474 protein-coding genes, 1 other RNA gene, 6 pseudogenes, 1 riboswitch and 4 other annotated features (2 of these 486 running past the window's edge) are annotated in these 461,373 nt (G+C 53.2%); of the genes and pseudogenes, 414 read left to right on the plus strand and 67 right to left on the minus strand.

Going from position 1 to position 461,373, the window contains the following annotated elements; all coding sequences use genetic code 11:
- On the plus strand, window positions 1-1,228 hold the 3' portion of the coding sequence (locus tag KNP64_RS00585) for a hypothetical protein (protein ID WP_214763760.1). It extends 311 nt beyond the left edge of the window; 1,228 of the gene's 1,539 nt are visible here — the last part of the coding sequence; its start codon lies off the left edge, out of view; the stop codon is at window positions 1,226-1,228.
- Between the two features lie 46 nt (window positions 1,229-1,274).
- Here the strand turns inward: KNP64_RS00585 and KNP64_RS00590 are convergent, their stop codons facing one another.
- The 6 genes from KNP64_RS00590 to KNP64_RS00615 form a co-directional block, all read right to left on the minus strand.
- Window positions 1,275-1,547, minus strand: a complete 273-nt coding sequence (locus tag KNP64_RS00590) for a CPCC family cysteine-rich protein (RefSeq protein WP_214791687.1) — start codon at window positions 1,545-1,547, stop codon at window positions 1,275-1,277.
- 77 nt (window positions 1,548-1,624) lie between these two features.
- On the minus strand, window positions 1,625-1,981 hold the full coding sequence (locus tag KNP64_RS00595) for a DUF1304 domain-containing protein (protein ID WP_214763764.1): 357 nt from the start codon (window positions 1,979-1,981) through the stop codon (window positions 1,625-1,627).
- Window position 1,982: 1 nt separating this feature from the next.
- Entirely contained in the window at window positions 1,983-2,276 is a 294-nt protein-coding gene (locus tag KNP64_RS00600; protein ID WP_021066808.1) for a putative quinol monooxygenase, read from the minus strand.
- Between the two features lie 15 nt (window positions 2,277-2,291).
- Window positions 2,292-2,930: a nitroreductase family protein gene (locus KNP64_RS00605; RefSeq protein WP_021066809.1), complete on the minus strand. Its 639-nt coding sequence runs from the start codon at window positions 2,928-2,930 to the stop codon at window positions 2,292-2,294.
- A gap of 23 nt (window positions 2,931-2,953) precedes the next feature.
- Window positions 2,954-3,364: a MarR family winged helix-turn-helix transcriptional regulator gene (locus tag KNP64_RS00610; protein WP_138859783.1), complete on the minus strand. Its 411-nt coding sequence runs from the start codon at window positions 3,362-3,364 to the stop codon at window positions 2,954-2,956.
- A gap of 120 nt (window positions 3,365-3,484) precedes the next feature.
- Window positions 3,485-4,237, minus strand: coding sequence for a hypothetical protein (locus KNP64_RS00615; protein WP_214791685.1), 753 nt, complete (start codon window positions 4,235-4,237; stop codon window positions 3,485-3,487).
- 179 nt (window positions 4,238-4,416) lie between these two features.
- Here KNP64_RS00615 and KNP64_RS00620 point away from each other — a divergent pair, with 179 nt between their 5' ends.
- From KNP64_RS00620 to mnhG, 16 genes are all read left to right on the plus strand, one after another.
- On the plus strand, window positions 4,417-4,818 hold the full coding sequence (locus KNP64_RS00620; RefSeq protein ID WP_021066814.1) for a GntR family transcriptional regulator: 402 nt from the start codon (window positions 4,417-4,419) through the stop codon (window positions 4,816-4,818).
- The gene (locus tag KNP64_RS00625) at window positions 4,793-5,674 is read left to right on the plus strand and encodes an ABC transporter ATP-binding protein (RefSeq protein ID WP_214791683.1); all 882 of its coding nucleotides are present in this window, start codon (window positions 4,793-4,795) and stop codon (window positions 5,672-5,674) included. The genes KNP64_RS00620 and KNP64_RS00625 overlap by 26 nt, the downstream gene beginning before the upstream one ends.
- Window positions 5,664-6,797, plus strand: a complete 1,134-nt coding sequence (locus KNP64_RS00630) for an ABC transporter permease subunit (protein WP_214791682.1) — start codon at window positions 5,664-5,666, stop codon at window positions 6,795-6,797. The genes KNP64_RS00625 and KNP64_RS00630 overlap by 11 nt, the downstream gene beginning before the upstream one ends.
- Window positions 6,798-6,810: 13 nt before the next feature.
- Window positions 6,811-7,278 (plus strand): DUF4825 domain-containing protein, encoded by a 468-nt coding sequence (locus tag KNP64_RS00635; RefSeq protein WP_214791680.1) that lies wholly within the window; start codon window positions 6,811-6,813, stop codon window positions 7,276-7,278.
- Between the two features lie 137 nt (window positions 7,279-7,415).
- On the plus strand, window positions 7,416-9,089 hold the full coding sequence (locus KNP64_RS00640) for an AMP-binding protein (protein WP_214791678.1): 1,674 nt from the start codon (window positions 7,416-7,418) through the stop codon (window positions 9,087-9,089).
- 80 nt (window positions 9,090-9,169) lie between these two features.
- Window positions 9,170-9,748: a fatty acid metabolism transcriptional regulator FadR gene (locus tag KNP64_RS00645; protein ID WP_214763772.1), complete on the plus strand. Its 579-nt coding sequence runs from the start codon at window positions 9,170-9,172 to the stop codon at window positions 9,746-9,748.
- An 80-nt stretch (window positions 9,749-9,828) separates the two neighbouring features.
- Complete coding sequence (locus tag KNP64_RS00650) at window positions 9,829-10,602, plus strand: electron transfer flavoprotein subunit beta/FixA family protein (RefSeq protein WP_214791676.1); 774 nt, start codon at window positions 9,829-9,831, stop codon at window positions 10,600-10,602.
- A gap of 13 nt (window positions 10,603-10,615) precedes the next feature.
- Window positions 10,616-11,581, plus strand: a complete 966-nt coding sequence (locus KNP64_RS00655) for an electron transfer flavoprotein subunit alpha/FixB family protein (protein ID WP_034776767.1) — start codon at window positions 10,616-10,618, stop codon at window positions 11,579-11,581.
- Window positions 11,582-11,687: 106 nt separating this feature from the next.
- Window positions 11,688-12,002, plus strand: a complete 315-nt coding sequence (trxA, locus tag KNP64_RS00660; RefSeq protein ID WP_021066822.1) for a thioredoxin — start codon at window positions 11,688-11,690, stop codon at window positions 12,000-12,002.
- A 371-nt stretch (window positions 12,003-12,373) separates the two neighbouring features.
- Complete coding sequence (locus KNP64_RS00665) at window positions 12,374-14,803, plus strand: Na+/H+ antiporter subunit A (RefSeq protein ID WP_214791674.1); 2,430 nt, start codon at window positions 12,374-12,376, stop codon at window positions 14,801-14,803.
- Window positions 14,787-15,224: a Na(+)/H(+) antiporter subunit B gene (locus KNP64_RS00670; RefSeq protein ID WP_138859774.1), complete on the plus strand. Its 438-nt coding sequence runs from the start codon at window positions 14,787-14,789 to the stop codon at window positions 15,222-15,224. The genes KNP64_RS00665 and KNP64_RS00670 overlap by 17 nt, the downstream gene beginning before the upstream one ends.
- On the plus strand, window positions 15,224-15,565 hold the full coding sequence (locus tag KNP64_RS00675; protein WP_021066825.1) for a Na(+)/H(+) antiporter subunit C: 342 nt from the start codon (window positions 15,224-15,226) through the stop codon (window positions 15,563-15,565). The genes KNP64_RS00670 and KNP64_RS00675 overlap by 1 nt, the downstream gene beginning before the upstream one ends.
- Window positions 15,558-17,042, plus strand: a complete 1,485-nt coding sequence (locus tag KNP64_RS00680; protein ID WP_138859773.1) for a Na+/H+ antiporter subunit D — start codon at window positions 15,558-15,560, stop codon at window positions 17,040-17,042. The genes KNP64_RS00675 and KNP64_RS00680 overlap by 8 nt, the downstream gene beginning before the upstream one ends.
- Window positions 17,043-17,049: 7 nt before the next feature.
- On the plus strand, window positions 17,050-17,529 hold the full coding sequence (locus tag KNP64_RS00685) for a Na+/H+ antiporter subunit E (protein ID WP_034776777.1): 480 nt from the start codon (window positions 17,050-17,052) through the stop codon (window positions 17,527-17,529).
- Window positions 17,529-17,819, plus strand: coding sequence for a Na(+)/H(+) antiporter subunit F1 (locus tag KNP64_RS00690; protein ID WP_114165745.1), 291 nt, complete (start codon window positions 17,529-17,531; stop codon window positions 17,817-17,819). The genes KNP64_RS00685 and KNP64_RS00690 overlap by 1 nt, the downstream gene beginning before the upstream one ends.
- Complete coding sequence (mnhG, locus tag KNP64_RS00695; protein WP_214791672.1) at window positions 17,797-18,156, plus strand: monovalent cation/H(+) antiporter subunit G; 360 nt, start codon at window positions 17,797-17,799, stop codon at window positions 18,154-18,156. The genes KNP64_RS00690 and mnhG overlap by 23 nt, the downstream gene beginning before the upstream one ends.
- A gap of 37 nt (window positions 18,157-18,193) precedes the next feature.
- On the opposite strand, the gene KNP64_RS00700 is transcribed toward mnhG, so the two are convergent.
- Window positions 18,194-19,507 carry a dihydrolipoyl dehydrogenase family protein gene (locus KNP64_RS00700; protein ID WP_214791670.1) on the minus strand — a complete coding sequence of 438 codons (1,314 nt, stop codon included), beginning with the start codon at window positions 19,505-19,507 and terminating at the stop codon, window positions 18,194-18,196.
- A 73-nt stretch (window positions 19,508-19,580) separates the two neighbouring features.
- Between KNP64_RS00700 and uvrC the strand changes: the two genes are divergently transcribed.
- Both uvrC and KNP64_RS00710 read left to right on the plus strand, forming a co-directional pair.
- Window positions 19,581-21,365 (plus strand): excinuclease ABC subunit UvrC, encoded by a 1,785-nt coding sequence (gene uvrC, locus KNP64_RS00705; protein WP_214791668.1) that lies wholly within the window; start codon window positions 19,581-19,583, stop codon window positions 21,363-21,365.
- On the plus strand, window positions 21,362-22,168 hold the full coding sequence (locus KNP64_RS00710) for an aminoglycoside adenylyltransferase domain-containing protein (protein ID WP_214791666.1): 807 nt from the start codon (window positions 21,362-21,364) through the stop codon (window positions 22,166-22,168). The genes uvrC and KNP64_RS00710 overlap by 4 nt, the downstream gene beginning before the upstream one ends.
- Window positions 22,169-22,216: 48 nt before the next feature.
- Here KNP64_RS00710 and KNP64_RS00715 read toward each other — a convergent pair whose 3' ends face one another.
- Entirely contained in the window at window positions 22,217-22,609 is a 393-nt protein-coding gene (locus tag KNP64_RS00715; RefSeq protein WP_235045180.1) for a YslB family protein, read from the minus strand.
- A 223-nt stretch (window positions 22,610-22,832) separates the two neighbouring features.
- On the opposite strand from KNP64_RS00715, the gene KNP64_RS00720 reads away from it, so the two are divergent.
- The 23 genes from KNP64_RS00720 (at window position 22,833) to KNP64_RS00830 (ending at window position 47,818) form a co-directional block, all read left to right on the plus strand.
- Entirely contained in the window at window positions 22,833-23,450 is a 618-nt protein-coding gene (locus KNP64_RS00720; protein WP_034776788.1) for a succinate dehydrogenase cytochrome b558 subunit, read from the plus strand.
- A gap of 16 nt (window positions 23,451-23,466) precedes the next feature.
- Window positions 23,467-25,224, plus strand: coding sequence for a succinate dehydrogenase flavoprotein subunit (sdhA, locus tag KNP64_RS00725; protein ID WP_034776790.1), 1,758 nt, complete (start codon window positions 23,467-23,469; stop codon window positions 25,222-25,224).
- 8 nt (window positions 25,225-25,232) lie between these two features.
- Entirely contained in the window at window positions 25,233-26,021 is a 789-nt protein-coding gene (sdhB, locus tag KNP64_RS00730; RefSeq protein WP_200881496.1) for a succinate dehydrogenase iron-sulfur subunit, read from the plus strand.
- Between the two features lie 9 nt (window positions 26,022-26,030).
- Window positions 26,031-26,471, plus strand: a complete 441-nt coding sequence (locus KNP64_RS00735) for an acyl-CoA thioesterase (protein ID WP_214791664.1) — start codon at window positions 26,031-26,033, stop codon at window positions 26,469-26,471.
- A 70-nt stretch (window positions 26,472-26,541) separates the two neighbouring features.
- Window positions 26,542-26,805: a phosphocarrier protein HPr gene (locus KNP64_RS00740; protein WP_021066838.1), complete on the plus strand. Its 264-nt coding sequence runs from the start codon at window positions 26,542-26,544 to the stop codon at window positions 26,803-26,805.
- Window positions 26,806-26,921: 116 nt separating this feature from the next.
- Window positions 26,922-27,728 carry a glutamate racemase gene (gene racE / locus KNP64_RS00745; protein ID WP_138859767.1) on the plus strand — a complete coding sequence of 269 codons (807 nt, stop codon included), beginning with the start codon at window positions 26,922-26,924 and terminating at the stop codon, window positions 27,726-27,728.
- Window positions 27,721-28,470, plus strand: a complete 750-nt coding sequence (gene rph / locus KNP64_RS00750) for a ribonuclease PH (protein WP_034776797.1) — start codon at window positions 27,721-27,723, stop codon at window positions 28,468-28,470. The genes racE and rph overlap by 8 nt, the downstream gene beginning before the upstream one ends.
- Window positions 28,467-29,057, plus strand: coding sequence for an XTP/dITP diphosphatase (locus tag KNP64_RS00755; RefSeq protein WP_214791662.1), 591 nt, complete (start codon window positions 28,467-28,469; stop codon window positions 29,055-29,057). Before rph ends, KNP64_RS00755 begins: the two co-directional genes overlap by 4 nt.
- 5 nt (window positions 29,058-29,062) lie before the next feature.
- On the plus strand, window positions 29,063-29,575 hold the full coding sequence (locus KNP64_RS00760) for a metallophosphoesterase family protein (RefSeq protein ID WP_034776800.1): 513 nt from the start codon (window positions 29,063-29,065) through the stop codon (window positions 29,573-29,575).
- Between the two features lie 541 nt (window positions 29,576-30,116).
- Window positions 30,117-31,022 (plus strand): hypothetical protein, encoded by a 906-nt coding sequence (locus KNP64_RS00765; RefSeq protein ID WP_214791660.1) that lies wholly within the window; start codon window positions 30,117-30,119, stop codon window positions 31,020-31,022.
- Between the two features lie 88 nt (window positions 31,023-31,110).
- Window positions 31,111-32,403: a trigger factor gene (gene tig, locus KNP64_RS00770; RefSeq protein WP_034776805.1), complete on the plus strand. Its 1,293-nt coding sequence runs from the start codon at window positions 31,111-31,113 to the stop codon at window positions 32,401-32,403.
- Between the two features lie 210 nt (window positions 32,404-32,613).
- Complete coding sequence (clpX, locus tag KNP64_RS00775; protein WP_034776808.1) at window positions 32,614-33,882, plus strand: ATP-dependent protease ATP-binding subunit ClpX; 1,269 nt, start codon at window positions 32,614-32,616, stop codon at window positions 33,880-33,882.
- A 70-nt stretch (window positions 33,883-33,952) separates the two neighbouring features.
- On the plus strand, window positions 33,953-36,253 hold the full coding sequence (gene lon, locus KNP64_RS00780) for an endopeptidase La (protein ID WP_214791658.1): 2,301 nt from the start codon (window positions 33,953-33,955) through the stop codon (window positions 36,251-36,253).
- A 3-nt stretch (window positions 36,254-36,256) separates the two neighbouring features.
- A complete protein-coding gene (gene yihA, locus KNP64_RS00785) occupies window positions 36,257-36,853 on the plus strand; it encodes a ribosome biogenesis GTP-binding protein YihA/YsxC (protein ID WP_131433476.1) in 597 nt (198 codons plus the stop codon).
- Window positions 36,854-36,966: 113 nt separating this feature from the next.
- Window positions 36,967-38,145: an AI-2E family transporter gene (locus KNP64_RS00790; RefSeq protein WP_214791656.1), complete on the plus strand. Its 1,179-nt coding sequence runs from the start codon at window positions 36,967-36,969 to the stop codon at window positions 38,143-38,145.
- A 185-nt stretch (window positions 38,146-38,330) separates the two neighbouring features.
- Window positions 38,331-39,674 carry a glutamyl-tRNA reductase gene (hemA, locus tag KNP64_RS00795; protein ID WP_138859763.1) on the plus strand — a complete coding sequence of 448 codons (1,344 nt, stop codon included), beginning with the start codon at window positions 38,331-38,333 and terminating at the stop codon, window positions 39,672-39,674.
- Window positions 39,675-39,733: 59 nt separating this feature from the next.
- Window positions 39,734-40,651 (plus strand): hydroxymethylbilane synthase, encoded by a 918-nt coding sequence (gene hemC, locus KNP64_RS00800; protein ID WP_214791654.1) that lies wholly within the window; start codon window positions 39,734-39,736, stop codon window positions 40,649-40,651.
- Window positions 40,593-41,309 carry a uroporphyrinogen-III synthase gene (locus KNP64_RS00805; protein ID WP_251126233.1) on the plus strand — a complete coding sequence of 239 codons (717 nt, stop codon included), beginning with the start codon at window positions 40,593-40,595 and terminating at the stop codon, window positions 41,307-41,309. The genes hemC and KNP64_RS00805 overlap by 59 nt, the downstream gene beginning before the upstream one ends.
- Window positions 41,306-42,286, plus strand: a complete 981-nt coding sequence (hemB, locus tag KNP64_RS00810) for a porphobilinogen synthase (protein ID WP_214791652.1) — start codon at window positions 41,306-41,308, stop codon at window positions 42,284-42,286. The genes KNP64_RS00805 and hemB overlap by 4 nt, the downstream gene beginning before the upstream one ends.
- Window positions 42,283-43,587 carry a glutamate-1-semialdehyde 2,1-aminomutase gene (gene hemL, locus KNP64_RS00815; protein WP_214791650.1) on the plus strand — a complete coding sequence of 435 codons (1,305 nt, stop codon included), beginning with the start codon at window positions 42,283-42,285 and terminating at the stop codon, window positions 43,585-43,587. Before hemB ends, hemL begins: the two co-directional genes overlap by 4 nt.
- 47 nt (window positions 43,588-43,634) lie before the next feature.
- Window positions 43,635-43,855, plus strand: a binding site (T-box leader).
- 55 nt (window positions 43,856-43,910) lie between these two features.
- Complete coding sequence (locus KNP64_RS00820; protein WP_138859758.1) at window positions 43,911-46,562, plus strand: valine--tRNA ligase; 2,652 nt, start codon at window positions 43,911-43,913, stop codon at window positions 46,560-46,562.
- Window positions 46,563-46,656: 94 nt separating this feature from the next.
- Entirely contained in the window at window positions 46,657-47,430 is a 774-nt protein-coding gene (locus KNP64_RS00825; protein WP_214710483.1) for a hypothetical protein, read from the plus strand.
- Window positions 47,431-47,470: 40 nt separating this feature from the next.
- The gene (locus tag KNP64_RS00830) at window positions 47,471-47,818 is read left to right on the plus strand and encodes a hypothetical protein (protein ID WP_029595848.1); all 348 of its coding nucleotides are present in this window, start codon (window positions 47,471-47,473) and stop codon (window positions 47,816-47,818) included.
- 200 nt (window positions 47,819-48,018) lie between these two features.
- On the opposite strand, the gene KNP64_RS00835 is transcribed toward KNP64_RS00830, so the two are convergent.
- Together KNP64_RS00835 and KNP64_RS00840 are read right to left on the minus strand one after the other, a co-directional pair.
- Window positions 48,019-48,219 (minus strand): hypothetical protein, encoded by a 201-nt coding sequence (locus KNP64_RS00835; RefSeq protein ID WP_214710484.1) that lies wholly within the window; start codon window positions 48,217-48,219, stop codon window positions 48,019-48,021.
- A gap of 108 nt (window positions 48,220-48,327) precedes the next feature.
- Window positions 48,328-49,764: a protein adenylyltransferase SelO gene (locus tag KNP64_RS00840; protein ID WP_214791648.1), complete on the minus strand. Its 1,437-nt coding sequence runs from the start codon at window positions 49,762-49,764 to the stop codon at window positions 48,328-48,330.
- Between the two features lie 108 nt (window positions 49,765-49,872).
- Here KNP64_RS00840 and KNP64_RS00845 point away from each other — a divergent pair, with 108 nt between their 5' ends.
- Window positions 49,873-51,117, plus strand: a complete 1,245-nt coding sequence (locus KNP64_RS00845) for a bifunctional folylpolyglutamate synthase/dihydrofolate synthase (protein ID WP_214791646.1) — start codon at window positions 49,873-49,875, stop codon at window positions 51,115-51,117.
- 44 nt (window positions 51,118-51,161) lie between these two features.
- Window positions 51,162-52,730 (plus strand): hypothetical protein, encoded by a 1,569-nt coding sequence (locus tag KNP64_RS00850; RefSeq protein WP_214791644.1) that lies wholly within the window; start codon window positions 51,162-51,164, stop codon window positions 52,728-52,730.
- Window positions 52,731-52,774: 44 nt separating this feature from the next.
- Here KNP64_RS00850 and KNP64_RS00855 read toward each other — a convergent pair whose 3' ends face one another.
- The 3 genes from KNP64_RS00855 to KNP64_RS00865 are packed head-to-tail and all read right to left on the minus strand — an operon-like array spanning window position 52,775 to window position 55,411.
- Entirely contained in the window at window positions 52,775-54,436 is a 1,662-nt protein-coding gene (locus KNP64_RS00855; protein WP_214791642.1) for a hypothetical protein, read from the minus strand.
- A gap of 14 nt (window positions 54,437-54,450) precedes the next feature.
- Complete coding sequence (locus KNP64_RS00860) at window positions 54,451-55,014, minus strand: PilW family protein (RefSeq protein ID WP_214710489.1); 564 nt, start codon at window positions 55,012-55,014, stop codon at window positions 54,451-54,453.
- A complete protein-coding gene (locus KNP64_RS00865; RefSeq protein ID WP_034809733.1) occupies window positions 54,962-55,411 on the minus strand; it encodes a prepilin-type N-terminal cleavage/methylation domain-containing protein in 450 nt (149 codons plus the stop codon). The genes KNP64_RS00860 and KNP64_RS00865 overlap by 53 nt, the downstream gene beginning before the upstream one ends.
- A 163-nt stretch (window positions 55,412-55,574) precedes the next feature.
- On the opposite strand from KNP64_RS00865, the gene KNP64_RS00870 reads away from it, so the two are divergent.
- From KNP64_RS00870 to radC, 11 genes are all read left to right on the plus strand, one after another.
- Window positions 55,575-56,801, plus strand: a complete 1,227-nt coding sequence (locus KNP64_RS00870; RefSeq protein WP_214791640.1) for a G5 domain-containing protein — start codon at window positions 55,575-55,577, stop codon at window positions 56,799-56,801.
- Window positions 56,798-57,091, plus strand: coding sequence for a hypothetical protein (locus tag KNP64_RS00875; RefSeq protein WP_214791639.1), 294 nt, complete (start codon window positions 56,798-56,800; stop codon window positions 57,089-57,091). The genes KNP64_RS00870 and KNP64_RS00875 overlap by 4 nt, the downstream gene beginning before the upstream one ends.
- Window position 57,092: 1 nt before the next feature.
- Window positions 57,093-58,751: a GspE/PulE family protein gene (locus tag KNP64_RS00880; RefSeq protein WP_138859748.1), complete on the plus strand. Its 1,659-nt coding sequence runs from the start codon at window positions 57,093-57,095 to the stop codon at window positions 58,749-58,751.
- A gap of 4 nt (window positions 58,752-58,755) precedes the next feature.
- Complete coding sequence (locus KNP64_RS00885) at window positions 58,756-59,790, plus strand: type IV pilus twitching motility protein PilT (protein WP_214791637.1); 1,035 nt, start codon at window positions 58,756-58,758, stop codon at window positions 59,788-59,790.
- Between the two features lie 4 nt (window positions 59,791-59,794).
- A complete protein-coding gene (locus KNP64_RS00890; protein ID WP_029595836.1) occupies window positions 59,795-61,012 on the plus strand; it encodes a type II secretion system F family protein in 1,218 nt (405 codons plus the stop codon).
- Between the two features lie 141 nt (window positions 61,013-61,153).
- The gene (locus tag KNP64_RS00895) at window positions 61,154-61,615 is read left to right on the plus strand and encodes a prepilin-type N-terminal cleavage/methylation domain-containing protein (protein WP_214791635.1); all 462 of its coding nucleotides are present in this window, start codon (window positions 61,154-61,156) and stop codon (window positions 61,613-61,615) included.
- Window positions 61,616-61,710: 95 nt separating this feature from the next.
- Window positions 61,711-62,463 carry a prepilin peptidase gene (locus KNP64_RS00900; RefSeq protein WP_214791633.1) on the plus strand — a complete coding sequence of 251 codons (753 nt, stop codon included), beginning with the start codon at window positions 61,711-61,713 and terminating at the stop codon, window positions 62,461-62,463.
- A 12-nt stretch (window positions 62,464-62,475) separates the two neighbouring features.
- Complete coding sequence (pilM, locus tag KNP64_RS00905) at window positions 62,476-64,113, plus strand: pilus assembly protein PilM (RefSeq protein ID WP_214791631.1); 1,638 nt, start codon at window positions 62,476-62,478, stop codon at window positions 64,111-64,113.
- Window positions 64,110-64,817: a hypothetical protein gene (locus tag KNP64_RS00910; RefSeq protein WP_214791629.1), complete on the plus strand. Its 708-nt coding sequence runs from the start codon at window positions 64,110-64,112 to the stop codon at window positions 64,815-64,817. Before pilM ends, KNP64_RS00910 begins: the two co-directional genes overlap by 4 nt.
- A 139-nt stretch (window positions 64,818-64,956) precedes the next feature.
- Window positions 64,957-65,544: a Maf family protein gene (locus KNP64_RS00915; RefSeq protein ID WP_251126234.1), complete on the plus strand. Its 588-nt coding sequence runs from the start codon at window positions 64,957-64,959 to the stop codon at window positions 65,542-65,544.
- Between the two features lie 29 nt (window positions 65,545-65,573).
- Window positions 65,574-66,197, plus strand: a complete 624-nt coding sequence (gene radC / locus KNP64_RS00920; RefSeq protein WP_251126235.1) for a RadC family protein — start codon at window positions 65,574-65,576, stop codon at window positions 66,195-66,197.
- Window positions 66,198-66,332: 135 nt separating this feature from the next.
- Here the strand turns inward: radC and KNP64_RS00925 are convergent, their stop codons facing one another.
- A complete protein-coding gene (locus tag KNP64_RS00925) occupies window positions 66,333-66,650 on the minus strand; it encodes a recombinase family protein (protein WP_029595829.1) in 318 nt (105 codons plus the stop codon).
- A 592-nt stretch (window positions 66,651-67,242) separates the two neighbouring features.
- On the opposite strand from KNP64_RS00925, the gene KNP64_RS00930 reads away from it, so the two are divergent.
- The 18 genes and pseudogenes from KNP64_RS00930 (at window position 67,243) to KNP64_RS01010 (ending at window position 79,994) form a co-directional block, all read left to right on the plus strand.
- A complete protein-coding gene (locus KNP64_RS00930; RefSeq protein WP_029595827.1) occupies window positions 67,243-67,920 on the plus strand; it encodes a hypothetical protein in 678 nt (225 codons plus the stop codon).
- 46 nt (window positions 67,921-67,966) lie between these two features.
- Window positions 67,967-68,155: a hypothetical protein gene (locus KNP64_RS00935; protein ID WP_029595826.1), complete on the plus strand. Its 189-nt coding sequence runs from the start codon at window positions 67,967-67,969 to the stop codon at window positions 68,153-68,155.
- A 326-nt stretch (window positions 68,156-68,481) separates the two neighbouring features.
- Window positions 68,482-68,784: pseudogene (locus tag KNP64_RS00940) on the plus strand (JAB domain-containing protein); the annotation flags it as partial.
- Window positions 68,785-68,837: 53 nt separating this feature from the next.
- Window positions 68,838-69,290 (plus strand): hypothetical protein, encoded by a 453-nt coding sequence (locus KNP64_RS00945; protein ID WP_353049130.1) that lies wholly within the window; start codon window positions 68,838-68,840, stop codon window positions 69,288-69,290.
- A 127-nt stretch (window positions 69,291-69,417) separates the two neighbouring features.
- Entirely contained in the window at window positions 69,418-70,254 is an 837-nt protein-coding gene (locus tag KNP64_RS00950) for a DUF2785 domain-containing protein (protein WP_029595824.1), read from the plus strand.
- Window positions 70,255-70,458: 204 nt separating this feature from the next.
- Window positions 70,459-71,496, plus strand: a complete 1,038-nt coding sequence (locus KNP64_RS00955) for a rod shape-determining protein (protein ID WP_034776859.1) — start codon at window positions 70,459-70,461, stop codon at window positions 71,494-71,496.
- A gap of 13 nt (window positions 71,497-71,509) precedes the next feature.
- The gene (mreC, locus tag KNP64_RS00960; protein WP_034776861.1) at window positions 71,510-72,400 is read left to right on the plus strand and encodes a rod shape-determining protein MreC; all 891 of its coding nucleotides are present in this window, start codon (window positions 71,510-71,512) and stop codon (window positions 72,398-72,400) included.
- Between the two features lies 1 nt (window position 72,401).
- Window positions 72,402-72,896 (plus strand): rod shape-determining protein MreD, encoded by a 495-nt coding sequence (gene mreD / locus KNP64_RS00965; RefSeq protein ID WP_052090206.1) that lies wholly within the window; start codon window positions 72,402-72,404, stop codon window positions 72,894-72,896.
- 5 nt (window positions 72,897-72,901) lie between these two features.
- Complete coding sequence (locus KNP64_RS00970; protein ID WP_240731247.1) at window positions 72,902-73,570, plus strand: septum site-determining protein MinC; 669 nt, start codon at window positions 72,902-72,904, stop codon at window positions 73,568-73,570.
- Window positions 73,571-73,575: 5 nt separating this feature from the next.
- Window positions 73,576-74,433: a septum site-determining protein MinD gene (gene minD / locus KNP64_RS00975; RefSeq protein WP_051627738.1), complete on the plus strand. Its 858-nt coding sequence runs from the start codon at window positions 73,576-73,578 to the stop codon at window positions 74,431-74,433.
- A 42-nt stretch (window positions 74,434-74,475) separates the two neighbouring features.
- A complete protein-coding gene (locus KNP64_RS00980; RefSeq protein WP_138859739.1) occupies window positions 74,476-75,801 on the plus strand; it encodes a ribonuclease E/G in 1,326 nt (441 codons plus the stop codon).
- Between the two features lie 55 nt (window positions 75,802-75,856).
- Window positions 75,857-75,928 (plus strand) — a sequence feature (ribosomal protein L21 leader region).
- Window positions 75,929-75,943: 15 nt separating this feature from the next.
- On the plus strand, window positions 75,944-76,252 hold the full coding sequence (gene rplU, locus KNP64_RS00985; protein ID WP_015881153.1) for a 50S ribosomal protein L21: 309 nt from the start codon (window positions 75,944-75,946) through the stop codon (window positions 76,250-76,252).
- 3 nt (window positions 76,253-76,255) lie between these two features.
- Window positions 76,256-76,591, plus strand: a complete 336-nt coding sequence (locus KNP64_RS00990; RefSeq protein ID WP_034776866.1) for a ribosomal-processing cysteine protease Prp — start codon at window positions 76,256-76,258, stop codon at window positions 76,589-76,591.
- A gap of 12 nt (window positions 76,592-76,603) precedes the next feature.
- Window positions 76,604-76,885: a 50S ribosomal protein L27 gene (rpmA, locus tag KNP64_RS00995; RefSeq protein ID WP_016508537.1), complete on the plus strand. Its 282-nt coding sequence runs from the start codon at window positions 76,604-76,606 to the stop codon at window positions 76,883-76,885.
- Between the two features lie 76 nt (window positions 76,886-76,961).
- The gene (locus tag KNP64_RS14795; protein ID WP_251126237.1) at window positions 76,962-77,084 is read left to right on the plus strand and encodes a Spo0B domain-containing protein; all 123 of its coding nucleotides are present in this window, start codon (window positions 76,962-76,964) and stop codon (window positions 77,082-77,084) included.
- 39 nt (window positions 77,085-77,123) lie between these two features.
- On the plus strand, window positions 77,124-77,402 hold the full coding sequence (locus tag KNP64_RS14800) for a hypothetical protein (protein ID WP_251126238.1): 279 nt from the start codon (window positions 77,124-77,126) through the stop codon (window positions 77,400-77,402).
- Entirely contained in the window at window positions 77,403-78,692 is a 1,290-nt protein-coding gene (obgE, locus tag KNP64_RS01005) for a GTPase ObgE (protein ID WP_034776868.1), read from the plus strand.
- 15 nt (window positions 78,693-78,707) lie between these two features.
- Window positions 78,708-79,994, plus strand: a complete 1,287-nt coding sequence (locus KNP64_RS01010) for a hemolysin family protein (protein ID WP_034776869.1) — start codon at window positions 78,708-78,710, stop codon at window positions 79,992-79,994.
- Between the two features lie 44 nt (window positions 79,995-80,038).
- Here the strand turns inward: KNP64_RS01010 and KNP64_RS01015 are convergent, their stop codons facing one another.
- The 4 genes from KNP64_RS01015 to KNP64_RS01030 form a co-directional block, all read right to left on the minus strand.
- The gene (locus tag KNP64_RS01015) at window positions 80,039-80,815 is read right to left on the minus strand and encodes an NUDIX domain-containing protein (RefSeq protein ID WP_034776870.1); all 777 of its coding nucleotides are present in this window, start codon (window positions 80,813-80,815) and stop codon (window positions 80,039-80,041) included.
- Window positions 80,816-80,941: 126 nt separating this feature from the next.
- The gene (locus tag KNP64_RS01020; protein ID WP_138859737.1) at window positions 80,942-81,523 is read right to left on the minus strand and encodes a DedA family protein; all 582 of its coding nucleotides are present in this window, start codon (window positions 81,521-81,523) and stop codon (window positions 80,942-80,944) included.
- Between the two features lie 104 nt (window positions 81,524-81,627).
- On the minus strand, window positions 81,628-82,167 hold the full coding sequence (locus KNP64_RS01025; RefSeq protein ID WP_034776872.1) for a transcription repressor NadR: 540 nt from the start codon (window positions 82,165-82,167) through the stop codon (window positions 81,628-81,630).
- A complete protein-coding gene (locus tag KNP64_RS01030) occupies window positions 82,145-83,275 on the minus strand; it encodes a cysteine desulfurase family protein (protein ID WP_251126239.1) in 1,131 nt (376 codons plus the stop codon). The genes KNP64_RS01025 and KNP64_RS01030 overlap by 23 nt, the downstream gene beginning before the upstream one ends.
- Before the next feature lie 95 nt (window positions 83,276-83,370).
- On the opposite strand from KNP64_RS01030, the gene KNP64_RS01035 reads away from it, so the two are divergent.
- The 9 genes from KNP64_RS01035 to KNP64_RS01075 all read left to right on the plus strand — a co-directional run bounded on the left by KNP64_RS01035 (window position 83,371) and on the right by KNP64_RS01075 (window position 92,861).
- Window positions 83,371-84,804, plus strand: coding sequence for an L-aspartate oxidase (locus KNP64_RS01035; RefSeq protein ID WP_214791619.1), 1,434 nt, complete (start codon window positions 83,371-83,373; stop codon window positions 84,802-84,804).
- On the plus strand, window positions 84,758-85,627 hold the full coding sequence (nadC, locus tag KNP64_RS01040; RefSeq protein ID WP_214791617.1) for a carboxylating nicotinate-nucleotide diphosphorylase: 870 nt from the start codon (window positions 84,758-84,760) through the stop codon (window positions 85,625-85,627). Before KNP64_RS01035 ends, nadC begins: the two co-directional genes overlap by 47 nt.
- Window positions 85,590-86,669 carry a quinolinate synthase NadA gene (gene nadA, locus KNP64_RS01045; protein WP_214791615.1) on the plus strand — a complete coding sequence of 360 codons (1,080 nt, stop codon included), beginning with the start codon at window positions 85,590-85,592 and terminating at the stop codon, window positions 86,667-86,669. Before nadC ends, nadA begins: the two co-directional genes overlap by 38 nt.
- Window positions 86,670-86,752: 83 nt before the next feature.
- The gene (gene ruvA / locus KNP64_RS01050; RefSeq protein ID WP_034776877.1) at window positions 86,753-87,340 is read left to right on the plus strand and encodes a Holliday junction branch migration protein RuvA; all 588 of its coding nucleotides are present in this window, start codon (window positions 86,753-86,755) and stop codon (window positions 87,338-87,340) included.
- A 10-nt stretch (window positions 87,341-87,350) separates the two neighbouring features.
- Window positions 87,351-88,346: a Holliday junction branch migration DNA helicase RuvB gene (gene ruvB, locus KNP64_RS01055; protein ID WP_034776878.1), complete on the plus strand. Its 996-nt coding sequence runs from the start codon at window positions 87,351-87,353 to the stop codon at window positions 88,344-88,346.
- Between the two features lie 19 nt (window positions 88,347-88,365).
- The gene (gene queA / locus KNP64_RS01060; RefSeq protein ID WP_214762406.1) at window positions 88,366-89,409 is read left to right on the plus strand and encodes a tRNA preQ1(34) S-adenosylmethionine ribosyltransferase-isomerase QueA; all 1,044 of its coding nucleotides are present in this window, start codon (window positions 88,366-88,368) and stop codon (window positions 89,407-89,409) included.
- Complete coding sequence (gene tgt, locus KNP64_RS01065; protein WP_214791613.1) at window positions 89,406-90,551, plus strand: tRNA guanosine(34) transglycosylase Tgt; 1,146 nt, start codon at window positions 89,406-89,408, stop codon at window positions 90,549-90,551. The genes queA and tgt overlap by 4 nt, the downstream gene beginning before the upstream one ends.
- Window positions 90,552-90,635: 84 nt before the next feature.
- Window positions 90,636-90,914 (plus strand): preprotein translocase subunit YajC, encoded by a 279-nt coding sequence (gene yajC, locus KNP64_RS01070; protein ID WP_021066898.1) that lies wholly within the window; start codon window positions 90,636-90,638, stop codon window positions 90,912-90,914.
- A gap of 186 nt (window positions 90,915-91,100) precedes the next feature.
- On the plus strand, window positions 91,101-92,861 hold the full coding sequence (locus KNP64_RS01075; protein ID WP_128122910.1) for a methyl-accepting chemotaxis protein: 1,761 nt from the start codon (window positions 91,101-91,103) through the stop codon (window positions 92,859-92,861).
- Window positions 92,862-92,901: 40 nt separating this feature from the next.
- On the opposite strand, the gene zupT is transcribed toward KNP64_RS01075, so the two are convergent.
- Window positions 92,902-93,756, minus strand: coding sequence for a zinc transporter ZupT (zupT, locus tag KNP64_RS01080; protein ID WP_214791611.1), 855 nt, complete (start codon window positions 93,754-93,756; stop codon window positions 92,902-92,904).
- A gap of 220 nt (window positions 93,757-93,976) precedes the next feature.
- Between zupT and secD the strand changes: the two are divergent.
- The 8 genes and pseudogenes from secD to KNP64_RS01125 all read left to right on the plus strand — a co-directional run bounded on the left by secD (window position 93,977) and on the right by KNP64_RS01125 (window position 106,566).
- Window positions 93,977-96,191 (plus strand): annotated as a pseudogene (gene secD / locus KNP64_RS14805) (protein translocase subunit SecD).
- A gap of 101 nt (window positions 96,192-96,292) precedes the next feature.
- On the plus strand, window positions 96,293-98,584 hold the full coding sequence (recJ, locus tag KNP64_RS01095; RefSeq protein ID WP_214791609.1) for a single-stranded-DNA-specific exonuclease RecJ: 2,292 nt from the start codon (window positions 96,293-96,295) through the stop codon (window positions 98,582-98,584).
- 1 nt (window position 98,585) lies between these two features.
- A complete protein-coding gene (locus tag KNP64_RS01100) occupies window positions 98,586-99,104 on the plus strand; it encodes an adenine phosphoribosyltransferase (RefSeq protein ID WP_034776883.1) in 519 nt (172 codons plus the stop codon).
- A gap of 244 nt (window positions 99,105-99,348) precedes the next feature.
- Window positions 99,349-101,481, plus strand: coding sequence for a RelA/SpoT family protein (locus KNP64_RS01105; RefSeq protein ID WP_371743396.1), 2,133 nt, complete (start codon window positions 99,349-99,351; stop codon window positions 101,479-101,481).
- 16 nt (window positions 101,482-101,497) lie between these two features.
- Window positions 101,498-101,941: a D-aminoacyl-tRNA deacylase gene (gene dtd, locus KNP64_RS01110; RefSeq protein ID WP_138859728.1), complete on the plus strand. Its 444-nt coding sequence runs from the start codon at window positions 101,498-101,500 to the stop codon at window positions 101,939-101,941.
- 38 nt (window positions 101,942-101,979) lie between these two features.
- Window positions 101,980-102,215, plus strand: a binding site (T-box leader).
- Between the two features lie 39 nt (window positions 102,216-102,254).
- The gene (gene hisS, locus KNP64_RS01115) at window positions 102,255-103,535 is read left to right on the plus strand and encodes a histidine--tRNA ligase (protein ID WP_138859727.1); all 1,281 of its coding nucleotides are present in this window, start codon (window positions 102,255-102,257) and stop codon (window positions 103,533-103,535) included.
- Window positions 103,532-105,304: an aspartate--tRNA ligase gene (gene aspS / locus KNP64_RS01120; RefSeq protein WP_214791607.1), complete on the plus strand. Its 1,773-nt coding sequence runs from the start codon at window positions 103,532-103,534 to the stop codon at window positions 105,302-105,304. The genes hisS and aspS overlap by 4 nt, the downstream gene beginning before the upstream one ends.
- Window positions 105,305-105,420: 116 nt before the next feature.
- Window positions 105,421-106,566: a DUF5050 domain-containing protein gene (locus KNP64_RS01125; protein WP_214791605.1), complete on the plus strand. Its 1,146-nt coding sequence runs from the start codon at window positions 105,421-105,423 to the stop codon at window positions 106,564-106,566.
- 71 nt (window positions 106,567-106,637) lie between these two features.
- Here the strand turns inward: KNP64_RS01125 and KNP64_RS01130 are convergent, their stop codons facing one another.
- A complete protein-coding gene (locus KNP64_RS01130; protein ID WP_214791603.1) occupies window positions 106,638-106,820 on the minus strand; it encodes a hypothetical protein in 183 nt (60 codons plus the stop codon).
- Window positions 106,817-107,167 (minus strand): iron-sulfur cluster biosynthesis family protein, encoded by a 351-nt coding sequence (locus KNP64_RS01135; protein WP_214791601.1) that lies wholly within the window; start codon window positions 107,165-107,167, stop codon window positions 106,817-106,819. Before KNP64_RS01135 ends, KNP64_RS01130 begins: the two co-directional genes overlap by 4 nt.
- A gap of 118 nt (window positions 107,168-107,285) precedes the next feature.
- Here KNP64_RS01135 and KNP64_RS01140 point away from each other — a divergent pair, with 118 nt between their 5' ends.
- Window positions 107,286-108,998, plus strand: coding sequence for an ABC transporter ATP-binding protein (locus KNP64_RS01140; RefSeq protein WP_214791599.1), 1,713 nt, complete (start codon window positions 107,286-107,288; stop codon window positions 108,996-108,998).
- A 121-nt stretch (window positions 108,999-109,119) separates the two neighbouring features.
- Here KNP64_RS01140 and KNP64_RS01145 read toward each other — a convergent pair whose 3' ends face one another.
- The gene (locus tag KNP64_RS01145; protein ID WP_214791597.1) at window positions 109,120-109,767 is read right to left on the minus strand and encodes a YczE/YyaS/YitT family protein; all 648 of its coding nucleotides are present in this window, start codon (window positions 109,765-109,767) and stop codon (window positions 109,120-109,122) included.
- A 344-nt stretch (window positions 109,768-110,111) separates the two neighbouring features.
- On the opposite strand from KNP64_RS01145, the gene KNP64_RS01150 reads away from it, so the two are divergent.
- From KNP64_RS01150 to KNP64_RS01160, 3 genes are all read left to right on the plus strand, one after another.
- Window positions 110,112-111,326: a DASH family cryptochrome gene (locus tag KNP64_RS01150; RefSeq protein WP_214791594.1), complete on the plus strand. Its 1,215-nt coding sequence runs from the start codon at window positions 110,112-110,114 to the stop codon at window positions 111,324-111,326.
- A gap of 75 nt (window positions 111,327-111,401) precedes the next feature.
- Window positions 111,402-111,588, plus strand: a non-coding RNA gene (gene ssrS, locus KNP64_RS01155) — 6S RNA.
- Between the two features lie 94 nt (window positions 111,589-111,682).
- Window positions 111,683-112,450, plus strand: coding sequence for a tRNA threonylcarbamoyladenosine dehydratase (locus KNP64_RS01160; RefSeq protein WP_214763823.1), 768 nt, complete (start codon window positions 111,683-111,685; stop codon window positions 112,448-112,450).
- A gap of 23 nt (window positions 112,451-112,473) precedes the next feature.
- Here KNP64_RS01160 and KNP64_RS01165 read toward each other — a convergent pair whose 3' ends face one another.
- Window positions 112,474-113,781, minus strand: a complete 1,308-nt coding sequence (locus tag KNP64_RS01165; RefSeq protein WP_034776901.1) for a replication-associated recombination protein A — start codon at window positions 113,779-113,781, stop codon at window positions 112,474-112,476.
- A 60-nt stretch (window positions 113,782-113,841) separates the two neighbouring features.
- Here KNP64_RS01165 and cymR point away from each other — a divergent pair, with 60 nt between their 5' ends.
- The 4 genes from cymR to KNP64_RS01185 are packed head-to-tail and all read left to right on the plus strand — an operon-like array spanning window position 113,842 to window position 117,198.
- A complete protein-coding gene (gene cymR, locus KNP64_RS01170; RefSeq protein ID WP_214791592.1) occupies window positions 113,842-114,249 on the plus strand; it encodes a cysteine metabolism transcriptional regulator CymR in 408 nt (135 codons plus the stop codon).
- Between the two features lie 17 nt (window positions 114,250-114,266).
- A complete protein-coding gene (locus KNP64_RS01175) occupies window positions 114,267-115,403 on the plus strand; it encodes a cysteine desulfurase family protein (protein WP_138859718.1) in 1,137 nt (378 codons plus the stop codon).
- Between the two features lie 3 nt (window positions 115,404-115,406).
- A complete protein-coding gene (gene mnmA, locus KNP64_RS01180) occupies window positions 115,407-116,528 on the plus strand; it encodes a tRNA 2-thiouridine(34) synthase MnmA (RefSeq protein ID WP_034776905.1) in 1,122 nt (373 codons plus the stop codon).
- A 4-nt stretch (window positions 116,529-116,532) separates the two neighbouring features.
- On the plus strand, window positions 116,533-117,198 hold the full coding sequence (locus tag KNP64_RS01185; RefSeq protein ID WP_214791589.1) for a tetratricopeptide repeat protein: 666 nt from the start codon (window positions 116,533-116,535) through the stop codon (window positions 117,196-117,198).
- Between the two features lie 44 nt (window positions 117,199-117,242).
- On the opposite strand, the gene KNP64_RS01190 is transcribed toward KNP64_RS01185, so the two are convergent.
- Together KNP64_RS01190 and KNP64_RS01195 are read right to left on the minus strand one after the other, a co-directional pair.
- A complete protein-coding gene (locus KNP64_RS01190; protein ID WP_078146588.1) occupies window positions 117,243-117,689 on the minus strand; it encodes a hypothetical protein in 447 nt (148 codons plus the stop codon).
- Window positions 117,690-118,023: 334 nt separating this feature from the next.
- A complete protein-coding gene (locus KNP64_RS01195) occupies window positions 118,024-118,572 on the minus strand; it encodes a VOC family protein (protein WP_240731244.1) in 549 nt (182 codons plus the stop codon).
- 118 nt (window positions 118,573-118,690) lie between these two features.
- On the opposite strand from KNP64_RS01195, the gene KNP64_RS01200 reads away from it, so the two are divergent.
- The 15 genes from KNP64_RS01200 (at window position 118,691) to KNP64_RS01270 (ending at window position 135,245) form a co-directional block, all read left to right on the plus strand.
- Window positions 118,691-119,377: a magnesium and cobalt transport protein CorA gene (locus KNP64_RS01200; protein WP_078146591.1), complete on the plus strand. Its 687-nt coding sequence runs from the start codon at window positions 118,691-118,693 to the stop codon at window positions 119,375-119,377.
- 70 nt (window positions 119,378-119,447) lie between these two features.
- Window positions 119,448-121,655 carry an SF1B family DNA helicase RecD2 gene (gene recD2, locus KNP64_RS01205; protein WP_251126241.1) on the plus strand — a complete coding sequence of 736 codons (2,208 nt, stop codon included), beginning with the start codon at window positions 119,448-119,450 and terminating at the stop codon, window positions 121,653-121,655.
- 310 nt (window positions 121,656-121,965) lie between these two features.
- The gene (alaS, locus tag KNP64_RS01210) at window positions 121,966-124,605 is read left to right on the plus strand and encodes an alanine--tRNA ligase (protein ID WP_034776913.1); all 2,640 of its coding nucleotides are present in this window, start codon (window positions 121,966-121,968) and stop codon (window positions 124,603-124,605) included.
- 37 nt (window positions 124,606-124,642) lie between these two features.
- Window positions 124,643-124,909 carry an IreB family regulatory phosphoprotein gene (locus KNP64_RS01215; protein WP_029595797.1) on the plus strand — a complete coding sequence of 89 codons (267 nt, stop codon included), beginning with the start codon at window positions 124,643-124,645 and terminating at the stop codon, window positions 124,907-124,909.
- A gap of 1 nt (window position 124,910) precedes the next feature.
- Window positions 124,911-125,333 carry a Holliday junction resolvase RuvX gene (gene ruvX, locus KNP64_RS01220; protein WP_034776916.1) on the plus strand — a complete coding sequence of 141 codons (423 nt, stop codon included), beginning with the start codon at window positions 124,911-124,913 and terminating at the stop codon, window positions 125,331-125,333.
- 13 nt (window positions 125,334-125,346) lie between these two features.
- Window positions 125,347-125,649, plus strand: coding sequence for a DUF1292 domain-containing protein (locus KNP64_RS01225; RefSeq protein ID WP_034776918.1), 303 nt, complete (start codon window positions 125,347-125,349; stop codon window positions 125,647-125,649).
- Window positions 125,650-125,720: 71 nt separating this feature from the next.
- The gene (mltG, locus tag KNP64_RS01230) at window positions 125,721-126,863 is read left to right on the plus strand and encodes an endolytic transglycosylase MltG (protein WP_138859711.1); all 1,143 of its coding nucleotides are present in this window, start codon (window positions 125,721-125,723) and stop codon (window positions 126,861-126,863) included.
- Between the two features lie 66 nt (window positions 126,864-126,929).
- On the plus strand, window positions 126,930-127,571 hold the full coding sequence (locus KNP64_RS01235) for an O-methyltransferase (RefSeq protein ID WP_138859710.1): 642 nt from the start codon (window positions 126,930-126,932) through the stop codon (window positions 127,569-127,571).
- Window positions 127,572-127,587: 16 nt separating this feature from the next.
- On the plus strand, window positions 127,588-128,223 hold the full coding sequence (gene udk, locus KNP64_RS01240; RefSeq protein WP_034776924.1) for a uridine kinase: 636 nt from the start codon (window positions 127,588-127,590) through the stop codon (window positions 128,221-128,223).
- Window positions 128,224-128,289: 66 nt separating this feature from the next.
- Window positions 128,290-128,763, plus strand: coding sequence for a transcription elongation factor GreA (gene greA / locus KNP64_RS01245; protein WP_029595793.1), 474 nt, complete (start codon window positions 128,290-128,292; stop codon window positions 128,761-128,763).
- Between the two features lie 55 nt (window positions 128,764-128,818).
- Window positions 128,819-129,523, plus strand: a complete 705-nt coding sequence (gene mtnN, locus KNP64_RS01250; RefSeq protein WP_029595792.1) for a 5'-methylthioadenosine/S-adenosylhomocysteine nucleosidase — start codon at window positions 128,819-128,821, stop codon at window positions 129,521-129,523.
- Between the two features lie 75 nt (window positions 129,524-129,598).
- Window positions 129,599-130,558 (plus strand): beta-ketoacyl-ACP synthase III, encoded by a 960-nt coding sequence (locus KNP64_RS01255; RefSeq protein WP_214763829.1) that lies wholly within the window; start codon window positions 129,599-129,601, stop codon window positions 130,556-130,558.
- Window positions 130,555-131,787 (plus strand): beta-ketoacyl-ACP synthase II, encoded by a 1,233-nt coding sequence (gene fabF, locus KNP64_RS01260; protein WP_029595790.1) that lies wholly within the window; start codon window positions 130,555-130,557, stop codon window positions 131,785-131,787. The genes KNP64_RS01255 and fabF overlap by 4 nt, the downstream gene beginning before the upstream one ends.
- Before the next feature lie 66 nt (window positions 131,788-131,853).
- A complete protein-coding gene (locus KNP64_RS01265; protein ID WP_138859703.1) occupies window positions 131,854-133,386 on the plus strand; it encodes a peptide ABC transporter substrate-binding protein in 1,533 nt (510 codons plus the stop codon).
- A gap of 203 nt (window positions 133,387-133,589) precedes the next feature.
- Window positions 133,590-135,245 (plus strand): peptide ABC transporter substrate-binding protein, encoded by a 1,656-nt coding sequence (locus tag KNP64_RS01270; RefSeq protein WP_214791585.1) that lies wholly within the window; start codon window positions 133,590-133,592, stop codon window positions 135,243-135,245.
- Window positions 135,246-135,365: 120 nt separating this feature from the next.
- On the opposite strand, the gene trpS is transcribed toward KNP64_RS01270, so the two are convergent.
- Both trpS and KNP64_RS01280 read right to left on the minus strand, forming a co-directional pair.
- Window positions 135,366-136,367 carry a tryptophan--tRNA ligase gene (gene trpS / locus KNP64_RS01275; protein ID WP_138859701.1) on the minus strand — a complete coding sequence of 334 codons (1,002 nt, stop codon included), beginning with the start codon at window positions 136,365-136,367 and terminating at the stop codon, window positions 135,366-135,368.
- Between the two features lie 47 nt (window positions 136,368-136,414).
- Window positions 136,415-136,622, minus strand: a binding site (T-box leader).
- A gap of 46 nt (window positions 136,623-136,668) precedes the next feature.
- Complete coding sequence (locus KNP64_RS01280) at window positions 136,669-137,037, minus strand: DUF3899 domain-containing protein (RefSeq protein WP_138859700.1); 369 nt, start codon at window positions 137,035-137,037, stop codon at window positions 136,669-136,671.
- A 273-nt stretch (window positions 137,038-137,310) separates the two neighbouring features.
- On the opposite strand from KNP64_RS01280, the gene KNP64_RS01285 reads away from it, so the two are divergent.
- From KNP64_RS01285 to KNP64_RS01305, 5 genes are all read left to right on the plus strand, one after another.
- Complete coding sequence (locus KNP64_RS01285; protein ID WP_214763832.1) at window positions 137,311-138,927, plus strand: peptide ABC transporter substrate-binding protein; 1,617 nt, start codon at window positions 137,311-137,313, stop codon at window positions 138,925-138,927.
- A gap of 303 nt (window positions 138,928-139,230) precedes the next feature.
- Window positions 139,231-140,157, plus strand: coding sequence for an oligopeptide ABC transporter permease (opp3b, locus tag KNP64_RS01290; RefSeq protein ID WP_214791583.1), 927 nt, complete (start codon window positions 139,231-139,233; stop codon window positions 140,155-140,157).
- Window positions 140,157-141,182 (plus strand): oligopeptide ABC transporter permease, encoded by a 1,026-nt coding sequence (gene opp3C, locus KNP64_RS01295; protein ID WP_371815243.1) that lies wholly within the window; start codon window positions 140,157-140,159, stop codon window positions 141,180-141,182. The genes opp3b and opp3C overlap by 1 nt, the downstream gene beginning before the upstream one ends.
- Before the next feature lie 24 nt (window positions 141,183-141,206).
- Entirely contained in the window at window positions 141,207-142,280 is a 1,074-nt protein-coding gene (locus KNP64_RS01300) for an ABC transporter ATP-binding protein (RefSeq protein ID WP_034776940.1), read from the plus strand.
- Window positions 142,280-143,230 (plus strand): ABC transporter ATP-binding protein, encoded by a 951-nt coding sequence (locus tag KNP64_RS01305; RefSeq protein ID WP_034776942.1) that lies wholly within the window; start codon window positions 142,280-142,282, stop codon window positions 143,228-143,230. Before KNP64_RS01300 ends, KNP64_RS01305 begins: the two co-directional genes overlap by 1 nt.
- A gap of 72 nt (window positions 143,231-143,302) precedes the next feature.
- Here the strand turns inward: KNP64_RS01305 and KNP64_RS01310 are convergent, their stop codons facing one another.
- Window positions 143,303-143,833: an HD domain-containing protein gene (locus KNP64_RS01310; RefSeq protein WP_034776944.1), complete on the minus strand. Its 531-nt coding sequence runs from the start codon at window positions 143,831-143,833 to the stop codon at window positions 143,303-143,305.
- A gap of 544 nt (window positions 143,834-144,377) precedes the next feature.
- On the opposite strand from KNP64_RS01310, the gene spxA reads away from it, so the two are divergent.
- The 3 genes from spxA to KNP64_RS01325 all read left to right on the plus strand — a co-directional run bounded on the left by spxA (window position 144,378) and on the right by KNP64_RS01325 (window position 146,914).
- Window positions 144,378-144,776 (plus strand): transcriptional regulator SpxA, encoded by a 399-nt coding sequence (gene spxA, locus KNP64_RS01315; RefSeq protein ID WP_015881217.1) that lies wholly within the window; start codon window positions 144,378-144,380, stop codon window positions 144,774-144,776.
- 180 nt (window positions 144,777-144,956) lie between these two features.
- On the plus strand, window positions 144,957-145,613 hold the full coding sequence (gene mecA, locus KNP64_RS01320) for an adaptor protein MecA (RefSeq protein WP_214763835.1): 657 nt from the start codon (window positions 144,957-144,959) through the stop codon (window positions 145,611-145,613).
- 68 nt (window positions 145,614-145,681) lie between these two features.
- Complete coding sequence (locus tag KNP64_RS01325; protein WP_138859695.1) at window positions 145,682-146,914, plus strand: DUF2254 domain-containing protein; 1,233 nt, start codon at window positions 145,682-145,684, stop codon at window positions 146,912-146,914.
- 43 nt (window positions 146,915-146,957) lie between these two features.
- Here the strand turns inward: KNP64_RS01325 and KNP64_RS01330 are convergent, their stop codons facing one another.
- Window positions 146,958-147,680, minus strand: coding sequence for an SDR family NAD(P)-dependent oxidoreductase (locus KNP64_RS01330; RefSeq protein ID WP_214763836.1), 723 nt, complete (start codon window positions 147,678-147,680; stop codon window positions 146,958-146,960).
- An 81-nt stretch (window positions 147,681-147,761) separates the two neighbouring features.
- On the opposite strand from KNP64_RS01330, the gene cls reads away from it, so the two are divergent.
- From cls to pepF, 3 genes are read left to right on the plus strand one after another with little or no spacing between them, the layout of a single operon-like run.
- Complete coding sequence (cls, locus tag KNP64_RS01335) at window positions 147,762-149,273, plus strand: cardiolipin synthase (RefSeq protein ID WP_034776952.1); 1,512 nt, start codon at window positions 147,762-147,764, stop codon at window positions 149,271-149,273.
- 12 nt (window positions 149,274-149,285) lie between these two features.
- Window positions 149,286-150,347 carry a competence protein CoiA gene (locus KNP64_RS01340; protein ID WP_138859693.1) on the plus strand — a complete coding sequence of 354 codons (1,062 nt, stop codon included), beginning with the start codon at window positions 149,286-149,288 and terminating at the stop codon, window positions 150,345-150,347.
- A 17-nt stretch (window positions 150,348-150,364) separates the two neighbouring features.
- Entirely contained in the window at window positions 150,365-152,167 is a 1,803-nt protein-coding gene (gene pepF, locus KNP64_RS01345) for an oligoendopeptidase F (protein ID WP_138859692.1), read from the plus strand.
- Between the two features lie 221 nt (window positions 152,168-152,388).
- Here the strand turns inward: pepF and KNP64_RS01350 are convergent, their stop codons facing one another.
- Both KNP64_RS01350 and KNP64_RS01355 read right to left on the minus strand, forming a co-directional pair.
- On the minus strand, window positions 152,389-153,162 hold the full coding sequence (locus KNP64_RS01350) for a DsbA family protein (RefSeq protein WP_214791581.1): 774 nt from the start codon (window positions 153,160-153,162) through the stop codon (window positions 152,389-152,391).
- An 85-nt stretch (window positions 153,163-153,247) separates the two neighbouring features.
- Window positions 153,248-153,829: a CYTH domain-containing protein gene (locus tag KNP64_RS01355; protein ID WP_214791579.1), complete on the minus strand. Its 582-nt coding sequence runs from the start codon at window positions 153,827-153,829 to the stop codon at window positions 153,248-153,250.
- A 107-nt stretch (window positions 153,830-153,936) separates the two neighbouring features.
- Between KNP64_RS01355 and yjbM the strand changes: the two genes are divergently transcribed.
- From yjbM to KNP64_RS01370, 3 genes are read left to right on the plus strand one after another with little or no spacing between them, the layout of a single operon-like run.
- Complete coding sequence (gene yjbM / locus KNP64_RS01360) at window positions 153,937-154,581, plus strand: GTP diphosphokinase (protein ID WP_034776960.1); 645 nt, start codon at window positions 153,937-153,939, stop codon at window positions 154,579-154,581.
- Window positions 154,582-154,592: 11 nt separating this feature from the next.
- Complete coding sequence (locus KNP64_RS01365; RefSeq protein WP_034776962.1) at window positions 154,593-155,390, plus strand: NAD kinase; 798 nt, start codon at window positions 154,593-154,595, stop codon at window positions 155,388-155,390.
- A 3-nt stretch (window positions 155,391-155,393) separates the two neighbouring features.
- Window positions 155,394-156,260 (plus strand): RluA family pseudouridine synthase, encoded by an 867-nt coding sequence (locus KNP64_RS01370; RefSeq protein WP_214791577.1) that lies wholly within the window; start codon window positions 155,394-155,396, stop codon window positions 156,258-156,260.
- A 40-nt stretch (window positions 156,261-156,300) separates the two neighbouring features.
- On the opposite strand, the gene KNP64_RS01375 is transcribed toward KNP64_RS01370, so the two are convergent.
- Entirely contained in the window at window positions 156,301-157,467 is a 1,167-nt protein-coding gene (locus KNP64_RS01375) for an FtsW/RodA/SpoVE family cell cycle protein (protein WP_034776964.1), read from the minus strand.
- Window positions 157,468-157,616: 149 nt separating this feature from the next.
- Between KNP64_RS01375 and fabI the strand changes: the two genes are divergently transcribed.
- Together fabI and KNP64_RS01385 are read left to right on the plus strand one after the other, a co-directional pair.
- Entirely contained in the window at window positions 157,617-158,390 is a 774-nt protein-coding gene (fabI, locus tag KNP64_RS01380) for an enoyl-ACP reductase FabI (protein WP_214791575.1), read from the plus strand.
- An 85-nt stretch (window positions 158,391-158,475) separates the two neighbouring features.
- Window positions 158,476-158,664: a hypothetical protein gene (locus KNP64_RS01385; RefSeq protein ID WP_021066964.1), complete on the plus strand. Its 189-nt coding sequence runs from the start codon at window positions 158,476-158,478 to the stop codon at window positions 158,662-158,664.
- A 2-nt stretch (window positions 158,665-158,666) separates the two neighbouring features.
- Here the strand turns inward: KNP64_RS01385 and KNP64_RS01390 are convergent, their stop codons facing one another.
- Complete coding sequence (locus KNP64_RS01390; RefSeq protein WP_138859688.1) at window positions 158,667-159,176, minus strand: YjcG family protein; 510 nt, start codon at window positions 159,174-159,176, stop codon at window positions 158,667-158,669.
- 173 nt (window positions 159,177-159,349) lie between these two features.
- On the opposite strand from KNP64_RS01390, the gene KNP64_RS01395 reads away from it, so the two are divergent.
- Genes KNP64_RS01395 through KNP64_RS01410 form a run of 4 tightly spaced genes read left to right on the plus strand, consistent with a single transcriptional unit; the run spans window position 159,350 to window position 161,197 of the window.
- Window positions 159,350-159,895: a phosphatidylglycerophosphatase A family protein gene (locus KNP64_RS01395; RefSeq protein WP_034779805.1), complete on the plus strand. Its 546-nt coding sequence runs from the start codon at window positions 159,350-159,352 to the stop codon at window positions 159,893-159,895.
- Window positions 159,895-160,479 (plus strand): phosphatase PAP2 family protein, encoded by a 585-nt coding sequence (locus KNP64_RS01400; protein ID WP_138859687.1) that lies wholly within the window; start codon window positions 159,895-159,897, stop codon window positions 160,477-160,479. The genes KNP64_RS01395 and KNP64_RS01400 overlap by 1 nt, the downstream gene beginning before the upstream one ends.
- Window positions 160,476-161,009 (plus strand): hypothetical protein, encoded by a 534-nt coding sequence (locus tag KNP64_RS01405; protein ID WP_138859686.1) that lies wholly within the window; start codon window positions 160,476-160,478, stop codon window positions 161,007-161,009. Before KNP64_RS01400 ends, KNP64_RS01405 begins: the two co-directional genes overlap by 4 nt.
- Window positions 161,006-161,197: a nucleotidyltransferase family protein gene (locus KNP64_RS01410; protein ID WP_138859685.1), complete on the plus strand. Its 192-nt coding sequence runs from the start codon at window positions 161,006-161,008 to the stop codon at window positions 161,195-161,197. Before KNP64_RS01405 ends, KNP64_RS01410 begins: the two co-directional genes overlap by 4 nt.
- Window positions 161,198-161,225: 28 nt before the next feature.
- Here KNP64_RS01410 and KNP64_RS01415 read toward each other — a convergent pair whose 3' ends face one another.
- Complete coding sequence (locus KNP64_RS01415) at window positions 161,226-161,513, minus strand: FHA domain-containing protein (protein ID WP_138859684.1); 288 nt, start codon at window positions 161,511-161,513, stop codon at window positions 161,226-161,228.
- Window positions 161,514-161,786: 273 nt separating this feature from the next.
- Window positions 161,787-162,518: a hypothetical protein gene (locus tag KNP64_RS01420; RefSeq protein WP_138859683.1), complete on the minus strand. Its 732-nt coding sequence runs from the start codon at window positions 162,516-162,518 to the stop codon at window positions 161,787-161,789.
- Between the two features lie 151 nt (window positions 162,519-162,669).
- Between KNP64_RS01420 and KNP64_RS01425 the strand changes: the two genes are divergently transcribed.
- The 8 genes from KNP64_RS01425 (at window position 162,670) to nadE (ending at window position 168,260) form a co-directional block, all read left to right on the plus strand.
- Complete coding sequence (locus KNP64_RS01425; RefSeq protein ID WP_034776985.1) at window positions 162,670-163,239, plus strand: GNAT family N-acetyltransferase; 570 nt, start codon at window positions 162,670-162,672, stop codon at window positions 163,237-163,239.
- Window positions 163,239-163,952: an alpha/beta fold hydrolase gene (locus KNP64_RS01430; protein WP_214791573.1), complete on the plus strand. Its 714-nt coding sequence runs from the start codon at window positions 163,239-163,241 to the stop codon at window positions 163,950-163,952. Before KNP64_RS01425 ends, KNP64_RS01430 begins: the two co-directional genes overlap by 1 nt.
- Window positions 163,945-164,505, plus strand: coding sequence for an NADPH-dependent FMN reductase (locus KNP64_RS01435; protein ID WP_034776989.1), 561 nt, complete (start codon window positions 163,945-163,947; stop codon window positions 164,503-164,505). The genes KNP64_RS01430 and KNP64_RS01435 overlap by 8 nt, the downstream gene beginning before the upstream one ends.
- A 69-nt stretch (window positions 164,506-164,574) precedes the next feature.
- Window positions 164,575-164,814: a hypothetical protein gene (locus tag KNP64_RS01440; RefSeq protein ID WP_138859680.1), complete on the plus strand. Its 240-nt coding sequence runs from the start codon at window positions 164,575-164,577 to the stop codon at window positions 164,812-164,814.
- A 71-nt stretch (window positions 164,815-164,885) separates the two neighbouring features.
- A complete protein-coding gene (locus tag KNP64_RS01445) occupies window positions 164,886-165,977 on the plus strand; it encodes a virulence factor (protein WP_138859679.1) in 1,092 nt (363 codons plus the stop codon).
- A 243-nt stretch (window positions 165,978-166,220) separates the two neighbouring features.
- Window positions 166,221-166,415 (plus strand): hypothetical protein, encoded by a 195-nt coding sequence (locus tag KNP64_RS01450; protein ID WP_021066980.1) that lies wholly within the window; start codon window positions 166,221-166,223, stop codon window positions 166,413-166,415.
- Between the two features lie 102 nt (window positions 166,416-166,517).
- Window positions 166,518-167,327 (plus strand): BsuPI-related putative proteinase inhibitor, encoded by an 810-nt coding sequence (locus KNP64_RS01455; protein WP_371815240.1) that lies wholly within the window; start codon window positions 166,518-166,520, stop codon window positions 167,325-167,327.
- Window positions 167,328-167,444: 117 nt separating this feature from the next.
- Window positions 167,445-168,260: an ammonia-dependent NAD(+) synthetase gene (gene nadE / locus KNP64_RS01460; protein ID WP_138859678.1), complete on the plus strand. Its 816-nt coding sequence runs from the start codon at window positions 167,445-167,447 to the stop codon at window positions 168,258-168,260.
- 303 nt (window positions 168,261-168,563) lie between these two features.
- Here the strand turns inward: nadE and KNP64_RS01465 are convergent, their stop codons facing one another.
- A complete protein-coding gene (locus KNP64_RS01465; protein ID WP_138859677.1) occupies window positions 168,564-168,953 on the minus strand; it encodes a disulfide bond formation protein B in 390 nt (129 codons plus the stop codon).
- Between the two features lie 110 nt (window positions 168,954-169,063).
- Between KNP64_RS01465 and KNP64_RS01470 the strand changes: the two genes are divergently transcribed.
- From KNP64_RS01470 to KNP64_RS01490, 5 genes are all read left to right on the plus strand, one after another.
- Window positions 169,064-169,942, plus strand: coding sequence for a transcriptional regulator CcpC (locus KNP64_RS01470; RefSeq protein WP_034776997.1), 879 nt, complete (start codon window positions 169,064-169,066; stop codon window positions 169,940-169,942).
- A complete protein-coding gene (locus KNP64_RS01475) occupies window positions 169,939-171,060 on the plus strand; it encodes an N-acetyldiaminopimelate deacetylase (RefSeq protein WP_034776999.1) in 1,122 nt (373 codons plus the stop codon). Before KNP64_RS01470 ends, KNP64_RS01475 begins: the two co-directional genes overlap by 4 nt.
- Before the next feature lie 268 nt (window positions 171,061-171,328).
- Window positions 171,329-172,717, plus strand: coding sequence for a cytochrome ubiquinol oxidase subunit I (locus tag KNP64_RS01480; protein ID WP_034777000.1), 1,389 nt, complete (start codon window positions 171,329-171,331; stop codon window positions 172,715-172,717).
- A gap of 14 nt (window positions 172,718-172,731) precedes the next feature.
- Window positions 172,732-173,763, plus strand: a complete 1,032-nt coding sequence (locus KNP64_RS01485; protein ID WP_034777001.1) for a cytochrome d ubiquinol oxidase subunit II — start codon at window positions 172,732-172,734, stop codon at window positions 173,761-173,763.
- Between the two features lie 107 nt (window positions 173,764-173,870).
- Window positions 173,871-174,533, plus strand: a complete 663-nt coding sequence (locus tag KNP64_RS01490) for a potassium channel family protein (protein WP_034779811.1) — start codon at window positions 173,871-173,873, stop codon at window positions 174,531-174,533.
- 28 nt (window positions 174,534-174,561) lie between these two features.
- Here KNP64_RS01490 and KNP64_RS01495 read toward each other — a convergent pair whose 3' ends face one another.
- A complete protein-coding gene (locus KNP64_RS01495) occupies window positions 174,562-175,338 on the minus strand; it encodes a Cof-type HAD-IIB family hydrolase (protein WP_214791571.1) in 777 nt (258 codons plus the stop codon).
- 221 nt (window positions 175,339-175,559) lie between these two features.
- Between KNP64_RS01495 and rnjA the strand changes: the two genes are divergently transcribed.
- Window positions 175,560-177,227 carry a ribonuclease J1 gene (gene rnjA, locus KNP64_RS01500; protein ID WP_214763845.1) on the plus strand — a complete coding sequence of 556 codons (1,668 nt, stop codon included), beginning with the start codon at window positions 175,560-175,562 and terminating at the stop codon, window positions 177,225-177,227.
- 66 nt (window positions 177,228-177,293) lie between these two features.
- A complete protein-coding gene (locus KNP64_RS01505; RefSeq protein ID WP_138859673.1) occupies window positions 177,294-178,751 on the plus strand; it encodes a phospholipase D family protein in 1,458 nt (485 codons plus the stop codon).
- Here KNP64_RS01505 and KNP64_RS01510 read toward each other — a convergent pair.
- Genes KNP64_RS01510 through def (KNP64_RS01520) form a run of 3 tightly spaced genes read right to left on the minus strand, consistent with a single transcriptional unit; the run spans window position 178,748 to window position 181,127 of the window.
- Window positions 178,748-178,930 carry a hypothetical protein gene (locus tag KNP64_RS01510; protein WP_138859672.1) on the minus strand — a complete coding sequence of 61 codons (183 nt, stop codon included), beginning with the start codon at window positions 178,928-178,930 and terminating at the stop codon, window positions 178,748-178,750. The two genes, KNP64_RS01505 and KNP64_RS01510, sit on opposite strands and share 4 nt — an antisense overlap.
- 30 nt (window positions 178,931-178,960) lie before the next feature.
- Window positions 178,961-180,586, minus strand: coding sequence for an alpha/beta hydrolase (locus KNP64_RS01515; protein WP_138860322.1), 1,626 nt, complete (start codon window positions 180,584-180,586; stop codon window positions 178,961-178,963).
- 1 nt (window position 180,587) lies between these two features.
- The gene (gene def / locus KNP64_RS01520) at window positions 180,588-181,127 is read right to left on the minus strand and encodes a peptide deformylase (protein ID WP_021066993.1); all 540 of its coding nucleotides are present in this window, start codon (window positions 181,125-181,127) and stop codon (window positions 180,588-180,590) included.
- Window positions 181,128-181,457: 330 nt separating this feature from the next.
- Between def (KNP64_RS01520) and pdhA the strand changes: the two genes are divergently transcribed.
- The 4 genes from pdhA (at window position 181,458) to lpdA (ending at window position 186,310) form a co-directional block, all read left to right on the plus strand.
- Window positions 181,458-182,543: a pyruvate dehydrogenase (acetyl-transferring) E1 component subunit alpha gene (gene pdhA / locus KNP64_RS01525; protein WP_034777009.1), complete on the plus strand. Its 1,086-nt coding sequence runs from the start codon at window positions 181,458-181,460 to the stop codon at window positions 182,541-182,543.
- Window positions 182,544-182,546: 3 nt separating this feature from the next.
- On the plus strand, window positions 182,547-183,524 hold the full coding sequence (locus KNP64_RS01530) for an alpha-ketoacid dehydrogenase subunit beta (RefSeq protein WP_034777010.1): 978 nt from the start codon (window positions 182,547-182,549) through the stop codon (window positions 183,522-183,524).
- A 76-nt stretch (window positions 183,525-183,600) separates the two neighbouring features.
- Window positions 183,601-184,893 (plus strand): dihydrolipoamide acetyltransferase family protein, encoded by a 1,293-nt coding sequence (locus tag KNP64_RS01535; protein WP_214763849.1) that lies wholly within the window; start codon window positions 183,601-183,603, stop codon window positions 184,891-184,893.
- Window positions 184,894-184,897: 4 nt separating this feature from the next.
- Window positions 184,898-186,310 carry a dihydrolipoyl dehydrogenase gene (lpdA, locus tag KNP64_RS01540; protein ID WP_214710545.1) on the plus strand — a complete coding sequence of 471 codons (1,413 nt, stop codon included), beginning with the start codon at window positions 184,898-184,900 and terminating at the stop codon, window positions 186,308-186,310.
- Window positions 186,311-186,327: 17 nt separating this feature from the next.
- Here the strand turns inward: lpdA and aac(6') are convergent, their stop codons facing one another.
- Window positions 186,328-186,771 (minus strand): aminoglycoside 6'-N-acetyltransferase, encoded by a 444-nt coding sequence (gene aac(6') / locus KNP64_RS01545; protein WP_214763850.1) that lies wholly within the window; start codon window positions 186,769-186,771, stop codon window positions 186,328-186,330.
- Window positions 186,772-186,846: 75 nt separating this feature from the next.
- Here aac(6') and KNP64_RS01550 point away from each other — a divergent pair, with 75 nt between their 5' ends.
- Window positions 186,847-187,170: a DUF3055 domain-containing protein gene (locus KNP64_RS01550; RefSeq protein WP_052090094.1), complete on the plus strand. Its 324-nt coding sequence runs from the start codon at window positions 186,847-186,849 to the stop codon at window positions 187,168-187,170.
- Between the two features lie 107 nt (window positions 187,171-187,277).
- Here the strand turns inward: KNP64_RS01550 and KNP64_RS01555 are convergent, their stop codons facing one another.
- Complete coding sequence (locus KNP64_RS01555; protein ID WP_214791569.1) at window positions 187,278-188,759, minus strand: aminotransferase class I/II-fold pyridoxal phosphate-dependent enzyme; 1,482 nt, start codon at window positions 188,757-188,759, stop codon at window positions 187,278-187,280.
- Between the two features lie 172 nt (window positions 188,760-188,931).
- Between KNP64_RS01555 and KNP64_RS01560 the strand changes: the two genes are divergently transcribed.
- The 3 genes from KNP64_RS01560 (at window position 188,932) to KNP64_RS01570 (ending at window position 190,965) form a co-directional block, all read left to right on the plus strand.
- Window positions 188,932-189,198, plus strand: coding sequence for a UPF0223 family protein (locus KNP64_RS01560; RefSeq protein ID WP_034777021.1), 267 nt, complete (start codon window positions 188,932-188,934; stop codon window positions 189,196-189,198).
- A 245-nt stretch (window positions 189,199-189,443) separates the two neighbouring features.
- Window positions 189,444-189,632 carry a hypothetical protein gene (locus KNP64_RS01565; protein ID WP_015881266.1) on the plus strand — a complete coding sequence of 63 codons (189 nt, stop codon included), beginning with the start codon at window positions 189,444-189,446 and terminating at the stop codon, window positions 189,630-189,632.
- A 79-nt stretch (window positions 189,633-189,711) separates the two neighbouring features.
- Window positions 189,712-190,965 carry an inositol monophosphatase family protein gene (locus KNP64_RS01570; RefSeq protein ID WP_214763852.1) on the plus strand — a complete coding sequence of 418 codons (1,254 nt, stop codon included), beginning with the start codon at window positions 189,712-189,714 and terminating at the stop codon, window positions 190,963-190,965.
- Window positions 190,966-191,026: 61 nt separating this feature from the next.
- On the opposite strand, the gene KNP64_RS01575 is transcribed toward KNP64_RS01570, so the two are convergent.
- Complete coding sequence (locus KNP64_RS01575; RefSeq protein WP_034777025.1) at window positions 191,027-191,203, minus strand: hypothetical protein; 177 nt, start codon at window positions 191,201-191,203, stop codon at window positions 191,027-191,029.
- A 163-nt stretch (window positions 191,204-191,366) separates the two neighbouring features.
- Here KNP64_RS01575 and typA point away from each other — a divergent pair, with 163 nt between their 5' ends.
- Complete coding sequence (gene typA / locus KNP64_RS01580) at window positions 191,367-193,211, plus strand: translational GTPase TypA (protein ID WP_214710549.1); 1,845 nt, start codon at window positions 191,367-191,369, stop codon at window positions 193,209-193,211.
- Window positions 193,212-193,297: 86 nt separating this feature from the next.
- A complete protein-coding gene (locus tag KNP64_RS01585; RefSeq protein WP_235045181.1) occupies window positions 193,298-193,642 on the plus strand; it encodes a YlaH-like family protein in 345 nt (114 codons plus the stop codon).
- Between the two features lie 41 nt (window positions 193,643-193,683).
- Here KNP64_RS01585 and KNP64_RS01590 read toward each other — a convergent pair whose 3' ends face one another.
- Window positions 193,684-193,884, minus strand: a complete 201-nt coding sequence (locus KNP64_RS01590) for a YlaI family protein (protein ID WP_128122984.1) — start codon at window positions 193,882-193,884, stop codon at window positions 193,684-193,686.
- A gap of 112 nt (window positions 193,885-193,996) precedes the next feature.
- On the opposite strand from KNP64_RS01590, the gene KNP64_RS01595 reads away from it, so the two are divergent.
- Both KNP64_RS01595 and KNP64_RS01600 read left to right on the plus strand, forming a co-directional pair.
- On the plus strand, window positions 193,997-194,446 hold the full coding sequence (locus tag KNP64_RS01595; protein ID WP_214763853.1) for a PNPOx family protein: 450 nt from the start codon (window positions 193,997-193,999) through the stop codon (window positions 194,444-194,446).
- A gap of 33 nt (window positions 194,447-194,479) precedes the next feature.
- The gene (locus KNP64_RS01600) at window positions 194,480-195,796 is read left to right on the plus strand and encodes a PhoH family protein (protein ID WP_214791567.1); all 1,317 of its coding nucleotides are present in this window, start codon (window positions 194,480-194,482) and stop codon (window positions 195,794-195,796) included.
- Window positions 195,797-195,824: 28 nt separating this feature from the next.
- On the opposite strand, the gene KNP64_RS01605 is transcribed toward KNP64_RS01600, so the two are convergent.
- Entirely contained in the window at window positions 195,825-197,036 is a 1,212-nt protein-coding gene (locus KNP64_RS01605; protein WP_034777035.1) for a multidrug efflux MFS transporter, read from the minus strand.
- Between the two features lie 94 nt (window positions 197,037-197,130).
- Window positions 197,131-197,598 carry a hypothetical protein gene (locus KNP64_RS01610; RefSeq protein WP_214763856.1) on the minus strand — a complete coding sequence of 156 codons (468 nt, stop codon included), beginning with the start codon at window positions 197,596-197,598 and terminating at the stop codon, window positions 197,131-197,133.
- Window positions 197,599-197,770: 172 nt separating this feature from the next.
- Between KNP64_RS01610 and KNP64_RS01615 the strand changes: the two genes are divergently transcribed.
- The 4 genes from KNP64_RS01615 (at window position 197,771) to KNP64_RS01630 (ending at window position 204,248) form a co-directional block, all read left to right on the plus strand.
- A complete protein-coding gene (locus KNP64_RS01615) occupies window positions 197,771-198,049 on the plus strand; it encodes an Fpa/YlaN family protein (protein ID WP_021067011.1) in 279 nt (92 codons plus the stop codon).
- A gap of 86 nt (window positions 198,050-198,135) precedes the next feature.
- Window positions 198,136-199,371 carry an FtsW/RodA/SpoVE family cell cycle protein gene (locus tag KNP64_RS01620; protein WP_214710553.1) on the plus strand — a complete coding sequence of 412 codons (1,236 nt, stop codon included), beginning with the start codon at window positions 198,136-198,138 and terminating at the stop codon, window positions 199,369-199,371.
- Window positions 199,372-199,402: 31 nt separating this feature from the next.
- On the plus strand, window positions 199,403-202,840 hold the full coding sequence (locus tag KNP64_RS01625) for a pyruvate carboxylase (protein ID WP_128122988.1): 3,438 nt from the start codon (window positions 199,403-199,405) through the stop codon (window positions 202,838-202,840).
- A gap of 52 nt (window positions 202,841-202,892) precedes the next feature.
- On the plus strand, window positions 202,893-204,248 hold the full coding sequence (locus KNP64_RS01630; RefSeq protein WP_214791565.1) for a cryptochrome/photolyase family protein: 1,356 nt from the start codon (window positions 202,893-202,895) through the stop codon (window positions 204,246-204,248).
- A gap of 51 nt (window positions 204,249-204,299) precedes the next feature.
- Here the strand turns inward: KNP64_RS01630 and KNP64_RS01635 are convergent, their stop codons facing one another.
- A complete protein-coding gene (locus tag KNP64_RS01635; protein ID WP_128122990.1) occupies window positions 204,300-205,202 on the minus strand; it encodes a COX15/CtaA family protein in 903 nt (300 codons plus the stop codon).
- A gap of 331 nt (window positions 205,203-205,533) precedes the next feature.
- Here KNP64_RS01635 and cyoE point away from each other — a divergent pair, with 331 nt between their 5' ends.
- The 10 genes from cyoE to KNP64_RS01685 all read left to right on the plus strand — a co-directional run bounded on the left by cyoE (window position 205,534) and on the right by KNP64_RS01685 (window position 213,486).
- Complete coding sequence (gene cyoE, locus KNP64_RS01640; protein ID WP_034777042.1) at window positions 205,534-206,454, plus strand: heme o synthase; 921 nt, start codon at window positions 205,534-205,536, stop codon at window positions 206,452-206,454.
- 60 nt (window positions 206,455-206,514) lie between these two features.
- Window positions 206,515-207,531, plus strand: a complete 1,017-nt coding sequence (coxB, locus tag KNP64_RS01645; protein ID WP_214791563.1) for a cytochrome c oxidase subunit II — start codon at window positions 206,515-206,517, stop codon at window positions 207,529-207,531.
- A gap of 38 nt (window positions 207,532-207,569) precedes the next feature.
- A complete protein-coding gene (gene ctaD, locus KNP64_RS01650; RefSeq protein WP_034777043.1) occupies window positions 207,570-209,438 on the plus strand; it encodes a cytochrome c oxidase subunit I in 1,869 nt (622 codons plus the stop codon).
- Window positions 209,439-210,065 (plus strand): cytochrome (ubi)quinol oxidase subunit III, encoded by a 627-nt coding sequence (locus tag KNP64_RS01655; RefSeq protein WP_034777044.1) that lies wholly within the window; start codon window positions 209,439-209,441, stop codon window positions 210,063-210,065.
- Between the two features lies 1 nt (window position 210,066).
- Window positions 210,067-210,396 carry a cytochrome C oxidase subunit IV family protein gene (locus KNP64_RS01660; protein WP_034777045.1) on the plus strand — a complete coding sequence of 110 codons (330 nt, stop codon included), beginning with the start codon at window positions 210,067-210,069 and terminating at the stop codon, window positions 210,394-210,396.
- A gap of 134 nt (window positions 210,397-210,530) precedes the next feature.
- Window positions 210,531-211,454 carry a cytochrome c oxidase assembly protein gene (locus tag KNP64_RS01665; RefSeq protein WP_214710555.1) on the plus strand — a complete coding sequence of 308 codons (924 nt, stop codon included), beginning with the start codon at window positions 210,531-210,533 and terminating at the stop codon, window positions 211,452-211,454.
- A 23-nt stretch (window positions 211,455-211,477) separates the two neighbouring features.
- A complete protein-coding gene (locus tag KNP64_RS01670; RefSeq protein WP_034777049.1) occupies window positions 211,478-211,939 on the plus strand; it encodes a DUF420 domain-containing protein in 462 nt (153 codons plus the stop codon).
- 20 nt (window positions 211,940-211,959) lie between these two features.
- Window positions 211,960-212,574 (plus strand): SCO family protein, encoded by a 615-nt coding sequence (locus KNP64_RS01675; protein WP_034777051.1) that lies wholly within the window; start codon window positions 211,960-211,962, stop codon window positions 212,572-212,574.
- A gap of 5 nt (window positions 212,575-212,579) precedes the next feature.
- Window positions 212,580-212,852: a hypothetical protein gene (locus KNP64_RS01680; RefSeq protein ID WP_214763857.1), complete on the plus strand. Its 273-nt coding sequence runs from the start codon at window positions 212,580-212,582 to the stop codon at window positions 212,850-212,852.
- Window positions 212,853-212,994: 142 nt separating this feature from the next.
- The gene (locus KNP64_RS01685) at window positions 212,995-213,486 is read left to right on the plus strand and encodes a cysteine hydrolase family protein (protein ID WP_214791561.1); all 492 of its coding nucleotides are present in this window, start codon (window positions 212,995-212,997) and stop codon (window positions 213,484-213,486) included.
- Between the two features lie 69 nt (window positions 213,487-213,555).
- On the opposite strand, the gene KNP64_RS01690 is transcribed toward KNP64_RS01685, so the two are convergent.
- Window positions 213,556-213,918, minus strand: coding sequence for a YugN family protein (locus KNP64_RS01690; RefSeq protein WP_021067026.1), 363 nt, complete (start codon window positions 213,916-213,918; stop codon window positions 213,556-213,558).
- A 103-nt stretch (window positions 213,919-214,021) separates the two neighbouring features.
- On the minus strand, window positions 214,022-214,777 hold the full coding sequence (locus tag KNP64_RS01695) for an ATP-grasp domain-containing protein (RefSeq protein WP_214791559.1): 756 nt from the start codon (window positions 214,775-214,777) through the stop codon (window positions 214,022-214,024).
- Window positions 214,778-214,907: 130 nt separating this feature from the next.
- On the opposite strand from KNP64_RS01695, the gene KNP64_RS01700 reads away from it, so the two are divergent.
- The 5 genes from KNP64_RS01700 to KNP64_RS01720 are packed head-to-tail and all read left to right on the plus strand — an operon-like array spanning window position 214,908 to window position 217,713.
- Window positions 214,908-215,354: a YlbF/YmcA family competence regulator gene (locus tag KNP64_RS01700; RefSeq protein WP_034777059.1), complete on the plus strand. Its 447-nt coding sequence runs from the start codon at window positions 214,908-214,910 to the stop codon at window positions 215,352-215,354.
- Entirely contained in the window at window positions 215,338-215,601 is a 264-nt protein-coding gene (locus tag KNP64_RS01705) for a DUF2129 domain-containing protein (protein ID WP_021067029.1), read from the plus strand. Before KNP64_RS01700 ends, KNP64_RS01705 begins: the two co-directional genes overlap by 17 nt.
- Before the next feature lie 54 nt (window positions 215,602-215,655).
- Window positions 215,656-216,222, plus strand: coding sequence for a 16S rRNA (guanine(966)-N(2))-methyltransferase RsmD (gene rsmD, locus KNP64_RS01710; protein ID WP_214710556.1), 567 nt, complete (start codon window positions 215,656-215,658; stop codon window positions 216,220-216,222).
- A gap of 4 nt (window positions 216,223-216,226) precedes the next feature.
- Entirely contained in the window at window positions 216,227-216,724 is a 498-nt protein-coding gene (gene coaD, locus KNP64_RS01715; RefSeq protein ID WP_128122770.1) for a pantetheine-phosphate adenylyltransferase, read from the plus strand.
- Complete coding sequence (locus tag KNP64_RS01720) at window positions 216,721-217,713, plus strand: SepM family pheromone-processing serine protease (protein ID WP_128122769.1); 993 nt, start codon at window positions 216,721-216,723, stop codon at window positions 217,711-217,713. Before coaD ends, KNP64_RS01720 begins: the two co-directional genes overlap by 4 nt.
- On the opposite strand, the gene KNP64_RS01725 is transcribed toward KNP64_RS01720, so the two are convergent.
- The gene (locus KNP64_RS01725; protein ID WP_214791557.1) at window positions 217,692-218,822 is read right to left on the minus strand and encodes a tRNA(Met) cytidine acetate ligase; all 1,131 of its coding nucleotides are present in this window, start codon (window positions 218,820-218,822) and stop codon (window positions 217,692-217,694) included. The genes KNP64_RS01720 and KNP64_RS01725 overlap by 22 nt on opposite strands.
- 157 nt (window positions 218,823-218,979) lie before the next feature.
- Between KNP64_RS01725 and KNP64_RS01730 the strand changes: the two genes are divergently transcribed.
- The 36 genes from KNP64_RS01730 to KNP64_RS01905 all read left to right on the plus strand — a co-directional run bounded on the left by KNP64_RS01730 (window position 218,980) and on the right by KNP64_RS01905 (window position 255,952).
- Complete coding sequence (locus tag KNP64_RS01730) at window positions 218,980-219,507, plus strand: YceD family protein (protein ID WP_034777064.1); 528 nt, start codon at window positions 218,980-218,982, stop codon at window positions 219,505-219,507.
- A gap of 22 nt (window positions 219,508-219,529) precedes the next feature.
- Window positions 219,530-219,703: a 50S ribosomal protein L32 gene (rpmF, locus tag KNP64_RS01735; RefSeq protein WP_015881300.1), complete on the plus strand. Its 174-nt coding sequence runs from the start codon at window positions 219,530-219,532 to the stop codon at window positions 219,701-219,703.
- Between the two features lie 107 nt (window positions 219,704-219,810).
- The gene (locus KNP64_RS01740; protein WP_214791555.1) at window positions 219,811-220,650 is read left to right on the plus strand and encodes a 2-dehydropantoate 2-reductase; all 840 of its coding nucleotides are present in this window, start codon (window positions 219,811-219,813) and stop codon (window positions 220,648-220,650) included.
- The gene (locus tag KNP64_RS01745) at window positions 220,644-221,003 is read left to right on the plus strand and encodes a DUF3397 domain-containing protein (protein ID WP_084592783.1); all 360 of its coding nucleotides are present in this window, start codon (window positions 220,644-220,646) and stop codon (window positions 221,001-221,003) included. The genes KNP64_RS01740 and KNP64_RS01745 overlap by 7 nt, the downstream gene beginning before the upstream one ends.
- A gap of 24 nt (window positions 221,004-221,027) precedes the next feature.
- Window positions 221,028-222,584: a bacillithiol biosynthesis cysteine-adding enzyme BshC gene (gene bshC / locus KNP64_RS01750; protein ID WP_232939291.1), complete on the plus strand. Its 1,557-nt coding sequence runs from the start codon at window positions 221,028-221,030 to the stop codon at window positions 222,582-222,584.
- Between the two features lie 168 nt (window positions 222,585-222,752).
- A complete protein-coding gene (gene rsmH, locus KNP64_RS01755; RefSeq protein ID WP_034777067.1) occupies window positions 222,753-223,685 on the plus strand; it encodes a 16S rRNA (cytosine(1402)-N(4))-methyltransferase RsmH in 933 nt (310 codons plus the stop codon).
- 23 nt (window positions 223,686-223,708) lie between these two features.
- A complete protein-coding gene (gene ftsL, locus KNP64_RS01760; protein WP_251126243.1) occupies window positions 223,709-224,071 on the plus strand; it encodes a cell division protein FtsL in 363 nt (120 codons plus the stop codon).
- Between the two features lie 38 nt (window positions 224,072-224,109).
- Window positions 224,110-226,218 carry a penicillin-binding transpeptidase domain-containing protein gene (locus KNP64_RS01765; RefSeq protein WP_353048144.1) on the plus strand — a complete coding sequence of 703 codons (2,109 nt, stop codon included), beginning with the start codon at window positions 224,110-224,112 and terminating at the stop codon, window positions 226,216-226,218.
- Window positions 226,219-226,276: 58 nt separating this feature from the next.
- Complete coding sequence (locus KNP64_RS01770; protein WP_251126244.1) at window positions 226,277-227,584, plus strand: UDP-N-acetylmuramoyl-tripeptide--D-alanyl-D-alanine ligase; 1,308 nt, start codon at window positions 226,277-226,279, stop codon at window positions 227,582-227,584.
- A gap of 21 nt (window positions 227,585-227,605) precedes the next feature.
- Complete coding sequence (gene mraY / locus KNP64_RS01775; protein ID WP_034777072.1) at window positions 227,606-228,565, plus strand: phospho-N-acetylmuramoyl-pentapeptide-transferase; 960 nt, start codon at window positions 227,606-227,608, stop codon at window positions 228,563-228,565.
- A gap of 15 nt (window positions 228,566-228,580) precedes the next feature.
- Window positions 228,581-229,918, plus strand: coding sequence for a UDP-N-acetylmuramoyl-L-alanine--D-glutamate ligase (gene murD / locus KNP64_RS01780; RefSeq protein WP_251126245.1), 1,338 nt, complete (start codon window positions 228,581-228,583; stop codon window positions 229,916-229,918).
- A complete protein-coding gene (gene murG / locus KNP64_RS01785; protein ID WP_214763862.1) occupies window positions 229,915-230,991 on the plus strand; it encodes an undecaprenyldiphospho-muramoylpentapeptide beta-N-acetylglucosaminyltransferase in 1,077 nt (358 codons plus the stop codon). Before murD ends, murG begins: the two co-directional genes overlap by 4 nt.
- 12 nt (window positions 230,992-231,003) lie before the next feature.
- Window positions 231,004-231,774 carry a cell division protein FtsQ/DivIB gene (locus KNP64_RS01790; protein WP_138859652.1) on the plus strand — a complete coding sequence of 257 codons (771 nt, stop codon included), beginning with the start codon at window positions 231,004-231,006 and terminating at the stop codon, window positions 231,772-231,774.
- A gap of 227 nt (window positions 231,775-232,001) precedes the next feature.
- Entirely contained in the window at window positions 232,002-233,291 is a 1,290-nt protein-coding gene (gene ftsA / locus KNP64_RS01795; RefSeq protein ID WP_214791553.1) for a cell division protein FtsA, read from the plus strand.
- Window positions 233,292-233,339: 48 nt separating this feature from the next.
- The gene (gene ftsZ / locus KNP64_RS01800; protein WP_034777081.1) at window positions 233,340-234,485 is read left to right on the plus strand and encodes a cell division protein FtsZ; all 1,146 of its coding nucleotides are present in this window, start codon (window positions 233,340-233,342) and stop codon (window positions 234,483-234,485) included.
- A 55-nt stretch (window positions 234,486-234,540) separates the two neighbouring features.
- Window positions 234,541-235,302: a peptidoglycan editing factor PgeF gene (gene pgeF, locus KNP64_RS01805; protein ID WP_214791551.1), complete on the plus strand. Its 762-nt coding sequence runs from the start codon at window positions 234,541-234,543 to the stop codon at window positions 235,300-235,302.
- Window positions 235,299-235,952 (plus strand): YggS family pyridoxal phosphate-dependent enzyme, encoded by a 654-nt coding sequence (locus tag KNP64_RS01810; RefSeq protein ID WP_214763863.1) that lies wholly within the window; start codon window positions 235,299-235,301, stop codon window positions 235,950-235,952. Before pgeF ends, KNP64_RS01810 begins: the two co-directional genes overlap by 4 nt.
- Before the next feature lie 23 nt (window positions 235,953-235,975).
- Window positions 235,976-236,443: a cell division protein SepF gene (locus tag KNP64_RS01815; protein WP_029595732.1), complete on the plus strand. Its 468-nt coding sequence runs from the start codon at window positions 235,976-235,978 to the stop codon at window positions 236,441-236,443.
- 4 nt (window positions 236,444-236,447) lie between these two features.
- Window positions 236,448-236,720, plus strand: coding sequence for a YggT family protein (locus KNP64_RS01820; RefSeq protein WP_021067051.1), 273 nt, complete (start codon window positions 236,448-236,450; stop codon window positions 236,718-236,720).
- Window positions 236,721-237,491, plus strand: coding sequence for a YlmH family RNA-binding protein (locus tag KNP64_RS01825; protein ID WP_034777088.1), 771 nt, complete (start codon window positions 236,721-236,723; stop codon window positions 237,489-237,491). It abuts the gene before it with no gap.
- A gap of 18 nt (window positions 237,492-237,509) precedes the next feature.
- A complete protein-coding gene (locus KNP64_RS01830; RefSeq protein WP_021067053.1) occupies window positions 237,510-238,055 on the plus strand; it encodes a DivIVA domain-containing protein in 546 nt (181 codons plus the stop codon).
- Window positions 238,056-238,326: 271 nt separating this feature from the next.
- Window positions 238,327-241,053, plus strand: a complete 2,727-nt coding sequence (gene ileS, locus KNP64_RS01835; protein WP_138859647.1) for an isoleucine--tRNA ligase — start codon at window positions 238,327-238,329, stop codon at window positions 241,051-241,053.
- 58 nt (window positions 241,054-241,111) lie between these two features.
- Window positions 241,112-241,585, plus strand: a complete 474-nt coding sequence (lspA, locus tag KNP64_RS01840; protein ID WP_034777092.1) for a signal peptidase II — start codon at window positions 241,112-241,114, stop codon at window positions 241,583-241,585.
- Complete coding sequence (locus tag KNP64_RS01845; protein ID WP_214791549.1) at window positions 241,585-242,496, plus strand: RluA family pseudouridine synthase; 912 nt, start codon at window positions 241,585-241,587, stop codon at window positions 242,494-242,496. Before lspA ends, KNP64_RS01845 begins: the two co-directional genes overlap by 1 nt.
- 199 nt (window positions 242,497-242,695) lie before the next feature.
- Window positions 242,696-243,229, plus strand: coding sequence for a bifunctional pyr operon transcriptional regulator/uracil phosphoribosyltransferase PyrR (pyrR, locus tag KNP64_RS01850; protein WP_034777096.1), 534 nt, complete (start codon window positions 242,696-242,698; stop codon window positions 243,227-243,229).
- Window positions 243,230-243,277: 48 nt separating this feature from the next.
- Window positions 243,278-244,579, plus strand: a complete 1,302-nt coding sequence (locus KNP64_RS01855; protein ID WP_214710569.1) for a solute carrier family 23 protein — start codon at window positions 243,278-243,280, stop codon at window positions 244,577-244,579.
- Window positions 244,580-244,709: 130 nt separating this feature from the next.
- On the plus strand, window positions 244,710-245,615 hold the full coding sequence (locus KNP64_RS01860) for an aspartate carbamoyltransferase catalytic subunit (RefSeq protein WP_214710570.1): 906 nt from the start codon (window positions 244,710-244,712) through the stop codon (window positions 245,613-245,615).
- Window positions 245,612-246,892 carry a dihydroorotase gene (locus tag KNP64_RS01865; RefSeq protein ID WP_214791547.1) on the plus strand — a complete coding sequence of 427 codons (1,281 nt, stop codon included), beginning with the start codon at window positions 245,612-245,614 and terminating at the stop codon, window positions 246,890-246,892. Before KNP64_RS01860 ends, KNP64_RS01865 begins: the two co-directional genes overlap by 4 nt.
- A complete protein-coding gene (locus KNP64_RS01870; protein WP_214791545.1) occupies window positions 246,870-247,952 on the plus strand; it encodes a carbamoyl phosphate synthase small subunit in 1,083 nt (360 codons plus the stop codon). The genes KNP64_RS01865 and KNP64_RS01870 overlap by 23 nt, the downstream gene beginning before the upstream one ends.
- A 1-nt stretch (window position 247,953) precedes the next feature.
- Window positions 247,954-251,157 (plus strand): carbamoyl-phosphate synthase large subunit, encoded by a 3,204-nt coding sequence (carB, locus tag KNP64_RS01875; protein WP_214791543.1) that lies wholly within the window; start codon window positions 247,954-247,956, stop codon window positions 251,155-251,157.
- A complete protein-coding gene (locus tag KNP64_RS01880) occupies window positions 251,154-251,873 on the plus strand; it encodes a dihydroorotate dehydrogenase electron transfer subunit (RefSeq protein ID WP_034777108.1) in 720 nt (239 codons plus the stop codon). The genes carB and KNP64_RS01880 overlap by 4 nt, the downstream gene beginning before the upstream one ends.
- Window positions 251,870-252,796 carry a dihydroorotate dehydrogenase gene (locus tag KNP64_RS01885; RefSeq protein WP_214791541.1) on the plus strand — a complete coding sequence of 309 codons (927 nt, stop codon included), beginning with the start codon at window positions 251,870-251,872 and terminating at the stop codon, window positions 252,794-252,796. The genes KNP64_RS01880 and KNP64_RS01885 overlap by 4 nt, the downstream gene beginning before the upstream one ends.
- Window positions 252,771-253,475: an orotidine-5'-phosphate decarboxylase gene (pyrF, locus tag KNP64_RS01890; protein WP_214763869.1), complete on the plus strand. Its 705-nt coding sequence runs from the start codon at window positions 252,771-252,773 to the stop codon at window positions 253,473-253,475. Before KNP64_RS01885 ends, pyrF begins: the two co-directional genes overlap by 26 nt.
- Window positions 253,459-254,085 carry an orotate phosphoribosyltransferase gene (gene pyrE, locus KNP64_RS01895; RefSeq protein ID WP_214710575.1) on the plus strand — a complete coding sequence of 209 codons (627 nt, stop codon included), beginning with the start codon at window positions 253,459-253,461 and terminating at the stop codon, window positions 254,083-254,085. The genes pyrF and pyrE overlap by 17 nt, the downstream gene beginning before the upstream one ends.
- A 134-nt stretch (window positions 254,086-254,219) precedes the next feature.
- Window positions 254,220-255,020, plus strand: a complete 801-nt coding sequence (locus tag KNP64_RS01900; RefSeq protein WP_251126246.1) for a hypothetical protein — start codon at window positions 254,220-254,222, stop codon at window positions 255,018-255,020.
- Window positions 255,017-255,952: an FUSC family protein gene (locus KNP64_RS01905; RefSeq protein WP_214710577.1), complete on the plus strand. Its 936-nt coding sequence runs from the start codon at window positions 255,017-255,019 to the stop codon at window positions 255,950-255,952. The genes KNP64_RS01900 and KNP64_RS01905 overlap by 4 nt, the downstream gene beginning before the upstream one ends.
- 406 nt (window positions 255,953-256,358) lie before the next feature.
- Here the strand turns inward: KNP64_RS01905 and KNP64_RS01910 are convergent, their stop codons facing one another.
- On the minus strand, window positions 256,359-258,047 hold the full coding sequence (locus tag KNP64_RS01910) for an Rqc2 family fibronectin-binding protein (protein WP_214791539.1): 1,689 nt from the start codon (window positions 258,045-258,047) through the stop codon (window positions 256,359-256,361).
- Window positions 258,048-258,178: 131 nt separating this feature from the next.
- Here KNP64_RS01910 and gmk point away from each other — a divergent pair, with 131 nt between their 5' ends.
- From gmk to KNP64_RS01975, 14 genes and pseudogenes are all read left to right on the plus strand, one after another.
- Window positions 258,179-258,826 carry a guanylate kinase gene (gene gmk / locus KNP64_RS01915; protein ID WP_052090097.1) on the plus strand — a complete coding sequence of 216 codons (648 nt, stop codon included), beginning with the start codon at window positions 258,179-258,181 and terminating at the stop codon, window positions 258,824-258,826.
- The gene (gene rpoZ / locus KNP64_RS01920) at window positions 258,826-259,035 is read left to right on the plus strand and encodes a DNA-directed RNA polymerase subunit omega (protein ID WP_214710579.1); all 210 of its coding nucleotides are present in this window, start codon (window positions 258,826-258,828) and stop codon (window positions 259,033-259,035) included. The genes gmk and rpoZ overlap by 1 nt, the downstream gene beginning before the upstream one ends.
- Before the next feature lie 59 nt (window positions 259,036-259,094).
- Complete coding sequence (coaBC, locus tag KNP64_RS01925) at window positions 259,095-260,285, plus strand: bifunctional phosphopantothenoylcysteine decarboxylase/phosphopantothenate--cysteine ligase CoaBC (protein ID WP_214791537.1); 1,191 nt, start codon at window positions 259,095-259,097, stop codon at window positions 260,283-260,285.
- Window positions 260,282-262,606, plus strand: a complete 2,325-nt coding sequence (priA, locus tag KNP64_RS01930) for a primosomal protein N' (protein WP_214791534.1) — start codon at window positions 260,282-260,284, stop codon at window positions 262,604-262,606. Before coaBC ends, priA begins: the two co-directional genes overlap by 4 nt.
- 11 nt (window positions 262,607-262,617) lie before the next feature.
- Window positions 262,618-263,049 (plus strand): annotated as a pseudogene (gene def / locus KNP64_RS14945) (peptide deformylase); the annotation flags it as partial.
- Window positions 263,050-263,088: 39 nt separating this feature from the next.
- Window positions 263,089-264,003 (plus strand): methionyl-tRNA formyltransferase, encoded by a 915-nt coding sequence (gene fmt / locus KNP64_RS01935; RefSeq protein WP_371815264.1) that lies wholly within the window; start codon window positions 263,089-263,091, stop codon window positions 264,001-264,003.
- 1 nt (window position 264,004) lies between these two features.
- Window positions 264,005-265,333, plus strand: a complete 1,329-nt coding sequence (gene rsmB, locus KNP64_RS01940) for a 16S rRNA (cytosine(967)-C(5))-methyltransferase RsmB (protein ID WP_214791530.1) — start codon at window positions 264,005-264,007, stop codon at window positions 265,331-265,333.
- A 2-nt stretch (window positions 265,334-265,335) separates the two neighbouring features.
- Window positions 265,336-266,421, plus strand: coding sequence for a dual-specificity RNA methyltransferase RlmN (gene rlmN, locus KNP64_RS01945; RefSeq protein ID WP_034777130.1), 1,086 nt, complete (start codon window positions 265,336-265,338; stop codon window positions 266,419-266,421).
- A gap of 8 nt (window positions 266,422-266,429) precedes the next feature.
- On the plus strand, window positions 266,430-267,164 hold the full coding sequence (locus KNP64_RS01950) for a Stp1/IreP family PP2C-type Ser/Thr phosphatase (protein ID WP_214791528.1): 735 nt from the start codon (window positions 266,430-266,432) through the stop codon (window positions 267,162-267,164).
- Window positions 267,165-267,169: 5 nt separating this feature from the next.
- Entirely contained in the window at window positions 267,170-269,107 is a 1,938-nt protein-coding gene (gene pknB, locus KNP64_RS01955; protein WP_214710584.1) for a Stk1 family PASTA domain-containing Ser/Thr kinase, read from the plus strand.
- 44 nt (window positions 269,108-269,151) lie between these two features.
- Complete coding sequence (gene rsgA / locus KNP64_RS01960; RefSeq protein WP_214710585.1) at window positions 269,152-270,036, plus strand: ribosome small subunit-dependent GTPase A; 885 nt, start codon at window positions 269,152-269,154, stop codon at window positions 270,034-270,036.
- 1 nt (window position 270,037) lies between these two features.
- The gene (gene rpe / locus KNP64_RS01965; RefSeq protein WP_034777139.1) at window positions 270,038-270,694 is read left to right on the plus strand and encodes a ribulose-phosphate 3-epimerase; all 657 of its coding nucleotides are present in this window, start codon (window positions 270,038-270,040) and stop codon (window positions 270,692-270,694) included.
- A 19-nt stretch (window positions 270,695-270,713) separates the two neighbouring features.
- Window positions 270,714-270,814, plus strand: a riboswitch (TPP riboswitch).
- A 76-nt stretch (window positions 270,815-270,890) separates the two neighbouring features.
- Window positions 270,891-271,463, plus strand: a complete 573-nt coding sequence (gene thiT / locus KNP64_RS01970; protein ID WP_021067081.1) for an energy-coupled thiamine transporter ThiT — start codon at window positions 270,891-270,893, stop codon at window positions 271,461-271,463.
- Entirely contained in the window at window positions 271,463-272,050 is a 588-nt protein-coding gene (locus tag KNP64_RS01975; RefSeq protein WP_214791526.1) for a thiamine diphosphokinase, read from the plus strand. The genes thiT and KNP64_RS01975 overlap by 1 nt, the downstream gene beginning before the upstream one ends.
- A gap of 58 nt (window positions 272,051-272,108) precedes the next feature.
- Here the strand turns inward: KNP64_RS01975 and rpmB are convergent, their stop codons facing one another.
- Window positions 272,109-272,297 carry a 50S ribosomal protein L28 gene (gene rpmB, locus KNP64_RS01980; RefSeq protein WP_015881349.1) on the minus strand — a complete coding sequence of 63 codons (189 nt, stop codon included), beginning with the start codon at window positions 272,295-272,297 and terminating at the stop codon, window positions 272,109-272,111.
- A 253-nt stretch (window positions 272,298-272,550) separates the two neighbouring features.
- On the opposite strand from rpmB, the gene KNP64_RS01985 reads away from it, so the two are divergent.
- From KNP64_RS01985 to rnc, 11 genes are all read left to right on the plus strand, one after another.
- Window positions 272,551-272,913 (plus strand): Asp23/Gls24 family envelope stress response protein, encoded by a 363-nt coding sequence (locus KNP64_RS01985; protein WP_016509701.1) that lies wholly within the window; start codon window positions 272,551-272,553, stop codon window positions 272,911-272,913.
- Window positions 272,914-272,935: 22 nt separating this feature from the next.
- Window positions 272,936-274,618: a DAK2 domain-containing protein gene (locus tag KNP64_RS01990; protein WP_214791524.1), complete on the plus strand. Its 1,683-nt coding sequence runs from the start codon at window positions 272,936-272,938 to the stop codon at window positions 274,616-274,618.
- Window positions 274,619-274,681: 63 nt separating this feature from the next.
- Window positions 274,682-275,344, plus strand: coding sequence for an L-serine ammonia-lyase, iron-sulfur-dependent subunit beta (gene sdaAB, locus KNP64_RS01995; protein ID WP_214763874.1), 663 nt, complete (start codon window positions 274,682-274,684; stop codon window positions 275,342-275,344).
- A gap of 12 nt (window positions 275,345-275,356) precedes the next feature.
- Window positions 275,357-276,244 (plus strand): L-serine ammonia-lyase, iron-sulfur-dependent, subunit alpha, encoded by an 888-nt coding sequence (sdaAA, locus tag KNP64_RS02000; RefSeq protein WP_214763875.1) that lies wholly within the window; start codon window positions 275,357-275,359, stop codon window positions 276,242-276,244.
- Window positions 276,231-278,261, plus strand: coding sequence for an ATP-dependent DNA helicase RecG (gene recG / locus KNP64_RS02005; RefSeq protein WP_214763876.1), 2,031 nt, complete (start codon window positions 276,231-276,233; stop codon window positions 278,259-278,261). The genes sdaAA and recG overlap by 14 nt, the downstream gene beginning before the upstream one ends.
- Window positions 278,262-278,353: 92 nt before the next feature.
- Window positions 278,354-278,923 carry a transcription factor FapR gene (fapR, locus tag KNP64_RS02010; RefSeq protein ID WP_021067087.1) on the plus strand — a complete coding sequence of 190 codons (570 nt, stop codon included), beginning with the start codon at window positions 278,354-278,356 and terminating at the stop codon, window positions 278,921-278,923.
- A complete protein-coding gene (plsX, locus tag KNP64_RS02015) occupies window positions 278,920-279,909 on the plus strand; it encodes a phosphate acyltransferase PlsX (protein ID WP_214791522.1) in 990 nt (329 codons plus the stop codon). The genes fapR and plsX overlap by 4 nt, the downstream gene beginning before the upstream one ends.
- An 18-nt stretch (window positions 279,910-279,927) precedes the next feature.
- A complete protein-coding gene (fabD, locus tag KNP64_RS02020; RefSeq protein WP_034777148.1) occupies window positions 279,928-280,848 on the plus strand; it encodes an ACP S-malonyltransferase in 921 nt (306 codons plus the stop codon).
- Entirely contained in the window at window positions 280,841-281,581 is a 741-nt protein-coding gene (gene fabG, locus KNP64_RS02025) for a 3-oxoacyl-[acyl-carrier-protein] reductase (RefSeq protein ID WP_214763878.1), read from the plus strand. The genes fabD and fabG overlap by 8 nt, the downstream gene beginning before the upstream one ends.
- Window positions 281,582-281,640: 59 nt before the next feature.
- Complete coding sequence (acpP, locus tag KNP64_RS02030) at window positions 281,641-281,880, plus strand: acyl carrier protein (protein WP_021067091.1); 240 nt, start codon at window positions 281,641-281,643, stop codon at window positions 281,878-281,880.
- 58 nt (window positions 281,881-281,938) lie between these two features.
- The gene (gene rnc / locus KNP64_RS02035) at window positions 281,939-282,718 is read left to right on the plus strand and encodes a ribonuclease III (RefSeq protein WP_138859619.1); all 780 of its coding nucleotides are present in this window, start codon (window positions 281,939-281,941) and stop codon (window positions 282,716-282,718) included.
- A 46-nt stretch (window positions 282,719-282,764) separates the two neighbouring features.
- Here rnc and KNP64_RS02040 read toward each other — a convergent pair whose 3' ends face one another.
- Complete coding sequence (locus tag KNP64_RS02040) at window positions 282,765-282,959, minus strand: DUF1128 family protein (RefSeq protein WP_021067093.1); 195 nt, start codon at window positions 282,957-282,959, stop codon at window positions 282,765-282,767.
- Window positions 282,960-283,074: 115 nt separating this feature from the next.
- Here KNP64_RS02040 and smc point away from each other — a divergent pair, with 115 nt between their 5' ends.
- The 85 genes from smc (at window position 283,075) to KNP64_RS02465 (ending at window position 368,144) form a co-directional block, all read left to right on the plus strand.
- The gene (gene smc, locus KNP64_RS02045; protein WP_214791520.1) at window positions 283,075-286,632 is read left to right on the plus strand and encodes a chromosome segregation protein SMC; all 3,558 of its coding nucleotides are present in this window, start codon (window positions 283,075-283,077) and stop codon (window positions 286,630-286,632) included.
- Window positions 286,629-287,630 carry a signal recognition particle-docking protein FtsY gene (gene ftsY, locus KNP64_RS02050; protein WP_034777152.1) on the plus strand — a complete coding sequence of 334 codons (1,002 nt, stop codon included), beginning with the start codon at window positions 286,629-286,631 and terminating at the stop codon, window positions 287,628-287,630. The genes smc and ftsY overlap by 4 nt, the downstream gene beginning before the upstream one ends.
- Before the next feature lie 96 nt (window positions 287,631-287,726).
- The gene (locus KNP64_RS02055; RefSeq protein WP_034777154.1) at window positions 287,727-288,050 is read left to right on the plus strand and encodes a putative DNA-binding protein; all 324 of its coding nucleotides are present in this window, start codon (window positions 287,727-287,729) and stop codon (window positions 288,048-288,050) included.
- An 11-nt stretch (window positions 288,051-288,061) separates the two neighbouring features.
- Window positions 288,062-289,402, plus strand: a complete 1,341-nt coding sequence (gene ffh / locus KNP64_RS02060; RefSeq protein WP_034777156.1) for a signal recognition particle protein — start codon at window positions 288,062-288,064, stop codon at window positions 289,400-289,402.
- A gap of 81 nt (window positions 289,403-289,483) precedes the next feature.
- Window positions 289,484-289,759 carry a 30S ribosomal protein S16 gene (gene rpsP, locus KNP64_RS02065; RefSeq protein ID WP_021067098.1) on the plus strand — a complete coding sequence of 92 codons (276 nt, stop codon included), beginning with the start codon at window positions 289,484-289,486 and terminating at the stop codon, window positions 289,757-289,759.
- A 53-nt stretch (window positions 289,760-289,812) separates the two neighbouring features.
- A complete protein-coding gene (rimM, locus tag KNP64_RS02070; protein WP_034777158.1) occupies window positions 289,813-290,328 on the plus strand; it encodes a ribosome maturation factor RimM in 516 nt (171 codons plus the stop codon).
- On the plus strand, window positions 290,318-291,034 hold the full coding sequence (gene trmD, locus KNP64_RS02075; protein WP_214710596.1) for a tRNA (guanosine(37)-N1)-methyltransferase TrmD: 717 nt from the start codon (window positions 290,318-290,320) through the stop codon (window positions 291,032-291,034). Before rimM ends, trmD begins: the two co-directional genes overlap by 11 nt.
- 114 nt (window positions 291,035-291,148) lie before the next feature.
- The gene (rplS, locus tag KNP64_RS02080) at window positions 291,149-291,502 is read left to right on the plus strand and encodes a 50S ribosomal protein L19 (RefSeq protein ID WP_015881369.1); all 354 of its coding nucleotides are present in this window, start codon (window positions 291,149-291,151) and stop codon (window positions 291,500-291,502) included.
- A gap of 82 nt (window positions 291,503-291,584) precedes the next feature.
- The gene (lepB, locus tag KNP64_RS02085) at window positions 291,585-292,127 is read left to right on the plus strand and encodes a signal peptidase I (RefSeq protein ID WP_214791518.1); all 543 of its coding nucleotides are present in this window, start codon (window positions 291,585-291,587) and stop codon (window positions 292,125-292,127) included.
- A gap of 12 nt (window positions 292,128-292,139) precedes the next feature.
- A complete protein-coding gene (gene ylqF, locus KNP64_RS02090; RefSeq protein ID WP_214791516.1) occupies window positions 292,140-293,000 on the plus strand; it encodes a ribosome biogenesis GTPase YlqF in 861 nt (286 codons plus the stop codon).
- A 41-nt stretch (window positions 293,001-293,041) separates the two neighbouring features.
- Window positions 293,042-293,794: a ribonuclease HII gene (locus KNP64_RS02095; RefSeq protein WP_138859613.1), complete on the plus strand. Its 753-nt coding sequence runs from the start codon at window positions 293,042-293,044 to the stop codon at window positions 293,792-293,794.
- An 11-nt stretch (window positions 293,795-293,805) separates the two neighbouring features.
- Complete coding sequence (locus KNP64_RS02100; RefSeq protein ID WP_214763880.1) at window positions 293,806-294,654, plus strand: hypothetical protein; 849 nt, start codon at window positions 293,806-293,808, stop codon at window positions 294,652-294,654.
- Window positions 294,651-294,920, plus strand: coding sequence for an EscU/YscU/HrcU family type III secretion system export apparatus switch protein (locus tag KNP64_RS02105; protein ID WP_138859611.1), 270 nt, complete (start codon window positions 294,651-294,653; stop codon window positions 294,918-294,920). Before KNP64_RS02100 ends, KNP64_RS02105 begins: the two co-directional genes overlap by 4 nt.
- 111 nt (window positions 294,921-295,031) lie before the next feature.
- Window positions 295,032-296,192, plus strand: coding sequence for an ADP-forming succinate--CoA ligase subunit beta (gene sucC, locus KNP64_RS02110; protein ID WP_034777171.1), 1,161 nt, complete (start codon window positions 295,032-295,034; stop codon window positions 296,190-296,192).
- A 12-nt stretch (window positions 296,193-296,204) separates the two neighbouring features.
- A complete protein-coding gene (gene sucD, locus KNP64_RS02115; protein WP_034777173.1) occupies window positions 296,205-297,122 on the plus strand; it encodes a succinate--CoA ligase subunit alpha in 918 nt (305 codons plus the stop codon).
- 55 nt (window positions 297,123-297,177) lie between these two features.
- Window positions 297,178-297,969 (plus strand): DNA-processing protein DprA, encoded by a 792-nt coding sequence (dprA, locus tag KNP64_RS02120; protein WP_214707451.1) that lies wholly within the window; start codon window positions 297,178-297,180, stop codon window positions 297,967-297,969.
- A 66-nt stretch (window positions 297,970-298,035) separates the two neighbouring features.
- Complete coding sequence (gene topA, locus KNP64_RS02125; protein WP_034777177.1) at window positions 298,036-300,132, plus strand: type I DNA topoisomerase; 2,097 nt, start codon at window positions 298,036-298,038, stop codon at window positions 300,130-300,132.
- Window positions 300,084-301,442: an FADH(2)-oxidizing methylenetetrahydrofolate--tRNA-(uracil(54)-C(5))-methyltransferase TrmFO gene (gene trmFO, locus KNP64_RS02130; protein WP_214763881.1), complete on the plus strand. Its 1,359-nt coding sequence runs from the start codon at window positions 300,084-300,086 to the stop codon at window positions 301,440-301,442. Before topA ends, trmFO begins: the two co-directional genes overlap by 49 nt.
- 184 nt (window positions 301,443-301,626) lie before the next feature.
- Entirely contained in the window at window positions 301,627-302,508 is an 882-nt protein-coding gene (locus tag KNP64_RS02135) for a tyrosine-type recombinase/integrase (RefSeq protein WP_214763882.1), read from the plus strand.
- An 11-nt stretch (window positions 302,509-302,519) separates the two neighbouring features.
- Window positions 302,520-303,068, plus strand: coding sequence for an ATP-dependent protease subunit HslV (gene hslV, locus KNP64_RS02140; RefSeq protein WP_034777181.1), 549 nt, complete (start codon window positions 302,520-302,522; stop codon window positions 303,066-303,068).
- A complete protein-coding gene (gene hslU / locus KNP64_RS02145; RefSeq protein WP_138859608.1) occupies window positions 303,065-304,435 on the plus strand; it encodes an ATP-dependent protease ATPase subunit HslU in 1,371 nt (456 codons plus the stop codon). The genes hslV and hslU overlap by 4 nt, the downstream gene beginning before the upstream one ends.
- A 37-nt stretch (window positions 304,436-304,472) precedes the next feature.
- A complete protein-coding gene (gene codY / locus KNP64_RS02150) occupies window positions 304,473-305,252 on the plus strand; it encodes a GTP-sensing pleiotropic transcriptional regulator CodY (RefSeq protein WP_016508279.1) in 780 nt (259 codons plus the stop codon).
- A 274-nt stretch (window positions 305,253-305,526) separates the two neighbouring features.
- Window positions 305,527-305,895 carry a flagellar basal body rod protein FlgB gene (gene flgB / locus KNP64_RS02155; protein WP_034777185.1) on the plus strand — a complete coding sequence of 123 codons (369 nt, stop codon included), beginning with the start codon at window positions 305,527-305,529 and terminating at the stop codon, window positions 305,893-305,895.
- Between the two features lie 2 nt (window positions 305,896-305,897).
- The gene (gene flgC, locus KNP64_RS02160; protein ID WP_034777187.1) at window positions 305,898-306,326 is read left to right on the plus strand and encodes a flagellar basal body rod protein FlgC; all 429 of its coding nucleotides are present in this window, start codon (window positions 305,898-305,900) and stop codon (window positions 306,324-306,326) included.
- A gap of 13 nt (window positions 306,327-306,339) precedes the next feature.
- A complete protein-coding gene (gene fliE, locus KNP64_RS02165; protein WP_034777189.1) occupies window positions 306,340-306,624 on the plus strand; it encodes a flagellar hook-basal body complex protein FliE in 285 nt (94 codons plus the stop codon).
- Between the two features lie 21 nt (window positions 306,625-306,645).
- On the plus strand, window positions 306,646-308,214 hold the full coding sequence (gene fliF, locus KNP64_RS02170) for a flagellar basal-body MS-ring/collar protein FliF (RefSeq protein WP_214763883.1): 1,569 nt from the start codon (window positions 306,646-306,648) through the stop codon (window positions 308,212-308,214).
- 5 nt (window positions 308,215-308,219) lie between these two features.
- Entirely contained in the window at window positions 308,220-309,227 is a 1,008-nt protein-coding gene (gene fliG, locus KNP64_RS02175) for a flagellar motor switch protein FliG (RefSeq protein WP_034777193.1), read from the plus strand.
- Window positions 309,211-309,933 (plus strand): FliH/SctL family protein, encoded by a 723-nt coding sequence (locus KNP64_RS02180; RefSeq protein WP_214710602.1) that lies wholly within the window; start codon window positions 309,211-309,213, stop codon window positions 309,931-309,933. Before fliG ends, KNP64_RS02180 begins: the two co-directional genes overlap by 17 nt.
- The gene (fliI, locus tag KNP64_RS02185) at window positions 309,920-311,239 is read left to right on the plus strand and encodes a flagellar protein export ATPase FliI (RefSeq protein WP_214763884.1); all 1,320 of its coding nucleotides are present in this window, start codon (window positions 309,920-309,922) and stop codon (window positions 311,237-311,239) included. Before KNP64_RS02180 ends, fliI begins: the two co-directional genes overlap by 14 nt.
- The gene (locus KNP64_RS02190; RefSeq protein ID WP_214791513.1) at window positions 311,236-311,670 is read left to right on the plus strand and encodes a flagellar FliJ family protein; all 435 of its coding nucleotides are present in this window, start codon (window positions 311,236-311,238) and stop codon (window positions 311,668-311,670) included. Before fliI ends, KNP64_RS02190 begins: the two co-directional genes overlap by 4 nt.
- A gap of 4 nt (window positions 311,671-311,674) precedes the next feature.
- Window positions 311,675-312,235 (plus strand): MotE family protein, encoded by a 561-nt coding sequence (locus KNP64_RS02195; protein ID WP_138859603.1) that lies wholly within the window; start codon window positions 311,675-311,677, stop codon window positions 312,233-312,235.
- Window positions 312,236-312,255: 20 nt separating this feature from the next.
- A complete protein-coding gene (locus tag KNP64_RS02200; RefSeq protein ID WP_251126249.1) occupies window positions 312,256-313,308 on the plus strand; it encodes a flagellar hook-length control protein FliK in 1,053 nt (350 codons plus the stop codon).
- On the plus strand, window positions 313,280-313,711 hold the full coding sequence (locus KNP64_RS02205; protein WP_138859601.1) for a flagellar hook capping FlgD N-terminal domain-containing protein: 432 nt from the start codon (window positions 313,280-313,282) through the stop codon (window positions 313,709-313,711). Before KNP64_RS02200 ends, KNP64_RS02205 begins: the two co-directional genes overlap by 29 nt.
- 11 nt (window positions 313,712-313,722) lie before the next feature.
- Window positions 313,723-314,514: a flagellar basal body rod protein FlgG gene (gene flgG / locus KNP64_RS02210; protein WP_138859600.1), complete on the plus strand. Its 792-nt coding sequence runs from the start codon at window positions 313,723-313,725 to the stop codon at window positions 314,512-314,514.
- On the plus strand, window positions 314,514-314,732 hold the full coding sequence (locus tag KNP64_RS02215) for a flagellar FlbD family protein (protein WP_034777209.1): 219 nt from the start codon (window positions 314,514-314,516) through the stop codon (window positions 314,730-314,732). Before flgG ends, KNP64_RS02215 begins: the two co-directional genes overlap by 1 nt.
- Window positions 314,725-315,174 (plus strand): flagellar basal body-associated FliL family protein, encoded by a 450-nt coding sequence (locus KNP64_RS02220; protein WP_214763885.1) that lies wholly within the window; start codon window positions 314,725-314,727, stop codon window positions 315,172-315,174. Before KNP64_RS02215 ends, KNP64_RS02220 begins: the two co-directional genes overlap by 8 nt.
- Before the next feature lie 9 nt (window positions 315,175-315,183).
- Entirely contained in the window at window positions 315,184-316,173 is a 990-nt protein-coding gene (gene fliM, locus KNP64_RS02225; RefSeq protein WP_131484570.1) for a flagellar motor switch protein FliM, read from the plus strand.
- Window positions 316,170-317,276, plus strand: coding sequence for a flagellar motor switch phosphatase FliY (gene fliY, locus KNP64_RS02230; RefSeq protein ID WP_214710605.1), 1,107 nt, complete (start codon window positions 316,170-316,172; stop codon window positions 317,274-317,276). The genes fliM and fliY overlap by 4 nt, the downstream gene beginning before the upstream one ends.
- 12 nt (window positions 317,277-317,288) lie before the next feature.
- Window positions 317,289-317,654, plus strand: coding sequence for a response regulator (locus KNP64_RS02235; RefSeq protein WP_021067131.1), 366 nt, complete (start codon window positions 317,289-317,291; stop codon window positions 317,652-317,654).
- The gene (locus KNP64_RS02240) at window positions 317,651-318,145 is read left to right on the plus strand and encodes a flagellar biosynthetic protein FliO (RefSeq protein WP_214707459.1); all 495 of its coding nucleotides are present in this window, start codon (window positions 317,651-317,653) and stop codon (window positions 318,143-318,145) included. Before KNP64_RS02235 ends, KNP64_RS02240 begins: the two co-directional genes overlap by 4 nt.
- Window positions 318,142-318,807 (plus strand): flagellar type III secretion system pore protein FliP, encoded by a 666-nt coding sequence (gene fliP / locus KNP64_RS02245; RefSeq protein WP_214791510.1) that lies wholly within the window; start codon window positions 318,142-318,144, stop codon window positions 318,805-318,807. The genes KNP64_RS02240 and fliP overlap by 4 nt, the downstream gene beginning before the upstream one ends.
- 11 nt (window positions 318,808-318,818) lie before the next feature.
- Window positions 318,819-319,091: a flagellar biosynthesis protein FliQ gene (fliQ, locus tag KNP64_RS02250; protein ID WP_034777219.1), complete on the plus strand. Its 273-nt coding sequence runs from the start codon at window positions 318,819-318,821 to the stop codon at window positions 319,089-319,091.
- A complete protein-coding gene (gene fliR / locus KNP64_RS02255; RefSeq protein ID WP_214791507.1) occupies window positions 319,088-319,858 on the plus strand; it encodes a flagellar biosynthetic protein FliR in 771 nt (256 codons plus the stop codon). Before fliQ ends, fliR begins: the two co-directional genes overlap by 4 nt.
- Complete coding sequence (flhB, locus tag KNP64_RS02260) at window positions 319,855-320,946, plus strand: flagellar biosynthesis protein FlhB (RefSeq protein ID WP_034777221.1); 1,092 nt, start codon at window positions 319,855-319,857, stop codon at window positions 320,944-320,946. Before fliR ends, flhB begins: the two co-directional genes overlap by 4 nt.
- 58 nt (window positions 320,947-321,004) lie before the next feature.
- Complete coding sequence (gene flhA / locus KNP64_RS02265) at window positions 321,005-322,978, plus strand: flagellar biosynthesis protein FlhA (protein WP_251126271.1); 1,974 nt, start codon at window positions 321,005-321,007, stop codon at window positions 322,976-322,978.
- Window positions 322,979-324,058, plus strand: a complete 1,080-nt coding sequence (locus KNP64_RS02270) for a flagellar biosynthesis protein FlhF (protein ID WP_214763888.1) — start codon at window positions 322,979-322,981, stop codon at window positions 324,056-324,058.
- A complete protein-coding gene (locus KNP64_RS02275; RefSeq protein WP_034777227.1) occupies window positions 324,037-324,876 on the plus strand; it encodes a MinD/ParA family protein in 840 nt (279 codons plus the stop codon). The genes KNP64_RS02270 and KNP64_RS02275 overlap by 22 nt, the downstream gene beginning before the upstream one ends.
- Before the next feature lie 19 nt (window positions 324,877-324,895).
- Window positions 324,896-326,869, plus strand: a complete 1,974-nt coding sequence (locus tag KNP64_RS02280; RefSeq protein ID WP_214710608.1) for a chemotaxis protein CheA — start codon at window positions 324,896-324,898, stop codon at window positions 326,867-326,869.
- A 12-nt stretch (window positions 326,870-326,881) separates the two neighbouring features.
- Window positions 326,882-327,313 (plus strand): chemotaxis protein CheW, encoded by a 432-nt coding sequence (locus tag KNP64_RS02285; RefSeq protein WP_034777232.1) that lies wholly within the window; start codon window positions 326,882-326,884, stop codon window positions 327,311-327,313.
- Window positions 327,303-327,902: a chemotaxis protein CheC gene (locus tag KNP64_RS02290; protein WP_138859595.1), complete on the plus strand. Its 600-nt coding sequence runs from the start codon at window positions 327,303-327,305 to the stop codon at window positions 327,900-327,902. Before KNP64_RS02285 ends, KNP64_RS02290 begins: the two co-directional genes overlap by 11 nt.
- Window positions 327,895-328,380, plus strand: coding sequence for a chemotaxis protein CheD (locus KNP64_RS02295; protein WP_138859594.1), 486 nt, complete (start codon window positions 327,895-327,897; stop codon window positions 328,378-328,380). Before KNP64_RS02290 ends, KNP64_RS02295 begins: the two co-directional genes overlap by 8 nt.
- An 11-nt stretch (window positions 328,381-328,391) precedes the next feature.
- Window positions 328,392-329,162: a FliA/WhiG family RNA polymerase sigma factor gene (locus KNP64_RS02300; protein WP_034777239.1), complete on the plus strand. Its 771-nt coding sequence runs from the start codon at window positions 328,392-328,394 to the stop codon at window positions 329,160-329,162.
- Between the two features lie 13 nt (window positions 329,163-329,175).
- Window positions 329,176-329,544, plus strand: a complete 369-nt coding sequence (locus tag KNP64_RS02305) for a hypothetical protein (protein WP_214710610.1) — start codon at window positions 329,176-329,178, stop codon at window positions 329,542-329,544.
- Window positions 329,545-329,696: 152 nt separating this feature from the next.
- Window positions 329,697-330,437: a 30S ribosomal protein S2 gene (gene rpsB / locus KNP64_RS02310; RefSeq protein WP_214791505.1), complete on the plus strand. Its 741-nt coding sequence runs from the start codon at window positions 329,697-329,699 to the stop codon at window positions 330,435-330,437.
- A gap of 117 nt (window positions 330,438-330,554) precedes the next feature.
- Window positions 330,555-331,436: a translation elongation factor Ts gene (gene tsf / locus KNP64_RS02315; RefSeq protein ID WP_138859592.1), complete on the plus strand. Its 882-nt coding sequence runs from the start codon at window positions 330,555-330,557 to the stop codon at window positions 331,434-331,436.
- Window positions 331,437-331,544: 108 nt separating this feature from the next.
- Window positions 331,545-332,270 (plus strand): UMP kinase, encoded by a 726-nt coding sequence (gene pyrH / locus KNP64_RS02320; RefSeq protein WP_138859591.1) that lies wholly within the window; start codon window positions 331,545-331,547, stop codon window positions 332,268-332,270.
- Window positions 332,267-332,827 (plus strand): ribosome recycling factor, encoded by a 561-nt coding sequence (gene frr, locus KNP64_RS02325; protein WP_034777248.1) that lies wholly within the window; start codon window positions 332,267-332,269, stop codon window positions 332,825-332,827. The genes pyrH and frr overlap by 4 nt, the downstream gene beginning before the upstream one ends.
- Before the next feature lie 83 nt (window positions 332,828-332,910).
- Entirely contained in the window at window positions 332,911-333,648 is a 738-nt protein-coding gene (locus tag KNP64_RS02330) for an undecaprenyl pyrophosphate synthase (RefSeq protein ID WP_034777251.1), read from the plus strand.
- 1 nt (window position 333,649) lies between these two features.
- Window positions 333,650-334,447, plus strand: a complete 798-nt coding sequence (locus KNP64_RS02335; RefSeq protein ID WP_138859590.1) for a phosphatidate cytidylyltransferase — start codon at window positions 333,650-333,652, stop codon at window positions 334,445-334,447.
- A gap of 12 nt (window positions 334,448-334,459) precedes the next feature.
- The gene (dxr, locus tag KNP64_RS02340) at window positions 334,460-335,605 is read left to right on the plus strand and encodes a 1-deoxy-D-xylulose-5-phosphate reductoisomerase (RefSeq protein WP_214710611.1); all 1,146 of its coding nucleotides are present in this window, start codon (window positions 334,460-334,462) and stop codon (window positions 335,603-335,605) included.
- 16 nt (window positions 335,606-335,621) lie between these two features.
- Window positions 335,622-336,872, plus strand: a complete 1,251-nt coding sequence (rseP, locus tag KNP64_RS02345; RefSeq protein ID WP_214791503.1) for an RIP metalloprotease RseP — start codon at window positions 335,622-335,624, stop codon at window positions 336,870-336,872.
- A gap of 46 nt (window positions 336,873-336,918) precedes the next feature.
- A complete protein-coding gene (locus tag KNP64_RS02350) occupies window positions 336,919-338,619 on the plus strand; it encodes a proline--tRNA ligase (RefSeq protein WP_214763891.1) in 1,701 nt (566 codons plus the stop codon).
- A 76-nt stretch (window positions 338,620-338,695) separates the two neighbouring features.
- A complete protein-coding gene (locus KNP64_RS02355) occupies window positions 338,696-342,988 on the plus strand; it encodes a PolC-type DNA polymerase III (RefSeq protein WP_214791501.1) in 4,293 nt (1,430 codons plus the stop codon).
- A gap of 119 nt (window positions 342,989-343,107) precedes the next feature.
- Complete coding sequence (gene rimP, locus KNP64_RS02360; protein WP_034777274.1) at window positions 343,108-343,578, plus strand: ribosome maturation factor RimP; 471 nt, start codon at window positions 343,108-343,110, stop codon at window positions 343,576-343,578.
- Window positions 343,579-343,590: 12 nt separating this feature from the next.
- On the plus strand, window positions 343,591-344,757 hold the full coding sequence (nusA, locus tag KNP64_RS02365; protein ID WP_214763893.1) for a transcription termination factor NusA: 1,167 nt from the start codon (window positions 343,591-343,593) through the stop codon (window positions 344,755-344,757).
- Window positions 344,754-345,032: an RNase P modulator RnpM gene (rnpM, locus tag KNP64_RS02370; RefSeq protein ID WP_167491800.1), complete on the plus strand. Its 279-nt coding sequence runs from the start codon at window positions 344,754-344,756 to the stop codon at window positions 345,030-345,032. Before nusA ends, rnpM begins: the two co-directional genes overlap by 4 nt.
- Complete coding sequence (locus tag KNP64_RS02375; protein WP_021067159.1) at window positions 345,029-345,325, plus strand: YlxQ family RNA-binding protein; 297 nt, start codon at window positions 345,029-345,031, stop codon at window positions 345,323-345,325. The genes rnpM and KNP64_RS02375 overlap by 4 nt, the downstream gene beginning before the upstream one ends.
- A gap of 21 nt (window positions 345,326-345,346) precedes the next feature.
- Window positions 345,347-347,581, plus strand: coding sequence for a translation initiation factor IF-2 (infB, locus tag KNP64_RS02380; RefSeq protein WP_138859583.1), 2,235 nt, complete (start codon window positions 345,347-345,349; stop codon window positions 347,579-347,581).
- Between the two features lie 18 nt (window positions 347,582-347,599).
- Window positions 347,600-347,950: a 30S ribosome-binding factor RbfA gene (gene rbfA, locus KNP64_RS02385; protein ID WP_034777282.1), complete on the plus strand. Its 351-nt coding sequence runs from the start codon at window positions 347,600-347,602 to the stop codon at window positions 347,948-347,950.
- Between the two features lie 48 nt (window positions 347,951-347,998).
- Entirely contained in the window at window positions 347,999-348,907 is a 909-nt protein-coding gene (gene truB / locus KNP64_RS02390; RefSeq protein WP_214763895.1) for a tRNA pseudouridine(55) synthase TruB, read from the plus strand.
- Window positions 348,908-348,922: 15 nt separating this feature from the next.
- Window positions 348,923-349,849 carry a bifunctional riboflavin kinase/FAD synthetase gene (locus KNP64_RS02395; protein ID WP_034777286.1) on the plus strand — a complete coding sequence of 309 codons (927 nt, stop codon included), beginning with the start codon at window positions 348,923-348,925 and terminating at the stop codon, window positions 349,847-349,849.
- 124 nt (window positions 349,850-349,973) lie between these two features.
- Window positions 349,974-350,243, plus strand: coding sequence for a 30S ribosomal protein S15 (gene rpsO, locus KNP64_RS02400; protein WP_015881433.1), 270 nt, complete (start codon window positions 349,974-349,976; stop codon window positions 350,241-350,243).
- A 132-nt stretch (window positions 350,244-350,375) separates the two neighbouring features.
- A complete protein-coding gene (pnp, locus tag KNP64_RS02405; protein WP_214791499.1) occupies window positions 350,376-352,592 on the plus strand; it encodes a polyribonucleotide nucleotidyltransferase in 2,217 nt (738 codons plus the stop codon).
- Between the two features lie 50 nt (window positions 352,593-352,642).
- Window positions 352,643-353,860 (plus strand): M16 family metallopeptidase, encoded by a 1,218-nt coding sequence (locus tag KNP64_RS02410; protein WP_214791497.1) that lies wholly within the window; start codon window positions 352,643-352,645, stop codon window positions 353,858-353,860.
- An 83-nt stretch (window positions 353,861-353,943) separates the two neighbouring features.
- Complete coding sequence (locus tag KNP64_RS02415) at window positions 353,944-355,404, plus strand: UDP-N-acetylmuramoyl-L-alanyl-D-glutamate--2,6-diaminopimelate ligase (RefSeq protein ID WP_232939398.1); 1,461 nt, start codon at window positions 353,944-353,946, stop codon at window positions 355,402-355,404.
- Window positions 355,405-355,407: 3 nt separating this feature from the next.
- The gene (locus KNP64_RS02420; RefSeq protein ID WP_034777290.1) at window positions 355,408-356,661 is read left to right on the plus strand and encodes a lipid II:glycine glycyltransferase FemX; all 1,254 of its coding nucleotides are present in this window, start codon (window positions 355,408-355,410) and stop codon (window positions 356,659-356,661) included.
- A complete protein-coding gene (locus KNP64_RS02425; protein WP_138859577.1) occupies window positions 356,658-357,311 on the plus strand; it encodes a M15 family metallopeptidase in 654 nt (217 codons plus the stop codon). The genes KNP64_RS02420 and KNP64_RS02425 overlap by 4 nt, the downstream gene beginning before the upstream one ends.
- A gap of 95 nt (window positions 357,312-357,406) precedes the next feature.
- Entirely contained in the window at window positions 357,407-359,074 is a 1,668-nt protein-coding gene (locus KNP64_RS02430; protein ID WP_214791495.1) for a ribonuclease J, read from the plus strand.
- Window positions 359,075-359,136: 62 nt separating this feature from the next.
- Window positions 359,137-361,314, plus strand: coding sequence for a DNA translocase FtsK (locus tag KNP64_RS02435; RefSeq protein ID WP_214791493.1), 2,178 nt, complete (start codon window positions 359,137-359,139; stop codon window positions 361,312-361,314).
- A gap of 402 nt (window positions 361,315-361,716) precedes the next feature.
- Window positions 361,717-362,436 (plus strand): GntR family transcriptional regulator, encoded by a 720-nt coding sequence (locus KNP64_RS02440; protein WP_034777294.1) that lies wholly within the window; start codon window positions 361,717-361,719, stop codon window positions 362,434-362,436.
- Window positions 362,437-362,564: 128 nt separating this feature from the next.
- On the plus strand, window positions 362,565-363,650 hold the full coding sequence (locus KNP64_RS02445) for a BMP family lipoprotein (protein WP_214763897.1): 1,086 nt from the start codon (window positions 362,565-362,567) through the stop codon (window positions 363,648-363,650).
- 61 nt (window positions 363,651-363,711) lie between these two features.
- Window positions 363,712-365,238 (plus strand): ABC transporter ATP-binding protein, encoded by a 1,527-nt coding sequence (locus KNP64_RS02450; protein WP_214791492.1) that lies wholly within the window; start codon window positions 363,712-363,714, stop codon window positions 365,236-365,238.
- Window positions 365,235-366,299: an ABC transporter permease gene (locus tag KNP64_RS02455; protein WP_138859573.1), complete on the plus strand. Its 1,065-nt coding sequence runs from the start codon at window positions 365,235-365,237 to the stop codon at window positions 366,297-366,299. The genes KNP64_RS02450 and KNP64_RS02455 overlap by 4 nt, the downstream gene beginning before the upstream one ends.
- Window positions 366,296-367,255, plus strand: coding sequence for an ABC transporter permease (locus KNP64_RS02460; RefSeq protein ID WP_034777299.1), 960 nt, complete (start codon window positions 366,296-366,298; stop codon window positions 367,253-367,255). Before KNP64_RS02455 ends, KNP64_RS02460 begins: the two co-directional genes overlap by 4 nt.
- 91 nt (window positions 367,256-367,346) lie before the next feature.
- Window positions 367,347-368,144: a thermonuclease family protein gene (locus tag KNP64_RS02465; protein ID WP_214791491.1), complete on the plus strand. Its 798-nt coding sequence runs from the start codon at window positions 367,347-367,349 to the stop codon at window positions 368,142-368,144.
- A gap of 38 nt (window positions 368,145-368,182) precedes the next feature.
- Here KNP64_RS02465 and KNP64_RS02470 read toward each other — a convergent pair whose 3' ends face one another.
- Window positions 368,183-368,431, minus strand: a complete 249-nt coding sequence (locus tag KNP64_RS02470; RefSeq protein WP_021067177.1) for a ferredoxin — start codon at window positions 368,429-368,431, stop codon at window positions 368,183-368,185.
- 143 nt (window positions 368,432-368,574) lie between these two features.
- On the opposite strand from KNP64_RS02470, the gene KNP64_RS02475 reads away from it, so the two are divergent.
- From KNP64_RS02475 to KNP64_RS02505, 7 genes are all read left to right on the plus strand, one after another.
- Window positions 368,575-369,597 (plus strand): YpbB family protein, encoded by a 1,023-nt coding sequence (locus KNP64_RS02475; RefSeq protein ID WP_232939409.1) that lies wholly within the window; start codon window positions 368,575-368,577, stop codon window positions 369,595-369,597.
- Window positions 369,581-371,008 (plus strand): RecQ family ATP-dependent DNA helicase, encoded by a 1,428-nt coding sequence (locus tag KNP64_RS02480; protein WP_214763899.1) that lies wholly within the window; start codon window positions 369,581-369,583, stop codon window positions 371,006-371,008. Before KNP64_RS02475 ends, KNP64_RS02480 begins: the two co-directional genes overlap by 17 nt.
- 41 nt (window positions 371,009-371,049) lie before the next feature.
- Window positions 371,050-371,253 carry a hypothetical protein gene (locus KNP64_RS02485; protein ID WP_034777302.1) on the plus strand — a complete coding sequence of 68 codons (204 nt, stop codon included), beginning with the start codon at window positions 371,050-371,052 and terminating at the stop codon, window positions 371,251-371,253.
- 164 nt (window positions 371,254-371,417) lie between these two features.
- Window positions 371,418-372,275 (plus strand): MerR family transcriptional regulator, encoded by an 858-nt coding sequence (locus tag KNP64_RS14950; RefSeq protein WP_214791490.1) that lies wholly within the window; start codon window positions 371,418-371,420, stop codon window positions 372,273-372,275.
- A gap of 61 nt (window positions 372,276-372,336) precedes the next feature.
- A complete protein-coding gene (locus tag KNP64_RS02495; RefSeq protein ID WP_034777305.1) occupies window positions 372,337-372,918 on the plus strand; it encodes an adaptor protein MecA in 582 nt (193 codons plus the stop codon).
- 96 nt (window positions 372,919-373,014) lie between these two features.
- Window positions 373,015-373,932: a D-alanine--D-alanine ligase gene (locus KNP64_RS02500; RefSeq protein WP_034777306.1), complete on the plus strand. Its 918-nt coding sequence runs from the start codon at window positions 373,015-373,017 to the stop codon at window positions 373,930-373,932.
- 151 nt (window positions 373,933-374,083) lie between these two features.
- Window positions 374,084-375,352, plus strand: a complete 1,269-nt coding sequence (locus tag KNP64_RS02505; RefSeq protein WP_021067184.1) for a Glu/Leu/Phe/Val family dehydrogenase — start codon at window positions 374,084-374,086, stop codon at window positions 375,350-375,352.
- Between the two features lie 54 nt (window positions 375,353-375,406).
- Here KNP64_RS02505 and KNP64_RS02510 read toward each other — a convergent pair whose 3' ends face one another.
- Window positions 375,407-376,414, minus strand: a complete 1,008-nt coding sequence (locus tag KNP64_RS02510; protein WP_214791796.1) for a YpdA family putative bacillithiol disulfide reductase — start codon at window positions 376,412-376,414, stop codon at window positions 375,407-375,409.
- Between the two features lie 36 nt (window positions 376,415-376,450).
- Window positions 376,451-377,422: an asparaginase gene (locus tag KNP64_RS02515; RefSeq protein ID WP_034777308.1), complete on the minus strand. Its 972-nt coding sequence runs from the start codon at window positions 377,420-377,422 to the stop codon at window positions 376,451-376,453.
- 108 nt (window positions 377,423-377,530) lie between these two features.
- On the opposite strand from KNP64_RS02515, the gene prsW reads away from it, so the two are divergent.
- The 27 genes from prsW (at window position 377,531) to KNP64_RS02650 (ending at window position 399,232) form a co-directional block, all read left to right on the plus strand.
- Window positions 377,531-378,187: a glutamic-type intramembrane protease PrsW gene (gene prsW / locus KNP64_RS02520; protein WP_034777310.1), complete on the plus strand. Its 657-nt coding sequence runs from the start codon at window positions 377,531-377,533 to the stop codon at window positions 378,185-378,187.
- 20 nt (window positions 378,188-378,207) lie between these two features.
- Window positions 378,208-378,873: a flagellar brake protein gene (locus KNP64_RS02525; RefSeq protein ID WP_138859568.1), complete on the plus strand. Its 666-nt coding sequence runs from the start codon at window positions 378,208-378,210 to the stop codon at window positions 378,871-378,873.
- 74 nt (window positions 378,874-378,947) lie between these two features.
- Window positions 378,948-379,625: a (d)CMP kinase gene (gene cmk / locus KNP64_RS02530; RefSeq protein ID WP_138860316.1), complete on the plus strand. Its 678-nt coding sequence runs from the start codon at window positions 378,948-378,950 to the stop codon at window positions 379,623-379,625.
- A complete protein-coding gene (locus KNP64_RS02535) occupies window positions 379,622-380,245 on the plus strand; it encodes a lysophospholipid acyltransferase family protein (protein ID WP_138859567.1) in 624 nt (207 codons plus the stop codon). Before cmk ends, KNP64_RS02535 begins: the two co-directional genes overlap by 4 nt.
- Window positions 380,246-380,385: 140 nt before the next feature.
- On the plus strand, window positions 380,386-381,534 hold the full coding sequence (gene rpsA / locus KNP64_RS02540) for a 30S ribosomal protein S1 (protein ID WP_034777315.1): 1,149 nt from the start codon (window positions 380,386-380,388) through the stop codon (window positions 381,532-381,534).
- 129 nt (window positions 381,535-381,663) lie between these two features.
- A complete protein-coding gene (der, locus tag KNP64_RS02545) occupies window positions 381,664-382,974 on the plus strand; it encodes a ribosome biogenesis GTPase Der (protein WP_034777316.1) in 1,311 nt (436 codons plus the stop codon).
- 17 nt (window positions 382,975-382,991) lie between these two features.
- The gene (locus KNP64_RS02550; protein ID WP_034777318.1) at window positions 382,992-384,035 is read left to right on the plus strand and encodes an NAD(P)H-dependent glycerol-3-phosphate dehydrogenase; all 1,044 of its coding nucleotides are present in this window, start codon (window positions 382,992-382,994) and stop codon (window positions 384,033-384,035) included.
- Between the two features lie 80 nt (window positions 384,036-384,115).
- On the plus strand, window positions 384,116-384,316 hold the full coding sequence (locus tag KNP64_RS02555; RefSeq protein WP_034777319.1) for a DUF2768 family protein: 201 nt from the start codon (window positions 384,116-384,118) through the stop codon (window positions 384,314-384,316).
- Window positions 384,317-384,319: 3 nt separating this feature from the next.
- Window positions 384,320-385,030, plus strand: coding sequence for a hypothetical protein (locus tag KNP64_RS02560; RefSeq protein ID WP_138859566.1), 711 nt, complete (start codon window positions 384,320-384,322; stop codon window positions 385,028-385,030).
- Window positions 385,031-385,139: 109 nt separating this feature from the next.
- Window positions 385,140-385,412 carry an HU family DNA-binding protein gene (locus KNP64_RS02565; protein ID WP_021067196.1) on the plus strand — a complete coding sequence of 91 codons (273 nt, stop codon included), beginning with the start codon at window positions 385,140-385,142 and terminating at the stop codon, window positions 385,410-385,412.
- Window positions 385,413-385,539: 127 nt separating this feature from the next.
- On the plus strand, window positions 385,540-386,112 hold the full coding sequence (locus KNP64_RS02570) for a heptaprenyl diphosphate synthase component 1 (RefSeq protein WP_034777321.1): 573 nt from the start codon (window positions 385,540-385,542) through the stop codon (window positions 386,110-386,112).
- Window positions 386,113-386,132: 20 nt separating this feature from the next.
- Complete coding sequence (locus tag KNP64_RS02575) at window positions 386,133-386,834, plus strand: demethylmenaquinone methyltransferase (RefSeq protein ID WP_034777322.1); 702 nt, start codon at window positions 386,133-386,135, stop codon at window positions 386,832-386,834.
- A gap of 3 nt (window positions 386,835-386,837) precedes the next feature.
- Complete coding sequence (locus KNP64_RS02580) at window positions 386,838-387,800, plus strand: polyprenyl synthetase family protein (RefSeq protein WP_214791488.1); 963 nt, start codon at window positions 386,838-386,840, stop codon at window positions 387,798-387,800.
- 91 nt (window positions 387,801-387,891) lie between these two features.
- Window positions 387,892-388,308 (plus strand): nucleoside-diphosphate kinase, encoded by a 417-nt coding sequence (ndk, locus tag KNP64_RS02585; RefSeq protein WP_034777324.1) that lies wholly within the window; start codon window positions 387,892-387,894, stop codon window positions 388,306-388,308.
- Between the two features lie 117 nt (window positions 388,309-388,425).
- Window positions 388,426-389,205 carry a CheR family methyltransferase gene (locus tag KNP64_RS02590; RefSeq protein ID WP_138860315.1) on the plus strand — a complete coding sequence of 260 codons (780 nt, stop codon included), beginning with the start codon at window positions 388,426-388,428 and terminating at the stop codon, window positions 389,203-389,205.
- 10 nt (window positions 389,206-389,215) lie between these two features.
- Window positions 389,216-390,376 (plus strand): chorismate synthase, encoded by a 1,161-nt coding sequence (gene aroC / locus KNP64_RS02595; protein WP_138859563.1) that lies wholly within the window; start codon window positions 389,216-389,218, stop codon window positions 390,374-390,376.
- The gene (locus KNP64_RS02600) at window positions 390,370-391,416 is read left to right on the plus strand and encodes a 3-dehydroquinate synthase (RefSeq protein WP_214791486.1); all 1,047 of its coding nucleotides are present in this window, start codon (window positions 390,370-390,372) and stop codon (window positions 391,414-391,416) included. The genes aroC and KNP64_RS02600 overlap by 7 nt, the downstream gene beginning before the upstream one ends.
- 1 nt (window position 391,417) lies before the next feature.
- A complete protein-coding gene (gene aroA, locus KNP64_RS02605) occupies window positions 391,418-392,668 on the plus strand; it encodes a 3-phosphoshikimate 1-carboxyvinyltransferase (RefSeq protein WP_214707508.1) in 1,251 nt (416 codons plus the stop codon).
- A 36-nt stretch (window positions 392,669-392,704) separates the two neighbouring features.
- Entirely contained in the window at window positions 392,705-393,976 is a 1,272-nt protein-coding gene (locus KNP64_RS02610; protein WP_214791484.1) for a tetratricopeptide repeat protein, read from the plus strand.
- 24 nt (window positions 393,977-394,000) lie between these two features.
- A complete protein-coding gene (locus KNP64_RS02615) occupies window positions 394,001-394,534 on the plus strand; it encodes a ReoY family proteolytic degradation factor (RefSeq protein WP_034777333.1) in 534 nt (177 codons plus the stop codon).
- A gap of 165 nt (window positions 394,535-394,699) precedes the next feature.
- The gene (locus KNP64_RS02620; protein WP_214707512.1) at window positions 394,700-395,140 is read left to right on the plus strand and encodes a DUF2487 family protein; all 441 of its coding nucleotides are present in this window, start codon (window positions 394,700-394,702) and stop codon (window positions 395,138-395,140) included.
- A gap of 110 nt (window positions 395,141-395,250) precedes the next feature.
- The gene (locus tag KNP64_RS02625; RefSeq protein WP_021067208.1) at window positions 395,251-395,754 is read left to right on the plus strand and encodes a QcrA and Rieske domain-containing protein; all 504 of its coding nucleotides are present in this window, start codon (window positions 395,251-395,253) and stop codon (window positions 395,752-395,754) included.
- Between the two features lie 15 nt (window positions 395,755-395,769).
- Window positions 395,770-396,441: a menaquinol-cytochrome c reductase cytochrome b subunit gene (qcrB, locus tag KNP64_RS02630; protein WP_021067209.1), complete on the plus strand. Its 672-nt coding sequence runs from the start codon at window positions 395,770-395,772 to the stop codon at window positions 396,439-396,441.
- 33 nt (window positions 396,442-396,474) lie between these two features.
- Complete coding sequence (locus KNP64_RS02635; RefSeq protein ID WP_138859559.1) at window positions 396,475-397,269, plus strand: menaquinol-cytochrome c reductase cytochrome b/c subunit; 795 nt, start codon at window positions 396,475-396,477, stop codon at window positions 397,267-397,269.
- A gap of 99 nt (window positions 397,270-397,368) precedes the next feature.
- Window positions 397,369-397,983, plus strand: coding sequence for a DUF1405 domain-containing protein (locus KNP64_RS02640; RefSeq protein ID WP_214710960.1), 615 nt, complete (start codon window positions 397,369-397,371; stop codon window positions 397,981-397,983).
- 38 nt (window positions 397,984-398,021) lie between these two features.
- Complete coding sequence (locus KNP64_RS02645) at window positions 398,022-398,705, plus strand: zinc metallopeptidase (RefSeq protein WP_138859558.1); 684 nt, start codon at window positions 398,022-398,024, stop codon at window positions 398,703-398,705.
- A 59-nt stretch (window positions 398,706-398,764) separates the two neighbouring features.
- Window positions 398,765-399,232 (plus strand): GreA/GreB family elongation factor, encoded by a 468-nt coding sequence (locus KNP64_RS02650; protein WP_214763914.1) that lies wholly within the window; start codon window positions 398,765-398,767, stop codon window positions 399,230-399,232.
- A gap of 46 nt (window positions 399,233-399,278) precedes the next feature.
- Here the strand turns inward: KNP64_RS02650 and KNP64_RS02655 are convergent, their stop codons facing one another.
- Entirely contained in the window at window positions 399,279-400,154 is an 876-nt protein-coding gene (locus KNP64_RS02655) for a YitT family protein (RefSeq protein WP_138859556.1), read from the minus strand.
- 111 nt (window positions 400,155-400,265) lie between these two features.
- Here KNP64_RS02655 and bshB1 point away from each other — a divergent pair, with 111 nt between their 5' ends.
- The 15 genes and pseudogenes from bshB1 (at window position 400,266) to KNP64_RS02730 (ending at window position 415,221) form a co-directional block, all read left to right on the plus strand.
- Entirely contained in the window at window positions 400,266-400,949 is a 684-nt protein-coding gene (gene bshB1, locus KNP64_RS02660) for a bacillithiol biosynthesis deacetylase BshB1 (RefSeq protein WP_214791482.1), read from the plus strand.
- On the plus strand, window positions 400,946-402,067 hold the full coding sequence (bshA, locus tag KNP64_RS02665) for an N-acetyl-alpha-D-glucosaminyl L-malate synthase BshA (protein ID WP_214763917.1): 1,122 nt from the start codon (window positions 400,946-400,948) through the stop codon (window positions 402,065-402,067). Before bshB1 ends, bshA begins: the two co-directional genes overlap by 4 nt.
- Complete coding sequence (locus KNP64_RS02670; protein WP_138859553.1) at window positions 402,064-403,203, plus strand: CCA tRNA nucleotidyltransferase; 1,140 nt, start codon at window positions 402,064-402,066, stop codon at window positions 403,201-403,203. The genes bshA and KNP64_RS02670 overlap by 4 nt, the downstream gene beginning before the upstream one ends.
- Entirely contained in the window at window positions 403,176-404,138 is a 963-nt protein-coding gene (locus tag KNP64_RS02675) for a biotin--[acetyl-CoA-carboxylase] ligase (protein WP_214791480.1), read from the plus strand. The genes KNP64_RS02670 and KNP64_RS02675 overlap by 28 nt, the downstream gene beginning before the upstream one ends.
- 219 nt (window positions 404,139-404,357) lie before the next feature.
- Complete coding sequence (gene panB / locus KNP64_RS02680; protein WP_138859551.1) at window positions 404,358-405,194, plus strand: 3-methyl-2-oxobutanoate hydroxymethyltransferase; 837 nt, start codon at window positions 404,358-404,360, stop codon at window positions 405,192-405,194.
- Entirely contained in the window at window positions 405,191-406,021 is an 831-nt protein-coding gene (gene panC, locus KNP64_RS02685) for a pantoate--beta-alanine ligase (protein WP_138859550.1), read from the plus strand. The genes panB and panC overlap by 4 nt, the downstream gene beginning before the upstream one ends.
- A gap of 5 nt (window positions 406,022-406,026) precedes the next feature.
- On the plus strand, window positions 406,027-406,410 hold the full coding sequence (gene panD / locus KNP64_RS02690; protein ID WP_021067221.1) for an aspartate 1-decarboxylase: 384 nt from the start codon (window positions 406,027-406,029) through the stop codon (window positions 406,408-406,410).
- 107 nt (window positions 406,411-406,517) lie between these two features.
- On the plus strand, window positions 406,518-409,328 hold the full coding sequence (gene dinG / locus KNP64_RS02695; RefSeq protein WP_214763920.1) for an ATP-dependent DNA helicase DinG: 2,811 nt from the start codon (window positions 406,518-406,520) through the stop codon (window positions 409,326-409,328).
- 66 nt (window positions 409,329-409,394) lie between these two features.
- The gene (locus KNP64_RS02700) at window positions 409,395-409,580 is read left to right on the plus strand and encodes a YpmA family protein (RefSeq protein ID WP_016509977.1); all 186 of its coding nucleotides are present in this window, start codon (window positions 409,395-409,397) and stop codon (window positions 409,578-409,580) included.
- 17 nt (window positions 409,581-409,597) lie between these two features.
- The gene (locus KNP64_RS02705) at window positions 409,598-410,056 is read left to right on the plus strand and encodes a hypothetical protein (protein WP_308162256.1); all 459 of its coding nucleotides are present in this window, start codon (window positions 409,598-409,600) and stop codon (window positions 410,054-410,056) included.
- Between the two features lie 21 nt (window positions 410,057-410,077).
- Window positions 410,078-411,265 carry a pyridoxal phosphate-dependent aminotransferase gene (locus tag KNP64_RS02710; RefSeq protein WP_214791478.1) on the plus strand — a complete coding sequence of 396 codons (1,188 nt, stop codon included), beginning with the start codon at window positions 410,078-410,080 and terminating at the stop codon, window positions 411,263-411,265.
- Window positions 411,266-411,285: 20 nt separating this feature from the next.
- A complete protein-coding gene (gene asnS, locus KNP64_RS02715; protein ID WP_034777348.1) occupies window positions 411,286-412,587 on the plus strand; it encodes an asparagine--tRNA ligase in 1,302 nt (433 codons plus the stop codon).
- A gap of 59 nt (window positions 412,588-412,646) precedes the next feature.
- A complete protein-coding gene (locus KNP64_RS02720; RefSeq protein ID WP_034777350.1) occupies window positions 412,647-413,234 on the plus strand; it encodes a DnaD domain-containing protein in 588 nt (195 codons plus the stop codon).
- Entirely contained in the window at window positions 413,234-413,896 is a 663-nt protein-coding gene (gene nth / locus KNP64_RS02725; RefSeq protein ID WP_034777352.1) for an endonuclease III, read from the plus strand. The genes KNP64_RS02720 and nth overlap by 1 nt, the downstream gene beginning before the upstream one ends.
- 104 nt (window positions 413,897-414,000) lie before the next feature.
- Window positions 414,001-415,221, plus strand: a pseudogene (locus KNP64_RS02730) (MFS transporter).
- A 40-nt stretch (window positions 415,222-415,261) separates the two neighbouring features.
- Here the strand turns inward: KNP64_RS02730 and KNP64_RS02735 are convergent.
- Entirely contained in the window at window positions 415,262-416,113 is an 852-nt protein-coding gene (locus tag KNP64_RS02735; protein WP_034777355.1) for a DUF3800 domain-containing protein, read from the minus strand.
- A gap of 352 nt (window positions 416,114-416,465) precedes the next feature.
- Between KNP64_RS02735 and recU the strand changes: the two genes are divergently transcribed.
- From recU to KNP64_RS02775, 8 genes are all read left to right on the plus strand, one after another.
- Window positions 416,466-417,062 carry a Holliday junction resolvase RecU gene (recU, locus tag KNP64_RS02740; RefSeq protein WP_214710968.1) on the plus strand — a complete coding sequence of 199 codons (597 nt, stop codon included), beginning with the start codon at window positions 416,466-416,468 and terminating at the stop codon, window positions 417,060-417,062.
- Between the two features lie 21 nt (window positions 417,063-417,083).
- A complete protein-coding gene (locus KNP64_RS02745) occupies window positions 417,084-419,705 on the plus strand; it encodes a transglycosylase domain-containing protein (RefSeq protein ID WP_214791476.1) in 2,622 nt (873 codons plus the stop codon).
- 89 nt (window positions 419,706-419,794) lie between these two features.
- Entirely contained in the window at window positions 419,795-420,355 is a 561-nt protein-coding gene (locus tag KNP64_RS02750) for a hypothetical protein (RefSeq protein WP_251126253.1), read from the plus strand.
- Window positions 420,356-420,369: 14 nt separating this feature from the next.
- Window positions 420,370-422,619, plus strand: a complete 2,250-nt coding sequence (locus tag KNP64_RS02755; RefSeq protein ID WP_138859543.1) for a DEAD/DEAH box helicase — start codon at window positions 420,370-420,372, stop codon at window positions 422,617-422,619.
- Entirely contained in the window at window positions 422,616-423,773 is a 1,158-nt protein-coding gene (locus KNP64_RS02760; protein ID WP_214791474.1) for a ribonuclease H-like domain-containing protein, read from the plus strand. Before KNP64_RS02755 ends, KNP64_RS02760 begins: the two co-directional genes overlap by 4 nt.
- Window positions 423,770-424,315, plus strand: coding sequence for an SLOG family protein (locus KNP64_RS02765; RefSeq protein WP_034777364.1), 546 nt, complete (start codon window positions 423,770-423,772; stop codon window positions 424,313-424,315). Before KNP64_RS02760 ends, KNP64_RS02765 begins: the two co-directional genes overlap by 4 nt.
- A 5-nt stretch (window positions 424,316-424,320) precedes the next feature.
- Window positions 424,321-424,617, plus strand: a complete 297-nt coding sequence (gene gpsB / locus KNP64_RS02770; RefSeq protein ID WP_034777365.1) for a cell division regulator GpsB — start codon at window positions 424,321-424,323, stop codon at window positions 424,615-424,617.
- A gap of 18 nt (window positions 424,618-424,635) precedes the next feature.
- Window positions 424,636-425,211 carry an NERD domain-containing protein gene (locus KNP64_RS02775; protein WP_138859540.1) on the plus strand — a complete coding sequence of 192 codons (576 nt, stop codon included), beginning with the start codon at window positions 424,636-424,638 and terminating at the stop codon, window positions 425,209-425,211.
- Window positions 425,212-425,239: 28 nt separating this feature from the next.
- Here KNP64_RS02775 and KNP64_RS02780 read toward each other — a convergent pair whose 3' ends face one another.
- Complete coding sequence (locus KNP64_RS02780; protein WP_251126254.1) at window positions 425,240-425,533, minus strand: hypothetical protein; 294 nt, start codon at window positions 425,531-425,533, stop codon at window positions 425,240-425,242.
- A 95-nt stretch (window positions 425,534-425,628) separates the two neighbouring features.
- Here KNP64_RS02780 and KNP64_RS02785 point away from each other — a divergent pair, with 95 nt between their 5' ends.
- Entirely contained in the window at window positions 425,629-425,877 is a 249-nt protein-coding gene (locus tag KNP64_RS02785; protein ID WP_034779838.1) for a hypothetical protein, read from the plus strand.
- A 33-nt stretch (window positions 425,878-425,910) separates the two neighbouring features.
- On the opposite strand, the gene KNP64_RS02790 is transcribed toward KNP64_RS02785, so the two are convergent.
- Window positions 425,911-427,446: an FAD-dependent monooxygenase gene (locus KNP64_RS02790; RefSeq protein WP_371815591.1), complete on the minus strand. Its 1,536-nt coding sequence runs from the start codon at window positions 427,444-427,446 to the stop codon at window positions 425,911-425,913.
- 107 nt (window positions 427,447-427,553) lie between these two features.
- Between KNP64_RS02790 and KNP64_RS02795 the strand changes: the two genes are divergently transcribed.
- The 13 genes from KNP64_RS02795 to KNP64_RS02855 all read left to right on the plus strand — a co-directional run bounded on the left by KNP64_RS02795 (window position 427,554) and on the right by KNP64_RS02855 (window position 439,098).
- Complete coding sequence (locus tag KNP64_RS02795; protein WP_214709992.1) at window positions 427,554-428,180, plus strand: NUDIX hydrolase; 627 nt, start codon at window positions 427,554-427,556, stop codon at window positions 428,178-428,180.
- 41 nt (window positions 428,181-428,221) lie between these two features.
- Window positions 428,222-428,422: a DUF2187 family protein gene (locus tag KNP64_RS02800; protein ID WP_214710973.1), complete on the plus strand. Its 201-nt coding sequence runs from the start codon at window positions 428,222-428,224 to the stop codon at window positions 428,420-428,422.
- 17 nt (window positions 428,423-428,439) lie between these two features.
- Window positions 428,440-429,630: a DUF2157 domain-containing protein gene (locus tag KNP64_RS02805; protein WP_214763930.1), complete on the plus strand. Its 1,191-nt coding sequence runs from the start codon at window positions 428,440-428,442 to the stop codon at window positions 429,628-429,630.
- Window positions 429,627-430,091 carry a GDYXXLXY domain-containing protein gene (locus KNP64_RS02810; RefSeq protein WP_214791470.1) on the plus strand — a complete coding sequence of 155 codons (465 nt, stop codon included), beginning with the start codon at window positions 429,627-429,629 and terminating at the stop codon, window positions 430,089-430,091. Before KNP64_RS02805 ends, KNP64_RS02810 begins: the two co-directional genes overlap by 4 nt.
- A gap of 223 nt (window positions 430,092-430,314) precedes the next feature.
- Entirely contained in the window at window positions 430,315-431,058 is a 744-nt protein-coding gene (locus KNP64_RS02815; protein ID WP_214752792.1) for a 3D domain-containing protein, read from the plus strand.
- A 158-nt stretch (window positions 431,059-431,216) separates the two neighbouring features.
- Window positions 431,217-431,951: an ABC transporter ATP-binding protein gene (locus tag KNP64_RS02820; RefSeq protein ID WP_214752794.1), complete on the plus strand. Its 735-nt coding sequence runs from the start codon at window positions 431,217-431,219 to the stop codon at window positions 431,949-431,951.
- Window positions 431,944-433,449 carry an ABC transporter permease/substrate-binding protein gene (locus KNP64_RS02825; RefSeq protein ID WP_034777372.1) on the plus strand — a complete coding sequence of 502 codons (1,506 nt, stop codon included), beginning with the start codon at window positions 431,944-431,946 and terminating at the stop codon, window positions 433,447-433,449. The genes KNP64_RS02820 and KNP64_RS02825 overlap by 8 nt, the downstream gene beginning before the upstream one ends.
- Window positions 433,446-434,324 carry a diacylglycerol/lipid kinase family protein gene (locus KNP64_RS02830; protein WP_214791469.1) on the plus strand — a complete coding sequence of 293 codons (879 nt, stop codon included), beginning with the start codon at window positions 433,446-433,448 and terminating at the stop codon, window positions 434,322-434,324. Before KNP64_RS02825 ends, KNP64_RS02830 begins: the two co-directional genes overlap by 4 nt.
- Before the next feature lie 121 nt (window positions 434,325-434,445).
- Complete coding sequence (locus tag KNP64_RS02835) at window positions 434,446-435,798, plus strand: sodium-dependent transporter (RefSeq protein WP_214791467.1); 1,353 nt, start codon at window positions 434,446-434,448, stop codon at window positions 435,796-435,798.
- Between the two features lie 184 nt (window positions 435,799-435,982).
- Entirely contained in the window at window positions 435,983-436,699 is a 717-nt protein-coding gene (locus tag KNP64_RS02840; RefSeq protein ID WP_034777375.1) for a 5-bromo-4-chloroindolyl phosphate hydrolysis family protein, read from the plus strand.
- Window positions 436,683-437,912, plus strand: coding sequence for a toxic anion resistance protein (locus tag KNP64_RS02845; RefSeq protein ID WP_214791465.1), 1,230 nt, complete (start codon window positions 436,683-436,685; stop codon window positions 437,910-437,912). Before KNP64_RS02840 ends, KNP64_RS02845 begins: the two co-directional genes overlap by 17 nt.
- Before the next feature lie 53 nt (window positions 437,913-437,965).
- On the plus strand, window positions 437,966-438,541 hold the full coding sequence (locus KNP64_RS02850) for a deoxycytidylate deaminase (protein ID WP_034777377.1): 576 nt from the start codon (window positions 437,966-437,968) through the stop codon (window positions 438,539-438,541).
- A 200-nt stretch (window positions 438,542-438,741) separates the two neighbouring features.
- Window positions 438,742-439,098, plus strand: coding sequence for a hypothetical protein (locus tag KNP64_RS02855; RefSeq protein WP_034777378.1), 357 nt, complete (start codon window positions 438,742-438,744; stop codon window positions 439,096-439,098).
- Window positions 439,099-439,260: 162 nt separating this feature from the next.
- On the opposite strand, the gene hisJ is transcribed toward KNP64_RS02855, so the two are convergent.
- Window positions 439,261-440,073, minus strand: a complete 813-nt coding sequence (gene hisJ / locus KNP64_RS02860; protein ID WP_214791463.1) for a histidinol-phosphatase HisJ — start codon at window positions 440,071-440,073, stop codon at window positions 439,261-439,263.
- Between the two features lie 109 nt (window positions 440,074-440,182).
- Between hisJ and KNP64_RS02865 the strand changes: the two genes are divergently transcribed.
- From KNP64_RS02865 to hisIE, 9 genes and pseudogenes are all read left to right on the plus strand, one after another.
- Window positions 440,183-441,106 carry an ATP phosphoribosyltransferase regulatory subunit gene (locus KNP64_RS02865; protein WP_214710981.1) on the plus strand — a complete coding sequence of 308 codons (924 nt, stop codon included), beginning with the start codon at window positions 440,183-440,185 and terminating at the stop codon, window positions 441,104-441,106.
- Window positions 441,103-441,711 (plus strand): ATP phosphoribosyltransferase, encoded by a 609-nt coding sequence (hisG, locus tag KNP64_RS02870; RefSeq protein WP_034777382.1) that lies wholly within the window; start codon window positions 441,103-441,105, stop codon window positions 441,709-441,711. Before KNP64_RS02865 ends, hisG begins: the two co-directional genes overlap by 4 nt.
- Complete coding sequence (gene hisD, locus KNP64_RS02875) at window positions 441,708-442,925, plus strand: histidinol dehydrogenase (RefSeq protein WP_138859526.1); 1,218 nt, start codon at window positions 441,708-441,710, stop codon at window positions 442,923-442,925. Before hisG ends, hisD begins: the two co-directional genes overlap by 4 nt.
- Window positions 442,922-443,935 carry a pyridoxal phosphate-dependent aminotransferase gene (locus tag KNP64_RS02880; RefSeq protein WP_214791461.1) on the plus strand — a complete coding sequence of 338 codons (1,014 nt, stop codon included), beginning with the start codon at window positions 442,922-442,924 and terminating at the stop codon, window positions 443,933-443,935. The genes hisD and KNP64_RS02880 overlap by 4 nt, the downstream gene beginning before the upstream one ends.
- Entirely contained in the window at window positions 443,922-444,509 is a 588-nt protein-coding gene (gene hisB, locus KNP64_RS02885) for an imidazoleglycerol-phosphate dehydratase HisB (RefSeq protein ID WP_138859524.1), read from the plus strand. The genes KNP64_RS02880 and hisB overlap by 14 nt, the downstream gene beginning before the upstream one ends.
- Window positions 444,506-445,093: an imidazole glycerol phosphate synthase subunit HisH gene (gene hisH / locus KNP64_RS02890; RefSeq protein ID WP_214763938.1), complete on the plus strand. Its 588-nt coding sequence runs from the start codon at window positions 444,506-444,508 to the stop codon at window positions 445,091-445,093. Before hisB ends, hisH begins: the two co-directional genes overlap by 4 nt.
- Window positions 445,071-445,784, plus strand: coding sequence for a 1-(5-phosphoribosyl)-5-[(5-phosphoribosylamino)methylideneamino]imidazole-4-carboxamide isomerase (hisA, locus tag KNP64_RS02895; RefSeq protein WP_214791459.1), 714 nt, complete (start codon window positions 445,071-445,073; stop codon window positions 445,782-445,784). Before hisH ends, hisA begins: the two co-directional genes overlap by 23 nt.
- Window positions 445,777-446,544 carry an imidazole glycerol phosphate synthase subunit HisF gene (gene hisF, locus KNP64_RS02900; RefSeq protein WP_214763939.1) on the plus strand — a complete coding sequence of 256 codons (768 nt, stop codon included), beginning with the start codon at window positions 445,777-445,779 and terminating at the stop codon, window positions 446,542-446,544. The genes hisA and hisF overlap by 8 nt, the downstream gene beginning before the upstream one ends.
- A pseudogene (gene hisIE / locus KNP64_RS14955) lies at window positions 446,493-447,130 on the plus strand (bifunctional phosphoribosyl-AMP cyclohydrolase/phosphoribosyl-ATP diphosphatase HisIE). Before hisF ends, hisIE begins: the two are co-directional and overlap by 52 nt.
- 42 nt (window positions 447,131-447,172) lie before the next feature.
- Here hisIE and KNP64_RS02915 read toward each other — a convergent pair.
- Window positions 447,173-448,096 carry a DUF7916 family protein gene (locus KNP64_RS02915; protein ID WP_034777393.1) on the minus strand — a complete coding sequence of 308 codons (924 nt, stop codon included), beginning with the start codon at window positions 448,094-448,096 and terminating at the stop codon, window positions 447,173-447,175.
- A gap of 90 nt (window positions 448,097-448,186) precedes the next feature.
- Between KNP64_RS02915 and KNP64_RS02920 the strand changes: the two genes are divergently transcribed.
- Entirely contained in the window at window positions 448,187-448,741 is a 555-nt protein-coding gene (locus KNP64_RS02920) for a maltose acetyltransferase domain-containing protein (RefSeq protein ID WP_034777394.1), read from the plus strand.
- A 33-nt stretch (window positions 448,742-448,774) separates the two neighbouring features.
- Here the strand turns inward: KNP64_RS02920 and KNP64_RS02925 are convergent, their stop codons facing one another.
- The 5 genes and pseudogenes from KNP64_RS02925 to KNP64_RS02945 all read right to left on the minus strand — a co-directional run bounded on the left by KNP64_RS02925 (window position 448,775) and on the right by KNP64_RS02945 (window position 451,816).
- Window positions 448,775-449,779 carry a pyridoxal phosphate-dependent aminotransferase gene (locus tag KNP64_RS02925; protein WP_214791455.1) on the minus strand — a complete coding sequence of 335 codons (1,005 nt, stop codon included), beginning with the start codon at window positions 449,777-449,779 and terminating at the stop codon, window positions 448,775-448,777.
- Window positions 449,776-450,534: a transporter substrate-binding domain-containing protein gene (locus KNP64_RS02930; RefSeq protein ID WP_214710276.1), complete on the minus strand. Its 759-nt coding sequence runs from the start codon at window positions 450,532-450,534 to the stop codon at window positions 449,776-449,778. Before KNP64_RS02930 ends, KNP64_RS02925 begins: the two co-directional genes overlap by 4 nt.
- 208 nt (window positions 450,535-450,742) lie before the next feature.
- Window positions 450,743-450,886 (minus strand): annotated as a pseudogene (locus tag KNP64_RS14820) (P-loop nucleotide/nucleoside kinase family protein); the annotation flags it as partial.
- Window positions 450,887-450,895: 9 nt separating this feature from the next.
- Window positions 450,896-451,309 (minus strand): nucleotidyltransferase, encoded by a 414-nt coding sequence (locus KNP64_RS02940; RefSeq protein WP_214791452.1) that lies wholly within the window; start codon window positions 451,307-451,309, stop codon window positions 450,896-450,898.
- Window positions 451,310-451,315: 6 nt separating this feature from the next.
- Window positions 451,316-451,816 carry a hypothetical protein gene (locus tag KNP64_RS02945; RefSeq protein ID WP_214791450.1) on the minus strand — a complete coding sequence of 167 codons (501 nt, stop codon included), beginning with the start codon at window positions 451,814-451,816 and terminating at the stop codon, window positions 451,316-451,318.
- Between the two features lie 141 nt (window positions 451,817-451,957).
- Here KNP64_RS02945 and KNP64_RS02950 point away from each other — a divergent pair, with 141 nt between their 5' ends.
- The 8 genes from KNP64_RS02950 to KNP64_RS02985 form a co-directional block, all read left to right on the plus strand.
- A complete protein-coding gene (locus KNP64_RS02950) occupies window positions 451,958-453,421 on the plus strand; it encodes a phytoene desaturase family protein (protein ID WP_214791448.1) in 1,464 nt (487 codons plus the stop codon).
- 16 nt (window positions 453,422-453,437) lie between these two features.
- Window positions 453,438-453,866: a GNAT family N-acetyltransferase gene (locus tag KNP64_RS02955; protein WP_214763948.1), complete on the plus strand. Its 429-nt coding sequence runs from the start codon at window positions 453,438-453,440 to the stop codon at window positions 453,864-453,866.
- A 101-nt stretch (window positions 453,867-453,967) separates the two neighbouring features.
- The gene (locus KNP64_RS02960) at window positions 453,968-454,399 is read left to right on the plus strand and encodes a YlbF/YmcA family competence regulator (RefSeq protein WP_021067281.1); all 432 of its coding nucleotides are present in this window, start codon (window positions 453,968-453,970) and stop codon (window positions 454,397-454,399) included.
- Window positions 454,400-454,453: 54 nt separating this feature from the next.
- Complete coding sequence (gene mutS / locus KNP64_RS02965) at window positions 454,454-456,979, plus strand: DNA mismatch repair protein MutS (RefSeq protein WP_214791446.1); 2,526 nt, start codon at window positions 454,454-454,456, stop codon at window positions 456,977-456,979.
- 4 nt (window positions 456,980-456,983) lie between these two features.
- Entirely contained in the window at window positions 456,984-458,786 is a 1,803-nt protein-coding gene (gene mutL, locus KNP64_RS02970; RefSeq protein WP_214791444.1) for a DNA mismatch repair endonuclease MutL, read from the plus strand.
- A gap of 163 nt (window positions 458,787-458,949) precedes the next feature.
- Window positions 458,950-459,609, plus strand: a complete 660-nt coding sequence (locus tag KNP64_RS02975) for a 50S ribosomal protein L25/general stress protein Ctc (RefSeq protein ID WP_214763951.1) — start codon at window positions 458,950-458,952, stop codon at window positions 459,607-459,609.
- Window positions 459,610-459,819: 210 nt separating this feature from the next.
- Window positions 459,820-460,662 (plus strand): formate/nitrite transporter family protein, encoded by an 843-nt coding sequence (locus KNP64_RS02980; protein ID WP_371815263.1) that lies wholly within the window; start codon window positions 459,820-459,822, stop codon window positions 460,660-460,662.
- A 191-nt stretch (window positions 460,663-460,853) separates the two neighbouring features.
- Window positions 460,854-461,373, plus strand: partial view of an anaerobic ribonucleoside triphosphate reductase gene (locus KNP64_RS02985; RefSeq protein ID WP_214791442.1) — the beginning only. Its footprint extends 1,325 nt past the window's final position; the window shows 520 of its 1,845 coding nt (coding positions 1-520); its start codon is at window positions 460,854-460,856; its stop codon lies beyond the right edge, outside the window.

Consider the following 461,373-nt stretch of genomic DNA (forward strand, 5'->3'; position numbering starts at 1 on the left):
CATGAAAGACATCGTCGTGCCATCGAAAGAAGAGATGTTCCTCGGAACAGGACGGACACAGTTCATCTTCATCCTCCGTTCATTCTTCTTGCTCGTCGGTCTCGAAGGGTTCTTCCGCATGATGATTCAACCGGGCGCGGCAGAGGGCATCATGCTCTACTACCCAATCCTCGCGTTGATCGGTCTCGCGGCATCGTTCCTGTTGATCGACCACAAGGCGCAAATCGACGATAAGAATGTATACATGCGTAAAGGCGTCATCGAGACAGTCTTGATGCTCGTCATCTTGTTCGTGTCGTACGGCATCGCCGTGGCGGTTCAACCGATTATCGCGCTGCCGCAAATCTTCTTCGCCATGTTGCTTTCGTCAGCACTCGGTGCCATCTTCCACAACTGGACGTATGGACCGACCGTCCGTGCGCTTCTGTTCGCCGGAATCCCGGTCGTCTTGGCCGCCAACTTCATGGTCGGTGGCTCGCGAATCGGTGATGCGTTCGCCATCGAAGGCATGAACTCGATTCTCGTGTACGGTTTCTTCGGTCAGTTGTTCTGGATGTTCGGTGGGATTGCGCTCCTCATGTGGTTCGCCCGCACAGGACACATCCGCAACCTCGCACCAGGTATGGCCGGCTCGCTCTCGCACAGTGGTCTCACAGGCGCATGTACGGCCGGTGACTTCGGTCAAGTGGCCGCGAAACGTGCCCCAATCATGATCAACATCCCGTTCTTCGGTCACATCTTCGTGTTCTCGATTTTGGCAGTCAGTGCCGACAATGGGGCGCTCTGGATTTGGCCGACGGCGATCATCGTCTTGGTCGGTCTCACGTTGACGGCGCTCTCGCTCAAAAACTTGCGCGGTGCCAACGGCGAAGACTTCAAAGAAGTGAAGGCGCTCATGCAGTTCTCGTTCGGTTGGCAGATGATGGCGGTCTTCGGTGGACTCGTCCTTCTTACGTTCAGCACGATCGCGTTCGACTACACGACGATGGCTCAATCGTCAGCCATCTCGCACTTCGGTCTCTTCGCAGCCGTCCAAGGTGGCATGTTCGGGACGGAAGCGTCGCTTCTTATCCCGCTCATCTTCTCGATGCCGTTCCTCGTCCACCCGCTCGTGTTCTACATGTTCGGGAAGGCGCTCGATAACAACGGTGAAATGCCGCGCGTACCAGTTTACGCGATGGCGCTAATCGGTGTCGTTGGAGTCTCGTTCGCAGTTCTCGGCGTATAATCAAACAGCCGCTTCTACCAATGCGTAGAAGCGGTTTTTTTTGTGCTTATTTTTCTGCGAACGGCCGCCACTTTGGGTCTTTGACGTCGTGCCCGTTCGGAGTCCGGACAAATTTGAGCGAACCTCGATCGCATGCGCCAAAATGAATGTAGTTCTGTTGCGCTTGTCGGAGCGACACCGTATTGGCACCACCCTCATAATCTGGATCGCTGAACTGAACACCGTCGTCTTCCCAGAAACAGATGCCGCAAATGTCATACGTGCCGGGTGGTTCTTCGTTAAGTGTTTGATAGCCGCAACAAGGACATGTGTATGTCATCGAATATCACCTCACTTTTCAGTATACCGCACGCCGCGTACAAAAAAACGGTCGACACGAGGTCGACCGCTTCAAGCTCACAACAACATGGACAACAGCGTCAAAATCGCCAATCCGCCTTGCGTGAGGATAATCTTTTTGTTGCTCGTGATACTGCCGTACAACGCGACGAGCACGATATAGATGAGAAGCATCGTGACGATCTCAATCGACTGGCTGACGAACAGACCGTACAGCAAGCCGACGCCGATCAACCCATTATAGACGCCTTGGTTCTTGAACAGCACCGACACAGAATCTCGCGCGAGCTCTTGTTCCGTCATGTTGAAGACACGGGCCGTCGTTCTCGAACGCGTGGCAAACGTCTCTAAATACATAATGTAGAAGAACTCGATGGCGACGAGTGTTCCGAGGACGAGGGTGAGCCCGGACACGTTAGTTGGCCGTCGCGACTTCCGTCACATGGAGCACTGGTTTCGCCGTCACGTAGTTGCCTACGTTTTGGGCGAACGCGATGAGGTCCGGGTTTTGGTTGTGTTGTTCGACGGCCGCTTGGTCGGCCCAGTTCTCAATCATGACGAAGCGGTTCTCCGAAGTCGTCGATTGGAACAGTTCATAGCTCAAGCAACCGGCTTCTTGTTTCGACGAGTCGATAAGCTTGTTGATGTCGGCCAAGAAGTTGTCAAACTCTGTTTCTTTCACGTCGAAAATGGCATTGATTAAGATCATGTGGGTGTCCTCCGATTATTTGAATGATGTGATTTTTTCAGCGTCGAGACGGACCGATTGGTAGCCTTCTTCTGCAGCTTTACCGACCGAGAGGATCATGACCGGCACGTAACGGTCTTTATCTAAACCGAACGCTTCCGCGAGTTGGTCTTTCTCGAAACCGCCGATTGGGTTCGTGTCGTAACCGTGGGCACGGGCGACGAGCATGAATTGCATCGCTGCGAGACTCGAGTCGATTTTGACGATGTCGTTCATCTCTTGTTTCGACAAGTTCTTGTAGTATGGGAGGATGGCACCGAGCTGTTGGTCGCGTACTTCTTGCGGCATTTTGCCTTCCGCGACAGCTTGGTCATAAATCTCTTCACCAAGTTCGTAGCATTCCATGTCGCCGAAGATGAGGACCATCGCAGCCGACGTGTCGTTTTGACGGACGTTGAAGCGGATGAGCGGCTTGAGCGTCTCTTTCGCCTCTGGGCTCTCGACGACGACGAAGCGCCACGGTTGCATGTTGACTGAAGACGGGGCTGTTGTCGCTTCCTCGATCATTTGAAGCATTTCAAGTTGTGAGATTTTGACGTTCTCGTCGTAGACGCGGATCGATTTGCGACCGAGCATCACGTCAGTGAATGTGTTGTTTTCGAATGTAGTTGCCATGGATATTACCTCTTTCTCTCTTGTTATAGTTGGTTAAGCTTTTGCAGCAGACTCGACAGCTGATTGATTTCTGACTCGGACAGCACTCTCGTAATCAAATGCTTGCCGCGGTCGTGGTCTTGTTCACAGCTCGTCAAGTCATGTTTGGCTTCGTCGGTCAAATGGACGAACACTTCACGATGGTTCGCGGTGTTCCGTTCCCGGCGGACGTAGCCTTTTTCTTCAAGAATCTTCAAATGGCGGGTGATGGCCGCATTGTCGATTTTCATCGCCTGCTGAATCTCGCTTTGCGAACAGACGCCCTTGTCATGCACAATCATGAGCATTTCGTAGCGGGTCAGGCTGAAGCCCGTCTCTTTCTCGAACGAGGTCGCGACGCGTTGGTCCGCCAGTTTGATTTGGTACAGCAGTCGGCTGATATCTCGTAATTCCATCTGTGGTGTCTCACCCCTCTCATTTGATAAGTCAATTGTTGACTCGTCAAATGTAAAACATTCATGACGTGCTGTAAAGGAGAATGCTCACGAAAAACCATCCGCTTGTGCGAATGGTGATCATTCTTCATATTTGGTGCCATCGAAGTGGTAGTCATGGATGAACGTCGTCTTGTCGAAGCCATATAGTCGATCATGACGATTCAAGTCCTCGATTGTCTGAATTTCATGCATCGCCGGTTCTCCGGGTAAGGAATCGCGGGCGACGTTCAAATACCGCTCGGTGAAGTCGTCATCCTCATACGGTGTCCCGTCGAATGAGAAGTGGACCGAATAGACGTCGTCCTCCAAAGCGCGAATCACGTCGAGCATTCGTTGTTTCTGTGCATCGGTGTTCGCCCAGTTCTCATGGAACATGACCGACACGTCCAAGAACTCTTTTGACTCGACGTCGAAGACGGACGTCGGGGTAGGGCGTACGGTCGTCGCAACATCCTCATCCACACCGGTCGGCACACTCGCGCGGACCGTTTCCGCCTCCGTCAACAAGTCGAGTTGCTCGAGACGCTCCTTGAACGTGTCTTCGGCTTCTTGCTGCCAGACATGTTCGAGCACGTTGTCATGGATTGTTTGATCAGTCTGATACGTCTCAGCCCAATAGTCACCTTCGAGTATCGGATCGGTCAGGGTGAATTCGGCCGCATAGCCGCCCATCTTCCAGTCGCGCTTGAGCGTGACCTCGACGTCTTCTCCATATGTATCTTCAATATAGGTCGCGTATCGTTCTTCCTCGTCTTGTTTTGCGTAAGTCGACCATGTCGTGCCAAGCGCGGTCACGGCGACAGCGGTTGCGACTAACCATCGTTTTCTCATTTTTGATTCACCTCTCTACCAATGTACCTGAAATGGAAGTGTCCTACCTCGGTCCAAAGTCGTATTCAATTTATTCCCAAATGCCTGTAAACTGAAAGTGCCCTTTAAGAACTATTGTATTTACGTGTACTAATACATATAATACACTTATACTACGTACACAAGAGAGGGTGTGACCCATGTTATATAAAATTGATATGAAAAGCGCGGAACCTTTGTATGAACAAATCGTCAACCAGACGAAAGCGCTCGTCATCCGTGGCATCTTACGTCCGGGGGATAAAGTCATGTCGGTGCGTGAACTCGCGACCGACCTCGTCATCAATCCAAACACGGTCAGCAAGGCGTATCAGGAACTCGAACGGCTCGGCTTGCTCGAGATGCATCGCGGACGCGGGACGTTCGTGTCCGAGGACTGGATTGACCAAGACTCGCCGCGCGCGCCGATCCTTGAAGCGATCAAGAAACTCGCCATCGATTGCCATTATGCCAACATTGAGCTCACCGAAGCGCTGACGCTATTTGAGACAGAGTATAAGAAAGTAGGGGAGAACCATGCTGACAGTACAGCAACTGAGTAAGAAGATCGATCGCCAGCAAGTGTTAGAAGATATCGAATTCACGGTCGACTCGGGTGAAATCATCGCGCTCGTCGGCCGGAACGGTGCCGGCAAGACGACATTGCTCCGGACGATGGTCGGTATCATTCGGCCGGATCAAGGCGATGTCCGCTACGGACCGTCAAGCATCTTTGAGAAAGCAGAGTTGGAGCGTGACGTCATCTTTGTCCCGGATTCGGCCGACGCCCTCAAACATTATACGATTAACGAAGCGGCTGCGCTCTACGAATCGATTTATCCATCGTTCAACCGATCGATTTTCAGAGAGACGCTCACTCGCTATAACATCGACAACAAGAAGATTCGCCAGCTCTCGAAAGGGCAGAAGGCGATGGTGACGCTCTCGCTCGCGTTCGCCGTCCAAGCGAAATATTATCTGCTCGATGAACCGACGGACGGACTCGACGTCGTCGCCAAATCCGACGTCTTGAAGCTGATGATCGCCCAAGTCGAGGCACGCAACTGTTCGATTATCGTCTCGAGCCATCAGTTGCATGAGCTCGAACGAATCGCCGACCGCATCATCATGATCGAGAAAGGACGCGTTAAGGCAATCATGTCGCTCGAGGAGGCGCGTGAGACGAGCGTCAAACTGCAAGTCGTCTTCAACGACCAAGTACCGGTCGAACTGCTTGAACGGAAAGATATCGAAATCATCAACGTCACAGGCCGGGTCGCCTTGTTCATGGCGAAAGAACGGACGAAAGAACTCGATACGTTCGTCGATGCGCATGATCCGATGCTCGTCGAAGAAATCCCAATGTCGCTCGAAGACATTTTCCGGGTCCAATTAGGAGGTGAGGCAAGTGTCTTTTAAAATCTTATTAAAGAAAGATTGGAAACAAGTATCGATTTTATGGATGTTGCTCGTTTTTCTCGGAGTGATTGCCTTCACGGTACCAGTTTGGTCACAGATGCAATACTTTGACCAGGAACTTCGTAACATTCAAGAAAATCCAGGTGAATATGCCGATTGGATCGATGGGGATTCGTCTGATTTGTCCGTCCAAGACTTTTTTAACGAAAATAATGGAACAGGCTATTGGATTGGTGACTTACAATCGCTCATTCCTATGGGTGGGGTATTGTTTTTATTCGTTATTTTTGGTGCTCTCATGGCATCCGTCTTGATTGGTGCAGAACGGAACAGTCAAATGTCCGATTTCACGATGTCTCTCCCGTTCACAAGGAACCAGCTTTACATATCGAAATGGTTAATTGGGACGGTAGGGATTATTGTGTCGTCTGTGCTCGGTGGGACGCTCATGATAATGATGATTCGCTTCTCGGACTACGCTTTTTTGATGGAAGGAAGCACGAATCGAGTCATCGCGCTCGTCGTGCTTATGATGCTTAGTGGTATCTCTTTCTTCTCAGCTGCTCTATGGATGGGATCGTTCGGAGGAGAATCGATTTCTCAAGTAATTTGGACGTTCATTGCGTTAATCTTCCCAATTGGTTTGATTGCGCTCGTACAAGGATCCGTCTATGCGTTCTCGCAACAGTATGATTCTAGGTATGCATTCTTCGACGATTTATTCCAGAGTACGTTCTTACGTGTTTTATCGCCATTCTCGAACTTGGCAAACGTAGACATGTATCAATACTTTACGAACCAAGCTGAATGGCAGAAATTCTTAGCAATTGCGCCATGGAGCGCACTAGCTTTCATCGCATTATCATTCGGGCTGGGCATTTGGATGTTCAACCGAGCACCGCAAGAAAACAACGGACGATTTTTTATGTTCTCGAATTGGCTATGGCTGATCCACATCATCATGGTTCTCTGTTTCGCCATGTTAGGAGGAATCATTCTCTCAGCATTCTCGATGCAGTCAGGTTTTGCACTATACATCGTCGGCTTCCTAATTGGCGGCTTCATCGCCCACTTGCTCGCGAAACGGTTGCTTTACCGCTTTAACTTGAAACTAAAATCTTAAAAGGAGGATTCTAATGAAACGGCTCAGTCTACTCGTCGTCTTGCTCGTCATGCTCGCGGGATGCGGGGATACCCATCGACCGAACGCCTTCCAGTATAAAGATTCATATGTCGGTGACAACAGCGCCGTCTCGGGCATCGCGCAGACGTTACCGATGCATGACTGTTACAAGTCGATTGAGCTACAGACGTCGAAGCGGCCGTACGGTTTGACGGTCCGCTACAGCGACCCGGAAATCGAGCGCATCGAGCAAGAGCGGTTGGCCATCCGCAACGCGGCAACGTATTTTACGCTCGTCAAAAATGCGGAAATTGTCCGCTTCGCTTTCCCGAACCGGACGTACGCGTTCTCACGTCCGGAGATGGAGGCGTGGCTCGATATCGACTTCTCGACGATCAAGTGGGAGAAAGAGTTAACGGACCGTTTAAACGAGAAAATTAGCAATGAGGAACAGACGGAAGCCTATTTCAAGAGAATCTGAACGTGTGCGGAAACTTTCATCCGCGCACGTTTTTTCGATATTTTCTGAAAATTATCGGGTAAAGGGTAGATGAAAGCGTTTTCTTGGCATTATAATAGAGTTAACTGAATGACTATTCATTCCAAGGAGGAGAATCGATGAACAAACCGTGGTTGCAAGATTATCCAGCTGACATGCCAGAAACGATTGATTACGAGGTGAAGCCGCTCTATGAGGCGCTATCCCGGGCCGCTACCGATTATCCGGACCGGACCGCCGTCTCTTTCATCGGCAAAGAGTTGACGTTCGCCGAGGTCGATGACGCGGCGAAACGGTTGGCGACGATGCTCCAATCGAAAGGCCTGCAAAAAGGGGACCGCGTCAGCCTGATGCTCCCGAACTGTCCGCAATACGTCATTTCATTCTACGCCGTCTTGTACGCTGGTGGAACGGTCGTCCAGACGAACCCGCTCTACACCGAGCATGAGCTCGAGAATTTGATCACCGACTCAGGTGCGAACATCCTCATCACGCTCGACCTCCTCTATCCGAAATCGCTTCGTGTGAAACAGAAGACGGACATTAAGACGATCATCACGACGAGCATCGCCGACTATCTTCCGTTCCCGAAGAACAAGCTGTACCCGATCAAAGTGAAACGTGAGAACAACATCGTCATCGACACGACAGGTTCGGTCGCATTCAAAGACTATAAGAACTTCGGGCCGATCACCCCGATCGCAATCGATCCGAAAGCGGATGTCGCTGTCTTGCAATATACGGGCGGGACAACGGGGTTGCCAAAAGGCGTCATGCTGACCCACTTCAACTTGACGGCGAACGTCGACCAAATCTCGAACTTCTTCTATAGATATAGCCGAGGCGACCTAAAGCGTGTCTTGAGCGTCGTCCCGTTCTTCCACGTCTACGGGATGACATGCTGTCTGAACTTCGGGATGGCGAACGGATATGAGCTCGTCCTCGTCCCGCGCTTTGACGTCACCGACGTCTTGAAGACGATCCACAAGAAGAAGCCACACTTCTTCCCAGGTGCACCGACGATGTATGTCGGCATCCTCAACGACCCGAAATCGAAGAAATATGACCTGTCGTCAATCGAGGCGTGTATCTCCGGGTCGGCGCCGCTCCCGGTCGAAGTGCAGGAGCAGTTCGAGAGCATCACGGGCGGTCGCATCGTCGAAGGGTACGGGTTATCGGAGACGTCACCGGTCACGCACGCGAACTTCCTATGGGATAAACGGATCGTCGGCTCGATCGGCGTGCCGTTGTCGGACACATCTGCTAAAATTGTAAAGGCAGACGGGGAGACGCCGGCGGATGTCGGCGAGATCGGTGAAGTCATGCTTCATGGCCCGCAAGTCATGAAAGGATATTGGCAGAAGCCGGAAGACACGGCGGCCGTCTTGAAAGACGGCTGGCTCGCGACGGGTGACCTCGGCTATATGGGCGAGGACGGCTTCTTCTATATCGTCGACCGGAAGAAAGATATGATTATCGCCGGTGGCTTCAACGTCTATCCGCGTGAAATCGAAGAAGTGCTTTACGAACATCCGGCCGTCAAGGAAGCGGTCTGTATCGGCGTGCCGGATCCGTATCGCGGCGAGACAGTCAAGGCGTTCATCGTGATGCGGGACGGGGCCAGCGTGACGGAAGAAGAGCTTGACAAGCACTGCCGCGAGAAGCTTGCCGCGTATAAAGTGCCGAAGTTATATGAGTTCCGGGAAGAGTTGCCGAAGACGTTCGTCGGTAAGATTTTGCGCCGCATCCTCGTCGACGAAGAGAAGGCGAAACAAGTAAAACAAAGCAGTTGACACAACGGTGTCACATGATAGAATAATAAATGAATGAACCATCATTCATTTTTATGCAGCGGTAAGGAGCTTGGGTGTTTATGACAAAGAATGGATCAAAAAGTGACCGCATTATCGATGCGGCAGTGAAAGTGATTGCGGACCATGGCTATCACGGTGCAAAGGTGACGGCCATCGCCAAAGAAGCGGGCGTCGCCGACGGAACGATTTATCTGTACTTCAAAAACAAGGAACATCTGTTGATTGAATTGTTCCAGACGAAGATGGGCCTGTTCATCGACTACTCGAAACAACAGATCGAGCGGGAGACGACGGCCGGCGACAAGCTGTATCAGTTGATTGAGTCGCATTTGAAACAACTATCGGCCGATTACGACCTCGCCGTCGTGACGCAAATCGAGCTCCGGCAGTCGAATTTGGCGCTCCGCCAAAAGATTAGCGAAGTACTCAAACCGTACTTGAACTTAATTGACACGGTCGTACAACACGGGATCGACACCGGCGAATTCGATCGCGAACTCGACTATCGCCTGGCTCGCCAGATGATTTTCGGCACGATCGATGAAGTGGTCACGAGTTGGATGGCGAGCGGCTTCAAGTATGATTTGATGTCGACGCTACCGAAAGTACACCATATGTTAAAAAAAGGGCTTGCTTAACCGTAAGCCCTCTCGCTAGCTCAAAAAATGAACGCTGATTCATGAATGATGGTGCGAACAACTTATAAGGGGGAACTACGATGAATATTTTTGTGTTGCTGAAGCGTACGTTCGATACAGAGGAAGCGATTCAGCTCGAGAATGGGGTAATTCAAGAAGACGGCGCTGAGTTCATCATCAACCCGTATGACGAATATGCGGTCGAAGAAGCCATCCGTAAACGTGACGATCTCGGGGGAGAAGTCACGGTCGTGACGGTCGGACCAGAAGACGCGGACAAAGAACTTCGGACGGCGCTCGCGATGGGTGCGGACAAAGCGGTCCGCATCTCAATCGAGGATGACGTCGAGGACGCAGACCATGTGACGATTTCGAAAGTGCTCGCCACGTACTTGAAAGAGCAAGCGCCAGATCTCATCTTCGCAGGGAACGTCGCCATTGACGGCGGTAGCGGCCAAGTCGCACCACGTGTCGCTGAACTGTTGGACATGAACTACGTGACGACGATCACGAAACTCGATATCGACGGCACGACAGCGACGGTCACACGCGACGTCGAAGGGGACACTGAAGTGATCGAAGTGGCGCTCCCGCTCCTCGTGACAGCGCAGCAAGGATTGAACGAACCGCGTTACCCGAGCCTTCCAGGCATCATGAAGGCGAAGAAGAAGCCACTCGAAGAACTCGAACTGTCGGACATCGACCTCGATGAAGACGAGATCGAAGCGAAAATCGAGACGATCGAACGTTTCTTGCCAGAAGAGAAGAAAGCTGGGCGCATCCTTGAAGGGGATACGTCGTCACAAGTGAGCGAGCTCGTTCAATTACTTCGCACGGAAGCCAAAGTCATTTAAGGGGGACACATAGATGAAAGCTCTAGTACTCGCAGAAGCGCGTGAAGGCGCGTTACGGAACGTATCATTTGAAGCAATCGCCGCAGCGAAGCAATTGACGGACGACGTGACGGCGGTCGTCATCGGGGATGATGTCAAAGCACTCGCCAATGAACTCGGGGAATACGGCGCGGGACGCGTCCTCGTCATCGAAGACGAGCGTCTCAAACACTATACGCCAGACGGTTACGGACAAGTGCTCCGCCAAGTCATCGACCAGGAGTCGCCGGACATGATCGTCCTCGGTCATACCGCACTCGGAAAAGATATCGCACCGAAACTTGCGGCTCGTCTGGACGCCGGCCTCATCAGTGACGTCGTCTCGATTGAAGGATCTGGCAAAGACGCCGAGTTCGTCCGCCCGATCTATTCAGGGAAAGCGTTCGAGAAAGTGAAATTCAAAGACTCGGTCATGTTCTTCACGATCCGTCCGAACAACATCGACGCTCTTCCGCGTACGGCTGGAGCGAGTGTGTCGGTCGAGACACCGAGCGTGGAGCTCAAGGACCTCGCCATGATCGTCAAAGAAGTCGTCCGCAAGGCGACGGGGAAAGTCGATTTGACGGAAGCGAAAGTCATCGTCGCCGGTGGGCGCGGCGTCAAGAGCGAGGACGGCTTCAAGCCGCTCGAAGAGCTCGCGGAATTGCTCGGCGGGGCCGTCGGTGCTTCACGTGGAGCATGTGACGCCGACTACTGTGACTACGCGCTACAAATCGGGCAGACCGGGAAAGTCGTCACGCCGGACTTGTATATCGCCTGCGGCATCTCTGGGGCGATCCAACACTTGGCCGGGATGAGCAACGCCAAAGTCATCGTCGCCATCAACAAAGACCCGGAAGCGAACATCTTCACCGTGGCCGACTACGGCATTGTCGGTGACTTGTTCGACGTCGTCCCGCTCTTGACGGAAGAGTTCCGCAAACACCTCGTCAATAGCTGATATGCAGAATGTTTGGGGAAACGTACCCTCCGTGGTATACTCTGAACATGAAATGCATGAGAGTTCTTAATCGGCTCTCACATCTTACTGGGGAGGTATTTACCAAATGGCTATTAAACACGCAACGACTCAAACATTCGAACAAGAAGTAAAAGAGGGCGTCGTCCTCGTCGATTTCTGGGCAGCTTGGTGTGGACCGTGCCGCATGATCGCACCGGTACTCGAAGAGCTTGACCAAGAGATGGGCGACCAAGTCCAAATCGTTAAACTCGACGTTGACGAGAACCCAGAAGTAGCGGGCGCTTTCCAAATTCAAAGTATCCCAACACTTATGATGTTCAAAGACGGACAACCTGTTTCGAAAACAATGGGCTTCCAACCAAAAGAAGCACTCAAAGAGTTTATCGCAACAGCACAATAACCACGTACAGCCGACCGGGGAACTAGTCGGCTGTTTTTTGTTGGGCTCGTTAGGGAAGAAGGAGTTTAGTCGTTTCGCATGGAATAACAACGGTTAAGGTTCGGTACGGATTTAGCGGGGAATCCGGAAAAATCACTATCTGAAAACGGATACATACGACGCTTGATCAGATTTTTTTTCGTCGCTTTTTGTCGACTATCTTCATATTTAACAGTTCGGGAATTTTTGAGGAGACTGGAAAATGCGGCAAGGTTTTATCATGGAAACAGACTGAAAATTTACGCTATACTCATGAGGAAGACATGTTGGCGTCAAGTGACCTTAATAATTGGCCCATCGTTTGTAAGACTCTGTTCGAAGGAGGAATTTTCTTGTCGGTGTTACATTTAGCTATCTTATTGCCGCTTCTCGCGGCACCGTTCATCCCGTTCTTGTTCCGGGCGCTGAAGCGAATCCATACGGGTTGGTTCGTGTTAATCGTTCCGGTCGTCCTGTTCGTGTACTTCTTCCGCTTCATCGGAATCACGAGCGCAGGGGACGTCGTGACGGAGACGGTCGAATGGATGCCATCGCTCGGCATCAACTTCACGGCCTACGTGGACGGGCTCGGATTATTGTTTGCCCTCCTCATTACAGGGATTGGAGCGCTCGTCGTCCTCTATTCGATTTACTATTTGAATAAAGACAAAGAGTCGCTCGGTCATTTTTATGTGTACCTGCTCTTGTTCATGGGTGCGATGCTCGGTGTCGTCCTCTCGGATAACATGGTCGTCATGTACATGTTCTGGGAACTCACATCGATTTCGTCGTTCCTGTTGATCGGGTATTGGTACGAGAAAGAACGCTCACGCTACGGGGCACGTAAGTCGATGCTCATCACCGTGTTCGGGGGCTTGTCGATGCTAGGGGGGATTGTGATCCTCGAGTCGATCGTCGGCTCATTCAGCATCCGCGACATGGTCGCCAATCAGGCACTCATCGCCGACAGCCCGTTCTTTATCGCGGCGATGATTCTCATCTTGCTCGGCGCCTTCACGAAGTCAGCGCAATTCCCATTCCACATCTGGTTGCCGGATGCGATGGAGGCACCGACCCCGGTCAGTGCGTACCTCCACTCGGCGACGATGGTCAAGGCCGGTCTCTATCTCGTCGCACGGATGAGTCCGGTGTTCCAAGAGTCGTCACTCTGGCTATGGATTATTGCCTCGGTCGGGACGTTCACACTCTTCTGGGGTTCGTTCAACGCGGTCAAACAGACCGATTTGAAGGGGATTCTTGCCTTCTCGACGGTCAGTCAGCTCGGTCTCATCATGTCGCTTCTCGGCCTCGGGGCCGCGGCGCTACATTATGACGGCATGGATGACAACATCTATATGGTCGCAACGATCGCGGCAATCTTCCACTTGATCAACCATGCGACGTTCAAAGGGTCGCTGTTCATGATGGTCGGGATCGTCGACCACGAGACGGGGACGCGCGACATCCGTAAGCTCGGCGGTCTGATGACCGTCATGCCGATCACGTTCACAATCGCCGTCATCGGCTCATTGTCGATGGCAGGATTGCCGCCGTTCAACGGCTTCCTCAGTAAAGAGATGTTCTTGAAGGCAACCACGAAAGTGTTCTCGATGGACTTCTTCGCGCTCGATACGATCGGCATCTTGATCCCGGTCGTCGCGTTCATCGCGAGCGTGTTCACATTCATCTACAGCTTGATTATCTTCACCCGGACGTTCATGGGCAAAGCCCAGTTCGACCGGTTACCGAAACAGCCGCACGAGGCACCGATCGGGATGCTCATCCCGCCAGCGATTCTCGCTATCCTCGTCGTCGTTCTCGGTTTCGTACCGAACGTGTTGTCGAACTCGCTCATCAAGCCGGCCGTCGAGTCGATCTATCCGACGCTCGTCGCGAGCGGTCAGGATGTGAAAGTCGATATCTACTTCTGGCACGGCATCACACCTGAGTTACTTATGACGATCGGTATCGTCCTGCTCGGGACGCTCATGTTCTTCACGATCAACAAGTGGATGGGCATCTACAACCATATCCCGCATCGCTTGACGCTCAATGGCATGTACGACGGGACGCTCGTCTGGTCGAACAAGGCGGCGTATCGCTTTAAAGACAACTATATGACGGGCTTCATTCGCTCGTATTTGGTGTACATCTTCTTGTTCTTGTCAGGCATGATGTTGTTCTCGATGTATCGCTTCGACTTGTTCGACTTCTCGTTCGGCGAGATGGAGCCTGTCGCACCGTATGAATACGTCCTCGGGGCGGTCGTCATCTTGGCATCGCTCGCGATTCTGTTCATGCGTTCGCGTCTGCCGTCGATCATTTTGCTCGGTGTCGTCGGCTACTCGGTCGCGTTGTTCTTCGTCTTCTTCAATGCCCCGGACCTCGCCTTGACGCAGCTCGTCATCGAGACGGTATCGGTCGCCTTGTTCTTGCTCGTCTTCTACCATATGCCAGAGATCAGCAAGAAAGAAGTGCGTGTTAAGTTTAAAATCGAGAATGCGATTGTCTCGATTTTCGTCGGGGTGACGGTGACGCTCCTCAGCTTCATGGCGCTATCGAACCGTTCCCTGTCGTCGATCTCCGAGTATTATAAAGAAAACGTCTATGATTTGGCAGCCGGGAAAAACATGGTCAACGTCGTCCTTGTTGACTTCCGTGGCTTTGATACGTTGTTCGAGATCGTCGTCCTTGCCATCGCGGCCATCGGGATTTACACGATGATCAAATTCAGAACGACAGAACGTACGAAAGGAGCACGTGAACATGAACCGAAAAAATGATCAAGTCAATGACGTCATCTTACAGACGGCCGCGGTGATCATCTTCTTCATCATCATCGTGTTCTCTATTAACCTCTTCTTCGCCGGGCACTACTCGCCGGGCGGAGGGTTCATCGGTGGTTTGATGACGGCCGCGGCGCTCGTGTTGCTGTTGCTCGCCTTCGATTCGAAGACGCTCGCTGACGTGCTCCCGTTCGATTATCGCAAGATGACGGCGCTCGGTCTCGCCATCGCGTTACTGACGTCGCTGCACAGCATCTTCTGGGACCGTCCGTTCCTGACGCATGCGTACGATAAGTTCGACTTGCCGCTTCTAGGCGAACAGACGCTTCACACGGCGATCGCCTTTGACCTTGGCGTTTACCTTGTGGTCATCGGTGTGACGATGACGATCATTCAAACGATTGGAGAGAGTGAATAATGGAAATCTTCGTTAGCATCATCATCGGTGTCCTGACGATGAGCGCGGTCTATATGATTCTCTCAAAGAGTTTGTTGCGCATCATCATCGGCACCGGGTTGCTCAGCCACGCTGCCCACTTGCTCGTCTTGACGATGGGTGGACTGAAAACCGGAGCGGCACCCGTCCTCGTCGATGGGGTCACGGAATATACTGACCCGCTCCCGCAAGCGCTCGTCTTGACGGCGATCGTTATCAGCTTCGGGGTGACCGCGTTCTTCCTCGTGCTCGCGTATCGGGCTTACCAGGAACTGAACACGGATAATATTGAGGAAATGAAAGGAACGGAATCGAATGATTAACTTACCGATCTTTCCGATTGTCATCCCGGCGCTTGCGGCCATCTTTCTTCTCTTCGCACCGAAGCAAGTTCGTCTGCAACGCGGAGTGGCACTCGGGGCTTTACTTGTAACGTTTGCAGTGACGGTGCTGCTCATCTTCACCGTGTCTCAAGACGGCATTATGACCGTCAACTTAGGGAACTGGCCGGCACCGTTCGGCATCACGCTCGTCTCGGACATGCTGTCGGCACTACTCGTCGCCACGTCGACGTTGCTCGTCTTTTTCATCGTCTGGTTTGCGACCCATTACTTCTCAGACGCCTATGAATCGAACTACGTCTACGTCGCGATGTTGTTCCTCCTCGTCGGGGTGAACGGTGCCTTCACGACAGGCGATATTTTCAACTTGTTCGTCTTCTTTGAAGTCTTCCTCATCTCGTCGTACGTGTTGATCGTGCTCGGCGGGAAGGGCGTCCAGTTACGCGAGTCGATCAAGTATTTGCTCGTGAACGTCATCGCCTCGGCGCTGTTCGTCATGGCCGTCGCGCTTCTTTACGGGACGGTCGGTACGCTCAGTTTGGCGGACCTCGCGCAAAAGATTCCGCTCGTGGAGAATCAAAGCGTCATCACCGTCATCGGTGTGTTCTTCGTCATCGTCTTCGGTTTGAAAGGGGCACTCGTGCCGCTTCATTACTGGCTCCCGGGCTCGTATGTCGTGGCGCCGACACCGATTCTCGCCATGTTCGGGGCGCTGTTGACGAAAGTCGGCGTCTACTCAATCTTGCGGACGTATACGCTCCTGTTTGATGGTGGAAGTGCGTTCATGCAGAACTTCTTGATTATCCTTGCCGTGTTGACGATCGTCATCGGGATGATCGGGGCGATCGCCTATAACGACGTCAAGTTGATCATCATCTACAACATCATGATCGCCGTCGGCGTCATCTTGTACGGAATCGCACTCAACACGCAGACGTCGCTCGAAGGGGCGCTCTACTATTTGATTCATGACATGTTGATCAAGGCCGCCTTGTTCATGCTCGTCGGGATGATGATCGGCATCACCAAGTCCGGTCAACTGCGCGACATGGGCGGTTTGATCACCCGCTTCCCATTGTTCGGTTGGACGTTCTTCATCGCAGCGTTGTCGCTCGCCGGGATTCCGCCGCTCAGCGGATTCTTCGGGAAACTTTTGATCGTTCAAGGCGGGGTCGGGGAAGGCAGCCTGTTCGGGCCGCTCCTCATCTTGCTGTCGAGTCTGTTCGTCCTCTTCTCGGTCATCAAAATCTTCTTGTACGGATTTTGGGGAGAAGAGAAACGAGTCTATGACGGTCCGCTCGTGCCGTATATGAACCGCCTCATCGTGCCGACGTTCTTGCTCGTCGCCGTCGCCGTCGCCTACGGGTTTGGTGCCGAAGCGATGCATCCGTTCATTACCCAGGCAATCGAACCGCTCGTGCAACCCGAAATCTATATCGATGCCGTGATTAAGGAGTGATTTAGAGATGGCTTACCAACTACTCATCAACTTTTTCCTGGCGTTCATTTGGATGTTCTTCACGGGTACGTTCACGACGAGCGGATTCATCATCGGTTACTTGCTCGGGTTACTCGTCATCTTCATGATGCGCCGCTTCTTCAAAAACACGGACTTTTATTTCACCCGTGTCTTGAAACTGTTTAAACTGTTCTTGATTTTCTGTCGCGAACTCGTCGTAGCCAACATCGAAGTGCTCCGGCTCGTCTTGAGCCCGAAACTAAAAATCCAACCAGGTATCTTTCGGTATCACACCGAACTCGATGCCGGTTGGAAAGTGAGTTGGCTATCGATGCTCATCACGCTGACACCAGGTACGCTTGTCGTCCAAGTGTCAGACGACAATAAGACGCTCTACATCCATGCGCTCCATATGCCGGATAAAGAGTCGCTCAAACAAGACATTTACGATAACTTTGAGTCGAACATCAAGGAGGCGACCAGCTAATGTTAAATATTATTATTTACGTCGCCCTCGCCATCCTCGTGCTCGCCATGCTCGGTATGCTGTACCGGGTCGTCAAAGGGCCGACGACAGCGGACCGAGTCATCGCCCTCGACTCGATCGGCATCGGGTTGATCTCGGTCGTGTCGTTGTTATCAATTTTGCTCGATACGACGATGTTCTTCGAGGTCATCCTCTTGCTCGGGATTTTAGCCTTTATCGGAACGGTGGCGTTCTCGAAATTCCTCGAGAAGGGAGAGATCATCCAACATGACCGCAACAATGATTTATGACATCTTGACCGGTGTCTTCACGATCATCGGGGTGTTCTTTACCGTCGTCGCGGCGATCGGTCTGATCCGGCTCCCGGACATCTATTCCCGCGCCCACGCCGCCTCGAAGAGTGCGACGCTCGGCGTCATGTTTGTCCTGTTCGCGGCGCTCTTGCACGTCTGGGTCGACCAGCGCATCTTTGACGCACGGCTTCTGCTCGGACTGTTCTTCGTCTTATTGACGGCGCCGGTCGGCAGTCACTTGGTGGCCCGCGCGGCCCATTCTCAAGGTGTCCCGCTTTGGAAGAAATCGCTCCAGGACGCCTTGCAAGAAGATAAGGATAAAGGAATCGAATGACGAAAGGCTCTTCCATCGCACGATGGAAGAGCCTTTTTTAGATGATGTACGAGATATCAGACGCGGACGTCGGATACGCGAACTCCAAGTGTTTGACGTGTTGATGGGTCATATTGTTTTGTATAATGAATGAGAACAGGTTGATCAGTTCCGGCGCGTGTTGCCCAATCAAGTGGGCGCCGAGCACGTGGCCGTCTTTGCTGAGCAGAATGCGGGAAAACGCCGTCGTGTCGTTGATCCGCTCATACGTGAGGAAATGGGACAAGTCGTTGTCTTTACATTCATAGTCGATGCCGCGCGCTTTCACCTCCTCGACCGTCAGCCCGACTTTGGCAATCGGCGGTGTCGTGAAGACGACCGTCGGGGCGGGGCGCTCCGGTAAAGGACGCGTGTTGTCCCGTAACAGATTGAGAGCGGCGATGCGTCCTTCCTGCCCCGCAAACGGGGTGAGGGCCGGGTTGCGGCTCTTGGCGACGTCCCCGGCTGCATATACGTTCGCATTCGTCGTCTGCAGGAACTCATTGACGAGGACGCCGCCGTGGTCGGACTCGATACCGGCTGCGTCCAAACGGAGCCGTTCGATGCTCGGAATTCGCCCGGTGGCGTTAAGGACGACGCCTTCGAGGGTAGAGTCATCTGATAACGTCAGCACGTCCCCATCCATCCGGACGGGCTCGATGCCGTAACGGACATCGATGCCGATCCGAATCGTCTCATCGACGAGACGTTTGACGACTTTGCGATCGAATTGTTTAAGTGCCCGCGATCGGATGAGGAGGGTCACCTCGCTCCCGAAGCGGCGGAGGATATGAGCGAACTCGAACGCGATATAGCCGGCCCCAATGATGATGACGTGTTTTGGCAAGTCGTCGAGGTCGAAAACGTCGTCGCTCGTGATGGCCAAGTCGCCACCCGGGATGTCGAGCGGTCGCGGAATGAGGCCTGAAGCGATTAAAAACTGATGCGCCGAGATTTCATGCCCATCAATGACAATCGAGTCTTCATCGATGAAATGGGGTTCGCCTTCGAACAAGTCGATGTCGTGCTCTTTCCAATGATGCATCTTCGTCGTCGGGATGGCGAAACGATACTCGTCGATACGCCGTTTAAAGGCGTGCCAATCGAGCGTGAGCTCGCCGTGGACACCGAGTGATTTCATCCGTTCCGTACGGGCAATGAGCTCTGCTCCTTCCGCGAGCATCTTTTTCGGGTCACATCCGCGTTGCGGACACGTCCCGCCGAACGTCCAATTCTCGACGATGGCAATTTGTTTACCGGCGTCGCATAATACGTTAGCGGCTTGGCTCGCTGCCGAGCCGCTGCCGATGATGATGACATCGTACCGTTTCATAACAAAACCCTCCCTCTGAGACTTCATCAAAATTTTTCCCGTCTGGAAGGAACTTAAACTGAGGTGATTGAATTTGAGTCATTCTGACCACATTAAACATAAATTGGCGCTCCTCCCGGACGAGCCCGGCTGTTACTTGCATAAGAACGAGTACGGCGAGATCATTTACGTCGGGAAAGCGAAAAATCTGAAAAACCGGGTCCGGTCTTATTTTACCGGGGCGCATGACATCAAGACGATGCGCCTCGTCGCTGAGATTCGCGACTTTGAGTATATCGTCACGGCGAGCGAACTCGAGGCGCTTCTGCTCGAGATGACGCTCATCAAAAAGCATGACCCGAAATACAACATCCGTCTCAAAGACGACAAGTCGTACCCGTACATCAAGATCACGAACGAGCCGTACCCGAGGTTACTCACGACGCGGAAGCTGAAGCGGGACGGCGGCTTCTATTTCGGCCCGTACCCGAACGCCTATGCCGCCAACGAGACGAAGCGGTTGCTCGATAAACTGTATCCGCTCCGGAAATGCCAACCGATGCCGCGCAAGCTCTGTCTGTATTACCATATCGGGCAGTGCCTCGGACCTTGCGAGCTCGCCGTCGACACGGACGAGCAAAAAGAGATCGTCCATGAAATTCGCCGCTTCCTGAACGGGGAGACGAGCGAGACGCTCGCCAAGCTCCAAGTCGACATGGGACGAGCGGCCGAAGACATGCAGTTCGAACGAGCCGCTGAGCTCCGTGACCAAATCCGGGCCGTCGAGTCGATTATGAACAAACAGAACATGATCACGGCCGACCCGACAGCACGCGACGTCTTCGGCTATACGCTCGACCGCGGCTGGATGTGCGTCCAAGTGTTCTATATGCGGGGCGGCAAGATGATCGAGCGCGACGTATCACTGTTCCCGCTCCACGGCGAGCCGTCCGAGGAGCTCGAGAGTTTCATCGTCCAGTTCTACGAGCAGAACGTATTGCCGAAGGAAGTGCTCGTCCCCGAGATCGTCCGCATCGATTTATTGAACGAGGCGATCGGGACGAAAGTGATGCAACCGAAGCGCGGCGCGAAGCGACAGCTGCTCGACTTGGCGACGAAAAATGCGGGCATCGCCTTGAACGAGAAGTTCGAGTTGCTCGCCCGCGACGAAGAGCGGACACTCCTCGCCATGCGTGAACTCGGTGAGGCGATCGGCATCCCGAACTTGTCACGCGTCGACATCATCGACAACGCGAACATCCAAGGGGCTGATGCCGTCTCGGCACTCGTCGTCTTCGAAGACGGGAAGCCGCTCAAGAAGGAATACCGGAAATACAAGATTCGTACCGTCCAAGGACCGGACGACTACGAGACGATGCGAGAGGTCGTCCGTCGTCGGTTCCGTCGCCTGTTGACGGAAGAGAAGCGTCTACCGGACTTGCTGTTGATTGACGGGGGCATCGGGCAATTGAACGCCGCCCTCGACGTCCTGCAGAACGAGTTCGGGCTCGACTTGCCGGTCGGGTCGCTCAAAAAAGATGACCGTCACCGGACGAGCCAGCTCTTGTTCGGGGAAGGCGGCGGGGTCGTCGAACTGAACTCGCGCTCGAGCGCGTTCTATTTGCTCCAACGTATGCAAGACGAGGTCCACCGCTTCGCCATCACGTTCCACCGCAGTTTGCGGACGAAGAAGATGACGAAGTCGGTGCTCGACGACATCCCGGGTGTCGGACCGAAACGGCGCCAGCAGTTAATTCGCCATTTCGGGTCGATGAAACAGATTCGTCTCGCCTCGCTCGAACAGTTGAAAGAAGCGGGACTGCCGGAGAAGTTGGCCGAGACCGTGATCCAATACGTCCATGAGGAGACCGATGAATGAACCGAGACGCGCTAGCCAATTTTCCAGACGAGACATCACCTTTTATTGAACAGTTTGTTCGTGAGCTTACGGACGTGACCGACGCGATTCGACATGCATACGTGCACGGATCTGTGACGATGGGAGGTTTCCATCCAAGATTGAGTGACGTCGATTTACTGTTCGTGAGCGACCGAGACCTGTCTGACGAGGAACGGCTCGGTTTGATGCGACTGTGCCTGGCGACATCGACGCAGCCGTATCCGCTCGAGTTGACCGTGCTGACGGAACGAGCGTTACAGGAATGGGTCCATCCGAGTCCGTTCGAGTTTCATTATAGTGAGCAGTGGCGCATGCGGTTGGAAAAAACATCGATCGACGAGCTGCTCCGTGAGCAACGCGGAATGACAGATCCGGATTTGGCCGCTCACCTCAAAGTCATCATGGAGCGGGGCCGTGTCTTGTTCGGTGCCCCGATGAATGAGTTGGTAGTCGGATTTGAGGATGGACACTATCTAGAGGCGATCAAGGACGACGCGTTGGATTGCTTGAGCTCGCTTGATAACCACCCCGTGTATAGCGTATTGAACCTCGTGCGGGTGATGGCGTACGAGACGGATGGGCGTGTGCTCGCCAAACGAGAAGTGCTCGAGTGGGCGAAGCGACAACCGATCCCGTCTGATCTTCTGCACGTCATTCAAAAAGCAGCAGTGGCGTATGCGGGCGAAGACAGCACGTTCTCAAGGTCGGAGCTCATCGACTTTTATATCTTCGCCAACGAGCGTCTCTTCCAGTATGAAGACACAGATGAGTCGGAGGATTGACGCAAAAAGAAAGAGCCGATGCGGTGTAAAAATCGCATCGGCTCTTTCTCATTCATACGTATCTTTTCGGTCTAGTTGGACGGTGATGTGGACGGCCTTGCGCGTCACGTCGGCATATCCTTCGGCGACGCATTGGAAACGACCCGCAATCTGTTCGGCTAAAAAGCCAGCCTCGAGCTGGAAGTAGCCCGTTGCCTTCTCTTGGGTCGCGGGTGGGGGCGTGAGCTCGAACAAGAATTTATTTCCTTTTTCTTTCAACAGCGTCAAATCTCCCCAGCCGGCCTCGCTAAAGAAGGCGCTCAGTTCTTCATTGGGCATGACCGGGAACTTGCGTGCGACCCGTTTACCCGACCAATAGATGACTTGAGCGTAATCGTCCCCAAGCAAATCCGTCAACACATAATCGCGAAGCAGTTCGATCGCGAAAGTGGGTTGGCTCATCGTTTCCATCTTCTTCCATCACTCCATTCTCTCTATACCATTATAACGACGATTCGCCTTTTGGTCACCGGGTATTTTGCAAAAGAATGTGGCACAAATCGGTCGGGTTGTCTTGTCATACAAATTTCACAAGAGTAGAATAGGAGACAGAAAGCTATATTTGCATTTGAAAACGCTTTTATTTACAAAACGAGCCAAGGGCTCGTGAAAAGGGGGAACTAGAATGGCAGCGCGTCGTGACTATTTCAGTCGTAAAGTCCATTCGCTACTTGGGGTCATCCCAATCGGCTTGTTTTTGATCGTTCACTTGTCGGTCAACTACTATATCGTCGATGGGGTGGAGTCGTTCAACAAGGCAGCAAAATTTATGGAGAGCTTACCGTACTTGTATTTCCTTGAAGTGACCATCATCGCTTTGCCGATGATCTTCCACGGAGTGTATGGCGTGTATTACGCGTTCCTCGGTTCGATTAACACGAACCGTTACTCATACGCCCGTAACTGGATGTACATGCTCCAACGCTTCACGGGCGTCTTCCTCGTCATCTTCATCGCATGGCACGTTTGGGAAACGCGCTTGGCGAAGTTGCGTGGCGTCGAAGTGAACGCGGAGATGATGCAAAACATCGTCGACAATCCGCTCATGCTCATCTTCTACATAGTCGGGATCCTCTCGGCTACGTTCCACTTCGCGAACGGTCTCTGGTCGTTTGCCATCACGTGGGGGATCACACAGTCGCCTCGTTCACAGCGCTTCATGAGCTATGTCTCAGGCGTCGTCTTCTTGGCACTATCTTTTGTCGGCATCCGTTCTATCTTGACGTTCGCGGGCATCTTGTAATTAGGGGGAAAAGTTCATGGCAAATCAAAGTTTGATCGTCATCGGTGGCGGTCTGGCTGGACTCATGGCGACAATCAAGTCGGCTGAGATGGGTGTTCCGGTAAAACTATTCTCGCTTGTACCGGTCAAGCGTTCACATTCAGTTTGTGCACAAGGCGGCATCAACGGTGCCGTCAACACGAAAGGGGAAGGGGATTCTCCTTGGCAACACTTTGATGACACGGTCTATGGGGGCGACTTCCTCGCCAACCAACCGCCGGTCCAAAAGATGGCGGAAGCGGCACCGAAGATCATCCACATGTTCGACCGCATGGGCGTCATGTTCAACCGGACGCCAGAAGGTCTTCTCGACTTCCGTCGTTTCGGCGGCACGCTCCATCACCGTACGGCTTACGCCGGTGCGACGACGGGGCAACAGCTCCTGTACGCACTAGACGAGCAGGTTCGTCGCTACGAGGCGCAAGGTCTCGTCGAGAAGTATGAAGGCTGGGAGTTCCTCCGGGCCATCATCGATGAAGCAGGTGTGTGCCGTGGTGCGGTCTGTCAGGATTTGCGCTCGATGGAAATTAAAGCGTTCCCATCGGACGCGGTCATCCTCGCGACAGGCGGCCCGGGTGTCATCTTCGGCAAATCGACGAACTCGGTCATCAACACCGGCCAAGCGGCTGGAGCGGTCTATCGTCAAGGGGCGGTCTACGCGAACGGTGAGTTCATCCAAATCCACCCGACGGCGATTCCAGGGGACGACAAACTTCGTCTCATGAGTGAATCGGCGCGCGGTGAAGGCGGACGTGTCTGGACGTATAAAGACGGCAAGCCATGGTACTTCCTTGAAGAGAAGTATCCGGCCTACGGAAACCTCGTGCCGCGTGATATCGCGACGCGTGAAATCTTCGACGTCTGTGTCAACCAAAAGCTCGGCGTCAACGGCGAGAACATGGTGTACCTTGACTTGTCGCATAAAGACTCGAAAGAGCTCGACATCAAACTCGGCGGCATCCTTGAGATTTACGAGAAGTTCGTCGGCGACGATCCACGCAAAGTCCCGATGAAGATTTTCCCGGCCGTTCACTATTCGATGGGCGGACTATGGGTCGACTACGATCAGATGACAAACATCCCAGGCCTGTTCGCAGCCGGTGAGTGCGATTACTCGATGCACGGGGCGAACCGTCTCGGGGCCAACTCGCTCTTGTCTGCCGTATACGGCGGGATGGAAGCCGGTCCGGCGGCCGTTCACTACATGCGGGGTCTCGACCAGGCGACAGAGAGCGTGCCGGAAGCGCTCTTCAACTTTAACGAACGTGAAGAAATCGAGCGGTTCAACGATATCCTCGCGATGGACGGTACGGAAAATGCGTATCAAATCCACCGTGAGCTCGGCGAACTCATGACCGACAACGTCACGGTCGTTCGTTACAACGACAAGCTCGAGGCGACGGACCTCAAACTCCGTGAGCTTCGTGAACGCTATAACAACATCTCCGCGACCGATACGGCTCGCTGGAGCAACCAAGGGGCATCGTTCATCCGACAACTCGACCACATGCTCGACCTCGCGCGCGTCATCACGCTTGGCGCTTTGAAACGTGACGAGAGCCGTGGTGCTCACTACAAACCGGACTTCCCGGAACGTGATGACGACAAGTTCATGAAGACGACGATGGCACGTTACAACGCAGGGGAAGTCGATATCTCGTATGAAGAGATCGACGTTTCGTTAATCCCGCCACGCAAACGGGATTACTCGAAGAAAGGGGCGAAGACGAAATGACGACGCCGATGCAATCTGAACAAAAAGATATTCGTTTTATCATTGAACGCCAGGACGGACCGGACCAAGCCGCTTATACGGAAGAGTTCACCGTCCCGTACCGCCCGAACATGAACGTCATCTCGGCGTTGATGGAAATCCGCCGAAACCCGGTCAATGCGAACGGGGACAAGACGACACCAATCAACTGGGATATGAACTGTCTCGAGGAAGTGTGTGGTGCCTGCTCGATGATCATCAACGGCAAGCCGCGCCAATCGTGTACGGCACTCGTCGACAAGCTCGAACAGCCGATCCGCCTTGCTCCGATGAAGACGTTCCCGGTCATCCGTGACCTTCAAGTCGACCGTCAGCGCATGTTCGACGCGTTGAAAAAAGTGAAGGCATGGGTCCCAATCGATGGGACGTACGACCTCGGACCTGGACCGCGGATGCCAGAGAACAAACGTCAATGGGCGTATGAATTATCGAAATGTATGACGTGCGGTGTCTGCCTCGAGGCGTGCCCGAACGTCAATGACAAATCGAGCTTCATCGGACCGGCCGCCATTTCGCAAGTCCGTCTCTTCAACTCGCATCCGACTGGCGCCTTCCACGCGGAGGACCGTCTCGAAGCGCTCATGGAAGACGGCGGCCTCGCACAGTGCGGGAACGCGCAAAACTGTGTCGAAGTTTGTCCGAAAGGTATTCCACTCACGACATCAATCGCCGCGATGAACCGTCAGACGACGCTTCACTCGTTCAAATCGTTCTTCGGTAGCGACAAAGGCCGCACCGGTTCTGCGGTCGAGGCGTAAGGGCTACGGATGACGAAGTACTTCCGGGAAGCCGATTGGGAAACACGTGTCAGAGCAGGGGTCGCGCTAGACGTCAAAGTCCGATTCTCGGAGTGCGACCCGTACGGCCACATGAATAACACAATTCCGTTCATCTATTTCGAAGACGCGCGGATCGAGTTGCTTGAAGCGACAGGTTTTTCGTTGAATGATGGATTTGTCGTCGTGGCAGATGCCCAGTGCGACTACGTTCGCCAAGTGATGCCACGGCAATCGATCGTGGTGTATGCCAATGTCTTGACGGTCGGAAACACTTCATGTGATATTCATTACGGGGCATATGATGGAGACCAGCTCATGTTTGCGGGGCGTACGAGCCTCGTGCACTTGTCGAAATCCGGTCGTCCGACCGAATGGACTCCAGAATATAAAAATCGCTTGCAGAATTTTTGCGAATCCGCTATCATTTGATAATGAGTTCACAAACAATTATTCTGCGGGTTCGCCTGTAGAATTGAAATTTGAAGGGAGACCTCACGTCATGGAAAAAACGTTCACAGTCGTTGCAGATTCAGGAATTCACGCTCGTCCAGCTACACAGTTGGTAAACACAGCTTCTAAATTCCAATCAGATATCAACCTTGAGTACAACGGTAAGACAGTAAACCTCAAGTCGATCATGGGTGTACTTTCACTCGGAATCGCAAAAGATTCTACAATCAAAATCACTGCAGCTGGTGACGATGCAGAAGAAGCGGTTAACACGCTTTCTGACATGCTCACAAGCGAAGGTCTTGCTCAGTAATTGAGCGACGGACGAGGCGGCCAATCGGCTACCTCGTCTTTTTTGTTTGTCACGAGACCGTTTCTTTTTCAGAATCGGCTTTTTTGGTAAGATAGATGGGAATGGAAGTGATGATCATGAAACGAGCGATTGGAGTACTCGATTCAGGAGTTGGCGGCTTGACTGTGGTCAAAGAACTGATGCGCCAACTACCGAAAGAAGAAATAATTTATATCGGCGACACGGAACGGTGCCCGTATGGCCCGCGCCCGCACGATGAGATTGAAGCCTATACGTGGGAACTGATCGAGTTCCTGTTAAGTAAGAACGTGAAGATGATTGTCATCGCCTGCAACACGGCGACAGCGGTCGTCTTGAAAGAAGCGCGCAAACGCCTCAATATCCCGGTCATCGGTGTCATCGATCCGGGGGCACGAGCGGCCGTCAAAGGAACGCGCAATAAACATATCGGCGTCATCGGAACGAAGATGACGATTGAAAGCAACTCATACGAGACGGCGCTCCGACACGTGGCCGGCGAGATCGATGTATATTCGCTCGCCTGTCCGCCGTTCGTCCCGCTCGTCGAAGCCGGCGAACTCGATGGAGAGCGCGTCCGCGACATCGTCGCTGAGACGATTCGTCCGCTTCAGTCTTCCGAGATGGACACGCTCATCCTTGGCTGTACGCACTATCCGCTGCTCGCACCGGTCATTCAAGACGTCGTCGGACCCGACGTCCATTTGATCTCGTCCGGTGACGAGACGGCGCTCGAAGTAGCGGCCATCCTTGACTTTAAAGAGCTCGAGAACGATTTGGATACGGTCCCGGTGCACCAGTTTTATGCGACCGGGGATGTCGTCATCTTTGACCGTTTGGCGACAGAATGGCTCGGTCAACCCGTGAGAGCGGAGAAAGTAGAGGTGTCCGGTGTCGATGCGTAACGAAAGACAACATGACGAGCTCCGGCCCGTCGAGATCGTTCCCCATGTGAATAAACATGCGGAAGGGTCGGTCCTCATCTCGATCGGGGACACGAAAGTCATCTGCACGGCCACCGTCGAAGAACGCGTCCCGAACTTCTTGCGCGGCAAGAAGCAAGGCTGGATCAACGCCGAGTACGCCATGCTTCCGCGTGCGACCGGTAACCGCACGGTCCGCGAATCGGTCCGCGGCAAACAGTCGGGCCGGACGATGGAGATTCAACGGTTGATTTCGCGGTCGCTCCGCTCGGTCGTCGATTTGGAACGGCTCGGTGAACGGACGATTTGGATCGACTGTGACGTCATCCAAGCGGACGGGGGCACCCGCACGGCCTCGATCACAGGCGGCTTCTGCGCGCTCGTCCTCGCGGTCGACGCGCTCATCCGGCAAGGCAAGCTCGACGACACGCCGATCAAAGAAGGCGTCGCTGCCATCTCGGTCGGACGGACCGACGAATTGCTCCTCGACTTGAACTACGAAGAAGATGCCGCGGCCGAGGTCGACATGAACGTCGTCATGACGGCGAGCGGACGTTTCGTCGAAGTACAAGGGACAGGGGAAGAAGCGACGTTCACGTTGCTCGAGATGAACGAGATGCTCCACATGGCCCAAAGCGGGATCGAGACGCTGTTCAAAGCGGCCGAAGACGCACTCGGTGCCTCGTGGTGGTATGTCGGGGAACAATTGGAGGAAACAACATGAAACTGATCGTCGCAACACGCAATAAAGGAAAAGTCGCAGAAATTGAAGGAATGCTCACGCCGCTCGGATTCGAAGTCGAATCACTTCTTGATTATCCGAACGCACCAGAGACGGACGAAACTGGGACGACGTTTGAAGCGAACGCCGAGTTAAAGGCGACGGAGGCGGCCCGCTATTTCGGTCACGCCGTCCTCGCGGATGACTCTGGACTCGAAGTCGATGCGCTCGACGGGGCACCCGGTGTCCATTCGGCCCGTTTCGCCGGACCGGAGAAGTCGGATGAAGCGAACAACGCGCTTCTTCTCGAGAAGTTGAACGGAGCGACCGACCGAACGGCTCGTTTCATCTGTGCCCTCTGTCTCGCCAAACCAACAGGGGAGACATTGACGGTACGCGGTACGATCGAAGGGACGATCGGCTACGCGCCTCATGGGGAGAACGGTTTCGGTTACGACCCGCTCTTCATCGTTCCGTCACTTCACAAGACGGCAGCAGAACTTGAACGCGACGAAAAGGCGGCGGTCAGTCACCGCGGCCAAGCACTACGAAAGTTAGAGGCAGAAATTATTCCGTTTATGGAGGGGTGACCTGTATGCGTTTTCTCGTAGTCAGTGACAGTCACGGATTGACAGAAGAACTATCAATCATCTTTAACCGGCACGAACAAGAAATCGATGACGCGTTCCATTGTGGGGATTCCCAGCTCGCGCTCGTCGATGAACATCTGCTCCCATATCGTACGGTGCGCGGTAATTGCGACTTCGGCGGCGACCTTCCGCTCGAACGAATCGAGGAGACGGCTGAAGGGACGATTCTCATCGTCCACGGCCATCACCACGACGTGAAGTACGACTTGAACCGGTTGCGTTACCGGGCTGAAGAGGTCGGGGCGAACGTCGTCTTATTCGGCCACTCGCACGTCGCCGGAGCTGTGATTGAGGACGGGGTGCTTTACGTGAACCCGGGTTCGATTCGCATGCCGCGCGGACGGAGTGACAAGACGTATGTACTGATGGATCTCGAGAACGGACAGGCAACGGTCCGCTTTTATCGGTCAGAGGACGGTTCGGCCGTCGAAGATCTCGATGTGAGCGGAAAGCTGTGACGGAATGAAAAGAAGGAATTGACAGCAAACCATTTTTCTATTATAGTTTTCTTGTCAATGTCCCAATAGCTCAGCTGGATAGAGCAACGCCCTTCAAGACAAATAGGAGCCTTTATAGGGAAACAGAAACCTATAGAGTGGACGACACTATATCGGTGAAGCCTTAACAGATCATGCTGATGGTAATACCGAGGAAACTTATTTCCTTTCGGGGACAAGGTGGTTCGAAGGACTAAAGGTCATCCTTTAGAGGTAGAGCCATTGAAGGAGCAGTTTGCTCGTGAGGTTCCGTAGAGACTACACGTGTCGCACCTGAAATGGTGAAGATATAGTCCAGACTACAAACAACACACGTTGGTGGCGAAAGCCATGGTGGTAAGCTAAGGCGTCGGTCGGGGGTTCGAATCCCTCTTGGGACACTTCCATTTAAAATAGAGATAGCCTCCACGGAGGTTGTCTCTTTTTTCGTTTTTCGGGGTATTGATTGACAACGAATCGATTCCTAAAGGAAGATGGAGATGAATGGAAAGGGTGTGGGGAGATGGCAAAAGAGCAAGCGTACCCGTTTCCAGGGAACTGGTCGCGGCTTCAGAAGATGATTCAAGAGGCAGACACGGCCGGGGAACGGCAACGGGTCGAACCGATTCTGTGGGATTGGTACGAGGCAGTGCCCGGCGATCCATTTATTTTCATGGAAATATTCCAATGTCTGATGGAACGACCGGAAGAACCGGAGACGCTCGAGAAACTCGAAGAGCTCGTCACGACACAGATGACGGTGGCAGAAGAACCTGCAGCCGGCGGGCTTCAAATCGCCCAGTATTACATCATGCGTGACCAACCGTTCGAGGCGGCCCATTGGATCAACCTGTATCTCGAGTGGCAAGAAAAGACCGATCACGTCAACACGCAAGCACATCAAGTGCTCCAAGTGCTGAAGTTGACCGAGTTCCCGGCCGCGATCGCCAAAGTGAAGCGAATCCTTAACCGGGGCGGGATCGGCGAACAAATCGAGACGCTCGAACACGTCCATTTCAATATCGATGACGTCCTCGACAACGTCTTGAAAGAGCTTCTCGTCGCGGAACGGCCGAAGTTGATGAAGTTGATCGTGCTCCAAAAGGCGTTCGACGAGCTGCCGGTCATCGAATGGACCGACCTCGGGACGCGGCACCGATTGACGCATGACGAAGCGAAAATCCACACGGAAGCGTGGGAGACGATGGTCAACGGGTTGCAGCGAGCGGTATATGGTGACGAGATCGCGACGCAGCTGCTCATGAACTACATGTATACGCACTACCCGTTCACGCCTGAGGAAGCGTCTGCCGTGGAGACGGCGATTGTTCAAGCGAAAACGGCCATCCTGCAACATGAGGAAACGGACGGCCTCGCCGCCGAAATTCTTGAGGCGGACATGCGTTTCACCGAGGCGTTTCTAGACTAAATCCTTGTGTGCAGTCGTCGGATTTATGCTATAATACGGATTGTTGTACATTTTTGTACGTATAAACGAATTGTTGGAGGGACTTAGCATGACAGCAAAATGGGAAAAAACATCAGGTAGCCAAGGCGTACTCACGTACGAAGCACCTGCAGAAGCTTTTGATAAAGCAGTTGACGCCGCATTCAAAGATGTCGTCAAAACTTTGAACGTGCCTGGCTTCCGTAAAGGGAAATTGCCACGCCCAATGTTCAACAAAATGTACGGAGAAGAAGCACTCTATCAAGATGCGCTCGATATCCTCTACCGTGACACAGTTCAAGGTGCGGTCGAAGAAGCTGGTTTCGAACCAATCGCTCTCGAAAACATCGATGTAGACGGCACGCTCGAAAAAGGCCAACCTGTAACGTTCAAAGTAACGTTCGTTGTTGAGCCAGAAGCTGAGCTTGGCGAATACAAAGGTCTCGAGTACGAAGCTGTTGAAACAACAGTCACTGACGAAGAAGTTACAGCTGAACTTGACGCGCTTCAACAGCAAGGCGCAGAGCTTGCTGTCAAAGAAGGCGCTATCGAAAACGGCGATACAGCTGTCTTTGATTTCGCAGGTTTCGCTGACGGAGAGCAATTCGAAGGCGGCACGGCTGAAAACTACACACTCGAAATCGGTTCAGGCCAATTCATCCCTGGATTCGAAGAGCAAATGGTTGGCATGACGGCTGGCGAAGAAAAAGACGTTGAAGTAACATTCCCTGAAGAGTACCACGCTGACAACTTGGCGGGTAAACCAGCGACATTCAAAGTCAAACTTCACGAAGTCAAAGCGAAGCAAGTTCCTGAGCTCGACGACGAGTTCGCAAAAGACATCGACGAGTCAGTTTCATCACTCGACGAGTTGAAAGCGAAAATCCGTGAGCGCTTAGAAACTGCGAAGAAACAAGAAGCGGAAGGCACAATGCGCGATCAACTCGTCGAGCAAGCAACAGCTAACGCAACAATCGACGTACCTGCAGTACTCGTTGACCAAGAAGTAGACCGCATGGTTCAAGAGTTCGGCACACGTGTTTCTTCACAAGGAATCGACCTCAACATGTACTTCGAACTCACTGGTACTTCTGAAGAAGCGATGCGCGAAGAGATGAAAGAGCAAGCTGAAGAGCGCGTTAAAGCTCGTCTCGTCTTGAAAGCAATCGCTGAGAAAGAAGCGATCGAAGTGTCTGACGAAGATGCTGAGAAAGAACTCGAAGAAATGTCTAAACTTTACAACATTGCACCGGATCAACTCCGTACAATGCTCGCGCCACAAGGCGGAATCGAGACACTTAAAGGTGACCTCAAATTCCGTAAAGCGATCGACGTTCTCGTTGAAAACGGGAAAGCGAAGTAATCGGATGACAGAAGGACGGCTGCTCAGCAGTCGTCCTTTTTTTCGTCACGACACTTTGCATGTGTTTATCTTTGATGAAGTGATTTGTTCATGCTACAATTATTGCAACGCAGAGATGTAAATGTTTTTTCGAGAGTGCTTTGCACCTGAAAATACAAATAGGCGATTTATCGCACTTACATCCATTTTCATTCAGAAGGGGTGTACCGAATGTTCAAATTTAACGAGGAAAAGGGACAACTTAAATGCTCGTTTTGCGGGAAATCGCAAGAACAAGTCCGTAAACTAGTCGCCGGTCCTGGCGTATACATTTGTGACGAATGTATCGAGCTTTGCAATGAAATCGTTGAGGAAGAGCTCGGTGTCGAAGAAGAAGTAGAATTCAAAGACATTCCAAAACCACAAGAGATCCGTAACATCTTAGACGAGTATGTCATTGGTCAAGACCGGGCGAAACGTGCGCTTTCGGTAGCCGTCTACAACCACTATAAACGCATCAACGCCGGTGGCCGTTCTGATGATGTCGAACTTTCGAAATCGAACATCGTCATGATTGGACCAACTGGTAGCGGTAAGACGCTTCTCGCTCAAACGATGGCTCGCGTCTTGAACGTCCCATTCGCAATCGCGGATGCGACGAGCTTGACGGAAGCCGGTTACGTCGGGGAAGACGTCGAGAACATCTTGCTCAAGCTGATCCAATCGGCGGACTACGATGTCGAGAAGGCTGAAAAAGGGATCATCTACATCGATGAGATCGATAAGATTGCCCGTAAGTCGGAAAACCCATCGATCACGCGTGACGTATCTGGTGAAGGTGTCCAACAAGCACTTCTCAAAATCTTGGAAGGTACGGTCGCAAGCGTACCGCCGCAAGGTGGACGGAAGCATCCGCATCAAGAGTTCATCCAAATCGATACGACGAACATTTTGTTCATCGTCGGCGGCGCGTTCGCTGGCATCGAAGCGGTCGTCAAACGCCGTATCGGGAAAAAAGTTATCGGATTTGGGAACGACCAAGAAAACCGCGAGATGACGCAAGAAGACTTGCTCGCCCGCGCGCTTCCGGAAGACCTTCAGAAATTCGGATTGATTCCGGAGTTCATTGGTCGTCTACCGGTCATGGCGACGCTCACGACGCTTGACGAGGAAGCACTCGTCGAGATCTTGACGAAGCCGAAGAACGCCCTCGTTCGTCAGTACGAGAAAATGCTCGAACTCGACGATGTCGAACTCACGTTCACAGACGAAGCGTTGGTTGAAATCGCCAAGCTTGCGATCAAACGTAAGACAGGCGCACGCGGTCTCCGCTCGATTATCGAAGAAATGATGCTCGATGTGATGTTCACTGTCCCATCGCGCGACGATATCGAGAAAGTCATCATCACGGATGAAACGATTACGGGTCTTGCCGGTCCGAAATACGTGCTTCGCGATGGTACTGTCGAACAGACAGGCGACAATAAAGAGACAGCATAATTTTTAACGAAAAAGGCTCAAACACTCGGCACATCCGAGTTTTGGGCCTTTTTGCACAGGAGGCGTTGTAATGGAACAGTTACCTATCCTTCCTTTGCGTGGAGTCGTCGTGTATCCGCTCATCGGCGTGACGATTGACGTAGGGCGTCCGCTCTCTCTGCGGGCACTCCTTGCCGCAAAGGAACACGAGACAGATTTGATTGTCGTGACCCAAAAAGAGACAGGCAAAGAATCACCTGAACCGGAAGACTTATATGCGATCGGGACACGCGTCCATATCGCCAAGATGAGCGAGCTGTCGAACGAGACGGTCCGTGTTCGTCTTGTCGGGAAAGAGCGCGTCAAGATCAACTCGATTGAAGAGACGAAAGAAGGCTGGTTCGCCGACGTCGAGGCGCTTGACCTCGTCGAAGGGGAAGAAGTCGAACGGACGGCACTCGTGCGCCTATTGAAAGAACAGTTTGGCAAACTCGTCGGGACGATCAAAGGGTTGTCTCCGGACGAACGGCGCCGCTTTGAGATGTATGAGCGACTCGAGTCGTTGACCGATTATATCTCTTCGAAACTTGATGTCGACGTCGACATTCGCCAAGCGATGCTCGAGGAAGCCGACGCGGTCAAACGCGGCTTAGAGCTGCTCGAGATCATGACGCATGAAGTCGAAATCATCGAGCTCGAGCAAGAGTTGCGCGAACGGACGAAAAAGACGATTGAGCAGGCGCAGAAAGAGTATTATTTGCGCGAACAGATGAAAACGATTCAGCAAGAGCTCGGCGACCAGTCGCAAGAGTCTGAACCGAGTCGTCTCCGTGAGAAGCTCGAGGCACTCGACTTGCCTGAGACGACACGGAAGAACGTCATGCGCGAAGCCGAACGGTTGAACGTCGTCCCGGCGACGTCACCGGAGTACGCGGTCATCCGCAACTATCTCGACTGGATTGCTTCGCTCCCATGGGGCATCGAGACGGAAGATAAACTCGACGTCAAGCATGCGGCCCACGTCCTAGACGACGACCACTACGGCCTCGAGTCGGTGAAAGATCGAATCCTCGAGTACTTGGCCGTCCGCCAATTGACGAACTCGCTCCGTGGACCGATCCTTTGTCTCGCCGGACCTCCAGGGGTCGGGAAGACGTCGCTCGCCCGGTCGATCGCGTCGGCGCTTGAGCGTCACTTCGTCCGCGTCTCGCTCGGCGGGGTGCGCGATGAAGCTGAGATTCGAGGACACCGTCGCACGTACATCGGGGCGATGCCAGGCCGTATCATCCGCGGCTTGAAGCAGGCCGAAAGCAAAAACCCGGTCTTCTTGCTCGACGAGATCGACAAGATGGCGTCAGATTTCCGGGGCGACCCGGCGTCGGCCATGCTCGAAGTGCTCGACCCGGAACAAAACGTCTCGTTCTCGGACCACTATATTGAAGAACCGTTCGACTTATCGAACGTGCTCTTCATCGCGACGGCGAACGACGTCTCGCAAATCCCGGCTCCGCTACTCGACCGGATGGAACTCATCCAAATCGGCGGCTACACGGAACTCGAGAAAGTCGAGATTGCCAAACGTCACTTGGTGCCGAAGCAGTATAAAGAGCACGGCTTGAAAAAGAGCCAGCTCACGATCAAAGAAGACGCGCTTTACGAGGTCGTCCGCCGTTACACGCGTGAGGCCGGCGTCCGTAACTTGGAACGCGTCATCGGTTCGCTTTGCCGGAAAGCGGCGAAGCAAATCGCGATCGGCGAGAAAAAACGCGTCACGGTCTCGTTGAAGAGCCTCGGCGACTACCTCGGGAAACCGAAGTACCGCTACGGCAAAGGCGAGACGGAAGACTCAATCGGAGCCGTCACTGGACTCGCCTACACGGCGTTCGGGGGCGACACACTCACGATCGAAGTGGCACTCGCACCTGGTAAGGGCAAGCTCCAGTTGACCGGGAAACTCGGTGACGTCATGCAAGAGTCGGCGCAGACGGCGTATAGCTATGTCCGTTCGAACGCGGAACGGTTCGGGATTGACCCGACGTTCTACGAGCGCCAAGACGTGCACATCCACGTCCCAGAAGGTGCCGTTCCGAAAGACGGTCCATCGGCCGGTATCACCATCGCGACGGCGCTCATCTCGGCATTGACTGGTAAGAAAGTCCGCCGTGATATCGGCATGACCGGAGAGATCACGCTCCGAGGCCGCGTCCTTCCGATCGGTGGATTGAAAGAGAAAGCGCTCGCCGCACACCGCGCCGGTTTGACGACCATCGTCATCCCGAAAGACAACGAGCGGGACATCGATGACATTCAAGACACCGTCCGTGAGAAATTGACGTTCGTCCCGGTCACGACGCTCGATCAAGTATTAGAAGTAGCATTTGGAGGAAATTAAATAATGAAAATCACTAAAGCAGAATTTGTCACGAGTGCCGTCGCACCGGACCATTATCCGATTCACGAGTTGCCGGAAGTCGCACTCGCTGGACGTTCGAACGTCGGGAAATCGTCGTTCATCAACAAGATTTGTCAGCGGAAAGCGCTCGCGCGCACGTCTTCAAAGCCAGGGAAGACGCAGACGCTGAACTTCTTCAACATCAACGATGAGATCATGTTCGTCGACGTTCCAGGTTACGGCTACGCGAAAGTTTCGAAGACGGAGCGTGAGAAGTGGGGCGTCATGATGGAGCAGTACTTGACGTCGCAAAGCGCCCTCCGTGGCGTCGTCCTCTTGGTCGATATCCGTCATGAACCGTCGGGCGACGACGTGACGATGTACAACTTCTTGAAGCATTACGAGATTCCGGTCATCGTCGTGGCAACGAAGCTCGATAAAATCAAAAAAGCGCAGCGTCAAAAACATGAAGCGGCCGTCAAACGCAAGCTTCAATTTGAATCGACGGACCGGTTCGTCGCGTTCTCGGCGGAGACGGCAGAAGGCAAAGACGAAGCGTGGAAAGCGATTTACGATTTATTGACACGCGAAGAAGATTGACCGAAGACGAGGGCAACCCTCGTCTTTTTTGTTTTCAGGGTTACGAGAGCGGGTAATTATCGTATAATTGTCCTAATTACATAAGACAAGAGAATAGAGAACGAGGTGGAAAGATGCAAATCATGTTTCAAAACAAATGGTACCGCTTCTTATTTTGGACGCTGACGATTTTCTTGGTCATCTGGGTCGGGACGGAGATTTCTTTCGTGTTCGAACCGATTCAAGTCATTTTGGCGCTCGTCACGGTACCACTCATCATTGCTGGACTTTTCTATTATTTCTTAGTCGGGATTGTCGACTTCTTAGAAAAACGGATGGACGGCAAACGTCCGCTCGCCGTCGGCATCACGCTCGGCGGACTCGTGCTGATTTTTACGCTCGTCTTCAGCATCCTCGGACCGGTGCTCGCGGAACAGGTGACGTCGCTCGTCAACGCGATGCCGAGTATCGCCAAGGAGTTGCAAGTACAGGCGTTCGCCGTCCGTGACTCGCTCATGCAAAACGAGTTCTTGTCACGCTTTATCGCCGAGAATGACGATATGTTCACCGACTTCACGAATAATGTGACGTCGTATCTCGGAGACGTCTTCGGGAATGTCGCTTCATCGTTCGGTCGTCTTGTCGGTTTCATCACGTCGGCCGTCATTACGATCGTCGTCATCCCGTTCATGCTTTTGTACATGCTCCTTGACGGGAAACGTCTTCCAGACTCGATCGTGAAATTGTTGCCGTCGAGCTACGAGACGGAGACTCGTAAAATCTTGCATGACATGCATACGACGGTTAAAAACTACGTCCATGCCCAGTTGATCGTGGCGTTCTTCGTCGGGATCACGTCGCTCATCGGGCTTTGGATTATTGGACTCGACTACGCCATCTTGCTTGCGCTCTTCATGATGTTGACGAACATTATCCCGTACGTCGGACCGTTCCTCGGTGCGGCCCCGGCTGTCGTCGTCGCTTTCATCCAAGACCCGATCAAAGTGCTCTGGGTCATCGTCGTCATCATCATCGTTCAACAAATCGAATCGAACGTCATCTCGCCGCTCATCCAAGGCAAGTCGCTCAAGGTGCATCCACTGACGATTATCATCGTCTTGCTCGTCGCCGGAAATTTGGCCGGGATTATCGGGATGCTCATCGCGGTGCCGTTCTATGCGGTGGCAAAAGTCGTCGTTCAAAACATCGTCCGGATTTACAAGCTGAGGGAGCGAAAACATTACCTCGAAGCGGAAGAGGAAGATGAGAAACCAGAGAGTCAAATCATCACCGATCCGTCGTCTCTGAAATGATTAAACAAGTAGAAATGGTCTCCATGTCCGTTTCTACTTTTTTCTGTCACAAAAAGTTCTTAAATTATTTCACAAAAATCGAACAGAAGATTATAGTTCCTAAATAAAAATTGTTATAATGTACGGTAGAGATGTGAAAAAGAAGAGACAACCGTCGGTGGATTTTGGATGAGGGGAAGAGGTACATGCATATTGTCGTCGTTGGACTAAATAACAAGACAGCCCCTGTCGCGATTCGGGAGCAGTTCTCGTTTGGGGAGCAAGAAATCGTGGACGCGATGATTGCACTTCGCGAAGAGAAGAGCATATTTGAATCGGTTATTTTGTCGACTTGTAACCGGACGGAGCTATACGTCGTCACAGACCAGCTCCACACCGGACGTTATTATACAAAACGCTTTTTAGCGAACTGGTTTGATTTAGAGATGGACCAATTCACCCCTTATTTATCGATTCGTGAAGGAGAAGAGGCAATTCGCCACTTGTTCCGTGTCACGTCTGGACTCGATTCGATGATCATTGGGGAAACACAAATTTTAGGACAAGTGAAATCAAGCTTCTTCCGCGCCCAAGAGAACGGAACGACGGGAACGGTGTTCAATAAACTGTTCAAAGAGGCCGTGACGCTCGCCAAACGCGCCCATACCGACACACAAATTGGGGAAATGTCGGTATCGGTCAGCTCGGCAGCGGTCACGCTCGCTCAAGGGATGTACAACCGTCTCGATGACAAACAAGTCGTCGTCGTCGGTGCCGGTGAGACGGGCGAGTTGACGACGCTCAACTTGTTCGAGGCCGGTGCGAAACAGATTGCCGTCTTTAACCGGACCGAGAGCAAAGCGAAAGCGGTCGCCGACAAGTTCCAAGGCCGGGCCCACTCGATCCGTGAGATCGCCTGTGGGTTGCTCGACGCCGATATTTTGATCAGTTCGACCGGCGCCAAAGAAGCGGTCATCGGCTATGACGATGTCGCCGCCGCCCAACTGCTTCGCCGTGAACGTCCACTTTTGTTAATCGACATTGCCGTGCCGCGAGATATCGATCCAGCGGTCCGGGCGCTTCCGGGCGTCCATTTGTTCGATGTGGATGACTTGAACGGGATCGTCAACAAAAACTTGGCGGCCCGTCTCGTCGAAGCGGAGAAGATTGAAATCAAAATCGACGAAGCGATTCAAGAGTTCCAAACGTGGCTCGTCACACTCGGTGTCGTCCCGATCATGAACGAGTTGCGCGCCCGCGCCCTCACTGTTCAAGAAGAGACGATGGAAAGCCTCGAGCGTAAGCTTGACCATCTATCGGACCGGGATAAAAAAGTCATCGGCAAACATATGAAGTCGATCATCAACCAGATGCTTCGTGAACCGATCGACTACATCAAAGACGCCGCGGCGCAACCGGATGCGAACACACGTATCAACCAGTTCGTCGAGACGTTCGGCCTTGATGTCGACGTCCCTGACGTCGAGCCGGAAATGGAAGAGACAGAAGCGATGTCAGCGAAAGCACCACTCCGCGCTTTGATGCGCTAATACAAAATCAAAAAAGGCGGCGGATCTCGTCGCCTTTTTCTATGAAGGGGATATGGACTATGCGTAAAATTATCGTCGGCTCACGCCGTTCACAACTTGCGATGACACAGACGAAATGGGTCATCGAGCAATTGAAGAAAGCCGGGGCTCAAAACGAGTTCGAGATCAAGGAAATCGTGACGAAAGGCGACCAAATCGTCGATGTCCAGTTATCGAAAGTCGGCGGCAAAGGGTTGTTCGTCAAAGAGATCCAGCAACAAATGATTGCCGGGGAAATTGATTTCGCCGTCCACAGCATGAAAGACGTGCCGGCCGAGTTGCCGGAAGAGCTCTTTATCAGCTGCATGCCGAAACGCGTTGACGCCCGAGACGTGCTCATCTGCGAGAACGGTTACACGCTCGAGACGCTCCCGGAAGGTGCTGTCATCGGGACGAGCTCACTTCGTCGCGGTGCGCAGATGCTCGCCGCCCGCCCGGACTTCGAGATTCAATGGATCCGCGGCAACATCGACACACGCCTCAAAAAACTTGAGACGGAAAACTTCAACGCCATCTTGCTCGCCAAAGCCGGGCTCGAACGCATGGGTTGGACGGACCGCGTCGACTTCGAAGCGCTTGACGCTGACATGATGGTTCCGGCCGTCGGTCAAGGCGTTCTCGCCATCGAAAGCCGGAAAGACGACGCTGAAGTGACGAACGTCTTGCAACTCCTGCATGACGACGTGACGGCGAAAGTGGCGACGGCGGAGCGGACGTTCCTCAAGGCGATCGAAGGCAGCTGCCACGTTCCGGTCGGCGGTTATGCGACGGTCGACGGGGACGACGTGACACTGACGGGCCTCATCGCCTCGGTCGACGGGAAAGAAGTGCTCCGTGTGACGAAGACGTCGACTGACGCGGTCGCACTCGGGAACGAGGTTGCAGACGATCTTCTTGGACGCGGCGGGCGCGAAATTCTCGCCTCGGTCAATGCGTGACGTCTGGTACACAGGGACAAAACGATTGACCGCTTCGCAGAGAGCCCGACTCGCCGCGAGCGGTCTTTCCGTGCATCACGTCCCGCTCATCGAGACGAGATTGACGCACAGCCAGATACCGATTCACCGGTTCGATTGGCTCGTCGTGACGAGCCAAACGGCGGTACCGGCGCTCCGTGACGTCCCGCGCGACGTCAAAGTCGCGGCCGTCGGGGAAATGACGAAACAAGCACTCGAGGGCGAGGGCTTCACCGTCGCACTCATGCCGAAGACGTTCACGGGCGAGGCGCTGTTCCGCGACCTCGCGGACGTCGTAACAGCAGACGAGGTCGTCTTGTTCGCCCGGGGCGACTTGGCGAACACGGCACATATGACACAACTCGAAAACGTCCACGACTGGGTCGTCTATGAGACGATCGGCCGTGAACTGACAGAGACGGAAGTCGAGGCGCTCAAGAACGTGGACGCGCTCCTCGTCCTCAGCCCGTCCGCCGTCCAGGCGATCACGCCGTACCTTGAACACTTCCACGGGACGTGGTACGCCATCGGTGAAGTGACCGAGCGCGCCGTCCGGGAAGTGTCGACGTTACCGGTCCGAGTGCCTGAGTGTTATACTATGGATGCATTAATACAGTGTATAGGGGAGGATTTTTCATGAACCAGTTTGACCGTCACCGTCGCCTTCGTTCATCGAAGTCGATGCGTGCACTCGTACGTGAAAATCATGTTCGGAAAGAAGATTTAATTTACCCGCTCTTCATCATCGAAGGGACAGACATTAAACGCGAAGTCAGCTCGATGCCGGGCGTCTTCAACTTCTCGCTCGACCGTCTCGAAGACGAAATCAACGAGATTGTCGACCTCGGCATTCAATCGGTGCTCTTGTTCGGCGTGCCGGAACATAAAGACCCGGAAGGTTCGGAAGCGTATCACGACCACGGCATCGTCCAAGAAGCGATCCGCAAAGTAAAAGAGTGGGCGCCACAGCTCACGATCATCGCTGATACGTGCCTCTGTGAATACACGTCGACGGGCCATTGTGGCATCGTGAAGAACGGTGACGTCGATAACGACGCGTCGCTACCGCTTCACGTGCAGACAGCGATCACGCAAGCGCAAGCCGGCGCTGACATCATCGCGCCGAGCTCGATGATGGACGGTTTTGTCGCCGCCATCCGTGAAGGACTCGACCAAAACGGATTCAACCATATCCCGATCATGAGCTACGGCGTCAAATACGCATCGGCGTACTACGGACCGTTCCGTGACGCGGCCCAATCGGCACCTGGCGAAGGCGACCGCAAAGGCTATCAGATGGATCCGGCCAACCGTCGCGAAGCGTTCCGGGAATCTCAATCAGACGTTGAGCAAGGCGCCGACTTCATGATCGTCAAACCGGCGCTCGCATTCATGGACATCATCCGCGACATGCGCGACTCGCTCGATATGCCGATCGTGGCCTATAACGTGAGCGGGGAGTATGCGATGGTCAAAGCGGCTGCTTTGAACGACTGGGTCGATGAGCAACGCATCGTCATGGAGACGATGGTCGGCTTCAAACGGGCCGGTGCGGACCTCATCGTCACGTATTTCGCAAAAGACGTCTGTCGTTATTTGGAAGGAGACTACGCATGACCTACAAACAAACACACTCAGAAGCGGCGTTCGAACAAGCACGTCCGCTCATGCCGGGCGGGGTGAACAGCCCGGTCCGTGCCTATAAATCAGTCGGCATGACGCCAATCTTCGCTGAACGCGGTGAAGGATCACGCGTCTACGACATCGATGGCAACGAATATATCGATTACGTCCTCTCATGGGGACCACTCATCCTCGGACACCGCGACCCTGTCGTCACGAAGGCGATTCAAGAGCAAGCCGAGAAAGGCTGGACGTTCGGGACACCGACCGAGCTCGAGACGAAAATGGCCGAGCTCGTTATCGAGCGCGTCCCATCGATCGAGATGGTGCGCATGGTCAACTCGGGTACGGAAGCGACGATGGCGGCACTCCGCCTCGCACGCGGCTACACGGGCAAGACGAAAATCTTGAAGTTCGAAGGTTGCTACCACGGTCACGGCGACTCGCTCCTCATCAAGGCCGGTTCGGGCGTCGCGACGCTCGGTCTCCCGGACTCACCGGGCGTGCCGAAAGACTTGGCGAGCCAGACGCTCACGGTGCCGTACAACGACTTGAATGCCCTCCGCGTCGCGTTCGAGAAGTTCGGCGACGACATCGCTGGGGTCATCGTCGAACCGGCGGCCGGCAACATGGGCTTCGTGCCACCGCAACCTGGATTCCTTGAAGGACTCCGCGAGATCACGGAACAATACGGCGCGCTCCTCATCTTTGACGAGGTCATGACCGGGTTCCGGGTCGGCTACAACTGTGCCCAAGGTTACTTCGACGTGACGCCGGATTTGACGTGCCTCGGAAAAGTCATCGGCGGCGGCCTTCCGGTCGGTGCCTATGGCGGGAAACGCGAGATCATGGAAAAAATCGCGCCGCAAGGACCGATTTACCAGGCGGGGACGCTCTCGGGGAACCCGCTCGCGATGATCGCCGGCTACACGACGCTGTCGCAACTCAAGCCTGAGCACTACGCCGAGTTCGAACGCAAAGCGGACCGTCTCGCCGAAGGCTACACGAAAGCGGCCGAAAAGTATAACATCCCGCACGACACAAACCGGGCCGGATCGATGTTCGGATTCTTCTTCACGAACGAGAAAGTAACGAACTTCGAGAAGGCGAAGACGGCGAACCTCGACTTGTTCCGCGCTTACTATCAGAAGATGGCGGCGCGCGGCGTGTTCTTGCCACCGTCACAGTTCGAAGGATTGTTCCTCTCGACCGTGCACACGGACGAAGATATCGACTTGACGCTCGCAGCGGTCGACGCGACGTTCAAAGAGCTGCAACAAGAGTTTTCATTGTAATCTTGACGGAAACATCTTCTGTCGCTACAATTGTTTAACAGATACGAACAAAAGCTACGATGAGGAATAGTACGCAATCGACATCCTTTTTCAGAGACGCGGCCACTTGGTGCGAGGCCGCGAAGGATGGTGCGGAAGTCGCCTCGGAGCTGACCTTTTGAACGAAGTAGGAAGGTCCGGTCCATCGACCGTTATTCGATTTTGAGGGCGCCACCTGTTGGCGAACTAAGGTGGTACCGCGGAAGATACGGCTTCTTTCGTCCTTAGCGTTAAGGACGAGAGTAGCCGTTTTTTTGTCCACATTATTAGAGGAGGTTGGGCATATGGCCAACGAGACAAACGAAATCACCATGCCGACGAAGTACGATCCAAGTGCGACGGAAGCGAAATGGTATGACTACTGGTTAGAGAACGACGTATTCAAAGCGGACGAGGACGATTCAAAACAGCCGTACACGATCGTCATCCCGCCACCGAACGTAACGGGGAAACTTCACCTCGGACACGCGTGGGACACGACGCTCCAAGACTTATTGACGCGCCTCAAGCGCATGCAAGGCTATGACGTCCTTTGGCTCCCAGGAATGGATCACGCCGGTATCGCGACGCAAGCGAAAGTCGAACAGAAACTCCGTGAAGACGGCATCATGCGTTACGACCTCGGACGCGAGAAGTTCCTCGAGAAGACGTGGGAATGGAAAGACGAGTACGCGGACACAATCCGTGCCCAGTGGTCAAAACTTGGTCTCGGTCTCGACTACTCACGTGAGCGTTTCACGCTCGACGAAGGACTCTCGAAAGCGGTCCAAGAAGTGTTCGTCCGTCTCTATGAGAAGGGCTTGATTTACCGTGGCGAGTATATCGTCAACTGGGACCCGGCGCAAAAGACAGCCGTCTCGGACATCGAAGTCATCTATCAAGAAGTCGAAGGCGCATTCTACCACATGAAGTATCCGCTCGCTGACGGCTCAGGCCACATCGAGATCGCGACGACGCGTCCAGAGACGATGCTCGGCGATACGGCCGTTGCCGTCAACCCGAAAGATGAGCGTTACGCGCACCTCGTCGGCAAGACGATCATGCTTCCGGTCATGAACCGTGAGATCCCGATCGTTGCCGACGACTACGTCGACATGGAGTTCGGTACAGGTTGCGTCAAGATCACACCGGCGCACGACCCGAACGACTTTGAGATCGGGAACCGCCACGAGCTCCCGCGCATCCTCGTCATGGATGAAGGCGGCAAGATGAACGAGAACGCCGGCAAGTACGAAGGGCTCGACCGCTTCGAATGCCGCAAGCAACTCGTCAAAGACCTAGAAGCAGACGGCACGCTCGTCAAAATCGAGCCGCACACGCACTCGGTCGGTCACTCGGAACGTTCAGGCGCGGTCATCGAGCCTTATCTTTCGAAACAGTGGTTCGTCGACATGGAGCCGCTCGCGAAAGCAGCGCTCGAAGCGCAAGGACATGACGATACGAAAGTCAACTTCGTCCCAGAGCGGTTCGAAGGCACATACCTCCGTTGGATGGAGAACATCCGCGATTGGTGTATCAGCCGTCAACTCTGGTGGGGCCACCGTATCCCGGCGTGGTACCACAATGAGACGGGTGAAGTCTATGTAGGTAAAGAAGCACCGGCGGACAGTGAGAACTGGCACCAAGACGAAGACGTGCTCGACACATGGTTCTCGTCAGCGCTCTGGCCGTTCTCGACGATGGGCTGGCCGGACACGGACTCAGCAGACTTCAAACGTTACTTCCCGACGAGCGCGCTCGTCACGGGTTACGACATCATCTTCTTCTGGGTATCGCGCATGATCTTCCAATCGCTCGAGTTCACTGGGAAGCAGCCGTTCAACGACGTGCTCATCCACGGTCTCATCCGCGACTCGGAAGGCCGCAAAATGTCGAAATCGCTCGGAAACGGCGTCGACCCGATGGAAGTCATCGACCAATACGGCGCGGACTCGCTCCGCTGGTTCCTCCTTACAGGATCGACACCAGGGAACGACCTTCGCTTCTATTGGGAGAAGATCGAATCGACATGGAACTTCGCGAACAAGATTTGGAACGCGAGCCGTTTCGCCCTCATGAACATGGACGGCATGAAGTATGAGGATATCGATTTGTCAGGTGAGAAGACGCTCGCCGACAAGTGGATTCTCACACGCTTGAACGACACGATCGACCAAGTGACGCGTCTCGTCGACAAGTACGAGTTCGGCGAAGCCGGCCGTTACTTGTACAACTTCATTTGGGAAGAGTTCTGTAACTGGTACATCGAGATGGCGAAACTCACGCTCTACGGTGAGGACGAGGCAGCGAAAGCGACGACACGTTCTGTGCTCGCATACACGCTCGACTCAATCATGCGTCTCATGCATCCGTTCATGCCGTTCCTCACAGAGGAAATCTGGCAGCACTTGCCGCACGAAGGCGACTCGATCGTCCGTGCGAGCTACCCGACACGTCGCGACGAGCTCCACTTCGCGGACTCGGTACCAGCGTTTGAAGCGGTCATGAACGTCATCCGTTCGGTCCGTAACATTCGTTCGGAAGTGAACGCCCCGATGTCGAAACCGATTCAGCTCTTCATCGCGACAAGTGACGACACGACGCAAGGTTACTTGAGCGAAAACGAAGCGACGATCGGCAAGTTCACGAACGCGACCGAGCTCGAAATCGGACGCGGCTTGGCGGCTCCTGATAAGTCGATGTCGGCCATCATGACGGGTGCGGAGTTGTTCATCCCGCTCGCCGACCTCATCAACTTTGAGGAAGAAATCGCCCGTCTTGAAAAAGAAGTGGCGAAGTACGAGAAGGAAGTCGAGCGCGTTCAGAAGAAACTCGGCAACCCAGGCTTCACTGGCAAGGCACCGGCTCACGTCATCGACGAAGAGAAGGCGAAAGAGAAAGACTACCTCGACAAGCGTGACGCAGTCCGTGCCCGTTTGGAAGAGTTGCGTAAATAATGAATCAACCTTCTTTGGAGACTTGTTCTCCGAAGAAGGTTTTTTTGTCGTTTGGTGGAATTTAGGAGAGGAGACGATATAAAGGTGGTGTGACATGAGACGAATCGGAATGATGTTAAGTTTGGCAGTTATGGGACTGAGTGGGTGTGTGGCGGAACGAGCTGAACCGATCGAACCGACGGAATCAGGAGTGACAATTAATGAAAGTGCAGAAGAGACGTCTTCCAAAGATATTCCCGTAACGACGGACAAAGAAGTGTTCGGCTCGATGATTGAGGACGTGCCAAAAGGGACCGTTCGATTAGTTGATGCGGTCACGGCCCAATACACACTTCAATATACAGATGGTACGTCCGAGCGACCAGCGAGAGACGGTGTAATCTATGAAACCGTCATCGATGATCTCGGGCTCATTGCCATTAAGTTACCAAACCGCGACGATTCGTTTGGCGTGTTCAACTATTCACGGGACGAGGAGTGGGGGTTGCACGGGATTCAAAACTTTACGATTCCCGAGGCGGCCGAAAAAGTCCGACACGGGTTGGACTTGCCTGAAGAAGAGCTGTTTGTCGCCAACTTCGAGATGAGTCAGCTCGAGCGGCCGGTGGAGATGTGGACGTTGTATGATGAGACGCAATGCATCACGATTTTAGTGACCGATGCGTCCAGTGTGGCAGACGGAGAATTGATTGACCGGCGAGACGATTCAAATGAACGGTATCGCTTGAATCAACCGGAAGGGAACGGCTTGTTTTACGTAGACCAGGGCAAGCTCATCGTCGTGACGGGCAATGTGTCGGAAGAGGTGTTGCTCGACCTCTCGGACTCGCTACCAGAGGCGTGGTCGGTGGATTTTCCGATGAACTGATCATACTTGTGACATCAACTATTCAAGAGGAGGGAATGCCATGCCCTACACACACGAATTCGGTGTATTGGATTCAACAAATCGTCAATCATCATATGATACGTATACACCTGAACACTTCGATTGTGTCTCGGTGGATGGGGAGTGGGTGGATGAGTTTATCGAGGAGCTGAACGAGATGCGCACGTATTTCCACTCCTATGACCGTCCTGGATTCGGATTAGACGAATGCGGGATCACGCTCATTCCATATGAGTCACTGGCGCTGTTCTATCAAGTCGTCAAAGCGATGATGTACACGCATGAGTCGGAACAACTGAATCGACTTATTTCCAAAATCACACAAGCCCAAGTAGACAAGAAGGACATGATTCATTTCGGACTATGAGTCTATAGAAAAGAACTACCCCGAGCATCGTCATCGATGTTCGGGGTTTCGTTTGCGTTCGATGTAGATTATGCCAAATACAGTGGCGGCAATCATAGCATGCAAGAAGAGCGGTTGAGGATGGTCAATGCGGAAGAGGTGCATCGCATAGACGACATACAGGATGCTTCCGAATCCTAGCAAGATGGAATAAAGAACCTTCATACGTCCTCTTCCTCCGGTTCTATCCAAAACGGGAGGCGACCGGTTGTCACGAAATAAGATGACGTGAGCAAGGCGCCGATTGCGAGTCCGGTTACTTGCGGCTGAATCGGCTGACCCGTCAACGATAAATAAAAACTGTAGACGAGATAGGACGTGGACACGACGATAATCGTCATGAGCAAGACAGTCATCTTCATTTTGTTTCACTCCATTCGCATTGGATGTACAGGCTGAAGTTGCTTTGTTTATTTTACGTGGCCCGTGTCAAAAGGTTTCAAAAAACCATCCCGCGCGAGCGAGATGGTTCACGTGCCGCAAAACGTCTGATACGGATACGTCCGCGGCGGTCCGGGTGAGACGTAGCGTCCGTAGTCGGCTTCGTAGTCGTATGGCTTCCGCAATACGTCGAGCAGTGCGTGGGTCGGCTTGAAGTCACCGCGTTCGGCTGCCATGAGGGTGGCCTCGACGTGATGGTTGCGAGGAATGACGGCCGGGTTATGCTGACGCATGAGCCGGATGACGTCCTCATCCGGGAGACCTTGCTCTCCGAGGCGTTTTTGCCAAGCGGACAGCCATGCCTTGCCATCATCTTGCTTAGCAAAGGCAAGCGAATTTGTGTCGCCGAGTGTGAGCGCGCGGAACGTGTTCGTGAAGTCAGCCTCAGACTCCATCATGAGCCGGAGCAATTCATCCGTCAGTTCATCGTCGCCATCTTTTCGGACGTAGAGCCCGATTTTATGGGCGAGGCCAGTAAAGTATGCTTCTTTATACGTTTCCGTGTAGTCGTTCAACAGTTTATTGGCGATATCGACGGCGGTTTCTTGTGTGTCAGCTAGGAGCGGGAGCAACGTCTCGGCGAGGCGGGCCAAGTTCCATGACCCGATATACGGCTGATTCGCATAGGCGTAGCGTCCCTCGCGGTCGATCGAGCTGAAGACGGTATTCGGGTGATACGTATCCATGAACGCACACGGGCCATAATCAAGCCCTTCACCGCTGATAAACGTATTGTCCGTGTTCATGACGCCGTGGATGAACCCGACGAGTTGCCAATCCGCGATCAGTTTCGCCTGCCGGGTAATCACGCGGCCGAGGAACTGTTCATAGCGGTCCGGTTGTCCTGCAAGGTCAGGGTCGTGGCGCTGAATCGCATAGTCGGCGAGGGCGATGACGTCATCAATCGATCCGGCCGCGGCGGCGTATTGGAACGTGCCGACACGTAAATGACTCGCCGCAATGCGCGTCAAGACGGCGCCGTGCTTCGGTCCTTGGCGCATGATCGGCTCACCGGTCGTCACGACGGCGAGCGCCCGGTTCGTCGGGATGCCGAGCGCGTGCATCGCCTCACTGATGAGGAATTCACGCACCATCGGACCGACGGCGGCCCGTCCATCACCGCCACGCGAGTACTCGGTCGGGCCCGAGCCTTTCAATTGAACGTCGACACGCTTTCCGTTCGGTGCGACGTGTTCTCCGAGCACGAGCGCCCGTCCGTCACCGAGCATCGTGAAATGGCCGAACTGATGACCAGCATACGCTTGAGAGAACGATGTGTCGGTCTGACGATTCCCGGCGAAGAGTGCGACGTCTTGAGACGTTTCGGCGTCGAGACCGAGCGTCTTGGCGAGTGCTTCGTTCCACAGGACGAGTTCGGGCTTGTCGACCGGATGGACCGGTCCTCGGTCGTAAAAAATATCACGGAGATCGAGGTAGGTCGCCTCGAAGTTCCAATTGGTTGTCATGGTGATTCCCCCTTCTTCGCCTCGAGTATAGCACAGCCGATTCCTTGCATAGCGCTTCGCGAATTTTGGTAAGATGAGAGGGAAGTGTGAAAACAGGAGTGATGGAAGATGGAGACGAGACAAGACGTATTGGAATGGCTGAACGGGCAGCTGCGGTTCGGGATCAAGCCCGGACTCGAACGCATCGAGTGGATGTTGAACGCACTACAAATCGAGGAGTTGCCGTCAATCCACGTGGCAGGGACGAACGGAAAAGGGTCGACGGTCGCTTTCTTGCGGGCTATGGCGCTCGCGGAGGGGTTGAACGTCGGGACGTTCATCTCGCCATACATCATCCAGTTCGAGGAACGGATCATGTTGAACGGGGAGCCGATTCGGGAAGACGACCTCGTCCGAATTGCTAATCGGGTCCGTGACTGTGCGAGTGCGTCACCGGAGACGTTGACGGAGTTTGAACTGCTGACGGTCATGGCGTGGCTCTACTTCCATGAGCAACAACCTGACCTCGTCATCTGGGAAGTCGGTCTCGGCGGCCGCCTTGATTCGACGAACGTGTTGACGCGACCGCTCGCGACGGTCGTGACGTCGATCGGGCACGACCATCAAGGGATTCTCGGCGACACGCTCGAAGAGATCGCGCTCGAAAAGTTTGGCATCATGAAGCGGGGCGTGCCGATGTTCCACAGTTTGACGGATGAACGGTTGATCGCGTTGCTCAAGCGACAAGGAGAGGCGATGGACGCATCGATTCACGACGTCACTCCACTCGTCACGTCAATCGAGGACGGGACCGACACGGTCGTCACGTATGACGAGATGAAGTCGGTGACGCTCGGATTGACCGGACACCATCAAGCGTATAACGGGGCGTGCGCCGTCGCCGTCGCGCTCCACCTCGGCTGGAGAACAGAGGCGATTCAAGCAGGACTCGAATCGGCGCAACATCCGGGGCGTTACGAGCTCATCTCGAGACAGCCCCGCATCGTGCTCGATGGGGCACATAACGCGGAAGGGGTCGCCGTACTCGTCGAACAGCTGAAACTTGAGCGTGACGTGACCGTCCTCGCGGCCATTCTCGCTGACAAGGACCGAGAAGCGATGATCGCGTCGCTCCAGATGGTGGCGGATGTCTATGAGACGACGTTCGATTTCCCACGTACCCGTACGAAAGAAAGTCTGATTGCCGACGGGGCCCGCTATGTGGACTGGCAAGACTGGTTGGCCGCGTGGCTGGAGACACCCAAATCCGAGACGCTCGTTGTGACCGGGTCGCTCTACTTTATCAGTGAAGTAAGAACCTATTTCCAAAGTTTGAAAAAAACCGCTTGTGAACAGGAAGAAAAAGGGGTATGAATTAACTGAAGAAGTGTGACGACAAACCGACTGGAGGCACAACGATGAAGAGGCAGCTAAGATCCAAGTACGGGTTCCTCATAGTGGTAGGGATGATTCTATTGTTGTTCGCGTATACGTCAACGTTTGCGAATAACGGTAGAGGTAACGGCAAAGGCAATGGTGGCAGTAACGGCAACAACCAGGGCATTGTTTTCCAAACAAAGATTGAGGATGAGGCGATTCGGACTGTCACGCCGGAAGCTGTGCTCATCGGAGACAGTTTTGATTTGACGTATGACTTGTCATTGAATAACATTCTTGATTTTGAAAAAGGACCGAATATCAATTCCTATAAATATGTAGAGTGGGCAGTCAAGGTCGAGGAGAAAATCCCACAAGGATTGACTGTAGTTATTCCGACTTCCGATGCTCACAATTTGAAGTTCGACTCTACTACGCGCCTTTTAACGGGAACAATCAACATCATGTGCGGTAAAAAGAATTCGGGTCTCACATCTTGTAATGATTATAAGAATGCAGCGTTTTCTGACCTCATCACCATCAAATTGATTGCAGAAAAACCGGGTAGTTATACGTTCGAGAACGGACGATATGCCTATTCGTTGGAAGCTGACCATTCTGGGAATGGGAGCGGTGCGCAAAAACATAATCGTTCGTTCACTGATGCTGGGAGTGGCTTCACAAAAACGACGGTGACGGTAGAAGAACTGAAAATCAACGTTCCAAGTGAAACGACGATTTATTTGGGGAATTCAAAAACGGTAGAAGCTAACTTATCGACTGTGAAAGCGGCGATTCCACCAAATGCGAAACTCACATGGGAAATTGATAAGTCCAGTTTCGTAAATCAAACGAATTCAACGAATCAAAGCGTTACGTTAAAAGCGTTGGATGCCGGTGAGGCGACTGTGAAAGCCGTTTATGAATACGCGAACGGTCAAAAAGTTAAATCAAATGATATGAAGGTTGTCGTCAAACTACCGGATTTATCATTAACTACCAATGATCAAGAACTCTGGGTCTACAAAAATGAAGCAGGAACATTGGTTAAGCAACAGGCTTTATTGACATTGGAACAATTGGTAGAAGACAAACGAGCACTTACCAATCCGCTTGCTGTGACGTGGGACGTTGATTCGACCGCCTTGAAAATTCTTTCTAGTCAGAACACGTCCGCGACCGTACAAGCCGAACATGGGAGTACGAGCAACGTTTCGGTCGTTGCGAAATTAAAGGATTATATCGGACAGACGATGCCTGTCTTGATTAACGTGAAAGAGTATCCACAAAAAGTCTCGACACCGAACGTCATTCTCTACATGACAGACAGCCCATATAGCTATCCGGTCAAATTCTGGCCGGAGACGGCAAACGTGACGGGTTACGGTTTGACTGTCCTCGAAGGAACGGATGTCATGACCGCAAAAGATGGCGTATTGACACTCTTGAAGCCGGGTATCGCGAAAATCGGTCTGGTCACAGAGGACGTCAGTGCATCATTTAAAGCAGGAGAAGGTCCGAAAATCATCAGCCAAACGTTCTACGTCCGCGTCAAAGCAGGTACGGATCCGAACCCAGGAACCGAAGATCCGTCTGGCGATTTCTATTAATCTCAATCATAGAAAAGAGGCTACTCGTGAGAGCAGCCTCTTTTTCATTTCTTCAATTGTTGACCGACGAACAGTTGGAGCTGGTTTGTGACCGGGAGCGTGTCGATTTGGCGGAATACACCTTCATTATATTCCATGACGAGACGTGAATCGTCGACGTCTGGAGAGGCAATCACATTCCCAGGAGCGAAATAAGCTTGTTTATTCGCCTGTTGCGGTAATGATTTAAACGAACCGCGGAATGTGTTTACTTCGAGCGGCCCTTTACTATACAGACCGCCTTTCATGTTGACAATGGAGCCGACAGAATAGAGTCGAGTCGGTTCAGTCGAAGCGCTGTACATAAATGCTTGGAGCGTCGAAGAACTGTCCTGGAATTCATTGATTCGATTCAATAAAATTTTTCCTTCGGCGAGCAGGACGAGTGAACTGTCATTCGCACCAGAAGCGACCGGCAATAAATCCGCGCGATCAATGAACGCGTCTCCTAATGTATAAACGGTCGTATTGAACGCGACTTTCCCACGAATCGTCAAATCCCCATTAATGATTAGTGGGCGGCTAATGGTGATGGTGTCTAATGCGTCGATGGTGACATCTCCGTTTAAGAGAAGCGGGACGGTGCTGTTCGTAATCGACTTGGTGATGACCATCGGACCTGTCACACCTACTGGAAGATTGACGAGTTGTAACGTTTGGATCGAATTGAGCTGGCTGGAATCGATAAACTCGGTCAGCCGTTCACGTGGCGTTGTCTCTCCATCGACGACGTAAGTTTGCTTGAGAAAGGGTGAAATCGTCGATGTCGGGATTAACGTTGATTGAAACAGCGTTTGCTTCGGTGAATTCGTGTAAGGCAATTTACCGGCAGTGGCACGGTGTCGGTTCGCGAACTGGATGACCGAGTAATTCAAGTTAAAGCGAGAAAACGTACTCTCAACCGGACCAATCTCAGGTTCATGGTTCACACCAGGCGTGGTCGAATTCGTAAAGTAGTTCGGCGTCTCGCAGCCGTCGCACGTCGCCCCGTCTCCAAGATCGATGCGGCCATCGAGATAAAACCGGCTCGAAGCGCTATTGTTCAGCGTGTTGACTTGGTTTTTCAGTTGGTACTTCGCGTCGCGTTCGAGTGAGAGCCTTGTCCCCGCAAACAAGTTCCCTTCAATCTTCGGTGGACCGTTGACCGTCAACGTGTCGTCCGACCCGAGGACGTAATAGAGGAATGACGGCAGCGCCGTCACATATACTTCTTGGCTATACGAGCTTGTCTGCATCGGCTGTTCCGGTTTCGCTTTCGTCTTCCCGGTCGCGGTCAACGTGAGCACCGTCGTGAACGGGGCGTTCGCCTGGTCCGCTGTCGAGCGGGTAATTGAGTAGCGGATATCGTTATCACCCGATTGGCGCGTCCCTGCATACAACGTATCTTGTTTAAGTACAGTCTCAACTTTCGCCTGGAACAATTGCTCGTTCTCCATATATGGTTGGACAACATTCGCATCGTGGAGCGGGAACGTCGCTCGGAGATCGGCGACGAGCACATCGAGCACGCCTTTGACGTCGGTATCGAGCTGCGTCTCGTCGACACGGAGATTCGTCTGCTTGTTCGTGGCCAAGTTGACTTGAATCGCAGCGAGCGAGAGGACGGCGAGTGCCGCCATCGTCACGAGGACGAGGATGAGGACGTAGCCTCGTTCATCTTGTTTCATTTGACTCCCTCTTTTCATAACGGGATGGTGCTCGTGAACGTTTTGACGAGCGTCGTATCTTCACGAGAGGCGAGTGTTACTTGAATTTCAATCAATCCAGAAGTGATATATGCCTCACGTCCGCGCCTTGGATCGGTTACTTCGTCGCGGAGGTCGATGTCGACGGACTGAACGATGATGTCAGGGTTGTTCGTCACAAAGCTCGACGGGTCGAGCTCGAGAACGGCGTCCTCCATATAATCGCCTTGACGATACAGGATACCTTCCGTCGAGATGCGCGGGGTATGGAGGCGGTGGAACGAATATGTATCCCCGTTGACGGTCAAGGCGTCGAACTCGGTCCGGTTGATGTCTTGGAGGACACTCGTGATCAAATAGTCGGCCTCGCTTCGAAGCGAGCTCGTATCGTTCGTCAGACGGAAACCGAGCGAGCCGGACAAGAAGACGGTGATCACGATGCCGGCGAAGATGGCAGAGATGACGAGTGCGAGCAACAACTCGACGAGCGTGACGCCGTCCTCACGGTCACGGAAGCTCCGGAACGTCCGTCTCAGGGAATTTATCTTGAAGCGTCGCATTCGTCACCACTCCTTTCAACGTAATCGGTTTGAGCAACGTCTCCGAGGCGACGGTAATCTCGACGTTGACGAGGTCGGCGGGTAATTCGTTGCCGGGAGAGAGGATGGTCACATCGAAGGCGCGCCCGTTGATGGTGACGTCACACAAATCGCAGACGTTGGCCGGCGTCTTCTGGAGGATCGAGATGTCAATCGGGTCTCGCGTTTCGGCCGCCCGACGCTTCAACGTGTTGAGCGTATTTTGGGCGACTTGGTTTGCCACGGTCCGGTCAAGATCCGAGGAGGTGATTCGTAAGCTTTGGGAGAAGATATTCATGAGCGATAATGCCAAGATCGAGACGACGACAATCGAGACGAGCACTTCGACGAGCGTGAAACCTTGTTCGGAACGGTCCAACGCATTGACCTCCTTTTCAATATTCATTTAAAGACAGGAAAAAAGAGACTTTTCACCTGAAATAATTGTTATTTTCTGTACAATGCATATTATACTAAAGTTACAGTAGGAACGGATAGTAATTCAAAAGTCTCTTTTGACTTGAAATAGAGGGGGAAATGGAATGAAGCGATATGGGATGCACCTGTTCATCCTGGCGGGGCTAGTCCTGCTCGTGTCGTTGCCGACGATCGGGCTCGTGAACTATCTCGATGCCTCGGCGAAGACGACTGCTACATATAAAGAGACGACCGTGGCCGGCATCGACGTGTCGGGGATGACGAAAGAAGAAGCGATCGTCCGAATCGATAACGCCATCAAAGACTTCAACAACACGCCGTTCACGGTGACGCTCGTCGATGGGACGGCGATCGAGGTCGGCAAAGATGTCGTCTCGTTCAACGTCGACGCGACACTCAAGGCGATCACTGAATCGGGTACATATCCGCTCGTCACGACGGTCGACGAAGAGCGATTGACACCGTACTTAGAGAACCAACCGGTGACGCTCTCGATGGTGACACCGCCGCTCGTCGAATCCGCCTCGAATTTGAACTCAGACGTCGTCCTCGAGATGACGGCGACGGAGAGTGAAGTCGTCGCCTCCATCACGGTCAGTCCGACGCCAGCGATGCGCTCGGCACTCGAGCGGATGAATGGCTTCGAGATGAAAGCCGGGGACATCTTCAGCTTGAAAGCGTTCGGAGAAGATTTTGAGGCGCTCAGCACGCTCGGTTCCTCGATGTATCAATTGTTCGCGGCGACACCGTTCCAAATCCTAGAACGGGTCCAACATGAGACGCTCCCGACCGGCATCGATCTCGGCTATGATGTCAAAGTCGACGAGCGCTCGAACTTCGCCGTACAGAACACGGAACAGACACCGTACGCGCTCATCGTCTTAGAAGAAGGGAACGCGATGACGGTCCAATTGCTCGGCAAGGTATTCGTTGGAGCGTACGAGTCGCGCGTCGAAGACGTGACGAGCGTCCCATATCAAAACATCGTCCGCTTCTCGCCGTCACTCACGGCCGGCAGTTCGTCTGTGACCCAGTCCGGTCAGACCGGGGAGTCGGGCAAACTGTATCGTGTCCGCATCACGGATACGGGCGAGTCGCTCGAACTGCTCGGGTTTGATTTTTACGAGCCGATCCCGGAGATCGTGACGAAAAGTTCCGTCCCGCTCCCGCCTCCTGAACCGGTCGAACCGGTGATTCCAACTTTCCCGGACGAATCACTGGAAGATGACCCGTTCGATGACGATGTAGAGGATGACGGATTGAATGAGTTTGAAGAACAGCCACCGGTGTATGACCAGGACCCGGTGCCAAGTGAGGGGGCAGTCGGATGATCGGTTATTTGATTTTGATCGCCTTTTGGGTACTTGCCACATTGACCGTGTTCGCCTTATCGATTCTATACGTTCGAAAGCGGGAGACGAAAGGAGTCATCTCGTTACTCGTCGCCGTGCTCTCGCTCGGCGTGTATAGCCTGTATGTCGAAGGGCTCGAGCGAACGTGGTGGATTTGGGCCCTCCTTGCACTCGTTTTAATTAGCGGTGCGGCGCTCAGTTCGTTCGTTGAACAACGAGGCTCCGCACAGGTGGTGCCTCAGGAGGAACCACAGAGGATGGTGAAGTAAGGTGAGACGAACGAAAAAACGACTTGGCGAGATGCTCGTCGAGGCGGGGTTAATTACGCAAGAACAACTCGACGAAGCGCTCGTTCAAAAGCGGACCGGGGAAAAGCTCGGGGATGCGCTCATGCGATTGAACTATTTGACCGAGACACAATTGATTCAAGTACTGCACGAACAATTAAATGTACCAGTCATTTCTTTATACGCGCAAGACATCAATGTGACGGTGACGAAACTCGTCCCGAAAGTTATTGCTCAAAAACATGACATTATGCCAATTGAGTTACAAGGGAACACGCTGTTCATCGCAACGGCGGACCCGCTCGACTTGATCGCCATCGATGACGTCCGGCTTCAGACGGGAATGAACATCGAGGTCGGGATCGCCACGCGCGAACAGATTCGTAAAACGATCAGCCGCTATTATGAGATGGATGCGTCACTCATCGAGATTCTGAAAGAAGAAGCGCCTGAACTCGAGCGCGAGGAGACGGCGTCGCGCGATGACGCCCCGGTCATCCGGCTCGTCAATCAGCTCTTCTTGAGTGCGATCGACCAGCGCGCCTCGGATATTCACTTCGACCCGCACGAGAAGCAGTTGCACGTCCGCTTCCGGGTCGACGGTGATCTTCGGACCGAAACGATTTATCCGAAGAAGATTCAAAGCGTCATGCTGACGCGCCTTAAGGTCATGAGTAACTTAGATATCACCGAGAGCCGTTTGCCGCAGGATGGACGTATCAAATATACGCTCCGGGGCCGCCCGTACGACTTCCGCGTCTCGACGCTCCCGACGATGTATGGCGAGAAAATCGTCATCCGGGTGCTCGACTCGTCGGAAGGATTGACCGATTTGACGAAGCTCGGCTTCGGCGACCAGAACGAGGCGGTGTACCGCGACATGTTGAAACGGCCGAACGGGATAATTCTCATCACCGGGCCGACGGGATCAGGGAAGTCGTCGACGCTCTATGCGTCGCTACGCGAACTGAACGAGGAATCGAAGAACATCATCACGGTCGAGGACCCGGTCGAGTATCAACTCGACGGCATTAACCAAGTCCAGGTCAACGCCAAGGTCGGCTTGACGTTCGCGTCGGGTCTGCGTTCGATTTTGCGACAAGACCCGAACATCGTCATGGTCGGGGAGATTCGGGACACCGAGACGGCCGAGATTGCCATTCGAGCGTCGTTGACCGGTCACTTGGTGTTGTCGACACTACATACGAACTCGGCCATCAGCTCGATCACCCGCTTGATTGACATGGGAGTCGAACCGTTCCTTGTCGCCGCCTCGACATCCGGGCTCGTCGCCCAGCGGCTCGTCCGGCGCGTCTGTCGCGACTGCGGTCATGAACAGCCGGTCTCGAAGCGCGAGCAGGAACTGTTTGCCGCTGAAGGGATTCCGGTTGAACGAATCATGCGCGGCAACGGTTGTGCCTCATGTAGCTTCACAGGTTATCGTGGACGGCTCGCCATCCATGAGGTCGTGCCAATCGATGAAGGGTTGCGCCGATTGATTATGAACCAGGCGACGGAAGCCGAGATGGTCGCCTACGCGAAAGCGCAAGGTGCCCGCTTCCTCCTTGCCGATGGGCTCGAGAAAGTCGCGTTCGGACTGACGAATACCGAGGAAATATTGAGAACAGTGATAACGGAGTGAGTCTATGATCCATCAGTCGATTGAAGTGATTTTAACGAAAGCGGTCGAACAACGCGCCTCGGACATCCATTTGACCGCCGGCTCACCGCCGATCATCCGGGTTGACGGGAGCCTCATCACGATGGGTGATGAGAAAGTGTTGCCGCTCCATATCGAAAGCTATTTGAAAGACATCATGACCGAGGAGATGCGGGGGCGGCTCGAGATGCAGCGCGACCTCGACTTCTCGTTCGGGGTCCCGAGCGTATCGCGGTTCCGCGTCAACGCCTATTACCAGCGGGGCACGGTCGCGATCGCGTTCCGTTCTATTTCCGGGGAAATCCCGACGATGAACGAGCTCGATTTGCCGCAAGTGCTGAAACGTTTGATTGAAAAGCCGTACGGGCTCATCCTCGTCACCGGACCAACGGGGTCGGGGAAATCGACGACGCTTGCCGCGATGATTCATGAAATCAACCGCACACAGCGGAAACGCATCATCACGCTCGAAGACCCGATCGAGTATTTGCATTCGCACGACCAAAGCATCGTCGACCAGCGTGAGATTGGCTCCGACGTCATGAAGTTCGTCGACGGTCTTCGGGCCGCGCTCCGTCAAGACCCGGATGTCATTTTGCTCGGGGAGATGCGTGACCTTGAGACGATTTCGACGGCGATGACGGCCGCTGAGACGGGGCATCTCGTCATGGCGACCCTCCATACGTCGAGCGCGATGTCGACCGTCAGTCGGGTCATCGACGCGTTTCCGGCCGAGCAACAGGATCAGATTCGGACCCAGCTCGCCAACGTCCTGCTCGGTGTCGTCAGTCAGCGCTTGTTCCCTCGCGTCGACGTCCCGAAAGGTCGTGTCGCCGCGATGGAGATTATGATTGGCAATCCGGCCGTCGCCAACTTGATTCGGAACGAGAAGGAGTTCCAACTCCCGACCGTCATCCAGACGAACCGGCAGAACGGGATGCAGACGATGGACATGGCGATTGAACAGCTCGTCCGTCAAGGCGTCATCAACCCGAACGCCGTACCAAATGAAGAGAGGTGACTGAATGGCCATCTTCCAATACGAAGGTAAACTGCTGAACGGGAAGCGTAAGAAAGGGCGGGTCACTGCCGTCTCGCTCCGCGAAGCGAAAGAAAAGCTGCGCCAAGAATCGATTCTCGTCACCGAGCTCGCTGAACTCGAGTCGACGGGATTGAATAAAGAAGTCAACCTGCTCCCTGAGCGGGTCAAGATTGAACATTTGATTATGTACGTGCGCCAGTTCGCGACGCTCATCCGGGCCGGTGTGCCGATTGTCCGGGCGACGTCCATCTTACGCGTCCAGACCGAATCGAAAGTGTTGAAGAAGACGCTCAGCCAAGTCGAGGACGATTTGCGCGAAGGGATCGCGTTCTCGGAGGCGATCAAGAAACATCCGCGCGTGTTCTCGAACTTCTTCAGCTCGATGGCGCTCGCGGGTGAGGCGAGCGGGAATTTGGAGGAGGCGCTCGACCAAATCGGGCTCCAACTCCAAAAACAATATGACGTCAAACGGAAAGTCATCTCGGCGTTGACGTATCCGCTCGTCGTGTCGATCGTCGCCATCGGCGTCGTCGCGTTCCTCATGGTGAACGTCGTCCCGACGTTTGCGAGCATCTTCGGACAGCTCGGTGGGGAACTCCCGCTCATCACGCGTATCGTCGTCGCCGTCTCCGATTTCGTTGCCGCCTATTGGTGGCTCATCTTCGGTGGGGCGCTTCTCGCCCTGCTCGTATTCACATGGATGTTGAAGCGCGATAAGGAACGGTATGTGATCGATGGATTGTTGTTGAAGATGCCGATTTTCGGGCCGATCGTCCTAAAGTCGCAAATCGCCTTATTGACCCGAAGTTTGGCCGTCTTGCTGCAAGCGGCGGTCCCGATTTTATCGGCGATCGAGATCACCGAGAAAATCGTCTCGAACCGGGTCATCCGCAAAGGTCTTGCTCAAGCACGTAAGATGATGGCGCAAGGGATCCCGCTCCATGAACCGCTCGAACGGAACGATAGCTTCCCGCCGCTCATGACGCAAATGATTGCGGTAGGCGAGGAGAGCGGGGATTTGGACTCGATGCTGAACGAAGTCGCGGAGTTTTATGAGACCGAAGTCGAGACGACGACAGACCGTTTGAAGTCGATCATCGAGCCGCTGTTAATTGTCGTCTTGGCGAGTATCGTCGGCGTCATCGTCATCGCGATTGTCGTCCCGATGTTCCAAATTTATGGCGATATCCAAAATCAGTAGAAACTTTTTATTTATTTGCAGATTTGCATCTTTTCAATCCTAAATTTTGAATGTATAGTAAAATTGTTCTACTAGTATTAGGTCAAAGGTAATGAATCTAGCTTACATCACAGCAAAACACACAAAAGGGGAGAATGAATCATGTTAGAAAAAATGAAAATGATTTGGCAAGATGCCAAACAATTGAAAGATGAGCGCGGACTCACACTCGTCGAGTTGCTCGTCGTCGTCGTTATCTTGGGGATTATCGCAGCGATCGCCGTTGTCGCAATCGGTGGGATTATCGAGAACTCGAAGAAGGACGCGATGGTTGCCGATGCGAAACAAATGGTAAGTGCGGCGAAGTTGTATACTGTTTCTAACAGTGTAGAAACAACTGAAGCTCTTGATTTTAAAACTACTGATGGTAAAGAATTTATTGCATCTATGAACGATCCTTTTAATACAGATAATGAATACGGCACAGCAGTTGTCGATATTACTAACACAGACGGTAAATATTCATACACAGTTCATTTAGTTGGTTCGAAATTCCAATTCGCGGACAATACTTCAGAAAGTTCATTGAAGAAAGATAATCTGGCAAAAGTAACTGCAAAATAATAATAAGTTCATCTCCGGCTGGCGCTGGGCACTCGCTCAGCCTAGCCGGTTTTCTGTTTTTGGCATATACTTACAAGTAAGGGAAGTGACCTTGATTGGTTGAACTTATTGGACTCATTTACAGCCTCGTCCTCGGGGCCGTCATCACGTCATTCACGAACGTCGTCGGGCTCCGCGTGCCACGCAAACAGTCCATCGTCACGCCGCGCTCGCACTGTCCGTCATGCGGACACGTCCTCTCCGCTGGGGAACTGATTCCGGTCTTCGGTTACGTGTTCCTGCGCGGGAAATGCCGCGGCTGTGGCGGGCGGATCGCGCCGACGTACCCGCTCTTTGAATTACTTGGAGCGGTCGGTTACGCCTATAGCTTCTGGTTGTATGGCTTCAGCCTCACGACGCTCCTCGCCTTCGTCTTCTTGTCGACGCTCCTTGCTTTGGCAATGTCGGATCTGTCGACGATGCTCGTCCCGAACGTCATCTTGCTGTTCACGGCACCGGTCCTCCTCTTGCTCGCGTATAGCGCGGGTATGGCCTGGTGGAGCCCGCTTGCAGGAGCGGCGCTCGGCTTTTCCGTCCTCGCCACCGTTTTTTTCGTTTCCAAGGGGGGACTTGGGGCCGGCGATGTCAAACTATTTACAGTAATCGGGCTCGTCCTCGGGCCACGCGACGTACTCGTCGCACTCTTTTTATCGAGCTTGATCGGCGCGATCGTCGGCTTGACGCTGATCGGCTTGAAACGGATGGATCGCAAACAGCCGATCCCGTTCGTGCCGTCAATCGCACTCGGCACGATGCTGACGTTTTGGTTCAGCGAAAACTTCTTTGAATGGTATTTTGATTTGATGTAGGGGGAAACCAGCATGAGCCGGTCTATAGAGAAAGGAACGGTCGCGTATTTCTCGTTTGATGCACTCAGCATCCACGGGGCCGTGATTAAACAAGGCGTGTTCAAGCGCAGCGCCTCCGTCCAATTGGCGAAAGGCGCCTATACAGGGGGACGCATCGAAGACGAGAACGCATTCGGTCTCGCCTTCGATGAACTGTGCCGTAAACTGAAAGTACGAAAAGGGATGGTCTGTGCCGTCGATATGGCCGAGACCGAGGTGTTGTCCCGTAAAGTCGAGATTCCATCGACGATCCCGAAAGATGAGATCCGGGGTTATCTGTTCATGGAAATCGGTAGCTCGATCATCTTGCCGTTCGACGACGTCGCCTTCGACTACGAGGTGCTCGGCGAGACGGAGACGAAGACCGAGGTCATGCTCCACGCCGTCTCGGTCGATTTGACAAAAGCCATCCGCGCTTACATGAAAAAACGCGGGTTCCAATTGAAGAAAATCGTTCCACGCCCGGTCGCGATCGCGAACGGCGTGAGCCGACTCGAGACGCTCGACCCGCTCAAATCGACGCTCCTCTGGCACGTGACGCCGTTCGCGCACCAGTTGCTCGTGCTTGAGGAAGGGCAGGTCCGCTTTATCCGCGCCATCGAGACGGACCTCTCGTATCGCGCCGAGACGACGGACGGACTTGTCACATATACATATAGTGGCTCGAAGGAGACGCTCGCGAACCAGACGGACGAGTGGCTGAACGAACTGGCCCGCTTCCTCGACTTCTATCGCTACTCGCTCCGGACGGACGGTCGTCCGATTGACGAGTTGCTCGTCTCGGGGACGGTCCCGAACCTTGACGATCTCGTCCAGACGATTGAAAGTGAGGCGATGGTGCCGGTCAAACGGATCGCCGACCCGCTTCCACTGTCTCACGCGACGCCATTGTCGCATCAGATGTTGCCGCTCCTCGGGATGGCGACGCTCGACAAAGAGCACGACGCCAACTTCATCAACTCGACCGATGTGACGCTCCGCTGGCCAATCATCGCGAGCCTGCTCGCACTCTTGATCGGCGGCGGGGCGACCGGTTACTTGTTCTATGAAGTGAACGAGTTAAAGCGGAACGAGGCCCAGGTCGAGGAGCAGTTGCAGCTCGTCCGCATCTATCAGACCGAGCAAGTGAACTCGAAAGGTCAGCAAGTCCTATCGCTCGACCAGACGGTGACTGCGCTCACAGCTGAAGAACGATGGGCCGTGCCAGCGCTCCGGGCGTTGACCGAGCAATTGCCGCCGACGGGCTACGTATTGACGTATAACTACGCCGACGGTTCGCTCATGAGCGTGCGTACTCAGTTCGAGACGCTCGCCGATTTGACTGCGTTCCAACGCTCGCTCTTGAACGACCCACGGTTTGAGAACGTCAAACTGCTCGGCGTGACGACCGAGACGAAAGCGGAGACCGAGCAGGATGAGACGGACACCGATGAGCCGCTCAGTCCGAGCGTGCTCGATTCGACGAACGAACCGCTCCCACGCTACATCGGCGAGTTCACTTTCACGTTCATCGATGCCGAACCGGAGACGCCGGAAGGGGAGACCCCAGATGGTGAGACACCGGACGGCGAGACGGAAGAGACGACCGATGAGGAGGTGGTGAGCGAATGAAACGCTCGACGATTTATTTGATTTTTACAATCTGTTTGTTCGCGGCCATCGCCGTACCGTCTTATTTCGGCTACCAATACTTCATCCACCAAGGCAACGTCAAGTCACTCGAGCGGGAACTGTCGCTCGAGCAGACGAAGCTCGAACTGTTGCGCCAAGAAGGGGAAGTCGTCGACGTCGCCGACTCGCAGCGCCTCCAGACGCGTGTCCCGACCGAGGCAGCCCTCGACACGGTCGTCGAGACGTTATCGCAGGCGAGCCAACTGTCTGACGTGCGCGTCACGAGCATCGCTTTCGACGACGGTGTCATCGCCGAATCGGAAGTGCCGGAAGACATCGACGAGCCGGAACCGAACGATGTGAGCGCGACGGCTGAACCGGCCGAACCGGTCGAAATCACGCCGGTCAACGCCTCGTCAATCCGCTCGACGGTGTCGCTTCAAGCCGACACGTACGAGTCGCTCGTCCTGTTCCTCGAGTCGGTCGAATCGATGAACCGGATTCACATCTTGCGCACGGTCCAATTCACTGGACCGACGGAGACGGGGCCGAACACGACCGAGACGGCCCAGCCGCTCGACTTCACGGTCGAACTCGATGCGTTCTATCGTCCGGACCTCGATCAACTCACAGACGATCGTTACGTACCGGCGCAGACGTTCACCCCGAAAGACATCCCGGTGTACGACTATACGACGCCATGATGCAAACGTCCCTTCAAAAAGAAGGGGCGTTTTTTTGAGGCGTCTTGGATTGTAAACGCCTGCCCGTTTGCCTACAATCGACAGTGAAGTGTGATACGGAAAAGAAGCCCGTTACGCACATATGGAAGGAGTCGTTACAATGAAACCAACACAGAAACGTGTCATCCTCGCCTCGATGTCGCCACGGCGGACTGAGCTGTTGAGCCAGGCCGGCATCACGCATGAGGTCATCCCATCGAACGTCATCGAAGGGACGAACGGTCGGGAACATCCGGACGAGTACGTCGGACGCCTCGCTCGCGAGAAAGCGATGGACGTCGCCCGTGACAACCGTGACGCCATCGTCATCGGCTCGGATACGGTCGTCGTCTTAGACGGGACGATCTTAGAGAAACCGAAAGACCGGGACGACGCGCGAGATATGCTACGGCGCTTATCGGGGGCGACCCACGAAGTGCTCACCGGCGTCAGCATCATCGGGCCCGAGCGGCAAGACTTGTTCGTCACGACGACGCACGTCACGTTCATCGACATCCCGAACGCTTGGCTCGACGGCTACCTCGATTCGACGGAGCCGTACGATAAAGCTGGCGCCTATGGCATCCAAGGGTCGGGCGGTCTGTTCGTCGAACGGCTCGAAGGGGACTTTTATAATGTCGTCGGTCTGCCGATTCGTCCGCTCGTCGAGACGCTCGAGCGACACGGGGTAGCGCCGCGCTTTCTGTGAATGAAGCGAAAGTTGGTGAAGGAATGACCATGGTGCTCGACCGAAGTGTTGAATCCGCGATCGCCCGGCTGCTCCAAATCGGGGGCAGGGGCGGCGACCCGCATGAGACGGCCCGACGGCTGTCCGATGTGTATCCGACGCTCCGGGCGCTGTCGCAAGCGTCCGTGAGCGACCTCTGTCAAATCGAGGGTATGACGAAGAAGAAAGCCGAGCAGTTGCTCGCGGCGTTCGCGATCGGTCTCCGATATGTCGAGGAACCGAAAGTGGAGACGCCGACGATCCGTTCGCCGCAGGACGCCTATGAACTGCTCTGTGATGAGCTCCGGCTGTTGAATCAAGAGCATTTCATCTGCCTGTATTTGAACACGAAGAATCAGCTCATTGCTCGGAAGACGTTGTTCGTCGGCGGGCTCAATTCGTCCATCGTCCATCCGCGCGATGTGTTCCGCGAAGCGCTCAAACTGTCGGCCGCTTGTTTCATCGCCGTCCATAACCATCCGAGCGGGGACGCGACCCCGAGCCGGGAAGACATCGAGGTGTCGGAGCGGCTCGTCGAGGCCGGTCATATCGTCGGCATCGCTTGTCTCGACCACGTCATCATCGGGGAGGACCATTACGTCAGTATGAAGCAGCGCGGGTATATGAATGGCTGAGGAAGGGGAGGTAGGCATAAAAATGTCTACTTCTTGTTGATTGAATGGTTTTAATTCATTTCTTGCTTTTTCTAGAGACTCATAAAGCTTTCCTTGCTCATGATTTCTTCATGGGTGCTTTCATACACCTCATCATTACATTGCATTGCTCCGTAAAACACTGGTTATGCCAATGTGCCATTTATAATCTCTGCGCGGTTTATACGAAATGTTCTGCGTATACATTGATAGTTGGCGGAAGCTATAACCTTCTTTAACCTTACGCACCATGAGTTTTACTGCCTCAATCTCGTCTGGATTTACTTCCAGGCGTTTTTGATTGTTCTTACTGAAACCGTAAAGAGCGGGAGCGGACCATGCGCCTTGTCTTGCTTTTTCAATCTGACCGAGCTGTACACGTTCACCTAAGTTGGTAGATTCCCATTCAGCTATTGCAGCTACAAATGAGAGCAAAAGAACTATCTTTGATTACTCCAGAGCAAAGTAGTTATTTCTGGAGAGTGATGAATCAGAAAAAATACAGGCAGATAGAACCTCTTGACGATATAATCCCTATTGCTACTCCTGTAAAGTTTAAGAGTATTCTCCAAGTACTAGATTGTAATTTGTTATTGACGATTGAGGAGCTTGTTTCAAACTTTTATGCTTCTGATTCCAAGTCTTTGCATGCTCTTACTGGAATCGAGAGTGAATTTTTCAAAGTGAATCTGAAATCAAAAACTACAGCAGCCGTGTCTGACATTCAATCACTTAGGAAGCTCAAGTCAATGTAGTAAAAACCATCTTAACTGAATTTCCCCATAAAGTTGGACCTGAAAATCCGGCTTTTATGGAGTAGTTCATCCGGGTGGTTTTTGTTTGCACTTATTTAGTTATTCAATATCAATAGCAAAATAGTTCGTTAGGCTGGAGTAATTATTTTGTAAGTATCTAAAGCCCGATAAAAAGTATTAAGAGGTTGAAAAAAAATGGTAATTCACAATAATATTTAAACATAAGTTACCTTTTTGTGGGTAATTTAAATAGAGGTACAGGGGGAAATGAAGTGAAGAAGTTAATCGGGATTTTTTGTGCTATGATGCTAATGATAGGAACCTTAGTTCCATTCCAAAAAGCATCTGCAGAAAGTGGCACAGAAGGAAGTTTAGAAGAAACCGTTCAAGTGGTACTCTATTCAGACGACACCAAAGTAATTATGTCTGAAGTTCCAAAAGAGCACGTAGTAGAGTACCAAGCTAAGCTCGAAGATCCAGCATTTAGAAATTCAGAAATCCAAAAAAGTGTAGGTCCAGAAGAAAATCTAACTGCTCCTACAAAGTTAGCTGCTTCTTTATCAAAGTCTAGCATTTCACCAATGGCCGTGGTTCAACCACCATCCGGCGGTACATCTGGTTATGTAAGATATTTTCGTAAGGCTGAAGTGATAAGAGTAATTGATTCGATTGACAATAAGTTTGATTGGCCATTTTATATCTCTAATCCTTTATCAGATAGTGCTGCAATTTATGCAATTACACGTATTGCTGGTATGTCGAACTTCACGGGTATTGCCGCGACTGTGACTGCTTGGACTGCATCTGATTTGATGAATCGTCAAACTTCGTGGTGGAAAGATTCAGCTATTATGATACTTAAAGGTACTATTACTGGAGTAAAGTTAACAGTTAAACCAAATACGACATCTAATTATCCAGCGGCATACATTACACTTGTAAGATATTGATCTTTAAAAAGTTTAGTAAGTCTTTGGTTTATTAGGAGGAAATAAAGTGTCTAAAAAAACTAAGATTAACCTAATAGGGTGGCTATTTCTTATATTCCTTGGAATTAGCAAAGCATTTTTTGACGAACAGCTTTCAATAATTACTACAGGTCTTGGTGGTTTGATTTGTATTATTATCGCCGCATCCATGATTTTTTATGGTGGCAATAAGAAGCCTAAGGCTGTGGATAATTGAATAACAAAAAGAAACTCATCAGATGCGATGAGTTTCTTTTTGTTTGAGTATATTATTCAACACTAATCGTCCAGTTGCCATCGGCCGTAATATTGAAGAAGTAAACTCCTGCATCATCGACGCGTTGGACCTGCGAGCCCTCATATGCACCAATTTCGTTTGCAAGACGTACATTGCCGTTAGCCTAGACTGAGCTGCAAAGTTAGATTGGCAATCATGAGTGAAGCTGAGTGTTTGAGCACCGTCTTATAATCCATGAATAAAATGGAAGCAAAATGAATAGAGAGTATCCAAAAGTCATTAATAGTATTTATATCTAGTCTAAATGCCTGTATTTGAACACGAAGATTCAGCTCATCGCCCGGAAGACGTTGTTCGTCGGCGGGCTCAATTCGTCCATCGTCCATACGCGCGATGTGTTCCGCGAAGCGCTCAAACTATCGGCCGCTTGTTTCATCGCCGTCCATAACCATCCGAGCGGGGACGCGACACCGAGCCGGGAAGACATCGACGTGTCCGAGCGTTTAGTCGAAGCGGGCAATATCGTCGGTATCGCCTGCCTCGACCATTTCATCATCGGGGAGGACCATTACGTCAGTATGAAGCAGCAGGGCTACATGAACGGTTGAAACTGGAATTTATTTTCCAAACGAGACATCAGTTTGCTATACTGGCATACGAGGTGTTTACATTGGAAAAATTGATTTGGTTATTGATGCTTGTCGTCGCACTCGTCGCAAGTTTTGTCCGGCTCGACCCACGCGTACTATCACTTCTCGTATTCGCGTTGTTCGTCTTCATCAGTGTGGTACTGTTTCGACGGTTCCAACGAGAAGATCATTGGCTAGACCGCCTGTCCCCGCTTGTCGGTGTCGGCATTGGGATTGGTGCTTGTATCGCGTATGCGGCTCTATTTGTCGCCTGGTTCAATTCCTCGCTCGACCTTCAAGTGTGGCGAGTCATTCCGCAACTCGTCTTCATGTATGCCGGAATTTACGTGTTCGTCGTGACGACGTCGAGCTTTATGGCGGGGGCGACCCGACAAAAACCGTCGCGGTTCTTTCGCCCGGTATTGATCTTCGCGGTATTCTTTTACGCGGCCATGCTATTGCTCCCGCTCCAACCGGGCCTCTAAGTATGTTTCGAACGTAGCAGGCGCATCCACGCCTGCTTTTTTGTGTTGGGAGGAGTCATCAAACATAGTGTCGAACACCGAGAGTATGCGTTTACATACGACTAACTGAGAGGGAATGTGATCAGACATGAGTGAGGAAACCATCTACCAAGAACAGAATTTGAAATTGATATTGACGGACATCAAGGACGGGACGGTTCGGTTGCACGACTTGGACGAGGAGCGGGTGATCCAATCGATGCTCCATCACATCGGCTCGACGGACCCTGAACTTCGAGATCAGTTGATTTACACGGTGTTTTATCGATTCATCATCGAAGACGAACAACTGACGAACGAACAGTTGACGGAGATGTTCCAAACGACGCTCAAATACCACTTGTTTTACGGCATCGGGGAGACGGCATCGGATACCGTCTTCACACGGGCGTTCTCGACGCTGTTGATCGCCTTGCTCGTGTATCAAGACCGGCAACGAGGATTTTTATCCGAGACGGACATCGACATGTTGAAGGCGAAGCTCCTGGCGTATCTCGATTGTGAAATCGACACGAGAGGCTATGTACCTGGGAAAGGCTGGGCCCATTCGATCGCCCATGTGGCCGATGCCTTCGACGAGCTCGCTTTGCATCCGCACCTCGATGAGACGGAATACGGGGATATGCTCGCGGCGCTATGGAACAAGGTGATGATTCCGAGCGTCTATGTGCATGACGAGGACGAGCGCCTGCTGAATCCCATCTTCGCCTTGCTCGGGCGCGGGATGGACGAACATGAGCTGATCGTCCTGTTAGAAGATTTGCCTGCCCGATTGCGCGCGCAAAAACAGCAACTCGAGCCCGAGTACTATTGGCACGTCGTCCATAACGTGAAAACGTTTCTGAAGAGCTTTTTCGTGAAATTGGCGGACGTGAATCGCCCGAAGCTTCAAGCCGCCGTCTCCGAGACGTTGCAGCAGATTTGACGAGAACCCGGAACAATCTAGGCAGGCGCTTACACGCGCTTGCTTTTTGATTTGCGTTTTTGTCGAAAAGAAGGCACACTAATATACGGTGAGACAGGACTGAGATGAACGTTATTGTAAATAACCTGTAATCGAATGAACGTTTTCAAACATGATTTTTCCGTTATAATAAAAAATAGTGTAACCAAGAGAGGAGCAGCACGTATGTTTCGTAGTTTTAACCGAGAAATCGGAATCGACCTTGGAACGGCAAATACGCTCGTTTATGTAAAAGGTCAAGGCATCGTTGTTCGTGAACCGTCGGTAGTGGCGTTCCGTACAGATACAGGTAGAATTGAGGCCGTGGGTAACCAGGCCAAGGATATGATTGGACGTACGCCGGGTAACGTCACGGCACGCCGTCCGATGAAAGATGGGGTAATCGCCGATTTCGAAACGACAGCGACGATGATCAAATACTTCATGGAGCAAGCTCAGAAGTCGAAGAGCGGTTTGTTCTCATCGAAAACGAACGTCATGATTTGTGTGCCAAGCGGCATCACGTCAGTCGAAAAACGTGCCGTCGAAGACGCAGCCAAGCAAGCGGGCGCACGTGAAGCGTACACAATCGAAGAACCGTTCGCGGCAGCAATCGGCGCCGGTCTCCCGGTTTGGGAACCGACAGGCTCGATGGTCGTTGATATCGGTGGCGGTACGACCGAAGTCGCAGTGATCTCACTCGGCGGCATCGTGACGAGCCAATCGATTCGTGTCGGCGGTGACGAAATGGATGACGCCATTATTCGTTACATCAAAAACAAATACAACCTCATGATCGGGGAGCGGACGTCAGAGACGCTCAAGATGGAAGTCGGTTCGGCTCGCATCGACGCTTCGAACGAGAATGAGAAAATGGAAATCCGTGGTCGCGACCTCGTGACAGGTCTTCCAAAACAAATCGAAGTCTCGGCTTCTGAAGTGTGCGAAGCACTCTCGGATACGGTCGAAGCGATTCTCGCGGGCGTGAAACAAACGCTCGAGCAGACGCCGCCGGAACTTGCTGCTGACGTCATGGACCGCGGCATCGTCCTCACAGGCGGTGGAGCCCTACTTAAAAACTTGGATGACGTCATCTCGGACGAGACACACATCCCGACACTCGTCGCGGATGAGCCGCTCGATTGCGTCGCCATCGGGACAGGAAAATCTCTTGAAATGATGGACGTCCTCCGTTCAAAATCAGGCATCTCGTCGCGTCGATGAGTGGTGACACACGATGAGCCGGTTCGTACGCAATAAAAAGCTCATCATCACGCTGATCGGTATCATCTTATTCGTTGTGATTTTAGGGGTTTCGATTCGAGGACGGTCGGAATCCGCCTGGTACCAAGACGTCACGCGTGATGTGGTCGGAACGTTCCAACGGGTGTTCACGGTGCCGATCGGCTGGATGGACAGTACCGTGTCCTCGATTTCGAACGTACGCGATATTTATGAAGAGAACCGTCAATTGAAACAACATTTGACGAAATACGCGGAAGTGTCGGTCGAGGCCGATGACCTGCGCCGTGAGAACGAAGAATTGCGGCAAATGGTCGAGGCGTCCGACACGTCGCTCCGTGACTTTGACTTGATTCCCGCCGAAGTGATCGGGCGTACGCCGAACGACTGGCAGCGCTACGTAACGGTCAACGTCGGGGAAGAGCGCGGTGTCGAGAAAGGCATGGCCGTCACGGCCGCCGGCGGTATGGTCGGTCGCGTCATCCAGACGAGCGCCTATACGTCGCAAGTGCAACTCCTCTCTGACAACAACCGGACGAACAACGTCTCGGCCGTCGTCAAGGACGCAGACGGCAAAGCGACGTACGGGACGATCGACGGCTTCGACAGCGAGACGAACGAGCTCTTCTTCACGAAGGTCTCGAACAGCGTCAAGTTGAAAGAAGGCGAGATCGTGTCGACGTCAGGTCTCGGTGGGCGCTATCCGGCCGGTCTTGTCATCGGTACGGTCGAGTCAATCGAAACCGACGAATACGGCGTGTCTCAAGTCGCCCGCATCAAACCTGAGGCGGACTTCAACGAGTTCTCGCAAATGTTTGTCATCGATCGAACGCTAGACGAACCGTTCTTGACGGGTCCCGAGGAAGGAGGAGCAGCGGGTGAGTAACATGAAAGTGTTCATCGCCCTGTTCCTCCTCTTTCTTATTGAAGGGACATGGGCCGCCATCTTCTCATGGCACTATGTGACGCCGTTCTTGTATTTGACGCTGATCGGCTTGATGTACGTCAGTTTGTATGGCCGCTGGGAGTCGGCGCTCGGATTCGGTCTCGTCTTCGGGCTATTGTATGATATCGTCTACACCGACTTGCTCGGAATTTACTTATTTACTTTTTCACTCATTCCTCTCTTAGTCAGCTTCGTGTTAAAATATATAGGTGAGAACTTCTTCTCGGTCGTCATCACGTTCACATTCATGATCCTCGTGTTTTCTTTCGGGATTTTCAGTGTCATGACGGCGGTCGGTGGGACGACCATGACCATTCAAACACTATTAGTTGAACAGATTCCAGGGACGCTCGCCGTCAACGCTGTCGCCATCGCACTGTTATACGTGCCGATGACACGATACGTGGCGCCGCGGCCTGTAGCGAAAAGAGGGTAGCCATGATGGAGCGTAAACGACATATTACGATAAAAGGACATCGCAACGGTATTGCAATCCACTTCAATCCACGGAGTGGCATCGATGAGGTGCTCGGAGAGCTTGAGGCCACGTTACAAGAAATGGAGCCGCCCTCTGGGAAGATTGCACTCAAATTGCACGCGGGTACTCGTTACATCGACGAGGAGCTGTCACGTCAAATTCGTGAAGTCGTCGCTCGTCATGGCGTTTTTTATATCGAGGAGCTGTCGAGCGAGGTCATGTTGACCGAAGAGGCGAAAGCGACCTACGGCAAAAAGACGTTCCACTACCATAGCGGGACGATTCGAAGCGGGCAAATGCTCGATTTCGATGGCTCGGTGCTCATTATCGGAGACATCAACCCGGGGTCCGAGGTTCGGGCAACGGGCAGCATATATTGTTTAGGGACGATACGAGGAAATGTGCGTGCCGGTGTCGAAGGATGGGAGGAAGCGGTCATCACCGCCAGTCTGCTCCATCCGAAGTTTTTAGCGATCGGTGAACATGTGCTCGCGTCGGACGACGACGAAGAGCTTCCGGAGATCGAGATGGGATGCGCGTATCAGACGAATCAGGGCATTGAAATGACGCGTCTTCGTCAAGTCATGACTGGGCTGAAAGACGCATATGCAATGGAATTACAGAGAGGGTGAGTTTGATGGAGCAAGTAGTAGAGCCTGTACATACAGCTAAAGAAGTGAAGAAAGGTCGGGCCATCGTCGTGACGTCGGGGAAAGGTGGCGTCGGGAAGACGACCACGACCGCGAACCTCGGGACGGGCCTCGCATTGTCTGGCCACTCGGTCTGTCTCGTCGATACGGATATCGGTCTACGGAACTTGGATATCATCTTAGGACTCGACAACCGGAGCATTTATAACCTCGTTGACGTCATCAACGGGCAGTGCAAGCTGCATCAGGCGCTCGTCCGTGACAAGCGGTTCGAAGAGATGTATCTCTTGCCTGCGGCCCAGTCGAAAGACAAGACATCGGTCCAACCGGAGCAAGTGAAAGAGATCATCGACCAGTTGAAGACCGAATACGACTTCGTGTTGATCGACTGCCCGGCCGGTATCGAGCAAGGTTTCATGAACGCCATCGCCGGCGCCGACGAGGCTGTCGTCGTGACGACGCCTGAGAAGGCTGCCGTTCAAGACGCGGACCGCATCATCGGCATGCTCGAGCAAGCGGAACACGTCGCGGCACCGAAACTGATCGTCAACCGCGTCAAGAACCACCTCGTCGAATCAGGCGACATGCTCGACATCGATGACATCATGCGTATCTTGTCGATCGACTTGCTCGGCGTCGTCGTCGACGATGAAGAAGTCATCGCCGCTGCGAACCGCGGAGTGCCGGTCACGATGAACCCGGACAATAACGCCGGACAAGCGTACCGCAACATCACGCGCCGCATTCTCGGCGAGTCGGTGCCGCTCATGTCGATTCAAACCGAACAAAAACCGGTCGGCTTCTGGACGCGGCTCATGATGAAGTTTGGAATGAAAAAAGCCTAAGGCAACGAAAGTTGCCTTTTTGTGTCGAAAGGAGAGATACGTGTGCGATTGATCTATGAACGGACCCCGTCCATCGAACGGGCCATGCTCGTCGATGGGGAACGTCTCCTCGAGGTCGAGGAACGCTTCATCGACCAACTGTCGGTCGGGACGATTCTCGAGGCCGCAATCGAACGGATTCACCCGTCGCTCGGCGCCGCGTTTTTGACGACCGGCGAGACGACGTTCTTCCTGCCGATTGCCGAGACGCTCAAAGCGCTCGAGGCGTATCCGAACGTGCCAGGCATCGGCCAGGCGGCCGTCGTCGGTGACAAACGCCTCGTCCAAGTGACGAAAGAAGGCATCAATGGCAAACATCATAAAGTGACGGAGAACATCCGCTTCGGCGGACGCTACATCGTCTACTTCCCATACGGTCGGCGTAAGCTGTATAGCCGGAAGCTCGACCTCGTCACCCAGGACCGGTTATCGAAAGTGTTCGAGCTCGAAGAAGCGGAAGGTGTCTTGTTTCGGACGGAGTCAGGGCAAGCTAGCCCGGACGTCCTTCAAGAAGAACTTGCCTTGCTTCGGCGTCGAGCCGCGGACGTCGTGACGGCACGACGCGGGCAGGATGAGCTGCTGTGTGAACAGTTCGTGCGCCGCCATGCGGTCGAGTCGGTCATGTTGAACGACAAGGAAGCACAAGAGCGGTTATCACGGCTCGAGGTCAACGTCGAACGCCATGTCGGCAAAGGTCGGATGAAAGAAGCGGCCCGGCTCGACGGGGCGATTGAAAAGCTCGGACAGCGCGTCGTCTGGCTTGAAGGTGGTTCTTACGTCTTGGTCGAACAAGTTGAGACGATGACCGTCATCGACGTCAACAGCGGCAAGAACGTCGCCGTCAAAGACAAGGGACGGGCGGCCGACACAATCAACGAGGCCGCGCTCTACGCGGTCATGGAGCAGCTCCGGCTGCGCAATATCGGCGGCATGGTCGTCATCGACTTCTTACGCGGGTCAAAAGACGGGCAGGCCCGGCTCTTGAAAAAGATGAAAGAGCTGGGCGCCCGTGATCCACGCCGCGTCGAAGTGTACGGTTTCACGCGTATGGGCTTGTTCGAGCTGTCCCGGGAACGCACGGGACGTTCGATTCAAGACCGGATGACGCACGACGGGAAACCGTCGAAGCTCGCCGTCTTCTCTCGGATTGAACGTGCTTTGATGGAGCTCGCGCCGGAAGTCGAAGCGGTCGTCTTGACGCTCCCGGGCAAGTGGCACGACGCGTCGTGGGATGGGTTTGCCTGCACGGTCCTCCTCGTCGAGGGAGAACCGGATGTGGCGTTCTACGGGACGCTCGAGGAATGTCAGAATTTCGTATCTCGTCATTGACAACGATGAAACGAGAGTGGTATTATCTATAACGTTAGTTCGTTTGGAAGCACCCAAATGGCTACAACCGCACAGAACGGGTTGAAACGGTTTCGCCCTGCCCTGGATGGCGAGTCTGAGTTTAATAAGGAGGTGCACGTATATGTACGCAATCATCAAAACTGGTGGTAAGCAAATCAAAGTTGAAGCAGGTCAAGAGATCTACATCGAAAAACTCGATGCTGATGTCGAGGGTACTGTAGAATTCGGTGAAGTTCTTTTCGTTGGTGGTGACGATGTTAAAGTCGGAGCTCCACTCGTAGAGGGCGCTAAAGTTGTCGGTACTGTGGTAAAACACGGCCGCGCTAAGAAGATCACTGTCTTCAAAATGAAAGCTAAGAAAAACTACCGTCGTAAGCAAGGTCACCGTCAGCCTTACACGAAAGTTCGCATCGAGAAAATCGAAGCGTAAGCTATGATTCGAGTAACGGTCAGACGAGACGAGACGAAGTCGATTCGTTCCGTCGAAGTGACAGGTCACGCCAACTTTGCCGAACCCGGTTCTGACTTGGTATGTGCCGGCGTTTCTGCCATCATCTTTGGGGCATACAACGCTGTCGAGGTACTCGCCGGTCAGTCGCTTCTTGTAGAAATGGCAGACAAAACAGAGGGTGGCTACTTTTATGTCGAGACGTATCCTGACCTATCACCGGAGGATATGACTCGCACCCAATTGTTATTAGAAGGGATGCTCGTGCAACTAGACACGATCGCCCAGAGTTACGGTGATTATATCCAAATTGAACAATAGGAGGTGGACCTCATGTTACAATTGAACCTTCAGTTCTTCGCATCGAAAAAGGGAGTAGGATCGACTAAAAACGGTCGTGACTCGATTTCGAAACGCCTCGGCGCTAAACGCGCTGACGGACAAACGGTTTCAGCTGGATCGATTCTCTACCGTCAACGCGGTACGAAAATTCACCCAGGTGAAAACGTAGGCCGTGGTGGCGACGACACATTGTTTGCTAAAGTTGACGGCGTAGTACGCTTCGAGCGTCTTGGTCGCGACAAGAAACAAGTGAGCGTTTACCCAGTTGCGTAAGTAGAACCACGCAGAAGACTCTAGCCACTTATTTGGTTAGAGTCTTTTTTACTAGTTTTACCTAGGAGAGGATTGCATGAACTCACAGGCAGCACTGAAACTATTATCGACCGTCCGTCACGAATGGATGAATCGGCTTCAGATGATCTCCTTGTATGCGGCGCTCGAGCCTGAAAAACTCGAGGAGCTGTACGAGTGATATCGTCAGCACGCCGACGAGGAGAGTGCGCTCGTTCGTTTGGATTTGCCGATGACGAGTCTCGTCATCATACAAGCGAATTGGGAAGGACGGTTGACCTACAAGGTATCGGCCGACCGTGTGTCGCTCGACGACGCGCGTGTGGCGGACAAACTTGTCCGTCTTCTGTCAGGAACGGATGGACCGATTCATGTGACGTTCACGGACGGACTGATGGTCCGCGTCTTCGGTCATGTGCCGGACGACGTGTTCACGTCAGACGAAGTGTACGAGCAGACAGTAGAATGTTCTACGTTCGTTATAAAGGAGGGGAATTAAATGTTTGTCGATCAGGTTAATATTTTTGTAAAAGCTGGAGACGGCGGTAAAGGGATGGTCGCGTTCCGCCGCGAGAAGTATGTTCCAGACGGTGGACCAGCAGGAGGAGACGGCGGTCACGGTGGTGACGTCGTATTCGAAGTAGAAGAAGGATTGCGCACGCTCGTAGATTTCCGCTTCTCGAAAAAGTTCATCGCCCATGACGGTGAAAAAGGGATGTCGAAAGGCATGCACGGACGAAAAGCGAAGCCGCTCGTCGTCAAAGTCCCACCAGGTACGATCGTATTTGATGCATCGACCGATACGGTCATCGCCGACCTTACCGAGCACGGCCAACGGGCCACAATCGCCAAAGGTGGCCGCGGTGGCCGCGGGAACTGTCGTTTTGCGACGCCAGCCAACCCGGCACCAGAGATCGCCGAGAACGGGGAGCCAGGTCAAGAGCGCGAATTGCGTCTTGAGTTGAAATTGCTCGCCGACGTCGGTCTTGTCGGATTCCCGTCAGTCGGGAAATCGACGCTCTTGTCGGTCGTCTCGTCGGCACGCCCGAAAATCGGCGCGTATCACTTCACGACGATCACACCGAACCTCGGTGTCGTCAAGACGGCAGACGACCGTGACTTCGTCATGGCCGACCTTCCTGGACTCATCGAAGGGGCGAGCCAAGGCGTCGGCCTCGGTCACCAATTCTTGCGTCACATCGAGCGGACGAAAGTCATCGTCCACATGATCGATATGAGTGGCATGGAAGGGCGCGACCCGTTCGAAGACTACACGACAATCAACCGCGAACTCGAGTCGTATAACTTACGCCTCCTCGAGCGTCCGCAAATCGTTGTCGCCAACAAGATGGACATGCCGGATGCGCCGGAATTATTGGAAGAGTTCCAAAAGAAAATCGGAGACGACGTCAAAGTCTTCCCGATCTCGGCACTCGCCAAAGAAGGACTCCGCAACCTGCTCATCGAAGTAGCTAATCTCGTGGACTCGACACCTGAGTTCCCACTCGAAGAGCTCGAAGAGAAGACGGCCACACCACGTGTCGTTTATCGTTACGAGAAGGAAGAGAAAGGGTATCAGATTCATGTCGATGAATACGAACGCTTCGTGATCACGGGGCCGCGCATCGAGAAGCTCTTCAAGATGACGAACTTCGATCACGACGAGTCGATCAAACGCTTCGCGCGTCAAATGCGTCAAATGGGCGTCGATGACGACCTTCGCAAGTTGGGTGCCGAAGACGGCAGCGTCGTCGCCATCTTGGACTTTGAATTCGAATTTGTCGAATAATCTTTTATTAATGAAATGGAGTGTGAAGTAAACGTGGACCCTGTGCCCTCGTCTAGTTTAATTCTTTATGCAGTTTTAGTTATGTTGTCAGCCTTTTTCTCTTCTGCCGAGACCGCGCTCTCGAGTGTGAACCGCGTCCGGATGATTCGTATGAGTGAAGACGGGGACAAGGGCGCCAAGCGCGTCCTCCACCTCGTCGACCGCTTCGATGACACGCTCTCGACGATCCTTGTCGGGAACAACATCGTCAACATCGGTGCCGCGACGGTATCGACGGCCATCGCCACGAGTATTTATTCGGGTGGGGCCGGACTCGTCATCTCGACGTTCGCGACGACGATTGTCATCTTGATTTTCGGTGAGATTTTACCGAAGTCGCTCGCGAAAGAGTTCGCGGAGAAGTATTCGCTTCTCATCAGCGGCATTTTGTTGTTCCTCGTCAAAGTCTTGAAACCGGTGACGATGATCTTTACCGGGTTGAAGAAGTTGGTGCTCCGCATGATTGGGATGAACGACAAAGAGCCGTCGGTGACGGAAGAAGAGTTGAAAGTGCTCGTCGATATGGGAGAAGAAGAAGGGGTGCTCGGCGAGACCGAAGCGGAACTCGTGCATAGCGCCTTCGCCTTCAACGACATTACCGTCGACGATGTGTTGACGCCGCGGATCGATATCCTCGCCGTCGACATTGACGATACGCTTGAAGAGATCAAAGACACGATCTTTAGCGGTGGACATTCTCGTCTGCCGGTGTATAAAGACTCGATTGACAACGTCATCGGGGTGTTGTCAGAGCGTGATTTCCTTCGTTCGATGATGCGTGATGAAGTGACGGACGTCCGTTCGCTCATTCGTCCGCTCACGTACGTATCGCCGCAGACAAAATTGATTGAGCTGCTTCCTGTACTCCAGCAAAAACAATCGCACATGGCCGTCGTCCTCGACGAATTCGGCGGGACGGCCGGTCTGATCACACTCGAAGATATGCTCGAGGAGCTCGTCGGAGACATTTGGGACGAGCACGACGAATCGATCGTCTATTTGAGACGACTCCGTGACGGCGTCTACGAGTGTATGGCCGACATGGATGTCGATGAGTTCGCTGATGAGATGGGAATTAAAGAACCTGAAGTAGATGCCAACACGATGGGTGGTTGGATCGTCGAACTATTAGGAGACATTCCAGAGAAAGGTGCGCGTGTCACGTACGATGACATGACGTTCACCGTTCTCCACGTCGAAAAGCGTCGGATTCGCAAATTGCTCGTCGAGACGGGTCAATCCGAACCGGTCGAACAAGCGTAAACGAACTGAAGGAGGGGCCGCCAACTGGCGGTCCCTCCTTTTGTTTAGACGGTATGATGGCGCTCGACGCGTTCGAGCAGCTCGTATGGTCGAACTTTATAGATGGCGTGCGGCATATACGTCGGGTCGATCGCATCAACGAGACGCATTTGGAAGTGCTCACGTTTGATGTAGTCGCCGACGTTCGACGCATCGACCTTGAAGAAGCCGACTTCTTGCGTCTCGCCTTCCTGCGGTTGCAGGTCGCCGGAGACGTAGCGGGCACGGAACGTGACGCAGAGCACGCGCGAGGAGACGTTTTGATAAATACCGGTGATGCCTTCGACTTCAATATCGACACCGGTCTCTTCTTTCACTTCACGATGCACGGCGTCGACGATCGATTCATGCTCCTCGACTTGTCCGCCCGGCATCTCATACGTGTCGCTCCGGTGCGTGTTTTGAACGAGCAACACTTCACCGGCCTCGTTCGTGACATAGGCGGTCACGGAGACGATCGTGCGCGGTGGCGTATAGTGACCGGTCGGCATCATGAACTCCTCACTCGATTTGATATATAAATCTTTGCCGAGACGGGCCCGCTTCTTCATCGCCTCGCGGCGCAAGCCGCTCGAACGGTAATCGCGTTCGACTTGCTCGTAGTGCTCGCGGTCGCGGTATTCCCACAGGGCCATGACCTCGCTCTTGTCTTCGGTCACCCAACGACCGACGAGCCGTGCGCCGTGCGATACCTGAATCGGATACAGGTATGTATGGAAAAATTCGGTGAATTCGTCTAAGCGCTCAGGACGGATGGTGTACGTTTTTCGACGATGGAACATGGTAATTCCTCCTTTGAAGGTGGCTGTCTCTATTCCGAGAAAAAAACGCTTTCCTCATAACTCTATATTCGTCATCACGATCCGTTTTCCCTCTATATCAAAAAAAGTCAGCTCGAGCGCATCTGCTCAGGCTGACTTTTTGAATAGGCGCGGATTCGCACGGATATAGCGGATGAGAAAGAACAGCCCGATGCCGATGCCGACGTACGGCAAGAACCCGTGTGTGACTTCACCGATGTGACGCCAATTGTCGCCGAGCATCATCCCGAGTTTGACGAAGATGAACGACCAAACGGCGAAGATGAGGACGGTCACCGTCAAAAACTTCCGGAACGATAACCGCATGACCCCGGCGCTGACGGCGAACAGTTGGCGCCAAATGACGCTCAGACAGACGATCCAAGCGCCGTACGTCTCGAACCAAGTCTCGGCCCGGCGTTGCTTCGCCTCGCTGATGCGGAACGACCGATAGAGGCGAAGGGCGACAGGGCGTCCTCCGTAGCGGCCAATCCCATATAAGACGATTTGACTGATGACGAACGCCGCCCAGGCGAGCAGGAAGACGAACAGGAACGAGGTGTCGAGAGATCCGGTCAGGTAGCCGCCGTAGGCGAGCACGAGCTCGTTCGGGATGAGTTGGATGAAGATGCCGAGCGGGACGCTAAAAACGCCACACCCGAGCAACAGTTGCTCGAGAAAGTGCCACATGACCGTTTCCCCCTTTCCAAATTTTGTACAGGATGCATTCCATCCATCAGTATAACGAACATGAGTCGAAAGCAAAAGAAAAGATGTCACGTATTTGTGACATCTTAGTCGAGCTCGGAGACGAGGACGCCGAGCCGTTCAAGTTCTGAGACGGCGGCATCGATGGCGTCTTCACTATCGGCCTCGAGCGTATGAATGTGGAGACCACCCGTCAAATGCGACAGCGGGGCGGCTTGGTTCGCCTCGACCCGTTCGAGGAAAGCACGGACGTCGCGACGGCTCTTCACCATCAATTGCCCCGTCAATGAACCGTAGACCGGATGGTCGATGATGACGTCGCGAATCGTGACGCCCTCGTCGACGATGGCGTTCATCTCCGCTTCCATGTCCTCGGCCTCGTGGCGACAGACGATTTTACGGGTATAGGCGGACGGTGACGCCTCACCTGGTAGATAGACGTACCCGCGGGCGGTCGCGACGATCTGATGGCCCTTCGCCTTCAAGAGCGACAAGTCTTGGACGACGACTTGTCGGCTGACGGCGACGCGGCGGGCGAGCTCGGAGCCTGTGATCGGCTCGGAACTCTGTTCAATCATTTCCAGTAACGTGCGCCGGCGTTCTTCACCGGCTAAGCGTTTGTTCATAAGATCCAACTCTCCTTGCTAAAGTGACGATGGCTTCGGCGAGTGCCGTCGTGGCCTCGATGGTCGTGTCTTCGCCGAAAGAAATGCGGACGAGTCCGTGACAGGCGCTCGTCTCATAGCCGAGCGACTCGAGCATCCGGTTCGGTCCGTTCTGGCCGGCCCGACAGGCCGACCCTGCCGACACTTGGAACCCGAGCCCGTCGAGTTCGGTCATCCACCATTGCCCGTCCCGCTGTTTCGAGACGAACGAGAAGATGGCGGGGCTCTGCTGGTCGAACTCGAGCCAATCCACGTAAGACGATGTCTTCTCTTTCAAGATAGCACGAAACGCCAAGAAATTTCTTTCATGACGTGTCCGTTGCTCGTGATGGTCGGTGAACGCTTTGACGAAAGCGCAGATGCCGGGCACGTCGATGGTGCCGGGACGGATGCCGTATTGATGGTGTCCCGGATAATAGGGCGGGGGCAACAGCCGTTCCATATAGAGGCCGCCGACGCCTTTCGGCCCCCCGACTTTATGGGCGCTGAACGAATAGGCGTCAATCCCGTCGACGGAGACCGGGATCTTGCCGAGCGCCTGGACGCCGTCGACGTGGAACAACACTTTCTTATATTTCAACTGGCAGAGGATGTTGTGGAGCGGGAGCGTCCATCCGGTGTCCGAGTTGACGTGTTGGAACGTGACGAGCCCGATATCCCGGTCGAGCAGATGCGTGAACGTCTCGTGGTCGAACCGTCCGTCCTTCAGCTTCAAGCGGTGGACGGTGAGCCCTTCGGCTTCCCACTCGTCAAGCAGAAGCGCGACCGAGTCGTGTTCTTGCCACGACGTGATGACTTCACTGCCTTTCATGCGCTTCCGGAGACTCGTGAGGGCGATATAGTTGCTCTCGGAGCCGCTTCCGGTGAAGAGGAGCTTGCCGCGGAGCATGTCGAGCCCGAGCGCCTGCTTCAACAGACGTCGGGATTCGGTCAAGTAATCTTCCGCCATATAGCCGTGCGTGTGGAGGGAAGACGGGTTACCGTATACGCTTCGTGCCATGGCCACGTAATGGTCGAGAGCGGATTTTGTCATCGGGTGCGTCGCCGCATAATCAAAGTAACGGTTCATCGTAAGTTCCCCTTTTCTCATGTTGTCTTCTTCACAAAATTATGCGAAACTAGTTTACAAGTCAACATTACATATGAAAAACAGGTGATATACAGATGTCTTTACAGTTTGAACGGGTCGATGTGTTGATCGTTGGGGCTGGCTTGGCCGCCGTGACGGTGGCACTCCATTTGCCTCATTCATTGAACGTCCTTGTCGTCTCCAAGCACGAAGTGACAAGCGCGAACTCAGATCTGGCCCAAGGCGGGATCGCGAGCTCGTATTTGGAGCCATCGAGTGTCGACCATGAGCGGGATACGCTCGTCGCCTCGAAACTCGCAGCCGTGCCCGACCGTGTCTATACACTCGTCGAAGAAGGACGGAGCGCGATCCGCGATTTGGAGCGCTTCGGTGTCGTCTTCGACCGGGAGGGTGCTGAGTACGCCGTCGGACGTGAAGGGGCGCATGGCATGAATCGAATCTTTCACGTCGGCGGGGACGAGACCGGACGGCACGTGATGGCTACGCTTCGTCGTCAATTGCCGGATAACGTGACCGTCATGGAACACGTATTGATCGATTCGTTGGTGAAGACCGACGACCGCGTGACCGGGGCGACCGGATTCAACGGAAAGACACGTCTTCACGTCCAGGCCGGAGCCGTCGTCTTGGCGACCGGGGGAATCGGTGGACTCATCGATTGGACGTCGAATTGTCGCTCGGTCACGGGGGACGGGCTCGTCTTGGCGGACGAGGTCGGGGCGAGACTCAAGAACTTGTCTCGTATCCAATTCCACCCGACGTTACTCGCGGTCGATTCGCCCCACCTCGTCACGGAAGCGTTAAGAGGAGCAGGCGCGACGCTCGTCGATGCGTCAGGACGTCACGTGATGGCTCACCATCCACTCGGAAGCCTCGCCCCTAGGGACGAGGTCGCTCGGTCACTCACGCGTCATGACGGCACCGTCTACTTGGATACGAGTCGCGTCGAGCGAATTGATGAACGGTTCCCGAAACTCGTCGAGACGTGCCGGATGTATGGGCTCGACGCGACGCGAATCCTAGTGCGGCCCGGGCTACATTTTCATATGGGCGGTGTGGACGTCGACGTAGACGGGCGGACGACCGTCGCTGGGTTATATGCGGTTGGTGAGGTCGCCGATTCGGGCGTCCACGGGAAAAATCGACTGGCGTCAAATTCGTTACTCGAATGCTGGGTGTTCGGGAAGCGGGTGGCGGCAGCGGTGATGGTGGAGGAGAAGCCGTTCACGGTGAACGAGACGACCGTGTATGATGTTTCGGATGATCTGTTCAGCCGCTATCGGCAACAGATTGGGGAATGGTTGACAATCTCGCCTCAGATTGGCGAAATCGTAAGTTTCTTAGAAAATACCCAACAACTGGCACAGACGAAACACGTGTCAAGACAATTAAGTGAACAGACGTTGAGTCTGAAAGCGGCACGCCTGTTGGCCAGTGCCGTCATAAGAACGGAGGATTCAGATGAACAAAATCGCCTTGCGCGAACAGCTGACAGCATTTTTACATGAGGACATCGGGTTTGGGGACGCCTCGAGTGCCTTGATTGACCACCGCGAGACGTCGCTCGCCACGGTCAGTGCCAAGGCAGACGGCGTCTTCTGCGGCATGGACGTGGTCCTCGAGCTGGCGCAGTTGCAACGTCTCGTCGTCGAATCGTGCCAACCGGACGGCACGAACGTCACGGCAGGTGACACGCTCTTTATTTTGCGAGGCAAGACGCGGACGCTCCTTGAGACGGAACGGGTGCTGTTGAACCTCGTCCAGCACTTGAGCGGGATCGCGACGATGACGCGGCGCTGCGTCGAACGGCTCGACGACCCGACGATCGCCGTCACGGACACCCGCAAGACGACGCCCGGGCTTCGTATGCTTGAGAAACATGCCGTCCGTTCGGGTGGTGGGAAGAACCATCGGCTCCGTCTCGACGATGCCATCATGATCAAAGACAACCACATCACGGCCCTTGGCGGGATCACGAACGCGGTCGCACGAGCTCGGATGCTTGCCGGCCACACGACGCCGATTGAAGTCGAGGTCGAGACGCTCGAACAACTGCATGAGGCGATCGCGGCGAACGCCGACATCATCATGTTCGACAACCGGGCGCCCGAAGAACTGAAGGCGTGGCGTGCGCTCGTACCACCACATATTAAAACGGAGGCGTCAGGAGGTATCACTGTCGAGACGATCGCAACGTATCGCGGTACGGGTGTCGACGTCATCTCGATCGGGCAGTTGACGCATTCGGTGACGGCGCTCGATTGCAGTCTAAATCTTGTAGGAGGAATCAAACATGCAATTACTCGGAACGATGCCAGCGCAGTACGCTGAGTTGACGATTGAACAGATGGAACAACGGATTGAAGCCATCAAAGCACGGCTCGGCAGCCGCCTGTTTTTACCGGCCCACCACTATCAAAAAGACGAGGTCGTCCAGTTCGCGGATGCGACCGGAGATTCGCTCCAGCTCGCACGGCTCGCCGAACAGATGAGCGAGGCGGAGTTCATCGTCTTCTGTGGCGTCCACTTCATGGCCGAGACGGCCGACATGCTGACGCGTGACGACCAGCTCGTCATTTTGCCGGACATGCGGGCCGGATGCTCGATGGCGGACATGGCCGATATCGATCAGACGGAGGTCGCTTGGGAAGAGCTGACCGATACGTTCGGTGATGATATCATTCCGATCACGTACGTCAATTCGACGGCGGCGATCAAGGCGTTCGTCGGCAAGAACGGGGGCGCGACGGTCACATCTTCCAATGCCCATGACATCGTCCGTTGGGCACTCGAGGCGGGCGAGCGGATTCTGTTCTTACCGGACCAGCATCTCGGACGGAACACGGCATATGACTTGGGCGTGCCGCTCGAGGCGATGGCCGTCTGGGACCCACTCCGGGAACGACTCGTCTATGAGGGTGACATCGAGGACGTGCGGGTCATTCTGTGGAAAGGGCACTGCTCGGTCCATGAGAAGTTCAACGTCGCCCAAATTGAGGCGTTACGGAAGAACGACCCGGAACGACGCATCATCGTCCATCCCGAGTGCACGTTCGACGTCGTTCAGGCGGCGGACGAGGCCGGGTCGACGTCATATATCATCGAGCAAATCGAAGCGAGCGCGCCGGGGACGAAGTGGGCCGTCGGCACCGAGATGAACTTGGTCAACCGTCTCACGGCGACGCACCCCGAGCTCGATATCATCTCGCTCAATCCGTACATGTGTCCGTGCTTGACGATGAACCGCATCGATTTGCCGCATCTGCTCTGGGCGCTCGAGTCGCTCGAGACCGATCCGGTCAACGTCATCCGTGTCGATCTAGAGACGACGAAGTGGGCGACACTCGCCCTCGAGCGGATGCTCGCGCACTGAGGACAGGCAATCGCCTGTCCTTTTTTCGTGGCGGTGGTTATGGTACAATGAATGCAGTTTTCCCATGAAGAGGAGATATGACCGTGATTGAATTCGTAAAAGGCTCCGTCGCCTATGTGTGCGCGGAATATATAACGTTGGATGTTTCGGGCGTCGGCTACAAAGTACATGTGCCTAACCCGTTTTTTTATCGTGAACAAGACGAACATGTAATCGTGTTTACGCATCATTATGTGCGTGAAGATCAACAGACACTGTACGGTTTCCGCTCACGTCGGGAACGCGAACTGTTCAATAAACTGCTCGGCGTCAACGGCATCGGACCGAAAGGCGCACTCGCCATCGTCGCCTCAGGCGATATGGACGCGCTCATCGACGCGATCGAGACCGAGAACGAGAAGTATTTGACGAAGTTCCCGGGTGTCGGCAAGAAGACGGCGAAGCAGATGGCGCTCGATTTGAAAGGCAAGCTGTCCGAGCTCGCCCCGGATTACGTACCGAATACCGGACTGTTCGCTCAAGGGGCCTCCGAACTCGACGAGGCGTGCGAAGCGCTCGTCGCACTCGGGTATTCAGAGCGTGAGATCACCCGTGTCCGCAAGGAACTGAATTCAGAAATATTGACGACAGACGCTTACATAAAGCGCGCCCTGCAATTGCTATTGAAATAAGGAGGAGACCATGGACGAACGATTGTTGTCACAATCCCATCAACAATATGAAGACTCTGAAGAGTGGAGCTTGCGTCCGCAAAAGTTCGAGCAGTACATCGGACAGGAGAAGGCGAAAGGCAACTTGTCGATCTTTATCCAAGCCGCGAAGCTCCGCAGCGAGACACTCGACCACGTCCTCCTTTACGGTCCTCCGGGACTCGGAAAGACGACGCTTGCCCAAATCATCGCCAACGAGATGGGCGTCGGCATCAAGACGACGGCCGGCCCAGCCATCGAACGCCCGGGTGACCTCGCCGCAATCCTGTCGACGCTCGAACCGGGCGACGTCCTGTTCATCGACGAGATTCATCGCTTGAGCCGCACGATTGAAGAGATTCTCTATCCGGCGATGGAAGACTACTGTCTCGACATCGTCTACGGACAAGGCGAGATGGCGCGAAGCGTCCGCATCGATTTACCGCCGTTCACGCTCGTCGGCGCGACGACGCGGGCCGGCATGTTGTCGGCGCCGCTCCGTGACCGCTTCGGTGTGACGTTGAAGCTCGAATACTACGAGCCGCATGAGCTCGCCGCCATCGTCAGTCGGACGGCCCAACTGTTCCGCCTGTCGATCTCACCAGAGGCGAGCGGTGCCATCGCGAAACGTGCACGCGGTACGCCGCGGATCGCCAACCGGCTGTTGCGCCGGGTTCGTGATTTTGCCCAAGTGGCGGGAACGAAAGAAATTGATCCGGTGCTCGCTTCAGACGCGCTCGACCGGTTGCATGTCGACGCCCTCGGGCTCGACGAAGTCGACCATCGGCTGTTACGGGCGATGGTCGAGCGGTTCGGCGGTGGACCGGTCGGACTCGAGACGCTCGCCGCGACGATTGGGGAGGATGCCCAAACGATCGAGGACGTGTATGAGCCGTACTTGTTGCAACAAGGTTTTCTGCAACGGACGCCGCGCGGCCGGATGATCACCCAGTACGCAAAGACGCATTTTGGCTATGAAGAGGAGTAACGATATGCAAGACATTCAATTGAACGTAAACGACTATGATTTTGACTTACCGGAAGAACTGATCGCCCAAGTACCGCTTCTTGACCGGACGAGCTCACGACTGCTCGTCCTCGACCGCGACACGGGCGATATCGAGCACCGTCATTTCCGTGACGTGCTCGACTACTTGCAGGCAGGCGACGCTCTCGTCGTCAACGACTCGCGCGTGCTCCCGGCCCGATTGTTCGGGGCGAAGCAGGAGACGGGCGGGAAAGTCGAACTGCTCTTACTCAAACAGACGGAAGACGATGTCTGGGAAGCGCTCGTCAAACCGGCGAAAAAAGTCCGAGTCGGTGCCATCGTCGAGTTCGGCAACGGATTGCTCCGGGCCGAATGTGTCGAAGAGCTGCCGGAAGGGGGACGCCGCTTCAAGTTCGATTACGACGGCATCTTCTATGAGATTTTAGATGAGCTCGGCACGATGCCGCTCCCGCCATACATCCGTGAACAGCTCGACGACCAAGACCGTTATCAGACGGTGTATGCCCGTGAACGCGGGAGTGCGGCCGCACCGACGGCAGGCCTCCACTTCACGGAAGAACTGCTCGCAGCGGCAGAGGCGAAAGGCGTCAAGCTGATCCCGCTCACGCTCCACGTCGGTCTCGGTACGTTCCGCCCCGTCACGGCCGATACGATCGAAGAGCACACGATGCACAGTGAGTATTTCGAACTGTCGGCCGCTTCAGCTGAAGCGCTCCGCGATGTCCGTGCAAATAACGGACGCGTCTTCGCCGTTGGGACGACGTCGACCCGGACGCTCGAGACGATCGTGCGCGACCATGGGGATTTCGTCGAGTCATCGGGCTGGACGGACATCTTTATCTACCCAGGCGTCGAGTTGAAGGCGATTGATGGGCTGATCACGAACTTCCATCTGCCGAAGTCGACACTCGTCATGCTCGTCTCGGCGTTCGCGTCGCGCGACATCATCTTGAACGCGTACCGCACGGCGGTACAAGAACGTTACCGCTTCTTCAGCTTTGGGGACGCGATGCTCATCACGAGGAAGGAAGAGAACAAATGACCAAACACGCAGTCACATACGAACATATCCACACATGTAAACAGACGGGAGCGCGGCACGGAATCGTCCATACGCCGCACGGCTCGTTCGAGACACCTGTCTTCATGCCGGTCGGCACGCAGGCGACCGTCAAGACGATGGCCCCGGAACAAGTCAAGGCGATGGGAGCGAACATCATCCTCTCGAACACGTACCACCTTTGGATTCGTCCAGGACATGAGGTCGTCAAACAAGCCGGCGGCCTTCATAAGTTCATGAACTGGGACGGCGCGATTTTGACGGACTCGGGCGGCTTCCAAGTCTTCTCGCTCGCCGACCTTCGCAACATCCAAGAAGAAGGCGTCCATTTCCGCAACCACTTGAACGGCGACAAGTTGTTCTTGTCACCGGAGAAGGCGATGGAGATTCAAAACGCGCTCGGTTCGGATATCATGATGGCGTTCGACGAATGCCCGCCATTCCCGGCGACGCATGAATACATGAAGAAATCGGTCGAGCGGACGAGCCGTTGGGCAGAGCGTTGCCTCACGGCACACGAACGTCCGGAAGACCAGGCGTTGTTCGGTATCATCCAAGGCGGCGAGTACGAAGATCTCCGTCGTCAAAGTGCGGCCGACCTCGTCTCGCTTGATTTCCCAGGTTATGCCGTCGGTGGATTATCGGTCGGTGAACCGAAAGACGTCATGTACCGCGCACTCGAGTTCACGACACCGTTCATGCCGGAGAACAAGCCGCGCTATTTGATGGGCGTCGGTTCACCGGATGCGTTGATCGAAGGCTCGATTCGCGGCATCGACATGTTCGACTGCGTCTTGCCGACCCGGATCGCCCGCAACGGGACGCTTATGACATCGAAAGGCCGCGTCACGATCAAACATGCGAAACATAAGACGGATTTCGGACCAATCGACGAGAAGTGCGATTGCTACACGTGTAAGAACTATTCGCGCGCGTACGTGCACCACTTGATTCGCGCCGACGAGATGTTCGGGCTTCACCTCTGTTCGACACACAACCTTCACTTCCTCGTGAACTTGATGAGTCAAGTACGTCAAGCCATCCGCGAAGACCGTCTCTTGGACTTCAAGGAAGAGTTTTTCGAAGAATATGGGTATAACAAACCAAACGCCAAGAATTTCTAAATTGTTCTGACAGCGATTATGTGACAACGTTTCAGTTTCACGGTATAATGAACCTGATATTGAAGGAAAGGGTGAATTTTACGCATGGAAACTCTCGTAGCACTATTACCGATGATCCTTATTTTCGTCGTGTTCTACTTCTTGTTGATCCGTCCGCAGACGAAACGTCAGAAAGAAGTACAATCGATGCAAAACGCGCTTGAGCGTGGGGATCACGTCGTAACAATCGGCGGCCTTCACGGCGTCGTCCACCAAATCGAAGATACACAAGTCACATTGAAATGTGACCAGTCACTCCTCAAGTTCAATCGCAGTGCGATTGCTGAAGTGACGAAAAAAGGCAACTCATCATTCGCCGAGTAACCAAACAACGCCTGACCATCACTGGTCAGGCGTATTTTTTTTGTCATACTTTGAAAAATGATTTATTTTTGACAAACTTCGTCAATCCGACGAATCATCCACCTGTTTTCCAAAAATCAAATTGAATCGTGAAAACGTTTGCATTATCGTCAAGTTGAGAAGAATTGGAAAGAAGGAGAAGAAGACATGGATGTGAAACGATTGCTACGCCCACTCAAAAAATGGAAGGTACGACGTCGCCCTGACCGCGTGAAAGGACGCTCGTCGATGCGCCGTAAGATGGCGATGGCGCTCGTGCCGACACTGATCGCTTTATTGATCGTCGGTGCGCTCGGCTCGTATCAATTACAGAACGCGACGTCAGAGTATGACCGCGTCTTGAACGAGCGGCTCCAAGATATGCTCGTCGCCGAAGATTTGGCGTTGACCGTGACCGATGCCGAGCGTTATTTGAACTACTACCTGCTCGTCTCGAACCCGAAAACGTTGATTAGCCTTGAGGCTTCCCAAACGAAACGGGACGAATTGATGAATACGCTCCAACAGTCGACAGAAGATCCGAAAGTGCTCGCCTGGCTTGATGATCTCGAGAAGTTCAATCAACATCTCGACACGGAGATGGCGCGCGTCATCGACCTCCGTCAACAACAAGACGAGATCGGATACAAGACGGTGCTCAATACGAGTGTGACACCGACGACGGATCGTGTCCGAATGACGGTGACCGACCTCGTCACGTATCAAGGCGAAGCGCTCGCCGCTGAGTCGGAAGCGGTCCAGGCGAGTGCCGGGCAATCGATCATCTGGATGATCGTCATCAGCATCATCGGCGTCGCTGTCGGTCTACTTTCACTAGTAGCCCTCCAAAAGCTGTTCTTGAAGCCGATCAATCGACTCGTCAGCGAAGCGCGCGTCGTTGCCGAGGGAGACTTGACCGGAGACGATATCGAGGTCGGTTCAAACGATGAGCTCGGTGACCTCGTCACGGCGTTCAACGATATGAAACGGAACCTCGTCGGCCTGATTCGCCAAGTCGGTGCAGCCTCGGATAAAGTGACGGCCTATTCGGAAGAGCTGTACGCCAGTACGGACCATGTCGCCACGACGACGCAAGGTGTAGCCGGTCTATTCGAACAGATGAACCTTGCCGCCCAAGTGTCGGCGAAACGGGCCGAAGAAGGGACGTCCGGCGTCAATCAAGCCGTCGTCGGCTTGAACCAAATCGCCGCTGCCTCGCAAGGCGTGAACGAGCAGACGATTCATACACTCGAAGCGGCGAGTGGGGGACTGGAGACAATTCAGTTGGCCGAGCAGCAGATGCGGGAGATTCAACAAGCGAACGACTTGACGCAACAGATGGTCGAGCGCTTATCGAATCAATCGCTCGAGATCGAGAAAATCACGCGTTCGATCACCGCCATCACGGAACAGACGAACCTGCTAGCCCTAAACGCCGCGATTGAAGCGGCCCGGGCCGGTGAACACGGGAAAGGGTTTGCCGTCGTCGCGGCCGAGGTCCGAAAACTCGCCGAAGAGTCGAAACAGTCGGCCAAACAGATTCAAGCGGTCGTCGCCGACATTCAGCGCGACACGTCGGAAGTAGAAGCGGCGTTCGACGTCACAAGCCAGCATGTGACGAGCGGCGTCACCCAAATGGGAGAAGTCGCCGGTGCGTTCCGTGAGATCGTCTCTGTCATTCAAGAGACGTCTCGTCAAATGAGTGAGATCGCGGCGGCGACGGAAGAAGTGAGCGCGAACACGACCGAGGTAGCGGTCTCGGTCGAGGATATGTCGACGAATGCCGTGTCGACGCAACGAAGCGTGGAAGAAGCAGGCGCGAACGTCGAAGAACAGCTCGCCGCCATTCAAGAAATCAACGGCATCGCCGAGACGATGAGCCATATGTCCGTCGAGTTGAAAGATCTTGTTCATTTATTCAAGGCATGAAAACAGCGTCTCCTCGACAATCGGGGAGACGCTGTTTCGGTTACATTAACAAAATCAGACTGGCTGCCATGACCATCATACCGGCGACCATGCCGTACACCGCATGGTGGGCCCGTCCGTATTCACGGGCAGCTGGGAGTAACTCGTCGAGCGAGATGAACACCATGATGCCGCCGACGCCTGCGAACAAGAGGCCGAACACCGTGTCACTCAAGAATGGCATCAAAAGAAGGAAACCGACGACCGCTCCGAGCGGTTCGGCAAGTCCGGACAAGAAGGACAGTTTCAGCGCCTTCTTCCGAGAACCGGTCGCATAATAGATTGGGACCGAGACGGCGATGCCTTCCGGAATGTTGTGTAATGCGATGGCGATGGCGATGGCGAGACCGACCGCCGGGTCATCGAGGGCCGAGATAAACGTGGCCAAACCTTCCGGAAAGTTATGGATGGTGATGGCGAGCGCCATGAACAGACCCATTTTATGAAGCCGTTGTTTCGTCTCTTGGTTCAATGGGACACGTTCGGTCGCCGTCGTCGCAAGTTCCTGGGACGACGGGTCGTTTTGCATCGTCTCGACAAATTTGACTTCGTGTGGGTTTTCCGGAGACGGGATGAACTTGTCGATCAAGGCGATCAACAACATCCCGCCGAAGAAGGCGAGGACGGTATAGAGCGTCCCGGTCTGCTCTCCGTGGGCCCCGACGAGTTCATCGAGCGCTTTCGGAAAAATCTCGATAAAGGATACGTAAATCATGACCCCGCCTGAGAAGCCAAGGGATACCGACAAGAATGCCGTGTTGGTCCGTTTGGCGAAGAAGGCGATCATACTTCCTATCCCCGTCGCGAGTCCAGCGAACAGCGTCAGTAAAAAGGCATAGAGTATCGTACTATCCATTAGAAAGGACTCCTTTGCATGTAGTGTGTAAGTTGATAATCACATCATAGCTCAAGTTTTGCCCTAATGCAACTTTTAGTCGCAAGTGCAAAAAAGCGTGGGAAATCAACGTGTGGGTGTTACAATTTCAGGAAAACGATTGATAAATGTTTAGAATATTTGTAATGTTAACGAGAGAAGTTTTTTTACGAGAACATGTGTTTAGAAAGGAAATAGTCGTATGTACAAAAAAGGGAATATCGCGATCTTTGCGGTCATCATGATTGCAACGATTCTACTCGCCGTCTTCACGACACCTTGGGTCGAGAAGAACACGAACCTCGGTCTCGATTTAAAAGGCGGGTTTGAAGTGCTGTATGAAGTGCAACCGCTCGAAGACGGCGATGTCATCGACCAATCGGCGATGAATGCAACCGTTCGCGCTATCAACAACCGGGTCAACGTGCTCGGTGTGTCCGAGCCGGACATCCGGATTGAGGACAGCAACCGCATCCGCGTCCAGCTCGCGGGCGTCTCGAACCAAAACGAGGCGCGAGAAGTCCTGTCGTCGACGGCGCAACTCACGTTCCGCGATGTGGACGATAACGTTCTTCTCGACGGGAAAGACCTCGCACCGCGCGGGGCATCCGTCAGTTATAACCAACAAAATCAGCCTGTTGTCGAATTGACGCTTCAGTCAGCGGAGAAATTCGGTGAAGTCACGTCGCAAATCGCGCAACGTCAGCCACCAGAAAACCGCCTCGTCATCTGGCTCGATTATGAGGAAGGCGACACGTACGAAGAAGAGATCCAAAAAGAGAACTCGAAAATCGTATCGGATGCGTCGGTCACTGGACCAATCATTTCGGATAAAGCGATCATCTCAGGTGGCGGCATCGACGCCGAGAGCGGTCAACGCCTGGCAGACATCTTGAACGCCGGGGCACTCCCGGTCAAACTTGAAGAGATTTACTCGACGTCGGTCTCGGCCCAATTCGGTCAAGATGCACTTGAGAAGACTGTATTCGCTTCGGTCATCGGTGTCGTCGCTATCTTCTTGTTCATGTTGTTCTTCTATCGTTTACCCGGTCTCGTCTCGATCATCACGCTCATTTTGTATATCAATTTGATTATGTTGTTCTTTAACGGCATTAACGCCGTCTTGACGCTCCCAGGGATTGCCGGTCTCGTTCTCGGTATCGGTATGGCAGTCGATGCCAACATCATCACGGCCGAACGAATTAAAGACGAACTCCGCTCAGGGAAGTCGGTCCTATCGGCGTTCCGTGCCGGTAACCGTCGCTCGCTCAGTACGATCATCGATGCCAACTTGACGACGCTCATCTCGGCAGCGGTCTTGTTCTATTTCGGAACGAGTTCCGTCAAAGGGTTCGCGCTCATGCTCATGATCTCGATCGCGATGACGTTCATCTCGAACGTCTTCATCTCGCGCTATTTGATGCACCTCCTCGTCGCAAGTCGTCTCTTCGACAAGCGCAAAGGCTGGTTTGGTGTGAAGGAGAGTGAAATCCGTGAACTTTAAGCTCACTGAATTAAACTATATTAAACCGATGCGCACGTTGTTCCTCATCTCATGTGCCGTCGTCATCATCGGACTCGGGATCTTGTTCTTCCGCGGCTTGAACCTCGGAATCGACTTCGCGTCTGGAACGCGGGTCGAAGTCCAGACCGAGTCGCAAGTGTCGCAAGACGATTTAGCGGCCGCCTTCACCGAGGCAGGCGTGGATGAAGACATTTCGTCCGTTCAATATGCAGAAGGCGGGACGCTCGCGAACGTGACGTTCGTCGGGCAGCTCACTCAAGATGAAGTCGCTTCGGTGAAGACCGTATTCACGGAGACGTTCGGGAACGACCCGAACATCAGCACCGTCTCAGCCGAAGTCGGTCGAGACATCGCCCGTAACGCGATTTACGCCGTCTCGCTCGCATCGCTAGGGATTATCTTGTATATCACGTTCCGCTTCCAATTCTCTTACGGTGTCGCCACCGTCGTCGCCATGCTCCACGATGCGTTCTTCATGCTTGTGGCGTTCTCGATTTTTGGCATCGAGGTCAACTTGTACTTCGTCGCCGCGATCTTGACGATTATCGGGTATTCGGTCAACGATACAATCGTTACGTTCGACCGGGTGCGCGAGAACATCCAAGCGTATGAGAAAGAACGAAAGATCAAGACGATGGACGAGTACCGTATGCTCGTGAACAAAGCGATTCAAGAGACTATCGTTCGCTCGATCAACACGGTCGTCACTGTATTGTTCACCGTCATCGCCTTGTACATCTTTGGTGCCGAATCGATTCGCGGCTTCTCGCTCGCGCTTCTCGTCGGTCTCATCATGGGAATGTACTCGTCGATCTTCATCGCTTCGTACCTTTGGTTGCTCATCAAAGGCATGTCGCTCAACAAAAAGAAATCAGCTGCCCTAGAGGCGTAACCACTGGTCTCCCGAGTCAATCGGGGGACCTTTTTGAATGTCAAGACGGCACTTCACTCGCTCGTTCTGATATAATCTACAATTGATTGGAGTGAGGCATTATGTATCATGCGAAGAAACGTTGGGTGTATCCGGAGATGGATACGGCCGCGGTTGAACAGTTACAGACAGAATTGAATATATCGGAGCAACTCGCGACGCTCCTCACACAACGGGGGCACCGCGACGTCGAGGCGGCCAAGGCGTTTTTATACGTCGAGGATGAATTGACGTTCCACGACCCGTTTTTATTTGAACAGATGCCAAAAGTCGTCGAACGTGTGAAACGGGCGGCCGACGAAGGCGAGATGGTGCTCATATATGGTGACTATGACGTCGATGGTGTCAGCGCCTCGGCCGTCATGTGGCACGCCTTGACCGAGATTGGCGTCATGGCGGAATGCTATATCCCGAACCGGTTCACCGAAGGATATGGGCCGAACAAAGAGGCGTTCAGCTGGGCCGCCGGTGAAGGGTTCACCCTCATCATCACGGTCGACTGCGGCATCTCGGGGATTGAAGAAGCGGCGCTCTTGAAAGAGCTCGGTGTCGATTTGATCATCACCGATCACCACGAACCGAAAGAGACGTTACCGGATGCATTCGCTATCATCCATCCTCATATCGACCCGTCGTATCCGTATGACAAACTCGCCGGGGCAGGCGTCGCCCTCAAAGTGGCGCACGCCGTGCTCGACCGGATGCCGGACGAGCTTCTCGACTTGGCCGTCCTCGGCACGATTGCCGATCTCGTCCCGCTCGACGGGGAGAACCGTTTGCTCGCGAAGCTTGGTCTGAAAGCGCTCGATGACTCAAAACGTCCAGGCATTCTCGCGCTCCGCGAAGTGTGCGCGTTGACGGACGGGACATTGAACGAAGAGTCGGTCGGTTTTGCGTTTGGACCGCGCATCAACGCCGCCGGTCGTCTTGACTCAGCGATGCCGGCGCTCCAAATGTTGCTCGCCGAGAGCGTCGAGGAAGCACTCGAACTGGCGAAGCAGCTCGACAAACAGAACAAAGAACGTCAAGACATCGTCAAGACAATCGCCAAAGAAGCGACGGAACTCGTCGAGGCCTCGATGTCGGACGATCGCGTTCTCGTCGTCGCCAGCGAACGATGGAATCCGGGTGTCGTCGGGATTGTCGCCTCACGACTCGTCGAGGCGTACTATCGTCCGGTCATCCTGTTGTGCCACGACCCGAAAACAGGGAAGGCGAAGGGGTCGGGCCGTTCGATCGACGGTTTCGACTTGTTCAAAGAACTGTCGAAAAATGAAGACATCTTGCCGCACTTCGGCGGACACCCGGCCGCAGCCGGGATGACCTTGTTATCGGAGAACGTGGCCGAACTGCGCCGGCGTCTGAACGAACAAGCCGAATCGATTCCGGACGAGACGTTCGTTGCCCGCGTGAACGTCGACTTGAAACTTGACGTGAACGACGTGTCGCTCGACTTGATTGCAGAGATCGGCAAGCTCGCCCCGTTCGGGATGGGCAATCCATCACCGCGCGTCGTCGTAGCGGATGCGCGGCTGCGTGACATTCGTCAAATCGGACGCGACAATACCCATTTGAAAGTCCAGCTCGCAGGGGACAAACGAGAGCTCGACGGGATTGGCTTCGGCTTCGGCCACGTCGTCTCCGAAATTTCGAAGATGGCTAACGTTTCGGTCATGGGCAGTCTGCAGGTCAATGAATGGAACGGGATGCGCAAGCCGCAGCTCATGATTCAAGACATCCGTGTCGACGGTTTCCAAGTGTTCGACTACCGAGGCAAGAAAAACTCGCTCGACGAATTGAAACAGCTTCCGGGCGAGACGACGTCGTTCGTATCATTCCAAGGCCGGGACGACTTCCCGCTCCACGATCTCAGCACGCCGCTCAAACCGTTCGTCGTCCTGCTCGATTTGCCGGACGAGGAAGATGTGCTCGCGGACATGTTGACCGAAGACGTCGAGCGCGTGTACTGTGCGTTTGGACAAGGCGGCTCATTTTTTGAGAAGTTGCCGACGCGAGAAGATTTCCGAACATATTACGTCCATATGGCGACGTGCGAACGGAAAAACCTCCGCGAAAACTTGATTCGTTTGTCAATCGAGCGAAAATGGTCAAAAAATACGATTCAATTTATGCATCAAGTATTCTCTGAACTCGAATTTCTTGTTACAATGGAAGACGGACTGCCTGGAGTGAATCCAGAAGCGCCGAAACGTGATTTGACCGAAGCGCCGTGTTATAAGCGCCGGGTCGGACGAGTCCAACTCGAGGAGCGTTTCATCTATGCGTCGTTGGCAGAACTGAAAGAGCGGTTACAATCATTGCGATCGAACAAGATGCAGGAGGCTTACACATAAAATGGATTTCAAACAGCATATTAAAGAAGTAGCGGATTACCCGAAAGAAGGGATCAGCTTCAAGGACATCACGTCACTCATGCAAGACGGCCCGGCTTATAAAAAAGCGGTCGACGAGCTCATCGCTTACGCACAGGAGCGCGGTGCTGAACTCATCGCCGGCCCTGAGGCACGCGGTTTCGTCGTCGGTTGCCCGGCAGCATACGCACTTGAGCTCGGGTTCGTCCCGGTCCGTAAAGAAGGCAAGTTGCCACGTGAGACGGTTCGCGTCTCTTACGGACTCGAATACGGCACAGACATTTTGACGATGCACAAAGACTCGATCAAACCGGGCCAACAAGTCGTCATCTTGGATGACTTGCTCGCAACAGGCGGAACGATCGAAGCGACAATCAAAATGATTGAACAGCTCGGCGGCGTCGTCGCTGGGATCGGATTCTTAATCGAGCTTGATGGACTTGGTGGACGTGAGCGTCTCGAAGGATACGACGTGTTCTCACTCATCCGTTACGAAGATTAATCAAAGGGAAGCGATGGCTTCCCTTTTTTAAATAGTTTTTTAAGTAAAACAACCCACAACCTTTGACAGGTCGTCAGATTTTTTCGATAATAGTAAGTAAAATTAGAACAACCACGTACGTTAACTACTACCATGCTGCGACTTGTCCGAGTCGATTGGAGCGGTAAGAAAAAGGGTGTCGAATGTTATGACCAAAAAACAAATCGTAAGTATTGAGGACCTTCTCGACGCGCTCGGGGAGTATATGGGTGAAGACGAGATTGCCGAAGTAAGACGCGCTTACGAATACGCCAAACTGCATCATACCGGTCAGTTCCGACGTTCAGGCGAACCCTACATTCTGCATCCGGTCCAAGTGGCCGGTATTCTCGTTGATATCGGGTTAGACGCGACGACCATCATCGGGGCGCTCTTGCACGACGTCGTCGAGGATACGGACGTCACGCTCAAAGAACTCGCCGATGAGTTCGGTGTCGATGTGGCCATGCTCGTCGATGGAGTGACGAAGCTCGGTAAAATCAAATATAAATCGAAAAAAGAAGAACTCGCTGAGAATCACCGTAAAATGATTATCGCGATGGCAGAAGACGTGCGCGTCATTTTGATCAAGCTGGCCGACCGTCTGCACAACATGCGGACGCTTCAACATATGCCGAAAGAGAAACAAGTTCAAAAGGCGGAAGAGACGCTCGAAATCTTTGCCCCGCTCGCCCACCGGATGGGGATCTCGACGATAAAATGGGAGCTCGAGGATATCTCGTTACGTTACATCAACCCGCAGCAATACTATAAGATCGTCTCGATGATGAAACAGAAGCGCACCGAACGCGAAGCGCTCGTCACATCGGTCATCACGGAAGTGAACACCGTTCTCGAGGACGTGAGCATCGAGGCCGATGTCAACGGCCGTCCGAAGCATATCTACTCGATTTACAACAAGATGGTGAAGCATAAAAAAGAGTTCAATGAAATTTATGACTTGATGGCCGTCCGGATCATCGTCGATTCGATTCGCGACTGTTACGCCGTCCTCGGCATCATCCACACGCAGTACAAGCCGATGCCAGGCCGGTTCAAAGACTACATCGCCATGCCGAAACCGAACATGTATCAGTCTCTCCACACGACGGTGATCGGACCGAAGGGTGAGCCGCTCGAAGTGCAAATCCGGACGAAGGACATGCACTTCATCGCCGAGTTCGGGATTGCCGCGCACTGGGCCTATAAAGAAGGAAAGAGTGTCGCGACGAACGGGTTCGATGAAAAAATCGCCCATCTGCGCGAGATTTTAGAGCTACAAAAAGATACGACCGACGCTGAGGAGTTCATGGAATCGCTCAAAGTCGATTTCTTCAGCGATATGCTCTACGTCTTCACACCGAAAGGCGACGTCTTCGAGTTACCGAAAGGCTCGGTCCCGATTGATTACGCCTACCGCATCCATACCGAAATCGGTCACCGGATGACGGGCGCGAAAGTGAACGGACGGATGGTGCCGCTCGACCATAAACTCGAGACGGGTGACATCATCGAGATCATCACGTCGAAACACAGCTACGGGCCGAGCAAGGACTGGCTCAAACTAGCCGTCTCGAGCCAAGCGAAGAACAAGATTCGCCAATGGTTCAAGCGCCAACAGCGTGAAGAGAACGTCGAGAAAGGTAAAGAGCTCGTCGACGTCGAGATCAAGAAGCTCGGTTTCGAACCGAAAGAAGTGATCGATGACCAGTCGCTTGCCGTCGTCGTCGAGAAGTTCAACTTCGGGAACGAAGAAGAGATGTACGCCGCGGTCGGGTATCATGGCATCACGGCGGCGCAAGTCGCCCACAAGTTGACGGAGAAGCAGCGGAAAGAACCGAAACTTGAACTGTCGGACGCGATCAACGAATTGAAAGTCAGTCAGTCACCGAAGAAGAAGACGGCCGAGGCCGGCGTCTCGGTGAAAGGGATCGACAATATGCTCATCCGCATGAGCCGATGCTGTAACCCGGTACCGGGCGACGAAATCGTCGGGTATATCACGCGCGGACGCGGCGTGTCGATTCACCGGAAAGACTGCTTGAACATCATCAATGAGCAGCATCCGGAGCGGCTCCTCACGGTCGAGTGGGAAGCCGGGCAAGCAAAAGAGAAGAACTATAACGTTGACATCGAGATCACAGGCTACGACCGTTCAGGGCTCTTGAACGACGTGCTTCAAGCCGTCTCGGCGACGAACACGAACATCGTGGCGGTGAGTGGACGCGGAGACCAGAACAAACAGGCCCGCATCTCGATGACAATCTCGATTCCGAACGTGAACCATCTGCAAAAAGTCGTCGACCGGATTAAGCAAATCTCGGACGTGTACTCGGTCAGCCGAGTCATGATGACGTAACGAAAGGAAGATTTCAGTGCGTGTATTGTTGCAACGAGTGAAACAAGCCTCGGTCACCGTCGACGCGGAGACGGTCGGCCAAATCGAGGCCGGCTATCTGCTCCTCGTCGGGGTGACCCACGAGGACACCGAGACGGAAGTAAACTGGCTCGCCGACAAGGTGGCCGGGCTCCGTGTATTTGAGGACGCGGACGAGAAGATGAACCTATCGATTCAAGACGTCGACGGGAAAGTATTATCCGTATCACAGTTCACGCTGTACGGCGACACGCAGAAAGGCCGTCGTCCCGCGTTCACGCAAGCGGCGAAGCCGGACATCGCGGAACGGCTTTACGAGAAATTCAACGATCGTTTGCGGACGCACGGGCTCGTCGTCGAGACCGGGCAGTTCGGGGCGATGATGGACGTCGCGCTCGTCAATGACGGACCGGTCACGCTCATGCTCGAAAAAAACGCTTGACAGAAGCGGGCACGATTCGGCATCATGAACCATATAACCTAACACCTGCGATAAAGAAGAGTACGGTCACCCCACCAGCAAAGAGAGCGATGCCTAGGCTGAAAGCATCGACTGGATGATGACCCGAACGACACTTTGGAGGTGCTTCCTTGAACGCTTAGTAGGGGGAGCCGTTTCATCGGGCGTTAACCGATTTCGAGTGGCAGAGTTTCAAGTATTGGCTCTGCAACGAGGGTGGTACCACGGGAAACTTTAACAGGCTCTCGTCCCTTTGCGGACGAGGGCCTTTTTGTATTCTAAGGAGGGAAATTGGATGAAAGCACCACGCGGCACACAAGACCTGCTTCCGGGCACGGTCGAGACGTGGCAGTATGTCGAAGAGAAACTACGCGACATCAGCGCCCGTTACAACTATAAAGAGATTCGTACCCCGATTTTTGAAACGACCGACCTGTTCACAAGAAGCGTCGGCGAGACGACAGACATCGTCCAAAAAGAGATGTTCACACTCGTCAAGAAAGGCAAGGACGAGTATACGCTCCGTCCGGAAGGCACGGCCTCGGTCGTCCGCGCCTTTGTCACGAACAAGCTGTTCGGTAGCCCTGACCAGCCGACGAAACTGTACTACATGGGACCGATGTTCCGCTACGAACGTCCACAAAAGGGACGGTTCCGCCAACTGCACCAATACGGTGTCGAGGCGATCGGCAGTAGCGACCCAGCCGTTGACGCCGAGGTCATCAGCCTCGCCTACACGATTTACAAATCGTTCGGGCTTAAAAAAATCAAAGTCGTCGTCAACTCGCTCGGTGACGCCGAGAGCCGCAACGCTCACCGCGAAGCGCTCATCCGTCACTTCGAGCCGGTCCAAGATGAGTTATGCCAAGATTGCCAGACGCGGCTTCACCAGAACCCACTTCGCGTCCTCGACTGTAAAGTCGACCGCGACCACCCGTCGATGAAATCGGCACCATCGATTCTCGACTTCTTGAACGAAGAGTCGAAGACGTACTTCGAGAAAGTCCTCGCGCACTTGGACGCGCTCGGTGTCGCCTACGAGGTCGACCCGACGCTCGTCCGTGGTCTCGACTACTACACGCACACGGCGTTCGAGATCATGTCAGAAGCAGAAGGCTTCGGCGCCATCACGACGCTTTGCGGCGGTGGACGCTATAACGGTCTCGTCCAAGACATCGGCGGACCGGACATGCCGGGCATCGGCTTCGGGATCGGGCTCGAGCGACTCATCCTCGCTCTTGAGAACGAAGGAGTACTTCCTGAACTCGAGACGGGACTTGACGTCTTCGTCGTCGCCCAAGGCGGCACGGAAGTCGAAGTGACGGCGACACGCCTGTTGCAACTGCTTCGCAGCGAAGGCTTCAAGGCGGACCGCGATTACCTCGGCCGCAAGTTCAAAGGCCAATTCAAACAAGCCGACCGCTTGAACGCGAAGTTCACCGTCATCCTCGGAGACGATGAAGTCGAACGCGGCTCAGCTTCCCTCAAGGTCATGGCGACCGGGGAACAAGTCGACGTGCCGCTCTCGGCCGTCGCAGACAAAATTCGTGAACTATCGGAAGGAGCAGGACAATGATCGGACGCACACATATGAACGGCCGCGTGACAGAGTCACTCATCGGCCAAGAGGTACAACTTAAAGGATGGGTACAAAAACGTCGCGACCTCGGAGGACTCATTTTCATCGACCTTCGTGACCGCACAGGCATCGTCCAAGTCGTCGTTCGCCCGGAAAACGAAGCGGTGCACCAGCTCGCCGAATCGATTCGCAGCGAATACGTGCTCGATATCAAAGGGACTGTCCTCGAGCGTGAGAACAAGAACCCGAACATGCCGACCGGGAACGTCGAAGTCATCGCTTCAGAGATTAACATCTTGAACGCGGCGAAGATGACGCCGATTCCAATCGGTGACGAGGCGGAAAACGTCTCCGAAGACCTCCGTCTCAAATACCGTTACCTTGACCTTCGTCGTCCGGCGCTCCAAGAGACGTTCCGCCTCCGTTCGAAAGCATCGAACACGATTCGTAACTTCTTGACGGAAGAAGAGTTCCTCGAAGTCGAGACGCCGATTTTGACGAAATCGACACCGGAAGGCGCGCGTGACTATCTCGTCCCAAGCCGTGTCCACGGCGGCGAGTTCTACGCGCTCCCGCAATCACCACAACTGTTCAAGCAGCTCCTCATGGTGGCCGGGTTTGACCGTTACTTCCAAATCGCTCGCTGCTTCCGTGACGAAGACCTTCGGGCCGATCGTCAACCGGAATTCACGCAAGTCGATATCGAGACGAGCTTCATGGACGTCGAAGACTTGATGGCGATGATGGAATCGATGATGGCGCAAGTGATGGAGGCGACACTTGGTCGCACGGACACACCGGCCAAATTTGAACGGATGACATATGCGGAAGCGATGCGCCGTTTCGGATCAGACAAACCGGACACACGTTTCGGTCTCGAACTCATCGACATGGCGGAAGCTGTCACAGGTGCCGGGTTCAAAGTGTTCGACATGGCGCTCGAGTCGAACGGACAAGTGAAAGCGATCAACGTCAAAGGCGAAGCGGACAAGTTCTCGCGTAAAGACATCGACAAGCTCCAAGAGTTCACAGCCGTCTACGGTGCCAAAGGCCTCGCTTGGCTCAAAGTGACGCCAGAAGGCTTGAACGGACCGATCGCCAAGTTCTTCGACGAGACGTACGCTCAGAAATTGATGGAAGCGACGAACGCGGAAGCGGGCGACCTGCTCCTCTTCGTGGCATCAAAACCGACAGTCGTCGCCGACAGCCTCGGCGCGCTTCGCGTCAAGCTCGGTCATGAGCTCGGACTCATCGATGAGTCGAAGTTCAACTTCCTTTGGGTGACGGACTTCCCGCTCGTCACGTTCGAAGAAGAAGACGGCCGTTTCTACGCCAACCACCACCCGTTCACGATGCCAAACCGTGAAGACCTCCATCTTCTCGAAACGGACCCGGCGAGCGTACGTGCCCTCGCCTATGACCTCGTCTTGAACGGCTACGAGCTCGGTGGCGGATCGCAGCGGATTTATGAGCGTGACATTCAAGAGCGCATGTTCAAATTGCTCGGCTTCACAGAACAAGAAGCAGTCGATCAGTTCGGGTTCTTGCTCGAAGCGTTCGAATACGGCACACCGCCGCACGCGGGTATCGCACTCGGTCTCGACCGTCTCGTCATGATCCTCGCGGGTCGCTCGAACCTTCGTGACACGATCGCCTTCCCGAAAACGGCGTCGGCGAGCGACTTGCTCACACAAGCACCAAGCCCGGTAGCGGACGCGCAACTCCAAGAGTTGTCGATTCGTACAGCCGTGAAAGAGAAGAAATAACGTCTAGTCAAAAGGACCCGTCAATTGGCGGGTCTTTTTGCGTATATATGAATAAGGAAGAAGATGATATGATTATGGAATAAATTGTATGTTAAAGATGGGGGAACTGGAGAAGTATGAAATTAACAAGAACGATGAAAGTGATGGGGATCATGGTCGGACTGAGTGTCATGTTAGCAGGTTGTTTCAAAGAGACAGAAGCGACGCCGCAAGTGAAGGAGACAACCGAGGAGGCGAAGGCTCCTACCGAAAGTGATGGGGCAAATCCAATCGTGTTACGAAGCAAGGGTGAGCTCGAGTCGTTAGGGGATGTGACGACGCATGATCTGACGTTGTTCTTCGCGCACAAGGCGGCGATGGTCGGACCGGAACATGTGGTCGATGACCGCATCATCTACACGGATTCGGTCGGGGAAATCGGGAATGACGTATACGTGTATGATGCGACCGACAAGTCCAACCAACGGATTTATCAAACATCTAAGACGATTGGCAATCTTGTCGGCATCAAAGACGAGCTGATTTGGATTGAATATGAGCTGACGGAAGACAATGCCTACGCATGGATGATTTATCGAATGAAGCTGAATGAAACGAAACCGACCGAACTCGCGGAAGGGGTCAGTGCGTTCGAGACGCCGGTTCCACATTTGAGTGCGACGGACGAACATGTTACATGGGTCGATTATGAGGCATCGGAGACGGTGACGACATCGACGATTATGCAGTTTTCTCCGGCGACGGATGCGGTCGAAACGTTACAAACGTATACACTTCAAGAAGGGGAGCCTCGAGACGGAGAGTACGTGTTCGACTATCGCGACAGCGAAGGTGGGGTCATCGTCCATCGAAGCGAATTCAAGGATGGGGAAAAGACGACAAAGTTGACCACGCTCGATGGGACGTTCGATGAAGATATGGATGCGTTGATCGACTTTGAAGCAGGTGCGGACTATGTTGCGCTCGGGAAGGAAGGGCGTGCTGAGTTTGTAGGACTGACGAAAGAAGCGAAACAGTTCCAACATAAAAGCGCACAGTCCAAGATTACCTTCGACTCGTTTCGTTTCTTACCGAATCAGCGAATCCTGTTCCGCGAAGGCATGAATCGCTTATTGGTTGCGGATTTGAACGAAGCGACGGTCTCATATTTGCCGAATCGAGGTGGCACGACGTCCAAGCCGATTTATCGGGATGGCCAAATCGCCTACGCCGAACTTGGGGATGGCGGGTTGATTACGTTCTATACTATCAATGTGAACTGAAAGCGAAACCAAAAAGTCGTCACTTCCGGTTATGGGAGTGACGACTTTTTCATGCTTTTTAAGAGAAAATCTTATGATTCCATCTTCTTCGCCGTACGTTGAAGCGCGAATCCGAAGGCGAACAGCGAGGCGATCACGGCCGTCATCGTGTAGACCGAGTCCGCGAACGCGAGGTAAATGCCGAACAGGCCGAGCCCGAAGCTGAGGATGAACCATAGCCAGAGGCTAGGATGTTCGCGTAGCGCCTGTTTCATCGGCTTGGGACGTTCAATTGGCAACCGGTCCCATCGGTCACGAGTAAGTTCGAGTTGAACACTTGGCCGTTGCTCTTCAAGACGAGCGATCGTTTATCTTCGCGATAGTCGATGATCATGTCATCGTCGAGAAACACTTTCGTCCAGTTCTTGATGAGGATCGGGCCGATGTTCGAATCAATCTCGACGTCTTCCGGTGTCGTTTCGGTCACGTAGCGAATCTCGAAGATGCCGCTATTGCCGCAGCCGCAACCTTCCGTCTCATAAAACAAATGCATCTGTCCGTCACGGTCGCCTTTCAAGGCATCAATCCGCGCTTGGGCGGGTTCTGTAATGTGTACGTTCATGTCTATCACTCCTTGGCTCCATTATAACGCGTTGGAAAAAAGAATGAAAAAGACGTGCTTCCCGTTTTCCACTTCCTGCAAAAAGGCGTAAACTATTTGTTTAGAAGGGGGAAACAACATGATCTCACGTTTTTTTAGTTATTACCGTCCACATAAGAAGTTATTCATCCTCGATTTCTCGTTCGCCATCCTCGTCGGCCTGCTCGAGCTCGGCTTTCCGCTCGCCGTGCAATGGTTCATCGACGACCTGTTGCCGGGTGGGGAATGGAACTGGATTATCATCATCAGCATCGGCTTGCTCATCCTTTACATACTCGCCATGATGATGCAGTACGTCGTCAACTATTGGGGGCATAAGCTCGGCATCAATATCGAGACCGATATGCGGGAAGAGCTGTTCACCCATATCCATAAACAGTCGTTCCGGTTCTTCGATAACCACAAGACCGGCCATTTGATGAGCCGGGTGACGAACGACTTGTTCGATATCGGCGAAGTGGCGCACCACGGGCCTGAAGATTTCTTCATCGCCATCATGACGCTGCTCGGTGCGTTCGGGATTATGTTCTCGATCGACCCGCAACTCGCGCTCGTCACGGTCGTCGCCGTGCCGTTCCTCGTCATCATGATCACGTACGCCAATAAGAACATGAACAAGGCGTGGCAAAAGATGTATACGAACATCGGAGAAGTGAACGCCCGCGTCGAGGACAGCGTCTCTGGGGCACGCGTCGTCCAATCGTTCACGAACGAGACGTTCGAGATCAAGCGGTTCCAGAAAGACAACAATTTCTATCGCGGCTCGAAAATCGAGGCGTACCAAGTCATGAGTAAGTCGCTCGCCGGCATCTACATCACGACGCGGCTTATGACGTTGCTCGTCCTCGTCTACGGCGCCTATTTGACGTATCAAGGGCAACTGTCTTACGGACAGCTCGTCGGGTTCATCCTCTATATGAATTTGCTCATCAAGCCAATCGAGAAGATCACGGCCCTCCTCGAGATGTACCCGAAAGGGATGGCCGGCTTCAAACGGTTCACGCAACTGCTTGACGAGGCTCCGGACATCGAGAACCGTCCGGACGCCGTCGACGTCACTTCACTGAAAGGCGATATCGCCTTCCAACACGTCTCGTTCGGCTATTCGGACTATCGCCAAGTGTTGACCGACATTGACCTCGACATCAAGTCGGGGACGACGGTCGCCCTCGTCGGGACGAGTGGGGCCGGGAAGACGACGATCTGTTCGCTCATCCCGCGCTTCTATGACGTGACGAGCGGTGCCATCACGATCGATGGCATGGACATCCGCGATATGACGAAAGAGAGCCTTCGTCACCAAATCGGCATCGTGCAACAAGACGTGTTCTTGTTCGCCGGGACGCTCCGTGAGAATATCGCCTACGGAAAACTGGACGCGACCGACGCGGAGATTATGCATGCGGTCGAGAAGGCGCATTTGAACTCGCTCGTCGAGGAGCTCGAGCATGGTCTCGAGACGCAAATCGGGGAGCGGGGCTTGAAACTGTCGGGCGGTCAGAAACAACGGATCGCCATCGCCCGCATGTTCCTAAAAAATCCGCCGATCTTGATATTAGATGAGGCGACGTCCGCGCTCGACACGGAGACGGAAGCAATCATTCAAGACTCGCTCAATGAACTCGCGGCTGACCGGACGACGCTCATCATCGCCCACCGTTTGGCGACGGTGAAGAATGCTGACCGCATCCTCGTCGTTACCGCTGACGGCATCGTCGAGGACGGAACGCACGATGAACTGAGCGCGAAAGGCGGCGTGTTCGCCGGACTTTTAAAGCGCCAACAGTTGTAAAATTCACAACTCGCTCATGTTTGTAAACAGCATACCGTACAGTTAAATAGTCGAACCAAACTATCAGTTTTCATCAACAAAAGAAGGGAAGCTGGACGTTAAGTCCAACTTCCCTTCTTTTTTATACTGGATCCACTTTTGCGCGATCAATGACCGAGACGAGCCGCCGGAACTGTTCGAGCCAAAACTGGAAGAACGGGCCAATCAAGAAAATCGACAGCACCGTCCCGAAGAACACCGGTCCGCCGAGCACCCAGCCGATGAGGCAAGCCGTCAGTTCCATCCACGTCCGCATCATCCGGACCGACGTGTTGAACCGGTCGGCCAAAGCAAGCGTCAACCCGTCCCGTGGGCCGGCCCCGTAGCCGATGGCGACGTACAAACCGGCACCCATCCCGATGACGAAGATGCCGAGAATGAGCCAGGCGATGTTGAGCGCGATGCCATCAAGCTGCGGCAACCAGTGATGGTCGAGAATCAAGTTCATGAACACGCCGACGAAGACAGCGTTGACGAGTGTCCCGAACTGGGGCCGAATCCGGTCGAGTATGTACTTGCAGAGGACGAGCAAAAGACCGACGAGCAAGATGATCGTCCCGACGGAAATTGGTGTGTGCCGGGCGAGCCCGAGATGGAGCACGTCCCATGTCGACACACCGAGGTCGGCCGTGATCATCATCGAAGACCCGAGGGCGAGCAAGAACAGACCACCCATGAATAACGCCCACTTCAAACTGATTCGTAAAGATTGTACCCATACCGCGTGCATGATGGTCGCCTCGATTCCCTAAAATGTTCCATCATCATATCATATTTGGTTTCAACACAAGAAAAAAACGCCTCGGATGAAATCCGAAGCGCTTGGCTCACTTTTTAGGTGTCGATGCTTTTTTTGCTTTGTTCTTTTTATAGTAATCGTAGACGAACGGTGCGACCGCCGTCGCGACTTTAATGAGTGTACCAAATTTACCTTTTCTAGCCATGTTGCTGCACCCCTTTCTGTTCTAATGATGTATATTCCACCTGTTCCAGAAATGAAAACATATTTCGTACAGTTTCGTCTAAGCGAACACCGGCAGCCATGTCCCATAATGGGGGGAGGAGGCGAAAAAGATGAAGACGATTATCTGGTATCAAAACGATTTACGGGTCGATGACCATCGCCCGCTCGAGGAGGCACTCCGGCATGACGATCCCATCGAAGGTCATTACGTCATTCCACAAGAAGAGCTCATTGAAAACCGGTTCGGCCATACTCCGCTTGGACCACGTCGACTTCAGTTTTTGAACGAGTCACTCGACGACTTGGCCGGTTCGCTCGCAGCGTTCGGCATCCCGCTTTTCGTCCATATCGGTCATCCGCTCGACATGTTCGGCCCAACCGACCGCTTATTGTTCCAACGAGCGATCGGCTATAACGAACGGAGACGCGAACGTGAGGTCATGACCGCGTGGCAAGGCGAGTGCCAATCGTTCGACGGGTTCACCCTCTATCCACGAGACGAGATTCCGTTCGAGAAACTGCCATTTCTCTTCACCGAGTTCAGGAAAGCAATGGAGGCTGATGCGAGACCGGACCGCTTGATTGAGCGCTCGCCTACGAAAGAATTGCATTCCGTCGATTTCCCGGTTACCTATGAACAGCAGGAACATGACGCACGGACTGCGTTTCCGTTTCGAGGCGGGGAACGGGCGGGACGAGAGCGGCTCGCGGCCTATTTGGCGGGGCCAATCCGGACGTATAAAGAGACACGAAACGGCTTCGGGGTCGACGACTCGTCGAAGCTGTCGGCTTATCTCGCCAACGGGTCGCTCTCACCGCGCCGGGTGCTGCACGAGCTCGAGCAACATGAGCGGTCACACGGGGCGAATGAGTCGACGTATTGGCTCTATTTTGAATTGCTCTGGCGTGATTTCTTCCAATGGGTCGCACTCGAGCAAGGGAAACGACTCTTCCGGGCCCAAGGCATCCGTTCGAAACGAAAGACGTGGCGTGTCGACCCTGACGTCATCGCGCGTTGGCAGGCGGGTGAGACAGGCGTCGACTTTGTCGATGCGTTCATGCGTGAGTTGAACGCGACGGGATGGATGTCGAACCGGGGCCGTCAAATCGTCGCGAGCTACTTCGCGAAAGAACTCGGGCAAGACTGGCGCATCGGCGCGTCCTATTTCGAATCGACGCTAATTGACTATGATGTCGCGAGCAACTACGGTAATTGGGCGTACCAGGCCGGTGTCGGCAACGACTCACGCGACCGGCATTTCAACGTCAGTCGGCAACAAGACACGTACGACCCGACCGGTGCGTTTCGTAACATGTGGTTGTGACGAAACTGTCACGAGAAGTCATCGTTTCTGATTGACTTCTTTTTACAGACAGTGCTATAGTAAGGTCAACAGATGGGATACCTGAGGTGTACGAGAGCCGCCTTCGTTATTTTGAGCCAACACTTTGAATACGGGAGACCGAACTGCTATCCAGATCAACTGCCTCATCACGTGCAGGAGGACTTGTGAAGGGGACGCTAGGTCACCCACCTGCTTAAGCAGGTTCAAAAGCAGGGCATCGTCACGGCACTCCGGGTCCCATCAATTTTATTGTAAAACGTCGCTAGGCGTCTTTTTTTTGATTATAATTCCGAGTAAAATAGTGTGAGAAAATAGGATTCATTTGGAGGAAGAGTATGTTACACCAGTTTTCACGTAATGAGTTGGCCATTGGTCAAGAAGGTTTAGAAACATTGAAAGGGAAGACGGTCGCCATCCTCGGTGTCGGCGGTGTCGGGTCGTTCGCGGCCGAGGCGCTCGCACGCAGTGGCGTCGGACGAATCGTGCTCGTCGATAAAGATGATATCGATATCACGAACGTCAACCGCCAGATTCACGCGCTCTTATCGACGGTCGGGCAACCGAAAGTCGAAGCGATGGCGACACGCCTCCTCGATATCAACCCTGAGCTCGAGCTCGTCAAATTAAAAATGTTCTACACGGAAGAGACGTTCGAAGAATTCTTCGCGCAAGACCTCGACTTCGTCATCGATGCCTCGGACACGATCATCTATAAGATCCACTTGATCGTCGAGTGCAAACGTCGTGGCATCCCGGTCATCTCGAGCATGGGCATGGCCAACAAGATGGATCCGACGCGCATCAAAGTCGTCGACATCAAGGATACGACATACGACCCGATCGCCAAAATGGTCCGGACGCGTCTCCGTAAAGAGCGCATCCATAAAGGCGTCCCGGTCGTCTTTTCAGACGAGTCGCCGATCGTGACACGCGAAGACGTGAATGAGGTCGTCGGGAAGAAAGATGCCCCGATCCGTAAAGCGAAGATGCCGCCGAGTTCGAACGCGTTCGTCCCATCGGTCGCCGGCCTCGTCGCAGCAGGGTACGTCGTCAACCAAATGCTTGAGACAGCTGGTGTCGAGATCAACCGCATCCAGAAATGAAAAAACGACGCGGCTCAAAAGAGTCAGCGTCGTTTTTCCCAATAATCGAGTCGTTTTTGCAGCTGTTGCTCGAAGCCACGGCTCGTCGGTGTATAATATTTAGGACGTTTTCGGGCCAAGTTCTCCGGCCAGTAGTTTTGCGCGACGTAGCCGTCTTTCTCGTCGTGCGGGTATTTGTATCCGGCACCGTTGCCAAGCTCGCGGGCGCCTGGGCTGTGCGCGTCACGGAGATGGACCGGTACCGGACCGCCTTCGACCGTGCGGACGTGGTGAATCGCCTTATCGATGGCGGTGATGACCGCGTTCGATTTCGGTGCCGTCGCGAGATATAGGACGGCCTGTGCCATCGGGATCCGTGCCTCCGGGAAACCGACGTGTTCGCTCGCGCGAGCGGCCGCATCGACGATGACGAGCGCGTTCGGGTCACTGAGCCCGATATCTTCGGCCGCATGCACGTAGAGCCTGCGCATGATGAAGCGCGGTGATTCGCCGGCCTCGATCATGACGGCGAGCCAGTACAGTGCCGCGTCCGGGTCCGAGCCGCGAATCGACTTAATGAACGCCGAGATGACGTCATAGTGCCGGTCACCCGTCTTGTCGTACTTGATGGCCTTTTGTTGAATCGACTCCTCGGCCACGTCGAGTGTGATTTGAATCTTGCCATCGACCTCGGGCGTCGTCAATACGGCCAGCTCGAGGGCGTTCAACAGGACACGGTAGTCACCGTCCGCCATTTTGATATAATGGTCCACGGCAGCTTCCTCGATTTGGACGGGATAGTTGCCGAGTCCCTTTTTATCAGCGAGAGCCCGCTCCAAGACGACACGAAGTTCGTCTGGTCCAGGCGGTTCGAGCCGAAACACGGTCGCGCGCGACAGCAACGCCGCGTTGACCTCAAAACTCGGGTTTTCGGTCGTCGCCCCGATCAAGATGAGCTTCCCGGCCTCTAGTGCTGGGAGCAGGGCGTCTTGTTGCAGTTTATTGAAACGATGAATCTCGTCTAAAAATAAGATCGTTCGTTCTTGCTCGAAATCAAACCGGGACTCGGCCTCGCGGATGACGCTCCGGAGTTCATCGAGTTTGGCCGTGACGGCGTTCAATTGCACGAACGTCGCTTTCGTATAATTCGAGATGACGCGGGCGAGCGTCGTCTTGCCCGTTCCCGGCGGTCCATACAAGATAATCGTGCCGAGGCGGTCGGCCTCGATGGCCCGCCGCAGCAATTTGCCTTCGCCGATGATGTGGCGTTGACCGATGACTTCGTCTAACGTTTCCGGCCGCATCCGATTGGCGAGCGGGCCGCTATTCGATTGCTGAAATAAATCACTCATACGTACACATTCCTTTCGACAAACGTTTGTTCGACTAGTATAGCAGAAGGAGACATGAAGATGAAAATATCTACAAAAGGTCGTTATGGATTGACGATCATGATCGCACTGGCCCGGGAAACGGACAACAAACCGCTCAGCTTGAAAAAGATTGCGGCCCGGCATGACTTGCCGGAACATTACTTAGAGCAGTTGATCGGTCCACTTCGCAACGGCGGTCTCGTCAAGAGCGTCCGCGGGGCGTACGGCGGCTATCAGCTCGTCAAACCGGCAACGGACATCACGGCGGGAGAAATCATCCGCTTGCTCGAAGGGCCGCTCACAATCGTCGAAGACTCAGAAGCGGACGATGCCGTGAAACGGAAGCTTTGGGATAAAATCAAAGCGGCGATCGAGAAAGTGCTCGAAGAGACGACACTCGCCGATCTCGCTGAAGAAAATTCTGATGGCTATATGTTCTATATATAAAGATGAGGTGAACGAATATGAACTATTTTGATCATGCCGCAACGACGCCGATGCGTCCGGAAGTGCTCGAAGCGATGACACCTTATATGCTCGAACATTATGGCAACCCGTCGAGCATCCACGGCATCGGACGGACGGCGCGCGCCGCACTGGATACTTCGCGCCGGACGCTCGCCACGTGGATCGGGGCGACCCCGAACGAGATCGTCTTCACATCGGGCGGCACCGAGTCGGACAACTATGCGTTGTTCGGTACGGCTTACGCGAATCAACATAAAGGCAAACATGTGATCACGACGAAAGTCGAACACCACGCCGTCTTGCACGCGATGGAGCAACTCGAGCGGGAAGGATTCGAAGTGACGTATCTCGATGTCGACGCGACGGGTGCGGTGACGCTTGACTCCGTTCGTGCTGCACTCCGGGACGATACGATCCTCGTCTCGGTCATGTACGGCAACAACGAGGTCGGCACACTTCAACCGATTGCGGAAATCGGTGCGCTCCTCGCCGACCATCAGGCCTATTTCCATACGGACGCCGTCCAAGCGCTCGGTACGGAAACGATTGATGTCAAGGCGCTCGGGGTCGATTTATTGTCGGCCTCGGCCCATAAAATCAATGGCCCGAAAGGTATCGGTTTTCTTTTTATAAAAACAGGTGTAAAATTAGCGACGCGTTCTTTTGGAGGACAACAAGAACGGAAACGTCGAGCCGGCACGGAAAACGTTCCGGGTGCCGTCGGGTTCCAACAAGCAGCCGAACTGGCCAAAATCGAACAGGTCGAACGAGTGGGCGCGTACCAGCAAATGACCGAGGCGCTCTTCAAGCGACTCGATGAACTCGGAGTCGAGTATGACGTGAACGGGGCGAACCGCTTACCGCACATCGTCAACTTGTATCTCCCGGGCATCGAACTTGAACCGTTCCTCATCATGATGGACATGCGCGGCTTTGCCATCTCGAGCGGCAGTGCCTGCACGGCAGGGTCGATTGAACCGTCACACGTATTGACGGCGATGTTCGGGACGTCGGATCGGACGAAACAGTCCGTCCGCATCAGCTTTGGACATGGCAACTCGGTCGCAGACGTGGAGCGGCTCGCCGAACGACTCTCTGAGGTCGTCTCGACATTCACGAACGGAGTGAGATAAATCATGAACTTACGCACAAAAGCCCCTGCCGAGACGACGGTCGTCGTCGGGATGTCAGGCGGCGTCGATTCATCGGTGACGGCCCATTTGCTGAAAGAGCAAGGGTATAACGTTATCGGAATCTTTATGAAAAACTGGGATGATACGGACGAGAACGGTGTCTGTACGGCGACCGAAGACTATGAAGATGTCATTGCGGTCGCAAACCAAATCGGGATCCCTTATTATGCGGTCAACTTTGAGAAAGAATATTGGGACCGCGTGTTCGAATACTTCTTGGCCGAGTACCGTCTCGGGCGGACGCCGAACCCGGACGTCATGTGTAACAAGGAAATCAAGTTCAAGGCATTCCTTGACCACGCGCTTCGCCTCGGTGCCGACTTCGTCGCGACCGGGCACTACGCACGGGTCGAGTACGTCGACGGTGAGCATCGACTTCTTCGTGGGAAAGATGACAACAAAGACCAAACGTACTTCTTGAACCAGTTGTCACAAGACCAACTCGCGCGGACGATGTTCCCGATTGGTCATATGGACAAGAAAGACGTCCGTGTCATCGCCGAAGAAGCGGGGCTCGCGACAGCGAAGAAAAAAGATTCGACGGGCATCTGCTTTATCGGAGAGCGCAACTTCAAAGAGTTCCTCTCGGAGTATTTGCCATCACAACCAGGCATCATGCAGACGCTCGATGGGGAACAAAAAGGAAACCATGACGGGCTCATGTATTACACGCTCGGTCAACGCCACGGCCTCGGCATCGGCGGCGACGGGGACCCATGGTTCGTCGTCGGCAAAAACGTGGAAGAAAACATCCTCTACGTCGGCCAAGGGTTCCATCATGACGCGCTCTATTCGGACGCGTTGCTCGCATCGAAGCTGTCATGGACAGGTGCCGTCCCAACAGGTGAGTTCCGGGCGACGGCGAAATTCCGCTACCGTCAACAAGACGTGCCTGTGACGATCGCGCCACTTGAAAATGGCGAAGTGCTCGTCAAATTTGATGAGCCGCAACGTGCGATCACGCCAGGACAGGCTGTCGTCTTCTATGACGGTGATATCTGCCTCGGTGGTGCGACGATTGACGAAGCGTATCGAAACGGAAAACGACTCGACTATATCGGATGAGGTGATGACTTTGAACGCAAACGAATTAGGCATCCAAGCGATGCAACAAGGTGAGTTCGAACAGGCGGCCAAGCAGTTCAATGCTGCCATCGAAGCGGACCCGACGGACCCGACCGGTTACGTCAACATGGGTACGCTCTTGCAAGCGATCGGCGACCATGAACGGGCCGTCGTCTTTTACGATAAGGCGCTCGAACTCGACCACGCGTTCGGCGCGGCGCATTATGCGAAGGGAGCGCTCGCCTATGAGCTCGAACAGCTCGACTTGGCCGAGGCATCTCTGCGTCAGGCGCTCCTCGCCGGGATGGACGACGCCGACCTTCATTTCATGCTCGGCTTGACGTACAAGGCGATGGGCGACTTCGTCCGGGCCTTGCCGCGTCTTCGGGAAGCGATGAAGCAGGCACCGGAAGACGTCGAGATTTCGTTCCAATACGGGCTCGCGCTCGCGCAGAACGAACAGCTCGACGAGGCCGTCGAAGCGCTCGAGCATACGCTCGACCTCGACGCGAGCCATACGGACGCACGCTACAACTTGGCGATCGCCTACGCCTTCCTCGGTGAACAGGACAAGACGTACGCCGAGCTTGAACGTGTGCTCGAGTTGCAACCGGACCACGCGCTCGCGTATGACGCGAAAGCGAAAATGGATGAATTGCTCGGTAACTAAATTAATATAGCGCTTCTCGCAGTTTTTGCGAGAGGCGCTTTTTGTTAGTCCCAATAATGGAAAATGACGTTACCGACCGTCTCTGGTTCCCAATATTTGATTTCTCCGCGTTCCGCCTTGTTCAAAAACGGCTGTAGCGACAAATCGAACCGCTCATTCAACTCAGCCGCTGACGGAATCTGATAGGTGTCAGGAAACATGTCGGTCAGTTCGGGTACATCGATGAATTCATATTGAAACGGTTCGAGTTTGGAGATGCCGATGACAGGATAGTTTCTGCTGAGCAGGACATAGATGGTTTGCTCACTCCATGTGATACTCGCCTGGTGATAATTCGGAGTGATTTCGTCCCCAATGGTAAAGGAACATATTCCTCGTTTAATCCGGGTGAACTCAAAACAAATCGATTTGAACGTCTTCCAATCTGACCCTGGGGCGGAACAGTCGCCGTATGAAAAGCCGGTGATACATTCAGGGAGGGTGAGCGTCATGCGGACACCTCCCCGATGACCCAAATCAAAAGATTAAAAGTCATCAATACAAGCGTGCCGGAGAGCGCGAGGTAGCTCCACAAGACACGCTTTCCGGACTTGGCTCGTCGTACACCATCCATCAAAATCAGGAAACTCGTCCCGAATGAGACGAACGCCAACGCTGCAAACGAAGTGGGTCGGTCGAGCGTGGGAAACGCATTGATCACAAAATACAGCCCAAAGGTGAGCAAGCCTAAACAAGCCATGAGGATAAGCGGGAAGAAACGCATATAGCACGACCTTTTCCATTTTCTCTCATCGTATCATGTAGGTTGTCGAGCGTACATGTGAATCAGAGCTGTTTCGTCGTGATTTTTACGGGCTCGCCGCCGAACTCACCGTAGGCCTCGTCCATGTTTTTCGTGTATAGCTCGATCACGTTCTTGCTCGGGTCTTTGAAGTAGGCCGAGCGCTCTTTACCGTTGACCGTCTCGTCCTCGTCCCACGTCCGGAGTTTCGTCGGGATGTTTGACGCCTCTAACACTTCGAGCGCTTGGTCGAACGACTCCATCGGAACGAAAAATGCGCAGTGGACGTGGGCGCCGCCTTCATCATAGAGCGTGTCCCACTCGGTCACGTCCTCTTGGCGGTTCGATTCTTCTTCCGATGTGAACTCTCGTTTCAGCCAGAGGCCGAGACGGGTGTTCCCCCCGACATAGAGCCACGTCGCCCAGGGTTCGTCCGCCTGTTCCTGTGCTTCGCTCGGCTCGGCATCGTCACCGACCCATTGTTCAACGACGGGAAGTCCGAGCTTGCCGTGCCAAAAATCGACGGCCTCCGCCATATCGGTCACTTCTAACACGAGTTCACACAGGCCACTGATTGGAATACGTTTCGTCATACATAGTCCCTCCTTCATAGGTTCACTCGAACAGTTCCCGCTTTGATTCGACGAAAAACGTGCATAGCCGTCCGAGTGTTCGGGAAATGGATTAGCAATGTGAGAGGGGAGAAAGCATATGCGGATGTTTAGTTTGGTCAGCGTCGTTATTTTTTTCATCATCGAATGGTTCATGCTCGGTCGTCTGTTCATCGAAGTCGATAATCGTCTCGCGACGGGCGAGTGGACGAATAATCTCTTGTTCCGGGTCGTCGTCGAGTCGGAACGGGCGACGACCGTGCTGTTACTCCTGTTTGCGACATTTTTTGTAATCGGTGTCGTCATGCATTGGATATTGTCGGCGAACAAGTCCTGGTCCGTGACGTTTGGTGCGGTCGGGGTGGCGTGGGTCGTCCCGGCCCTGCTTGCCCTCGTGGCTTGGTTCATCCCGAACCCGTACGTCCAGCTAGGGATCATCGTGTTGCAGCTGTCGTTCATCCCGCTCGTCCCGTTCGTCGGACAGACGGTACGGCTCGGTCACGTCGTGTTGAACTGGGGCGTCCACGTCATCGCCGCGGGACTTGTGCTGTTGATTCAGCGACCATCGCTTGAGCAACTGTTTCGTGTCGAGCGGACCGAGCTGTTCGAGCGGCTCGAAGGTTATGTTAATTCGGGGGAGCTGGAACGGTTCGAACGACTGCTTGAAACCGTGGACTTGGAGCAACTTGAGCGCATCTTGAACCGAATCGATGTCGATCAGCTGATTCGGATTCTTGAACGTGTCGACCTCGACCAGCTCGAGCGCATCCTCAACCTGTTCAGTTAGGCGATTTGTCCTACCGTTCAAACTCGGGCTATAATGGGGGATGGAAAACTAGCTGGAGGTGGCTCGAATGATGGCAGCACCTTACGAGTTGACAGGAAAAGTCATCCGCGTCCTGTTTCAATCGGAAGAAGAAGCGCACACGATCGCGCTCGTACGTATAAAAGAAAAGAACTTTGAGACAGACGAGACCGAGATGGTCATCGCCGGTGTCGGCGTCGGTATCGAGAAAGGCGAGACGTATAAAGCGCACGGGCGTCTCGTCGACCATCCCCGATTCGGGAAACAGATGAAAGCGGAATGGATCCGCCGTGTCGTCCCGATGACAAAACGCGCGGCCGTCCGGTTTTTGACGAACGGCTCTTTCCCGGGAATCGGGCAAAAGACGGCCCAAAAGATTGCTGACGCACTCGGAGACGACTGCATCGACCAAATCGTCAAGCATCCGAGTATCTTGTCGAACGTCGACGGCTTGAAAGAAAAGCAGGCCCGTGTCATCACCGAGCGGTTGAACATCTTGTATGGGGTCGATCAGTTGCTGTTGTTTTTGGCGCCGTTCGACGTCACACCGCGACTCGCCTCGAAGATTCATAAAGAGTATGAAGGCCGGGCGATGGAGACGATTGAAAAGAACCCTTACGCCTTGATGTATGACGTCCCTGGGATTGGCTTCAAGACGGCCGACGCCATCGCCGCCCATTTCGGGATTCAAGGGATTCACCCAGAGCGGATCGCCGCGGCCGTATTATACGTGCTCGAGCTCGAGCAAGGCAACGGGCATTTGTTCGTCACGGCCGATCAACTCGCGAGCGAGATGCCGCGCATCATCGGTGGCGACCCGGGCGAGGCACTCGTCTCGGCGCTTGAGACACTCGCGAAAGATGAGCGTGTCATCGTCGAGGACGGGGTCGTCTATCATCCACGCGTCTATCGGGCCGAACAAAAAGCGGCCGAGGAACTCGCGCGCATCATGTCGACATCGACGATGGAAGACGTCGATATGACGACGATCTTTGATGCGGTCGGTCGCGTCGAGGAGATGTTCTCGATCGAGTATGCCAAGCAACAACGAGAGGCGATCGAACTTGCCTTGAAGTCGCCGCTCATGGTGCTGACAGGCGGACCCGGGACCGGTAAAACGACCGTCGTCCGCGGTATCATCCATGCGCTCAGCGACGTGTTCGACTGGAAGCTTGAACCGGTACAGAACCAACCGTTCCCGTTCGTGCTCGCCGCACCGACCGGCCGGGCCGCGAAACGGCTCAGTGAGTCGACGGGCTTGCCGGCCTCGACGATTCACCGTCTCTTAAAGTTTGATGGCAGCTCGTTCCAAGTCGATGACACGAATCCGCTCGTCGGAAAAGTGCTCATCGTCGACGAGGCGTCGATGATTGATATCTTCTTGTTCCGTAGCCTGCTTCGGGCTGTGCCGAACGGGATGAAAATCCTCTTCGTCGGTGACCGGGATCAATTGCCTTCGGTCGGACCGGGCCAGGTGCTCGCCGATTTGATGGCGACCGACGGGATTCCCGTCGTCCGGCTCGATGTCGTCCATCGGCAGGCGTCCGAGTCGAGCATCCTTCGTCTGGCGCACGCGCTCAACGCGAAACAGATGCCGGACGATTTGCTCGCGGCACTGCCGGACCGTCGCTTTTATACGGCCAACCAAGAGACGGCACTCCAGGCGATCTGTCAAATGGCCGGGGCCGCACTGCGAAAAGGTTATTCCCCATTCGATATCCAAGTGCTCGCACCGACGTACCGTGGGGTGTGCGGCATCGACGGATTGAACGAGGCGCTCCAAAACGTGTTCAATCCGAAATCGGCGGTCCGGGAAGTGAAACACGGCAACCGGACGTACCGGAATGGGGATAAAGTGCTCCAACTCGTCAATAACGCCGAGGAGAACGTTTATAACGGCGATATCGGTGAAATCACGAACATTTTCTATGCGAAAGAAAACGTCGACAAGGTCGACAAAATCTATATCCGCTTCGATCAGACCGAGGTCGAGTATAACCGGAGCGAATGGGACCAGTTCACCCACGCCTATGCCATCACCATCCATAAGTCACAAGGGTCCGAGTTCCCGATCGTGCTCATGCCCGTCTTCTTCAACGGCGGCTTCCGCTCGTCGCGCAACTTGATTTATACGGCCGTCACTCGGGCGAAGAAGAGTTTGCTCTTGTTCGGGGACGTCCGTGCGCTCGAGGCGGCGACGCGAGAAGAAGAGCCGGTACGGCGGACGAAACTCGTCGAGCGGCTAGGCGGCAAGTCTTGACGTCTCCCGATTGACGTGTGATAATGACGAATAGAAAACTGAAACGATTAAAGACGATGAAGGAAATGAGTACGTCGTAACCGCCTCACCAGAGACATCTTCCTAGGCTGTGAGAAGATGGGGGTCCGGTCGACCGAAGCTAGTCTGGAGTCCCCACTCACCCTGGGCGCCTCATCCGCGTTATCGGATGTTCGAGGCACGGCTTTGCCGTGCGAACGAGGGTGGTACCACGAAGCGATGCTTTCGTCCCTTTCCACAGGGATGAGCATCGCTTTTTTTCGTTTCGTTTAAACTGAAGGAGGAATTGTTGATGAAACCGCTCAAACCATTAACTGGCGCACAGATTCGCCAAATGTATTTAGATTTCTTCAAATCGAAAGGACACAGTGTCGAGCCGAGTGCCTCACTCGTACCGGTCGAGGACCCGACGCTTCTTTGGATCAACTCAGGCGTCGCGACGCTCAAAAAATACTTTGACGGCCGTGTCATTCCAGCCAACCCGCGCATCGTCAACGCGCAGAAGTCGATTCGGACAAACGATATCGAGAACGTCGGGAAGACGGCGCGTCACCATACGTTCTTCGAAATGCTCGGGAACTTCTCGGTCGGTGATTACTTCCGCGAAGACGCGATCAAATGGGGCTGGGAACTTCTGACGAGCGACGAATGGTACGGGCTCGACCCGGATCGCTTGTCGGTGACGATTCACCCGGAAGATGAAGAAGCGAAACAACTTTGGCTTGCACTCGGCGTGCCGGCCGACCGCATCATCCCACTCGAAGAGAACTTCTGGGAAATCGGGGAAGGCCCGTCTGGCCCGAACACAGAAATCTTCTTCGATCGCGGACCTGCGTTCGGCGACGACCCGACCGACCCAGAACTATACCCGGGCGGCGAGAACGAGCGTTACCTTGAAATTTGGAACATCGTTTTCAGTCAGTTCAACCATGACGGGCACGGCAACTATACCGAGCTCCCACGGAAAAACATTGATACAGGGATGGGTCTCGAGCGGATGGCGAGCGTCATGCAAGACGTACCGACGAACTTCGACACGGACTTGTTCATGCCAATCATCCGCGAGACAGAGAAAATCAGCGGCGAGACGTACCGCACCGACAGCAGCAAAGACGTGGCGTTCAAAGTCATCGCTGACCACATCCGCACCGTCTCGTTCGCGATCGGAGACGGGGCGCTCCCATCGAACGAAGGCCGCGGCTACGTGCTTCGTCGTTTGCTCCGCCGTGCCGTCCGCTATGCGAAGATGCTAGGCATCGAGCGTCCGTTCATGTATGAGCTCGTCGACGTCGTCGGCGACATCATGGTCGACTTCTACCCTGAAGTCCGTGAGAAGAAAGACTTCATCAAGAAAGTCGTCAAGAATGAAGAAGAACGTTTCCACGAGACGCTCCATGACGGTCTCGCTATCTTGAACGAAGTCGCGAAAGCGCAAAAAGCGGCCGGTTCGAACGTCATCAGCGGTGAAGATGCGTTCCGTCTCTACGATACGTACGGTTTCCCGCTCGAGTTGACGATCGAGTACGCCGAAGACCACAAATTGACGGTCGACGAGGATGGATTCAAACAAGCGATGAACGCTCAGCGTGAACGCGCTCGGACTGCCCGTGCCGACGTTGAGTCGATGCAAATCCAGTCAGGCGTTCTTGCGGAAATTACGCTTCCATCATCATTCGTCGGGTACACGAACCTCGGAACTGAAGCGAAAATCATCAGCTTGATTCATGATGGAGAGCTCGTTGACGTCGTCGCAGCAGGGGAAGAAGCGCAAGTCATCCTCGATCAGACGCCATTCTACGCTGAGAGCGGCGGTCAAATCGGCGATAAAGGACAAATCGTCGGGTCGGACTTCGTCCTTCACGTGAAAGACGTCTCGAAAGCACCGAATGGCCAAAACTTGCATACGGTCACGGTCACGTCAGGTGTCGCCAAGGCAGAAGTCGCGGTGACGGCTACGGTCGACTTCGATTCGCGTCAAGCGATCATCAAAAACCACACAGCGACGCACTTGTTGCATCGCGCGTTGAAAGACACGCTCGGTGAGCACGTCAACCAAGCAGGTTCGCTCGTGACACCAGACCGTCTTCGCTTTGACTTCTCGCACTTCGGCCAAGTGACGGCTGAAGAGCTCCAATCGATCGAACGTCAAGTGAACGAACGCATCTGGGCGTCAATCGCTGTCGATATCGAAGAAATGAACATCGCCGATGCGAAAGCGAAAGGTGCGATGGCGCTCTTCGGTGAGAAGTACGGGGATGTCGTCCGCGTCGTCGCTGCCGGTGACTCGGTCGAACTTTGCGGTGGCTGCCACGTCGGCAACACGGCGGAAATCGGTCTCTTCAAAATCTTGTCGGAATCAGGAATCGGAGCCGGTACACGTCGCATCGAGGCGGTCACAGGAGCTGGTGCTTACGAAGTGATGAACCAGCACATCGAGACGCTCGAGACGGCAGCAAAACTGCTCAAGACAAAACCGCTCGAAGTGCCGACGCGTGTCCAAGCGCTTCAAACTGAAATGAAAGAACTCGAACGCGCGAGCGAATCGCTCAAAGCGAAACTCGCCAACATCGAAGCGTCGTCACTCACAGACGCCATCGAGACGTTCGGTGATGTCCAATTGATCGCTAAGCGCGTCGACGGACAAGATATGGACGCGCTCCGTGGCATGGTCGACGAATTGAAAGGCAAGCTCGGCTCGGCCGTCATCTTGCTCGGCTCGGCGAACGGCGACAAGGTCAACCTCGTCGCAGGTGTGACGAAAGACTTGAACGACCGTGGCTTCCATGCCGGGAAATTGATCAAAGAAGTGGCGACACGTTGTGGCGGAGGCGGCGGAGGCCGTCCTGACATGGCGCAAGCCGGAGGCCGTGATGCGACAAAACTGGATGAAGCATTGAAGTTTGCTTCACATTACGTTCAATCACTGGCATAATAGAGTGTGAAGTGCAAACGGAAAGAGGTGGATTCTTGTGAGCCAAATGGATCGCACGATGCAATTCAATTTTCCAGAAGATGATAATCGAGCCAACACTCGGGAGACACTGATCACGGTGTATCAAGCACTCGAGGAGAAAGGCTACCAACCGATCAATCAAATCGTCGGATACTTGTTGTCAGGTGACCCTGCCTACATCCCGCGTCATAACGATGCGCGAAACTTAATTCGCAAAATCGAACGAGATGAGCTGCTCGAAGAGTTGGTCAAATCGTATTTGAACGATCGTAGAGAGGATTAATATGAAGCGAGTCATGGGGCTCGATGTCGGTTCGAAGACGATTGGGGTCGCCGTGAGCGACCTCATGGGATGGACGGCGCAAGGCGTGGAGACGGTCTACTGGACCGAGCCGGACTTTGAGGAAGCTGTCCGTCTGCTTCAACCGATTATTGAGCAGTACGATGTGAAAGAAGTCGTTGTCGGCCTCCCGAAGAACATGAACGCGACAATCGGACCTCGGGGCGAGGCGTCACAGGCGTTTGCCGCGGCCCTCACCGAAGCGACCGGTTTGCCGACGGTTCTCGTCGACGAGCGTTTGACGACGATGCAAGCGGAGCGGATGCTCATTTCAGCAGACGTCAGCCGAAAAAAGAGAAAGGCCGTCATCGATAAGATGGCAGCCGTCATGATTTTACAAAATTACCTGGATCGTGCAGGCAAATAAGGAGGAATTACTCATGGCAGAAATCCGTCGTGAAGAAGAAATGTACCGTATTCCAGACGAAAATGGAGACGAGCATTTATTTGCAGAAATTTTCCGGATGACGAGCGACCGCTCGAAGAAGACGTTTGTCGTTCTTGAGCCGGTCGGCAATCCAGAAACAGAAGACGAAGATGACGACACAATCGAAGTGTACGCGTTTGAAATCGAAGAACTTGAAGATGGCGAGTTCATCTTGAAGCTCGTCGAAGACGATGATGACTTCGAGGAAGTCATGGAAGCGTTCGATATCGTCAATGACGAAGTTGGTTTAGACTAATACGTGGACGGGCGACTAGGGGAAACCCTCGTCGCCCATCTTCATAACAGAAGAACAGGGGAGAAATGCGCATGAACCATCCATCGATGTTTGATGAGAAGCGTGCACGTAACCGGATTGTTCGGCGAATTACGGTTATCATCCTTGCTGTCTTTCTTCTAGTGATCGCCACAGGTGCCGCGGTATCTTATGCGTTCGTGAAACGATCGCTCGAACCCGTTGACCCAGCTTCGACCGAAACGGTCGAGGTCGAGGTTCCGCTCGGTGCAGGTTCTGGTTACATTGGCGAACTACTCGAAGAGAATGGCCTCGTGAGGAATAGCACGATTTTCCGTTTTTACACACGGTTTAAAAATGAATCATCGTTCCAAGCGGGGACGTATACGTTGTCTCCGTCACAATCACTTGACGAGTTGATCGCCACGTTGAAGACGGGGAAAGTCATCGTCGTCCCGGATATCAAATTGGTGATCCCGGAAGGCTTTACGATCGACCAAGTCATCTCGCGTCTCGCAAAACAGGCTGATATTCCGAAAGAAGAGATTTCGGACCAACTGAGCGACGAGGAGTATATCCGCTCGCTCGTCAATGAGCATGAGATGCTGACGGACGAAGTGCTCGCCGACGGAATTTATCACCCGCTCGAAGGTTACTTGTTCCCGGCAACGTATGAGTTCGATAAAGGTGTGACGCTCACTCAGATCATCGATGAGATGCTCAAGCCGACCGAACAGCTCTATCTCGAATACGGCGATGCGGTCGAAGCGTCGGGACGCACGTTCCATGAGACGTTATCGCTCGCCTCGATCGTTGAGAAAGAAGCGGTCTCGACGGAAGACCGTCAAGAGATCGCGGGTGTGTTTGAGAACCGTCTGGCCGATGGCATGAAGTTGCAGTCCGACCCGACCGTCTGGTATGGTACCGGGGAGACTTCGATTTTCACATCGTTCAACGATCTCCAAAACGATTCACTTTATAACACATACCGCTACGAAGGGATCCCAATCGGACCAATCGCTGCGGTCAGTCGTGACGCATTCGTCGCCACGCTCAATCCGAACGATACGGATAACGTTTATTTCTACGCCCGACCACCGCGTGAAGGATTCCCGAACGGGGAAGTCTTGTTCGAAGTGGAGTACGAGGCGCACCAACAGAACGTCAACAAGTATCGTCCAGAATGGGAAGCGTTCGAAGAAGCAAACAACAATTGACGGATATGCGACCGGAAGCCTTGGCTTCCGGTCGTTTGAATGATTAGAGAGTAAGAGGTGTACGACGTGGAACATTCATCCTATGAAGGTTACGTGGAGAACTTGGTCACGCCCCGGTCGCCGTTATTGGCGGAGATGGAGGCGTTCGCCCGAGAACATCACGTGCCAATCATGGACTTGACCGGATCTGAAGTGTTGCTGTCGCTTCTCGCGATGCAACGTCCGAAACGGATCCTTGAGGTCGGTACGGCAATCGGATACAGTGCGATTCGAATGGCTGAACTGTTGCCGGACGCGGAAATCGTCACGATCGAACGAAACGCACGACGTCACGAAGAGGCACTCGGCTTTATCGGACGCTCGGACGTATCGGACCGAATCACTGTCATTCATGGTGATGCGGTGGAGTTGATCGGGACGATTGAAGGAGAATTCGATGCGGTCTTTATCGACGCGGCCAAAGGTCAGTATCAAAAATTCTTTGATGGGTATGGCGCTTTAGTACCAATTGGTGGTACGATTTACAGCGATAATTTATTTTTACGAGGGGACGTCCTGCTCGAGGATGTGTCAGTGCTTGACCGTCGACGCCGCCGGCTTGTTCGTCTCGTAAAAGAGTTTACTGAGCAATTGATGGCACGGACCGATTATCATACTGCAATTTTGCCCCTTGGTGATGGCCTAGCAATCAGTCGTAAATTACGATGAGGAGGACTTAACTTTGATGCAACATAAACCCGTCATTATCGGCGTGGCCGGGGGGACCGGATCAGGTAAGACGACCGTGGCCCGCGCGCTCGTGGATGCGTTCAAAGGACAATCGGTCGTCATGATCGAGCAAGACGCGTATTATAAAGACCAGTCAGAGATGACGATGGAAGAACGATATAAGACGAACTATGACCACCCGTTCGCATTCGATAACGATCTTTTGATCGAGCATATCAAGCAGTTACAAGAGCACAAGGCCATCGAGAAACCGGTGTATGACTACGCAGCGCACACGCGCTCGGACAAGACGATTTTGATCGAGCCGGTCGACGTCGTCATCGTCGAAGGTATTTTGGCGCTCGAGGACGATCGTCTCCGAGACTTGATGGACATTAAAGTGTTCGTCGACACGGATGCGGACGTCCGCATCCTACGCCGGATGCAGCGCGATCTCAATGAGCGGGGCCGGTCAATCGACTCGGTCGTCGCCCAATATACGAATGTCGTCCGGCCGATGCATCTTCAATTTTGTGAGCCGACGAAACGTTATGCGGACATCATTGTACCTGAAGGTGGAGAAAACTTTGTCGCCATCGATTTGCTCGTGACGAAGATTCGCTGGGTGCTCACAGAACGCAACCGGGCATAAGGAAATAAATCGTTTTCAATTTAACCTAGCTGTAATATACTAGGAGACAATGAAGGAGTGACAGAAATGGCTGAAAAACAACATTACATGACGTTAGACGGAAAAGCTAAGATCGAAAATGAATTGAACGAACTGAAGACGGTGCGCCGTAAAGAAGTCGTTGAGAATATTAAAATCGCCCGCGATTTCGGAGACTTGTCTGAGAACGCTGAATATGATGCGGCGAAAGAAGAGCAGGCAATGGTCGAAGGACGCATCGCCCAACTTGAAGAGATGCTTCGTAACGCCGTCATCATCCAAGATGACGTAGCCGACAACTCGATGGTCGCCATCGGGAAAACGGTAACGTTCTTCATTCAAGAAGATAACGAAGACGAGACGTACACAATCGTCGGTGGCGCCGAGGCCGACCCATTCACAGGGAAAATCTCGAACGAATCACCAATCGCCAAAGCGCTTCTCGGCCGTACGGTCGGAGACGTGGTCAACGTTCAAACGCCAGGCGGCGACATGGTCGTCGAAATTAAAGAAATCAAGTAACACTAACGAGCGACATCCATCTGGAGGTCGCTCTCTTTCTGAGGAGGCACATATCATGAAAATCGGAATCATTGGAGCGATGGAAGAAGAAGTAAACTTGCTCCGCAACGAATTGACAGAACGGACAGACACGGAAATCGCCAACTATCACTTCTATGAAGGATACCTCGGCAACGTCGAAGTCGTCATTTTAAAGTCAGGCATCGGCAAAGTGAACGCGGCCATCGGGACGACGCTCTTGATCGATAAGTTCAAACCGGACGTCGTCATCAACACCGGTTCAGCCGGCGGCTTCAAAAAAGGGATGAAAGTCGGCGACGTCGTCGTCTCGACAGAAGTCCGTCACCACGATGTCGACGTGACAGCGTTCGGCTATGAGTATGGGCAAGTTCCAGGCATGCCGGCGGCGTATACGGCCGATGCGCACTTGATGGACGTCTGTAAAGAAGTCATCGAGAGTCTCCATGACGTGAACGTCCATACGGGCCTCATCGTGACGGGCGACTCATTCATCAATGACTCGAAACGGGTGGCGGACATCCTCGGACATTTTGATGGCGTCGCCGCCGTCGAGATGGAAGCCGCTCCAATCGCGCAGACGTGCTACCAGTTTGGTGTCCCGTTCGTCGTGACTCGTTCAATCTCGGACAGCGCCGATGAGGAAGCGAACTTGTCGTTCGACGAATTTTTGGAGACGGCATCGATTAACTCGGCGAAAATGGTCATGGCCGTCACAAAACGACTCGGTCAAAGCGAATAATCGAGAGGGATGCGTTGACATCCCTTTTTTATTCCCTTATATTAGTACCAGATACTAAGAATAGGGGTCATCAACATGAACATTGGAATCATTGGCATCGGTTCGTTCCTTCCGGACAACCGGATCACGAACATCGATTTGGAAAAACGAATGGATACGAGCGACGAATGGATTCGGACCCGGACCGGGATCGAGGCGCGCCATTTGGCAGACGCTGATTTGAGCGTTGCCGATATGGCCACAAAGGCTGCCGAACGGGCGCTTCAAAGTGCGGGTGTGTCGATTGAAGATATCGACGCGATCATTTGCGCGACGGCGACGGCGCCATCATTCCCGGCGACGGCTTGTCTCGTGCAAGCCAACCTTGGGGCAAAGCAAGCGGTCGCCTTCGACGTTAGCGCCGCCTGTAGCGGCTTCATCTTCGCGATGGATACGGCGAAGAGCATGATGTTCGCGAAAGGGTTGAAGCGCACACTCGTCATTGGAGCTGAGAAGATGGGCAATTTGATCGATTGGGACGACCGTTCGACCGCCGTCTTGTTCGGTGATGGGGCGGGTGCCGTCGTTCTCGGCGAAGACGAGGTGGCCGCCATCGAGTCGGTCATTCTCGGAAGTGACGGAACCGGCGGAAAGTTCTTATATGAGAATGAAGAAGGTAAGATTGTCATGAACGGTCGTGAAGTGTTCAAATTCGCCGTCCGTAAGATGCCTGACATCGTCTTAGAGGCGTTGCAAGGGGCCGGGAAGACGATTGAAGACCTCGACGTCCTCGTGCCGCACCAGGCGAACCGTCGTATCATTGACGCAGCGATTGAACGGTTAGGGATTGACGAAGCAAAAGTTGTCGTCACGATTCAAGACCATGCGAACACGTCAGCTGCTTCAATTCCACTTGCTTTGGCCGAAGCGGTCAAGCAACGGAAAATCTCAAACGGTCAAACGATCGTCGTCGCCGGCTTCGGCGCCGGGCTCACATGGGGAGCGAGCTGTTTAACATGGAATAACGCTAACATCACGGAGGAGATTAACGCATGAAACGAGTAGTCATCACAGGATTAGGAGTCGTTTCCCCACTCGGGAACGACGTTACGGCAATGTGGGAGCGACTGTTGAACGGGGAAAATGCAGTCGATACGTTAACAAAGATTGATATTAGCCAGTATCCGGCGAAAGTCGGGGCGGAAGTAAAGGAATGGAACATCGATCATTTGGTCGAACCGAAAGAAGCGCGCAAGATGGATTCGTTCATCCAATACTCGATTTTAGCCGCTGACGCTGCGCATCGGGATAGCGGTCTAGATGTGAAAGCAATCGCGGACGATGTCGGGATTTGGATCGGAAGCGGGATCGGTGGGGTCGAAACAATCGACAAACAAGCGAGCATCTTGCATGAACGGGGACCACGTCGCATCAGCCCATTCTTCATCCCGATGATGATTCCAAACATGGCGAGCGGTCAAGTTTCGATTTACCTCGGAGCAAAAGGGCCGAGCAACTGCTCGGTCACAGCTTGTGCATCTGGAACGAACTCAATCGGTGAAGCGTTTAAAGTCATCCAACGTGGTGATGCCCTCGCGATGTTCGCAGGTGGGGCCGAAGCACCAATCACGCCGCTCTCATTCTCAGGATTCTGTGCCAACAAGGCACTATCGACGAATCCAGACCCGAACACGGCATGCCGCCCGTTCGATCAGAACCGTGACGGCTTCATCATGGGTGAAGGCGCGGGCGTGCTCGTTCTCGAGGAATATGAGCATGCGAAAGCGCGCGGAGCCAAAATGTATGCGGAAGTCGTCGGGTATGGCATGAGTTCGGACGCTTACCACATCACGGCACCGTCACCTGAGGCAGAAGGTGGATCAAAAGCGATGAACGAGGCGCTTCGTGACGCGGGAATTCGTCCAGAAGACGTTCAATACATCAACGCACACGGGACGAGCACACCACTCAACGACATGCTCGAGACGAAAGCGATCCACAACGTTTTCGGTGACCACGCGCACAACTTGGCCGTCAACTCATCAAAATCGATGATCGGGCACTTGCTCGGCGCAGCCGGCGGAGTCGAGGCCGTCATCACGGCGCTATCGATTCATGAGGGACGGATTCATCCGACGATCAACTGTGAGACACCAGCTGATGATTGCGATTTAGACTATGTCCGTGATGGAAATCGGGAACTTGATATCCAGTACGCACTGAGCAACTCGCTTGGCTTCGGGGGCCACAACGCGACGCTCGCATTCGCGAAAGTGAACGACTAATAGTAGAAAAAAGTGACAAAAACGGGTAGGGTATAAGGGTTGGTCTAACAGAGAGGAGAATGCCAGATGAAACGATTTTTCATCGGTGCCGCCTTGTTGGGTTCAGTCCTTATCCTTTTTTTCGTTATTTGGTACGGACAACGAGAGCAGGCACGAGAATTACTACCACCAGAAGAACAAATCGTGACGATCCATGGAGAGACGTTGCCGGAGCAGCCGAACACACTGCTCGCGATCGATCCGAGTTCGCAAACTGTGTTATCGCATATTTATGAAGGATTGTATCGCTTCGGAGCGGACGGTGAGATTGAACCGGGACTCGTTGAGACGATGACGCGTTCCGAGGACGGGGCGACATATACGTTTAACTTGAAGGCAAGTCAAACTGTGAATGGAAATGCGATCACGGCTGAAACGTTCGTCGAGCATTTTCGCATGCTCGCCGATGACGATACGAATTCCCCGTTCAGTTTCCTCCTCGGAGATGTATTGAACGCGAAAGCGATCAGTCTCGGGACGAAAGAACCAGAGACGCTCGGCGTGAAAGCGATTGACGAACAGACACTTGAGCTGACGCTCGAGCGGCCGATGGAAGGGTTCGAGCAGATGTTAGCGATGCCGGCCTTTCTGCCGCAGACGATGATTGGGGAGTGGCAAGAACTCGACGCGAACGGACCGTTCCAAATCGAGTCAATCGACGCGGCCCAGGCGACGTTGATAAAAAACGAGGATTATTATGATGCAGATCGCGTCACGCTCGAAAAGGTTATCATCTGGGCGGATGAAGGTCTAAGTTCAGAGCCCGACGGTATTCACCCGATCCCTTACGGCACGGACGAGGGGACAATCGAATCACTCGAAGGTAAGCTCGTTGATGTTCCGCGAAGCGGCGTCTTCTATTTAAAACCGAACGTCGACGAGTATCCGTTCGATGATGCCGATTTCCGACGCGCGCTCGCGCTCTCCTTAGATCGCGAAGCAGTGGAAGGGTCACTCGCAAGAGCCGAACGGACGACAGAACGATTGCTCGTCACCGATCAAACGGAGACGGAGCCGACGCTTGAAGGAGAGGCGGCGACACTGTTCGCAGACGTGCTTGATCGGCTCGAAGAAGAGGAAATCGAGATTGAGTTGCTCAGCTTTGTCGATGAAGAGGCGAGACAAATCGCCCAGACGATTGAAACAGAGCTTGAACAACTTCCCGGTCTTCAAGTGAACGTCGTCGAGTTGCCGCTCGGTGACAAAGTTAGGAAAGAAGTCGCAGGCGATTACGCGTTGTCACTATCAGGGTGGCAACCGGACTACCCGGCATTCAGTGCCTATTTGACCCAATTCGAGACAAATAACTATTTGAATTCGAGCGGATACACGGACGAAACGTTCGATCGTTTGATGGATGAGGCCCGCTCGACAGAAGTACTTGCGGACCGGAACGAGACGTATCGACAGGCGGAAAAACGGCTGTTGGAAGAAGCTGTCGTTATCCCAATCTACCAAGCTGGAAGATCTTACGCAGTCGATTCCAAATATGCGGAAATCGGTTTTCCGGTCATCGGTCCTTCGTACGTCCTAACTTTTTCTAAAGTTTATGAAAAATGAGCTTAAAGCCCGTCTCCCTAGGCGGGCTTTTAGCCTATAATAAAAATTTTTTAGAAAAATCAAAATAAACACTTTGCAAAATTATCAGAATATTGTATTATTGCTTCAACGGGATTGTGGTAGCAAATTTTGTAAAGTGAGATATCTGAATTTTCTACCATCGTTCATTTCGTTAAACCGAAAAAAATCAGGGGGTCATCGCAATGAATAAGAAAAAAGGTTTTGCTTTAGCAACGTCGGTAACGCTTCTATCTAGCGCATTCCTAGCAGCTTGCTCGGGTGGGGAAGAAGAGACATCATCAAATAAACAAGGTTCTGAAGGCGGCGCAGACGAGGAGCAAGTCCTCAACTTGCTCGATAGTTCTGACATCCCTTCACTTAACCCTACACTCGCGACAGACGCGGTTTCGTTCAACGTGTTGAACAACGTTAACGAAGGTCTTTATCGTATGGATAAAGACGATAACCCGACACCAGGGATCGCAGAGTCACATGAAGTCTCTGAAGACGGTAAAACGTACACGTTCAAAATCCGTGAAGGCGCAACTTGGTCTAACGGTGAGCCTGTAACAGCTAACGACTTCGAATACGCTTGGAAAGAAGTTCTTAACCCGGACAACGCTTCACAATATGCTTACGTCATGTCAATCATCGAAGGTGCTGAAGCCTACAACACTGGCAAAGGCGAGCGCGACGCTGTCGGCGTCAAGGCACTTGATGATCAGACACTTGAAGTTAAATTGACTGCACCAGCAGATTACTTCCTCGGTCTCACAAGCTTTGGCGTATTCATGCCTAAACTTGAGTCGTTCGACAAAGAGCAAGGCGAGAACTTCGGTACGTCTGCAGAGACAACTCTCTACAACGGACCGTTCAAACTCGAAAACTGGGAGCGCGAGCAAGGCTGGAAAATGGTCAAAAACGACGACTATTGGGATGCTGAAGCCGTCAAACTTGAAGAAATCAACGTTAAAGTCGTTAAAGAAGTTTCAACAGGTGTTAACTTGTACGAAAACGGCGACGTTGACCGCACTGGTTTGACTTCTGAACTCGTTGCTCAATACCAAGACAACGAAGACTTCTCGACTGTCGTTGAGCCAACACTCTTCTACCTTCAGTTCAACACTGAGGTTGAAGCGCTCGACAACCAAAACATCCGTAACGCGATTGACGCGGCATACGATAAAGCAGCGATCTCTGAAACGCTCCTTGCGAACGGTTCAGTCCCTGCCAACTACCTCGTACCTAAAGACTTCGTCACTGGACCAGACGGCGCGGACTTCCGTGAAGCGAACGGCGACATCGGTGGCTACGACGTGGACAAAGCGAAAGAGCTTTGGGAAAAAGGACTTGAAGAACTCGGTCAAGACTCTGTCGAAATCGAGCTCCTCAACTATGACTCAGAATCTGCGAAGCAAATCGGTGAGTTCATCAAAGGTGAACTTGAGAAGAACCTTCCAGGGATCACGCTTACAATCAAGCAACAACCGTTCAACAACAAACTTGACCTTGAGAACAAAGGTGAGTTCGAGTTGACATTCGCTGGCTGGGGCCCTGACTACCAGGATCCAATGACATTCGTTGACCTCTTCGTTACTGACGGACCATACAACCGTGGTAAGTGGTCGAACGAAGAATTCGACAAGCTCATCGAATCTGCGAAATCAAGCACAGATGCTGAACAGCGTTGGGCTGACCTTCAAGCTGCAGAGAAAATCGTTCTTGAAGAGAACGCGATCTCGCCAGTTTACCAACGTGGATCGGCTCGCCTCACGAAGCCATACGTTAAAGGAATCGTTGAACACGCGTTCGGCGCTGACTACTCGTACAAGTGGGCATCTATCGAAGGCAAAGAGTAATAAGAAACAACACGCATACAAAAAAGAGACGGGGACGCCTGTCTCTTTTTTTGTGTCTTCAGTTTGACCAATCACGTTGCACGAACAAGCCGCCCTTTGCATGCAAAGGGCGGCTACTTTTTATTTCTTCACTTTGGCCCGTTTCCGGTTGAGTCCCATCGCTTTCTCGATTTTCGCGAGATTTTTGTTGGCGACGGCTTCCGCTTTCTCACGTCCCGCATCGAGGATGGCGTCGAGCTCAGCTGAGTCGACGAGTTCGTGATAGCGATTTTGGATAGGCTCGAGCATGGCGACGACGGCTTCGGCGACGTCTTGCTTGAACGTTCCATAGTTCGAGTCTTTGTAGCGTTCGACAAGTTCAGCGATTGGGGTATCGGTCGAGAGCGAGTAAATCTCAAGCAAGTTCGAGATGCCCGGTTTGTTCTCACGGTCGAAGCTGATGACACCGCTCGAGTCCGTGACGGCGCTCTTGATTTTTTTACGGATGACGTTCGGCTCATCGAGCATCGAGATGAAGCCCTTCGCATTCGCGTCTGATTTCGACATTTTTTTGACAGGGTTCGTCAAACTCATGATGCGCGCACCTTCTTTTTGAATGAGCGGCTCCGGAATCGTGAACGTCTCATAGTATCGTTTGTTGAAGCGCTCGGCCAAATCACGCGTCAATTCGACGTGTTGTTTTTGGTCATCGCCGACCGGGACGAGTTCCGTGCCGTACAAGAGGATGTCGGCCGCCATCAAGGTCGGATAGACGAACAAGCCGGCGCCGATGTTTTCACTGTTTTGTGATTTGTCTTTATACTGCGTCATCCGGCTCAGTTCACCCATGCCGGCGATACATGTCAACATCCATCCGAGCTGGGCGTGCGCCTTCACTTCTGATTGGACGAAAATCGTCGACTTCTCAGGATCGAGACCGCAAGCGAGATAGAGTGCGGCGAGCTTGCGCGTGTTGTCCATCAACTCGACGCGGTCGAGTTGAACCGTGATCGAATGGAGATCGACGACACAGTAAAACGCTTCGTGTTCTTCTTGCAGCTCAACAAACTGCTTCATCGCGCCTAAGTAGTTACCGAGCGTCACGACGCCGGTCGGCTTAATGCCAGAAAAGATTTTTGCCATGATTACACCTCCAGAGAATATAAAAAACCGCGGTTCCCCGCCCGATAAATCGGGACGAATAACCGCGGTGCCACCCAAATTTGCATGAAACTCATGCCACTTGATCGCGTTAACGGGCGTGACCGTCTCGCCGTACTACCGTTCAGGCGAGCCACTCCGAAGTCCATTCGCTCGACGCTTTCCATCTACTCGCAGCAACGTAGACTCTCTGGGGGAAAGGGGATTCGAGGTACTTGTCTTCTTCATCGTGTTTCCTATTGTTCTAGCCATAGTGTAGCATATCGTCTGAAAAATCGGAAGGTCAAACGAGGGTGATGATGTAGGAGAGAATGATGCTACCGACGCCGACGTACACCCAACGCGAAGCCGAATGTTTTTGAGCGGCCCGTTCTTCCGGTGTCGCCTCTTCGTCTTCCTCGTAATCCGGGTCAATCTCTTTCAACTTGGCGCGTCGGTTACGTTTGAACCCGTACATGATGCCGTCGAATAGTCCGGACGCGCTCATTTGAGAGAACATACCGATTGCAAAGACGAGCATCCCGGCGACGAACAGACCGCCGCTCAAATGAAACAATAACGTTTCATCCTGGTAATAAGAGAGGCTCGACCAGACCGTGTAGGCAATTGTGACAATCCCCCAAACGATTAATATACTTCTAAAATTTTTCAATGTGACAAACTCCTTTCAGCTTGGATGTGCTCCATCGAGTCATCCGCCCTATGGCTCTATGATACCTGTTGCTTGGTGGAGAAGGCGAGAAGTTCGTGTTGAAAACGACAGCGGTTTATTAGGGAGTTGACAGTTTGATTAAAAATTTTTTACAATAGCCCTAACGTTCTTTCGTCGGATACAAAATGAAATATTCAGAAAATTAAAGAAAAAATAAGATGTTATCGTCCGACGAAACGCCATGCTTCACGATTCAGAAAGGGGACATCGCAATTGAAGAAAAAATCGATTTTGCTCATGATGACACTCATCTTGGCACTCGGTTCAGTGCTCGCCGCTTGCTCGACTGGCGGAGACTCTGACGGTGGTTCGTCTTCGAACGGAGAAAAAGTTCTCCGCTTGACGGACACGTCTGATATTACAACGGCTGACCCGGCGCTCGCGACGGACGCAGTCGCGTTCAACTTGATCGCCAACACGATGGAAGGTCTTTACCGTCTGGATCAAGACGGGAATGCCGTTCCAGCAATCGCCGAAGGAGAACCAGAAGTGAACGAAGACGAAACGGTCTACACGTTCACACTCCGCGACGCGGAATGGTCTAACGGCGAACCTGTCACAGCGAACGACTTCGTCTACGCTTGGCAACGCGCTGTGGATCCAGAAACTGGTTCACAATACGCGTACATCATGAACACAGTAAAAAATGCCGAAGCCATCAACACTGGTAAACTTCCTAAAGAAGATCTCGGTGTGAAGGCGATCGATGAGAAGACACTTGAAGTTACACTCGAGCGTCCAGACCCATCGTTCATCTCACTCACATCGTTCGGTACGTTCACACCGATCAACGAAGCGTTCGCCACTGAAAAAGGCGCAGACTTCTCAACGTCACCAGAAAACCACATCTACAACGGTCCATTTACATGGTCGGAGTGGGATCGCGAGCAAGGATACGTGTTAGCGAAAAACGAATCGTATTGGGATGCTGAAAATGTAGCCCTCGAGAAAGTCGACGTTCGCGTCGTCAAAGACACATCGACTGTCGTCAACTTGTATGAAGCAGGAGAAGTCGACTACGCCGGCCTCTCATCTGAACAAGTTGCTGCTTTCCAAGAGAACGACGACTACAACACAGGCCTTCGTTCAAGCGTCGGTTACTTCAAGTTCAACCATGAAGATGAAGTCTTCGCTGACGTCAATGCCCGTAAAGCAATCGCTCGTGCGGTCGACCCAGCCGGAATCATCGACCAACTCTTGAACAACGGTTCAATCGCCACGACTTCGTTCATCCCGAAAGACTTCATCAAGTATGAAGACGGCACGGATTACACGGAAGGCGTGACGCACTTTGAAACGAACGCTGACGAAGCGGCATCACTTTGGGAAGAAGCGACTGGCGGCGAAGCTGCTACAATCGAACTTCTCTCATTCGACAGCGAAGTATCGAAACAAATCTCAGAGTACATGAAAGGCCAAATCGAATCGAACTTGCCGAACGTGACCGTGAACATCTCACAACAACCGTTCAACAACAAGCTCGAGCTCGAAGCGAACGGAGAGTACCAAATGTCATTCGCCCTTTGGGGACCTGACTATCAAGATCCGCTCACAAACCTTGGCATCTTCACGTCTGACAACGGTCAAAACGACATCAACTACAAGTCTGCTGCCTACGACAAGTTGATTGATGAAGCATCTGCTGAAACAGCAATCGATGCCCGTTATGACAAATTTAAAGAAGCAGAGACGCTCTTGATTGAACAAGACCAAGCCATCATGCCGATTTACCAAGCTGGTGTCGCTTACTTGCTCCGTCCGAACGTCGAAAACTTCAACCGTCAACTATTCGGTGCTGATTACCAGTACAAATACGTCGATATCAACTAAATGAGAAGGGGGCATGCAACGTGCATGTCCCCCCTTTTCTAAAAAAAAATCCGGAAATGAGAGAAAATACTATTCAAATGTTTTGTTGGTAAAGTATAATGTAGTAACAGTGAAAATTCAGAATACTTTACAAACTAAGAATTCTTCAATTTTCATGTGCTGTGCTAAGAGCCTTGAGATGACGTTTGACCTATTCTTTCAGAAAATTCCTTTCATTTTGTGAATTCAAGAAAAGGGCAATATGTCATAGTGACGCTGTTGGTGCAAGCATAGACACATTAGAAAAACAGGGGGTATTTATTTATGGGACGTTATATTCTGCAACGGCTGACTTACGGCCTCATCACGTTCTTCTTGATTGCGACGTTCACGTTTTTCCTGATGGACCTGCTTCCAGGTTCGCCGTACCAAAACCAGGAGAAATTGACTGAATCACAAATTCAACTCTTGAACGAGCGTTACGGACTCAATGATCCACTTCCAGTTCGTTATGCGACTTACTTAGGGAACCTTGTGCAAGGTGACCTCGGTGTATCGTTCCGTACGGCCAATCGGCCAGTGACGGATTTGATTATGGAACGGATCGGACCTTCAGCTCAACTAGGAATTCAAGCGCTCGTCCTCGGGACGTTTGTCGGATTGCTCCTCGGGATTGTTGCAGCCATCCGTCATAACACGTACATCGACTATGGTTCAATGTTCGTATCGGTAATCGGGATTTCTGTCCCATCATTCGTATTTGCAGCCCTCCTTCAGTACTATGTAGGGGTTAAGTTGCAAATCCTCCCTGTCGCGTTCTGGGATTCACCGGCTCATACGATTTTACCGACCATCTCGCTCTCGCTCGGTGTCACGGCGTCGATCGCTCGTTTCGTTCGGACCGAGATGCTAGAAGTGACCGGACAAGATTATGTCACGCTCGCTAAGGCGAAAGGATTGACCGGAAACGCCATCGTTTGGAAACACATGGTGCGTAACGCGATGATTCCTGCCATCACAATTCTCGGACCAATGACGGCCGGCCTGTTGACAGGTACGTTCGTTATCGAAAAGATCTTTGCGGTTCCGGGACTTGGTGAGTTGTTCGTTACATCAATTACGTTGAATGATTACTCGGTCATCATGGGCACAACGCTCTTCTTCTCGGCCTTGTTCATTATTATCATTCTACTTGTCGACTTGCTCTACGGAGTCGTTGACCCACGTATTCGTCTTGGGGGGGATAACTGATGATTGAAAATAAAAAGAATTTCGAGCAGTTCGACCAAGACATGTTCCAACGTGTCGAGATGAATGAACAGCTCGGTGAACGTATTGCCGGTAAAAGTTTGAACTTCTGGCAAGACGCTTGGATGCGCCTAAAGAAAAACAAAGCCGCCATCCTCTCGTTGTCAGTCATTGTCATTCTCGTCTTGCTCGCGTTGTTCGGTCCGATGCTTTCAGGCCGTGACGCTTATGAACAAAACATCTCACAAGCAAAACTTCCACCTAAAGTCACTGGACTTGAGTGGGCAGGGTTTGATGGGATGGCCAACCTAGGTGGACGCGACATCGATTTCTATGAACAGAAAAATGTCGAAGAAAACTTCTGGTTCGGTACGGACTACCTCGGCCGTGATCTTTGGTCACGTGTTTGGGAAGGGACGCGCATCTCGCTCTTCATCGGTTTGATGGCTGCGATCATTGATACGGTCATCGGTGTCGCATACGGTGGGATTTCGGCTTACTTCGGTGGCCGCACAGATAACATCATGCAGCGTGTCGTTGAAATTTTGACAGGTGTTCCGAACTTGATTTTGATCATCTTGTTCATCTTGATCTTTGACCCAGGGGTGTTCACGATCATCCTCGCGATGACGATCACCGGCTGGATTGGGATGAGTCGACTCGTCCGCGGTCAAATCTTGAAACTCAAAAACCAAGAGTTCGTCTTGGCAGCTCGTACGCTCGGTGCTTCAAGTAACCGTTTGATCTTCAAACACTTGATCCCGAACACGCTCGGCGCCATCATCATCACACTCATGTTCACGATTCCATCTGCCATCTTCTTCGAGGCGTTCCTCAGTTTCATCGGGATCGGACTTCAACCGCCACAAGCGTCACTTGGTACGTTGATCAACGACGGATACAAAGAGCTACGGACTTTCCCGTACTTGCTCGTCATCCCGTCAGTCATCATCGTCTTGCTCATGGTCAGCTTCAACTTGCTCGCCGATGGCTTGCGTGATGCGTTCGACCCGAAAATGCGTAAATAATTATAGAAACAGGGGGACTCGTGAATGGAAACGATTTTATCTGTCCGAGACTTAGCGGTCTCGTTCCATACGTATGCTGGAACGGTACAAGCTGTTCGCAACGTATCGTTTGATTTGAAAAAAGGCGAGACGCTCGCCATCGTTGGTGAATCGGGTTCTGGTAAATCCGTCACTTCAAAAGCGATCATGCGTCTGATCCCGAACCCGCCAGGTGAAATCACGAACGGAGAAATCTTGTTCGAAGGTAAAGACTTGGCGAAGTTGTCGGAAAAAGAAATGTTGAAGATCCGTGGCCGTGATATCGCCATGATCTTCCAAGATCCAATGACATCACTCAACCCGACGATGACGATCTTCAAACAGATTGCTGAAGGATTGAAGCAACACCAAGGTCTTACGGGTGAAGATGCGAAGAAGCGTACGCTGGAATTGCTCACACTCGTCGGGATTCCAAACCCAGAAGCACGTCTTAAACAATATCCGCACCAACTCTCAGGTGGTATGCGTCAACGGATCGTTATCGCGATCGCGCTCGCATGTAATCCTAAAGTATTGATCGCCGATGAGCCGACGACAGCTCTCGATGTAACGATTCAAGCTCAGATTTTGGAGCTTTTGAAAGACATCCAACAAAAGACCGGCACAGCGATTATCTTCATCACGCACGACCTCGGTGTCGTCGCGAACATGGCTGACCGTGTTGCCGTCATGTACGCTGGTAAAATCGTCGAGAAGGGAACGGTCGATGAGATTTTCTACGAGCCGCGTCACCCATACGCATGGGGACTGCTCGGATCGATGCCGCGCCCATCTGATGACCCGAACGAGGCGCTTCCTGCCATCCCAGGTACGCCGCCGAACTTGCTCGACCCGCCAAAAGGCGATGCGTTCGCACCACGTAACCCGTATGCGATGAAGATCGACTTTGAAAAAGAACCACCGATGTTCCAAATTAGCGACACGCACTATGCGGCAAGTTGGTTATTGCACCCGCAAGCACCGCAAGTGAGCCCGCCGAAAGCAATCCGTGACCTTGCACTCAAGTATCGTCCGGACAGCGCGTTCGCCAAATCGATTTTGAAAGGTGGTGCTGAATAATGGAACGCGAGAAATTACTCGAAGTAAAAGACCTGAAGCAGCACTTTAAAATTGGCCGAGGTCGCGTCGTTAAAGCGGTCGATGGCATCTCGTTTGATATTTACAAAGGTGAAGTTCTCGGTCTCGTAGGGGAGTCAGGTTGTGGGAAATCGACGACAGGTCGTACCATCATCGGCCTTTATGACGCGACGGACGGTGATGTCGTCTTCAAAGGCGAAAACGTTCATGGCAAGAAGTCAAAAGCGGAGAAGTTGAAATTCAACCGGGCCATGCAAATGATCTTCCAAGATCCTTACGCATCGCTCAACCCGCGGATGACGGTCGCTGATATCATCGCTGAAGGCATTGATATCCACGGCCTTGCCAAGACGAAAGAAGACCGGATGAACCGTGTCTATGACCTTCTTGAAACGGTCGGTCTTACGAAAGAGCACGCGAGCCGTTACCCGCACGAATTCTCGGGCGGTCAACGTCAGCGGATCGGGATTGCCCGCGCTCTCGCGGTTGAACCAGACTTCATCATCGCCGATGAGCCAATCTCGGCTCTCGACGTATCGATCCAAGCTCAGGTCGTCAACTTGATGAAAGAATTGCAACGCGACCGTGACTTGACGTACTTGTTCATCGCCCACGATTTGTCGATGGTCAAGTATATCTCAGACCGGATCGGTGTCATGTATCAAGGTCACCTCGTCGAACTCGCTCCAGCAGCGCGTTTGTATGAGAACCCGATTCACGCCTATACGAAGTCGCTTCTCTCGGCGATTCCGCTTCCGGATCCAGAGCATGAGCGCACACGTAAGCGGATCGTGTATGAGTCGAAGTCACTCGGTGCCGTCGGACGTTCGGATGAGGATTCAAGCATCCCACCGCTCCGTGAAGTCGAGCCAGGCCATTACGTCTCATTGACAGACGAAGAATACGAAGCATATAAAGCGCAACTCGTATAATTAGAAAGTCCCGAATCCAACCGGATTCGGGACTTTTTTGAACGCAAAGAAAAACACCATCCAAGGACGGTGTCAGGCGTTTGAGATGCGTGGCAAGTTCGAGAGCCGTTCGACGACCGCGTCAATCAGGCGGACACGGGCAAGGGCATCTTCGATTTCCATCGTCTCATAGTGATGCAGTCCGCCAGGTTGTTCCACGTACGTATCCGCATCATGGACGAGCTGTTGGAGTGGGGTACGTTGAATCCGGTTAGGCGGGAGATAGGAATCAGTATGAAGCAAAATCATGACCGAGATCTCTTTCGCGCGTGCCGGGTCTTCCCCGAGACGAATCAATAGCTTATGGGCGCGTTCGGCCCCTTTAATGGCATGAATGTCGTTTTGACGGTATAAATCGTAGTTCCATTTGCCTTCGGTGTACCATTCGTAGTGACCGATGTCATGGAGCAGAGCGGCTTTCGTCGCTAAATCCGTATCAAGACCTCGTCGCGTCGCCAATTCGAGAGCGCGTTCACACACGTCTACGGCGTGTTTCAGACCGGAACGGGTCAAATATTTTTGGGTGACCGGATGTTGCATAATCGTCTCTAGCGTAATTCTCATATTCGCTCTCCTCCTTGGTGATTTCAAAGGTTATTTCTATTAACTATACGGGAATTGAAAAAGAAAAGCAAATTTGGAACGTGTGAAATGATGAAAATCTTCGAGATTGTTCATTCATTTTCATAAGAATGTGCTATAATTTAATTGTAGATTAGTGCAAGTTCAAGATTTTCAGATTCAGTAACGGTCGGTGGGTCGAGTCCTTATGGCGTTGGGGGTGAGAGACCATGAAAGAGCGTGACAAAGTATTGCAACAGAAAAAGAAACTTCTGAAGGAAGTCCTCAAGAAGAAATTGAAAGACTTACAAGTGAAGCCTGGCAAAGAGACGGTATCACAACCGGTTTCTCGAATGCCGGCGTCCTAGAACGGTCGATCAAGGGTCGCATTCTCCTGAATGCGTCCTCTTTTCTTACCCTAGTGAGAAAAGTTATCATTGAAGTTTCAATAAATAAGAATTATTATAATTAAGTGGACGAATTTTTGGGTATACAAATAGAGTCACTTGAAAAAGATGAACGAACACTTGATCAGGGAGGAACGAAAATGGTCACATTGTACACGTCTCCGAGCTGCACATCGTGCCGAAAAGCACGGGCATGGCTCGAGGAGCATGATATTCCATTCACGGAACGGAACATATTTTCAGAACCACTCTCACTCAATGAGATCAAACAAATCCTACGTATGACAGAAGATGGGACAGATGAAATCATCTCGACCCGATCTAAAGTTTTCTCGAAAATCGACGTATCGGTCGATGCGCTTTCACTCCAACAACTATATGATTTGATTCAAGAATATCCAGGATTGCTCCGCCGTCCGATTCTGATTGATGAAAAACGTCTTCAAGTCGGATACAACGAAGATGAGATTCGTCGATTCTTGCCGCGCAAGGTCCGGACGTTCCAACTTCAAGAAGCGCAACGACTCGTCAACGAGTGAGGAAGCATACTGTCTAAGCAGTGTGCTTTTTATTATTCCGTTTTTCCGATAAAATAATAGTAACAACCCCACCATCAATAGATTGACACGTTAAAAAAAGGGTACTATGATAACAAGACAATTTCCCCTCTCCTCCTTAATTGTTGAAGTAGGAGTGAGGTGAGAAGGGAGTGGACAATCGTGAAAATTGAGCGCATCAACGACAACACCGTCAAATTTTTCATTACGTATGTCGATATCGAGAAACGCGGTTTCGCTCGTGATGAAATCTGGTATAACCGAGAACGTGGTGAGCAGCTGTTCTGGCAGATGATGGACGAAGCGCACGAACGAGAAGATATCTCGTTTGATGGTCCACTATGGATACAAGTACAAGCGTTTGAAAAAGGACTTGAAGTGACCGTGACGATCGCGAAAAATGTGATTGACTCTGATGACGATTCGGAGCTCGGGTCACTGTTGCGCTCGGCAATCGACGAGGCGCGCGATCAGCAATCGGTGCTTGATCAATTGAGTGAACTTGATGAAATCGAAGCCGAGCCGGAGGCGTGGGCTCCGCTCGCCATGGAAACGGATGACTTTGAGGCGATCATCTCGCTCAGTAAACGAGCAGGAGAGGCGTTGAACAACGTCAACCTTAAGTTATTCCATTACGACAATCGGTATTACTTGTGGATTGACTTCCCAGACGAGATGGAACCGGAAGAAGAAGAGAACGTATTAAGTCTCTTAGCCGAGTATTTGACGTTCAGCACGCAGACGTTAGCGATGCTTGAAGAATACGGCAAGCTCATTCTCGACGGGGATGTCTTCTCAAAAGTCCGTCACTATTTCTAAACCCTAATCGCCTGTTCATGTGGACAGGCGATTTTTTTACCAATTTATACATATGAAGAGGTGTCGTGATGCTCAAGCGGATTCAATTAAAGTTGGAAGATAGCACCTGGTTCGTCCCGTTTTTATACGGAGTGGGAGGGATCGCGTTAACGTTCCTGACTCAATATTTTGGAAGCTTCTTTCGGGAGCTGTTACCGGAAATCATTTATTTAGACAAGGATTCAGCAGCTTCTGTCCTGTCTTCGTCGTTCACGAGCCTCATGACGATGATGACGTTCAGCTTTTCGACGATCCTCGTCGTCTTGACGACGTATTCGTCGCAGTTCTCGCCTCGGACGATCAATAACTTTTTGACGAACTCGGCGTCGAAGCATACACTCGGCCTGTTCATCATGACGACGGTGTACGGCATAACGAACTTGTTCCTTATCCGGACATCGGATGAAGACGTCGTACTCGCTTCAGGCATCAGTGTCCTGCTCGTCGTCAGCTCAATTTGGGCGTTCGTTAAATTCATTCAAACAATCAGCGTCTCGATTCAAGCGGAACGCCTCTTATCGGCATTGCACCGCGAAGCGCTATCTGTCATCGAAAACCAAAGACGGGCGGTCGAAGAGGAAGACATGTACATCGTCCCGAAACGAACGGTTCACACGTTCGAAGGACAGGCGGTCTATGCCTCTCGAACGGGCTACGTCCAACTGTTCTCGAGCGGGAAGCAGGAGAGCCGTGACGTCGACTTCGAATCGGTCGTGGCCGTCGGGGACTTTGTAGCGGAAGGAGATATTCTCGGCTATTGGCTCGCAGAAGAAGCGCCCGATATCGACGTGTTCCAAATCGGTGAAATCCGTTCATCGATTCAAGACCCAGCGTTCGTCATCGAGAAGTTGAGTGAGATCGCGCTGAAAGGCGTCTCACCGGGCATCAATGATCCGAATACGGCGATTCACGCGATTCACTACATCGGCGATATTTTACGCGAACTGAGCCGATTGCCGGCAGGCGACTTTTTATTCTCCAACGACAAGAGTAACTGGCATGCCAAACGTAAAACGATGGAAGCGACATTGTTCGAGGCGTTCGCTCCTGTGAAGACGTATGCGAGTCACGACATTTTCGTGATGGCATCCGTCTTCGAGGCGATCCGAATCGCGCGGATTCAGGCACACGCCTCGCATGATGAAACGTTCGAGGACTTCATCGACTACTTTGAGGAAGCGCTCGACTTGGATGAGTTGCATCCACGAGAGAAAGCGTTCTTGACGAATCAGATGACGAAAGCACGGAAAATACGTGATTAACGAGAAAGGAAGGGGTCCGAGAAGACCCCTTCCTTTCTGTGCATCATGAGAGGGTATAGCCCCCATCGACCGTAATGGCTTGGCCGTTGATATAGCTCGACGCCTCACTCAACAAAAAGGTCACGACCGGCGCCACTTCATCCGGTTTAGCGGCATGTCCCCGGAAATGATGGGTCATCGCCTCTTGGAACTTGGCTTCCCCGCCGTACAACTTGTGACTGAGCGGGGTGTCGACCGGACCGAAACAGACCGCATTGAAGCGGATTTTGCCTTTCATTCGATGGGCGAACGTCTTCGTCAAGGCGATGACGGCCGCTTTGGAGGCGGCGTATGGACCGAGCATCGGTGGGAATTTGACGTGGCCGACGATGGCAGCGTTGTTGACGACGCTCGCTCCATTCGCGAGGAGCGGGATAGCGCGTTGGATAAGTCGGTTTGTCGCGAGCACGTTCAGTTCAAAGACGTCATCGAACGCGGACGCAGGCAACCGTTCTGGTGTCCCGGGGCGCCCGAACGTCGCCGCGTTATTGAATAGTCCGTCTAACGTGATGGCCCGGTCTTTGAGTTCGTCCATCATCGCCTCGATGTCGTCGTGTTGGGACAAATCGCATGCCATAAACGTGACGCGAGCGGATGCCGCCTCGATTTCTTCGCCTCGTGCCTCGTCTCGGCCGATGCCGATGACGTCATGTCCTTCCTCTGCTAACCGGAGGGCGACGGCCCGTCCAATCCCGCTCGTCGCTCCCGTAATCAAAAATGTGCCCATATTTCGTTCGCTCCCCTCAAAAGATGGCGTTAAGTTGTATAATTATGATAATACAAGATAGAAACGGGGTCAGTTTATAATATGTTGCGACGCATACAAGTCCTTTTATCCCTGATTTTGCTCGCAGGTCTCATTGCCGTATTATCATATTACTGGAGCTCCCAAGTGATTGGCTTGTTCTCGGTGCTCGTCTTTTTGACGACGTTCAGCATTTTGCTCGTCATCTTGCTCGAGAACCGCAATCCGCAACGGACGCTCATTTGGGCGATCGTCATGCTCGGCTTCCCGGTCGTCGGTCTGTTCGCTTATTTCGTGTTCGGACAGAACTATCGCCGGAAGCGGATGTTCAAAGAGAAAGCGATGCTCGATGAAGAGACATACCTCGCCTATCGTCAGAAGGCGATGACGTTGTCGCCGTCACTCATGTTCTCCCACGATGATTATGAGAAATTGCTCCATTTGACGTCGTCACTCAATCAATTACCCGTCTCGTCAAACACGTATACGCAAGTGCTGACGAACGGGCAAGAAAAGTTTTCGAAACTGTTGCCCGCCTTGAAAGGGGCGACCCGCCACATCCATCTCGAATATTATATTTTCCGGGAAGATCGTATTTCTCGGGAAATTCAACGCATTTTGATCGACAAGGCGAGGGCGGGGGTCGAGGTCCGCTTCTTGTACGATGCCGTCGGCTCGATCCATACGAGCGGGACGTTCTTCGACGAGATGCGGCAAGCAGGCGTCCACGTCCAAGCCTTCTTCCCCGTCGTCTTGCCGCTCGTGTCGAGCAAGACGAACTACCGCAACCACAGGAAGATTGTCGTCATCGACGGCACGGAGGCGTTCACCGGCGGGTTGAACGTCGGTGACGAGTATTTGGGCGAACATTCGAAGTTCGGCTTCTGGCGTGACACGCATCTGTACGTCAGAGGGGAAGGGGTGTCGGAACTGCAACTGATCTTTTTGCAGGACTGGTACTATATGACGGGCGAGCGCCTGTTCACTCCGTTTTATCTCGAACCGCTCGAGACGGTACGCAGCGCGAGCGGGGGTGTGCAGATCGTGGCGAGCGGACCGGATGAACCGTATGAGACGATGAAGTCGATCTATTTTGCGCTGATCAACGCCGCGAAAAAATCGGTCTATATCTCTTCGCCGTATTTGATTCCCGATGAGGACATCATGAGCGCGCTCAAGACCGCCTCGCTATCAGGAATCGATGTCCGAATCGTGCTCCCGAGTTATCCGGACCATAAGATCGTGTTTTATGCGAGCCGGTCGTACTTCGAGGAGCTGCTCAGCGCCGGTGTAAAGATTTATCTGTATGAAGAAGGGTTCATGCACTCGAAAGTCATCGTCGTCGACGATGGGCTGGCGACGATTGGGACGGCGAACATGGACTTCAGGAGCTTCCACCTCAATTTCGAGGTGAATGCGCTCTTATACAACACGAATTCCGTCCATCAGCTCAAGCAAGATCTCTATAAAGACTTTGAAGGGTCACACGAGTTGGAGTTGCAGGCGTTCTCGGAACGGTCGTACTTCATCAAACTCGTCGAGTCATTGGCCCGAATGTTTTCACCACTACTATGAGGGGGAAGCGGGATGCGGTTTGCCATCGATCGGACAGGGGGGTATGTCGATGCCCTTACGTTAAGTCGGGGGCGGATCGAACCGTTTGCCCCTTTTGTGTGTCCAGAATGCGGGGAACGGGTCATCGTCAAGCAAGGTGTGAGGCGACGGCTTCATTTCGCACATGTCCATCCGTGTGGACGAGGCGAGTCGACGGGGCACCACGAAGACAAATGGGGTGTTCGGCAGTGGCTTCAGACACAAGGTTACGCCGTCGAACAAGAAGTCGTCATCGGCGCACGTCGTGCCGATTTGCTGGCCCGACGCGACGATACGAGTCTCGTCATCGAAATTCAAGCGTCGACGCTCACAATCGAGTCTTACGTCGAGCGGACGAGACATTATCGCGACAACGGACTCGATGTCGTCTGGCTGGCGAGCGGATTAGAACCTAGTACTTGGCCTTCATTGCAGCCGTGGATGCGTCACGAACTGTTTAGACGGCATGGCTTCCATGTCCCTTACAAGCAATCACTTTATCGTTTCATTGGCTTCCCGATATCGGTTAGACGCGGCGTTGGTCATTGGCAGACCGTATCGTCATTCTCGAGTTCGCCGTTCGAATGTTATTATCGTTTCGACGCCCAACAATGGGTTCAACTCGTCCGGCGCCGCCGGATGACCCCACCCTATCCGACGCCGCAGTACCGCCGGCTCGTCTTGAACCGGTTGTATCCGATCGGAATGCTACCGTCTCTTATGCCGAGTTGCTGTTACTTGCCGTTATCCTCGCTTTGGGGCATCCACGTCCATCCGTTCACGTTTCAGACGGTGCTTTATTTGAATCGGCGTGAGCGTCCCGACGACTCCGTCGCATGGAGTATCGAAAAGACGTGCCGCCAGTTTGACGTGACCCCGACAAGCGACTTTCTCCAAGCGTTTGAAGTACAATGGAGACAACTCTTGAACGTGTTTGATATGACGGAGTCGGTGGGGGATTGGCACGTCCCAAGGACGCTAGAGACGGCCCTTCTCCACGATCTTCGATTATTTCAAGGGTTTCAGCGATTCATGGCGAAATCGTATACAAACTAGGAAAAGGAAGTGGACATATGTCAGAAGTACTTACACGACAACAAGTACCCGTCGAGGAGACGTGGAACTTGGAGACGATTTATGCGGACGATCAGGCGTGGGAACACGATTTTGAAGCATTGAAAGCAAACGTGCCGGCCTTGGTCGAGTTTAAAGGTAAACTCGGGGAATCAGCCTCTACTTTGTTTGAAGGCCTGCAACTTCGCGACGACATCTCGCGTCAATTGCATAAACTGTATACATACGCCCATATGCGTTATGACGAAGATACGTCGAACAGTCATTACCAAGCGTTGAACGACCGGGCGGGCTCGCTCGCGGCCCAAATCTCGGCTCAGCTCGCATTCATGACGCCGGAACTGCTCGCCATCGATGAGAGTCAAATCGAGGCGTTCATGGCGGAACACGAATCGCTCAACGTCTATCGCCATGCGTTCGACGAGTTGGCGCAAGAGCGTCCGCACGTGTTGACAGAAGCCGAAGAGGCGATTCTCGCTCAAGCTGGTGACGTGCTCGGCCAGTCGAGTTCGACGTTCGGCATGCTCAACAACGCCGATTTGAAATTCCCGAAAGTGAAGAACGAGAAAGGTGAAGACGTCGAATTGACGCATGGTCGTTACATCACATTCCTCGAGTCGAGCGACCGTAGCGTCCGCGAAGGGGCGTTCAAGGCGATGTACGGCACGTACGAGCAATATTTGAACACGTTCGCCTCGACGTTGTCAGGCAGCGTGAAGAAGGATAACTTCTATGCGACGGTCCGTAAGTTCGAGAGTGCCCGTCAAGCGGCGCTCCATCATAACGCCATCCCGGAAGCGGTATACGACGGTCTCGTCGAAGCGGTGAACGAGCGCCTCGACTTGTTGCATCGTTACGTCGCGCTCCGGAAACGGGCACTCGGTGTGGACGAGCTGCATATGTATGACTTGTATACACCGCTCGTGAAAGACGTGGACATGAAAATCCCATATGACGAAGCGAAAGACTTGATGGTCAAGGGTCTCGCACCACTCGGTGACGAGTACGTCCAAATCGTCAAGGACGGTCTCGATTCACGCTGGGTCGACGTCCGTGAGACGCGTGGCAAACGGAGCGGTGCTTACTCTTCAGGCGCGTACGACACGCAGCCGTTCATCTTGATGAACTGGCAAGACAACGTCAACAACTTGTTCACACTCGCCCATGAGTTCGGTCATTCGGTCCATAGCCATTACACGCGGGCGTCGCAGCCGTATCCATACGGGGACTACTCGATCTTCGTGGCCGAAGTGGCATCGACGACGAACGAGGCGCTCTTGAACGACTATTTACTGAAGACGCGTACAGACCGCCAAGAGCGGCTCTATCTCTTGAACAATCAGCTCGAGACGTTCCGTGGCACGTTGTTCCGTCAGACGATGTTCGCCGAGTTCGAGCATATGATCCATAAAGCGGCCCAAGATGGCGTCTCGCTCACACCTGAGTACTTGAATGAGACGTACCTCGAGCTCAACAAGCGATACTTCGGAGACGAGCTCGTCATCGATGGGGAGATCGCCTTCGAATGGGCACGGATCCCGCACTTCTATTACAACTACTACGTCTATCAGTATGCGACGGGCATCTCGGCGTCGGCCGCATTGTCGCAACAGATCATGGACGAAGGGGAACCGGCCGTCCGTCGTTACATCGACAAGTTCTTGAAGGCCGGGTCGAGCGATTATCCAATTGAAGTATTGAAGGCGGCTGGAGTCGATATGACGACGAAAGCACCGGTGCTCGCAGCGCTCGATCAGTTCGAGGCCGTGCTAGACGAGATGGAAGCGTTACTTTTCCAATAAAAGAAGCGGGGCGTGAACATTATGTGACAATATGAACAAAGTGCTTGTCACGGTGCGCTCGTCTCGGTATATTATAAGTGTGAAATCAATCACAAACCCCTTTTTTGACCGTAAACTTTCTCCCAACCTGTGATCTGTATAGATACTCGGGTACGATGTTTTCCGTCCCCGCGGGAAACATCGAAAAAACCCACGGCTCCCCGGCCGTGGGTTTTGTTGTGTCATTTATTCGTCGCCCAAGCTTCGCCGCTGCAGCCCGGGACAGGCCGGCAACGTTGTTGGAGCGACAGTTTTTTTAATTCTCTTTCGATGACAGGCTTGTCGAGCTCTAAAATGAAAGCGAGCTCGGTAATCGTTGAGGCGTCATAGTGTCCTAACACTTTCTCGACGCTCCAATCAGTCTCACGGGTCGGTACATAGCCGAGCAGTTCGGCCATGACAGCCTGATAGACGTCATACGGATAGAGTCCTTCGATTTTGAGCGCCTCGTCACGCGTGACGAACGTCAAGGCGGGAAGCGATTCGATTTCCCAGTCTTTCAAGATCTCATGATCGACCGCCAGTGCGCTCAGCAGTTGATTGGATTGGATATCGGCAGCCAACTCATCGATGTCGAGTCCATAACTGACGAACGAGCGGGCAATTTCCCATAAGTCGCTGTCGCTAGAGCTATCCTTCAAAAAGATATCGTTAATATGCAGATGGCGCATGAAGCGCATCGCATGACGTTTCCCTTGTAACTCCATAGCCTTGATCATCGTGAGAAGGCGAACCTCTTCTTGACATCCGCCAACACAACTAGGAACCGTCGAAACCATACGGAAACGAATCAAGTGCCCGTATTCAAGTTCGAGTTTTTTAATGAGTGTCATCACGTGAAGCCCGTCTGGATCTGAGATGTCCATGAAATAGAATAACTCTAATGGCTTATATGTTACTTGGATAGAAGATTCTTCCAATGAACAGGATGACTCATTACATTGTTCAAGTTCCATTGTGTCGCCTCCTCTCGTAAACAAAAATCAAATATATCGTATGCTCATTGTAGCAACGAAAAAAAAAGGTTGGCAACGTATCTGCTCAACCTTGGTTTCGACGCATCTTTTCTTCCATGAATCGAACGATTTTATTTTTGGCGGGCCGGAGGGGAATGCCATGGCGATGAAGAAGCTGTTCGAACGCGATTTTGCCCTTCGTTTCATCGGTCACTTCAAATTCTATTTCATAGTCGTGAATCTCCAAATAATGACTTTCGTCGAGGACGAGCAGACCGTCTGGTGTCTCGATTTCCGCGCGTTTCGTCTCAAGGCGACCGAGATGTTCGAGCGGGCCGGACAAGTCGAACGCGGCGAGCGCCTCTTTCATTTGGTCGTCATGGATGATGCCGTATTTGAACAAGTTTTCGGCCTCTGCCTCATTGATTGGGGCATGCGTCTCGAGCAGTCCAACGTCATGCGGTTGTTTGAGTGTCAACACTTGGCCATGTTTTTTCTCGCGAATTCGTAGGGCGGCGCCGTGCTTCTTCAGTTCGAACGTCGGTGTATCGAAATAGTCATTCGCTTGCCATTTCACTTTGTCCGTTAAATCGTAGGCGGTGAGCAAGGTCTCATACTCGTCTTTCGTCAACATCGATTTGAATTCAATTTCCACTTCTTGGGTCATAAATCATCGCTCCATTCTATGAACAATTGTTCGTTTATGATACCATACAATCGGATACATACGGAAAAAGCAGGGTTTTCCGAAATGAACGAAAGTGGTGACAGCATATGCAATCAATGGATTGGGATCAATTTTTAGTGCCGTATCAAATCGCGGTCGATGAACTGAAAGTTAAATTCAAGGCGATTCGGAAACAATATAAATCTCAAAACGACCACTCACCGATCGAGTTTGTCACGGGACGGGTCAAACCGGTCGGTAGCATTCTCGAGAAGGCGAAGCGAAAGCAAATCCCTTACGACAAGTTGTCGACGGAGATGCAAGACATCGCCGGACTCCGCATCATGTGCCAATTCGTGGACGATATCGTCCACGTCCTTGAACTGCTCCATCACCGGACCGACTTTAAAATCGTCGAGGAACGTAACTATATCACGAACCAAAAGGAATCGGGCTACCGCTCTTACCATTTGATTCTCGAATACCCGGTTCAAACGATTCATGGCGAGTTCCCGACGCTTGTCGAAGTACAAGTGCGGACGCTTGCGATGAACTTTTGGGCAACGATCGAGCACTCGCTCAACTATAAATACGACGGGGATATGCCGGTCGAGGTGCAGGAGCGCCTGCGCCGGGCGGCTGAAGCGGCATTTTTGCTCGATGCCGAGATGAGTCAGCTCCGCGTCGAGATTCAAGATGCACAGCAAGTGTTCCGGGATAAAGAAATGAACGTCCAAACGGACCAAGACTAGGGGGCCAAGGCATGCAGTTTGCGATTGTAGCACGGGGAGACGCGCGTTCGGCCGATATTGCGCGCGAGTTGACGAATAAATTGACCGAAGCGGGGCATTCGGTCTCGAAAGAGCCGCGGATCGTCGTCTCGGTCGGTGGGGATGGGACGATGCTCCAAGCGTTCCACGAATATATCGACCGGCTCGATGATACGCTGCTCGTCGGGATTCATACGGGCCATCTCGGTTTTTACGCCGACTGGCAACCAGACGAGCTCGACGAGTTGACGGAAATGATCACGAGCGAATCGTTCGAACCGGTGTCTTATCCGCTCGTCGAGGTGCTCATCGATTACGAGGACGGGACGACCGAACGACAACTCGCCATGAACGAGTGTACGATTAAAAACTATAAACGTACGCTCGTCTGTGACTTGTCGATTCGCGACGATTATTTCGAGACGTTCCGCGGTGACGGGTTATGTATTTCGACACCATCCGGGTCGACAGCCTATAACAAAGCACTCGGGGGTGCCATCGTCCATCCGTCGATTGAAGCAATCCAAGTGACGGAGATGGCGTCAATCAATAACTTGGTGTACCGGACGATCGGTTCACCGCTCTTGTTGCCGAAGCATCATCAAGTGAAGATCGAGCCGCACACGAAAACAGAATTCGAACTCGCGTTCGATCACCAAGAAGCATTGTCGTGGTCGAACGTGCGCTCGATTCGCTGTGCGGTCGCGAAAGAAAAAGTGACATTTGCCCGGTTCCGCCCGTTCCCATTTTGGCGACGGGTCCGGGAATCGTTCATTGAGGAAGGGAAGTAACCGATGTACGGATTCACATTGCATCGCGTCGCGGGGGCGAACGTCCCGCTGCGCGATTTTTTAATGACAGACTGCGGCATCTCGCGCAAGATGTTGACCCAAATCAAACAAGGGGGGCTCATCCTCGTCAACGGAGAGCCGCGGACGGTACGTTATGACATCAGCGAAGGAGATGATGTGACGGTCCATTTCCCGGTCGAACAGCCGGCGGAGACGATGGTCCGCTCGTCACGCCCGCTCACGATCCTGTTTGAGGACGACTATTTGCTCGCCGTCGATAAACCGGCTGGGATCGCGACGATCCCGTCCCGGCTTCATCCCGACGACACGCTTGCCAATGCGGTGCTCGGATATTACGAGCGAATCGGATTACAGTCGGCGATTCACGTCATCAATCGACTCGATCGTGACACGAGCGGCGTCGTCTTGTTCGCAAAATATGCGTACGTGCACCATCGGTTCAGTGAATTGCAACAGACCGGGGGCTTGTCACGGACGTATCTCGCTCTCGTCGAAGGTGAGGTTTCGCCACAGACGATTGACGCTCCCATCGGCCGTGCCCCGGATTCAATCATGGAACGAATCGTGACGGTAGACGGACAGCACGCCGTGACCCATATTCTTGAAGTAGAGCCGCACGAGGCATATACAGCGCTGACGATCGCCCTCGAGACCGGACGGACGCATCAAATCCGCGTCCATCTGCGCCATATCGGGCATCCGCTCCTCGGGGATACGATGTACGGTGGTAAGACCGTACTCGACCGTCACGCGCTCCACAGCGCCTCGGCGACGTTTTGCCACCCGATAACGGGCGAGAGACTCGTCATTGAGGCGACATACCCGCATGATTTTCGACTTGAAGCATAATACAAACAGTCCCGCACTCAGCTGAGCGCGGGACTGTTTTTCAATCGTCGTCGAACATATACGATTTTGATTTCGACGCGACGTTCATGACGAGGCCGATGGCAATCATGTTCATGATGATCCCGGTCCCGCCGTAACTGATGAACGGTAACGTCAGACCGGTGATTGGAAGGACACCGATCGTCATGCCGATGTTCTGGAAAATTTGGAACGTGAACATGGCGATGACTGCGGTCACGATGTAACTGCCGAACGGACTGCTTGCCTCAAGCGCGATATGAATCATCCGGTATAAGAACAGGAAGAAGACGATTATCACGATGGCCGCACCGATGAACCCATAATGTTCAGCGATGACGGCGAAAATGAAGTCGGTCTGCGACTCCGGCAAATAGACCAAACCTTGACCGTACCCGGCCCCGAACATTTGACCGGACCCGATCGCCTGAAGCGATTTAATCAATTGGAACGCCAAGTCGTCGGAATACTCATACGGATAAATCCACGCTTGGAATCGATTCAAGGCGTGTCCCGGAACAAAGCTTTGCAACACCTCGAAATGGGAGAAGAACAAGTACATGAAACCGCCGATCGTCACGGCAGCGGCGCTGAACAGACCGAGCAACCATTTCCAGCCGATTCCGGAGACGATGATGATGGCCCCGAGCATCGTGATGAGAACCAGCCCGGTCCCTAAATCCGGTTGCGTCACAATCAGTCCGAGCGGCGGAATGGCGAGTAGGACGAGCTTCATTAACAGCCACGTGTCCTGTTGGGACGAGCCGTAGCGTTTATTATGGTCGTAGACGATCGTAGCCATGGAGATGAGCAAAAACAACTTCATGAATTCGGCCGGTTGAAAACTGAAACCTGGCACGTTGTACCAGCCGTACGCCCCGTTAATGTTTGGAACGAGTGTCGTATCCCGGAGCGGTATCAAGCCCACTAGCAGCAAGAGCCCGAAGGAATAGAGATACCAGTGAATTTTTCGCAACTGTTCGTACTCGATCGTCATGATGGCGAACATGGCCACGAACCCAATGATGTAACGGATTCCTTGATCAAATGCGAAGTTGATATGTTGTAATCGTGTCGGCAACATCGGTTGTGCCGTGTAAATGGCGCCAAGGCTTATAACCATCAAGAAAAAGACGATTGTCAAAAGTGTCGTGTCTAAACTTCTTAAATAAGATTGAATGCGGTTCATGATGAAGTCGTCTCACCCTTTCTATACGTATTTTATCTTACCGTAAGTTAAAAAAATCGCAATACGTTACGCGCTAGTTGACAAAACAGACACCATTCTGTAATCTGATAACAGATGTTATAACCAGGTACTAAAAAGGGGAGTTTACGATGTCAATCTATCCAACGTTAACGAATAAGACGTATGTCGTCATGGGAATTGCCAATAAACGCTCGATCGCATGGGCGATCGCGAAGACGCTCGACGCGGCAGGTGCGAAGCTCGTCCTTACGTATGCGGCCGAACGCTTCAAATCAGGTCTTGAGTCGCTTGCGGCCGATTTGAACGGAGAGGCCCTACTTTTAGAATGCGACGTCACGAACGACGAAGCGATCAATACGACGTTCCGTACGATTCACGAACAAGCAGGGCCGATTCAAGGAATCGCCCATTCAATCGCATTCGCTGACAAAGAAGCACTACGCGGCGAATTCTCGGAAATGACGCGCGGGCAGTTCGCGCAAGCGCTCGACATTTCGGCGTACAGTTTGACGGCAGTCGTCAAAGCGGCCAAGCCGTATTTCGCAGAAGACGCTTCGGTCATCACACTCACGTACCTCGGCGGTGAGCGCGTCGTCCCGAACTACAACTTGATGGGTGTCGCAAAAGCAGCCCTCGACTCGAGCGTCAAATACTTGGCGAACGAGTACGGACCTCACGGCGTCCGCGTTAACGCGATCTCGGCAGGACCGATTCGCACGTTATCGGCCAAAGGTGTCGGCGATTTTAACAGCATTTTGTCTGAGCTTGAACAGAAGGCGCCACTGCGTCGCAACGTCTCGGCAGAAGAAGTGGCCTCGACGGGCTTGTTCTTGTTATCGAGCATGGGCAGCGGTGTGACAGGAGAAGTCATCCACGTCGACAGCGGTTATCATATTTTGTAAATATAGGGGAAGGGCGCAGCGATGCGCTCTTTTTTGTATTATTCCGACCTGATTTCGGGTAAGGACCTGTGAAGGAGGTTGGATCATGGGTCCTTATCAGATTGATTTCACGGTCGTCCAATATGGAAATCGCCAAGTTCAACCGACAGAACGGGCGAATATCGAGCCGGTCACGCGGATTCAGCGTGTCCAACGAATCCGGCCGCGCCAAGAAGAATGGCTAGAAGCCGAACAACAAAACAGCCCCGGTCGATTTGTCGACCGGAGCGTGTAATCTTATCCGCGGAACCGGAACGTCTCATAGACGTTCCATGTTTCGTTTTCGAGCTCATACATGACGGCCATACGGTTGACCGTTTCCTCGAAATGAACTTGCTCCATGCGCATCCGTTCGAGCACGTCGAACAGTTCGGCATCGGTCAAATCTTGCCCGATGGTGATGTGCGGGAGAAACTCGTATTTGGGAGGCTGGTTGAGAAGCCCCTCGTGGAGCTTGTCTTGGAGCGCTGACAGTTCGCGCGTCGGCAACACTTTTAAGTAGAGGACGTTGTTCGTCGGTGCGAACGAGCGGACCCCATCGATTTTTAATTGGATCGGTTTGGTCGAGTCCGCGACTTGTTGCAAATACTCGAGCACTTTCGGTAAATCGGCTTCGTTAATCTCCGTGCGTTCCTTGATTGTCACGTGTGGTGAAATCAAGGCATACTTCGTATCGTACCGCTTCCGATACGAGTTGGCGAAATCTTGAACTTGTTTTGATGGAAATAAGACTACCCCAATCTTCATTCCAGTTCCCCCTTTATAAAGTGGTCTACTTTTTTATGATGACCGATTTATTGAATGAAGTCAAAGCGGGCTTAGTCTTTTTTTCGAGTTTTCAGTATAATAGAGGTTGAGTACTTCGGGAGAAACCTTCTCGAGATGAAAGGATGTGTAGCGGGAGTGTTCCCGCCTAGATGATGAAACATGTACCACACTCACGAGACGTACGCGAGGCCGCACGGGCTCGCTTGATTGAACGGGGCGTATCGATTGAATCGATCGCCGAGATCGTCTATCAAATGCAGGCGCCGTATTCGCCACACTTGTCATTGAAAGACTGCACGGAATCGGTCGAGGCCGTGTTAGATAAACGAGAGCTCCAACATGCGATTCTCGTCGGATCAGAACTTGATATTCTCGCCGAACGCGGACAGTTGTCCGAGCCACTGTTGTCAATCGTGGCATCGGACGAGGGCTTGTTCGGTGTCGATGAGACGATTGCCATCGGGGCCGTCAACACATATGGTTCCATCGCCGTCACGACGTTCGGATACTTAGACAAAGCGAAAATCGGCATCATCAAACAGCTCGACACGAAAATGGAAGATGGTCAAGTCCATACGTTCATGGACGACCTCGTCGGCGCGATCGCGGCGAACGCATCGGGACGCTTGGCGCACCGCTTGCGCGATATGACCGACTTTGGCGAAGACGAGATGCGGGAACGGAAAGGCTTGTATTAATGACACCGCGCTCAAACATGTTGGCGATCACCGGGGCGATCAGTTTCGTGCTCTTCTCGGTGGTCGTTGTTTTAGGTTGGGTGGTGCCGGTTGATCGCTTCGTCACGTCTACGCTTGACCCGCTCGCCGGTCCGCTGTTCGTCTATGTGACCGAGCTCGGCAGCGTGAAGGTATTGATCGGCCTGTCGTTTATCGGCATGCTTTATTTTTTGTGGCGGGGCGACCGGTTCGAGGCGTTTCGTTTACCGATTGTCGTCATTACGACGCTACTTGTGACGCAAGGGCTGAAACTCATCTATGGTGTCGACCGGCCGTCGATCGATGCGGCGCTCGACGCGACGACGTACAGTTTCCCAAGCGGTCATGCCTCAGGGTCACTCGCGTTGTATGGACTGCTCGCCGTATTGGTCTATCGACGGAATGAGACCGTCGCCGGCTTGATTCTGCTCGTCACACTGACGTTGGCCGTCTCGTTCAGCCGGGTCATCTTGAACGTCCATTATTTTAGTGACGTCATCGGAGGCTGGCTCGTCGCCCTTGTCATCGTGGCGGGGTCAGAAATGGTAAGGAGGAAACAAATTTGATTCTTGTAACACAAGTCGAAACATGGTTGTTTATGGACCGCGACCGGGCTGATGAGGCGGAAGCGCCGACGATCCTGGTCGAAAAGGATGCGTCCGGAGCCAAATCGTTCACCGCGATGCGGACATTGTTCCAACTGAAGAAATGGACAGGGCAACACCGCTTCGTGCCGCTCTTGTCGTGTGATGAAGCGGCTTATCGAGCCTACGAGGTGTTTCATGTCGATGCCAAGCCCCCGTTCGCCATCCTTGAATCGGGACATGTATTGATGAAGGACAATGAGCGGGATGAGGCCTATGAAGGCGCCCTGCGCGACGCAGGTGTCACGACAGACCGCGAGCGGATCGCGTTCGCAGCGGATTACCTTGAACGGGAACTTGGTGAACCGGTCATACTCGCCATCGATGAGGCGATCACGTCGCATCCCCGCGTGCCAGATGACGTATGCGTACCGGGAAATGTGATGCAGACAAGTGAACGGCTGTTCGCTTGGGCGAACCGACAACAAGCAGAGAGAGGTGACGCACGATGAACGAGTGGGAACAAAAGATCCAAGCACTACTCGACGGTTCGGTCGAAGAGTTACTCGTGCCAAAAGACGATTTTTTGACGGTCCGCTCGCTGTTGATCGACAAGGGCTGGATGTTTGAAGTCGTCGGGGAAGCGAAACACGGGGGCGTCACAATTTATCGGAAGAACAAACAAAGCGCGTCCTCTTAAGAGGAACGCGCTTTGTTTGTTTAGGCATTTAGGCGTTAGAAGCCAATTTGATTTTTTGTCGTTTTAACTTGTGTAATAACCAGGCATGTAACACTTCACAAGAATGGTGAGGAAGGGTCAGTTCAACGAGCGGGTGTGACTGACCGAATATAGTGAAGCGCGAATGGTCCTCGTCGAGCATCGATACTTGAATATTGGTCGCTTCTTGAAGCGAAATCCGTTGCTCGCCGGCTACTGCATCTTTTAGTTTCAGCATTTTTCCATTCGTCGCAAACTTGGTGAACGAAGACATTCCCTGTACTTTCAGTTGTTCCATCTCGTGTATCTATCCATCCGCATGATGAATAGATTTTCACCTCGCTTTCTCTATATTGCCTTCCATTCCTCCAGAAGGTTATTCCTAGTATACCGTCCTCGCGATAAAAGAAAAGACTTAATTTAACGAAAAATTAAGACAATTTGTTATCAATTTTTAAAAATAGTGTCACAGGCGCATCGCTAAAGGATTTAAGGTGTAATCCGTATGGGTGGGATAACAAAAAAGAACCTGATGAGATCAGGTTCGACAAAGATTCATGCAGGGATGAACTCAAAAGCGTTCGATCTCCCACGTGCGCCGGCGATACGTCAATTGTCCCTTCAACGCAATCGATTCCTTCTTCGCGTCAAAATCTTCCTCGAGGACGGACATGTCCTCGTAACGTCCCGCGACATAGAAGGCGATCGACACGTGGCGATTGAATAGACTCCGTTTCGTATGGTCAAAATCGATGATCAAGCCTTGCGGTGACAACGCCAAAATTTCATCGATAACCGGGAGGGGGATGGGGACAAAACTGATGTTACGGATGTCCCGATCGAGTTTGCTTTGCAAGACGCTTTGGAGAAACTGGCTAATCGTCGACCAGTCTCTGATGTAGAGGCTGCTGTGACGGTCGTTCGACTCGTTGAAGAAAGCGATCTCGTTTTGAATCGAGTTGAGGAACGGCCCCTTCAAACCTCGTTCCATGTGGCTGAGGAACAAAATCTCGGCGATTTCATGGTCTGATAACGATTCGAGTAGGTGGTAGTCGGGAAAGTCGATAGCAGTGAAGCTTGTTTGATTGTTTAAGTATTTCGTCGAGAACGTCGACAGTTCGTGCGCCTCGATATAGCGAAACCGGGTCCGGGACGACTGTCTCATCCCTTTTATGTCCGTGCGACAGATGATCATCGGGCGAGCGAGTGATAGCGCCTCGGTGACATCGCTCAGCGTCACGCCGTGAAGTGTGAAACGTTGCAGTTCTCGGTCTTGTTTAATATAGAACAACTGTTTTGACATGTTTATCCCCTCAGTTCAAAGTCACTATAGTTTGATTTTAGCAAATCCCTATCGAGTGCGCCATGTTTGAGCGGTTCGGGAGGATTGAGATGATGGTTTTTTTGGGAAAATGGTTATAATTGAGGAAAAGAAGCAGAAAGGCGGATTCCATATGTGGGGGTTGAAAAAAAGTTTTCCTGAACTCATAACGAGTCGGTTCATCTTAAGAGAACTCGAACCCCGTGACGCGAGGGCGCTCTATGTGATTCTCTCGACCGAGGAAGTGATGCGCTATTACGGGTCTGACCCTTTATTGGCCGTATATGAGGCGAAGAACGTTATCGCTTATTTCAAAGACCAGTTTCAACAAGGCAAAGCGATCCGCTGGGCGATCTGCGACCGTGAGACGAACGAACTGGTCGGGACCATCGGCTTTCATAACTGGACGCCCCAATACTTTCGTGCCGAGATCGGCTTTGAGGTTGCGCCAAACCACTGGCGTCGCGGCGTCGCGCATGAGGCGGCATCGGCCGTCATCCGGCACGGGTTCGACGAGTTCAAGTTTCATCGCATCTCGGCGCTCGTCGCCCCGGAAAACGAAGGGTCGAACCGGTTGGTGCAGAAGCTTGGATTCACGGAAGAGGGGCTACTTCATGATTATGCCTATAGTCATGGCCGTTTCATGGACTTGACGATGTATCGTCTCTTGAAAGAGGAATGGAATGAGAGGGAGGAAAGATGATGAGACAACTTGTGCTGTTACACGGTTTATGTGGGTCACCTGACTACTTTGAGGAACTTATCCCGTTGCTTGATGCGGAAGTATATGCGCTGACGCTGCCAGGTCATGCTGGAACCGAAGCAGGACCTGAGACGATGGACCAGTTCGCGGATTGGGTGGTCGCCGAGATGCGGCTCCGAGAACTCGACCGGCCGATCGTACTCGGCCATTCATTCGGCGGCTACATCACGACAAACCTCGTCCGCCGTTATCCGACCGAGTTGTCGGGATTCGGTTTGATCCACTCGACGGCAGCGGCTGACCCGGAAGGAGCAAAAGCCAAACGCAATCAAGCGATCGAACGAGTGATGGAAGAAGGGGTCCATCCGTTCATCGATACGATGATTCCCGGCGTGTTTGCGGCTGATTCCGACACTAGCTTGATTGAACGCGCGAAACAAATCGGGTATGAGATGTCGAAGGAAGGGGTCATGTCTGCCCAGCTCGCAATCCGCGATCGGGCCGACGAAACGGAGACCGTGCGTGAAACGGGATTGCCCGGACTATTCCTCTATGGGGACAAGGATCCGAACATGGACGCGGATCGTGCTTTTTTAGGCGCAGAACATCACACGAAACAAACCGTCCCAAGCAGCCATATGGGGATGATGGAGGAGCCTGAATTAGAAGCGCGACTCATCAACAATTGGCTTAAGGAGGTGCGACATGTCTAAATTCAAACTTGTCGCCGTGTCAGGGAGTCTTCGGAAAGCGTCGTTCAATACGGCGTTGCTCCACTCGATTATCGAGCTCGGCCGTGACCGCTTCGATGTCGAAATCGCTTCGATTGAGATGCCGCTCTATAACGACGACTTGATCGACCCGGATGAACCCGAAGTCGTGCGCGACTTCAAACGAGCTGTGCGTGAGGCGGACGGTCTGCTCGTCGTCACCCCGGAATATAACCACAGCATCCCGGGTGTGTTGAAGAACGCAATCGATTGGCTGTCGCTCGAACCAGGCACGCCGCTCCGTGAGAAACCGGTCATGATTGCCGGGGCGTCTCCGGGCATGCTCGGGACGGCGCGATGTCAAATTCATCTCCGTCAAGTATTTGCCACAAATCGTGCTAACGTTTTACCAGGAAATGAAATCTTTATCACGCATTGTAAAGAAAAGATTGATGATACTGGATTGCATGATGAAAAGTCGCGGCAACAAATCGACCGAGTATTATCGGAGTATTACAATTGGATTGAATTTTGGAAGCGTCAAGCAAAAAATTAACTTGAAGTCGCCCTGATTGTTTGATAGAAATGAATTGTGAAAACAAACACAAAGGGAGCGACAGCAAAAATGGAAACGTATATTGAACTGTACAATGGCGGCGAGTTAGAGGACCGGGCAGTCATCAATGACGGGATGACGTTCGGCCGGATCACGATTGTGGAATTATTCTATCAGACGGGCCATATTTTCGGATACGTGAAGGCCGATGGAGAGAAACGTTTCTTCCTCGAGCCGGTCGCCGGGGACGATACGTTCATCGTCGAAGGGGATCGTTATTCGCTCCAACAGTTCATCGCCCTATTTTGATGTTCACGACGCAAGCGACTCGCTTGCGTTTTTTTGTCGTTTTCGTCACGATTGAAGGTGAGGTGATGAGGATGAAACTAGTAGCAATTGAACCAACTCCAAGTCCAAATAACTTGAAGATTATCGTGGAGCCGGCTTTCACTGGCCGAGGCGTCACGTATGACAAGGCGAGCCGTGACATGCCTCCGATTATCGAGGACATCGTCGGGTTGCGAGGGGTCAAGTCGGTCTATGCGGTTTCCGACTTCCTCGCCGTCGAACGCCATCCAAAACATGATTGGCACGACGTTATGAACGAGATTCGTCGCGCGTTCGGGGAAGACGTCCCGGAAGTCGAGGCGAACCAGATGGCGGCGGACTATGAACCGGTCCACGTATCGGTCCAGTTCGTACTCGACGTCCCGATGCAGTTAAAACTCGTCAAAGGTGACACCGAAAAACGTGTCGGTCTGTCGAAGAGGTTCGTCGACGCGGCGCTCGACGTGCAAGCACAAGTGAAAAACGTCATTCAAGACCGGCGTTGGGTCGAGCAAGCTCCGCGTTACGGAGAGCTCGAGGACGTGAGCGTCGTCGCGCAAGAAGAACTCGAGGCGGCTTATCCCGAAGAACGGGTCGCGCGCATCGTCGCCCGTGCGTTCGGCCGGGAAGCCGACTATGAAGCGAATGCGAACCAGTTGCAATCAGACGATTGGAAAGCGCGATTGGCGTTCTTGGACGAACTCGAGATCGTTCCGGACAACATGGTGTACTTCCGCCGTGCGCTCGAGGATAAAGTGATGGCGATCCGTCGACAAGCGGTCGTCATGATCGGCATGTTCGAAGAGAACCGCGAAGAGTACGTCACGTATATCGAACAGGCGCTCGTGGACTCGTCACCGATCGTCCGTCGTACGGCCGGCGATACGGTATCGGATTGGGCGTTGCCGCAGTCGCAGCCGTCGATGATCGAGGCGCTCAAAGACAAGAGCAAGCTTGTCCGTTGGCGGGCCGCCCGGTTCTTGTTCGATTGTGGTGATGAGCAAGCGGTGCCGGCATTGAAAATTGCCGAGGACGACCGCGAGTTCGAGGTTTCCCTTCAAGCCCGTCTCGCGAAAGAGCGAATCACGAGTGGAGAGACTGCGCTTGGGACGGTGTGGCAACAAATTTCGAATCGAACGAAGTAACAATCATTCGACAAACAAATATTTAATTTTTTTACAGTTACAGGGAAGAGAGACGAATCCTCATGCGATTCGTCTCTCTTTTCTCGTATTCAATTTGATAATTCATCCAAATGACTAACAATCGATACCAGTTATTCGACAGTTGGGTAAACGGGTCTTTTGGCCTGTCGAACGATGGGACGTTTTTCCTTGCGAATCGTTGATACACTAAACATATCTTATCCCAACAAAGGAGCCATACTCATGATGCTTTTTGCAGAAACCCCAGAACTCGTAGCCTATAAGGAAGTCGTCGATGGTATGATCACGGTCATCTTTGAGTCGATTCACAGTGAGACGTTCTCGATCTCTGCACAAGTTCGTTCCGACATCGACGTCGCCGACGCGTTGTTCATGACTGGTTGGCAACAGTACGTGGAAAACGTCCAAGTTTCATAATAAAGGTGAATAATATACGTAAACCCATTACAAACGTCTGCACGAACGTTTACACTAGTGCTATAGACGTTTTTTTTTATTTTTCAGAGGAGAGTGGGATACGTGAAGAAGACTTGGTTATTGGCCATCGTCACGGCGATGATATTGGTTGTGGCGGCGTGCAGCAAAGAAGAAGCGAACCCGAGCGATGTGGACGACACCGCGTCGACACCGCCTGCTTTATTGACGCTCGATACGAACGTGAGCTACGATGCCGAATCGAAACAACTGTCGACGACGGTGTCGATGACAAACCCGAACGAAGAACCGGTCAAGGTAACGTTCAACTCGTCTCAACGGTTTCAAATGACGGTGATGAACGGTGATACGACCGTCTTCGATTACGGCAGTGAATATATGTTCACGGAATCGATTATCGAAGAGACGTGGGAGCCAGGCGAGAAGAAAGTGTTCGATGAAGTGTTCCCGCTCACGCTCGAAGCCGGGGACTATACAGTCGATTTCGTCGGACTGGCCCAAGTCGACGGTGCACCTGAAATGGCGGTCACGGATCAACAGACTTTGACGGTCGAAGCGGCGGAGCCACCGGCAGAAGAGGGAACGAGCGAAGAACCGGCGGAAGAGCCGACGGAAGAGCCGAGTGATCAGCCGGCCCAAACGAACGGTGCGTTCCGCGATGTCGCCATCAAACTGAACGGTAACGCGATCGACGTGTCTGGCTACACGGACGTCGAAGAGTTTGAGTGGAGTGTGTCGGACGGTCATAACCTATATGCTCAAGGCGCGGCAGAAGTGACGAGCGGCGGCTTTACGTTCGGCGCTCTATTGGACGAAGAACCTCCGGCCGGGAAAACGCTGTTCTTGGAGATGACACCGATTGGCGGAGACGTAGCCTCGTTCCGCATCCAATAAGCGAACGACGGAAACTGAGGTTTCCGTCGTTTTTTTTCGGGAATGAAACAAGTTGACGACACCGCCAGATTGTCAGACAATTAGGCAAACCGATATCAGTTAGGGAGGAAGTTGAGTATGCAGCAACATATTATCGAATCGACACATGTCAAACCATCGATTAACCCGGCCGAAGAAATTCGTCTTCGGACCGATTTTTTAAAGGCTTATGTTAAACGGGCCGGGGCGAAAGGGCTCGTCCTTGGCATCTCGGGTGGACAGGACTCGACGCTCGCCGGTAAACTCTGTCAGCAGGCGATGGAAGAGTTGCGTCAAGAAACGGGCGCGGAGTACACGTTCTACGCCGTCCGTCTTCCGTATGGGGAACAACATGACGAAGCGGATGCGAAGCGCGCCCTCGAATTCATCCGTCCGGACAAGACGTTCACGGTCAACGTGAAGCCGGCCGTCGACGCCTCGGCTGAAGCGTTCGCACAAGCGACCGGTCTTGAACTCGGTGACTTCCATAAAGGGAATACGAAAGCACGCGAGCGGATGAAAGTTCAATATGACATCGCCGCCACGTTCGGCGCGCTCGTCGTCGGTACGGACCATGCGGCTGAATATGTGACGGGCTTTTACACGAAGCACGGCGATGGGGCTGCCGACTTGACGCCGCTCACCGGACTCAACAAACGCCAAGGCAAGGCATTGCTCCATGAACTTGGAGCGCATGAGAGTTTAATCTATAAAGTGCCGACGGCTGACTTAGAAGATGACAAGCCGGGACTCCCGGACGAGGTCGCTCTCGGGATGACGTATGATCAGCTCGATGACTACTTAGAAGGCAAAGAGATCGACCCGGCCATCGCCGAGCGGATCGAGACGATCTTCAAGCGGTCGCGCCATAAGCATCATATGCCAGCCTCGCTCTACGACGAGTGGTGGCAGTGACCATAGAGGACCAGCCCACGGGTTGGTTCTTTTTGTATGATGAGCCAAGTTCTGTATTGCCTTTGCCGGCACCCTCCGTTCCTGGGGCGATGCGGATGCCTCCGCAGCGCGAATCGCGCTTTACGGGGTCATCCTTGCATCGCTCTCCCCTAGGAGTTCGGATGCCGGCCTTGGCACTGGACAGTCAGACCGTCGCGATGGGGCACCGTGATTGCCCGCGGAAAGCATGGGCGCCGAAAAGGACGCGCGATTTAATCACACAAAAGAACCGATCCTTAGACCGGTTCTTTTGTGTATCACGTATTAGCGCTTCGAGCGTGTCGGCATGAATTGGATGAGCAAGATGAGCGTGAACGCGATCAAGCTGAGCAGCGGGATCGTGATGAACCCGAAATAGTTCACCCAACGAATCAAACAGTCGTTACTGCAGAACGCGTCGCCGTTCGGGATGCGTTCGAGAACGACGTGATAGAGGGCAATCGCCCAACCCGCCCCGGCCATGAGACCGACGAACAATTTGTTCACAGCACGGTTTGAGACCATGACCGTCAAATAATAGATGGCGAGCGGATACATAAATATGCGTTGGAACCAGCATAACTTGCATGGCACGTACAGCATGATTTCCGAGAAATAAAGACTGCCGAGCGTCGCGATGGTGGCGACAATAAAGGCAAAATGATGACGTTGCATCTGATTTCCTCCTGACGATTCAAAACTAATCGACAAACATGATATGATACAGTGAAGCAATAACGTATCCAGTATACAATCTTTGAAACGATAGAGAAACAGGTGACGTCATGCAAGTATCAGAAGTGGAAGTGTTGATCGTCCTCGCCGAGGAGTTGAACATGCGCAAAGCAGCGGAGCGGTTATTCGTCTCCCAGCCCGCGCTCAGTCAACGTCTCGTCACGATCGAGCACCAATGGGGTAAAAAGATATTCGTCCGTTCGACGCGCGGGCTCGCGCTCACACCAGACGGAGAAAAAATCATCGACTTCGCAAAGAAGATGTACAGCGAAGAACAGGAGCTGCGTGGGGAGTTGACGGCGCAACAAGGTGAGGTGTACGGTACATTAAAAATCGCCGTCGCGTCCATCATGGGACAGTATTGGCTGCCCCGCGTCTTGAAACGATTCATGGAGCGGTATCCGTCGGTCCGGGTCAAACTCGTGACGGGCTGGTCAAGCGAGATGATGCGCTATATGCTAGAAGAAAATTTTCATATCGGTATCATCCGGGGGAACCCTGACTGGCGCGGCGAGAAGATGAAACTGTTCTCAGATTCGCTCCACTTGGTCGATATGCGGATGACCGATTTGAAACAATTAAAAAACAACGAGCGCTCATTCATTCAATTCAAGAGCGACTCGACGTATTATCAAGAGATTCTCGAATGGTGGCAGGAACGATTCTCGAGCCCGCCGCTGACAACGCTCGTCGTTGATCAGATTGAGACGTGCAAACAGATGGCGCTCCATGGAATAGGCTTCGCGATTTTGCCGGAGTCGACGATCCGCGATGTCGAGGCGATCAATAAGATTCCGCTCACCTCGTCGAACGGGACACCGCTCGTCCGAGATACGTGGATGTTGTCGACCGAATCGATGCTCGAGTTGGCGCAAGTGAAGGCATTTTGGGAAATCGTGGATGAAGTGACAAAGGAGAGTGTGGAATGAGTTGGGCAATTGAAGCAAGACGGCAGTTACATTTGATTCCAGAACGAGGTTATGAAGAGTTCAAGACACAGGCGACGCTTGAGGAGTTGATTCGTTCCTTGAACTCGCCACGGGTGCATATTTCACACTGGCGCACCGGTCTGTTCGTCCGTGTCGATGGTCTTGTCGGTGAGAAGACGATTGGGTACCGAGCCGATATGGACGGCTTGCCGATCACAGAAGAGACAGGACTTGAGTTCGCCTCGGTCCATGAAGGGATGATGCACGCCTGTGGCCACGACGTTCACATGGCGATTGCCCTTGGGTTGATCAAACGTGCCGTTGAGGAGCCGCTCGATCACGACCTCGTCATTTTTTTCCAACCGGCAGAGGAAGGTCCGGGCGGTGCCGAGCCGATGGCCGTGTCGGAACTGTTCTATCATTTCCGCCCCGATGCGATGTTCGGCCTTCATGTGGCTCCGGAATATCCGGTCGGCACGATCGCCTCGCGCCCGGGTGTCTTGTTCGCGAGTGCGCGTGAACTGCATCTGACGATTCACGGAAAAGGCGGGCACGGGGCCTTCCCACATGCCGGAATTGACGCCGTGATCGTCCAAGCTGCCTTAATCATGCAACTTCAAACGGTCATCTCACGGAACATCGATCCGATGGGAAGTGCTGTCATCTCGATCGGTAAGGTCGCGGCCGGCACGAAAGAGAACATCATCGCCGATACGGCGAAACTCGACGGGACGATCCGTGCGCTGTCGGATAAGGAGATGGTCGTGCTCGAAGGGCGTATCCGTCAAATCATCGCCGGAGTGGAGATGACGTATAACGTTCAAATCGACCTTGAGTTCGGCAATCGCTATCACGAGGTCGTCAATGACGAACGTTATTTGTTCCAGTTTGAAGAAGTAGTCGAAGAAGTCGGGTATTCGTACAAGACGTGTGTCCCCGCCATGACCGGCGAAGATTTTGGTTACATGTTGAAGCAAGTACCGGGCTTCATGGTCTGGCTCGGCGTGAACGATATGGGTTCAGGACTCCATCAATCAACGCTCAATCCGGACGAGCGGGCGATCGATGTCGCCATCGAGCTGTTCGATCATTTCTTTCGAACGGCAATCATTAAATGAAGGGAGCGGACACGACGGTGTCCGCTTTTTTGTGCGAAATGTGTTGAATTGTGCGTGAACGGTTAAAAATTCGGGAAGTAAATAAGACTTGTAAAGCGTCGATATTGTTAATCATGCTCAAATGTGAACATTTTGCGAACTCAAGCATTGAGACATTACAGCGCTATATAAAATCATTATGATAAGGGTATCCAAGGGAAATCATCTGTGATGTTGCGCGATAGACATTGGTTTAAAGCGCTAGAGAGAGATAGGAGGTAATCAATAGATGTTTCAAGATCCTGTCCTGATGAGCCGGGCGTTAACGGCACTCACGTTGGGTTTCCACGTGATTTTTGCCACAATCGGCGTCGGGGTTCCACTTTTAATTTTATTGGCAGAGTTTCTAGGCATTAAAAAGAAAGATCCGAAATATACCTTGATGGCCCGTCGTTGGTCACGGGGCTATGTTGTCACAGTAGCGGTCGGTGTTGTGACGGGTACGGCAATCGGGCTTCAGCTGTCCTTACTTTGGCCGAACTTGATGCGGGTAGCCGGTCAAACGATTGCACTCCCATTGTTCATGGAAACGTTCGCGTTCTTCTTTGAGGCGATTTTCCTCGGAATTTATTTGTACACGTGGGATCGATTTAAAAACCCGTGGCACCATATGCTTCTCGGGATTCCGGTCGCGGTCGGTGCCTTGTTCTCAGGTTTCTTCATTACGACCGTGAACAGCTTCATGAACCAACCGGTCGGATTTGATATCGTCGACGGACGGCTTGCCAACGTGAGCCCGCTTGAAGCGATGTTCAGCCCAGCGATGCCAACGAAAATGGCGCACGTCTTAACGTCGGCTATCTTGACGTCGGCGTTCATCCTTGCGGCGATCGCGGCCGTCCAGTTGCTCCGTCAGCGACGAAACCAGCTCGACAAGTTGTCAATCGAGTATCACAAAAAAGGACTACGCTTGACGATGACCGTCGCACTCATCTTCGCAATCGCGACTGCTCTTGTCGGGGACTTCTCAGGGAAATACTTGGCGAAATACCAGCCGGACAAATTGGCGGCTGCGGAGTGGCACTTTGAAACCTCCTCGGAAGCTGAGCTTATCCTAGGCGGCTGGCTCGAGGAAGACGGGGAAGGCGGTTACGAAGTACGTGGCGCTTTGAAGATTCCATACGCCTTGTCCATCTTAGCTGGCGGCGTACCGAACTACGAGGTAACAGGTCTTGATGAATTCGCGAAAGAAGACCAGCCACCGCTATTCATCCACTATCTGTTTGATGCGATGGTCGGGATCGGGATGCTCCTCGCACTGATTTCGTTCTTGTTCGTCCTCGGACGCTACATCAAGCGGTTACCGCAATTCAGTAAACCGATGCTCATCGCCATCGCAGCGGGTGGTCCGCTCGCGATGATGGCCATCGAGTTCGGCTGGTTCTTCGCCGAGTTCGGTCGTCAACCTTGGGCGCTTTATGATTTGATGCGCACGAGTGAAGCGGCCACGACATCAGCGAACGTCGGTTGGATGCTTATCGCCTTTGCGATCCTGTATGCAGTTCTTGGCGTAGTCACGGTGCTCGTCTTGACTCGTCTGTTCAAGGACAACCCAGTAGGGAAAGAACTAAAACAATCGGAGCATCGCGGTGAAGCGATGTTCGCGGATGAAGTGTGATCGGAGGGTATGACATGCAGATTCAAGAACTAGGGATTGCCGTACTATGGACGTTTTTGTACGGCTATCTCATCGTCGCATCGATTGATTTCGGTGCCGGCTTCTTCGCTTTCTATAGTAAGTACACGAAGCGTGACCACATGATCAACCGTCTGATTCAGCGGTACTTGTCACCGACATGGGAAGTGACGAACGTCTTCTTCGTCTTCTTCTTCGTTGGAATCGTCGGGTTCTTCCCGGATACGGCCTACTATTACGGGACAGCACTTCTCGTTCCGGCTTCGGTTGTCTTGATTTTGTTGGCGATTCGCGGGAGCTTCTATGCGTTCGCCAACTACGGTTCAAAAGAGAGCACGTTTTACATGTTCTTGTACGGGGCAACCGGCCTCTTGATCCCAGCCTCGATGTCGACCGTCCTCACGGTCAGTCAAGGCGGATTCATCAATGAGACCGAGTCCGGCGTCTTCTTTGACGGCATGAAGTTGTTCACCAACTTCTACTCATGGACCGTTGTCTTCTTGGCAATCGTGTCGGTGCTCTACATCAGTGCCATGTTCCTTTTATTCTACGCGGACAAAGCGCGTGACGTTCAAGCGGTCCCGCTCGTTCGGAAGTGGGCCTTGTTCTGGAGCGTGCCGACGATTATTGCCTCGGGCCTCGTCTTCTTCGGGTTGAAGTCGCAGGCGGCTTGGCATTATGAGAGCATTTTGGCAGGCAACTGGTGGTGGTTCGCCGCAAGTTTCATCTTCTTCGTCGTAGCGGTTTCATTCGTCTACTTGAAGCGGAACTACGGCCTCGCTTTCTTGATGGTCATGGGTCAATTCTTCATGGCTTGGTTCGGATATGGTTATACGCACTTGCCATATATCCTTTATCCGTACATCGACATCAACGGAAGCGTCGTCAACGAATCGATGGCGGTCGCACTCGTCGTCGTCTTCATCCTCGGATTGCTCCTCCTCGTACCGGCGCTGTATCTCTTACTTCGCCTGTTCTTGTTCGACAATGACTATGTACGCGGAAAGCGTTCGAGTGGTAAAGCATAAGACCGGATGATTCCGGTCTTTTTTTGTATAGTTTTTTTTGAGGGAATCGGTTACACTGTACGAAGAATCGGGAACAGAAACAGCGTAGGAAAGGGATGTATGAAATTATGACAGGTGAATTTGCAGTCATCGGATTAGGACGGTTTGGCGGCTCGATCGTTCGTGAATTGTCGGCGAACGGTTATGACGTGTTGGCCATCGATGCCGATGAAGAACGCGTCAACGAGTTTATGGGATTGGCGACACATGCGGTCATCGCGGATACGACAGACGAGAACGTATTGAAGAGTCTCGGCATTCGTAACTTTGAGCACGTCATCGTGGCGATCGGGGAAAACATTCAAGCCTCGATTTTGACGACGCTCATTTTGAAGGAGCTCGGCGTTCAAATCATTACCGTGAAGGCGACGAACGATTATCACGAGAAAGTGTTGCGCCGCATCGGAGCCGATAACATCGTCCACCCGGAACGCGACATGGGTGTTCGGATCGCGAACGGGTTGATGAGTCAAAGCATCCTCGACTACCTCGAACTCTCGAACGAACACTCGATCGTTGAAATCAAAGCGTCGGATAAGTTGTCGAACAAGTCGCTCATCGACTTGGACCTCCGTGCTAAATACGGCGTCAACATCGTCGCCGTTCGCCGCGACGACGACGTCATCATCTCCCCGCAAGCCGACGAGATGATTCTGCCAGAAGATATCTTGATTATTATCGGCAAAGATACAGACTTGGACCGACTCGAACGTACCCTTCGGTCTAGATAAAAACGAGAGGCGCGCGCCTCTCGTTTTTTTAGATGAGCTTCATTTGTTTTAAGCCGTACTCGATGCCATCCTCGAGAATCGACTTTGTGACGAAGTCGGCAACTTCTTTCGCCTCGGTCCGGGCGTTGCCCATCGCGATACCGGTCCCGACGTATTCGAGCATAGCCAAGTCGTTCAAGGCGTCGCCGAACGCATACGTGTTTTCGAGCCTGTACCCGTTCGCCTCGATGAAGTGGCGAATGCCATCGGCCTTGCTCGCCCCGCGATTGATGACGTCCATGGCGTGGGGGTGCCAACGGATGAAATCAAATTCGCCGTACGCGTCCAAGTAAGGATGCTCTTCTTCTGGTGTACAGTAAAGTAACGTCTGATAGACGGCTTGTTCGATATGGAAGTTCGGTTCGTAAGTCGGGATCGGCATATCGAGTTCTCCAAGCGACTGTTCGACGACATGGTCGTTTGCTTTCGTCGCTCCGCCCCGATCTTGGCCGAGGTAGACGAGCGTGTGGTCGTTCGAACCGGCATGCGTTGTCAGGCGGTGGAGAGCATCTGTCGGTAAGGCATTTCGGTAGACGACCTCACCTTGATGGACGACGATTTGTCCGTTGTAACAGACGAAACTCTCAATCCCGACTTGCGCGGGGATATCCGACAGCATCGCTGGACCGCGACCGGTCGCGATAAACGTCTCGACGCCGTTCGCGCGGAGTTGTTCGATGGCTTTGATTGTCGAAGGTGGAATGTACGATCCTTCGTGGAGCAACGTCCCATCGATATCAAAAAAGACTACTTTCTTATCTTCCATGTTGTTTCACCATGCTTTCTCTGTCTTTATGAAGTCAGTTTTATACTAAAAAGCATAACATGAAATTGAGAAACCGCCCTCAATCTAACGTCATTAGTGAAATATTGTCACAATATAAGCTATAATGAAGAAAGAATCTTACGGAGGCATAATTTTTATAGCGAGAATCACTTATGTATCACATAGATGAACATCAACTACTTGTAGTAAGGAGAGATTAAATGAAGTTTGTAAAGAACCACCAAACAGCTGTGTTTGCCTTAGGCGGACTCGGAGAAATCGGGAAGAACACGTACGTCGTTCAATTCCAAGATGAGATTATCGTCATCGATGCGGGCATCATGTTCCCGGAGGATGACTTGCTTGGAATCGATTACGTGATCCCTGATTACTCGTACTTGATTAAAAACAAAGATAAAGTCAAAGGGGTGTTCATCACCCACGGTCACGAAGACCACATCGGTGGTATCCCGTTCCTGTTGAAACAAGTGAAATTGCCGATCTACGCGACGAAGCTCGCGCTCGGCTTGATTAAAGTGAAGTTAGAGGAGCATGGATTGCTCCGCGAAGCGGAACTTCACGAAATCGATGAGGATACGATCGTTAAATTCCGTAAGACGAGCATCTCGTTCTTCCGGACGACCCACTCGATCCCGAACTCACTCGGTGTCGTCGTGAAGACGCCACAAGGGAATATCGTCCATACGGGTGACTTCAAATTTGACTTCACACCGGTCGGCGAACCGGCTGACATCGCGAAGATGGCAGACATCGGGAAAGAAGGCGTGCTCTGTCTCTTGTCTGATTCGACGAACGCAGAAGTCGAAGGCTTCACGATGAGTGAGAAAGTCGTCGGTGGCACGATCAGCGAGACGTTCCGGAAAGCGGAAGGCCGCATCATCTTCGCCACGTTCGCCTCGAACATTTATCGTCTGCAACAAGTCGTCGATGCGTGTGCCGAAACAGGCCGCCACTTGGCCATTTTCGGCCGCTCGATGGACAAAGTCATGACGATTGGGCAAGAGCTCGGTTTCATCAACGTGCCAAAAGGCATGATCATCGAAGCGAATCAGTTACGGAACTATGAGCCGCACGAAGTGGCAATCCTTTGTACTGGTTCGCAAGGCGAGCCGATGGCAGCGCTCAGTCGCATCGCCAACGGGACACACCGCCAAGTATCAGTTATTCCTGGCGATACGGTCATCTTCTCGTCGTCACCGATTCCGGGGAACGCCATCTCGGTCGGGAAGACGATCGACCAATTGTATAAAGCCGGCGCGGACGTCGTCTACGGCAAGTTGACGAACATCCACACGTCGGGCCACGGTTCGCAACAAGAGCAATTACTCATGATCCGTTTGCTGAACCCGAAATTCTTTATGCCGATTCACGGCGAGTACCGCATGTTGGTGAAACACGCTGAACTCGCAGAGTCGGTCGGCATCCCGAAAGAAAACAGCTTCATCATGGATAACGGAGAAGTGCTCGCGGTCGACGCCGACTCGGCGGCCATCACGGGTAAAATCTCGGCTAACGCGGTTTATGTGGACGGGAACGGCATCGGGGACATCGGCAATATCGTCTTACGCGATCGCCGCATCCTTTCAGAAGATGGGCTCGTCGTTGTCGTCATCAGCATTGACGGCAAGACGCGTAAACTCGTCTCCGGTCCAGACATCATTTCACGCGGCTTCGTCTATATGCGCGAATCGGGCAGCTTGATTCGTGACGGCGAGCGCTTGCTCAAGAAGACGGTCGAGCAAGGGTTGTCGAACAAACAGATGAAGTGGTCGGAGTTGAAACAACTCGTCTCGGATACACTCACGCCATACTTGGCACAAAAAACACGAAGACACCCAATGGTTCTTCCGATCATCATGGAAGTATGACCGAGCGGGCTGTAGGGGACTACAGCCCGTTTTTTAGAGGACTACAATATAAGGAGATGGTGCCGGATGGAACGCAAGAAACGGAAGAAAGGTTGGTTGAAATGGGGCCTGGCCGCATTCGCCTTACTCTTCCTCATCACGATGGTATACCATCAAGTCAAACCGTTGCCGGACGGCGTGTCGCGTGCGTCGGAACCGGTCGCGATTTCGGATGACCAAATCGATTTTTTATTTGATTTGACGTATCAAGGGGAAGACACGGAAGTGAACGAGCAAGAGATCTTTCAAGACGTCGAGCGGTCAATCCGCGAGGCACGGGAATATATCGTCATGGACTTTTTCTTATTCAACCCATATTCGAATGAAGACCGACAATATCCAGACATCACGGCCAGTCTATCATCGGCCTTGCTCGAACAGATGAAAGCCTATCCGGACATGAACGTCGTCTTGATCACCGATGAGATCAATACGACGTATAACGGACACGCGTCCGATCATCTCGACGTCTTGAAGGAAGCGGGCGCCGAGATCGTCTACACGAACCTCGATGCGCTCCGCGACCCGAACATCTTATACTCGACGCTGTATCGGATCGGGTTCCAATGGTTCGGGGACAGCCAGAACGGCTGGTTGCCGAACCCGATGGCAAAATCGGCACCGGACATCACGATCCGGTCGTATTTACGGCTGTTGAACGTGAAAGCGAACCACCGCAAAGTGATGGTGACCGAGAATGACGGCTTCGTCTTATCGGCCAACCCACACGATGCGAGCGGGTATCATTCAAACGTCGGGGTGCGGCTCGATGGCCCGATTTTAGCGGACATCCTCGAAGGGGAGGAAGCGATCGCGACGTTCTCGAAAGGGGATGCCGAACGCTTCCCGAGCGAGGAGAAACTCGCGAATCTGCGCGACGAGCCGTCGGAAGGCCCGATGCAAATCCGCTACGTCACGGAATCCAAGATTCAGGACGCCGTCATCAAGGCGATGGAAGAAGCGGAATCAGGTGAGACGATTTGGATCGGCATGTTCTACTTGGCCGACCGAAACATCATTCAAGCCATTCATGAGGCCGCCGAGCGCGGCGTCTTCGTCAAACTGATTCTTGACCCGAATACGAACGCGTTCGGGCGCGACAAGTCAGGATTGCCGAACTTGCCGGTCGCCGCGGAATTGAACACGGTGAACCCGGAGCAAATCGAGATTCGGTGGTACGAAGTCGGCGAAGAGCAGTACCACCCGAAGATGCTGTACGTGGAAGGGGACCGTCGCGTCGTCGTCATCGGGTCAAGCAACTACACGACCCGCAACATGAACGACTATAACCTCGAAGCGGACGTTGAAGTCGTGACGACGACGGAGACGGAATTCATTCGCGAAGTCGACGGCTACTTCAAACAGCTATGGAACAACGAACAAGGGACGTACACGCTCGCCTATGATGAGATTCAGACCGATTTACCAATCGGGAAGTATTTGATTTATTGGTTGCAGAAGTTGACGTGGACGATGACCTATTAAGTCGAACCCGCCTTCGCAGGAAGGCGGGTTTTTGTTTGCGGATGGTGGATGTTGGTGAACGTCATTTTGGCTTTCACCGGCGTTTGCTTCGGTCGACAGACGCCGGTCAATCCAAATAACTTGCCACGTAATGCGAGGATGATGACCGGACGAGTACCTATAATCATGATACCGAACAAAACCCGCCCTCATGAGAAGGCGGGTTTTCGTCAATTCGTTTCGACAGGGTTAAACTCGTTCGAATACTCGTACAAGAAGCGTCCTGTCTCCCGGAGGACGTCTGTCTTCCGGTGGAGCGAGAAGTGATCGTACGGCACGGTCTCCGTGTCGATATTGTTCGTGTATTCTTCGAGTAGGAGCGAGCTGGATGGTTCGATCAAGTTGAACTCGCCGCCGCGTCCCGAGAAGGAGAACACTTGGACAGAGCGTGGCCACGTCTCCAGTTTTTCTTGGAACGCCTGCAGCCCGTCAGAACTCGGGGACAAATCCCGGATGGCCGGACTGCCGGTATTGATCCCGAAATTACTGGCGGACAGACCGAAGTTGGCGAGGCGTGTCCCGGCGAACGGACTATCATACGTCACGAACTTGTCGATGATGTAGTCTTCTTGATTCAAGATATAGTTCGCTGCCGCGACGCCGCCCATGCTGTGGCCGATCAAATACATCCGGTCGAACGAACGGTTTCGTTCCTGTTTATAGCGTTCGATCGCCGCATTCAACCACTTCGTCTGGTTGTTGAGCGATGCCTCGGCATCCTCATATTCAATCCGGACAATCGGTCGCATCGAATTATAGTCGTTGATGACGCAGTCGACCGCACCTTTCGCCGTCACGGTACAGAGCGCCCCATCTTTGGCCAATCCACGCTGTTCCATATACTGCGAGAAGCGGAGGAATGTGCGGTCGGTCCCGAGCAACCCGTGCACGGCGAACGTCGGGATGAACTCGTCCGTTTGGGCCGCTTGGCGAATTGCTTCGGTCTTCCGTTCGGTCGTCAATTCTTCGCGGATCGTCACGATGATCAAGGCGAGTGTCAAGACGAGAATCAATCCACCGAAAATACGGGACCGAATCGATGTCTTGTCTGGATTGCCGACGTTTTTGCGGTACTTCCGCCAGACGAAAAAACCGATCAGGGCGAGGGTGAGGCCGACGACGATCGTGATGATCCATGCTTTGACGTTCGGCACGTGGGCGACGAGTGTCATGTTGTTTTGACGGCCGCCGTACACTTGCCACTCGACATGTTTCATGGAACGCAAATCGAGTCCGGTTCCGTCTTCGACGAACACGCCGGTCGGCACCGTCAAATTGAACCGAATATCGGCTTGACGAACGTACCGCTCTGCTAATTGCTTCGGCGAGCCGCTCAAATTCACGCCGGGTAGGTCGACACGGTCGAGCCGAAGGTCGAGATTCGTATTGAGCACATACGAGTCAAACCATATCCCGTCCTCTTTTGCGACATCGAATTTCACATCGGGAGGGACAAGGATACCGGCCGGACCGGTTTTCCATTCTTCTTTGATGTTTTGAAGGTCATCGACATGATCGAACGTCTTCTTCAGCACCATGCCCTCGTAATCGTCCTCACTCGAGTAGTCACGTGTCGCATATCCATTCTCATTCGCCTGTTGTTTCCATGTATCCCAATCGAGCCGCAAATTGAGCAGCTTCATGACCGGATGGTCACGGAAAGCATACGTCGTCTCTAACGTGACCGATTGGTCGTAGTGGACGGTCGCATCATATTCGATTCGGACACATCCCCCGATTAAAAGAAACAGAAATGGGAATACTAACAACAGTGCCTTTTTTTTCAAGCTCGTCACCTCAAATCGGCTCACCGTAGGTCTCTAACGGGTTGGTCGTGTTGATGCGGTCGTAAAAGAGCACCCCATCTAAATGGTCGAGCTCATGTTGACAGACGATGGCGCGCATACCGCGGAGCCGCAATTTAATCGGGGCGCCGTCACGGTCGAACCCTTCAATCGTGATGCGTCGGTATCGGGGCACGTTGCCTTTGACGACACGGTCGACAGATAGACAGCCTTCACCGCCATTCAAGTACGTCTGTTCGACCGAGTGGCTCGTAATCTTCGGATTGAAGATGGATAGTTTGAACGTCTCTTCTTCTTCGTGGAGCAGGACCGTGAAAAAGCGGCGATTGACGCCGAGTTGTGGTGCGGCGATGCCGACACCGCCCCGAAGTTCATACTTCGCGCTCATCTCTGGATCCTGGCTATTGACGAGGAACGTCTCCATCTCGTCGAGTAGCGCGAGGTCTTCTGCCGTCGGTGGGACCGGCACTTCGATTGAGCGGGCGCGGAGCCGCTCGTCTCCTTCACGAATCACATCTTTCATCGTTAACATGCAAAACTTCCTTTCCCATTGCGATATGACCAATTATATCATATTTATTAGTCATTTCGCTTAGATGGTACAGAAGGTGAAATGAAAATGATACAGAGGCGAAATAAGGGAAAAGATGTGTTGATGTAAGCGTTTTTATAGAGTGAGCATATTTTTTGCGTTATTATAACAACCCGTTTTATACTGACTAGGAAACGGCAGGATAAGTGTAACTTTCCTGAATCACGTTAATACAGATTGCTTTTTTGGACAGATACACTTAAGATTTGAGGTAGTGTTTGATCACAAAAAAGACAATTGTCTCATAGTTGAAAGGATGAGGTGAAACGAATGAACAACGTTCAGGTACTTCAAAACGTGGAAGAAAACTTCCAAACGTTCCGTATTCTCGACGAGAAGGGCGAGGTCGTCAACCAAGACGCAATGCCAGATGTAACGGACGAGCAACTTCAGGAGCTTATGCGCCGCATGGTTTATACACGAATCTGGGACCAACGTGCCATCTCGCTCAACCGTCAAGGACGCCTAGGTTTCTACGCGCCAGTGGCTGGTCAAGAAGCAACGATGATCGGGACGCAATATGCGCTCGACAAACAAGACTGGATTCTTCCAGGCTACCGTGATATCCCGCAACTCGTATTCCACGGACTTCCGCTTTATCAAGCGTTCTTGTTCTCACGTGGTCACGTCGCAGGTAACCGTATCCCTGAAGACGTCAACGTCTTGATGCCACAAATCATCATCGGGGCACAAATCATCCAAACTGCGGGTGTGGCGATGGGCCTCAAACGCAACGGCAACACAAACGTCGCCATTACTTACACGGGTGACGGTGGTTCATCACAAGGTGACTTCTACGAAGGATTGAACTTCGCAGGTGCATTCAAATCACCAGCCATCTTCGTCGTTCAAAACAACCGCTTCGCTATCTCGACACCTGTTGAGAAGCAAACTGCAGCTAAAACGATCGCGCAAAAAGCTGTCGCAGCGGGAATCAACGGAATTCAAGTTGACGGAATGGACGTTCTTGCTGTCCTCGCCGCAACACAACAAGCGCGTAAAGACGCACTTGATGGAACTCCGACGCTCATCGAAGCACTCACATACCGTTACGGACCACATACGCTCGCTGGGGATGACCCAACACGTTACCGTACGAAAGAACTCGATACAGAGTACCAAGAGAAAGATCCGCTCGTACGTTTCCGCCTCTTCCTCGAAGGCAAGAAGCTTTGGAACGAAGACATGGAAAACGAAGTCATCGAGCAAGCGAAAGCAGACGTGAAAGAAGCGATCAGCCTCGCCGACAAAGAACCAAAACAAAAAGTTTCGGACTTCATCAACAACATGTACGAAACACTTCCTTCAAACTTGAAAGAGCAGCTTGAAGAATATACAGCAAAGGAGTCGAAGTAAGTTATGGCTCAAATGACAATGATCCAAGCGATTACTGATGCGATGCGCGTAGAAATGAAGCGCGACGAGAAAGTACTTCTCTTCGGAGAAGACGTTGGTAAAAACGGTGGGGTCTTCCGTGCGACGGAAGGACTTCAAGATGAGTTCGGCGAAGACCGTGTCTTCGATACGCCACTCGCTGAGTCGGGTATCGGTGGTCTTGCAATCGGTCTTGGTCTCACAGGCTTCCGTCCAATCATGGAAGTTCAGTTCTTCGGATTCGTTTTCGAAGTCTTCGACTCGGTTGCTGCTCAAATGGCACGTATGCGTTACCGTTCAGGCGGCGCTTACAGCCAACCGGTTACAATCCGTTCACCATTCGGTGGCGGTGTTAAAACACCAGAACTTCACGCGGACAGCCTTGAAGGCTTGATGGCTCAGACACCTGGTCTTAAAGTCGTCATCCCGTCAACGCCTTACGATGCTAAAGGTCTTTTGATCGCATCGATCCGTGACAACGACCCAGTCGTATTCCTCGAGCACATGAAACTTTACCGTTCATTCCGTGGCGAAGTTCCTGAAGGCGACTACACGATCGAGCTTGGAAAAGCAGACGTGAAGCGCGAAGGAACTGACGTTTCGATCATCACTTACGGTGCAATGGTCCACACGTCACTCAAAGCGGCAGAAGAGCTTGAGAAAGAAGACATCAACGTCGAAGTCATCGACCTTATGACAGTTAGCCCGCTTGATATCGACACAATCGTAGAATCAGTCAAAAAGACTGGTCGCGCCATCGTCGTTCAAGAAGCACAACGTCAAGCAGGTATTGCGGCAAACGTCGTAACTGAAATTCAAGAACGCGCAATTCTTCACCTCGAGGCACCAGTGCTTCGTGTAACTGCACCAGACACGGTCTTCGCTTTCGCACAAGGGGAAGACGCATGGTTACCTGACCATAAAGATGTCGTTGCAAAAGTTAAGGAAGTTATCAACTTCTGATCGTGTTCAAGTAACGATGAGGGAGAATTGTCTCCCTCGTTGTGTTTACATGATGAATTGATGGGAGGAAAAACCAGTGGCAGTATTTGAATTTAAATTACCAGACATCGGTGAAGGAATTCACGAAGGTGAAATCGTCAAGTGGTTCGTAAAAGCAGGGGACACAGTAAAAGAAGATGACATTCTTCTTGAAGTTCAAAACGACAAAGCCGTCGTTGAAATCCCTGCTCCAGTTGATGGAACAGTTAAAGACGTTAAAGTCTCTGAAGGTACAGTTGCGGTCGTCGGTGACGTCCTCATCACGTTCGATATCGAAGGTGACGCGCCAGCAGGCGAAGAGGAAGCAGCTCCTGAACAGCCAAAAGCTGAAGAGAAGACGGAAGACGTGAAAGAAGACGTAAAAGAAGACGGCCCGCGTGAAGTACAACTTCACAAATCGGAGCGCGTCATCGCTATGCCTTCAATCCGCAAGTACGCTCGTGAAAAAGGCGTCGACATCCGTGAAGTCAAAGGTTCTGGCGACAACGGCCGCATCTTGAAAGAAGACATCGATGCATTCGCAAACGGTGAAGCACCAACAGCCGAAGCTACAACAGAGAAAACAGAATCTGTTGCTCCAGCAGCAGCTGCTAAAACGGAAATCAAGCCTTACGAGTCAGCGACGCCTGAACTCGAAACGCGTGAGAAAATCCGTGGAATCCGTAAAGCGATCTCGAAAGCAATGGTCAACTCGAAGCATACAGCTCCACACGTTACACTCATGGACGAAGTCGACGTCACGAAACTAGTCGCACTCCGTAAAGAGTTCAAACAAGTGGCTGCTGACCAAGGCGTGAAACTCACGTACTTGCCATTCGTCGTTAAAGCATTGACAGCTGCAGCGAAAGCTTACCCAGCCATCAACGCATCAATCGATGATGTCAACGAAGAGATCGTCTACAAAAACTACTACAACATCGGTATCGCTGCCGATACGGACAACGGTCTCGTTGTTCCTGTCGTCAAAGAAGCGGACCGTAAGTCAATCTACGCACTCGCTACAAACATCAATGAGCTTGCCGGTAAAGCACGTGAAGGCAAACTTGCTGGGGACGACATGAAAGGCGGATCGATCACAATCACGAACATCGGTTCTGCTGGCGGACAATGGTTCACACCTGTCATCAACCACCCAGAAGTTGCGATTCTCGGTATCGGCCGTATTGCTGAAAAAGCTGTCGTTAAAGACGGTGAGATCGTCGCGGCACCAGTCCTCGCCCTCTCATTCAGCTTTGACCACCGCCTCATCGACGGTGCGACTGCTCAAAACGCACTCAACATGGTGAAACGCTTGCTTCAAGATCCAGCACTTCTAATGATGGAGGGATAAGAACATGGTAGTAGGAGAATTCGCACAAGAAACTGATTTGCTTGTCATCGGCGCCGGTCCTGGTGGATACGTCGCAGCCATTCGTGGCGCACAACTTGGCCTCAAAGTCACAATCGTCGAAAAAGGTAACTTTGGTGGCGTTTGCTTGAACGTCGGTTGTATCCCATCAAAAGCGTTGATCACGGCTGGTCACAACTTCCAGCACGCAAAAGGTCACTCGTCAATGGGGATTACGTCTGACAACGTATCAGTCGACTTCACAAAAGTCCAAGACTGGAAACAGTCGGTCGTCAACAAATTGACTGGCGGCGTCAAAGGCCTTTTGAAAGGTAACAAGATTGACATCGTTCAAGGTGAGGCTTTCTTCGCATCTGAAGACACAGTTCGTGTTATCACAGAAGACAGCTCGACTCCTTACAAGTTCAAAAAAGCGATCATCGCGACTGGTTCGACACCAATCGAGATCCCATCGTTCAAATGGTCAAAACGCGTCCTTTCTTCAACTGGCGCATTGGCTCTTCCTGAAGTACCGAAGAAACTTGTCGTCATCGGCGGCGGTTACATCGGTATGGAGCTTGGCACAGCGTACGCGAACTTCGATACAGAAGTCGTTGTCGTTGAAGGCGCAAGCGACATCTTGTCTGGCTTCGAGCCGCAAATGACGCAAATCGTCAAGAAGAAACTCAAACAAAAAGGTAACGTCACGATTCACACGAACGCTCTTGCAAAAGGCGTCGAGGAAACAGAAGACGGCGTAACAGTTAAGTTTGAAGTGAACGGTGAAGAGCAGTCTGTTGAAGCGGACTACGTCCTCGTCACAGTCGGCCGTCGTCCAAACACTGGCGACATCGGTCTCGAAAACGCGGAAGTTAAAGTCAGCGACCGCGGCATCATCGAAATCGACGACCAGTGCAAGACGTCGAACGAAAACATCTACGCAATCGGCGACATCGTACCAGGACCACCGCTCGCGCACAAAGCTTCTTACGAAGCGAAAATTGCGGCGGAGGCAGCTGCCGGTAAGCCAGCATACCTCGACTACTCAGCAATCCCAGCGGTCGTCTTCACTGACCCTGAACTTGCAACAGTCGGTTACACAGAGCCACTCGCAAAAGAAGAAGGACTTGAGATCACTGTATCGAAATTCCCATTCGCAGCGAACGGCCGTGCCCTCGCTCTCGACGAGCCAGACGGCTTCATGAAGCTCATCACGCGTAAAGAGGACGGTCTCTTGATCGGTGCTCAAATCGCGGGTACAGGCGCTTCAGATATGATTGCCGAGCTTGGTCTCGCCATCGAAGCAGGCATGACTGCAGAAGATATCGCGCTTACAATCCACGCTCACCCATCACTCGGTGAGATGGCAATGGAAGCGGCAGAAATCGCAATGGGTATGCCAATCCACGTCGTTAAATAAGTCAAAAGCTCTCTCGCTTACTCGCGAGAGAGCTTTTTCACGTAATGAACGGTCCGTTCGACTTCTTGAAAGCCGATCCGTTCATGGAATTGTTGGCTGCCGACGTTTTCGATTTCCGTATCCGAAGCGAGCTCGTCGCATCCGTTCGACCGGGCGAACGCGGAGGCCGCTTCGACGAGGCGTGTCGCCACGTCCTGCTGCCGCGCGGCTTCGACGACGTAAATCCCTTCTATAAACGCGGTCGGGGAGGTGGAGGTGCCAGGGACATAGTCATGACGGAAGCTGAGCTGACAAAATCCGACCGGTTCATCCGTTTCCACGATAAAATAGTGCATCTTGCCGGAGCAGATCCCGAGCCGGACCTCAGGGGTCAGTTCAGCGACGGGTGCGTCTGGCCATAGTTGTCGCATGAGAGCTACCAGGACAAGGCAATCTTGTTCATTCGCTTTTCGAATCTTCATCAGTCGTCCTCCTTATGTTTCGTACGTTCAGTATAAAGGAAAATAACAAATGAAGTGAGAAAGGAGGGAACGATGATGGCGTTCGATGAAGAATTGTTATACACCGTCTCTGAGACGAGCCGCGTCCGATTCACGGGGATCGAGACAGAGACGTCACGTTATGATTTCGGTTTTGTGTACACACATCAATTTATGGGGAAAGTGCTCGTCGTCTGCATGCAGACCGGACAGTCTGCCCTTCTTGACGTCCATGCGCTCGAAGAACCGAGACAGCTCTATCCGATGCTCGGCATCGCCTTGCGAGACACCGGACACGTCGCCGAGTTTTTACGCCTTTGTCTAACTGAAAATGAGACTGAATCCAACCAAACTGAAAATTCACCCCTTGAAAAAATGTAAGCGTTTTCTTATAATGGAACGTAGGGGAAGCAATTCGATCATCATAAGCCACCTTTTCTTCTGATGACACAAAGCGAGCCGGTCCATTGGACCGGCTCGCTTTCGTCTTAGCGGATAGCTTTTGTTTGTTGGATGACTTTAATCATTTGGAGCGACTCGTCTTCTAGACCTTGGACCGGTAGACCGGCCTCGATGTTGGCCATAATATATTCGAGCGTCGATGTCGTGATGAGCTCTCCCGGAATAATGATTGGGATTCCTGGTGGATATACCATGATGAACTCGGCTGAGATGCGTCCGACGGCGTTCTCGAGTGGAATCGTCTCCGTTTCCTCGTAGAAGGCGTCACGCGGGCTGAGCGCGAGTGGCGGAATCTCAGGGAGCATGATCGACAATGAATCGTTTCCAGACTGGTCGTAGACCGATACGACGTCACGCATCCCGTCAATCAACGCTTGAATCGTCGACTCGTCGTCGGCGCTCGTCACGATGAACAAGACGTTCAACAGATCTGACATCTCGACTTCGATGCGGTGCGTCTCGCGCAAGTACTTCTCGACTTCAAAGCCGGTGATCCCGAGCTCGCGGACCGAGACGAGGATTTTCGTCTCGTCGAGCGCGTACGTCGACTCTGAATGAAGTTCGGCGTGACCGTAGACCGACAAGTGCGGCATGTTGTCGATGGCCGTACGAGCCGTACGTGCGAGCGTGAGGGCACGTTCGTTCATCGACTCTCCTTTCGTCGCCAATTGGCGACGGGCCGCATCGAGCGACGCGAGGAGAAGATAAGACGTCGATGTCGTCGTGATCATCGAGAGCATCGCGTGAATCCGTTCTGGTGAGACGAGTCCGCGGCGGACGTTCAAAATGGAACTCCCGGTCATCGAGCCGCCGAGTTTGTGCACACTCGTTGCCGCGACGTCCGCGCCGGCCTGCATCGCCGAGAGCGGGAGTTCGTCGTGGAACGGCAAGTGGACACCGTGTGCCTCATCGACGAGGACAGGTACGTCTTGGGCATGGGCGACGGCGACGATCCGTTCTAAATCACCAGCGATCCCGAAGTAAGTCGGGTTGATGACGAGGACGGCTTTCGTGTCAGGGTGCATCTCGAGGGCGCGTTCGACGGCACTTGCCGTGATTCCGTGGGCGATTCCGTATGTCTCATCATATTCAGGGTGAATGAAGACAGGGTGGGCCCCGGTCAAGACGAGCGCGGACATAACAGATTTATGGACGTTGCGCGGCACAATGATCTTCTCGTTCGGTCCGACGACGCCCATGATCATTGCCATGATGGCACTTGATGTCCCTTGAACTGAGAAGAACGTCTCGTCGGCACGGAACGCTTCGGCTGCGAGGCGCTCGGCCTCGGCAATCGCCGCTTTAGGATGATGAAGGTCATCGAGCGGGGCGATGTTGATCAGGTCGATCTTCAAAGCGTTCTCGCCGATGAAGTCGCGGAACTCAGGGTCCATTCCTTTCCCGCCTTTATGGCCTGGGATGTGGAATGCGATCGGATTCGTGTCCACGTGCGTGAGCAACGTGTCAAAGAGCGGTGTCTCGAGCTGTGTAGCACCTTTAAGTTTCAATAGTAAGTCCTCCTTGATAGCAGTGTGTATATGGGTTGTCGGTTTAGGTTCAATCTCATGTCATTTTAGACGTTTCGTTTTAAAAAACAATGCAACAAAAAAACTATAGTGATTTCTATCCCAACTTGCAATAGTTTTTTTTGTTGATACAATGGTTGTCGAGGTGAAGAATATGCAAATCAACTATCCGATTAATCCGGACTGGACGACTGATGAGCTCATAGAAGTCGTCGAGTTCTATAATCAAGTCGCCCTTGCCAATGAAGGCGGTGTCGACCGCGAAACGTTTTTGGATGCGTATCGGTCGTTCAAACAAATCGTGACATCGAAATCAGAAGAAAAACAACTGAGCGCCGTGCACGACGAACAGACCGGATACTCTACCTATCGTACGGTCCAAGCGGCCCTAAAATCAAATGCAAAGATTATAAAATTGTAACTGCTGGAAAGCATGGGAGAACAGAACAGTTTTCTCATGCTTTTTTGTTATTTGTCTTTTAAATAGGGTACATATTATTAACAGTTATTTCAGGTTTAGCGTCAGTTGAAATGGGAATATACTCACTAAGATAAAAAATTCAAAATAGTCAGACAATTATCTTTCCTTTTTGAATCTCATCTGATATACTCAATTCAACTCACTAAACCGTAACTTGTAGCCCAACTAAAGGAGTGTGGCATCTCATGAAACAAGTGATCGAGGCATTCAAAAGAAAAGACGCAGAAAAACGGATTCCGGTGCTGCGCTTAGAGATTGATTATGAATTGGCAACTCTCTTCGATGCGATGGCGTCACAAGACGATGCCACTGTCCAGGCTAGCAAGCATCGGTTAGAGAAATATCGCCAAGAACTTTTGCGTCTCGAAGCCTGACCCACAACCACTCATTCAACCAGTATTCCATGCGGATACTGGTTTTTGTTTGGTACAATACATAGTAGAGGTGATAAACATGTTGGAATGGTTCGCGATTGACTTGATTAAACAAGCAGGGGAATATATTCGGCAAAAAATCGATGAGAGCTATCGCATCGAACGAAAGACAGGTAAAGGGGATTTGGTCACAGAAATCGATCGAGCCGTCGAACAGTTGATTGTCGACCGTATCCGTGAAACGTACCCCGAGCATCACATTATCGGGGAAGAAGGGATCTCGACAGGGCCGGACGACTTGTCCGGAACGGTCTGGTTTGTCGATCCGATCGATGGGACGTTGAACTTCATCCATCAGAAGCGCATGTTCGCCATCTCAGTGGCCGTCATGATCGATGGGGTCGTCGAATACGGCTTCGTCTATGATGTGATGGCGGATGAGCTGTTCGTGGCGCGTCGCGGCGTTGGGACGACGCTGAACGGTCGTAAGCTTCCGGCCATCCAAGAACATCATGTCCGTGACGCCTTCCTGAGTATGAACGCGACTTGGGTCACGCCGAATCAGCAGATCGCTCCGGAAGTACTCGCTCCAATCGTGCGCGACTCGGTCGGCACGCGGGCCCATGGCGCCGCGTCGCTCGAACTCGCGTGGCTCGCCGCGGGTCGGGTCGACGGGTACATCACGATGCGGAATATGCCGTGGGATTATGCGGCTGGAAAACTGCTCGTCGAGGAAGTCGGAGGCAGAGTCGTCTCAATTTACGGGGAGCCGGTCCGTTATGACGGGAAGACGTCGGTCCTTGCCGGTAGCGAGACGTTCGTCAAAGATGTCGTCAAACACTATGTCATCGCCAAAGGGGCGGCGCCGGAAGTGAGACCTGATCTTCAGATTGAGATTAACGGCTCCTACGACCGTGTCCGGGACTTGCTCGTCTTGGCCAATCCGAACGAGGCGATGGTGCGTGAGCAGTATGAAGCGGGGGAGACATATGAAGCGACGCTCGGCGGAGAACGCGTCGGAGCGTACATGTTGGTGCGGCGCAGTGAAACGCTGCTCGAGCTCGTCAATATCGCCGTCAAGCCGGAGCGGCAAAACCAGACGATCGGACAACGGCTGCTCCAAGACGCAATTCGTCGGGCCGAGCAAAGCGGTGCGAAGCAGATGCTCGTCTGTACGGGCAACTCGAGCATCGTCCAGTTGCGATTTTATCAACAAGCTGGCTTCCGCTTCGACTCGGTCGAGCGCGACTACTTCCCGAGCCATGGTTATCCGCCAATCGAAGAGGACGGGCTCGCCTTGCGTGACCGTATCTGTCTGACACGCGACTTATAAGCGTGTCAGACAGAAGAACAAGCTCATAAACAAGGCCCGGGCGCTGCGCCCGGGCCTTCTGTTATGGACGTCGGTCAGAGAGGACGCGACGGCGTAAGTTGATACCGAAGAACGTGGCGATGCCGCTCAAGGCGAGACTGCCGATGATGATGGCGGCACTTCCTTCGGCCACCCCAATTCCGATGCCGACGAAACCGGCGACGACTGCGGTCGCGATTAAAACGAACATGAGTTGCATGGAGATTCCCCCTTTTTTCTCTAGTCTTCTTTATTGTAGTCAAAAATGATGCGTTTGGAAACGTTAACAGTTGATAACACTCGACAAAGGTGGTAGGACGTGTGCTATACTCTTAAAGTTGAATAAAAGATGAAACTTTTTTAAATAAGAGAGGACTAACTACATGAATGTAAGAACTAACCTTCGGAACGTAGCCATCATCGCCCACGTTGACCACGGTAAAACAACGCTTGTCGATGAATTATTGAAACAGTCTGGTACTTTCCGGACAAACGAAATGGTCGCAGAACGCGCCATGGACTCGAACGACATCGAACGTGAGCGCGGAATCACGATTCTCGCGAAAAACACGGCAATCGATTATAAAGATACACGCATCAACATCGTTGATACACCAGGTCACGCCGACTTCGGTGGTGAAGTTGAGCGGATCATGCGTATGGTTGACGGCGTTATCCTCGTCGTCGATGCACGTGAAGGCTGCATGCCACAAACGCGTTTCGTATTGAAGAAAGCACTCGACCAAGGTCTCCGTCCAATCGTTGTCGTTAACAAAATCGACAAGCCGATGGTACGCCCACTCGACGTTGTCGATGAAGTTGTCGATTTGTTGATCGACCTTGGAGCAGATGAAGATCAACTTGAATTCCCTGTCGTCTATACGTCTGCTGTCAGCGGTTCAAGTTCGTTCGATCCTGATCCAGAGAAGCAAGAAGATACAATCACGTACGTGCTCGACACGATTCTTGAGAACACACCGGCACCAATCGATAACTCGGATGAGCCGCTTCAGTTCCAAGTCACGATGCTCGACTATGACAACTACCTTGGCCGGATCGGTGTCGGTCGCGTCTTCCGTGGGAAAATCAAAGTTGGCGAGTCAGTCTCACTTTGCAAAACAGACGGATCAATCAAACAATTGCGCGTCACTAAATTGTTCGGTTACTTCGGCCTCAAACGTGTTGAAATCGAAGAAGCCAAAGCTGGTGACTTGATCGCCATCGCCGGGATGGAAGATATCAACGTCGGTGAGACGGTCACGCCAGTCGGTAAAGAAGAGCCACTTCCGCTCCTTCGCATCGATGAGCCAACACTTCAAATGCGTTTCATGACGAACAACTCTCCATTCGCAGGGCGCGAAGGCGATTTCGTGACGGCACGTAAAATCGAAGAGCGTTTGATGAAACAACTTGAGACGGACGTTTCACTCCGTGTCGAGAACACAGATTCTCCTGACCAATGGATCGTATCAGGACGTGGTGAGCTTCACCTCGGGATCTTGATCGAGAACATGCGTCGTGAGGGCTACGAACTTCAAGTTTCGAAACCACAAGTTATCATCCGTGAAGACGAAGATGGTACGAAGATCGAACCGTTCGAGCGCGTTATCGTTGACGTCCCAGAAGAGTACACGGGTTCAGTCATGGAATCAATCGGTCTCCGTAAAGGTGAACTTGCCAACATGAACACGAACGACAACGGTCAAACACGTATGGAATTCATCGTTCCTTCACGTGGCCTCATCGGATATCGTAACGAGTTCTTGTCAGCGACACGCGGATACGGAATCTTGAACCACACGTTCGAAGAGTACCGTCCGTTCATCTCTGCTGACATCGGCGGCCGCCGCAGCGGTGTCATGGTTTGTATCGAACCTGGTAAGTCGACGGCTTACTCGATCGGTGCCCTTGAAGACCGTGGAACGATCTTCATCGAGCCAGGTACAGATGTATACGAGGGCATGATCATCGGTGAATGTAACCGTGACGTCGACCTCGCCATCAACGCCGTCAAAGGGAAACAGTTGACGAACATGCGTGCTTCATCAAAAGACTCGACACAAGTCTTGAAACGTCCACGCGTCTTCTCACTCGAAGAGTCGCTCACGTTCTTGAACGATGACGAGTACTGTGAAATCACGCCGGAGTCGATCCGTCTCCGTAAAAAAGTCTTGAACAAGAACGAGCGCGAGAAAGCTGACAAGCGTCGTAAACTTGGTAAAGAATAAGTCGGAAAAAAGGGAGCGCCTAGGCGTTCCCTTTTGTTTTGGATAGTGTAGAATGGTTGTGTAGGAAATAAAGGGGGATTATCAGCTTGAAAGCTTCTCAAACGATGGACATCACACAAATCGATGTGCCGTGGATTGCCTCGCTACTTGGCGTCGGCAGTGACGCGAACGACTTCTCGGTCGGGTTCAACGCGTTAATCATCACGGTCATCTTATTGACAATACTCGTGTTTAAATTAGGTTTTGCGAAACAATTGACGTGGTGGAAGTCACTCGTCGTCTATATGTTGCTCGCACTCGGTGCAGGCACGATGGCGCTCGTCTTCTTCACATGGCCGATTCCAGAAGTTCTCCTTGTCATGGCTGTCGTCTTGGCAATCTACCGGGGTCGCCTCTGGTGGAACCGTCGACAAGGCATCGAATCACATTAAAAAATGGACGTAACGCCCTCGGGCGATACGTCCATTTTTGATTACCATCTCCGTTTTTGCCGGAACGATGGATATAGGTGGAATTGGCCGGTCGCGACACGTTCCGCGGTTCGCGCGGTGATGCGTTCTTGACACGTCTGGCACATGTACGTTTTAGCAGGTTTATTACGAAGTCGTTTCGCTTCGAACGACCACGAATCAATCGTATCGATTTTGTCACAAAGAGAGCACTTTACGCGCATGGTCTCACCTTCCTCTTCGTTGATTATAGCATGATTTCAGGAGAGAAAAGCAGGGAAAGAGGTTTGTAAGGGCGAATCCATTTCGTATACCCGTTCGGGAGGAGGGGAGTATATGGCGAGCAAAGCCGCGTTCGAACTCTCAAAGGCACAACAAGGTACGTTGAATGATATGCCATTGACATTTTTAATCACATTTGACGAACCGAAACGGTGGCCGATCACCCATGCCATCAGCTGGGTGCAAGCGCCGAACGAGAGGACGATTCGCTTGGCGTTGACGAAGAATTCGCATGTGATCACGTTGCTCTCGCAGGAAAAGACAGCGAGTCTCATCTTTATAGAAGGAGGCCTGGCTTACAGTGTGGCCTTGTCGCATGTGGCCGAGTTCGAGCCAAGCGTGAAGCCGGGATTGCACCTTCGCTTTTTTGAAGGGCACGTTGAAGAAGTCCGTAACGTCTCCTTTTACGGGGCGACATATGGACAACCGGACATCGTCAAGACGTACGATGTCGAAGCAGCAGAAAAGCTGGACCGTGAAGTCAAGGAGAGTTTGAATTCTTGATCACCATCCTATTTTCGAGGGGCGGCAAAGTCTATGAAAAAAACGTATGTGCTCGATACGAACGTACTCTTACACGATCCACTATCCTTGTTCCAATTCGATGAGCACGATGTCGTCATCCCCGCCATCGTATTAGAAGAGCTTGACGGCAAAAAACGCAATATGGACGAGGTCGGACGTAACGCCCGTGAGACGGCGCGTGTACTCGACCAACTCCGCACGACCGGGAAACTGCATGACGGGGTGCCGCTCGAGAATGGCGGTCACTTGTTCGTCGAGATCGGCCATGAACATACCGTCGATTTCCCGTTCGACGTCATGACGAACGATAACCGCATTTTGACCGTGGCACTCGGCCTGATGAAACAATACGAGCACGACCGGACCCGTAAAGTCGTCGTCGTCTCGAAAGATATACTTGTCCGCGTCAAGGCGGACGCGATCGGTATTGAAGCCGAAGACTATTTGACCGACCATATCGTCGATACGACGAACCTATATGCCGGCTACCGGGAGATCGAGGTCGATCAAGCCGTCATCGATGAATTTTACAAAGTCCGTCAGCTGCCGCTGTCTGCGTTGACGAAAAATCAACTGTACCCGAATTCATTCGTCGTTTTAAAAAGCAACGTCTCGAAAGCGAGCGCAGTCGCGGTCGTCGATGCGCTGCAACCGACCCTTCGTCCGCTCTCCCTAGACGTCGAACACGTCTGGGGCATCCATCCGCGCAACGTCCAGCAGCGGATGGCACTCGACTTGTTGCTTCGCGACGATATCCCGTTCGTGACGTTGCTCGGGAAAGCCGGAACCGGGAAGACACTTCTCGCGCTCGCGGCCGGGTTGTCGCTCGTGGAAGACGAGCGTCGTTTCAATAAGCTCGTCGTCGCCCGTCCGGTCGTCCCAATGGGGAACGATATCGGCTACTTGCCGGGGGAGATGGAAGAGAAGCTGCGGCCTTGGATGCAACCGATTTACGATAACTTAGAGTTTTTGTTTAATGCCAATTCGAAAGACGAGCTCGGGAACATCTTGGCCGGCATCAAATCGATTCAGCTCGAGGCGCTCACGTATATCCGTGGCCGCAGCATGCCGGACCAGTTCATCATCATCGATGAGGCCCAGAACTTGACGAAACACGAGATCAAGACGATTCTGACCCGCGTCGGGGAGAATTCGAAAATCGTCCTCGTCGGCGACCCGTATCAAATCGATCACCCATATTTGGATGAATATTCGAACGGTCTCACGTACGCCGTCGAACGGTTCAAAGGGCAAAACGTATTCGGCCACGTCCAACTCATCAAAGGGGAGCGCTCGTCGCTCGCCCGGTTGGCAGCCGATTTACTATAATGAAAAACGCCGAGCGGCTGCTCGGCGTTTATTTCGTATTCGGATGAAGTGCCACTTGCACGTTCGATTTTTCGAGCAAGGCGTTCGTCAACATAATCAAACCGGTCACGATGAAGAGGGCGGAGAACCCGAAATGCGCGACGACTTGAGACCCGAACAACGGTCCGAGCAGGTTACCCATGAACTGGGCCGACTGATTATAAGAGAAGATGCGCCCGGCCGCTCGGCTCGGCGTGTGTTGTCGCAAAAGCGACTGCACGGACGGCATGAGCGCCGCGGTGGCGAAACCGAGGCCGAATCGCAACACGACGAGTTGCGTCGTCGACGTCACGAACGCCTGTGGAATCAAGAAGGCACTATAGACGATGAGCGCCCAAAACAAGATGCGTTCAGCCCCGTACCGGTCCGATAGCCGCCCGAGCCGCTGTGCGGAAATGAGCGCGGCCACGCCCGGTGCCGAGGCGACGATGCCTGCGATAAAGGCGAGCGATGTCGTATACGGGTTCAATTCCCGGACATACAGTGTCAGTAACGGACCGACCGACTGCGTCGAGAAAGTGATTAAAAAAGTCGTTAAAAAGAGACTTAAGATCAGTTGCGGATGGCGGAGCGAGGCAATGATCGATTTGGTCGAGTCTAGCCGTTCGCGCGCCACCGGGACGAAGTCCTCTTTGACGAACACGAGTGTGATGATGAACGTGATAAATAGAGCACTGCCGGTCAAGAGAAAAACGGGTCGAAGCCCAATCCAGTCGGCGAGGAGTCCTCCAATCAATGGACCGAGGAGTCCGCCGGTGATGCCACCGGTCGACAAGGTACCGAGCGCCCAGCCACTTTTCTCTTTTGGGGTTTGTGAAGCGACGAGAGTGATCCCCGCCGAGATGAATCCGGAGACGGCACCCATGAGGAGCCGAAGTCCGACGAGTTGATACACGTCTTGGACGAAACTGATGAGCGTCATCACGACAGCCATGCCGAGACTTGCCCGAATGAGCATCAGCTTGCGGCCTTTTTGGTCGGCGAGCCTTCCCCAGAGCGGGGAGACGATGGCGGCCACGAGGAACGTGGCCCCGAAAGCGACGGCTGACCAGGTGACGACGTGATCGGGATTCGTGACCCCGAGCTCTTCGATAAATAAGGGGAGGAACGGTAAGACGAGGCTCATCGAGGCCGCCGTCAAAAAGCTACCGATCCAAACGATGATTAAGTTTTTCTTCCATAAAGGATACGTAAGCGTCACGACCTTTCAAACATGAAGTTTTTCCATAACCTATATGTTACACTTTGTGAAGTAAAAAGTCCAAAAAAATGAGAAGGCGCTATGGCCTTCTCGATCAAGCTTCTGTTCGCACTGCGATATGGTGGACGCCGCGCAAAACTTGCTGATGATGCAAGACGTATACCGGGCCGTCCGTGAGCACTTTCCCGTCCTTCGAGAACTGTAGATAGACGGTGCGCGCCTCATCGATTGGTAGCGTGAGCACCGATTCCCCATAAAAGCGGACGTGTGTCGCCGTAGCGATTGGTTCAGCGTTTTGCAGGAACGGAGCGAACGGCATCGCGAACGAGTCGCGAAGCGCCGCGTCTTTATCGGCCCGAGTCATCGGTTTATTGTGGTCGACACGTGTCCCTTGTGTCAAGCCGTCGTCCCATGCCTTCCCCATCTTGGCATAATACGCTTCATTATCATTCTCAACCGCGCGGTCGAGTTCCTCGATGTTCCGCTTGCGGTCGTCGAAAATCCATACGGTCGGGTCGATCGTCAACGCGTGACGAACCGCTCCGTCTAGTGGAAAAATCATTGATACGCCCCCTTTATTCACGATACACTGTACATTATACAGCTCTTCCGGGGAAAAAGGGAAACTGCGAGAAACTCGTAGTGAATCCAGACTGTTCATTGAATTATGATGAAATATAATGTACAGTTGAGTTATGACAAACAGTCTGTCATTGTACGGAGGAGGGGTCGTAGTGGCGACAAATTTGGCTGCAGTCCAACGGGAGCAAGCGCTTCAACTATTAGAGGCAGACGCTGAAAAAATCCGTTGTTTGATTGAAGTGCAGTTAGAAAACCTAAAAATGCCGAAGTGCCCGCTTTATGAAGAGGTGCTTGATACACATATGTTCGGTCTATCACGCCAAATTGATTTTGCGGTCCGTCTTGGACTCATTTCAGACATTGAAGGTAAAGGACTGCTCGATTCATTGGAACAAAAGCTGTCCGCCCTCGCGGAAGCTTCAGATTTATGAACCTTATACTCAAACTGTGCAAGCGGCGCTGTTTGAGTATTTTTTTATAATGGGTCAAGGATTGTTGTACATAAGGAAGTGAAAACATGAAAACTCGGTTTCGGTACTTTGATTTCTCACTGTTCATTGCGGTGCTCATGCTTGTCGGAATCAGCTCGATCATGATTTACAGTGCGAGCGTATGGAATCGCGGGGATTACGCGAACAGCGGTTTGTTCTATCGGCAACTCTTCTACGCCGGACTCGGGATTGTCGTCTACTTGATTGCGACGATGTTCCGCTATGAGAACTTTAGAAAACCAAATATTTTGTACGGTCTCTACCTCGTGTCGGTCGTCCTCTTGTTCGTCACGTGGGCGATGCCACCACTCAACGGGGCGCGGGCGTGGCTCATCATCGGCGGATTCACGGTGCAACCGGTCGAGATTGCCAAGTTCGTGTTGATTTTATTGCTCGCGAACTATTATCACCAACTGTGGAACAATGAACTGAAAGGGTTGCCGGGACGACTCGGGCGAGCTGCGATCACGAAAAAAAGATTACGGGCCCAAGCCGGTGCCTTCTTCGTGATTCCCGTCATCTATTTCTTTCTCCCGTATGCGATCGCCATCAACGGGCAACCGGATATGGGAGGGCTGTTCGTCCTTGGCGCCATCATGTTCCTCATGTGGCTCGCCGTTGGGGCGCCGCTCCGAATCATCATCCCATCGGTGATCGCTGGGATCGGGGCCGTCTATTTGATGTTCACGACAATCTTCTCGGAAAACCAGCGCAGTCGGATTGAGGTCGTCTTCAATCCGTTCATGGATCCTGAAGGCTATGGCCATCAATTGCTCATGTCGATCATCTCGATTGTACATGGTGGGTTGACCGGTGTCGGTCTCGGCAACAGTTATCAGAAGTATGGGTATCTGCCCGAACCGGAGACGGACTACATCATGTCCATCATCGCGGAAGAGCTCGGTTTTGTCGGTGTCGTCGTCGTCCTTGTCTTGCTCTTTTTCATCGCGTTCCGCGCCGTCAATATCGCTAACCATAGCGATAGTCACTTCGCGATGTTCGTCTCATTCGGCATCGCTGCCCAAATCATGGTCCAAACCGGGATCAATATCGGGGCGATGTCGGGCTGGTTCCCGGGGACGGGGGTCACGCTTCCGCTCGTCAGTTACGGCGGGACGTCACTCATTATGACGATGGGCATTCTCGGAGTGCTCAGTAGCATCTCGATGCGAAACCGGCACCGGGAAGCGACAAGACGGGCTGAGATTCGTGAGAAGTCAGCCGAAAACGTGCAAGGTTCATCGTTACATGTTGTCAGGTAAGAAGGTTCGAACTACTTAAATGGGGGGATTTATGTTGAAACCAATTAGCAAATTACTTGTAGCCAACCGTGGAGAGATCGCCATTCGGGTATTTAGGGCAGCCACCGAACTAGGAATGCGCACAGTCGCCGTCTATTCACAAGAAGACAGCGGCTCGTTACACCGCTTTAAAGCGGACGAGGCATATTTGATCGGTCTCGATAAAAAGCCGATCGACGCCTATCTCGATATCGAGGACGTGATTCGAATCGCGAAACAGTCGGGGGCTGACGCGATTCACCCAGGATACGGTTTCTTATCTGAGAACATCGAGCTCGCACGTCGTTGCCGCGAAGAAGGTATCATCTTCGTCGGTCCGAATGAATCGCATCTTCATGCGTTCGGGGATAAAGTTCGGGCCCGTCAAAGTGCGATCGCGGCCGGACTCCCGGTCATTCCAGGTTCAAACGGACCGCTCACATCATACGAAGACGCGCTCGAGTTTGCGAACGAGCACGGGTTCCCACTCATGGTCAAAGCGGCGATGGGCGGAGGCGGCCGCGGGATGCGTGTCATCCGTACGGAAGCCGAGATGAAAGATTTGATTGAACGTGCCAAGTCAGAGGCGAAGCAAGCGTTCGGTTCAGACGAAGTGTACATAGAAAAATTAGTGGAGCGTCCGAAACACATCGAGGTTCAGATTCTCGGGGACGATCACGGTAACATCATTCATTTGTTCGAACGTGACTGTTCGGTCCAACGTCGACATCAAAAAGTCGTCGAGGTCGCACCGTGTGTGACGTTGTCTGAGGAATCGCGCCAAGCGATTTGTGACGCGGCGGTTAAGCTCATGCGTCACGTCGGCTACATCAACGCCGGGACGGTCGAGTTCCTCGTCACGGAAGACGAGTCGTTCTACTTCATCGAGGTCAACCCGCGCATCCAAGTCGAGCACACGATCACAGAGATGGTGACCGGCTTCGATATCGTGCAGACCCAGCTCATGATCGCGCAAGGCGAGTCGCTCCACGGCGACGTCATCCATATGCCGAAACAAGAAGACATCAAATTGCTCGGTTACGCGATCCAGTCACGTGTCACGTCAGAAGACCCGGGCAACAACTTTATGCCGGACACGGGCAAAATTATGGCGTACCGCTCTCCGGGCGGCTTCGGGGTCCGACTCGACGGCGGGAACGCTTACGTCGGAGCCGAGATCTCGCCGTATTATGACTCGCTTCTCGTGAAGCTGTCGACACACGGCATGACGTTCGAACAGGCGGCTTCGAAAATGGTCCGTAACTTGAACGAGTTCCGGATTCGCGGCATCAAGACGAACATTCCGTTCTTGATTAACGTGATGAAGCACCAGAACTTCATCAGCGGTGACTACAACACGTCGTTCATCGACGAGACGCCAGAATTGTTCGTCTTCCCGAAACGGAAAGACCGCGGAACGAAGTTGCTCAACTATATCGGCGACGTCACCGTGAATGGATTCCCGGGTGTCGGATTGAAAGATAAGCCGATTAGCCGCTCGGTCCGGATTCCGCAAGACCTTCCGGCTGAAGCCAAACCAGGTACGAAACAGATTTTGACGGAGCTCGGTCCGGACGGCCTTGCCGATTGGATCAAACGTCAACCTGAACTGTTGTTGACGGATACGACGATGCGAGACGCGCACCAGTCGCTTCTTGCGACGCGGATGCGGACACAAGACATCGTCAATATCGCCGAACCGACGAGTAAACTCATGCCAGAGTTATTCTCGGTCGAGGCATGGGGCGGGGCCACGTTCGACGTCGCCTATCGTTTCCTCTCGGAAGACCCATGGGTTCGCCTCATGCGGCTCCGCGAGAAAATGCCGAACGTCTTGATTCAAATGTTGCTTCGCGGCGCCAACGCGGTCGGGTATAAAAACTATGCCGACAACGTCATCGAACAGTTCGTCCATGAGGCGGCCTATGCGGGTGTCGACGTGTTCCGGATCTTCGACAGCTTGAACAACCTCGAGTCGATTCAACTTGCGATCGACGCGACGTTACCGACAGGAAAAGTCGCGGAAGCGGCCGTTTGTTATACAGGCGACCTGTACGATGGCAACCGTCCGAAGTACCACTTGCCGTACTATGTCGATTTGGCGAAGAAACTCGAAGCGAGCGGGGCTCATATTCTTGCGATTAAAGACATGGCCGGTCTGCTCAAGCCAGAGTCGGCGTACGCGCTCGTCTCAGCCTTGAAAGATGCCGTCGACTTGCCGATCCACTTGCACACGCATGACGCTTCCGGCAACGGAATCTTCACGTATGCCCGGGCGACGGATGCGGGCGTCGACATCGTCGACGTGGCCGCGAGCTCGATGTCAGGCATGACGTCACAACCTTCAGGCGGCAGCTTGATTTATGCGCTCGACCATCACACGCGTCAACCAAAAATCGATGCGAAACAGTACGAGGTCATCAGCGACTACTGGCAGGACGTGCGTCATAACTATGAGCCGTTCGAAAGCGACATGCGCGCTCCGCATCCGTCCGTGTATGAGCATGAGATGCCAGGCGGTCAGTATTCAAACTTGCAACAACAAGCGAAAGCGGTCGGTTTAGGCGACCGTTGGAGTGAAGTGAAAGCGATGTACGCCCGCGTCAACATGTTGTTCGGCGATATCGTCAAAGTGACGCCATCGTCAAAAGTTGTCGGGGACATGGCACTGTTCATGGTCCAACATAACTTGAACGAACAAGATGTGGTCGAGCGGGGTCACCAACTCGACTTCCCAGACTCGGTCGTCGAAATGATGCGCGGTGAGCTCGGAACGCCTCCAGGCGGATTCCCGACAGACGTGCAACAAGCCATCTTGAAAGGCGAAAAACCGCTCGACGTACGTCCGGGTAAACTGATCGAACCGTATGATTTCAAGGCGGCGCAGACGAAGTTGTTCGAGAAGCTCGAGCGCCCGGTGACGGACTTCGAACTGCTCTCGAACGCGTTGTATCCGAAAGTGTTCGAGGATTACGTCACCCATTCGACGACGTATGGCGATGTATCCGTCCTCGACACGTTAACGTTCTTCTACGGCTTGAACGTCGGAGAGACGATTCAAGTCGAGATCGAGACTGGGAAGACGCTCATCATCAAACTCGTTCAAATCAGTGCGGCGAACGAGGACGGTATCCGTATTGTCTCGTATGAGATGAACGGGGTACCGCGTGAAATCGAAATCAAAGACGTGAACGTGAAGTCGGCGACGACGAGCCGACCGAAAGTTGATCGGACGAACCCGAAACAAGTTGGTGCTTCGATGCCGGGATCGGTGTTGAAAGTGCTCGTCGAACCTGGTAGCCGTGTCCATCGCGGGGAACAGCTCCTCGTCACGGAAGCGATGAAGATGGAGACGACGGTCCAAGCCGCTCAAGACGGTGAAGTCAAAGCGGTCCATATTAAAGAAGGCGACACAATCCAAAGTGACGACTTATTGATTGAGTTTGTATAATTGAAAGAAGCATAGCGCGGCTATGCTTCTTTTTTAGATAGGAGTGGGAGAGATGAGACGAGTCTGTTGGTTTCGATCGGATTTTCGATTGACTGATAATCATATGTTACACCGGGTATTGAAAGACGCTGCTTCAGGCGATGAATTGGAGTTCGTCTTTTGGCTCAATCCGAACTATTGCGAGCCGTTCGAGACGCGGCACGATTACTTTTTCGCGACGATGCGACAATTTATGGGTGAGCTCAAGGAGAACGGCCTCGGCCTGCGTGTCATCGTCGCCGACACGGCCGAAGCGTTCGTCGAAGCGCTCGGTCAGTTTGACACGCTGTACTTCAACGCCGAGTATGTTGAACCGTTCAAGCAGCGCGACGATGCCGTCATCGAGGCGCTCGGGCAAGACGTCAAAGTCATCCGTCTGCTCGATCGGCATTTGTTTGCCCCGAACGCGTTCACGAAAAAAGACGGCGACCCGTACAAAGTGTATACGCCGTTCAAAAAGGCGGCCTACGCCGAAACGCCGCCCGCACCGTATGATGTCGATGTGACAGCGCTGAAGCAACTCGTCGCGACCGAACATGTCGTGCCTGCTGAGTTACGGCGTCAGTTCGACCGGTGCGAGCGTTCGTGGAAAGCGCTCGGAGAAGCGGCCGCGAAACGACGCTTGCATGACTTTGTCGCCAACCGGATCGACGCCTACGATGAGGACCGCGATATCCCGGCGATCGCCGGCACGAGCCGGCTCTCTCCATATCTACGGACCGGGGTGTTGTCGATCCGCACCGTGGCGGAAGCGGTGCTGTCGGCGCCGAAATCGAGCGGACGCGACACGTATTACGATGAGCTGTTATGGCGCGAATTTTATTATATGATCATGGTTCAATTCCCGGGACTGAAAGACCGTCCGTTCAACGACAAGTATAAGCGCCTCGACTGGGAAGACGATGCCGAGAACTTTCAGGCGTGGTGTGATGGGAAGACGGGTTACCCGATCGTCGACGCGGCGATGCGGCAACTGAACGAGACAGGTTGGATGCACAACCGGCTTCGGATGATCGTTGCCTCGTTCTTATCGAAACATTTACTGATCGACTGGCGAAAAGGGGAACGCTATTTCGAACAAAAACTGATCGACTACGAGGCGGCCTCGAATATTGGCGGCTGGCAATGGGCCGCCTCGGTCGGGACGGATGCGGTTCCGTACTTCCGCATCTTCAATCCGACGACGCAATCCGAGAAGTTTGATACCGAAGGGACGTTCATTCGGAAGTATGTGCCTGAACTCGCCGACCTCGACAAAAAGTCGATTCACTTTCCCGACCTCAGCGAGCGGGACGGATACATCGACCCAATCGTCGACCATAAGGAAGCGCGGGCCCGAGCGCTCGAACGGTTCAAGGATGCACAGTAAATAGGCATAGAAAAAAGGAGCGATGAACGTCGCTCCTTTTCGTATGTTCGATTAAACTGATTTTTGTCGAGCGGACGCGGTCGTCTGCTTCTGACTCCGATACGCATGATATGCCAAGTACGAGACAATCCCGAAATAGCAGGTAATCAAGAACGCATGGAGGAGCGGCACGTATGTGGCATGTCCCCCAAGGACAATCCACGCCCCCGTGCCGACTTGGAGCAAGATGAAGAACAAGGACGCCCACATCCCGGTCTCGACGAGTCGATTCGTCTCCCGTCGCGCCAAGTACAACACGTACAGCGTATAGAAGACGAGCAATCCCGCCATGATCCGGTGTCCCATTTGGACGTACGACTCGAACGTCCAGACGTCTTGGCTACATACCGGCCAGCCCACGCACGCATACGTCGCGCCGAGGTGACGGACATAAGCACCCGTGTAGACGACGACCATCGTATAGATCGTCAAGCCGTAAAGGTGAATCTTCAATCGTTCGGAGACGGCCCGATGTACGCGTTCTCCTTCGAACAAGAGAATCGTCAAAATGAGAAGCGACGCGAACGAGACGAGCGAGATGCCGAAGTGGAGCGCGAGAATCGCGTCCGACTGTTGCCAGATGACCGCACCGGCGCCGATGATGGACTGGATGAGCATAAAGATGAACGCGAGGAACGCGAACACTTTGACGTCATAGCGGTTCTTGACGACCGCGAACGTCCAAACCGTCAATGCGATGATGAGGAGTCCTTCGATGCCGGAGACGACACGGTGACTGTACTCGATCATCGTCTCGACGCTCGGATTCGTCGGAATCAGTTTCCCGTGGCAGAGCGGCCAGTCTGTACCGCACCCGTCGCCGGAGTCGGTTTTCGTCACGGTTCCACCCATGATGAGAACGAGCATCATCCCGAGCGTGACGAGTGCTGAAAATAGTGCGAGTTTTTTATGCATTCGTTTCCACCTGCTTTTGAGAAAAATCACTAGAATTGTGCCTTGTCAGTTTATATTTTTTTCGCCATACTTATTATACGGCTTTACGTCGTAAAAACGAAACGGAAAAGCTTGCAATCGCTATCAAAATCGTTATTCTAGTATTAGCGTAGCGTTTTTACTGTGACAATTATCACACGTCTGTCACAAAAAACTAGCTATTTTACAAGCATAAACGACGTATTCTTTTTGAAAATATGGTATCTTTGTTATGAGTTAGGTGAACTTTGTTCATATTGTGTTTTTTCTGTGAAAAGAATACGATGATTTCGTGATTAGTAGGGGGGTCAGTATGACAAAAGTCAACCCAGGGACAATGGCAGAAGTAGAATATACAGAATCCGCCTCGTTCCGCGACTATGTTGCTCTGGCAAAAATGGGAATCGTCCGCGCCAATCTATTGTTGGTGTTCGCCGGTTTCTTTGTAGCAGCAACATATCAGAGTGATACGCCAGTACTTTATTTGTTTGAAGTTTGGCCACAACTCTTATTAACGATGTTAGGAAGCGCGCTCGTCATCTCCGGGAGTTGTTACCTAAACAACTTCGTGGACCGTGATATCGATTACTTGATGGGACGTACAGACAACCGACCAAGTGTCACCGGGAAAATTTCGGGAGAACGGATTTTGCTCCTTGGATTAACGCAACTCGCGATCGGGACATTGCTCTTATTGATCGTGTCGTATGTGGCAGCAGTCTTCGGTTTAATCGGGGCATTTTTTTATGTCGTCATTTATACGATGTGGCTTAAACGAACGCACACGTTGAACACGGTCGTCGGCAGCATCTCCGGAGCGGTACCGCCGCTCATCGGTTGGGCAGCCATCGATCCCGCGCTTCATATCGATGCGTGGCTCATGTTCCTCGTCATGTTCTTGTGGCAACCGCCACACTTCCTCGCGCTCGCCATGCGGCGTGTCGAGGAGTATCGAGCGGCCGGCATTCCGATGCTACCGGTCGTCAACGGCTTTGCGATCACCAAGCGCCAAATCATTTGGTGGATCGCGACACTCATTCCAGCGTCGCTCTTGTTCTTGCATTACGGTTTGATCTACGTGATCGTCGCGGCCGGTCTTGGGGGCTACTGGTTATATCTCGGCTTGAAAGGTTTCAAGGCCGAAGATGAGATCAAGTGGGCAAACAAAATGTTCTTTTATTCATTGATTTATTTAGTCGTGTGGATTGTCACGCTGGTATTGACGGCACTTTGATAGTCGCACTCACTATATAGAAACCATTGCACATCATTTTGGGAGAAAGTGGGGATTGTTATGAAATCATTTAAGAAGCTTCTGTTTGGCATCGTCCCGATGATGATGTTCGCACTACTGTTATCAGGGTGCGGCGTAGAGGGATTGTCTGCATTGAAGCCGATGGGAGAAGGAGCTGAGATTCAGCTTCGCATTATTCTCATCAGTTTGGCAATCATGCTCTTTGTACTTGTCATCGTAACGATTATTTACGTGTACGTGCTCATGAAATTCCGTCGGAAAGATGAATCGATTCCAAAGCAAGTCGAAGGAAGCAGCACGCTTGAGATGATTTGGACAGTCGTTCCAATCATTTTATTGATCATTCTCGCTGTTCCGACGATCACGACGACAGTCGAGCTCGCGAAAGCGAAAGAAGCGAAAAAAGAAGAAGAAATCAATGTCACGGCCAACCTTTACTGGTGGGAATTTGAATATCCGAACGCAGGCGTGGTCACGGGTCAAGAACTCGTCATCCCAGTCGGTAAGCGTGTCGGCATCAACTTGACATCGAAAGACGTCATTCACTCGTTCTGGGTACCGGCCTTGTCAGGTAAGACGGATACGAACCCAGGCCTTGATAACGAAATGTGGTTGCATGCAAATGAACCAGGTACGTTCTACGGGAAATGTGCCGAGCTTTGCGGACCTTCACACGCACTCATGGACTTCAAAGTCATCGCACTCGAGCAAGAAGAGTACGATCAATGGCTCGAAGACATGAAAGCACAGCAGGACGCAAACACAGAAAACCTCGTTGCAGATAACCAAAACTTGACGACAGGCGAAGCCGTGTACGTCGAGAGCTGCTTGAGCTGTCACGGTGGCGGGAAAGTCGCGCCGAGCTTGACGAACTTTGGTGATCGCGAATGGTTGGCGGGCTACCTCGAAAACAACGAAGAGAAGTTGAAAGAATGGATTCGCGACCCACAAGAATTGAAACAAGGCGCGCTCATGCCTGGCTTCGGTGAAGGCCAAATCAGTGATGAAGAGTTAGATGCACTCGTTGACTTCTTGTACGATCAGAAGATTGACTAACGGGAAAAGGGGGATTTCACGTGGCACAGACCACTGCTATGCAGCAACCGCGTAAATACAATGGCATCATGGATTGGGTTACGACGGTTGACCACAAAAAAATCGGTATTTTGTATTTGTTCTCAGGAATCTTCTTCCTCCTTCTCGGTGGAATTGAAGCTTTACTTATTCGTTGGCAACTCGTTCGTCCAATGAACGACTTCGTCAGCGGCGAAACGTTCAACCAATTGATCACGATGCACGGGACGACGATGATCTTCCTAGCGGCCATGCCGATGCTATTCGGATTTATGAACGCCGTCGTACCGCTACAAATCGGGGCACGCGACGTCGCGTTCCCGTTCATTAACTCACTTGGTTTCTGGTTGTTCTTCTTCGGTGGTGTCATGCTGAACCTTAGCTGGTTCTTCGGCGCTGCACCGAACGCAGGGTGGACGGCGTACGCGCCGCTCTCGACACAACCTGAAGCATCAGGGGTCGACTTCTATGCCCTAGGTCTTCAAATCTCAGGTTTCGGTTCACTCATGGCCGGGATTAACTTCCTCGTCACGATTTTGAACATGCGTGCACCAGGCATGAAACTCATGCGGATGCCGCTCTTCACGTGGACGACGTTCGTCGCTTCGGCGTTGATCGTCTTCGCGTTCCCGCCGCTCACAGTCGGCTTGTTCATGTTGATGTTCGAGCGCTTGTTCGGTGCCGTCTACTTTGATCCGGCAGCCGGCGGTAACGTCGTCATCTGGGAACACCTTTTCTGGATCTTCGGACACCCGGAAGTATACATTTTGATACTCCCTGCGTTCGGTATTTTCTCGGAAATCATTCCGACATTCGCTCGTAAACGTCTGTTCGGTTACACAACGATGGTCTTCGCAACGATGCTCATCGGTTTCCTCGGATTCATGGTTTGGGTCCACCACATGTTCACGGTCGGTCTCGGACCGGTCGCCAACTCGATCTTCGCTGTCGCGACAATGGCCATCGCCGTTCCGACAGGGGTCAAGATCTTCAACTGGTTGTTCACGCTATGGGGCGGACAAATCAAGTTCAACGTCGCGATGCTCTACTCGGTCGCATTCATTCCATCGTTCCTCGTCGGGGGGATGACAGGGGTCATGCTTTCGGTCGCACCGGCCGACTATCAGTATCACGATAGTTACTTTGTTGTCGCTCACTTCCACTACGTTATCGTAGGTGGGGTTGTCTATGGTCTATTCGCAGGACTTTACTACTGGTTCCCGCTCATGTTCGGCAAAGCGCTCTCTGAGAAGCTTGGCTACTGGCAGTTCTGGTTGTTCTTCATCGGGTTCCACTTGACGTTCTTCCCGCAACACTTCCTCGGATTGTTCGGGATGCCACGCCGCGTCTTCACATACCTTCCTAACCAAGGGTTTGAGACGATGAACTTACTGTCGACGATCGGTGCCTTCTTCATGGGTGTATCGACAATCATCTTGCTCGTCGCTGTTGTCAAGGCATTCTTGTCGAAACAACGCGTCAAGCCAGACCACTGGGAAGATGGACGTACACTTGAGTGGACGCTTCCTGTACCGACACCAGAGTACAACTTTGCACAAACACCGCTTGTCAAAGGTCTCGATACGTTCTGGCTCGAGAAAATGGCGGGCAACAAACGGGTCTCTGTTGCTGAACCAGTAGCAGACATCCACATGCCGAACAACTCGTTGATTCCATTCTTCATGTCACTCGGTCTTTTCATCGCCGGACTTGGAGCGATCTTCCAAATGGATAACGCGGTTGTCGGTTGGTCACTCATCGTGATCGGATTACTCATCACATTCGTGTCGATGTTCCTCCGTTCATGGATCGACGACCATGGCTTCTATATTCCAAAATCACAGATTGAAGCGGATTTGAAAGCGATTCGTGAGAAAGGAGACCAATAAATGGCACATGCAGTCGAAAAACACCCGGTGACCGGTATTCCGGCCAATCCAGAGAAAGCCACGCTGGAAGGGAAAAATAAATATGTGGCCTTCTGGTTCTTCCTCGGTGGAGAGACTGTTCTCTTCGCCTCGCTATTCGGAACGTACGTCGGTCTACTGAACTCTGGTGCGCCAGAGGAACTTCGTTCGTACAATATCTTTGAGATGGGGCTCGTCTTCTTGATGACGATGCTCCTCCTCACAAGTTCGCTCACAAGTGTTCTCGCCATGATGAACATGAAAGCGAACAATCCAGGCCGCATGAAGTTTTGGTTGGTCGTCACGCTTCTCCTCGGGGCTGGATTCCTTGGAGCAGAGATTTATGAGTTCATCCACTACTACCACATCGGTCACACGTTCACATCGAGCGCGTTCGGATCTGCGTTCTATACGCTCGTCGGATTCCACGGTGCGCACGTCACGTTCGGTCTCCTTTGGATCACGACGCTGTTGATTCGCAACTGGAACCGTCCAATCGATGTGTACAACGCACCGAAGTTCTACGTGTCGAGCCTGTACTGGCACTTCATCGACGTCGTATGGGTTTTCATCTTCTCAATCGTCTACCTCTTAGGGATGGTGAGCTAATATGGAAAAACAACCAATGAACGAAACGCACAAACAGTTAGAGCTTGAAGTAAAAGCCGAATCAAGACGCGAGTATCAACTTCAGTTGATTAGCTTCGCGATGATGATTTTGCTCACATTCGTCGCGTTCGGTGCCGTATACGCTGAACTCATGCCGGTGTGGGCGGCAGGTGGCTTCTTGATCATCCTCGCCATCATCCAAGTGTTCTTGCAGCTTTATATCTTCATGCATATGAACAACCGTGGCAACACGTGGATCGTCGGAATGATGTGGCTCGGCATCTTTGTCGCCATCATCACGGTCGCGGCCCTTCGCTTGCTCATTTGGTAAATGTGACAAAGGATTGAACATCTGTGGAAACATAGATGATTCAGTCCTTTTTGCTTTACTTCAAAAATAAAGGAATAGTAATCTTGAAGTGAACGGTTTCATCGGTTTGGGAGAGAAAGAAAAGGGGTGAAGGGATGCTCTGGAATACATCAGAGCTACTCAAACAGTTCGATTGGACGACGCTTTGGAGTCCATGGTTCGGATTGTTGATGGTAGGGTTGTACGTCCTCTATGCGGTCGTCACAGAGAGCATGGCGAAGCGAGGGTACGAGTCGACCACGTTGCTACAAAAGTTCAGCATGTTATCCGCTATTTTATTGTATTACATCGGTTTCGGTAGCCCGGTCGATGTGCTCGCGCATATCATCTTCTCGGTTCATATGTTACAGATGGTGCTCGTCTACGTGCTCGCACCGGCGCTCGTCGTGTACGGGATGCCATATTGGGTGTTTGAAAAATTATTTAGCTATAAGGTGATTGGGCCGACGCTCAAATTTATGACAAAACCTTTGATCGCACTCGTTTTGTTCAATGCATTATTCACGTTCTACCATATGCCATTCATTTTTGACTACGTGTTGACGAACTATGGTGTGCACCGCATCTTCCACGGCGCTCTCCTCGTCTTCAGTTTGACGATGTGGTATCCGGTCATTGCACCATTCCTCTCGGAAGAAGAGGAAGGCATGTCTGATTTGAAGCGGATGGTATACATCATCGCGAACGGGGTGTTGTTGACACCGGCGTGTGCGTTCATCATCTTCAGCCAAGGCATCTTGTATGACGCCTATACAGACGCAGAAACGTTTGCGACCGTGCTCGGCTACTGTATGCCGAACGGGGACGTATCCGGCCTTGATTTGAACGCGCTCATGGGCGCGACGAACAGCGCCCTTGAAGACCAACGCTTCGGTGGGGTATTGATGAAGCTCGGTCAAGAAGTTGTCTACGGTTTCTTCTTCGGCTGGACGTTCTTCGGCTGGGTGCGCCGGACAAAATCGCTTGCGCTCGATGAAGGCATGTCGTTCACACCGCAAGAACCAAAAGAGAAAAAATGAACTAAGTCAAAGGGGAAACTACGATGAACTATCTTGCCTTGATCAGTGTGACATTCATTGTCATCAGTGCTATTTTAGTCGCAATCGGCTGGACGATCATCGCGCGTGATCGTCGCAACGTCGACAAACATAAAAAAGTCATGACGGCTGCCGCGATTGCCGCGACAACATTCTTCATTCTTTACGTTTCGCGTACGATTTTTGTCGGCAATACCGCTTTCGGCGGACCTGATTCAGTGAAGCCATACTATTTGGCGTTCATGATCTTCCATATCTTACTCGCGACGACAGGCGGAGTCCTCGGCTTGATCACGCTTTACCTCGGCTATAAAAACAAAGTCGAGAAACACCGGAAAATCGGACCGAAAGCTTCGGTCGTCTGGTTCTTCACGGCGATCACAGGGGTGACGGTATACGTCCTCCTCTACGTCGCCTATGACCCAGGTGAGACGACGAACGTCTTCCGTGCCATTATCGGTGGGTGAATCGAGAGAGGGGGAAGAGGATGAAACGGAATAGCTATATGACGGTCGGTTTGACGGTCGCCATTTTGGTGGCAATCGGCGTGGCCTCGTACTTCTTATTCTTTAAAGAAGAGGACTTGCCCGTCATCCAAGAGCCGACCCCGTTCACGTTGACGAACGCGCTCGACGGTCAGTCGTACAATTCGGACAACGGTAAAGTTAAAATCGTCACGTTCTTTTACACGAACTGCCCGGACATCTGTCCGCTCACGTTGCGCGACTTCATGAAGCTCGAGCAAGAGCTGAAAGCGAACGATCTATACGGGACGGACGTTGAGCTCGTCGCCATCACGGTCGACCCGGAAGTCGATACGGTCCCCGTCTTAGAGAACTACGGGGCGGCGTTCCAAGCCGAACCGACGGGCTGGAAGATGTTGACCGGAGACAAGGCCGATATCGACCGTATCACGCGTCAGCTTCAGTTCTACTATTCGAAAGCGAACAGTGGCCTCGTCACGCATGCGACGACGATGTATATCATCGATCGCAAGCATGACGTGCGCGCGGTCGCCCAAATGGCGACGGCAGGAGAAAAACCTGTCGACATCGAAACCATTATGGAGGACGTGTTAGTACTCGCGGCAGAAAAGGAGTGAAGAAGATGAATGATACGATGGCTGTCATCGGAAATGATTATTCCTATGGAGATGTGACGATTGCCGAACGGGCGATCGAGGACTTGATCGCTTGCAGCGCGATCGAATTCGGATTGCGTGAAGTGAAAGTCGTGTCTCTGTCGAAAGAGCAATACGATTATCAAATCATCGCACCCGTCTCGCTCGTCGAGGCTGAACGCTTGTATCGGTATGTGCGTGATCAGTTCGACTTGTTGCTCGGACAGGTCGATGTGACGCTTAATGTGATCGCTAAATGAGAGAAGGGAGGACCCGCTGAGGGCCTCCCTTTTTCTATGGAAGAAGATGTCGTCTTTGTTTATTTTTCCTAAAAGTGAACTCGGGTATCTGGTATGATGGAATGAGTAGTCACGGTACGCGACTCATCGAGGGGGAAATTAGATGCAACATGAGGCATTGATCGTCATTGATATTCAAAATGACATCACTAAACATTACAAAGCAGTCATCGACAACATCAACACATCAATCGATTGGGCGGTCGAGAAGGGGATTCATGTCGTCTATATCCGGCATGAGAACTTATCAGCGGGGACGAGAACGTTCAAAACGGGAACACGCGGAGCGGAATTAGCGCCAGAGTTGAAAATCGTGTCCGATCACGTATTCACCAAATATAAGGGCAACGCCTTGACGAGTGTAGCGTTCGCGGAGTTCATTCAACAACATGGCATCGACACGTTCTATATCACTGGGGCCGACGCGACCGCCTGTGTGAAGTCGACGTGCTACAATCTGCGGAAAGCAGACTATGCGGTAAGCGTCCTGTCGGATTGCATCACGAGCTATGACTTGAAGAAAATCGACGACATGATCGCGTACTATGAGGGCAAAGGCTGCACCATTATTCAATCTGGAGACTTGTCGGCATAACCTGTTCTGCCGACGTCGGCTTGTCAGACGTCGGCTTGTCATATGTGATCAAAAGAAAAACCCCTTCGCTTATGCAAGGGGTTTTACTTCGAGTGTCTCAGCGAGTGCGGCAAGACGACGCTCGCAATCACGGACGATTTCTTCTGGGAACTCTTCGTCGTACTCGACGCCGTGCGGGTAGTAATGTTTTCCGAGAATCGGTGTCAACATTTTAACGACCGCATGACGGTCCTCGATTTGTCCTTCAATCGCATATACCGGTAAGCGAAGGTAGAACGTCTCGCCTGTCGATTGTTTCTCGTACTTCATGTCATACGTTGCACGCTCATAGTCCCAAGCGCCTTCACGGATGAAATGATGATGATCCATGATCGTCTCGAGCAAACCGAAGCGGATCTCTTTTCCCTCGATGTGGAACTGCTCAAATTTCATCATAATCCCCCTTTTTCCTAATAAACCTCATATGTCATCATATCATATTCGAAAACGTTCTTGGAATAACGTGTGTTCAAATTGTGAAAAAAAGATGAACCCCTCAAGCCTGGGTGTCGAGGTAGTGGGCAATCTTGTCTGTAAGCCTTACACCGAGCGGCAGGAGCCCTTCCGAACCGAAGAAGACGTTGAACTCTAAAATGTAAAATTCACCGTCTGCGACGATGACGTCGAAGGCAGCGTGATTGATGTGAAGCGTCTGGGCGATATCGAGCACTTCCGCGACGACGTCTTCCGGGATGTCGTCATACGAGAAGTGGGCACCTTGGGCGACGTTGTTCAAGAACGCTTCGCTGACGCGCCAGTACGAACCGACGACTTCTTCACCGATGACGATGATCCGTAAGTCGCGGTCATTCGGGATATATTGCTGGACGTAGAACGTCTCGTGCTTGTCGACGTATTCGAGCCAGTCCTGTTCATGCTTGATGAGCCAGACGCCTTGTCCCATCGACGACTTGGCCGTCTTGGCGACGAACGGGTACTCGAACTCTTCCAAGACACGCTCAATCGTGTAAGGGTTTTTCCCGTAGATGAGCGTCTTCGGGATGCGGTGCGGGAACGTCGCCTTGAAGGCGCGCGTCATCTCAATCTTATCGTGCCCGAGGTGATACGTGGCCGGCGACGGGAAAATCGGTTTATTCAGTCCGTAGATGATCGAGTTGACCATCCAATATTCAGGGAACAAGACGAGGTCGGCTGCTCTTACTTTATCGAGCTGGTCGTAATAATATTCAGGTTTCGCATAGTCGGTCTTGATGCCGGCCGAACGAATCATGTTAAATGAGACTTTTTTCATAGCGAGGTGCACGGATGCACCTGTTCACTTCCTTTCTGGTTGGACGCTTGACAGTCACGTTCAATTATAAAGCCGATTGCTTACAGAGGGAATCAAATGTGTTAAAATCATGGCAGAAAGGGTGAAAGCCATGATTATTACTGAACAGACGATCGCCCTGCTCGATCAAACGGAATCGTTAGCCGATTTGATTGAAGCGAGCGAGTCGTTCCAAACATATATCGCCACGAAACAAGCGCGAGCCCAATCGGAGGAAGCGCGCCTCGTGGAACGTGAGTTCTTGCGGATGAAAGAAGATTACGAGTACGTACAGCGGTTCGGGAAACATCACCCGGACCACGATCGCATTAAAAAAGAGATGCATCTCGTCAAACGGCGTCTCGATGTCCAGCCAGAAGTGGCCGCATTTAAAAAAGCGGAACGCAGTTTAGATAAACTGCTCGGGGAAGTGAGTGAGCTGTTAGCCTTCTCGGTTTCTCCAAAAATCAAAGTCCCGACCGGAAACCCGTTCTTCGACGAAGGCGGATGTTCAGGCGGAGGAAGTTGTGGAGGCGGAAGCTGTGGATGTGCCATCTGAGACGTTTGAGTTGAATGGTCGAATCGGGTTCGTCGTCTACGTCCAATCATTGAAGCAAGTGAAGGCGTTGCGTCGCTATGCGAACCTGTATTACGTGTCAAAGCGGGAGAAGTACGCCTTCTTGTATACCGACCTCGATGGACATGAGGCGATTCTCGAACAAGTGAGCGCGTTGCCGTTCGTCGAAGCGGTCGTCCGCAGTGAGCGGCCGTTCGTCGCGGAGACGTACGAATCGAAGCAGAAATAACACAAAAGATGAAGGCGGCACCGCCTTCATCTTTTGTGGTGAAGGAGAACGGAGATGCGAGTGATTTCAGGAGAACGAAAAGGGACCCGACTCAAGGCGGTCCCGGGGTCGGCGACACGACCGACGACAGATAAAGTGAAAGAATCATTATTCAACATCATCGGCCCTTATTTCGCCGGGGGAGCTGCGCTTGACCTATACGCCGGGAGCGGTGGGTTAGGGATTGAGGCGTTGTCACGGGGATGTGACCATGCCGTGTTCGTCGACAAGCAACGAAAGGCGATCCAGACGGTCACAGACAATTTGAAGACGACACACTATGAGTCCAAAGCGACGGTGTTGCAACAAGACGCCCGGTCGGTCCTCGACCAACTCGTTTTAAAAGGACAGCCGTTTAAATTGATTTTCATGGATCCCCCATATCATGCGGAAGAACATGTGCCGTTTTTACACATCATTGAGTCGAACCGACTATTGACGGACAACGGGGTCGTCGTCTGCGAACATGGCAGCGATGTGACGTTACCGGATCAGGTCGGGCAGTTGGAAAAAATCAAGGTGCAGCGCTACTCGGACGTGATCACGATCAGCTTCTATGAGTATGCGGCGACCGAGGAGTGAGAACATGTCAAAACGTATCGCGATTTGCCCGGGGAGCTTTGACCCGATTACGAACGGTCATTTAGATATCATCGAGCGGGCAGCAGCCATCTTCGACGAAGTCATCGTCGCCGTGCTCGAAAATTCGAGCAAGGCACCATTGTTTAATGTAGAAGAGCGTTTGTCGCTCATCCGTGAAGTGACGACCCATTTGCCGAACGTTACCGCCGACGCGTTTGGGGGATTGCTCGTCGAATATGCAGCGAAGCGTGAGGCGGCAACGATCGTCCGTGGGCTGCGGGCCGTCTCTGATTTTGAATATGAACTTCAAATCGCATCCATCAATAAAAAGTTGAATGAGAACGTGGAGACGCTCTTTATGATGACAAACAGCCAATATTCGTTCCTAAGCTCGTCAATCGTGAAAGAAGTCGCCAAATACGGGGCGTCCGTCGCTGAACTCGTCCCTGAACAAGTCGAGTACGCCTTGCGTCAAAAGTATAAAGTGAGCCAAGGGCAATGAAGTCGCTCAAAATCGGCTTCGGGTTGCTCCTGGCCGTCTTGATTTTCTTGTTTGTGCCGCTCCCGTATTACATCACCTACCCGGGGGAAGCAACGACGATTGAAGAATTCATGACGGTCGAAGGCGGGGACAAAGAACCCGGCGAGCTACAGATGGTGACCATCTCGCAACGTCGGGCGACTCCGCTTTGGCTCGTCGGCAGTTGGTTCACGCCGTTCACCGATGCCAGCCCGGCCAGTCGATACTTGTATGAGGGAGAAGGGGAAGCAGACTACGAGCGAAGACAAGAACTGTTGATGGCATCGTCCCAGCAGGCGGCGATTCAATACGCCTATGAGTTGGCGGACGCCGACGTGACGGTTTCGTTCGAAGGGATGTATGTCTCCGCCCCGATCAGCGGGTCGCTCGCGGCGAACGTCTTGAAACCGGGTGACGTGATCACCGCCATCGACGGCCAGTCGTTCGCGTCGCGTCTCGACTTCATCGAACGTGTCGCTTCGTTCGAAGCCGGCGATGAAGTGTCCGTTACGCTCGAACGGGATGAACGGGAGCTGGAGGTCGATACGCTTATCCAGCCGCTCGACCGGACCGGCGACCGGGTCGGTCTCGGGATTTATGAACCGTTACCGATTCAAGACGTGCGCACAGTCCCAGAAGTCTCGTTCGAACTGACGAACGTCGGAGGACCTTCGGCCGGTCTTATGTTCACGCTTGAAATCTTTGATCAGTTGACACCGGGTGATTTGACGGACGGGGCTGTGATCGCCGGTACCGGCACGGTCGATGAGACCGGGACCGTGGGACCAATCGGCGGGGCGTGGCAAAAAATCGTCGCCGCCGACCGGGCCGGTGCGTCGGTTTTCTTCGTGCCGGATGGATCAAATTACGATGAAGCGATGGAATCGCTCGATCGCCTAGACAGTGACATCAAAGTCGTTCCGGTCAAGACGGTCGAGGAGGCCATCGATTATTTGGAGTCAATGAATTGAGGGGTTTGTACGTGTTCGACGAGTGACCGATTTCCGAGAGGAAGGCGATACGCCTCGGTCACTCGAGCCTCGAACGCAAGGTCAGGATGGTACTTGCTCATGAGCGGTACGTCTTTTTTTATGCCTTTCAACACGATTCGTCCAATCGCGTTGAACGCGAGCGGGCGGACGTAAGGCACCTCATCGAAACGCTCTGGCAGCTCATCGCGGCGCCAATGGACGAGCACAGAGACGAGAGCACGTTGAATGGCGGTCCGAGTGTAGCGTCTCGTCAACAGTCGAGCGAGCGCCTGCTCGAACGTCGGCTCGAGACCGGCTTGAATCAAACGCGGTGATAACGAACTGTCGATGCCGACAAGTTGGTCGAGCACGTCTTTCGGGGTGGTCCGTAACTTGTACTGCAAGACAGGCCAATAGAGTGACCAGTGTGCCATCGACACGTCCGCAAACAGTGCTCTCGTGGCGTCAGGGACGGCCCGGACCATGCCTGTCTCCAAGTAGTGGCCGCGCACCCCCGTGGCCGACATGACGTCTGAGACGCTTGGGTCATGGTATCCCGCACCGAGGCGACGAATCGTATGGAGCTCGATCGTCGTCGCCGCTTTCGCGTAGTGATAGGCGAGGATATTGTTCGGAAGCGTCAAGTCGAAATCGGGATAGAGCGCACCGAACGCCTCGCTCGACGCTTTGGCCGAGGATCGTCCTTGGTCAAGCGCTTCTTTTAGTGCCGTCTGATAAGCTGGCGTCGCCTCGATGTTTGCGGCCGCGGCCCGTCTCACGGCTGTGATGTCTCCGCTCTCGCTTCCGAACGACAGCGTTTGGCACTGCATGCGTTCGGCGATGGCGACGGAGGCGCTTGCGAACCGGTCGGCACGTTGTACCCCGTAACGGGTCGGCAGTTCGACGACGAGGTCAATCGCGCCCGTCTGGACGGCCGCTTTCGCCCGGCTCCATTTGTCGAACGCCGCCGGTTCCCCACGTTGGGTGAACTGGGCGCTCATGACGGCGATGACGGCATCGGCGCCCGTTTCGATCCGTGCTCGTTCAGCTTGATGGAGATGCCCGTTATGGAACGGGTTGTACTCAGCGATGATGGCCGTTTTTCGCATAAAATTACTCCTTTGCATTGTCGATTGGATTGGTGTAAGATGGATAAGTACGCTTTGGCAAAGCGCCGTCGTCAACTGATTTTAGTGTAAAGAAAAAACATTGACAAAACAAGTTGGCCTATCTATAATTCATATTGTTGCAATTGAGGTGATTCGGATGAAGTGGTCTATTGCACAGCTACTTAAGCTACGAAACCAGGGTGACAGTTTTGCCATCGATGAGATGGTCGAACTACCAGAGCTTACTCAGCTCCATCCGGATATCCGTTCGATTCGCCCGGTGCATGTGCACGGGGATGCGTCGTTCACATCTAATCAAGTTACATTCAATTTGAAGGTTCAAGGTGACCTGACGTTGCCAGATGCGCGTACGTTGGACGATGTCATCTATGAATTTGATATTGAATCGCTCGAGCCTTTCTTTTTGGAGAATGGGCGTTATACGGAGCAATTCGATGATGTCAATTTGCCAGAAGGAAATACGATTGATCTGCGACCAATCGTAAGAGAGCTCATCATGTTAGACGTCCCGATGCAAGTTTTCGGGAACGAAACAGACAAAACTCAGGTTGAAGGGGAAGGCTGGTCCGTCATTGACGAGCAGCCGGACGACCAACCAAAAATTGACCCGCGCCTCGCGGGCCTCGCCGACTTGTTCTCTAAAAAAGAGGACGAGAACGGCTAACTTTTCAAGGAGGTGGACAACGATGGCAGTACCATTCCGTAGAACGTCGAAAACTCGCAAACGTCTTCGTCGTACTCACTTCAAACTCAACGTACCTGGTATGAACGAGTGCCCGAACTGTGGCGAAATGAAGCTTTCTCACCGTGTATGCAAATCTTGCGGACACTACAACGGTAAAGAAGTAACAAGCAAATAATGCGAAAAGAAGCGGTCTCCTCGGAGGTCGCTTCTTTTTTTCTTTTTGGGTCGTGGAAACAGATTGTGGTAAACTTTTGAGTGCAGACTAGATGTGGAGGGATGGCAATGAAGCCGATTAAACGAATTGGGATTATCGGGAACGGCGCCGTCGGCATGCTGATGGCTTCGCTGTTCGAACCGGATTATACGGTGACGCTCTATGGCCGTGTCGACGAGGCGACGGTCGTGACGATCGAACGTACCGGCGTCACGAACGGGACGGCTCATGTAAGCCTTTGTCCGGTGACGACACTCGTCGAGTCGGAGCAGGACGTTTTTTTTGTGACGACGAAAGCGCATCAGGTCGAGGCGGCGACGGAACGATTGTCAGGGGACGTGCCCGTCTTCATCTGTTCAAACGGGATCGCCCATCTCGACTACGCACGGAAGCGAGGGTTTCATCTCGGCGTGGTCGAACATGGCGTGAGCCGCGACGGCGCCCGGCTCCAGCATACCGGGCTCGGGCGCATCCGGATTGGCAGCCTCGGCTCGCTCGAAGAGATGTCGTTCAACGCATCTCCACTCGATGTCGTCTGGGAAGCAGACATCGAGCAAGTCGTCACCGAGAAGCTATTCGCGAACGCGATCATCAATCCGATCACAGCGCTCTGTCGTGTCGAAAATGGTGCGGTCGCTTCGCCGCCTTGCCGTGACATCGCCGATGCCGTCTATACGGAATTGTCCACATTGTTTGATCTTCACGTGCCGTATACATATATCGAGACCATCATTGAAAAAACGGCCCATAACCGGTCTTCCATGTTACGTGACATCGAAGCAGGGCGCCAGACCGAGGTCGACGCCATCTTGACACCGCTGTTGAAACGGGCCGACGAGCGAGGCATCACATTGACCGTCATTCCCGTCCTACAAAAATTAATTTTAGGAGCGAGCGTATCGTGCTAGTGTATATCGTTTCATTTCCACTCGTCATTTGGTTTATGGTGTATATGATACTTAGAAAAATTATGCCGAAATCGGTTAATACGTTCAAACTCGTCTGTGATGCCGGCGTGGTCCTATGGTTCTATGCGTGTGGGATTTTGCTCGAGGCGATTGTCGGGGTCGATGTGTTCTGGCTGCTGCTCGCCGTCTGTGCCGCCATCTTCCCTGCCAACGCCATTTGGCAGCGGGTTCGCCATGAGGATGTCGTCTATTCGAAGATGTTCGTGCACGGGTGGCGCCTATTGTTTTTGTTGCTCGTCCCGGCCCACTTCGTCTTGTTCACGATCGGCATCGCACGCGAGATGATGTATTAATCGTTTGAAAGGAAGTCGTTATACGTGAGGATAGAGTCGCTAGATGCCATGTACGCCCCGTCGTCTCCGATGATGCAGGTGGAGACAGGCTATTCGAAATGGCTGGACTATAAAGGGATGGACGAACTCGAGGCGAGGGCTGACGAACTGACCGGACGTTCGTTCACGCATTTGCCCGCGCTTGTAACTATATTGCGAGACCAACAAACCGTCCACGGTCCGATGTCTCCCGCGCTCGAATCAAAGCTCGACGCGTTGGCTCGTGGCGAGGCGTTGACGATGGTGACCGGACAGCAAGTCGGGGTATTCGGTGGTCCGTTGTTCGCGGTGTATAAACTGTTGACCGTGATCAAAAAAGCCAAACAGGCAGAAGCGAAACTGAACAAACCGGTCATCCCGATTTTTTGGATGGCGACCGAGGATCACGACTATGCGGAAATCAACCACGTGTTCGTGAGCCAACCGTTGTCGCGTCAATTGCGTAAAGAGGCGCTATCGACGGTCCCGCTCGCCGGCAAGGCATCGATCGGGGAGTTAGAATTCGATCGACTGAAAATTGAGCTCGTGCAAATGCTACAGCGTGTGCTGTTATCAGAGACGGAGACGCCATACACGACGACACTTTATCAAGAGCTCGTCGCCGTGCTCCAAGCGAGCCATTCGTTCGCCGAATTTTTTGGGCGGATGATGCGCCGGTTCGTCGGAGAAGACTTCATCCTGTTCGACCCGCACCAACCGGAAGTCCGGGCGCTCGAGCGCGACGCATTCAAGCGGTTGATTCGTGAACACGATCGTCTGAACACGGCGCTACGAGAGGCGTTCGAGGATGGCATGCCACACGTCGACTTGAACCGGGATGCGGCCCATCTGTTCTATCACGACGGCACACGCGAGTTGTTGACGAAACAAGACGGGGTGTTCACGACGAAACGAGGCCATCGATTCACCGAGGCCGAGTTGCTGCAACAAGTCGAGGAGCACCCGGAGCGGTTCTCGAACAACGTCGTGTCACGTCCGCTCATGCAAGACTTCTTGTTCCCGACGCTCGCTTATATCGCCGGCCCGGGGGAAATCGCCTACTGGCTTCAGTTGCGCCCGCTGTTCCATCTCTTTGGTTGGAACATGCCGCTCCTCATCCCACGGCTCGGGGCCGTCCTCGTTTCGACGAACGATGAGAAGAAGCTTGCCCAAGAAGGCGTGACGCTCGTCGATTACTTGACGAACCCGTTGCCGGACCATACGTTCGATGACGAGGCGTTCGACCAGAGTCTTTACGCCTACCGAACGCTCACGGAAGCGCTCGGTCGCGAAGCCGGGAAGCGGGGCCATCGATTTGACGCCAAGGCGCGACACGTACTTGATCGGCTCGCTGACGAGATGCGGGCCGAGGCGAAACGTGACCAATATCGGTTGAACAGTCGGCGGATTCATCTGTCGACAAGGCTCTTACCGATGGATGCGCCGCAAGAACGGATCTGGTCGATGGTACCGCTCTTGAATCGTCATGGCCTCGATGTGTTCAAACGGCTATTTGCCGCCTACGAACAGTCTGAATCGGAGCGATGTCTCGTTAAACTGTAAAATAAATACCAATGTTTTTTGATGGTTCCCTGAGCAATCAGGGAATCTTTTTTGTTTGTTACCTTTTTGTTTCCTCTTTTCGCTAAAAACCTATGCGGCGCTTGACATTTTTATGATAAAGTAAACGTAATAAAATAGTTGAAAAATGTAGGTTGAGAGGGTTTTTGTATGTTTGAGCATGAAACGGTTTTAAAAATGGAGTCCATTGAGGGATTGAATATTAAGCCAGACGGGATTTATGTCGATTGTACGTTAGGAGGAGCCGGTCACAGCGAAGAGATAGTCAAGCGTTTGACGACAGGCCATCTGTACGCCTTTGACCAAGACGACGTCGCGCTCAAGCACGCGAGTGAGCGGTTGGCTCCATATGAGGACCGGGTTACGTTCATTAAAAGCAACTTCGTCCATTTGAAAGATGAACTGCTGGCACGGGGAATCACCCAGGTCGATGGGGTATTGTTTGACCTTGGCGTGTCTTCGCCGCAGCTCGATGAGGCCGAACGTGGCTTTAGCTACAATTACGACGCGCCGTTAGATATGCGCATGGACCGTTCGCGTGAGCTATCGGCTTACCATGTCGTCAACGAATGGCCGTTCGGGGACCTTGCCCGCATCTTCTTTACATACGGGGAAGAGAAATTCTCGAAACAGATCGCCCGCAAGATCGAGCAAGCCCGTGCCGTCAAGCCGATCGAGACGACGTTTGAACTCGTCGAGTTGATTAAAGACGCGATTCCGGCGCCGGCACGACGAAAAGGCGGACACCCTGCGAAACGAACGTTCCAGGCGATCCGCATCGCCGTCAACGATGAATTGAACGTGTTCGACCGCGCCGTCCAAGACGCGATCGATCTACTCGCCATCGGTGGACGGATTTGTGTCATCACGTTCCACTCGTTAGAAGATCGGATTTGTAAGCAAGTCTTCAAAGAGAGAAGCCAGCATCCGCCGTTACCACCAGGATTGCCGGTCATCCCGAAAGAGTTTGAACCCGAGTTGAAGTTGATCACGCGCAAGCCGATCACGGCCGGGGACGTTGAACTTGAAGACAACCGCCGGGCCCGTTCAGCCAAGCTTCGGGTCGCAGAAAAACAAAAATAGACTGTACGTAGGAGGGATACCTGATGCCAGAAGCTGCTCGCAAGGCTTTGCAGCCTCAAGTTTCGCCGAATCGCAATCCGATTCCGCAAGAACGACCAATACCAGCTCCAAAACGACGTACGTTGACTTTGTTCGAATCCATCCTGTACCCGACCATGATCTGTTCAGTTGTCTTGTTCGGTGGCATCACGGTATCGAAACATAACGAAGCGTACAACATCATGCGCGACACGGCTCTGATCACACAAGAGACGAACACGATCGCGAAAGAGAATGAAGAATTGAAGTATGAGATCGCCCAACTAAGCTCACCTGAGAGAATCTATGCGATTGCTGAAAAGCTCGGAATGCAATTCAATGAGAACAACGTCAAGGTGATTGACTGATGAATTCTCTACAACAGAGTAAAAAAAGAGTGGCGTGGGTGGCGATTGTTTGCTTCACACCACTCTTTTTATTTTTTGTCGGTTGGTTCCTTTATTTGTCCGTCTTCCAGACGTACAAAGGGGAAAACATGCTCGCCTTCGCCGAGGAAGAACGCTGGAAAGCGGTCAGTACGTTAAAAGCGGAGCGGGGCGAGATTTTTGATCGGTTTGGACAACCAATCGCCATCAACATCCCGTCGTACCGAGTCGTGGCCGTGTTGAAGCTCGGCGGCGAGCGGGTAGAAAACAAGACGCTCATGCCCGAAGCGTTTCCTGAGGCCGCGAAGCAACTTGCGACCGTGCTTCCGATGACGGAAGGTGACATCTTGAAACGGCTCGAGCAAAACAAAGACCGTGGGCAAATCGAGTTCGGCGTGCCGGGTCGTGATTTAACGGTCGAACAAAAAGAAGAGATTGAAACGTTCAAGATTCCCGGGATCACGTTCGTCGAAGAACCGAAACGCTATTATCCGAACAAAGTGTTCGCATCAAGCGTCGTCGGATACGCCCAAAAGATTGACCAGAATGGGCGGATCGAACTCGTTGGAGAACTCGGGATTGAAAAGTCACTCAATGACGTCTTGAGCGAGTCGTATGGGCTGTATCGGTTCGAGAAAGATTTGGCCGGCCGTCAACTCGTCTCGAGTGACGAGCAATTGAAGGTTGACCCGGAAGATGGGGCGGACGTCCAACTGACGATCGATCACCGCATTCAACAGCTGCTCGATACGAAGATGGAAGAGCTGTATAAAGAGTACAAGCCGAAGAATGCGACGGCGATCATTATGGACCCGAAGACCGGCGAAATCATCGCCTTGTCGGACCGCCCATCATTCGATCCGAACACGCGTGAAATCAGCTCATACAGCAACTTCTCGGTATCGTCCCGCTTCGAGCCGGGGTCGACGATGAAGATCTTCACGTTGGCCGCTGCCATCAACGAAGGTGTCTACAACCCGAACGAACTGTACAAGTCGGGTTCATATAAGTATGGCAAGACCGTATTCAATGATTACAACATTACCGGATGGGGTACGATTCCTATGGTAGAAGGCGTCTGGCACTCGTCGAACGTCGCCTTTTCGATATTGGCGAACGAACGGCTCGGACTCAGTCGCTACGAGGATTATTTCAAAGCGTTCAAGTTCGACCAACGCACGGGCGTCGATTTACCGGGCGAGGTCAACAGCCAGTTCGATTTCGAGAGCCCGCTCAACGTCTTGATCACAGCATGGGGTCAATCGACGGCCGTCACGCCAATGCAAATCTTGCAAGCGACGTCGGCCATCGCGACCGATGGGACGATGAAGCAACCTCATGTCATTAAAAAAGTCGTGAACCGTGAGACGGGAGAGACGATTCGGACGACGAATCCGAAAGTCGTCGGGCAACCGATCACGGCCGAAGCGGCAAAACAGACGCGGGAAGCACTTGACGGCGTCGTCAATAGTGACGTCGGGACGGGGCAATTGTACGCCCTTGACAACTACCGCGTCATCGGGAAAACCGGGACCGCGCAAATCGCGGAGAACGGGAAGTATTTGAGTGGACAATATATCCATTCGTTCGTCGGCATGGCGCCGGAGGACGATCCAGAACTCGTCATGTATATCGCCGTCGACCGACCGAACAGCGACTCGTCGACGACGGGACCACGCATCATGGCACCGCTGTTCAAAGACGTGATGGACGTCGCGCTCCGTTACCGGAGTGTCGAGCCAGACAAACAGGCGAAGACGATCGATGCGTCGACGAAGACGACAGAGTCATTCGTCGGGCAAGGCCGTGACGAGGCGGTGAAGGCGGCCAAGGCGGCGGCATTCACACCGGTGTCACTCGGCAGTGGCGAAACGGTCATCGCGCAAAGTCCGGTCGAGGGTCAACCGTACGTCGTCGGCGAGCGTTTGCTGTTGAAGACGGATGAGTCGTTCACGATGCCGGTCTTGAAAGGTTGGTCGCTCCGTGATGTGAAACGGTTGGCGACGCTTTACCAATTGAATTTAGAAATAGACGGTACCGGCTTCGTCACGTCCCAGTCGATTGGGAAAGGCAAGCCCGTCAAGACCGGGGCGACGTTAAAAGTGAAGCTCCAGTCACCGTCGAACTAACGCAAAGGGATGAAGAGGGCCTCGGCTCTCTTTTCCTTTGTCACAGGAGGAAATGGTTATGGAACAGTTGACGATACAAACACTCGCATCTTGGTTCGGCATGAAGACAGATGATACGCGTGAGGTGCGCCACGTCGCAACCGACTCGCGAGACGATAACGCCGACGGCTTGTTCGTCCCAATCATCGGGGCGCGTGTCGATGGACACGATTATATCGAAGCTGCCGTCAAACAAGGTGCGATCGTGACGTTTTGGGAGCAAGACCGGCCGTTGCCGGAAGGGATTGTCGCCATTCCGGTCGCATCGCCGCTTCAGGCGCTTCAAGAGGCGGCGGCCCGCTACTTGGCAGAGATTGATCCAAAAGTCGTAGCCATCACCGGATCGAACGGAAAGACCTCGACGAAAGATATGATCGCCGTCGTGCTCGGCGAGACGTTTAAGACACACAAGACGGCAGGCAATTTCAACTCGGATGTCGGCTTGCCGCTCACCGTGTTACGGATGCCACGCGATACGGAAGTCGCCGTCCTCGAGATGGGGATGAACGGATTCGGTCAAATTGAATTGTTGTCGAAGCTCGCTAAACCGGATATCGCTTTCGTCACGAATATCGGAGAGTCGCACGGAGAACAAGTCGGGGGGCGCGAGGGCATCGCCAAGGCGAAACTCGAGATCAAAGCCGGTCTGAAACCGGGTGGCGTCTTGATCGTCGATGCCGACGAGCCGCTCCTCAGTGAAGCTGGCGGGTACCGCGTCGGTTATGAGGCGACCGCTGACGGCAAACTCGAGGTCGTGGAGGCGACGTTTGACGCTTCGATTTTCCGATACAACAACGAGTTGTATGAATTGAAAGTGCTCGGCGCCCACCAAATTCGCAACGCTGCCTATGCGATCGCTTGCGGACTCAAGTTCGGATTGGGACACGATACGATCCAACGCGGACTCGATCGGGTCCAGTTGACATCGATGCGGATGGAGAAGCGGATGTTCGGTGATGCGCACTTGATCAATGATGCCTATAACGCCAGCCCGACTTCGATGATCGCCGCCATCGAGACGATGAAAACACTTGAAGGGTTCACGCGACGTGTCCTCGTCCTCGGGGACATGTATGAACTTGGCGCAGATGAAGTCACGCAACACGAAAGTGTCGGCCGTGTCATCACGGCCCCGGTCACAGATTGCGTGCTCATCGGAGAGAAGGCGAAATGGATTGCGAACGGCATTACCGACCCGCGTGTGAACGTGACAACGGTGCCGACCGTCGAGGAAGCGAAAGTGCTTCTCGGCAGTTATCAACGCCCCCAGACTGTGATATTGTTAAAAGCATCGCGAGGACTGGCGCTTGAGCGCTTAGTTCAATAAAGAGAGTAGTGAGGTACGAACATGCTAATCAGTTTAATCGTCTTAATCAGTTCATTATTGACCGTATTGGTCGTCATGCCGCGGGCCATCCCGGCACTGCGTAACTTAAAGTTTGGCCAAGAAATCCGTGACGAAGGTCCGGGTTGGCATCAAAAGAAATCAGGCACTCCGACGATGGGAGGCATCGTCATTTTGCTCGCCCTCATCATCGGATTCCTCGTCTCGGTCGTCTTCGGAGAAGCCGTCGCCGGATTCGGGACGCTCTTGTTCGTGACACTCGCCTTCGGTGTGATCGGCTTCCTTGACGACTACATCAAAGTCGTCAACAAACGTAACCTCGGTTTGACATCGCTCCAGAAATTGATCGGCCAAATCGTCGTCTCCGTCCTGTTCGTCTGGTTCCTCTCACTCGGTGGGGAGCTCGACACGACGATTCAAATCCCGTTCACCTCGATCGCGTTTGAAACGGGTTGGTTCTATGTGGCCATCGTCATCTTCTGGCTTGTCGGTTTCTCGAACGCGGTCAACTTGACGGACGGTCTCGACGGTCTCGTCTCGTTCTCGGCCATCCCGACGTTCGCCTTCTTTGGCATCTATGCCCTCGGGCAAGATGAAGCCGGAATCGCTTGGTTCGCCTTCAGTGCCGTCGGCGCCTTGCTCGGTTTCCTCGTCTTCAATAAATACCCGGCAAAAATCTTCATGGGCGACACGGGGTCGCTCGCCCTCGGTGGTGCGGTCGCGGGTCTCGCCCTTATGCTCAAGCTCGAGTTGTTGCTCGTCTTTGTCGGTATCATCTTTGTCATCGAGACGCTCAGCGTCATTTTGCAAGTGCTCTCGTTCAAGACGACGGGCAAACGAATCTTTAAGATGAGCCCGATCCATCACCATTTCGAAATGGTCGGTTGGTCAGAATGGCGCATCGTCTTGACGTTCGGTGGAATTAGTTTGATCACGGCAGTCTTGTCGTTACTACTCATGTAATGGATGGTGGAAGACATGCAACAACAGTGGAACGATAAACGAGTCCTCGTACTCGGCGCGGCACGGAGCGGCATCGCCGCTGCCGCTTACTTAAGAAATGTCGGCGCGAACGTGACCATCAATACCGGGAGCGAACCGTCAACGGAAGAACGGATGAAAATCGAAGCGCTCGGCATCAACGGCGTCTTCGGTTCCCATCCGCTCGAATTGCTCGACACGACGGATATGATCGTCAAAAACCCGGGCATCCCGTATCACATCCCGCTCCTTCAAGCAGCGCTTGAGCGGAACATCCCGATCTATACAGAAGTGGAGCTCGCCTACTTGGCGACCGATGCCACGTTCGTCGCCATCACTGGTTCGAACGGGAAGACGACGACGACGACGCTCGTCCACGAATTGCTTAAAGGGGGAAGTCGTCCGGTGCATGTGGCAGGGAATATCGGTTTCCCGGCCATCGAAGTGGCATCGAAAGCGAAGCAGGGTGACGTCATCGTCATCGAGCTGTCGAGCTTTCAACTGATGGGCGTCGAACAGTTCCATCCGCAAGCGGCGGCACTGTTGAACTTGTCACCGGCGCATTTGGATTACCACGGCGACTTTGACTCGTATGCCGATGCCAAAGGAAACTTGTTCCGGAACATGACGGCCGCAGACCGTGTCGTCGTCAAAGGCAGCGACACGGAAGTGATGAAACGTGTCCCGTCCGGTCTTCCCGTCTCAATGTTCGGTTACGACAGTGGAGACGCACACGTAGTGGACGGTTGGATCACGCTTCATGGAGAACCGGTCATCCGCGTCGAGGACCTTGCCCTTGGTGGGGCCCATAACGTCGAGAACGTGTTGGCAGCCTTGTTGCTCGTCGAACCGTTCGACATTCCGCGAGCACACATCGAACGCGTCCTTCAGACGTTCGGCGGAGTGGCTCACCGTACAGAGAGCCTCGGGCGAGTGCTCGGCCGCCGGGTGTATAACGACTCGAAAGCGACGAACAACGTGGCCGCCGAAGCCGCATTGAACGGTTTCGAGGCCCCGATCGTCTGGGTGTGCGGAGGACTCGAACGTGGCGCCGACCTCACTTCTCTCGTTCCGGCGCTCGGCCGGGTCAAAGCGATTGTCGCTTATGGCGAGACAGCAGAGCGGTTCAAGTCGTTAGGTGAGGCCGAGCTGATTCCGTCGTTCGCGGTCGCTACGCTCGAGGCGGCGGTACCGCTCGCGTTCGAACAGTCGGCGACTGATGACGTGATCTTATTATCGCCGGCTTGTGCAAGTTGGGATCAATATAAGACGTTCGAAGAGCGCGGCGAACATTTCGTCCGACTCGTGAATTCATATGAGGAGGCCAATCGATGAAAGTTATGATTTCTGGTGGAGGGACGGGTGGACATATCTACCCGGCACTCGCTCTTCTCGACACACTCAAAGCGAGGCACCCGAACCTCGAGGTGCTTTATATCGGGACTGAGAACGGTCTCGAGGCTGACCTCGTTCCACGGGCGGGCGTCCCGTTCAAATCGATCCGGATTGCCGGACTAAAACGTTCTCTATCGCTAGACAACATCAAGACGGCGTATTGGTTCATTCAATCCGTCCTCACGTTACGTAAAGAGATGAAGACGTTTCGTCCGGATGTCGTCATCGGAACGGGCGGCTTCGTCTCAGGACCGGTCGTCTTTACGGCACAGCAGCTCGGAATTCCGACCATCTTGCATGAACAGAACAGCATCCCGGGCTTGACGAACAAGTTCCTCTCGAAGAAAGCCGACCGCGTCGCCTTGTCGTTCGCTGGTTCTGAGTCGCAGTTTCCCGGAGCCAACGTTCGCGTCATCGGAAACCCGCGTGGGAGCGAAGTGTTGAAGACGACCGTAGATGAGGCGGCCGTCCGTGCCGAGTACGGGATTGATGAGCGGCCGATCGTCTTGATTTACGGCGGAAGCCGCGGGGCAGAAGCGATCAATCGCGCTGTCATCGAAGCTATTCCCGAGCTCGCGGCTGAACCGGTGAACGTCCTCTACGTGACCGGGAACGTGCACTACGACAACGTCGTGGCCACCGCGCCAACAGCTGAAAACGTCCATGTCTTGCCATACGTCTACGATATGCCTGAGCTTCTCGCTTGCGCGAGCCTCGTCGTGTCACGGGCCGGCGCGTCGACGATCTCGGAGTTGACCGCGCTCGGTCTACCGAGCATCTTGATCCCGAGCCCGTATGTGACGGCCGATCATCAGACGAAAAATGCGTCAGCCCTCGTTGAGAGCGGCGCGGCCGAATTGATCAAAGAAGGAGACTTGACGGGCGAGACACTCGTCAAGTCGATCCGTCACGTATTGGCACATCATACTGAGATGGCAGAAGCATCGAAACGGCTAGGATTCCCGCAAGCTGCGGAATCACTCGCCGACCTCGTCGAAGAAGTCCGCCGATAAAGGAGAATAGACATGGAGACACGTCAGAACACCGTTCGTAGTTTAGAAGACCGTATCCCGTATATGAAAGATCAGCGTCGTAAAAAAGCGAACCGACGCTTGTCGACCATCTTGATCTTATTCGCGGTGCTGATCGCACTCGTCGTATATATGCAGACGTCGGTCTCTGACGTGAAGGCGGTGAACGTGAACGGTCTGTCCTGGCTGACAGAAGCGTACGTGCTCGCCGGGACGGACATCGATACGTCCACAAAAATCGTTCAAGTGTCACCGAAGGAGATTGAACGAGAACTCCGCGCCGTGCCTGGCGTGAAAGATGTCGACGTCGACCGCTCATGGTATAACATCGTGACAATCGATGTCGAAGAAGAAAAGATGATCGCGTACTCGCGGACGGATCAAGAAGAAGTCGTGGTACTTGCCGATGGCTCGCTTCATCCGACTGGCGGTATCACCGACCCTGAGAAGTTAAAGGACGGTCCACTCTTGCGTGAATTCACGGATAAAACGGAACTCGAAAAAATCGCGACTGAGCTTGAACAAGTCGATGACGCGATGCGGGCCCGGATGTCGGAGATCGTGTTCTCGAAACAAGACGGGGAATCGACCCGATATGAGATTTATATGAACGACGGCAACACGATTCAAACGCCGACGTTCAAGCTCAGTCAAACCGTGTCCAAATACGGTGAAATCTATGAAAACATTCCAAAAGGACAACGAGGAACTGTCGTCATGGATGGCGGATATTATTTCGTCCCGTATGAAAAACCGAAAGAATAATCTGATATTTTACAGTCCTTAGACACATAAGGGCTGTTTTTTTATCGATTGTAATCGAATTGACACCCCAAAACCGCTTAATTTGTAGGATTCTACCTTTTCTCACTATCTTATTTGTTGTAAACTTAGACGTGAGATATCTTGCCGGACCTAACAATATTTTTGGATATCTGTAACAATGTAACGGAATTCAAGTATAGAAATTAAAGCGCGGAGGTGTTTCCCTTTTGGAAGCGAATGGTTATGTGGCCGCATTGGATATAGGAACGTCAGAAATTAAGCTCGTCGTGGGTGAATTACTCGGGGGAACGCTTAACATTTTGGCGGAGGGGTGTGCCCCGTCTGCAGGAGTAAAACGTGGCGCCGTCGTCGACATCGATAAGACGGTTCAAGCCATCAAACAAGCCGTCGAACATGCCGAAGCGGCACTCGGTGATCAAATTCGGTCGGTATATGTTGCCATCGAAGGGGAACATATCCAAATCGCCCCATGTCACGGAATCGCGTCGGTCAAACGAGAAGACCAAGAAATCACGGATACAGACGTCATCGAAGTCATCAACTCGGCGCAAGTCATGCGTTTGCCGGACGAGATGAGCGTCATCGATGTGATCCCGTCGTCATTCACGGTCGATCAACAGACAGGTGTCGTCGATCCTCGGGGAATGCTCGGCTATCGTTTAGAGATGCACGGGAAGATGGTAACTGGTTCGAAGACGATTTTACATAGCATTCGTCGCTCCATCGAACGAGCGGGTCTGAAACTCGAAGGGTTCGTCCTCGGCAACTTGGCACTCGGTATGAGCGCGGCATCTGTCGACGAAATCGATCTTGGTATCGGATTGATCGATATCGGACATGAAAAGACAACCGTCTCTGTCTTCTATCGGGGCGACCTTGTCTACTCATATATCCTTCCTGTCGGAAGCGATCATATGACACGCGACTTGGTTTACAAGCTCAACTGTAAATACCAGGACGCCAAAGTGGCGAAAGAAGAATACGGACTCGCCCTTGAAGAAATGGCCGACGCATCCGAGGGCTTCTCGTTCACGAACATTAACGGAGAAGTCACGTTCGAACCGCAAGCAGAAATTAGTTATGTTTTAGAGGCAAGAATAGAGGAAATGTTTACACTTGTGTTGAATAGAGTGCAAAAGGTAGGCGTCCCGACGCTCAGTGGAGGATATCTCCTCTGCGGTGGGGCCGCTGCTTTACCTGGCATCCAAGAATTGGCGACTCGTGTTATGGGTCAAACGACGAGACTGTATCAGCCTTCGTCGATTGGCGTCAGACACCCGAAATACGCGACCGCGGTCGGCGTCCTCAAGTACGTGCTTATGAGCGATCATCACGTCTCGAAGTCACGACTTGAAAAGCCGGAAGAGCGCGTGACCGTCACGAAACCGGACGGCACGATGCCAAACGACCACGACCACGACGTGGATGTGGAGCGGGACGATCGCGAAACGAAAAATGGATTTGGCCGCTTAATGGAAAAACTATTTGGCGTGTAAACTTGACGTTGTGTTAACAATTGGAAATTACGTAGGGGGATACCTGAAATGATGTACTTTGATGAGGCGATTGACGCCGTAGCAAAAATTAAAGTAATTGGAGTCGGTGGTGGCGGTTCAAACGCCGTCAACCGTATGATCGAGCACGGAGTGCAAGGTGTCGAGTTCATCGCCGTCAACACAGACGCGCAAGCACTCAACATGTCAAAAGCAGACGTGAAGCTTCAACTTGGCGCGAAATTGACGCGTGGCCTCGGTGCCGGCGCAAATCCTGATATCGGGAAAAAAGCGGCAGAAGAGAGCCGTGAACAGTTGATTGAAGCGCTTGATGGCGCCGACATGGTCTTCGTCACAGCAGGTATGGGCGGAGGAACCGGGACTGGGGCTGCACCTGTCATCGCTGAGATTTCGAAAGAAATCGGAGCGCTCACGGTCGGTGTCGTCACAAAACCGTTCATGTTCGAAGGACGCAAACGGATGCAACACGCCCAACACGGGATTCAAGCGTTCAAAGAAAAAGTGGATACACTCATCGTTATTCCGAACGATAAGTTGCTTGAAATCGTCGAGCGCAATACGCCGATGATCGAAGCGTTCCGTGAAGCGGATAATGTCCTTCGTCAAGGTGTCCAAGGGATCACAGACTTGATCGCCATCCCTGGACTCATCAACCTCGACTTCGCTGACGTGAAGACGATCATGACAGAAAAAGGCTCGGCCCTCATGGGTGTCGGTGTCGCGACAGGCGAGAACCGTGCCGTCGAGGCAGCGAAGAAAGCCATCTCATCTCCACTTCTCGAGTCTTCAATCGAAGGCGCGAAAGGTGTCTTGATGAACATCACAGGCGGACTTAGCCTCAGCTTGTTCGAAGTCACGGAAGCTGCTCAAATCGTACAAAGTGCCGCTGATGAAGAAGTGAACTTGATTTTCGGTTCGGTCATCAACGAAAACTTGAACGACGAGATCATCGTAACCGTGATCGCAACTGAATTCGCAGAAGAAGCGCAAGGGACGAACCCGTTCCTCCAGCAACCGAAGAAAAAACCGGAAGCTGAAGTGAACCGTGAGGCTCAACCGAAAACGCAAGAAGCTGCGCCACAAGATGAAGGGAACTTCCATAGACCGGTCTATGGCGGGGACGTCCCAGACGAGACGATCAACATCCCAGCGTTCGTAAGACAACGCCGTAACTAAACAACAGGGGGGTGCCGGTTCTCGGCATCCCTTTTTTCTAAAAAAGGAGAATCATATGCGACTGTTACATACATGGGAAACCGAGACGGATCGCTACCGCGCCTACGTCACGACCCGGACCGATGGGCATAACGAAGGCAACGTCGGACTCCACGTCGGAGATGACCCGGATCGAGTCGTCGCCAATCGGAACCAATTTTTCGAAGTGGCCGGTCTCGACCTCGCTGATTCGGTATGGGCCGACCAAGTGCATCAAACAAACGTCGAAGTCGTCGGAGACGCTGACCGAGGCAGAGGGGCGTACCGTTACGATGAGACGATTCCGGCGACGGACGGTCTCGTCACGACGGTTGACTCGTTACCGCTCGCCCTCGTGTTCGCTGATTGTGTCCCGCTGTTCTTTTGCGCCAAAGACCATGGCGTCATCGGTGTCGCACACGCAGGCTGGAAAGGGACAGTCGGTAACATCGTGGCCTCGATGACCGATGCATTTGCAACATTGGGCGTACCGGAACAAGATATTGATATGTTTGTCGGACCAGCCATCACGGCCGACCATTACGAGGTCGACCGCCGTGTCCTTGATGCGGTCGAAGCTGTCTCGCCGGCAGCTTATGAAGCATCAGTCTCGGACGAACAGGCAGGCCATGCCCATCTATCCCTGCAACGAGTGAACGAGACGCTCGCCGCTGAACGAAATATCGAGGTGACCCAATCGAACTTGTCGACCGTAGCCGATCGAAGCTTTTTCTCATATCGGAACGGAGATGCCAAACGTCGATTTGCGGCTGTCCTCGTCAAGGAGAAGAAATCGTGAGTATAGCGAATAATGTGAATCAAGTCAGACAGACGATCGACGCGCATCGGACCGATCAAGCGGTGACGCTCATCGCGGTCACGAAATCGGTCGGTCCCGACGTGGCGAACGCCCTTTATGCGGAAGGCATCCGCGACTTCGGCGAAAATCGTCCCGAAGGATTACTTGAAAAAGTCGAGCAGTTGCCGCCTGATGCCAAGTTTCATTTCATCGGCAGCCTGCAGACACGTAAAGTGAGACAAATTATCGACCATGTGGCAGCGATCCATTCGCTCGACCGTCTCTCGCTCGCCGAAGAGATCGATAAGCGCGCCCAAGGCGTGATCGATTGTTTCGTGCAAGTGAACATATCGGGCGAAGCATCAAAACATGGTCTCGAAAAAGAGGAAGTCATCCCGTTCATCGAGAACTGTAAACAGTATCCTCACGTGCGGATCATCGGATTGATGACGATGGCACCGTTCACAGAGGATGAGACGGTGATTCGGGAGACGTTCCGAAACTTGAGACAATTGCGCGATGACGTCGCAGGTCTTGCCTATCCGCATGCACCGTGTACCGAACTGTCAATGGGGATGTCGAACGACTACACGTTGGCGATCGAAGAAGGCGCATCGTTTGTTCGTATTGGAACCGTACTTGTGCAATAATATATTTTAAGGAGGAATCCGTTATGTCAATCAAAAACAAAATGAAGGACTTCTTTGGACTCGAGGAAGATCCGAACAACCAGTTCGAAGGAGACGAGTATGCTGTCGCCGAAACGAAGACACAACCGATGACGGAGGCAATCGTCAAAACTGAGGACCGTCCGAAAACATCAAACAATATCGTCGCGTTGAACACGAAGAAGAAAGAACGTTCAAAAGTCGTCTTGGCCGAACCGCGTGTATTCGCCGAAGCCCAAGACATCAGCGACCAATTGAAAGAGAACCGGGCCGTCATCGTCAACCTCCAACGGATGTCGAAAGAGCAGTCTCGTCAAGTCGTCAACTTCTTGTCAGGTGTCGTCTATGCGTTAGAAGGGACGATGACGTCGATTGGACATAACACGATTTTATGTACTCCAAACAACATCGAGTTGACGGGATCGATCTCGAATTTGATTTCGGAGGACGAACTCAATAGTAAAGGGTGGTAACTGAATGGAAAATGCTATACCTGCGTTAGGCAACACGATCGTTACATTACTTGGGTATTATAGTTGGGTCTTGATTGCCTATATTTTATTATCGTGGTTCCCAAATGCGCGCGAATCTAAATTTGGTCAAATTTTATCGTATCTATGCGAGCCGTTTTTAAACCCGTTTCGTCGAATCATCCCACCAATTGGCGGGATGCTCGATATCTCCCCAATCGTCGCTTTATTTGTGCTACGGATGGCACAATTTGGAGTGCGAGCGATTTTCGGTATTTAAATGAGCGTCTTCGATCATTATCGTCCGAATGAGCGCCCGTTTGTCGAGCAAGTGCTCGATTGGGTTCAACAAGTCGAGGACAACTATGTGTTTAAAGTGACGGACTTTTTAGATCCACGCGAGCAACAAATCGTCCGGCAACTCGTCGGGAAGCAGCTCGCGATTTATGAGGACGGCGGATTTGAAGGCGCGGAACGGCGTCGACTCATCCTCGCTCCGGACTATTACGAGCTCGATCCGAACGATTTTGATATCGCGATTCGTCAAATCGACTATCCAACCAAATTTGTCGAATTGACGCATCGTCAAGTGACGGGTACGCTCTTGAACGCTGGGTTGAAGCGTCAAAAATTCGGAGATGTCGTCCTCGACGACGGCGTCGCCCAATTCGCGACGACGCGTGAGGCGGTCGGGTTCATCGAGATGAACGTCGACCGGGTCGGCAAGGCCCGGATTCGCATCTCAGAGGTACCGCCCGAGTCCGTGCTCGTCGTGCCCGAAGTCAAATGGAGCGACGAGTTCGGAATCGTCTCATCGCTCCGGTTTGACACGGTCGTCAGCGAAGTGCTCGGATTATCAAGGCAAAAAGCGCAGGCGCTCGTCAAACATGGAGACTGCAAAGTGAATCATAAACCGATTGACGATGCGAGCTTCATCCTTGAACCAGACGATTTGGTCTCGATCCGAGGGTATGGCCGTGTCAAATTGACGGCGATTCTCGGCTCGACGAAACGTGAGAAAATAAAAATCCAGTATGGCATCATACGTTGAACTTAGGAGGAAAGTCGAATGGCGTTGACACCGATTGATATTCATAATAAAGAGTTCTCGACTCGTTTTCGCGGGTACGATATCGATGAGGTCAATGAATTTCTAGATCAAATCATCAAAGAGTTTGAGCTATTGATTCGTGAGAATAGAAGGTACGAAGAACTCGTCAACGATATGCAAGCCCGTATCGACTACTTCTCCTCAATGGAAGACACATTGAACAAATCGATTATCGTCGCCCAAGAGGCAGCTGAAGAAGTGAAGACGAACGCGGCGAAAGAAGCGAGTCTCATTTTGAAGCAGGCCGAACGCGAGGCGCTCGCCCGTGAGGAAGAAGCGTCACGTAAAGAACAGCTCGCTGAGCGCGAAGTCATTCAAATGCTCAAAAAAGTCGAGTTGTACCGGACCCGCTTCCGCGTCCTCGTCGATGCTCAGATGGAGCTGTTGAACAGCACGGAATGGGACACGATTGTCGGGGAGCCGCCGGTCCAGACGGTTCTTGACGATACGACCGAACTTGCGTATAATGACGACGAAGTCATACCAACCAAACATCACGGATAATACACAATACGTCGATTAGGACACGTCGATAAAGTCATACCTACGAAGCGACTTAGGGAAGGTGCAAGCCTAAGAGAAAGACTTTATCGGTATCCCCTATGAGTGTCGGGCTGAAGTTAGTAAGCGCGACCGCCTGACCTCGTTATCGGTTACCAAGAGCGGTCTCGGGGCTTTCCCTGAGATTAGTAGGGTGGTACCGCGAGTCGACCAACTCGTCCCTATTAGGGGCGGGTTTTTTTTGTTGTCAAAAAAAGATGCAGGAGGAGTTTCAATGAACTACAAAGACACACTATTGATGCCTGAAACAGAATTCGCGATGCGCGGAAATCTGCCAAAACGCGAGCCAGCCATGCACGAGGCTTGGGAACAGATGGACCTATATAACCGCGTCCAAGAAAAAAATGCCGGAAAGCCACAATACATCCTGCACGACGGACCTCCGTATGCGAACGGCGACATCCATATGGGCCATGCGCTCAACAAAGTATTGAAAGACATCATCGTCCGCTTCAAATCATTGAACGGCTACCAGTCACCGATGATCCCGGGCTGGGACACACACGGTCTCCCAATCGAGAACGCGCTTCAAAAAGCAGGCGTCAATCGTAAAGAGATGACCGTCGCCGAATTCCGCGAGAAGTGTGCGGCGTACGCGATGGAACAAGTGAACTCGCAACGCGAGCAGTTCAAGCGTCTCGGACTGATGGCTGATTTTGACAACCCGTATATCACGCTATTGCCGGAATATGAGGCGGCTCAAATCCGCTTGTTCGGGACGATGGCCGAAAAGGGTTACATCTATAAAGGGAAGAAACCGGTCTACTGGTCACCGTCTTCTGAATCGGCCCTCGCCGAGGCAGAAATCGAATACTATGACAAGAAGTCACCGGCGATCTACGTGGCATTCCAAGTCGTCGACGGCAAAGACGTCTTAGCGACAACGGACCACTTCGTCATCTGGACGACGACACCATGGACGATCCCGGCCAACCTTGGGATCGCGGTCAGCGACGAGTTGACGTACACGCGCATCGAGCACGACGGCAAAGGATACATCGTTGCCGAAACGCTCGTCGAAGACGTGACGACGGCACTCGGCTGGACGGATTACACAGTGAGCGGTTCTTGGAACGGGCGCGAGTTCGAACACATGACGGCTCAGCACCCGCTTTATGACCGGACATCGCTCGTCATGATTGGCGATCACGTCACGGCTGACGCGACAGGTCTCGTCCATACGGCACCAGGTCACGGGGAAGACGATTACCGTGTCGGACAAGCTTACGGACTCGACGTCCTCTGCCCGGTCGACGACCGTGGTTATATGACAGAAGAGGCGCCAGGTTTCGAAGGTTTGTTCTATGAAGACGCAAACAAACAAATCGGCATGAAACTTGAAGAGAACGGCTACCTCCTCAACTTGAAATTCATCAAGCACTCGTACCCGCACGACTGGCGTACGAAAAAACCGGTTATCTTCCGCGCCACACCGCAATGGTTCGCGTCAATCAAAGATTTCCGTGCCGACATGCTTCGTGAAATCGAAGAAGTGAACTGGGTACCGGAGTGGGGCATGACGCGCCTTTACAACATGGTCCGTGACCGTGGGGACTGGGTCATCAGCCGTCAACGGGCATGGGGCGTCCCGATTCCGATCTTCTACGCCGAAGACGGCACGGAGATCATCACGAACGAGACAATCGACCACATCGCCAACTTGTTCCATGAGCACGGCTCGAACGTCTGGTATGAGCGTGAAGCGAAAGACTTGTTGCCAGAAGGCTTCACACACCCGAACAGCCCGAACGGCGAGTTCCGGAAAGAACTCGACATTATGGACGTCTGGTTTGACTCAGGTTCGTCTCATGCGGGCGTACTCGAACAGCGCGATAACTTGCGCCGTCCGGCCGACTTGTACCTTGAAGGCTCGGACCAATACCGCGGCTGGTTCAACTCGTCACTCTCGACGGCAGTCGCGACGACGGGCAAAGCGCCGTATCGCAACGTGCTCAGCCACGGCTTCGTCCTCGACGGCGACGGCCGTAAGATGTCGAAGTCACTCGGCAACACGATCGCACCGAACGATCTCGTCAAACAATACGGAGCGGAAATCGTCCGTCTTTGGGTATCGTCGGTCGACTATCAGTCGGATGTCCGCGCATCGCACGATAACTTCAAACAAGTGTCGGAAGTCTACCGGAAGATCCGCAACACGTTGCGCTTCTTGCTCGGTAACTTGAACGGGTTCGACCCATCGATGCGTGTCGCCTTCGAAGACATGCCGGAAGCGGACCGCTTCATGGCGACAAAACTCAAGCAACTTCAGACGAAAGTCGTCAAAGCGTACGACACGTTCGATTTCATGGCTGTCTATCACTTGAGCCATAACTTCTGTGTCAACGAGTTGTCGTCGTTCTATCTCGACTTCACGAAAGATATTCTATATATCGAACGTGAAGACGACGCACGTCGTCGTGCCGTTCAAACGGTCATGTATGACACGGTCGTCACGCTCACGAAATTGCTTGCACCAATCCTCCCGCACACAGCGGACGAAGTGTGGCAAGAAGTGCCGGCGAAGACAGCTGATAGCGTCTTCTTGACAGACCTTGAGGCAGTGGCACCTCTCACAGAAGATGAGACGGCATTGCTTGCTAAATGGTCGAAGTTCCTCACGTTCCGTGACGACGTGTTGAAAGCGATTGAGATCGCCCGTGGCGAGAAGTTGATCGGTAAACCGCTCGAAGCAAAACTACAAGTCGCGCCAAAAGGTGAGACGAAACAGTTGCTCGAGACGATCGATAACGTTCGTCAGTTGCTTCAAGTGTCGCAACTCGATTACGTCGAATCGGCCGATGTCGATTATACGACGGCCGAAATCAGCGTCATGAAGGCTGACGGTGCCGCTTGTGCCCGTTGCTGGACATACTCGACCGAACTCGGTCAAAATGCTGAACATCCAGAGCTTTGCCCGCGTTGTACTGAAGTCATCGCATAAGCCGGACCGGAGTGGCGATCGTCCACTCCGGTTTCTTATGACTTGAAAGGAGAATCTGATGAAACGTTATTACGGATTAGCACTTTTCCTCATCTTGCTCGACCAAGTAACGAAATGGATTGTCGTCCAAACGATGACGATCGGGCAGTCAATCGAGCTCATCCCTGAATTGCTCTACTTGACGTCTTACCGCAATAAAGGCGCGGCCTGGGGCATGCTCGAAGGGCAGATGGTGTTCTTCTTCATCGTCACCGCGGTCGTCGTCGTCGGCTTGATTTATTTCTTGCATAAAGAAGTGAACGGATTCGATCTGCTCGGTTATAGCGTCGGGTTATTGCTCGCCGGTGCAATTGGGAACTTCATCGACCGTCTATTCCGTGGTGAAGTCGTCGATTTCGTCGACACGTATCCGTTCGGCTACAACTTCCCAATCTTTAACGTCGCCGATATGGCGCTCACGTTCGGGGTCATCTTCATGATCATCGGCGTCTTGTTCGAAGAAAAATTAAACAAAGAAAGGGGACAATCGTAATGGAAACTTACACATTTGTCGCCGAAGAAAAGGCACGTATCGACAAATGGATGAGCGAACAAAGTGACTGGTCACGTTCGCAAATCCAAGACTGGATCAAGGCGGGGGACCTCCTCGTCAACGGCCAGGTCGTCAAGCCGAACTATAAACTGCAAGAAGGCGACGAAATCGTCGTGACGGTCCCGGAGGCCGTCGAACTCGAGGTGTTGCCAGAGAATATCGAGCTCGACGTCGTTTATGAGGACGAGGATGTCATCGTCGTCAACAAGGCACGCGGCATGGTCGTCCATCCGGCGGCTGGTCATACATCAGGCACGCTCGTCAACGCACTCCTTTATCACTGTGACGATTTGTCAGGCATTAACGGTGTCAAACGACCAGGCATCGTCCACCGCATCGATAAAGACACGACCGGTCTCCTCATGGTCGCGAAAAACGATGTGGCCCACGAATCGCTCGCGAGCCAGTTGAAGGATCGTAAAATCAAGCGTGAATATATCGCTCTCGTCCACGGCGAAGTTGCCCATGAGCTCGGGACGATCGAGGCGCCAATCGGGCGTGACACGAACGACCGTCAGCGGATGACAGTGACGGACAAGAACGCGAAAGAAGCGATCACGCACTTCCGTCTGCTCGAGCGGTATAAAGACTTCACACTCGTTGAGTGTAAGCTCGAGACGGGACGGACGCACCAAATCCGTGTTCATATGCGTTATATCGGCCATCCGCTCGCTGGTGACCCGAAATATGGCCCGCGCCGCACGATTCAATTGAACGGACAAGCTCTCCATGCGGCGACGCTCGGTTTCTTCCATCCACGCACGGACGAATGGCTCGAATTCGAGGCGCCGCTCCCGGCCGACTTCGAAGCGGAACTTGCAAAATTGGACAAAATCGAGAAAACGCGTTGACTTTCAACCGATTCCGATTTATAGTCTAGGAAGCATAACACCTTTAAACCCAGTCCAGAGAGGCTGTGAAAGGATTGTGGCTGCGGCCACGACACGTCGATTATTTGAGGCAGAGGTCTGCCCTCATATATGAAGACTTCCTTTTCCAGCCGGATGAGGAAGTCTTCTTTTTGTATAATTTGAGAGAGGGGGGAAACGTTTGAAACGTTCTACCATATTGGATGAAGCGGCCATCCGCCGTGCACTTACCCGAATCGCTCACGAGATCATCGAGCGCAACAAAGGAACGGACAACGTCGTGCTCGTCGGGATTAAAACCCGAGGCGAGACGCTTGCCGACCGACTCGCCCGCCGCATCGAAGAAATAGAAGGCAAACCGATCGCGCTCGGTAACTTAGATATCACGCTGTACCGGGATGACCTGTCTAAGAAGTCACTTGACCCGGAAGTGAAAGCGACTGAACTGCCACACGACATCAACGGCAAGACGGTCGTCTTGATTGACGATGTCCTTTACACGGGCCGGACGGTGCGAGCCGCCATGGACGCACTCGTCGACCACGGTCGTCCGGATTACATCCAGCTCGCTGTCTTGATCGACCGGGGACACCGCGAGCTACCGATTCGCCCAGACTTCGTCGGCAAGAACGTCCCGACCTCGAAGTCAGAACAAGTCGTCGTCCGACTCAGTGAAGTCGACACGACAGACGAAGTGTTTATCAAACAGCAATAATCCAAAACCTTTAAGGTGGTCCAGAGAGGCCAGGAAGGAGAACCACATATGAAACCCATCCTCAACATCCACGAGCGTCCCGCTCACTTACCGCAATGGCTGCTCTTCAGCCTGCAGCACGTCTTCGCCATGTTCGGAGCGACGATTTTAGTCCCGATTTTGACGGGCCTAAACACGTCCGTCGCCCTCGTCGCCTCCGGTGTGGCCACGCTCTCATTCCTAGCGATTACCCGCTTCAAAGTCCCGACCTATCTCGGGTCAAGTTTCGCCTACATCGCCCCGATTATCGCCGTCAGCCAGCAATGGGGTGTCGAAGCCGCCTTGTTCGGTGGCATCATCGCCGGATCGGTTTACGGTGTCGTCTCGCTCATCATCTATAAGACAGGTGTGAACTGGTTGCTGCGCCTCTTGCCGCCAGTCGTCGTCGGTCCGGTCATCATGGTCATCGGCTTATCGCTCGCACCGGTCGCCATCGACATGTCGATGAACAAAGACGGTGCCTACAATGGAACGTTCATCACCGTCGCGCTTCTCACGCTCGGCATCACGATGTTCGCTATGACGACGTTCAAAGGAGTATGGGGCGCCGTACCGATCTTGTTCGGTATCATCGGTGGTTACATCATCGCCGCCCTGTTCGGCATCATCGACTACTCGGCGCTCGGTCAAGCGAGCTTGTTCCAACTGCCTGACTTCACGATGGTGTTCGTCGACTACATGCCGATGTGGCAAGTCGGAGCACTGCTCGCCATCGTCCCGGTCGCGCTCGTCACGATGACGGAACATATTGGCGACCAAATGGTCACGTCAAAAATCATCGGACGCGAAACGATGAAAGATCCAGGTCTCCATCGGACACTCCTCGGCGACGGGGTCGGGAAAGCGGTCGCCTCGGCGCTCGGTGGTCCACCGTGTACGACCTACGGTGAGAACAACGGGGTCATGGCCATCACGAAAGTGTACAGTGTCTACGTCATCGCCGGAGCAGCGCTCATGGCTATCAGCTTTGGTTTCCTTGGTCACGTCGAAGCGTTCATCTCGACGATCCCGAACCCGGTCAAAGGCGGCATCTCGATCCTCTTGTTCGGAGTCATCGCTTCGAACGGTCTGCGGACGATGGTCGAAAGCAACGTCGACCTCGCTGAGAAACGCAATCTCATCATCGCCTCGGTCATCCTCGTCATCGGACTTGGTGGGGCCATGGTCCAACTCGGAAGCTTCCCGGTTCAAGGGATGGCACTCGCCACAGTCGTCGGGATCCTCTTGAACGCCTTCTTGCCGAAAGAAGAAGCGGTCCACGAAGCTGCTGCCGAAACAACTGAAGATACACGACAAGCAAGTAACTTTTAATTCGATCCCGTGAGGTCGGCAAAGTGAAGGCTCGTTTATTTGGGTGTAGTCTACCCAAATAAAGGCGTCCCTTCACGTAGGTGAAGAGACGCCTTTTCTCTTTGCCTTCACACAAAAGGAGGAGACGAACATGAACTTAATCAAACAACAACCGAAGCATTTTGTCAGTCTGGATACGCTCTCGCTCGATGAGATCATGGGATTGATCGAGGAATCGCTACGTTACAAACAAGGGGACATGCCACCCTTGTTCGACGGCAAGACGGTCGCGAACTTGTTCTTTGAAAACTCGACGCGAACGAAAAATTCGTTTCAAATGGCCGAACGGCACTTGAAAGTACAAGAGATTCCGTTCGACGTGGCGACGTCATCGGTGACGAAAGGCGAGACGCTGTACGACACGTGCAAGACGCTCGAGGCAATCGGGGTCGATGCCCTCGTCATCCGCCATCCGGAGTCGGGCTATTACCATGAACTCGTTGAAAAGTTGAACATCCCGGTGTTGAACGGCGGTGACGGGAGCGGGGAGCACCCCTCGCAGTCACTGTTAGACCTCGTCACGATCTTTGAAGAGTTCAAGACGTTCGAAGGGTTGAACATCGCCATCTGCGGTGACCTCGTCCATAGCCGCGTCGCACGTTCGAACGCAAGCGTATTGAAACGCCTGGGGGCGAACGTCGTCGGCTGCAGCCCCGCCTCTTGGTGGGACGAGTCGATGGGGCTCGAGCATCGGGACCTCGACGATGTGTTAGCGGACTGTGACGTCGTCATGCTGCTCCGCGTTCAGCACGAACGCCACATCATGGGCGACATCTTCTCGAAGGAAGATTATCATGCGCGCTACGGGTTGACGCCCGAACGCGTCGACCGAATGAAAGGACGAGCGATCATCATGCATCCGGCACCGGTCAACCGTGACGTCGAGATCGCCGGCAGTTTGATTGAACATCCGAAGTCGAGGATCTTTCCACAGATGACGAACGGCGTTTACGCCCGGATGGCCATTTTAAATCGAGCATTAGGGGGACAATTATGATACTTCAACACGCAACTTGGTATGACGGGAACACGAAACGGACGACGAATCTATTGATCGAGGACGGCGAAATCCGCTCGATCGACTATGACGGCACGACCGAAGGACATGAAGTGATCGATGCGACAGGGAAGCTCCTCATTCCGGGGCTCGTCGATGTCCACGTTCATTTGCGCGAGCCGGGCGGGGAGAAGAAAGAGACGATCAAAACGGGGACCGAGGCGGCTGCGGCCGGCGGGTTCACCACAATCTGCGCCATGCCGAACACACGTCCCGTCCCGGACGACCGGGCGACGATGGACCAGCTCCTGGCTAAAATCGAGCAAGACGCAAGCGTACGCGTCCTTCCATACGCCGCCATCACGAAACGACAGCTCGGCACCGAACAAGTCGACATGGCTTCGCTCGCAGATGCATTCGCGTTCACCGATGACGGCGTCGGCGTCCAATCGGCGGCGATGATGCGTGAGGCGATGCGGGAAGCGAAACGTCTCGATAAGGCGGTCGTCGCCCACTGCGAGGACAATACGCTCAAGGCCGGTTCGGTCCATGAAGGCCGGTTCAGTGAAGAACACGGCATCCAAGGCATCCCGAGCCTCGCCGAAAGCATCCATATCGCCCGTGACGTCTTGATTGCCGAAGAGACGGGCTGTCACTATCACGTCTGCCACGTCTCGTCACGACAGTCGGTACGTGTCATCCGCGACGCCAAACGAGCCGGCATCCGGGTGACGGCCGAAGTGACACCGCATCACCTCGTTCTCTGTGAAGACGATATCCCGGGCCTCGACCCGAACTTTAAAATGAATCCGCCGCTCCGGAGCCGTGACGACCGTGAGGCGCTCCTTGAAGGCTTGTTCGACGGGACGATCGATATGATCGCGACGGACCACGCCCCGCACACGGCCGAAGAAAAAGCAGCCGGCATGGAACGGGCCCCGTTCGGCATCACCGGATTCGAGACAGCGTTCCCGCTCTTGTACACGACGTTCGTCAAGACGGGTCAGATGGAAGAAGCGGCGCTCATCGACTGGATGACGAAACGTCCGAGCGACGTGTTCGGGTTACCGTACGGTGTGATTGAAGTCGGACGGGCGGCAGACTTTGCCCTCATTGATACGGAGACGGAGCAAGTGGTCGATCCGACGACATTCCGCTCGAAAGGAAAAAACACACCGTTCGCGGGGATGAAACTGGCAGGCTGGCCGGTGATGACGATCGCGGCTGGGAAAATCGTATATAAGGGGAGATTCGATGAAACGAACATTATGGCTTGAGGACGGCACTTCATTTGTAGGAACAGCATTCGGCGCAGATGTCGAGACGATCGGGGAAGTCGTCTTTCAGACCGGGATGACCGGGTATCAGGAGATGTTGTCGGACCCATCGTACTGCGACCAGCTCATCGTGTTGACAAACCCGTTGATCGGCAACTACGGCGTCAACCGGGAAGATTTTGAGACGACCGTACCGATGGCGAAAGGACTCATCGTGAAAGAAGTGTGCGATTTGCCTTCGAACTTCCGCTCGACCGCAACGCTCAGTGATACGCTTCTCCGCTTCAATATCCCAGGTCTATCAGGGGTCGACACGCGGATGTTGACGCGTCATCTCCGCTCACGTGGCGTCATGCGCGGTGTCATGGTCGATGGGGAATCGACGTGGGCATCGGTCCAGCATCGCTTTGACGTCCTTCTTCCGACCAATCAAGTCGAGCGCGTCTCGACAAAGCGGGCGTATGTCAGCACGGGCCGCGGGCCGCGTATCGCCCTCATCGACTTCGGTGCGAAACTCGGCATCATGCGTGAACTCGTGAAGCGCGACTGTGAAGTCGTCGTCTTGCCGCACGACGTGACGGCCGACGAAGTGATGCGCTATGAACCGGATGGCGTCATGCTGTCGAACGGACCTGGGGACCCGAAAGACGTCCCGACGGCGTTGCCGCTCATCGAGCGCCTCATGCCGGTGTTGCCGATTTTCGGAATTTGTCTCGGCCATCAGTTGATCGCACTCGCGAGCGGGGCCAATACGTTCAAACTCCCGTTCGGCCATCGCGGCGCCAACCATCCGGTGCTCGAACTTGAGACCGGCGCGGTGACAATCACATCCCAAAACCACGGCTACGCGGTCGATGAGGCATCACTCGCGACGACCGGACTCATCGTCACGCATCGCGCCGTCAACGATGGCACGGTCGAAGGGGTGAAGCACTTGCATCATCCGACGTTCTCGGTCCAATACCATCCGGAAGCGGCACCGGGTCCATATGACGCCAACGACTTATTTGACCGCTTCATGCAGATCGTCCAAGAAAACAAACAGAAAGTAGGAATGTGACATGCCAAAACGACCAGATATTCAGAAAATCCTTGTAATCGGATCCGGCCCGATCGTCATCGGACAGGCGGCAGAATTTGACTATGCTGGTACCCAGGCGTGTCTTGCCTTGAAAGAAGAAGGATACGAGGTCATCCTCGTCAACTCGAACCCGGCCACGATCATGACCGACCCGACGACGGCGGACCGCGTCTACATCGAACCGCTCGAACCGGAGTTCGTCGAGCGGATCATCCGTCAAGAACGTCCGGACGCGCTCCTCGCCACACTCGGCGGCCAGACCGGCCTCAACTTGGCGATGGAACTCGACCGCCGCGGCGTGCTTGAAGATTGCGGCGTCGAATTGCTCGGGACGAAATTATCGGCCATCGAACAGGCTGAGGACCGGGAACAGTTCCGCGACCTCATGTATAAACTCGGGCACGGGGTCCCGGAAAGCGAGATCGTGCAGTCACTCGAGTCGGCTTGGGGCTTTGCGGAACGGATCGGCTACCCGATCATCATCCGTCCGGCGTACACACTCGGAGGAACCGGTGGCGGGATCGCCCATGACCGGAATGAATTTGAGCAGTTCGTCGAATCGGGACTGAAAGCGAGCCCGGTGACACAAGTGTTGCTCGAAAAATCGATCGCTGGCATGAAAGAAGTCGAGTATGAAGTGATGCGCGATTCGAGCGACCAAGCGATCATCGTCTGTGCGATGGAAAACTTTGATCCGGTCGGGGTCCATACGGGCGACTCGATCGTCTTCGCACCGACACAAACACTGTCTGACCGCGACTATCAGATGCTTCGCAGCGTCTCACTCGACATCATCCGCGCCCTCGGCATCGAAGGCGGATGTAACATCCAATTCGCCCTCGACCCGGACAGCTTCACGTATTACGTCATCGAGGTCAATCCGCGTGTCTCGCGCAGTTCGGCGCTCGCCTCGAAAGCGACGGGGTACCCGATTGCCAAGCTGGCTGCGAAAGTGGCGGTCGGATACAAGTTGTCAGAACTGAAGAACCCGGTGACGGAGACGAGTTACGCCTCGTTCGAACCGGCTCTCGACTATGTCGTCGCTAAAATCCCGCGCTTCGCCTTCGATAAGTTCGAGACGGCTGATCGTCGCCTCGGCACGCAGATGAAAGCGACCGGGGAAGTGATGGCGATCGGCCGTAATTTGGAAGAAGCACTCTTGAAGGCCGTCCGTTCGCTCGAACTCGGGACAGAAGACTTGGCCGTGCCACGCCTCGCGCAACTAAGCACCGCGGAGCTCGATCGCGAACTGACGACACCGACGGATGAGCGGTTGTGGATGCTCTATGAGGCGCTCCGTCGCGGCTACTCGACAGAACAGTTGCATGAGCTGACAAAAATCGATCGTTTCTTCTTATCGAAACTCGCTCGGATTTGGCAACAAGAAGAGACGCTTCAGCATGAGCCGCTTTCAAAAGAACGCCTCATCGAGACGAAACGTCTCGGCTTCAGCGATAAGATGATCGCCCGAATCACGAATGAGACTGTGGAGACGGTGAAATCGCTTCGGAACGACTGGGGCATCAGCCCGGTGTATAAGATGGTCGACACGTGTGCGGCCGAGTTCGCTTCGGAGACACCATACTTTTACGGGACGTACGAAGTCGAGAACGAGGCCGTGAAGACGGACAAACCATCGATTCTCGTCCTCGGTTCGGGACCGATCCGGATCGGGCAAGGTGTCGAGTTCGACTACGCGACCGTCCACTCGATCCAGACGATCCGTGACGCAGGCTACGAAGCAATCATCATCAACAATAACCCGGAGACGGTGTCAACCGACTTCTCGATCTCGGACCGGCTCTACTTCGAACCGCTCACGACCGAAGACGTGCTCGAGGTCATCCGCAACGAACAGCCGCTCGGCGTCATCGTCCAGTTCGGCGGTCAGACGGCAATCAACTTGGCGGCCTCGCTCGAAGCAGAAGGGGTCCAAATTTTAGGGACGTCGCTTGAAGATATCGACCGCGCTGAAGACCGGAAAGCGTTCGAAGCGACGCTCTCGGCCGAACGACTCGCCCAACCGCCGGGCAAGACGGCGGTCACGGTCGAAGAGGCCGTCGCTTGCGCCGATATGCTCGGTTATCCGGTACTCGTCCGCCCGTCATATGTGCTCGGAGGTCGGGCGATGGAGATCGTCTATGAGCGCTCGGAGCTCGAACGGTATATGCGCCACGCCGTCGTCGCCTCGAAAGACCGTCCCGTCCTCATCGACCGCTACTTGACGGGCATCGAGATTGAAGTCGATGCCATCTGTGACGGGACCGACGTCTATATCCCGGGCATCATGGAACATATCGAACGGGCCGGCGTCCACTCGGGTGACTCGATCGCCGTGTATCCGCCGCAACGATTGAGTGAGGCATTGAAAGAAAAAGTCGTCGATTACACGATCAAACTCGCCAAGGCGTTCCGAATCAAAGGGTTGCTCAATATCCAGTTCGTCTACGCGGACGACTTATATGTCATCGAGGTCAACCCGCGGGCGAGCCGGACCGTCCCATTCATCTCGAAAGTGACGGGCCTGCCGATCGCGCGCATCGCCACGCAGACGATTCTCGGGACGAGTCTGAAAGATTTAGGGTTAGGGACCGGCCTGCATCCAGAAGCGGACGCGATTTCGGTCAAAGTGCCAGTGTTCAGTTTCGCGAAATTAAAAGAAGTCGATCCGTCGCTCGGGCCGGAAATGAAATCGACCGGTGAAGTCATGGCGACAGACCGTACGCTCGAAAAAGCACTGTATAAAGGGCTCGTCGCCGCCGGCATGACGATCGCCTTGAAAGGGAATGTCCTATTGACGGTCGCCGACCAAGATAAGGAAGAGGCGCTCGACATCGCCCGCCGTTTCAATCGACTCGGATTCCGCCTGATGGCCACGTCCGGTACGGCGCAGGCGCTCTCAGCAGACGGCCTACCGGTCCATCCGGTCGGGAAAATCAATGAGTCTGGTGAGACGATGCTGAGCGTCATCGAACGAGGAGAAGTCGACATCGTCTTGAACACGACGACGCGTGACGCCCTCGCGACGAAAGACGGGTTCATCATCCGTCGGGCCGCGGCCGAGCAAGGCGTGCTCTGTCTGACGTCGCTCGATACGGTTAAGGCGCTGCTCCAAGTCATCGAGAGCCTGTCGTTCCAAACAACGAGTTTGCCGGAGTTCACGACATTCGGGGTGACCGTATGAGACAACTCGCGACCATTTTATCGAACCGATTGATCGCGACAGCGACGATGGAGATGAAAGTCGAAATCGCACCGCAAGAAGTCGCGCCGGGCACGTTCTTCCACGTGAAGACGTCAGAGCTGTTGCGCCGGCCGCTCTCGGTCGCGAACGTCGAAGGCAACGTCGTCACGTTCCTGTATAAAGTCATCGGCAGCGGGACGGCAGATTTGGCCGCTCGTCGGACGGGAGACGTCTTGGACGTCCTCGGACCGCTCGGCAACGGTTTCCCGCTCGAGCAAACAGGCAAGCGTGTCGTCCTCGTCGGTGGGGGCATCGGGGTGCCACCGCTCTACTACACGCGGCGTCTGCTCGCCGCACGCGGGATTGAGACGGTGGCGATTCTCGGGTTTGATACGAAAACGAGCATTTTTTATGAAGACGCGTTCCGTGAACTGGGGGAGACGATCATCACGACGGTCGACGGAACGTATGGGGAAATGGGATTTGTGACCGGCCCGCTCGCGCGGGTCGAGGCCGATGTGTTGTTCAGCTGTGGACCGGAACCGATGTTGAAGGCAGTCGCCGCATCACATATCGAAGAGCGATATATCTCGATCGAGAATCGGATGGGGTGTGGCATTGGAGCTTGTTTCGCTTGCGTGTGCGAAGCGCCAGGCGGTTACGTCAAAGTGTGCAGTGACGGACCGGTATTTCGTGCGGAAGAGGTGACGCTATGAGATTACACGTCGATTTGCCAGGCTTACAGTTGAAAAATCCGATCATGCCGGCGTCAGGCTGTTTCGGATTTGGTGAAGAGTTCGCCAAACTCTATGACTTATCGATATTAGGCGGTATTATGATTAAGGCGGCGACAGGCGAGTCGCGATTCGGCAACGGCACGCCCCGTGTCGCTGAGACGGCACAAGGAATGCTGAACGCCATCGGCCTTCAAAATCCAGGTGTCGACGCCATCATCGAAGACAAGCTTCCGTTCCTGTCGGGATTTGATACCGAGATCATCGCCAACGTGGCCGGCTCGACGCCAGAAGAGTATATTCACGTCGCCCGCCAGATGAGTGCCGACCCGACCATTAAAGCGCTCGAGCTGAACATTTCATGTCCGAACGTGAAGTGCGGCGGGATGCAGTTCGGGACCGATCCTGAGATGGCGGCCGAATTGACCCGGCTTGTCAAAGCGGCGTCAACGAAACCGGTTTACGTCAAACTGTCTCCGAACGTCACATCGATCACGGCGATGGCCAAGGCGGTCGAATCGGCCGGTGCCGACGGGATCACGATGATCAACACGCTCGTCGGGATGCGCATCGACGTCACGACCGGACAACCGATTCTCGCCAATCGAATCGGGGGCTTGTCTGGCCCTGCCGTCAAACCGGTCGCCATTCGGATGGTGTATGAAGTCGCTCAGGCCGTCGATATCCCGATTATCGGGATGGGCGGCGTGCGGACGGTGGACGACGTATTAGAGTTTATCTACGCAGGTGCCTCAGCGGTCGCGGTCGGAACGGCCAATTTTGAGAACCCGTACGTCTGTCAAGAAATCATCGAAGCGTTGCCGGGACGACTTGACGAACTTGGCATCGATCACATTTTAGACATCAGGGGGAAAGCTTATGAACAGACTGTATCTCGCGCTTGATGTCGAGACGGGCGCCGACGCGTTCCGTCTATTGGAACGAATCAATCAGAAACCAGCCGTCAAAGTCGGGATGGAGCTGTTCTATCGGGAAGGGGGGCGTTTTGTCGAGCAACTCGTCGACAATGGATACCCCGTCTTTTTAGACATCAAAGTCCACGACATCCCGGAGACGGCACGGCGGACGCTCCGTCAAATCGGCCGCCTCGGCGTCGAGTTGACGAACGTCCATACACTCGGCGGCGAGACGATGATGCGCTACGCCTTAGACGGCTTACGTGATGTGACCGATACGACGAAATTGATTGGGGTCACCCAGTTGACGTCTACCGATGAACGGATGCTTTCTGAAGAATTAAACATCAAAGGCGGTCTGGAGCAGGCCGTCCTTCGCCAGGCAGCCATGGCCGATCGGGCCGGACTCGACGGGGTCGTCGCGTCCGTGCATGAGGCCCATGCGATTCACCAAGCGCTCGGCTCATCGTTTTTGACCGTGACGCCGGGTATCCGGATGAACGAGACAGTAGACGATCAAGTCCGGACCGCCACACCAAAAGCGGCGCGTGAGGCCGGCGTGTCGGCCATCGTCGTCGGCCGGCCGATCACCCGGGCCGAAGACCCGAACGCCGCATATGAATACTACTTACAGGAATGGAGTCGAACGTATGAGACAAATCGCTGAAGCTTTATTACAGATCGAGGCCGTGACCCTTTCTCCCGAGAACCCGTATACATGGTCGAGCGGGATGAAGAGTCCGATTTATTGTGACAACCGTTTGACGCTCAGCTATCCTGATGTCCGCAATCTCATCATCGATGCGCTCGTCGAAGCGATCCGTCCGCTCAACGCCGATGTCATCGCCGGGACAGCGACAGCGGGAATTCCTCATGCGACGCTTGTCGCCGACCGGCTCGGCTTGCCGCTCGTCTACGTCCGTTCGAGTGCGAAAGGACATGGGAAAGGGAATCAAATCGAAGGTCGGTTCGAGCCTGGCGCTCGTGTCGTCGTGATTGAAGATTTGTTGTCGACCGGTTCATCGAGCATCGAGGCCGCCAAAGCGATCCAGAAAGCCGGCGGGGAAGTGATCAAGATTCAAGCGATCTTTTCCTACAGTCTGAGCCGTCTTCACATCAATCTATTGGACTCCGGCTTCACTGCGCATGCACTGATTACACTGTTGGATGTGCTCGAGGTCGCCGTCAAGAAGCGAATCATCAGTAAAGAAGAGGCTGCTACTTTACGTGACTGGCGAAATGATCCGACAGGTTGGAGCGCTCGTGTCACATCGTAATTTACCTTTCTAAGAATCCACCTCCGGGCGGATTCTTTTTCAATTGGTAACATGGCATACTGAACGTGTTAGAATAGGGAAAGTAGTTAATAAAGGAGATGTGTATGGCGTATTCTAGAATGAAGGGAAAGTCCTTGAAAGCTCGCTTTCAAGCGATCCCGAAACATCGTAAAATCGCGTTCGGACTCGTCTTCACCGTCTTGCCCCTCATTTTTTTCTTGAATTTATTCGTATTCAGCCATGTGTTGGCACTCGGGGACACGTATGAGGACCGATACCAGATGAAGAGGCTTCGGCTCGAGACGGCGCATGGTAACGTCGAATTTGTTCGGAGCACGAATGAGAAGGTTCAGATTGAAGTATTGCAGACGAACTCGAAAGAGCGTCGCATCAAAGTCAAATCGGTCGGCGACACAATCTCGGTCGTCGAGCGGTATGGCCAACTGAGTCAATTCGGCAGTCGGGCGAGCGATGAGCCGTCCCGTTATAAGATTCGCGTCGCCTTGCCGAGCTCGATGACGTCGATTGATGTCGAGGCCGAGCAAGTGACGGGACAAGGATTGATCGCTAAGACGATTGTCTTGGAGGCGAACGCAGTCAATGTAAAGAAACTCGAAAGTGATCGACTTCGTGTCGAGACGCGGAGTGATGCGACATTAGAGACCGTCCGGGTCGTCACGGGAAATATCCGCTCCTATCGGAATGCGACCGTGGGTGACATCGTCGTCAATCAAAGCTTGACGGTTCAGACCGAGGCTGGGACGCTCGCCTACGAGCCGCGCAATGCGACCGGACAAGTGAACGTCACCACGTCCGGCAACGTGACAGCATCCGAGCGGTTCAAGGAAATCGGGGGCGGCGTGTATCATCTGTCGAACTCGAACCGACCGAATATCGAACTCATTTCCGAGACAGGAAAGGTCGAACTTAAATGATCAACAAACGTTACATCCCTAAAGTCGGACTCCGGACATTAAAGACGGGGATTGCCGTCGCCATCACGATCGCCTTGTCGTGGTACGTGTTTGGCATCTATTCAGGCATGGGGGCCATCGCGGCCGTCGTCGCGATGCAACCGACCGTGAAACGGTCATCAAATATCGTCTTCAGTCGAATCTTCGGGACGATTGTCGGGCTCATGTGCGGTCTCTTGATCGTCTACGCGTTCGGAGTCAACCCGATCTCGATCGGGCTCGCCGTCATCGTGGCGCTCACGCTCAACACGACGTTCGATAAGACACACATGTCGACGTACGCGGCGTTCGCAATCGTGCTCATGCTCGAGAACCCGACGACCGACTTCTTCCATTATGCGTGGACCCGTTCGCTTTTGACGGCCGTCGGTGTTTTCGTCTCACTCGGAGTGAACTATGCGTTCCTGCCGCCTCGTTATGAAGATCGGTTGCTCAGTGAGATTCGAAAGACATCGGCCTACATGTTCCACCATTGGCGCGAACTTGTCGGATCCCCATCAGAATTGCTTGAGACGCGGGCCCGCATCCTCGGGCATCAGGAGCTGCACATGATGCTCCAAGAAGACATGAAAGTGACGAACGTGACATTGAAGCATTTGACGATCAAACAGTATCGTCTATTGATTCACCTTGAGGACAAGCTCGTCTTGCTGCTCGAGAGTCTCGCCGAACACCGCGAGGCACTATTATTGATTGGTGAGGAAGAACGCCGGGCGTTCGAATCCGAATTTTTATATCTCCTTGCGCATCATCACGACATCCTCTACACGTGTGACAAGCCGTATTCGCTGTTCACGTTGCCGCATGAGGATCTATCCGTTTCTGAAATCTTACACGGGCATTTGCTCGACTATCATGAACAGCTCGAAGCGTTCAAACATAATCCGAAATGAAGCAAGGCCCCGTTTTAGCGACGGGGCCTTGCTTTATGATTGATTGAGAGCTCGTCCTTTAGGCGCCTTCGCTTTCCACAGGCAATCCCGGAGCCGCATCGCGACTAGCGTCGCTGCTGGGTCTCCGTCGGATTGCTATCCTGTAGGAGTCTCCGGCGCCACGTACAAGCAATCTTTCATCTTTACGTATTAGAGGAAAACCAAAAAGAAGCAGGACCAACCGATGTCCGGGCCGGCACCCGAACTCCTAGGGGAGAGCGATGCAAGGATGACCCCGTAAAGTGCGGTACGCACTGTGGAGGCATCCGCATCGCCCCAGGAACGGAGGGTGCCGGCGAAGGCGATAGTAAGCATCGATTTCTATGCAAGTCACAAACAAGACCACGTCATGTGACGTGGTCTGAACTCATTGCTGGAGTGATTTAACGAGCCGCTCATCCGGCGTGACGTACACCGTCTGCTGATCCGTATAGATGACGAATCCAGGCTTGGCGCCGCTCGGCTTTTTCACATAGCGCGCTTTCGTGTAATCGACCGGCACACCGCTCGAGGCACGGGCCTTCGAGAAGTAGGCGGCGACTGTCGCGGCTTCGAGCAGCGTCGTCTCGTCGGGTTCGCTCGAACGAATAATGACGTGTGAGCCGGGAATATCTTTCACGTGGAGCCAAATCTCGTCGCGACGTGCGAACTTGAACGTCAAATAATCGTTTTGCGTATTGTTCTTCCCGACGAAGAACTCTGTCCCCGTCGACGACGTATACGCTTCGAGCGAAATTTTCTTCGTCTGTTTCTTCTTTTGATTCCGTTGTTTCATATAGCCGCCTTCAGCCAATTCTTCCCGAATCTCGACGATATCGGCAGGCGAGGCGACATCGAGTTGGGCGACGAGCGTCTCTAAATAGTGAATCTCGGCGTCGTTCAATTCGATTTGCTTTTGCACTTCGATTTTGGCGACTTTCAACTTGTTGTATTTCTTATAGTAAGCTTGTGCGTTTTCGTTTGGCGTCTTGAGCGGATTGAGCGGGATGTCGATCATACCGCCTTCTTCGTCGTAGTAGTCGACGACGTGAGCGACGGTCATACCTTTCTCGAGTTGGAACAAGTACGTCGTCAACAGTTCACCGTATTTTTGGAGCTCATCGGACCGTTCCGTCGCCTTCAAGTCGTCGAGCAGACGCTTCCGCTTCAAGATGTTCTTCTCGAGCTCGGACTTGAGCAAACGTTCGACATCATGCGCCTGTTGTTTGACGCGGTCCCGGTTCGCTTTTTCATAGAAGAAGCGGTCGAGGACGTCTTTGCTCGTCTCGTAGCGTTCTTCGGCGGTAATCTCTCCTGACGTGAGCACGATCGGACTGAAACGTTCTTTTCCGGAAGCGAGCTGTTGGAAAACGAACGGTCCTTCGAGGTCGGCCATCACACCGAAGAACGCCTCTTCGATGCTCGCCCGGTTCGGGAGTTTGGCCCGATGGACGATTTCTTGTGCAATCTGCGGGCTCAGGCCTGCGAAACTGGCGACAAGTTGTTTATCAAGTTTTCCGGCGTTCCAATCGATTCGCTTCAAGCCCGCTTCACGTTCTGTCAACGGGTCGCACTTGTCTTGGGCCGGCGGCAATAAGTAATCGCTGCCCGGCATGATTGTCCGGTACGTGTTCTGTGACGGTGGCAAGTGCTTGATCGCGTCCAAAATTTTGCCGTCCTCGTTCGTTAACACGACGTTCGAGTGTCGTCCCATCAATTCGATATACACTTTCTTGTTCTCTTCGTCGCCGAGCTCGTTTCGTGAACGAATCGACAAGACGATGACACGGTCGCGTCCGATTTGTTCGACCGCCGTGATGAAGCCACCTTCGATATGTTTGCGGAGCATCATGCAAAACATCGGGGGTTCTTGCGGGTTCTTGGTCGGATTATCCGTTAATTGGAGCCGCGCGTACATCGCGTTCGCCGAAACGAGCAATTGGACGCTTTGGCGGTTCGATCGGACTTGAATCATCAAGTCGAGGGAATACGGTTGGTGCACGCGATTGATTCGCCCTCCGACAAGAGCTTGTAATTCTGTTACAACACGATATGTCATTAATCCATCATATGCCACTAGTCTCATCACCTTTGTTCTTTTTCTGTCTCTACGTTATCAGATTCATGGAAAATATGGTACGATGAAGTAGGAAATCCGAACTTCTTCTTGCCGGAACAATTGATTGACTGCTATTATAATTAAATGTGATGTTAGAAGATGGAGGTCTTGCAGTGAATTTTAAAGAACGAGGATTATTAATCGTCTTGTCTGGCCCGAGTGGCGTCGGTAAAGGGACAGTGTGCCGCGTGCTCCGTGAGGAAGAGGACAACAACCTTCAATATTCGGTCTCGGCGACGACCCGGAAACCGCGTGAAGGGGAAGTGGAAGGCGTGCATTACTTCTTTAAGACGAGAGAACAATTTGAAGACATGATCGAGCACGATCAATTGCTCGAACACGCTGAATTTGTCGGCAACTATTATGGGACACCGGTCGAATGGGTTCGTGAGACACTCGAGAGCGGAAGAGACGTCATCCTTGAGATTGAAGTCCAAGGTGCTTTCCAAGTGAAAGAGCGTTTCCCGGAAGCGGTCTTTTTATTCTTGGCTCCGCCAAGCTTGCAAGAATTACGCAACCGCTTAGTCGGTCGAGGTACGGAATCGGAAGATGTGATCAAGCAACGCTTGCTCGTCGCCCGGGAAGAAATTGAATTGATGGATGCATACGATTACGTCGTTACGAATGATGAAGTGGACAAAGCGATTGATCGTATCAAAGCGATCGTGACGGCCGAACATTGTAAACGTGAACGTGTCGCATCTCTCTATAAAAAAGCCATGATGGAGGTCATTTAATGTTATACCCTTCGATTGATGCCTTACAACGTATCATCCCGTCGAAATACACGATCGTGACGGTGGCCGCGAAGCGGGCCCGCCAAATCCAGGACGGAAAAGCACCGAAAGTCGCCGCGCCAAAATCGTATAAGCCGGTCGGTCAAGCGCTAGAAGAATTGTATTCGGGTGACACGACAATCATCACGAACGAAAAAAACAACGGATGAAGTGTGACCCAAGTCGGATACGACTTGGGTCTCATTGTCTATAAGGGGGAGAATTGTGAATGTTGAACGATCGGAATATCTTGCTTTGTGTGAGCGGTGGGATTGCGGCGTATAAGGCGTGCGCGCTCACGTCGAAACTTGTCCAGGCTGGTGCGAACGTTCGGGTGGCAATGACCGCGTCAGCCGAAGAATTTGTCGGGAAAGCGACGTTTCAGGCGCTCAGTCGAAACCCGGTATACACCGACGTGTTCGAGGAACATGACCCGACCAAAATCGCCCACATCGACGTTGTCGATACGAGTGACTTGATCGTCGTCGCACCTGCCACGGCGAACATGATCGCGAAACTCTCGGCCGGTATTGCCGATGACTTCATCACGACCTCAATCTTAGCGGCGAAATGCCCGGTCATCGTCTCACCGGCGATGAACGTCAATATGCTTGAACATCCGGCCACACGTCGCAATATCGAAACGCTCAAAACGTTCGGTTATCAAATCATCGAGCCCGGTGTCGGCAACCTCGCCTGCGGCTGGATTGGGGGGGGACGTCTACCGGAACCGGAAGACCTCGTCCGGATTATCGAGAGCCAGTTCGTCCCGAAACATCTGCTCGGGAAGCAAGTATTGATTACGGCAGGGCCGACGGTCGAACGCATCGACCCGGTCCGTTTCTTATCGAACGACTCATCAGGCAAGATGGGCGTCGCGCTCGCCGAGGCGGCCCGCGATATGGGTGCCTTCGTCACGCTCGTCCATGGTCCGCTGCAAGTACCGATACCGGACGGTGTGACCGCCATCGCCGTCGAATCCGGGAAAGATATGCTCGAGACGGTGCTCGCACGCTTTGATGACCAAGATCTCGTCATTAAATCGGCAGCCGTCGCCGACTATCGTCCGAAGACGATCCACACCGAGAAACACAAAAAAGTACACGGGGCGTTGACGATCGAGCTTGAAGAGACGACCGATATATTGAAGACACTCGGCGAGAAGAAGACGCATCAGCTCCTCGTCGGTTTTGCGGCCGAGACGGAGAACCTCGAGCAACATGCACGCGATAAAATCGCCCGCAAGCGGGTCGACTACCTCGTCGCGAATGATGTGTCGAAGCCAGATATCGGCTTCCGCTCTGACGACAACGAGGTCATGTTGTTTCGCGCGGACGGGGCGCATGTCCGCTTGCCTCGTCAAAGCAAACGCGAGCTCGCCGTCGAGTTGCTCACCCACTTTAAGGAAGATTTACGATGATCGCCCACGTCCATGTCGACGCTCCGGTCATCACGATCGACCGTCCGTTCGATTATGAGGTCCCATCCCAGTTCGAGACATTGATCGAGCCGGGCATGCGCGTCTCGGTCCCGTTCGGCTCACGACGCCTGCTCGGGATCGTGACTGGTGTCTCGGAAGGGACGCGTGAAGGCTTGAAGCCACTTGAAGCCCTGTTAGATGAAGAATCATCTCTGACGGACGAGTTGCTCGACTTATCCACACACGTGAAAGAGACGACGCTCTGCTTCCGGTCGTCGGCGCTTCTCGCGATGCTACCGGCGGCGCTGAAAGTGAGCTATGACAAAGAAATCAAGGGCGAGACGCTCCCGGACGGCGTTCGGGCCGGTACCCATCTTTCCGAGTACCCGAAAGAGACGCAGTCCATCATCTTGGCGCTCGCCAAAAAAGGGGACATCTTGCTCGCGCCGGTGTTAAAAGAGAAACGGACTGTCAAGACGGACCTCGTCATCGAACTGATTGATGCGACTGTCATCCCGGGCCGTGCGAACAAACAACAAGAAGCGATTGAGTTGCTAAAGGACGTACCGCGCATGTATTGGTCGTCGTTACGTCAAATCGGGCTATCGCGCGCCCAACTGCAAAAAATGGAGTCGCTCGGTGCCGTCAAAGTGACCGAGGTCGAACTGAATCGCGACCCGTATGCCACGATCGAACAGGTCGTTGAGACGGTCCAATTGAACGAGAGTCAAGCGACGGCCGTTCATGCCATCCGTGACGCGGAAGCCGGGGAGACGTTGCTCCTGCATGGGGTCACCGGCAGCGGGAAGACAGAAGTCTATCTCGAAGCGATCGGTCAAGTCGTCGATGAAGGCAAACAGGCGATTTTGCTCGTGCCGGAAATTTCGCTCACGCCGATGATGGTGAAACGGTTCAAGCGCCGTTTCGGCGACCGGGTCGCTGTGCTTCATAGCGCCTTGTCGCAAGGGGAAAAATATGATGAATGGCGGAAGATCAAGCGGCGTGAAGTCGATGTCGTCGTCGGGGCACGCTCGGCCATCTTCGCCCCGCTCGAGAACATCGGCCTGCTCATCTTAGATGAAGAGCATGAGACGACGTACAAGCAAGAAGAGAACCCGCGCTATCATGCGCGTGACGTTGCGATTTGGCGGGCCCGATACCATGGTTGCCCGGTTGTCCTTGGTAGTGCGACCCCGTCACTCGAGTCTTACGCCCGCGCCCAAAAAGGCGTCTATCGCTATCTGCAATTGAGTGAGCGATACGGGGGCGAGATGCCGCCGGTCCATATTATCGATATGCGGCGTGAACTCGCCAAAGGCAACACGACGATGTTCTCAGAAGATTTATTTGTCGCCATCAACGACCGCATCGCCAAAAAAGAACAGTGCGTCATCTTGCTCAACCGTCGTGGCTTCACGACGTTCGTCATGTGCCGTGACTGCGGGGAAGGACTCACTTGCCCGCACTGCGCCGTCAACTTGACGTATCACCAACACGGTGACCGACTCAAGTGCCACTACTGCGGCTATGAGATTGGGATGCCATCAAAATGTCCGACATGTGACAGCAAGAAAATCAAACAGTTCGGCACCGGCACGCAAAAGATCGAGACCGAGCTGTTGAACCGCATCCCCGAGGCGCGAATTATCCGGATGGACCAAGACACGACGTCCCGAAAAGGGTCGCACGAGCAACTGTTGAAACGCTTCGAGGATGGAGAGGCTGACATTTTGCTCGGCACTCAAATGATCGCCAAAGGACTCGACTTCCCGAACGTCACGCTCGTCGGGGTGCTCGCGGCGGATGCGACACTCGGCATGCCCGATTTCCGGGCGACCGAGCGCACGTTCCAGCTCGTCACCCAAGTCGCGGGGCGGGCCGGTCGAGGTAGTCTACCAGGCGAGGCGTACGTGCAGACGTACAATCCCGACCATTACGTCATCGAGACGGCGAGCGAGCACGACTATGAATCCTTTTTCGCTCGCGAGATGCAGTTGCGGCAAGTCGGCAACCATCCACCGTATTGGTACGTCACGCTTGTCACGTTCGCGGCCGAAAGTCCGCTCGTCGCCCAAGCCGAGGCCGAGCTGTTCGCCTCTGATTTCGTCGAGGCGCATGTGGCCCAGTCACGGCTGAACGGACCGATGCCGGCACCGTTGTCTAAACTAAAGAATTTGTTCCGCTATCAGTTGTTCATCAAAACGAAACATCCTGAGGCGCTATATCCGGTCCTCGCCGCGTTGCAACAGGCACGCGCGAAGGCGATCAGTAAAAAAGAGTATCAATTGAGTATCGACGTAAACCCATACGTATTCATGTGAGGTGGAACCAGATGTATAAAGTAGTAGAGATTCCAAATGAGATTTTACGGGTCACGTGTGATCCGGTGACGAAATTTGATAAAAAGTTGCGTCAGACGGTCGATCGACTGTTCGACACGATGTACGAATATGACGGCGTCGGCGTTGCCGCCCCGCAAGTCAACTTGAACCAACGGCTCGCCGTCGTCCATACGGATGATGAGACCGGTCCGCTCGTATTGATCAATCCAGAGATCATCGAGACGTCGGGAAGCGAGGTCGGCCTTGAAGGGTGCTTGAGCATCCCGGGAGAGTTCGGATTCGTCGAACGGCATGAGACGATCGTCGTCAAGACGCAAGACATGAAGGGCCGCTACCAACAAGTGAAGGCGAGCGGTTTCTTCGCCCGGGCGATTCAACATGAGATCGATCATCTCGACGGGGTGTTGTTCACAGACAAACTCGCCGTGCCGGAAAAAGGGACGGATCAACGCATCGTCTTCATGGGCACTCCGACGTTTGCCGTATCCGTACTTGAGCGCTTGCTCGAAGAAGGATACAATGTCGTAGGTGTCGTCTCGCAACCGGACAAGCCGGTCGGACGAAAACGCGAACTGAAACCGACGCCGGTGAAAGAGTGTGCCCTGCGCCACAACATCCCGGTGTTACAGCCTGAAAAGGTGCGCACCGATTATGCGGACATCTTGGCACTTGAACCGGATTTGATCGTGACGGCGGCGTACGGTCAAATTGTTCCGACCGAACTGTTAGAAGCGCCGAAACATGGAGCCATCAACGTCCATGCCTCGCTCTTGCCGAAACATCGGGGTGGTGCTCCAATCCATCAAGCCATCCTCGACGGAGACAAAGAGACGGGCGTCACGATCATGTACATGGTCGATAAGCTCGATGCCGGCGATATGATTGCCAACACGGTCGTACCAATCGAAGAATTGGACACGGTCGGTACGTTGTTCGACAAGCTCGCGGTCGCAGGGTCTGACTTGTTAATCAAGACACTTCCTGCCTTCCTTGCTGGTTGGATTGAAGCCGTGCCGCAGGACGAGCGTGACGTCACGTTCGCACCGAACATCAGACGGGAGCGGGAACAGATTGACTGGACCCGTTCCGGCACAGACATTTATAACCATATCAGAGGGATGAATCCGTTCCCGACGGCGTTTACGACAATTGCGGGTGAACGGGTCAAACTGTTCTTCGGGTCGAAGACGACAGGGACGGGTGAACCGGGAACGATTGTACGGCTTGAAGAGGATGGGTTTGTCGTCGCGACAGGTGACGCGGTCGCTATTAAAGTGATCGATTTGCAACCATCTGGTAAAAAACGAATGGACGGGGCCACATTTATGCGTGGGGCCGGCCAAAAGTTACAAGTCGGCGATCGACTAGGAGGATAATATGAACGTACGAGTTGCAGCGCTTGATACGCTAATCAAAATCGAACAAGGCGGCGCCTATTCGACGATTGCGGTCAACGACCTATTGAAACAAAAAAAATTAGCGACGAAAGACGTCGGCCTCTACACGGAGCTCGTCTACGGGACGCTCGGTCGGAAACGGACGCTCGATTATATTTTAGAGAAGCGGGTCCAAAACCCGAAAAAATTGGACAAATTTGTCTTGCCGCTCTTGCGGATGAGCGTCTATCAACTGTTTTATCTCGACAAGATCCCGGATCGGGCCGTGTTGCATGAAGCGGTTGAAATCGCGAAAAGACGGGGCCATTCGGGAACCGGCAAGTTCGTCAATGGCGTTTTGCGCAACGTCGTCCGGGATGGGTTCCCGGATTTGAGCACGCTGCCAGACGCTGAACGGATTGCCATCGAACATAGCCATCCTGATTGGCTCGTCGCCGAATGGGTGGAGACGTATGGTGTCGAAGCGACCGAGGCGATGTGTAAATTGAATAACGAACCGGCGCCGGTCACAGTCCGGGTCAACCGCCAACGTGTCACCGTTGACGAGATGATTGAACGGCTCGCTGAAGTCGATGTCGTTGCCACGCGGTCGGAACTATCAGCGGACGGGCTCGTCATCGAGTCCGGAAACGTTCACGCGACGGCGTTCATCGACATGGGCTTGTTGTCGATTCAAGATGAGAGCTCGATGATTGTCGCCGATGCGCTTCAAGCCGCGAAGACAGAACGCGTGCTCGATGCTTGTGCCGCCCCGGGCGGGAAAGCGATGCATACGGCCGAACGCATGGACGGCGGAACGCTCGTCGCGCTCGACTTGCATCCGCATAAAGCGAAGTTGATTGAACGACAAGCGAAGCGTCTGCATATCGATGGAGTGACCGCACTTGCCCTCGATGCCCGTCAGGCCGGTGACAAGTTTGAACCGGAGAGCTTCGATCGGATTTTGCTCGATGTCCCATGTTCAGGACTCGGCGTCATCCGCCGCAAGCCCGATATCAAATGGACAAAAGACAAATCTGCTCTCGCCGGACTGCCGAAAGTCCAGCGTGAAATCATCGACGCCGTCTTGCCACTCCTCAAACGAGGTGGTACGCTAGTGTACTCGACATGTACGATCGATCCGTCTGAGAATGAGCAACAGGCCGATTACATTTTGTCGAACGGATTGACGTGGGATGAGACACTCCAGGACCGTCTTCCACAAGTATTGCGCCCGATGGTGTCATCGGACCGCGCTGAACTCAAATTACTCCCGACGACGTTCGGGACGGACGGTTTCTATATCGCCGCATTCAAGAAAGAGGTATAAACATGAATCCAAAAGCAGTTGAAAAAAATCCATTGGTCGGTGCCAAGCCGTCACTCTATTCCCTCACGTATTCAGAACTCGAACAGTGGCTCATCGAAGCAGGAGAAAAATCGTTCCGCGCGAAACAGTTATATGACTGGATGTACGTCAAGCGTGTGACATCGTTCGACGATATGACGAACGTCTCTAAACCGCTCCGCGAGAAATTAGACGCGGCGTTCCAATTGACGACGTTGAAAGAACTCGTCCGTCAAGAATCACAGGACGGCACGATCAAGTTCTTGTTCGAGCTTCAAGACGGTTATTCGATCGAGACGGTGCTCATGCGTCACGAGTACGGCAACTCGGTCTGTGTCACGACACAAGTCGGCTGCCGGATTGGCTGTACGTTCTGTGCCTCGACACTCGGCGGTTTGAAACGTAACTTAGAAGCCGGTGAAATCACGGCGCAAGTCCTCGACGTCCAACGCGCACTCGACGCAAGTGGAGAGCGAGTCGACTCAATCGTCGTCATGGGTATCGGCGAACCGTTCGATAACTACGACGAATTGATGCGCTTCTTGCGCACGGTCAACCACGATGACGGCTTGAACATCGGTTCACGCCATATTACGGTGTCGACAAGTGGGATCGTACCGAAGATTTACAAGTTCGCCGATGAAGGGATGCGCATCAACTTCGCCATTTCGCTTCACGCGCCGACGACAGAGATTCGGACTCGTCTCATGCCGATCAACCGTGCCTACAACTTGGATAAGTTGATGGAAGCCGTCAACTACTATACAGAGAAGAGTGGTCGCCGTATCACGTTCGAATACGGTTTATTCGGTGGTGTCAACGACACGGAAGAACACGCCCATCAGTTGGCGGACTTGTTGAAAGGCGTCAAATGTCACGTAAATTTGATTCCAGTCAACCACGTGCTCGAGCGCGACTACGTCCGCACACCACGTAAACAAATTTTTGCCTTTGAAAAAGTGCTCAAAGACCGAAAAGTGAACGTGACGATTCGTCGCGAACAAGGTTCGGATATCGATGCGGCTTGTGGGCAGCTTCGAGCGAAGGAGCGCGAACAAGAAACGAGGTAATCAGGAAGATGGAATTAGCATACCGAACCGACCGGGGGCAAGTGAGAGCGCAAAACGAGGATGCCGTCTTGATTTTAGGGGACGAGCACGCCGGGATCGCACTCGTGGCCGACGGTATGGGAGGGCATGAAGCCGGGGAGGTCGCGAGTCAGCTCGTCATCGAGCAGTTTCGTCGTGCCTTCCCGACGCTGCCGGCCTCACCGATGGAGATGGAGAATTGGTTTCGCCACAACGTGGAACTGGCCAATGAGCAAGTGCTCGACTTCTCGAAACAAGCGAACCTGCTCATGATGGGGACGACGATTGCCGGTGTCTGCTGGCACGACGAGACGATCGTCATCGTCCACGTCGGGGATAGTCGTGTGTATGCCTTGCGTGGCGATAAACTTCAGCAGTTGACAGAAGACCATTCCTACGTGAACGTGTTGAAGCAACTCGGGGAGTTGACCGAGGAAGAAATGCGCGTCCACCCGAAACGTAATATCATCACCCGTGCGATCGGCTCGAAAGAGCATGTCGAACCTGATCTGCAAGTGTTTGCCGAACCCGAGTTTGACACGATTTTAATCTGTACGGACGGCTTGACGACGCATTTGACCGATGACGAGATCAAGCAAGTCTTGGAACGTCCCGTCTCGGCGGACGTCAAGGCGGATCAATTGATCGATCGAGCCAACCGTTTGGGTGGGAGTGACAACATCACTGTTGCCCTCGTCCAGTTCACAGATAGAAAGAGAGGATGAATCCGATGCGAAGTGGAGAACGAATCAACGATCGTTATCGGATCGAACAGCAAATCGGCAGCGGCGGCATGGCAAATGTCTACCGGGCTCACGATGAGATTTTAAACCGAACCGTCGCCATCAAGGTGTTGCGATCTGAATTCTCGCATAATGAACAATTTATACGCCGGTTTGAACGAGAAGCCCATGCGGCGACGAGTCTGAACCATCCGAATATCGTCGCCATTTACGACGTCGGAGACGAACGCGACATCTATTACATCGTCATGGAACATGTCGACGGGATGACGCTGAAACAATATTTGCAAGAAGAGTACATATCTGTCGACGAGGCGCTTCGCATCATGGGACAGATTTGTGATGCGATCGACCATGCCCATGCGAATCGAATCATTCATCGGGACATCAAACCGCAAAACATGATGATCGATCAGAGCGGCAACGTCAAAGTGACGGACTTTGGGATTGCGGTGGCCATGTCGAACGCGACGCTGACCCATACGATGTCGGTCCTGGGGTCGGTCCACTACTTTTCCCCGGAGCAAGCGCGCGGAAAGTTCGCCGATGAGAAGTCAGATATTTATTCGCTCGGCGCCGTGCTCTATGAACTCGTGACCGGCCGGGTGCCGTTCATCGGCGAGACGCCGGTCGCCGTCGCGCTGCAGCATCTGCAAGACGACCCAATTCGACCGATGGATTTGAACCCGAACATCCCGCAAGCGCTCGAGAACTGTATTATGCAGGCGCTCGCGAAGTCACCGGGCGCACGTCATGCCTCGGTCGCCGCGTTCAAAAAAGATTGCATGACGTCACTTGATTCAGAACGTGCGAATGAACCGAAGCGGTCGAACGCTGAGCAAGATGCGTTTGATCAGACGCTCGTCATGGCGCCAGTCGTACCGGATGAGCCAAACGTCAAAGAGGCGCCCGAGCAACCGGTCGCAGTAAGTGAACCTGTGAAAGACAAACCGAAACGGAAGAAGAAGTGGTGGCTTTGGCTCTTGCTTGCGCTCCTGTTGATTGGTGGCGGGATCGGGGCTTACGTCATCGCTGACGAGATGTCCCGTGCCGTCGTCCCGGACGTCGTCGGCATGACGAGCGACGAGGCGACGACCGAGCTCGAAACGGCCGGTTTTGTCGTCGAGGCAACTGAACGGGCAAGTGACAACATTGCCGCTGGCGACGTCATCTCGCAGACACCGCAAGCCGGACGGAAGCCGAAACGTGGGACGACCGTGACAATCGTCGTCTCGGCCGGAAAAGAAACGGTCGAGATGCCGGATGTTGAAGGACTGTCCCAGTCGTCGGCCGAACGGACGCTCAAAGATCTTGAGTTCACGGATATCGAGATTCAGTCGGAGGCATCCGAGACGGTCGATAGCGGGGATGTCATCTCCCAATCGATCGCCCCAGGCAACGAGGTCGTCCCATCTGAAGAGACGGTGACGCTCGTCGTCTCGACCGGCAGTAATAAAATCGAACTCGCCAACTTGGCGGGCTATACGTTCGAGGAAGCGACGACGTATGCCGAACAGAATAGCTTGAAAATCGTCAAACGTGATGAGTATTCAACGAGCGTTCCTGCAAATCAAATCATCCGCCAACTCCCGACGGCAGGAACGGCAGTCGACCCGGGGACGGAACTGACCGTCATCGTGTCACAAGGGGTCGAACCGACCGACGTCTCAATCGAACGGGAAGTCAACGTCGAAATCGAGCCGCCGCCCGAAGGGGAAGAGGCTGAAGCGCTCGAAGTCGTCATTCGGACGGTCGATGCCCGTGGCGAAGTCGAGGTGTTGCGTGATAAGATAACGGAGACGACGACTTACTCGTATACGCTCGTCATCGCACCGGACGAAGTCGGAACCGCGACGATTGAAGTCGATGGCGAAGTTGTTCGCACGGATACGGTGACTTACGCACAAGCAAAAGAATCACAATGAAGAGGTGGCGTGCGCGTCGCCTCTTTTTCTAAGGAGGTAATGGAATGAAAGGTACGATTATTCGATTACAAGGCGGGTTTTATGACGTCATGACGGAAGAGAAACAAGAGATCCGTTGTCGCGCCCGCGGCAATTTCCGAAACCGGAACATCTCACCTGTCGTCGGCGACGATGTCGACATCCAAGACCAAGGGGATGGTACCGGTTATATATTGGCTGTTGACGAGCGGTCGAACCATCTCGTCCGTCCGCCAATCGCCAATATCGATCAAGCGTTCTTGTTATTCTCGGTAAAAGAGCCGGCGTTCTCGTTCCATCTGCTCGACCGTTTCCTCGTCTTGATTGAATCGAAGCAAGTCCATCCGATTATCGTTTTGACGAAAATGGACTTGTTGACGGAGTCGGAACGGGAGAAGATTCATGAAGCAGCGGCCTTATACCGTTCGATCGGCTATGAGGTCATCGAGACGTCGACCGAGGACGGATCGGGAATCGAACAAATTCGTGGGTCGTTTAAGGAGAAGACGAGCGTATTCGCCGGACAGACCGGGGTCGGCAAGAGCTCGCTCTTGAACGCGGTCGCACCTGAGCTTGAACTTGCGACCGGGAAAATCTCGAAATCACTCGGGCGCGGTAAGCATACGACGCGTCACGTCACCCTTATCACGCTTGCCGACGGGCTCGTGGCCGATACGCCTGGTTTCTCGAGCCTCGAGTTCCCAGAAGAACTCGAAGTCGAAGAGATGCGCTGGTGTTTCCCTGAGTTCGTCGAGCGGCACGATGACTGTAAATTCCGCGGTTGTGCCCATTTGAACGAACCAGGTTGTGCCGTCAAAGCGGCCGTCGAAGCTGGAGAAATCGCTTCCACCCGCTATGAGAATTATGTTACGTTTATGGCAGAGTTAAACGATAGACAACGGAGGTACTGACATGATTAAAATTGCACCATCGATTTTAGCGGCGGACTTCGCCAATTTAGAGGCAGAAGTGAAGGCGGTCCAAGAGGCTGGAGCGGATTACATCCATTTTGACGTCATGGACGGTCAATTCGTCCCGAACATCTCAATCGGCCTACCGGTGTTAGCGAGCTTACGGAAGAAGTCGGACATGGTACTCGACGTCCATTTGATGATCGACCAGCCCGAACGGTTCGTCGAAGATTTTATCAAGGCCGGGGCAGACATCGTCACCGTCCACGTTGAAGCGACGAATCATTTGCATCGCGTGTTGCAACAAATCAAAGCGGCTGGCGCCAAGTGTGGTGTCGTCTTGAATCCGCATACGCCGCTGTCGTCGATTGAACATGTGCTCGGTGACGTCGACATGGTGCTCCTTATGACGGTGAACCCTGGCTTTGGGGGCCAGGCATTCATCGAATCGGTCGTCCCGAAAATTGCAGCGCTGAGCGAGATGCGCCAAGCGCGTCGTCTCGACTTTGAAATCGAGATCGACGGCGGTGTCAACGCAGAGACGGCGAAATTATGCATCGACGCTGGAGCTGATGTGCTCGTGGCTGGCTCAGCCATCTATAACGAGCCGAGCTATAAAGACGCAATCGATAGCATTCGTCACGCATCTCGTGTATAATCGTCAATAGAACAACAAATATTGTCGCAAGGGGTGTCACATTCTGTGGCTGAGAGGCATTTGCTAACCCTTTGAACCTGTTCCGTTCACACGGACGTAGGGATGTGGCGAAAATGCACGTTGCTACTCGATAGCAGCATGGCGTTTACGTCATGCTGCTTTTTGTCGTTCGCTCATATAATTAGGAGGGAATAAGATGAAACAACGTTTAAAACTACAGGCGCTCATTGAAATCTCATTGTTCGCCGCACTCGGCTTGATCTTTGATTTGCTCATCCCGTTCCGGATGCCGCAGGGTGGATCGATCAGCCTGGCGATGTTGCCAATCTTCGTGATGGCGTACCGCCATGGATTAAAAGGAGGACTGGCGACAGGAGCGCTCGTCGGAACGTTGCAACTGCTGTTCGGGGCTTACATCTTCACGCCGGTCCAGTTCCTGCTCGACTACACATTCGCTTATGGTGTCGTCGGTATGGCCGGACTGTTCGCCGGACAAGTGAAACGAGCCGCCAAGGACGAGGCGAAAAAGACGCTCGTCGTCTACTTGGTGCTCGGGGCGCTCCTCGGTTCTTTGCTTCGCTACGGCGCCCACGTTTTATCAGGGATCGTTTTCTTCGCCGAGTATGCGGAAGGGCCGGTCGTCGCCTATTCGTTTGCTTATAACATGACGTATATGTTGCCGTCCTTCCTCGTGTCGGCCGTCGTCCTCGTTCTCTTGTTCGTCTCGGCACCACGTTTCGCCACGCTCGCGACCCGGGACGTCCGCTAATGCGGGTGTTGATTGTGGCGGCTAGCCCGGAACCAATCTCGGGACTCCCTAGTGACGTCGATTACATCATCGGCGTCGACGGGGGGTACGAGACACTGTTGAACCAAGGGCTGAACCCGGATCTCGTCGTCGGCGATTTCGACTCTTTCACGGGCGAAGTGCCGATCGACGCCGTCCGTTACCCATCTGAAAAAGATGTGACCGACCTTGAGATCGCGCTCGAGGCGGCCCGTGGACACGGGGCGACGGAGATGCTCGTGTACGGCGCTCTCGGTGGACGCCTCGACATGACGCTCGGTAATATTGGGCTGCTCGAGGCGTATCCAGAGATGCGTTTGTTCACGGCCGGGCAAACCGTTCGTCTTGTCGGAACCGGGCGTCACGAGCTCCCACGTCAAGACGATCACTATTTGTCGCTCGTCCCGTGGAAGCGGGCGAACGTGTCAATCCGCGGCGTCAAATATCCGCTCGACCGTCACGATGTCGTCAGCCATGAGGCGCTCACAATCTCGAACGAGTGGGCCGGCGAATCAGCGGATTTGATTGTGCATGAAGGCACGGTGCTCGTGCTGTATATCAAAAAATGAACACAAAAAAATCCCATCGGCGAATGCCGCTGGGATTTATTTCGTTCGTGTATAAAAATTATACGCGTTCAACGAGACCTGATTTAAGAGCGCGAGCTGAAACCCAAACTCGTTTAGGTTTACCGTCAACGAGAATACGAACTTTTTGTACGTTTACACCCCAAGTGCGTTTTGTCTTGTTGAGTGCGTGCGAACGGTTGTTACCTGATTTAGGTGATTTACCTGTTACGTAGCATTTACGTGCCATGCGTTTCCCCTCCTTTTTTATGTGGGTTCGTCCTAATAGACACTCGTTTATATTAGCACGGGTTTTTTCACGATGCAACTAGAAAATCATAGGATGACAAGAAAAAAACTTGACATTACTGGAAAGGATTTTAATAATGAATGAGGGTTACGGCTACAATTGACCGAGTTTATGGAGCAGGTTCTTTTAATAACTAGGTACTTATTGTAGAATGTAGTGAAGGAATCATTCCGAATGAAGGAGGCTACTCCATATGGCAATTGAAATGAAGACAACATATGGCAATATTGACATCACGAACGACGTGGTCGCAACACTCGCAGGCGGTGCGGCGATGGAATGTTTCGGCGTTGTGGGAATGGCGTCTCAAGCTCAATTGAAAGACGGGATTGCAGAACTATTGAAGCGTGAAAACTACGCCCGAGGCGTGGTCGTACGTCAAGATGGAGAAGACGTACATATCGACATGCACATCATTGTGAGCTACGGGACGAAAGTGTCGGAAGTCGCATACAACGTGCAAAGCCGTGTAAAATACACGCTCGGTGAAACTTTAGGATTAAACGTTTCGTCGGTAAACATATTCGTACAAGGCGTTCGTCTGACGAATGACTGACGAGAACGAAGGAGGATTTGGTGTGGGTTTAAAACGTTTAGATGGATTGGTGTTCGCGAACATGGTCGCGAACGGTGCAGCCAACTTGAGCCAGAATGCGGATTATGTAGATTCGCTTAACGTCTTCCCGGTGCCGGATGGCGACACGGGGACGAACATGAATTTGACGATGACATCGGGTGCGAAGGAAGTGGCCGCACTCAACACGGCAAATATCGCTGACGTCTCATCGAAGTTTGCACGTGGTCTCTTGATGGGGGCACGCGGGAACTCCGGTGTTATTTTAAGCCAATTGTTCCGTGGCTTCGGTAAAGCAATCGAAGGAAAGACCGAAGTGTCGACAGTCGATTTCGCTGAGGCATTGAAACGTGGTGTCGACACGGCATACAAGGCGGTTATGAAACCGGTTGAAGGAACGATTTTGACGGTTGCTCGTGAAGCGGCCGACGAAGCGCTCCGTGCTTCAGAGTCGACGAGCGACTTCAACGAGTTCATGGAACGTGTGATCGTGGAAGCGAAAGCTTCACTCGAGCGGACGCCGGACTTATTGCCGGTCTTGAAAGAAGTTGGCGTCGTCGATTCGGGCGGCCAAGGCTTGCTCGTTATTTATGAAGGGTTCCTTGCGAGCCTTGAAGGAAAAGAGCTTGAGAAGCCACATGCACCGGTCATGGATGCGCTCATCGAAGCCGAACATCATGCCCACGCCGCGCAAGGATTCATGTCGACCGAAGACATCGAGTTTGGTTATTGCACGGAAATCATGGTTCGTTTCCAAGACGCGAAGTTGAAGGATGCCCCGTTCAACGAGGATGCGTTCCGCAACGAACTGTCTGAACTCGGGGACTCACTCCTCGTCGTCGCAGATGAAGAGTTGCTTAAAGTTCACGTTCACGTCGAGACGCCAGGCGACGTCATCACGAAAGGACAGCGTTACGGTGAACTCGTCGCTGTCAAAATCGAGAACATGCGTCAACAGCACTCGACCATTTTAGAAGAAGAACACGGCGCGAACCAACATGGCGTCCAACCGACGGCTCCGAAGGCGAAAGCGCCATATGCGATTGTCACGGTCGCGATGGGTGAAGGTGTCAGCGACTTGTTCCGTTCACTCGGTGCGGCTCACGTCATCGAAGGCGGTCAGACGATGAACCCGTCGACGGAAGATATCGTCAAGGCGATTGAAGCGGCCAACGCGGATCATGTCTTCATCTTCCCGAACAACTCGAACATCATCATGGCTGCCGAACAAGCGGCTTCGGTCGCACCTTGCGGCGTCTCGGTCATTCCGACGAAGACGGTGCCACAAGGACTTGCGGCAGCGATCGCGTTCAACCCGGAAGCCGATGTCGAGACGAACGAAAGCGTCATGAAGATGGCGGCTAGTACCGTCAAGTCTGGTCAAGTGACGTATGCGGTTCGTGATACGAGTATCGACGGCGTCGAGATTCGTAAAGACGACCACATGGCGATCGCCGAGAAGAAAATCGTCGCCTCATCGGCCTCGAGCCTCGAAGCGGCGAAGAAATTAGTCGACGCCCTCGTGGATGCCGACGATGAGATCATCACGATCTTGACGGGCGAAGGTTCGTCAGCAGAAGACGTGGAGGCACTCTCGGCGTACATCGAGTCGAAGAACGACGAGATTGAAATCGAGGTTCATGACGGGAAACAACCGCTCTACTCCTACATTTTTAGTGTGGAATAAGCTGTAACTCAGCCCTACCTTCTGTATAATGAAGGTAGGGTTTTTTTGAAAGGGGGAAATGCGATGAAATATCGCAGTGTGTTTGATATCATCGGACCGGTCATGGTCGGTCCATCGAGTTCGCATACGGCCGGAGCCGCGCGCATCGGCCTCATGGCTGGGAAGTTGTTCGGGCGAACGCCACGACTCGCACACATCACGTTTTATGGGTCGTTCGCCGATACGTATCGGGGGCACGGTACCGATGTGGCCATCGTCGGTGGGATCATGGGCTTCGATACGTTTGATTTGCGAATCCCGCAAGCGCTCGATATCGCGAAAGAGCGCGGCATCGAGGTCGTCTTTGAGACGAGCGATGCGCTGACGGACCATCCGAACACGGCCCGCGTCCGGCTAGAAGACGAGGACGGTACGTTTGAAATCGTCGGGATTTCAATCGGCGGCGGGACGATCGAGATCACCGAGTTGAACGGATTCCCGCTCAAATTGTCGGGCGGCGGGCCGGCACTCGTCGTCTTGCACCACGATCGCTTCGGGGCGATCGCGGCCGTGACGGGTATTTTGGCCCGGCATGAGTTGAATATTGGGCACATGGAAGTGAGCCGTCATGAGAAAGGCAAGCAAGCGCTCATGGCGATCGAGATTGATGATCATTTGTCAAAAGACGTGTTAGCGGAAATCGAGCGGTTACCTCAAATCGAGCGGGTAGCCATCTTTGGGGAATAAGGAGACACCAATATGTTTAAATCAGTAGAAGAATTAGTCAGAACGGCAACGGAACGAGGGATTCCGATCTCAGAAGTGATGATTGAGCAAGAAGTGCACGTCAGACGCTCGACGCGTGAAGACGTCGTCGGCATGATGGAACGCAACCTCGAGGTGATGGAAGAAGCGGTTGCGCGGGCACTCGAAGGCGTGACGTCTGTGACGGGGTTGACGGGGAATGACGCCGTGCTCATGACCGACTATATCCGCTCGGGCAAGTCGCTCGCTGGGGATTTGATTTTAGACGCGGTCGCCAAAGCGATCGGGACGAATGAAGTCAACGCGGCGATGGGACGCATCTGTGCGACCCCGACGGCCGGCAGCGCCGGTGTCGTACCGGGTACGTTGTTTGCGGTCAAAGAGCGTCTGGAAATGGACCGTGACGCGATGGTCCGCTACTTGTTCACGTCTGGTGCGTTCGGGTTCGTCGTAGCCAACAACGCCTCGATTTCAGGGGCGGCCGGTGGTTGTCAGGCGGAAGTCGGTTCGGCGACCGGAATGGCCGCGGCGGCCATCGTCGAAGCAGCCGGTGGGACGCCGGAACAATCGGCGACGGCGTTTGCGATCGCCTTGAAAAACATGCTCGGTCTCGTCTGTGACCCGGTGGCGGGTCTCGTCGAAGTGCCGTGTGTCAAACGGAACGCCATGGGTGGAGCGAACGCGATTGTCGCGGCCGATATGGCCCTCGCTGGTATCACGTCTCGCATCCCTTGTGACGAGGTCATCTCGGCGATGCATGAGATCGGCCAGATGATGCCGACCGCTTTGAAAGAGACAGCCCGCGGTGGACTTGCCAATACGCCGACGGCCCGCCGTCTCGAACGAAACATCTTTGGAGAGAAAGAAAATGTCGAGAAGTGAGGCGCTGACGACGCTCAAAGGGGTCGGGCCAGAGATGGCCAAAAAATTAGAGACGATGGGTCTCGAACGAATCGAGGACGTGCTGGAGCACGTTCCGTTTCGTTATGAAAATTATAATAGCGGCACGGTAACGACGGCCATCCACGGCGACCTCGTCAAATGGAGCGGTACCGTCCAAGCGGAACCGCTCGTCCGTTATTACAGTAAAGGCAAGAACCGGCTCCAATTTCGGCTATTGCTCGAGGAACGCTACGTCGTCCACGTGACGATGTTCAACCGGGCGTTCTATAAAGACAAGCTCACGCTCGGCGCCACCGTGACGGTCAAAGGGAAATGGGACATGAACCGGATGACAATCAGCGCGACCGACCTCGAGTTCGGTGAACTGTCGGACGGGCTGCAACCGATTTATTCGCTTCGGGCCGGGTTGACCCAGAAGAACTTCAGCCGGATCGTCAAGCTTGCGTTTGAACAGACGACCTCGTTCGAGGACCGCCTGCCGGAATTGATTCGGCAACGCTATCGTCTCGAGGATCGGGAGGCGATGTTAAAAGGGATGCATTTCCCTGATTCGGTCGAGACGTACAAACAGGCACGCCGCAGTTACGTCTATGAAGAATGTCTGCTCTATCAATTGAAGCTTCAGGCGTTCCGGAAGATGGAACGGTCGGGTAAAGGCCGTGCCCTCACGCTCGATAAGCCTCAATTGAACGAATTCGTCAAACAACTTGCGTTTCCGTTGACCGGGGCGCAGACGCGTGTCATCCGGGAAATCGTCGGGGATTTAGAAGTGCCAGAACGAATGAATCGGTTGCTACAAGGGGATGTCGGGAGCGGAAAGACAGTCGTTGCCGCGATCGCCTTGTATGCGACGGTGAGCGCCGGCTATCAAGGGGCGCTTATGGTCCCGACCGAAATTTTGGCTGAACAGCATCTCGCCTCGCTTCAAGCGCTGTTTGAGCCGTACGGGATTCGAGTCGGTTTATTGACGAGTTCGGTCAAAGGCAAGGCCCGTACTGAGTTGCTTCAGGCCATCAAAGCGGGGGACGTCGATATCATCGTCGGGACGCACGCCTTGATCCAAGGGCCGGTCGAGTTCTCGCGCCTACATTTAGCCATCACCGACGAGCAACACCGGTTCGGAGTCGAACAGCGCAAGATGCTCCGTGACAAGGCGGAGCTCGCCGACGTGCTCTATATGACGGCGACACCGATTCCACGGACGCTCGCCATCAGTGCTTTCGGCGAGATGGACGTTTCGACGATCGATGAGATGCCGGCCGGCCGGAAACCGATCGAGACGTATTGGGCCAAGACCGACCAAATAGACCGGGTCCACGCGATGGTCGACCGTGAACTGACGCTTGGACGCCAAGCGTACGTCATCGCGCCGCTCATCGAGGAATCGGACACGCTCGAGGTCGAGAGTGCGACCGCACTCTACGAAGTGTTGCGAGAACGCTTCCCAAATTACGCGGTCGGTCTCATGCACGGAAAACTGTCGAGCACCGAGAAAGATGACGTGATGAAGGCGTTCGCCAGCAATGCCCTTCAAATCCTCGTCTCGACGACGGTTGTCGAGGTCGGCGTGAACGTCCCGAACGCCTCGCTGATCATCATCCATGATGCGGAGCGGTTCGGCTTGGCGCAACTACACCAGTTGCGCGGACGCGTCGGTCGAGGCGCCGCCCAATCTTATTGTATATTGGTAGGAGACCCGAAGTCCGATGTCGGCAAACTTCGTTTGAAGACGATGACGGAGACGAACGATGGATTCGTCTTGGCCGAGAAAGACTTGGAATTGCGCGGGGCCGGTGATTTCTTTGGGACGGCCCAAAGCGGTCTTCCGAGCTTCCGCGTTGCCGATCCCGTACTTGATTTAAAAGTGATGGAGGTAGCGATGCAAGACGCGGTTCGTCTGCTCGGCAGCGAGGCGTTTTGGAATGAAGCGACGTATGCGCCGCTCCGTCAATACTTGAAGCGACTCGACTTACTCGTCGGTAGCCGCTTGGAATGAGAAACAACACTTGAAAATACAATCTAAAGAATATATACTGCTATTAGTACCAGGTATTAAGTTCTTTAGCATAGAGTTTAGGAGGGAACTGAATGCGGGTACCTAAGAAAGAGCGGCAACGCTTATTGCAAGAAACGATTGATCGTAACCCGTTCATCAAAGACGAAGAGCTGTCGAAGCAGTTCGCCGTCAGTATTCAAACGATTCGTCTCGATCGGATGGAGTTGAAAATTCCGGAAGTGAGAGAACGGATTAAGCATGTAGCCTCAGAACACCTCGATGAAGTGAAGTCGCTCGCCATGAGCGAGGTCATCGGTGATATGATTGACTTGAAGCTCGATGAATCGGCCATCTCGGTTCTCGACATTGAGAGAGAACACGTCTTTAGCCGCAACGAGATCGCCCGGGGACACGTATTGTTCGCCCAGGCCAACTCGTTAGCGGTGGCGCTCATCAATGATGAATTGGCGTTGACCACTAAAGCGGACATCCGCTTCAGTCGCCAGGTCCATCTTGGAGAGCGAGTCGTTGCCAAGGCTCGTGTGATCAAACTGCGTCGGGACGGAAGAACGGACGTCACAGTGGATAGTTATGTCGGCGAAGAGTGTGTCTTTAGCGGAGACTTCACGATTTATCGTCGCGGTGAGGAGGAACAGGCATGAAATTAGCAATTGATGCAATGGGCGGGGATCACGCCCCGAAAGCGATCGTGGAAGGCGTCAAGCAGTTTGCCGACGCATTCCCGAACGAATCGATGGAACTGTTTTTAGTCGGAGATGAGGTCAAACTCGCTTCGTACGGGTTGACCGACCCGCGAATCAAAATCGTTCCAGCGAGCGAAGTCATCACCGGGGACGACGAACCGGTCCGAGCCGTCCGTCGCAAAAAGGACAGCTCACTCGTCGTGGCGGCCAAACTCGTCAAAGACGGAGAGGCCGACGCACTCGTCTCGGCTGGGAATACCGGTGCTCTCATGGCGGCGTCACTATTCGTCATCGGACGGATCCCAGGAATCGAGCGCCCCGCGTTGTCACCTACGTTCCCTACATATACGGGTAGCGGTGTCGTCATTTTAGACGTCGGGGCCAACCCGGACTCGAAGGCCGAGCACTTGGTCGACTATGCGATCATGGGCTCGCTCTATGCCGAGCACGTTCGCGGCGTCAAACGTCCGCGGGTCGCACTACTGAACATCGGGACCGAGGCTGGGAAAGGAAACGCCCTCACGAAAGAGGCGTACCCCCTCCTTGAACAAGCCCCGGTCCACTTTGTCGGCAACGTGGAAGCGCGCGAGGCGATGTCCGGTGATGTCGATGTCATCGTCACGGAAGGGTTCGCCGGAAACATCTTGCTCAAAGGTGTCGAAGGTTCGTCGTCGATGCTCATGAAGATGATGAAAGAGCAGTTCACGAGCGATCTCGTCTCGAAGCTCGCCGCTCTCGTCTTAAAACCGAAGTTGAAGCGATTGAAACAAACATTAGATTATCGGGAACACGGTGGGGCCGGCTTGTTCGGAATCAACGCCCCGGTCATTAAAGCACACGGTTCGAGCGACGCGCTCGCCATCATGAGCGCGCTCAAACAGGCGAAAATCATGGTCGATCACGACGTCGTCGCGAAAATCAAACAAGCAAAAGCTACAAACTAATTCAAAGAAGGTGAGTACATGGGGAAAACAGCATGGGTATTTCCGGGACAAGGGTCACAAGCCGTCGGCATGGGCCAAACGTTCCTCGACAATCCTGAACAACTGCAAGCGATCAACCGTCGCCTCGGATTTGATTTACTCGACGCCATGGCGGCAGGATCAAAAGAAGAGCTTCAACGGACAGAAGTGGCCCAACCGGCCATCGTGGCGCATGCGGCATCACTCGCACAAGCTCACGCCAAAACGGGGGCCACTCCAGACTTGGTGATCGGTCACAGCGTTGGAGAATATGCGGCACTCGTCGTCGCCGGCGTCATCGACTTGGAAGAAGCGAGCGTGCTCGTCCACGAACGCGGCAAGCTCATGTCAGAAGTGAAGGATGGGACGATGGCAGCCGTCATCGGTATGACCGATGTCGACGAAGCGTTCCATGTGACGGAGAAAATCAGTGCTAGCGGGAACCTTGTACAAATCGCCAACTACAACTGTCCGGGTCAGTTCGTCATCTCGGGGCATGTCGATGCGGTCAAACAGGCCGAAACAGACTTGAAAGAAGCGGGTGCGAAACGCGTCTTGCCGCTGAACGTCTCAGGGGCGTTCCACAGCTCCTACATGATGCCGGCCGCGACGCGGTTCAAAGATGTGCTCGCTTCTTCGCCGTTCAAACCGGCGGCGATTGGGATCATTTCCAACGTCGATGCGGATGTCCATACCGACCCGGAAAAATTGAAAGCACTTCTCACTGAGCAATTGTACGCCTCGGTCCGATTCGAAGCGTGTGTTCGTAAAGCGATCGACGCTGGTGTCGACACGTTCATCGAGTTCGGTCCGACGTCACCGCTGTCAGGTCTTATCAAACGGATCGATTCGAAAGTGACGATCAAACAGGCGACGACGCTCGAAGAGGTGGCCGCGTTAGGAGGAGAAGTACGTGCATGACCAAGTAGCAATCGTGACAGGCGCATCTCGAGGAATCGGGGCCGCCATCGCGAAGCGTTTAGGGGAGGACGGCTTTCGGGTCGTCGTGAATTACTCGGGTAGTGTTGAGAAAGCGAACGCCGTCGTCAGCGAGATCGAAGCGAACGGTGGCGAGGCCATCGCCGTCAAAGCCGACGTCTCGAGCAGTGATGATGTGAAAACACTCATCAAGACGGCGGTCGACACGTACGGCCGCATCGATTGTCTCGTCAACAATGCAGGCATCACGCGGGACGGTCTGCTTATGCGCATGAAGGAAGCTGACTTTGACGATGTCCTGTCGACAAACTTGAAAGGTGCGTTCTTGACGTCGCAAGCCGCGACGCGGACGCTCTTGAAATCGAAGGCGGGCCGCATCATCAATATCGCTTCGGTCGTCGGGATCACGGGGAATGCCGGTCAGGCGAACTACGCGGCGGCGAAAGCGGGGCTCATCGGGCTGACGAAGTCGGTCGCGCGTGAACTCGCCGGACGTCACGTGACGGTGAACGCCGTCTGTCCTGGTTTCATCCAGACGGACATGACCGACGCGTTGACAGATGCGCAACGCGAGGCGACGCTCGGTCAAATCCCGTTCAATCGCTTCGGTCAGGTCGAAGATGTGGCGAACCTCGTCTCATTCCTCGCCTCTCACCAAGCGGCTTACGTGACGGGTCAGACGATCGCCGTTGATGGCGGCATGACGATGGCTTAAAATCAGAACTTTACCAATCGAAACACATTTTATATACTTTAATTTGGAGGGATTTTATCATGACAACAGAACAAATCTTAGTAGACGTACAAGCAGCAGTGGCAGAGAAACTCGGGAAAGATGTATCTGAGATCACAGCCGACAAATCATTCAAGGATGACCTCGGTGCGGATTCGCTCGAAGTAATGGAAATGGTCATGGACCTTGAAGACAAGTTCGATATCACAATCGAAGACGAAGATGCTGAGAAGCTCGCGACTGTTGGCGACGTCGTCGCTTACATCGAAACTAAATTGTAATCAAGCCTCCCACCGCTCGTCATGAGCGGTGGGCTTGTGCTTATACACGGAGGGAATTATGACAAAGGACAAGCGACGGTTTGACCGTCAAGGGTCGGCGCAACGGCGTCGGCGAAATGAGCTCGAGCGGTCACGGATTCTCGAGCAGTTTAAAGTACTTGAAGAACGGCTGTCGGTTCGATTCACGAACCAAGACCTATTGATGCAAGCGTTCACCCACTCCTCATACGTCAACGAACAACGCGGTCTGAAAAAAGACAATGAGCGCTTAGAGTTTTTAGGCGACGCGGTGCTCGAGTTGACGGTGTCTCGGTTTTTGTATGAGACGTATCCGGAGCGCTCCGAGGGGGAATTAACGAAGTTGCGGGCGGCCATCGTCTGTGAGCCATCACTCGTTAACTTTGCGGAAGCCTATGCTTTCTCTGATTTTATCTTGCTTGGGAAAGGCGAAGAGTTGACCGGCGGACGCAAGCGTCCGGCGCTACTCGCGGACGTGTTCGAGTCATACATCGGCGCGCTCTATCTGGACCAAGGGATTGAACCAGTCGAACAGTTCCTCGCCGAAGCGGTTTTTCCGAAAGTCTTGGCCGGTGTGTTTGAAGAACAGACCGATTATAAGAGTCAGCTCCAAGAAAGCGTCCAGCGAGAAGGTCTCGGGCCTGTCTCGTACACGATTATCGAAGAGCGTGGTCCGGCCCATAGCCGGGAGTTCGTCGCCCATGCCCGTCTGTCAGACGATATCGTCGGCGAAGGCATCGGCCGATCGAAGAAAGAAGCCGAGCAACTCGCGGCGAAAGAAGCGTTGATTGAATTCAACCGGCAGTACGCCGGCCTATAAAAAAAGGAGTGGACCTCAATGGGTCCACTCCTTTTCTGTCATCTCATCACGTCAATTGTCCGAGTTCTTCGACAATCCCATCCACTTCAGAGATCGACAGCGATGAGCGGTTCATCACGTAGTCGTAAATCTCTTTGACGGCCGAGGCGTCGGCACGGTTATATTCTTCCGCTTTGATAGCGCCGCGGTTGATGATGTTCATTTTGTCGAGAATTTCCTCAATCATTTGTTCGTTAGTCATCGGTCGTACCCCTTTCTACAGTTCTTTTTAGAATAGCATGATTCTAGCATTTTGACGAACTGGCAACTGTGGTAAAATAAACAAATGAATGCTTACTGAGGATAGGATGGTCACGATGCACTTAAAACGAATCGAACTCGCTGGCTTTAAATCGTTTGCCAAGCGGATTGAACTGGATTTTCGTCCCGGCGTCACAGCCGTGGTTGGGCCGAACGGAAGCGGGAAATCAAATATATCGGACGCTGTTCGCTGGGTACTCGGTGAGCAGTCGGCCAAATCGCTCCGCGGAGCGAAAATGGAAGACGTCATCTTTGCCGGCAGTGAAGGTGAGAACCATCGCAACGTCGCCGAAGTGACGCTCGTCCTAGACAACACGGACGCCCATTTGCGGTTGCCGTATGAAGAAGTCAGTGTGACGCGCCGTGTCACGCGGAGCGGCGACAGCGACTACTTCATGAACAAGAAGCCGTGCCGGCTTAAAGATGTGATCGACCTGTTCATGGATACGGGCCTATCACGCGATGCGTTCGCCATCATCGGGCAAGGACGGGTCGAGCAAGTCATCTCCGGAAAACCGGAAGATCGTCGGGCTGTCATCGAAGAAGCGGCCGGGGTGTTGAAGTACCGGCAGCGTAAAAAACAAGCCGAACGGAAGCTCCAAGACACCGAGTTGAACTTGTCTCGGGTCGATGACATTTTGTATGAACTCGCCGATCGGGTCGAGCCGCTCCGAGAGCAGGCCGCGCTCGCACGCGAGTATCAAGTCGCCAAAGCGCGCCACGATGAGCTCGAGACGGGTATTCTCGGCGCCGAGATCACAGAACTTGGTACGGGCATCGCTCGTGTGTCCGAGCAACTGCGGACGGCCGAGACGAATCTCGCCGAGCAAGACGGCGCGTTGACCGCGATTTCAGAAGAGCGGACGACGCTTGAGGCGACGCTCGCCAAAGATCGAGAAACGCTCGACACGCTCCATCAAGAAGAACGGTCTCAAGCGACCGAGCTGGAACGGTTGACAGGTGAGATTAAGCTCGCGAAAGCCCGTGAAGAGCACGGGGCGGAGACGAAAGAACGCCTCGAGCGCCAACGGGTCGAATTGGCCGAAGAGACCGAACAGTTGACGCAGAAGTTGAACGTGGCAAACGCGGATATGGCGTCAAAAGCTGAGGCGTTACATACCGTGGAAGCGGCACGCGCCGAACTTGACGTGCAATTGACGGCGGCGACGCGTGACTTTAACGCAGAAATCGAACAGCTTCAAGGAGAGGCGTTCGAGTTGGCGACGACACGGGCCACGCTGAGCAACCAACAGAAGCGGGAACGGCGCGATATCGAACAAGCGGAAGAAGCGAAAGCTCGTCTGCTTCGCGAAAACAAGGATCGCCTTGACGTGCGGACCGAACAGACGGCATCACTCGAGGCCGAACAAGCTCGTCTCGACGAGGCTCGGGACACGTGGGAGACGCTCATGGCGGAAGAAGCTGATTTGACCGAACGGGAAGCGACGCTTCGAGACAAATTGTCGCGGGCCGAGCAGTCGTACCACGACCTTGACCGCCGGCGTCAGAAGACCGAGGACCGGATCGAGTTGCTCGAACGGATGAAACAGTCGTACGAAGGCTATTTCCATGCGGTCAAATTTGTCTTGAAAGAACGGGGACCGGGCGTGCTCGGTGCCGTCGCAGAATTGATTCGCGTTCTCCCGTCGTATGAGGCCGCCATCGAGACGGCGCTCGGTCAGACGCAACAACATATCGTCGTCGAGACGGAAGAAGTCGGACGCCGAGAGATTGAACGATTGCGGAAAGCAAGTGCCGGACGAGCCACGTTCGTACCGATGACGAGCGTGAAGGAACGTTACGTCCCGGGTGAAGTCGCACACCGTCTCGAATCAGTCGACGGATTCGTCGGCATCGCCGCCGACCTCGTCGAGACGGACCCGGCCTACGAGAAGTTGAAACGGTCGCTCCTCGGCGCCGTGATCGTGGCCAATTCCCTCGAGGTGGCCAACCGGATCGCCAAGACGACGGGGTATCGCTATCGCATCGTCACGCTCGAAGGGGATATCGTCAACGTTGGCGGTTCGATGACCGGGGGTAGTCGGAAGCAAGGTGTCGCCTTGTTCACCCAGTCCCGTGAACTCGATGATTTAAAGCAAGGATTGACGCAAGGGTTGGCCATGCTTCACGAGCAACAGTTGCGGGTGTCGACGTACACCGATGAGATGTCCCGACTGCGTGCGTCGCTCCAGACGCTCAGGCTCAAGAAGCGCGAGGCCGAAGAGACGCTCCGTTCGACGGAACAGGCGTTTAGAAACTTGGAACGGGTGTCGCAAGACGCCAAAGCGCAACTCGAACTGTTCGACCATGAGATGGCGCGTTACGCCCAAACGATCACATCCGCCACGAATGAGTTGACAAGGCTCGCCGAAGAACTTGAGGCGACGGATGCATTGCAAGCCTCGATTCGGACCGAACTCGAGGCGCTCCGCGGCGAGCAAGCCAAAGGCGCCGAGACGACGGGGCAACTTCAGGCAGCCATTCGTCAAAATGAACTCGATCGTCAACGCAATATGCTCGACCTCGACCGCGTCCGCGCAGAAGTCGAGCGGCTCGAGGCCGAGGTCGCTAAACAGACGTCCCGTCTCGGTCAGATCGAGCGTGAGCTCGAACATGTGGCAAGCGGCCGGGTCGTCTCGTCTGCCGAGCTCGAGCTCGAGCACGTCGAGGCGGTCAAACAGATGGACGGATTGAAAGAGCGGATGGCGGTGCATACGAAACAGCTTCACGCCGAAGAAGAGTCGTATCGCATCCTCAGACAGCGTGAACAACAGGCGTCGGACGTGCGTCGTCGGGTCGAGGCGGATGTCCGCAAGCTCGAGACCGAGGCGAACGAGCTCGAGTTGAAGCGGAAGTGGAAACTCGACGCACTCGAGGAACGAGGGCTCGTCCTCGATTTGCTTCCGACCCTCACGATTCCGCTCGATGAGGCGAAAGAAGAGTTCAAACTGCTCGTTCGTCAAATCGAAGAAATCGGGCCGGTCAACTTGAACGCGATCGAGGAGTTCGACCTCGTCAATGAACGCTTCATGTTCTTGTCCGAGCAACGGGACGACCTCGTCAGCGCCAAAGAGGATTTATACGACATCATCACCGAGATGGACCGTGAAGTGACGCGCTTGTTCAAAGAGACGTACACGCTCGTTCGTGGTCACTTTAAACAGACGTTCAACGAGCTGTTCGGCGGGGGGGAGGCCGATTTGAAACTCGTCGACGAGTCCGACTTGCTCAACACGGGCATCGAGATCGTCGCCAAACCGCCCGGGAAGAAGTTGCAGACGCTCAGTCTGTTATCCGGCGGAGAGCGGGCCTTGACGGCGATCGCGCTTCTGTTCGCCATCCTGAAAACGAGACCCGTCCCGTTCTGTGTGCTCGATGAAGTCGAGGCGGCTCTCGACGAGGCGAACGTCCATCGGTTCGGGGAATATATCCGGACGCTCTCAATCGATACACAATTCGTCATCATCACCCACCGTAAAGGGACGATGGAGGCGGCGGACACGCTCTACGGCGTGACGATGCAACAAAACGGTGTCTCCGAGGTGCTTTCGGTCGAACTATCCGAAGCGAAGCGCGTCGTCGAGACGGAACAAGAGATGGAGGAATTAAGTTGAGTTTTTTTAAGAAGTTAAAAGATAAATTGACGACCTCGACACAAGAGGTGTCGCAAAAGTTTACCGACGGATTGACGAAGACACGAGACGGATTTGCCAGTGCCGTCAACGACCTCGTCTATCGGTTCCGCGAAGTCGATGAGGATTTCTTCGATGAACTCGAGGATTTGCTCATCCAGGCGGATGTCGGCGTGACGACGACGATGGACCTCGTCGAAGATTTGAAAGAGGAGGTGAAACGTCGCAATTTGAAAGACCCGGTCGCTGTCCGTGACGCCCTCGTCGAAGTCGTGGCGAACCGTCTCCAAGAAGACGAGGCGGATCGTGAGTTGAACATGCAGGACGGATTGACGGTCATCTTGTTCGTCGGCGTCAATGGTGTCGGCAAAACGACGACGATCGGCAAACTCGCCCATCAATTGAAGTCGGAAGGGCGTTCGGTCATGCTCGCGGCAGGCGACACGTTCCGGGCCGGTGCCATCGATCAGCTCCAAGTCTGGGGTGAACGGGTCGGAGTCCCGGTCATCCGTCAAGCCGAAGGGTCGGACCCGGCTGCGGTCGTGTTCGACGCTGTGCAGGCAGCGAAATCACGCGGCGTCGACGTCTTGATCTGTGACACGGCCGGACGTTTGCAAAACAAGGTCAACTTGATGAAAGAGCTCGAGAAAGTGAAGCGCGTCATCGAACGTGAAGTACCGAACGGGCCGCACGAGGTATTGCTCGCGTTAGATGCCACAACGGGACAAAACGCGATGGTTCAAGCGAAAGCGTTCAAAGAAGCGACGAACGTGAGCGGGATCGTCCTCACGAAGCTCGACGGGACGGCTAAAGGAGGGATCGTGCTTGCGATTCGAAACGAGCTCGATATCCCGGTCAAATATGTCGGCCTCGGTGAGAAAGTTGATGATTTACAGGCGTTCGACCCGGAACAGTTCGTGTACGGATTATTCGGGGACATCTTCGAAGAAAAACAACAGACAAACGATGACCTCGCCTAACTTTCACTGTTAAGAAAAAAACTTGACAAGAGGTGGGGACGGCTGTACTATTGGTAGTTGTAAAGGGATTTCACTTAACATGTGGAGGTGGAGGTCATGTCGCTCGAAAAGACGAATCGAATGAACTATCTGTTCGATTTTTATCAAGCGCTTCTCACACCGAAACAGCGCAACTACATGTCTCTTTATTACCTAGATGACTACTCGCTCGGAGAGATTGCGGAAGAGTTTGAAGTCAGCCGTCAAGCGGTCTACGATAACATAAAGCGTACCGAAGCGATGCTTGAGCAGTATGAGGAGAAGTTGGCCTTGTTCGAGAAATTCGAACAGCGGCAACAACTGCTTCAAACGCTCAAACGTCAAGTCGAGCACTCGCCCGATTTGACGGAAACGATTTCGGCGCTTGAGAATTTAGAGTAGGGGGCTGAAGCATGGCATTTGAAGGATTATCCGAACGGTTGCAATCGACACTGGCGAAAATGCGGGGGAAAGGTAAAATTTCCGAAGCAGATGTCAAAGAGATGATGAGAGAAGTTCGTCTCGCTCTCCTTGAAGCCGATGTCAACTTCAAAGTGGTCAAACAGTTCGTCAACGACGTGAAAGAGCGGGCCATCGGCCAAGACGTCATGAAATCGTTGACACCTGGCCAACAAGTTGTCAAAATCGTTCATGAAGAGCTAACGAACTTGATGGGAAGCGACGTCGTCCCAATCACATTTAACCCAAAACCACCGACAGTCGTCATGATGGTCGGGTTACAAGGTGCGGGGAAAACGACGACGACCGGTAAGCTCGCGAATTTGATTCGCAAAAAGCATAACCGGAGTCCACTTCTCGTCGCGGCAGATATTTATCGGCCTGCGGCCATCAAACAGCTCGAGACGCTCGGCAAGCAGCTCGATTTACCGGTGTTCTCACTTGGCGACCAAGTGAAGCCGGAAGAAATCGTCACAAAAGCGCTCGAGTACGCCAAAACCAATCATCACGATTTCGTGTTGATCGATACGGCCGGTCGACTTCATATTGACGAGACGCTCATGGGCGAGCTCGAAAACGTGAAGACGATTGCCAAACCAAATGAAATCTTCCTCGTCGTCGATGCGATGACGGGTCAAGATGCGGTCAACGTGGCCGATAGCTTCAATGAGAAACTCGGAATCACCGGCGTCGTGCTCACGAAGCTCGACGGTGACACACGTGGTGGGGCAGCCCTTTCAATCAAGGCAGTCACGGGAGCGCCGATTAAGTTCGTCGGTCTCGGTGAAAAGTTGGATGCCCTCGAACCTTTCCACCCGGAACGCATGGCGTCACGGATTCTTGGAATGGGTGACGTGCTCACGCTCATTGAAAAAGCCGAGTCACAGATGGACCAAGATGCCGCGAAAGAGCTTGAAAGCAAAATTCGCGACGCATCGTTCACGTTCGATGATTTTATCGAGCAATTGGGTCAAGTGAAAAACATGGGCCCGATTGATGAATTGCTCTCGATGTTACCTGGTGCAGGTAAGATGAAAGGGTTGAAGAACGTCCAAATCGACGAGAAGCAACTCGATCATGTCGAGGCGATCATTCGCTCGATGACGAAGCATGAGCGCTCCAATCCTGAAGTGCTCAACGCGAGTCGTCGCAAGCGGATCGCAAAAGGGAGCGGTCGCTCCATCCAGGAAGTGAACCGTCTCATCAAACAGTTCGATGACATGAAGAAGCTCATGAAGCAGATGTCAGGACAAATGAAAGGGAAGAAAAAAGGTCTCGGCCTTCCATTCTTCTAAGAAAACTTTTGTCAGTCGGACAAAAAAGCAGTATACTATTAAAGTTGTCAATTCTTAAACACATGATGGAGGTATATTACCATGGCAGTTAAAATTCGTCTCAAGCGCATGGGCGCAAACAAATCACCTTTCTACCGGATCGTTGTAGCTGATTCACGTTCACCACGTGATGGCCGCTTCATCGAGCAACTCGGTCACTACAACCCGGTTGCAAAACCAGAAGCAGAAGTTCGCATCAACGAAGAACTCGCTCTCAAATGGTTGGCAGACGGCGCGAAGCCATCTGACACAGTACGTAACTTGTTCTCTAAAGCAGGGATCATGGAGAAATTCCACAACGCGAAAAACGCGAAGTAAGGATGTGGCCGACCTTTTATGAGGTCGGCCCATTTTTGTGAGGAGGCATAACAATGGAATGGTTATACGTAGGTAAGATCGCCAACACCCATGGCTTAAAAGGAGAATTGAAGTTGCTCGCCGCGACCGATTTTCCGGCGGAGCGCTTCAAGAAAGGCGAGACGCTCTATTTAGACATCGACGGCAAGAAAGTGCCGTTCGAAGTGACGACGTATCGTCCACACAAGCAGTTCCATCTCGTCACGTTCAAAGGGCTCGAGAACATCAATCTCGTCGAGAAATATAAAGGGATGAAGCTGTATGTCCACGTCGAGCACGTCCACGAGTTGCCGGAACATGAGTTTTATTACCATGAGATTATCGGCTGTGAAGCTGTCGTCGATGGTGAGGTCATCGGAGTCGTCGATGACATCTTCGAGACCGGCGCGAACGACGTCTGGGTCATCAAACGTCCTGGCAAGTCGGATGCGCTCATCCCGTACATCGAATCGGTCGTGAGCGACATCGATGTCGAGGCGAAACGTGTCGTCATCACCCCGATTCCGGGAATGATCGACGATGAAGATTGATGTCTTAACCTTATTCCCTGAGATGTTCGCCCCGCTCGATCATTCGATCGTCGGACGGGCGCGCACGCTCGGTCACGTCGAGATGGCGTTCACGAACTTCCGTGACTTCTCGACGAACAAGCACCACAAAGTCGACGATTATCCGTACGGGGGCGGGGCGGGCATGCTACTCACCCCGCAACCGATTTTTGACGCCTTTGAGGCGATCGCGAAGACGCGACCCCGTGTCATCGTCACGACACCGACCGGACGCCGTTTTGATCAACGAATGGCAGAAGAGTGGGCGTCCGAGGAACACCTTATCTTTTTGTGCGGTCATTATGAAGGGTTCGACCAACGGATCCATGACGAGCTTGCGACGGACGAAGTGTCAATCGGCGATTTCGTCATGACCGGCGGTGAGCTCGCGGCGATGGTCATGATCGATGCCACGGTGCGCCTCATCCCGGAAGTGCTCGGTGACCAGGCGAGCCACGAGGACGACTCGTTTTCGACGGGACTCCTCGAATATCCGCACTATACGCGTCCAGCCGACTTCCGGGGTCTCAAGGTACCGGACGTCCTCTTGTCGGGCAATCATGCCAACATCGAGACGTGGCGTCGTGAACGGTCACTTGAACGCACGTATCGACGGCGGCCGGAACTGCTCGAGCAAATCGACCTGTCGAAGGCGGATAAAAAATTTATTGAATCGTTGCGCGATTGACCAAATTATGCTATGTTTGAGCATGTGGGTTAACCCCCACCGATTACCGATGTTCCGCTGTTGGATGCTTGGGCAGATGAAGATATGAACATTGAAGAAAAAGGAGAACAATTCATGAACACACAAAAACTGTTCCGTGAAATCACAGAAGAACAATTCAAATCGGACGTACCTGCTTTCCGTCCTGGTGACACAGTACGTGTCCACGTTAAAGTCGTAGAGGGAACGCGTGAGCGTATCCAGATCTTCGAAGGCGTTGTCATTAAGCGTAAAGGTGGCGGCATCAGCGAAACATTCACAGTCCGTAAGATTTCTTACGGCGTAGGTGTTGAGCGTGCATTCCCGCTTCACTCACCGCGTGTCGCGCAAATCGAAGTCGTTCGTTACGGTAAAGTCCGTCGTGCGAAACTCTACTACCTCCGCAACCTTCGCGGTAAAGCAGCACGTATTAAAGAAATCCGTCGTTAAGATGGGGATTAAGCTTGTCGCTTGCGACAAGCTTCTTTTTTTCTAGTACAATAAGTTCAAACGGACAGAGGAGTGAGGCAAGTTGAAAGAAGTGTTCAGTTGGCTTAAGGCGATCGTCGTGGCGCTCGTCATCGCGTTCGTGATCCGGACGTTCATCTTTGTACCTGTCATCGTCGAGGGAGAGTCAATGATGCCGACGCTCCAAAATGCCGATCGCATGATCGTTAGCAAAATTTCGAACTACGTCGGTGAGCTCGATCGGGGCGATATTATCGTCTTCCACGCGACGGAATCAAAAGACTATATTAAACGCGTCATCGCCATTCCTGGCGACACGCTCGAATATCGGGACGATACGCTTTACTTGAACGGCGAAGCGGTCGAAGAACCGTATTTAGAGGATTTCCAGGCCCAGATGAACGGCTTTCCTCTTACCGAAAACTTCACGCTCGAACAAGTGACGGGCGAAACGGTCGTCCCGGAAGGTTCGTACTTCGTGATGGGTGACAATCGACAAAACTCGAAAGACAGCCGTGAAATCGGCTTTGTCCCGAAAGAGGACATCGTCGGCAAAACGAACTTCGTGTTCTGGCCGCTCGGCGATTTCGGGACCGTACAAGAATAAGGTGGTGTTTTTTTGGCAATTCAATGGTTCCCTGGCCACATGGCCAAGGCACGAAGACAAGTAACAGAAAAGTTAAAGCTCATCGATGTCGTCATCGAACTCGTCGATGCACGCGTCCCACAATCGAGCCGTAACCCGATGGTCGATGAGATCACAGAAGGCAAACCGCGTCTCATCGTCTTGAATAAAGCCGATATGGCCGATCCCGTCGTCACCGACGACTGGCTCCGCGCCTTGAAGCGTGACGACGTCGAGGTCGTCGCCGTCGACGCGAAACATAGCAAAGGCTTGAAGCAGCTCATGTCGGGTGCCGAGAAGCTCATGCAAGAGAAGCATGACCGCATGCGTGAGAAAGGCCGGAATCCCGGTCCGATCCGCGCCCTCATCATCGGCATCCCGAACGTCGGGAAATCGACGCTCATCAACCGCCTCGCTGGACGCAATATCGCTGTCACTGGCGACCGTCCGGGTGTCACGAAGCGTCAGCAATGGATCAAGATGAAAGGCGGCGAGATGGAATTGCTCGATACGCCGGGGATTCTATGGCCGAAGTTCGAGGACCAGATGGTCGGTTATCGCTTGGCGGCGACCGGTGCCATCAAGGACGATATTTTGAACCTTGATGATATCGCGCTCTATGCGGCCCGTGAGCTATCGGCCCGCTATCCGGAACAGGTGAAAGAGCGATTCAAAATCGATCAACTGCCGGAAGACGCCGTCGAACTGCTCGAATTGATCGGGAAGAAACGTGGACTCGTCAGCGGCGGCTACGTCGATTTCGAGAAGGCGAGCGAATTACTATTGAACGAACTACGTCATGAGAAAATCGGACGGGTCTCTCTTGAGACACCGGCCGACCATGACATGGCGTGAAGTCCTGTGCAAACAGGGCTTTTTTGAATAGGAGGAACAGCATGACGATTCAAGCGATTAAACAACGGCTACAGACGGTCCGATATGAAGAGTGGGAAGCAGTCCGGGCCGAACTGAAGGATGACCCGCGCGCAGGCGTCCAGACGTTGCTCAGGCAGCGTGAGCGCCAGTTCAAGGTCGAACGTGAGCGCCAGGACGATTATGCGGCCCGGAGCGTGTTCGAGGACGAGTTGAAGGCAAACGGTTATGTCCGCATCGGTGGCGTCGATGAGGTCGGTCGAGGACCGCTCGCCGGTCCGGTCGTCGCCGCGGCCGTCATCTTGCCGGAAGGATTTTATCATCCGGGCTTGAACGACTCGAAACTGATGTCGCCATCAGCACGTGAAGTCGCGTATCGGGCCCTCATGGACGAGGCCATGGTCGGCGTCGGGATCGTCGACGCCGACGTGATTGACCGCGTCAACATTTACGAGGCGACGAAACTCGCGATGATGGAGGCGGTCCGGCAACTCGGTGAAGTCGATGCGCTCTTGATTGACGCGATGACGCTCGAGCTCGACATCCCGCAACAATCGCTCATCAAAGGCGACGCCCGGAGCGTATCGATCGCGGCGGCGAGCGTCGTCGCCAAAGTCGTCCGTGATAACATGATGGAAGACTACGCCGTCCTCTATCCCGGCTACGGTTTCGAACAGAACGCCGGTTACGGGACGAAAGCGCACTTGGCCGGACTAGCGGAACATGGGATCACGCCAATCCACCGAAAATCGTTCGCGCCGATTAAACATATGTAGGAGGGGTCATCATGCGGATCGATCATCAAGGCGTCATGCCGTTCAAGGTCACGGAACAGAATTCGCGGCAATTGCTCATCGGCAATACGGTCGTCGGTCGGGTGCTCCAGCTGCTGCCGGGAGGCGAGGCGGTCATGCAACTGCCGCAAGGCTTGTTCCGGGTCGGGGTGAACGCTGACGTCAAAGAGAATGTTACGTACAAGATGGTCGTCACCGAGCTCGAACCAAAGCTCGTCTTGAAAGTCGTGCCGCAACAAGCAGAAGCCCTTGCGCAAGCCGCACGGTCCCCGCTCGCCCTTCTAAGTTCGGAACTCGGTCGGCTCGCCCGTCAGCCGCTCGACACGCCTGAATCGCTTCAGGCGCAAGGGCGTCAACTGCTCGAGAGCGGAGCCGGGTCGGATGTGAAGCAACTCATCGGCGAGTTGTTCAAAGCGAAAGGGGACCCGAAGTTCGAGCAGTTCGTCCGGGCTCAGGAGACGTTCAATGCCCTTCAGACGCCGCCATACGTCGCTCAAGCATTTCACATACCGCAATTAGGACCGTTTGAACAAGTCCGATTCCGCCTCGAGGCGCCGAAGGGCGAGATGATTGACGCCGACCACGCACGCATCGTCCTATTTTTGGAGACACCGAAGTTTGGAGAGACGGGTATCGATCTGCTCGTCCAAAAGCGACACGTCACGATCAAAGTGTTCAATGAACGGCACGATTTGAGCTCGTTCGTCAACGCTTATGAGCCGTCGCTCAGCAAGGCGCTTGAAGCGAGCGGCTATGAACTGTCACGCTTCTCGTTCGAAGAAAAGCGGGAATCCGTGCCAGACACGTTCGCCCCGCTCGGAAAGGTGGACCAACGCATATGACGGACCGTAAGCAAGCGATCGCCTTGTCCTACGAGCAATCGATGGATGCCCCGCGTGTCGTCGCCAAAGGGGGCGGACTCGTCGCCGAGCGCATGCTCGCGCTCGCGCAGGAGAATGGGGTCCCGATCCATGAGGACCCGGCGCTATTGTCACTATTGTCCGCTTTACAGATTGAGGAGCATATCCCGGACGACCTTTATCAGGTCATCGCCGAGCTTTTCGTGTTTCTTTATCAGATGGAACAAGGAAAAATCGAAGATGTCTAGGGGTAGATGTGAAAAAAAGATGAAAACTTAAAGCAAGAACGATAGACAGCGCTTTCAGTTTTTCGTTACAATAGACGTGCCGATATTAAAGGGGACTAAGGGGGAAACGAAATGAATATCCATGAGTATCAGGCGAAAGAATTGCTTCGTGCGTTCGGAGTGGCCGTACCTACGGGCTATCCGGCGTTTAGTGTTGAAGAAGCAGTTACAGCCGCTGCCAAGCTAGACGGTGAACTAAAAGTTGTCAAAGCCCAGATCCACGCAGGGGGCCGCGGGAAAGCCGGCGGTGTCAAACTTGCGAAGACGGATGAGGAAGTCAAACAGTATGCGTCAGAGATTCTCGGCAAGACGCTCGTCACGCACCAGACTGGACCTGAAGGAAAAGTCGTGCAACGCCTTTACATCGAAGAAGGATCTGCGATTGATCAAGAATTCTACTTAGGACTTGTGCTTGACCGTTCGATCGGCCGAATTGTCATCATGGGTTCATCAGAAGGCGGTATGGACATCGAAGAAGTCGCTGAACATACGCCAGAAAAAATTCATAAAGAAGTCGTCGACCCGGTCGTCGGACTCCGTCCGTTCCAAGCGCGCCGTCTCGCCTTCAAGATGGAAGTGCCGACCAAGCTCGTCAACAAGTTCAGTGACATGGTCATGAAACTGTACAAAGTGTATGTCGAGACGGATTGCACGATCGCAGAGATCAACCCGCTCGTCACGACGAAAGACGGAAACGTCATCGCCCTCGATGCGAAGCTCAACTTCGACAGCAACGCGCTCTATCGTCATACAGACATCGTCGATCTTCGTGACACGACGGAAGAAGACCCGCGTGAAGTCGAGGCGTCGAAACACGACCTCAGCTATATCGCGCTCGATGGAAATATCGGTTGCCTCGTCAACGGAGCCGGTCTCGCTATGGCGACGATGGATATCATCAAGCACTACGGCGCCGAACCCGCTAACTTCCTCGATGTAGGTGGCGGTGCGACGAAAGAAAAAGTAACGGAAGCGTTCAAATTGATTTTGTCAGACGACCAAGTCAAAGGCATTTTCGTCAACATCTTCGGTGGCATCATGAAATGTGACATCATCGCTGAAGGTATCGTCGCGGCGACGAAAGAAATCGGTCTCGATTTACCACTCGTCGTCCGTTTAGAAGGCACGAACGTGGATGCGGGACGACGCATTCTCGATGAATCTGGACTTGCGATCACTTCGGCGAGCTCGATGGCTGACGGTGCAGAAAAAATCGCGGCACTCGTTCGATAAGGGGGAAACGACATGAGTATTTGGGCGAATCAAGATACAAAAGTGATCATTCAAGGGATCACGGGGAAACAAGGTCTGTTCCACGGCGAACAGATGCTGGCTTATAACACAAAATTGGTCGGAGGCGTGACACCTGGAAAAGGTGGCACGACCGTACTTGACGGCGTACCAGTCTTCAACACGGTGTCAGAGGCCGTCGAAGCAACGGGCGCGAACGCATCGATCATCTACGTACCACCGGCCTTCGCAGCCGATTCAATCATGGAAGCGGCCGATAGCGGGATTGAACTGATCATCTGTATCACAGAAGGCATCCCGGTCATCGACATGATTCAAGTGAAACGTTACCTCGAGGACAAACCGGCCCGTCTCATCGGACCGAACTGCCCGGGAATCATCACGCCAGGAGAAGCAAAACTTGGCATCATGCCAGGCTATATCCATACGAAAGGCCACGTCGGGATCGTCTCGCGTTCAGGGACGCTCACGTACGAGGCGGTCCATCAGTTGACGACGGCCGGGATTGGACAATCGACAGCGGTCGGAATCGGTGGAGACCCGGTCAACGGGACGAACTTCATCGATACGCTCCAAGCGTTCAACGAAGATGAGGACACGAAAGCGGTCATCATGATCGGTGAAATCGGTGGAACGGCCGAAGAAGAAGCCGCCGAATGGGTGAAGGCGAACATGACGAAGCCAGTCATCGGCTTCATCGGCGGTCAAACCGCTCCTGAAGGGAAACGGATGGGCCATGCGGGCGCCATCATCTCAGGCGGAAAAGGAACGGCCGCCGAGAAAATCAAGACGTTGAATGCCAACGGAATCGAAGTCGCCGAGACGCCTGCCGTCATCGGAGAGACGCTCATCCGGGTGTTGAAGCAAGAAGGATTGTATGAAGCTTGCGTGACGGGTCAACCGACCACGTAAACCATTCGGAAATGAGGGATGCGCGCCATCCCTCATTTTTTTAGAGGTGATTGTGATGAATCAAACAATCGCTCGATTCGCGGCTGAACGGCTGCCTGTCGAGTTCGTCCATCATTACTTATCGCATCCGGGTTCGAGCACTCGTCCCTTCCATCCGAACGTCTGGAACAAAGCAAAACGGGCGCTTCGTTCAACGGTCACGTACGACCGTTTTTTGACGTGGGAAGACGACGCGTTCCCGCGCGCGTTGCTCGACATTCCGAACCCTCCGTATTGTTTGTTTTACCGAGGCGATTTAGAGGTACTACAACAACAAACGACTGCTTTGGTCGGAAGCCGTGAATTGAATCGCATCAGCCATCGTCTCGTCGAGCATTTCTACCCTTTAATAGAAGAAACTGTCTCGGTATCGGGCGGTGCGCTCGGCATCGATGGTCTCGTCCATGAGTTGGCACTCCAGCATAACCGTCCGACGATCGCTGTCCTCGGAGCGGGCTTTTCACACATGTATCCTCAAGCGCATGCGCCGCTGTTCGAACGAATTTCGAGACACGGGTTACTCCTCACCGAATATCCACCGGAAACACCTGTCAAAAAATTTCAATTTTTAGAACGTAATCGTCTCGTCAGCGGACTCGGCGATCAGCTCGTCGTCATTCAGGCCCGTCAGAAGAGCGGGACGATGAATACGGTCGGACATGCGCTCGAGCAAGGAAAGACGGTGTTTGCGGTACCTGGAAGCCCGCTTGATCCGCTCGCGGCAGGTCCGAATCGATTGATTGAGGACGGGGCGATTCCATTGACGACTTCCGACCAAATTCTAATGCGTTCAAGGATTGGACGTTGACAAACGAGCGACAACATGAATATTATGGTAGGGATTTAAAACGACCTCTAAAAGGGGAGCAGATGTATGGCAAAATATTTGGTGATCGTCGAATCACCGGCAAAAGCAAAGACAATTAAACGTTATTTAGGATCGAATTACACGGTCAAAGCGTCAATGGGTCACGTCATCGATTTACCGAAAAGTCAACTCGGTGTCGACGTGGAACATGACTTTGAACCGAAGTACATTACGATTCGTGGAAAAGGCCCAGTTTTGAAAGAATTGAAGACGGCAGCCAAAAAAGCGACGAAAATCTTTCTCGCGGCTGACCCGGATCGCGAAGGGGAAGCGATCGCCTGGCATCTAGCGCGTGCCCTTGGTGTCGACGAAACGACAGAATGTCGGGTCGTCTTTAACGAGATCACGAAAGATGCGATCAAGGAGTCATTCAAGCACCCACGTAAAATCAATCACGATCTCGTCGACGCCCAACAAGCGCGGCGAATTTTGGATCGTCTCGTCGGATACGGGATGAGCCCATTATTATGGAAGAAAGTCAAAAAAGGCTTATCGGCCGGACGTGTCCAATCAGTGGCCGTCAAAATGATCATCGACCGGGAGCGGGAGATCAACGCCTTCGACCCAGAAGAGTATTGGACGATCAAACTCATGCTCAACCATGAAGGCGAATTGTTCGAGACATCGTTTTATGGGAAAGACGGGAAGAAACTGGAGCTCAAGAGCGAGGCAGACGCCGACGCGGTGCTCAACGCGATCGACGACTCGTTCAAAGTCATCGATGTCACGAAGAAAGAGCGGAAGCGGAACGCCTCGCTCCCGTTTACGACAAGTTCGCTCCAACAGGATGCGGCCCGTAAGCTCAACTTCCGTGCCAAGAAAACGATGATGCTCGCGCAACAGCTTTACGAAGGGATCGACCTCGGTAAGAAAGAAGGTACCGTCGGTTTGATCACGTATATGCGTACCGATTCGACACGGATCTCAGATTTGGCGAAAGAAGAAGCGAAATCGTATATCGAGTCCACGTTCGGTGAAGAGTATGTCGCATTGCAGAAACAAAAAGAGAAGAAGGCGGCAAACGCCCAGGATGCCCACGAAGCGATTCGTCCGACGTCGGCGTTACGTGACCCGGCCTCGGTCAAAGCATACCTGTCACGCGATCAGCTCCGACTGTACAAGTTGATTTGGGAACGTCTCGTGGCGAGCCAAATGGCGCCGGCTATCCTCGACACGGTAAAAATCGACGTCGAATCGAACGGCATGATTTTCCGTGCCAACGGGTCGACCGTCAAATTCCCAGGTTTCATGAAAGTGTATATCGAATCGAAAGATGATGATATCGAAGATACGAATCCAGAAAAAGAAGGGTTGCTCCCACCGCTCGAAGTCGACGACCTCGTCAAGTTCGACACGATCGAGCCGAAACAGCACTTCACCCAACCGCCGCCGCGCTATAGTGAGGCACGGCTCGTCCGGGCGATGGAAGAGCTCGGGATTGGTCGTCCGTCGACATATGCACCGACGCTCGACACGATTCAAAAACGTGGTTACGTCGTCCTCGAAGAGAAGAAGTTCGTCCCGACGGAGCTCGGTGAACTTGTCATCGAGATGATTGACGAGTATTTCAACGATTTCATCACCGTACAGTTCACGGCCGACATGGAGACGCTCCTCGACTCGATCGAGAACGAGGAAGTCCAATGGACCGACGTCGTTGCCCCAATCTATCGCAGTTTCGAGAAACGCTTGAAACGGGCCGAGGCCGAGATCGAGAAGATCGAAGTGAAAGATGAACCGGCTGGCATCGACTGTGAAGTATGCGGTGCGCCGATGGTCATCAAAATGGGCCGCTACGGTAAATTTATGGCGTGCTCGAACTTCCCGAACTGTACGAACACGAAACCGGTACAAGTCGAGATCGGCGTCCCATGTCCGAGCTGCAAAGACGGACAAGTCGTCGAACGACGCAGTAAAAAAGGTCGTCTGTTCTACGGCTGCTCGAACTATCCAGACTGTGAGTTCGTCTCATGGGACAAACCGGTCGCGAAACCGTGTCCGGAATGTGGTAAGATGATGGTCGAGAAAAAAATCAAAGACGGCGTGAAATATCAATGTACGAACTGTACCCATGCCGAGGTACATCAGTTAGAGGAGGATTAACTTTGCAGCAACGTGTAACTGTGATCGGAGCGGGCCTCGCCGGCTCCGAGGCGGCTTGGCAACTCGCGAAGCGCGGGATTAAAGTCGATTTGTATGAAATGAGACCGGTGCGAAAGACGCCGGCACACCATACGGACCAATTCGCGGAATTGGTCTGCTCGAACTCGCTCCGGGCGAACGGGCTCCAAAATGCGGTCGGTGTCTTGAAGGAAGAGATGCGTACGCTCGACTCGCTCATCTTGAAAGCGGCGGATACGGCGAGCGTACCGGCCGGCGGCGCTCTCGCCGTCGACCGTCACGACTTCGCAGGATTCGTGACCGACACGTTGAAAAACCATCCGAACGTGACCGTGCACAACGAAGAGATCACGGCGATTCCGGACGGGATCGTCATCATGGCGACCGGGCCGCTCACATCGCCTGATCTTTCGGCTTCGCTCAAAGCGTTCACTGGTGAAGACTATTTGTACTTCTACGACGCAGCCGCTCCAATCCTGGACGGCGAGACGATCGACCGGGACAAGGTTTACTTGAAGTCACGTTACGATAAGGGCGAAGCGGCCTACCTCAACTGTCCGATGACGGAAGAGGAGTTCGACTTGTTCTATGACGAACTCGTCAAAGCCGAAGTCGTCCCGCTCAAAGAGTTCGAGAAAGAGATTTACTTCGAAGGCTGCATGCCGTTTGAAGTACTCGCCCAACGCGGCAAGAAGACGCTCTTGTTCGGACCGATGAAGCCGGTCGGCCTCGAAGATCCGAAGACGGGCAAACGTCCGCATGCGGTCGTGCAATTGCGGCAAGATAACTCGGCCGGGACGCTCTTCAACTTGGTCGGTTTCCAGACGCACCTGAAGTGGGGCGAACAGAAACGAATCATTCAATTGATTCCAGGTCTTGAGAACGCCGAGATCGTGCGTTACGGTGTCATGCACCGGAACACGTTCATCAACTCACCGAGCCTCTTGAAACCGACGTATCAGGCCCGCACACGCGACACGTTGTTCTTTGCCGGCCAGATGACCGGTGTCGAAGGGTATGTCGAGTCGGCGGCCTCCGGTCTCCTCGCCGGGATCAACGCGGCGAAGCTGATCGCTGGGGAAGAGCTCGTCGTCCTCCCACGTGAGACGATGCTCGGTTCGATGGCGCACTACATCACGACAACGGACGGGAAACACTTCCAACCGATGAACGCGAACTTCGGTCTCGTGCCGTCGCTTGAAGATGCTCCGAAGAAGATGAAGAAACAAGAACGTTATGAGCGTTATGCGAACCGTGCCCTCGAAACGATTCAACAGTATAAAGAGATTTAAGGGAAAGGAGCCATTTTGGCTCCTTTTTGATGAATCTAAATTTCAATTGTGTAATTTGTACAACACTTTGAAAATTTTCAGATTATTGAAGAGGTATCTATTGTCACCTCTGACTGTGTATGCTATGCTAATTTCGATTTGATGGGAACATGCGTTTTTAAGCTGAAAACGAGGAGGCGAGAGGATGAGATTCGTTGACGATCAACAATCGTTTTTGCGCTATTGCCAAGTCGAACGCCGACTGTCTCCTCATACAAAACGCTCTTACGAGCAGACGCTCGACCAGTACGCCGTTTATTGCCAATCGACACATCAAGATCCTTATGATGTGCAGTCGGCGCGGCGTTATTTATATGCTCTTTATGAGGCAGACACCGCCACGACGACGGTCGCCCAAAAAGTATCGTGTCTCAAACAATTCGGGAAATTTGTGGCACGTGAAACGGGCGGTGAACCGTTGTTTCATGGTTTGACGTCACCGAAACGGCGAAAGACGCTACCGACGTTCGCCGTGCCGAGCGAGGTCGAACAGCTTTTGAAGGCAGCCGAAGGGCAAGACGACCCATTCCTACGGGCACGTGATGTCGCGATCGTCGAGATGTTGTACGGGACAGGCATGCGTGTCGCCGAGTTGTGCGGCATGGACGTGTCGTCTTACGATGCGGGCCTCGCGTTTGTCCATGTCGTTGGGAAAGGGAAGAAAGAACGTTACATCCCAATCGGACAGTTCGCCATCACGGCGCTCGACCGTTACTTAGACATGCGGCAAACGTGCGCGACGACTCAGGAAACGGCATTATTTCTCAGTCAAAAAGGGAATCGGGTGACAACGGACCAAATTCGCTACGTTATGAAGCGACTCCGGAAGCTGGGAGGCCTTCACAAGCCGTTGACGCCACACTCACTCCGTCACAGTTTTGCGACGGACCTGCTCGAGCGCGGGGCGGACCTTCGCGCCGTCCAGGAACTGCTCGGACACGAGTCGCTCTCCACGACCGGACGTTATACTCACGTCTCGACCGAGCGTCTGCGAGCGGTCTATCAAGCTACACATCCGAGAAAGTAGGAGGTCATCAGATGTTTCATGCAACCACGATTTTCGCGGTCCACCATAACGGACACGGCGCGATGAGCGGAGACGGACAAGTCACGTTCGGGAACGCCGTCATCATGAAAAACAAGGCCAAAAAAGTACGACGTCTTTATGGCGGCAAAGTCGTCGCCGGATTCGCCGGCAGCGTCGCCGACGCGTTCACCCTTTTCGAAAAGTTTGAATCGAAACTTGAGATGTATAACGGAAACTTGCCGCGTGCGGCCGTCGAGCTGGCCAAGGAGTGGCGTGGAGATAAGATGCTCCGCCAACTTGAGGCGTTGTTGATCGTCATGGACAGCGATCACTTATTGCTCGTGTCTGGGAACGGGGAAGTGATTGAACCGGACGACGGCATCTTGGCCATCGGTTCGGGCGGAAACTACGCCCTCGCCGCCGGACGTGCCCTCGTGCGGCATTCGCCGGAGAAAACTGCAGAAGACATAGCCCGTGCCGCTCTCGAGATTGCTGGGGAGCTGTGCGTCTACACGAACGACCAAGTCATCGTAGAAACGATCGGAGGCGATTCTGAATGAAACGTGAACTGACACCCCGCCAAATCGTAGCGGAGTTAGACCGCTTCGTCATCGGACAGAAAGATGCGAAGCGCGCGGTCGCGATCGCGCTCCGCAATCGCTATCGGCGTCAAAAACTGAGCGCCGACTTGCGCGATGAAGTGACACCGAAGAATATCTTGATGATCGGACCGACCGGTGTCGGGAAAACGGAGATTGCGCGACGGTTGGCCAAACTCGTCGGGGCACCGTTCGTCAAAGTCGAAGCGACGAAGTTCACGGAAGTCGGTTATGTCGGCCGTGACGTCGAGTCGATGGTTCGCGACCTCGTCGAAGATTCGGTCCGTCTCGTGAAGGAAGAGAAGAAAGAGGGCGTGAAAGAACAAGCCGAGGTCGCAGCGACCGAACGCATCCTCGACGCCCTGCAAGGGAAAGCCAAGGTCGAGCCGACCGCATCCAATCCGTTTGAGGCGCTGTTCGGGGGTCAAGGTCAAAAGACCGAGGAACCGACGAGCACACAGTCGTCCGATCGCGCGCAACTGCGCCGCTTGCTTGAACTCGGTGAGCTCGAAGAACGGTTGATTGAGGTCAACCTCGAAGAAAAACAGACCGTCGACTTGTTCCAAGGACAAGGCATGGAAGGGTTATCGAATCTCCAAGACATGCTCGGTCAAATCGTGCCGAAAAAACGGAAAAAGCGCAAACTGCCAGTCCGTGAAGCACGACCGCTCATCATCGCTGAAGAAGCGGAGAACTTGCTCGACATGAACGAGGTTCATGACGAGGCCGTCCGCCGCAGTGAACAGATGGGGATCATCTTCGTCGATGAGATCGACAAGATTGCGACGAAGTCGCAAGATCACGCCGGTGTCTCGCGGGAAGGGGTCCAACGTGACATTCTCCCAATCGTCGAAGGGTCGACCGTCGTGACGAAGTATGGCCCGGTCAAGACGGACCACGTGCTGTTTATCGCCGCCGGCGCATTCCATATGGCCAAACCGTCCGATTTGATTCCTGAACTTCAAGGTCGGTTCCCGATTCGCGTCGAATTGGGCAGCTTGACCGAAGAAGACTTCGTCAAGATCTTGACCGAGCCGTCCCAGGCACTCATTAAGCAGTACACCGCTCTTCTCGAGTCTGAGGAGATCAGTGTCGAGTTCACGCATTCGGCCATCGAAGAGATTGCTCGTATCGCCACGCACGTCAACCGAGAGACGGACGACATCGGTGCCCGCCGCTTGTACACGATCATGGAGCGCGTGCTTGAGGACTTGTCGTTCGAGGCGGCCGATATGCCACAGACACACGTTCAAATCACACCGGCTTATGTGAAAGAAAAAGTCGGATCGATCGCGGAAGATCGAGACTTGAGCCAATTTATACTATAAGATTCTGTATGCACATACAGGGAGGAAAATAAGAATTATGAACTTACTAGACAAAACACGCCAATTGAACACGATGCTTCAACAAGAGGCAAGCGCGCACGTTGATTTTAAAGAAATGGCGGACAAAATGCGCGAAGTACTCGAAGCGAATACGTTCATCGTGAGCCGTCGCGGCCGCTTGCTCGGTTTCGCGATCAAACAACAGATCGAGAACGAACGGATGAAGGCGTTTTTAGTCGACCGCCAATTCCCGGAGCCTTATGCCTCGAACTTGTTCAACGTGAAGGAGACGACAGAAAACATCGGCATTGACAGTGAATATACAGCCTTCCCGGTCGAGAACCGTGAACTGTTCCTCGACTCGATGACGACGATCGTCCCAATCATCGGAGGCGGCGAACGTCTCGGGACACTCGTACTCGGTCGTCTCAACAATGAGTTCACGGAAGACGACCTCGTCTTGGCAGAATATAGCGCGACGGTCGTCGGAATGGAGATTCTGCGTGAGAAAGCGGCTGAAGCCGAGGCGTCGGCCCGTAAGAAGGCGGTCGTTCAAATGGCGATCAACTCGCTCTCTTATTCAGAGCTCGAAGCGATCGAACATATCTTCGAGGAGCTTGGTGGAAACGAAGGGCTGTTAGTTGCTTCCAAAATTGCCGATAGAGTGGGAATCACACGTTCGGTCATCGTCAATGCGCTCCGCAAATTGGAAAGCGCAGGCGTCATCGAATCACGTTCGCTTGGTATGAAAGGAACGTATATTAAGATACTAAATGACAACTTCTTGTTCGAATTGCAAAAGTTGAAATCGAATTGAAATAAAGACAATTCAGTATATGAATTATAGGAAAGTCTATTGAACCAGGACTTTCGGCTTATAAAGTCGCTTCCGATACGTCGGGGGCGACTTTTTTTAGTGCAAAAGTAATTATTTTCAGAATTCGTCGTAAATTCGACAAAAACAGAAGATAGCATTTACCTGTTTTGAAAAAAATATCTTTCAACACTGTTACAGATTTGTTTCAATGTAATAGTAGATTTTCCAAATAAGGTATATACATGCATTCTTTTGGTGAAAGTGAGTGAAACGCATGAATTGGATTGGCACCGACTATCAATTAATGAAGCAAGCAATCAATCATTCGGTCGTAAATCAGAAGGTCATCAGCCATAACCTGTCAAATATCGATACCCCGAACTTCCGGGCGAAACAAGCCGTGTTCGAACAGACGTTGAACAACGAGATGCGTCTCAAATTGGCGGGTGGACGTCCGAGCGAGCGAGCGGCAACGACAATCACGGACCGGGCCGGAGGAGCGATGCGAAGTGACGGGAACAACGTCGACCTCGACTATGAAATGAGCGAGTTGGCCCGGAACCAACTTCAATACGAAGCGATGATGGAACAATTGAACCGCCGGCTCGGCGGACTCAAGACCGTCATTAGAGGAGGACGTTAACGATGGGGATGTTTGATAGTTTTCATATCTCGGCGACGGCATTGACGTCACAGCGGCTTCGGATGGACACGGTATCCGCAAACATCGCGAACGCCCAGACGACAAGAGGCAAACTCGTCGACGGAGAGTGGCAACCGTACACGCGGAAAATGACCGTCTTGCAGGAAGCACCGTTTCGACAACAGTTGTCCGCCGTCAGCGGCGGCGTCGAAGTATCACAAATCGTGGAAGATGAAAGCCCGTACAAGCTCGTCTATGACCCGAGCCATCCAGATTCGGATGACCGCGGCTACGTTCAAATGCCGAACGTCGACCTGTTGAAAGAAATGGTCGATTTGATGGGGGCGACCCGGTCATACGAGGCAAACATCGCTGCAATGAACGCCACGAAAGCGATGCTCGTCAAAGCGATGGAAATCGGTAAAGGATAAGGAGTGACAAACGATGCAAATTAACCCGATACAGTTGATCGGTACACAACCGACCGTCACGCCGACGGTAAAAGAGACACCGTCTCAGTTCGGTACGTATTTGAACGAGGCGATGCGCTCGTTGAACGATGTCCAACAAGCGACGAGTTCAGCCCGGGCCGACCTTGCTGTCGGCAAAGCAGATTTACATCAAGTCATGATTCAAAGTGAAGAGTCGTCGATTGCGATGCAACTCGCCATTGAGGTGCGAAACAAAGCGGTCGAGGCCTATCAAGAAATGATGCGAATGCAAGTTTAATGTAGAGGATGACGAGTTGCGATGAATGAAAAGTTAAAAGAACGATTCGGTTCACTGACCGGTTCCCTTCAAATGATGAAGACGAACCGTAAAATCTTTTGGGGCCTCGTCATCGCCGGCGTACTTCTCGTCGCGGTGGTCTTGACCGTCTGGCTGTCGCGCCCGAACATGGCTCCGCTTTATACGAACCTGTCCGCCCAAGAAGCGGGCGAGGTGACGGAGAAGCTGACGGCTGACGGTGTGAAAGCCGAAATTAAAGCGACATCGAACGGCGTGAGTGTATACGTACCGAGCGAACAGGTCGATCAATTGAAAGTCAGCCTCGCGGCAGCGGGCATCCCGAAGTCAGGCGCAATCGACTACAGTTTCTTCAGTGAAAATGCCGGTTTCGGAACGACCGACCGCGAGATGGCCGTCATCGAACGGAGTGCGATGCAGACCGAGCTCGAGCGGTTGATCACACAGATCGAAGGGATCAACCAAGCGAAAGTCATCATCTCGATTCCTGAGAAATCGGTCTTCTTGGCGGAAGACCAGGGCGAGCCGACGGCGTCGATTGTCTTAAATTTAGGAGCAGGTACGAATCTTGAACCGGCGACGGTCAAAGGGCTCTACCATTTGATTAGTAAGAGCGTACCGAACTTGAAACCAGAAAACATCTCGGTCATGGACCAATATTTTACGTATTACGATTTGGACCAAACGACGACGGCAGGAGGATCATCCACCGATCCGCTCGTCTTGAAGCGTCAAGTTGAGAAAGATGTCCGTCAACAGATTCAACAGATGCTTTCCGTCCTCTTAGGAGAGCGGAGCGTCCTCGTCTCGGTTACGGCCGATATCGACACAACGCAAGCGGCAGAAGAGCAGAACCTCGTGACACCTGTCAACGAGGACAGCATGGAAGGGATCGTCACATCGGCCGAACGAATCGCCGAAGCGTACACCGGCGGTACCGGCGCGGCGACCGCGGCGGGCACGGCCGAGAATGACACGGTCAATTTCCCGGCCGCCACCGGCACCGGGGAAGAAGAGAGCGAAAAGAATCATGAAATCATCAATTATGAAGTCAACCGCATCACGAAACAAATTCAAAACGCACCGTACTCGATCCGTGATCTCGGTGTTCAATTGATCGTCGAACCGCCGAACGGGGCGACGACGATTGATCCACAACTCGAAGGTGACCTCGAGACGATGATGTACTCGATTATCCGGACGTCACTCGCCAAGACCGGCGAGGCGCTCACAGAGGCGGAACTTGAACAGAAAGTCGTCGTCGTATCGCGTCCGTTCGCTGAGACGGAAGAAGCGGCTGCGGTCGAACAACCTACCCAGTGGTGGATGTATGCGGCAGCAGCAGGGGGCGTCGTATTGCTCGCGCTCTTGTTCTTCGCGATGCGTAAACGCAAACGTGAACCGATTGCCGAGTCGAACGAATGGGAAGTCCCATATGAAGACGAAGTACCGGACCTTGACCTTGAAGAACGAGGCGAAGGGGCCGTCAAGAAGAAACAGTTGGAGAAATTGGCAGAGAGCAATCCTGAAGAGTTCGCCAAACTTCTCCGTACTTGGATGTCTGAGGAGTGAGTACTGTGAATTACGCAAAACAAGCGAACCGGGAAAAAGCGGCCATGCTCATGATCTCGCTTGGACCTGAGGTGGCTGCGAACGTCTACAAACATCTGTCGGAAGAAGAGATGGAGCAGTTGACGTTACAAATCTCGGCCTTGAAGAAAGTATCGTCCGAACAAAAAGAAGCGATCATGGGCGAGTTCCACGAGCTCGCCATGGCACAAAGTTATATCACGCAAGGCGGGATCGGGTTTGCGAAAACGGTGCTCGAGAAAGCGGTCGGAGAAGAGAAAGCGATGGCCCTCATCCATAGGCTCACATCGACGCTCCAAGTTCGACCGTTCGAGTTTGCCCGTAAGGCCGACCCGAAGCAGTTGCTCAACTTTATCCAGAACGAGCATCCGCAGACGATCGCCTTGATCTTGGCGCATCTCGAACCGGTCAAGTCGGGACAAATCCTATCGGAACTCCCGCCTGAAATTCAATCGGAAGTCGCCAAGCGGATCGCGACGATGGATCGACTCAATCCGGACGTCATTCACGAGATTGAACAGATTCTCGAGAAAAACTTGTCCCAGACCGATATGCAAGACTACGCCCAATCTGGTGGCATCGAAGCGGTCGTCGAAGTGCTCAACGGGGTCGATCGTACGACCGAGCGCACCATCCTCGATGCGCTTGAAATTGAAGACCCGGAACTGGCCGAGGAAATCAAAAAACGGATGTTCGTCTTCGAAGATATCGTCACCCTCGATTCACGTGCGATTCAACGAATCATCCGCGAAGTGGCAAACGACGACCTATTGCTTGCCCTCAAAGTGTCGTCCGAAGAAGTCAAACAGATCATCTTCAAAAACATGTCACAGCGAATGGTCGAAACGTTCAAAGAAGACATGGAATTCATGGGGCCTGTCCGGTTGCGTGACGTCGAAGAAGCGCAAAGCCGTATCGTCGGCATCATCCGTCGCTTAGAAGACGTCGGAGAGATCGTGATCAGCCGCGGCGGAGGAGATGACATCGTTGTCTAACGTGATTAAACGCTATTATGCGACACCGCTCGAACCACAACGGATCGACTCGAAACCTTTTCTTGAGCCGGTATCGGTGGAGCATGACGACCAAGAGAATGAGCAGTTGGAACAAAAGCGTGAACAACTCCGTTTAGACGAAGAAGCGCTTCAGAGTCGCCGTGCCTCGATGGAACAGGAACTCGCGGTGCTGAGAGAGGAAGTGTTGACGTCAGCCCGACAAGAAGGGTTTGACGCAGGATTTGACCACGGTAGACGGGAAGGCAAGGCGGAGTACGACGAGTTGATGACGCGGCTGAATACCGTCGCCGTCGAACTTGAACAACTGTTCGATACGAAGTGGCGGGACGCGGAGCGACAACTCGTCGCCCTCGCCCTCGAGGTCAGCGCCCGCGTCACAACAGAGCTTGTCCGGAAAGATGAGGCGCTGTTCGCCGACCGGATTCGAGAACAGTTGCTCCGTCAGCTCGACGCCGAGTCGTTGACGGTGTACGTCCATCCGACCCGTCTCGCTTCGATTCAACGTTTCGATTCGGAGTGGGCGACACCAGACGGTCCGCCTTTGAAATATCGGGCGGATGCCGGTTTAAGCGAGACGAGCGTCCGGATCGAGACACCTCACCACGGTGACGAACTCGATTTGACTTACAGCTTTGAACGCATCCAATCCAAAATCGAGGAGGTTTTGGCCGATGGCGCTTATTGACCACGTCCTTCAGTCAATCACGGCATCCGCCGAGGACGAATACGTCCGGAAAGTCGGCCGGGTCTGTCGAGTCGTTGGACTGATGATTGAATCGACGGGGCCGAGCGCTTTTATCGGAGAGCGCTGTCTGATCGAACTCCCGTCCGGCCAACATGTCGAGGCGGAAGTCGTGGGATTCAATGAGGCCCGCGTGCTCCTCATGCCTTACGGGGAGACGACCCAGATCGCTCCGGGCTGTATGGTCAAAGGGACGGGTCGGATGCTCCAAGTCCCGGTCGGTGACGAACTGATCGGACAAGTGCTCGATGGTCTCGGCCGTCCCTTGTCCGGTGAAGCAGTCACTCCGGGAAAACGCTACGATGTCCTTCGGAAGCCACCGAACCCGCTCGAGCGACCGCGGATTTTAGATGTCTTGTCGACCGGCGTCCGCGTCATCGACGGTCTGTTAACAGTCGGTAAAGGGCAACGGGTCGGGTTGTTCGCGGGTTCAGGAGTCGGGAAGTCGACTCTGCTCGGGATGATCGCCAAACGCTCATCGGCCGACATAAACGTCATCGCTTTAATCGGTGAACGTGGCCGTGAAGTGAAAGAGTTCATCGAGAAAGAGCTCGGACCAGAAGGGATGGCCCGCTCGGTCGTCATCGTGGCGACGAGCGACCAACCGCCTCTCGTCCGATTGAAAGGGGCTTATACGGCGACAGCCATCGCTGAATACTTCCGGGACCAAGGCAAGGAAGTCGTCCTCATGATGGACTCGGTGACCCGCTTTGCCATGGCGCAACGGGAAATCGGTCTTGCGACCGGTGAACCTCCGACGTCAAAAGGGTATACCCCATCCGTGTTCGCGATGTTGCCGCAACTGTTGGAACGAAGCGGTACCGCTGTGACGGGCTCGATCACCGCTTTTTACACCGTCCTTGTCGACGGGGATGATATGAATGAACCAATCGCAGACGCGGTGCGAGGCATACTGGACGGCCACTTCGTCATGGACCGTTCGCTCGCGAACCGTGGCCAGTTCCCGGCAATCCACGTCTTAAAGTCGATTAGCCGTGTCATGAACCAAATTGCGGGGCCGATGCACCGTGAGGCCGCCCAAACGTTCCGCGGCTGGTTGGCGACGTACTTGGACGCCGAGGACTTGATCAATATCGGGGCCTATAAAAAAGGGACGAACCCGGCAATCGATACGGCGATTGAGCAATACCCAGAGTTATTGACTTTTTTAAAGCAATCCATCGAAGAAGAGGCCCCGCTCGAGCAATCGCTCGAACGTTTGGCCAAGATCGTGCGAGGTGAACCATGAACAGACTATTGTTAGAACGCATCATGCCGATCGCGGAACATGAGAAAGAAGAGTCCGCGACGGAGATGAGACAACAGAAAGCACGGTTCGAGACGGGGATGGAGGCGCTCTATCGGCTCGTGTTGACGTACGAGTCGCTTATGAAGAGTCAAGATGAACAGGATGGCGTCATCGACCTGCTCATGTCGCAATATCGTGAGCAGACACGCGAACGGCTGAAACGTCAAATCGAGACGCAACAGCTCGTCGTCCAGCAGGCGCGCAATCGGTACCATCTGTCACAAGAGCGCTTGCTCGGAAAAGTCGTTGAGGAAAAGAAATATGTAACGCTGCATGAAAAAGTCAGTCAACATGAAGTGGCTGCGACGAAGCTCATCGAGCAACATTTCATCGATGAGCTGGCAGTGATTCATCACGGGAAAGGGAAGTAAACCGATGGAAAAAGACAACTCGAAGCGGGGAAGACAGCTACTGGTCGCGCTCGTTCTCGTCCCGGCCATCTTTCTACTCGTTGGAGGGATCGTCGTCATGAACTATGCGATGGACCGTCCGTTGTTATCGGTCCCGTTTCTAGAGATTGGTGCGAAACAAGAGCCGGAAGAAAAAGTGAAGACGGACGTGAACGTGACCGGAATCGACGCGGATACCGCGAATCGTTTGAAAGTGGCGAACGCCGAGATTGAGAAGCTTCGAGCGGACAATGTCGAGTTGACGAACGAAGTGAAGGCGCGCCAAGAGGAAGTATCGAAGTTGATCAAAGAGCGTGACCGGCTCGTCGCGGAATTGGCGACGGCAAGTGCGGCGGAAGAAGAAACCTCGGACGTCTCTCGCGTCTATGAAGAGATGTCCGCGAAACAAGCTGCTGCCATCATGAATGAACTCGAGAGCCCGCAAGTGGCCAACTTATTGAAAGAATTGTCACCGAAGCAACAAGCCGACATTTTAGGACGGATGGATGCCCAACAGGCCGCCGTCGTGACCCAGTTGCTCCAATGACAGGAAAGGAGGACGTGATGATGAATATCGCCTTACTCGCCCAATCGCTACAAGGGACGACCCAAAAAGGCGGGGAAGCGGCTGCGACCCCGACCGGACAGTTTTTGGAATTACTCTCGGCGATGCTCGGGACCTCGACGCCATCTACAGAGGTGGCGGTCGCCACGGAAGACGAGGAATCGCTTCCGCTCGAGAATGTATCGAACCGATTGGAGCAATGGCTCCAACAGCCCGACAGCCTGCAATGGTTGAAATCACTGCCGGCAGATGCTTACCGAAAGTTTATGGATGCTTATATTGGGATTTTAAATCAAGTCGCCCCGGATCAGTCAGCGACAACTCTTGAGACGACATCGGCCGTGACGCCCGCACTCCTCGCTGGACAAATGGCGGCGCCGACAATCTCGTTCACGCTGACGAAAAAGGAAACGGAAGCACTCGTTACACCCGTGCCGACCGACCAAGTGGAGGAGAACGTGCGCATCATCCAACAAGTCGTTGCGCAGTTTAAAGGGACGCTCGGACAGACCCCTAAGTCTATACCCGAACTTACTCAAACCGAAACACAAGTTGCGCAATTGCAACCCTCGGTAAAAGAGACCGAATGGATGCCCAAAGGGATGACCTGGTCGAAACCGCAAATTGATTCGGAAATGGTGATGTATGCCTCGAAAGGTTCACTGCCGGAGAATTTGCAGGCCCGAATCGAAGCCGCTTTGCAACGTGCACCGTTCAAGAGCGGAGCCGACGGATCCAAAGTGTTCACGGTCCGCCTCTATCCTGAACAGTTAGGCGAGCTCGTCGTCAAACTCGAACGTCAAAATGGGGAACTCGTCGTCAAACTGTTTGCGAGCAACCAAGAAGCGAAGCAGTTGCTTCAGTCACAGGTCCAACAGTTGCAACAGACGCTTCAACCGCTGACACAAAACGTCCGTGTCGAGATCAACTTGACCCAACAGGCGCTCGAGACGAAAGAGTCCGGATTCAACGAGTTCGACCAACCGGAACCGGAACAGCAGGAACAACCGAAAGGAGAACCAGAAGATGACGACCATCCAGCCGAAGACGAGTGACTATACGTTACCGGATCAATCGATGCCGAAAGCAACGAACCAATATGATCAAAGCATGTTTTTGAAGCTGTTGCTCGCGCAACTCGCCAACCAAGACCCGATGTCACCGATGGAAGACCGTGAGTTCATCTCCCAGATGGCCCAGTTCTCTTCTCTCGAACAGATGCAGACGATTTCGAAACAACTCGATTCGGCCCTTGTCGATCGGCAAATGGCTTCGATTTCGGAGTTCAGCAATATGATCGGGCAAACGGTCGCTTATACAAACGAAACGGAAACCGAGACGATTAAAGGCTCGGGACGTGTTCTCTCGATTTCGAAGACCGAAGCCGGCTATGTGGCCGACCTTGAAGACGGAACGTCCGTCAACGTGTACAACATCACTTCCATCAAACAAGCATAGGAGGATTCATCATGTTAAGAGCAATGTACTCAGGAATCAGTGGTTTAAAGAACTTCCAATCCAAGCTTGACGTCGTCGGGAACAACATCGCCAACGTCAACACGTTCGGCTATAAAAAAGGTCGGGTCACGTTCAAGGACCTCGTCAGTCAGCAAGTTGGTAGTGCGACCGCGGCGAACGGAGTCAGCGGCGGGGTCAACCCGAAAGAAGTCGGTCTCGGGGGCACGATGGCGACCGTCGACAACGTCTATAACCAAGGAGCCATGCAAAACTCAGGGCGAGCACTTGACGTCGGGATCTCAGGAGAAGGATTCTTCGCCTTGGATGTGAACGGTCAAACGCAATACACACGGGCCGGTAACTTCTATACAGATAACACGGGCGACCTCGTCAATGGAGATGGAGCCTACGTCCTCAGTACGACGGGTGACCGCCTCAACATCCCAGCCGGTGCGAAGTCACTCTCGATTGGTAAAGACGGACAAGTCAGCTACGTGAACAATGCCGGGGAATCGACGGTCGTCGGTCAAATCCAAGTTGTCACGTTCGCCAACAATGCCGGACTCTCGAAAGTCGGAGCAAACAACTTCATTCAATCGCAAAACTCAGGTGAACCGAACATCGGCATCCCTGGACAAGATGGACGTGGAGAACTCGTCTCGGGCGCGCTCGAGATGTCGAACGTCGACTTGTCGGAAGAGTTCACAGAAATGATTGTCGCTCAACGTGGTTTCCAAGCGAACACTCGTATCATCACAACATCGGACGAGATCCTCCAAGAACTCGTCAACTTGAAACGCTGATGATTCGCGTCACGACACTCCGGGGTGAAGAACTCGTATTGAACGCCTTGTTCATCGAGACGGTCAAGGCCGAACCGGATACGATCATTCACTTGTATAACGGAAAAACGTATATCGTCAGCGAGACGAAACAACAAATCATCGACCGGACGACGGCATTTTATGCCTCGATCGGTCTGATTGGAACGACAGGCATACGAGGTGAAGAAGATGAGTGAAGAAAAACAAAAAGGTGGCGCCATGAAGATGGTGCTCATCTTGCTAGTCGTCCTGCTCGTCATGGGCGGGGCCGGATTCATGACTTATAAATATTTGTTCGGAGACAACGTGACGGCGAAAACGAAACCGGTCACCGCCGAAGAGTTGGCCGAACGTAGCTTCACGACAGACGACATGACAACGAACATTCAAGATGAGCGTTTCATCAACGTCCAGTTCACAATCGTGACCGATGCCGCTGAAACGAAAGAAAATCTCGAACTTCGCAAGTTTCAAGTGCATAACGTCATCCTTGGTGATTTGGCCGGCATGACGAAAGCCCAGTTGACGACGAAGGAAGACATGCAGAAATTTGAGCAGTCGCTCCGTAAACAATTAAACGGACTGTTGGAGTCAGGTGAGGTCCAACGAGTCTATATGACGAAGAAAATCATACAGTGAGGTGGCATCATGGGAGAAGTCTTATCTCAACAAGAAATTGATGCCTTGCTATCGGCGTTAAGCAGTGGCGACGTCGAAGCCGACTCCTTTTTAAATCAAGAAGAAGAGCGGAAGGTTCGGCAATATGACTTTAAACGGGCGGTCCGCTTCTCGAAAGACCAAATCCGAAGTCTGACCCGAATCCATGAACATTTCACGCGCATGTTGACGACGTTCTTTTCGGCTCAGCTCCGGACGTACGTGCAGTTCACGGTCAATTCGGTCGAGCAGCTCCCGTACGATGAATTCATTCATTCCATCCCAAGTATGACGATGATCAACTTGATTGAGGCTCCGCCGCTCAACGGCCGCTTCATCATCGAGGTCAACCCGAACATCTCATATGCGATGCTCGACCGTCTGCTTGGTGGTCCAGGAGTCGAAATCGAAAAAGTCGAGAGCTTCACAGAAATCGAGATGCGCATCTTGACCCAGTTATATAAACGAGCGTTTGCCGGATACGGGGAGGCGTGGGAGTCAATTGCCGAGATCAAGTCAGAGATGACCGCGGTCGAGGTCAATCCGCAGTTTCTTCAACTCGTCTCGCCAAACGAGACGGTCGTCCTTATCTCGATCGGTGTCACCATCGGCGAAGTGAGCGGCACGATCAACGTCTGCTTGCCGTTCGTGACGATCGAGCCGGTGTTATCCAAACTGTCGAGCCATTACTGGATGCAGGAGGCCAACCGCCGCAATGCGAGCGGCAACAGCAAGGAACCGCTCAAAGCCCAATTGATGAACTCGACGGTTGAGGTCGTTTCTCTGCTCGGAGAGACGACGATCACGTTCGGTGACTTGTTACATTTAGAGGTCGGGGATTGTTTGACGCTCGACCAATTGGTGAAAGACCCATTATCCGTCATGGTAGGGGAAAATAAAGTGTTCAAAGGGCAAGTCGGTGTGAGCGGGAAGCGGATGGCCGTCCAAGTGCTCCACCGGGTGAAGGAGGAAGAGCAATGAGTGAGATGTTGTCACAAGATGAAATAGACGCGTTATTACGAGGGACGAGCGACTCGTCAAAACCAGAGGCGAAGCCCGAAGAGCATCTTGACTCGATGGAGAGCGACGCCTTAGGAGAGATCGGGAATATCTCGTTCGGTAACTCGGCGACGGCACTATCGACGTTACTGCAACAAAAAGTAGAAATCACGACCCCAATCGTCAGTGAAGTCAAAATCGATGCGCTCCGTGAGCGTTATCCAACACCGCACGTGGCGCTTCGCGTCGGTTACACAGAAGGTTTGAAAGGCGAAAACGTCCTCGTGTTGACACGTGAGGATGCGGCCATCATCTCGGATTTGATGCTCGGCGGGAACGGGATCGATGTCGATCCGGAAGGGTTGGACGAAATTCGACTCTCGGCCGTGCAAGAAGCGATGAACCAAATGATGGGGGCAGCGGCGACATCTTTGTCGACGGTGTTCTCAAAAAAAATTGACATTTCACCGCCTCTCGTCGAAGTGTTCGATGCGACGAAGACCCAAACGATCATCGATCGTCTCGAACTTTGGGAGACGATGGTGTTGATCGAGTTCAATTTGAAAGTCGGTACGTTGATCGACTCAAAAATCGTTCAAATCGCACCGATTCAATTCGGGAAACAGCTCGTCAATGAATTGATGACGGCCACATCCCCTCAGCCGGTCGTGCCTGCTGCGGCCGCCCCGAAGCAAGAAGCACCAAAAGCACCGGCCGCACCGGCTCCCCAACAACCTGTACGTCAGGAAGTGAAGTCGGCACCGGAAGTCGCTGTCAGTCAAGCGGAATTCATGCCGCTGCATGCGCCTGCGACGAACGATTCGATTCCCGCAAACCTCGGTCTGTTGTATGACGTGCCGCTCAGCGTGACGGTCGAGCTCGGGCGGACGAAACGTTCGGTCCGCGAAGTGCTTGAGTTGTCGCAAGGATCGATCATCGAACTCGATAAACTTGCCGGTGAGCCGGTCGATATTTATGTGAACCAACAACGGATTGCCCGCGGCGAAGTCGTCGTCATCGAAGAGAACTTCGGGGTCCGTGTAACAGAAATTATCCAACCGCACGAGCGGATTGGCATCGTTTAAGGAGGAAGAACAATGAGTGCAAAAATTTTGGTGGTAGATGATGCGGCGTTCATGCGCATGATGATTAAGGATATCTTGACAAAGAATGGATTTGAAGTCGTAGGGGAAGCGGAGAACGGTGTGGATGCGGTCGCAAAATATCGTGAACTCATGCCGGACCTCGTCACGCTCGACATCACGATGCCAGAGATGGACGGTTTGGCCGCTTTGAAAGAAATTCGTGGCTTTGATTCAAACGCGAAAGTAATCATGTGTTCTGCGATGGGACAACAAGCGATGGTGATCGACGCAATTCAAGCTGGGGCGAAAGACTTCATCGTCAAGCCGTTCAATGCGGAACGGGTCGTCGAAGCGGTTTCGAAAACGGTCGCACAATGAACAAGTGGTGGTTGATTATCCTTCTCGTGGTCGGGCTAAGCGTCCCGGCCACGGTCGAGGCCGCCACCGTCGATCAACAGTTCGAGCAACAACAGCCAGACGCTGAAGACCAGCCGGTGAAATCGGCCGTCTCATCAGTCGGGACAGCGATCAAGCTCATCTTGAGCATGGTCGTTGTCATCGGCGGTTTTCTCGTCCTCGTGCGTTGGTTGAACGCACGCACGCAAGGCGTCAAAACGGCACAGCATTTGACACATCTCGGCGGGGTACCGCTCGGCAAAGACCGATCGGTACAACTCGTCAAGCTCGGCGAACAAGTTTACGTGCTCGGAGTCGGTGACTCGATTCAACTGCTTGATCGGGTCGATGCCGAAGCGATGGATGAAGCGATCCACGACGCGCCAGCCTTGAACAACTCGAACACGTCGGCTTTTCTCGACACGTTTAAACAGCAATTGGCCCAGATTGAAGAAGTGAGGAAGAAACGATGACGACGATTGAACAACTGATCAACCTAGAGACAACAGATAGCACATCGACTTCGATCAAATTGTTAGTCGTGTTGACACTGCTCACGCTCGCGCCATCTTTCTTAATCTTGATGACTTGTTTCACGCGCGTCGTCGTCGTACTTTCCTTTATCCGTCCGGCGCTCGGTACGCAGCAAACACCGCCGAACCAACTGATTATCGGGCTCGCCCTGTTCATCACGTTGTTCGTCATGTCACCGGTGCTATCGGAGTTGAATGACAAGGCACTATCGCCATACATGGACGACCGAATCAGTCAAGACGAGGCGTTCGAAGAGGCGGGGAATACGATGAAGCGGTTCATGGCCCAATACACGCGCCAAGAAGATTTGCAATTATTCATTAAATATGGGAACTATGAGCAACCTGAGTCGGTCGAAGACGTCCCACTCCTCGCGATGGTTCCGGCCTATGCGATTAGTGAACTGAAAACGGCATTTCAAATCGGATTCATGATCTTCTTGCCGTTCTTAATTATCGATATGGTTGTGGCGAGTGTCCTTATGTCGATGGGGATGATGATGCTTCCACCGGTCATGATCGCCTTGCCGTTCAAACTGTTATTGTTTGTGTTGGTGGATGGATGGCACTTGATTGTGGAGTCCTTGCTTAGAAGTATGTAGGAGGAACGAATATGACGCAGGAAATGGTCATCTATTTGGCGACGGAGAGTGTGTGGACGTTATTAAAAATCTCGATGCCGCTCTTGTTGATTTCACTCGTCGTCGGTCTCGTCATTTCGATTTTACAGGCGACGACACAGATTCAAGAGCAGACGTTATCGTTCGTCCCAAAAATCGTCTCGGTGTTTATCGGGCTCGTTATCTTTGGGCCTTGGATGCTGCAACAGATCGAAGGGTTCACCCGATTGATTTTTGAACTGATGGTCGAGGTCGCCTCGAAATGAACGCGGTCGATTTTATCAGTCTATACGGTTTGACGTTCGCACGTCTGTCCGGTTTCTTCGTGAGCGTCCCGTTGTTTTCATCCCGACAGCTACCTGTCATGCATCGCGTCGCCTTCAGTGCTTTTTTAGCCTACTATGCGATGTTCACGGTGACGGAGCCGCTCGAGCTTGGGCAAGCCTATATCTTGCAAGTGTTATACGAAGTGCTGATCGGCTTGGTGCTCGGCGTATTGATCAATATTTTGTTCTTTGCGCCCCAGATTGCGGGAGGGGTCATCGATTTGCAGCTCGGACTCGCGATGGCATCGGCGTATGACCCGATGTTCGGAGGCCAGTCGCCATTGATCGGACGTTTTTATTACATCTTCACATTGTTTATCATGCTGTCGAGCAATTTACATTTACTGCTGATCGATGGCATCTATTATAGCTTTCAAATATATCCACCGGGCCAGCCGATCATCAACTTTAGTGAAGCGTCGCTCATGATGGCCGTGAAGGTCGTCACGATGACGATGATGGTCGCTTTACAGCTCGCCTTTCCGCTCATGGCATCGCTCTTGCTTGTCGACATGGCGCTTGGGTTCTTGGCGAAATCGGCCCCGCAGTTCAATATTTTTGCAATCGGATTCTCATTCAAACTGATTGCAGGTTTCTCGGTCATGGTCGTCATGATGGGGTTGACCTTGAACGGCATCAGCCAGTTCATCCCGATTTTACAAGAAGTGTTGCGTGATTTTATGACATTGCTAGGAGACGCCTCATGAAGCCTCTATATACCTTATCGGTCGATCTTCAATTTTTTGCAGGAGAAAAAACCGAAAAAGCGACCCCGCGTAAGCGGGAGGACTCGCGCAAGAAAGGCCAAGTCGCCAAGTCGGCCGATTTGACCGGCGCGTTCGCCTTGTTCGCGATGTTTCTCATGTTATCGTTTTTAGGTCCGTATCTCGGCAAGCAACTGTTCGGGTTGACGAAGGATTTGCTCGGTACGAGTTACTTGTTGTTCGACTTATCGAATGGATTGTCCGGGATGCTTACCGACTTGTTGCTTCGTGTCGGTTTGATTGTGGGACCGTTCTTCGTCGTCGCGGTCGTGTTCGGGATTTTGATCAACTATCTTCAAATCGGGACGTTGTTCTCGGCAGAGGCGATCCAACCGAAACTCGAACGCATCGACCCGATCAAAGGGGTCAAGCGGATTATCAGTATGAAAGCGGTCGTCGAATTTTTAAAGTCCTTATTCAAATTATTGATTATCCTGACGACTGCTGTTGCCGTGCTCTGGCAGAATCAAAAAGAGCTGTCCCGGATGGCTGTCGAACATGTCCGTGAATCGGTCATCGCGCTCGCGAGCATCACGATCGAACTTGGACTATGGGTGAGCGTCGCCTTGCTCGCACTCGCGTTGCTCGACTTTTTCTATCAACGATTCGATTTTGAGAAATCGATTCGCATGTCGAAACAAGATGTGAAGGACGAGTATAAAAACAGTGAAGGTGACCCGCTCATCAAGTCAAAAATCAAACAACAACAACGGGAGATGGCGATGCGCCGCATGATGCAAGAGATTCCGAACGCGGACGTCGTCATCACAAACCCGACCCATTATGCCGTCGTCATTCGCTATGACGACACGAAAGACTTTGCGCCGCTCGTCGTCGCCAAAGGCGTCGACCAAGTCGCCTTCAACATCCGCGACGTGGCCAAAGAACATGACATCCCGATTGTGGAAAATAAACCGTTGGCCCGCGCACTTTACGCCCAAATGGATATCGGGGAAGTCGTTGACGAGTCGTTTTATCAGGCGATCGCTGAAGTGCTCGCGTTCGTCTATCAATTGAAACAACCGTCTTGAGGAGGAGTATGTGTTGGCTGTAAAAGCGAAAGATTTCGCGGTATTGATCGGCGTTCTTATGATCGTCGTCATGCTCGTCATCCCGTTACCGGGGTTCATATTAGATTTTTTAATCATTGTTAATATACTGATCGCCTTGCTGATTTTGCTCGTCGCGATGAACGCCCGCGAAGCGCTCGACTTCTCAGTCTTTCCTTCGCTCTTGTTGATCGTGACGCTGTTCCGGCTCGGATTGAACGTGTCGACGACGCGGTCGATTCTTTCGACCGGGTACGGGGGAGAAGTTATTGCGACGTTCGGGAACTTCGTCGTCGGAGGAAACGTGCTCGTCGGGTTCGTCGTCTTCCTTATCCTCGTCATCATCCAGTTCGTCGTCATCACGAAAGGGGCGGAACGCGTGTCGGAAGTATCGGCTCGCTTCACGCTCGACGCCATGCCTGGTAAACAGATGGCGATTGATGCCGACTTGAACTCAGGATTGATTGACGACAAGGACGCTCAAATCCGTCGAAAAAAAATTCAAAGTGAAGCCGACTTTTACGGATCGATGGACGGGGCCTCGAAGTTCGTCAAAGGGGACGCCATCGCCGGGATTATTATCGTCGTCATCAACTTGATTTTTGGAATCATCATCGGGACCGTCCAAATGGGCCTCCCGGTCGGTGAAGCGTTCCAGACGTTCTCACTCATGACGATTGGGGACGGGCTTGTCGGTCAAATCCCGGCGCTCCTTATCTCGACGGCGACCGGCATCATCGTCACGCGTGCCGTGTCGGATGGGAATTTAGGAGAAGACGTCGTCGACCAGCTCGGTCAAAATCCGACGCTCCTCTATATCGCCGGCTCGATTGTGATCATGCTCGGGTTTATCTCACCGAGTCTGCTCCCGGTGACGGTCATCATCGCCGGTGTCGCTTTCTATGGGGCGTATGCGATGCGCCGCAACATGAAACGAGTCATCGATACACCGCTACCGGAAGAAGAACCAATGGCACCGACGGAGACCGTCGTGTCGCTGCTACAAATCGATGCCATCGAGTTCGAGTTCGGTTACGGACTTATCCCGCTCGCCGATGAGTCGCAGGGCGGCGACCTGCTTGACCGGGTCGTCATGATTCGTCGTCAGCTCGCGCTCGAACTCGGCTTCATCTTGCCGACGGTCCGAATTCGAGATCATTTGCAACTGTCTCCGAACGCGTACCGCATCAAAGTGAAAGGCAACGTCGTCGCTGAAGGGGAGCTGTTGCTCGATCATTACTTGGCGATGAGCCCTGGCATCGAAGACCCGGAAGTATACGGCATCGAAACGACGGAACCGGCGTTCGGCCTCCCGGCTCTCTGGATTGACGAAGAGACGCGGACTCGCGCTGAAATGAGCGGGTACACCGTCGTCGATCCGCCATCGGTCGTCGCGACGCATTTGACGGAGACGCTCAAGAAACATTCGGCAGACCTTCTCGGCCGTGAAGAGACGAAACAACTCGTCGAACACTTGAAAGAGACGCACCCGGTGCTCGTCGAAGACGTGACACCATCCGTCCTATCGATTGGCGACATTCAAAAAGTGCTCCGTCATCTATTGAAAGAACACGTCTCGATTCGCAATTTACCGCTCTTGTTCGAGACGATGGCCGATTATGGAAAAGTGACGAAAGATGCCGATATCCTCGGCGAATATTGCCGCCAAGGCCTGTCCCGTCAATTGACGGACCAAGTCAGCCCGCCGGACGGACCGCTCTACGTCGTCACACTCGGTGGCCAGACCGAACAGCTCATTCAAGACGCCGTTCAAAAAACCGAGTTCGGCAACTATTTGGCGCTCGACCCGGAACAGGCGCGCGAGATTATCGAACGCTCGGGTGAGCAACTGTCGATGTTCGAACGCTACGGGGCTTCGGCCGTCATTTTATGCTCGCCGACGATTCGTTTGTTCGTGAGACAACTGCTCGAACGATATTATCCAGACGTACCGGTTCTCGCCTACAACGAGCTGCTCAGCTCGATTGAAGTGAAAAGTATTGGGGTGATTTAAATGCAAATCAAAAAATATACCGGCAAGACGATGGCGGAAGCGATGGCGAAAGTCAAACAGGAGTTTGGTGACGACGCCGTGATTTTGAACTCCCGTCAAGTGAAGAAAGGCTGGCTCGGCCTGTTCGCATCGCAACACGTCGAGGTCATCGCCGCGCTCGAGAAAGCACCGCTCGCTGTCAAACCGCGTGCCGCGACGAAACCCGTCGCACCATCGAAGCCTGTGAAGGCTACGACGCGTCCACCGCACCAAACGAACGAATCAAGTCAGGCGGCGACCGTGTCGACGTCGAGACGGTTGCCCGCAGCGCTGGCGCATGTCGAATCACTGCTCGCCTCCGAGTCGTTCCGTGGTGAGACGTGGGACGAAGCGATCAACGAGCTGTATTACACGACAAAATCGGTGGAAGTCGTCGAACGCTACGTGCGTGATCAAATCCGGAGTTCCTTCTTGGCTGTCCCCGAACCGAAACGGTATATGATGCTCGTTGGTCCGACCGGGGTTGGCAAGACGACGACGCTCGCCAAACTTGCCGCTCACTACAAACTCGAGCATGGGCTCTCGGTCGGTCTCATCACGACGGACACGTACCGGATCGCGGCAATCGAACAATTGAAAACGTACGCCGAGATTTTAGACATCCCGGTCGAGGTCGCCTACGACTTCAATGACTTCAAACGAGCGAAACAACTGTTCGCACGGAAAGACATCATCTTGATTGATACGGCCGGTCGCAACTTCCGCGACGAGGCATACGTCGAACAGTTCGAGCGACATCACGATTTCTCGGAAACGAGCTTGTCGCTCGTCCTCAGCTTGACGTCGAAGATGCGGGATATGGACATGATTTATCGCCAATTCGAACCGTTGCCGCTCCAGTCGCTCATCTTCACGAAAGCCGATGAGACGAGTGACATTCACGCGATGTATCGGATGGTCCGCGAGAGCGGACTGCCGGTCGCTTGGCTGACGGACGGACAAGAAGTGCCGGACGACCTTGTCGCCGGAGAGCCGGACCGATTGACGGATCGTTTACTTGAGAAAGAAGGGTGGACCCAATGGACCAAGCAAGACGTCTGAGGGCGAAAACGGAGACCGCACCGACGACAATCGCTTTTGCGAGCGGGAAAGGCGGGGTCGGTAAAACGAACGTCTGCGTCAATACGGCCATCGGTCTCGTCGAGCTCGGGAAACGTGTCTTGATCGTCGACCTCGACATCGGGATGGCGAACGTGCACATTTTATTGAACGCGTCGCGGTCACGAACGATGATGGATTCGGTAAAAGCGCGAATTCCGCTCGCCGCCTCGGTTCAGAAAGACGTGCATGGTGTCGATATATTACATGGGGGAAGTGGGCTCGACGAACTAGTCCAATTCTCACATGCAGATATGCAATTTTTTATGCGTGAACTCGAAGTGCTGACCGAATACGATTATGTGTTATTCGACATGGGGGCCGGGGCGACAGACACGTCGCTCCAGTTCATCGAGGGATGCGATGAGATGTTCCTTATCTTGACGCCTGAACCGACCTCGCTCATGGATGGATATGCCTATACGAAGCTCGTTCATCGTCAAAGTCCGGACTTACCGCTCGGTGTGATTGTCAATCGGGCCCAATCGGGTGAAGAAGCGCTGCAATGTTTTGAACGAATGGAAGTTGCATGTGAGCAGTTTTTAAAGAAATCGATTCGATTCCTCGGGTATTTACCAGATGACGCCACGGTCAGACGAGCGGTCATCGCCCAAGTCCCGTTTTACCATCTGGACCGGAAGAGTGACATCAGTTGGCGGCTTGAACGGATTTTAACGACATTGACCGGGACACCGCCGAAGCCGCGTCATTTTATGGAACGCTTGATGGGGAACTTGAAACGTCAGTGGAACCGAGTCTAACGACAGGGAGGCATTATAGATGGACGTGAACGAATACTTAGGATTGTTTTTAGACGAATCTCAAGAACATATCCAATCGGTTAACACCCAGCTGTTGAAACTAGAACAGACGGGCAGTCAGGAAGCGATTCAAGAGATTTTCCGCTCGGCACACACGCTCAAAGGGATGTCGGCGACGATGGGATACGAGAGTGTCGCCAACTTGACGCATGAGATGGAGAGCGCGCTCGATTTGGTTCGAGCCGGAAAGAAAGAGAGCAACCAGTTGTTGCTCGATACGATGTTCTCGGCCATGGAACAAATCGAAGAGATGATCGCTGATATCGAGACGGGAGGCAGAGGCGCAAACATCGATGTGACGGCGACAGTGTCCGCGTTCCAGTCATTTATCGGTAGCACTCCGAAAGCAGTCGAGGTGGTCGATGAGACGGTCTTCACGGCCGACCTATATACCGATTCGGTCATCACGCAAGCGAAAGAGACCGGCTTCGAAGCGTTCCAACTTCATGTGAAGCTATCGGATGCCGTCGTGTTGAAAGCGGCGCGCGCCTACATGGTGTTCGATCGCCTCCAAGAACTCGGCGAAGTCGTCCGGACGGTTCCTGAGACCGAGGCGATCGAGCAAGAACAGTTCGATCTCTCATTTGACGTCTTGTTCGTGTCTCAGGAGTCAGCGGACGTGATTGAGCATGCCGTGTCCCAAGTGTCGGAAGTCGAGCACGTCCAAGTGACACCTTACACGAGTGCGGCAGCCGGTGCGCCGGAAGTCGCCGTCAGTGCCGAGAGCGTCGCCGTGGCCGAAGTGAAACCGAAAGCGGTGGAGGCGGACGAACCGAAAGAACAGGCCGTCGCACAAGCGAAGACGATTCGTGTCAACTTAGAGCGGATCGATCGTCTGATGAACTTGTTCGAAGAATTCATCATCGATCGCGGTCGTCTTGAGCGGCTCGCCGACGAAGTCGGTCAACCTGAACTGAACGAAACGGTCGAGAAAATCAAACGCGGTACGAACGAACTTCAATCGCTCGTCTTGACCCTCCGCATGATGCCGATCGAGCAAGTGTTCAATCGCTTCCCGCGCATGGTGCGTTCGGTCGCGAAAGATATCCATAAAAAAGTCCAACTTGAGATCACCGGTGCTGAGACCGAGCTCGATCGGACAGTCATCGATGAGATCGGTGACCCGCTCGTCCATTTGATTCGTAACGCCATCGACCACGGCATCGAGTTGCCGGAAGTCCGCCTCGAAGCCGGGAAGCCGGAACAAGGTCGACTCGCGCTTCGCGCTTACCATGGCGGCAACCGTGTCTTCATTGAAATCGAGGATGACGGGGCAGGGATCAATGTCGATAAAGTCCGCTCAAAAGCACTCGAACGAGGCGTCATCACGCCTGAAGAAGCGACGGCGATGACGGACAACGAAGTAGCCATGCTCATCTTCGCACCTGGATTCTCGACGGCAGACGTCGTCACCGATCTTTCAGGTCGCGGCGTCGGACTAGACGTCGTCAAAAACAAGATCGAATCGCTCGGCGGGGTCGTCACGCTCGAGACGGTCGTCGGACAAGGGACGAAATTCCAAGTCAGCTTGCCACTCACGCTCTCGATCATCTCGGCGATGCTCGTACAAGTCGGCGATGAGACGTACGCCGTTCCGCTGTCATCGATTCTCGAGACGACGCTCCTCGACGAGGCCGACATATTGACGGCCCATCGCGAACGCGTCTTCGACTTCAGAGGTCAGCTCGTCCCGCTCGTTTACTTGAAAGAAATGTTCGCGATCGAAACGGAAACGAAGACGCAATTCCCGGTCGTCGTCGTCCGCAAAGGAAACAAGCTCGTCGGTGTGGTCGTCAATGACTTGATTGGCCAACAAGAGATCGTCATGAAGCCGCTCGGAACTTATCTCGAGGGCATCCCGGCCATCTCTGGTGCGACGATACTCGGAGACGGGCGTGTCGCCTTGATTGTCGACAGCAACGATCTGTTCTAAGGAGGAAGAAGGATGGAACAAAAATGGGTAGTCTTTTCATTGGGATCGAACACATACGGAATCGATGTCCAGTCAGTCCGCTCGATTGAACGGGTACAACCGGTCACACGCGTCCCGAACGCGCCGGCTCACGTCAAAGGTGTCATCAATCTGCGCGGGGTCGTCACACCGGTCATCGACCTTCGGCTCCGTCTCGGTTACGAGGCAGTCGAACCGACCGAAGAAACACGGATTTTGATCGCTTCACTCAATCAAGGCGATGCCGGCTTTATCGTCGACCGGGCCAACGAGGTCGTGGAAAGCGAAGACGTTCGCATCGAGCCGATTCCGGAGTCGAGCCGAGACATGTTGTCGGCTCACTTGACGGCGATCGCCAAAGGTGAGGACAAATTGTTCTCGCTCCTCGACGCCAACGCATTATTCGAGGAACAGCATGCTGAGTGAGTTCGAGCAAGATTTATTGAAAGAACTCGGCAATATCGGTTCTGGTCATGCCGCGACGGCATTGTCGACGCTCTTGGGCAAGCCGGTCACGATCACCGTCTCATCGGCGGAGATGGAACCGATCACATATTTGCCGGAACGCGTCGGCGGGCCGGAACGTCACGTGGCGTCCGTCTTGTTGGAGCTCGGCGGTGACATTAGCGGCATGATTCTCATCTTGTTTCCGGTCGATGATGCCGAAACAATGGTCGCTTCCCTCATCGGAAGCACGTTCTCGTTCCAAACGGCGGACGAGCTCGGCCAGTCGGCATGGGAAGAAATCGGAAACATCATGAGCGGGGCTTACGCCCGGGCGCTCGGGGATTGGCTCGATACACCAATCTCCATCCAAGTCCCGGCGACAGCGGTCGACATGGCGGGTTCGATCGTCGAATTCGTCGTCACGTCGGTCCAACCTGAGGAAGATGCGGCACTCTACATCGATACGACGTTCCGCATCGATGAGAAAGTAAGTGCTGGGCATGTGTTGTTCCTACCGACGCATGGCTCGCTCGAACGGATACAACAGCGGTTGATTGGCCATGGCTGAAGTCATCAAAATCGGCATCGCGGAATGGAAGCAGACGACCGCGCCGAACAAATTGCGAACGGCAGGACTCGGTTCGTGCGTCGGCGTCATCTTGTATGACGTCCGGCTCCAAGTCGCGGCGATGGCCCATGTCATGTTGCCGGATTCGGCGATTGCCCGGAAACACCAAACGGTTGAAGTAGGAAAATATGCGGATACGGCCATCGATGCGCTCGTCGCGTCGTTGAAACGGGCCGGAGCGGGTCGGCTGCAAGCGAAGATGGCCGGCGGCGCCCAAATGTTTCAATTCAAGTATGAGAACGAGGCGATGCGGATCGGTGAACGAAACGCCGAAGCCGTGCGCAACGCACTGAAAGCGCACCGTATCCCGCTCATCGCAGAAGACTGTGGCGGGCATAACGGACGGACGATCGAATTTGATGTGGCGACTTGCGTCCTGTCGATTCGAACGGTCAGCGTAGGAACTAAGGAAATCTAGGGGGGATCGACATGACGACTCAGCTTACCGAGTTGTGGGATCGTTGGAACACTGACCGCGATATGGATACAGCGAATGAACTATTGGCGCACTACGAGTTCCTCATCCATTATCACGTGCAACGAATGATCGTGACGCTCCCGAAGAGCGTCGAACGCGACGAATTGAAAAGTTTGGGTTACATGGGATTGTACGATGCCCTCATGAAATATGATCCAGAACACAACAACAAGTTTGACACGTACGCGGCGTTTCGGATACGTGGCGCCATCATCGATGGGCTGCGGAAAATTGATTGGTTACCGCGTTCGGTGCGCGAACGCGTGAAAAAAATTGATCACATCGCCGAACAACTCGAGCAGAAGTTGCACCGGGCCCCGACGAAAGAAGAACTCGCGAGCGCCTGCGAACTGCCGGTGTCGGAAATCGAGAAGGCGATGGCGGAAGGGTACTTCGCGAACATGTTGTCGATCGATGAAGCGGTGACGCTTCAAGAAGAAGGCAAGGTCATGTCCGTCACGTATTTCGACCCTGACTCTGAAAAACCGGAGGATACGCTATTGCAGCGCGAGCTGCTCGACGTGCTGACGACCGAAATCGAGCACTTGTCCGAGAAAGAACGTCTCGTCGTCTCGTTGTTCTACTTCGACGAGTTGACGTTGACCGAGATTGGCGAAGTGTTGGAACTGTCGACGTCACGTATCTCCCAAATCCATTCCAAGGCGTTAAAGACGTTAAAGCTTGCACTTGGACGTTCGTATTTAGAAGAAAAGACATCGTGAAGGAGGGATGGAGATGACCATCGTATATATCGCAATCGCCTGTATCGTCGCTTACGGACTGCTGATCTTATTTCGTCAAGTCCAGGCGTTGACCGCTCGCGTCACGCAACTCGAGCACGAGAAACGTGAGACCGAGGCCCTCCTGTTGTCGTTCATGGAATCGATGAACGATGTCGTGAAACAACCAGCGTCCTCAAACGAAGAGGTTGCCGGTGCTCAGTCGACCCATGCGGAGCCAAAACGAGAGACATCGGATGACGATACGCAATCAGCACCGCACGTCGAGGACGTTTTACTGAACCATTCGGTCCGGGAGACGGCCCGACTCCTCGGAAAAGGTGAGGGAGAAGTCGCCCTTTATGCCAAACTTCGCAAAAAGTGAGAGTTGCCGGATTGGCGGACATATGCTATAGTATTTTTTGGTGTTAAACACATCACACACGTCTCGGGATGGTATTCCTCGGTGCCGAAAGGTCGGAATACAACGATGAACGAGGCGGAGGACTTTTTTAAACCACAAGGAGGAAATTTATCATGGCAGTAATTTCAATGAAGCAATTGCTCGAAGCTGGTGTACACTTCGGTCACCAGACACGCCGTTGGAACCCAAAAATGGCGAAATACATCTTCACGGAGCGTAACGGCATCTACATCATCGACCTTCAAAAAACGGTCAAAAAAGTAGACGAGGCGTACAACTTCGTTCGTGAACTCGCGGCAGAAGGCGGAAACGTCCTCTTCGTAGGTACGAAAAAACAAGCTCAAGACACGATCAAAGAAGAAGCACTCCGTTCAGGTATGTACTTCATCAATGAGCGTTGGTTGGGTGGAACACTCACAAACTTCTCAACAATCAAAAAACGTATCAACCGTTTGAAGCAGCTTGAGAAAATGGAAGCTGACGGTACGTTCGAAGTACTTCCTAAGAAAGAAGTCATCATCTTGAAAAAAGAAATGACACGTCTTGAGAAGTTCCTCGGCGGAATCAAGGACATGCCAGGTGTTCCTGATGCACTCTTCATCGTTGACCCACGTAAAGAGCGGATCGCGATTGCAGAAGCTCACAAATTGAACATCCCAATCGTTGCGATTGTCGACACAAACTGTGACCCAGACGAAATCGACTACGTCATCCCAGCGAACGACGATGCGATTCGTGCCGTTAAATTGCTCACTTCGAAGATGGCAGATGCAATCATCGAAGCGAAACAAGGCGAAGAAGAAGTAGCTGAAGAAGCGGTAGCTCCAGAAGTTGAAGCGACAGAAGCTGAGTAATCAGTCAGACAACAGGTGATAAAGGGAAAGCCTTTTATCACCTTTTTTTAGGACACGTATATAAAGCCTTAGTGCTTTTTCTTAAAAAATTGTAAGTTTTACAAGGAGGAATTTCCGATGGCAGTTACAGCAGCAATGGTAAAAGAACTTCGTGAAAAAACAGGTGCAGGTATGCTCGATTGCAAAAAAGCACTCACTGAAACAAACGGTGACATGCAAGCAGCAATCGACTTCCTTCGTGAAAAAGGGATCGCGAAAGCAGCAGCTAAAGGCGACCGTATCGCAGCAGAAGGTTTGACGGCAGTAGCGGTTGAAGGCAACAAAGCTACGCTCGTCGAAGTTAACTCAGAAACAGACTTCGTTGCGAAAAACGAGAAGTTCCAAACACTCGTTTCAGACGTAGCAAAAGCTGTTCTTACTTCAGGCGCAACGACAGTTGAAGCGGCACTCGCTTCTGAATTCGTAGCTGGTAAAACGCTTGAAACACACATTCAAGAAGAAGCTTCGACAATCGGAGAGAAAATCTCACTCCGTCGCATCGCTGTCCTTGAAAAAGCGGACGATGCAGTCTTCGGCACGTACCTCCACATGGGCGGCCGCATCGGTTCAGTCGTTGTCCTCGACGGTACAACAGACGAAACAGTTGCAAAAGACGTAGCCATGCACGTAGCAGCAGCACGCCCACTTTACGCGACACGCGACGAAGTATCGGCTGAAGAAGCAGATCGTGAGAAGAAAGTCTTGACTGAGCAAGCCCTCAACGAAGGCAAGCCTGCCAACATCGTCGAGAAGATGATTGCGGGACGTATGAACAAGTACTTCGAGGAAATCTGCCTCGTCGACCAAACATTCGTTAAAGACGCTGACTTCAAAGTTGGGAAATACGTAGAGTCTAAAGGCGGCCGTATCAACTCATTCGTACGTTACGAAGTTGGAGAAGGTATGGAAAAACGCGAAGAAAACTTTGCTGAAGAAGTAATGAACCAACTTAAAAAATAATCTGCATCATTCACATGGTGCTATCAAAATTGGGAACACGTCTGTATAACCTTGAGTTAGTTCGTTAAGGGAGCGTGTTCCCTTTTTTCAAGCAAGAGGAGGCAAAGTATGGAACCGAAATATAAGCGAATTGTGTTAAAATTGAGTGGGGAAGCGCTCGCTGGAGATCAAGGGTACGGGATTGACCCGGCCATCGTCAATTCGATCTCTGGGCAAATTAAAGAATTGGTCGCCTTGGGCGTCGAAGTTGCCGTCGTCGTAGGCGCCGGGAACATCTGGCGCGGCAAGACCGGTAGCGAGCTCGGCATGGACCGAGCGAATGCGGATTACATGGGCATGCTCGCCACGGTATTGAACTCGCTCGCGCTACAAGATAGCCTTGAAACGAACGGTGTCCAAACACGCGTCCAAACCTCAATCGAAATGCGCCAAGTGGCTGAACCGTACATTCGTCGCCGGGCGATGCGTCACCTTGAAAAAGGTCGCGTCGTCATCTTCGCGGCAGGGACGGGGAACCCGTACTTCTCGACAGACACGACAGCGGCACTCCGCGCAGCGGAAATCGAAGCTGACGTCATCTTGATGGGAAAAAACAACGTCGACGGCGTCTATTCGGCCGATCCGAAACTCGTTCCGGATGCAGTCAAATACGACACGCTCACGTACTTGGACGTCTTAAAGGACGGTCTCCAAGTGATGGATTCGACAGCCACGTCACTATGTATGGACAACCATATCCCACTGATTGTATTCTCATTGCTTGAAGAAGGAAACATCAAACGTGTCGTACTCGGGGAACATATCGGGACGGTAGTAGGAGGAATCAATTCATGAGTGTAAATGACGTATTGAAAACTGCTGAAGAGAAAATGGAGAAAGCCGTTTCCGCGCTGAAGCGTGACTTCGGGACACTTCGGACGGGACGCGCGAGCGCGTCGATCTTGGACCCGGTTCAAGTCGATTACTACGGCGTACCGACACCGCTCAATCAAGTCGCGAACATCAATACACCGGAAGCACGCCTTCTCTTGATTCAACCATGGGACAAGTCGATGGTGTCTGACGTTGAAAAAGCGATCCAAAAAGCCGACCTTGGTCTCTCGCCGTCGTCGGACGGGACCGTCATTCGTCTCGCCATCCCAGCTTTGACGGAAGAGCGTCGCAAAGAGCTCGTGAAAGTGACGAAGAAATATGCGGAAGAAGCGAAAGTCGCTGTCCGTAACGTTCGTCGTGACGCCAACGAGAACTTGAAAAAGCTTGAAAAAGATGGGGACTTGACTGAGGACGACCTTCGCGGTTACGCGGATGACGTTCAATCGTTAACGGATTCGTATATCAAAAAGATTGATGAATCTGCAGCGACGAAAGAAAAAGAAATCATGGAAGTGTAATCACGGAAGTGGTATACCAAAAAGCTGTGTGGGGACCCTTTTACTGAGAGGGTCCCTCTTTCATACAATCAGGAGGATAGAGTATGTTTAAATGGGTGAATCCTAAAACGAAGACCGAGGCGGAACTGAGCATCCCCGAACACGTCGCTATTATTATGGACGGCAACGGCCGTTGGGCGAAAAAGCGTGGACTCCCTCGCATCATGGGTCACCGGGAAGGGATGAAATCGGTCCGGGAAGCGGTTCGCACCGCCCAAGAACTCGGGATCCGTTCGTTGACGCTCTATGCGTTCTCGACGGAGAACTGGACGCGTCCGGAAGAAGAAGTCAACTTCTTGATGAAATTGCCGAAACAATTTTTAGAGACGGACTTAAAAGAACTGGACGAACAAAATGTTCGCGTCCTCGTCGCAGGTGATGTGTCAAAATTACCGCGCGGCACGCGGGATGCAGTCGATGAGGCTCGTACTCGCACGGCGACGAACACAGGTCTGGATCTCGTCTTTGCCTTAAACTATGGTGGCCGCGACGAGCTCGTACAAGCGATGCGCCATATCGCCAGCGATGTAGCGGCAGGGAAGATTCAACCGGACGACATCGATGACGCCATGATCGGACAGCGTCTCATGACAAATATGCAAGACGTCGATTTGATTATCCGGACGAGCGGGGAACAGCGTCTCTCGAACTTCTTGCTCTGGCAAGGGGCGTACGCTGAACTCCATTTCACAGACGTGTTATGGCCTGAGTTCAAACGAGACCACTTCGTCGAGGCAATCGAAGCGTATAACGCGCGGACGCGCCGGTTTGGTGGGGTGTGACATGAAGACTCGAATTATTACCGGTCTTTGGGCCGGTGCCATTTTTGTCAGCTTGATCGCCCTCGGGGGCAGTCCGTTCGTCATCTTGATGGGTGTGCTCGCCTTGATTGGACTGAGCGAGTTCACGATGATGCGCAATCACAAGTTGACGGCGTTTCCGTTCCTTGTGACGTCGCTCCTTGTAGCCTTCCCGTTCGTATTGATGTTGCTCGAGCGACAGCTTGTCATGGGCGAGATGCCGATGTCGACGAATCAATGGATGGTGCTCGGTTTAATGCTCCTCCTGTTTTGGACGGTCGTCACAAAAAACCGTTTCACGTATGAAGACGCGAGTTTTTATTTTGTATCTGCTGTCTATCTCGTCATCGGTTTCTCTAGTTTTGCGCTCGTCCGTCTTTCGGAGGATGGGCTCGTCAAAGTACTTCTCGTCCTGTTCATGATTTGGGCGACCGACTCGGGTGCTTACTTCACGGGCAAAGCAATCGGTAAGACAAAACTGTGGCCCTCAATCAGTCCGAACAAGACGATTGAAGGGGCGGTCGGTGGGATCATCTCGTCTATCGTCGTCGGTCTCGTCTACGTCCTCGTCGAACCGGTGTTGCCGATTCTCGAAGTAGTGGTGCTCGCGGTCGTCGTATCCGTCGTCGGGCAACTCGGGGACTTGGTACAGTCGGCGTATAAACGTCAATTCAACGTAAAAGATTCGGGTCATCTGTTACCGGGACACGGTGGCATTTTGGACCGCTTTGATAGTATGATCGCGGTATTCACCGTCATCTGGGTATTTAATTTGTTATAAAGGAGTGTCAAGATGAAGCGAATCAGCTTAATCGGGGCGACTGGTTCGATTGGCGTACAGACATGTGACGTCATCGAACAGCACCCCGACTTGTTTGAACTTGAGGCCTATGCCTTCGGAACGAATGTAGATGTAGCCGAGGAATGGATCAACCGCTTGCGGCCGAAATACGTGTCCGCCAAAGACATCGAAGTGCTCGAACGACTCAAACCACGACTTACATACGAACCACTCTTTTTTATCGGACTTGAAGGGTTGATCGAATGTGCGACCGCAGAGCGGGCTGACATCGTCGTCACAGCCGTCGTCGGGGCTGTCGGTCTTGAGCCGACGCTCGCTGCCATCGAGGCAGGTAAAGACATCGCTTTGGCGAACAAGGAGACGCTCGTCACGGCGGGCCATCTCGTCACGGCAGCCGTCAAGAAGCATGGGGTCAGCCTGCTTCCAGTCGATAGTGAACATTCGGCCATCTATCAATGTTTGAACGGTGAACGCCGAGAGGACGTCTCGAAAATCATCTTAACGGCATCAGGCGGGAGTTTCCGTGACAAGTCGCGGGATGAATTAGACGGCGTGACCGTCGCAGAGGCGCTCGCACATCCAAACTGGTCGATGGGGGCGAAAATCACGATCGATTCGGCGACGATGTTCAATAAAGGACTCGAAGTCATCGAAGCGCACTGGTTGTTCGATATCGATTATAATGATATTGAAGTGGTGCTTCATCGTGAGTCCATCATCCACTCGATGGTCGAATTCAAAGACGCCGCCGTCATGGCGCAGCTTGGAAATCCGGATATGCGGGGACCGATCCTCTATGCGCTCTCCGGTCCGAAACGTCTTGAAATCGAGGGGAACAAGCGGTTAAACTTGAGAGAAATCGGAACGCTTCACTTCGCAGAAGCCGACTTGACGCGTTATCCGGCCTTACGCCTCGCGTATGAGGCCGGACGCGCCGGTGGTTCGATGCCGACGGTGCTTAATGCGGCCAACGAGGCGGCTGTCGAGCTGTTCTTGAACGGGGAGATCGCTTTCCTCGATATTGAACGGATCGTTGAACAAGCGATGGAGACACATACGGTAATTGCAGAACCGACGCTCGAACAGATCCTTCAAGTCGACCGAGCGGTTCGAGAACAAATTCAGCAAGGAAAGTGAAGGTGGGGAATAGACAATGACGACTTTTATCGCCATCGTTTTGATGTTTGGGGTACTCATATCGGTTCATGAATGGGGACACCTCGTCATGGCGAAACGGGCAGGGATTCTCTGTCATGAATTTGCAATCGGGTTTGGACCGAAAATCCTCTCGTTCAGAAAGAATGAGACGCTGTATACGATTCGCTTATTGCCAATCGGTGGGTATGTCAAAATGGCAGGAGAAGATTTTGAGCCGATCGAAGTGAAAGCCGGTCAACACGTCGGGTTACGCCTGACGAACGCCGGCACGGTCGATCGTGTCTACTTCCAGCCGGACCAGGCAAAAGACGTGCACGTCGTCGGGACGGTCGACAAGTTCGATTCGATTCGCGAATTGAAGATCCAGTTACTCGTCGATGATGAGGTCCGTGTCTATTCACTTGAACGGGACACGCTTCTCGTCGACCAAGGCATGGAAATTCAAATTGCCCCATACGACCGCACGTTCGGAGCTCAATCGGTATGGAAACGTGTGCTCGCGATTGCAGCCGGCCCAGCGATGAACTTCGTCCTTGCCTTCATCTTGCTTGTCATCGTCGGTCTCGTCCAAGGGACGCCAACGGACGATGGACGAATCGGTACGGTCCAACCAGACTCGGCCGCCGATCAAGCCGGGCTCGTCGCAGGCGACGAAATCGTCTCGATCGAGGGTCAACCGATCGACAACTGGCTCGATTTGCGGACGGTATTGGCCGATCGTGCCGACACGCCAACGGAAGTGACGTATATTCGGGATGATGCAGAACAAACGGTGACGCTCACGCCGCAAGCGGTCGAACAAAACGGCGAGACGGTCGGGATATTGGGCGTGACGAACGCGCTCGAGCGTTCACCGACGAAAGCCTTCACGACTGGGGCTGAGACGACGTGGACGATGTCGACGCTCATCTTTTCCGCGGTCGGTGATTTGGTTACCGGTCAAGTGGGCGTCGACCAATTGGCCGGACCGGTCGGGATTGTCCGCATGACCGATGAAGTGGCGGCGAGCGGGCTCATCATGCTCCTCAACTGGACGGCACTTTTATCAGTCAACTTGGCCATCTTTAACTTGTTGCCGCTCCCGGCACTTGATGGAGGACGACTCATCTTCCTCTTGTTCGAAGCGGTGCGCGGACGGCCGATCGATCCGAAAAAGGAAGGATTCGTCCACTTTATCGGGTTCGCTTTGCTCATGCTCCTCATGTTGATCGTCACGTGGAATGATATTCAATCATTCTTTAAATAATAATAGTAAGATCTAATCGGGTTATAGAAGGGAAACGTTGATACCTATGAAACAATCGAGACTGTTCATGCCTACGCTTAGAGAAGTGCCGGCCGACGCAGAAGCCATCAGCCATCAACTCCTCGTCCGCGGGGGCTTCATGCGCCAAAACGCCGCTGGAATTTATTCGTATCTTCCACTAGGCCACCGCGTGTTACAAAAGATTCAAACGATCATCCGCGAAGAGATGAACCGGGCCGGTGCCCAAGAATTGCTCATGCCAGCGATTCAACCGGCGGAACTGTGGGAAGAGACGGGTCGCTGGGGTATTTATGGTCCTGAACTTATGCGATTGACCGATCGTCACGATCGTCGCTTCGCCCTCGGTGCGACGCACGAGGAACTCATCACGTCGATCGTGCGCGATGAACTCAACTCCTACAAAAAGTTACCGGTCAACTTGTATCAGATTCAAACGAAATATCGCGACGAGCGTCGTCCACGTTTCGGACTGCTCCGGGGTCGTGAGTTCTTGATGAAAGATTCGTATTCGTTCCACGCCACACAAGATGACTTGGACGACGAATACAAGAACATGTATAACGCCTATTCCAACATCTTTGACCGCATCGGTTTAAAATATCGCCCGGTCGTAGCTGACTCGGGTGCCATCGGCGGGAAAGACACGCACGAATTCCAAGCGCTTGCCGATATCGGGGAAGACACGATTGTCTATACGGACACGTCGAACTACGCCGCCAATATCGAGATGGCAGAAACGCTCGACCGCTATGACATGCAAGCGGCCGAAGTGCTTGCCCTCGACAAGGTCGACACGAAAGACAATAAGACGATTGAAGATGTGGCGCGCTTCTTGAACGTCGACACGAAGACGACGATCAAGTCGGTCCTCTTCAACGTCGATGGCGAGACGGTCATGGCCATCGTTCGAGGTGATCACGAGGCGAACGACGTCAAAGTGAAGAACGCCCTTGGCGGACTCGACATCCAAATGGAAGAAGAAGCGACGATCATCGACTTGTTCGGCTGTGAGCCGGGCACGCTCGGACCGATTCATGCACCGGTCAAAGTCGTGGCCGATTACGCCGTCAAATATTTGGTCGACGCGGTATGTGGCGCCAACGAGGCGAACACCCATTATACGCATGTCAACGCCGAACGCGACTTGTCGCATTTGACGTATCATGACCTCCGTTTCGTCGTCGAAGGCGACATGGCACCTGACGAGTCGGGTCCGGTCCGCTTCGCTCGCGGGATTGAAGTCGGACAAGTGTTCAAGCTCGGCACGCGCTATTCAGAAGCGATGGGCGCGACGTTCTTGAACGAAGAAGGTCGGGCCGAACCGCTCATTATGGGTTGCTACGGCATCGGCGTCTCACGCACATTGTCGGCCGTCATCGAGCAACATCATGACGATCGCGGTATCGTTTGGCCGAAGAGCGTCGCTCCGTTCGATGTGCACTTGATTGCCATCAACACGAAAGACGAAGCGCAAGTCGAACTCGCGAACCGTTTATACGATGAGCTGTCATCGACGTACGATGTGTTGTATGATGACCGTAAAGAACGGGCTGGCGTCAAATTCGCCGATGCTGATTTGATCGGTCTTCCGATTCGTATCAACGTCGGGAAAAAAGCGAGCGAAGGTATCGTCGAAGTGAAAGTACGTGCCACTGGCGAAGTCCTTGAGACGACGGTAGATGAGTTGCCACGTGTGATCACGGCGCAACTGAACGAGGCAAAATGATCGATGAAGGTGACGGTTTCTTGCCGTCACCTTCATTTTTCGACATCGAATGATAAAAGGGGGGGACTTCTTACCCGTGGAAGCTAATCAAAAAATGCAATTGCTCTTGACCGATCTCGGCATCACGACCGAGACGGAACAATTCGACGATGCGGAATTGACGCGACTTGTCGTCAACAAGCAGCGCCGGACGTGGACGTTTTATTTCCAGTTGCAGCGCGTGTTGCCGTACGAGGTGTATCAACTGTTCATGAGTCGAATCGAGAGCCGGTACGCGACGTTCGCTGACGAGGTGTACGCGCGTTTCACGACGATCTCAGGCGGTGCCGAACAGGATTATATCGACTATTGGCCGCGTATCGTCAGTGAACTCAGCCAAGTGTCGGGTGCGATGCGCAGTTATTTCGCATCGGTCTCACCGCGCTTTGAGCAGAACAAATTGCTCATCCCGGTGCGCTCGGCCCCTGAGGCGAACTATGTCGATAAAGAGTTATGCCAAGAAGTCCAAGCGCTCTATAGCGCCTATGGCTTTATGAAGAAACCTTGCCAAGCGCTGTTCTCGGAGAATGAAGAAGCAAACCAAGCGCTCCGTGAACAAGTCGTGCAAGAAGATTTGGAACAAGCGAAGCTCGCGCTCGCAGCGCAATTCGCGAAGGCGACCGAGACGAACGATGAACCGGTCACCGAGGTACGGATGGGCGCCTTGATCAAAGACGAGATCGTCCCGATCAAGACGATCATCGAAGAAGAACGACGCGTCGCCATCCGAGGTCTCGTCTTCTCGGCCGAACGGAAAGAACTGAAGAGCGGGAAGAAACTGTTCACGTTCAAGATGACAGACTATACCGATTCACTCATCGTCAAAGTGTTCGCACGCGATGACGATGATGACCGGATGCTCAGCGCCGTCAAAAAAGGCATGTGGATCCAAGCGGCCGGCCGGGTCGAGGATGACAGCTTCATGCGCGAACTGTGCATGATGGCATCGCAACTGCAAGAAGTGAAAGTCGAACCGGCCCGTGACGAGTGGGCCGGCGAGAAACGCGTCGAATTACACGCGCATACGCAAATGAGCCAGATGGACGCGGTCACGAACGTGTCGGCGCTCGTCGCCCGGGCGGCCAAATGGGGCCATCGCGCCATCGCCATCACCGACCACGCCGGCGTCCAGTCGTTCCCGGAAGCCTATTACGCCGGGAAAAAGAATGACATCAAAGTGCTGTTCGGGGTCGAGGCGAACGTCGTCAATGACGGCGTGCCTGTCGCGTATCACCCGACCGATGTCCCGCTCGATGATGCGACGTATGTCGTCTTCGACGTCGAGACGACCGGACTTTCGGCCGTCTACAACAAAATCATCGAACTCGCCGGGGTCAAAATTAAAGACGGTGAAATCATCGACCGGTTCGAGGCGTTCGCCGATCCGAAACATCCGCTCTCGGCTACGACAATCGAGCTGACGGGCATCACGGACGACATGGTCCATGGCCAGCCCGATCCCGAAGTCATCGCCAAACAGTTCGTCGATTGGTGCGGGGACGGCATCCTCGTCGCCCATAACGCATCGTTCGATATGGGCTTCTTAGAAGCGACGCTTCGGAGCGGGGGGCACGAGCCGGATGACTATCCCGTCATCGACACGCTCGAACTCGCCCGGACGATTTTACCGACGCTCAAAAACCACCGCCTCAACACGCTCGCGAAGCGATTCGATATCGAGTTGACCCAGCATCACCGGGCCATCTATGATGCGGAGGCGACGGCGTACTTGCTCATGAAACTGCTCGAACTCGCCAAACAGATGTTTGAGATGCAGACGCATCGCTCACTGAACGCGAAAGTCGGAAGCGACGTCTCGAAAATCCGTCCGTTCCATGCGACGATTTATGCGAAAACGAAAAAACCGGGACTTCGTCACTTATACGAACTAATCTCGTTGTCCCACATCGATTACTTGTTCCGGATGGCACGCATGCCGCGCTCGGAAATCGTGAAGCGTCGTGAAGGACTCCTCATCGGTTCGGCGTGTGACAACGGTGAAATTTTTGACGCCGCCCTGAACAAGTCAGACGAAGAGCTTGAGAAGATGATGGCGTTCTACGACTTCATCGAGATTCATCCCCCGGCGCTCTATATGCATTTGATCGATAAAGAGATCGTCGCCAACGAGCTCGAGTTACGGGAAATCATTAAGCGGATCATTCGCGTCGCCGGACAGGCCGGCCTGCCGGTATGTGCGACCGGAAACGTTCATTACCTTGACCGGACAGACCGCTCATACCGAGAGATCTTGATTCGGACGCAAGGTGGTGCCAACTTCATCAACACGCGGAAAGAACTCCCGCACGCCCATTTCCGGACGACGAAAGAGATGATGGAAGAGTTCAAGTTCCTCGGGGACGAACTCGCCCGCGAAATCGTCATCACGAACCCGAATGCGATCGCCGATCAAATCGAGTCGATTCAAATCATTCCGGACGATTTGTACACACCGAAGATTGAAGGCGCAGACGATGAGGTCCGGAACATGAGTTACGACATGGCCCGTTCGATTTACGGAGAACAACTGCCGGAAATCGTCGAGGCCCGGCTCGAGAAAGAGCTGAAATCGATTATCGGACACGGCTTTGCGGTCATCTATTTGATTTCGCATAAGCTCGTTAAGAAATCACTCGATGACGGCTATCTCGTCGGTTCACGTGGTTCGGTCGGCTCGAGTTTCGTTGCGACGATGACCGAAATCACCGAGGTCAACCCGTTGCCGCCGCATTACGTCTGTCCGAAGTGTCAACATTCCCACTTCTTCGACGACGGATCGGTCGGGTCCGGGTATGACCTTCCCGACAAGCAATGTCCGGAGTGTGGGACTTGGTATACGAAGGACGGGCACGATATCCCGTTCGAGACGTTCCTTGGTTTCAAAGGGGACAAAGTACCGGATATCGATTTGAACTTCTCGGGTGAATATCAACCACACGCCCACGCCTACACGAAAGTGTTGTTCGGAGAGGATTATGTGTACCGTGCGGGGACGATCGGGACAATTGCCGATAAGACGGCGTATGGATATGTGAAAGGTTATGCGACCGAGAACGATAAGATTTATCGGAACGCCGAAGTCGATCGGCTCGTCTCGGGCGTCACCGGCGTCAAACGGACGTCGGGACAACACCCGGGGGGAATCATCGTCGTCCCGGATTATATGGACATCGCCGAAATTTCGCCGATCCAATATCCGGCCGATGATAAGTCATCCGAGTGGAAAACGACCCACTTTGACTTCCACTCGATTCACGACAACTTGCTCAAACTCGATATTCTCGGTCACGATGACCCGACCGCCATCCGGATGCTACAAGACTTGTCCGGTATCGATCCGAAGACGATTCCGACGGACGATCCGACAGTCATGAAAATCTTTTCGTCGCCGGACGTGCTCGGTGTCACGCCAGAGCAAATCGAATCGAAGACGGGAACGCTCGGGATTCCAGAGTTCGGGACAAAATTCGTCCGGCAGATGCTCGAAGAGACGAAGCCATCGACGTTCTCCGAGCTCGTTCAAATCTCTGGATTGTCTCACGGGACGGACGTCTGGATTGGAAACGCCAACGAGCTCATCTACAACGGGACGTGTGAACTGAAAGACGTGATCGGGTGTCGTGATGACATCATGGTCTACTTGATATATGCGGGCCTCGAACCGTCATTCGCCTTCAAAATCATGGAGTCGGTGCGGAAAGGGAAGGGCTTGTCAGAAGATATGGAGACGGAGATGCGGGCCAACGATGTCCCGGAATGGTACATCTCGTCTTGTAAGAAGATTAAGTACATGTTCCCGAAAGCGCACGCCACGGCGTACGTGCTTATGGCCGTGCGAATCGCCTACTTCAAAGTGCATCATCCAATCTTGTATTATGCGACGTACTTCACGGTCCGGGCCGGCGACTTCGATTTGTCGGCGATGATCAAAGGATCACAGGCCGTGCGTAAAGCGATGTCGGATATCCGTGAAAAAGGATTTGAAGCCACGGCGAAAGATAAAGGCCTTCACACCGTGCTCGAGCTCGCTCTCGAGATGTTGGAGCGCGGCATGAAGTTCCAAAACATCGATTTGTATCGTTCGAGTGCGACCGAATTCCTGATTGAAGGGAACACGCTCATCCCACCGTTCAATGCAGTCGATGGACTCGGGACGAACGCGGCGAAAGCGATTGTCGATGCACGTGCCGAAGGACAGTTCTTATCAAAAGAAGACTTGCGCAAACGGGCCAAGTTGTCGAAGACGATCGTTGAGACGCTCGATACGATGAAATGTCTCGAAGGCCTCCCGGATGAGAACCAACTCTCGTTCTTTGATTTTGGGGTGTAAGTTGCGAAAAAACGGGAAAATATGATATATTGGTATCGAACAATGTTGGATACTACGACGGAAAGGAGTAGGGAACCCTACTCCTTTCTTGTATGTAAAAGCCAGAAGGAGGGATGAGAGTGTCCAAAATAACAGAAGTCGTCGAAGCGATCGCGTTGCCGATCGTGGAGCGTGAGAACATGGAATTGGTCGATGTCGAATTCGTGAAAGAAGGGCCAGACTGGTTCTTGCGCGTCTATATCGACAAGCCGGGGGGCGTCGATTTAGATGATTGCGTCAACATCAACGAACAACTCTCGGAAAAACTAAACGATAGCGATCCGATCGAACAAGCCTATTATCTTGACGTCTCGAGTCCCGGTGCCGAGCGACCGCTGAAGAAGCCGACCGACTTTGAACGCGCGATTGGAAAGAACGTCTATATCAAGACGTTCGCCCCGATTGAAGGTGCTAAAGAGTTCGAAGGGATTTTGACAGAATATGACGGCGAGACCGCCGTCGTCGAGACACGTATTAAGACAAGAAAAAAAGCGATATCGCTACCGGTAGACAAAATTGCACAAGCCCGCCTAGCGGTCACGTTTAGTTAAGGAGAGGTAAAGATGGGGCCACAATTACTCACAACAATCGAACAGATTGCTAACGAAAAAGGAATCGAGAAGGAGATTATCATCGATGCACTTGAGCAGGCGCTCATTTCGGCATACCGCCGAAACGTCGCCAACCCGAATGAAAACGTAAAAGTTGAATTCGACCAAGTGACTGGTGATATTCGTGTCTTCGCACTTCTTGAAGTCGTTGAACGTCTCTCGCATCCCGAGCAACAATTGTCGCTCGAAGAAGCGCATGAGATCGACCCGAACTACGAGTTAGGGGACTTCCATAAAGAAGAAGTCACACCGAGCGACTTCGGTCGCGTCGCGGCGATGACGGCCAAACAAGTCGTCACGCAAAAGATGCGGGAAGCCGAGCGCGAGCGCATCTATAACCACTTCGTCGATAAAGAAGACGAGATCATGACGGGGATTGTGGAACGGTTCGACCCACGCAACTTGTATATCGGTCTTGAAAACAATATCGAAGCGGTGCTCACACCGAACGAGCAGATGCCGAATGAATCGTACCAGATTCATGACCGTATCAAAGTGTATGTGACGAAAGTCGATTCGACGACGAAAGGTTCTGGCGCAGCCATCCAAGTCTCACGGACACATCCAGGTCTGTTGCGTCGTCTGTTCGAGCTCGAAGTACCAGAAATCGCGAGCGGTACGGTCGACGTCATGTCGGTCTCACGTGAAGCGGGCGATCGCTCGAAGATTGCCGTCCATTCGGATATCGTCGACCCGGTCGGCGCTTGTGTCGGTCCGAAAGGGCAGCGTGTTCAAACGATCGTCGATGAGCTCAACGGTGAGAAAATCGATATCGTCCGTTGGTCGAACGACCCGAAAGAGTTCGTGAAAAACGCACTCAGCCCGGCTCAAGTCGTTGACGTGTACGTCAATGAACCTAGCAAGTCGACGACGGTCGTCGTGCCAGACTATCAATTGTCACTCGCCATCGGGAAGCGCGGTCAAAACGCCCGTCTTGCCGCGAAATTGACGGGATGGAAAATTGATATCAAGAGCGAAACGGATGCTGAAGGCATGGACTTGTATGATACGTACGCCGAAAAAGTTGAACCGGAGCCAGAAAATGTTCACAATGAAATGGAACAGACTGACTCGGTTGACGTCGCTCTCGAGCCGACAACGGTGAAAGAAGAGGAATGACCATGAAGCAAAAGAAACTTCCTTTGCGCAAATGTGTGGTCACGCAAGAAATGTTGCCGAAACAAGCGTTGATTCGTGTCGTTCGGACGCCGGAAGGCGATGTCGTCATCGATACGACCGGTAAATTGAACGGACGTGGGGCGTATTTGTCGAAAGATGCGGACGTGATTCGTTTAGCAGAGAAAAAACGGACACTCGATCATCATTTAAAAGTGAAGACAAGTGAAGCGCTTTATGAGCAGCTACTTCAAGCTGTTACAGGAGCCGAATCATGAGTCAGTGGGAATCATTGTTAGGCCTTGCCGCACGGGCGAGGAAAGTAACGATGGGAGAAGAGTTTGTGTTGAAGGATGTGCGAGCTGGCCGAGCCAAGCTCGTCATCCTTGCCGGAGATGCAGGAGCGTCTACGAGAAAACGGGTTACCGACAAATGTACATCGTATGGTGTTCCATTGATTGAAGTGAGCGACCGATATACAATCGGGGCTGCTTTAGGTAAAGACATGCGAGTCGTCGTGTCTGTGACAGAATCCGGATTTGCGAACAAGCTTAAGCAACTTCTCTCTTAACTATTAACGGAGGTGGATGCTTTGGGAAAACGCGTCTATGAATTTGCAAAAGAACAGAATGTAACAAGTAAACAAGTCATTACTCAGCTCGAAAAAATGAACAAGCCAGTGAAAAATCACATGGCTGTCTTAGATGAGGAATCGGTCAAGCAACTCGACCGTGTCTTCAACCCTGAGAAATACCGTTCGGCTGACAAGCAAGACAAGCCGGTTGCAACGAAACAAGCTGAAACGAAGTCTGCCAAGTCAAAACCGGCTGACGCGAAGCCTGCTGGCAAACAAGAAGCACCGAAAGCACGCCCACAAGCGTCTGGCGGTCAAAGCAACCAAGCGGGTAACCGTGGTGGCAACCGTTTCGGCAACAACCGCAACGACAACCGCAACAAAAAGCGCGGCGGTAAATTCAAAGGTAAACCTGCGAAAGCAGCCGTGCCATTAGAAGCGGATCCAAATTCGAAAACGAGTCAACGTAAAGCGGCTCGTTTAGCGCAAGAGTCTGAAATGGGCAACGTCATCAAGTACGAGGATGTCCTCAGCGTATCGGACCTCGCTGCGAAGATGGATAAAAAGCCAAACGAGATCATCATGAAGTTGATGGGTCTTGGTGTCATGGCGACAATCAACCAAACACTTGATGACGAGACGATTGAGTTGCTTGCAACTGAATTCGGTTACGAAGTCGAGAAAGAAGTCCTCATCGACGAGACGGACTTTGAAGAAGTAGAAATCGACTTCTCTCCGTATGAGCTTGTGGAGCGTCCAGCTGTCGTGACGATCATGGGTCACGTCGACCACGGTAAGACAACCCTTCTTGACTCGATCCGCAACACGAAAGTCGTTGCTGGTGAAGCCGGCGGGATCACGCAGCACATCGGTGCTTATCAAGTTGAAGTCAACGGTAAAAAGATCACGTTCCTTGACACACCAGGTCACGCCGCCTTTACGACGATGCGTGCCCGCGGAGCCGAAGTGACGGATATCGCGATTATCGTTGTGGCAGCGGATGACGGCGTCATGCCACAGACAGAAGAAGCCATCTCACACGCGAAAGCGGCAAACGTGCCGATTATCGTCGCGGTGAACAAAATGGATAAAGAAGGCGCAAACCCTGACCGCGTCAAACAAGAATTGACAGAGTTTGGTCTTGTACCGGAAGAGTGGGGCGGCGAAACGATTTTCGTACCGATTTCAGCTTTGAAGGACGAAGGAATCGATGAGTTGCTCGAGATGATCTTACTCGTCTCAGAAGTCGAAGAGTACAAGTCGACGCCGGAAATGCCAGCTCGCGGTTCGGTCATTGAAGCGAAGCTCGACAAAGGCCGCGGTCCTGTCGCTACGCTTCTCGTTCAACACGGGACACTCCGCATCGGTGACTCGATCGTCGTCGGTAGCACGTTCGGACGCGTCCGGGCCATGGTCAACGATATCGGTCGTCGTGTGAAAGAAGTCGGTCCATCGACTCCAATCGAGATCACAGGATTGAACGACGTCCCACAAGCTGGTGACCAGTTCATCGTGTTTGAAGACGAGAAGAAAGCACGTGCAATCGGGGAAAAACGTTACCAACGTTACCTCGAGTCACAGCGTCGCGAATCGGCTAAAGTGAGTCTCGACGACTTGTTCAGCCGTATTCAAGAAGGCGAAGTCAAAGATTTGAACGTCATCATCAAAGCAGACGTTCAAGGTTCGGCTGAAGCACTCGCTGGTTCACTCCGTAAAATCGACGTCGCAGGCGTTAAAATCAACATCGTTCACCAAGGTGTCGGTGCCATCACAGAAGGTGACGTCATCCTCGCTTCGGCAGCCAATGCGATCATCATCGGATTCAACGTCCGCCCAGATGGGAACGCCCGGTCGATGGCCGAGCAAGAGCATGTTGAAATGCGTCTGCACCGGATCATCTATAACGCCATCGATGAAATCGAGAGCGCGATGAAAGGGATGCTCGACCCTGAGTTCGTTGAAGAAATTACAGGACAAGTTGAAGTCCGTGACGTCTTCAAAGTCTCGAAAGTCGGTACGATTGCCGGCTGTTACGTCACAGAAGGTAAAATTTCACGCGACGCCGGCGTCCGCATCATCCGTAACGGGATTGTTGTGTACGAAGGAAAACTCGATACGCTCCGTCGCTTCAAAGACGACGTCAAAGAAGTCGCGGCAGGCTACGAGTGTGGGATTAAAGTAGAGAAGTTCGACGACATCAAAGTGGAGGACGTCATCGAGGCGTTCATCATGAAAGAAGTCGAACGTAAATAAAGCGAGGAGGGAACACGTATGAACATTCGTGCCCAACGCGTCGCAGAGCAGATGCGTAAAGAGATTACAGATATCTTGCTCCGTGAAGTCAACGACCCACGTACGAAGAACGCTACAATTACAAGCGTCGATGTGACGGGAGATTTACAGCAAGCGACAGCCTACTACACGGTGCTTGGAGACGACGCCGAAGTGAAGGCTGAGACGCAAGCTGGTCTCGATAAGGCGAGCGCATTTATTCGCCGCGAGATCGGGAGCCGCATCCGTCTTCGGAAAACGCCAGAATTGTCGTTCGAATACGATTCATCGGTCGCATATGGTAGCCATATCGATTCATTGATTCGTGATTTAAATCGGAACGACCAATAAATTGAAGGGGGGACTCGCGTCTCCCCTTTTTTGATGGGAGGAATCCAGATGGAACCAACAGGTGTATTGATTTTAGATAAAGACAGCGGCATGACGAGCCACGACTGCGTGTTCAAGCTCCGTAAATTGTTCCAAACGAAGAAAGTCGGTCATACCGGCACGCTCGACCCCGAAGTGACCGGTGTCCTGCCGATTTGTCTCGGCCGGGCAACAAAGCTGTCACGTTTTCTGACCGATGAAGGCAAACGGTACGCCGCCGAGATTACAATTGGGACGGCGACGATGACCGAGGATGCTCATGGCGAGGTCGTCGAGACGCGCGAAGTCGGTCCAGAGGCGTTCACTGCTGCAGACATCGATCGCGTCCTCGAGACGTTGACAGGAAAGATTGAGCAAATCCCACCGTACTTCTCTGCCGTCAAAGTGAACGGCAAGAAATTGTACGAATACGCCCGGAAAGGTCAGACGGTGGAACGACCGCGCCGCATCGTCGAGATTCATCGCCTCGTCCGGACGAATGACCCGGTCATCGAAGACGGTGTCTGCCGTTTCCGTGTCGACGTCGAGTGTGGCAAAGGCACATTCATCCGGACGCTCGCCGTCCAAATTGGGGAGCGTCTCGGCTATCCGGCTCATATGAGCGACCTGCGGCGGACGAGGTCTGGTTCGTTCGAGGAGACGGCCGCTGTCACGTTGCAACAACTCGCCGACCTCGAGACGGTCGAGGAACGCATGAACCACCTCATCCCGCTCGAAGAGGTCATCAAGCGTTGGCCTGCCATGACGATTCCGGCCAATCGGGAGCGGTATATTCGAAACGGGGGGCGTTTGAACGACGTCTCGCTCGAATTTGAACTGTTTACTGTCTATAATGAAGAAGGAATTCCACTTGCCCTCTATCGACGGCTTGACGGAACAACAGACGCAAATGTCGAGGTCATGTTGACCATCGACTAAAGGGGAGATTGAAGTATGGAAACGATCCATCTGACGTATCCTGAGACACCAGACCTGGTCCCTTCGGTCATGGTGCTCGGATTTTTCGACGGCGTCCACACCGGACATCAGGCCGTGATTCGGCATGCACAGGCGCAAGCGAAACAGCTCGATGTACCCGTGACCGTGATCACGTTCGACCCGCACCCGAAACAAGTGCTCTCAAACAAACCGGATGCGGTCCGTTATATCACACCGCTCCAGCGGAAATTGAACCGAATTGCCGGACTCGGTGTCGAACGGTGTATCGTCATCACGTTCACGAAAGAGTTGGCGAGCCTGTCACCGCAACAATTCGTGGATGACTATTTGATCGGTGCCGGTGCGGTCCACGTGACGGCAGGATTCGACTACTCGTATGGTAAATTCGGTGAGGGGACGATGGAGACGCTGCCGTATCATGCGCGCGGTCGCTTCACCACCTCGGTCGTCGCTGAACAGACGAGCGGCGGCGAAAAAGTGTCGTCGACGCGGATTCGTCAGTTGCTCGGTGCCGGAGACGTTGATGTGGCGAGCGAGCTGCTCGGTACGCCGTATGTCATCTGCGGGGAAGTCATCCACGGCGACGCCCGGGGCCGGACGATTGGCTACCCGACGGCGAACGTCGTCATGGACGCGTCATACGTCATGCCGCGCCTCGGCGTCTATGCGACACGTGTACGGCTTCAGGACGGTCGGACGTTCGACGCAATGACGAACGTCGGGCGGCGTCCGACGTTTTATGCGACCGGGGACGTCTCGATCGAGAGCCACTTGTTCGATTTCTCAGAGGATCTATACGGGCAACTGATCGAGATCGAATGGATGCATTACTTGCGTGACGAGCGGGCGTTCGACGGGCTCGACGCACTCATCGCTCAACTCAAGCAAGATGAGACAGCCGCCCGGGCAATCCTGTCTTGACTTTGAATGGGTGGTACGGTATCCTAATTTGGTACGCAAAGTACACCGCTTCGCTTGGCTGGACGATTCACCAACGACGGCTCGGCAACGCGGCAATTTTCTATTAAATGGAGGTGGAGAGGCAATGGCACTCTCAAAAGAACGTAAAAACGAAATCATCGCGGAATACGCGACAAAACAAGGTGACACTGGTTCACCGGAAGTTCAAGTTGCAGTATTGACTGAACAAATCAACACTTTGAACGATCATCTTCGTACACACAAGAAAGACCACCACTCACGTCGCGGTCTTTTGAAAATGGTTGGACGTCGCCGTAACTTGCTTACGTACCTTCGTAACAAGGACGTTACACGTTACCGTGAATTGATTCAACGCCTTGGTCTCCGTCGTTAATCCGAACGGACCATGTGACGGACTGGGACACTTGTTCCTAGTCCGTTTCTTCTTTTTTGGGAGGAAAATCATTAGACATTCATATGAATGAGTTACATAATAAACTAGATAAGGTTTGAGAGGAGAATGTTCATGTTAGGTACGAAACAAGTCTTTTCTACTGAATGGGGCGGTCGTCCGCTATCTGTAGAAGTCGGGCAACTTGCGAAACAAGCAAACGGCTCGGCACTCGTCCGTTATGGGGACACGGTCGTGCTCGCCACGGTCACAGCATCGAAAGCGCCGAAGGATTTAGATTTCTTCCCGCTCACGGTCAACTATGAAGAAAAATTATACTCGGTCGGTAAAATCCCAGGAGGTTTCCTCCGTCGGGAAGGACGTCCTGGAGAGAACGCGATTTTGACATCACGTCTCATCGACCGTCCGATCCGTCCGCTTTTCCCTGACGGATTCCGTCACGATATTCAAGTCATGATCTACGTCATGTCGAACGATCCAGACTGCTCGGCTGAAATGGCCGGTATGCTTGGAACGTCGATCGCACTCTCGATTTCGGACATCCCGTTCGACGGGCCGATCGCCGGAGCGACAGTCGGACGTGTCAACGGTGAGTTCGTCGTCAACCCGACGACAGCTCAACTCGAACAGACGGACCTTGAGCTCCAAGTCGCCGGAACAGCAACTGCGATCAACATGGTTGAAGCAGGCGCGAACGAAGTACCGGAAGACGTCATGCTCGAGTCAATCTTGTTCGGTCACGAAGAGATCAAGAAATTGGTCGCGTTCCAAACAGAGATCGTCGAAGCTGTCGGGAAACCGAAGTTCGAATATACGGTATCGAAGTTTGACGACGCTTTGTCGGCTGAGCTCGAAGCAGCACGTCCAGAAATCAACGCCGCGGTTCAAGTCGAAGAGAAGCATGCACGTGACGTAGCAATCAACGAAGTGATTGCCAAATACGTAGCTGCATACGAAGAATCACTCGCTGACGAACCGGCCAAGTTGAAAGAAGTATCTGGCATCTTGAACAAGTTCGTCAAAGACGAAGTCCGCCGTTTGATCACGGTCGACAAAGTTCGTCCGGACGGTCGTCGCCCGGAAGTCATCCGCCCGCTCGCATCAGAAACGGGCTTGTTGCCACGCGCCCACGGCGTTGGGTTGTTCACACGTGGACAAACACAAGTCATGTCGGTCGCGACACTCGGCGTCATCGGAGATGCTCAAATCATCGACGGCATCGGGTTAGAAGAGAACAAGCGCTTCATGCACCACTATAACTTCCCGCCGTTCTCGGTCGGAGAAGCTCGTCCGGTGCGTGCGCCAGGTCGTCGTGAAATCGGTCACGGTGCCCTAGGAGAACGTGCACTTCTTCCAATCATCCCGAAAGAAGCCGACTTCCCGTACACGATTCGTCTCGTCTCGGAAGTACTCGAGTCGAACGGTTCGAGTTCACAGGCCTCAATCTGTGGTTCGACACTCGCCCTCATGGACGCAGGTGTGCCGATCAAGGCACCAGTTGCCGGGATCGCAATGGGTCTCATCATGGAAGGCGAACACTATACGGTCCTCACTGACATCCAAGGTCTCGAAGATCATCTCGGAGACATGGACTTCAAAGTAGCAGGAACGAAAGACGGGATCACGGCGCTCCAAATGGACATCAAAATTGCCGGGATCACGCGTGAGATCTTGGAAGAGGCACTCGAACAAGCACGTTCAGGCCGTCTCCATATCTTGAACCATATGCTTGAGACGCTCGACGCACCGCGTCCGCAGTTGTCGAAGTATGCACCGAAAATCGTGACGATGACGATCAATCCGGACAAGATCCGCGACGTGATCGGACCGGGCGGGAAGATGATTAACAGCATCATCGACCAAACGGGTGTCAAAATCGATATCGAGCAAGACGGTACAGTCTTCATCGCGTCGACCGATCAAGAAGGCATCGACATGGCGATGGCGCTCATCGGCGACATCGTCCGCGAAGTCGTCGTCGGCGAAGAGTTCGATGCGACGGTTCGTCGTATTGAGAAATTCGGCGCTTTCGTTGAGTTGTTCAAAGGCAAGGACGCGCTCGTCCACGTCTCTGAGTTCAGTCTTGATCGCGTCGCGAACGTCGAAGACGTCGTTAAACTCGGTGATACAATTAAAGTCCGCGTAACGGAAATCGATGACAAAGGCCGAGTCAATGCCTCGCACAAAGTGCTCATCCTTGAAGGATTGTCACCGGAAGAACGCGAAGCATACGAAGCGAAACGTAAAGCGCAGCGCGAGAGCCGTCCACCACGTGACAGCCGTCCGCCGCGTCGTGACGGAGACCGTCGTCCGCCACGCCCGACAAACTAATCATGATGGCCATCGTCTGGTGCGATGGCCTTTTTCATAGGAGTGATAACATGGAATGGATCACATTAGACAACGGCGTCCGCATCGTGATTGAACCGATGGCGGATGTCCGCAGCACGTCGACCGGTGTCTTTATCAAAGCCGGCACTCGGACCGAAGACATGACCGAGATCGGCATCAGCCACTTGATTGAACATATGCTATTCAAAGGAACAAAGACGAGAACGGCAAAAGAGATCGCGTCGTTCTTTGATGAACTTGGCGGAAGCGTGAACGCGTTCACGTCAAAAGATCATACGTGCTATTACGTGAAGACGCTTGACGAGCACGCGGTCATCGCCTTCGACGCGCTCGCCGACATGCTATTCGATTCGTTGTTTGATGAGACGGAGCTCGAGAAAGAAAAGCGGGTCATCTTAGAAGAGATTAAAATGTATGAGGACACCCCGGAAGATCTCGTCCACGAGCTGCTCGCGAAAGCCGTCTATAAAGATGATATTCTCGCCGAACCGATTCTCGGGACGGAAGCGAGCGTCCTTGGACTATCTCGGGAGCAATTGCTCCGCTACGTCGCTTCGACGTATACAGGCAACCGTGTCGTCGTCTCAATCGCCGGCCACGTGCCGCAAGAGTTGGTCGAGGCGGTCACGAGAAGGTTTGCCGACCTTCCATCAGGGGAATCACCGAAAGAATCGACGACGCCGATCTTGTATAGCGACGTGGTGAAGAAACAGAAAGAGACGGAGCAAGCGCACCTGTGCTGGAACTTCGAGGCGATTGCCGCCAAAGACGATCGATTGCCGCATTTAGCCTTGTTGAACAATGCGATCGGGGCGACGATGTCGTCACGGCTGTTCCAGTCGATTCGAGAAGAGGAAGGCCTCGCCTACTCGATTTACTCGTACTATACGACGTTCGACGACCACGGGACGTTCACCATTTATATCGGAACGTCACCAGAAACGCTCGCGCAAGTTGAGACGATCATGACGCGTGAGCTCGAAACGTTAAAAGCGGATGGGCTGTCCGATGAGGAAGTCGAGAAAGGGAAACGACAACTGAAAGGGTCGCTCGTCCTTGGGAACGAGAGCACGAACGCACGGATGAACCGCAACGGGCGCAACCTCGTCCTGCTCGATGAAGTCGAGGAGTTGAACGAAGTGCTCGACAAAGTTGATCGCATTGAAACGCGTGACGTCAACACCCTCATCAATGAGGTGCTCGGCCACGCCCCTGCCAAATCATATGTCCTTCCGTCCGAAGACTGACTTGAAACCGAATTGTAAGTTCTCTACACTGATTAAGAGGTATTCTTTACTTTGGACAGGAACAGGTGAAAGAAGGGAAAGACTTGAACTTAACGGATTTAGCTAACCACATACAATTGATTAATCAACCAAACCTACAAGGCATCACGGTGACCCATGTGACGACCGACTCGCGCGAAGTCGTCCCAGGGACGCTGTTCGTCGCCATTAAAGGCTATACAGTCGACGGTCACGACTACGCTGATTTAGCAGTCACAAAAGGCGCAGTCGCCGTCGTCAGTGAACGGCCACTCTCTTTGAGTGTGCCGAACTTGATCGTGCGTGACAGCACGCGTACGGTCGGTCTATTGGCGTCCGCGTTCTATCAATATCCGTCTGAGCAGATGCGTCTGTTCGGGATCACGGGAACGAACGGCAAGACGACGACGACGACCATTTTACGTGATGTTCTCACCGAGCTCGGACATAGCACCGGCTTGATCGGCACGGTCGAGGTACGCATTAACGATACGGTCGTCCCGAGCAAAAACACGACACCGCAAAGCTCTGAGCTGCAACAGTTGCTCGCCCGGATGCACGAAGAAGGCGTCACCGATGTGATGATGGAAGTGTCATCGCACGGACTCGAACTCGGTCGCGTCATCGGCACAGATTTCGATATCGTCGGCTTCACGAACTTGACGCATGACCATCTCGATTTCCATGGTACGTTCGAAAACTATGCGCGAGCGAAAGGCTTATTGTTCGCTCAACTCGGACAGATGGCGTCGCGTCACAAAGTTGCCGTGTTGAACGCGGATGATCCGTACAGCAAGCTGTACGAGACGATGACGGGCGCCCGAGTGATCACGTATGCAATCGACGAGATGGCCGATGTGACGGCTTCAGATATCGTTCAGACGCTGTCAGAGACGAGTTTTAGCCTCAACTACCAAGGGGAGAGTCATCCGTTGACCGTTCAATTCATCGGCCGGTTCAACGTGTACAACATCTTGCTCGCGACCGGGTGTTTGATCGCTGCCGGCTATCGTTTGCCCGAGATCGTCCAGGCACTCGAGTCGATTCATCCTGCCAAAGGGCGGATGCAACGTCTCGACGTACCAGGGTATAACGTCTATGCGGACTATGCGCATACACCGGACGGCATCGAGCAATGCTTGAAATCACTCGTCGGTGTCCCGAAAGAGAAGATTGTGTTCTTGATCGGTACAGGCGGGAACCGTGACGTTACGAAGCGGCCGACGATGGGAGAGATGGCCTCGAAATATGCGGGGACGGTCGTCATCACGACGGATGACCCGCGTTTTGAAGCGTACGACTCGATCACGAGCGGAATCGCCGCCGGGATGACCCACGACAATTTCGTCGAGATTGGGGACCGGGAAGAGGCTGTCCGTTATGCGGCCCGGTTGGCCGAACCAGACAATATCGTCGTCTTGGCCGGAAAAGGGCATGAGAAATATCAAATCATCGGTAATGAGAAAATTCCGCTAGATGAAGAAGCAATCGTCCGAGCGACAATTTTGAAGACGGAGGAAATATGATTTATGGCAGTACAACCGATCACCTTGACAGAGAAAGAGCATGACGATTTCGTCAAAACACACGACCGTGGGGACTTGCTTCAGCTTTCTAGTTGGGCCGACGTCAAACGACAAAACGGCTGGTTCGCCGAGCGGGTCGCCGTCGCGAACGATGGGGTGACAAGCGGGGTGGCGTTACTCTTATTCAAACGTGTACCGAAGCTCCCATTCACACTCTGCTATGCGCCACGCGGCTTCGTCGTCGACTATGACGATGTGGCTTCTTTACGGGCATTGACCGAGGAGGCGAAGCGGGTCGCCAAGGCGAACAAAGCGATCGTCGTGAAAATCGATCCGAATATCGATCGAGATGAAGTGCCAGGTCTATTGACCGAGATGGCGAGTCTCGGCTTCGCCCATAAAGGATACGGTGGTGGGTTTGATTACGCCCAACCGCGGTTCACGATGGAGACGGATTTACGCCCGAGCGAGAAAGACATCTTCGGCAAATTCCATCATAAATTCCGCTATAACGTTCGTTTGGCCGAACGGAAAGGGATCGTCTGCACGGAAGTCGGGCGCGACGGGCTTAAGACGTTCGCCGACTTGATGAAAGTGACGGGCGAGCGTGACGGTTTTGCCATTCGTGGACTTGACTATTTCGAGAACCTATACGATTGTCTGCAACCTGATGACGCCCGTTTGTTCTTGACGAAACTCGAGCCGAAACTCGCACTCGACCAACAGATGGCCACACTCGAAAAAGCGGAGCGTGACCTTGGGAAAATCGAACGGTCACTCGAGACGGAAACGGTCGAGAAGAAACGGACGAGCTTGTTGAACCGTCAAAAGCAGACACGTGAGCAAATCGAGAAGATTCAAGCCGCGTTACCTGAACTGACGGAGTTACACGAGAAATACCCGAACGGTCTCGTCTTGTCGGGCGGTCTGTTGACGCTTGCCGGACGACGCTCGTATTATCTGTACGGGGCATCCTCGAACGAGTTTCGTGAGTTCATGCCGAACCACCTCATGCAATGGACGATGATGCAAGCAGCCAAGGCGAGCGGGGCCGAACGCTACGATTTCGGTGGCGTATCGGGTAGCACGGAGCCTGATGACGAGTATGCAGGGCTTTATGCGTTCAAGTCGGGCTGGGGAAGCGATTTGATCGAGAAAGTCGGCGAGTTCGACCTCGTCTTGAATCGTCCGCTCTATTTCGCCCTCGAGACGGGATTACCGCTCGTCAAAGGACTCCGTAAACGGTTGCGCCGATGAAATGGACCGGCGTTTTGACGTTCGCGATGACGGCGTTTTTAGTCGGAATCTTTTTAGCGTACACGTTGTCACGTCCGGGCCCGATGCCATGGGTCGATGAACCGACATTTGAAACGGGAATGTGTGAACGCAACCCGGGCTCGGAAGATGTCGTCGTCGAGCGAAGTGAAAAGGCGTTCGCGAAGCTTCATCCGCACGTCCGCGAGCGGAGCGAGTCGTTCGTGCGCCTGGCCTACTCTTGCCTCGGCCTCGAGGTCCGTCTGACGTCGGGGTATCGGTCGGCCGATGAGCAGAACGCGCTCTATGCCCAAGGGCGCTCGAAACCGGGACAAGTCGTGACGAACGCCAAGGCGGGACAAAGTTACCATAACTATGGGCTCGCCGTCGATTTCGTCATCATCCACAATAACCGTGCCGATTACAATCTCGAGTCGGACCACAACCGATCGGACGAACCCGATTGGCAAGAGTTAGGAGAACTCGGCAAAGCACTCGGCTTCGAATGGGGCGGGGATTGGAGAAGTTTTCCGGATTACCCGCATTTACAAATGGACTTCGGCTTGTCGATTCGCCAACTCGCTTCCGGGAAACGTCCGGACGACAAAGCGACGATGCCACTCGCCGATGTGATGAAACCTCTCGTCAATTGAACGGAAATGTTGGCATATCAGCAGTTTTCCGATACAATATTCAGTAGCGATAAGTGGACGAAACAGAATATGCAACATCTAGGAGGTTTTTGTTAGTGTCAAAAAAGAAGACAGAGAACGTTAGCGTCTTTGCGCTTGGAGGCGTAGGCGAAATCGGGAAGAACATGTACGTCGTGGAACTAGACGACGACATCTTCGTCATCGATGCCGGCCTTATGTTTCCAGGCGATGAGATGCTCGGGATTGATATTGTCATCCCAGACATTACGTATTTAAAAGAAAATAAAGATCGGGTACGCGCGATTTTCATCACCCATGGTCACGAAGACCATATCGGTGGGCTCAGCTACGTACTCCGTGATTTGAAGCACGTTCCCGTGTATGGGACGAAATTGACGCTCGGTTTAATCGAGCTCAAATTGAAAGAGGCGGGCTTGTTAAAAGAAGTCGACCTCCGATTGATTGACGCCAAAACGAAATTGACTATCGCTGATCATTTCATCACTTTCTTCCGCGTCAACCACTCAATCCCGGACTGTGTCGGTGTCTGCATTCAAACGTCACAAGGCGCCATCGTACACACGGGCGACTTTAAGTTTGATTACACGCCAGTCGATGGGAAACAGTCGGACTTTAACAAGTTGGCAGCCATCGGCCAACGCGGCGTCCTCTGCTTATTGTCAGATTCGACGAATGCGGAACGCCCTGGCCAAACTGGTTCGGAGTCGCTCGTCGGCGCCGAGTTGAACGATGTCATCTATCAAGCTGAGGGCCGCGTCATCGTCGCCTCTTTCGCTTCGAACGTGCACCGTCTTCAACAAGTGTTCGCGGCAGCCGAGGCGAACGACCGCAAAGTCGCCGTCGTCGGTCGCAGCATGGTCAATATCGTCGAAGTAGCGCAGAAGCTCAACTACCTTCGCTTCAAGCCGAAGACGCTCGTCGAGCTGTCGCAAGTGAATCGCTTGCCTGACAACAAAGTCGTCATCTTGACGACCGGTTCGCAAGGCGAGCCGATGGCGGCCTTGACGCGCATGGCGCGCAACGCCCATAAGCAAGTGAACATCCGCTTGAACGACACGGTCGTCATCGCGGCGACACCGATTCCTGGGAACGAGAAGTCCGTCTCGAAGACGATCGACCTTTTGTTCCGCTCAGGAGCGAACGTCATCTATAACCAACGGAAAGTACACGTCTCGGGACACGGTTCGGCCGAAGAGCTCAAGCTCATGCTGAACCTCGTCAAACCGAAGTACTTCCTTCCGATTCACGGAGAATACCGGATGCAGATGGCCCACTCGAAACTCGCCGAGCAAGTCGGTATGAAATCGAACAACATCTTCATCGTCGAAAAAGGGGATGTCGTCGAGTTCACGGGACGTAAAGCTCGGATGAGCCGGAAAGTACCGGCCGGCAACGTCTTGATCGATGGAATTGGCGTTGGGGACGTCGGGAACATCGTCCTCCGTGACCGTCGTCTCTTGTCACAAGACGGTGTCGTCCTCTGTGTCGTCACGTTGAACCGGAAACAGAAGAAATTGATTTCAGGACCTGAACTCATCTCGCGCGGATTCGTCTATATGCGTGAATCCGAAGAGATGATCTCAGAAGCGAACCGCATCGTCACGAAACAGATCGAGAAGAGTCTCCAGGCTGGAAGTGATTGGACCGAGTTGAAATCAAATATCCGCGAGCGGCTCAGCGTCTACTTGTTCGAACAGACGAAACGTCGTCCGATGATCTTGCCGATCATCATGGAGATTTAAGGAATTGAGATTGAGGCAAAAGTCATCAGACTTTTGCCTCGTTTTTTTAGGAGGAATCTAAGGTGGCACAAAAATCGAGAAAAACTCCGGCGAAGCGGAAGCGACCGACGACAAGGCGTGCGAAAAAACAGCCAATCCCACTACGTACATATGGCTGGGTCATGTTCGTCATGTCGATCACGTCGTTCATCTTCTCCTTGTTCGACTTCGGTTGGGTCGGGAATCAGACGTCACTCCTCGCGACGACGTTATTCGGAGGCTGGGGGACACTCACGTATTTGGCAATCGCATTCACGTTGCTCGTCTTTTTAAACGAATTTCGTCCGATGCAACGGACGGGCATCCTGTTCCTGTTCGTCTCGTTTCTCATGTTCGGAGATTTGGTATGGGGAGCGGAACGAGGGACGATTAACGGGGCGCTGTATCAGCTCAACCAATACTTGCTCTCCGACTTTGGGATCATCTTTTTAGGCGTGCTCTGCATGATCATCGGGATCTCGCTCTTATCGCCGACGATTTGGCGGACGATCGGGTCGCGCCTGCTCGAGACCGGTACGGCCATCAAACAAGAGTGGCGCGACCGGGAGCGGGTCAAACCGGCTCCGGTGTCCAATCGGAAGAAGGCGGTTTCGGCACCGGCAAAAGTTGAATCGAAGCCGGTCGAAGCCGAGCCTGAAGCAGACGCGGTGACGATGCATGACATCCCGATTGTCGGGTTCAGCGAGAAAGTCGTCGCCGAGAAACGTCCGAAAACGGAAGAGGTGGCCTCGACGGAGGAAGTGACAGAGCTACCGACCGAGGACATGATGATGACGGCGTCACAAGACGTGTCGGACACGTATGAATTGCCGACGTTCACCATCCTCAGCGAACCGGTCGTGACCGACCTGTCCGGCGAGAACGCCCGTCTGAAAGCAAATGCGACAAAACTCGTCCAAACGCTCAAATCGTTCGGCGTCGGTGTGAAGGTGTTAAAGATTCATCTTGGCCCGACCGTGACGAAATATGAACTGCAACCGGATATCGGGGTCAAAGTGAGCCGCATCACGTCGCTCAGCGATGACCTTGCCCTTGCGCTTGCCGCCAAAGATATCCGGATCGAGGCACCGATCCCAGGAAAGGCCGCCATCGGGATTGAAGTGCCGAACCAGGAAGTGGCCCCGGTCTGTCTCCGTGAAGTGCTCGAGGCCGATCCGGTCAAGCGGGAGCAGTCGCCGCTCCTCGTCGCCCTTGGGCGCAGCATCAGTGGCGAGACGGTGACGATCGCCTTGAACAAGATGCCGCACTTGCTCGTCGCCGGGTCGACCGGTTCCGGGAAATCGGTCTGTATCAACGGCATGATCGTGTCGCTCTTGATGCGGACTCGTCCTGATGAAGTCCGGCTCATGATGATCGATCCGAAAATGGTCGAGTTGAACGTCTATAACGGCGTCCCGCACTTGCTGACGCCGGTCGTGACGGATCCGAAGAAGGCCGCCCAAGCACTCAAACAAGTTGTCGCCGAGATGGAACGACGCTATGAGTTGTTCAGCCGTTATGGTGTGCGGAACATCGAAGGGTATAACGAACTCGTCGATAAATCGGACGATGAGGACGCCAAACGTCTGCCGTTCATCGTCGTCATCGTCGATGAGCTCGCCGATTTGATGATGGTCGCCTCGAACGACGTCGAGGACGCGATCATGCGTCTTGCCCAGATGGCACGGGCGGCCGGCATCCACATGGTGCTCGCCACCCAGCGTCCGTCTGTCGACGTCATCACCGGCGTCATCAAAGCGAACATCCCGTCCCGCATCGCGTTCGCCGTCTCGTCGCAGACGGATTCACGGACGATCCTTGACGGGGGAGGTGCTGAGAAGTTGCTCGGCCGGGGTGACATGCTCATGCTCGCCAACGGGATGAACAAACCGATCCGTGTGCAAGGTGCGTTCGTGTCCGACCAAGAAGTCGAAACGGTCGTCAATCATGTCATCGCCCAGCAACGGGCCCAATACGTCGAAGCGATGATGCCGAAAGAAGAAGAGGTCACGACCATTGATTCGGACGATTCATTGTTCGAAGAAGTCGTTCAATTCATCTTGACGCAAGAGACGGCGTCCACTTCGATGATTCAACGAAGATTCCGCATCGGTTATAACCGGGCAGCCCGCTTGATCGATTCACTCGAACAAGCCGGATATGTCGGGCCGTCAGAAGGATCGAAGCCGCGGAAAGTGCTCATCAACCAACCCGAGGGTTAAAAAATCAAACGAACGATTAGGTATAACAAATCCTAATCGTTCGTTTTTTATCTAATTTTAGATAATCCGGTTCAAACGTGACGATCGGGGTCGACGTCATGTTGGGGCGAACTAATATAGCACATCTGACCTATTTGATTCATTAGGACATACTACTAAAAATGTTGAACCGCTTTCATTTTTTAATACCGTTTTCATTTTACGATTTCTTTTCAAAGCCTGCCAGAACAGGTAATATAGACTATGAAGTGTACATAATCCCTTCACTTTAAAATATTTCCCTGATTCCGAACAAAAAGTATTGCGTTCTATTTCTCGAATCCCTATACTTAATATTGGCAAGGACATTCATACGTCAGATGTCTGAGCACTGGTAAGAAATAGGTAAAGGTGGTGAGGCCCATGTCGATCAAGCTCGATCATCGCTTGCTCTATCTTCGCGTGATTGAGAAAATCAAGCAAGATATCGACGATGGTGTCTATCGTGAAGGAGAGAAACTTCCTTCAGAATTCGAGTTATCGAAGCAACTAGGAGTCAGTCGAGCGACACTCCGGGAAGCACTTCGTATTCTCGAAGACGAGAAATTTGTCGTGCGGAAACATGGCGTCGGGACATTCATCAGTTCAAAACCCCCGTTTACTTCAGGGATTGAAGAGCTGTTCAGCGTCACGGACATGATCATGCGCGCCAAAATGACACCAGGAACGAAAGTGTTGGTGGCCGAAAAGGTTCTAGCGACCGAGAGAGAAGCCGAGCGTTTAAAAATCGAACCGAACTCACCGATTTATCGGATCGTCCGGATTCGATATGCGGATGAGACACCAGTCGTCTACTGTGTCGATAAAATCCCAGCCCATCTCGTCTCGAATCCGAAGGCGTTGACGGAAGGAAAGTCATTGTTTGATGCGCTCGAAAAAGAGGTAGGACGTCGGGTCGCATATGCGATCACGCACATCGAACCGAGTGTGAACGCTGAAATTTCGACGCAACTTCAAACGGACCAACCGTTACTGGCATTGAAACAATTGCATTACGATGAGAGCGACTTACCGCTGCTCGATTCGGCGAACTTTTTCCGAGCGGACCGCTTCGACTTCCACGTCGTTCGCAAACGCGTCTAAGCACGTTCGTTTTATCCGGAAACGGTTATTTTTGGGGAACAGCGTGAAAGCGCTTTCTTATACCGGTGTAAAGACTACTGATGACATGACAACCTTAATTGTTATAATCCGAAAGGGGAAACACGACGATGAACAAGAAAAAAACGATTCTCTCAGCTTTAGCAGCAGGTCTCACACTCTCAACAGTACTCGCAGCATGTGGCGGGGATGACAATGAAGGTGCTTCAAACAACGAAGGCGGCGGCGAAGGTAGCGACTTCAAAGTAGCGATGGTAACCGATACTGGCGGTGTCGACGATAAATCGTTCAACCAATCAGCTTGGGAAGGTCTTACGAAGTTCGGGAAAGACAACAGCTTGACTGAAAACGAAGGCTTCAAATATCTTCAATCATCAAAACAAGCGGACTATCAGCCAAACTTGCAGCAATTGGCACGCGATAACTTCAACTTGATTTACGGAATCGGCTTCTTGATGGGCGAAGACATCAAAAAAGTTGCTGATCAGTTCCCAGACAACAACTTCGCGATCGTCGACATGGTCGTCGATGCGCCGAACGTCGCATCGATCACGTTCAAAGAGCAAGAAGGTTCGTTCCTCGTCGGTGTTGTCGCAGGTCTTACTACGAAAACTGACAAAGTTGGATTCGTCGGCGGCGTTGAGTCTGACTTGATCAAGAAGTTCGAGAACGGTTATAAAGCTGGCGTCATGGCCGTTAACCCGGATGCGACAATCGACGTGAAGTACGCGGAAGACTTCAACTCAGCTGAAAAAGGTACAGCCATCGCTTCGGGTATGTATGGAGCAGGTTCTGATATCGTGTATCACGCAGCAGGTGGTACAGGGGTAGGGGTATTCACAGAAGCGAAAAACCGTAAGAAGAACGGCGAAGATGTATGGGTCATCGGTGTTGACCGTGACCAGTACGAAGAAGGTCTTCCAGAAAACGTAACGCTTACTTCAATGGTAAAACGTGTTGACACGGCTACTTACGAAGTATCGAAACTTGCAATGGAAGATAAGTTCCCTGCCGGCGAAATCGTTGAGTTCTCGTTGAAAGATGATGGCGTAGGGATTGCTGAGACTTCGGATAAGAACGTTGCAGCTGACGTCCTCACAAAAGTTGATGAGTACCGTCAACAGTTGATCGATGGAGACATCACGGCTCCAGCGACTGACGCTGAGTTCGAAGAGTTCATGAAAACAGTAAAATAATTCATTGAGTTAGGGGGGACCCATGCGGTCTCCCTTTACTTAAAGTTAGGGGTGGACTTTCTTGGAATATGTAATTGAAATGCTCAATATTCGCAAAGAGTTCGGAACGTTCGTTGCCAACGACAATATCACCCTCCAATTGCGCAAGGGCGAGATTCATGCGTTGCTCGGCGAGAACGGTGCCGGAAAATCGACGCTCATGAACGTCCTATTCGGTCTTTATCAGCCGGAAGGCGGGGAGATTCGCGTGCGCGGGGAGAAAGTGAACATTGAGAATCCGAACATCGCCAACGACCTTGGAATCGGTATGGTACACCAACACTTCATGCTCGTCGAGAAGTTCACGGTGACCGAGAACATCATCCTCGGCTCAGAGCCAAAGAGTGGATTGACGGTCGACCGGGCCACGGCGCGTAAAAAAGTGATGGACATCTCGGAACAATACGGCCTCCGCATTGATCCGGATGCCAAAATCGAAGATATCTCGGTCGGGATGCAACAACGTGTTGAAATTTTGAAGACGCTCTATCGGGGCGCTGAGATCTTGATTTTTGACGAGCCGACCGCTGTATTGACGCCACAAGAGATTCAAGAACTCATTCAAATCATGAAGCGTTTGATTGAAGAAGGCAAATCGATCATCTTGATCACGCATAAACTGAAAGAGATCATGCAAGTCGCCGATCGCTGTACGGTCATCCGTCGCGGACGTTATATCGGCACCGTCGATATCGATGAGACGGTCAACGAAGACCGTTTGGCTGAAATGATGGTCGGACGTGAAGTTAATTTTGATGCGGAATATTCCAAGGCAGATCCACAGCAAGTCGTCCTCGACGTCCAAAAACTCGTCGTCAAAGACAGTCGCGGGCTCAAAGCCGTCGACGGCTTGGATTTACAGATTCGTTCAGGGGAAATCCTCGGGATTGCCGGGATTGACGGGAACGGACAGACCGAATTGATTGAAGCCATCTCGGGCTTGAAGAAACCCGAGTCTGGAAAAGTGATGTTGAACGGGAAAGACGTGACCGGGTTCGCGCCGCGCAAAGTGACGGAGTCTGGTGTCGGCCACATCCCGCAAGACCGGCATAAACATGGCCTCGTCCTCGATTATACGATTCGCGACAACATGGTGCTCCAAACGTATTATAAAGAGCCGTTCTCGAAGCGCGGTTTGATGAACTATAAAGCCGTGGCTGAGAAAGCGAAAGCGTTGATTGAGAAGTTTGACGTCCGAACTCCATCGGTCGACGTACCTGCCCGTGCCTTGTCGGGTGGTAACCAACAGAAAGCCATCATCGCCCGTGAAGTCGACCGGTCACCTGACTTGTTGATCGCGGCGCAACCGACGCGAGGTCTTGACGTCGGGGCAATCGAATTCATTCATGAACAGCTCATCAAAGAGCGTGAAAAAGGACGCGCCGTCTTGTTGATCTCGTTCGAGCTCGAAGAGATTTTACACGTCGCGGACCGAATCGCCGTCTTGTATGAAGGGAAGATTGTCGGAATCCGTGATCCGAAAGAGACGACGGAGCAGGAACTCGGCTTCTTGATGGCCGGCGGTAAGAGAGGAGAAGAAACAGTATGAATAAGCTAAGTTTTAATCGACTGCTCATCCCACTCTTGTCGATTTTGATGGGTCTCCTCATCGGGGCGATCGTCATGCTCATCGGTGGCTATGACCCGATTCGAGGGTTCTCGTCGTTGTTTGAAGGCATGGTCGGCAGCCCGTACGCAATCGGTGAGACGCTTCGCGCCGCGGCACCGCTCATCTTCTCAGGTTTGGCCGTCGCGTTCGCGTTCCGGACCGGCCTCTTCAACATCGGCGTCGAAGGCCAAGTGTTGATTGGCTGGGTGGCAGCGGTGTATGTCGGGATCAACTTTGACTTGCCGATGTTCATCCACTTGCCGCTCGCGCTTCTCGCGGCCATGTTCGCAGCAGCGCTCTGGGCGTTCGTACCTGGTTTCTTGAAAGCCAAGTTCCACGTCCACGAAGTTATCACATCGATCATGATGAACTATATCGCCTTGTACACGACGAATGCGATTTTGCGCAGTGTCATCGGGGTAACGAACGAACGCACCGAATCCATTAAAGATTCGGCGTCGCTCGCGTCACCGATGCTTCAAGAATTGACGACGTTCTCGCGCTTGCATTGGGGTGTCCTCATCGCCGTGCTCGCAGCGATCGTCTATTACTACATCTTGCAACGGACGACGCTCGGTTATGAGCTTCGTGCCGTCGGTTTCAACAAACACGCATCACAGTACGCAGGAATGAGCGTCAACCGGAACATCATTCTCTCATTCGTCATCTCGGGTATGTTCGCAGGACTCGCAGGGGCGATGGAAGGTCTCGGTACGTTCAACGGCATGACGCTCAGCGCCTCGTTCACCGGAGTCGGTTTTGACGGGATCGCCGTCGCGCTCCTCGGTGCGAACACGGCCGTCGGTGTCGTCTTGGCAGCTATCTTGTTCGCTGGACTCAATATCGGCGGACTCGCGATGCAGCTCGGTGCGAACATCCCATCTGAGCTCGTCAAAGTCATCATCGCCGCGATTGTCATCTTCGTGGCTTCAGGTTACGCCTTTAACTACGTGATTGACAAATTCAAAGGAAATCGTAAGAAAGGAGTGGAGAAAAAATGAGCTTCTTAGAAGTCCTCTACATCGTCGTGCCGGTTGCCTTAGCCTATGCGACTCCACTCATCATCGCGGCGCTCGGCGGCATCTTCAGTGAACGTTCGGGTGTCGTCAACATCGCCTTAGAAGGCATCATGGTCATCGGTGCTGCGACAGGAATTATCACGACGCTCACGTTGACAGATATGGGGCTGGGCGGTCTCAGTCCATGGATCTCACTTTTGGTCGCTATGGTCGTCGGTGCGCTCTTCTCGCTCTTCTTGGCGGTGCCGGCCATCCTTTGGCGGGCTGACCAGACGGTACTCGGGGTCGCGATCAACATGCTCGCGATTGGACTCGCCATCTTCGTCGTCCGTGTGCTTTACAACAAAGGGCAGACCGACTTCATCGAGTTTCGGATTGCCAAAGAGAACGTGCCGATTCTATCGGATATCCCGGTGCTTCGCATGTTCTTCATCAACGTGCAGTACACGTCGTTCATCGCGATCATTCTCGCGTTCGTCGTCTGGTTCGTCATCTTCAAGACACCGTTCGGTCTTCGTCTCCGTTCGGTCGGGGAACACCCGATGGCGGCTGACACGATGGGGATCAACGTCACGAAAATGCGCTTCATGGGCGTCATGCTCTCAGGAGCGTTCGGCGGACTCGCTGGTGCAGTGTACGCTGTCACCGTCACGACAAACTTCAGCGGGACGACGATCGTCGGTCAAGGTTTCTTGGCCATCGCCGCCATGATTTTCGGGAAGTGGAATCCGCTCGGCGCGCTCGGTGCCGGTCTGTTCTTCGGATTCGCCCAAGCGTTGTCGATCATCGGTAGCAACTTGCCGGTCATCAGCAATGTGCCGCAAGTGTTGCTCTTGATTGCGCCGTATGCGCTCACGATCCTTGCCCTCGCAGGTGTCGTCGGACGTGCGGATGCACCGAAATCGGTCGGTATCCCATATATTAAAGGGAAACGCTAATCATCAAAAGGACAAATGTCCATTTCATCCAGGTTGTTTGACGCTTAAGTCAAACAACCTTTTTTGTTATACTGGTGTAGAGGTGAGATAATTGAAAAAATGGTGGCAACTGCTGATCGCCGTCGTGCTGAGCGTTTCGCTCGCAGGCTGCTCCGTCGATGACTGGTTCGCCGAACAAATCGACCCGCCAGAATCGCTCGTCGAACTCGAGTCCGATTTTCCGTCGGCGTCGGTCGCGCAACAAGTCGCACGGCCGCTCGGTAAGACCGAGACGGTCACGCTCGACCGCGTCATCGATGGAGATACGCTCAAAGTCGAGTTTGAGAACGGGGCGACCGAATCGATTCGTCTCTTGCTCGTCGATACGCCAGAGACGAGCCATCCGACGCTGCCGGTCCAACCGTTCGGGGAGGATGCGAAATCATTCGTCGAGCGTTGGCTGCCAGAAGGAGATACGATCACGCTCGAATATGACGTCGGGCGCTACGATCGTTATCAACGGACACTCGCCTACGTCTGGTATGACGAAGTGATGTTGAACGAGGAATTGTTGCGCCGCGGGTTGGCGCGTGTCGCCTATGTGTACGCGCCGAACACGCAACACGTCGATGCGTTTCGGGAGGTCGAGCGGGCCGCGCGTCAGGAATTGCTCGGGATTTGGAGTCTTGAGGACTACGTGACCGGCAACGGCTTCGACCATGAGGCGACCGAGCCGGCCCAGCCGAAACGAGACACGGATGGATGTGACATTAAAGGGAATATCAATCGGGACGGAGAGAAGATTTATCACGTTCCGGGCGGGGCGAGCTATGAGCGAACGATCCCAGAAGAGATGTTCTGTGCAGAGGAAGAGGCGCGTGAAGCGGGTTTCCGGAAAGCGACGCGATAAAAAAAGACATGTGCGCCCTTCAGGCACACATGTCTCTCTTATTCGTACTTGAGTGCGTCGCCGTCGAATGATTCGTCCGCGACTTTAATTGAGTCGGTCGGGCATCCTTCGAACGCGTCCATCAAGTCCTCATACAATTCGTCCGGGACTTCGATCGTGCCCGTGTTGTCGTCCATCAAGTTGAACGCGAGGCCTTCGTCGTCATAGTCGAAGATGTCTGGGGCGGCTGCTCCGCAGGCCCCACATGCAATACATGTATCTTTATCAACAATCGTAAATTTTGCCATTTGTAACCCTCCATACGTTTCGTCTCTCTGCATAGAAATGATTTTCTACTGACTATGAGTAATTGTAGTCTACATACCCAAATATTTCAATGAGGAAACGAATAACGTTTTGGAAGCATAATTTTGACCGAGGAGGTGGAACGATGGTTCATTTAGCGGACGGGGTGTTGTTGCTTTCGATTGAGCGCTTGAAAGGGGAGCGCAGCGAGCGCAGTTTGTTTCATGTGTTGAACGGCAAACGTTCGGCGACGACACTGCAAGATGCCTTTTTTTATGATTTGGAACCAATTTTCGGATTGTTCCCCTATACGAAGTACGACTATGAGAAACTGCTCGCCTCGTTCGAGAAGCGAGGCTGGCTCAACCGTTCGAGCTTCACGTTGACCGAGGCCGGCAAGATGCTCGCTTCGCCGGAGGCGGTCAGTGAGCTGTTCGACCGTCTCGGCGGTGAGTATCGGGACTATACGACGATGACGTGGAAGCGGCTCAGTTTGTTCGTCCAGACGTTCATGTCGCTCGAGCATGAGCGGACGTTCTATCCGGTGCAGGCCGATCGGTTGGCCGAACGCTGGGTCAAACAGATCGTCCGGACCGAGCGGGAGTGGCAACCGCTGATCCACAGCTTTCACCAGGAGCTTGAAACGGCGCTTGAAGAAGTGGGGGACCCGTACGCGACCGCCGTCGTCTATCGGTTCACCGGTGCGTTCGAGACAGGATACACGTATGAACAAATCGCCTCGCTTCTCGATGTCGATGCGCGCACGGCGCGGCTCTATTTTTTGGCCGGGTGGAATGCGCTCCTGTGGAAATTGCCAAGGGATGCCAAGTTGCTTGGCTTCGCGCACGGCTTGTCGAGCGAGCGGATGACGTTGTCGGCGCGTGAGTCGTATGAGCAGTTTTCGGCTGGTCGAACGTTCCAACAAGTCCAGTCCCAGCGACGGTTGCGCACGAGTACGATTGAAGACCACGTCGTCGAGATGGCGATGTATTTAGATGAGTTCCCGCTCGACCAATTTGTTCCGTTTGAGCAAATCAAGCAAGTCGAGCAGTTGCGTGACGAGTCGAGCTGGGCGCTCAAGCCGATTTTTGAACAAATCGACGGGATCAGTTACTATCAAATCCGATTGGTGTTCGCGAGATTGAAACGAGGTGAGACATTTGTTTGAGAAGACGTTGAAGCGGGTGTTCGGCTACGACAGCTTCCGTCCCGGGCAACGGGATGTGATCGAAGCGGTCGCCGACGGCCAGGACGTGTTGGCCATCATGCCGACCGGAGCGGGCAAGTCGTTGACGTTCCAACTCCCGTCTTATCTTAAAAATGACGGGCTGACCATCATCGTGTCACCGCTCTTGTCGCTCATCGAAGATCAGATGCTCCACATCCGTGAACGGGGCGAGCGGGGAGTGGCGCGATTGACATCAATGGAGACGCTCGAGGAGAAACAAGACATCTTGAACCATTTGAAGCGTTATCGCTTCTTATACTTATCGCCCGAACAACTCGCCGTGCCGCACGTGACGCGGGCGCTCGCTCGGACGCGGATTCAAATGCTCGTCGTCGACGAGGCCCACTGTATTTCGCAGTGGGGCCATGAGTTCCGACCTGAGTATGCCCGTCTAGGCGAGTTGCGTAAACAACTCGGTAGCCCGCAGTGCATGGCCGTCACCGCGACGGCTCCGGAAACGGTGAAACGGGATATCATCGAGAAGTTGGCGTTGTTCTCGCCGGCGCAGTTCGTCCATTCGGCAAACCGGGCTGAGATTCGACTCATCGTCGAACGTCTCGAGTCCGAGGACAAGATGCGGCGGTTGAGCGAGCTCGTCCATGACGTCCCGAAACCGGCCGTCATCTATACGGCGACACGGCGTGAAGCCGAAGCACTCGCGCTTCATCTTGACGACGCCTTGTTTTATCACGGTGGCATGTCGACTGAGGACCGCCGGCTCGTACAATCGCAATTTTTGCGAGATGAAGTCGCCATCATGGTATGTACGAGTGCGTTCGGGATGGGTGTGAATAAAGACAACGTCCGTTCGGTCATCCATTATCAAATCCCGGCCACGCTCGAGGCGTACATGCAAGAGATCGGTCGTGCCGGACGAGACGGTGAACCCGCATTTGCCGTCTTGCTCTATGCCGAAGGCGACGAACGCATCCAACAGTTTTTGATCGACCAACAATATCCGAAAGACAAAGACATCCGTCTCGCGTATTTGGAACGCGACAACGGCACGAGTCTGGCCCAACTGCCGCGTCTTTTGCGGTTGAACGAGGAAGACCCGGTCTGGGGATTGTTGAACCAGATGCTCGCCGAGCGGACGCTTGCCGAGGCGATCGATTGGGTAAAAGATAGAAAGCGGGCCCGCTATCGTCAACTTGGACAGATGATGGACTACGCCCTCATCAAGACGTGCCGGCGCGATTACTTGTTGAACTATTTCTCGGAACAACCGGTCAAACAAGCCGATTGTTGCGACGTGTGTGGGGAGATCGTATTCCCGCCGTCGGTTCAAATTGTGTCTAAAAATGTGACAGATTGGAAACATCGTTTATCTCGTATCTTCTCCTTTGATTGATATCATAGTAAAATGATAAAAAAGGTAAAGGAGGGCACACGTTGCGACATCGGAACCAAGCGGACTCACTTCGTGAACAAGTGGTGGACACGTTGCCGTCTCGCGCTGAAAGACAAGAGCATGAGCGGAAAGAAAAATTGAACGACAATTGGCTGAAACGGCCGCTCGCTATGATGCTGACATTGACGATGTTTGCCATTATTCTCGTATTTTTATATATAGGTCGTCATACAATATTTTTCTGACAATACGACGGGGACGTCGTATTTTTTTATGAGCAATCTCTGTTTTGTCGAACCAATCGCACAATCTCACCAATTTCTCACAGGAATTGCACAATAAAACAGGTAAAGCGCTTCAGATGGGTCTATACTAAATAAGAAGAACTTGTAGGAAAGGAGGGGCTGCTGTGCCGAAGTACTCCATTAAGACGGTCGCGTCGCTCACCGGGGTCAACCCGACGACGATTCGAGCGTGGGAACGCCGCTATCAATTCATCGTTCCAAGCCGGACCGAATCCGGTCATCGATTGTATTCCGACCAAGACGTCGAAAAGATTAAATGGGTCGTTGAAAAACAACGGGAAGGCTTGACCGTTTCCCAAGCGATTCAACAACTTCATGAAGCCCCGAAGCCGAAGCCTGCCCGCCTCTATGACGAGGAGCTCATGGACGGGTTGCTCGAGGCGTTACTTTCATTTGACGAACGCAAGGCGCACGATTTGATCAATCGTGCCTTTAATACGTTCAGCTTTGAGAAGGTCACGAAAGATATCATTGGTCCGTTGTTGGTGGAGATCGGGACGCGTTGGGAGAATGGGGACATCACGATCGCGCATGAGCATTTTGCGACCGCTTTTTTGCGGGCCCGATTGTCGACCCTCTCGCTGCAGATGCCGATGAATCCATTTTTACCGCGGATCATTTGTGTGTGTGCCCCGGGTGAGATGCACGAGATCGGTCTGTTGTTCGTGACGCTTTATTTGCGTCAATATGGATACGACGTGATTTTCCTTGGTGCGGGCTTCCCGAAAGAGGATTTAAGTGAGGCGTTGCACGATATCCACGCCAAGTGCTTGATCTTCTCCTGCACGTTGACGGAACATCTCGAGGACCTGAAAGAGGCGATGCGATTTATCCAAGCGGATCATCCCGATCTCGTCATCGGGGCCGGCGGATATGCCGTCAGCCTTCACGCGTCCGAGTTTGAGTCGGCCTTCCTTGGAGATACGCCCGAGGCATGGACCGAGTGGTTGTCAACTATTTGACAGGTTGCACAAACGAGAGTAGCTTATAAAGTAGGATTGATTAATCTTTGGAGGTTTTCGTTTGAGATTTGAAAAGCAAACTAAAGAACATTTAAGGGTATATTTGACGGCGAGTGACCTTTCGATTCGAGGGATTGCCATCGATACGATCGTTGGCGAGAGTGGTCAAGACTTGTGGCGGGAATTGCTCGAGACGGCGGAAGCGGAATTCGGTTTCATGCCCCAAGGCACCGTCGACTTGAACGTGACAATGTTTCCCCGTGATGGGCTCGTCATCGACGTCCAAAAAGTCGAGGCAGCCGTCCCGGATGCGGATCAAGAACAAGTCGAGATCCGTTTGACGATCGATGTGATTCATCATCTGATTTATCAGTTTGATGATATCGAGGACGTCATCAACGCCTCGGTCCGTCTGTTCCCTCACATGCAGGATACAGAACAGGGCGGGGCGCTCTACCATTATGACGGACACTATTATTTACACTTCGTCGAAGTGCTCAAACCGGACGTCGAAGAGCGGTTGGCCGCCATCTTGTCGGAATACGGCCGCACGACGACCGTCAGCCCTTACGTCATGATGGAGTATGGCAAGACGATTCAAACTGAACAAGCCGTGAAACAGCTGTACGATACGTTCGCGTAAGTATGGCTTTTTTACTGTTCTGTTTCTATTGTTTTCGGCCGACACATGGTATGATAAAACTTGAATTTTTGAGAAGTTAGCCGAAGGAGAGATTTGATGAAAGTCGCGGTATTATATGGTGGTGTATCAGGTGAGCGGGAAGTGTCGCTCACGAGTGGTAAAGGAATGATTGAAGCGCTCGAAGCACGGGGTCACGACGTCGTGGCGATTGATTTTCACCCGGACCGGGCCAATGAGCTGTTGACGCTTCAAGCCGACGTCGTCGTCAGCGCCCTGCATGGCAAATACGGCGAAGATGGCCGTGTTCAGTCGCTTTTAGAGATGGCCGGATTGCCGTACACGGGGTCGGGCGTTTTGGCATCAGCGCTCGCGATGGACAAAGCCCGTGCGAAAATTATTTTCGCCGCTGCCGGCATTCGCATCGCCCGTGACGTCCTCATCGAGTCGGGCGACGACATCGACGCAAAAATCGTCGAGTGGGGCAGTGAGTTTCCATGTGTCGTCAAGCCGGCCCAAGAAGGGTCATCGAACGGATTGACAATCGCGATGGACGAAGCGATGCTCCGTGAAGGGATTGATAAAGCGTTCGCGTGCGATACGGCTGTCTTGGTCGAGCAATATATTAAAGGCCGTGAGTTGACGGTACCCGTCCTTGGGAATCACGGGGCTGAGGCCGCACTCCCGGTCATCGAGATCATCCCGAAAAATGAATTTTATGACTATGAGTCGAAGTATTCAGAAGGTGGATCGATTCACGTTTGTCCGGCCGAGTTGCCGGACGCGTTGACCGAAGAAGTTCAAACGGCTGCCATCAAAGCGCACCGTGCCCTCGGTTGCAGCGGTTATTCTCGTTCGGACTTCCTCGTCTCTGAAGATGGGCTCGCTTATATTTTAGAGACGAACACGCTTCCGGGTATGACACCGCTCAGCTTGTTCCCGGACAGCGCCCGGGCCGTCGGGATCTCGTACGGTGAGCTGTTAGAGCGATTCATCGAACTGGCACTAGAAAAGTAAGAAGGGAATTCCCCCTTCTTTTTTCATTTTAGAAAACGCTTTCATTATTTTTGTAAAAGCCTTTCAAATTGGGCGCGTATCAGCTATACTTTTAAACGAATACGAGGTTGATTCTTGGGGGAGAATTGACAATTTAGGGGAGGAAACCTTCATGATTACGGATCAAGAAAAAGGTCATCAAAAACGAAAAAACATCCTTGAATCGACACAAGAAGTGATACACGAGGCGCTTGATAAGCTCGGGTATCCAGAAGAGATGTATGAGCTCTTGAAAGAGCCACTTCGGATGTTGACCGTCCGCATCCCGGTACGTATGGATGACGGATCGACAAAGATTTTCACAGGATACCGGGCGCAACATAATGACGCGGTCGGACCGACGAAAGGTGGGATTCGCTTCCACCCGAGCGTGACGGAGGTCGAAGTGAAGGCGTTGTCGGTCTGGATGAGCTTGAAGGCCGGAATTGTCGACCTTCCATACGGTGGCGGTAAAGGCGGGATCGTCTGTGATCCGCGTGAGATGAGTTTCCGTGAAATCGAACGATTGAGCCGGGGTTATGTCCGAGCCATCAGTCAAATCGTCGGACCGACGAAAGATATCCCAGCGCCGGACGTGTTCACGAACTCGCAAATCATGGCGTGGATGATGGATGAGTATAGCCGCATCGATGAATTCAATTCGCCGGGCTTCATCACTGGTAAACCGCTCGTGCTCGGTGGCTCGCATGGACGTGAGACGGCGACGGCAAAAGGTGTCGCCATCATGATCCGGGAAGCGGCGCTGCGCCGTGGGATCGAATTGAAAGGGGCGCGTGTCGTCGTCCAAGGGTTCGGGAATGCTGGTAGCTTCTTGTCGAAGTTCATGCATGACGCCGGGGCGAAAGTGATCGCCGTCAGCGATGCATATGGTGCGATCCACGATGAGAACGGGCTCGATATCCCGTATCTTCTCGATCGTCGAGATTCGTTCGGGACGATCTCGACGCTCTTCAAGAACACGATCTCGAACAAAGAAATGTTAGAACTCGACTGCGACATCTTGGTCCCGGCCGCGATCGAGAACCAAATCACCGAAGACAACGCCGACAACATCAAGGCGTCCATCGTCGTCGAGGCCGCCAACGGACCGACGACGAACGAAGCGACCCGCATCTTGACAGAGCGCGGCATCCTGCTTGTCCCGGATGTGCTCGCTTCGAGCGGTGGGGTAACCGTCTCGTATTTCGAATGGGTTCAAAACAACCAAGGATACTATTGGACGGAAGAGGAAGTGGAAGAGAAGCTTGAGAAAGTGCTCGTTCACTCGTTCAATACGGTGTATAACACGTCATCGGCCCGTAAAGTCGACATGCGTCTCGCCGCCTATATGGTCGGTGTACGCAAGATGGCGGAAGCATCGCGTTTCCGCGGTTGGGTATAATTAAACAGCAAAAAGAGGGAGAACCTGGCGCCAGGTTCTCCCTCTTTTTGTCGATTACGTGGTCACACCGTTACGCTCCCGAAGCGTCTCGGCGATCGCTTGGCCATGGAAGCGGCCGTTCTCGATAAAGATTTTATTGGCATCATTTCCGGCGGCGACGACACCGGCGATGAACAAGCCGTCGACGTTCGTCTCGAACGTCGTCTCGTCAAACGAGGGCACACCGGTCTCCTCATCGACTTGGACCCCGGCATCAGCGAACAGCCCATGGTCGGGCAAGTAGCCGGTCATGGCGAGGACGTGGTCGGTCTCGAGCCGCTGTTCTTCACCGTGCTGACGATAGACGACGTGATGCGGTTCGATCCGAACGATCTCCGCTTCGAGCTCGAGTCGCACTTTGTCATGACGGACGAGCGAGTCGAACGTCGGCAGGACCCACGGTTTGACGGACGGACTGTAGCCGTCCCCGCGATAGAGTACCGTGACGTGGGCGCCGGCCTTCTCGAGCTCGATGGCCGCGTCGACCGCGGAGTTCTTTCCGCCGATGACCGTCACACGTTGTCGGTAAAACGGATGCGCCTCTTTGAAGTAATGCGTGACGTGCGGCAACTCTTCACCTGGGACGTCCAACGTACGAGGACGGCCATAATACCCAGTGGCTAAGATGACATAATCGGCCTGGCGTTCTTTGACGCCGTCGCGGTCATGGCGTGACCGAACGATGAACCCGTCCTCGGAACGCGTGACCGTTTCGACCGTCTCAAACGGTTGGACGTCGAGACCAGTCCGGCTGACGACTTCCCGATAGTAGACGAGCGCGTCTTGACGACGCGGTTTCAAATCTTTACAGATAAACGGGATATCCCCGATTTCGAGCAAGCTGGCAGAAGAGAAAAACGTTTGATGGGTCGGATACCGATAGATGGCATCGACGATATTGCCGCGCTCGATGACCGTGCACGAGATGCCGATCCGTTCTAATTCGATCGCAGCCGACAGCCCACATGGTCCGGCGCCGACGACGATAGCATGTTTATTCAATGAAATCACCTCATCCCTCATTGTATGGAAGGACGAAACGGTTGGCAAGCCGCCAACTCACTGTTGGAAGCTGAAGCTATGTTCCATGACCGCTTGGGACGAACCCGCCTCGAGCTCGACAAGGAGGCGAAGTCTCGCTTTTTGTGAGTTCAGACCGTTCGAGAAGATGATGCCCATCTCTTTCAGTTGCTGGCCACCGCCGACGTAGCCGTACACGTCTTGTACGATTCCGTTAAAACAACGGCTGACGATGACGACCGGCATCCGCTCGACGAGCATCTCGAGCGCGGGGACGATTGACGGTGGGACATTCCCTTGCCCGAGTACTTCAAGGACGAGCCCGTCATAGCCGAGCGCGAGTACCGCCTCGAGCAGGTCCGGCTCCATCCCGGCGACGACTTTCAGCACCGCGACCCGTTTCGTGATCGATGGAATCATTTTCGGTTGTTTTGTCGTCGGCTGACTGTAAATGAGGACGTGATCTTTCGTCACCATACCGACGTTGCCGAAGTGGACCGATTTGAACGTGTCGACCGAGGACGTGTGCGTCTTCGTGACGTTGAAGGCGGAGTGGATTTCACCATTGAAGACGACGAGCACGCCTTTGCCGCGTGCCACATCACTTTGGGCGACCCGAAGCGCCGTGATGAGATTGAATTCGCCGTCCGAGCCGACCTCGTTTGACGAGCGCATCGCTCCGGTCAACACAATCGGGACCGGTGCACCAAGCGTGATTTGTAAGAAGTAGGCCGTCTCTTCGAGTGTGTCCGTCCCGTGAGTGATGACGACCCCATCGTACGTGTCTTGTGTCAATTGTTGATTGATGAACTGGGCGAGCTCGAGCATTTTCTCGGGCGTCATGTGCGGCGACGGGATGTTCGAGAAATGTTTCGTTGTGATATTCGCGATGTCGGTCGCTTTCGGTAACGTCGCGTCGATCGGATTGACTTCGCTCGGCATGACATGTCCCGACCCCGATTGAGACATGGCGATTGTGCCGCCGGTGTGGATCAGTAATAAATGGTTCATAAACAGACCTCCAACTTTTTTGTTCGTTTCTTCCAATTTCTAGGTGCGACCTACTTTTTCTTTCTTCTATTTCAGTGTATGCTTAACGTGAGAAAGGAGAGATGCATCATGATTGCAATCGCCTTGTCTGCGGTTGCGCCAGGGTTCGCCCTTCTTTCCTACTTCTATCTCCGGCATGAATTGGAAGCGGAACCGCTCGGCTATGTGATCCGTTCGTTCGTCGCCGGGGCCATTCTCGTCTTTCCGATCATGTTCGTGCAGTATGCGTTCGTGGAAGAAGGGGTGCTCGTGGGCCCGTTTTGGAAGGCGTTCGTGGCCACCGCGCTATTAGAAGAGTTTTTTAAGTGGTTCATGATTTATTATACAATATACATACATAAAGTCTTTGATGATTACTACGACGGGATTCTCTATGCGGTCGCCTGTTCACTCGGCTTTGCCACGTTAGAGAATTTTCTATATTTATGGGTGTACGACTCGATTGAAATCGCCATTTGGCGTGCTGTGTTGCCGGTGAGTGGGCATGCGCTCTTCGCTGTCGTGATGGGGTTTTGCCTCGGCCGGGCCAAACATTCCGCTCATGAGCGCTTCTGGCTGTTCACAGCCGTCATGGCGGCGACATTGTTGCATGGCATGTTCGACTATATCTTGCTCGTCGAACCGATGAACAAAGTGCCGGCTGTCGTCTATATCGTCGTCTTATGGATGGTCGCGCTTTTGCTCGTGCGGACCGCCAATCGCTCCAACCATCGCCAGTACAAATAGAATAAAAGGGGAATCGTTTCATGTTAAAAGTAGGACAAGAGTTACGGGTAGAAGTCGAAGGGAGAAAAGAAGGAAAGACAAAAATCGCGGCTATCAACGACCAAGTCGTCTGGATTGAGTCCCCGAGTGAGACGGATACCTTAAAGACGTTTTTCTTGCACGAAGACGAATCGATGCGTGTCTATTTCTTCGTAGGAGAAGAGCAGCTCTATGCGTTTGATACGGTCGTAACGAGACGGGTGAGCGATGCGCAACTGACGCTTCGCTATGCATTCCCGATGCCGGATGAAAAGAAAATCAAGCGCGTGCAGCGCCGTGAATATTTACGTGTCCCTGAAATGATCAATGTGACCGTATCCGCCGAGGACGGCCAGGCGTTCCCATCGTTTGAGACGACGTCGCTCGACGTGTCGGCCGGCGGTATGCGCATCATCTCCAATCGAGCCCCGGTCGCGGTCGACGAGGCCATCATCGTCACGTTCCATATTAATGATGACCGGGGCGTGCTGCAGACGTTCCGCGTCAAGAGCCGCCTCGTACGGATTCACGAACAGGCGGCGAAACAAGAGTTGTCGCTTCGTTTCGAAGAATTATCGCACCGGGACCAGGAAACGATTTTACGTTATTGCTTCCGGGCCCAGCTCGAAGCGAGAAAACGGACGGGCTCTGTATTTTCTTCACGTTAAAAAACTGGTATGATGTTCTCGGAACAAATGACCGAGAGGAGGCGGGTATCGGGATGAGCCGATACCCAATTTTTATGAATAAACCGTTACAGATTGCATTAGATGGACCGGCCGGAGCCGGGAAGAGTACGATCGCGAAAACGCTCGCTAAAAAACTAGGGTATGTCTATATCGATACGGGTGCGATTTATCGTGCCGTCACGTATCGTGCCCTCAGAGACGGGGTCGGTCTCGAAGACGGGCCGAAACTCGCCGAGATGATCGGCAACATGGATTTACGGCTCGTCCCGTCCGAGAACGGACAACGTGTGTTCGACGGCGCCGACGAAGTGACCGACGTCATCCGGACGAGCGAAGTGACGAACAACGTCAGTTTCGTCGCACGCCAGCCGGAAGTACGGGCTGCCCTCATGGATTTACAGCGCGACCTCGCGAGTAAAGGCGGAATCGTCATGGACGGCCGCGATATCGGGACCCACGTTTTGCCGTCAGCCGATTTGAAAGTGTTCATGACGGCGACGGTCGAAGAACGGGCCCGCCGTCGCCACGAAGAGAACGTGGCGAAAGGGTTGCCGAGCGACCTCGGACAGTTACAGCTTGAGATTGCCCTCCGCGACAAGCGCGACTCGGAACGAGAGGTCGCTCCGCTTCGCCAAGCGGACGACGCGCACTATCTCGACACGACCGAGTTGTCGATCGACGGGGTCGTCGAGGCGATCGAGCAATTGATGAAGCAGGTGATTGAACGATGAGACCACTCAACAATGGGCCGTTCGGCATGTATCGTCTCGCGGTGGGCGTCGTCAATATCATTCGCCGGTTGAGTTTCCGCGTCGAATATATCGGACGGGAAAACGTCCCGCTCGACGGGTCGATGATCGTCTGTTCAAACCATCAATCGAACTGGGACCCGGTACTTCTCGCCGGGGCGATGCCGAAACAACGCCAGCTCCGCTTCTTTGCGAAGAAAGAGTTGTTTGAAGTCCCGGTATTGAAACATATCTTGAACCGCGCTGGTCAAATCCCTGTGTCACGCGGAGAAGGCGACCGCCAGGCACTCCGTGTCGTCTTGCAAAAGTTGAAGGAAGACGAGGTCATCTCGATCTTTCCGGAAGGGACACGCTCGAAAGACGGGACGCTCGGAAAAGCCCAGGCCGGAGTCGGGTTCTTTGCGCTCCGCTCGGACGCGTCGGTGCTTCCGGTAGCCATCATCGGCACATATAAGTTCCGTTCGAAGCTTAAAGTCGTGATCGGCAAGCCAGTCGACTTGAGCGGGCTAAAAGCGGAGAAGGCGAGTGCTCAAAACGCGGCCGATTTGATTATGGCGACGATCGGTGATTTGTACATGCAGCATTCACGGAACGTTCGTTAATTTCAGGTTTAATCTCGCGCTAGGAAAGGAACTAACCTGATAACACCTTGACAAATCTTTCGAATTATAAGAAGTTTATACTAGGTGTAAGCGCCTTAGGGCGTTCCTTTTTGTACTCATCGTGAGGGGGTAGTGTTGGAATGGTCGAAGAAATGAAAGATATGCCTGATTTTGAGATTAATCGAGGTCAAATTGTGACCGGTACTGTCGTCAAAATCGAGGACAAACAAGCGTTGATCGATATTGGTTATAAGACCGAGGCAATTTTACCAATCAGCGAAGTATCAAGCATGCATTTAGACGATTTAAACGAATCACTCCATGTTAACGACGAAATCCGTGTCAAAGTGAAAAAGGTCACGGACGAAGAGGTGGTCGTTTCGAAGAAAGACGTGGATGCCGAGGCAGCTTGGGATCAAATCGTCGAGAAATTCGAATCTGGTGAAGTGTTCGAGGTCATGGTAAAAGACAAGGTCAAAGGTGGACTTGTCGTTGACATCGGTATCCGTGGATTTATCCCGGCTTCGCTCGTAGAAAACCACTTTGTCGAAGACTTCTCATCCTACTTGAATAAACCGATTACGGTTAAAGTCGTCGAGATTGACCGCGAGAAAAATCGCGTCATCTTGTCGCATAAAGCGGTTGCTGAAGCTGAAATGAGCGCGAAGAAAGCGGAGACGCTCGAATCGCTCGAGGTCGGTCAAATCATCGAAGGGACGGTTCAACGTCTCACTGATTTCGGTGCATTCGTCGATATCGGCGGCGTCGACGGACTCGTCCACATTTCGGAAATGGCCCATAGCCGGGTAGAGAAACCGAGCGATGTTGTGACTGAAGGAGACAAAGTCAAAGTGAAAGTGCTTGGACTTGACCTCGACAACGAGAAAGTGAAGTTGTCGATCAAAGAGACGCAACCTGGACCGTGGGAATCGGTGGAAGGTAAAATTCAACCGGGCGACGTGATCGACGGGAAAGTCAAACGTCTCGTGACGTTCGGTGCTTTCGTCGAAGTCGCGCCGCAAGTCGAAGGTTTGCTGCACATCTCGCAGATTGCGAACCGACACATCGCGACGCCGTCTGAAGTGTTGTCAGAAGGCCAAGACGTGAAAGTGAAAGTGCTCGATGTCCATCTTGATGAGAAGAAAATCTCACTCTCGATGCGTGCGCTCGAGTCGAGTGATTCGACGCGTGAAGACGCGGACCAATCGCTGCTTGACGAGTATAGTGACCAAGGAGGGTTCTCTGTCTCTGAATTGACAGGAGAAGAGACCTCGGACGATTCTAAATAAGACGGTCGTTCAAGCGGGAGCCAGACTCCCGCTTCTTTTTGTATGGTCACAGAAATAGCGCTGTGATATGATAGTACAGTTGCAATTAGAAACGATCAGTTATTGAATGAAAGTTAGAGAGGTGTTTATATGGGAATTCCAGCAGTGGCCATCGTAGGCCGCCCGAATATTGGGAAATCCACGATTTTTAACCGGATTATCGGAGATCGCGTGTCAATCGTCGATGATAAACCGGGGGTAACACGCGACCGCATTTATGGGACGGGTGAGTGGTTGAACCGTAAGTTTCATTTAATCGATACAGGCGGGATCGAGGTCGGTGATGAGCCGCTTCTCGTTCAAATGCGCCACCAGGCCGAGCTTGCGATCGATGAGGCGGACGTCATCATTTTCATGGTGAACGGACGCGAAGGCATTACAGCGGCAGACGAAGAAGTGGCGAACTTGTTGTTCCGTTCGAACAAACCGATCGTCCTCGCCGTCAACAAAGTCGATAACTTCGAGATGCGCGAACTCATGTATGAGTTCTATTCGCTCGGATTCGGCGATCCGTTCCCGATTTCGGGGACACACGGACTCGGGCTTGGAGACTTGCTCGACAAAGTTCTCGATTTGGCGCCAGATAAAGATGACTATGAATACAATGAAGAAGTCATCCAGTTTTCGCTCATCGGACGTCCGAACGTTGGGAAATCGAGCTTGACGAATGCGATTCTCGGTGAAGAACGCGTCATCGTCTCGGATATCGCGGGGACGACTCGTGATGCGATCGATACACCGTTCACACGGGATGGGCAAGAGTACGTCATCATCGATACGGCCGGTATGCGTAAACGCGGAAAAGTGTATGAATCAACCGAGCGTTATAGCGTCATGCGTGCCCAAAAGGCAATCGAACGTTCGAACGTAGTCCTCGTCGTCATCGACGGCGAAGAAGGCATCATCGAGCAAGACAAACGCGTCGCCGGCCTCGCCCACGAAGCGGGGAAAGCCATCGTGCTCGTCGTCAACAAGTGGGATGCCGTCGACAAAGACGATAAGACGATGAAGAAGATGGAAGAGAAGATTCGTAAAGAGTTCTTGTTCCTCGACTACGCGCCGATCGTATTTTTGTCGGCTCTCACGTCGAAACGTCTTCAGACGTTGCTTCCGGTCATCAAAGAAGTGGCCGAGTCGCACCGTCGTCGGATCTCGACGAGCGTGTTGAACGACGTCATCGTCGACGCGGTCGCGATGAACCCGACACCGACGGACAAAGGACAGCGACTCAAGATTAACTACGCGACGCAAGTGGCCATCGAGCCGCCGACGTTCGTGTTGTTCGTCAACGACCCAGAGTTGCTTCACTTCTCGTACAAACGTTATCTAGACAACCAGATTCGCCGCGCATTTGACTTCACTGGTACACCGATTCATATCGTGGCGCGTCAGAAAAACTAGTAATGGGGGTGCCTTCTATGGCAAAAGTTGCTGTCATCGGCGCAGGGAGCTGGGGAACGGCGTTATCACTCGTCCTCGCTGACAACGGACACGACGTCCTGCTTTATGGACGTGAAGAAGAGCATGTGCATGAAATCAATACCGACCACACGAATTCGACGTATTTGAAAGATGCGCCGTTACCGACCTCGATTCGAGCGACGACGGACTTGGCAGAAGCGGTCGCCGGCCGCTCCATCGTGTTCCTCGTCGTCCCGAGTTCGGCGATTCGTCCGGTGTCTCGTGAGTTGAACGCACTTCTCACGGAGCCGGCCGTTCTTGTCCACGCCGCTAAAGGGATCGAACCGAAGACGCACAAACGTCTGTCGGAGATCATCGCCGAAGAAATCGATCCGGCGAAACGCCGGGCCATCGGTGTTTTGACCGGCCCGACCCACGCGGAAGAAGTGGCGGTCCGTAAATTGACGACCATCACGATCGCCTGCGAGGATTTGGACGTGGCCGATGAGATTCAAGAGTTGCTCACGAACGATCAGTTCCGGGTGTATTTGAACTCGGACGTCATCGGAGCGGAGTATGGTGGTGCCCTTAAAAACATCATCGCGCTCGCTGCGGGGATGACGGACGGCCTCGGTTACGGCGATAATGCCAAAGCGGCCCTCATGACGCGCGGGATCGTTGAAATCGCGCGACTCGGGGTCAAACTCGGTGCCAACCCGGCCTCGTTCTCGGGATTGACCGGGATTGGGGATTTAATCGTCACGGCCACGTCCCAGCATAGCCGTAACTGGCGTGCCGGGAACGCGATCGGCCGTGGTGAAAAACTCGAGGACGTGCTCGGTCATATGGGAATGGTCGTCGAAGGTGTTCGTGCCTGTGAGGCGGCGCATACGCTCGCTCGGGAAGCCGGTGTCGAGATGCCGATCACGGAAGCCCTTTACAACGTATTGTTCGAAGGCAAGAGCCCGCATGATGAAGTACAAAAGTTAATGAGACGCCCGCAAAAGCATGAGATGGAAGAAGTATTCCATTTCGAAGGCGGCGAAGAGCAAAGGGACTGACGTTTTCGTTCAGTTCCTTTGTTTTTTTTGCTACACTTATGTACGGAGAAAGAATTAAAGAGAAAGTCGAGGGGATAGACGTGACACCGTCACTCATCAAGATGTGGATTTCATTTGCGGGGATTGGAGCGTTTGCCATCGCCGCGCTTATGGTGGCAATCAGCCATACGAAGCTATCGGGATGGTTCGCGGCGCTCGTCCGCGTCATCGCATTCGTCATATTTTTATTTGGAACGATCATCATGATTTATGTGGTCGCTTCAGGACCGACAGGAGGATAACACGTGAAACGGATTTTGTTGGTCGCTAGTCTTTTGGCGGCGACCGTGCTCAGTGGATGTATGTTCCCGGACTCGAACCGGGTCGATAACGTGCCGTATGAAGATCAATTGACATCGGTCCAGACGGCCGTTGATTCGTTCAAAGAGACGACCGGTGTCTTGCCAATCAAAACGAAACCGGCTGAAACGCCTCTCATGGAGCGTTACCCGATCGAATTCGCCCGTCTCGTGCCTGGTTATTTGGCCGATCCGCCGGTGAACAGTTTCGAAGGGGGCGGTTTGTTCTTATATGTCCTTGTCGACGCCGAGACCGACCCTACCGTCAAGCTCATTGATTTGCGCGTGACCGAACGGTTGCAAACGTTACAGACGAACATTAACGCCTTTCGGGCCAAAGAAGGGAAATTTCCGTTTGACGGGTCGGTCGGCAAGAATCAATTCACGATCGATTATGATCTCATCTTCGTCTCAGAAGAACCGACGGTCCCGAGTCCATACACCGATACCGAGTTGCCAATCTATGTCGACGGGACCGGGCAATTATTTGTCGATTACCGGACCGACCTTGAAGCCGCCCTTGAGAACACGGATGTAGAGCCGAAAGTCGGGGAAGACATTCGGTATTTGCTCTATAATGACTCCCCGTTCGCCCCTGCTTATTCGCAAGGGTACACGATTAATGAACAAGGTGAGGTCGAGTTTTTAAACAACTGATCGTCGGAACGGGTCGAATATGGGCTTTTCACTTAAAAAATGTTGTCATATCAACGTTTGTACGATATGATTAATCCCGTAAACTCCCTGTGAGAGGAGGTGAATCGTGATGAACAAAACTGAATTGATCCAAGCAGTTGCGGAGAAAGCCAACGTTTCGAAAAAAGAAGCTACACAAGTTGTAGAAGCTACATTCGAATCTATCACTGAAGCACTCCAAAACGGTGATAAAATTCAATTGATCGGTTTTGGTACTTTTGAAGTTCGTGAACGTGCTGCCCGTAAAGGCCGTAACCCACGTACGAAAGAAGATATCGAAATCCCGGCGAGCAAAGTTCCTGCCTTCAAAGCAGGTAAAGCGCTCAAAGATGCGGTCAAATAATGTGCAATACATAAGTCGCCGAAAGGCGGCTTTTTTTGTGGTGGAAAGCGAGTTCACATGGCGTGAATGTGACAAAAATGTGCTATACTATGTCAGAATGACAACGAAGAGGACGAGGGGGAATAGCATGGAACAGATGACATACGAAACCGTTGTCACCGACCTTGCTCGTCAAATCGAAGAACGCATGACCCATCCGTATTTGACGAGACACGAGATTGTACCCGCAGTCGACATGCCTTTACTTCGTTGGATGGTCGAGATGATTGAAATCGAATCGAATCAACAACGTCAGCTCGTGCTTGCGACGTATTTTGCGCACCAAGCGCTCGAACTGCACGATCAAGTAAAGGATAGTCCGAACGGATCGCTCGAGCGGCAATTGAAAGTGCTCGCCGGCGATTATGCCTCGGCTCAATTTTATAAAATTCTGGCCCTGTTTCCTGCCGATTATAGCAATCGCTTCGGCCGGACGGTCCAGCTCGTCAATGGGGCGAAATGTACACTTGCGTTAGACGCAGACGTACCTGTCACGACGTGGATGGAAGCGAACTTCGGATTGATCAAAACGTTTTCTGAAGTGATCGGTCAGGCTTACTTGACCGCATACGGAAAAACGATCATCGAACGAAAGGCGGCGGAACTGCGCCAAGAACAACGAGAACAGCTATCGACGCTCCTGGCGCACGCTGTCGCTTAGAACGGAAAGGATGTTACGTATTGCAACCGAAAGAAAAAGAGCAAAAAGTATATGACGTGTTTCAATCAATCTCACCGAGCTACGATACGATGAACTCGATCATCAGCTTCCGTTTGCATAAATGGTGGCGCAAAGCGACAATGCGTCGCATGCAAGTGTTCCCAGGGGCTAAATGTCTCGACGTCTGTTGCGGGACGGCTGATTGGACGATTCAACTCGCCGAGGCGGCCGGGAATACCGGTGTCGTCAAAGGTCTCGATTTCTCCGAGAACATGCTCGCGGTCGGACAAGAGAAAGTGGAAGAATATCCGACAATCGAACTCATCCATGGTAACGCGATGGCATTGCCGTTCGGCGATCACTCGTTCGACTATGTGACGATCGGTTTTGGTCTTCGCAACGTTCCGGACTATATGACGGTGCTCCGTGAGATGCACCGGGTGTTGAAGCCGGGTGGGACGGTCGTCTGTCTCGAGACGAGCCAACCGACGGCACCGCTCTTCAGCGAGCTATATCGATTTTACTTTGGGTCGGTCATGCCACTGTTCGGTAAAGTGTTTGCCGGCTCGTATGATCAATATAAGTGGCTCCAAGAATCGACCGATCAATTCCCGGACCGGTTGACACTAAAACGGATGTTTGAGACGGCAGGATTCGAACAAGTCGAAGTGAAGGCGTTCTCCGGCGGTGCGTGTGCCATGCACTTAGGAAAGAAGTGGTGACCGATGTCTTTGAAGCGACTTTATCGCCACATGAACCGAGAGATTGAACAGATTGACCGGTTCTTGTCGACGCGAGTCCAAACCGATCATCCGGTCATCGAAGCGGCTTCGAAACAACTGTTAGACGCGGGCGGGAAGCGGATTCGGCCGGCGTTCGTCCTGCTTAGCGCCGGCTTCGGACAGACGAAAGACATCCGATTGACGAAAGTGGCGGCGAGTCTAGAATTGATTCATATGGCCTCGCTCGTTCATGACGACGTCATCGATGACGCCACATTGCGCCGCGGCAAACCGACCGTCATGGAGCGTTACGATGAACGGGTCGCGATGTACACCGGTAATACGTTGTTCGGTGAAGCGATTCGGCTCGTCTCTGAGATCGATTCCCCAAACGTGATGCAAATCATGGCTGATACGATGGAACTGATCTGTGTCGGGGAGATCAATCAAATCCAAGATCAATATGACTGGGCCCAGTCTCCGAAACGATATCTCGACCGCATCGCCCGCAAGACGGCGTTGTTGATCGAGACGAGTTGTGCGGCTGGTGCCGTCGTCTCGGGAGCCTCTCCTGACGTTGTCAAACAGCTGCGGTTGTTCGGCTATGATATCGGGATGGCGTTTCAAATGACGGACGACTTGCTCGACTTCACCGCAAAAAGTTTCCAACTCGGAAAACCGGTCGGTGAAGATTTGAAACACGGCCATAAAACGCTACCGCTCTTCTATTCAGCGGAAAATCCGGAATTTTTCGATCGGTTGCAACAAGTCAGTCATTCGTCTGATTATGCTTTGACGCACACGCTCGTTCGTGAAGTGCAACGCAACGGGACGCTCGAGCGGAGCCAACGGACGATCGACCGTTATGTGAACCGGGCGATCCGACGTCTTGACGGGTTACCGGACGTGGTCGACAAACGCTCCCTCATCGAGATTGCCGAGTACATCGGGAAACGAAAATGGTAATCGGCACCTTGTAAACCCTTTCAATAATGGTGATGACCGTGTAAACTAATAACGTACATGGTACACAGATCGATTTAGGGGGATTAGGGAAATGGAAAAAACATTTTTAATGGTGAAACCGGATGGCGTGAAACGTGGATTGATTGGGGAAATCATCTCGCGCTTCGAACAAAAAGGCTATACGTTGAATCGTCTTGAATTGTTGACACCATCAGTGGAAGTTGCACAATCGCATTATGCGGAACATAAGGAAAAGCCGTTCTTTGGAGAGCTAGTCGACTTTTTAACGTCTGGTCCTGTTGTGGCGATGGAATGGGAAGGCGAGAATATCGTCGCCGTCTCTCGGTTGATGATCGGGAAGACGAACCCGCTTGACGCACAACCTGGAACGATTCGTGGCGACTTGGCCTCGACGATGTCACAAAACGTCATCCATGGTTCAGATAGCGTGGAGAGCGCAGAGCGTGAATTGTCACTCTGGTTCGCCACTGAAGCATCACACGTTTGATGACGATAAAAGGGACGGGGGCCTCCTGTCCCTTTTTATATTGGTATTGAAGCGCTCTCACTCGTTTTGGCACGACATGATCTAGGAGAAGAGAAAGAATTGAGGTTGGAACTGGTGATAAATGATTATGCCATCTTCGTTAAAAAGTTTTATTTGAAGTCAGGGATCGACTTGAATTTATATAAAGAGGCTCAGATGAAGCGGCGGATGATTGCGCTTCGTGAGAAGAAAGGGTATGCCACGTTCATCGAGTATTTCAAAGCGATGGAAGCGGATCGAGGATTGTACGATGAATTTTTAGACCGCATGACGATTAACGTGAGCGAGTTTTATCGGAACCCCGTCCGCTGGCAGCAGCTCGAGACGGATATCTTACCCGAGCTCATCCGAAAAAGCCAAGGCAAATTGCGTGTCTGGAGCGCGGCCTGTTCGACCGGAGAAGAGCCGTACTCGTTAGCGATGCTATTATCGAAACATTTGTCACCCGCCCAGTTCACGATCATGGCGACGGACCTAGATGATGTGGTGATCGAAAAAGCGAAGCAAGGCAAGTACCATGAGCGGGCGCTCGTCGACTTGCCCCCTGATTTTCGGCAGCGTTATTTCACTCGCCGTGGGGACGACTATTACATCACAGAAGACATCAAGAAGTTGGTGACGTTTAAAAAACATAACTTGTTGGCCGACGTTTACGAGCGGAATTTTGATTTGATCGTCTGTCGCAACGTCTTGATTTATTTCACCGAGGAAGCGAAAGAGAAAGTTTATAAATCATTCCACCGTTCGCTTCGCCCGGGTGGGATCCTTTTCGTCGGGGGCACGGAGCAAATCTTTCAACCGAAACGGTATGGCTACAAGATGAAACAAAGTTTCTTCTACGAAAAATTTGAAGAGTGAGGTGGCGCACATGCGTTATTTGACGGCAGGAGAATCGCACGGTCCCGGACTCTCGATCATCATCGAGGGTGTGCCGGCCGGGCTTGAAGTCGACGTGCAGGCAATCAATGACGAGCTTGCCAAACGGCAATCGGGTTATGGTCGTGGCCGTCGCATGCAAATTGAATCAGACCGAATCGAGGTGAGGGCCGGTATTCGTCACGGGGTGACGACAGGGGCCCCTATTTCGTTTTGGATCGAGAACAAGGACCATACTCATTGGCGGAACGTCATGCAGGCCGAACCGGTCGACGCGGATGTTGAAATCAAGCGTCGCGTCGTCCGGCCACGGCCGGGTCATGCCGACCTCGTCGGCGGACTGAAGTATGACCATCGCGACCTGCGAGACGTGCTCGAACGTTCGAGCGCTCGAGAGACGGCGGCCCGTGTCGCTGTCGGGGCACTCAGCAAGCAACTGCTCGCTGCGGTCGGCATGTCACTCGTGAGCTATGTCAAAGTGATCGGCGGTGTCACGGCCGAGACATCATACGAGTCGCTCGACACGTTACACGCCGCGATTGAGGCGTCGCCGGTCCGGACGATGGATGAGGCGGCAGGTCAGGCGATGATGAATCGAATCGACGAGGCGAAAGCTGCCGGTGATTCGCTCGGCGGTGTCGTCTGTACGGAAGTGCATGGCGTCATCCCAGGCCTCGGGTCGTATGTCCAATACGACCGAAAACTCGACGCGGCCATCGCCCGAGCCGTCATGAGCGTCAACGCGATTAAAGGGGTCGCGTTCGGGGATGGGTTCGAGATGGCGTATCGACCAGGCTCTGAAGTCATGGACCCGATCGCCTATGGCCCGGACGGTTATACGCGGCTGAGCAACCATCTCGGTGGCTTCGAAGGCGGGATGACGACGGGCATGCCGATCGTCTGTACGGCTGTGATGAAGCCAATCCCGACGCTATATAAACCGCTCCAATCCGTCGATATCGATACGAAAGAACCGTTTCTCGCACAAATCGAACGGAGTGACGCCTGTGCCGTCCCGGCCGCCTCGCTCGTCGTCGAGGCCGTCGTCGCGTTTGAGCTCGCCCGCGAGTTATGCGAGACGTTCGGACATGACACGGTCAACCGGATCCAGTCACGTGTCGCCGCATACCGAGAGGAGATTCGGACGTGGTGACGCTCCATGTGAACGCCTCGACCCCGTACGACGTCACAATTGAACGAGGGGACGCCTGGCTCGACCGCGTCCCTTACTTCTCGTGCTCCACCGTCTGGGTGGTCACAGATGAGACGGTCGACCGGTTGCACGGAAGTGAGTTCCGGGACCGGCTCGAGCATAATCATCGGAACGTCGTCTGGTCGGTCGTCCGCCCGGGTGACGGCTCGAAGTCGCTCGACACGATCGAACGGCTCGTCACGGACGGATTGACGGGCGGTTGTGACCGGGATACGCTCGTCGTGGCATTCGGAGGTGGCATGGTCGGGGATTTAGCCGGCTTTTTAGCGAGCGTCTATATGCGCGGTGTGCGTTACATACAAGTGCCGACGACGATTCTCGCGCATGACTCGGCCGTCGGCGGGAAAGTGGCGGTGAACCATCCGTTCGCGAAAAATGCGATCGGTGCCTTCTATCAACCGGCGGGCGTCCACTATAACGTGGACCGTCTCGAGACGTTGTCCGCGAGGGACGTCTTGAGCGGGCTCGGTGAATTGATTAAGCACGCCTATCTGTCACGTTACGTCCTCGGTCACTCGTTTGAGACCGAGTTGTTCACAGCTTTGGCACAAGGGCCGCTCGATTGGGAAACGTGGCTCGCACGAGGAATCGAAGTGAAGCGATTAGTCGTCGAGGCCGATGAACGCGAACAAGGCGTGAGGGCGTGGCTGAATTTCGGTCATACGTTCGGCCATGCGTTAGAGTCGGCTGAGGCATACCGGTTGTCGCACGGGGAAGCGATTCTCTACGGGATGGTGTACGCCTTCCTCGTCTCCGGCGACGAGGAACGGGCCGAAACCCTCGCTTCATTCATGAGGCGGGAAGGCATCACAACGGTCAACTGGCAATCGTTTGACACGTATCTCGCAGGCATGGGACACGATAAAAAGAATCGGGACGGGCAGATCCGCTTCGTCCTGCTCGGCGCTGAGGTGACCGTTGCGAGCGTCACGGCCGAGCGACTCACTGGAGCGTTCCATCAAATGAAAGGGTGGTTTTGACATGGGATTGAATGGATTCATACGGGTACCGAGTGACAAGTCGATCACGCATCGCGCTCTCTTGTTCGGGGCCGTGGCGACCGGGGAGACGACGATTTATGATCCACTCCTTGGCGAGGATTGCCGGTCGACGCTCGAGGCGATCCGGCGATTAGGAGCGGACGTCATCGAAGAGCCGGACCGTCTCCTCATCACGGGGGCGAAGACGCTCACATCGGCCGAACTCGATTGCGGGAACTCGGGCACGACGATGCGTCTTTTGACAGGGCTTCTCGCGGGTTACGATGGGGAGTTCACGCTTACCGGAGACGCCTCGCTCTCAAAACGTCCGATGCGTCGGGTGACGGACCCGCTCCGACAAATGGGCGCGGACCTCGACGGGAAGTTCGCCCCGATCCAAATTCACGGCCGGACGCTGGCGGGCATCGATTACACGTTGCCTGTCGCGAGCGCGCAAGTGAAGTCAGCGGTCCTGCTTGCGGGACTTCGTGCGACCGGACCGACAATCGTGCGCGAGCCCGTCTTATCGCGGGACCATACGGAACGCATGCTGCCTTTGTTCAGTGGGCAATTGGACATCACGGCAGAGGACGGTGTCCGAACGATCCGGTTAGCTCCATCCGTGCTCAAGGGGGCCACGGTGGCCGTTCCGGCCGATCCATCTTCGGCTGCCTTTTGGTGGGCCGGGGCGGCGCTCGTCCCGGGCAGTCGCGTCACGACGACCGACGTCTGTTTGAACGAGACACGAATCGGATTTTTACGTACGCTCGAACGGATGGGTGTGAAGACGGAAGTGACGAACGTTCGTTTGCTCGGGGAAGAGTCGGTCGGCGACGTGACAGTGTCGACGAGTACACTTCACGGCATCCGCTTGGACGGGGATGCCATCCCGCACCAAATTGATGAATTGCCGTTGTTCGCTCTCGTCGCGTCGCAAGCGACGAGTCCGTCATCGGTCCGGGACGCGGGCGAACTCCGAGTGAAAGAGACGGACCGGATTCAGACGGTCGTGCACGAACTTTCGGCACTCGGGGTCGATGTGCGCGAAACCGAGGACGGATTTGACGTCTATCCGAGCCGGTTGCACGGGGGTCATGTCTCCTCGCACGGGGATCATCGCTTGGCGATGATGCTCCAAATCGCAGACTTATTGACGACGGACCGTGTGACGATTGAACATGTTGAGGCAGCTGATATAAGTTACCCACGATTCCGTGACGATTTACAACGCCTCGGCCGTGAGATAGAATAACGTCAATACGAGTAGCCGGTAGGAGGAATTATAAACATGTTAGACGAAATAGAATTGAATCATATTATTGAGATGCTCGAGAAAGGTGAGACCGAGCATGCCCTCATGCATCTCGAGTCGCTCGAGAAGGAAGGGTCGGACGAAGACCGTCTGGCCATCGCCGACATCTACCTCGAACTCGGGCTCGCCGATCGGGCCATGAACGTACTCGCGGCACTCTACGTCGACTACGCGGGCAATCCGCACGTCGCCTTGTCACTCGCCGAGGCTTACTTGGACAGCGACCGGGAAGAAGAGGCGATCGCCGTCCTCGAAAAGATTGATACGACAGACAAGGAAGCGCATATGCGCAGCCTCGTCTTGCTCGCTGATCTCTATCAATCTCAAGGGTTGGATGAGGTCGCGGTGAAGAAATTGATGGAGGCGCTTGAGGCGAATCCAGACGAACCGCTCCTCATCTATGGCCTAGCCGAGTTGTATGCGTCGATCGGTTCATTCGAACAGGCGGTCCCGCTCTATGCCCGTCTGCCGCACTTGAGCTTGCCGGAAGAACTCGACTATCAGGCGGACTACGCCGAGGCGCTGACGATGATCGGCTCGTTCGAAGAGGCGCTCAATGAGTATGAGAAAGCAAACGACCGCAACTTGAATACCGTGTTCGGTCACGCGATGACCGCCCATCGCATCGGTCGCGATGAAATCGCCGTGAAGCAGTTCGAGTCACTCCGGGCGATGGACCCGGACTTCACGTCGCTCTACTTGCCTTATACGGAAGCGCTCGACGCGCTCGGCCGCTTCGAAGAGGCATTGGATGTGATCGATCAGGGAATCGACCGTGACGACTACAACGACGAGTTGCGGACGGTGAAGGCGAAGCTGTTCTTGAAGCAAGGGCGGACGGACGAGGCGGTCACGGAACTCCGGGAAGCGCTCGCGCTGAACCCGGAATCGCTCCAGGCGACCGAGCTCCTCTTATCAGTCTTATTTGAATCGGGTGACATGGAGGCCGTCCTCGAGACGATCGACACGCTCGAAGAGCATTCGACGTCTCCGCTCATGACCTGGTACAAAGCGAAGGCGGCCTATGAACTCGAGGACTACGATCAAGCCGTCACGTTATACGGGTCGATCGAGCAAGTTTATAAAGAGGACGTGTCATTTGCCATCGAATGGGCTACACTATTGATAGAAGAAGGACAGCGTGCCGAAGCGCAACGAGTGCTCGAGCAAACGCTTGCGCTCACCGTCGATGTCGACGACCGCCAAGTTCTGGAGGAGCGGCTCGAACGGTTGACGGACCACGATTAATCGATACAAAGGAGATGGGGTCATATGGTCGAGCGGAAAAAGATGTTCTTAAAGCGATTCCTCGCTCATCATACGCTTCGCAAACGAGAAGCCAAGTGGATTATCGACTACTGGCTCAGACATCCAGAAAAACTCGGGAACGTTCATTTCGTCACGAACGCCTCGGTCTCACCGCGTAGCCTGATCATGACGGCGTACGGTTTTGACGGGGAACCGTTCCGTTACCGCCGGGGTGACCTCATCACGGTCAATCCCGAGAAGGCGTATCACGACATCCGGCTCCATGACGGCGCCATCTACGTGGAGCTCAACTTCCAAGGGATGATGATCGACGAAATGTGGATCGACATCGTTGAATTGAACCCGTTCGAACCCGTGGCCGAACTTAAGGATGAAGTGACGACGTCCGCGCAAACGGTCATCCGGGCCTCGGTCGCCCAATTCGAGGAAGAACGTCTGCTCGTCGAAATCGACAAGGCGCTCGACCGGCGTGACGAGAAATTGTTCCGCAATTTGACGAGTCAGCTGCATCAAGTGCGAGCCTCAAAATTATTTTAATAAAAACAAGCGCTTCCGTTATGGTCGGCGCTTGTTTTTTGGTATATTAATGACGTAGGAATACACAATAATTTCACATTTCGTTCATAAGTTTCGCATAGGGAACGTTTGTAGGTACGCTACAATGGACATGATGATGTATGTCTGGAGGAGAGGAGGAGGAAGATGAGGTTCGATGGCATAGACGCGATGAAATCGCTGACAGAACGCCAATACGTCGACACGCTCGTCGTCCCACTCGTCGAACTGGCGTTTGATGAGGACATGGTGCGTAAAGCCGAAGGGAACGAAGTCATTCAGGCGGTGGCACTTGAGACCGAACGGCAACTGTCGGGACGGACGATGCTCAGCCCGACACTTAGTTACGTCGACGTGGACGCTGGCCGGGCGACGGCAGAAGCGGTACTCACGAAAGCGGTGTCCTCTGGGTTTTCCCACGTGTTGTTCATCTCCTCGGATTTGCGTTTCAAAGGGTCTGAACTGCCGATTATGTTTGTTCCGCCGCTTGCTTTAAAAGGCATGTCCGGCGAGCAGTCGCACACGATGGTTCAAAATTTTGCGACGCAAGTCATTACCGAGCTTTCGAGCCGTTGGATGGCGACATGAAGCGGTTGACGTGGAGGTTTTATTGATATACTATTTTGTTGAGTGAGAAATTTTTGTGAAGAATGCATAAAGAATTATGGGGTTATGCACACGAATGAGGGGGGAACGAAATGGCTCAAAATGGGTCAAAAGTCACACGCCGTCAGTTCTTAACGTATACGTTGACTGGTGTAGGTGGCTTTATGGCGGCAACATTGATCAGTCCGATGGTCAACTTTGCGATCGATCCGGTCTTAAAAAAATCGGGAGCGGGCGATAAAGTAAAAGTCATCAGTCTCGACGACATCACGACTGAGCCGCAACGTGTCGACTTTAAGAAACAAACGCAAGATGCTTGGTATGAATTTGAAGAAACGCTTTCGGCGTGGGTATTTAAAGATGAGAGCGGCGAGATCATCGCCTTGTCTCCAATTTGTACGCACCTCGGCTGTCAAGTAGGATATGGTGGAGACCCGACTCGACCGACAGAGTTCTTCTGCCCGTGTCACTTCGGTCGCTATGAGAAAGATGGAACGAACATTCCTGGTACGCCTCCGACTGCACCACTTGCACGCTACGAAAAAGAAGAAAAAGACGGCTTCCTATACTTGGGCAGTCCAGTCGCACAGTTGTGAGAGGGGGAATAGTCGATGTTACAAAAAATTTATGATTGGGTCGATGAACGCGTCGACATCACGCCGTTATGGCGCGACATCGCTGACCATGAAGTTCCAGAACACGTCAACCCTGCCCATCACTTTTCAGCATTTGTTTATTGCTTCGGCGGTCTGACGTTCTTCACGATCGTGATTCAAATTCTGTCAGGGATGTTCTTGACGATGTACTACGTACCAGACATCATCAACGCGCACGCGTCGGTGTACTATTTACAAAACGAGATCGCACATGGACAAATCGTTCGTGGGATGCACCACTGGGGCGCATCGGTCGCCATCGTCATGTTGTTCTTACATACGCTCCGCGTATTCTTTACCGGATCGTATAAGAAACCGCGCGAACTCAACTGGGTCGTCGGTGTTCTCTTGTTCTTCGTCGTCTTGGCGCTCGGTCTTACAGGGTACTTGTTGCCGTGGGATATGAAAGCGTTGTTCGCGACGAAAGTTACGCTTCAAATTGCCGAGAGTGTCCCGGTCATTGGTGGCATTGCCAAGACGCTTCTCGCCGGTGGTGAGATCGTCGGCGCACGGACGCTCACGAACTTCTTCGCCATTCACGTCTTCTTCTTACCGGCGGCCTTGTTCGGACTCCTCGGAGCCCACTTCTTGATGATTCGTAAACAAGGGATTTCAGGACCGCTATAAGCCGATTCGAAGATATAAAGGGGGAGAAACGATATGCATCGCGGTAAAGGGATGAAATTTGTAACCGACTCTCGAGTAGGAATCTCGAATCGGAAACAAAATATTGCAAAAGACTATTCTGAATACCCAGGACGCACTGAGGCGTTCTGGCCGAACTTCTTGTTGAAAGAGTGGATGGTCGGTTCGGTCTTCTTGATCGGATTCATCGCCTTGACGATCGTCGAGGCACCACCGCTCCAAAACATCGCCGATCCAACGAACACGTCTTACATTCCGTTACCGGACTGGTATTTCTTGTTCTTGTATCAATTGCTCAAATACCAATTCGCAGCAGGGGACTGGATCCTTCTTGGGACGGTCATCTTGCCAGGGGTCGCTTTCACGGCGCTCTTGATCGCACCATGGCTCGACCAAGGACTCGAACGCCGTCCGGCGAAACGTCCGGTCGCCATCAGCTTCATGCTTCTCGGCGTCTTGTCAATTTTCTACTTGACGTGGGAATCGGTTCAAACGACACATTGGGATCAAGTGCATGAACAAGGAATCTTGGAAGTACCGGGCGAGGGCCCTGAAATCGATACGGCCGCACCAGGTTACGAGATTTACTCGGCGCAGTCATGTGTGAACTGTCACGGTCAGAACCTCGAAGGCGGGGCAGCAGCTCCTGCACTCGTCGGCACAGCATACACGGCTGAAGAGATCGCGGATATCGCGGTCAACGGTGTCGGTACGATGCCGGCCGGCCAATGGGACGGTTCGGATGAGGACCTCCAAGCCATGTCTGAATTCATCGCTTCATACGGTGAAGGCGGAGAAAACAACCAATAAACGATTGGTTCAAGAAGTGTGACCCGTCAAACGGGCCACACTTCTTTTTACTTTCGTTTCGTTGCGCTACAATGAAGAAAAAAAGGATGGAATTCTCGAATGATACATATGTTGCGCCCAATCCTGACACACCGGCTCGTGTTAGGACTACTCTTTCTCATCAATCTGCTCGGCACGATCTACGGGTACGTCTGGTATGAGCCCCAGCTTCGCGATACGCCGCTCATCTATTGGCCGTTCGTACCGGACAGCCCGACGGCCTCGCTCTTCTTCACGATTGTGCTCGGTCTATGGCTCGCCGGAAAGAAGTCGCCGCTCATGGAGACGCTCGCCTTCGTGACGCTCATCAAGTATGGGGTGTGGGCCGTCATCATGAACCTCTTGTTCTTGCGGGAACTCGGACCGGATGCGGAGACGTTCACCGTGCTCATGGCGGTCATGCTGATGGTGTCGCACGGAGCGATGGCGTTCCAGGCGCTGTTGTATGCACCGTTCATGACATGGACGGTTCGTTCGTTCGTTTTGACGCTCATCTGGGTCGTCCACAACGACGTCGTCGATTATGTGCTCGGCCAATGGCCGCGCTATCCGTCGCTCGCCGAGCATATCGCCTGGATTGGCTACGGTTCGTTCTGGTTGACGGGAATATGTTTTTTTATGGGATACCACCTCATCCTGCGCACTTCACTTGATAATAAGTTCATAAGAATGTAAAATCAGGGTATCAAATACACGCAGAGGTGATAGAGAACATGTCATTAGGTGGCTATATTTTCTATCTTGCACTGATTATGCTCATCCCATTATGGGCCCAGATGCGAGTGAAAAGTACGTACAAAAAATTTCTTCAACAACCGATTCAAAGCGGCGTCACCGGCGCCCAAGTCGCTGACTTCATCATGAAACAAAACGGCGTCAACAACGTCCGCATCGAGATGGTCGACGGACTGATGAGTGACCATTACGATCCGGTCAATAAAGTCGTCCGTCTCTCACGTGAAGTGTATCAAGGCTCGACGATCTCATCGGCTGCGATTGCGGCCCACGAGATCGGCCACGTCATTCAAGATGCGACCGACTATAAGATGATGCGTGTCCGCCACCGGCTCGTGCCGGTCGTGAACATCACGTCGAACTTGTCGTTCCCGCTTCTCTTAGGTGGTTTCTTGCTCGGCGCGATGGGCCTCGCCCAACTCGGTGTCATCATGATGCTCGGGGCGGTCGTGTTCCAACTCGTCACACTCCCAGTCGAATTCGATGCCTCGAAACGGGCCATGGCTGAACTGACGAGCCACGGAATCGTCACGGCAACCGAAGAGTCGGGTGCGCGCAAAGTGCTCAACGCGGCAGCATGGACGTACGTGGCGGCAACGCTCGTCGCCGTCGCCGAATTGATCCGCTTGGCACTCATCGTCTTCATGCCACGTGATGAGTAGAATCAACGGTCCCGTCTCGCGACGGGATTTTTTTTATCATGTTTGGAAAGGGGACCGAGATGTCAAAACCACAGTTGACGAGGGCGGGTCGTCTGCGTCTGATCGAACAACTCGAGACGCTTCGCATCGAGGGTCGGCGTGAAGCGCTCGAACGTGTCAAGGCGGCCCGGAAATTTTGTGACTTTCGAGAAGATGTGACGTATTTTGACGCAGTGCGTGAACAAGAGCGGATCGAGACGAAAATCAGCGAACTAGAGCGGACGCTCGCCGATGCCGTCGTCGTGGAAGAGGAAGCGACTGCCGGAGAGGTTGGATTCGGCGACACGGTGACGTTGCGAGAACTGCCGGATGGTGACACCGAGACGTACCAAATCGTCGGCGAGCTCGAGGCTGATCTGGCAAACGGGTCGATCTCCGCGACATCACCGCTCGGCAGTGGTTTGATGGGAGCTACCGTCGGTCAAACCGTCTCCATCGCTTCACCGGGCGGCACGCTCACGTTTGAGATTGTCCGCATCGAACGATAATGAAACAACGCCCCGTTCATTCGAACGGGGCGTTGTGCGTCGTGACTTATTTCAAAGGAATCCGGTTCTCATCGAACGTGAAGCCTTCACCACCGACCTCATAGACGTGGTGGAACGTGACGAAAGCGTGCGGGTCGATCTGTTTGACGATCGTTTTCAACCGGTTCACTTCGTTCCGCCCGACGACGACGTAGAGGACTTCAAGTTCCTTGTTCGAATAGCCGCCTTTGGCGAGAAGACGGGTCGTCCCGCGGTTCATCGTGGCGTGGATGCCGTCGGCGATGGCCGTGCGATGGTCGCTGATAATCATAGCGGCTTTCCCGGCATACGTCCCTTCCTGCATCGAGTCGATGACGCGGGCCCCGATATAGACGGCGAGGAGCGTATACATCGCCTCGCGAATATCGAGATACGTCAAACTGAGGACGATGACGAAAAAGTCGAACACGAGGAACGTCTTGCCGATTGACCAGCCGACGTAACGTTGCACGAGCCGGGCAATGATGTCGACGCCTCCGGTCGTACCGCCGTTATTGAAGATGATCCCAAGACCGACACCGATGAACAGGCCGGCGAACAAACTCGCGAGCACCATGTCGTCCGTCAAATCGATGACGAGGTTTGAGTACTTGGCAATGAGGGCGTACCAGAGCGAGAAGCTGAACGTCCCGATGAGCGTGTAGATGAACGTCGTCCGCCCGAGCAGCTTATAGCTGACGAAGAAGAGCGGGATGTTGAGCGCCAAGTTCGTGATCGATGGCGACCAATCGAACAAGCCCCGCAGAATCAAGGTGATGCCTGTGAAGCCGCCTTCCGCCAAGTTGTTCTGGACGTTGAAGTGGTAGACGCCGAACGCGAAAATAAAGGAACCAATCAAAATGAAAAATATATTGCGAAACCGAATCGGTAATTGTACCGTCATCTGGTTCACCTCCCATCTAGTAGCGTACTCGAAAAACCTCTCGATTGCCTACCCTGAACATATGACAATCGAGACGGAGTCCGATATACTTTTCACAGAAGAGGTGATTTTATGAAAATAGTAGCAATTGGGGCCCATCCGGACGACATTGAGATTGGCATCGCCGGTATGACCGCCCAATGGACCGAGGACGGGGTCGAGGTCCTATACGTCGATTTGACGAGAGCCGAACTGTCATCGAACGGGGACGTCGTCACCCGGGGGAAAGAAGCCGAGATGGCCGACCGTGTGCTCGGCATCCGGCGTGTGAACCTCGGTTTTCCGGACCGGGGTTTGACAGGGGACAATGAACAAGTCGAGGCGCTCGTCCGTTTGATTCGGACCGAACGTCCGACACATGTCTTCTATCCATACGGCGTCGACCGCCATCCTGACCACGGGGCTTGCGCCCGACTCGTCGAGGAGGCGCTCTTTAACGCGGGAATCCATAAATTTATGCCGGACGTCGCCGCGTATCGACCGGCGAGCGTCTATCAATATATGATCAACGCCCATACGACGCCTGACGTCTGCATCGACATCACGGCGACGATCGAACATAAACTAAACGCTTTACGGGCTTATGCCAGTCAGTTCACACCGGTCGACGGTGTGGCGACACCGCTCACGGACGCCTATCTCGATCGGGTGTTGGCACGGGAACGGCATTTCGGCAGTTTGATCGGAACGGAGTACGCCGAAGGGCTCATGACGACCCGTCCGTACGTTGTCACGAAGGCGGGTGAGCTCGCATGAAACTTCGCATCGGGGTCCTTTGTTATCCGTCGGTCGGAGGTTCAGGCATACTCGCCACCGAGCTCGGCATGAAACTCGCCGACCGGGGGCATGACGTTCATTTCATCACGTCGAGCATCCCGTTCCGACTGAACGCCTACCATCCGAATATCACGTTCCACCAAGTCGAGATCAACCAGTACTCGGTGTTCCGCTATCCGCCGTACGACATCACGCTCGCCTCGAAAATCGCGAGCGTCATCCAGGCGTTCGGCCTTGATGTCATTCATGCCCACTACGCGGTGCCGCACGCTGTCTGTGCCGCCCTCGGGCGCGAGATGGCCGGGACGAAGACGTCAATCGTGTCGACGCTCCACGGGACCGATATCACCGTGCTTGGGGAAGACGAAGAACTCAAGCCGGCCATCCTTTATGGGTTGCGCCAATCGAACGCGATCACGGCCGTCTCGAACAGCTTGAAACAAGAGACGCTCGAGCGGATCGGGTCCGATTTGTCGATTGACGTCATCCATAACTTTATCGATGAGGCCGTCTATCAACCACAGGCCGATACATCGCTTCGCGAACGATACGGTTTATCGGAACAGGACCGGGTCGTCATCCATATCTCAAACTTCCGTCAAGTGAAGCGAATCGACCTCGTGCTCGAATCGTTCCAGCAGATGAACGTGCCGCACAAAAAACTGCTCCTCGTCGGTGACGGTCCGCTCATGGGAGCGATGCGCCGTCTCGTGAGCGAGATGGGGCTCGAAGAGCAAGTCATCTTCGCCGGGAAGCAAGAGCAAGTGGCGGCACTTCTATCGATGTGCGACGTCCATATCCTGTTGTCGGATAAAGAGGCGTTCGGCCTCGTCGCCCTCGAGGCGATGGCGACGGGTGTGCCGTCGGTCGTCAGCGATGCGGGCGGATTGCCGGAAGTCATCACCGACGGCGTAGAAGGGTTCGTCGTCAAACGCGGCGACGCGCCCGCGGCGACGAAAGCGCTCGAAGCGATCTTGCTCGACCACGAGCTCCATGCACGCTTCCGTGCGAACGGGCTCGAGCGGGCCAAACAGTTCGCCTCGGCCGATATCGTCACGGCGTATGAATCGCTTTATGAACAGGTGGTGGGACGATGACGGAATGGGAATACGCCAAACGAATCATCGAGACGATCAACGCCCACGGCGGCGAAGCGTACATCGTCGGGGGTGCCGTCCGTGACTATATGCTCGGGACGCTTCCGGATGATATCGATATCGCCACGTCGCTCTTCCCGGACGAAGTCATGCGCTTGTTCCCGAAATCGGTACCGACCGGGATTGACCACGGCACGGTGACGGTCATCCTCGACCATCATCCGTTCGAAGTGACGACGTTCCGCTCGGAAGGGACGTACTCGGACTCGAGACGACCCGACCATGTTTCGCTCGGCGTCTCGCTTGAAGAAGATATGAAACGGCGTGACTTCACCATGAACGCGATGGCGTTCCACGACGGCAACGTCGTCGACTTGTTCGGCGGACGGATGGACCTCGAGGCACGTGTCATTCGGACCGTCGGCAGCCCCTATGAACGCTTCAACGAGGACGCGCTCCGCATCATGCGGGCGTTCCGCTTCATGGCCCAACTCGATTTCCGGCTCGACGAAGACGTGCAACGGGCCTCACGCGAACTCGGCCACAAACTGCAAGACATCGCGATGGAACGGGTCGCCATCGAGTTCGAGAAGTTGATGATGGGCCCGGCATACCGAAAGGCGCTCGCGGCGATACTTGACCTCGGCATCCATCAATACTTGCCGAACGTCACGGAGACGCTCATCCGCCATGTCATCGCCGACAAGCGGACCCCGGTCGACCCGGTCGGGGGCTGGGCGTTGTTCGTCTATTATGCTGACGCCACCGATTGGCTGACACCGTGGAAACGCTCGAACGCACTGAAGCGGGAGGCGGGCGTGCTCGCGCGTCTGTTCGACAGCGGGCTCGACACGTTCACCATCTATGAGACGACGCCGGAGACGCTAGCGACATACTTGCGGATGTCCGGACGAAGCGAGACGGCCGAACAGTTGAAGCGGCAGTTGCCGATCCAGTCGCGCCGGGAACTCCGATTCGATGGTCGCGATGCGCTACATCTCGGTGCCCGGGGACCGCTCATCAAACAGCTGCTCGCCCACGTTGAGCGGCTCGTGCTCATTGGCGAGCTCGCCAATGAGCCGGAATCGTTACGAAAGGAGGCCGAACAATGGCTTCGACACGCGGAAAAGTCTTAAATCTGTTGCAGGACGGGGCCGTCTGGAGCGGTCAAGAGTTGGCCCGCCAATTAAATATTTCACGTACCGCCATTTGGAAGCATATCGAGACGTTAAAACAAGACGGGTATGCGATTGAAACGATTCCTCGAAAAGGGTATCAATTGTTCGGTCAGACCGACCGGCTCGATGAACCGGCGTTCGTATCGTTCCGAAAAGGGCGGTTCGGACAAGTCGTCCATGCGTTTGAGCAAATCGACACGACCCAACGCATCGCCCATGAATTGGCGCAAAAGGGCGTCCTCGAAGGAACGCTCGTCATCAGCGAAGAGCAGACAGCGGGCCGAGGCCAACTCGGCCGGAACTGGTATAATCCGAGCCACGTCAATATCGCGGCGAGCGTGATTTTGCGGCCGGCGTTGCCGATTCGAGACGCCTCGAAGCTGACGCTCATGGCGGCGAGCGCGTTCGCGCGCGCCGTGCACGCGCAAGGCATCCCGGCCACCATCAAATGGCCGAACGACTTGTTGCTCAACGGGAAAAAAATCGGCGGCATCTTGACCGAGATGCAGACGGAGGGTGACCGGATTCAAGCCGTCATCCTCGGCTTCGGGATGAACGTCAACAGCGAGGTCATCCCGGAAGAGCTCGCGCATCGGGCCACATCGATCAAACTCGAGACGAATCAGACGCATCGCAGAAGCGAGCTGCTTGCCAACTTACTCGCCGAGCTTGAAAGCGAATATGACTTGTTCCTTGAGTCTGGGTTCGGCCCTGTGCGCAAGCATTGGCTCGAGCATGCCGCTTATCTGAACGAATCGATCACGTTGACGGCGTCAGGTAAGCCGAGGTATGGAACGATGCGCGGTATTTCGGAAGAAGGCGCACTCCTTTTGGAACAAGAAGGAATCATCGAGCCGATTTATTCGGCGGAGATCGCAGTTTGGAATGATTGATGGAAACGGGTTCGTGGTCTATAATGAATGTGCCGGACGCTATCGCTCGCGAAGTGTACCAGTACTGCAGACCGTCACTACATTTTTTTGTCTGCCTTGATCATTTTGACAGGGACAGAAGGACACTCATCTACTTGAGATCGTTTTCGTGCGCCTTCTTACCATTCGTGTAGGAAGGCGTTTTTTGTAACCTGTCTCCACATTTAGGAGGAGAACCATATGCACACGATGACTTCGTTATTGAAGAAGATGAAGCAAGAAGAGAAATTGGTCATGTTGACGGCCTACGATTATCCGTCGGCAAAACTGGCCGAGGCAGCAGGGGTCGACATCATTTTAGTCGGGGACTCGCTCGGAATGGTCGTGCTCGGCTACGATTCGACAATCCCGGTGACGACTTCGGACATGGTCCACCATGCCAAGGCCGTGCGCCGCGGGGCGCGGAACACGTTCGTCGTCGTCGACATGCCGTTCGCGACATACCATGGCGACTTCGACCGCACGCTTCAAGCGGCCGCGACGTTATTCCAAGACGGTCAGGCCGATGCCATCAAACTTGAAGGGGCCGGCGAGGTGCTCGAAACGATCGAACGTCTGACGAAAGTCGGTATGCCGTGTGTGGCCCATCTTGGCCTCACCCCACAATCGGTCGGTGTGCTCGAAGGCTACAAAGTACAAGGGAAATCGCTCGAGGATGCCGAACAGTTGATCGCCGACAGTCTCGAGGCCGAACGGGTCGGTGCGAAGATGCTCGTTCTCGAGTGTGTGCCGCACCAATTGGCCAAAAAGATTGCCGAGGCACTTACAATCCCGGTCATCGGCATCGGTGCCGGTGCCGATGTGGATGGCCAAGTACTTGTCTATCACGATATCTTGAAATATGGCGTCGACCGTCTGCCGAAGTTCGTCGAGGCGTATGCCGATGTGAACGAAGTCGCGACGACGGCAATCCGCAATTATGTCGAGGCGACGAAAGACGGCTCGTTCCCGCTCGAACGGCACACGTTCACGATGGATGAGTCGTTGCTCGACACGCTCTACGGGGGCAAGGCATGAACATCGTCACGACACCACATGACTTACAGAAACTGTTGAACGACGCCGGGACGATCGGTTTCGTCCCGACGATGGGTTATTTGCATGAAGGGCATCTCAGTCTCGTCGAGGCGGCCAAGTCAGAGAACGACCTCGTCGTCATGAGCATCTTCGTCAACCCGACCCAGTTCGGTCCGAACGAGGACCTCGACCGCTATCCGCGTGATTTCGAGCGGGACGAGGCGCTCGCCCGCGAGGCGGGTGTCGACGTCTTGTTCTACCCGAACACGGAGACGATGTATCCGCTCGACATGGCTCGCGTCACGGTACGTACCGGCGCAGATGTCCTCTGCGGAGCGAGCCGGCCTGGTCATTTCGATGGCGTTTTGACCGTCGTGTCCAAGCTGTTCAACTTGGTCCGTCCGACGCGTGCTTATTTTGGTTTGAAGGACGCGCAACAAGTCGCCTTGATCGAAGGATACGTCCGTGACTATTTCGTCCCGGTCGAGATTCGACGCTGTCCAATCATCCGTGAAGAATCAGGTCTCGCCAAGTCGTCCCGGAACGTCTATTTGTCGGAGACGGAGAAGGCGGATGCGAGTGACATCAATCGGGCATTGGCTGAAGCAAAGGATGCGCTTGTACAAGGCAAAACGATTCAAGATGTGAAAGCACATCTCGAGGAACGTCTGAAGAACATCCCAAACAGTACGATCGACTATGTCGAGATCAAAGACTACCCGACGTTGACCGAGGTGACCTCCGCGTCGACCGAACTATTGATTGCCGTAGCGGTGCAGTTCGAACGGGCCCGCTTGATTGATAATGTGATTTGGAAGAGAGGATGAATCCAATGATTCGAACATTTATGCACGCGAAACTACACAAAGCGACCGTCACCGAGGCGAACTTGCATTACGTCGGCTCGATCACAATCGATGAAGATTTGATGGACGCGGTCGGCATCATGGAAAACGAACATGTGCACATCACGAACAACCATAACGGAGCCCGTATCGAGACGTATGTCATCAAAGGAGAACGAGGTTCGGGTGTCGTCTGTCTGAACGGTGCAGCGGCCCGTCACTTCCAAGTCGGAGATGTCGTCATCATCATGGCGTACGGCCAGATGACGGCCGAGGAAGCGAAACAGCATCGTCCGAAAGTCGCCGTCTTGAACGAACGGAACGAGATCGATCAACTTCTTTATGAAGAGATCGCCCATACGATTCTATGACACGAGCGGGGATGTCCGATAGAGGCATCCCCGTTTTTTCGTGTATCGTTCTATGGTAAGATGAGACAGACAGAAAGCACGAGCGTGCCGAAGATGGGATGGATGTTATGGACACCTATGTGATAGTGGATTTGGAGACGACTGGTCATTCCGTCAAGTCCGGCGACGAACTGATTGAATTTGCGGCGGTGGTCGTTCAAGGGAGTGAAGTGATTGAGCGCTACAGTACCTTGATTCGCCCGAGTCGCCCAATCCCGCCTTTTATCACGCAGTTGACGACGATCACGAACCAAGACGTGGCGGAAGCCCCGACGTTTGAGGAAGTGATCCCAGATATATGGAAGATGCTCGATGGGCGAATATTCGTCGCCCACAACGTGTCTTTCGATTTGAATTTTTTAAATGAAAGCCTCGAGCAAGCCGGGTATATCCCGTTCCAGGGACGGGCCATCGACACGGTCGAGCTGGCCCGGATCTTATACCCGACGCTTGAGAGCCATGCGCTCGAGTCGCTCGCCGAGACGTTTGATCTCGTGCATACTGACGCGCACCGGGCGCTCAGCGATGCGGAGGCGACGGCGGAACTGTTCATTCGTTTGATTGAACGGTTGCGCGCCTTGCCGCTCGTGACGTTACAACAGTTACGACGCCTGTCCGAGTCGTGGACGAGCAACGTCGAACCGCTCCTCGACGAGTTGATTCTTGAGGTCGGGATCCGAGCCGACGATGAGACGACGTTCGATATTCATCGGAAAATCGCACTCCGACGTCTCGTCGATACGTTCGAACCCGCTGTCGAACGCGACCCGTTCGAGCCGTTTCTTCACCGGACGATCGAAGAGACGCTTCCGGCACTATTCGGTCAATTTGAACCGCGTCAAAGCCAGTTCGAGATGATGCGACACGTCTATAAGGCGCTCGACGACGAGGCGACGCTGTTGATCGAGGCGGGTACGGGGACCGGAAAGACATTGGCGTATTTGATTCCGAGCGCACACCACGCCCTCGAGACGAAGCGCCCGGTCGTCGTCAGCACACATACGATTCAGTTGCAAGAACAGTTGTTGAATCGAGATTTACCAATCTTAAAAGCGATTTTCCCTGAAATCGAGTTCACACTTTTGAAAGGGAGACGCAACTACATCGACCTCCGAAAGTTCGAGATGATTCTCGAAGAAACGAATGACGGGCTGCTCCCGGCGATGTGCAAGGCAATGGTCCTCGTCTGGTTGACCGAGACCGAGACGGGGGACTTGGAAGAGTTGTCATTGCCCGGTGCGGCGTCACAAGGGCCGGCCTCGTTCAAACGGCTGATCCAGGCCGATGCAGCCTCTGACTTCGGTCGCTTCGACCCTTGGTATAGCCGTGACTTCTTCACCCGGGCCGTCTTGCGCTCGAAAGAGGCCGATATCATCGTGACGAACCATGCTTTGTTGTTCTCTGATTTGCAACACCAGGCTGGGATTCTCCCGACCGATACGCCACTCGTCTTGGACGAGGCGCATCAAGTCGAGGAAGTCGCGTCGCATCACTTCGGAGTCACGTTTGACGCGATTCAATTTGACCGCTTGTTCAAATGGTTCGGCTACGGTGCCGACGGCAAGTTTCATTCGCGCGTGCTCGGGCTCGCCGATTTGACGTCCGTCTCGGAAGAAGCCGAGGCGTTCAGCAAAGCGACCGATCAAGCACTCGCCCGCGTCGACGATGAGCTGAACGATTTGCTCACGGCGCTCCAGTCACTCGGGAAAAAACGGGAGCAACGTCAAACCGTCCGCTTCGAGCGGGAAGGGGAACCGTTCCGACCAATCCGTGAAGTGGCGAAACGGCTCGAAGACCGTCTGCGCACGTTACGGACGACATTGCGACAACTGCACCGTCTCCTCGATGAGCATAAAGAGCATATGACGTTCAAACAACGGGCCGTGCTCGGTGATTTGAAAGCGTTCATCGGCGACGTGCGCGATATAGAGAGCGTCCTCTACGAGACGATGCTCACGCGGGACGACGATGCCGTCAGTTGGGTTGAGCTCAATCTGGCTAATCGCAAGTTGACCTCGGTGTACACCCAGCCGGTCGAGATCGGACCGCTCCTGCATGAGCGGCTGTTCGCCAAACGGCCGACCATCCTGACGTCGGCGACGATGACCGTCTCAGGACGATTCGGCTTCATCGAGCGGCGTCTCGGACTCGATGGGGAAAACGTTCGCCGCGTCGTCCTGGCGTCACCGTTTGATTTCAAGAAGCAAGCGAAACTGTTCGTTCCGTCCGACATCCCGCTCATCAACGAAGTTCCGTTGCCGCGGTTCGTCGAGCAGATCGCGGACTCGATCGCCCAAATCGCCAACGTGACGAAAGGACGGATGCTCGTCTTGTTCACGTCGAACGAACTGTTGCGTTTGACGCACGAGGCTGTCAAAGACCAATTGGATGAGGCGTACACGCTCCTCGCCCAAGGGGTCAGCGGCGGATCGCGAAGCCGCTTGACGAAACAGTTCAAACGGATCGACCAGTCGATTTTGTTCGGAACGGCAAGTTTTTGGGAAGGGGTCGATATTCCGGGCGAGGCACTCACCTGCCTCATCATCGTCCGGCTTCCGTTCGCGCCGCCCGACCAGCCGGTCATGCAGGCTCGGTCCGAGAAGATCGAGGCGACCGGTAAATCGTCTTTCTTTGAACTATCGCTTCCGCAAGCGGTCATCCGCTTCAAGCAAGGGGTCGGTCGCCTGATCCGTTCGAAAGAGGACTACGGCGCTATCTTCGTCTTCGACCGTCGCGTCGAGACGACGCGTTACGGCAAGCAGTTCATCAATAGTCTACCGTCCGTCGATCGAATTGACGGACCGCTCGAGACCGCACTCGCTGAACTTGAGCTGTTTTTAGACGAGAAAGAGAAGACCGGGCTAGGAAATCAGAGATAACGCTAGGCATCGTGAAATTATCGCTTTATAATAATGGGTATAGTGTTTTTTGAAGGAGGAGTAATCATGAATTCGAATATTGAGACGTTGGCGACGGTTCGAATCGAGCCGACGGCAGACGTCTACAAAATCGTCGACTTGTTGAATCGTACGTTGAAGAGCCAAGATTTAATGTTCGGTCTTGCTTTAGAGAAAAAAGTGAATGATCCGAAGAAAGAAGAGATGGTGTTCACCATCTATCGGACGGAATGACACGGAAGACAAAAGTAGTGATTGCGTTCATGACGGCACTCATCGGTGTCATCATCGTATTTAGTGGCATTTATTGGTTCACGGTCGGCCACACCGAGCGGACGAAAGAGAAAATGATCGAGGAAGCGCGCGAGCGACTCGTCGACGAGCAACCGTCCGTCTCGATTGAACGGGCCGAACTGTTTAACGGGACAGAACCGTATGTCGTCTTCGAGGAGACGGATCGGGTCCAGTTCGTGCCGGTCGACGACAAGTTGCCAATCGAGACACGGGACATCGCAACGGTCGATTCAGAACAAATCTGTGCCGACTCGGTCGCAGAGACCGGCGGTACGCTCGTCAGCTGTAAATATGGCTTCGATGAACGGGCATTGATCGAAGTCGTGACAAAAGCGGGCACGTCTTACACGTACTCGTACTATACGCTCCAAGCGGGCGAATTCATTCGACGGGTCCAATTGACGGACTCGCCTTGACGAAACTAGAGGGGGATCTCAATGGAACATCTATTGGCACAACGTGTAAAGCAGTTGACACCTTCAACGACACTCGCCATCACGGCGAAAGCGAAAGCGTTAAAAGCGTCGGGTCAAGACGTGATCGGGCTAGGGGCCGGTGAGCCGGACTTCAATACGCCTGAACGCATCATCGAGGCAGCCTGTCAGGCTGCACGCGATGGCGACACGAAGTATACCCCATCTGGCGGGACGGTCGCACTCAAAGACACGATCATCGAAAAGACGAAACGCGACAGCAACTTAACGTTCACACGTCCAGAGGTCATGGTCGCTTCCGGTGCGAAACACGCCCTCTATGCGCTGTTCCAAGCGATTTTAGATGAAGGGGACGAGGTCATCATCCCGGTACCATATTGGGTCAGTTATCCGGAGCAAGTGAAGCTGGCTGATGGGGTTCCGGTCTACGTCGACACGAACGAGACGACGATGTTCAAATTGACGCCGGAGCTGCTCGAGGCGGCCATCACGGATCGGACGAAGGCGGTCATCTTGAACAGCCCATCGAACCCGACCGGCATGATTTATACAGAATCTGAACTCTCGGCGCTTGCGGACGTCGTCAAACGGCACGATCTGCTCGTCGTCAGTGACGAGATTTATGAGAAACTCGTTTACGGTGAGGCGGAGTTCGTCTCCATCGCGACGCTTCCTGACATGCGGGAACGGACGATTATCATCAACGGTGTCTCGAAGTCGCATGCGATGACGGGATGGCGCATCGGCTATGCAGTCGGTGACAAGACGATCATCGAGGCGATGACGAACCTCGCGTCGCATTCGACATCGAACCCGACGTCGATCGCGCAAGCTGCGGCGGTCGAAGCCTACAATGGGCCACAAGATGACGTCGAGATGATGCGTGTTTCGTTTGCTGAACGACTCGAGATCGTCTATGAACGACTCATTGCGATTCCAGGAATCACATGCTTGAAGCCGCAAGGCGCATTTTACTTATATGCCAACGCCAAAGAAGCGGCCACGATGAGCGGTTACGACTCGGTCGATGCGTGGTGCGAGGCCGTCCTCGGTGAGGCGTACGTCGCGCTCGTCCCGGGTTCAGGTTTTGGTCAGGACGACTACGTCCGCTTGTCATATGCAACAGAATTAAAACGAGTACTAGAAGCGCTCGATCGAGTGGAAGACTTCATTACACGTAACGCTCGATAAGCGAAAGGATGGATATGAACATGACAACTATTTCAATCAGCCAATTTAAAGACTATGAAGGCCAGACGGTCCGGGTCGGAGCTTGGATCGCCAACAAACGTTCGAGCGGAAAGATCGCGTTCCTTCAACTTCGTGACGGGAGCGGCTTCGCCCAAGCGGTCGTCGTCAAAGCCGATGTGGCCGAAGATTTGTTTGCCCTCGCCAAAGGCGTGACACAAGAAACATCGGTCTGGGTGACCGGTACCGTCAAATCGGACGGTGGTCGCACGCCGCTCGGGTTCGAACTCGAGGTGACAGACATGGAAGTGATCGCGGAATCGGTCGACTATCCGATCACACCGAAAGAGCACGGGACAGAGTTCTTGATGGACAACCGTCACCTTTGGCTCCGCTCGCGTCGTCAGCACGCGATCATGAAAGTCCGTAACGAATTGATCCGGGCGACGTACGAGTTCTACAACCAAGAAGGATTCGTGAAGATCGACCCACCAATCATCACGTCGAGCGCACCGGAAGGCACGACGGAATTGTTCGAGACAGATTATTTCGGACAGCCGGCCTACTTGTCGCAAACGGGCCAACTTTATATGGAAGCCGCAGCGATGGCACTCGGGAAAGTATTCTCGTTCGGACCGACGTTCCGGGCCGAAAAATCGAAGACGCGCCGTCACTTGATCGAATTCTGGATGATCGAGCCAGAGATGGCGTTCTTCGACCACGACATGAGCCTCGAGCTCCAAGAGCGTTACGTCTCATACATCGCCAAGTCGGCACTTGAGAACTGCCGTAACGAATTGGAACTGCTCGGACGTGACTTGTCAAAACTTGAAAAAGTTCAAGCACCGTTCCCGCGCGTCCGTTATACGGATGCGATCAAGTTCTTGAAAGAGGAAGGCTTCGACGACATCGAGTACGGTGACGATTTCGGTGCACCGCACGAGACGGCCATCGCCAACGCGCATGACCTCCCGGTGTTCATCACCCATTGGCCGAAAGACATCAAACCGTTCTACATGAAAGTCGACCCGGAGAACCCGGAACTCGTCCTTTGTGCCGATTTGATCGCGCCGGAAGGTTACGGCGAAATCATCGGTGGCTCGCAGCGTGAAGACGACTACGACCGCTTGAAAGAAGAAATCATCAAAGAAGGTCTTGACGAGACGGACGCGTACGACTGGTATCTCGAACTCCGTAAATACGGGTCGGTCCCGCATTCTGGCTTCGGCCTCGGCCTTGAGCGGACGGTTGCTTGGATTAGCGGTATCGAGCATATCCGCGAAGCGATCCCGTTCCCACGTCTCTTGAACCGCATTCACCCATAATCGCCGATCGGGGATGACTTTGTCTTCCCCGATTGATTTGTCTAGAAAGGATGTGCGACATGGATGCACATAATATAATCAAGCTGTTCGAACAAAATCCAGTCGTCGTTCCGAGGAAACTGTTCACCGAGGCACGTCGCCTCAACTTGACGCCGGTCGAGTTCAATCTCGTCATCCATCTGCTTGAAATGATCGGGGAAGGCATCGAGATGCCGCTCCCGAGTGAGCTCGGGGACCGGATGAACGTGGCCGAGAGCGAGGCCCGCGCCGTGTTGCTCGGCCTGCTCCAAAAAGAGTTGATCGCCATCGACGCGTCGGCCGAGGTCGAACGATACAGTCTGCTTCCATTGTTCTTGGCGCTCGAGGAAGGGGCGGCACCTGAAAAATCGGCCCATTCGTTGAATGAGAACATCATTCATACGTTTGAGCGCGAGTTCGGGACAATCACTCCATTCGAGATCGAGCAGATTGTCGGCTGGTTGACCGAGGACGGCTTCAGCGAAGAGCTGATCATGGCCGCGCTTCGAGAAGCGAAACTACGCAACGTACGGAACTTCAAATATATGGACAAGATCCTCCGGGTGTGGCAAGACCATAACGTCGAGTCGCTCGAGGACCTCGTCGATTATCAACGGAGGAAAAAGTGATGTTGACGAGAGCCCAATTGAACGAAGTGTCGGACGAGATGCGCCGTATGTTCCCGGACGCCCACTGTGAGTTGACGCACCGCAACCCGTTCGAGCTGGTCGTGGCCGTGGCGTTATCGGCGCAGGCGACGGATGCACTCGTCAACAAAGTGACGCCTGGTCTGTTCGAGGCCTATCCGACCGTCGAATCGATGGCCGCGGCAGACGTCGCCGACATCGAGGCGTTAATCAAGCGCATCGGTCTCTATCGGAACAAGGCGAAAAACGTGAAGGCGCTGTCGATGCAAATCGTGGAACGTCATAACGGAATCGTCCCGTCGGACCGCGAATCACTCGAGGCGTTACCTGGCGTCGGTCGTAAAACGGCGAACGTCGTCTTGTCCGTCGCGTTTCATGAACCGGCGTTCGCCGTCGACACACACGTCGAGCGCGTCTCGAAACGGCTCGGAATCTGTCGTTGGAAAGACAACGTCCGTCAAGTCGAGGACACGCTCATGAAGAAGTTCCCACGCGAAGAATGGTCTCAGCTCCATCATCAGTTCATCTTTTTTGGACGTTACCATTGTAAAGCGCAACGTCCTGCCTGCGAGACATGTCCGCTGTTGCACATGTGCCGCGAAGGCAAGAAACGAATGAAGTCCAAGCAAGCGACCGGACAATGAACAAGCGTCTTCCTGATTACAATGATCAGAAAGACGCTTTTTATACATGAGGGGGTATTTTTTGGTATACTCAATCCAGTTAGCAATCGGCAAGGAGGATGTATATGGGTGAAACCCGGATTGGAATAAAAGAAAATCAAATGAACTTTATCTTGCTCGTCGTGACGAACTTTTTCGTCGGGTCGATGGTCGGCCTCGAACGGACGATCTTGCCCATCATCGGAGAAGAGGACTTCGGTCTGGTCTCGACGAGTGCGGCACTATCGTTCATCATCAGCTTTGGGTTCTCGAAGGCTGTCGTCAATTACTTCGCAGGAGCCATCGCCGATCGATTCGGGCGCAAGAAAGTGCTCGTCTTCGTCTGGGGGATCGGGGTATTCGTCCCCGTGCTCGTCATGTTGGCCCCGGCCTGATGGATGATCATCGTGGCGAACGTCTTGCTTGGAATCAACCAAGGACTGACGTGGTCGATGACGGTCAATATGAAGATTGATTTGGCTAAACCGACGGAGCGTGGGCTCGCGGTCGGACTGAATGAATTCGCCGGTTATGTCGGTGTCGCCGTGATGGCCGCCGTCTCTGGGATGATTGCCGTCACGTACGGCAGTCGGCCGGAACCGTTTTATATCGGTGTCCTCGTCGCATTCATCGGTCTCGGGTTATCATTGTTCGTCCGCGATACGACGAATCAGGTACAGCTCCAACCGACGAGCGGGTCTGAGAAAACACGTTCTGCGAGAGACGTATTTATGACGACGACGTGGAAAGATCGCTCGCTCTCGAGTCTGACGGTGGCCGGTCTGTCGACCAATCTGAAAGACGGCATGGCATGGGGCTTGTTCCCGATTTATTTTGCCGCACAAGGGCTCAGTCTAGCTGAAGTCGGATTAATCGTGGCGGTCTATCCGGCGGCGTGGGGCTTCTTCCAACTGTTCACCGGGGTATGGAGCGATCGCATCGGACGCAAAGGATTGATTGTCGCTGGGATGTGGGTCCAGGCCGGTTCGCTTTGGGCGATTCTCGTCATGTCCGACTATTGGCAATGGGTGCTCGCCGCGGTCATGCTCGGCATCGGGACGGCAATGGTCTATCCGACGCTCCAAGCCTCGATCAGTGACGTCGCCGAGCCATATTGGCGCGCCTCAGCAATGGGCGTCTATCGGTTTTGGCGCGACAGCGGCTATGTGTTCGGGGCCATCTTTGCCGGGGTGTTGACCGACATATTGTCCATCGATTGGGCGATCGGGCTTGTGGCCGTCCTACCGTTCCTGACCGGACTCAATGCGCTCGGTCGTTTGCGGGAGACACTTCCAGGTTTGCGTTAATCAAAAAACTGCCTTGCCGAAGCTTCGGCAAGGCAGTTTTTTAATGGTTCCACGGATGGTCGCTCCATTCGCGGCGTTTTTTCGTGATCGGTACTTTTTTGAATCCCCAGTTACGGAAATCTTGGTCAGGACTTTCTTTACGAATGTAAATCTTGTCCTTGATGGCTTTGAAGATCCGGTTCTCATCCCCATAATGGACGAACCGTGGTTTCACTTCGATGACGCCGCGACGTACGCGCGAGAGCGGTAGACAGACGAGGTCAGCGATTTCAAGCCCAGACTGATAGATTGTGTTCTGTTTCTCCGAGAAGATGAAACCTTTAATCTTTTGTCGGCTCTTCTCGACGTCGAGATGGACCGTCCCTGAATTGAAGATATCGAAGAACGCTTTTTGGATGAGCAAGTTTTGATAGTCGTCTCGCGACTCCAAGACGACACGGGCGCTGACCGCTTCCGTCTCTTCTAAGAATGCATAAAACGATTTCATCAAGTGGGCGAAGGCGACGACGTACGGGTCTTTCGGCGTTGAATAGAAGTCGTGAAGTTTTTGTTTATCGACCTCGACGCTAATGATTGTACAGTTGATATCGCGTAGGAAGTCCGGCAATTTGTTCCAAAAGTCACGAAGCATATCGATCGTGATGCCATCCTCTTTTCCATACGGATGCTCGGCCTTTAAAATCTCTTTTAAATGGAGCGGAATATTCTCCGTCTTGAACACGTCGCGTTTGAAGGCATGTAACCGGCGCTTCAACTCGCACGGCATCCCGGCCTCGTCGGCATCGATTGCATATTTGTATTCCATCAATACGCCGGTGAGGTTGAACTGGGTATTTCCTTTTGGCGTGCCCGTCTCATCGACGAACATGACATACTTCTTTTGTGTTTCCATCTTACTCCTCCAACCATGGCTCAACTATTTATCCAAGCGAGCCTGCTAATTGTTTTCCAACCTTGGTTTACATTGCTTATTGCGCACTTTTTCAAACTTACGTCAATCTGCGTTTAATCTGTCTTGATTATGGCTAATAAGTAGAAGACTTATTTCAGAAAAATAAATAGCTCTTCCGTAACAAGGTCGTGTCAATTTGACTACACAATGAACTACCTACTAGTTTAACATACGGGAGTTTGGTACGATATGGATTGCGGAAAATCCACACAGGAGTCGAGCGACAGAACTCGACAATCAGACTTCAGACGGAAGGAACGGCTGGACCAACCTGTTAAACTAGAGACTAGGGGTGACGACATTGTTCCAATATCCGAACGGGAAAAAGCCGAAACCTGCGGCAACGCCGGTCCGCTCTAATCCGCAGACGTATGCGAATCGAGGCATGAACCTTGAGACGCTGCTGAACGACACAAATGAGTTTTACCGACTTCATGGACGAGCGGTCATCCATAAGAAGCCGACACCGCTGCAAATCGTGAAAGTCGATTACCCGAAACGGAGCGCGGCGAAAGTGACCGAGGCGTATTTCAAGCAAGCGTCGACGACCGATTATAACGGGGTGTATCGCGGGAAGTACATCGATTTCGAGGCGAAAGAGACGAACAATAAGACGTCATTTCCACTCGGAAACTTCCACGACCACCAAATCAACCACATGCGTGAGTGCGAGCGGCATGGAGGGGTTTGTTTTGTCATCATTCGGTTTAGCCGCTATAATACGCAATATGTGTTATCAACGGAGCAATTATTAGTTTGGTGGGAACAGCGCGAATCGGGACGGAAGTCGATTCCGCTCTCCTATATCGAGCAAGAAGCAATTGAAGTTCCAACCCGGGCGATGCCCGCCGTCGATTATTTGACGGCGATTGAGGCGTGGCTCGATTGAAATAGAAGGAGTGAAGCGTGAATGGAACGAAGTCGGATGGCACGTCGACAAGATACGACGAGTAATAAACGTAAACCAGCGGCCAAGAAGCCGAAACAAAAAACGAAGAAGTCGAAGTTTCGACGCATTTTAACGATTTTAGGGATTTTATTCATTATCGGCGTCATCGCCGGTGCCGCATACACTGCGTATGCGATCGCGACGGCACCGCCGCTCGATGAAGAGAAGTTGGTCGATACGTATCCGATTCAACTATTATCAGCTGAAGGCGAACCGCTCGAAGGAAGCGGACAAATTCGGGAGTACGTCTCCATCGATGAAATTTCAGAAGTGATGCAACAAGCGGTCATCTCGATCGAGGACCGTCGCTTCTATGAACATAACGGGATTGACTTGCGCCGTATCGGCGGCGCCGTAGTCGCGAACTTGACGGACGGCTTCGGGGCCGAAGGTGGTTCGACGATCACGCAACAGCTCGTCAAACAATCGTTCTTGTCGACCGACAAGAAATTGAAGCGGAAGCTGCAAGAACAGTGGCTCGCCATCAAACTTGAGCGCGAGTACACGAAAGAGCAGATTCTCGAGATGTACTTGAATAAGAACTATTACGGTACAGGCGGATATGGTGTCCAAACGGCATCGAAACGCTACTTCAATAAGCCGGTCTCAGAAGTGAATTACCAAGAGGCGGCTATTTTGGCGGGTCTCCCGCAACGTCCGAGTGCCTATGACCCGATCAACGGGGACCAGGAACTGACGCGTTATCGTCAAGAGCAAGTGCTCTCAGCGATGAAGCGTGACGGTCATATCACGGAAGAAGAATACAACCAGGCGCTCGACGTCGAGATCGCGGACGTCATCTCGCCAGGTGAAGAAACAGAAGAAGAGACGTACACGCGCTCTATTTACGCTCGCGTCCAAGCCGAGCTCGAGGAAGACTACGGTCTCGAGCAGGCCGACATTTACGGGACGGGCTTGAAAGTGTACACATCAATCAATAAAGATTTGCATACGAAGTTCAATAGCGATATTAAGAACGATAACGTCAATCTTCAGACTGAGAAGTTCCCAGAAGACCTTCTCATGGGAGCGACCGTGTTGAACACGAAGACGGGTGAAATTGTCGCCGTTATCGACAGTCAGCAAGCGAAACAGGGCGATAAGAACTATCGCGACTATTCGCGCGAGAAACGTCAAATCGGGTCGACGGCGAAACCGTTCTTCGATTACGGTCCGGGGATTGAGAACGCGCAGTGGTCGACTGGGAAAATTTTGATGGATGAACCGTTTGGTGAAGATGAATTCAATCCAGGAAACTATTACACAGGGTATCGCGGCGCCAATACGATGCGTTATTACTTGACGGTTTCCGGGAACACTCCGGCCGTCCGTGCCTTCTATGAAGTACAGGAAGAGTTCGGTTCGGAGGCGATCGAATCGTTCGTCGAGAACGTCGGCATCGAGCCGGCGCGTGCGGGTGACGAGATGTTACCTGCGAACAGTCTCGGTGTAGCAGAAGCGAGCACGACGCAAATGGCGGCCGCTTATGCGGCGCTCGGGACGAACGGGATGTACACGAAGCCGCACTTGATCCAAAAAATCGAGTTCAACGACGGCTCGACGATTAACTCACCAATCAAAGCGAAGCAGGCGATGGAAGACTATACGGCCTACATGTTGACTGACATGCTCCGTGACGTGGTTAACACGTCAACTGGTACGTATGTGCCTGAACCTTTCCCTTATGACGTCGCCGGGAAGACCGGGACGACGAACGATAAAGATAAAAATCCAAACGATAAGTGGTTCACTGGTTATACGACCGATTACTCAATTTCGGTATGGACCGGAAAAGCACCAGGAGCTGATAAGGATGCGCTTGCTGAAGACCACGCTCAGTTCTACTTTGACTATATGATGCAAGAAGTAACGAAAGCGACGGGTCAACCGGATCGCTTCCAGCAACCGGAATCGGTGCTCTCGCTCGGAAACGAGTTGTACGTCAAAGGAACGAAACCAAAAGACTTGCAGCCGGACAAACTCGCTGCGCCGACCGGCGCATCGATTGACTACGATGTGCCAGGCGAGACAGGTACGCTCTCGTGGTCATACGACAAGCAAGCAGTCGAAGCAGCTGGTTACCAAGGACTTTCGTTCACCGTGACGGAGACACGTCCGGACGGTAGCGAGCGTGTCGTCGGGACGACCGAAGACACGAGCATCGCCATTTCTGGCCTCGGTGAAGGGGAGACGACGTTCACGATTGTCGCCAACGCGACGAACGCGCTCGTCGGCGATCAACAGTCGAGCCCGCTCCAAACTTCCTACACGGTCGAACGGAGCGAGGAGCCTGCTGCCGAAGAGGAAGAAGAGCCAGCCACGGAAGAGACGCCTCCTGAAGAAGAAGGCGAGCAAACCGATGGTGAGAGCAACGAGAACAATGGCAATAACGAAAACAATGAGAATAACGGAAACGACAACAACACCGAAGACGAGAACACGGAAGAACCGACCGAAGAAGAACCGACAACCGATGAGACAGACGGGGAGTCGGATTCGGAGGGGGACGTCAGCCGTCAATCGACGTCAGACTCGGATGACCGTAACAACGGCAACGGGAATGGCAACGGTGGTCGTGACTAATCTGACTCACAGGAAACAGGGCGACATCAGCGCCCTGTTTTTCTGTTTCGTTTGCTATAATGAAAAGAAAGCGAATAGGATGGTGACACATGGTACAACTCTCATTGAAACGTAAGATGAAAGTATTGTTTGTGATCGACCGACTGCAAGAGGATGATTTTGGCATCCCGTTACATGGCGTCAATGGCTTGAAGATGGGCCGATTGCTCCTCGAGGAATCGATTCCGTTCGGACGCTTGATTGATGATCAAGCCGTGGCCGAGGCCAGTGGCCATCCCTATTTGAAACGAATCGGCGTTGAGACGATGTTTCTCGGCGACGAGTCATATTACCCTGAACTTCTGCGGGGCAAGCGCCAAGCGCTCGCGACGCATGAAGATTATCATAAAGCGGTGCAGCGTTACACGAAGCATTTACAAGCGGTCCACTCGAAGTGCACGAAGCTACATACCATCGTCTTGTTCGGACGGTCGACGCAACGGTTGTTTGACGATGCGATCACGCGTCTCGAAGTAGAGAATGAGCATGTCGCCGATTCGTTCAAAGCGATGGACGTGCTCCGTTTGCCGGCCGTCCACCGGCTCGTACATGACGAACGGATCAGCCAAGTCAAGGTTGTCGTGGAACGTCTTGCACCTTCGAAATCGTAAAGAAGGTGAACTCTATGCGGAAAAAATGTTCCGTGGAAGAAATGATTCAGACGCTCAAGACCGACCCGGGTTTCTCGGGCAACGTGACGCATTGGCACACGGTCGAGGCGAAGCCGGCCCGGTATGCGCCGATTCCATCGAGCGTTCCGCCAGATCTCGTCCGGGTGCTCCATGGCCGTGGAATCGAACAACTGTACACCCATCAGGCCGAAGCAATCGAGCAGACGTCTCGAGGCAACTCGACGGTCATCGTCACCCCGACCGCTTCCGGGAAGACGCTCTGTTACAATCTGCCGGTTTTATCGAAAATGATTGAACAACCGAATGCCCGGGCGCTCTACTTGTACCCGACGAAAGCGCTCGCCCAAGACCAAAACAGTGATTTGATGGAGATGGTCGAGGCGCTCGAAGGTGACCTCCGCTGTTTCACTTACGATGGGGACACGGCGCCAGCGGCTCGTACGAAAGTACGGGACGCCGGCAATATCGTCATCACGAATCCCGATATGCTTCACTCTGGAATCTTGCCGCATCATACGAAATGGATTCGCTTGTTCGAGAACTTGGAATATATCGTCGTCGACGAGTTGCACACGTACCGAGGGGTATTCGGCAGCCACGTCGCCAACGTGTTTCGTCGTTTGAAACGGATCTGTGCCTATTATGGGAGCCATCCGAAATGGATCATGACGTCAGCGACGATTGCCAACCCGGTCGAGCTGGCTGAACTGTTGACCGAAGAGGACGTCGTCCTTGTCGACAACAACGGGGCGCCCCAAGGGAAGAAACATTTGATTTTCTACAATCCGCCCGTCGTCAATGAGGCGCTCGGGATTCGTCGGAGCGCCACGCTCGAGACGAAGCGGATCGCCTCAAAGCTCGTCGAAGCGGACATTCAGACGATCGTCTTCGCCCGCTCTCGGGTACGGGTCGAGGTGTTATTGACGTATTTACAAGAACTGACGCGGCGCGAGCTCGGACCAAAATCGATCGTTGGCTATCGGGGCGGCTACTTACCGTCGGAGCGTCGTGAAATCGAGCGTCGGCTCCGTAACGGTGAGATTAAAGCTGTCGTCTCGACGAATGCGCTTGAACTCGGCGTCGATATCGGCCAGTTGCAGGCGTGTGTCTTGAACGGCTATCCGGGCACGGTCGCCTCGATGTGGCAACAAGCGGGCCGGGCCGGACGCCGTCATTCCGAGGCGCTCGTCATTTTTGTCGCCTCGTCTTCTTCGCTCGATCAACTCGTCGTCGAACAGCCCGATTTGATTTTAGACCGGTCTCCGGAAGCGGCTCGTCTCGACCCGAACAATTTAATCATTCTCGTTGACCATATGAAATGTGCCGCCTTCGAACTGCCTTTCTCAAAAGGGGAACGATTCGGCACGGTCGAGACGGAAGAAATTCTCGATTTCTTGACGGACGCCCACATCTTGCATGAACGGGCCAATAAATATTATTGGATGACGGACGCATTCCCGGCTCATGACATCTCGCTGCGGACGAGTGACCAAGAGAATGTCGTCATCGTCGACCAGACCGCGAAAAACCAGGTCATCGGAGAGATGGATACGTTCAGCGCGATGACGTTACTGCATGACGAGGCCATCTATTTACATGGGGCCGAGCAATATCAAGTCGAACGACTCGACTTTGAAGAGAAGAAAGCTTACGTCCGACGTGTCGACGTCGACTACTATACGGACGCCAATTTGGCGGTCGAACTGAAAGTGTTGGAAGAGAACAAGACGACCGGCGTGAAGACGTTCGGTGAAGTATCGGTCATCGCGATGGCGACACTATTTAAGAAAATCAAGTTCGGGACGCACGAGAATATCGGTTCCGGACCGATTCATTTGCCGGAACGAGAACTGCACACGACGGCGACGTGGTTCACGCTCGACGAACGGTTCGCCTACTCGGAGGCCGACATGGAAGATCAGCTCGAAGCGGTCAGTGATCTCTTGCGGCGGCTCGCCCCGCTCTATTTAATGTGTGACACGCTCGACTTGTTCACGACGATTCAAATGAAAGCGACCCATACGAACAAACCGACCGTCTATTTATACGACCGCTACCCAGGCGGAATCGGGCTGAGCGAGGCGCTTTATCGCGACGCCGATGAGGTCTTGGATGCAGCCATCCGTACGGTCGAGGACTGTCCGTGTGAGAGCGGCTGTCCGCGGTGCGTCGGCATGATTGGGTACGGTGATTTCAAACAGCAGGTCGTCCAGCAGTTGCATGCATTGAAAGGATCGATATGAAAGCAAAACTATCACGACTCATCAAAACGAATGAACCGAAACAAACGGCCGTGACGCCGGACGACGTCGAACAAGCAAAATGGCGGGCCCGGGGTGGAGAAATCATGACGTTCGAACAAGAGTGGTGTGTCCGCTTGAAGCAGATTTATCCGCTCGACGAGACGTACCACGACTTTACGTTCGGAGAGGCGAAAGCCTCACTCGCGACATCGACCCATCCCTTTTTCCAAGTCGATGTCCCGTCCGAGCAGGTGTTGTTCATGGATACCGAGACGACTGGGCTCCGTGGATCGGGGACCTCGATCTTTTTGATCGGATTCGCGCGTTTCCAAGGAGACCATCTCGAGATGATCCAATACGTGTTGCCTCATCCCGCGTTCGAGACGGCATTTTATTATCACTTCTTGAACGACATCGGCGACGAGGTCCGTTTCGTGACGTATAACGGAAAATCGTTCGACTGGCCCCAAATCAAGACACGGCACACGTTCGTCCGCTCGAAAGTCAAAGCGTTACCGGCCGTCGGCCATGTCGATTTGTTGCATGCCTCACGGCGATTGCTGAAACCGACGCTCGAATCGGTATCGCTCAAGGCGGTCGAGGCCCATTTCGGCCACGCCCGGACGGACGACTTGCCCGGCTTCTTGGCACCGATGCACTATTTCCAATATGTGAAGGACCGGGAACCGGATATTTTACAGCCGGTCATCGAACACCATCATGCCGACTGTCTAAGCCTCGTCTCGCTCTACAAACGGCTCTGTCATCTCGTCGAAGCCGACGAGACGCCATTTGGTGAAGAACGGGCGCACTGGTTGAACGACCTCGGCAACGCCGAGGCGGCGCTTCAAGAGTACGAGCGGCTCGAACAGCCGACGAAGCGGGCCTTGATGCGTCAAGCGCTCCTGTTAAAACGGACCGGTCAGATGGAGCAGGCGTTGCCGCTGTTCGAACAAGTCGGTACGGTCGAGGCGCTCGTCGAATTGGCGAAATACGCCGAACATCGCGAAAAAGACATCAATCGGGCCATCATCTATACCGAACAGGCCATCGCTTTGGCGGAACGGAAAGAGACGGTGCTTCGACAGACCGCTTTGACCGAGATGCGGGCGCTTCGGCACCGGATGAACCGGCTAGAAAGGAAGCAGTCATGAAAGTTGTCGCCATCACAGGATACCGGCCGCATGAACTCGGCATCTTCAAAGCCGACCATCCCGGTATCGGCATCATCAAGGAAGCGTATGAGCGAAAAATTGTCGAAGCCATCGAGCTCGGAGCCGAATGGTTCATTTTTAGTGGCACGAACGGTTGTGAATTATGGGCTGGAGAAGTATTGTTAGAGTTAAGAGAAACTTATCCAATCAAAATCGCCGTATTTCCACCTTTTTTACAGATGGAAGAGAAGTATAAGCCGTACGAGCAAGAATTGTTCATTCGTTTGCAGCTCGAGGCCGACTTTTTTGAAGCGCTGACCCAGCGTCCTTACGAGGACCCGAGCCAGTTGCGGGCAAAAACTGCCTTCTTTTTAGACAAAGCAGCAGGATTAATCACACTGTATGACGAAGAGACGGGAGGAAGCCCACGCTTTCTCGTCGAAGGGGCTAAACGAAAACACCAGATGGAGTTATTCTTGATCACACAGGAAGAATTACGCGTGATTGAAGAAGAAAAACAATGGGAACAACATTGGGAGTGAAAATGATGCAAACTGAATTAACAGCCGAAGCCATTTATAAACAAGAATTCAAGACCGCCCTTCGTGGGTACTCACAAGAAGAAGTCGACCAGTTTTTGGACGTCGTCATCCGCGATTATGAGAAGATGACGAAAGAAATCGAACGGTTGCGCCAAGAGAACGAGTCGCTCCGCCGCGGTTCGAACGAACAAGCAGAACCGGTCAAACCGGCCCAGCCTGTCGCGTCGAACTATGACATGTTGCGTCGCATCTCGAATTTAGAAAAGGCCGTCTTCGGAAAACAGGTCGGCCCGAGCGAATAAAGTGAGGAGGTGGAGAAGATGTTACAAGTATTGACGGCCGTCAAAAAAGAACCTGAGAAACGACAGACGAAAGGCTTGTTCCGCACGAAAGAAGAAGTCATCGCACCGCCGAAGTCGTACACGGACGAGATCGTCGAGATTATCCGTCACACATGCCGGTTTGATTGGATGATGATCGAACAAGTCGAGCTTGGTGAGGATGTGCTCGATTATGTATTGGTCGGCCCGAAAGGCGTCTTTTTAGTCCGCATCAATCGGACGACGTCGGCCGTCCATATGACGAACCGTGACTGTCGTCTCGAGACGTCGCTCGGTTGGAAAAACATCTATCCGCATCCGATGGAAGAGCTTGAGCGGATGACGAAGCACGTCAGGAGCGTCCTGAAGAAGCAATGCGGACAGGCAGTCCCTGTCACGTCGTTCTTGATTTTCCCTGAGACATCCCGTCTCAAGGTCGAACGCATCAAAGCCAACTGTGCCGATACGTTCGATGTGATCGATGACGTCATCGCGAAAACGAAGCTCGAGCTGTTATCGGAGGCGACAATTAAACACATCGCCTACTATTGCTCGGAGCGTCAAGTACATAAATGAAAATGGCGCTGAAGCTTCAGCGCCATTTTCATTTCAATAATTGTCGGGCTTGTTCTGCATCTTTACGATGGACGAACAAAGCGACCCGGTCGTCCAAGTTTTTTGCGAGCGGGCGGAACAGGCGCCCGGTCGGCAAGCCGTGTTCGACGCGACACGTGATGCCTTGTTCCATCAAATACGTATAGTCGTCGATCAGCGCCTCGCCTTGCTTGCCAAACGCCTCGCCGAAACGGACCCACTGTAAATTACGGACGGCGCGGATCGAGACGAGCACGACGAATGTGATGCCTAAGACGATAATCAATAGCGTTTCCAAATCCAAAGCGTTCAACCCCTTCTTTACATAATTTTAAGGGTGCAACCGCTTGAAAGCAACAACGATAGACCGGTATACTCAAAAGAAAGTGAGGGATGACGATGAAAACAACGATTCAATCGCGTCGCGAAGCCGTGACGCTGCTAGAAGACAAGCACGTGCTCTACATCCGCATCCATAACGGGCAGACCGGGATGATCAAACAAACCGAAGACGGAATCGTCGTCGCGATTCCGAATGAAGAGACGGACAAAGTCGATTTCCGCAAGTTAGAGGACATCGAAGCGTTTGAGGCGTTCTACGATTTGACGCTCTCGAAGCCAGGGACGCTTTATTATAACCAAGCGTAAACAAAGCTCCACTCATCTCGAGTGGAGCTTTTGTCATGGTGTCGGGAGCCAAGTGGACATCGTCTCTTGCAACGAATCAGGGCGCAGGTGCCGTTGTTTATGAAGCAAATAGCCGTCCGGTCGGATGACGAGCACGCCGCGCTTCATGAACAATGATTTCGCGAGCTCGTTGCCTTGGTCGAAGAAGGGACGACTCGTCTTCGAGAGCGTGATGATTTGGAAGAACGATTGATGATCGTTCAAATAATCATAGAGTGCGGTCGCATCACGTTTATCATCGTCGAGGATGAGCACTTGGAACCGGCCGTCCGCAATCTCTGAGATTTTGGTGCGCAACCCGTCATCGGTCCGGATGATCTCGATTTCCGGGAAGATTTTGCCCTTGGCGACACGCAAAAACGGAATTCGGGAATGCCCGGGATAAGACAAGTGCAGTTGGGCGATTCGTTCCGTTATTTTTTGGTTGACCAAGTTGACGCGCGTAAAGACGTCGGCGCCGAGCGCTTGGAACGGCAAGAGGACAGGCAACGTCGTCTGTAACACCTCAGTCGCCACGTTCGTCGTCTGAAGTACGTTACGAGCCACGTGTTCACGTTCGTCGCGATACGAGGCGACGACGCGGAACGGGGCACCAGCCTTCAAATGAAGCCACAACTTCCACCCGAGGTTGAACGAGTCGGCGATGCCGGTATTCATCCCTTGTCCGCCTACGGGTGAGTTGATATGGGCGGCGTCTCCCATTAAAATGACTCGATTGTGGATGAACGAGTCGACCATACGGTTGTGGACCCGGAAGAGCGAGAACCACTCAACTTCGTCGATCTCGACATCCATATGGCTTCGCTGTTCAATCAAATTGCGCAGTTCCGACTCATTGAACGACTCGTCGCTCGCGAGGTTCCCTGTGATGCGAATCGTGTCATCCGTGAGCGGGAAAACTTCTAAGACGCCCCGGTCGGAAAAGAAAATATGCACTTCTTCGCGCGAGATGTTCCATTTGGCTTTCATATCGGCGAGCACCCATGACTCTTTGAATGATTTTCCGCTAAACGGAAGGGCGAGCATCCGACGAATCGAACTGTTCGCCCCATCGGCAGCGACGACGTATTTGGCTTCGATCGTCCGGTTTGATGCATCTGACTCAAGGTGGGCGAGCACTCGAGACGGGTAATGTGTCAACGAGACGAGCGATTCACCGCGCTGGACGGAATGACCGTGTCCGTTTAACGCATCCTCTAAAATCGCCTCGGTCTCGTTTTGGCGTAGCAGCGTCACGAACGGGTACGGCGTGACGAGGCGAGAAAATTCAAGTTTGGCCGTCCATTGACCCGAGAAGTATAGATTGCCTTTCTCGATGGTCCGTGCCCGGCCGAGTACTTCCTTGGCGACATCGAGACGAGAGAACACTTCGATCGTTCGCGGTTGAATCCCGATGGCCCGGGAATTGTTCGACGGGGTCGTCTTACGATCAATAATTTCAAATGAGATCCCATATCTGGCTAACGTCAATCCGAGCGTGAGTCCGGTCGGGCCCGCTCCGACGATCAATACATCAACTTTTTTATCCACCACATCCACCAACTCCTATCGTTAATAATGATATTTCCGACATTTGATGCGTTTAAACGAGGAGACAACGGTGGAAGTGTAGAAACAAAGAGAACGAGGTGGAGAGAATGGACAAATCGTGGATCACGGAACAACAACTACGTGACAGTTTCTCGATGGAAGAAAACTATGAACAGACGGCAGCCGTTTTGATCCCGTTGACCGAGGTCGACGGGACGTGGCACGTCGTCTTTGAAGTACGCGCCCATACAATGCGGCGTCAACCCGGAGAAATCTCATTTCCGGGCGGCCGTCTCGATCCCGGCGAGACACCGGTCGAGGCAGCTGTTCGAGAGACGAGTGAGGAGTTATTGCTCGCCTTATCCGATATCGAAGTCATCGGTCGCCTGCAGCCGCTCGCGACGCCGCACCGGCAACTGATCTATCCGTTCGTCGGGGTAATTCCACTGCTACCGGACGTGCATCATACGGATGAGGTCGACCATTTATTTTCAATCCCGGTCGAGACGTTGCTTTTGCTAGACCCGTTCCATGGGGAGATGGAATGGACGATGAACCCGGATCAAAATATCCCATTTGAACGGATGGCAAATGCTAAAGCGTACGAAAAACGGGTAATTAAAATGAGAGAACCTTTTTATGAACATGAAGACTACATTATTTGGGGATTGACTGGAAAAATTTTGACACAATTTATTAAACGACTTAAAGAAAACGTATTCAAACCGATATAATTTCGTTATAATGATAGAAACAAATTTAAGATTGGAAGTGAATGGCTGTGTCTGTAGAATTCGTTGTGGGTGATATCGTCAAGTCAACTCGTGAAGGTTGGGTCGCAGAAGTGACTGCCGTATTGACCAATACGGTCATCGGGGACGTTTCCATCATGGAAGAATTTCAACAGCTTGGTCTCGAATTTGAGAAGCAAGTTTTACTGAAAAAAGATTTGGAATTGATCGAACGCGCCAGCTGACCTTTTAATCGAAAGGGATGATTCAGGTGTCCATTGACAAAAAAGTTCGTGAATGGGAAGAGGCCGGTTTACTTGATGAAGTAACCGGTCAGCGCTTGGTCGAATATGAACATAAGAAATTGGCGGTCGGTGACAAACGTGAGCACAAACCGCCTATTCTTGTGGTCATCGGTTCTATTTTGCTCGCACTCAGTCTATTCAGCTTTGTCGCGGCCAATTGGCAAGCGATTCCTGACCTTGTGAAAGTCGCTATTTTCCTCGTGTTTATGGTCGGGATGTATGTGACCGCCGAACGCCTGCAAGTGAAGGCGTCACGCTATGTCACGCTGTTCCGGCTTTTAGGCGTTGCTTTCTTCGTCGCCACGATGATCGTCATCTTCTCCACTTATAATCTGTCCTCGCAAATTCCGCTCTTATTTTGGCTCTTCCTTGCCGTCGCTGTTCTGCATAAATTGATCTATAAGCATCCCATCTACACGTTCCTGGCCGCGCTCGCTGCCTTTTTGGCGGTCACGAACAGTTTTCAAGGCATCGGCATCACGTTGATCGCGTTCGGGTTCCTCGTGACCTGGGTCTGGTTCCATTACGGAGACAACGAGCTCGATCGTATCTTCGCCTGGTTCGGCTTTTATGGCCTCCTCATCACAATCGGTCAATATGCCGACTACGAAGGACGCTTTTGGCCGCTATGGGCCCTTGCTGCCTTACATGTCCTATTCCTTATCTATCGTGAGCGGGCCCAGTGGAATTATTTGTACCTCTTCGTCGCAGCCGTCCTATCGATCGGTTATTTAATCAATGCGACGGAAGGCTGGTTGTCGCAACGAACGCCCTCGGTCATCGAGGCGACGATCCTTTCGGTCATCCTCGTCGCCGTCTATTTACTTCACCGACGCCAGGACTTGATGTGGGTCAGTTTACTCGCTGTCATCCCGTTCTCGTTATTCGAAGACTCCGGCATCTTGCTAGCGGTGCTACTTGAAGTGGTCGCACTCGCCTATCTCGTCTATCAAGACCACAATCGCAAACCGATCGTGCTTGCTTTCATTTATTTCTTGCTCGTCCAAATGACGATTTACTTCATTTACGTTTGGGATCGACTCGACATTTCGCTGTTCTTCCTCATCGGAGCATTGATCGTCTTCGCACTGTCGCTCGCTTTGTGGTGGCGCAGCCGTAGCCGTACGAGAGGGGATGCTCAGACATGAAACGATTGACGCCTTGGCTAGTGCCGGTTTTGCAAGTAGTGATCGCTGTCGGTTTTATTCTGCTCGTCTATGCGGTCTCCTGGTTCGGAGAGACGTATACGTTCAAAGCGACCTCCTATGAGCCGTACGATCCGTTCTTTGGAGACTTTGTCTATTTGGAATACGATTCGTTCGACGGCAGACAAGATGTCGAATCAGGGACGGTATACGTGTCGTTCAAAACGGGGGACGACGGTTATGCGACCATTGATCGGGTCAGTTCACGGCCGTTCTTCGGTGGCACTCGTGCCAATTACTATGACCGGCAAGTGTATATCAATGACATGAGTTCGTATCGGATCGCCGAAGAAGAAACGTCGGCGATCGAAGGTGCGAAAACGTTCGAAGTGGATGTCGACGTGGCACCTTGGGGCATGGTTCGCCCCCATGATTTACGCTCGATTGAAGCTGAAACAGAATGACAATCAGATTACAGATTTGTTACACGTTATGTTGTAACGAATCTGTAATTTTTTACGAAAACGGTTGGTAACACTAGGTTTATTGTAAATGTTACAGATTGTAACCAGTTCTTTCTTGATGTGTCAGAAATATTTCACTTCGTCAAAATCCCTTCTCGTGATTGAAACGACATGGTAAATTTACTCCTGTTCGTTAGATGACGAGAAAGGTGCTGACCTATTAATGCATTCCTTAAAATATATAATCGCGATTTTATTTGCCGCTGTTGGAACATTCGTGTTTGCTGCGAATGCCGATGCCGCCCAAATTGGAATCGGGACTGAACAGAAAATTGTCCAAAACCCACTTGAATTAGAACGTCAGGCTATTGAGTTGGAACGCCAACAAGAAATCGAACGTAAGAAACGTCTTGCCGAAGAGAAACGGCTCGCTGAAGAAAAACGTTTAGCCGAAGAAAAGCGCTTGGCAGAAGAGAAAGCCAAACGTGAACAGGCCGAGCGTGAAGCGAAAGCGAAAGCAGAACGTTTGGAAGAAGAAAAGCGCGTCGCTGCCGAACAGGCACGACAAGAAGAAGCGAAACGCCAAGCCGCAGCAAAAACCGAGAAGAAGCAACAAGCGGCATCGAGTGCGACCGTGACACCGGTCTCGACACAAGGACGTGTCATTCAAGCCGAGTCAACGGCCTACACGAACGATGCAGCTGACAACGGTTCTTACGGGGGACGCGTCTTGACGGCGACAGGCCATGACGTGACAGACTCGATTTATTATAACGGCATGCGTATCATCGCGGTCGACCCATCTGTCATCCCGCTCGGTACGGTCGTTCAAATCGACGGCATCGGCCAAGCGATCGCCCTTGATACAGGAGGGCGCATTAAAGGGAACATCGTCGATTTACTCGTCGACACGAAGAGCGAGGCCATCAATTGGGGTCGTCGTCATATCACAATCACATTGCCATAATCTAAAGGTTCTCCTGCGGGGGAACCTTTTTTGTCTCGCCTCGTGGGTTGGCAGTCTTTCGACCGCGTCCCAGCACGTTTCATTGTTTAACAATCGTTGGAAACGGGCAAACTAATATTTGACTTTCATGAAAAGTTACGAGCCGAGGAGGGGTAGAGTTGATAGAATTCCAAAGTGTATCTAAGCGTTACGAAGACGGGACGTTAGCCGTCAAAGATTTGGATTTAACAGTACGAAGAGGCGAGATTTTTGTCTTGATCGGCCCATCAGGGTGTGGCAAGACGACAACCATGAAAATGGTGAATCGACTGATCGATCATACCGACGGGAAAATTTTGATTGATGGGAAAGAGATTTACCAATTCGATATTTATGAGTTACGCCGCAATATCGGTTATGTACTTCAACAAATTGCCTTATTCCCTCATTTAACGGTCGAAGAAAATATTTCTGTCGTTCCTGAACTATTGAAGTGGCCAAAGCAAAAGACGAAAGACCGCGTGACCGAACTCATGGAAATCGCCGGATTAGATCCCGTCTTGCGGGCTAAAAAGCCGACCGAGCTATCCGGTGGACAACAGCAACGCGTTGGGGTGCTCCGTGCGCTCGCGGCCGATCCTGACGTCATCTTGATGGATGAGCCGTTCTCGGCACTCGACCCAATCAGCCGGGGCCAACTCCAAGACGATATTAAACGCTTGAACGATGAACTTGGGAAAACGATTTTGTTTGTGACCCACGACATGCAGGAAGCGATGAAACTCGGAGACCGTATCGCGTTGATGCGTGACGGCGAATTGGTCGTCGTCGGGACACCAGACGAAATCAGAGCGAGCACGGACCCGTTCGTCCTCGACTTTACACAACGCGGAAGAGGTGAGGTTGATGCTTGAGACATTCCAAAACCGACGAGGGGAACTCGTCGAGGCGCTCATCGAGCACTTGCAGCTCTCTGTCGTCTCCTTATTGATCGCGGTCTTGATTGCCGTCCCGCTCGGTATTTGGTTGACGCGCCGTAAAAAAGTGGCCGAGACCGCCATCGGTGTCACTGCCATCATTCAAACGATTCCTTCTTTGGCGCTCCTCGGACTGATGATTCCACTTGTTGGGATTGGCGCCTTGCCGGCGACGATCGCCCTCGTGTTGTACGCCTTACTCCCAATTTTACGAAACACGTTCACCGGACTGAACGAGGTCGACAAATCGCTCATCGAAGCGGCACGAGCTTGCGGCATGAAGCCGAACCAGAGCTTGATGAAAGTCGAGCTCCCGCTCGCCTTGCCGGTCATTATGGCCGGGATTCGAACGGCGATGGTCCTCATCGTCGGGACGGCGACGCTCGCTGCCCTCGTTGGAGCAGGTGGGCTCGGGACGTTGATTCTTCTAGGAATCAACCGGAATGACAACTACTTGATTTTACTCGGCGCCATCCCGGCCGCCATCCTCGCTCTCTTGTTCGATTTCTTGCTCCGACAAATGGAAGGCGCGACAGCTACACGGAATAAGACAAAATTGATTGCTGTCTCTACCGTCTTGGCGTTAATCGTCGCGGCACCGCTCGCGCTCGGTCGCACGCAACAGACCGATCTCGTCGTCGCCGGAAAACTTGGACCAGAGCCTGAAATTTTAATGAACATGTATAAATTATTGATCGAGGAAGAGACTGATTTGACTGTTTCTGTCCGACCAAACTTTGGCGAGACGACATTCGTCTGGGGTGCGCTCCAATCTGGTGATGTCGATATTTACCCAGAATTCACAGGGACGGTACTCGCCAGTCTCGTGAAAGAGACACCGAACTCAAATGACGCTCGCGAAGTGTATGAACAGGCTCGTGATGCGCTGGCAGACGACGGCTATGCCTTGCTTGAGCCGATGCAGTTCAACAACACATATGCCATCGCCATCCCACGCGACTACGCCGAAGAGGAAGGCATCACATCGATTTCTGATTTACGAAACGTGCAAACGGACATTAAAGCCGGCTTCACGCTCGAGTTTACGGACCGGGAAGACGGATACCCTGGACTTCAGCAAGCCTACGGTCTCGACTTTCCGTCGGTCGTCTCGATGGAACAGAAACTCCGTTACCGCGCCATCGCTCGTGGTGACGTCAACCTTGTCGATGCATACGCGACGGACCCGGATATCGCCGAGAATGATTTGCTCGTCCTTGAAGATGATCAACAGTTCTTCCCGCCATATCAAGGGGCACCGTTGCTCAAGCAAGAGACATTAGACGAGCACCCTGAAATCGAGGACGCGCTCAATCAATTGGCTGGTAAAATTACAGATGAAGAAATGTCTGAACTCAACCGCCGCGTCGCGTATGGGAATGAGCGTGCTTATGACGTCGCACAAGACTTCTTGGAGCAGGAAGGTCTCCTATGAGAGCAATGATTATCTCGAATCCAACATCCGGTGCAAGTGAAACGATGCTCGGTGAGGTTGTCGGGACGGTCGAATCCTTGTATGACGAGATTCTGATTCGAAAGACGCTCGGACAAGGAGATGCTGCCCGCTTTGCCGAGGCGAGTGGGTCGTTCGAGCATTTAATCGTCATCGGTGGGGACGGGACCCTGCATGAGGTCGTCAACGGCCTCATGTCACTTCCGAAGGACGAGCGGCCGACGGTCGGCCTCGTCCCCGGTGGTACGTGCAACGACTTTGCCCGTGCGCTCGATTTACCAGTCGAACCGATTGAGGCGGCCCGGTTATTTAAGATGAGTCATGTCCAGCCCGTCGACGTCATGCGGGTCAATGATCGATATGGCCTCAATTTTATTGGGGTCGGCCTGATCGCCGACGCATCGCGACAAATCGATCCGCTTCAAAAAGAATCTCTTGGTTCCATCGGCTACTTTTTAGCGACAATCCGGCAGTTTCGTGAACTCGACCCGTTCGACGTCCGCATCGAGCAGGACGGAGAAGTCGTCCATGATGGGCCGGTCAGTTTTTTGTACGTCGGAAACGGGGCTTATCTCGGTACGGTACCGACGAAACTCCCGACCCAGTCGTTCACCGACGGACTCGTCGAAGTCGTGCACAGCTCGGCCATCGGCTTTCCAATGATTCGTCAATTGTTGACCCAACAACTCGGACTCGAACAGTCGTCGCCGGAGTGGGTCCATCTACAGATGTCTCAACTGACCGTCCATTTGAGCGAATCACAGATCATCGACGTCGATGGGGAACATTTTGAGGCGGACCGATTACACATCGACGTCTTGCCAAGTGAACTGACATTCCTTGTGCCATCCCACTAAAAACCAGACAGAGAAAAGAATTCAGACTTTTCTCTGTTTTTTGTTGTTCTCATTTCTGAACAGTGTTAGTATTTCACTATTATTATGAAAATAGATATGAAAACAGGAAGTAGGGATGGTAATGGCGCAAAACTCGTTCGCCTCAAAAATTGGATTCATCTTAGCGGCCGCAGGGTCAGCGATTGGTCTCGGTGCGATCTGGAAATTTCCGTATGTCACCGGCACAAGTGGAGGCGGCGCCTTTTTGCTCATGTTTTTAGCGTTTACGCTCTTACTCGGTCTCCCGTTATTGATCGGTGAGTTCATCGTCGGACGCTCGACACAAAAAACGGCACTGCTCGCATTCAAAAAATTAGGACACGGCCGTTGGACGCTCGTCGGTTACCTTGGTGTCATCGCATGTTTCTTATTGCTCTCATTCTACAGTGTCATCGGTGGTTGGGTCTTAATCTATGTCGGTCTCGGCTTGAGCGGGACATTGAACGGCCGATCGCCTGACGAATTTGGTGCCGTCTTCGGAGATGTCGTCTCGTCACCAGGCATCGCCGTGTTCGGTCAATTCTTATTCTTATTGATCACGCTCTTAATCGTGCTAAAAGGCGTCGAAGCTGGAATCGAGCGGATGAGCAAGATCTTGATGCCGCTCTTGTTCGTCAGTTTCATCGTCCTCGTCATCCGCTCATTGACGCTCGACGGGGCGATGGAAGGGGTTCGCTTCTTCTTGCAGCCTGACTTCTCTGCCTTGACGGGGGAATCGGTCTTGTTCGCCCTCGGTCAAGCGTTCTTCTCGCTATCACTCGGGGTTGCGGCCATGTTGACGTATGCGTCCTACATTAAAACGAAAGGCACACTCAATCGCTCGGCGAATATGATCGTTCTATTGAACATCGCCGTCTCACTGTTGGCGGGTCTCGCGATTTTCCCGGCTGTGTTCGCATCAGGTCTCGACCCGGCTGAAGGCCCGGCCCTTCTCTTCGTCGTCTTGCCGGCCGTCTTCAATCAAGTTCCGCTCGGTGGTTTCTTCATGGTATTGTTCTTCTTGCTGTTCACGTTCGCCTCGATCACGTCATCGATTGCGATGCTTGAAGTCGTCGTCGCCGGTGTGACCGACCGACTGAACGAAAAGAAACAGACGATGTCGAAACGGAACGTCACACTCTTGTCAGCAGCGATCGTTTTTGCGGTCGGTATCCCTTCGGCCCTCTCGTTCGGAGTCATGAGCGAGATGCAGTTCTTGTACGGTCGTACGTTCTTCGATTCGATGGACTATATCGTCAGCTATGTCTTGATGCCGGTCGGTGCGCTCTTGACATCAATTTTCGTCGGGTATGTCGTTGATCAACGCATTCTTAAAGAAGAGATTCAAACATCGGGCGCTGGTGTCAAGCTGTACCCGGTCTGGCACTTCCTCATCCGTTATGTCATTCCGGTGACGGTCGCCATCGTCATGGTGTCAACTTGGGTCACGGTGTAACGTGACGAACTCCTCCTGATTCATTGAATCAGGAGGTTTTTTTACATTCGAGCGACCCTGACTTTTCGTTCTTGCGACCGAGAGAGCGTGCGGCGTCATTATGCTAAGCTTATAAAGATGACGAAACTTTTTTTGAAGGGTCACGTAAGGTACAATAGAAGTATCATGAGACGAGGTGAAACGGATGAAAACATGGATGAAATGGGCCCTGACCGGGGCGATCCTATATTTTGCCATAAACGTTTTTGATTTTTCTTGGCTGTTTATCATCGTCGGGGCGCTCGTATTAAACGAAGTGTGGTCGACCAATAAACGCCGGAAACGGGCGCCGGCTCCTGTTGCCAAACGGGCCAAGAAGAAACTGCTGCTCGATGAAGACGAGCCGTTCGTTGGTTCGCGCATCTTGAAACCGCTTGAAGAAGCGGCACCGGTGCGTCAGTTCGAGGCGACCGACGACTTAGAGCTTCAATTTTTACAGCGGACGATTGAGCAAGGCTATGAAAAGCTACAACAGATTGACCGCGTCTTGCCGGAAATCAAGGACATCGAGGTGCGGCGTGAGATGAAGGCCGTTTCGAAAGAAGCTCACGAACTGTTCGCCGAACTGTTCGAGAATCCACAAGACGCGAAACATGTTCGTGATCTCTTCACGTTCTATTTGGATTCGCTTGTGTCGGTCGTGTTGAAATTTAAAGAACTAGAAGGAAAACGCGTCGTCATTCAAGAAGAGACACGTGAACAGCTGATCACCAATATGCGACTCATCGTCGACAAGTTCAAACAGCAACGCAGCCGTCTATTAGAAGATGATGCGGTTGACTTTGAACGAGAGTTGATCATGATGGAAAAAGTATTGGCCGATCAACCAGAAGGGAGAAAAAAACATGACTTCATCGAATGAAACGAACTGGCAGTCATGGCCAGAAGAAGAGCTCACTTCACAGACGAAAACGAAGACGGAGACCGATGCGATTTCGGACCCGTCCGTGGACTGGTCATCTATGACAGAGAAACATGAGGTGCCGGCGATTCAAGTGAATTCAGATGTCCCGCAGGAACACCGGGAACGGATCACGCGCATCGCCGAGTCGATCGATATTAAAAAGACAGATTCCGTCATGTTGTTCGGTTCGAACGTGCAACGTGAACTATCACAATTCTCAGACCAAATCTTGACCGAGGTCCGGATGAAGGATGGCGGTGACGCCGGAAAGCTATTGTCCGACTTGATGCAGAACGTACGCAAGATGGACCCGGACATGTTGCAGCCAGAGAAGAAGAGTTTTATGGACAACTTGCCGCTCATCGGACGGGCCAAGAAGAAAGCCGAGAACTACAAACTCCAGTTTGAAAAGATGAGCGTCTATTTAGAAGAAGTCATCCATAATCTAGACCGGGCCAAGTTCGGTTTGATGAAGGACATCACGATGCTCGATCAGATGTACGATAAGAACAAGCGTTATTTTGAAGAGCTTAACGTCTATATCGCCGCCGGTGAGACGAAACTTGACCACGTGCGCAGCTATGAGATCGCCCCGCTCCGTCAAGAAGTGGAGATGTCGAAAGACCAGGTCAAACTTCAACAGTTGAACGACATGATTCAACTCGCGGACCGATTCGAGAAAAAATTGCACGATTTGAAACTGAGCCGGACAATCAGTCTGCAGATGGCACCGCAAATCCGGGTCATCCAACAGAACAACCAGATTCTAGCCGAGAAAATCGAGTCGGCGGTCGTCAATACGATTCCACTCTGGAAAAACCAAGTCGTGCTCGCGCTCAGCTTGACACGACAAAAGACGGCGCTCCGCATGCAGCAAGACGTCACGAAGACGACGAACACGTTGCTCGAGCAGAACTCGAAGATGTTGAAAGACTCATCGATCGAGATCGCCACAGAGAACGAGAAAGGCATCGTTTCGGTCGAATCGCTCAAAGTGGCGCACGAGAACTTGCTCTCGACGCTCGACGAGACGCTCCGCATTCAACAAGAAGGACGTCAGAAGCGCCGTGAGGCCGAACGTGAACTCGATCGCATGGAGCACGAGTTGAAAGAAAAAGTTATCGAGATTGCTTCAAAAAACAAAGAGTTGCCAAAAGAGACTGGATATTGAACGAGGAAAGTCTGAGCTCTCAGACTTTCCTTTTCTTTGAGGAGGATAAGAAAATGGAAAAACAACGGCTATGGGATGAGACGTGGTTGCAGTTCGCTGATATGATGGCGGTACGCCATTCGAAATGCGCCTCGAAAAGTGTCGCTTGCGTCATCGTCAAAGATGAGAAGCCGATCTCGATTGGGCTCAATGGGACGCCACCCGGGCATACGAACTGCAATGAGATCTTTTTAAAACGGGAAGACGGTTTTTATAAACGGGCCGAGTACGTGTCAGAAGATGCGGTCGATTTGCTCGAGGCACCGGTTTCATTCATCCATGAGGGTGTGACATTTATTAGATGTTCGGACCCATACGACCACCATAATTGGTCGAAGCAACATGAAATCCACGCCGAAATCAACGCGATCGGTAAGCTCGCCGCGGATTCGACGAACGCCTTCGGGGCGACAGCCTATGTGACCCACTCACCATGTCATGCCTGTTCGCTCGCTTTGATCGCATCACGCGTAGCCCGTGTCGTCTATGCGGTCGGCTATGAGCACGGTGACGGCCTCGATTTGATGCGTGAGAGTGGGATTGACGTGGTACATATGCCACTCGAAAAAAGTTTCAAAAACACATTGTAAACGTTTACATTCGATGTTATATTATTAATGTACTGCCAATGGTGTTTTACTCTTCCATTATTCGTCTCTCTTCGGAGGGACCTTTTTTTATGGCTAAGCACAGGCGAGACAAAGTTTACACATAATGTTCAATATTTCACAATCTTTTCGTGGGTTTCTTTCTTATAATGAAAGTAGATTAACGAGAGGGGAAATGTTACATGGAAAAACAAGTTCGTTTCACAGATGGTGCCTATGATGTGGAAGCGTTGATCACACTCGAAGAGGTGTGGGAAGATAAATTTGCCATCGGGACGCATAAAGAGCTCGCCGTTAAGTCATTAAAGATCAACGGAAATGAGGTTTCGGAGTTGAAGCACGTTCGGGCGTTGCTTCGCTACTATCCGACGCTCGGTGTCTCGGGCATCTTGCTAGCGCTCGATGGTGCCGCAGCTGAGATCGTCGCCTTATCAGGGGATACGGATCCGGCGCTCCGGTTTGTTGAACTCGTCGCGTTACAAATGGACGAGGCAGCGACGGAAGAGTTAAAAGACCTATACGCCGAGATGGCGGTCTAACTTTTTAAGGATGACACCCACGTCATCCTTTTTTCATTTTCGGGTTGCAATGCGGGTTCAGTATGGTATTATTGTCAATAGATGAAGAAATGGAACGCCATATCGTTATCGACAACCAAAAATGGGGATCTAGATAGCTAGATCGCTGTGAAAAAGCCACGTTCATAGGAACGTGGCTTTTTTTTGTATAATTTCGAACCCGGCGCCGACATCAAAGGCGATATGGGCGTCTGAACCGAGCACGAACGGGATGCCGAGTGCGGCCGCCTCGGACGCGACGTCAATGGCATAAGGTTGGCCGCAATCGGGCTTGCGGAGCCCGGCCGTGTTCAAATCGAGACCGAAACCGCGCGTAGCGATCGTTTGTAGCAAGCGCGTCTGGTCGTCCTGCACGTTCGAGCGGTCCCACGTGTAATTGTGTTGATATTTGATCGGTAAGTCGATATGTCCGATGCGGTCCACTTTCAAGCGCTCCCAAGGGAAGGCGAGGCCAGCCTCAAGCGCCGTGTAGTATTGTTTCATCACGGCCTCGAACGAGCCGACATGTTCGACGAGCACATCAAACGTGTCGGCCGAGAAGTCGATAGGCAGGAGCTCGTCGTCGACGAGGAGAAAGTGTTGGGACAAGATTGCTTCGTCTAATACGTCGGCATACGGCTCGAGCAACGCCAGCGTCTCGGACTCATATCCGGGCAAATAGTCGATCTCCAAACCGATGCGGAGATCAAGTTCGGGATACGACCACTTCAACGTCTGCAAAGCTTCTATATAACGAGGGAGCAAATCGAGTGCCATCGCTGAATCTTGTTCTGGCGTCGGGTCCTGAAACCGGGCTGGGAGAGGAGCGTGCTCCGTGAACGTGAGCGTCTTGATTCCTTGGTTCAAGGCGCGCTTTACATACGCTTCGAGCGAATCGGATGAGCCATGCGGACAAAATGGGGTGTGAAGGTGACCATCACGGGTAAAGTCAATCATCAGTCGACATTCCTTTCGAGTTCGCCGGTTGACAGCAACGGCTTGGTTTGATAAATTTAACACACTACTTTAGTTTGGTAAAGTGATAATAAGATAAAGGATGATGTTGATGATCTGGTTCAATACAAAAGGATCCATCCCGGAAGGATGGCACGAATTGCAAGGGGAAGACGTTCTGCGTCCGAAGCAGTGGATGTTGTCATTTTTAGAGCGAGCCGAGTCAAATGGCTACAGTGTCATTGAGCCGCCGCTCGTGGAATATTATTCGCACTATCAAGACTTGGCCTTGTTCGATGAGTCGGCCTATTATCGTCTGTTCGGGAATGACGGCGAGTTGCTCGTCATGCGTCCGGACTATACGTTGCAAATCGCTCGGAAGCTCGCCGATGGTCATGAACCGATGCGGGTCGCCTATGCCGGTGCCGTCTATCGGCGTACCCCGAAACATTCGGGTCAGCCGCATGAGCGTCAACAGCTCGGGCTTGAATGGATTGACGGGGACGCTCCCGATATGGAGCTGATTGCATCGTTCCTCAGTATGACCGAGCGGGTGTTGCCGCAAGACGGGCTTCGGATTCAAGTCGGCTCGGCTGCCTTGGTCGCGGCCGTGGCGGAAGAGGCCGGGATCCCAGAGCGGACGCTCCGTCAATATTTGGCGCTCCGTAACTTGGAATCACTTCGTGACCTCGCGGATACGTACCAATACCCGTTAATCGCGAAGCTACCGTTCTTAATCGGTGATTCGGCACTCGCTGAACTACGAGAAGTCGCCGAGCCAGGGTTGACGGCTGCGATCAATGAAGTCGAGCGGGCGGTCGAACATTTACGCGCCATCGGTTTGAACGTATCGTACGACTTTGGACAGACCGGCGATTTTGATTATTATTCAGGATTGACGGTGACAGGAAGCATCGACGGACGGCGCGTCCTCTCGGGCGGTCGCTATGATTCGCTATACGGACATTTTGGCCAATCGCGACGGGCGTTCGGATTGTCGCTTGATTTAGAACAGTTAGGTGAGGTGATTTTATGAAAGTGGCCATCGCGAAAGGACGCATTGAAAAAGCGGCCCGAGACTATTTCGAACAAGTCGGATTAACCGTCTGGCCCGAAAAACGCGGCCGGGAACTGACTGTCGAAGTCGACGGGCATGAGTTCATCTTCGTCAAAGGGGATGACGTCTATAAATATGTCATGCACGGCGCGGCTGATGTCGGCGTCGTCGGAGGCGACATCTTGCGAGAGAAGACGCCTGGCGTTCTCGAAGTCGTCGATTTGCCGTTCGGCCGTTGCCGGATGGCGGTCTGTGGACCAAAAGAACGGAAGAATGGGACGAAAAAATTGAAAGTCGCGAGCAAGTATCCGAATATCGCCATCTCTCACTTCGCTTCGAAGCGACAGAACGTTGAAGTGATTGCGTTGAACGGTTCGGTCGAACTCGCACCGCTCACAGGACTCGCCGATTGCATCGTCGATATCGTCGAGACGGGGGCGACGCTTCGTGCGAACGACCTCGAGGAATACGAAACGATTTTCACGGTGAACGCCAAGTTCATCACGAGTGAGACGGCGCTCGCCAACGATCCTGATGAATTGAAGGCCTGGATTCGTCGTTTAAGCAAGGAGGAAGCGAAATGAGCACGGAAACGAATCGGAGCCGGCGTGAAAGCTGGGCGGAAGCAGTTAAGCCAATTCTCGAGGCCGTGGAGTTGAACGGAGATGAAGCGCTCCTAGAGTTTACAAAGAAATTTGACGGTGTCGATGTAATCGAAACGGTCGACTTGACAGCCTTCACGCCACCTGAAGCTTACGGGGAGTTGACCGAGGCGTTGATGCTCGCCGCCGAACGCATTCGCACGTTCCACGAGCGTCAGCGTCGTCAAGACGATGCGTATGAAGATGGCATGTTCAGACTCGGACGTCGCTTCATGCCGCTCGACTCGGTCGGCGTGTACGTACCGGGTGGGACGGCCGTCTATCCCTCGAGCGTCTTGATGAACATCATCCCGGCGAAAGTGGCCGGTGTGAAACGGATCGTCATGGTGACGCCGCCAAAACCAGATGGCATCGACTTGTCGCTATTGATTGCGGCAAAAATCGCAGGGGCAGATGAGTGTCATCTGGTCGGCGGGGCACAAGCCGTGGCCGCGCTTGCGTTTGGCACCGAGACGATCAAACCGGTCGACAAGATTGTCGGACCTGGTAACGCCTATGTCGCGACCGCGAAGTCGCTCGTCTCTCACATCGTCGGCATCGACTCGGTCGCTGGGCCGTCTGAAGTACTCATCATCGCCGATGAGACGGCCAATCCGAAATGGGTCGCCGCCGACTTGCTCGCCCAAGCCGAACATGACGTCGAAGCGACGGCACTCGCTCTCGTCACGTCAGTCGAGTTGGCCGAACGGATCGAACAGGAATTGGCACGCCAGCTGGCCGAGCTACCACGCCGTGACATTGCGGTCGAGGCATTGAAACGAGGCGGGGTACGCATCATGTCGAGCGAACGTGCAATCGAAGTCGCCAACGAGATGGCAGCCGAGCACGTGCAACTTGCCGTCTCCGACCCGGAAACCTATATGCAAGCCATCCGTCACGGTGGTTCGTTCTTCCTCGGTCATGAAGCCGCGGAAGCGTTTGGCGATTACATCGCTGGACCAAACCACGTCTTGCCGACGAGCGGGACGGCCCGCTTCTCGAGCGGCCTCTCGGTCGATGATTTTTACCGGAGACAGACGTTCCTTCAGATGACGGAGCTCGATGAACGTGTCACACGCGCCGCGATTCGCATCGCACAACAAGAACAACTTGACGGCCACGCCCGAGCGATGGCGGTTCGATTGGAGGACGTATGAGACAGAACTATGAGACGATTCCCCGCTACGTCCCGCAGGCGGTCAAAGGACATGCGTTGAATCAAAACGAGAGCCAATATGAGTTCCCAGAGCGGTTAAAGACGGCAATCCGAGAGCTTCCGCTCGATTTGAGCCATTATCCGGTCGATGAGTTGGTAGCGCTGAAACAAAGTTATGCGACATATGCTGGTGTGGATCCGCAACAACTCATGGTCGGGAGCGGCAGTGACGAACTGCTAGCCATTTTATGTCAGGCAATCCTTGACGCCGATGACGTCGTCGCCGCCCCAATTCCCGATTTTTCGATGTACGGCATTTATACGCATATCGCTCGCGGGAATTTTGTGCAGCCGGATGCGGACGGATTGTCGATTCAATCATTGCTCGAGACGATCGAGGCGGAACGGCCGAAACTTGTGCTCGTGTCGAACCCGAACAATCCGACGGGAAAGATGTGGTCACTCGATGAACTCGAAACGGTCGCCAGCCGTGTTCCATATCTCGTCGTGGACGAGGCATATATCGATTTCACGATGGAAGATTCATTCAAAGACCGACTCGCGGACCACGCGAACGTCATCATTCTCCGTACGTTATCGAAAGCGTTCGGACTCGCGAATCTGCGCATCGGTTTCATGATTGCCGACGAGCGCTTAATCGAGAAGATTGACCGGTTCCGTTCGCCATTCAACGTGAGCGGGCTGAGTGCGGCCGTGGCGACGGTCGTGTTGAACGACTCCGAATATATCGAGGAGTCGATCAACTTCCATCAAACGCAGCGACAAAAGCTTGAAACGTTGCTCGCACCGATTGGAAACGTCTTACCGAGCCGTGCCAATTTCCTATACGTCAAAACACCGGACAGCGAAGCTTGGGCCGCCCGTTTCTTAGAAAAGGATGTCCATGTTCGCGCGTTCGCAGACGGGATTCGTGTCAGTGCCGGCACGGACGAGGCGTACCGCTTGCTTCAACAAACGATAGAAGAGGTGACTTCACTTGAGAACAGCTGAGACGAAACGAGAGACAAAAGAGACGAACATCGAGCTCAAGCTTGATTTGAATGGGACAGGACAAAGTGACATCAAGACAGGTGTCGGCTTCTTTGACCATATGCTGACACTGTTCGCGTTCCACAGCCAAATCGATTTGACGGTCCATGTCGAAGGGGATACGTGGGTCGACGCCCACCATACGGTCGAAGACGTCGGGATCACCCTTGGGCAGATAATCAATCAAGCGCTCGGCGACAAAGTCGGCATTCGCCGCTATGGCACGAGTTATTTGCCGATGGACGAGACGCTCGCGCGTGCCGTCGTTGACGTATCGGGCCGTCCGTTCCTCGTCTACCGCGCCGATATCAAAAATCCGAAACTCGGAGACTTTGATACCGAGCTCGCCGAAGAGTTTTTCCGGGCCGTGGCGATGAACGCCCGGTTGACACTGCACCTAGAGGTCCTCTACGGGTCGAACTCGCACCACATGATTGAAGGGTTGTTCAAGGCGTTCGGTCGCGCCCTCGCCGAGGCGATTGGGCAAGACGGGTCGAATCGATTGCCGTCGACGAAAGGACTGATCGAAGGATGAAAATCGCGGTCATCGATTATGGAATGGGTAACGTGTTCAACGTCGAACGGGCACTCCAAGCTATCGGCTGTTACGTCATCATCACGAACGATCCAGTGGAAATCGAGGCAGCTGATGCCATCTTGCTGCCTGGGGTCGGAGCGTTCCCGCAGGCGATGCAATCGCTGAGCGAGACGGGGCTGATTCCGCTGTTGAAACGATCGGCGAATGAAAAGCCGTTCCTCGGCATCTGTCTCGGCATGCAACTCTTATTCGAGTCGAGCACGGAAGGGGTGCCGACGGAAGGACTCGGTTTGATTGAAGGGCGCGTCGAGCGGATGCGGGCGAAACGTCTGCCACACGTCGGATGGAACTCGATTTTGCGAGACGAGGACGTCTATTTCGTCCACTCGTATCACGTCGTGACCGACCCGGTCCATGTGATCGCTTCTGCCGATTATATGGGTGAAACCGTGCCAGCCATCGTGCAAAAAGGACTCGTCACGGGGATGCAGTTTCATCCCGAGAAGAGCGGCGCGTTCGGATTACGTTTATTGACAGAATGGAAGGAGGCGGTCGAACGTGAGATTACTACCGGCCATTGATTTGATTGACGGAAAAATCGTCCGCTTGACGGAAGGCGATTTCAATACAGAAGAACAGTATGGCGACCCATACGAAAAATTGAAGGAATGGCAAGGGCGCGTTCCGATGCTTCACTTGATTGATCTCGAAGGGGCGAAAGCCGGCGAACCGAGACATCTTGATGTCGTCCGATTCGCCAAATCGTGCGGCTTCTTCGTCCAGACCGGCGGAGGCATCCGTTCCGAGGAAGCGCTCGATGCGGTCATGGCGACCGGCGCCGACCGTGTCTTGCTTGGGACAAAGGCGTTTACAGACCCGGATTTCTTGGACCGGGCGCTCGCGAAGTACGGGGATCGTGTCGCCGTCGCCCTCGACGCCTATGATGGCATCGTCGCCGTCAACGGATGGCAAGAAGCGACCGACTTAAAAGATATCGATGCCGCGAAAGAACTCGTCGACCGTGGGGTCAAGACGATTCTCTATACGGATATCGGTTCGGACGGGAAATTGAACGGACCGAACCTCGAGCGGATGAAGGCGCTCCGTGATGCTGTTTCAGTCACGATCATCGCCTCGGGTGGCGTGACGACCGTGGCTGACGTCGAGGCGCTTCAAGCGGCCGGCATCGACGAGGCGGTCGTCGGGAAGGCACTACTCTCCGGACAAGTCAGTCTTGATGACTTAATCGAGTGGGAGGCGCGCCATGCTTAAACGTCGCATCATTCCGTGTCTTGATGTCAAAGACGGTCGTGTCGTCAAAGGGATCGAGTTTGTCGCGTTACGTGACATCGGCGACCCGGTCGAGATTGCCAAGTATTATGACGCCTCCGGTGCGGATGAGCTCGTGTTTCTCGATATCACTGCGAGTACGGAACGCCGGCAGACGATGCTTGACGTCGTCAGTGCCGTCGCCCGGAAAGTGTTCATCCCGCTCACGGTCGGCGGCGGTATTCGGTCGCTTGAGGATATTTCCTCGCTCTTAAAAGCTGGGGCCGACAAAGTGTCGCTCAACACGCTCGCCGTCGAATCACCCGATTTGATCAAACGAGCGGCCGAACGGTTCGGGTCACAATGTATCGTCATCGCCATCGACGTTAAGTTCGAAGACGACGAGTACTTTGTCTATACGTATGGCGGGAAGAACCGGACCGAGTTGCGGGCCGTCGATTGGGCAAAGCAAGTGGCCGCACTTGGGGCGGGTGAACTGCTCGTCACGTCAATGAATCAGGACGGAAAGCAGAGCGGCTACGATTTGCGAATCCTTGATTTGCTCCGGGACGCCGTCGATATCCCGATTATCGCCTCTGGCGGTGCCGGGAACGCGAATCACGTCGTCGACGCGCTCGAGAAGGTCGATGCGGCGCTACTCGCCTCGATTTTGCATGACCGGAAAACGACAGTGGAAGAGGTGAAACACGTATGCAGCGAGCACAACTTGCCGATGCGGTTCGTTACGACGACAATGGATTGATTCCAGCCATCATCGTGTCGACCAAAGACGACGCCGTCCTCATGTTAGGCTACATGAACGAGGAGGCGATTCAGAAGACGCTCGAGACGAACACGGTCACGTTCTGGTCACGTTCGAAAGGGAGACTCTGGATGAAAGGGGAGTCGAGCGGAAATACGCTCGAACTCGAGAGCATCCACGTCGATTGCGATCAAGACGCGTTGTTGGTCCGTGTCCGTGCCAATGGGCCGACGTGCCATACGGGAAATCGAAGCTGCTTTTTCACGGAGGTGGAAGGATGATTCACGAATTAGAGAAGTTGATTCAAGAACGACAGGCGTCACCGAAAGAAGGGTCGTATACATCTTATTTATTCGACCAAGGTGTCGACAAGATTGCCAAGAAGTTTGGGGAAGAGTCGTTCGAGGTCGTCATCGCGGCGCTGAACGATGAAGATTTGGTCGAAGAGTCGGCCGATCTCTTGTACCACCTGCTCGTCTTGCTCGCCGCCAAAGGCGTGTCATTACAAGACGTTGAGGCGCTCCTCGCCAAACGGCACGGGACGACGACTCCGGCGAAACCACGCCGAGACGTCACCGACTGGTAACACAAAAAGGAACGAAGCCACAATCGGCTTCGTTCCTTTTGATTAGCGGTTGACCGAGGCGGCCATACGGATGTACGTATGGCGCCGTCCCCGAATCGCAATCGATAACGCCTGGATATTCTCCGGTGTGGCGATTCCGGACAGCCCAGCATCGCCGATATGGAAGATGTCCGTCCCACCGCGCTTCGAGGACAAGGCGATGTCACGAATCGTCGCTTCATCGGACCCTTCCTGTGATGTGCCGATGGCGGCGACGACGAGTTTATCCAACGCCTGAATCTCGCGCGTGACTTCATAGAATTCATCTTCACGGACGCCAGGAACGGTGCCGGGCGCTGGAATCAAGATGATATCGGCCCCGGCTTCAGCAAAACGGACGTACGCCTCTTGATCAAGTACACGGCCGACGCCGGCTTGATGCATCTTCCCGGCGATGATGACGCCCGCGAACTCTTGGCGCGCGTTGATGATGGCTTGCTCGATCGCCTCGTTCGTCACCCCGGTGTTCGGGTTTCCGGTCAGGCAGATGAAGTCGATGCCGAGCTCTGACGCTCTGGCGAACGCTTCCCGTGTCGCGAGCCGTCCTTGTTTCACATCATACATATCCTCCGATTTCTCAGAGAAGTCGACCGGTTCGAGGTTGACCCCGAGCGGGAGACCGACGAGCCGCTTCAATTCCATGATTGGATTGTCAGACATCGTCTCGCCCGGCATGTTTCCGAACAAGGCGTGGCTTTCGAGACCTTTTATGTACGGGTGGAACACGTCGAGCATGTTCAAAAGAATCATGTCGGCACCGAACGCCCGCGCGAGTTCGGCGTTCGTCACTTCCGGATAGAGTGGTTGTACGGTCGGGATGACTTCGGCGAGTACGGTCCGGCCTTCGGCTTTGCGAATCGATCCAATCAAATCCGAGCGGTTGAACGTCAAGAAATCACTGGCTCTGCAATCAAGAATTCGTTTCATCTGTCTATTCCTCCTCTAGTTCGTCATGTTCCTATTCCCCATTTCGCTAGAAATTCCTCTATAATGATGACAGAATAGGGGGAGATGCAGATGACTGAAAAAGAAAAGATGATTCGGGGCGAGCTTTACTTGGCCGGGGACGAGGAACTCGTCGCCGACCGGCGTCAGGCCCGGCGTTTGACGGAACGATTTAATCGATCCGGGATCGATGAACTCGACGACCGAAAAGCAGTGTTAGCGGAGCTGTTCGGCTCGACCGGAAGTTCGTTTTATTTGGAGCCTACGTTCAAATGCGACTACGGTTATAACATTCATCTCGGAGAACGGTTCTTCGCTAACTTTGATTGCGTATTCCTCGACATCTGTCCGATCACATTCGGTGACGATTGCATGCTCGGGCCGGGTGTCCATGTGTATACTGCGACGCATCCGCTCGACCCGACCGAACGGATCTCGGGTCTTGAATACGGGAAGCCGGTCGCGGTCGGACATCGGGTGTGGATCGGCGGCGGTGCCATTCTAAACCCAGGGGTGACAGTCGGGGACGATGCCGTCATCGCCTCTGGCGCCGTTGTGACGAAAGACGTGCCAGCCCGTGCCGTCGTCGGGGGGAATCCGGCGAAAGTGCTCAAGTTCATACCATGACGAAACGACCCGACGTGATGTCGGGTCGTTTGCTTATGCTGTCGGTTGTGACGCGTAGGTGACCAGTGCCTGACGTGCTGCTTCGAGAGCAGATTCATTGCCGAGCGTGATGCGAATCCCGTTCGGTTGTTTCGATGTGTGAACGCCATGCGCGACGAGGTGGGCCCAAACGGCCTCCGGCTCATCGAGCGTGACGTAAATGAAGTTCGCCTCGGCGGGATGGACGTGTCCAATCGTGGCGAACAAGTCAGTCCACTGTCCGCGCATGTCGGCGTGCCATGCGATGGCCTCATCGAGATACGTCGCATCTTGTAAAAAGATGTTGGCGATTTTCGCGCTGACACCGCTAATGTTGAACGGCGGGACGAACTGACGGAAATAAGCGGCGAGTTCGGTCGTCGTGACCATGAAACCGAGGCGGACGTTGGCCAGGCCAAACGCCTTCGATAACGTCCGCAGTACAATCACGTTCGTGAATGCATCAAGGTGAGCCACCATACTCGACGCCGGTGTGAAGTCGATATAGGCCTCGTCGACGATCAAGTACGGCACGAGTCCCGCGAGTTCGGTCAATTCAGCGACGCTCCACAATTTTCCGGTCGGATTGTTCGGATTCGACAACAGCAACAGCTTCGGTGTGTGTTGCGTGATCGCCTGGACGAGTGCGTCATATGACAGGTCATCGGCTTGCACGTGACGACCGTGCGCGATTGTCGTGAAGATCGGATAGAGTGCGAAATCCGGGCTCGGTGACAAGACGACGTCTTCCGGTGCCAACAGCGCCTGGGTGACGACGTGAATCATCTCGTCACTGCCGCAACCGACGAGCAATTGATTCGGCTCGACACCGGCGTAGGCCGCATAACGAGTGAACAACTCGTCAATCGGTTGGACCGGATACTCATGCAAGTCTTGGAACGAAATCGTCGCGAGCTGGTCATAGAGGCGGGACGGCACCGGGAACTGACTCTCGTTTTGATTCAAACGGTACCCGTCTGGATAGGTGACTGGATAAATCGGCAGCGAGACTGGTCTCATTCCGTCGGCTCCATCGAGAACCATTTTTTGGCGAGTTTGTCGATTTCACCTGAGTCAATCATCTTGTTCAACTCCTCGTTGAACTGATCGCGAAGGTCATCCTCCAATTTAAAGGCGGCTGCTGAACCTTTCTCGCCATCTTCTTTCAAGGCGAACGTGTACAGTCCGGCGTCTTGGTCCAAGTATTTTTGGGCGACCGTGTCCTCGATGACCATCGCGTCGATCCGACCCGTATTCAACTCTTGGACGATCTCTGGAATCTTGTTCAATGAGACGAGCTCTGCCTCCGGAGCTTGGTCTTTGGCGATGTTCTCTTGAATCGAAGCGGTTTGGACGCCTATTTTCTTGCCGGCGAGCGCCTCAATCGACTCGAGTGACTCATCTTTCGTCATGACTAAGTTCGTCGCCGACAAGTAGATATCCGAGAAGGCGGCATTTTCTTTCCGCTCTTCGGTCGGCGTCATACCGGCCATAACGAAGTCGACACGTCCGGCGTTTAGTGCCCCGAGCAGGCTGCCGAAGTCCATGTCTTCAATTTTGAGTTCGTAGCCGAGGCGTTCCGTGACGGTTTCGGCGATCTCGATATCAAATCCGACAATCTCATCCCCGTTCGCCGTATCGACAAACTCATACGGGAAGTAATCGGCGCTCGTCCCCATGACGAGTGTTTTTTTCTCTTCGCCCGTCGTCTCTTGGCTACATCCTGCTAGTAATGCACTTGCCACTAATCCCCCTGTAATGACCCACCTTTTCATGTATGAATTCCTCCTTCAAGATATGAGACTAAGTGTATATGTATGATTATTAATTGTAAAGCATAAAAATACAAAAACGATTAAAAAAATACATCCAAGAAAAAGTCACAGGATGCTTCAGGTGGTCAATCCATCGCCTGGAGATAGGCGATGGCGTCAGGTAAATACGTCTCGAGGGGGCGGTCCGTATCAATTGTAAGCGTATGCATAAACGGTGTTGTGAAGTCGATTCAAGCAGTGCCGTCTTCGTGACATCGTGATCGACGATGACCGCATCCAGTCGTCGAGCGATTTCCCGAGACAGCGTCGATTTGCCGGACCCAGGGAAACCGGACATTTGAAGAAAGAACATGGAGTACCCTCACGCTTCGTTTGATTTCCCGCGGCTGAATCCGGCGAACAACCGGCCGCCGAACGGGGAGAGCGTCTCATCGACGTAACGGATGAGCGCGTCGGGTTCGTTCGTTTGATAATAGCGTTCGAGGGCAGCGACGAGCTCTCGGGCTGCATGCGTATCGTAGCGGTCGAGAGCGCGGTATGTCCATTTGGAGGAGCCCATCCATTGTCGATTCGTGCGCAGGATGAACTCACAGACCAACGTGGCGAGGGCGCTCGCGATGAACAAGCCCTCTGCACGACTTGTGCATCCAATCAAGTCATCGAGCACATCGGTCAGAAAGTATCGTTTCATCTCGATCGTCTCGTCCGCCCAAGCCTCTGGCCCGCTGTCGAGCAAGGCCCGGGCTTCACGTTTGATGTCTTCGACGTTGTTCATATTATTTTAAGATTTTTCAGATTCAAGGATGCGCCATTTTTCAATCTTACCGTCTTCTTCATAAAGAACACGAACTTCCATCTGGTTTAAAACGAGCCGTTGCTCGCTGGCGAAGAGCACAATCGGATAACCGGTCGACAGCGGTTCGTCCGCTTCGAACACGGGACTGTGCGCCTGCATGGCATAATAGCCGTCCGAGCGCGTGTTGGCCGCCCCGGCATCGACTTGAATCACCGTCTCGAACCCTTGGAGCCGGAGGATGTAACTATATGTCGTCCGGGCGCCGCGTTCGAGCCGCCATTCCTCAATGATCGCCTCGCGGCCATCTTTTACTTCTTCTAGTAAGACTTTCTGTGTCGTGTATTCCCGTTCATACGGAATCATCTCTTGAATGTTGACAGCCGTCATCGTGGCAAATTTTTGTGATTCTTCCGATGGCGGGGTGATGAGAATGCCGATAAAAATTAAGATAGGGATGAGCAGATAAATGATGACCCGACTTCGCATATGGTTTCACCTGTCCTTTATCGATTTTTTCGCCATCTACCGGCAGAACCCTGCCTGACCGGTGAAATATGTCTAAGGAACACGTCGAAACATCTCGGATACAAGGAACCCATGTATGATGAAGTCAGGAGGGGATGAGGAATGAGAATCGGGATTATCGGTGGAGGAGTTGCCGGGTTGACGACCGGGGCGTTGGCAAGTCGGATTGGTCATGACGTGACGGTGTTTGAATCATCGCGGGAGTGGGGTGGTTGTGCCGGTAAGTTCGAGCGCGGTGACTACCGGTTCCCAGCCGGGGCGACGCTCGGGATGGGATTTGAACCGGGCGGACTACATGAGCGGGTTTTATCTTATTTAGGGGAAACGATTGACGTTCGTCCGTTAAGCGAGGTGATGCATATTCATCTCGATGGAAAGACCGTCCATTATCATCAAGACCGGGATCAGTTTTTAGCAGAACTCGAATCGACGTTTCCTGACCTCGCCCCGCGAATTCATGCTTTCTTTGAAGAAGTGTGGAGTGACTTTGAGACGATTCGTCCTTTGTTTGAGACGCTACCGGCGTTGCCGTTTCGAACGATTCATGACGCATCGGTTGCGATACGTGGTTTTCGACCGACGCAACTACGTGCGTTTCGGAAGTTATACCGGCCGCTCGGTACAACGTTAAAACGGCATCGATTGAACGGGACGGCGTTCGAACGGGTCATCGACGGGATTTTGCTCGATAGTCTTCAGACCGGAGCTCGCGAGGCGAGTCACTTGCTCGCGGCCGTCGCGTTATCGATTTACCACGAAGGGGCATTTTACGTCGATGGCGGCTTGTACACGCTCGCTCACGCCTTGGAGCGCTCGATTCAAAAAGACGGCGGACAAACCCTTCTCGGACGACAAATCGTCAAACTCGAGCGCGTGGCGGACGGTTGGCTCTTGACCGATCGGCTGGGCCGGCTCGACCTCGTCGATGTCGTCGTCTCCGCCATCCCGCTCGAGGCGACCGCTCAACTGCTGAGCGGAGATACGTCACGTCAATTCAGCAAGCAGTACGGGGGTCACTTAAAGCGCTCGCAATGGGGAACGTTCAGTCTGTACGTCACGTTACCCGAAGCGATATGCATGAACCGTCCGCTGTTCCAACAAGTGTATAGCGATGACTTACCGTCAGGACACGCCTTCATCTCGATGTCAGCCGCAGATGATTCGCTCCGGACCGAGCGACCGGAACGGACCGTCACCGTCTCGACCCATATCGATTTGACAGAGTGGCAGGCTTGGAAAGACAAGGCGACGTATGAGAAACTAGAGACAGATTGGACCGAGCGCCTCGTCTCGGTTGTGAGTCGAGCGTTCCCGGACTGGAACGGCGAATCGTCTGTCATGTTGCCCGGGGGACCAGGGGCGTGGGTGAAATATACGAAACGTCCGCACGGCGCGGTCGGTGGTTATGCCCAAACACCGCAACAAGCTTTGTTCCATGCGGCGAGCTACCGGACAACCTTGCCGAACCTGTATGTCTGCGGGGATACAGTATTTCCGGGGGCAGGCACAATCGGGGCGATGACGAGCGGGCTTCATGTCGCCCGAGCGCTCGGTTCGAAGTTATGAGGGGAGACAAGTGGAGATGCATAAAAAACGGTTTGACGAATTGACGACGAGAGAACTCTATGAGTTATTGGCGCTCCGGACCGAAATCTTTGTCGTGGAACAAGATTGTCCATATCAAGAAGTCGATGGGAAAGACGTGGCGGCGGTCCATTACTGGATTGAGGCTGATGGTCGCCCGATCGCGGCGTTACGTGTCCTCGAGGAGGAGTCGCCGATCGCCATCGGCCGTGTCGTCACGAAATCGACGCATCGGGGACAAGGCCATTCGCGGCGTTTGATGCAAGAAGCCGTGGCTGACTTTGGGGATCGCGATTTGTACTTGCAAGCACAGACATACGTGGAGCCGTTCTATGCGAGCTTCGGGTTCACACGAACGAGCGAGGAGTACTTAGAGGACGGGATTCCTCACGTCGATATGGTTCGGACGGCGACCGTCTCGAAGTGAATCGATGCGGTACCGTTTGCCATAAGTTCGTGGTAGAATGATGAGGAATACTTGCGTGCGTCAAGACGTGCGTTCAATCATAGAGAGCAAAGGGGTTTACGATGGTGACTGATCAAACTGTGATTCAAAAAGCGAGAGAATTAGCCGACTTATTGGCGAGCACGCCGGAAGTGGCCCGCTTCAAAGAAGCGGAAACGAAAGTGAACGAAAGTGAACGCGTTCAAACGTTGATCAAACGTATCAAATATTTACAAAAAGAAGCCGTCAACTGCAAGCACTACGGGAAGACGGAAGCACTCGCCAAAGTTGAGCTGAAAATCGACAAGGCGATGGACGAACTCGATTCGATCCCGGTTGTCCAGGCGTTTCAGGAGACGCAAGTCGAAGTGAACGATTTGCTTCAATACGTGACGGTCACACTCGCCAACTCGGTGACAGATCGCATTATCGAGTCGACGGACGGTGACGTTCTCGCCGGTAAAACAGGAAGCGGTATGGCAGCGGAGAAATCACGCGGCGGCTGCGGATACTAACAAACAGACAGCTGGCCTTTGGTCAGCTGTTCTAATTTCTAGAGGTGAACACGAATGGAAACGATACATCAAACCCCGATGATGAAACAATACTTTTCAATCAAGGCTGATTATCCAGACGCCTTTCTCTTCTACCGGCTCGGTGACTTTTACGAGCTGTTCTTTGAAGATGCCCAAATCGTCGCCAAAGAACTTGAGTTGACATTGACCGCGAAAAACGGGAAGAACGCTGAGCACCCGATTCCAATGTGTGGCGTACCACATCACTCTGCCGCTATCTACATTGAACAGCTGATCGAAAAAGGGTTCAACGTGGCCATCTGTGAACAGATGGAAGATCCGAAAGCGACGAAAGGGCTCGTCAAACGTGAAGTCATCCAAGTCATCACGCCGGGTACATACATGGCTGCACTCGGTGAGAAAGAGAACCGGTATTTACTATCGGTCGTGAACGTAGCAGGCCGTTTCGGGATTGCCCGCGGCGATGTGACGACAGGTGAGTCATGGTTAACGACGTTGTCATCGCAAGAAGCTGTGTCACGAGAAGTGGAAGGGCTAGCGCCGAGTGAGATTATTGTTGCCGACGACGAATTAAGACAACAACTCGCTCCGCTAGGCATCCCGTTGTCGGTCCAGACAGAGCGGCTAGCGAGCCCGTTGTCGAGCGGAGCGAAAGACGAGGCGCAAGTGAGCGCGTTTGAATTGCTGTTCGCTTATTTGACGCGCACGCAAAAACGCGCCCTCGATCATCTCCAACCGGCCGTCGCCTATGAAGTCGAGGCCCATATGCAACTCGATGCCAACACGGCCCGGAACTTGGAATTGTTTCGGTCGGCCCGGTCCGGTGAACGGAAAGGGTCGCTTCTCGCCTTGCTTGATGAGACGACGACGGCGATGGGGGGACGATTGCTGAAACGTTGGCTCGAACAGCCGCTCTATACCGAGCAGGCGATTCGGGGCCGACAAGATGCGGTCGAGAACTTGGTCGATGACTTCATGCTTCGTGACCAGTTGCGTGAACAGCTACGTCACGTCTACGATATCGAACGGCTCGTCGCCAAAGTCGGTTACGGGACGGCCAACGCCCGTGACCTCGTCCAACTCCGGAACACACTCGAGCGCATCCCGGCGGTGCGGGCCTTGCTCGAAGGCGTCACGGCCTCACGGCTTCGTCAAATCGATGATACGCTCGACACATTCGACGACTTAGCCAGCATGCTCCAGGCAGCGCTTGTCGAGGCGCCACCGATCTCGATTAAAGAGGGTGGGATGATTCGTGCCGGCTATTCGGCCGAACTCGACGAACTGCTCGAGGCGAAAGCGAACGGAAAGACATGGATTGCCAATCTCGAGCAACAAGAGCGGGTCGCGACCGGCATCAAGTCGCTGAAAATCGGCTATAATCGTGTCTTCGGTTATTACTTGGAAGTGACGAAAGCGAACGCCCGCCTGCTCGAAGAGGGACGTTACGAACGGAAACAGACGCTGACGAACGCCGAGCGTTACGTCACACCCGAGTTAAAAGAGAAAGAAGCGCTCATTCTCGGGGCTGAAGAGAAGAGTTGCACGCTCGAGTATGATTTATTCGTCGCCTTGCGTGACCAAGTCAAGCAAGAGACGAAACCGCTCCAACAACTGGCGCGCTCGCTCAGTGAGCTCGACGTCTTGCTCGCGCTCGCCATCGTCGCCGAAAAACGGGACTATGTCCGGCCGACGACGTCGACGAACGTCCAAATCGATCGTGGCCGCCATCCGGTCATCGAGACGGTGCTACCACGCGGTGAATACGTCGCCAACGATTTGACGCTCGACGACACGCGGCGCATGCTCTTAATCACCGGACCGAACATGTCCGGTAAATCGACGTATATGCGTCAATTCGCCTTGATCGCCATCTTGCATCAAATCGGGTCGTTCGTGCCGGCTGAAGCGGCTGAGATTCCATTGTTTGATCGCATCTTTACCCGCATCGGTGCGGCCGATGACTTGGTGAGCGGCCAGTCGACGTTCATGGTCGAGATGACGGAGACACGCCAAGCGGTGACAGAGGCGACCGAACACAGCCTCATCTTGCTCGATGAGATCGGTCGGGGGACGTCGACGTATGATGGCATGGCGCTCGCCCAGGCTATCGTTGAATACATCGCTTCGACAATTGGAGCGAAGACGTTGTTCTCGACCCACTATCACGAGCTAACCGTGCTCGAAGACACGATCCCTGCTCTTGAGAACGTGCACGTCCGCGCCATCGAGCGAGACGGGCGTGTCGTGTTTCTACATGAAGTACATCCGGGGCGGGCCGATAAGTCGTACGGGATTCATGTCGCTGAGCTCGCTGAATTGCCCCGTGATTTGATTGAACGGGCGCGGACCATCTTGTCTCAACTTGAGACGGACTCGAAACCGGAACGGGCAGCTGTTGAACATCCGGGAACGGCAGAACCCGTGGCCCAACTATCGCTCTTTGAGGCGGAAGACGAGATTAAACGACAATTGCTCGAACTCGATTTGTTGGTGATGAACCCGATCGAGGCGATGCAAGCGCTCTATGCGCTCCAACAATCCGCGAAGAAGGGGTGAGTCGATGGGAATCATACAGGAGTTACCGGAACAACTGGCCAACCGAATCGCGGCTGGCGAAGTCGTCGAGCGACCGGCCTCGGTCGTGAAAGAGCTCGTCGAGAACGCGATTGACGCCGGCGCCACCAAGATCGAAGTCGATTCGGAGGAAGCGGGCATCCGTCTCATTAAAGTCCGCGATAACGGGCACGGGTTTTATGAAGAGGACGCCCCGCGCGCCTTTTTACGTCATGCGACGAGTAAGATTCGGGACGAGCACGACTTGTTCCGGATTCGCACGCTCGGCTTCCGTGGGGAGGCGCTCGCCTCGATTGCTTCGGTCAGCCATGTGACGCTGAAGTCACGCCGGGCCGAGGAAGACGGGTTCGAGATGACGCTTCAAGGCGGCGTTGTCACGGCGCAAACACCGGCCGCGGCGAACGTTGGGACGGAGATAGCCGTCAGTCAATTGTTCTATAATACACCAGCCCGATTGAAGTATTTGAAAACGTCCGCGACGGAACTGGCGAGCATCACCGACACGTTGAACCGGATCGCCTTGTCCCACCCGGAAGTGCGCCTCACGGCGTTCCATGAAGACAAGGAGCTGCTCAGGACGAGCGGGAACGGAGACATCAAACAAGTCATGCTCGCCATCTATGGCCGACAAGTCGCGGCCCAAATTGTCACGGCGTCGAGTAAGACGAACGACTATAGTTTGAGCGCCCATCTCGTCCGTCCGGAAGTGACCCGGTCGAACAAGCAGTACGTGACGCTCATCTTGAACGGTCGGAGCATCAAGAACTTTGCGTTGACCCAAAGTGTGCTCGAAGGCTACCACACGCTGCTACCGATTGGTCGTTATCCGATCGCTGTCCTCGAAGTGAACATGGACCCGATGCTGATCGATGTCAACGTCCACCCGACGAAACGAGAAGTTCGGCTTTCAAAAGAGAAAGAGCTCTGTCAGTTGATTCGCGAGACGGTCCAACTGACACTCCGGGAACAGCGTTTAATCCCGTCGGTCAAACCGAAAGAGCGACCGGTCGATCGGACCGAACAAGAGCGACTTGATTTCACGGTTGAACGGGCGCCGGTCACGGAAGAATCGCCGACGTGGAATTATCCAATTCCACGTGAGCCTGTCACGTCACCGAGTCGTTGGTCGCCGACCCCGCTCGTCAATGAAGCGCCTGAGCCGATAGCGTCGACGGTCGAATCGGAAACAATCGAGACGAAAGGAGAGCGGTTGCCGCCGCTCGACGTCATCGGTCAATTGCATGCGAGTTATATCGTCTGTGGTGCCGAGGACGGGATGTACGTCATCGACCAACACGCGGCCCAGGAACGAATCAAATATGAGTTGTTTTACGAGCAGCTCGGGAATCCTGACAAGGAATACCAGTTATTGCTGCTTCCGCTCACGCTCGAGTTCACGCAAGAAGAGGCGCTCGCGATTGAAGAAGTCACTCCGCTTTTAAAAGAAGCAGGTCTCGAATTGGAGCCGTTCGGCGGCAATACGTTCCTCGTTAGAGAGATTCCGACGTGGTACCCGCAACATGATTTAGAAGGAACGGTCCGTGATTTGATAGAGATGGCGATTCGGGATCGCTCCATTGACATCGCTAAATATCGGGAAGACGCGTCGATTTTGATGGCGTGCAAACGGTCGATTAAAGCGAACCATCCGTTGAACCACGAGATGATGCGGCAATTGCTTCACGATTTGAATCAGACGACGTCTCCGTACACGTGTCCGCACGGACGTCCGATTTTAGTGAAGTGGAGCACGTACGAGCTCGAGAAGCTATTTAAACGCGTTATGTGACACGCCTGTAATCTTTTTTTAACCTCCTGTTACGTTTATGGATAGGTGGCTATGGGAACAATATACACATGTCACTCAACGCATCGAGGTTGAGAGGTGGCTTTTTCACTGCCTCACCCTCAAGATGTAGACATGATCGATAAACCAGTAGGGGGAAAAGATTATGGCAGACACGCTTAAAGTAACGAAACGAGAATTACGACCACGTTCGGTCCGCGCTAACTTGCGTAAAGAAGGAAAAGTGTTAGGTGTCGTTTACGGCTACAAAGTTGAAAGCACACCGGTCGCATTCGAAGAGATGGCACTTCGTAAGATTCTTCGTGAACACGGCGACAACGCTTTGATCGAACTCAATATCGATGGTAAGAAAGTGAATACACTCGTTCACGGGACAGAAGTCGACCCATTCACGAACGAATACAAGCACGTCGAATTTATGGCAGTGAAGATGGACGAAGCGACAGAAGTCGAAGCGGACGTCACACTCGTCGGCGACGCGAAAGGCGTCAAAGAAGGCGGCTACTTGGCACAGACGCTCTATAAAGTAACGGTCTCGGCAACACCAGCCAACATTCCGGAGCGTATCGAGCTTGATGTTTCTGAACTCGGCATCGGTGACTCGCTCACTGTCGCTGATATTCCAGAGAACAAAGATTACGAAATCGTATCTGAGGGTGATCTTCAAATCGCATCGGTGAATGAACCGGTGGCGGTCGAAGACCTTGAAGCTGATACAGCGACAGAAGGCGAAGTTGAAGCGACTGAAGAGGCGTCAGAAACTTCAACGGAAGAGTCGGAAGAGACTTCTGAAAACAAAGAATAATCATTTCGAACGGCCCTTTGCGAAGGGTCGTTTTTTTCTAGTCACAAATCCGACAAATGTAAACGATTACGATGTGAAAAATGTGTCAACATGTGGAAGGGGCGATTGCAATTTATTCGTTTCGGGCTTATATTGTTAATGATTTCACATGTTCGTTCTTATTATAATGGTTTCATTCAAACAGAAAGAAGGGTTTGTGACATGGCATCAATGGAAATCCATGCACTCGAATCGTTGCGGAAGAAAGCACAGGCATCTTCGCAAATGATTCATTATCGGCCAATGGAGTACTTTTTACGAGCAATGCTCGCGGGGATCTTTATCGGATTCGCTTCAATTTTCACACTGAAAGTCGTCAACGGAATGTATTTGATCGATTCTCCGTTCACAACGCTCATCGGAGGATTCTCATTCGGGATCGCCCTCGTCATGATCATCTATGGCGGAGCCGAACTGTTCACCGGGAATACGATGTACTTCACAACCTCGACGATGCGGGGATACACGACGCTCAGCGACACGATGCTCGTCTGGTTGCTCTGCTTTGTCGGGAATGCGCTCGGTGGCGTTTTGTTCGCCTTGCTGCTCGCTCCGACCGGTGTCATCCAAGAACTTGGGATGGACAACTGGCTGTTCTCGGTCGTCGAAAGCAAGATGCACCACACGACGGTCGAAATTTTCTTCCGCGCAATCTTCTGCAACTGGATGGTCTGTCTTGCCATCTTCTTGCCGAAGCAAATGAAAAACGAGTTCGCCCAAATCTTCTCGATGATCTTCCTCGTCGCCGTTTTCTTCGCCTCAGGATTTGATCACGTCATCGCCAACTTCGTCTTGTTCGCCCTCACGCTCGTCGTCCCGCATCCTGAGGCGATCAGCTTTGCCGGCGCGATCCACAACTTGATCCCAGCCACGTTCGGGAATATCATCGGTGGTGCCTTGTTCATGGGTGCGATTTATACATGGTTGAACGCGAAAGGCTTGCGTGAAGCCCAAGAGTCAGAAGAAAAAGAAGAAGTCGAATTTAAAATCGTAAAGCCTGCTAAAGAGTTGTGATATGGTTCACATTAAGGTATGGTCGAGTCCAGATGAGGGCTCGGCTATTTTTTTGCGAATACGTCACACTTAATGCTCACAATTTAGACTTCACTACTTCCCAGAAAAACATGACATAATCTATATATGGAACTTAAGCGAGTAATTAACTCGCTTGTAATCAATATATAGTGAGGTGATGCGGAGTGAATATGCTCCAGCTTTATGAAGATGTCTGTGTTCTCCCAGATCAGGACCTCGTACAAGAGAACGCCAACGTCGACGGGAAATCACCACTTGGAAAATTGGCACGATTATCCTCAGAAGTATCAAAACAATTGTCGACGACATATCTATTATCAGATCGGTCACGTCAAGCCGTCGAGGATAATTTTTTGTATATCCATGACGCCGACTACTACGTGACAGGATCGACGACGTGTTGTCAAATCCCGCTCGGCCACTTGCTCACGAACGGATTTCATACCGGGCACGGGACGATTCGACCGCCCCAGGATATCCGCTCGGCGATGGCGCTCGCTTCGATTATTCTTCAAGCGAACCAAAACATGCAACACGGCGGTCAAGCTTTCCCGATGTTTGATGTCGACCTCGCACCGTATGTCGAAAAGACGTATGAACGTCAGCTCGAGCGGCTCAAAAAGCTACCAGTCGAATGGACGACCGAGCAACTCTTTGAAACTGCCGAGTCTGAAACAATCGCGGCGACGT

Origin of the sequence: Exiguobacterium sp. s64 (assembly GCF_018618035.1) — a bacterium.
Taxonomy (GTDB): Bacteria; Bacillota; Bacilli; order Exiguobacteriales; family Exiguobacteriaceae; genus Exiguobacterium; species Exiguobacterium mexicanum_A.

Coding starts and splice junctions, on each gene's coding strand:
- def (WP_021066993.1), bottom strand. CDS start 181,127: ATGTTAACGATGAAAGATGTGATTCGTGAAGGAGACGAGCGGCTCCGC.
- spxA (WP_015881217.1), top strand. CDS start 144,378: ATGGTCACATTGTACACGTCTCCGAGCTGCACATCGTGCCGAAAAGCA.
- KNP64_RS01270 (WP_214791585.1), top strand. CDS start 133,590: ATGAATAAGAAAAAAGGTTTTGCTTTAGCAACGTCGGTAACGCTTCTA.
- hemL (WP_214791650.1), top strand. CDS start 42,283: ATGACCTACAAACAAACACACTCAGAAGCGGCGTTCGAACAAGCACGT.
- priA (WP_214791534.1), top strand. CDS start 260,282: ATGATCGCCCACGTCCATGTCGACGCTCCGGTCATCACGATCGACCGT.
- KNP64_RS01740 (WP_214791555.1), top strand. CDS start 219,811: ATGAAGCCGATTAAACGAATTGGGATTATCGGGAACGGCGCCGTCGGC.
- fliI (WP_214763884.1), top strand. CDS start 309,920: ATGGCGCTTATTGACCACGTCCTTCAGTCAATCACGGCATCCGCCGAG.
- KNP64_RS01675 (WP_034777051.1), top strand. CDS start 211,960: ATGAAACGGAATAGCTATATGACGGTCGGTTTGACGGTCGCCATTTTG.
- plsX (WP_214791522.1), top strand. CDS start 278,920: ATGAAATTAGCAATTGATGCAATGGGCGGGGATCACGCCCCGAAAGCG.
- KNP64_RS01435 (WP_034776989.1), top strand. CDS start 163,945: ATGTCTAAATTCAAACTTGTCGCCGTGTCAGGGAGTCTTCGGAAAGCG.
- asnS (WP_034777348.1), top strand. CDS start 411,286: ATGACAACTATTTCAATCAGCCAATTTAAAGACTATGAAGGCCAGACG.
- panD (WP_021067221.1), top strand. CDS start 406,027: ATGATTCGAACATTTATGCACGCGAAACTACACAAAGCGACCGTCACC.
- rsmB (WP_214791530.1), top strand. CDS start 264,005: ATGAACGTACGAGTTGCAGCGCTTGATACGCTAATCAAAATCGAACAA.
- KNP64_RS02205 (WP_138859601.1), top strand. CDS start 313,280: ATGACGACCATCCAGCCGAAGACGAGTGACTATACGTTACCGGATCAA.
- KNP64_RS01885 (WP_214791541.1), top strand. CDS start 251,870: ATGAGATTACACGTCGATTTGCCAGGCTTACAGTTGAAAAATCCGATC.
- flhB (WP_034777221.1), top strand. CDS start 319,855: ATGAAGCCTCTATATACCTTATCGGTCGATCTTCAATTTTTTGCAGGA.
- KNP64_RS01450 (WP_021066980.1), top strand. CDS start 166,221: ATGATGCTTTTTGCAGAAACCCCAGAACTCGTAGCCTATAAGGAAGTC.
- KNP64_RS01590 (WP_128122984.1), bottom strand. CDS start 193,884: ATGCGCGTAAAGTGCTCTCTTTGTGACAAAATCGATACGATTGATTCG.
- recJ (WP_214791609.1), top strand. CDS start 96,293: ATGTATCATGCGAAGAAACGTTGGGTGTATCCGGAGATGGATACGGCC.
- KNP64_RS02625 (WP_021067208.1), top strand. CDS start 395,251: ATGGCTCAAAATGGGTCAAAAGTCACACGCCGTCAGTTCTTAACGTAT.
- obgE (WP_034776868.1), top strand. CDS start 77,403: ATGTTTGTCGATCAGGTTAATATTTTTGTAAAAGCTGGAGACGGCGGT.
- KNP64_RS01685 (WP_214791561.1), top strand. CDS start 212,995: ATGCAACATGAGGCATTGATCGTCATTGATATTCAAAATGACATCACT.
- KNP64_RS00875 (WP_214791639.1), top strand. CDS start 56,798: ATGATCGGTTATTTGATTTTGATCGCCTTTTGGGTACTTGCCACATTG.
- KNP64_RS00910 (WP_214791629.1), top strand. CDS start 64,110: ATGAAACGCTCGACGATTTATTTGATTTTTACAATCTGTTTGTTCGCG.
- pilM (WP_214791631.1), top strand. CDS start 62,476: ATGAGCCGGTCTATAGAGAAAGGAACGGTCGCGTATTTCTCGTTTGAT.
- rsgA (WP_214710585.1), top strand. CDS start 269,152: ATGAAAGGTACGATTATTCGATTACAAGGCGGGTTTTATGACGTCATG.
- KNP64_RS00845 (WP_214791646.1), top strand. CDS start 49,873: ATGGAGACGAGACAAGACGTATTGGAATGGCTGAACGGGCAGCTGCGG.
- KNP64_RS01630 (WP_214791565.1), top strand. CDS start 202,893: ATGAGACGAGTCTGTTGGTTTCGATCGGATTTTCGATTGACTGATAAT.
- KNP64_RS02240 (WP_214707459.1), top strand. CDS start 317,651: ATGAACAAGTGGTGGTTGATTATCCTTCTCGTGGTCGGGCTAAGCGTC.
- KNP64_RS02915 (WP_034777393.1), bottom strand. CDS start 448,096: ATGAAACGAATTCTTGATTGCAGAGCCAGTGATTTCTTGACGTTCAAC.
- KNP64_RS02395 (WP_034777286.1), top strand. CDS start 348,923: ATGGAAACGATCCATCTGACGTATCCTGAGACACCAGACCTGGTCCCT.
- KNP64_RS02960 (WP_021067281.1), top strand. CDS start 453,968: ATGGTGACTGATCAAACTGTGATTCAAAAAGCGAGAGAATTAGCCGAC.
- KNP64_RS01255 (WP_214763829.1), top strand. CDS start 129,599: ATGAACATTGGAATCATTGGCATCGGTTCGTTCCTTCCGGACAACCGG.
- KNP64_RS02735 (WP_034777355.1), bottom strand. CDS start 416,113: ATGGAAACACAAAAGAAGTATGTCATGTTCGTCGATGAGACGGGCACG.
- KNP64_RS01135 (WP_214791601.1), bottom strand. CDS start 107,167: ATGAACGTACACATTACAGAACCCGCCCAAGCGCGGATTGATGCCTTG.
- fliQ (WP_034777219.1), top strand. CDS start 318,819: ATGACGCAGGAAATGGTCATCTATTTGGCGACGGAGAGTGTGTGGACG.
- sdaAB (WP_214763874.1), top strand. CDS start 274,682: ATGAAATATCGCAGTGTGTTTGATATCATCGGACCGGTCATGGTCGGT.
- hslV (WP_034777181.1), top strand. CDS start 302,520: ATGTTTCATGCAACCACGATTTTCGCGGTCCACCATAACGGACACGGC.
- acpP (WP_021067091.1), top strand. CDS start 281,641: ATGACAACAGAACAAATCTTAGTAGACGTACAAGCAGCAGTGGCAGAG.
- KNP64_RS01175 (WP_138859718.1), top strand. CDS start 114,267: ATGAACTATTTTGATCATGCCGCAACGACGCCGATGCGTCCGGAAGTG.
- KNP64_RS00830 (WP_029595848.1), top strand. CDS start 47,471: ATGCCCTACACACACGAATTCGGTGTATTGGATTCAACAAATCGTCAA.
- lon (WP_214791658.1), top strand. CDS start 33,953: ATGGAACAGTTACCTATCCTTCCTTTGCGTGGAGTCGTCGTGTATCCG.
- cls (WP_034776952.1), top strand. CDS start 147,762: ATGTTGCGACGCATACAAGTCCTTTTATCCCTGATTTTGCTCGCAGGT.
- udk (WP_034776924.1), top strand. CDS start 127,588: ATGCAACATAAACCCGTCATTATCGGCGTGGCCGGGGGGACCGGATCA.
- KNP64_RS01190 (WP_078146588.1), bottom strand. CDS start 117,689: ATGACGCTCACCCTCCCTGAATGTATCACCGGCTTTTCATACGGCGAC.
- KNP64_RS01340 (WP_138859693.1), top strand. CDS start 149,286: ATGCGGTTTGCCATCGATCGGACAGGGGGGTATGTCGATGCCCTTACG.
- KNP64_RS00635 (WP_214791680.1), top strand. CDS start 6,811: ATGAAACGGCTCAGTCTACTCGTCGTCTTGCTCGTCATGCTCGCGGGA.
- KNP64_RS02270 (WP_214763888.1), top strand. CDS start 322,979: ATGCAAATCAAAAAATATACCGGCAAGACGATGGCGGAAGCGATGGCG.
- KNP64_RS02855 (WP_034777378.1), top strand. CDS start 438,742: ATGGAAAAACAAGTTCGTTTCACAGATGGTGCCTATGATGTGGAAGCG.
- bshB1 (WP_214791482.1), top strand. CDS start 400,266: ATGAAAATAGTAGCAATTGGGGCCCATCCGGACGACATTGAGATTGGC.
- KNP64_RS02235 (WP_021067131.1), top strand. CDS start 317,289: ATGAGTGCAAAAATTTTGGTGGTAGATGATGCGGCGTTCATGCGCATG.
- ffh (WP_034777156.1), top strand. CDS start 288,062: ATGGCATTTGAAGGATTATCCGAACGGTTGCAATCGACACTGGCGAAA.
- KNP64_RS01700 (WP_034777059.1), top strand. CDS start 214,908: ATGATTATTACTGAACAGACGATCGCCCTGCTCGATCAAACGGAATCG.
- KNP64_RS01020 (WP_138859737.1), bottom strand. CDS start 81,523: ATGTGGCACTTTCTCGAGCAACTGTTGCTCGGGTGTGGCGTTTTTAGC.
- trmD (WP_214710596.1), top strand. CDS start 290,318: ATGAAGATTGATGTCTTAACCTTATTCCCTGAGATGTTCGCCCCGCTC.
- murG (WP_214763862.1), top strand. CDS start 229,915: ATGAAAGTTATGATTTCTGGTGGAGGGACGGGTGGACATATCTACCCG.
- ftsZ (WP_034777081.1), top strand. CDS start 233,340: ATGATGTACTTTGATGAGGCGATTGACGCCGTAGCAAAAATTAAAGTA.
- pyrE (WP_214710575.1), top strand. CDS start 253,459: ATGAGACAAATCGCTGAAGCTTTATTACAGATCGAGGCCGTGACCCTT.
- KNP64_RS02285 (WP_034777232.1), top strand. CDS start 326,882: ATGGAACAAAAATGGGTAGTCTTTTCATTGGGATCGAACACATACGGA.
- mraY (WP_034777072.1), top strand. CDS start 227,606: ATGCTAATCAGTTTAATCGTCTTAATCAGTTCATTATTGACCGTATTG.
- radC (WP_251126235.1), top strand. CDS start 65,574: ATGGTGCTCGACCGAAGTGTTGAATCCGCGATCGCCCGGCTGCTCCAA.
- KNP64_RS02765 (WP_034777364.1), top strand. CDS start 423,770: ATGAAAGTTGTCGCCATCACAGGATACCGGCCGCATGAACTCGGCATC.
- KNP64_RS01440 (WP_138859680.1), top strand. CDS start 164,575: ATGGAAACGTATATTGAACTGTACAATGGCGGCGAGTTAGAGGACCGG.
- KNP64_RS01655 (WP_034777044.1), top strand. CDS start 209,439: ATGGCACATGCAGTCGAAAAACACCCGGTGACCGGTATTCCGGCCAAT.
- sdhA (WP_034776790.1), top strand. CDS start 23,467: ATGGCAAATCAAAGTTTGATCGTCATCGGTGGCGGTCTGGCTGGACTC.
- KNP64_RS02815 (WP_214752792.1), top strand. CDS start 430,315: ATGCATTCCTTAAAATATATAATCGCGATTTTATTTGCCGCTGTTGGA.
- ctaD (WP_034777043.1), top strand. CDS start 207,570: ATGCAGCAACCGCGTAAATACAATGGCATCATGGATTGGGTTACGACG.
- hisD (WP_138859526.1), top strand. CDS start 441,708: ATGAGCACGGAAACGAATCGGAGCCGGCGTGAAAGCTGGGCGGAAGCA.
- KNP64_RS02510 (WP_214791796.1), bottom strand. CDS start 376,414: ATGAGGGATGAGGTGATTTCATTGAATAAACATGCTATCGTCGTCGGC.
- hisG (WP_034777382.1), top strand. CDS start 441,103: ATGAAAGTGGCCATCGCGAAAGGACGCATTGAAAAAGCGGCCCGAGAC.
- KNP64_RS01355 (WP_214791579.1), bottom strand. CDS start 153,829: ATGACCCAAGAAGTGGAAATTGAATTCAAATCGATGTTGACGAAAGAC.
- KNP64_RS01305 (WP_034776942.1), top strand. CDS start 142,280: ATGGAACGCGAGAAATTACTCGAAGTAAAAGACCTGAAGCAGCACTTT.
- rpmF (WP_015881300.1), top strand. CDS start 219,530: ATGGCAGTACCATTCCGTAGAACGTCGAAAACTCGCAAACGTCTTCGT.
- fapR (WP_021067087.1), top strand. CDS start 278,354: ATGCGGGTACCTAAGAAAGAGCGGCAACGCTTATTGCAAGAAACGATT.
- cyoE (WP_034777042.1), top strand. CDS start 205,534: ATGACAAAAGTCAACCCAGGGACAATGGCAGAAGTAGAATATACAGAA.
- KNP64_RS01600 (WP_214791567.1), top strand. CDS start 194,480: ATGAAAAAAACGTATGTGCTCGATACGAACGTACTCTTACACGATCCA.
- KNP64_RS01160 (WP_214763823.1), top strand. CDS start 111,683: ATGTTACACCAGTTTTCACGTAATGAGTTGGCCATTGGTCAAGAAGGT.
- hisS (WP_138859727.1), top strand. CDS start 102,255: ATGAAAGCACCACGCGGCACACAAGACCTGCTTCCGGGCACGGTCGAG.
- flgG (WP_138859600.1), top strand. CDS start 313,723: ATGTTAAGAGCAATGTACTCAGGAATCAGTGGTTTAAAGAACTTCCAA.
- recG (WP_214763876.1), top strand. CDS start 276,231: ATGTCGAGAAGTGAGGCGCTGACGACGCTCAAAGGGGTCGGGCCAGAG.
- hemC (WP_214791654.1), top strand. CDS start 39,734: ATGCGTAAAATTATCGTCGGCTCACGCCGTTCACAACTTGCGATGACA.
- KNP64_RS02505 (WP_021067184.1), top strand. CDS start 374,084: ATGATTACGGATCAAGAAAAAGGTCATCAAAAACGAAAAAACATCCTT.
- KNP64_RS01075 (WP_128122910.1), top strand. CDS start 91,101: ATGGATGTGAAACGATTGCTACGCCCACTCAAAAAATGGAAGGTACGA.
- rsmD (WP_214710556.1), top strand. CDS start 215,656: ATGCGAGTGATTTCAGGAGAACGAAAAGGGACCCGACTCAAGGCGGTC.
- rbfA (WP_034777282.1), top strand. CDS start 347,600: ATGAACATTCGTGCCCAACGCGTCGCAGAGCAGATGCGTAAAGAGATT.
- KNP64_RS02330 (WP_034777251.1), top strand. CDS start 332,911: ATGTTTAAATGGGTGAATCCTAAAACGAAGACCGAGGCGGAACTGAGC.
- rseP (WP_214791503.1), top strand. CDS start 335,622: ATGACGACTTTTATCGCCATCGTTTTGATGTTTGGGGTACTCATATCG.
- opp3b (WP_214791583.1), top strand. CDS start 139,231: ATGGGACGTTATATTCTGCAACGGCTGACTTACGGCCTCATCACGTTC.
- pdhA (WP_034777009.1), top strand. CDS start 181,458: ATGAACAACGTTCAGGTACTTCAAAACGTGGAAGAAAACTTCCAAACG.
- KNP64_RS02215 (WP_034777209.1), top strand. CDS start 314,514: ATGATTCGCGTCACGACACTCCGGGGTGAAGAACTCGTATTGAACGCC.
- KNP64_RS00680 (WP_138859773.1), top strand. CDS start 15,558: ATGATTAACTTACCGATCTTTCCGATTGTCATCCCGGCGCTTGCGGCC.
- KNP64_RS01560 (WP_034777021.1), top strand. CDS start 188,932: ATGCAAATCAACTATCCGATTAATCCGGACTGGACGACTGATGAGCTC.
- KNP64_RS02190 (WP_214791513.1), top strand. CDS start 311,236: ATGAACAGACTATTGTTAGAACGCATCATGCCGATCGCGGAACATGAG.
- KNP64_RS01625 (WP_128122988.1), top strand. CDS start 199,403: ATGTTGAAACCAATTAGCAAATTACTTGTAGCCAACCGTGGAGAGATC.
- pnp (WP_214791499.1), top strand. CDS start 350,376: ATGTTAGGTACGAAACAAGTCTTTTCTACTGAATGGGGCGGTCGTCCG.
- KNP64_RS02335 (WP_138859590.1), top strand. CDS start 333,650: ATGAAGACTCGAATTATTACCGGTCTTTGGGCCGGTGCCATTTTTGTC.
- KNP64_RS01870 (WP_214791545.1), top strand. CDS start 246,870: ATGAAACGAACATTATGGCTTGAGGACGGCACTTCATTTGTAGGAACA.
- KNP64_RS01695 (WP_214791559.1), bottom strand. CDS start 214,777: ATGAAAAAAGTCTCATTTAACATGATTCGTTCGGCCGGCATCAAGACC.
- KNP64_RS01570 (WP_214763852.1), top strand. CDS start 189,712: ATGTTGGAATGGTTCGCGATTGACTTGATTAAACAAGCAGGGGAATAT.
- KNP64_RS02280 (WP_214710608.1), top strand. CDS start 324,896: ATGGACGTGAACGAATACTTAGGATTGTTTTTAGACGAATCTCAAGAA.
- mtnN (WP_029595792.1), top strand. CDS start 128,819: ATGAAAATCGGAATCATTGGAGCGATGGAAGAAGAAGTAAACTTGCTC.
- KNP64_RS02570 (WP_034777321.1), top strand. CDS start 385,540: ATGGAACAGATGACATACGAAACCGTTGTCACCGACCTTGCTCGTCAA.
- KNP64_RS02455 (WP_138859573.1), top strand. CDS start 365,235: ATGAATAAGCTAAGTTTTAATCGACTGCTCATCCCACTCTTGTCGATT.
- KNP64_RS02135 (WP_214763882.1), top strand. CDS start 301,627: ATGAGATTCGTTGACGATCAACAATCGTTTTTGCGCTATTGCCAAGTC.
- KNP64_RS02710 (WP_214791478.1), top strand. CDS start 410,078: ATGGAACATCTATTGGCACAACGTGTAAAGCAGTTGACACCTTCAACG.
- KNP64_RS01690 (WP_021067026.1), bottom strand. CDS start 213,918: ATGAAATTTGAGCAGTTCCACATCGAGGGAAAAGAGATCCGCTTCGGT.
- minD (WP_051627738.1), top strand. CDS start 73,576: ATGGAGCAAGTAGTAGAGCCTGTACATACAGCTAAAGAAGTGAAGAAA.
- rnpM (WP_167491800.1), top strand. CDS start 344,754: ATGACCATGAAGCAAAAGAAACTTCCTTTGCGCAAATGTGTGGTCACG.
- KNP64_RS02095 (WP_138859613.1), top strand. CDS start 293,042: ATGACGATTCAAGCGATTAAACAACGGCTACAGACGGTCCGATATGAA.
- KNP64_RS01635 (WP_128122990.1), bottom strand. CDS start 205,202: ATGCATAAAAAACTCGCACTATTTTCAGCACTCGTCACGCTCGGGATG.
- KNP64_RS01365 (WP_034776962.1), top strand. CDS start 154,593: ATGCAGTTTGCGATTGTAGCACGGGGAGACGCGCGTTCGGCCGATATT.
- nadA (WP_214791615.1), top strand. CDS start 85,590: ATGCAATTACTCGGAACGATGCCAGCGCAGTACGCTGAGTTGACGATT.
- rsmH (WP_034777067.1), top strand. CDS start 222,753: ATGTTTGAGCATGAAACGGTTTTAAAAATGGAGTCCATTGAGGGATTG.
- KNP64_RS00670 (WP_138859774.1), top strand. CDS start 14,787: ATGAACCGAAAAAATGATCAAGTCAATGACGTCATCTTACAGACGGCC.
- KNP64_RS14795 (WP_251126237.1), top strand. CDS start 76,962: ATGAACTCACAGGCAGCACTGAAACTATTATCGACCGTCCGTCACGAA.
- KNP64_RS02200 (WP_251126249.1), top strand. CDS start 312,256: ATGAATATCGCCTTACTCGCCCAATCGCTACAAGGGACGACCCAAAAA.
- fliF (WP_214763883.1), top strand. CDS start 306,646: ATGAATGAAAAGTTAAAAGAACGATTCGGTTCACTGACCGGTTCCCTT.
- KNP64_RS02580 (WP_214791488.1), top strand. CDS start 386,838: ATGTCTTTGAAGCGACTTTATCGCCACATGAACCGAGAGATTGAACAG.
- KNP64_RS01660 (WP_034777045.1), top strand. CDS start 210,067: ATGGAAAAACAACCAATGAACGAAACGCACAAACAGTTAGAGCTTGAA.
- KNP64_RS02755 (WP_138859543.1), top strand. CDS start 420,370: ATGCGGAAAAAATGTTCCGTGGAAGAAATGATTCAGACGCTCAAGACC.
- KNP64_RS01150 (WP_214791594.1), top strand. CDS start 110,112: ATGAAGACGATTATCTGGTATCAAAACGATTTACGGGTCGATGACCAT.
- sdhB (WP_200881496.1), top strand. CDS start 25,233: ATGCAATCTGAACAAAAAGATATTCGTTTTATCATTGAACGCCAGGAC.
- flgB (WP_034777185.1), top strand. CDS start 305,527: ATGAATTGGATTGGCACCGACTATCAATTAATGAAGCAAGCAATCAAT.
- trxA (WP_021066822.1), top strand. CDS start 11,688: ATGGCTATTAAACACGCAACGACTCAAACATTCGAACAAGAAGTAAAA.
- panC (WP_138859550.1), top strand. CDS start 405,191: ATGAACATCGTCACGACACCACATGACTTACAGAAACTGTTGAACGAC.
- KNP64_RS00655 (WP_034776767.1), top strand. CDS start 10,616: ATGAAAGCTCTAGTACTCGCAGAAGCGCGTGAAGGCGCGTTACGGAAC.
- KNP64_RS01470 (WP_034776997.1), top strand. CDS start 169,064: ATGCAAGTATCAGAAGTGGAAGTGTTGATCGTCCTCGCCGAGGAGTTG.
- panB (WP_138859551.1), top strand. CDS start 404,358: ATGCACACGATGACTTCGTTATTGAAGAAGATGAAGCAAGAAGAGAAA.
- KNP64_RS01400 (WP_138859687.1), top strand. CDS start 159,895: ATGACACCGCGCTCAAACATGTTGGCGATCACCGGGGCGATCAGTTTC.
- KNP64_RS00620 (WP_021066814.1), top strand. CDS start 4,417: ATGTTATATAAAATTGATATGAAAAGCGCGGAACCTTTGTATGAACAA.
- KNP64_RS01185 (WP_214791589.1), top strand. CDS start 116,533: ATGACTTTGAACGCAAACGAATTAGGCATCCAAGCGATGCAACAAGGT.
- mnhG (WP_214791672.1), top strand. CDS start 17,797: ATGACCGCAACAATGATTTATGACATCTTGACCGGTGTCTTCACGATC.
- KNP64_RS02810 (WP_214791470.1), top strand. CDS start 429,627: ATGAAACGATTGACGCCTTGGCTAGTGCCGGTTTTGCAAGTAGTGATC.
- KNP64_RS02720 (WP_034777350.1), top strand. CDS start 412,647: ATGGATGCACATAATATAATCAAGCTGTTCGAACAAAATCCAGTCGTC.
- KNP64_RS02500 (WP_034777306.1), top strand. CDS start 373,015: ATGAAAGTCGCGGTATTATATGGTGGTGTATCAGGTGAGCGGGAAGTG.
- prsW (WP_034777310.1), top strand. CDS start 377,531: ATGATTGCAATCGCCTTGTCTGCGGTTGCGCCAGGGTTCGCCCTTCTT.
- KNP64_RS01165 (WP_034776901.1), bottom strand. CDS start 113,781: ATGAGTGATTTATTTCAGCAATCGAATAGCGGCCCGCTCGCCAATCGG.
- rpoZ (WP_214710579.1), top strand. CDS start 258,826: ATGTTATACCCTTCGATTGATGCCTTACAACGTATCATCCCGTCGAAA.
- mutL (WP_214791444.1), top strand. CDS start 456,984: ATGGGAATCATACAGGAGTTACCGGAACAACTGGCCAACCGAATCGCG.
- gpsB (WP_034777365.1), top strand. CDS start 424,321: ATGCAAACTGAATTAACAGCCGAAGCCATTTATAAACAAGAATTCAAG.
- KNP64_RS01265 (WP_138859703.1), top strand. CDS start 131,854: ATGAAACGATTTTTCATCGGTGCCGCCTTGTTGGGTTCAGTCCTTATC.
- KNP64_RS02410 (WP_214791497.1), top strand. CDS start 352,643: ATGGAATGGATCACATTAGACAACGGCGTCCGCATCGTGATTGAACCG.
- KNP64_RS01620 (WP_214710553.1), top strand. CDS start 198,136: ATGAAAACTCGGTTTCGGTACTTTGATTTCTCACTGTTCATTGCGGTG.
- KNP64_RS00895 (WP_214791635.1), top strand. CDS start 61,154: ATGTTAGAAAAAATGAAAATGATTTGGCAAGATGCCAAACAATTGAAA.
- fliR (WP_214791507.1), top strand. CDS start 319,088: ATGAACGCGGTCGATTTTATCAGTCTATACGGTTTGACGTTCGCACGT.
- coaBC (WP_214791537.1), top strand. CDS start 259,095: ATGTTGAACGATCGGAATATCTTGCTTTGTGTGAGCGGTGGGATTGCG.
- KNP64_RS01145 (WP_214791597.1), bottom strand. CDS start 109,767: ATGCACGCGGTATGGGTACAATCTTTACGAATCAGTTTGAAGTGGGCG.
- KNP64_RS00590 (WP_214791687.1), bottom strand. CDS start 1,547: ATGACATACACATGTCCTTGTTGCGGCTATCAAACACTTAACGAAGAA.
- KNP64_RS00860 (WP_214710489.1), bottom strand. CDS start 55,014: ATGCGACGCTTCAAGATAAATTCCCTGAGACGGACGTTCCGGAGCTTC.
- KNP64_RS02880 (WP_214791461.1), top strand. CDS start 442,922: ATGAGACAGAACTATGAGACGATTCCCCGCTACGTCCCGCAGGCGGTC.
- KNP64_RS02460 (WP_034777299.1), top strand. CDS start 366,296: ATGAGCTTCTTAGAAGTCCTCTACATCGTCGTGCCGGTTGCCTTAGCC.
- KNP64_RS02675 (WP_214791480.1), top strand. CDS start 403,176: ATGGCTTCGACACGCGGAAAAGTCTTAAATCTGTTGCAGGACGGGGCC.
- trpS (WP_138859701.1), bottom strand. CDS start 136,367: ATGGCAAAAATCTTTTCTGGCATTAAGCCGACCGGCGTCGTGACGCTC.
- KNP64_RS01445 (WP_138859679.1), top strand. CDS start 164,886: ATGAAACTAGTAGCAATTGAACCAACTCCAAGTCCAAATAACTTGAAG.
- pyrH (WP_138859591.1), top strand. CDS start 331,545: ATGGAACCGAAATATAAGCGAATTGTGTTAAAATTGAGTGGGGAAGCG.
- aroA (WP_214707508.1), top strand. CDS start 391,418: ATGGGATTGAATGGATTCATACGGGTACCGAGTGACAAGTCGATCACG.
- rimM (WP_034777158.1), top strand. CDS start 289,813: ATGGAATGGTTATACGTAGGTAAGATCGCCAACACCCATGGCTTAAAA.
- KNP64_RS01855 (WP_214710569.1), top strand. CDS start 243,278: ATGAAACCCATCCTCAACATCCACGAGCGTCCCGCTCACTTACCGCAA.
- yajC (WP_021066898.1), top strand. CDS start 90,636: ATGGAAACTCTCGTAGCACTATTACCGATGATCCTTATTTTCGTCGTG.
- KNP64_RS00740 (WP_021066838.1), top strand. CDS start 26,542: ATGGAAAAAACGTTCACAGTCGTTGCAGATTCAGGAATTCACGCTCGT.
- flhA (WP_251126271.1), top strand. CDS start 321,005: ATGATCGTCGTCATGCTCGTCATCCCGTTACCGGGGTTCATATTAGAT.
- KNP64_RS02445 (WP_214763897.1), top strand. CDS start 362,565: ATGAACAAGAAAAAAACGATTCTCTCAGCTTTAGCAGCAGGTCTCACA.
- KNP64_RS02975 (WP_214763951.1), top strand. CDS start 458,950: ATGGCAGACACGCTTAAAGTAACGAAACGAGAATTACGACCACGTTCG.
- KNP64_RS01725 (WP_214791557.1), bottom strand. CDS start 218,822: ATGCGAAAAACGGCCATCATCGCTGAGTACAACCCGTTCCATAACGGG.
- KNP64_RS01975 (WP_214791526.1), top strand. CDS start 271,463: ATGCGGGTGTTGATTGTGGCGGCTAGCCCGGAACCAATCTCGGGACTC.
- rpsP (WP_021067098.1), top strand. CDS start 289,484: ATGGCAGTTAAAATTCGTCTCAAGCGCATGGGCGCAAACAAATCACCT.
- KNP64_RS02350 (WP_214763891.1), top strand. CDS start 336,919: ATGAAACAATCGAGACTGTTCATGCCTACGCTTAGAGAAGTGCCGGCC.
- KNP64_RS01370 (WP_214791577.1), top strand. CDS start 155,394: ATGTACGGATTCACATTGCATCGCGTCGCGGGGGCGAACGTCCCGCTG.
- KNP64_RS00690 (WP_114165745.1), top strand. CDS start 17,529: ATGTTAAATATTATTATTTACGTCGCCCTCGCCATCCTCGTGCTCGCC.
- ruvX (WP_034776916.1), top strand. CDS start 124,911: ATGAAGCGAGTCATGGGGCTCGATGTCGGTTCGAAGACGATTGGGGTC.
- KNP64_RS01495 (WP_214791571.1), bottom strand. CDS start 175,338: ATGGAAGATAAGAAAGTAGTCTTTTTTGATATCGATGGGACGTTGCTC.
- fabI (WP_214791575.1), top strand. CDS start 157,617: ATGTCAATCTATCCAACGTTAACGAATAAGACGTATGTCGTCATGGGA.
- KNP64_RS01950 (WP_214791528.1), top strand. CDS start 266,430: ATGGAATTAGCATACCGAACCGACCGGGGGCAAGTGAGAGCGCAAAAC.
- KNP64_RS02655 (WP_138859556.1), bottom strand. CDS start 400,154: ATGACGGTACAATTACCGATTCGGTTTCGCAATATATTTTTCATTTTG.
- rplS (WP_015881369.1), top strand. CDS start 291,149: ATGAACACACAAAAACTGTTCCGTGAAATCACAGAAGAACAATTCAAA.
- KNP64_RS01200 (WP_078146591.1), top strand. CDS start 118,691: ATGCGGATGTTTAGTTTGGTCAGCGTCGTTATTTTTTTCATCATCGAA.
- KNP64_RS01225 (WP_034776918.1), top strand. CDS start 125,347: ATGGCAGAAATCCGTCGTGAAGAAGAAATGTACCGTATTCCAGACGAA.
- KNP64_RS02275 (WP_034777227.1), top strand. CDS start 324,037: ATGGACCAAGCAAGACGTCTGAGGGCGAAAACGGAGACCGCACCGACG.
- KNP64_RS01100 (WP_034776883.1), top strand. CDS start 98,586: ATGGATTTCAAACAGCATATTAAAGAAGTAGCGGATTACCCGAAAGAA.
- KNP64_RS00755 (WP_214791662.1), top strand. CDS start 28,467: ATGAAACTGATCGTCGCAACACGCAATAAAGGAAAAGTCGCAGAAATT.
- qcrB (WP_021067209.1), top strand. CDS start 395,770: ATGTTACAAAAAATTTATGATTGGGTCGATGAACGCGTCGACATCACG.
- rpe (WP_034777139.1), top strand. CDS start 270,038: ATGATTAAAATTGCACCATCGATTTTAGCGGCGGACTTCGCCAATTTA.
- rpmB (WP_015881349.1), bottom strand. CDS start 272,297: ATGGCACGTAAATGCTACGTAACAGGTAAATCACCTAAATCAGGTAAC.
- KNP64_RS00650 (WP_214791676.1), top strand. CDS start 9,829: ATGAATATTTTTGTGTTGCTGAAGCGTACGTTCGATACAGAGGAAGCG.
- opp3C (WP_371815243.1), top strand. CDS start 140,157: ATGATTGAAAATAAAAAGAATTTCGAGCAGTTCGACCAAGACATGTTC.
- KNP64_RS02055 (WP_034777154.1), top strand. CDS start 287,727: ATGTCGCTCGAAAAGACGAATCGAATGAACTATCTGTTCGATTTTTAT.
- KNP64_RS01425 (WP_034776985.1), top strand. CDS start 162,670: ATGTGGGGGTTGAAAAAAAGTTTTCCTGAACTCATAACGAGTCGGTTC.
- carB (WP_214791543.1), top strand. CDS start 247,954: ATGCCAAAACGACCAGATATTCAGAAAATCCTTGTAATCGGATCCGGC.
- alaS (WP_034776913.1), top strand. CDS start 121,966: ATGAAACCGCTCAAACCATTAACTGGCGCACAGATTCGCCAAATGTAT.
- KNP64_RS01905 (WP_214710577.1), top strand. CDS start 255,017: ATGATCAACAAACGTTACATCCCTAAAGTCGGACTCCGGACATTAAAG.
- KNP64_RS02620 (WP_214707512.1), top strand. CDS start 394,700: ATGAGGTTCGATGGCATAGACGCGATGAAATCGCTGACAGAACGCCAA.
- KNP64_RS01195 (WP_240731244.1), bottom strand. CDS start 118,572: ATGACGAAACGTATTCCAATCAGTGGCCTGTGTGAACTCGTGTTAGAA.
- KNP64_RS02470 (WP_021067177.1), bottom strand. CDS start 368,431: ATGGCAAAATTTACGATTGTTGATAAAGATACATGTATTGCATGTGGG.
- nusA (WP_214763893.1), top strand. CDS start 343,591: ATGGGGCCACAATTACTCACAACAATCGAACAGATTGCTAACGAAAAA.
- KNP64_RS02195 (WP_138859603.1), top strand. CDS start 311,675: ATGGAAAAAGACAACTCGAAGCGGGGAAGACAGCTACTGGTCGCGCTC.
- der (WP_034777316.1), top strand. CDS start 381,664: ATGGGAATTCCAGCAGTGGCCATCGTAGGCCGCCCGAATATTGGGAAA.
- clpX (WP_034776808.1), top strand. CDS start 32,614: ATGTTCAAATTTAACGAGGAAAAGGGACAACTTAAATGCTCGTTTTGC.
- KNP64_RS02785 (WP_034779838.1), top strand. CDS start 425,629: ATGAAAACAACGATTCAATCGCGTCGCGAAGCCGTGACGCTGCTAGAA.
- hisF (WP_214763939.1), top strand. CDS start 445,777: ATGCTTAAACGTCGCATCATTCCGTGTCTTGATGTCAAAGACGGTCGT.
- hslU (WP_138859608.1), top strand. CDS start 303,065: ATGAAACGTGAACTGACACCCCGCCAAATCGTAGCGGAGTTAGACCGC.
- sucD (WP_034777173.1), top strand. CDS start 296,205: ATGAGTATTTGGGCGAATCAAGATACAAAAGTGATCATTCAAGGGATC.
- KNP64_RS00885 (WP_214791637.1), top strand. CDS start 58,756: ATGATCCATCAGTCGATTGAAGTGATTTTAACGAAAGCGGTCGAACAA.
- KNP64_RS02700 (WP_016509977.1), top strand. CDS start 409,395: ATGAATTCGAATATTGAGACGTTGGCGACGGTTCGAATCGAGCCGACG.
- KNP64_RS02950 (WP_214791448.1), top strand. CDS start 451,958: ATGAGAATCGGGATTATCGGTGGAGGAGTTGCCGGGTTGACGACCGGG.
- KNP64_RS01490 (WP_034779811.1), top strand. CDS start 173,871: ATGACAGGTGAATTTGCAGTCATCGGATTAGGACGGTTTGGCGGCTCG.
- KNP64_RS02745 (WP_214791476.1), top strand. CDS start 417,084: ATGGAACGAAGTCGGATGGCACGTCGACAAGATACGACGAGTAATAAA.
- KNP64_RS02830 (WP_214791469.1), top strand. CDS start 433,446: ATGAGAGCAATGATTATCTCGAATCCAACATCCGGTGCAAGTGAAACG.
- rph (WP_034776797.1), top strand. CDS start 27,721: ATGCGTAACGAAAGACAACATGACGAGCTCCGGCCCGTCGAGATCGTT.
- KNP64_RS02220 (WP_214763885.1), top strand. CDS start 314,725: ATGAGTGAAGAAAAACAAAAAGGTGGCGCCATGAAGATGGTGCTCATC.
- KNP64_RS01480 (WP_034777000.1), top strand. CDS start 171,329: ATGTTTCAAGATCCTGTCCTGATGAGCCGGGCGTTAACGGCACTCACG.
- tig (WP_034776805.1), top strand. CDS start 31,111: ATGACAGCAAAATGGGAAAAAACATCAGGTAGCCAAGGCGTACTCACG.
- KNP64_RS01830 (WP_021067053.1), top strand. CDS start 237,510: ATGGCGTTGACACCGATTGATATTCATAATAAAGAGTTCTCGACTCGT.
- smc (WP_214791520.1), top strand. CDS start 283,075: ATGCACTTAAAACGAATCGAACTCGCTGGCTTTAAATCGTTTGCCAAG.
- rpsA (WP_034777315.1), top strand. CDS start 380,386: ATGGTCGAAGAAATGAAAGATATGCCTGATTTTGAGATTAATCGAGGT.
- fliP (WP_214791510.1), top strand. CDS start 318,142: ATGACGACGATTGAACAACTGATCAACCTAGAGACAACAGATAGCACA.
- KNP64_RS02425 (WP_138859577.1), top strand. CDS start 356,658: ATGAAATGGACCGGCGTTTTGACGTTCGCGATGACGGCGTTTTTAGTC.
- lpdA (WP_214710545.1), top strand. CDS start 184,898: ATGGTAGTAGGAGAATTCGCACAAGAAACTGATTTGCTTGTCATCGGC.
- KNP64_RS02420 (WP_034777290.1), top strand. CDS start 355,408: ATGGCAGTACAACCGATCACCTTGACAGAGAAAGAGCATGACGATTTC.
- KNP64_RS01865 (WP_214791547.1), top strand. CDS start 245,612: ATGATACTTCAACACGCAACTTGGTATGACGGGAACACGAAACGGACG.
- mutS (WP_214791446.1), top strand. CDS start 454,454: ATGGAAACGATACATCAAACCCCGATGATGAAACAATACTTTTCAATC.
- pknB (WP_214710584.1), top strand. CDS start 267,170: ATGCGAAGTGGAGAACGAATCAACGATCGTTATCGGATCGAACAGCAA.
- mnmA (WP_034776905.1), top strand. CDS start 115,407: ATGAACTTACGCACAAAAGCCCCTGCCGAGACGACGGTCGTCGTCGGG.
- fmt (WP_371815264.1), top strand. CDS start 263,089: ATGGGCACTCCGACGTTTGCCGTATCCGTACTTGAGCGCTTGCTCGAA.
- hisH (WP_214763938.1), top strand. CDS start 444,506: ATGAAAATCGCGGTCATCGATTATGGAATGGGTAACGTGTTCAACGTC.
- KNP64_RS02775 (WP_138859540.1), top strand. CDS start 424,636: ATGTTACAAGTATTGACGGCCGTCAAAAAAGAACCTGAGAAACGACAG.
- KNP64_RS02920 (WP_034777394.1), top strand. CDS start 448,187: ATGACTGAAAAAGAAAAGATGATTCGGGGCGAGCTTTACTTGGCCGGG.
- KNP64_RS02955 (WP_214763948.1), top strand. CDS start 453,438: ATGCATAAAAAACGGTTTGACGAATTGACGACGAGAGAACTCTATGAG.
- KNP64_RS01420 (WP_138859683.1), bottom strand. CDS start 162,518: ATGTCAAAACAGTTGTTCTATATTAAACAAGACCGAGAACTGCAACGT.
- KNP64_RS02865 (WP_214710981.1), top strand. CDS start 440,183: ATGATCTGGTTCAATACAAAAGGATCCATCCCGGAAGGATGGCACGAA.
- tsf (WP_138859592.1), top strand. CDS start 330,555: ATGGCAGTTACAGCAGCAATGGTAAAAGAACTTCGTGAAAAAACAGGT.
- codY (WP_016508279.1), top strand. CDS start 304,473: ATGAACTTACTAGACAAAACACGCCAATTGAACACGATGCTTCAACAA.
- coxB (WP_214791563.1), top strand. CDS start 206,515: ATGAAATCATTTAAGAAGCTTCTGTTTGGCATCGTCCCGATGATGATG.
- KNP64_RS00825 (WP_214710483.1), top strand. CDS start 46,657: ATGAGACGAATCGGAATGATGTTAAGTTTGGCAGTTATGGGACTGAGT.
- cmk (WP_138860316.1), top strand. CDS start 378,948: ATGAATAAACCGTTACAGATTGCATTAGATGGACCGGCCGGAGCCGGG.
- KNP64_RS02550 (WP_034777318.1), top strand. CDS start 382,992: ATGGCAAAAGTTGCTGTCATCGGCGCAGGGAGCTGGGGAACGGCGTTA.
- KNP64_RS01665 (WP_214710555.1), top strand. CDS start 210,531: ATGCTCTGGAATACATCAGAGCTACTCAAACAGTTCGATTGGACGACG.
- trmFO (WP_214763881.1), top strand. CDS start 300,084: ATGTACGAACTGTACCCATGCCGAGGTACATCAGTTAGAGGAGGATTA.
- rpmA (WP_016508537.1), top strand. CDS start 76,604: ATGTTACAATTGAACCTTCAGTTCTTCGCATCGAAAAAGGGAGTAGGA.
- ftsL (WP_251126243.1), top strand. CDS start 223,709: ATGCCAGAAGCTGCTCGCAAGGCTTTGCAGCCTCAAGTTTCGCCGAAT.
- flgC (WP_034777187.1), top strand. CDS start 305,898: ATGGGGATGTTTGATAGTTTTCATATCTCGGCGACGGCATTGACGTCA.
- rplU (WP_015881153.1), top strand. CDS start 75,944: ATGTACGCAATCATCAAAACTGGTGGTAAGCAAATCAAAGTTGAAGCA.
- KNP64_RS00760 (WP_034776800.1), top strand. CDS start 29,063: ATGCGTTTTCTCGTAGTCAGTGACAGTCACGGATTGACAGAAGAACTA.
- KNP64_RS01505 (WP_138859673.1), top strand. CDS start 177,294: ATGGAACGCAAGAAACGGAAGAAAGGTTGGTTGAAATGGGGCCTGGCC.
- KNP64_RS02100 (WP_214763880.1), top strand. CDS start 293,806: ATGCGGATCGATCATCAAGGCGTCATGCCGTTCAAGGTCACGGAACAG.
- sdaAA (WP_214763875.1), top strand. CDS start 275,357: ATGTTTAAATCAGTAGAAGAATTAGTCAGAACGGCAACGGAACGAGGG.
- KNP64_RS00610 (WP_138859783.1), bottom strand. CDS start 3,364: ATGGAATTACGAGATATCAGCCGACTGCTGTACCAAATCAAACTGGCG.
- KNP64_RS02525 (WP_138859568.1), top strand. CDS start 378,208: ATGTTAAAAGTAGGACAAGAGTTACGGGTAGAAGTCGAAGGGAGAAAA.
- KNP64_RS01310 (WP_034776944.1), bottom strand. CDS start 143,833: ATGAGAATTACGCTAGAGACGATTATGCAACATCCGGTCACCCAAAAA.
- KNP64_RS00675 (WP_021066825.1), top strand. CDS start 15,224: ATGGAAATCTTCGTTAGCATCATCATCGGTGTCCTGACGATGAGCGCG.
- KNP64_RS01670 (WP_034777049.1), top strand. CDS start 211,478: ATGAACTATCTTGCCTTGATCAGTGTGACATTCATTGTCATCAGTGCT.
- KNP64_RS01300 (WP_034776940.1), top strand. CDS start 141,207: ATGGAAACGATTTTATCTGTCCGAGACTTAGCGGTCTCGTTCCATACG.
- KNP64_RS01415 (WP_138859684.1), bottom strand. CDS start 161,513: ATGGAACAACTGAAAGTACAGGGAATGTCTTCGTTCACCAAGTTTGCG.
- KNP64_RS01010 (WP_034776869.1), top strand. CDS start 78,708: ATGGAGTGTGAAGTAAACGTGGACCCTGTGCCCTCGTCTAGTTTAATT.
- KNP64_RS01395 (WP_034779805.1), top strand. CDS start 159,350: ATGAAACATGTACCACACTCACGAGACGTACGCGAGGCCGCACGGGCT.
- recD2 (WP_251126241.1), top strand. CDS start 119,448: ATGGCAGCACCTTACGAGTTGACAGGAAAAGTCATCCGCGTCCTGTTT.
- KNP64_RS00970 (WP_240731247.1), top strand. CDS start 72,902: ATGGAGCGTAAACGACATATTACGATAAAAGGACATCGCAACGGTATT.
- KNP64_RS02565 (WP_021067196.1), top strand. CDS start 385,140: ATGAACAAAACTGAATTGATCCAAGCAGTTGCGGAGAAAGCCAACGTT.
- pyrF (WP_214763869.1), top strand. CDS start 252,771: ATGAACAGACTGTATCTCGCGCTTGATGTCGAGACGGGCGCCGACGCG.
- KNP64_RS02105 (WP_138859611.1), top strand. CDS start 294,651: ATGACGGACCGTAAGCAAGCGATCGCCTTGTCCTACGAGCAATCGATG.
- KNP64_RS02610 (WP_214791484.1), top strand. CDS start 392,705: ATGTTAGACGAAATAGAATTGAATCATATTATTGAGATGCTCGAGAAA.
- coaD (WP_128122770.1), top strand. CDS start 216,227: ATGTCAAAACGTATCGCGATTTGCCCGGGGAGCTTTGACCCGATTACG.
- KNP64_RS00605 (WP_021066809.1), bottom strand. CDS start 2,930: ATGGCAACTACATTCGAAAACAACACATTCACTGACGTGATGCTCGGT.
- KNP64_RS02295 (WP_138859594.1), top strand. CDS start 327,895: ATGGCTGAAGTCATCAAAATCGGCATCGCGGAATGGAAGCAGACGACC.
- KNP64_RS01350 (WP_214791581.1), bottom strand. CDS start 153,162: ATGGAACTTGAACAATGTAATGAGTCATCCTGTTCATTGGAAGAATCT.
- KNP64_RS01430 (WP_214791573.1), top strand. CDS start 163,239: ATGAGACAACTTGTGCTGTTACACGGTTTATGTGGGTCACCTGACTAC.
- KNP64_RS01845 (WP_214791549.1), top strand. CDS start 241,585: ATGGAAACTTACACATTTGTCGCCGAAGAAAAGGCACGTATCGACAAA.
- KNP64_RS00990 (WP_034776866.1), top strand. CDS start 76,256: ATGATTCGAGTAACGGTCAGACGAGACGAGACGAAGTCGATTCGTTCC.
- KNP64_RS00915 (WP_251126234.1), top strand. CDS start 64,957: ATGAAACCAACACAGAAACGTGTCATCCTCGCCTCGATGTCGCCACGG.
- KNP64_RS02640 (WP_214710960.1), top strand. CDS start 397,369: ATGATACATATGTTGCGCCCAATCCTGACACACCGGCTCGTGTTAGGA.
- KNP64_RS01035 (WP_214791619.1), top strand. CDS start 83,371: ATGTCTTTACAGTTTGAACGGGTCGATGTGTTGATCGTTGGGGCTGGC.
- KNP64_RS01385 (WP_021066964.1), top strand. CDS start 158,476: ATGGGTCCTTATCAGATTGATTTCACGGTCGTCCAATATGGAAATCGC.
- dprA (WP_214707451.1), top strand. CDS start 297,178: ATGAATCAAACAATCGCTCGATTCGCGGCTGAACGGCTGCCTGTCGAG.
- KNP64_RS01475 (WP_034776999.1), top strand. CDS start 169,939: ATGAGTTGGGCAATTGAAGCAAGACGGCAGTTACATTTGATTCCAGAA.
- KNP64_RS01825 (WP_034777088.1), top strand. CDS start 236,721: ATGAGCGTCTTCGATCATTATCGTCCGAATGAGCGCCCGTTTGTCGAG.
- KNP64_RS01325 (WP_138859695.1), top strand. CDS start 145,682: ATGCTCAAGCGGATTCAATTAAAGTTGGAAGATAGCACCTGGTTCGTC.
- KNP64_RS01530 (WP_034777010.1), top strand. CDS start 182,547: ATGGCTCAAATGACAATGATCCAAGCGATTACTGATGCGATGCGCGTA.
- zupT (WP_214791611.1), bottom strand. CDS start 93,756: ATGGATAGTACGATACTCTATGCCTTTTTACTGACGCTGTTCGCTGGA.
- nadC (WP_214791617.1), top strand. CDS start 84,758: ATGAACAAAATCGCCTTGCGCGAACAGCTGACAGCATTTTTACATGAG.
- KNP64_RS01550 (WP_052090094.1), top strand. CDS start 186,847: ATGGCGTTCGATGAAGAATTGTTATACACCGTCTCTGAGACGAGCCGC.
- mreD (WP_052090206.1), top strand. CDS start 72,402: ATGAAAGTGTTCATCGCCCTGTTCCTCCTCTTTCTTATTGAAGGGACA.
- nadE (WP_138859678.1), top strand. CDS start 167,445: ATGCAGCAACATATTATCGAATCGACACATGTCAAACCATCGATTAAC.
- KNP64_RS00850 (WP_214791644.1), top strand. CDS start 51,162: ATGAAGAGGCAGCTAAGATCCAAGTACGGGTTCCTCATAGTGGTAGGG.
- KNP64_RS01105 (WP_371743396.1), top strand. CDS start 99,349: ATGGGTGAAGACGAGATTGCCGAAGTAAGACGCGCTTACGAATACGCC.
- racE (WP_138859767.1), top strand. CDS start 26,922: ATGAAACGAGCGATTGGAGTACTCGATTCAGGAGTTGGCGGCTTGACT.
- KNP64_RS01015 (WP_034776870.1), bottom strand. CDS start 80,815: ATGTTCCATCGTCGAAAAACGTACACCATCCGTCCTGAGCGCTTAGAC.
- rnc (WP_138859619.1), top strand. CDS start 281,939: ATGACAAAGGACAAGCGACGGTTTGACCGTCAAGGGTCGGCGCAACGG.
- ileS (WP_138859647.1), top strand. CDS start 238,327: ATGAACTACAAAGACACACTATTGATGCCTGAAACAGAATTCGCGATG.
- aspS (WP_214791607.1), top strand. CDS start 103,532: ATGATCGGACGCACACATATGAACGGCCGCGTGACAGAGTCACTCATC.
- KNP64_RS01485 (WP_034777001.1), top strand. CDS start 172,732: ATGCAGATTCAAGAACTAGGGATTGCCGTACTATGGACGTTTTTGTAC.
- KNP64_RS00640 (WP_214791678.1), top strand. CDS start 7,416: ATGAACAAACCGTGGTTGCAAGATTATCCAGCTGACATGCCAGAAACG.
- KNP64_RS02615 (WP_034777333.1), top strand. CDS start 394,001: ATGGTCGAGCGGAAAAAGATGTTCTTAAAGCGATTCCTCGCTCATCAT.
- KNP64_RS02845 (WP_214791465.1), top strand. CDS start 436,683: ATGACTTCATCGAATGAAACGAACTGGCAGTCATGGCCAGAAGAAGAG.
- KNP64_RS02670 (WP_138859553.1), top strand. CDS start 402,064: ATGACGGAATGGGAATACGCCAAACGAATCATCGAGACGATCAACGCC.
- fabD (WP_034777148.1), top strand. CDS start 279,928: ATGGGGAAAACAGCATGGGTATTTCCGGGACAAGGGTCACAAGCCGTC.
- rlmN (WP_034777130.1), top strand. CDS start 265,336: ATGAATCCAAAAGCAGTTGAAAAAAATCCATTGGTCGGTGCCAAGCCG.
- KNP64_RS00840 (WP_214791648.1), bottom strand. CDS start 49,764: ATGACAACCAATTGGAACTTCGAGGCGACCTACCTCGATCTCCGTGAT.
- KNP64_RS00720 (WP_034776788.1), top strand. CDS start 22,833: ATGGCAGCGCGTCGTGACTATTTCAGTCGTAAAGTCCATTCGCTACTT.
- KNP64_RS00735 (WP_214791664.1), top strand. CDS start 26,031: ATGACGAAGTACTTCCGGGAAGCCGATTGGGAAACACGTGTCAGAGCA.
- KNP64_RS01595 (WP_214763853.1), top strand. CDS start 193,997: ATGGCGAGCAAAGCCGCGTTCGAACTCTCAAAGGCACAACAAGGTACG.
- KNP64_RS01025 (WP_034776872.1), bottom strand. CDS start 82,167: ATGAACAAACGCTTAGCCGGTGAAGAACGCCGGCGCACGTTACTGGAA.
- KNP64_RS01680 (WP_214763857.1), top strand. CDS start 212,580: ATGAATGATACGATGGCTGTCATCGGAAATGATTATTCCTATGGAGAT.
- KNP64_RS00715 (WP_235045180.1), bottom strand. CDS start 22,609: ATGAGCCAACCCACTTTCGCGATCGAACTGCTTCGCGATTATGTGTTG.
- KNP64_RS02475 (WP_232939409.1), top strand. CDS start 368,575: ATGGTTCATTTAGCGGACGGGGTGTTGTTGCTTTCGATTGAGCGCTTG.
- KNP64_RS02300 (WP_034777239.1), top strand. CDS start 328,392: ATGACGACTCAGCTTACCGAGTTGTGGGATCGTTGGAACACTGACCGC.
- KNP64_RS00600 (WP_021066808.1), bottom strand. CDS start 2,276: ATGATCTTAATCAATGCCATTTTCGACGTGAAAGAAACAGAGTTTGAC.
- KNP64_RS00615 (WP_214791685.1), bottom strand. CDS start 4,237: ATGAGAAAACGATGGTTAGTCGCAACCGCTGTCGCCGTGACCGCGCTT.
- KNP64_RS00790 (WP_214791656.1), top strand. CDS start 36,967: ATGCAAATCATGTTTCAAAACAAATGGTACCGCTTCTTATTTTGGACG.
- KNP64_RS00765 (WP_214791660.1), top strand. CDS start 30,117: ATGGCAAAAGAGCAAGCGTACCCGTTTCCAGGGAACTGGTCGCGGCTT.
- KNP64_RS02180 (WP_214710602.1), top strand. CDS start 309,211: ATGACATCGTTGTCTAACGTGATTAAACGCTATTATGCGACACCGCTC.
- KNP64_RS02850 (WP_034777377.1), top strand. CDS start 437,966: ATGGAAAAACAACGGCTATGGGATGAGACGTGGTTGCAGTTCGCTGAT.
- fliE (WP_034777189.1), top strand. CDS start 306,340: ATGCAAATTAACCCGATACAGTTGATCGGTACACAACCGACCGTCACG.
- sucC (WP_034777171.1), top strand. CDS start 295,032: ATGAATATCCATGAGTATCAGGCGAAAGAATTGCTTCGTGCGTTCGGA.
- KNP64_RS02750 (WP_251126253.1), top strand. CDS start 419,795: ATGGTACAACTCTCATTGAAACGTAAGATGAAAGTATTGTTTGTGATC.
- KNP64_RS02825 (WP_034777372.1), top strand. CDS start 431,944: ATGCTTGAGACATTCCAAAACCGACGAGGGGAACTCGTCGAGGCGCTC.
- hemA (WP_138859763.1), top strand. CDS start 38,331: ATGCATATTGTCGTCGTTGGACTAAATAACAAGACAGCCCCTGTCGCG.
- KNP64_RS02835 (WP_214791467.1), top strand. CDS start 434,446: ATGGCGCAAAACTCGTTCGCCTCAAAAATTGGATTCATCTTAGCGGCC.
- KNP64_RS02795 (WP_214709992.1), top strand. CDS start 427,554: ATGGACAAATCGTGGATCACGGAACAACAACTACGTGACAGTTTCTCG.
- KNP64_RS01730 (WP_034777064.1), top strand. CDS start 218,980: ATGAAGTGGTCTATTGCACAGCTACTTAAGCTACGAAACCAGGGTGAC.
- pepF (WP_138859692.1), top strand. CDS start 150,365: ATGTCAGAAGTACTTACACGACAACAAGTACCCGTCGAGGAGACGTGG.
- bshA (WP_214763917.1), top strand. CDS start 400,946: ATGAAACTTCGCATCGGGGTCCTTTGTTATCCGTCGGTCGGAGGTTCA.
- KNP64_RS02290 (WP_138859595.1), top strand. CDS start 327,303: ATGCTGAGTGAGTTCGAGCAAGATTTATTGAAAGAACTCGGCAATATC.
- KNP64_RS01770 (WP_251126244.1), top strand. CDS start 226,277: ATGGAACAGTTGACGATACAAACACTCGCATCTTGGTTCGGCATGAAG.
- mreC (WP_034776861.1), top strand. CDS start 71,510: ATGAGCCGGTTCGTACGCAATAAAAAGCTCATCATCACGCTGATCGGT.
- KNP64_RS02980 (WP_371815263.1), top strand. CDS start 459,820: ATGGAAATCCATGCACTCGAATCGTTGCGGAAGAAAGCACAGGCATCT.
- dxr (WP_214710611.1), top strand. CDS start 334,460: ATGAAGCGAATCAGCTTAATCGGGGCGACTGGTTCGATTGGCGTACAG.
- KNP64_RS00950 (WP_029595824.1), top strand. CDS start 69,418: ATGAGTGAGGAAACCATCTACCAAGAACAGAATTTGAAATTGATATTG.
- KNP64_RS00710 (WP_214791666.1), top strand. CDS start 21,362: ATGAACCGAGACGCGCTAGCCAATTTTCCAGACGAGACATCACCTTTT.
- KNP64_RS02925 (WP_214791455.1), bottom strand. CDS start 449,779: ATGAGACCAGTCTCGCTGCCGATTTATCCAGTCACCTATCCAGACGGG.
- fabF (WP_029595790.1), top strand. CDS start 130,555: ATGAAACGAGTAGTCATCACAGGATTAGGAGTCGTTTCCCCACTCGGG.
- KNP64_RS00685 (WP_034776777.1), top strand. CDS start 17,050: ATGGCTTACCAACTACTCATCAACTTTTTCCTGGCGTTCATTTGGATG.
- KNP64_RS01860 (WP_214710570.1), top strand. CDS start 244,710: ATGAACTTAATCAAACAACAACCGAAGCATTTTGTCAGTCTGGATACG.
- pgeF (WP_214791551.1), top strand. CDS start 234,541: ATGCGACTGTTACATACATGGGAAACCGAGACGGATCGCTACCGCGCC.
- KNP64_RS01880 (WP_034777108.1), top strand. CDS start 251,154: ATGAGACAACTCGCGACCATTTTATCGAACCGATTGATCGCGACAGCG.
- hisJ (WP_214791463.1), bottom strand. CDS start 440,073: ATGATTGACTTTACCCGTGATGGTCACCTTCACACCCCATTTTGTCCG.
- cymR (WP_214791592.1), top strand. CDS start 113,842: ATGAAAATATCTACAAAAGGTCGTTATGGATTGACGATCATGATCGCA.
- dinG (WP_214763920.1), top strand. CDS start 406,518: ATGGACACCTATGTGATAGTGGATTTGGAGACGACTGGTCATTCCGTC.
- KNP64_RS01575 (WP_034777025.1), bottom strand. CDS start 191,203: ATGCAACTCATGTTCGTTTTAATCGCGACCGCAGTCGTCGCCGGTTTC.
- KNP64_RS01820 (WP_021067051.1), top strand. CDS start 236,448: ATGGAAAATGCTATACCTGCGTTAGGCAACACGATCGTTACATTACTT.
- KNP64_RS02805 (WP_214763930.1), top strand. CDS start 428,440: ATGATTCAGGTGTCCATTGACAAAAAAGTTCGTGAATGGGAAGAGGCC.
- KNP64_RS00855 (WP_214791642.1), bottom strand. CDS start 54,436: ATGAAACAAGATGAACGAGGCTACGTCCTCATCCTCGTCCTCGTGACG.
- KNP64_RS01410 (WP_138859685.1), top strand. CDS start 161,006: ATGAACGAGTGGGAACAAAAGATCCAAGCACTACTCGACGGTTCGGTC.
- KNP64_RS01720 (WP_128122769.1), top strand. CDS start 216,721: ATGAAGTCGCTCAAAATCGGCTTCGGGTTGCTCCTGGCCGTCTTGATT.
- KNP64_RS01030 (WP_251126239.1), bottom strand. CDS start 83,275: ATGAACCGTTACTTTGATTATGCGGCGACGCACCCGATGACAAAATCC.
- KNP64_RS02940 (WP_214791452.1), bottom strand. CDS start 451,309: ATGAACAACGTCGAAGACATCAAACGTGAAGCCCGGGCCTTGCTCGAC.
- KNP64_RS01790 (WP_138859652.1), top strand. CDS start 231,004: ATGGAGACACGTCAGAACACCGTTCGTAGTTTAGAAGACCGTATCCCG.
- gmk (WP_052090097.1), top strand. CDS start 258,179: ATGTTAGAAGATGGAGGTCTTGCAGTGAATTTTAAAGAACGAGGATTA.
- ruvB (WP_034776878.1), top strand. CDS start 87,351: ATGGACGAACGATTGTTGTCACAATCCCATCAACAATATGAAGACTCT.
- KNP64_RS02635 (WP_138859559.1), top strand. CDS start 396,475: ATGCATCGCGGTAAAGGGATGAAATTTGTAACCGACTCTCGAGTAGGA.
- KNP64_RS02440 (WP_034777294.1), top strand. CDS start 361,717: ATGTCGATCAAGCTCGATCATCGCTTGCTCTATCTTCGCGTGATTGAG.
- KNP64_RS01565 (WP_015881266.1), top strand. CDS start 189,444: ATGAAACAAGTGATCGAGGCATTCAAAAGAAAAGACGCAGAAAAACGG.
- rpsB (WP_214791505.1), top strand. CDS start 329,697: ATGGCAGTAATTTCAATGAAGCAATTGCTCGAAGCTGGTGTACACTTC.
- KNP64_RS00890 (WP_029595836.1), top strand. CDS start 59,795: ATGGCCATCTTCCAATACGAAGGTAAACTGCTGAACGGGAAGCGTAAG.
- hemB (WP_214791652.1), top strand. CDS start 41,306: ATGAACCAGTTTGACCGTCACCGTCGCCTTCGTTCATCGAAGTCGATG.
- thiT (WP_021067081.1), top strand. CDS start 270,891: ATGAAACAACGTTTAAAACTACAGGCGCTCATTGAAATCTCATTGTTC.
- tgt (WP_214791613.1), top strand. CDS start 89,406: ATGACCAAACACGCAGTCACATACGAACATATCCACACATGTAAACAG.
- KNP64_RS01390 (WP_138859688.1), bottom strand. CDS start 159,176: ATGAAGATTGGGGTAGTCTTATTTCCATCAAAACAAGTTCAAGATTTC.
- KNP64_RS02930 (WP_214710276.1), bottom strand. CDS start 450,534: ATGAAAAGGTGGGTCATTACAGGGGGATTAGTGGCAAGTGCATTACTA.
- truB (WP_214763895.1), top strand. CDS start 347,999: ATGGAACCAACAGGTGTATTGATTTTAGATAAAGACAGCGGCATGACG.
- KNP64_RS00870 (WP_214791640.1), top strand. CDS start 55,575: ATGAAGCGATATGGGATGCACCTGTTCATCCTGGCGGGGCTAGTCCTG.
- KNP64_RS01815 (WP_029595732.1), top strand. CDS start 235,976: ATGTCAATCAAAAACAAAATGAAGGACTTCTTTGGACTCGAGGAAGAT.
- KNP64_RS00835 (WP_214710484.1), bottom strand. CDS start 48,219: ATGAAGATGACTGTCTTGCTCATGACGATTATCGTCGTGTCCACGTCC.
- KNP64_RS02840 (WP_034777375.1), top strand. CDS start 435,983: ATGAAAACATGGATGAAATGGGCCCTGACCGGGGCGATCCTATATTTT.
- KNP64_RS02760 (WP_214791474.1), top strand. CDS start 422,616: ATGAAAGCAAAACTATCACGACTCATCAAAACGAATGAACCGAAACAA.
- KNP64_RS02305 (WP_214710610.1), top strand. CDS start 329,176: ATGACCATCGTATATATCGCAATCGCCTGTATCGTCGCTTACGGACTG.
- murD (WP_251126245.1), top strand. CDS start 228,581: ATGCAACAACAGTGGAACGATAAACGAGTCCTCGTACTCGGCGCGGCA.
- KNP64_RS01610 (WP_214763856.1), bottom strand. CDS start 197,598: ATGATTTTTCCACTAGACGGAGCGGTTCGTCACGCGTTGACGATCGAC.
- KNP64_RS00700 (WP_214791670.1), bottom strand. CDS start 19,507: ATGAAACGGTACGATGTCATCATCATCGGCAGCGGCTCGGCAGCGAGC.
- rnjA (WP_214763845.1), top strand. CDS start 175,560: ATGAAGTTTGTAAAGAACCACCAAACAGCTGTGTTTGCCTTAGGCGGA.
- greA (WP_029595793.1), top strand. CDS start 128,290: ATGGCTGAAAAACAACATTACATGACGTTAGACGGAAAAGCTAAGATC.
- topA (WP_034777177.1), top strand. CDS start 298,036: ATGGCAAAATATTTGGTGATCGTCGAATCACCGGCAAAAGCAAAGACA.
- KNP64_RS02515 (WP_034777308.1), bottom strand. CDS start 377,422: ATGAACCATTTATTACTGATCCACACCGGCGGCACAATCGCCATGTCT.
- yihA (WP_131433476.1), top strand. CDS start 36,257: ATGAAAATCACTAAAGCAGAATTTGTCACGAGTGCCGTCGCACCGGAC.
- fliY (WP_214710605.1), top strand. CDS start 316,170: ATGAGTGAGATGTTGTCACAAGATGAAATAGACGCGTTATTACGAGGG.
- KNP64_RS01140 (WP_214791599.1), top strand. CDS start 107,286: ATGATCTCACGTTTTTTTAGTTATTACCGTCCACATAAGAAGTTATTC.
- yjbM (WP_034776960.1), top strand. CDS start 153,937: ATGCAATCAATGGATTGGGATCAATTTTTAGTGCCGTATCAAATCGCG.
- KNP64_RS01130 (WP_214791603.1), bottom strand. CDS start 106,820: ATGAAACAGGCGCTACGCGAACATCCTAGCCTCTGGCTATGGTTCATC.
- KNP64_RS01375 (WP_034776964.1), bottom strand. CDS start 157,467: ATGAACCGCATTCAATCTTATTTAAGAAGTTTAGACACGACACTTTTG.
- lspA (WP_034777092.1), top strand. CDS start 241,112: ATGAAACGTTATTACGGATTAGCACTTTTCCTCATCTTGCTCGACCAA.
- nth (WP_034777352.1), top strand. CDS start 413,234: ATGTTGACGAGAGCCCAATTGAACGAAGTGTCGGACGAGATGCGCCGT.
- KNP64_RS02535 (WP_138859567.1), top strand. CDS start 379,622: ATGAGACCACTCAACAATGGGCCGTTCGGCATGTATCGTCTCGCGGTG.
- KNP64_RS01465 (WP_138859677.1), bottom strand. CDS start 168,953: ATGCAACGTCATCATTTTGCCTTTATTGTCGCCACCATCGCGACGCTC.
- KNP64_RS02375 (WP_021067159.1), top strand. CDS start 345,029: ATGAGTCAGTGGGAATCATTGTTAGGCCTTGCCGCACGGGCGAGGAAA.
- frr (WP_034777248.1), top strand. CDS start 332,267: ATGAGTGTAAATGACGTATTGAAAACTGCTGAAGAGAAAATGGAGAAA.
- KNP64_RS01985 (WP_016509701.1), top strand. CDS start 272,551: ATGGCAATTGAAATGAAGACAACATATGGCAATATTGACATCACGAAC.
- fliM (WP_131484570.1), top strand. CDS start 315,184: ATGGGAGAAGTCTTATCTCAACAAGAAATTGATGCCTTGCTATCGGCG.
- ndk (WP_034777324.1), top strand. CDS start 387,892: ATGGAAAAAACATTTTTAATGGTGAAACCGGATGGCGTGAAACGTGGA.
- KNP64_RS01330 (WP_214763836.1), bottom strand. CDS start 147,680: ATGGGCACATTTTTGATTACGGGAGCGACGAGCGGGATTGGACGGGCC.
- KNP64_RS02040 (WP_021067093.1), bottom strand. CDS start 282,959: ATGACTAACGAACAAATGATTGAGGAAATTCTCGACAAAATGAACATC.
- KNP64_RS00955 (WP_034776859.1), top strand. CDS start 70,459: ATGTTTCGTAGTTTTAACCGAGAAATCGGAATCGACCTTGGAACGGCA.
- aroC (WP_138859563.1), top strand. CDS start 389,216: ATGCGTTATTTGACGGCAGGAGAATCGCACGGTCCCGGACTCTCGATC.
- KNP64_RS02800 (WP_214710973.1), top strand. CDS start 428,222: ATGGCTGTGTCTGTAGAATTCGTTGTGGGTGATATCGTCAAGTCAACT.
- KNP64_RS02945 (WP_214791450.1), bottom strand. CDS start 451,816: ATGCGAAGTCGGGTCATCATTTATCTGCTCATCCCTATCTTAATTTTT.
- rpsO (WP_015881433.1), top strand. CDS start 349,974: ATGGCACTCTCAAAAGAACGTAAAAACGAAATCATCGCGGAATACGCG.
- KNP64_RS00645 (WP_214763772.1), top strand. CDS start 9,170: ATGACAAAGAATGGATCAAAAAGTGACCGCATTATCGATGCGGCAGTG.
- KNP64_RS02645 (WP_138859558.1), top strand. CDS start 398,022: ATGTCATTAGGTGGCTATATTTTCTATCTTGCACTGATTATGCTCATC.
- typA (WP_214710549.1), top strand. CDS start 191,367: ATGAATGTAAGAACTAACCTTCGGAACGTAGCCATCATCGCCCACGTT.
- KNP64_RS00820 (WP_138859758.1), top strand. CDS start 43,911: ATGGCCAACGAGACAAACGAAATCACCATGCCGACGAAGTACGATCCA.
- KNP64_RS00625 (WP_214791683.1), top strand. CDS start 4,793: ATGCTGACAGTACAGCAACTGAGTAAGAAGATCGATCGCCAGCAAGTG.
- KNP64_RS02650 (WP_214763914.1), top strand. CDS start 398,765: ATGTCAAAACCACAGTTGACGAGGGCGGGTCGTCTGCGTCTGATCGAA.
- KNP64_RS01125 (WP_214791605.1), top strand. CDS start 105,421: ATGAAATTAACAAGAACGATGAAAGTGATGGGGATCATGGTCGGACTG.
- mltG (WP_138859711.1), top strand. CDS start 125,721: ATGAACCATCCATCGATGTTTGATGAGAAGCGTGCACGTAACCGGATT.